The sequence below is a fragment of the Corynebacterium tuingiense genome, from assembly GCF_046718165.1.
Taxonomy (GTDB): domain Bacteria; phylum Actinomycetota; class Actinomycetes; order Mycobacteriales; family Mycobacteriaceae; genus Corynebacterium.
The window spans coordinates 226,747-685,067 of the sequence record NZ_CP177101.1; the positions used below are offsets into that span (position 1 = coordinate 226,747).

417 protein-coding genes, 5 tRNA genes, 13 pseudogenes and 1 riboswitch (2 of these 436 only partly in view) are annotated in these 458,321 nt (G+C 59.0%); of the genes and pseudogenes, 262 read left to right on the plus strand and 173 right to left on the minus strand.

The genetic code is table 11. The features are described 5' to 3' along the window. Both ACLI1T_RS01145 and ACLI1T_RS01150 read right to left on the minus strand, forming a co-directional pair. Positions 1-1,289, minus strand: partial view of a M1 family metallopeptidase gene (locus ACLI1T_RS01145; protein ID WP_411702822.1) — the 5' portion only. The gene continues 37 nt to the left of window position 1, outside the view; only the first 1,289 of its 1,326 coding nucleotides appear in the window; its start codon is at positions 1,287-1,289; its stop codon lies off the left edge, out of view. A gap of 39 nt (positions 1,290-1,328) precedes the next feature. Next, positions 1,329-2,408: an alpha/beta hydrolase gene (locus ACLI1T_RS01150; protein ID WP_023025062.1), complete on the minus strand. Its 1,080-nt coding sequence runs from the start codon at positions 2,406-2,408 to the stop codon at positions 1,329-1,331. A 660-nt stretch (positions 2,409-3,068) separates the two neighbouring features. On the opposite strand from ACLI1T_RS01150, the gene lpdA reads away from it, so the two are divergent. Continuing rightward, positions 3,069-4,481, plus strand: coding sequence for a dihydrolipoyl dehydrogenase (gene lpdA, locus ACLI1T_RS01155; protein WP_005276561.1), 1,413 nt, complete (start codon positions 3,069-3,071; stop codon positions 4,479-4,481). A gap of 92 nt (positions 4,482-4,573) precedes the next feature. Here lpdA and ramB read toward each other — a convergent pair whose 3' ends face one another. Next, a complete protein-coding gene (gene ramB, locus ACLI1T_RS01160) occupies positions 4,574-5,983 on the minus strand; it encodes an acetate metabolism transcriptional regulator RamB (protein ID WP_005276562.1) in 1,410 nt (469 codons plus the stop codon). Between the two features lie 372 nt (positions 5,984-6,355). On the opposite strand from ramB, the gene ACLI1T_RS01165 reads away from it, so the two are divergent. From ACLI1T_RS01165 to ACLI1T_RS01180, 4 genes are read left to right on the plus strand one after another with little or no spacing between them, the layout of a single operon-like run. Continuing rightward, positions 6,356-7,111: a succinate dehydrogenase cytochrome b subunit gene (locus ACLI1T_RS01165; RefSeq protein ID WP_023030021.1), complete on the plus strand. Its 756-nt coding sequence runs from the start codon at positions 6,356-6,358 to the stop codon at positions 7,109-7,111. Positions 7,112-7,126: 15 nt separating this feature from the next. After that, positions 7,127-9,142 carry a fumarate reductase/succinate dehydrogenase flavoprotein subunit gene (locus ACLI1T_RS01170; protein WP_411702823.1) on the plus strand — a complete coding sequence of 672 codons (2,016 nt, stop codon included), beginning with the start codon at positions 7,127-7,129 and terminating at the stop codon, positions 9,140-9,142. Then, positions 9,142-9,891: a succinate dehydrogenase/fumarate reductase iron-sulfur subunit gene (locus tag ACLI1T_RS01175; RefSeq protein ID WP_284628488.1), complete on the plus strand. Its 750-nt coding sequence runs from the start codon at positions 9,142-9,144 to the stop codon at positions 9,889-9,891. The genes ACLI1T_RS01170 and ACLI1T_RS01175 overlap by 1 nt, the downstream gene beginning before the upstream one ends. A 56-nt stretch (positions 9,892-9,947) precedes the next feature. Next, a complete protein-coding gene (locus ACLI1T_RS01180) occupies positions 9,948-10,322 on the plus strand; it encodes a hypothetical protein (protein WP_411702824.1) in 375 nt (124 codons plus the stop codon). Positions 10,323-10,524: 202 nt separating this feature from the next. Here ACLI1T_RS01180 and ACLI1T_RS01185 read toward each other — a convergent pair whose 3' ends face one another. The 5 genes and pseudogenes from ACLI1T_RS01185 to ACLI1T_RS01205 form a co-directional block, all read right to left on the minus strand. Then, positions 10,525-11,007: a type IIL restriction-modification enzyme MmeI gene (locus tag ACLI1T_RS01185; RefSeq protein WP_411703275.1), complete on the minus strand. Its 483-nt coding sequence runs from the start codon at positions 11,005-11,007 to the stop codon at positions 10,525-10,527. Between the two features lie 437 nt (positions 11,008-11,444). Beyond that, positions 11,445-12,118, minus strand: a pseudogene (locus ACLI1T_RS01190) (DNA methyltransferase). A gap of 342 nt (positions 12,119-12,460) precedes the next feature. After that, on the minus strand, positions 12,461-13,810 hold the full coding sequence (locus tag ACLI1T_RS01195) for an IS256 family transposase (RefSeq protein ID WP_411702825.1): 1,350 nt from the start codon (positions 13,808-13,810) through the stop codon (positions 12,461-12,463). A gap of 210 nt (positions 13,811-14,020) precedes the next feature. Further along, positions 14,021-15,244, minus strand: a complete 1,224-nt coding sequence (locus ACLI1T_RS01200; protein WP_411703276.1) for a restriction endonuclease subunit S — start codon at positions 15,242-15,244, stop codon at positions 14,021-14,023. Positions 15,245-15,249: 5 nt separating this feature from the next. Next, positions 15,250-15,990 (minus strand): class I SAM-dependent DNA methyltransferase, encoded by a 741-nt coding sequence (locus ACLI1T_RS01205; RefSeq protein ID WP_411702826.1) that lies wholly within the window; start codon positions 15,988-15,990, stop codon positions 15,250-15,252. A 66-nt stretch (positions 15,991-16,056) separates the two neighbouring features. Between ACLI1T_RS01205 and ACLI1T_RS01210 the strand changes: the two genes are divergently transcribed. Beyond that, a protein-coding gene (locus tag ACLI1T_RS01210) for an IS3 family transposase (protein ID WP_411702629.1) occupies positions 16,057-17,273 on the plus strand; the annotation gives its coding sequence in 2 pieces (ribosomal slippage) (positions 16,057-16,318 and positions 16,318-17,273; 1,218 coding nt in all). On the opposite strand, the gene ACLI1T_RS01215 is transcribed toward ACLI1T_RS01210, so the two are convergent. From ACLI1T_RS01215 to ACLI1T_RS01235, 5 genes are all read right to left on the minus strand, one after another. Further along, positions 17,270-17,989, minus strand: coding sequence for an N-6 DNA methylase (locus ACLI1T_RS01215; RefSeq protein WP_411702827.1), 720 nt, complete (start codon positions 17,987-17,989; stop codon positions 17,270-17,272). The two genes, ACLI1T_RS01210 and ACLI1T_RS01215, sit on opposite strands and share 4 nt — an antisense overlap. After that, positions 17,986-21,261, minus strand: coding sequence for a type I restriction-modification system endonuclease (gene hsdR / locus ACLI1T_RS01220; RefSeq protein WP_411702828.1), 3,276 nt, complete (start codon positions 21,259-21,261; stop codon positions 17,986-17,988). Before hsdR ends, ACLI1T_RS01215 begins: the two co-directional genes overlap by 4 nt. Beyond that, positions 21,254-21,484: a helix-turn-helix domain-containing protein gene (locus tag ACLI1T_RS01225; protein ID WP_411702829.1), complete on the minus strand. Its 231-nt coding sequence runs from the start codon at positions 21,482-21,484 to the stop codon at positions 21,254-21,256. Before ACLI1T_RS01225 ends, hsdR begins: the two co-directional genes overlap by 8 nt. Before the next feature lie 324 nt (positions 21,485-21,808). Further along, positions 21,809-23,152, minus strand: a complete 1,344-nt coding sequence (locus ACLI1T_RS01230; RefSeq protein WP_411702830.1) for an IS256 family transposase — start codon at positions 23,150-23,152, stop codon at positions 21,809-21,811. Between the two features lie 46 nt (positions 23,153-23,198). Beyond that, positions 23,199-24,391, minus strand: a protein-coding gene (locus ACLI1T_RS01235) for an IS3 family transposase (RefSeq protein ID WP_411702831.1) whose coding sequence is annotated in 2 segments (ribosomal slippage) — positions 23,199-24,112 and positions 24,112-24,391 — 1,194 coding nt in all. Because the reading frame shifts where the segments join, the coding sequence is not laid out codon by codon here. A 516-nt stretch (positions 24,392-24,907) separates the two neighbouring features. Between ACLI1T_RS01235 and ACLI1T_RS01240 the strand changes: the two genes are divergently transcribed. Genes ACLI1T_RS01240 through ACLI1T_RS01255 form a run of 4 tightly spaced genes read left to right on the plus strand, consistent with a single transcriptional unit; the run spans position 24,908 to position 27,473 of the window. Further along, on the plus strand, positions 24,908-26,266 hold the full coding sequence (locus tag ACLI1T_RS01240; protein ID WP_411702832.1) for a DUF445 domain-containing protein: 1,359 nt from the start codon (positions 24,908-24,910) through the stop codon (positions 26,264-26,266). A gap of 33 nt (positions 26,267-26,299) precedes the next feature. Beyond that, complete coding sequence (locus ACLI1T_RS01245; RefSeq protein WP_411702833.1) at positions 26,300-26,731, plus strand: CGLAU_01105 family protein; 432 nt, start codon at positions 26,300-26,302, stop codon at positions 26,729-26,731. 5 nt (positions 26,732-26,736) lie between these two features. Then, positions 26,737-27,027, plus strand: coding sequence for a DUF2516 family protein (locus tag ACLI1T_RS01250; RefSeq protein WP_411702834.1), 291 nt, complete (start codon positions 26,737-26,739; stop codon positions 27,025-27,027). 2 nt (positions 27,028-27,029) lie between these two features. Next, complete coding sequence (locus ACLI1T_RS01255) at positions 27,030-27,473, plus strand: deoxyribose-phosphate aldolase (RefSeq protein WP_411702835.1); 444 nt, start codon at positions 27,030-27,032, stop codon at positions 27,471-27,473. 22 nt (positions 27,474-27,495) lie between these two features. Here the strand turns inward: ACLI1T_RS01255 and ACLI1T_RS01260 are convergent, their stop codons facing one another. From ACLI1T_RS01260 to ACLI1T_RS01270, 3 genes are read right to left on the minus strand one after another with little or no spacing between them, the layout of a single operon-like run. Beyond that, positions 27,496-28,299, minus strand: a complete 804-nt coding sequence (locus ACLI1T_RS01260; RefSeq protein ID WP_411702836.1) for a DUF2993 domain-containing protein — start codon at positions 28,297-28,299, stop codon at positions 27,496-27,498. Positions 28,300-28,348: 49 nt separating this feature from the next. After that, positions 28,349-29,158 carry a class I SAM-dependent methyltransferase gene (locus tag ACLI1T_RS01265; RefSeq protein ID WP_411702837.1) on the minus strand — a complete coding sequence of 270 codons (810 nt, stop codon included), beginning with the start codon at positions 29,156-29,158 and terminating at the stop codon, positions 28,349-28,351. A gap of 31 nt (positions 29,159-29,189) precedes the next feature. Next, positions 29,190-29,681: a DUF2505 domain-containing protein gene (locus tag ACLI1T_RS01270; protein ID WP_411702838.1), complete on the minus strand. Its 492-nt coding sequence runs from the start codon at positions 29,679-29,681 to the stop codon at positions 29,190-29,192. Positions 29,682-29,705: 24 nt separating this feature from the next. Here ACLI1T_RS01270 and ACLI1T_RS01275 point away from each other — a divergent pair, with 24 nt between their 5' ends. After that, positions 29,706-30,833: a UDP-N-acetylmuramate dehydrogenase gene (locus ACLI1T_RS01275; protein ID WP_411702839.1), complete on the plus strand. Its 1,128-nt coding sequence runs from the start codon at positions 29,706-29,708 to the stop codon at positions 30,831-30,833. A gap of 160 nt (positions 30,834-30,993) precedes the next feature. Here the strand turns inward: ACLI1T_RS01275 and ACLI1T_RS01280 are convergent, their stop codons facing one another. Beyond that, positions 30,994-31,470 (minus strand): S-ribosylhomocysteine lyase, encoded by a 477-nt coding sequence (locus ACLI1T_RS01280; RefSeq protein ID WP_023025084.1) that lies wholly within the window; start codon positions 31,468-31,470, stop codon positions 30,994-30,996. Between the two features lie 70 nt (positions 31,471-31,540). Here ACLI1T_RS01280 and ACLI1T_RS01285 point away from each other — a divergent pair, with 70 nt between their 5' ends. Beyond that, a complete protein-coding gene (locus ACLI1T_RS01285) occupies positions 31,541-32,746 on the plus strand; it encodes a YihY/virulence factor BrkB family protein (protein WP_411702840.1) in 1,206 nt (401 codons plus the stop codon). A gap of 16 nt (positions 32,747-32,762) precedes the next feature. Here ACLI1T_RS01285 and ACLI1T_RS01290 read toward each other — a convergent pair. From ACLI1T_RS01290 to ACLI1T_RS01305, 4 genes and pseudogenes are all read right to left on the minus strand, one after another. Beyond that, a pseudogene (locus tag ACLI1T_RS01290) lies at positions 32,763-34,315 on the minus strand (AMP-binding protein). 11 nt (positions 34,316-34,326) lie between these two features. Then, complete coding sequence (locus ACLI1T_RS01295; RefSeq protein ID WP_411702841.1) at positions 34,327-36,036, minus strand: long-chain-fatty-acid--CoA ligase; 1,710 nt, start codon at positions 36,034-36,036, stop codon at positions 34,327-34,329. Between the two features lie 70 nt (positions 36,037-36,106). Continuing rightward, on the minus strand, positions 36,107-36,634 hold the full coding sequence (locus tag ACLI1T_RS01300) for a methylated-DNA--[protein]-cysteine S-methyltransferase (protein ID WP_411702842.1): 528 nt from the start codon (positions 36,632-36,634) through the stop codon (positions 36,107-36,109). 22 nt (positions 36,635-36,656) lie between these two features. After that, positions 36,657-38,375 carry a long-chain-fatty-acid--CoA ligase gene (locus ACLI1T_RS01305; RefSeq protein ID WP_411702843.1) on the minus strand — a complete coding sequence of 573 codons (1,719 nt, stop codon included), beginning with the start codon at positions 38,373-38,375 and terminating at the stop codon, positions 36,657-36,659. Between the two features lie 66 nt (positions 38,376-38,441). On the opposite strand from ACLI1T_RS01305, the gene mshA reads away from it, so the two are divergent. From mshA to ACLI1T_RS01325, 4 genes are all read left to right on the plus strand, one after another. Further along, positions 38,442-39,707, plus strand: coding sequence for a D-inositol-3-phosphate glycosyltransferase (mshA, locus tag ACLI1T_RS01310; RefSeq protein ID WP_349853384.1), 1,266 nt, complete (start codon positions 38,442-38,444; stop codon positions 39,705-39,707). Between the two features lie 41 nt (positions 39,708-39,748). After that, on the plus strand, positions 39,749-40,495 hold the full coding sequence (locus tag ACLI1T_RS01315) for a phosphoglyceromutase (protein ID WP_349853382.1): 747 nt from the start codon (positions 39,749-39,751) through the stop codon (positions 40,493-40,495). A gap of 68 nt (positions 40,496-40,563) precedes the next feature. Then, a complete protein-coding gene (locus ACLI1T_RS01320; RefSeq protein ID WP_411702844.1) occupies positions 40,564-41,826 on the plus strand; it encodes a sensor histidine kinase in 1,263 nt (420 codons plus the stop codon). Continuing rightward, entirely contained in the window at positions 41,823-42,533 is a 711-nt protein-coding gene (locus ACLI1T_RS01325; RefSeq protein WP_349853379.1) for a response regulator transcription factor, read from the plus strand. The genes ACLI1T_RS01320 and ACLI1T_RS01325 overlap by 4 nt, the downstream gene beginning before the upstream one ends. Here ACLI1T_RS01325 and ACLI1T_RS01330 read toward each other — a convergent pair. Next, a complete protein-coding gene (locus ACLI1T_RS01330; protein ID WP_349853378.1) occupies positions 42,530-43,429 on the minus strand; it encodes a hypothetical protein in 900 nt (299 codons plus the stop codon). The two genes, ACLI1T_RS01325 and ACLI1T_RS01330, sit on opposite strands and share 4 nt — an antisense overlap. 33 nt (positions 43,430-43,462) lie before the next feature. On the opposite strand from ACLI1T_RS01330, the gene ACLI1T_RS01335 reads away from it, so the two are divergent. The 5 genes from ACLI1T_RS01335 to ACLI1T_RS01355 all read left to right on the plus strand — a co-directional run bounded on the left by ACLI1T_RS01335 (position 43,463) and on the right by ACLI1T_RS01355 (position 47,430). Continuing rightward, positions 43,463-44,392 carry a Ppx/GppA phosphatase family protein gene (locus tag ACLI1T_RS01335; RefSeq protein ID WP_349853376.1) on the plus strand — a complete coding sequence of 310 codons (930 nt, stop codon included), beginning with the start codon at positions 43,463-43,465 and terminating at the stop codon, positions 44,390-44,392. A gap of 9 nt (positions 44,393-44,401) precedes the next feature. Beyond that, complete coding sequence (locus tag ACLI1T_RS01340) at positions 44,402-45,739, plus strand: tripartite tricarboxylate transporter TctB family protein (RefSeq protein ID WP_411702845.1); 1,338 nt, start codon at positions 44,402-44,404, stop codon at positions 45,737-45,739. 81 nt (positions 45,740-45,820) lie between these two features. Further along, positions 45,821-46,612, plus strand: a complete 792-nt coding sequence (gene proC / locus ACLI1T_RS01345; RefSeq protein ID WP_411702846.1) for a pyrroline-5-carboxylate reductase — start codon at positions 45,821-45,823, stop codon at positions 46,610-46,612. Positions 46,613-46,863: 251 nt separating this feature from the next. Beyond that, positions 46,864-47,052, plus strand: a complete 189-nt coding sequence (locus ACLI1T_RS01350) for a helix-turn-helix domain-containing protein (RefSeq protein WP_005276651.1) — start codon at positions 46,864-46,866, stop codon at positions 47,050-47,052. Positions 47,053-47,328: 276 nt separating this feature from the next. After that, positions 47,329-47,430, plus strand: a complete 102-nt coding sequence (locus tag ACLI1T_RS01355; RefSeq protein ID WP_003855542.1) for a 30S ribosomal protein bS22 — start codon at positions 47,329-47,331, stop codon at positions 47,428-47,430. Positions 47,431-47,540: 110 nt separating this feature from the next. Here ACLI1T_RS01355 and ACLI1T_RS01360 read toward each other — a convergent pair whose 3' ends face one another. Next, on the minus strand, positions 47,541-48,578 hold the full coding sequence (locus ACLI1T_RS01360) for an HAD family hydrolase (RefSeq protein WP_023025098.1): 1,038 nt from the start codon (positions 48,576-48,578) through the stop codon (positions 47,541-47,543). A gap of 98 nt (positions 48,579-48,676) precedes the next feature. On the opposite strand from ACLI1T_RS01360, the gene ACLI1T_RS01365 reads away from it, so the two are divergent. From ACLI1T_RS01365 to ACLI1T_RS01405, 9 genes are all read left to right on the plus strand, one after another. Continuing rightward, positions 48,677-48,916 carry a glutaredoxin family protein gene (locus ACLI1T_RS01365; RefSeq protein WP_023025099.1) on the plus strand — a complete coding sequence of 80 codons (240 nt, stop codon included), beginning with the start codon at positions 48,677-48,679 and terminating at the stop codon, positions 48,914-48,916. Positions 48,917-48,992: 76 nt separating this feature from the next. Further along, positions 48,993-50,327, plus strand: a complete 1,335-nt coding sequence (locus ACLI1T_RS01370; RefSeq protein WP_023025100.1) for a glutamyl-tRNA reductase — start codon at positions 48,993-48,995, stop codon at positions 50,325-50,327. Beyond that, entirely contained in the window at positions 50,328-51,224 is an 897-nt protein-coding gene (gene hemC / locus ACLI1T_RS01375) for a hydroxymethylbilane synthase (protein WP_411702847.1), read from the plus strand. A 209-nt stretch (positions 51,225-51,433) separates the two neighbouring features. Continuing rightward, entirely contained in the window at positions 51,434-53,110 is a 1,677-nt protein-coding gene (locus ACLI1T_RS01380; protein ID WP_239268834.1) for a uroporphyrinogen-III synthase, read from the plus strand. 29 nt (positions 53,111-53,139) lie between these two features. After that, positions 53,140-54,123 (plus strand): porphobilinogen synthase, encoded by a 984-nt coding sequence (hemB, locus tag ACLI1T_RS01385; protein ID WP_411702848.1) that lies wholly within the window; start codon positions 53,140-53,142, stop codon positions 54,121-54,123. Positions 54,124-54,132: 9 nt separating this feature from the next. Then, the gene (locus ACLI1T_RS01390; RefSeq protein ID WP_349853367.1) at positions 54,133-55,032 is read left to right on the plus strand and encodes a hypothetical protein; all 900 of its coding nucleotides are present in this window, start codon (positions 54,133-54,135) and stop codon (positions 55,030-55,032) included. Further along, positions 55,029-55,583: a tellurium resistance protein TerC gene (locus tag ACLI1T_RS01395; RefSeq protein WP_349853365.1), complete on the plus strand. Its 555-nt coding sequence runs from the start codon at positions 55,029-55,031 to the stop codon at positions 55,581-55,583. The genes ACLI1T_RS01390 and ACLI1T_RS01395 overlap by 4 nt, the downstream gene beginning before the upstream one ends. A gap of 85 nt (positions 55,584-55,668) precedes the next feature. Then, on the plus strand, positions 55,669-56,703 hold the full coding sequence (hemE, locus tag ACLI1T_RS01400) for a uroporphyrinogen decarboxylase (RefSeq protein WP_349853363.1): 1,035 nt from the start codon (positions 55,669-55,671) through the stop codon (positions 56,701-56,703). After that, a complete protein-coding gene (locus ACLI1T_RS01405; protein ID WP_349853361.1) occupies positions 56,704-58,086 on the plus strand; it encodes a protoporphyrinogen oxidase in 1,383 nt (460 codons plus the stop codon). Positions 58,087-58,518: 432 nt separating this feature from the next. On the opposite strand, the gene ACLI1T_RS01410 is transcribed toward ACLI1T_RS01405, so the two are convergent. Further along, positions 58,519-59,559: an HNH endonuclease signature motif containing protein gene (locus ACLI1T_RS01410; RefSeq protein WP_411702849.1), complete on the minus strand. Its 1,041-nt coding sequence runs from the start codon at positions 59,557-59,559 to the stop codon at positions 58,519-58,521. Between the two features lie 115 nt (positions 59,560-59,674). Beyond that, positions 59,675-60,514 carry an NAD(P)-dependent oxidoreductase gene (locus ACLI1T_RS01415; protein ID WP_349853359.1) on the minus strand — a complete coding sequence of 280 codons (840 nt, stop codon included), beginning with the start codon at positions 60,512-60,514 and terminating at the stop codon, positions 59,675-59,677. A 135-nt stretch (positions 60,515-60,649) separates the two neighbouring features. Here ACLI1T_RS01415 and hemL point away from each other — a divergent pair, with 135 nt between their 5' ends. The 7 genes from hemL to ACLI1T_RS01450 all read left to right on the plus strand — a co-directional run bounded on the left by hemL (position 60,650) and on the right by ACLI1T_RS01450 (position 67,128). Then, positions 60,650-61,960 (plus strand): glutamate-1-semialdehyde 2,1-aminomutase, encoded by a 1,311-nt coding sequence (hemL, locus tag ACLI1T_RS01420; RefSeq protein ID WP_411702850.1) that lies wholly within the window; start codon positions 60,650-60,652, stop codon positions 61,958-61,960. A 64-nt stretch (positions 61,961-62,024) separates the two neighbouring features. Beyond that, the gene (locus ACLI1T_RS01425) at positions 62,025-62,633 is read left to right on the plus strand and encodes a histidine phosphatase family protein (RefSeq protein WP_349853355.1); all 609 of its coding nucleotides are present in this window, start codon (positions 62,025-62,027) and stop codon (positions 62,631-62,633) included. Then, positions 62,633-63,250 (plus strand): TlpA disulfide reductase family protein, encoded by a 618-nt coding sequence (locus tag ACLI1T_RS01430; protein ID WP_411702851.1) that lies wholly within the window; start codon positions 62,633-62,635, stop codon positions 63,248-63,250. Before ACLI1T_RS01425 ends, ACLI1T_RS01430 begins: the two co-directional genes overlap by 1 nt. After that, complete coding sequence (locus ACLI1T_RS01435; protein ID WP_411702852.1) at positions 63,251-64,054, plus strand: cytochrome c biogenesis CcdA family protein; 804 nt, start codon at positions 63,251-63,253, stop codon at positions 64,052-64,054. A 7-nt stretch (positions 64,055-64,061) separates the two neighbouring features. Continuing rightward, on the plus strand, positions 64,062-65,693 hold the full coding sequence (locus ACLI1T_RS01440; protein ID WP_349853352.1) for a cytochrome c biogenesis protein ResB: 1,632 nt from the start codon (positions 64,062-64,064) through the stop codon (positions 65,691-65,693). 82 nt (positions 65,694-65,775) lie between these two features. Beyond that, positions 65,776-66,870, plus strand: coding sequence for a c-type cytochrome biogenesis protein CcsB (gene ccsB / locus ACLI1T_RS01445; protein ID WP_411702853.1), 1,095 nt, complete (start codon positions 65,776-65,778; stop codon positions 66,868-66,870). Further along, complete coding sequence (locus ACLI1T_RS01450; protein ID WP_239268805.1) at positions 66,871-67,128, plus strand: helix-turn-helix domain-containing protein; 258 nt, start codon at positions 66,871-66,873, stop codon at positions 67,126-67,128. Here ACLI1T_RS01450 and ACLI1T_RS01455 read toward each other — a convergent pair. After that, the gene (locus ACLI1T_RS01455; RefSeq protein WP_411702854.1) at positions 67,073-67,399 is read right to left on the minus strand and encodes a hypothetical protein; all 327 of its coding nucleotides are present in this window, start codon (positions 67,397-67,399) and stop codon (positions 67,073-67,075) included. The genes ACLI1T_RS01450 and ACLI1T_RS01455 overlap by 56 nt on opposite strands. A 38-nt stretch (positions 67,400-67,437) precedes the next feature. Between ACLI1T_RS01455 and ACLI1T_RS01460 the strand changes: the two genes are divergently transcribed. Continuing rightward, positions 67,438-67,761: a DUF4229 domain-containing protein gene (locus ACLI1T_RS01460; protein WP_411702855.1), complete on the plus strand. Its 324-nt coding sequence runs from the start codon at positions 67,438-67,440 to the stop codon at positions 67,759-67,761. Positions 67,762-67,782: 21 nt separating this feature from the next. Here ACLI1T_RS01460 and ACLI1T_RS01465 read toward each other — a convergent pair whose 3' ends face one another. From ACLI1T_RS01465 to ACLI1T_RS01485, 5 genes are all read right to left on the minus strand, one after another. Then, positions 67,783-68,688 (minus strand): 1,4-dihydroxy-2-naphthoate polyprenyltransferase, encoded by a 906-nt coding sequence (locus ACLI1T_RS01465; protein ID WP_411702856.1) that lies wholly within the window; start codon positions 68,686-68,688, stop codon positions 67,783-67,785. Positions 68,689-68,768: 80 nt separating this feature from the next. Further along, positions 68,769-69,905, minus strand: a complete 1,137-nt coding sequence (gene menE, locus ACLI1T_RS01470; RefSeq protein ID WP_239268798.1) for an o-succinylbenzoate--CoA ligase — start codon at positions 69,903-69,905, stop codon at positions 68,769-68,771. A 66-nt stretch (positions 69,906-69,971) separates the two neighbouring features. Beyond that, a complete protein-coding gene (locus tag ACLI1T_RS01475) occupies positions 69,972-70,112 on the minus strand; it encodes a hypothetical protein (RefSeq protein ID WP_411702857.1) in 141 nt (46 codons plus the stop codon). A gap of 15 nt (positions 70,113-70,127) precedes the next feature. Then, complete coding sequence (locus tag ACLI1T_RS01480) at positions 70,128-71,096, minus strand: 1,4-dihydroxy-2-naphthoyl-CoA synthase (RefSeq protein WP_239268796.1); 969 nt, start codon at positions 71,094-71,096, stop codon at positions 70,128-70,130. Positions 71,097-71,397: 301 nt separating this feature from the next. Beyond that, complete coding sequence (locus tag ACLI1T_RS01485) at positions 71,398-71,859, minus strand: DIP1984 family protein (protein WP_126318209.1); 462 nt, start codon at positions 71,857-71,859, stop codon at positions 71,398-71,400. 104 nt (positions 71,860-71,963) lie between these two features. On the opposite strand from ACLI1T_RS01485, the gene ACLI1T_RS01490 reads away from it, so the two are divergent. Continuing rightward, complete coding sequence (locus ACLI1T_RS01490) at positions 71,964-72,974, plus strand: o-succinylbenzoate synthase (RefSeq protein WP_411702858.1); 1,011 nt, start codon at positions 71,964-71,966, stop codon at positions 72,972-72,974. 61 nt (positions 72,975-73,035) lie between these two features. Here the strand turns inward: ACLI1T_RS01490 and ACLI1T_RS01495 are convergent, their stop codons facing one another. Continuing rightward, complete coding sequence (locus ACLI1T_RS01495) at positions 73,036-73,581, minus strand: OsmC family protein (RefSeq protein ID WP_239268790.1); 546 nt, start codon at positions 73,579-73,581, stop codon at positions 73,036-73,038. A gap of 227 nt (positions 73,582-73,808) precedes the next feature. Between ACLI1T_RS01495 and ACLI1T_RS01500 the strand changes: the two genes are divergently transcribed. From ACLI1T_RS01500 to ACLI1T_RS01510, 3 genes are read left to right on the plus strand one after another with little or no spacing between them, the layout of a single operon-like run. Beyond that, entirely contained in the window at positions 73,809-74,978 is a 1,170-nt protein-coding gene (locus ACLI1T_RS01500; protein ID WP_411702859.1) for an ABC transporter substrate-binding protein, read from the plus strand. Positions 74,979-74,992: 14 nt separating this feature from the next. Beyond that, a complete protein-coding gene (locus tag ACLI1T_RS01505; protein ID WP_411702860.1) occupies positions 74,993-75,871 on the plus strand; it encodes an ABC transporter permease in 879 nt (292 codons plus the stop codon). After that, the gene (locus ACLI1T_RS01510; RefSeq protein WP_411702861.1) at positions 75,864-76,628 is read left to right on the plus strand and encodes an ABC transporter ATP-binding protein; all 765 of its coding nucleotides are present in this window, start codon (positions 75,864-75,866) and stop codon (positions 76,626-76,628) included. The genes ACLI1T_RS01505 and ACLI1T_RS01510 overlap by 8 nt, the downstream gene beginning before the upstream one ends. Positions 76,629-76,705: 77 nt before the next feature. Here the strand turns inward: ACLI1T_RS01510 and ACLI1T_RS01515 are convergent, their stop codons facing one another. Then, positions 76,706-78,700, minus strand: coding sequence for an FAD/NAD(P)-binding protein (locus ACLI1T_RS01515; RefSeq protein WP_411702862.1), 1,995 nt, complete (start codon positions 78,698-78,700; stop codon positions 76,706-76,708). A 275-nt stretch (positions 78,701-78,975) separates the two neighbouring features. On the opposite strand from ACLI1T_RS01515, the gene ACLI1T_RS01520 reads away from it, so the two are divergent. From ACLI1T_RS01520 to ACLI1T_RS01545, 6 genes are all read left to right on the plus strand, one after another. Further along, positions 78,976-81,390, plus strand: coding sequence for an excinuclease ABC subunit A (locus ACLI1T_RS01520; RefSeq protein WP_411702863.1), 2,415 nt, complete (start codon positions 78,976-78,978; stop codon positions 81,388-81,390). A gap of 76 nt (positions 81,391-81,466) precedes the next feature. Continuing rightward, positions 81,467-82,216 carry a hypothetical protein gene (locus ACLI1T_RS01525; RefSeq protein WP_349853336.1) on the plus strand — a complete coding sequence of 250 codons (750 nt, stop codon included), beginning with the start codon at positions 81,467-81,469 and terminating at the stop codon, positions 82,214-82,216. A gap of 109 nt (positions 82,217-82,325) precedes the next feature. Continuing rightward, positions 82,326-83,948 (plus strand): 2-succinyl-5-enolpyruvyl-6-hydroxy-3-cyclohexene-1-carboxylic-acid synthase, encoded by a 1,623-nt coding sequence (gene menD / locus ACLI1T_RS01530; protein WP_411702864.1) that lies wholly within the window; start codon positions 82,326-82,328, stop codon positions 83,946-83,948. Beyond that, positions 83,949-84,398 (plus strand): DUF3592 domain-containing protein, encoded by a 450-nt coding sequence (locus tag ACLI1T_RS01535; RefSeq protein WP_349853334.1) that lies wholly within the window; start codon positions 83,949-83,951, stop codon positions 84,396-84,398. A 60-nt stretch (positions 84,399-84,458) separates the two neighbouring features. Beyond that, the gene (locus tag ACLI1T_RS01540) at positions 84,459-85,658 is read left to right on the plus strand and encodes a glycosyltransferase family 1 protein (protein WP_349853332.1); all 1,200 of its coding nucleotides are present in this window, start codon (positions 84,459-84,461) and stop codon (positions 85,656-85,658) included. Positions 85,659-85,669: 11 nt separating this feature from the next. Next, the gene (locus ACLI1T_RS01545; RefSeq protein WP_349853331.1) at positions 85,670-86,374 is read left to right on the plus strand and encodes a demethylmenaquinone methyltransferase; all 705 of its coding nucleotides are present in this window, start codon (positions 85,670-85,672) and stop codon (positions 86,372-86,374) included. A gap of 18 nt (positions 86,375-86,392) precedes the next feature. On the opposite strand, the gene ACLI1T_RS01550 is transcribed toward ACLI1T_RS01545, so the two are convergent. Then, a complete protein-coding gene (locus ACLI1T_RS01550; protein WP_411702865.1) occupies positions 86,393-87,661 on the minus strand; it encodes a geranylgeranyl reductase family protein in 1,269 nt (422 codons plus the stop codon). A 98-nt stretch (positions 87,662-87,759) separates the two neighbouring features. Here ACLI1T_RS01550 and ACLI1T_RS01555 point away from each other — a divergent pair, with 98 nt between their 5' ends. The 3 genes from ACLI1T_RS01555 to ACLI1T_RS01565 all read left to right on the plus strand — a co-directional run bounded on the left by ACLI1T_RS01555 (position 87,760) and on the right by ACLI1T_RS01565 (position 90,867). Then, complete coding sequence (locus ACLI1T_RS01555; protein ID WP_005281118.1) at positions 87,760-88,764, plus strand: polyprenyl synthetase family protein; 1,005 nt, start codon at positions 87,760-87,762, stop codon at positions 88,762-88,764. A gap of 109 nt (positions 88,765-88,873) precedes the next feature. Continuing rightward, positions 88,874-88,955: transfer RNA gene (locus tag ACLI1T_RS01560), tRNA-Tyr, on the plus strand. 271 nt (positions 88,956-89,226) lie between these two features. After that, the gene (locus ACLI1T_RS01565) at positions 89,227-90,867 is read left to right on the plus strand and encodes a hypothetical protein (protein ID WP_349853329.1); all 1,641 of its coding nucleotides are present in this window, start codon (positions 89,227-89,229) and stop codon (positions 90,865-90,867) included. Between the two features lie 87 nt (positions 90,868-90,954). Here the strand turns inward: ACLI1T_RS01565 and ACLI1T_RS01570 are convergent, their stop codons facing one another. From ACLI1T_RS01570 to ACLI1T_RS01590, 5 genes are all read right to left on the minus strand, one after another. Continuing rightward, the gene (locus ACLI1T_RS01570; RefSeq protein ID WP_411702866.1) at positions 90,955-92,532 is read right to left on the minus strand and encodes a phospho-sugar mutase; all 1,578 of its coding nucleotides are present in this window, start codon (positions 92,530-92,532) and stop codon (positions 90,955-90,957) included. A gap of 3 nt (positions 92,533-92,535) precedes the next feature. After that, positions 92,536-93,195 (minus strand): deoxyribose-phosphate aldolase, encoded by a 660-nt coding sequence (gene deoC / locus ACLI1T_RS01575; RefSeq protein ID WP_349853326.1) that lies wholly within the window; start codon positions 93,193-93,195, stop codon positions 92,536-92,538. Positions 93,196-93,206: 11 nt separating this feature from the next. After that, on the minus strand, positions 93,207-94,562 hold the full coding sequence (locus ACLI1T_RS01580; RefSeq protein WP_411702867.1) for an MFS transporter: 1,356 nt from the start codon (positions 94,560-94,562) through the stop codon (positions 93,207-93,209). 28 nt (positions 94,563-94,590) lie between these two features. Beyond that, positions 94,591-95,316 (minus strand): purine-nucleoside phosphorylase, encoded by a 726-nt coding sequence (gene deoD / locus ACLI1T_RS01585; RefSeq protein WP_023025153.1) that lies wholly within the window; start codon positions 95,314-95,316, stop codon positions 94,591-94,593. Between the two features lie 92 nt (positions 95,317-95,408). Then, entirely contained in the window at positions 95,409-96,365 is a 957-nt protein-coding gene (locus tag ACLI1T_RS01590) for a sugar-binding transcriptional regulator (protein ID WP_349853322.1), read from the minus strand. Between the two features lie 175 nt (positions 96,366-96,540). On the opposite strand from ACLI1T_RS01590, the gene ACLI1T_RS01595 reads away from it, so the two are divergent. The 7 genes from ACLI1T_RS01595 to rplA all read left to right on the plus strand — a co-directional run bounded on the left by ACLI1T_RS01595 (position 96,541) and on the right by rplA (position 99,888). Beyond that, a tRNA-Thr gene (locus ACLI1T_RS01595) sits at positions 96,541-96,616 on the plus strand. Positions 96,617-96,664: 48 nt separating this feature from the next. Next, a tRNA-Met gene (locus tag ACLI1T_RS01600) sits at positions 96,665-96,736 on the plus strand. 137 nt (positions 96,737-96,873) lie between these two features. Beyond that, positions 96,874-96,946, plus strand: a tRNA-Trp gene (locus tag ACLI1T_RS01605). Positions 96,947-97,118: 172 nt separating this feature from the next. Further along, positions 97,119-97,451 carry a preprotein translocase subunit SecE gene (gene secE, locus ACLI1T_RS01610; protein WP_284869936.1) on the plus strand — a complete coding sequence of 111 codons (333 nt, stop codon included), beginning with the start codon at positions 97,119-97,121 and terminating at the stop codon, positions 97,449-97,451. Positions 97,452-97,580: 129 nt separating this feature from the next. After that, positions 97,581-98,501 carry a transcription termination/antitermination protein NusG gene (gene nusG, locus ACLI1T_RS01615; protein WP_023025156.1) on the plus strand — a complete coding sequence of 307 codons (921 nt, stop codon included), beginning with the start codon at positions 97,581-97,583 and terminating at the stop codon, positions 98,499-98,501. A gap of 170 nt (positions 98,502-98,671) precedes the next feature. After that, positions 98,672-99,115 carry a 50S ribosomal protein L11 gene (gene rplK, locus ACLI1T_RS01620; protein ID WP_023016714.1) on the plus strand — a complete coding sequence of 148 codons (444 nt, stop codon included), beginning with the start codon at positions 98,672-98,674 and terminating at the stop codon, positions 99,113-99,115. Between the two features lie 68 nt (positions 99,116-99,183). Continuing rightward, entirely contained in the window at positions 99,184-99,888 is a 705-nt protein-coding gene (rplA, locus tag ACLI1T_RS01625; RefSeq protein WP_023025157.1) for a 50S ribosomal protein L1, read from the plus strand. 110 nt (positions 99,889-99,998) lie between these two features. On the opposite strand, the gene ACLI1T_RS01630 is transcribed toward rplA, so the two are convergent. Next, positions 99,999-101,339, minus strand: a complete 1,341-nt coding sequence (locus ACLI1T_RS01630) for a cryptochrome/photolyase family protein (protein WP_411702868.1) — start codon at positions 101,337-101,339, stop codon at positions 99,999-100,001. 286 nt (positions 101,340-101,625) lie between these two features. Between ACLI1T_RS01630 and rplJ the strand changes: the two genes are divergently transcribed. The 14 genes from rplJ to tuf all read left to right on the plus strand — a co-directional run bounded on the left by rplJ (position 101,626) and on the right by tuf (position 121,086). Further along, the gene (rplJ, locus tag ACLI1T_RS01635; protein ID WP_023025159.1) at positions 101,626-102,147 is read left to right on the plus strand and encodes a 50S ribosomal protein L10; all 522 of its coding nucleotides are present in this window, start codon (positions 101,626-101,628) and stop codon (positions 102,145-102,147) included. An 88-nt stretch (positions 102,148-102,235) separates the two neighbouring features. Further along, on the plus strand, positions 102,236-102,625 hold the full coding sequence (rplL, locus tag ACLI1T_RS01640; protein WP_023025160.1) for a 50S ribosomal protein L7/L12: 390 nt from the start codon (positions 102,236-102,238) through the stop codon (positions 102,623-102,625). 126 nt (positions 102,626-102,751) lie between these two features. After that, positions 102,752-103,102 carry a HigA family addiction module antitoxin gene (locus ACLI1T_RS01645; RefSeq protein WP_349853316.1) on the plus strand — a complete coding sequence of 117 codons (351 nt, stop codon included), beginning with the start codon at positions 102,752-102,754 and terminating at the stop codon, positions 103,100-103,102. A 76-nt stretch (positions 103,103-103,178) separates the two neighbouring features. Then, on the plus strand, positions 103,179-104,192 hold the full coding sequence (locus ACLI1T_RS01650; RefSeq protein ID WP_349853315.1) for a DUF3068 domain-containing protein: 1,014 nt from the start codon (positions 103,179-103,181) through the stop codon (positions 104,190-104,192). A 375-nt stretch (positions 104,193-104,567) separates the two neighbouring features. Then, a complete protein-coding gene (locus ACLI1T_RS01655) occupies positions 104,568-108,062 on the plus strand; it encodes a DNA-directed RNA polymerase subunit beta (protein WP_005276870.1) in 3,495 nt (1,164 codons plus the stop codon). Between the two features lie 132 nt (positions 108,063-108,194). Continuing rightward, the gene (locus ACLI1T_RS01660; protein ID WP_349853313.1) at positions 108,195-112,190 is read left to right on the plus strand and encodes a DNA-directed RNA polymerase subunit beta'; all 3,996 of its coding nucleotides are present in this window, start codon (positions 108,195-108,197) and stop codon (positions 112,188-112,190) included. A 216-nt stretch (positions 112,191-112,406) separates the two neighbouring features. Continuing rightward, a riboswitch (TPP riboswitch) is annotated at positions 112,407-112,562 on the plus strand. Further along, entirely contained in the window at positions 112,553-113,167 is a 615-nt protein-coding gene (locus tag ACLI1T_RS01665; protein ID WP_023025165.1) for an ECF transporter S component, read from the plus strand. (Overlaps the previous riboswitch by 10 nt.) Positions 113,168-113,180: 13 nt before the next feature. Continuing rightward, on the plus strand, positions 113,181-114,608 hold the full coding sequence (locus ACLI1T_RS01670) for an ABC transporter ATP-binding protein (protein ID WP_023025166.1): 1,428 nt from the start codon (positions 113,181-113,183) through the stop codon (positions 114,606-114,608). After that, entirely contained in the window at positions 114,601-115,371 is a 771-nt protein-coding gene (locus tag ACLI1T_RS01675) for an energy-coupling factor transporter transmembrane component T (RefSeq protein ID WP_349853309.1), read from the plus strand. Before ACLI1T_RS01670 ends, ACLI1T_RS01675 begins: the two co-directional genes overlap by 8 nt. A gap of 26 nt (positions 115,372-115,397) precedes the next feature. After that, positions 115,398-115,949 (plus strand): hypothetical protein, encoded by a 552-nt coding sequence (locus tag ACLI1T_RS01680; RefSeq protein ID WP_349853307.1) that lies wholly within the window; start codon positions 115,398-115,400, stop codon positions 115,947-115,949. Between the two features lie 263 nt (positions 115,950-116,212). Beyond that, positions 116,213-116,584 carry a 30S ribosomal protein S12 gene (rpsL, locus tag ACLI1T_RS01685; protein ID WP_005276879.1) on the plus strand — a complete coding sequence of 124 codons (372 nt, stop codon included), beginning with the start codon at positions 116,213-116,215 and terminating at the stop codon, positions 116,582-116,584. Between the two features lie 6 nt (positions 116,585-116,590). Further along, positions 116,591-117,058 carry a 30S ribosomal protein S7 gene (gene rpsG, locus ACLI1T_RS01690; protein WP_023025169.1) on the plus strand — a complete coding sequence of 156 codons (468 nt, stop codon included), beginning with the start codon at positions 116,591-116,593 and terminating at the stop codon, positions 117,056-117,058. A 319-nt stretch (positions 117,059-117,377) separates the two neighbouring features. Beyond that, positions 117,378-119,507 carry an elongation factor G gene (gene fusA / locus ACLI1T_RS01695; RefSeq protein WP_023016729.1) on the plus strand — a complete coding sequence of 710 codons (2,130 nt, stop codon included), beginning with the start codon at positions 117,378-117,380 and terminating at the stop codon, positions 119,505-119,507. 388 nt (positions 119,508-119,895) lie between these two features. Continuing rightward, complete coding sequence (gene tuf, locus ACLI1T_RS01700) at positions 119,896-121,086, plus strand: elongation factor Tu (RefSeq protein WP_023025170.1); 1,191 nt, start codon at positions 119,896-119,898, stop codon at positions 121,084-121,086. A 361-nt stretch (positions 121,087-121,447) separates the two neighbouring features. Here tuf and ACLI1T_RS01705 read toward each other — a convergent pair whose 3' ends face one another. The 4 genes from ACLI1T_RS01705 to ACLI1T_RS01720 form a co-directional block, all read right to left on the minus strand. Continuing rightward, a complete protein-coding gene (locus ACLI1T_RS01705) occupies positions 121,448-123,148 on the minus strand; it encodes an ABC transporter family substrate-binding protein (protein WP_411702869.1) in 1,701 nt (566 codons plus the stop codon). A 147-nt stretch (positions 123,149-123,295) separates the two neighbouring features. Continuing rightward, complete coding sequence (locus ACLI1T_RS01710; RefSeq protein WP_411702870.1) at positions 123,296-125,179, minus strand: ABC transporter ATP-binding protein; 1,884 nt, start codon at positions 125,177-125,179, stop codon at positions 123,296-123,298. Then, positions 125,176-126,168: an ABC transporter permease gene (locus tag ACLI1T_RS01715; RefSeq protein ID WP_411702871.1), complete on the minus strand. Its 993-nt coding sequence runs from the start codon at positions 126,166-126,168 to the stop codon at positions 125,176-125,178. Before ACLI1T_RS01715 ends, ACLI1T_RS01710 begins: the two co-directional genes overlap by 4 nt. After that, on the minus strand, positions 126,169-127,152 hold the full coding sequence (locus ACLI1T_RS01720) for an ABC transporter permease (protein ID WP_005276890.1): 984 nt from the start codon (positions 127,150-127,152) through the stop codon (positions 126,169-126,171). A gap of 346 nt (positions 127,153-127,498) precedes the next feature. On the opposite strand from ACLI1T_RS01720, the gene ACLI1T_RS01725 reads away from it, so the two are divergent. Further along, on the plus strand, positions 127,499-128,197 hold the full coding sequence (locus ACLI1T_RS01725; RefSeq protein WP_349853301.1) for a hypothetical protein: 699 nt from the start codon (positions 127,499-127,501) through the stop codon (positions 128,195-128,197). Here ACLI1T_RS01725 and amaP read toward each other — a convergent pair. Genes amaP through ACLI1T_RS01755 form a run of 6 tightly spaced genes read right to left on the minus strand, consistent with a single transcriptional unit; the run spans position 128,186 to position 131,472 of the window. After that, on the minus strand, positions 128,186-128,761 hold the full coding sequence (amaP, locus tag ACLI1T_RS01730; protein ID WP_023025173.1) for an alkaline shock response membrane anchor protein AmaP: 576 nt from the start codon (positions 128,759-128,761) through the stop codon (positions 128,186-128,188). The two genes, ACLI1T_RS01725 and amaP, sit on opposite strands and share 12 nt — an antisense overlap. Then, positions 128,754-129,320: a DUF6286 domain-containing protein gene (locus ACLI1T_RS01735; protein WP_023025174.1), complete on the minus strand. Its 567-nt coding sequence runs from the start codon at positions 129,318-129,320 to the stop codon at positions 128,754-128,756. Before ACLI1T_RS01735 ends, amaP begins: the two co-directional genes overlap by 8 nt. Beyond that, complete coding sequence (locus ACLI1T_RS01740) at positions 129,313-130,443, minus strand: Asp23/Gls24 family envelope stress response protein (protein ID WP_411702872.1); 1,131 nt, start codon at positions 130,441-130,443, stop codon at positions 129,313-129,315. The genes ACLI1T_RS01735 and ACLI1T_RS01740 overlap by 8 nt, the downstream gene beginning before the upstream one ends. Continuing rightward, complete coding sequence (locus ACLI1T_RS01745) at positions 130,443-130,637, minus strand: hypothetical protein (RefSeq protein WP_023025176.1); 195 nt, start codon at positions 130,635-130,637, stop codon at positions 130,443-130,445. The genes ACLI1T_RS01740 and ACLI1T_RS01745 overlap by 1 nt, the downstream gene beginning before the upstream one ends. Positions 130,638-130,639: 2 nt before the next feature. Further along, positions 130,640-130,987 (minus strand): hypothetical protein, encoded by a 348-nt coding sequence (locus tag ACLI1T_RS01750; RefSeq protein WP_023025177.1) that lies wholly within the window; start codon positions 130,985-130,987, stop codon positions 130,640-130,642. 5 nt (positions 130,988-130,992) lie between these two features. Beyond that, the gene (locus ACLI1T_RS01755) at positions 130,993-131,472 is read right to left on the minus strand and encodes an Asp23/Gls24 family envelope stress response protein (RefSeq protein ID WP_005276899.1); all 480 of its coding nucleotides are present in this window, start codon (positions 131,470-131,472) and stop codon (positions 130,993-130,995) included. Between the two features lie 711 nt (positions 131,473-132,183). Between ACLI1T_RS01755 and rpsJ the strand changes: the two genes are divergently transcribed. Genes rpsJ through rpsQ form a run of 11 tightly spaced genes read left to right on the plus strand, consistent with a single transcriptional unit; the run spans position 132,184 to position 137,358 of the window. Beyond that, a complete protein-coding gene (gene rpsJ / locus ACLI1T_RS01760; protein ID WP_003848085.1) occupies positions 132,184-132,489 on the plus strand; it encodes a 30S ribosomal protein S10 in 306 nt (101 codons plus the stop codon). A gap of 23 nt (positions 132,490-132,512) precedes the next feature. After that, positions 132,513-133,169, plus strand: a complete 657-nt coding sequence (gene rplC, locus ACLI1T_RS01765) for a 50S ribosomal protein L3 (protein WP_349853299.1) — start codon at positions 132,513-132,515, stop codon at positions 133,167-133,169. Beyond that, positions 133,166-133,819 carry a 50S ribosomal protein L4 gene (gene rplD / locus ACLI1T_RS01770; RefSeq protein WP_005281229.1) on the plus strand — a complete coding sequence of 218 codons (654 nt, stop codon included), beginning with the start codon at positions 133,166-133,168 and terminating at the stop codon, positions 133,817-133,819. Before rplC ends, rplD begins: the two co-directional genes overlap by 4 nt. After that, a complete protein-coding gene (rplW, locus tag ACLI1T_RS01775) occupies positions 133,819-134,121 on the plus strand; it encodes a 50S ribosomal protein L23 (RefSeq protein ID WP_005276934.1) in 303 nt (100 codons plus the stop codon). Before rplD ends, rplW begins: the two co-directional genes overlap by 1 nt. 35 nt (positions 134,122-134,156) lie before the next feature. After that, entirely contained in the window at positions 134,157-134,993 is an 837-nt protein-coding gene (gene rplB, locus ACLI1T_RS01780; RefSeq protein ID WP_349862043.1) for a 50S ribosomal protein L2, read from the plus strand. A gap of 13 nt (positions 134,994-135,006) precedes the next feature. After that, positions 135,007-135,285: a 30S ribosomal protein S19 gene (rpsS, locus tag ACLI1T_RS01785; protein ID WP_005276936.1), complete on the plus strand. Its 279-nt coding sequence runs from the start codon at positions 135,007-135,009 to the stop codon at positions 135,283-135,285. 3 nt (positions 135,286-135,288) lie between these two features. Then, positions 135,289-135,651 (plus strand): 50S ribosomal protein L22, encoded by a 363-nt coding sequence (gene rplV, locus ACLI1T_RS01790; RefSeq protein ID WP_005276938.1) that lies wholly within the window; start codon positions 135,289-135,291, stop codon positions 135,649-135,651. Further along, on the plus strand, positions 135,651-136,397 hold the full coding sequence (gene rpsC, locus ACLI1T_RS01795; RefSeq protein WP_005276941.1) for a 30S ribosomal protein S3: 747 nt from the start codon (positions 135,651-135,653) through the stop codon (positions 136,395-136,397). The genes rplV and rpsC overlap by 1 nt, the downstream gene beginning before the upstream one ends. Before the next feature lie 3 nt (positions 136,398-136,400). Beyond that, complete coding sequence (gene rplP, locus ACLI1T_RS01800) at positions 136,401-136,817, plus strand: 50S ribosomal protein L16 (RefSeq protein ID WP_005276943.1); 417 nt, start codon at positions 136,401-136,403, stop codon at positions 136,815-136,817. After that, a complete protein-coding gene (rpmC, locus tag ACLI1T_RS01805) occupies positions 136,817-137,047 on the plus strand; it encodes a 50S ribosomal protein L29 (RefSeq protein WP_237791507.1) in 231 nt (76 codons plus the stop codon). The genes rplP and rpmC overlap by 1 nt, the downstream gene beginning before the upstream one ends. Before the next feature lie 2 nt (positions 137,048-137,049). After that, a complete protein-coding gene (gene rpsQ, locus ACLI1T_RS01810; protein WP_005276946.1) occupies positions 137,050-137,358 on the plus strand; it encodes a 30S ribosomal protein S17 in 309 nt (102 codons plus the stop codon). Between the two features lie 71 nt (positions 137,359-137,429). Here the strand turns inward: rpsQ and ACLI1T_RS01815 are convergent, their stop codons facing one another. Then, on the minus strand, positions 137,430-138,224 hold the full coding sequence (locus ACLI1T_RS01815; protein WP_411702873.1) for a siderophore-interacting protein: 795 nt from the start codon (positions 138,222-138,224) through the stop codon (positions 137,430-137,432). 127 nt (positions 138,225-138,351) lie between these two features. Here ACLI1T_RS01815 and ACLI1T_RS01820 point away from each other — a divergent pair, with 127 nt between their 5' ends. The 4 genes from ACLI1T_RS01820 (at position 138,352) to ACLI1T_RS01835 (ending at position 142,322) form a co-directional block, all read left to right on the plus strand. Next, positions 138,352-139,299, plus strand: a complete 948-nt coding sequence (locus ACLI1T_RS01820; protein ID WP_411702874.1) for an ABC transporter substrate-binding protein — start codon at positions 138,352-138,354, stop codon at positions 139,297-139,299. Next, positions 139,300-140,379, plus strand: coding sequence for an iron ABC transporter permease (locus ACLI1T_RS01825; RefSeq protein WP_349852315.1), 1,080 nt, complete (start codon positions 139,300-139,302; stop codon positions 140,377-140,379). After that, positions 140,376-141,410, plus strand: coding sequence for a FecCD family ABC transporter permease (locus tag ACLI1T_RS01830; protein WP_411702875.1), 1,035 nt, complete (start codon positions 140,376-140,378; stop codon positions 141,408-141,410). Before ACLI1T_RS01825 ends, ACLI1T_RS01830 begins: the two co-directional genes overlap by 4 nt. A gap of 84 nt (positions 141,411-141,494) precedes the next feature. Beyond that, entirely contained in the window at positions 141,495-142,322 is an 828-nt protein-coding gene (locus ACLI1T_RS01835) for an ABC transporter ATP-binding protein (RefSeq protein ID WP_411703277.1), read from the plus strand. Positions 142,323-142,364: 42 nt separating this feature from the next. Here the strand turns inward: ACLI1T_RS01835 and ACLI1T_RS01840 are convergent, their stop codons facing one another. Both ACLI1T_RS01840 and ACLI1T_RS01845 read right to left on the minus strand, forming a co-directional pair. Next, positions 142,365-142,760: a multidrug transporter gene (locus ACLI1T_RS01840; protein WP_126318278.1), complete on the minus strand. Its 396-nt coding sequence runs from the start codon at positions 142,758-142,760 to the stop codon at positions 142,365-142,367. Then, positions 142,757-143,641: a carbohydrate kinase family protein gene (locus ACLI1T_RS01845; protein ID WP_411702876.1), complete on the minus strand. Its 885-nt coding sequence runs from the start codon at positions 143,639-143,641 to the stop codon at positions 142,757-142,759. Before ACLI1T_RS01845 ends, ACLI1T_RS01840 begins: the two co-directional genes overlap by 4 nt. Positions 143,642-143,661: 20 nt before the next feature. Here ACLI1T_RS01845 and ACLI1T_RS01850 point away from each other — a divergent pair, with 20 nt between their 5' ends. Both ACLI1T_RS01850 and ACLI1T_RS01855 read left to right on the plus strand, forming a co-directional pair. Next, positions 143,662-144,870, plus strand: coding sequence for a glycoside hydrolase family 32 protein (locus ACLI1T_RS01850; protein WP_411702877.1), 1,209 nt, complete (start codon positions 143,662-143,664; stop codon positions 144,868-144,870). A 124-nt stretch (positions 144,871-144,994) separates the two neighbouring features. Next, positions 144,995-147,022 carry a sucrose-specific PTS transporter subunit IIBC gene (locus ACLI1T_RS01855; RefSeq protein ID WP_411702878.1) on the plus strand — a complete coding sequence of 676 codons (2,028 nt, stop codon included), beginning with the start codon at positions 144,995-144,997 and terminating at the stop codon, positions 147,020-147,022. Between the two features lie 292 nt (positions 147,023-147,314). Here the strand turns inward: ACLI1T_RS01855 and ACLI1T_RS01860 are convergent, their stop codons facing one another. Further along, positions 147,315-147,806 (minus strand): hypothetical protein, encoded by a 492-nt coding sequence (locus ACLI1T_RS01860; protein ID WP_411702879.1) that lies wholly within the window; start codon positions 147,804-147,806, stop codon positions 147,315-147,317. A gap of 388 nt (positions 147,807-148,194) precedes the next feature. On the opposite strand from ACLI1T_RS01860, the gene rplN reads away from it, so the two are divergent. The 4 genes from rplN (at position 148,195) to ACLI1T_RS01880 (ending at position 150,878) form a co-directional block, all read left to right on the plus strand. Next, the gene (gene rplN, locus ACLI1T_RS01865) at positions 148,195-148,563 is read left to right on the plus strand and encodes a 50S ribosomal protein L14 (protein ID WP_023025193.1); all 369 of its coding nucleotides are present in this window, start codon (positions 148,195-148,197) and stop codon (positions 148,561-148,563) included. Between the two features lie 4 nt (positions 148,564-148,567). Then, positions 148,568-148,882, plus strand: a complete 315-nt coding sequence (gene rplX / locus ACLI1T_RS01870) for a 50S ribosomal protein L24 (protein ID WP_005276967.1) — start codon at positions 148,568-148,570, stop codon at positions 148,880-148,882. Between the two features lie 2 nt (positions 148,883-148,884). Further along, complete coding sequence (gene rplE / locus ACLI1T_RS01875) at positions 148,885-149,436, plus strand: 50S ribosomal protein L5 (RefSeq protein WP_023025194.1); 552 nt, start codon at positions 148,885-148,887, stop codon at positions 149,434-149,436. 251 nt (positions 149,437-149,687) lie between these two features. After that, positions 149,688-150,878, plus strand: coding sequence for an IS1249 family transposase (locus ACLI1T_RS01880; protein ID WP_411702880.1), 1,191 nt, complete (start codon positions 149,688-149,690; stop codon positions 150,876-150,878). Positions 150,879-152,051: 1,173 nt separating this feature from the next. Here ACLI1T_RS01880 and ACLI1T_RS01885 read toward each other — a convergent pair. Together ACLI1T_RS01885 and ACLI1T_RS01890 are read right to left on the minus strand one after the other, a co-directional pair. Beyond that, on the minus strand, positions 152,052-155,468 hold the full coding sequence (locus tag ACLI1T_RS01885; RefSeq protein WP_411702881.1) for a choice-of-anchor M domain-containing protein: 3,417 nt from the start codon (positions 155,466-155,468) through the stop codon (positions 152,052-152,054). A gap of 233 nt (positions 155,469-155,701) precedes the next feature. After that, entirely contained in the window at positions 155,702-156,199 is a 498-nt protein-coding gene (locus tag ACLI1T_RS01890) for a sortase (protein WP_411702882.1), read from the minus strand. A 641-nt stretch (positions 156,200-156,840) separates the two neighbouring features. Here ACLI1T_RS01890 and ACLI1T_RS01895 point away from each other — a divergent pair. After that, positions 156,841-157,626, plus strand: a complete 786-nt coding sequence (locus ACLI1T_RS01895; protein WP_411702883.1) for a formate/nitrite transporter family protein — start codon at positions 156,841-156,843, stop codon at positions 157,624-157,626. On the opposite strand, the gene fdhD is transcribed toward ACLI1T_RS01895, so the two are convergent. Further along, positions 157,623-158,441: a formate dehydrogenase accessory sulfurtransferase FdhD gene (gene fdhD / locus ACLI1T_RS01900; protein WP_411702884.1), complete on the minus strand. Its 819-nt coding sequence runs from the start codon at positions 158,439-158,441 to the stop codon at positions 157,623-157,625. The genes ACLI1T_RS01895 and fdhD overlap by 4 nt on opposite strands. Beyond that, positions 158,441-158,689, minus strand: coding sequence for a DUF6457 domain-containing protein (locus tag ACLI1T_RS01905; protein ID WP_005276987.1), 249 nt, complete (start codon positions 158,687-158,689; stop codon positions 158,441-158,443). The genes fdhD and ACLI1T_RS01905 overlap by 1 nt, the downstream gene beginning before the upstream one ends. Positions 158,690-159,042: 353 nt before the next feature. Here ACLI1T_RS01905 and rpsH point away from each other — a divergent pair, with 353 nt between their 5' ends. The 6 genes from rpsH to rplO are packed head-to-tail and all read left to right on the plus strand — an operon-like array spanning position 159,043 to position 161,686. Beyond that, the gene (gene rpsH, locus ACLI1T_RS01910) at positions 159,043-159,426 is read left to right on the plus strand and encodes a 30S ribosomal protein S8 (protein ID WP_005276990.1); all 384 of its coding nucleotides are present in this window, start codon (positions 159,043-159,045) and stop codon (positions 159,424-159,426) included. A gap of 15 nt (positions 159,427-159,441) precedes the next feature. Next, the gene (gene rplF, locus ACLI1T_RS01915; RefSeq protein WP_005276991.1) at positions 159,442-159,978 is read left to right on the plus strand and encodes a 50S ribosomal protein L6; all 537 of its coding nucleotides are present in this window, start codon (positions 159,442-159,444) and stop codon (positions 159,976-159,978) included. A gap of 3 nt (positions 159,979-159,981) precedes the next feature. Next, positions 159,982-160,383 (plus strand): 50S ribosomal protein L18, encoded by a 402-nt coding sequence (gene rplR, locus ACLI1T_RS01920; protein WP_023016753.1) that lies wholly within the window; start codon positions 159,982-159,984, stop codon positions 160,381-160,383. Between the two features lie 40 nt (positions 160,384-160,423). Beyond that, positions 160,424-161,047: a 30S ribosomal protein S5 gene (gene rpsE / locus ACLI1T_RS01925; RefSeq protein ID WP_005276995.1), complete on the plus strand. Its 624-nt coding sequence runs from the start codon at positions 160,424-160,426 to the stop codon at positions 161,045-161,047. Positions 161,048-161,050: 3 nt separating this feature from the next. After that, positions 161,051-161,236, plus strand: coding sequence for a 50S ribosomal protein L30 (gene rpmD, locus ACLI1T_RS01930; protein ID WP_005276997.1), 186 nt, complete (start codon positions 161,051-161,053; stop codon positions 161,234-161,236). Between the two features lie 3 nt (positions 161,237-161,239). Beyond that, positions 161,240-161,686, plus strand: coding sequence for a 50S ribosomal protein L15 (gene rplO, locus ACLI1T_RS01935; RefSeq protein ID WP_411702885.1), 447 nt, complete (start codon positions 161,240-161,242; stop codon positions 161,684-161,686). 254 nt (positions 161,687-161,940) lie between these two features. Here the strand turns inward: rplO and ACLI1T_RS01940 are convergent, their stop codons facing one another. After that, positions 161,941-163,443: an FAD-binding oxidoreductase gene (locus ACLI1T_RS01940; RefSeq protein WP_411702886.1), complete on the minus strand. Its 1,503-nt coding sequence runs from the start codon at positions 163,441-163,443 to the stop codon at positions 161,941-161,943. Positions 163,444-163,455: 12 nt separating this feature from the next. Then, a complete protein-coding gene (locus tag ACLI1T_RS01945; protein WP_023025207.1) occupies positions 163,456-164,763 on the minus strand; it encodes a class I SAM-dependent methyltransferase in 1,308 nt (435 codons plus the stop codon). A 384-nt stretch (positions 164,764-165,147) separates the two neighbouring features. Here ACLI1T_RS01945 and secY point away from each other — a divergent pair, with 384 nt between their 5' ends. The 12 genes from secY to eccB all read left to right on the plus strand — a co-directional run bounded on the left by secY (position 165,148) and on the right by eccB (position 175,073). Further along, positions 165,148-166,473 carry a preprotein translocase subunit SecY gene (secY, locus tag ACLI1T_RS01950; RefSeq protein ID WP_349862026.1) on the plus strand — a complete coding sequence of 442 codons (1,326 nt, stop codon included), beginning with the start codon at positions 165,148-165,150 and terminating at the stop codon, positions 166,471-166,473. Next, positions 166,473-167,018, plus strand: coding sequence for an adenylate kinase (locus tag ACLI1T_RS01955; RefSeq protein ID WP_349852287.1), 546 nt, complete (start codon positions 166,473-166,475; stop codon positions 167,016-167,018). The genes secY and ACLI1T_RS01955 overlap by 1 nt, the downstream gene beginning before the upstream one ends. Beyond that, entirely contained in the window at positions 167,018-167,812 is a 795-nt protein-coding gene (gene map, locus ACLI1T_RS01960) for a type I methionyl aminopeptidase (protein ID WP_411702887.1), read from the plus strand. Before ACLI1T_RS01955 ends, map begins: the two co-directional genes overlap by 1 nt. 66 nt (positions 167,813-167,878) lie before the next feature. Continuing rightward, complete coding sequence (locus ACLI1T_RS01965) at positions 167,879-168,670, plus strand: L,D-transpeptidase (protein ID WP_349862024.1); 792 nt, start codon at positions 167,879-167,881, stop codon at positions 168,668-168,670. A 259-nt stretch (positions 168,671-168,929) separates the two neighbouring features. Next, positions 168,930-169,148 carry a translation initiation factor IF-1 gene (infA, locus tag ACLI1T_RS01970; RefSeq protein WP_003854422.1) on the plus strand — a complete coding sequence of 73 codons (219 nt, stop codon included), beginning with the start codon at positions 168,930-168,932 and terminating at the stop codon, positions 169,146-169,148. A gap of 182 nt (positions 169,149-169,330) precedes the next feature. Further along, positions 169,331-169,699, plus strand: a complete 369-nt coding sequence (rpsM, locus tag ACLI1T_RS01975; protein WP_005281309.1) for a 30S ribosomal protein S13 — start codon at positions 169,331-169,333, stop codon at positions 169,697-169,699. A gap of 3 nt (positions 169,700-169,702) precedes the next feature. Beyond that, on the plus strand, positions 169,703-170,107 hold the full coding sequence (rpsK, locus tag ACLI1T_RS01980; RefSeq protein WP_005277076.1) for a 30S ribosomal protein S11: 405 nt from the start codon (positions 169,703-169,705) through the stop codon (positions 170,105-170,107). 21 nt (positions 170,108-170,128) lie between these two features. After that, the gene (rpsD, locus tag ACLI1T_RS01985; protein ID WP_023016758.1) at positions 170,129-170,734 is read left to right on the plus strand and encodes a 30S ribosomal protein S4; all 606 of its coding nucleotides are present in this window, start codon (positions 170,129-170,131) and stop codon (positions 170,732-170,734) included. A 114-nt stretch (positions 170,735-170,848) separates the two neighbouring features. Next, positions 170,849-171,859 (plus strand): DNA-directed RNA polymerase subunit alpha, encoded by a 1,011-nt coding sequence (locus tag ACLI1T_RS01990; protein ID WP_005277080.1) that lies wholly within the window; start codon positions 170,849-170,851, stop codon positions 171,857-171,859. Positions 171,860-171,926: 67 nt separating this feature from the next. Continuing rightward, positions 171,927-172,424 carry a 50S ribosomal protein L17 gene (rplQ, locus tag ACLI1T_RS01995; protein ID WP_023025214.1) on the plus strand — a complete coding sequence of 166 codons (498 nt, stop codon included), beginning with the start codon at positions 171,927-171,929 and terminating at the stop codon, positions 172,422-172,424. 391 nt (positions 172,425-172,815) lie between these two features. Next, positions 172,816-173,697, plus strand: coding sequence for a tRNA pseudouridine(38-40) synthase TruA (gene truA, locus ACLI1T_RS02000; protein WP_411702888.1), 882 nt, complete (start codon positions 172,816-172,818; stop codon positions 173,695-173,697). Between the two features lie 92 nt (positions 173,698-173,789). Further along, complete coding sequence (gene eccB / locus ACLI1T_RS02005) at positions 173,790-175,073, plus strand: type VII secretion protein EccB (protein WP_411702889.1); 1,284 nt, start codon at positions 173,790-173,792, stop codon at positions 175,071-175,073. On the opposite strand, the gene ACLI1T_RS02010 is transcribed toward eccB, so the two are convergent. Beyond that, complete coding sequence (locus ACLI1T_RS02010; RefSeq protein WP_411702890.1) at positions 175,070-176,320, minus strand: S8 family serine peptidase; 1,251 nt, start codon at positions 176,318-176,320, stop codon at positions 175,070-175,072. The two genes, eccB and ACLI1T_RS02010, sit on opposite strands and share 4 nt — an antisense overlap. Beyond that, complete coding sequence (locus tag ACLI1T_RS02015) at positions 176,320-177,768, minus strand: type VII secretion integral membrane protein EccD (RefSeq protein WP_411702891.1); 1,449 nt, start codon at positions 177,766-177,768, stop codon at positions 176,320-176,322. Before ACLI1T_RS02015 ends, ACLI1T_RS02010 begins: the two co-directional genes overlap by 1 nt. A gap of 152 nt (positions 177,769-177,920) precedes the next feature. On the opposite strand from ACLI1T_RS02015, the gene eccCa reads away from it, so the two are divergent. From eccCa to rpsI, 6 genes are all read left to right on the plus strand, one after another. Continuing rightward, a complete protein-coding gene (gene eccCa / locus ACLI1T_RS02020; RefSeq protein WP_411702892.1) occupies positions 177,921-181,610 on the plus strand; it encodes a type VII secretion protein EccCa in 3,690 nt (1,229 codons plus the stop codon). Beyond that, positions 181,611-182,777 (plus strand): type VII secretion-associated protein, encoded by a 1,167-nt coding sequence (locus ACLI1T_RS02025; protein ID WP_411702893.1) that lies wholly within the window; start codon positions 181,611-181,613, stop codon positions 182,775-182,777. It abuts the gene before it with no gap. A gap of 133 nt (positions 182,778-182,910) precedes the next feature. Beyond that, complete coding sequence (locus ACLI1T_RS02030; RefSeq protein WP_005277114.1) at positions 182,911-183,225, plus strand: WXG100 family type VII secretion target; 315 nt, start codon at positions 182,911-182,913, stop codon at positions 183,223-183,225. A gap of 44 nt (positions 183,226-183,269) precedes the next feature. Further along, positions 183,270-183,557 carry a WXG100 family type VII secretion target gene (locus ACLI1T_RS02035; protein ID WP_005277116.1) on the plus strand — a complete coding sequence of 96 codons (288 nt, stop codon included), beginning with the start codon at positions 183,270-183,272 and terminating at the stop codon, positions 183,555-183,557. Positions 183,558-183,928: 371 nt separating this feature from the next. Continuing rightward, positions 183,929-184,372, plus strand: a complete 444-nt coding sequence (gene rplM, locus ACLI1T_RS02040; protein WP_411702894.1) for a 50S ribosomal protein L13 — start codon at positions 183,929-183,931, stop codon at positions 184,370-184,372. After that, positions 184,372-184,914 (plus strand): 30S ribosomal protein S9, encoded by a 543-nt coding sequence (rpsI, locus tag ACLI1T_RS02045; RefSeq protein ID WP_411702895.1) that lies wholly within the window; start codon positions 184,372-184,374, stop codon positions 184,912-184,914. The genes rplM and rpsI overlap by 1 nt, the downstream gene beginning before the upstream one ends. Positions 184,915-185,142: 228 nt before the next feature. Here the strand turns inward: rpsI and ACLI1T_RS02050 are convergent, their stop codons facing one another. From ACLI1T_RS02050 to ACLI1T_RS02060, 3 genes and pseudogenes are all read right to left on the minus strand, one after another. Beyond that, positions 185,143-185,586 (minus strand): hypothetical protein, encoded by a 444-nt coding sequence (locus ACLI1T_RS02050; protein WP_411702896.1) that lies wholly within the window; start codon positions 185,584-185,586, stop codon positions 185,143-185,145. A 330-nt stretch (positions 185,587-185,916) separates the two neighbouring features. Beyond that, positions 185,917-187,154 (minus strand): IS3 family transposase gene (locus tag ACLI1T_RS02055; RefSeq protein ID WP_284853453.1). Its coding sequence is split into 2 segments (ribosomal slippage): positions 185,917-186,827 and positions 186,827-187,154, totalling 1,239 coding nucleotides; the frame shifts between segments, so codons are not numbered across the junction. 81 nt (positions 187,155-187,235) lie between these two features. Then, positions 187,236-187,892, minus strand: a pseudogene (locus ACLI1T_RS02060) (BCCT family transporter); the annotation flags it as partial. A 194-nt stretch (positions 187,893-188,086) separates the two neighbouring features. Between ACLI1T_RS02060 and glmM the strand changes: the two are divergent. The 4 genes from glmM (at position 188,087) to ACLI1T_RS02080 (ending at position 191,901) form a co-directional block, all read left to right on the plus strand. Next, the gene (glmM, locus tag ACLI1T_RS02065) at positions 188,087-189,430 is read left to right on the plus strand and encodes a phosphoglucosamine mutase (protein WP_411702897.1); all 1,344 of its coding nucleotides are present in this window, start codon (positions 188,087-188,089) and stop codon (positions 189,428-189,430) included. 97 nt (positions 189,431-189,527) lie between these two features. Continuing rightward, a complete protein-coding gene (locus tag ACLI1T_RS02070; RefSeq protein ID WP_411702898.1) occupies positions 189,528-189,842 on the plus strand; it encodes a hypothetical protein in 315 nt (104 codons plus the stop codon). Beyond that, positions 189,842-191,605 (plus strand): hypothetical protein, encoded by a 1,764-nt coding sequence (locus ACLI1T_RS02075; protein ID WP_411702899.1) that lies wholly within the window; start codon positions 189,842-189,844, stop codon positions 191,603-191,605. The genes ACLI1T_RS02070 and ACLI1T_RS02075 overlap by 1 nt, the downstream gene beginning before the upstream one ends. After that, on the plus strand, positions 191,605-191,901 hold the full coding sequence (locus ACLI1T_RS02080; RefSeq protein WP_411702900.1) for a hypothetical protein: 297 nt from the start codon (positions 191,605-191,607) through the stop codon (positions 191,899-191,901). Before ACLI1T_RS02075 ends, ACLI1T_RS02080 begins: the two co-directional genes overlap by 1 nt. A gap of 22 nt (positions 191,902-191,923) precedes the next feature. Here the strand turns inward: ACLI1T_RS02080 and ACLI1T_RS02085 are convergent, their stop codons facing one another. Next, entirely contained in the window at positions 191,924-192,757 is an 834-nt protein-coding gene (locus ACLI1T_RS02085) for a dienelactone hydrolase family protein (RefSeq protein WP_411702901.1), read from the minus strand. A gap of 202 nt (positions 192,758-192,959) precedes the next feature. Between ACLI1T_RS02085 and ACLI1T_RS02090 the strand changes: the two genes are divergently transcribed. The 12 genes from ACLI1T_RS02090 (at position 192,960) to ACLI1T_RS02145 (ending at position 207,950) form a co-directional block, all read left to right on the plus strand. After that, on the plus strand, positions 192,960-195,764 hold the full coding sequence (locus ACLI1T_RS02090) for an FAD-binding and (Fe-S)-binding domain-containing protein (RefSeq protein ID WP_411702902.1): 2,805 nt from the start codon (positions 192,960-192,962) through the stop codon (positions 195,762-195,764). A gap of 306 nt (positions 195,765-196,070) precedes the next feature. Next, positions 196,071-198,056: a PTS mannitol transporter subunit IICBA gene (locus ACLI1T_RS02095; RefSeq protein ID WP_411702903.1), complete on the plus strand. Its 1,986-nt coding sequence runs from the start codon at positions 196,071-196,073 to the stop codon at positions 198,054-198,056. Continuing rightward, positions 198,056-199,222, plus strand: coding sequence for a mannitol-1-phosphate 5-dehydrogenase (locus ACLI1T_RS02100; RefSeq protein WP_411702904.1), 1,167 nt, complete (start codon positions 198,056-198,058; stop codon positions 199,220-199,222). Before ACLI1T_RS02095 ends, ACLI1T_RS02100 begins: the two co-directional genes overlap by 1 nt. A 23-nt stretch (positions 199,223-199,245) precedes the next feature. Then, positions 199,246-201,117: a glutamine--fructose-6-phosphate transaminase (isomerizing) gene (gene glmS, locus ACLI1T_RS02105; protein ID WP_284631326.1), complete on the plus strand. Its 1,872-nt coding sequence runs from the start codon at positions 199,246-199,248 to the stop codon at positions 201,115-201,117. 112 nt (positions 201,118-201,229) lie between these two features. Further along, positions 201,230-202,327 (plus strand): alanine racemase, encoded by a 1,098-nt coding sequence (gene alr / locus ACLI1T_RS02110; protein WP_411702905.1) that lies wholly within the window; start codon positions 201,230-201,232, stop codon positions 202,325-202,327. Then, positions 202,317-202,817, plus strand: coding sequence for a tRNA (adenosine(37)-N6)-threonylcarbamoyltransferase complex ATPase subunit type 1 TsaE (tsaE, locus tag ACLI1T_RS02115; protein ID WP_411702906.1), 501 nt, complete (start codon positions 202,317-202,319; stop codon positions 202,815-202,817). The genes alr and tsaE overlap by 11 nt, the downstream gene beginning before the upstream one ends. A gap of 88 nt (positions 202,818-202,905) precedes the next feature. Next, positions 202,906-204,495, plus strand: a complete 1,590-nt coding sequence (locus ACLI1T_RS02120; RefSeq protein ID WP_411702907.1) for an aspartate:alanine exchanger family transporter — start codon at positions 202,906-202,908, stop codon at positions 204,493-204,495. Positions 204,496-204,669: 174 nt separating this feature from the next. Beyond that, complete coding sequence (locus tag ACLI1T_RS02125) at positions 204,670-205,179, plus strand: hypothetical protein (protein ID WP_023025258.1); 510 nt, start codon at positions 204,670-204,672, stop codon at positions 205,177-205,179. Then, positions 205,179-205,871 (plus strand): tRNA (adenosine(37)-N6)-threonylcarbamoyltransferase complex dimerization subunit type 1 TsaB, encoded by a 693-nt coding sequence (gene tsaB / locus ACLI1T_RS02130; RefSeq protein WP_411702908.1) that lies wholly within the window; start codon positions 205,179-205,181, stop codon positions 205,869-205,871. Before ACLI1T_RS02125 ends, tsaB begins: the two co-directional genes overlap by 1 nt. Beyond that, on the plus strand, positions 205,868-206,389 hold the full coding sequence (gene rimI / locus ACLI1T_RS02135; protein ID WP_349852243.1) for a ribosomal protein S18-alanine N-acetyltransferase: 522 nt from the start codon (positions 205,868-205,870) through the stop codon (positions 206,387-206,389). Before tsaB ends, rimI begins: the two co-directional genes overlap by 4 nt. Next, on the plus strand, positions 206,389-207,432 hold the full coding sequence (tsaD, locus tag ACLI1T_RS02140) for a tRNA (adenosine(37)-N6)-threonylcarbamoyltransferase complex transferase subunit TsaD (protein ID WP_411702909.1): 1,044 nt from the start codon (positions 206,389-206,391) through the stop codon (positions 207,430-207,432). The genes rimI and tsaD overlap by 1 nt, the downstream gene beginning before the upstream one ends. An 89-nt stretch (positions 207,433-207,521) precedes the next feature. Then, positions 207,522-207,950, plus strand: a complete 429-nt coding sequence (locus ACLI1T_RS02145; protein ID WP_349887548.1) for a hypothetical protein — start codon at positions 207,522-207,524, stop codon at positions 207,948-207,950. A gap of 11 nt (positions 207,951-207,961) precedes the next feature. Here the strand turns inward: ACLI1T_RS02145 and ACLI1T_RS02150 are convergent, their stop codons facing one another. Next, positions 207,962-208,597: a response regulator gene (locus ACLI1T_RS02150; RefSeq protein ID WP_284852068.1), complete on the minus strand. Its 636-nt coding sequence runs from the start codon at positions 208,595-208,597 to the stop codon at positions 207,962-207,964. After that, positions 208,594-209,790 (minus strand): sensor histidine kinase, encoded by a 1,197-nt coding sequence (locus ACLI1T_RS02155; protein WP_349852238.1) that lies wholly within the window; start codon positions 209,788-209,790, stop codon positions 208,594-208,596. Before ACLI1T_RS02155 ends, ACLI1T_RS02150 begins: the two co-directional genes overlap by 4 nt. 112 nt (positions 209,791-209,902) lie before the next feature. Here ACLI1T_RS02155 and ACLI1T_RS02160 point away from each other — a divergent pair, with 112 nt between their 5' ends. From ACLI1T_RS02160 to ACLI1T_RS02185, 6 genes and pseudogenes are all read left to right on the plus strand, one after another. Next, complete coding sequence (locus ACLI1T_RS02160; protein ID WP_411702910.1) at positions 209,903-210,508, plus strand: ABC transporter ATP-binding protein; 606 nt, start codon at positions 209,903-209,905, stop codon at positions 210,506-210,508. Continuing rightward, positions 210,492-211,754 carry an FtsX-like permease family protein gene (locus ACLI1T_RS02165; RefSeq protein WP_411702911.1) on the plus strand — a complete coding sequence of 421 codons (1,263 nt, stop codon included), beginning with the start codon at positions 210,492-210,494 and terminating at the stop codon, positions 211,752-211,754. Before ACLI1T_RS02160 ends, ACLI1T_RS02165 begins: the two co-directional genes overlap by 17 nt. Positions 211,755-211,860: 106 nt before the next feature. After that, complete coding sequence (locus ACLI1T_RS02170) at positions 211,861-213,102, plus strand: ATP-binding protein (protein ID WP_411702912.1); 1,242 nt, start codon at positions 211,861-211,863, stop codon at positions 213,100-213,102. Between the two features lie 176 nt (positions 213,103-213,278). Continuing rightward, positions 213,279-213,572, plus strand: a complete 294-nt coding sequence (groES, locus tag ACLI1T_RS02175) for a co-chaperone GroES (RefSeq protein ID WP_023028321.1) — start codon at positions 213,279-213,281, stop codon at positions 213,570-213,572. 9 nt (positions 213,573-213,581) lie between these two features. After that, a complete protein-coding gene (groL, locus tag ACLI1T_RS02180; RefSeq protein WP_411702913.1) occupies positions 213,582-215,210 on the plus strand; it encodes a chaperonin GroEL in 1,629 nt (542 codons plus the stop codon). An 82-nt stretch (positions 215,211-215,292) separates the two neighbouring features. Continuing rightward, positions 215,293-217,632: pseudogene (locus tag ACLI1T_RS02185) on the plus strand (AAA family ATPase). 79 nt (positions 217,633-217,711) lie between these two features. On the opposite strand, the gene ACLI1T_RS02190 reads toward ACLI1T_RS02185, so the two are convergent. Further along, on the minus strand, positions 217,712-218,008 hold the full coding sequence (locus ACLI1T_RS02190; protein ID WP_023016784.1) for a WhiB family transcriptional regulator: 297 nt from the start codon (positions 218,006-218,008) through the stop codon (positions 217,712-217,714). A 434-nt stretch (positions 218,009-218,442) separates the two neighbouring features. Between ACLI1T_RS02190 and ACLI1T_RS02195 the strand changes: the two genes are divergently transcribed. After that, the gene (locus ACLI1T_RS02195) at positions 218,443-219,015 is read left to right on the plus strand and encodes a sigma-70 family RNA polymerase sigma factor (RefSeq protein ID WP_023025282.1); all 573 of its coding nucleotides are present in this window, start codon (positions 218,443-218,445) and stop codon (positions 219,013-219,015) included. Between the two features lie 65 nt (positions 219,016-219,080). Then, positions 219,081-219,839, plus strand: coding sequence for a hypothetical protein (locus ACLI1T_RS02200; RefSeq protein WP_411702914.1), 759 nt, complete (start codon positions 219,081-219,083; stop codon positions 219,837-219,839). Positions 219,840-219,864: 25 nt separating this feature from the next. Here ACLI1T_RS02200 and ACLI1T_RS02205 read toward each other — a convergent pair whose 3' ends face one another. Further along, positions 219,865-220,236 carry a DUF5319 domain-containing protein gene (locus tag ACLI1T_RS02205; RefSeq protein WP_349836557.1) on the minus strand — a complete coding sequence of 124 codons (372 nt, stop codon included), beginning with the start codon at positions 220,234-220,236 and terminating at the stop codon, positions 219,865-219,867. A gap of 120 nt (positions 220,237-220,356) precedes the next feature. Here ACLI1T_RS02205 and guaB point away from each other — a divergent pair, with 120 nt between their 5' ends. The 3 genes from guaB to guaA all read left to right on the plus strand — a co-directional run bounded on the left by guaB (position 220,357) and on the right by guaA (position 224,754). Continuing rightward, positions 220,357-221,877 carry an IMP dehydrogenase gene (guaB, locus tag ACLI1T_RS02210; protein WP_411702915.1) on the plus strand — a complete coding sequence of 507 codons (1,521 nt, stop codon included), beginning with the start codon at positions 220,357-220,359 and terminating at the stop codon, positions 221,875-221,877. Between the two features lie 7 nt (positions 221,878-221,884). Continuing rightward, the gene (locus ACLI1T_RS02215; RefSeq protein WP_411702916.1) at positions 221,885-223,036 is read left to right on the plus strand and encodes a GuaB3 family IMP dehydrogenase-related protein; all 1,152 of its coding nucleotides are present in this window, start codon (positions 221,885-221,887) and stop codon (positions 223,034-223,036) included. A 143-nt stretch (positions 223,037-223,179) separates the two neighbouring features. After that, a complete protein-coding gene (gene guaA / locus ACLI1T_RS02220) occupies positions 223,180-224,754 on the plus strand; it encodes a glutamine-hydrolyzing GMP synthase (protein ID WP_411702917.1) in 1,575 nt (524 codons plus the stop codon). Between the two features lie 63 nt (positions 224,755-224,817). Here guaA and ACLI1T_RS02225 read toward each other — a convergent pair whose 3' ends face one another. Both ACLI1T_RS02225 and ACLI1T_RS02230 read right to left on the minus strand, forming a co-directional pair. Continuing rightward, on the minus strand, positions 224,818-225,912 hold the full coding sequence (locus tag ACLI1T_RS02225) for an HNH endonuclease signature motif containing protein (RefSeq protein WP_411702918.1): 1,095 nt from the start codon (positions 225,910-225,912) through the stop codon (positions 224,818-224,820). 137 nt (positions 225,913-226,049) lie between these two features. Further along, positions 226,050-226,469: a hypothetical protein gene (locus tag ACLI1T_RS02230; protein WP_349862387.1), complete on the minus strand. Its 420-nt coding sequence runs from the start codon at positions 226,467-226,469 to the stop codon at positions 226,050-226,052. 58 nt (positions 226,470-226,527) lie between these two features. Here ACLI1T_RS02230 and ACLI1T_RS02235 point away from each other — a divergent pair, with 58 nt between their 5' ends. Continuing rightward, positions 226,528-227,196, plus strand: a complete 669-nt coding sequence (locus ACLI1T_RS02235) for a hypothetical protein (RefSeq protein ID WP_411702919.1) — start codon at positions 226,528-226,530, stop codon at positions 227,194-227,196. After that, positions 227,193-228,725, plus strand: a complete 1,533-nt coding sequence (locus ACLI1T_RS02240; RefSeq protein ID WP_411702920.1) for a DNA polymerase Y family protein — start codon at positions 227,193-227,195, stop codon at positions 228,723-228,725. Before ACLI1T_RS02235 ends, ACLI1T_RS02240 begins: the two co-directional genes overlap by 4 nt. Here ACLI1T_RS02240 and ACLI1T_RS02245 read toward each other — a convergent pair. Continuing rightward, positions 228,722-229,279 (minus strand): hypothetical protein, encoded by a 558-nt coding sequence (locus ACLI1T_RS02245; protein ID WP_411702921.1) that lies wholly within the window; start codon positions 229,277-229,279, stop codon positions 228,722-228,724. The genes ACLI1T_RS02240 and ACLI1T_RS02245 overlap by 4 nt on opposite strands. Positions 229,280-229,389: 110 nt before the next feature. On the opposite strand from ACLI1T_RS02245, the gene ACLI1T_RS02250 reads away from it, so the two are divergent. Further along, a complete protein-coding gene (locus ACLI1T_RS02250) occupies positions 229,390-230,262 on the plus strand; it encodes a sucrase ferredoxin (RefSeq protein ID WP_411702922.1) in 873 nt (290 codons plus the stop codon). Here ACLI1T_RS02250 and ACLI1T_RS02255 read toward each other — a convergent pair. The 3 genes from ACLI1T_RS02255 to ACLI1T_RS02265 all read right to left on the minus strand — a co-directional run bounded on the left by ACLI1T_RS02255 (position 230,249) and on the right by ACLI1T_RS02265 (position 232,899). After that, positions 230,249-230,929, minus strand: coding sequence for a methionine ABC transporter permease (locus ACLI1T_RS02255; protein WP_411702923.1), 681 nt, complete (start codon positions 230,927-230,929; stop codon positions 230,249-230,251). The genes ACLI1T_RS02250 and ACLI1T_RS02255 overlap by 14 nt on opposite strands. Continuing rightward, positions 230,926-231,963 (minus strand): methionine ABC transporter ATP-binding protein, encoded by a 1,038-nt coding sequence (locus ACLI1T_RS02260; protein ID WP_411702924.1) that lies wholly within the window; start codon positions 231,961-231,963, stop codon positions 230,926-230,928. Before ACLI1T_RS02260 ends, ACLI1T_RS02255 begins: the two co-directional genes overlap by 4 nt. A gap of 72 nt (positions 231,964-232,035) precedes the next feature. Then, complete coding sequence (locus ACLI1T_RS02265) at positions 232,036-232,899, minus strand: MetQ/NlpA family ABC transporter substrate-binding protein (RefSeq protein WP_349887796.1); 864 nt, start codon at positions 232,897-232,899, stop codon at positions 232,036-232,038. 136 nt (positions 232,900-233,035) lie between these two features. On the opposite strand from ACLI1T_RS02265, the gene ACLI1T_RS02270 reads away from it, so the two are divergent. Next, on the plus strand, positions 233,036-236,155 hold the full coding sequence (locus ACLI1T_RS02270; RefSeq protein ID WP_411702925.1) for an error-prone DNA polymerase: 3,120 nt from the start codon (positions 233,036-233,038) through the stop codon (positions 236,153-236,155). Between the two features lie 163 nt (positions 236,156-236,318). Here ACLI1T_RS02270 and ACLI1T_RS02275 read toward each other — a convergent pair whose 3' ends face one another. Together ACLI1T_RS02275 and ACLI1T_RS02280 are read right to left on the minus strand one after the other, a co-directional pair. Next, the gene (locus ACLI1T_RS02275; protein WP_411702926.1) at positions 236,319-236,537 is read right to left on the minus strand and encodes a helix-turn-helix domain-containing protein; all 219 of its coding nucleotides are present in this window, start codon (positions 236,535-236,537) and stop codon (positions 236,319-236,321) included. Then, positions 236,530-237,078, minus strand: a complete 549-nt coding sequence (locus tag ACLI1T_RS02280; RefSeq protein WP_411702927.1) for a hypothetical protein — start codon at positions 237,076-237,078, stop codon at positions 236,530-236,532. Before ACLI1T_RS02280 ends, ACLI1T_RS02275 begins: the two co-directional genes overlap by 8 nt. A 112-nt stretch (positions 237,079-237,190) precedes the next feature. On the opposite strand from ACLI1T_RS02280, the gene ACLI1T_RS02285 reads away from it, so the two are divergent. After that, the gene (locus ACLI1T_RS02285) at positions 237,191-237,652 is read left to right on the plus strand and encodes a PH domain-containing protein (protein ID WP_411702928.1); all 462 of its coding nucleotides are present in this window, start codon (positions 237,191-237,193) and stop codon (positions 237,650-237,652) included. Beyond that, on the plus strand, positions 237,649-238,983 hold the full coding sequence (locus ACLI1T_RS02290) for a PH domain-containing protein (RefSeq protein ID WP_411702929.1): 1,335 nt from the start codon (positions 237,649-237,651) through the stop codon (positions 238,981-238,983). The genes ACLI1T_RS02285 and ACLI1T_RS02290 overlap by 4 nt, the downstream gene beginning before the upstream one ends. Here the strand turns inward: ACLI1T_RS02290 and ACLI1T_RS02295 are convergent. Next, a complete protein-coding gene (locus ACLI1T_RS02295; RefSeq protein WP_349887790.1) occupies positions 238,967-239,437 on the minus strand; it encodes a tRNA (cytidine(34)-2'-O)-methyltransferase in 471 nt (156 codons plus the stop codon). The genes ACLI1T_RS02290 and ACLI1T_RS02295 overlap by 17 nt on opposite strands. A gap of 23 nt (positions 239,438-239,460) precedes the next feature. Here ACLI1T_RS02295 and ACLI1T_RS02300 point away from each other — a divergent pair, with 23 nt between their 5' ends. From ACLI1T_RS02300 to ACLI1T_RS02310, 3 genes are all read left to right on the plus strand, one after another. Beyond that, positions 239,461-240,309 carry a bifunctional methylenetetrahydrofolate dehydrogenase/methenyltetrahydrofolate cyclohydrolase gene (locus ACLI1T_RS02300; protein ID WP_023025319.1) on the plus strand — a complete coding sequence of 283 codons (849 nt, stop codon included), beginning with the start codon at positions 239,461-239,463 and terminating at the stop codon, positions 240,307-240,309. Continuing rightward, positions 240,306-240,620 (plus strand): DUF3017 domain-containing protein, encoded by a 315-nt coding sequence (locus ACLI1T_RS02305; RefSeq protein WP_023025321.1) that lies wholly within the window; start codon positions 240,306-240,308, stop codon positions 240,618-240,620. Before ACLI1T_RS02300 ends, ACLI1T_RS02305 begins: the two co-directional genes overlap by 4 nt. 116 nt (positions 240,621-240,736) lie before the next feature. Continuing rightward, positions 240,737-241,705: an HNH endonuclease signature motif containing protein gene (locus ACLI1T_RS02310; RefSeq protein WP_411702930.1), complete on the plus strand. Its 969-nt coding sequence runs from the start codon at positions 240,737-240,739 to the stop codon at positions 241,703-241,705. A gap of 381 nt (positions 241,706-242,086) precedes the next feature. Here ACLI1T_RS02310 and metX read toward each other — a convergent pair whose 3' ends face one another. The 4 genes from metX to ACLI1T_RS02330 all read right to left on the minus strand — a co-directional run bounded on the left by metX (position 242,087) and on the right by ACLI1T_RS02330 (position 245,397). Continuing rightward, on the minus strand, positions 242,087-243,193 hold the full coding sequence (gene metX, locus ACLI1T_RS02315) for a homoserine O-acetyltransferase MetX (RefSeq protein ID WP_411702931.1): 1,107 nt from the start codon (positions 243,191-243,193) through the stop codon (positions 242,087-242,089). After that, a complete protein-coding gene (locus ACLI1T_RS02320; protein ID WP_411702932.1) occupies positions 243,190-244,506 on the minus strand; it encodes an O-acetylhomoserine/O-acetylserine sulfhydrylase in 1,317 nt (438 codons plus the stop codon). Before ACLI1T_RS02320 ends, metX begins: the two co-directional genes overlap by 4 nt. A gap of 82 nt (positions 244,507-244,588) precedes the next feature. Then, complete coding sequence (locus ACLI1T_RS02325; RefSeq protein ID WP_023025330.1) at positions 244,589-245,170, minus strand: MBL fold metallo-hydrolase; 582 nt, start codon at positions 245,168-245,170, stop codon at positions 244,589-244,591. A gap of 14 nt (positions 245,171-245,184) precedes the next feature. Further along, complete coding sequence (locus ACLI1T_RS02330; RefSeq protein ID WP_023025332.1) at positions 245,185-245,397, minus strand: hypothetical protein; 213 nt, start codon at positions 245,395-245,397, stop codon at positions 245,185-245,187. A gap of 221 nt (positions 245,398-245,618) precedes the next feature. On the opposite strand from ACLI1T_RS02330, the gene ACLI1T_RS02335 reads away from it, so the two are divergent. Genes ACLI1T_RS02335 through ACLI1T_RS02345 form a run of 3 tightly spaced genes read left to right on the plus strand, consistent with a single transcriptional unit; the run spans position 245,619 to position 249,664 of the window. Then, positions 245,619-248,183 carry a nitric-oxide reductase large subunit gene (locus ACLI1T_RS02335; protein WP_411702933.1) on the plus strand — a complete coding sequence of 855 codons (2,565 nt, stop codon included), beginning with the start codon at positions 245,619-245,621 and terminating at the stop codon, positions 248,181-248,183. Further along, positions 248,183-248,827 carry a hypothetical protein gene (locus ACLI1T_RS02340; RefSeq protein ID WP_237791446.1) on the plus strand — a complete coding sequence of 215 codons (645 nt, stop codon included), beginning with the start codon at positions 248,183-248,185 and terminating at the stop codon, positions 248,825-248,827. Before ACLI1T_RS02335 ends, ACLI1T_RS02340 begins: the two co-directional genes overlap by 1 nt. Continuing rightward, positions 248,828-249,664, plus strand: a complete 837-nt coding sequence (locus ACLI1T_RS02345; protein ID WP_023025338.1) for an SPFH domain-containing protein — start codon at positions 248,828-248,830, stop codon at positions 249,662-249,664. 239 nt (positions 249,665-249,903) lie between these two features. Here ACLI1T_RS02345 and ACLI1T_RS02350 read toward each other — a convergent pair whose 3' ends face one another. Then, on the minus strand, positions 249,904-251,220 hold the full coding sequence (locus tag ACLI1T_RS02350; RefSeq protein WP_411702934.1) for a PLP-dependent aminotransferase family protein: 1,317 nt from the start codon (positions 251,218-251,220) through the stop codon (positions 249,904-249,906). A gap of 81 nt (positions 251,221-251,301) precedes the next feature. Between ACLI1T_RS02350 and pdxS the strand changes: the two genes are divergently transcribed. Together pdxS and pdxT are read left to right on the plus strand one after the other, a co-directional pair. After that, positions 251,302-252,189: a pyridoxal 5'-phosphate synthase lyase subunit PdxS gene (gene pdxS, locus ACLI1T_RS02355; RefSeq protein ID WP_023025344.1), complete on the plus strand. Its 888-nt coding sequence runs from the start codon at positions 251,302-251,304 to the stop codon at positions 252,187-252,189. A 10-nt stretch (positions 252,190-252,199) separates the two neighbouring features. Beyond that, positions 252,200-252,808: a pyridoxal 5'-phosphate synthase glutaminase subunit PdxT gene (gene pdxT / locus ACLI1T_RS02360; RefSeq protein WP_411702935.1), complete on the plus strand. Its 609-nt coding sequence runs from the start codon at positions 252,200-252,202 to the stop codon at positions 252,806-252,808. Here the strand turns inward: pdxT and ACLI1T_RS02365 are convergent. The 3 genes from ACLI1T_RS02365 to ACLI1T_RS02375 all read right to left on the minus strand — a co-directional run bounded on the left by ACLI1T_RS02365 (position 252,805) and on the right by ACLI1T_RS02375 (position 258,738). Beyond that, complete coding sequence (locus tag ACLI1T_RS02365; RefSeq protein ID WP_411702936.1) at positions 252,805-254,838, minus strand: M3 family metallopeptidase; 2,034 nt, start codon at positions 254,836-254,838, stop codon at positions 252,805-252,807. The two genes, pdxT and ACLI1T_RS02365, sit on opposite strands and share 4 nt — an antisense overlap. Positions 254,839-254,893: 55 nt before the next feature. Continuing rightward, positions 254,894-256,324 (minus strand): PepSY-associated TM helix domain-containing protein, encoded by a 1,431-nt coding sequence (locus ACLI1T_RS02370; RefSeq protein WP_411702937.1) that lies wholly within the window; start codon positions 256,322-256,324, stop codon positions 254,894-254,896. A gap of 200 nt (positions 256,325-256,524) precedes the next feature. Further along, positions 256,525-258,738 (minus strand): NADP-dependent isocitrate dehydrogenase, encoded by a 2,214-nt coding sequence (locus ACLI1T_RS02375; RefSeq protein ID WP_284629006.1) that lies wholly within the window; start codon positions 258,736-258,738, stop codon positions 256,525-256,527. Between the two features lie 191 nt (positions 258,739-258,929). Between ACLI1T_RS02375 and ACLI1T_RS02380 the strand changes: the two genes are divergently transcribed. The 11 genes from ACLI1T_RS02380 to ACLI1T_RS02430 all read left to right on the plus strand — a co-directional run bounded on the left by ACLI1T_RS02380 (position 258,930) and on the right by ACLI1T_RS02430 (position 268,636). After that, positions 258,930-260,183, plus strand: coding sequence for an MFS transporter (locus tag ACLI1T_RS02380; protein ID WP_349852169.1), 1,254 nt, complete (start codon positions 258,930-258,932; stop codon positions 260,181-260,183). A gap of 35 nt (positions 260,184-260,218) precedes the next feature. After that, a complete protein-coding gene (locus ACLI1T_RS02385; RefSeq protein ID WP_349852167.1) occupies positions 260,219-261,112 on the plus strand; it encodes an exodeoxyribonuclease III in 894 nt (297 codons plus the stop codon). Beyond that, positions 261,112-262,059, plus strand: a complete 948-nt coding sequence (locus tag ACLI1T_RS02390) for a trimeric intracellular cation channel family protein (RefSeq protein WP_005277314.1) — start codon at positions 261,112-261,114, stop codon at positions 262,057-262,059. The genes ACLI1T_RS02385 and ACLI1T_RS02390 overlap by 1 nt, the downstream gene beginning before the upstream one ends. Before the next feature lie 50 nt (positions 262,060-262,109). Next, positions 262,110-262,301 (plus strand): hypothetical protein, encoded by a 192-nt coding sequence (locus ACLI1T_RS02395; protein WP_023030177.1) that lies wholly within the window; start codon positions 262,110-262,112, stop codon positions 262,299-262,301. 15 nt (positions 262,302-262,316) lie between these two features. Next, complete coding sequence (locus tag ACLI1T_RS02400) at positions 262,317-262,796, plus strand: DinB family protein (RefSeq protein ID WP_411702938.1); 480 nt, start codon at positions 262,317-262,319, stop codon at positions 262,794-262,796. Between the two features lie 11 nt (positions 262,797-262,807). Continuing rightward, entirely contained in the window at positions 262,808-263,839 is a 1,032-nt protein-coding gene (gene trpS / locus ACLI1T_RS02405; protein WP_278722781.1) for a tryptophan--tRNA ligase, read from the plus strand. A 94-nt stretch (positions 263,840-263,933) separates the two neighbouring features. Next, on the plus strand, positions 263,934-265,013 hold the full coding sequence (locus tag ACLI1T_RS02410; protein WP_411702939.1) for a YhjD/YihY/BrkB family envelope integrity protein: 1,080 nt from the start codon (positions 263,934-263,936) through the stop codon (positions 265,011-265,013). Positions 265,014-265,068: 55 nt separating this feature from the next. After that, on the plus strand, positions 265,069-265,965 hold the full coding sequence (locus ACLI1T_RS02415) for an RDD family protein (protein WP_411702940.1): 897 nt from the start codon (positions 265,069-265,071) through the stop codon (positions 265,963-265,965). A 46-nt stretch (positions 265,966-266,011) separates the two neighbouring features. Continuing rightward, positions 266,012-266,923 (plus strand): adenosine deaminase, encoded by a 912-nt coding sequence (locus ACLI1T_RS02420; RefSeq protein ID WP_411702941.1) that lies wholly within the window; start codon positions 266,012-266,014, stop codon positions 266,921-266,923. A 31-nt stretch (positions 266,924-266,954) separates the two neighbouring features. Next, positions 266,955-267,632, plus strand: coding sequence for a type 1 glutamine amidotransferase domain-containing protein (locus ACLI1T_RS02425; protein WP_023025374.1), 678 nt, complete (start codon positions 266,955-266,957; stop codon positions 267,630-267,632). Continuing rightward, on the plus strand, positions 267,632-268,636 hold the full coding sequence (locus ACLI1T_RS02430) for an alpha/beta hydrolase fold domain-containing protein (protein ID WP_034659618.1): 1,005 nt from the start codon (positions 267,632-267,634) through the stop codon (positions 268,634-268,636). Before ACLI1T_RS02425 ends, ACLI1T_RS02430 begins: the two co-directional genes overlap by 1 nt. A 159-nt stretch (positions 268,637-268,795) precedes the next feature. Here the strand turns inward: ACLI1T_RS02430 and ACLI1T_RS02435 are convergent, their stop codons facing one another. From ACLI1T_RS02435 to ACLI1T_RS02445, 3 genes are read right to left on the minus strand one after another with little or no spacing between them, the layout of a single operon-like run. After that, on the minus strand, positions 268,796-270,034 hold the full coding sequence (locus ACLI1T_RS02435; RefSeq protein WP_411702942.1) for a hypothetical protein: 1,239 nt from the start codon (positions 270,032-270,034) through the stop codon (positions 268,796-268,798). Positions 270,035-270,088: 54 nt separating this feature from the next. After that, positions 270,089-270,997 carry a C40 family peptidase gene (locus ACLI1T_RS02440; protein WP_411702943.1) on the minus strand — a complete coding sequence of 303 codons (909 nt, stop codon included), beginning with the start codon at positions 270,995-270,997 and terminating at the stop codon, positions 270,089-270,091. Beyond that, positions 270,998-271,276 carry a chemotaxis protein gene (locus tag ACLI1T_RS02445; RefSeq protein ID WP_411702944.1) on the minus strand — a complete coding sequence of 93 codons (279 nt, stop codon included), beginning with the start codon at positions 271,274-271,276 and terminating at the stop codon, positions 270,998-271,000. It lies immediately after the preceding gene. Between the two features lie 57 nt (positions 271,277-271,333). On the opposite strand from ACLI1T_RS02445, the gene upp reads away from it, so the two are divergent. The 4 genes from upp (at position 271,334) to ACLI1T_RS02465 (ending at position 275,153) form a co-directional block, all read left to right on the plus strand. Then, entirely contained in the window at positions 271,334-271,969 is a 636-nt protein-coding gene (gene upp / locus ACLI1T_RS02450) for a uracil phosphoribosyltransferase (RefSeq protein ID WP_411702945.1), read from the plus strand. A gap of 54 nt (positions 271,970-272,023) precedes the next feature. Continuing rightward, entirely contained in the window at positions 272,024-272,386 is a 363-nt protein-coding gene (locus ACLI1T_RS02455; protein ID WP_005281543.1) for a helix-turn-helix domain-containing protein, read from the plus strand. 78 nt (positions 272,387-272,464) lie between these two features. Next, positions 272,465-273,655: a M20 family metallopeptidase gene (locus ACLI1T_RS02460; protein WP_349852338.1), complete on the plus strand. Its 1,191-nt coding sequence runs from the start codon at positions 272,465-272,467 to the stop codon at positions 273,653-273,655. A gap of 70 nt (positions 273,656-273,725) precedes the next feature. Beyond that, positions 273,726-275,153: an NAD(P)H-quinone dehydrogenase gene (locus ACLI1T_RS02465; protein WP_349852148.1), complete on the plus strand. Its 1,428-nt coding sequence runs from the start codon at positions 273,726-273,728 to the stop codon at positions 275,151-275,153. Positions 275,154-275,162: 9 nt separating this feature from the next. Here the strand turns inward: ACLI1T_RS02465 and ACLI1T_RS02470 are convergent, their stop codons facing one another. Beyond that, the gene (locus ACLI1T_RS02470) at positions 275,163-276,476 is read right to left on the minus strand and encodes a short-chain fatty acyl-CoA regulator family protein (protein ID WP_023025387.1); all 1,314 of its coding nucleotides are present in this window, start codon (positions 276,474-276,476) and stop codon (positions 275,163-275,165) included. 165 nt (positions 276,477-276,641) lie between these two features. Between ACLI1T_RS02470 and prpD the strand changes: the two genes are divergently transcribed. From prpD to ACLI1T_RS02490, 4 genes are all read left to right on the plus strand, one after another. Continuing rightward, the gene (prpD, locus tag ACLI1T_RS02475; protein WP_349852146.1) at positions 276,642-278,153 is read left to right on the plus strand and encodes a 2-methylcitrate dehydratase PrpD; all 1,512 of its coding nucleotides are present in this window, start codon (positions 276,642-276,644) and stop codon (positions 278,151-278,153) included. Next, positions 278,153-279,085: a methylisocitrate lyase gene (gene prpB / locus ACLI1T_RS02480; RefSeq protein WP_411702946.1), complete on the plus strand. Its 933-nt coding sequence runs from the start codon at positions 278,153-278,155 to the stop codon at positions 279,083-279,085. The genes prpD and prpB overlap by 1 nt, the downstream gene beginning before the upstream one ends. A 13-nt stretch (positions 279,086-279,098) precedes the next feature. After that, positions 279,099-280,259, plus strand: coding sequence for a bifunctional 2-methylcitrate synthase/citrate synthase (locus ACLI1T_RS02485; protein ID WP_349852143.1), 1,161 nt, complete (start codon positions 279,099-279,101; stop codon positions 280,257-280,259). Between the two features lie 483 nt (positions 280,260-280,742). Continuing rightward, positions 280,743-284,174 (plus strand): pyruvate carboxylase, encoded by a 3,432-nt coding sequence (locus ACLI1T_RS02490; protein ID WP_349852141.1) that lies wholly within the window; start codon positions 280,743-280,745, stop codon positions 284,172-284,174. 94 nt (positions 284,175-284,268) lie between these two features. Here the strand turns inward: ACLI1T_RS02490 and ACLI1T_RS02495 are convergent, their stop codons facing one another. Together ACLI1T_RS02495 and ACLI1T_RS02500 are read right to left on the minus strand one after the other, a co-directional pair. Beyond that, entirely contained in the window at positions 284,269-285,489 is a 1,221-nt protein-coding gene (locus ACLI1T_RS02495; RefSeq protein WP_411702947.1) for a NupC/NupG family nucleoside CNT transporter, read from the minus strand. Positions 285,490-285,522: 33 nt separating this feature from the next. Next, the gene (locus tag ACLI1T_RS02500) at positions 285,523-285,963 is read right to left on the minus strand and encodes a cytidine deaminase (protein WP_411702948.1); all 441 of its coding nucleotides are present in this window, start codon (positions 285,961-285,963) and stop codon (positions 285,523-285,525) included. A 202-nt stretch (positions 285,964-286,165) separates the two neighbouring features. On the opposite strand from ACLI1T_RS02500, the pseudogene ACLI1T_RS02505 reads away from it, so the two are divergent. Continuing rightward, positions 286,166-286,306, plus strand: a pseudogene (locus ACLI1T_RS02505) (thymidine phosphorylase); the annotation flags it as partial. Positions 286,307-286,345: 39 nt separating this feature from the next. On the opposite strand, the gene ACLI1T_RS02510 reads toward ACLI1T_RS02505, so the two are convergent. Further along, positions 286,346-287,538, minus strand: a protein-coding gene (locus ACLI1T_RS02510) for an IS3 family transposase (RefSeq protein ID WP_411702949.1) whose coding sequence is annotated in 2 segments (ribosomal slippage) — positions 286,346-287,259 and positions 287,259-287,538 — 1,194 coding nt in all. Because the reading frame shifts where the segments join, the coding sequence is not laid out codon by codon here. Here ACLI1T_RS02510 and ACLI1T_RS02515 point away from each other — a divergent pair. After that, a complete protein-coding gene (locus tag ACLI1T_RS02515) occupies positions 287,518-288,759 on the plus strand; it encodes a thymidine phosphorylase (protein WP_411703278.1) in 1,242 nt (413 codons plus the stop codon). The genes ACLI1T_RS02510 and ACLI1T_RS02515 overlap by 21 nt on opposite strands. On the opposite strand, the gene ACLI1T_RS02520 is transcribed toward ACLI1T_RS02515, so the two are convergent. The 7 genes from ACLI1T_RS02520 to ACLI1T_RS02550 all read right to left on the minus strand — a co-directional run bounded on the left by ACLI1T_RS02520 (position 288,756) and on the right by ACLI1T_RS02550 (position 295,255). Beyond that, positions 288,756-289,880 carry a DUF1648 domain-containing protein gene (locus tag ACLI1T_RS02520; RefSeq protein WP_349852133.1) on the minus strand — a complete coding sequence of 375 codons (1,125 nt, stop codon included), beginning with the start codon at positions 289,878-289,880 and terminating at the stop codon, positions 288,756-288,758. The genes ACLI1T_RS02515 and ACLI1T_RS02520 overlap by 4 nt on opposite strands. Before the next feature lie 10 nt (positions 289,881-289,890). Continuing rightward, positions 289,891-290,244 carry a GntR family transcriptional regulator gene (locus ACLI1T_RS02525; RefSeq protein ID WP_411702950.1) on the minus strand — a complete coding sequence of 118 codons (354 nt, stop codon included), beginning with the start codon at positions 290,242-290,244 and terminating at the stop codon, positions 289,891-289,893. 85 nt (positions 290,245-290,329) lie between these two features. Next, on the minus strand, positions 290,330-291,205 hold the full coding sequence (locus ACLI1T_RS02530; protein ID WP_411702951.1) for an ATP-binding cassette domain-containing protein: 876 nt from the start codon (positions 291,203-291,205) through the stop codon (positions 290,330-290,332). A gap of 47 nt (positions 291,206-291,252) precedes the next feature. Beyond that, positions 291,253-291,738 (minus strand): ATP-binding cassette domain-containing protein, encoded by a 486-nt coding sequence (locus tag ACLI1T_RS02535; RefSeq protein ID WP_349852127.1) that lies wholly within the window; start codon positions 291,736-291,738, stop codon positions 291,253-291,255. A gap of 252 nt (positions 291,739-291,990) precedes the next feature. After that, positions 291,991-292,458 (minus strand): hypothetical protein, encoded by a 468-nt coding sequence (locus tag ACLI1T_RS02540; RefSeq protein WP_023025418.1) that lies wholly within the window; start codon positions 292,456-292,458, stop codon positions 291,991-291,993. A gap of 22 nt (positions 292,459-292,480) precedes the next feature. Continuing rightward, a complete protein-coding gene (locus ACLI1T_RS02545) occupies positions 292,481-294,241 on the minus strand; it encodes an acetyl/propionyl/methylcrotonyl-CoA carboxylase subunit alpha (protein WP_349852124.1) in 1,761 nt (586 codons plus the stop codon). Between the two features lie 150 nt (positions 294,242-294,391). Next, complete coding sequence (locus ACLI1T_RS02550) at positions 294,392-295,255, minus strand: sulfurtransferase (RefSeq protein WP_349852122.1); 864 nt, start codon at positions 295,253-295,255, stop codon at positions 294,392-294,394. Positions 295,256-295,530: 275 nt separating this feature from the next. Between ACLI1T_RS02550 and ACLI1T_RS02555 the strand changes: the two genes are divergently transcribed. Next, a complete protein-coding gene (locus tag ACLI1T_RS02555) occupies positions 295,531-296,442 on the plus strand; it encodes a DUF4282 domain-containing protein (protein ID WP_349852120.1) in 912 nt (303 codons plus the stop codon). Positions 296,443-296,563: 121 nt separating this feature from the next. Here the strand turns inward: ACLI1T_RS02555 and ACLI1T_RS02560 are convergent, their stop codons facing one another. The 9 genes from ACLI1T_RS02560 to ACLI1T_RS02600 form a co-directional block, all read right to left on the minus strand. Further along, the gene (locus ACLI1T_RS02560) at positions 296,564-297,292 is read right to left on the minus strand and encodes an LppP/LprE family lipoprotein (protein WP_349852118.1); all 729 of its coding nucleotides are present in this window, start codon (positions 297,290-297,292) and stop codon (positions 296,564-296,566) included. Between the two features lie 2 nt (positions 297,293-297,294). Then, entirely contained in the window at positions 297,295-297,711 is a 417-nt protein-coding gene (locus ACLI1T_RS02565; protein ID WP_349852116.1) for a DUF3151 domain-containing protein, read from the minus strand. Between the two features lie 30 nt (positions 297,712-297,741). After that, positions 297,742-298,329: a nucleoside triphosphate pyrophosphatase gene (locus tag ACLI1T_RS02570; RefSeq protein ID WP_349852114.1), complete on the minus strand. Its 588-nt coding sequence runs from the start codon at positions 298,327-298,329 to the stop codon at positions 297,742-297,744. Beyond that, entirely contained in the window at positions 298,329-298,538 is a 210-nt protein-coding gene (locus ACLI1T_RS02575) for an acyl-CoA carboxylase subunit epsilon (protein WP_284628984.1), read from the minus strand. The genes ACLI1T_RS02570 and ACLI1T_RS02575 overlap by 1 nt, the downstream gene beginning before the upstream one ends. A 6-nt stretch (positions 298,539-298,544) precedes the next feature. Continuing rightward, positions 298,545-300,005 carry an acyl-CoA carboxylase subunit beta gene (locus tag ACLI1T_RS02580; protein WP_411702952.1) on the minus strand — a complete coding sequence of 487 codons (1,461 nt, stop codon included), beginning with the start codon at positions 300,003-300,005 and terminating at the stop codon, positions 298,545-298,547. 279 nt (positions 300,006-300,284) lie between these two features. Next, positions 300,285-301,118: a PRD domain-containing protein gene (locus tag ACLI1T_RS02585; RefSeq protein WP_411702953.1), complete on the minus strand. Its 834-nt coding sequence runs from the start codon at positions 301,116-301,118 to the stop codon at positions 300,285-300,287. Positions 301,119-301,170: 52 nt separating this feature from the next. After that, positions 301,171-302,610, minus strand: a complete 1,440-nt coding sequence (locus ACLI1T_RS02590) for a 6-phospho-beta-glucosidase (RefSeq protein WP_411702954.1) — start codon at positions 302,608-302,610, stop codon at positions 301,171-301,173. 1 nt (position 302,611) lies between these two features. After that, complete coding sequence (locus ACLI1T_RS02595; RefSeq protein WP_411702955.1) at positions 302,612-304,564, minus strand: beta-glucoside-specific PTS transporter subunit IIABC; 1,953 nt, start codon at positions 304,562-304,564, stop codon at positions 302,612-302,614. A 292-nt stretch (positions 304,565-304,856) separates the two neighbouring features. Beyond that, positions 304,857-305,231 carry a DUF3459 domain-containing protein gene (locus ACLI1T_RS02600; RefSeq protein ID WP_411702956.1) on the minus strand — a complete coding sequence of 125 codons (375 nt, stop codon included), beginning with the start codon at positions 305,229-305,231 and terminating at the stop codon, positions 304,857-304,859. A 338-nt stretch (positions 305,232-305,569) separates the two neighbouring features. Between ACLI1T_RS02600 and ACLI1T_RS02605 the strand changes: the two genes are divergently transcribed. Genes ACLI1T_RS02605 through ACLI1T_RS02615 form a run of 3 tightly spaced genes read left to right on the plus strand, consistent with a single transcriptional unit; the run spans position 305,570 to position 308,015 of the window. Beyond that, entirely contained in the window at positions 305,570-306,838 is a 1,269-nt protein-coding gene (locus ACLI1T_RS02605; protein WP_349852108.1) for a hypothetical protein, read from the plus strand. 22 nt (positions 306,839-306,860) lie between these two features. Continuing rightward, complete coding sequence (locus tag ACLI1T_RS02610; RefSeq protein WP_023025440.1) at positions 306,861-307,433, plus strand: hypothetical protein; 573 nt, start codon at positions 306,861-306,863, stop codon at positions 307,431-307,433. Positions 307,434-307,436: 3 nt separating this feature from the next. Continuing rightward, positions 307,437-308,015, plus strand: a complete 579-nt coding sequence (locus tag ACLI1T_RS02615; RefSeq protein ID WP_349852104.1) for a hypothetical protein — start codon at positions 307,437-307,439, stop codon at positions 308,013-308,015. Between the two features lie 268 nt (positions 308,016-308,283). On the opposite strand, the gene ACLI1T_RS02620 is transcribed toward ACLI1T_RS02615, so the two are convergent. The 6 genes from ACLI1T_RS02620 to ACLI1T_RS02645 all read right to left on the minus strand — a co-directional run bounded on the left by ACLI1T_RS02620 (position 308,284) and on the right by ACLI1T_RS02645 (position 314,351). Next, positions 308,284-309,789, minus strand: a complete 1,506-nt coding sequence (locus ACLI1T_RS02620) for an alpha-amylase family protein (protein ID WP_296090023.1) — start codon at positions 309,787-309,789, stop codon at positions 308,284-308,286. Next, on the minus strand, positions 309,786-309,971 hold the full coding sequence (locus ACLI1T_RS02625; protein WP_411702957.1) for a hypothetical protein: 186 nt from the start codon (positions 309,969-309,971) through the stop codon (positions 309,786-309,788). The genes ACLI1T_RS02620 and ACLI1T_RS02625 overlap by 4 nt, the downstream gene beginning before the upstream one ends. After that, positions 309,971-310,792 carry a carbohydrate ABC transporter permease gene (locus tag ACLI1T_RS02630; RefSeq protein WP_023016855.1) on the minus strand — a complete coding sequence of 274 codons (822 nt, stop codon included), beginning with the start codon at positions 310,790-310,792 and terminating at the stop codon, positions 309,971-309,973. The genes ACLI1T_RS02625 and ACLI1T_RS02630 overlap by 1 nt, the downstream gene beginning before the upstream one ends. Further along, positions 310,792-311,799, minus strand: coding sequence for a carbohydrate ABC transporter permease (locus ACLI1T_RS02635; RefSeq protein ID WP_411702958.1), 1,008 nt, complete (start codon positions 311,797-311,799; stop codon positions 310,792-310,794). The genes ACLI1T_RS02630 and ACLI1T_RS02635 overlap by 1 nt, the downstream gene beginning before the upstream one ends. Before the next feature lie 195 nt (positions 311,800-311,994). Next, positions 311,995-313,257, minus strand: coding sequence for an ABC transporter substrate-binding protein (locus tag ACLI1T_RS02640; protein ID WP_411702959.1), 1,263 nt, complete (start codon positions 313,255-313,257; stop codon positions 311,995-311,997). Positions 313,258-313,358: 101 nt separating this feature from the next. Beyond that, positions 313,359-314,351 (minus strand): ABC transporter ATP-binding protein, encoded by a 993-nt coding sequence (locus tag ACLI1T_RS02645; RefSeq protein ID WP_411702960.1) that lies wholly within the window; start codon positions 314,349-314,351, stop codon positions 313,359-313,361. A 43-nt stretch (positions 314,352-314,394) separates the two neighbouring features. Between ACLI1T_RS02645 and ACLI1T_RS02650 the strand changes: the two genes are divergently transcribed. Further along, positions 314,395-315,264, plus strand: a complete 870-nt coding sequence (locus ACLI1T_RS02650) for a biotin--[acetyl-CoA-carboxylase] ligase (protein WP_411702961.1) — start codon at positions 314,395-314,397, stop codon at positions 315,262-315,264. Positions 315,265-315,407: 143 nt separating this feature from the next. Beyond that, positions 315,408-315,848, plus strand: coding sequence for a hypothetical protein (locus ACLI1T_RS02655; protein ID WP_284770074.1), 441 nt, complete (start codon positions 315,408-315,410; stop codon positions 315,846-315,848). Here the strand turns inward: ACLI1T_RS02655 and budA are convergent. Beyond that, positions 315,826-316,557, minus strand: coding sequence for an acetolactate decarboxylase (gene budA, locus ACLI1T_RS02660; RefSeq protein WP_284770073.1), 732 nt, complete (start codon positions 316,555-316,557; stop codon positions 315,826-315,828). The genes ACLI1T_RS02655 and budA overlap by 23 nt on opposite strands. Here budA and ACLI1T_RS02665 point away from each other — a divergent pair. Further along, positions 316,543-317,751, plus strand: a complete 1,209-nt coding sequence (locus tag ACLI1T_RS02665) for a 5-(carboxyamino)imidazole ribonucleotide synthase (RefSeq protein ID WP_411702962.1) — start codon at positions 316,543-316,545, stop codon at positions 317,749-317,751. The genes budA and ACLI1T_RS02665 overlap by 15 nt on opposite strands. Before the next feature lie 24 nt (positions 317,752-317,775). Next, the gene (purE, locus tag ACLI1T_RS02670) at positions 317,776-318,276 is read left to right on the plus strand and encodes a 5-(carboxyamino)imidazole ribonucleotide mutase (RefSeq protein WP_411702963.1); all 501 of its coding nucleotides are present in this window, start codon (positions 317,776-317,778) and stop codon (positions 318,274-318,276) included. Positions 318,277-318,327: 51 nt separating this feature from the next. Here the strand turns inward: purE and ACLI1T_RS02675 are convergent, their stop codons facing one another. The 3 genes from ACLI1T_RS02675 to ACLI1T_RS02685 are packed head-to-tail and all read right to left on the minus strand — an operon-like array spanning position 318,328 to position 320,567. Continuing rightward, entirely contained in the window at positions 318,328-318,612 is a 285-nt protein-coding gene (locus ACLI1T_RS02675; RefSeq protein ID WP_411702964.1) for a hypothetical protein, read from the minus strand. Positions 318,613-318,660: 48 nt separating this feature from the next. Continuing rightward, the gene (locus ACLI1T_RS02680) at positions 318,661-319,569 is read right to left on the minus strand and encodes a ribokinase (RefSeq protein ID WP_284631457.1); all 909 of its coding nucleotides are present in this window, start codon (positions 319,567-319,569) and stop codon (positions 318,661-318,663) included. 11 nt (positions 319,570-319,580) lie between these two features. Next, complete coding sequence (locus ACLI1T_RS02685; protein ID WP_411702965.1) at positions 319,581-320,567, minus strand: LacI family DNA-binding transcriptional regulator; 987 nt, start codon at positions 320,565-320,567, stop codon at positions 319,581-319,583. Between the two features lie 120 nt (positions 320,568-320,687). Here ACLI1T_RS02685 and ACLI1T_RS02690 point away from each other — a divergent pair, with 120 nt between their 5' ends. Continuing rightward, positions 320,688-321,143, plus strand: a complete 456-nt coding sequence (locus ACLI1T_RS02690; RefSeq protein ID WP_411702966.1) for a YdcF family protein — start codon at positions 320,688-320,690, stop codon at positions 321,141-321,143. Positions 321,144-321,149: 6 nt separating this feature from the next. Here ACLI1T_RS02690 and ACLI1T_RS02695 read toward each other — a convergent pair whose 3' ends face one another. Beyond that, the gene (locus ACLI1T_RS02695) at positions 321,150-322,193 is read right to left on the minus strand and encodes a ribonuclease HI (protein ID WP_411702967.1); all 1,044 of its coding nucleotides are present in this window, start codon (positions 322,191-322,193) and stop codon (positions 321,150-321,152) included. Positions 322,194-322,689: 496 nt separating this feature from the next. On the opposite strand from ACLI1T_RS02695, the gene ACLI1T_RS02700 reads away from it, so the two are divergent. The 3 genes from ACLI1T_RS02700 to ACLI1T_RS02710 all read left to right on the plus strand — a co-directional run bounded on the left by ACLI1T_RS02700 (position 322,690) and on the right by ACLI1T_RS02710 (position 325,770). Further along, on the plus strand, positions 322,690-323,640 hold the full coding sequence (locus ACLI1T_RS02700; RefSeq protein WP_411702968.1) for a DUF559 domain-containing protein: 951 nt from the start codon (positions 322,690-322,692) through the stop codon (positions 323,638-323,640). Positions 323,641-323,836: 196 nt separating this feature from the next. Continuing rightward, positions 323,837-325,000, plus strand: coding sequence for an NRAMP family divalent metal transporter (locus ACLI1T_RS02705; protein WP_349852334.1), 1,164 nt, complete (start codon positions 323,837-323,839; stop codon positions 324,998-325,000). Continuing rightward, positions 324,991-325,770, plus strand: coding sequence for a putative hydro-lyase (locus ACLI1T_RS02710; protein ID WP_349852060.1), 780 nt, complete (start codon positions 324,991-324,993; stop codon positions 325,768-325,770). Before ACLI1T_RS02705 ends, ACLI1T_RS02710 begins: the two co-directional genes overlap by 10 nt. A gap of 20 nt (positions 325,771-325,790) precedes the next feature. Here ACLI1T_RS02710 and ACLI1T_RS02715 read toward each other — a convergent pair whose 3' ends face one another. Then, positions 325,791-326,408, minus strand: coding sequence for a GntR family transcriptional regulator (locus ACLI1T_RS02715; RefSeq protein WP_023025481.1), 618 nt, complete (start codon positions 326,406-326,408; stop codon positions 325,791-325,793). Between the two features lie 144 nt (positions 326,409-326,552). Between ACLI1T_RS02715 and ACLI1T_RS02720 the strand changes: the two genes are divergently transcribed. Further along, positions 326,553-327,686 carry an ATP-binding protein gene (locus ACLI1T_RS02720; protein WP_411702969.1) on the plus strand — a complete coding sequence of 378 codons (1,134 nt, stop codon included), beginning with the start codon at positions 326,553-326,555 and terminating at the stop codon, positions 327,684-327,686. 30 nt (positions 327,687-327,716) lie between these two features. On the opposite strand, the gene ACLI1T_RS02725 is transcribed toward ACLI1T_RS02720, so the two are convergent. From ACLI1T_RS02725 to ACLI1T_RS02740, 4 genes are all read right to left on the minus strand, one after another. Continuing rightward, positions 327,717-329,504 carry an acetyl/propionyl/methylcrotonyl-CoA carboxylase subunit alpha gene (locus tag ACLI1T_RS02725; RefSeq protein ID WP_411702970.1) on the minus strand — a complete coding sequence of 596 codons (1,788 nt, stop codon included), beginning with the start codon at positions 329,502-329,504 and terminating at the stop codon, positions 327,717-327,719. Beyond that, positions 329,494-331,083: a 5-oxoprolinase/urea amidolyase family protein gene (locus ACLI1T_RS02730; protein ID WP_411702971.1), complete on the minus strand. Its 1,590-nt coding sequence runs from the start codon at positions 331,081-331,083 to the stop codon at positions 329,494-329,496. Before ACLI1T_RS02730 ends, ACLI1T_RS02725 begins: the two co-directional genes overlap by 11 nt. Further along, positions 331,083-331,844, minus strand: coding sequence for a LamB/YcsF family protein (locus ACLI1T_RS02735; RefSeq protein ID WP_411702972.1), 762 nt, complete (start codon positions 331,842-331,844; stop codon positions 331,083-331,085). The genes ACLI1T_RS02730 and ACLI1T_RS02735 overlap by 1 nt, the downstream gene beginning before the upstream one ends. A gap of 145 nt (positions 331,845-331,989) precedes the next feature. Beyond that, complete coding sequence (locus ACLI1T_RS02740) at positions 331,990-333,936, minus strand: fructose-specific PTS transporter subunit EIIC (protein WP_411702973.1); 1,947 nt, start codon at positions 333,934-333,936, stop codon at positions 331,990-331,992. Between the two features lie 324 nt (positions 333,937-334,260). On the opposite strand from ACLI1T_RS02740, the gene ACLI1T_RS02745 reads away from it, so the two are divergent. Then, positions 334,261-334,770, plus strand: a complete 510-nt coding sequence (locus ACLI1T_RS02745; protein ID WP_411702974.1) for a 2'-5' RNA ligase family protein — start codon at positions 334,261-334,263, stop codon at positions 334,768-334,770. Positions 334,771-334,798: 28 nt separating this feature from the next. Here ACLI1T_RS02745 and ACLI1T_RS02750 read toward each other — a convergent pair whose 3' ends face one another. Then, entirely contained in the window at positions 334,799-335,215 is a 417-nt protein-coding gene (locus ACLI1T_RS02750; protein WP_023025495.1) for a hypothetical protein, read from the minus strand. A 45-nt stretch (positions 335,216-335,260) separates the two neighbouring features. Then, entirely contained in the window at positions 335,261-336,463 is a 1,203-nt protein-coding gene (locus ACLI1T_RS02755) for an amidase (RefSeq protein WP_411702975.1), read from the minus strand. A gap of 149 nt (positions 336,464-336,612) precedes the next feature. Here ACLI1T_RS02755 and ACLI1T_RS02760 point away from each other — a divergent pair, with 149 nt between their 5' ends. Next, positions 336,613-337,554, plus strand: coding sequence for a nucleoside hydrolase (locus ACLI1T_RS02760; RefSeq protein ID WP_411702976.1), 942 nt, complete (start codon positions 336,613-336,615; stop codon positions 337,552-337,554). Positions 337,555-337,647: 93 nt separating this feature from the next. Here ACLI1T_RS02760 and ACLI1T_RS02765 read toward each other — a convergent pair whose 3' ends face one another. Continuing rightward, positions 337,648-340,077, minus strand: a complete 2,430-nt coding sequence (locus ACLI1T_RS02765; protein ID WP_023025501.1) for a DUF262 domain-containing protein — start codon at positions 340,075-340,077, stop codon at positions 337,648-337,650. 690 nt (positions 340,078-340,767) lie between these two features. On the opposite strand from ACLI1T_RS02765, the pseudogene ACLI1T_RS02770 reads away from it, so the two are divergent. From ACLI1T_RS02770 to ACLI1T_RS02815, 10 genes and pseudogenes are all read left to right on the plus strand, one after another. Continuing rightward, positions 340,768-340,905, plus strand: a pseudogene (locus tag ACLI1T_RS02770) (IS256 family transposase); the annotation flags it as partial. A 25-nt stretch (positions 340,906-340,930) separates the two neighbouring features. Continuing rightward, positions 340,931-341,267: pseudogene (locus tag ACLI1T_RS02775) on the plus strand (transposase). A gap of 3 nt (positions 341,268-341,270) precedes the next feature. Next, positions 341,271-342,191 (plus strand): IS3 family transposase, encoded by a 921-nt coding sequence (locus ACLI1T_RS02780; RefSeq protein WP_411702645.1) that lies wholly within the window; start codon positions 341,271-341,273, stop codon positions 342,189-342,191. A gap of 22 nt (positions 342,192-342,213) precedes the next feature. Beyond that, positions 342,214-342,616, plus strand: a pseudogene (locus ACLI1T_RS02785) (transposase); the annotation flags it as partial. Positions 342,617-342,688: 72 nt separating this feature from the next. After that, positions 342,689-343,881, plus strand: a protein-coding gene (locus ACLI1T_RS02790; RefSeq protein WP_411702277.1) for an IS3 family transposase whose coding sequence is annotated in 2 segments (ribosomal slippage) — positions 342,689-342,968 and positions 342,968-343,881 — 1,194 coding nt in all. Because the reading frame shifts where the segments join, the coding sequence is not laid out codon by codon here. A gap of 41 nt (positions 343,882-343,922) precedes the next feature. Then, positions 343,923-344,729, plus strand: a pseudogene (locus tag ACLI1T_RS02795) (IS256 family transposase); the annotation flags it as partial. A 380-nt stretch (positions 344,730-345,109) separates the two neighbouring features. Continuing rightward, complete coding sequence (locus ACLI1T_RS02800) at positions 345,110-347,278, plus strand: hypothetical protein (protein WP_411702977.1); 2,169 nt, start codon at positions 345,110-345,112, stop codon at positions 347,276-347,278. 126 nt (positions 347,279-347,404) lie between these two features. After that, positions 347,405-347,977, plus strand: a complete 573-nt coding sequence (gene orn, locus ACLI1T_RS02805; RefSeq protein ID WP_349868537.1) for an oligoribonuclease — start codon at positions 347,405-347,407, stop codon at positions 347,975-347,977. A 229-nt stretch (positions 347,978-348,206) separates the two neighbouring features. Then, positions 348,207-349,421: pseudogene (locus ACLI1T_RS02810) on the plus strand (IS3 family transposase). 271 nt (positions 349,422-349,692) lie between these two features. After that, positions 349,693-350,202 carry a gluconokinase gene (locus ACLI1T_RS02815; protein WP_411702978.1) on the plus strand — a complete coding sequence of 170 codons (510 nt, stop codon included), beginning with the start codon at positions 349,693-349,695 and terminating at the stop codon, positions 350,200-350,202. Here ACLI1T_RS02815 and ACLI1T_RS02820 read toward each other — a convergent pair. The 6 genes from ACLI1T_RS02820 to ACLI1T_RS02845 all read right to left on the minus strand — a co-directional run bounded on the left by ACLI1T_RS02820 (position 350,199) and on the right by ACLI1T_RS02845 (position 356,928). Next, the gene (locus ACLI1T_RS02820; protein ID WP_023025548.1) at positions 350,199-351,593 is read right to left on the minus strand and encodes a GntP family permease; all 1,395 of its coding nucleotides are present in this window, start codon (positions 351,591-351,593) and stop codon (positions 350,199-350,201) included. The genes ACLI1T_RS02815 and ACLI1T_RS02820 overlap by 4 nt on opposite strands. A gap of 168 nt (positions 351,594-351,761) precedes the next feature. Further along, a complete protein-coding gene (locus tag ACLI1T_RS02825) occupies positions 351,762-352,379 on the minus strand; it encodes a hypothetical protein (RefSeq protein ID WP_411702979.1) in 618 nt (205 codons plus the stop codon). A 170-nt stretch (positions 352,380-352,549) separates the two neighbouring features. Next, positions 352,550-353,644: an ABC transporter ATP-binding protein gene (locus ACLI1T_RS02830; RefSeq protein ID WP_023025553.1), complete on the minus strand. Its 1,095-nt coding sequence runs from the start codon at positions 353,642-353,644 to the stop codon at positions 352,550-352,552. A gap of 37 nt (positions 353,645-353,681) precedes the next feature. Further along, a complete protein-coding gene (locus ACLI1T_RS02835) occupies positions 353,682-355,004 on the minus strand; it encodes an ABC transporter substrate-binding protein (RefSeq protein ID WP_023025555.1) in 1,323 nt (440 codons plus the stop codon). 75 nt (positions 355,005-355,079) lie between these two features. Beyond that, positions 355,080-355,946, minus strand: coding sequence for a carbohydrate ABC transporter permease (locus ACLI1T_RS02840; protein WP_411702980.1), 867 nt, complete (start codon positions 355,944-355,946; stop codon positions 355,080-355,082). Positions 355,947-355,953: 7 nt separating this feature from the next. Continuing rightward, the gene (locus ACLI1T_RS02845; RefSeq protein WP_034659666.1) at positions 355,954-356,928 is read right to left on the minus strand and encodes a carbohydrate ABC transporter permease; all 975 of its coding nucleotides are present in this window, start codon (positions 356,926-356,928) and stop codon (positions 355,954-355,956) included. Between the two features lie 446 nt (positions 356,929-357,374). On the opposite strand from ACLI1T_RS02845, the gene ACLI1T_RS02850 reads away from it, so the two are divergent. Next, entirely contained in the window at positions 357,375-358,646 is a 1,272-nt protein-coding gene (locus ACLI1T_RS02850) for a threonine/serine exporter ThrE family protein (RefSeq protein ID WP_198010522.1), read from the plus strand. A 478-nt stretch (positions 358,647-359,124) separates the two neighbouring features. Further along, positions 359,125-360,447 (plus strand): MFS transporter, encoded by a 1,323-nt coding sequence (locus tag ACLI1T_RS02855; RefSeq protein WP_411702981.1) that lies wholly within the window; start codon positions 359,125-359,127, stop codon positions 360,445-360,447. 285 nt (positions 360,448-360,732) lie between these two features. Here ACLI1T_RS02855 and ACLI1T_RS02860 read toward each other — a convergent pair whose 3' ends face one another. The 7 genes from ACLI1T_RS02860 to ACLI1T_RS02890 form a co-directional block, all read right to left on the minus strand. Next, entirely contained in the window at positions 360,733-361,689 is a 957-nt protein-coding gene (locus ACLI1T_RS02860; protein ID WP_411702982.1) for a glycine betaine ABC transporter substrate-binding protein, read from the minus strand. After that, entirely contained in the window at positions 361,686-362,438 is a 753-nt protein-coding gene (locus ACLI1T_RS02865; protein WP_284849885.1) for an ABC transporter permease, read from the minus strand. Before ACLI1T_RS02865 ends, ACLI1T_RS02860 begins: the two co-directional genes overlap by 4 nt. Next, a complete protein-coding gene (locus tag ACLI1T_RS02870; RefSeq protein ID WP_411702983.1) occupies positions 362,425-363,639 on the minus strand; it encodes an ABC transporter ATP-binding protein in 1,215 nt (404 codons plus the stop codon). Before ACLI1T_RS02870 ends, ACLI1T_RS02865 begins: the two co-directional genes overlap by 14 nt. A gap of 2 nt (positions 363,640-363,641) precedes the next feature. Then, positions 363,642-364,277: an ABC transporter permease gene (locus tag ACLI1T_RS02875; RefSeq protein ID WP_023025569.1), complete on the minus strand. Its 636-nt coding sequence runs from the start codon at positions 364,275-364,277 to the stop codon at positions 363,642-363,644. Between the two features lie 190 nt (positions 364,278-364,467). Beyond that, positions 364,468-365,205 (minus strand): sulfite exporter TauE/SafE family protein, encoded by a 738-nt coding sequence (locus ACLI1T_RS02880; protein ID WP_023025571.1) that lies wholly within the window; start codon positions 365,203-365,205, stop codon positions 364,468-364,470. A gap of 28 nt (positions 365,206-365,233) precedes the next feature. Further along, positions 365,234-365,896: a TIGR03089 family protein gene (locus tag ACLI1T_RS02885; protein WP_411702984.1), complete on the minus strand. Its 663-nt coding sequence runs from the start codon at positions 365,894-365,896 to the stop codon at positions 365,234-365,236. Between the two features lie 25 nt (positions 365,897-365,921). Next, positions 365,922-367,553, minus strand: coding sequence for an LCP family protein (locus ACLI1T_RS02890; RefSeq protein ID WP_023025576.1), 1,632 nt, complete (start codon positions 367,551-367,553; stop codon positions 365,922-365,924). A gap of 134 nt (positions 367,554-367,687) precedes the next feature. Here ACLI1T_RS02890 and ACLI1T_RS02895 point away from each other — a divergent pair, with 134 nt between their 5' ends. From ACLI1T_RS02895 to ACLI1T_RS02905, 3 genes are all read left to right on the plus strand, one after another. After that, on the plus strand, positions 367,688-368,596 hold the full coding sequence (locus tag ACLI1T_RS02895; protein ID WP_034659656.1) for a glycosyltransferase family 2 protein: 909 nt from the start codon (positions 367,688-367,690) through the stop codon (positions 368,594-368,596). Positions 368,597-368,689: 93 nt separating this feature from the next. Then, a complete protein-coding gene (locus tag ACLI1T_RS02900) occupies positions 368,690-369,784 on the plus strand; it encodes a sugar phosphate nucleotidyltransferase (RefSeq protein WP_023025580.1) in 1,095 nt (364 codons plus the stop codon). Positions 369,785-370,222: 438 nt separating this feature from the next. After that, positions 370,223-370,516: a WhiB family transcriptional regulator gene (locus ACLI1T_RS02905; protein WP_005277485.1), complete on the plus strand. Its 294-nt coding sequence runs from the start codon at positions 370,223-370,225 to the stop codon at positions 370,514-370,516. An 84-nt stretch (positions 370,517-370,600) separates the two neighbouring features. On the opposite strand, the gene ACLI1T_RS02910 is transcribed toward ACLI1T_RS02905, so the two are convergent. Beyond that, entirely contained in the window at positions 370,601-371,077 is a 477-nt protein-coding gene (locus ACLI1T_RS02910; RefSeq protein WP_411702985.1) for a metallopeptidase family protein, read from the minus strand. 88 nt (positions 371,078-371,165) lie between these two features. Between ACLI1T_RS02910 and ACLI1T_RS02915 the strand changes: the two genes are divergently transcribed. Beyond that, on the plus strand, positions 371,166-371,663 hold the full coding sequence (locus tag ACLI1T_RS02915) for a DUF3499 domain-containing protein (RefSeq protein ID WP_084529704.1): 498 nt from the start codon (positions 371,166-371,168) through the stop codon (positions 371,661-371,663). A gap of 107 nt (positions 371,664-371,770) precedes the next feature. Continuing rightward, positions 371,771-373,138, plus strand: coding sequence for a phosphomannomutase/phosphoglucomutase (locus tag ACLI1T_RS02920; RefSeq protein ID WP_411702986.1), 1,368 nt, complete (start codon positions 371,771-371,773; stop codon positions 373,136-373,138). A 17-nt stretch (positions 373,139-373,155) separates the two neighbouring features. Here ACLI1T_RS02920 and ACLI1T_RS02925 read toward each other — a convergent pair whose 3' ends face one another. After that, a complete protein-coding gene (locus ACLI1T_RS02925) occupies positions 373,156-374,508 on the minus strand; it encodes an FAD-dependent oxidoreductase (protein WP_411702987.1) in 1,353 nt (450 codons plus the stop codon). A 307-nt stretch (positions 374,509-374,815) separates the two neighbouring features. Here ACLI1T_RS02925 and ACLI1T_RS02930 point away from each other — a divergent pair, with 307 nt between their 5' ends. From ACLI1T_RS02930 to ACLI1T_RS02945, 4 genes are read left to right on the plus strand one after another with little or no spacing between them, the layout of a single operon-like run. Then, positions 374,816-376,492, plus strand: coding sequence for a nitrite/sulfite reductase (locus ACLI1T_RS02930; protein WP_411702988.1), 1,677 nt, complete (start codon positions 374,816-374,818; stop codon positions 376,490-376,492). After that, positions 376,489-376,740, plus strand: coding sequence for a hypothetical protein (locus tag ACLI1T_RS02935; protein WP_005277497.1), 252 nt, complete (start codon positions 376,489-376,491; stop codon positions 376,738-376,740). The genes ACLI1T_RS02930 and ACLI1T_RS02935 overlap by 4 nt, the downstream gene beginning before the upstream one ends. Before the next feature lie 9 nt (positions 376,741-376,749). Continuing rightward, entirely contained in the window at positions 376,750-377,499 is a 750-nt protein-coding gene (locus ACLI1T_RS02940; RefSeq protein ID WP_411702989.1) for a sirohydrochlorin chelatase, read from the plus strand. After that, positions 377,493-378,512 (plus strand): sulfite exporter TauE/SafE family protein, encoded by a 1,020-nt coding sequence (locus ACLI1T_RS02945; RefSeq protein WP_349887177.1) that lies wholly within the window; start codon positions 377,493-377,495, stop codon positions 378,510-378,512. Before ACLI1T_RS02940 ends, ACLI1T_RS02945 begins: the two co-directional genes overlap by 7 nt. Here the strand turns inward: ACLI1T_RS02945 and cobA are convergent. Then, positions 378,509-379,261 carry a uroporphyrinogen-III C-methyltransferase gene (gene cobA / locus ACLI1T_RS02950; protein ID WP_349887176.1) on the minus strand — a complete coding sequence of 251 codons (753 nt, stop codon included), beginning with the start codon at positions 379,259-379,261 and terminating at the stop codon, positions 378,509-378,511. The two genes, ACLI1T_RS02945 and cobA, sit on opposite strands and share 4 nt — an antisense overlap. A gap of 41 nt (positions 379,262-379,302) precedes the next feature. On the opposite strand from cobA, the gene ACLI1T_RS02955 reads away from it, so the two are divergent. After that, entirely contained in the window at positions 379,303-380,352 is a 1,050-nt protein-coding gene (locus ACLI1T_RS02955; RefSeq protein ID WP_411702990.1) for an exopolyphosphatase, read from the plus strand. A gap of 6 nt (positions 380,353-380,358) precedes the next feature. Further along, positions 380,359-381,612: a mannose-6-phosphate isomerase, class I gene (gene manA, locus ACLI1T_RS02960; protein ID WP_411702991.1), complete on the plus strand. Its 1,254-nt coding sequence runs from the start codon at positions 380,359-380,361 to the stop codon at positions 381,610-381,612. A gap of 120 nt (positions 381,613-381,732) precedes the next feature. On the opposite strand, the gene ACLI1T_RS02965 is transcribed toward manA, so the two are convergent. After that, positions 381,733-382,599: a hypothetical protein gene (locus ACLI1T_RS02965; RefSeq protein WP_349851994.1), complete on the minus strand. Its 867-nt coding sequence runs from the start codon at positions 382,597-382,599 to the stop codon at positions 381,733-381,735. Positions 382,600-382,812: 213 nt separating this feature from the next. On the opposite strand from ACLI1T_RS02965, the gene ACLI1T_RS02970 reads away from it, so the two are divergent. From ACLI1T_RS02970 to secA, 8 genes are all read left to right on the plus strand, one after another. Then, on the plus strand, positions 382,813-383,166 hold the full coding sequence (locus ACLI1T_RS02970; protein WP_411702992.1) for a DUF4259 domain-containing protein: 354 nt from the start codon (positions 382,813-382,815) through the stop codon (positions 383,164-383,166). Positions 383,167-383,229: 63 nt separating this feature from the next. Then, positions 383,230-383,844: a dTMP kinase gene (locus ACLI1T_RS02975; protein ID WP_023025614.1), complete on the plus strand. Its 615-nt coding sequence runs from the start codon at positions 383,230-383,232 to the stop codon at positions 383,842-383,844. Positions 383,845-383,847: 3 nt separating this feature from the next. After that, positions 383,848-384,540: an MtrAB system response regulator MtrA gene (gene mtrA / locus ACLI1T_RS02980; protein ID WP_349887171.1), complete on the plus strand. Its 693-nt coding sequence runs from the start codon at positions 383,848-383,850 to the stop codon at positions 384,538-384,540. Positions 384,541-384,609: 69 nt separating this feature from the next. After that, positions 384,610-386,469: an MtrAB system histidine kinase MtrB gene (gene mtrB / locus ACLI1T_RS02985; protein ID WP_349887186.1), complete on the plus strand. Its 1,860-nt coding sequence runs from the start codon at positions 384,610-384,612 to the stop codon at positions 386,467-386,469. Beyond that, positions 386,469-388,214, plus strand: a complete 1,746-nt coding sequence (gene lpqB, locus ACLI1T_RS02990; RefSeq protein WP_023025620.1) for an MtrAB system accessory lipoprotein LpqB — start codon at positions 386,469-386,471, stop codon at positions 388,212-388,214. The genes mtrB and lpqB overlap by 1 nt, the downstream gene beginning before the upstream one ends. A 59-nt stretch (positions 388,215-388,273) precedes the next feature. Beyond that, on the plus strand, positions 388,274-388,903 hold the full coding sequence (locus tag ACLI1T_RS02995; RefSeq protein WP_411702993.1) for a ComF family protein: 630 nt from the start codon (positions 388,274-388,276) through the stop codon (positions 388,901-388,903). A 136-nt stretch (positions 388,904-389,039) separates the two neighbouring features. Continuing rightward, positions 389,040-389,684, plus strand: a complete 645-nt coding sequence (hpf, locus tag ACLI1T_RS03000; protein ID WP_349863706.1) for a ribosome hibernation-promoting factor, HPF/YfiA family — start codon at positions 389,040-389,042, stop codon at positions 389,682-389,684. 237 nt (positions 389,685-389,921) lie between these two features. Beyond that, positions 389,922-392,507: a preprotein translocase subunit SecA gene (secA, locus tag ACLI1T_RS03005; RefSeq protein ID WP_349863708.1), complete on the plus strand. Its 2,586-nt coding sequence runs from the start codon at positions 389,922-389,924 to the stop codon at positions 392,505-392,507. 82 nt (positions 392,508-392,589) lie between these two features. Here the strand turns inward: secA and ACLI1T_RS03010 are convergent, their stop codons facing one another. Next, on the minus strand, positions 392,590-392,973 hold the full coding sequence (locus ACLI1T_RS03010) for a hypothetical protein (protein ID WP_411702994.1): 384 nt from the start codon (positions 392,971-392,973) through the stop codon (positions 392,590-392,592). 176 nt (positions 392,974-393,149) lie between these two features. On the opposite strand from ACLI1T_RS03010, the gene ACLI1T_RS03015 reads away from it, so the two are divergent. Continuing rightward, entirely contained in the window at positions 393,150-393,560 is a 411-nt protein-coding gene (locus tag ACLI1T_RS03015) for an HAD-IA family hydrolase (RefSeq protein WP_349863711.1), read from the plus strand. Continuing rightward, a complete protein-coding gene (locus ACLI1T_RS03020) occupies positions 393,560-394,075 on the plus strand; it encodes a DUF6912 family protein (protein WP_411702995.1) in 516 nt (171 codons plus the stop codon). Before ACLI1T_RS03015 ends, ACLI1T_RS03020 begins: the two co-directional genes overlap by 1 nt. Before the next feature lie 6 nt (positions 394,076-394,081). On the opposite strand, the gene rsgA is transcribed toward ACLI1T_RS03020, so the two are convergent. Further along, positions 394,082-395,116 carry a ribosome small subunit-dependent GTPase A gene (gene rsgA, locus ACLI1T_RS03025; RefSeq protein ID WP_411702996.1) on the minus strand — a complete coding sequence of 345 codons (1,035 nt, stop codon included), beginning with the start codon at positions 395,114-395,116 and terminating at the stop codon, positions 394,082-394,084. Beyond that, entirely contained in the window at positions 395,109-396,410 is a 1,302-nt protein-coding gene (aroA, locus tag ACLI1T_RS03030; protein WP_411702997.1) for a 3-phosphoshikimate 1-carboxyvinyltransferase, read from the minus strand. The genes rsgA and aroA overlap by 8 nt, the downstream gene beginning before the upstream one ends. Between aroA and ACLI1T_RS03035 the strand changes: the two genes are divergently transcribed. Continuing rightward, on the plus strand, positions 396,409-397,056 hold the full coding sequence (locus ACLI1T_RS03035; protein WP_411702998.1) for an SOS response-associated peptidase: 648 nt from the start codon (positions 396,409-396,411) through the stop codon (positions 397,054-397,056). The two genes, aroA and ACLI1T_RS03035, sit on opposite strands and share 2 nt — an antisense overlap. On the opposite strand, the gene ybaK is transcribed toward ACLI1T_RS03035, so the two are convergent. Then, entirely contained in the window at positions 397,042-397,545 is a 504-nt protein-coding gene (gene ybaK / locus ACLI1T_RS03040; protein WP_411702999.1) for a Cys-tRNA(Pro) deacylase, read from the minus strand. The genes ACLI1T_RS03035 and ybaK overlap by 15 nt on opposite strands. A gap of 36 nt (positions 397,546-397,581) precedes the next feature. On the opposite strand from ybaK, the gene ACLI1T_RS03045 reads away from it, so the two are divergent. Both ACLI1T_RS03045 and ACLI1T_RS03050 read left to right on the plus strand, forming a co-directional pair. Continuing rightward, on the plus strand, positions 397,582-398,184 hold the full coding sequence (locus tag ACLI1T_RS03045; RefSeq protein WP_005277540.1) for a sigma-70 family RNA polymerase sigma factor: 603 nt from the start codon (positions 397,582-397,584) through the stop codon (positions 398,182-398,184). Then, positions 398,184-398,456 (plus strand): anti-sigma factor, encoded by a 273-nt coding sequence (locus ACLI1T_RS03050; RefSeq protein WP_349887162.1) that lies wholly within the window; start codon positions 398,184-398,186, stop codon positions 398,454-398,456. Before ACLI1T_RS03045 ends, ACLI1T_RS03050 begins: the two co-directional genes overlap by 1 nt. A gap of 356 nt (positions 398,457-398,812) precedes the next feature. Here the strand turns inward: ACLI1T_RS03050 and ACLI1T_RS03055 are convergent, their stop codons facing one another. The 3 genes from ACLI1T_RS03055 to ACLI1T_RS03065 form a co-directional block, all read right to left on the minus strand. After that, complete coding sequence (locus ACLI1T_RS03055; RefSeq protein ID WP_411703000.1) at positions 398,813-399,262, minus strand: hypothetical protein; 450 nt, start codon at positions 399,260-399,262, stop codon at positions 398,813-398,815. Between the two features lie 730 nt (positions 399,263-399,992). After that, a complete protein-coding gene (locus ACLI1T_RS03060) occupies positions 399,993-400,067 on the minus strand; it encodes a 50S ribosomal protein bL37 (RefSeq protein ID WP_369707509.1) in 75 nt (24 codons plus the stop codon). A gap of 104 nt (positions 400,068-400,171) precedes the next feature. Continuing rightward, positions 400,172-400,432, minus strand: coding sequence for a WhiB family transcriptional regulator (locus tag ACLI1T_RS03065; RefSeq protein ID WP_005277545.1), 261 nt, complete (start codon positions 400,430-400,432; stop codon positions 400,172-400,174). Positions 400,433-400,949: 517 nt separating this feature from the next. On the opposite strand from ACLI1T_RS03065, the gene ACLI1T_RS03070 reads away from it, so the two are divergent. Continuing rightward, on the plus strand, positions 400,950-401,429 hold the full coding sequence (locus tag ACLI1T_RS03070) for a hypothetical protein (protein ID WP_034659662.1): 480 nt from the start codon (positions 400,950-400,952) through the stop codon (positions 401,427-401,429). A 36-nt stretch (positions 401,430-401,465) separates the two neighbouring features. Here ACLI1T_RS03070 and ACLI1T_RS03075 read toward each other — a convergent pair whose 3' ends face one another. Both ACLI1T_RS03075 and ACLI1T_RS03080 read right to left on the minus strand, forming a co-directional pair. After that, a complete protein-coding gene (locus tag ACLI1T_RS03075) occupies positions 401,466-402,704 on the minus strand; it encodes a hypothetical protein (protein WP_411703001.1) in 1,239 nt (412 codons plus the stop codon). Further along, the gene (locus ACLI1T_RS03080) at positions 402,701-404,047 is read right to left on the minus strand and encodes a DEAD/DEAH box helicase (protein ID WP_023025665.1); all 1,347 of its coding nucleotides are present in this window, start codon (positions 404,045-404,047) and stop codon (positions 402,701-402,703) included. The genes ACLI1T_RS03075 and ACLI1T_RS03080 overlap by 4 nt, the downstream gene beginning before the upstream one ends. 73 nt (positions 404,048-404,120) lie before the next feature. Between ACLI1T_RS03080 and ACLI1T_RS03085 the strand changes: the two genes are divergently transcribed. The 8 genes from ACLI1T_RS03085 (at position 404,121) to ACLI1T_RS03120 (ending at position 416,470) form a co-directional block, all read left to right on the plus strand. Then, on the plus strand, positions 404,121-404,345 hold the full coding sequence (locus ACLI1T_RS03085) for a DUF3107 domain-containing protein (protein WP_023025669.1): 225 nt from the start codon (positions 404,121-404,123) through the stop codon (positions 404,343-404,345). A gap of 66 nt (positions 404,346-404,411) precedes the next feature. After that, positions 404,412-405,362: a DUF3152 domain-containing protein gene (locus tag ACLI1T_RS03090; RefSeq protein ID WP_051138424.1), complete on the plus strand. Its 951-nt coding sequence runs from the start codon at positions 404,412-404,414 to the stop codon at positions 405,360-405,362. A gap of 10 nt (positions 405,363-405,372) precedes the next feature. Then, positions 405,373-406,161: a hypothetical protein gene (locus tag ACLI1T_RS03095; protein WP_023025673.1), complete on the plus strand. Its 789-nt coding sequence runs from the start codon at positions 405,373-405,375 to the stop codon at positions 406,159-406,161. A gap of 32 nt (positions 406,162-406,193) precedes the next feature. Beyond that, positions 406,194-409,301: an ATP-dependent helicase gene (locus tag ACLI1T_RS03100; protein ID WP_198010524.1), complete on the plus strand. Its 3,108-nt coding sequence runs from the start codon at positions 406,194-406,196 to the stop codon at positions 409,299-409,301. Next, a complete protein-coding gene (locus ACLI1T_RS03105; RefSeq protein ID WP_023025677.1) occupies positions 409,294-412,473 on the plus strand; it encodes an ATP-dependent helicase in 3,180 nt (1,059 codons plus the stop codon). Before ACLI1T_RS03100 ends, ACLI1T_RS03105 begins: the two co-directional genes overlap by 8 nt. A 99-nt stretch (positions 412,474-412,572) precedes the next feature. Then, complete coding sequence (locus ACLI1T_RS03110) at positions 412,573-413,691, plus strand: potassium channel family protein (protein WP_023025680.1); 1,119 nt, start codon at positions 412,573-412,575, stop codon at positions 413,689-413,691. Beyond that, complete coding sequence (locus ACLI1T_RS03115) at positions 413,692-414,423, plus strand: NAD(+) diphosphatase (RefSeq protein ID WP_349851975.1); 732 nt, start codon at positions 413,692-413,694, stop codon at positions 414,421-414,423. Then, complete coding sequence (locus ACLI1T_RS03120; protein ID WP_023025684.1) at positions 414,416-416,470, plus strand: ATP-dependent DNA helicase UvrD2; 2,055 nt, start codon at positions 414,416-414,418, stop codon at positions 416,468-416,470. The genes ACLI1T_RS03115 and ACLI1T_RS03120 overlap by 8 nt, the downstream gene beginning before the upstream one ends. Here the strand turns inward: ACLI1T_RS03120 and ACLI1T_RS03125 are convergent. Further along, positions 416,448-417,344: a hypothetical protein gene (locus ACLI1T_RS03125; RefSeq protein ID WP_411703002.1), complete on the minus strand. Its 897-nt coding sequence runs from the start codon at positions 417,342-417,344 to the stop codon at positions 416,448-416,450. The genes ACLI1T_RS03120 and ACLI1T_RS03125 overlap by 23 nt on opposite strands. A gap of 91 nt (positions 417,345-417,435) precedes the next feature. Here ACLI1T_RS03125 and ACLI1T_RS03130 point away from each other — a divergent pair, with 91 nt between their 5' ends. After that, the gene (locus tag ACLI1T_RS03130) at positions 417,436-417,957 is read left to right on the plus strand and encodes a M48 family metallopeptidase (RefSeq protein WP_023025688.1); all 522 of its coding nucleotides are present in this window, start codon (positions 417,436-417,438) and stop codon (positions 417,955-417,957) included. A gap of 6 nt (positions 417,958-417,963) precedes the next feature. On the opposite strand, the gene ACLI1T_RS03135 is transcribed toward ACLI1T_RS03130, so the two are convergent. Beyond that, positions 417,964-419,409, minus strand: coding sequence for a zinc-dependent metalloprotease (locus ACLI1T_RS03135; protein ID WP_023025690.1), 1,446 nt, complete (start codon positions 419,407-419,409; stop codon positions 417,964-417,966). Between the two features lie 93 nt (positions 419,410-419,502). Between ACLI1T_RS03135 and ACLI1T_RS03140 the strand changes: the two genes are divergently transcribed. Then, positions 419,503-420,567, plus strand: a complete 1,065-nt coding sequence (locus ACLI1T_RS03140) for a PDZ domain-containing protein (protein ID WP_034659654.1) — start codon at positions 419,503-419,505, stop codon at positions 420,565-420,567. 22 nt (positions 420,568-420,589) lie between these two features. Here ACLI1T_RS03140 and ACLI1T_RS03145 read toward each other — a convergent pair whose 3' ends face one another. Continuing rightward, entirely contained in the window at positions 420,590-421,243 is a 654-nt protein-coding gene (locus tag ACLI1T_RS03145) for a beta-N-acetylglucosaminidase (RefSeq protein WP_349851969.1), read from the minus strand. Positions 421,244-421,279: 36 nt separating this feature from the next. Further along, complete coding sequence (locus ACLI1T_RS03150; protein ID WP_005281826.1) at positions 421,280-421,816, minus strand: PPA1309 family protein; 537 nt, start codon at positions 421,814-421,816, stop codon at positions 421,280-421,282. Between the two features lie 123 nt (positions 421,817-421,939). Here ACLI1T_RS03150 and ACLI1T_RS03155 point away from each other — a divergent pair, with 123 nt between their 5' ends. The 3 genes from ACLI1T_RS03155 to ACLI1T_RS03165 all read left to right on the plus strand — a co-directional run bounded on the left by ACLI1T_RS03155 (position 421,940) and on the right by ACLI1T_RS03165 (position 425,934). Continuing rightward, positions 421,940-424,909: a UPF0182 family protein gene (locus tag ACLI1T_RS03155; RefSeq protein WP_411703279.1), complete on the plus strand. Its 2,970-nt coding sequence runs from the start codon at positions 421,940-421,942 to the stop codon at positions 424,907-424,909. 162 nt (positions 424,910-425,071) lie between these two features. Continuing rightward, positions 425,072-425,148, plus strand: a tRNA-Met gene (locus ACLI1T_RS03160). A gap of 168 nt (positions 425,149-425,316) precedes the next feature. Then, positions 425,317-425,934 carry a hypothetical protein gene (locus ACLI1T_RS03165; RefSeq protein WP_156904658.1) on the plus strand — a complete coding sequence of 206 codons (618 nt, stop codon included), beginning with the start codon at positions 425,317-425,319 and terminating at the stop codon, positions 425,932-425,934. Between the two features lie 609 nt (positions 425,935-426,543). Here the strand turns inward: ACLI1T_RS03165 and ACLI1T_RS03170 are convergent. From ACLI1T_RS03170 to ACLI1T_RS03190, 5 genes and pseudogenes are all read right to left on the minus strand, one after another. After that, positions 426,544-427,253, minus strand: a pseudogene (locus ACLI1T_RS03170) (IS6 family transposase). 137 nt (positions 427,254-427,390) lie between these two features. Further along, on the minus strand, positions 427,391-428,788 hold the full coding sequence (locus ACLI1T_RS03175; protein ID WP_411703003.1) for an FAD/NAD(P)-binding protein: 1,398 nt from the start codon (positions 428,786-428,788) through the stop codon (positions 427,391-427,393). Further along, the gene (locus ACLI1T_RS03180) at positions 428,703-430,019 is read right to left on the minus strand and encodes an ATP-grasp domain-containing protein (RefSeq protein WP_411703004.1); all 1,317 of its coding nucleotides are present in this window, start codon (positions 430,017-430,019) and stop codon (positions 428,703-428,705) included. Before ACLI1T_RS03180 ends, ACLI1T_RS03175 begins: the two co-directional genes overlap by 86 nt. After that, positions 430,000-430,911, minus strand: coding sequence for a hypothetical protein (locus tag ACLI1T_RS03185; RefSeq protein WP_297455193.1), 912 nt, complete (start codon positions 430,909-430,911; stop codon positions 430,000-430,002). The genes ACLI1T_RS03180 and ACLI1T_RS03185 overlap by 20 nt, the downstream gene beginning before the upstream one ends. 262 nt (positions 430,912-431,173) lie before the next feature. Then, a complete protein-coding gene (locus tag ACLI1T_RS03190) occupies positions 431,174-431,314 on the minus strand; it encodes a hypothetical protein (RefSeq protein WP_023025712.1) in 141 nt (46 codons plus the stop codon). 262 nt (positions 431,315-431,576) lie between these two features. Here ACLI1T_RS03190 and ACLI1T_RS03195 point away from each other — a divergent pair, with 262 nt between their 5' ends. The 7 genes from ACLI1T_RS03195 (at position 431,577) to ACLI1T_RS03225 (ending at position 438,398) form a co-directional block, all read left to right on the plus strand. Further along, positions 431,577-431,876: a type II toxin-antitoxin system RelE/ParE family toxin gene (locus tag ACLI1T_RS03195; RefSeq protein ID WP_023025236.1), complete on the plus strand. Its 300-nt coding sequence runs from the start codon at positions 431,577-431,579 to the stop codon at positions 431,874-431,876. Positions 431,877-431,890: 14 nt separating this feature from the next. Next, positions 431,891-432,985, plus strand: coding sequence for a HigA family addiction module antitoxin (locus ACLI1T_RS03200; RefSeq protein ID WP_023025715.1), 1,095 nt, complete (start codon positions 431,891-431,893; stop codon positions 432,983-432,985). A gap of 83 nt (positions 432,986-433,068) precedes the next feature. Continuing rightward, positions 433,069-433,362 carry a type II toxin-antitoxin system death-on-curing family toxin gene (locus ACLI1T_RS03205; RefSeq protein ID WP_255342562.1) on the plus strand — a complete coding sequence of 98 codons (294 nt, stop codon included), beginning with the start codon at positions 433,069-433,071 and terminating at the stop codon, positions 433,360-433,362. A gap of 630 nt (positions 433,363-433,992) precedes the next feature. Next, positions 433,993-436,482, plus strand: a complete 2,490-nt coding sequence (locus ACLI1T_RS03210) for a nitronate monooxygenase (protein ID WP_411703005.1) — start codon at positions 433,993-433,995, stop codon at positions 436,480-436,482. Continuing rightward, the gene (locus ACLI1T_RS03215; protein ID WP_411703006.1) at positions 436,436-436,897 is read left to right on the plus strand and encodes a hypothetical protein; all 462 of its coding nucleotides are present in this window, start codon (positions 436,436-436,438) and stop codon (positions 436,895-436,897) included. The genes ACLI1T_RS03210 and ACLI1T_RS03215 overlap by 47 nt, the downstream gene beginning before the upstream one ends. Beyond that, the gene (locus ACLI1T_RS03220) at positions 436,878-437,258 is read left to right on the plus strand and encodes a carboxymuconolactone decarboxylase family protein (RefSeq protein ID WP_023025722.1); all 381 of its coding nucleotides are present in this window, start codon (positions 436,878-436,880) and stop codon (positions 437,256-437,258) included. The genes ACLI1T_RS03215 and ACLI1T_RS03220 overlap by 20 nt, the downstream gene beginning before the upstream one ends. A gap of 69 nt (positions 437,259-437,327) precedes the next feature. Next, positions 437,328-438,398: a YbfB/YjiJ family MFS transporter gene (locus tag ACLI1T_RS03225; protein WP_411703280.1), complete on the plus strand. Its 1,071-nt coding sequence runs from the start codon at positions 437,328-437,330 to the stop codon at positions 438,396-438,398. An 876-nt stretch (positions 438,399-439,274) separates the two neighbouring features. On the opposite strand, the pseudogene ACLI1T_RS03230 reads toward ACLI1T_RS03225, so the two are convergent. Next, positions 439,275-439,668, minus strand: a pseudogene (locus ACLI1T_RS03230) (IS6 family transposase); the annotation flags it as partial. A gap of 93 nt (positions 439,669-439,761) precedes the next feature. After that, positions 439,762-440,571: an ArsR/SmtB family transcription factor gene (locus ACLI1T_RS03235; protein WP_023025734.1), complete on the minus strand. Its 810-nt coding sequence runs from the start codon at positions 440,569-440,571 to the stop codon at positions 439,762-439,764. 29 nt (positions 440,572-440,600) lie between these two features. On the opposite strand from ACLI1T_RS03235, the gene ACLI1T_RS03240 reads away from it, so the two are divergent. The 5 genes and pseudogenes from ACLI1T_RS03240 (at position 440,601) to ACLI1T_RS03260 (ending at position 445,875) form a co-directional block, all read left to right on the plus strand. Next, positions 440,601-441,110, plus strand: coding sequence for a ThiF family adenylyltransferase (locus tag ACLI1T_RS03240; protein ID WP_023025736.1), 510 nt, complete (start codon positions 440,601-440,603; stop codon positions 441,108-441,110). Then, positions 441,107-442,471 (plus strand): MFS transporter, encoded by a 1,365-nt coding sequence (locus tag ACLI1T_RS03245; protein WP_023027935.1) that lies wholly within the window; start codon positions 441,107-441,109, stop codon positions 442,469-442,471. The genes ACLI1T_RS03240 and ACLI1T_RS03245 overlap by 4 nt, the downstream gene beginning before the upstream one ends. Before the next feature lie 74 nt (positions 442,472-442,545). Continuing rightward, a pseudogene (locus tag ACLI1T_RS03250) lies at positions 442,546-443,739 on the plus strand (IS3 family transposase). Between the two features lie 1,297 nt (positions 443,740-445,036). After that, positions 445,037-445,486, plus strand: a complete 450-nt coding sequence (locus ACLI1T_RS03255; protein ID WP_411703007.1) for a hypothetical protein — start codon at positions 445,037-445,039, stop codon at positions 445,484-445,486. Continuing rightward, positions 445,483-445,875: a GDSL-type esterase/lipase family protein gene (locus tag ACLI1T_RS03260; RefSeq protein WP_411703008.1), complete on the plus strand. Its 393-nt coding sequence runs from the start codon at positions 445,483-445,485 to the stop codon at positions 445,873-445,875. Before ACLI1T_RS03255 ends, ACLI1T_RS03260 begins: the two co-directional genes overlap by 4 nt. A gap of 157 nt (positions 445,876-446,032) precedes the next feature. On the opposite strand, the gene ACLI1T_RS03265 is transcribed toward ACLI1T_RS03260, so the two are convergent. The 4 genes from ACLI1T_RS03265 to ACLI1T_RS03280 all read right to left on the minus strand — a co-directional run bounded on the left by ACLI1T_RS03265 (position 446,033) and on the right by ACLI1T_RS03280 (position 450,912). Beyond that, positions 446,033-446,845 (minus strand): ABC transporter ATP-binding protein, encoded by an 813-nt coding sequence (locus ACLI1T_RS03265; RefSeq protein ID WP_023025750.1) that lies wholly within the window; start codon positions 446,843-446,845, stop codon positions 446,033-446,035. After that, complete coding sequence (locus ACLI1T_RS03270) at positions 446,845-447,936, minus strand: FecCD family ABC transporter permease (RefSeq protein ID WP_023025753.1); 1,092 nt, start codon at positions 447,934-447,936, stop codon at positions 446,845-446,847. The genes ACLI1T_RS03265 and ACLI1T_RS03270 overlap by 1 nt, the downstream gene beginning before the upstream one ends. Next, positions 447,933-449,000 carry a FecCD family ABC transporter permease gene (locus tag ACLI1T_RS03275; RefSeq protein WP_023025755.1) on the minus strand — a complete coding sequence of 356 codons (1,068 nt, stop codon included), beginning with the start codon at positions 448,998-449,000 and terminating at the stop codon, positions 447,933-447,935. Before ACLI1T_RS03275 ends, ACLI1T_RS03270 begins: the two co-directional genes overlap by 4 nt. A 674-nt stretch (positions 449,001-449,674) precedes the next feature. Continuing rightward, positions 449,675-450,912 (minus strand): IS3 family transposase gene (locus ACLI1T_RS03280; RefSeq protein WP_284853453.1). Its coding sequence is split into 2 segments (ribosomal slippage): positions 449,675-450,585 and positions 450,585-450,912, totalling 1,239 coding nucleotides; the frame shifts between segments, so codons are not numbered across the junction. 126 nt (positions 450,913-451,038) lie between these two features. On the opposite strand from ACLI1T_RS03280, the gene ACLI1T_RS03285 reads away from it, so the two are divergent. After that, positions 451,039-451,896 (plus strand): ABC transporter substrate-binding protein, encoded by an 858-nt coding sequence (locus ACLI1T_RS03285; protein WP_411703009.1) that lies wholly within the window; start codon positions 451,039-451,041, stop codon positions 451,894-451,896. 401 nt (positions 451,897-452,297) lie between these two features. After that, positions 452,298-454,094 carry a siderophore-interacting protein gene (locus ACLI1T_RS03290; protein ID WP_284869923.1) on the plus strand — a complete coding sequence of 599 codons (1,797 nt, stop codon included), beginning with the start codon at positions 452,298-452,300 and terminating at the stop codon, positions 454,092-454,094. Positions 454,095-454,134: 40 nt separating this feature from the next. Here ACLI1T_RS03290 and ACLI1T_RS03295 read toward each other — a convergent pair whose 3' ends face one another. Beyond that, entirely contained in the window at positions 454,135-455,496 is a 1,362-nt protein-coding gene (locus ACLI1T_RS03295; protein ID WP_411703010.1) for a DHA2 family efflux MFS transporter permease subunit, read from the minus strand. An 80-nt stretch (positions 455,497-455,576) separates the two neighbouring features. After that, positions 455,577-456,020, minus strand: coding sequence for a MarR family winged helix-turn-helix transcriptional regulator (locus ACLI1T_RS03300; RefSeq protein ID WP_284869921.1), 444 nt, complete (start codon positions 456,018-456,020; stop codon positions 455,577-455,579). Positions 456,021-456,339: 319 nt separating this feature from the next. On the opposite strand from ACLI1T_RS03300, the gene ACLI1T_RS03305 reads away from it, so the two are divergent. Beyond that, complete coding sequence (locus ACLI1T_RS03305) at positions 456,340-456,954, plus strand: kinesin (protein WP_284869920.1); 615 nt, start codon at positions 456,340-456,342, stop codon at positions 456,952-456,954. A 63-nt stretch (positions 456,955-457,017) separates the two neighbouring features. Here the strand turns inward: ACLI1T_RS03305 and ACLI1T_RS03310 are convergent, their stop codons facing one another. Then, on the minus strand, positions 457,018-457,458 hold the full coding sequence (locus ACLI1T_RS03310; protein WP_411703011.1) for a DUF1990 family protein: 441 nt from the start codon (positions 457,456-457,458) through the stop codon (positions 457,018-457,020). Between the two features lie 210 nt (positions 457,459-457,668). On the opposite strand from ACLI1T_RS03310, the gene ACLI1T_RS03315 reads away from it, so the two are divergent. Then, positions 457,669-458,321, plus strand: the 5' portion of a protein-coding gene (locus ACLI1T_RS03315; protein WP_411703012.1) for a S1 family peptidase. It continues 439 nt past the right edge of the window; only the first 653 of its 1,092 coding nucleotides appear in the window; its start codon is at positions 457,669-457,671; the stop codon falls past the right edge of the window.

Genomic DNA, 458,321 nt, shown 5'->3' on the forward strand with positions numbered 1-458,321 from the left:
CATGTGGCAACGGTGGCATCGAAAAGAGCGGCGTCCGGCGCAGCCTCCCGGAAGGCGGAGAGGAGATCGGAGGGCTCGACCACGGAGTGCTGATGTTGGGTGAGATAGGAGGAAAGGGTGGGGAAGAAGGCATCGGCAAGCAGCCGGTGAATGGCGTGCACCGCGAGGGCGCCGCGCTTATACACGCGGTCATCGAACATATCGCGCGCGCCTGGATCAGAAACCTTGATGTCTTGGCGCTTGCGGGCCAGGACCTGATAATGCGAGCGCGCCGCCTCGCGCGCGGACGCGCCTCCCTTGTGCTCACCCCATAACCACTCGCTGTAGCAGGCAAAACCCTCATTGAGCCAAATATCCTTCCACTCAGAAAGGCCAACGGAATTGCCAAACCATTGGTGGGACAGCTCGTGTGCGATGAGCCGCTCGAAGGCGTGATCACCCTTCACATGGTTGGAACCAAAGATGGACAGGCCTTGGGCCTCGAGGGGAATCTCCAGCTCATCCTCGGTAATGACGACCTGATAGGTGGGGAAGGGATAAGGCCCGTAAATAGAGGAGAAGAAATCCACCATCTCCTGCTGCCGGGAAAACTCTTCGCGTACGCGCTCGCGCAAGAACGCCGGCGCCCACGCCTGGGTATCAGCCCCCAGCGAATAAGAAGAGAACTCGCCTACCTGTACCGTTGCCAGGTATGTGGCCATGGGGTGGCGAGTGCGGTAGTGCCACCGGGTGGTGGAACCGCCGGCCTTGCGGGAGACCAACTCGCCATTGGAAATGACGGTAAAGGGGCTATCGGCGGTGATGATGATGTCATACGGTGCCTTTTCTGAAGGCGTGTCATCGCATGGGAACCAGCTGGGTGCGCCATTAGGCTGGCTGGCCACCAACGAGCCGGATTCGGTTTCCTCCCAGCCAATTTCGCCCCATGTGGTACGGATGGGGCGCGGGCTGCCGCCGTAGCGAATGTGCAGCTCAAACTCGGTACCGGCGGGAATTTCGGACGCAAAACGCAGGCGCAGCTTCCCGGAAGATTGGCGGAATTTAGCCACCCGCGGGGCGTGCTTGGCGGTCACGCGCCGCGCCACCATCGCCCCGCCGAGGTCCAAAGTGAAGGAGGTCAGCTCTTCCACCGCGCGCACGTTTAAAATGGCCTCACCCTGCAGCAGGTTAGGCTCCACGCGGTAGTTCAAGTCCAGCGTGTAGTGGGTGACTTCAAAACCAAGGTTGAAGTCCACGCCGGTATAAGGATCAGTATGCGCACGCGAAAAGGCGGTAGGAAGCAATGTCATAATATTGCGATCCTACCGCCCGTCACGCGCAGCCGAAATTTAGCTATTGAATGCCCGCTCGAAAACTGGCCAAGAATCCTTCAGATCCTCTTTCCAGTGCGGCCACGAGTGGGTTCCGGTATTGCGGAAGTTGTAGGTGGCTGGCACTCCGGCCTGGTCAAGCTTGGCCTTGAAGTTGTGGGTGCAGTAGTTCACTCCAGCTTCGATGCCGCCGCCCTCAACCTGCAGGGTGGAGGATCCGCGTACTGCTTCCTCTTGGTTCAGACCCATAGAGCGCAGGTAGCTATAAGTGTCCTCTTCGCTTGCCAAGCCGGAACCGGAAGAAATGTAGAGCTCGGTACCGTGCAGCTTATCGGCGTTCATCATGGCGTCGTTATAACGGTTGGTCTCGGAGCCATATGGGCCCCACATCTGGTCCACGCTGCCGCCGCCACGGTTGACGGTCAGCTCTACGGCCTGGCGCTCCAGCGGGTAAGCGGTAGCGGCACAACCTGCGTATGAGCCCACTGCATCGTAGAAACCTTGGTTGTGCTGTGCCAGCAGCAGGGAAGAGGTAGCGGACATGGACATGCCTGCAATGGCGCGGTGGTTATCCGCGTTGATGTGCTTTTCAATGGCACCCGGCAGTTCCTTGGTCAGGAAGGTTTCCCACTTTTGTGGTCCCTGCAGGAATTCTGAATTCGGCTCAGAGATCCAGTCGGTGTAGTAGGAGAATGCACCGGCCTGCGGGACTACGACGTTGACGTCCTTTTCGTGGTAGAAATCAACGGCATCAGAAAGCTTCAGCCAATCCATGTCTTGTTCTGCTCCGCCTGCGCCATTGAGCAGGTAAATGGTTGGGCGGTTTTCGCTCTTGGCGCGGATGACGGCCAGCGGAATCTTCCGGTCATTCATTGCCGGCGAGGTTGCCTCGAGCTTTTCAACGCGTGCGTCGTCCTTGTACTTCTTGTACCAGGACTTACCCTCGATCTCCGGGGTAGGTTCCAGCGGGGAAATCGTGGACTGTGCGGTATCGCCCGCCACTTGCTGCGGGGTGAGCTCGGCTGCGCCCGCCACGGGAGCATAAGCTAAGCCCGTGCAAACCGCAGCTGCCGCGAGGATAGAATTAAGACGCTTCATGGTGCTTCTTTCCAGTGGGGAGTGGACTCGATAACTATACTTCGGCCGCGAAAAATCGGCATGTTGAGGGAAGTATATTTAGTATTCCTACATGTAGACCTAACCATTAATAGTGCCCAATAAATGCCTGCCGGTAAAGACTTTCACTGATGTGGGGGAGTAGCGGGGGTAGGCATACCTTCATTGCCTTTTTCGCTATCAACGATAAGTAATGCTGGGACAACTGAGGTTTCTATGTCATAATTTCCCAATGAAGCACGGCGTGACGCGGTTGGCACCTGTAGTAACACACCTGTAATAACATCAGTAACGGCTGCGTTAGTGCTTTTAGTGTGAAAAGCTAAGCAGCGAGTTTGTGTACTCGCGCCCCATCAAGAGAAAGAACTTCAATGAACCTTTTTGATTCCGCCCTCGTGTCCTTCAATGAATTCATTGGGCCATTCATCCACTCTGCAATGGATGCATATTCCAAGCTGCTAGCATCCTTGGGCGTGATTTAAGGCCACGGTTGCTTAAGGGCCCTGCGGGGTGCATCTGCTGCTTGCCGATGCCCCCCCCTTGCAGGGCCCTTTCCCTATCCTCACCGCGGCTTGGGGTGGGGTGCCCCCAAGTGTGACCAATTACGCGACATTGAGGACAAAGTTACGTATCCTGTAGGGCGTGACTAACGAACATTATGACGTAGTAGTACTCGGTGCGGGCCCTGGCGGCTACGTTGCCGCCATCCGCGCAGCTCAGCTTGGAAAGAAAGTCGCTGTTATTGAAAAGCAGTACTGGGGCGGAGTCTGCCTCAACGTAGGCTGTATTCCCTCCAAGTCGCTGCTGAAGAATGCAGAGGTTGCCCACACCTTCAACCACGAGGCGAAGGCTTTTGGCATCTCCGGCGATGTTTCCTTTGATTTCGGTGTAGCTCACAAGCGCTCCCGCAAGGTTTCTTCGGGCATCGTCAAGGGCGTTCACTACCTGATGAAGAAGAACAAGATCACCGAGATCAACGGTCTGGGTTCCTTCAAGGACGATAAGACCATTGAGATTACTGAGGGCGATGACGAAGGTAAGACCGTTACCTTCGATGACTGCATCATCGCCACCGGCTCCGTGGTCAAGTCCCTGCCTGGCGTTGAACTGGGCGGCAATATCGTTTCCTATGAAGAGCAGATCCTGAACGAGGAAGCACCAAAGTCCATGGTCATCGTGGGTGCCGGCGCCATCGGCATGGAATTTGCTTACGTGCTGGCCAACTACGGTGTGGACGTCACCATCGTGGAGTTCATGGACCGCGTCCTGCCGAACGAGGACAAGGACGTATCCAAGGAGATTGCTAAGCAGTACAAGAAGCTTGGCGTTAAGCTCCTGACCGGTTACAAGACCACCTCTGTGAAGGACAACGGCGACGATGTCACCGTTGAGGTGGAATCCAAGGACGGTTCCAAGCAGGACACCTTGACCGTGGATCGCGCCATGATTTCCATCGGCTTCGCCCCGCGTGTTGAGGGCTTTGGCCTTGAGAACACCGGCGTTGAGCTTACTGAGCGCGGTGCCATCGACATCGATGACCGTATGCGCACCAACGTTGACCACATTTACGCTATCGGTGACGTCACCGCGAAGCTGCAGCTGGCACACGTGGCGGAGGCTCAAGGCGTTGTAGCGGCAGAAACCATTGCTGATGCAGAAACCCAGCTCTTGGGTGACTACAACAACATGCCGCGCGCTACCTTCTGCAACCCGCAGGTCGCATCCTTTGGCTACACCGAAGAGGCAGCCAAGGAGAAGTTCCCGGATAAGGACATCAAGGTTGCTACCTTCCCGTTCTCCGCAAACGGTAAGGCAGCCGGCCTGAATGAGACCGCCGGCTTTGTCAAGCTTATTGCTGATGGCGAGTTTGGCGAGCTCATCGGTGGACACATGGTGGGTTCCAACGTGTCGGAGCTCTTGCCAGAGTTGACCTTGGCTCAGCGTTTCGACCTGACCACTGAGGAAATCGGCCGCAACGTACACACTCACCCGACCTTGTCTGAGGCCATGAAGGAAGCCGCTGAGGGTATCAGCGGCCACATGATCAACCTCTAAACAAGCGTTCCCTATACCGCATAACGGCACCGCAGAGTTCTCCAGAAAGGAGGACCGCGGTGCCGTTTCTCTGTGCGCGGCTACGACCCCAGCTAGTAAGGCGCGACTGCTGATCGGTGGATATCGATATCGATCGCTTCGTTGATGGGAGGGAAGGCGCGCTGCGAACAGTTTTCCCGGGCGCAGGTCCGGCACCCTGGACCGATGGGGGTGGCGGCGTGGAGATTGGTGAGGTCGAGGCCCTCCGCATAGACCGTGCGATCGGCGTGGCGGGCCTCGCAGCCCAGGCCAATGGCGAAGAGCTTATTGGTATCGCCGTAGCGCCCTTGGTGGTGCTGCACGGCGCGGGAAATCCACAGGTAGTTGCGCCCATCAGGCATCTGCGCCAGCTGACGCGAGATGACCCCCGGGCGGGTGAAGGTCTCATAGACATTCCAGAGCGGGCAGGTGCCGCCATTATTGGAAAAGTGCACGCCGGTGGCGGATTGCCGCTTGGACATATTGCCGGCGCGATCCACGCGCACGAAGGTAAACGGAACGCCGCGCAAGTTATCGCGCTGCAGGGTGGAAAGCCGGGAGGCGACCGTCTCGTATCCCACGCCGAAGACCTGGCACAGATACTCCACATCGTAGCCGGCGCGCTCGGCCTCGCTGTGCATCATGGCATAGGGCATGAGCGTGGCGGCTGCAAAGTAGCTGGCCAAGCCGCGTTGCGCCAGGCTGCGGGAGGAATCAGAGGTAAAGGGTTCATCGGCCACGAGCGCGGAGATTTGCTCCTGGGCCTCGAGCAGGCCGAGCTCGGCGGCCATGCGGAAGGCGCGTTGGCCCTCGCTCAAGCGCGAGGCAAGCGTGAACTGCCCGCTCTCGCGGTCAAAGCGGTGCAGCGTGCCATCCATCTGCGCCGTGAGCTCGATTTCTACGCCGTGCTTCTCGCGCAGCCGGTTCGCCAGCGCCTGTTCGGTATTGCGAATGCCGAATCCGGAAACGCCGAGGTCACCGGCAAGCTCCTCCGCGTGATGGTCCAGCCCGTCCAGATAATTCTGCCGGGCATAAAAGAAGTCGCGCACCTCATCGTGCGGCATGGATAAGGCGGCTGCGCTTTCCGATGTCCGCCTCGTATCCGTAGCCAGCGATAGCTTATCGCGCACATTGCGGTAGCGACGGTGTACATCGACAAGCGTGCGGGCAACGGTGGGGTGGTTATACACCAGCTCCGATAGCTCCTGCAGTTCCACTGGGGAGGGGCATAGCTCCTTGTCTTGGATGACGTCCTGGATCTCTGCGAGGAGGCGGGAATCATCATCGCGGGAGAAAAACGTGGCGTCGACGCCAAAGACCTCGGTAATGCGCAGCAGCACCGGCACCGTCAGCGGGCGGACGTCGTGTTCAATCTGGTTGACGTAACTAGCGGAAAGGCCGAGGGTGCCAGCTAGGGAGGCTTGGCTGAGATCGCGTTCGCGGCGAAGCTGGCGAAGGCGAGATCCCACATACGTCTTACTCATGCGCCAAAGGTTACTAGTAGCGAGCGCGGCTGTGCATCTTTATGGCGAAAATTTTGTGAAGACTCTTCGCTACCTGGACACGCTGTTTGTGGGGTTTCATGCGAAAGTTTGACACATAAAGGGGTGGGTTAATCACTTGCGCAACATGGAGTGGCGAAGCTCACAATTTGGGCTACAAATATGAAACATCTGCATTGCGGAAATGAAGGTACCCAAGGTAACAGCGTTTTCGCATTCTTGTTCTCAGGATACCCTTACCTAAAAGATCTCACCGCCTAGTCGCGCTTGCGAACCAGGAGCAATTGGCCGCTCGAAAATAACTAGTAACCAGCGGTTAAGCCCAGTTAAGGTAAGTACGACTATGGAGGTGTCATGACTTTAAGAAATCCGGACCGTGAGGCAATCGCTCACGGCCACATCACTAATGAACCAATTCGTCAGCAGCCCGGAACGCCATCGTGGGTACTGAAGCTCATCATGGCCGTTACCGGTTTGCTCTTTGCGCTTTTCGTCGTCGGCCACATGGCCGGCAACCTGAAGCTGTACATGCCGGCACACAACGGTGAGCCCGCCCTGGATGAGTACGGCGAGTTCCTGCGCTCTATGGGTGAACCGCTGCTGCCGCACGGCTCTGCCCTGTGGATCATCCGCATCGTGCTGATCGTGGCAATTCTGGCCCACATCTACGGTGCCTTTACCTTGGCTTCCCGCTCCAAGGCATCCCGCGGCAAGTTCAAGCGCACCAACCTGATGGGTGGCCTGGATTCCTTCGCCACCAAGTCCATGCTGGTAACTGGTGTCGTGCTGCTGCTCTTCATCATCTTCCACCTGCTGGACCTCACCTTGGGTGTACAGCCGATGGCCCCAGAGGGCTTCGTTGAAGGCTCCGTCAAGGCCAATATGATCGAAACCTTTAGCCGTTGGCCGGTCACCATCTTCTACGTGCTGGCAATGTGCTGCCTCTTCCTGCACCTGACCCACGGCATTCGCCTCGCCGCATCTGACCTGGGTATTACCGGTGCAAAATGGCGTCAGACCTTCTTGGTCTTGGCCTACATCATCCCGGCCGTTGTATGCATCGGCAACATCGTTATGCCTTTGTCCGTTGCCCTGGGCTTGGTCAGCTAAAGGAGATAGGAACCCATGACTACTACTGAACTCAAGCGTGAACACCCCAACTTCTCGCACCCAAAGTCCATCGTTGAGGGCGTCTCCGCTGGTAATATCCTGGAATCCCAGGAACCGCACGGCGTGCCGATGAAGGATATGTGGGCTCACCACGTTGACCACATGAACCTGGTCTCCCCACTGAACCGCCGCAAGTTCGAGGTCCTCGTCGTAGGTACCGGCTTGTCCGCGGGTGCTGCTGCGGCAGCTCTCGGTGAATTAGGCTACGGCGTCAAGGTCTTTACCTACCACGACTCCCCGCGCCGCGCGCACTCCATTGCTGCGCAGGGTGGTGTCAACGCCTCCCGCGCCAAGAAGGTGGATAACGACTCCGCGTACCGCCACACCAAGGACACCGTAAAGGGCGGCGACTACCGCTGCCGCGAGTCTGACTGCTGGCGCCTGGCTAACGAGTCCGTTCGTGTTATCGACCACATGAACGCCATCGGCGCGCCGTTTGCCCGTGAATACGGCGGCACCTTGGCCACCCGTTCCTTCGGTGGTGTGCAGGTCTCCCGTACCTACTACACCCGTGGTCAAACAGGTCAGCAGCTGCAGCTGTCCACGACCTCTGCACTGTACCGTCAGATCGGCCTGGGCAATGTGGAGCTTTTTGCCCACAACGATATGCAGGACATCATCACCTATGAGGACAACGGCAAGAAGCGCGCGGGCGGCATTGTCACCCGCAACCTGATTACCGGTGAGCTCAAGGCCTTCACCGGCCACGCCGTCATCCTGGGTACCGGTGGTTACGGCAACGTTTACCACATGTCCACCCTGGCGAAGAACTCCAACGCCAGCGCCATGATGCGCGCTTATGACAAGGGCGCTTATCTGGCTTCCCCGGCGTTCGTGCAGTTCCACCCGACGGGCCTGCCGGTCAACTCCGATTGGCAGTCCAAGACCATTTTGATGTCGGAGTCCCTGCGTAACGATGGCCGCATCTGGTCGCCCAAGGAAGAGGGCGATGACCGCGACCCGAACACCATTCCGGAGGAAGAGCGCGACTACTTCTTGGAGCGCCGCTACCCGGCCTTCGGTAACTTGGTTCCCCGTGACGTTGCTTCCCGTGCAATTTCCCAGCAGATCAACAAGGGTCTGGGCGTTGGACCGCTGAAGAACTCGGTCTACCTTGACTTCCGTGACGCTATCGAGCGTCTGGGCAAGGATAAGATCCGCGAGCGTTACTCCAACCTCATTCAGATGTATGAAGAGGCCATTGGTGAGTCCGCGTATGAGACCCCAATGCGCATCGCTCCTACCTGCCACTTCACCATGGGCGGCCTGTGGACCGACTTCAACGAGATGACCTCTATTGACGGCCTCTTCGCCGCCGGTGAGTGCTCCTGGACCTACCACGGTGCTAACCGCCTGGGCGCTAATTCCCTGCTTTCGGCTTCCGTCGACGGCTGGTTCACCCTGCCGTTTACCATCCCGAACTACTTGGCTGACCACCTCAACGAGGACAAGCTGGCCGAGGATTCCGCTGAGGCACAGGAAGCCGTGCAGAAGTCCCAGGAGCGCATCGATAAGCTGATGCAGGTCCACGGCGATGACCCGCACGGTCCGTCCCACTACCACCGCCAGCTGGGTGACCTGCTGTACTTCGGCTGCGGTGTGTCCCGTAACGTCGAAGACCTGAAGGACACCATCGAGAAGATCCGCGCGTTGCGCGATGACTTCTGGAAGAACGTCCGCATCCCTGGTGAGGCGAATGACATGAACCAAGTCCTGGAATACGGCCTGCGCGTTGCCGATTACTTGGACTTGGGTGAGCTCATGTGCATCGATGCCCTTGACCGCGATGAGTCTTGCGGCGCTCACTTCCGCGAAGATCACCTTTCTGAAGAAGGCGAAGCCGAGCGTGACGATGAGAACTGGTGCTTCGTTTCCGCCTGGGAGCCGGGCGAGAACAAGAACGAGTTCATCCGCCACGCAGAACCCCTGTACTTTGACTCGATCCCGCTGATGACAAGGAACTACAAGTAATGAAATTGACACTTGAGATCTGGCGTCAAGCCGGACCCACCCAGGAAGGTAAATTCGAAACCGTCCGGGTGGATGATGCCTCCGAGCAGATGTCCATTCTGGAGCTATTGGACCACGTCAACGAAGGCTACATTGAGCGCGGTGAAGAGCCGTTCGCTTTCGCCTCTGACTGCCGTGAGGGCATCTGCGGTACCTGTGGTTTGACCGTCAACGGTCGCCCACACGGCCCTGGTCAGAACACCCCTGCCTGCCAGCAGCGCCTGTTCAACTTCAACGATGGCGACACCATTCAGCTGGAGCCCTTCCGCTCCGCTGCGTACCCCGTCATCAAGGACATGGTGGTTGACCGCTCCGCACTGGACCACGTGATGGAACAGGGCGGTTACGTATCCATGGATGCCGGCACCGCACCGGATGCCGATACCATGCACATCAACCACGAGACCGCCGAGTACTCGCTGGACCACGCAGCCTGCATTGGTTGCGGTGCCTGCGTTGCTGCCTGCCCGAACGGTGCGGCACACCTGTTCACCGGTGCCAAGCTGGTTCACCTGTCCATGATGCCGCTGGGTAAGGAAGAGCGCGGCAGCCGTGCCCGCAACATGGTTGCTGACTTGGAATCCAACTTCGGCCACTGCTCCCTCTACGGTGAGTGCGCCGATGTCTGCCCGGCTGGCGTCCCACTGACCGCAGTATCTGCCGTTACCCGCGAACGTGCACGTGCTGCTTTCCGTGGCAAGGACGACTAAGCTAAGGTTATTCCGTAGGAATACTAGGAACGAGAGAAAGACAGAAAGACTCCGCCATGAGCGATAACACCCACGCAGTCGCTGACTACGCCAGCGAGACCTACCCAGAGTTCTCCGGCAAGATTCAGGACACCTATATTGAGGGCTACGATCCAGTGTCCTTTGGTGCTCCTCACTCTTCCCTCCTGCGCACCTCCACCTGGGTGGGCATGGGTCTGATCCTGTCTTGCCTCCCGGCTGCCGGCATCATCATTTGGGGCCTTGGCGTGTGGGATACCCCGCTGGGCACCGCCGGCGAGGGTGACTACACCCTGACCACCATCATCGGCATCATCGCCCTAGTCATTGTGGCCATCGCCGCAGTAGGCACTGTCCACTACGGCCGCCGCTACTACCGCAAGTACCGCAAGGAAACTGGCCGGGCCAACTAAATCGTTTCTTTAGCGCGCAACCCCCGCTTCCACCAGCACGTATGACATGCAGGGAGGCGGGGGTTGGTGCATGCTTGGGTGACTAACGCCGGCCAAACAGCGCTGCTTCAAGCGCTGCTTGCCGACGCCTCCTTCACCTCTTCCTGCACCCGGGCTCCGGAGAAGCCGCTTAATCAAAGACTGCAGCTCTAGCGGGAAGTTTCTATTCAGCGTTTACTTTCTGGCTATATAGCTCGAAGAGAAATGAAACGATGAAAGTTTCCTTCGCGTCCCAGGTAAAGCCATCGAGTTCCCACCCATAGGCTCGTTCCACAGCTTTATTCAAAGCTTGGTGCGCCGCGGTTAGCTCTGAGTATTTGTCTTCGTTATCTGGGTCGTAGAGATCCGCCAGGGAAGCATCTGGGTAAGTCTTACGAGCATCCAACACTCGCTGAGCTGCGTCTTCAATGCTCTTGTGGCCTAGATCAGTGGTATCCGTGAACACAAAGTTGTTATAGACGATGGTATTAGCGTAGCTGTATCTTAGCTCGAGTCTTCCAGCTACGGCGCGCATCCACGCATTGTGGGTTTGGGACATCAGAATGCCAAAAGGTGTTAAAGAATCGGATTGAATAAAATAAAGTTTGTCTCCTGGGATCATTCCATTTTCAACAAAACCAAGGGGGACTGTTTCCGTCGTTCGGATGTCACTTTGGGGATCGCGATATAGGTTCCTTCGCCGTTATACCTTATTTCGTCGAACCTCCAAGGGATCGAGACTTTTTCTTTGTAGCCTGCTTAGTGGATGACGCTCTTGCATCGGTAATTTGGGTCAACCTTTTGTTTACAGATGGGTTATTTTTCAAACTTTCAGGGACCCTTCTGGCATCCAGAAGCAGTATCGATCAGTGCCTTTAATGAATTTCTCCCACAACTAATAAGGGTGGAATATCACAGTGAGAGTCGAGCGCTGTTCAATCATGGCTCTCAGTTCTTGTGCACAGAATGAAAGGGGTTTCCCGGTTGGTTGCCCCGTTTAATCGGGGGGGGGGGGAACGGGAGAAAGGGGTTTGCGCCTTTGGGAGATGAAAACCGCTGGGGCGTCTGCTAGATAACCGTTTAACGAAGTTGGTTGACTCTCTACTACATTTTGACCGACATAGTCCCAAGCGTGTTTCGTCTCCCTTTGATGCTGTGAGAAAGCAGTGATAATGCGATAGACATTGGGAGGTGCTCAGATTCGGTATTCCAAGCAAAGGAACGGTGGGCGAAGTTAATGTGGTAGCCCCTTTTGAAGATAGATTTCCAAAGTGGACTGACCTGTTGGCCTTGGCGTATGTATTTAGTGGAAACGAAAGCAATGTTTCCAACGTGCCCATCGAGAAACTCCGCGGCAGTACGATGCCAACAAGCCACAAAATTGAGTTGACCGCCCTTTTTCCGAATACGCTCTCTCTATTTTTCTTCTGCTTTTTGTCTAACCGAGAAGAGCCAACGAAAGGTGGGTTGCCGAAGACATAATTGCAGTCCTCTGGGCTTATCACATCAGCCCAGGCAGTCCGTAAGGCGTTGGCACTTACGATCCGTGGAGTTTCCTCGATGGGGAGCCTGACTACCGGCTGTCCGAAAGCTTGGTTACAGAGATGATCAACCAAGAGCATTGCTGTTGAGGCAATTTTAGCCGGCCATTCGTTAATCTCGATGCCGTGGAATTGGCGCATACTCATCTTCGATTTGCGGAAAGCATCTTCGGCGAATTTGCATGGAATTTCGGGCCCCGATTTCTTGGAGGCGTTTCCACATAGCGCGTACTCCATTGACCTTTTCACCTTGTGTGTGCCGGTCAAGCGCCGCGTTAATTTCAGCTAGTTCTATCTCCTCCGCGCGAGTGATAATTTCAAATTCAAGGCCGTGAAGGTGTTTTAGCCTGGATTAGAAAGTTGCCGCATCTGCAGGCCGGATCGCACAACGTGTCAAGTTGGATACAAGGACTTGTGGTAGGTAGGGTGAACTCCTTGGGTAGAAAGATTCAATCACCAGGGGTTTCGGAGGTAAACGCAACCAAATTACACAAGTGGGCATAAGGATACTAACTTCCTTAGCGACCTAAGTTGGAACCCATAGGAGAGTGTCCGTTTCTTTGTGTGCGGGGGCTTGGTTTACAAGTAATCCGCGAATCGGTTGGGGTAAGCCACGGCTAGTTGGTTGATGGCTTGTTTCCACCCAGTTGCTTTCGCTCCTTCAATATAGCCGTTGCATTCAATATCGCGTTTTGCTTTCCTCGCTCGCTGGGCAGCGCGCTTGTCTTCGATGTTGCAGATCATCAGCCACAGTGTCTTTAGTGCGGCAGTATCGTTTGGGAATTGACCCCGGTTACGGGTAGCTTTACGCAGTTCGGCGTTGAGCGATTCGATGGAGTTGGTGGTGTAGAGCACTCGCCTGGCCGTTGGCGGGAACTGCAGAAACGGCACGAACCGCTCCCATGCATCACGCCAGACTTTGACCGACTGGGGATATTTCCGGCCAAGTTCACTGGCCTCGAAAGCATCCAGGCTGGCACGCGCGGTGTCCTCGTTAGCGGCTGTGTAGACCTCACGCAGTGCGCGGTAGACTGCTTTACGGTCCTGGTAGGACACCCACCGGTTCGCAGCCCGAATCAGGTGCACAATACAGGTCTGCACCATAGAATTCGGCCAGGTTGTCTCCACAGCCTCCGGCAGGCCTTTGAGCCCGTCGCAGCACACGATGAACACGTCTTGGACACCGCGGTTGGCCAGATCCGCACACACCGATGCCCAGAATGCGGCTCCTTCACTGTCCGCGATCCACAATCCCAGGATGTGCTTGATGCCGTCCATGTCGACACCAACCGCCATGTAGCAAGCCTTGTTGACCACGCGGTGGCCGTCACGGATCTTGACGCGTAGCGCGTCGAGGAAGAACACCGGGTAAAAATCGTCGAGCTGGCGGTTTTGCCAGATCATGACCTCGTCCAAGACCGCATCGGTAATGGTGCTGATCGTATCCGGGCTCATATCCACACCAAGAGTGGTTGCGAGATGGTGCTGAATATCGCGCACGGTCATCCCACCGGCGTACAGCGAGATAATCATGTCGTCGAGCTCTGTGAGCCGACGTGCACCCTTGGGCACCATCCGAGGAGTAAACGTGCCGGCACGATCCCTGGGCACAGTCACTTCAACCGCGCCGTAGCCAGAATTGACGGTCTTGGTGTAGGACCCGTTACGGTGATTGCTGTTCTGTGCGGTATCCACCTGCGCTTTGGCCTTGCGGTCGCAATGGCTATAGCCCAAATGCGCATCCATCTCCGCTTTAAGACCAGCGTTGATCGATGCCTGCAGCAGGCCTTTGACCAGCTCGCTTGCATCATCAGCAGAAGTCGACAGCTCGCTGATCAAGCTGGCGATTTCAGGATTTTCCATCAGCTTCTCGCTGATCTCGTTGACCCTCGCCGGGTCATGGTTTTTCTTCGGTGACACCGTAGTCATTATCGGTGAAACTCCTTCTAGATCAGAGCCTCACACACAAACTTCCTGACACCCTCACCCATAGTGTTGGTGAACCACCCAAGATTTCGCGCGCAACAATTTGTTTTCGAAGAATCGATTATTGGTGCTGAGAAAAATATTCGCTCCAGGTAGTTGTTTACGAATTCCACGCAAAGTAATCATGAATTCACAAGCGCCTACATTCACGATCTATTGCACTTTCCCCATAAAGACATGATGAATTAACTGTTTCCGGAGCTGCACCAGAATCTGCTTGGATCCTTCTACCAAGTGTTGAATTTTATCAAGCTTTTCCAAGGAATTTTCAATGCCCTCTGCAATCACCTTCTGAGAATCTAACGCAGGGATTCTGACGAGGATGTCATATATTTTCTTGCCGGAAATTAGTGGCTGCGCACTGGAACTCGTATTTTTTCGCAGATTGGTGTGTAGCAAAAGAAAGTAGAGAAACTTCTTGTCTATCTCGTTTTCATTGAAGCGCACGACCAGAGCGTTATCAGTTACCCAGCATTCTTCGTTCGTCATGTGGACAGAACCGCAATAAAATCCGACTCTACCGATTGTGATTGTTTCAGCTGGGTAACAGGACTGGTCATGGTATCCGGTAACGCCGTTGCCACCATAAACAGGAACGGTACCACCAGGGGCCATCTCTTTTGCCGTTAAGCCTTTTCCAGATGAGACCCTTATAATCTCGCCCAAGGGCTTAGTCTCCCAAACAGTGTCATGTACATTACCTTCATTTGAAACTCCGTGCCCCGCAAGCAATGTTCGGGCAATGCCAACCTTTCTATCTGAAAGATTGTCTAGAAAACTATCGAGTCGTTGTATGGCGTCGTCGATTTTGGCGTTAGTTTTCTCGATAAAATCAACGATACGTGCTTGCTCACCTAACGGGGGCAGACTAATCGGGAGCTGTAAAAAATCGGTCGCCTTAATCGATGGTGAATTGTCTCCTTTCATCTTTGCCGTCGCCATCGAAATGAACGTTGGGCTACAAAGGAAATGAAAAAGGTAGCGCGAATCAACTACTGGGGCAGGTGTGCAAACATAAAAACCAGTGCTCGCGATTGCTTCTGAGAATTCTGACCCTACACGCGCTATGTTCATGAGGTAGGGACGAACGAGAGAGAATAGGGTATCTCCGTCGTGCACCGCTCGAGATGCCCTGCTTGGCGCTTTGGACGCTGCAACGATTTTTGGGTTTGCTACTTTTTGGCACTTATTATTGACTGCATCGATATCGATGTAAGTAAAGGAGCCTCCCCTAGGTTTGCGTGTCTCCATGGGAAGTAATACCGTACCCAACCGCACCCACCGCCAGTCTCCAGGAACGGCGTATGGTTGTTCGGCCTCTGGAACGATGGCTTCGTTAGGAATCCCTTTGAAGTCTGTGATGAGCGGGAGTTTCATTGCCACTAATCTTCACCTTCTCCGAGGCTGAGATCGCTTGCTAGAGTGCGCAGGAGGTCAGCTGCTTCGTCAAGAAGGGTTGCGGCTTCGAGCGCGGATGCTGCTGGGGCAAAGTTTTCCGCGTCGAAAGTTTCTACTTCAACACGCATGAGGCCCAGATCTAGAGAGTCCTCTTTAGCGTTAATCTCGCTGCGCTTGAAGTAGGTTAGCCGCTCGTCTGCCAGCTGAGTTCGATCTTCAGCCAAATACGCTTTCTCAAAGTCAGCGAAGTGTTCAACGGTAAGTGGCGTACGCTTGCCGAACGAAGGCATCTGAGAACGAAGGTCGTAGAACCAAACTCCGCTGGTATTTCCTTTGTCGGTGAGTCCACGTTCGAAGAAGAGTACGTTGGTCTTGACGCCTGGGGCGTAAAAGATACCGGTTGGAAGCCTGAGGATAGTGTGTAGGTTGCATTTGTCCATCAGGTCTTCTCGGATGCGGCGGCCATCACCGTCAGCGAAAAGAACATTGTCTGGTAGTACAACCGCAGCGCGTCCACCTGGCTTAAGGCTTCGATAAATATGCTGCAGGAAGTTCAGCTGCTTATTTGATGTCGGGAAGGTTAGATCATCACGAGTTGCACGTTCCCCTCCCTTTTTCGTTCCAAATGGCGGGTTAGTCAGAACAACATCAAACCCAATAAAGCGCTTGCCGTCAGGCGAAAGCGTATCTCCTAAATGGATAGGGGATTCGATGCCATGAAGCATAGCATTTGAGGTTACCCTCGTTTGGTGGACACCCGATTAGTGCGGATTTTGTGTCCGTAGGAGAGGATGTTCATTGTGAGTCAACAACGCCAGAAATACACGCCGGAGTACCGGCGTGAAGCCGCGAACCTGGTAATCGAGTCAGAACGCCCGATTGCTCATGTAGCGAAAGAAATTGGTGTCGCACCTGGCCTTTTAGGCCGGTGGGTGAAAAATGAGCGTCAACGCCGAGGATCCTCTGATGGGCTAAGCGAGGCGGATCTTCGTGCTGAGAACGCTCGTCTGCGTCGTGAGCTGGCAGAAGCCAAGATGGATAACGAGTTTTTGTCAAAAGCGACAGCCTTCTTCGCCGCAAAGCAACGCGATCAGAAAAGTTCGAGTTAATGCAGCAGGAGAAGGCGAATTTCAGTATCAAGCGCATGGCGCGCTTGTTGAAGGTATCTCGGTCTGGATACTACAAATGGGCCCATATGCAGCAGCAACGCTTATCCGGTAATGATGATCGGACATCTTTTTACGATGATGTTGATCGTAAGATTCATCAGATTTGGAAAGACTCCGATGAGGTCTATGGTGCTCCGCGGATTACCGCAGAACTCGCCGATCGCTACCAGATCAGTGTGAATCGTAAGACTGTGGCTAAGCGGATGCGCCTGATGGGAATTGAAGGGATTTCACCGCGTGCTTTTGTGCCCGTGACAACGATTCAATCTAAACGTAAGTCGAGTCTTCCTGACCTGGTAAAGCGCATGTTTGATACCGGCGAGCTCAACCGGGTATGGATGTCGGACATTACCTACCTGCGCACCGGCGAGGGTTGGTTGTACTTATGCGCAGTTCGCGATGGTCATTCCCGCAGGGTACTGGGCTGGGCTATGGATAGTGTGCAAGATACAAGTTTGGTCGAACGAGCACTGCGGATGGCGCATACGCTGCGCGGTGATGTTCCTGACGGGCTGGTGTTTCACGCTGACCGGGGGACGCAATATACCAGTGAGAAGCTCTGGGAGGTGTGCCGCAACCTAGGTGTTGTTCAGTCTGTGGGGCGTACCGGGGTGTGCTTCGATAACGCGATGGCCGAGTCGTTCTGGTCGACGCTGAAAACCGAGTTCTACGACCGGAAGCGCTGGCCAACCCGCGATGCTGCCCGCAAGGCCGTTGCCTACTGGATTGAAGTGGTCTACAACCGTCGCCGCCGGCACTCCGCCCTCGGGATGGTCAGCCCCGTCGATTTCGAAAACCACACCACCCAAACCAGAAACGAAGAAGAAATAGCTGCCTAACCACTAGGTAGCTTGACTAGGTGTCCACGATTTGCGGGCAACCCCACATTCATCAACGCAAGTCGATGAGTGTCATGGACAAGCTCCACACCGGTAAATGCCTTCTTTACTTGGAAGTCGGCTTGATCTTCGTCCAGATCGAACAGGTCGTCTGTGTTGGCGCATACGTGCTCACTCGCAGCAATCATGAAGCCAAAAGTTCCACATGCGGGGTCGTTGCAGAGCTCACCAGGCTGTGGGTCAATAAGCCGCACCATAACGTCAATAAGGACACGCGGGGTGAAGTACTGACCGGCACCAGACTTTTTCTCGTCAGCGTTTTTCTCAAGCAGCCCTTCGTAGAGGTTACCGAGCCCCTCCTCACGAGCGGAATACCAATCCAGAGCATCAATTGACTTGATAATCTTCTCAAGGTTTTTCGGCTCATCAATATTTGTAGATGACGCAGCATAGATTTCATGGACTCGACCAGTTGCTTCTTCGCCGAGGTGTTGGAGCAGGTCACGGTAGAACCGCTTGAGTTCGATGCCGGACTTCGTGCGCAGTTCATTCCATCGGTATTGTTCGGGAATCCCGTCTTCTGCACCGGTTTCCTTGGCCATTTTCAAGAATAGGATGTAAGTCAGCTCGGTGACGTACTGATGGAAGGTGATTCCATCATCGCGTAGGACGTTGGACAGGTTCCAGAGCTTCGCAACGATCTCTTGATTGTTCATGCGGTTAGGTCCTCATACATATAGTCCTTAAGTTCAGAGACTATTTTGGCGAATTCGCCATCAAATGCAGCCTGCACTCGATTCAGTCCTCCCTGTTGTCTAAAGCGAGAGTCTGTATCGAAGGTGTCTGTTGAGATGAGTAACTCGTTTTCGAGGTACGCCTCAACGCGAGATATCCAGCCCTGCTGAACTCTAGTAAAGTCATGTTCTCTTTTCAGTTTGTCGATAGCAAGTTTCACCCGTTCCTTGTGGGTAAGGAGCGGAGATCCGAGTGCAAAACGGCGAATGAGTGAGATGATGTCTGCAGTAATCTCTTTGTTAGACACTTGCGACAAGGCTGAAGAGAGTTTTTGCTCGGTATAGCCTTTGCGGTCGAGCATGAGCCTTAGTGATTTCAGTTCCGCTCGGGTGAGTTCAGAAGGGCGAGTACACACTATTTGTAAGGCTGCAATCTCATCACTGTTTTGCTCCAGGAAGGATTTGAACTCTTCTAGATAGTCCTCAGGCTTTTGGGCGTTTCCAAAGTCCCTGGTGTGTGAGATGAGTTCATCTTCAGCCTCTGAAATCACTAGTTTTCGTGGGTCGCCAAAGGTCGAGTTGTCGAGGAAATCGAAGAACTGCGCGTGTTCTTGAATCCATGCGGCTGCATCTGCTGGTGAGGCTTCACGAAGTTCTTCAATCACTTCGGAGATCGTGTTTCCACCGCCAAGGTCTTTAAGGTGTTCAGCTGTAGTTTCGGCAATCTTGCGTCGTCTACGTTGGAGCTTAGCCACTACCTGTTCGATTGCTCGAGTAAGTTTGTCAGCATTAGTACCGGCGCGATCAATGTCCTCCATGAGATCTTTGAAGCTGGTATTGGGGTTCGCAACCAGTGGTTTCATGGTAGAAACCTTTTCAAGGGCTTCGTACACTCCTACCGGATCGTAGATTTCGAAGCGGTCTTTTGAGATTTCTGGGCATAGTCGCGTGGCTCGACCGAGCATTTGCTCGAAGAGGATACGCGACTTAACTCGCCTCATGAAAACCAATGACGTGATTGCTGGTACGTCAATACCGGTGGTGAGCAGGTCAACGGTGACAACTATTGATGGAAAACGCTCGTTCTTGAAGCGCTTAATTGTTTGCTCGATCTTCTTCTTGTTGCCGCCTGCGACTGAGCCGGTGATCTTCATAATCGCTTTTGGCTCAACCCCCTGGTCGGCATAGATGTCTTTAAGGAGATCGACGATGAGGTCAGCATGAGCGTCATCAACGGCATAAATGAGGGTTTTGCCGAATAATTCAGGCATGCTCGGATCAAGATCCCGAGCGATTTCTTTTAGAACCGTCCGGTTGAAGTTTTCGGTAATTACTGACCGGTTGAAGTCTTCCACTTCAAAAGTAACCTCGTCAGCCAATTCAGCGCTGTTGGCGATTTCTCCAGTAGCAGTGTCGTAGATCGGAAGAGTGTCGCCCTCGGAATATCGAATACCTTCAGTTGCAAGCTTTGTTGTGAGGCGATGTGGTGCGTCGTGGTCAACGAGATAGCCATCCATGACTGCTTCACGATAGGTGTAGGTGTAAACCGGTTGACCGAAAATCTCAGTTGTGTGTAACGCAGGTGTTGCAGTGAGCGCGATTTTCGTTGCATCGAAATAGTCAATTACGGACCGGTAGGCGGATTGGTAGTCAGATTGGTCCCGGTAGAGAGCTTCATCTTCGGTCATTTCTTTATCAAGCAAATAACCTCGGTGAGCTTCGTCAACAATGATCAAGTCGTAGTCAGTAACGGATGGTTTGCGTGCCTGAGTATCTTCAGTAGAAGGTTCTGGGTAGAACAGGCGCTTCACCATTCCTTGGACCGTTGAGACATGCACACGTGTTTCAGAGTCAACGTCGGAATCCTCTAAACCATTAATTGAATAGAGTTCATCCAGCGTCAGCAATTCCTCTAATCGGACATCCTTAAAGGTATCCAAAGCCTGAGTGCCTAGTGACGTACGGTCAACCAAGAACAAGATTCTGCGGAACCGATTAGTCTTCAAGAATCGATAGATCATCCCAAGCACTGTTCGGGTTTTGCCAGTGCCGGTGGCCATGGCAAGTAGCGCGTGGTGGTTTCCTTCGCTGATCGCGTTCTCAGCAGCGTGGATTGCATCGACCTGATATTTACGCAGATTTAAGCCAGTACTAGATGTGAGCAGATCATCGTTCAGGTTGTCGAGTGCCTCCTGCGCAGCTTGTTGATCAGCATCAAGCATTTCGAGAAGACCCTGTGGACTTGGCCATCCAACTAATGCGCGTGGAGAATTTAGTGGGTTACGCACATCCTGAAACCAGACGCCAGATTGAGTCTTGTATTGCTCTATATATGGGCGACCATTCGTTGCAAAGAGGAATGGTACCTTGAAGGCACCCCACTGACCCATCGTAAACTCTACGTGCTCATCTTTAATAAGCCGCCCGTAATCGGCAGCCTGAAAATCCAAAACTGATGGGATTGCAGAGTGCTCTGCCTTTGCTTCAATCACACCAACGAAATTCAAACCTACGAACAAGGCATAGTCAGCTCGGCCTTGCCGCCCTACCGTGGAATCAGTAGGCCACTCAGCAATAGCCTGATTTAGTCCCTCAACAGGGCGTGCGCCCTTGCTGTACCTTAGGTTTTCAGTATCAGCATCCCAACCCACTTGACGAAGCTGCTCATCAATGAGGAGCCTCGTTTCAGCTTCTGTTTTTGGACGCTGATTCATCGCAGCAGTAGAACGCTGGGAACGTTTCGCTTTTGACACCGCTGGTGCCTGTTTAGCCTTTGTGCCATCGTCCTTTGCAAGTGCGGCAGTCTCTTGCTCCAGCCAATCGGTAGCCTGATCAGTTAGGGATTTTTCAACTGGGAGTACATATTTTGATGCCTCCACATTTGGGTCACCATATGTAGCTTCAAACCACCAAGCAAGGGAATGAACCATTGGCAAAAAGCGCTTTGCATCTTCTGTTGTTCCCCAGTCCTTATGTGCCGCCTTGTTTCGGGCTTTGCGAACCAGATTCAAAATATCGACAACTTCGCGAGGCAGCAGGCCTTCACGAGAGAGCATGTCAATCCGCTTGAAAGCTGTGCTTTTATTTGGAGGAGTCAAACGATCGAACTGGAATATCAGCTCTACAATGCTTTCGCATAGAATGCCGAGCTTCATCACAGAGGTACTCGGGTCGGTATAAAGGTATGATTCAGCTAAAGTTCCCAGGTTTTCCAATGAAGGGAAACTATTTTTTAGAAATTCGAAGTTAGTCACTTCCAACCTCCTGGCTATTTCCGATTGTGCAGATATCTGAAATATCGCATTCGAGTGCTTCGAATATTCTTGCGAGTGCTTGTGTTGACACTGTCTCATCCCATCCCATCTTGGTGATAGTGGCGCTTGAGAGGCCGGTTGCTTTACGTAGGTCTTGTTTTGTCATGTCTTTGTCAGTGAGAGTCTTCCAGAGAGGTTTGTAACTGACCACTGGTGTCGTCATTCGAAATCTTCCTCTTCTGCAACGTCTATGACGCCTTTCAGGTAGCCGTAACGGCCGTTTTCGGTGTCTTTGGTAAAATCAATGATATTCCCCATAATGGTGCGGTCAACCCCGGGAACTTCGTCGGTGTTCTCCAGGATGATGATTTGCTGGGTGTATTGCCTCTTGCGTCAGATAGGTGGAGAGTCCCTCACGCATGGATCCTGCTGCTTCTGCACGACCTTGGTCGAAACCTTTAAGTGCAGAGTCGATGACCAGGACTCCTGGGTAGTGCGGTGAGCTCCGTTCCCGAGCGTGTCAAGTTGTTTGTGTGTGGAGCTGGGTTTATAGGTATTTGTCGAAGCGGTCGGGGTAGGCCACGGCCATTTGGTTGATGGCTTGTTTCCAGCCGGAAACTCGGGCTCCTTCCATGAGTCTGCCGGCTGTTCTTGAGACTCGTTTGCCCTGCTTTGCTCTCTTGGCGGCTCGCTTATCTTCAATATTGCAGATCATCAACCACAGTGTTTTAAGCGCTGATTCATCGTTGGTGAACTGCACCCTGTTGCGAGTAGCTTTACGCAGCTCATTGTTAAAAGATTCAATGGAATTCGTCGTATAGATGACCTTCCTGGCTGCTGGTGGGAACTGCAGAAACGGAACAAACCGCTCCCACGCGTCCTGCCAGACCTTGACTGAGCGGGGATACTTCTCACCCAGCTCGGAAGCCTCGAATTCCTCTAAGGCAGCACGTGCCGTCGGCTCGTCCGCAGCAGTATAAATCTTTTTCAACGCGGCTGAAACAGCCCGGCGATCCCCGTAGGCCACCCAACGGTTCGCGGCACGTATCAGGTGCACGATACAGGTTTGTACCATAGAGTTCGGCCAGGCTGCCTCTACTGCCTCGGGTAGGCCTTTCAGCCCGTCACAGCAAACAATAAAAACGTCTTTGACCCCACGGTTGGAAAGTTTGGCGCATACCTGCGCCCAAAAGGAAGCGCCTTCTTCTTTGGCAATCCACAATCCCAAAATGTGCTTAATTCCGTCGAGGTCCACCCCGATTGCCATGTACGCGGACTTGTTGACTACTCGGCCAACATCGCGGACTTTAATACGTAGTGCATCCAGGAAAATGACCGGGTAGAACTCATCTAGCTGGCGGTTTTGCAGGACCATGACTTCATCCAAGACGGTGTCAGTAACCGCAGAAATCGTCTCATGGGAAATATCTACCCGCATCGCAGTTGCCATGTGGTGCTGGATATCCCTTATTGTCATTCCACCGGCGTACAAGTTGACGATCATGTCATCAACGTCAGTCAAGCGTCTCGATCCTTTAGGAACCATGGTCGGCAAGAATGTTCCGGCCCGATCGCGTGGGACATCAACAGTTACCAGACCGTAGTTAGAATCCACGGTTTTCGAGTAGGTGCCGTTACGGTAATTGTCTGTCCCAGCTGCAGCTTTGCCACTCCTATCACCAGACTCGTAGCCAAGGTGGGCATCCATTTCAGCATTCAAACCTCTGGCGATTGAGGCTTGCAGCATGTCCCGAACCAGGTCATTGGCATCCGTTGTGGACGTGCCTAGGTCATCAATTAGTTTCGCGATTTCAGGGTTAGCAAGCAGCTTCTTTTCAATCGCATCAATCTTGGTTTTATCGGCCGGATCTCGTCTTGTCACAGTAGTCATTCTGGTCCGGGCCTGACCCCCGGAAAGTGGACACGTCGGGGGTTAGCTATGCTGCTTTGGTCAGTGTAACTGAAGCCTTGGCTTCAAAGACATCAGGAGCTACGAGATTGCACCAGGAGTGTCGTCTGCGGGTGTTGTAGCGCATGCACCACCGGAAGACTTCCTGACGACAGCTGATTGGATTGTCAAAGACTTTCCGATCACGCAGCACTTCTCGCTTTAAAGTAGCGTTAAACGATTCTGCTAGGGCGGTATCAGCACTCGTTCCTACCGCTCCCATGGACTGGCGTACACCCAGCGACGAGCAGTAATTTCTGAACGCCTGTGAGGTATATACACTGCCATGATCAGAATGGAAAACAGCCTCATCAAGACTGCCACGCACACCGTGTGCGTGGGCTAGAGCATCGATGACCAGTGAGACACGCATGTGGTCTGCGAGTGCATAACCTGCAAGTTTCCGTGAATAGGTGTCAATGACTGTGGCCAAATACATGTTTTTGCCGCCCTTACACGGCAGGTAGGTAATGTCGCCGACATACACACGGTTCGGCTCGTCAGCTGTGAATGTACGGCCTACTAGATCTGGCATGACACGGTGACCAGGCTTGCGCCTAGTGGTGATGCATGGACGCCGTTTGCTAAAACCTTTTAGCCCCATGGATTTCATGATGCGTGCAACCTTCTTATGATTGGTCGGGGTATACGCCGGGTCTTCCTTCAGGCTTGCGGCGATACGTTTAGCACCATAAAGCCCGTGCTCATCATCGAAGATGGTTGCAATTCTTGCACCAATAAGGGCATCGGAACACATCTTTAACCTGCGTTCTTGACGGGTGTGGACCCATTTATAGAACGAGGAACGATTCAGCTTTAAAACGTAGCACATCCGCTTAACCGAGTATTCAGTTCGGTGGTCATAGACAAACTGGAAGCGGATCACCAGCGTGTCTCTTCGGCAAAATATTTCGCGGCCTTGCGCAGGATGTCACGTTCTTCGCGCAACTTTGCGTTTTCTTTTTCCAGCTGGCGGATTCGCTCAAAATCAGTCGTCGCCTGGGCTTGATCGTGCACGGCTTTTATGCGGGTACGTTTGCCGGTGCCGTACTTTTTGATCCAAGAATGCGGCGAGGCTCGATTGATACCGAGCTCTGCTGACGCTGAGTTCAGCGAGAGGTCCTCATTGTTTTCATAGAGGGCCACGGCATCGCGTTTGAACTGTTCGGAGTACCTGGACATGGTGGTAGATTACCTTTCTTCCCAGCTCGACTGGGCTGGATATCAGGTGTCCACCAAATGGGGGGTCAGGCCCTCCATCTTCTTATGCGGGTTAGGTACCTACACACACAAACCATCAGACACTCTCGATTGGCCCATCAACATCCCCTGTTTCAAAGCTCTCACGTACTAAAGGGTCAATCGAAGACCAGCCGCGAAGGCTAAAATATCCCGTTGCAATATCAATTCGGTGATATGACGGAAAACTTTCGAAGACCGAAGCTAAGTTTTGTTTCAGGGGTTTGATTGTCATAGATAGAAGGCGCGGAACCAGTTTACGTATAGGTATCCATGTGCAAAGGCTATTCACCGGAAAGCGCTGGAAATGGAACGTGACCTTCGAATAAAGATCAGGATCCGTAGGGGCATAGGTCTAACCCCTAACTGAATTGGTCGCGTGGTTTAGCGAGTGTTTTAGGACGCACTAGTGTTAGAGAATGAAGCTCGAAAGCACCTTCCCAATCCCAAGGAGACCACATGAACCACCGCGCGGACGAAGGCCTCGAATCGGCAACCGCTTCGGCACCGGAGCCGGAAACTGCAACGGCGCCGTCGGGCGCTGCTCCCGTTCCGCAGGCCGGTAACCAGGAGGCGCGCCGGGCGGACCTGCGGCGGTGGAAGGTGATTGCGCTGTCGCTGCTTTTGCTTGCGGCGGTGATCTTTTTGGGGTGCTCGTGGTGGCAGGCATCGGAAAGCGGGGCGCCGGTGTGGGTCGGCTACGTGCGTGCGGCGGCGGAGGCTGGCATGGTCGGTGGCCTGGCGGACTGGTTTGCGGTGACGGCACTGTTCCGCCGGCCGATGGGCCTGCCCATCCCACACACGGCGCTGATTCCGAATAATAAGGACCGCGTGGGCGATGCCTTGAGTGACTTTGTGGAGGAGAATTTCCTGACCGCGGATGCGCTGAGCGCCAAGGTGCGAGATGCCGAGCTGCCGCTGTGGCTGGCGCGCCAGGGGGCTGAACCCGGCAAGGCGGAGGAGGTCTCCGAATGGATTGGTGAGCGCGCCGCCAGCGTGGTGCAGGACCTCGACCCGGCTGAGGCGGAGCAGTTCATCCGCACCCAGGTCATGGACCGTCTGGCGGAGCCGGAGTGGGGGCCGCCGTTAGGCCGGTTGCTGGAGGGGTACATCGCGGACGGCAAGGCGCGCCCGCTGGAGGATGACCTCATTGACTGGGCGCACAAGAAAATTCTTGGCATGGAGTCAATGGTGGTCACGGCCATCGATGAGCGCATGCCCGGGTGGGCGCCGCGCTTTGCCCGCGAGATGGTGGGGGACAAGGTCTATAGCGAGCTCGTTAATTTCGCCGAAGAGGTCCGCCGCGATGGCAACCACGAGGCCCGCCTGGCCATTCGCCGCAACCTATCCAAGCTGGCTGCGGACCTGCAATGGGATGCGGATATGCGCGAGCGCATCGAGGGCATCAAACAGGAGATGCTCGCCTCTGACCAGGTGCAGCAGGCGCCGGCGGCGATGTGGCGCACGATTTCCACCACGCTGATTGATCAGTGCAATGACCCGGAGTCCTTCCTGCGGCAGAAGATGACGGCCAAGGTGAAGGAATTGGCGCACCGGTTGCTTGAGGATTCCGAGTTCTTGGCCCAGGCCAATGATTTTGTGGACAAGGCCGCGCGCTACGCGGTGGAGAAATTCGCCCCGGAGATCATCGCGATCATCCCGGAGACCATCAAGCGCTGGGATGCGCAGGAAGCCTCCCAGAATATCGAGCTGATGGTGGGCAAGGATCTGCAATTTATTCGCCTTAACGGCACGATCGTCGGTTCCCTGGCAGGATTGGCCATATATGCTGTTAATCATCTCATTTTCGGCGCTTAATGCACCGGACCAAACCAAAACACGGAGGATTTCATGACTGAGAAGAAGAAGCTTTTTGATTCCCTGAAGGAAGCCGGCGCGTCTGCGCTGAATACCGCCAAGGATTTCGGCGGCCGCCTGCAGGAAGAGCGCGAGAACCAGGGCGTGCGGGGCGCAGGTGCACAGGGCCCACTGGGTGAGAAGGACGGCATGCTGGATAAGGCCACCAACACCGCCAAGCAGTGGGGTGCGTCCATCAAGAAGGCCGCGGAGGAAACCCGCGACTCGGAGGCTTTCTCTGCGGCGAAGGACAAGTTCGCGGATGCGTACCAGGAAACCCGCGAGGGCGTGAAGGACGCGTATGGCTATGCCCAGGAGCGCGTGAACGAGAAGAACGCGCCCAAGAACGGTAATTCCGCTGCTGCGGACAAGGACGATAATATTATCGATGGCGAAGTTATCGATACCGACGAACCCACGAATTAATTTGCATGTACGTTTTAATTGATATTGCCAATAAGTTTCCCATCTACTTTTTCCAGGCCCTGACCATTGCTGCCATCATCGGGGCTGTCCTCGCGGCATCTACGCGCGAGGACGCGTTTCGGGCCGGCGACCGCAAGGGTAAATGGGTATGGGTAGGCCTGCTTGCGGGATCGGCGGTTGCGATGGCTACCGGCCTGCAATTCTTGGCATGGATTGGCACGGTCATCACCGGCATCTATTGGTTTGATGTGCGCCCGCAGCTCAAGGCCATCATCAACGGCGACTACAGCTACTAAGCATGAAAAATCTCCTGCACGCTTCCGCCGCTGAGGTCAGGGAGCAGGCCACGGGGCAGCATGTTTTGGTCTCGCCGCACCACGTGACGGTGGCGGCTGCAGCAGAGCCGGCGGGCATTACCGCCGTGGCGGGCTATCCCACCGGCCGGCATCACACACTCATCAAGGCCTCTGAGGCCCGCCTGGCCATCCAGTCCGGCGCGGACGAGGTGTGGGTCAGCGTGGACGCCACGCTTGCCGATGCCACCCCAATCCTCGCCGAGCTCGTCGCCATCCGCGAGGCCTGCCCAGACCCGGCCCGCGTGGGCCTCATCCTGCCGGAGGCGGAACCAGCGCGGTCCCTCGCGGAAACCGCCGCCACCCAGTCCGGTTTTCATAAACTCGTCATAGAAAAAGGCAGCGAGCTGGAAAGCTCGCTGCCCGTCGTAGAATTTCCCACCGCCTAAGTCGCTACCTAGGCCGACGCTTTTAGGCGGCCTTCTTCTGTTCGCCGCTTTCGTCTGAGAAGTGTTCCAAATCCTTCAATGGGACATCGGTGCCCGTAAACGTGAGTGTGACCTTGCCGTCGCCCACATCCACGGATTCGACCTGCAAGTCCTTGGCGATGAGCTCATCGGACATGCCTTCCTGCAGCGCCTCTGAAATGGAACTGGTTGCTTGCTCAGGCAGCGAGAGGCCAAAGATAGCGGCCTCGGTGGCATTGATCTCCAGCTTGCCGTCGCGGGCGGTGGGCTTGAGCGAAAGGCTGGCCAAACCGCCGCCGAATTTCACTTCCAGCTCGTCGCTCTGGTCATTCGCGGTAATTTCAGTGACCACCATATTCCCAACGGTGTCGCTGCCGGATTGGTCTGAGATTCCTTTTTGGAAGCTAGCCAGCAGATAGTCATCTGGGACGGTGGTGGTGGCGCGGAGGGAACCGGCCACTGGGTTATCCGCATCCGTGGACATATCTTCCACGTGGATTTCAGAGGCGGGTTGCCCCTTGATCTGCGAGCCTTCGATCTGCAGGGTCGACGGCGTGGTCATGTCCATCTGGGAAATCGAGCCGCGCATAAGCCCAAAGAGGAGGGGGCTGCCGCCAAAGCTTACCGAGGGATCTTCTGTGACCTCGATGCCTTCTTCTTTGGCGCTATTTTTGAACTCCTCGGTCATCTGGTTACCAATGAACCAGCGCAGGCCAAACTCGGCGATGAGGATGATAATAAGCAGCGCTACGAGGACGCCTACGACAATTTTCCAAGCGAGCGATCCGCCCGATTTCTTTGCAGCCATGACTACCAGTGTGGCGCATGAGGCGGCCGGTGGCAATGTGTGCTGGATATTAGCGGGGCGCGATGCTCTCCCAGCTTACAGTGAGCGTATTATCGCGCAGCCGGCGGCGGGGAGGCTGGAGGTTGAAGGGGGCATCGGCAAGCAGGGCTTGTGCCATGCGCCATCGCACCCGCGGGCCGTGCGGGGCCCACCCGGCGGCGCGATCCCAGGCCCTATCGGCGGCCTGCAGGAGCTCGTGGATGGGCTCGCCGGGCACGTTGCGGTGGATGAGCACCTTGGGCAGGCGCTCGGCCACATCGGAGGGGCGGGCCACGTCGAAGGGATCCCACGCGAGCGTCAGCGTCTTCGGCCCATGCTGATCGAGCAGGACCCACGCCGCGCGCCGGCCCAGCTCATCGCAGGTGCCCTCCACAAAGAACCCGCCAGGTGCCAAGCGCGAGCACACCGTCTGCCAGGCCTCCGCAACCTGGTCCACGTCGTATTGGCGCAGGACATTAAAGGCGCGCACCACCTGCGGCCGGTAGCCCGCGAGCTCAAATCCGCCCAGCTCAAAGCGCACGCCATCGCGCGGCGGCAGCACCCTGTCCGGGTGGATTTCTAGCCCGCGCACATCCACGCGGGGATTGATGCGGCGCAGCCACCGCGCCCACTCCACGGTGGTGGTATGGGAGGCGCCATAGCCCACGTCGAGCGCGAGCGGGGTGCGCACGTGGCGCAGCAGCGCCGAAATCTCCGGGTGGGCCACCATCCACCTATCGCAGCGCCTGAGCCTGTTGTAGTTGGTGGTGCCGCGGGTAATAACGCCAAAAGGCCGACCCGCTGCTGCGCTGGCGCGCAGGTTATGAGCGTGGTCGGCCATGGGAATCGGTGGATGCTAAGTCTGGGATGCCTTAGAGGTTTTCAGAAATCCACTGTTCGGTCAGCTTGCCCTCGTTATCAAAGAGCTCTGCGAGGGATTCGCCCACCTTCGGCTCGATGGCTGCGCCCATCATCGGGATCTTGACGGAGATCTCGTTGGTGTAGGTCAGCTTGGTCATCTCGCCCTCGCCGGCCAGGGAAATCTCGCCCTTGAAGTCCACCGGGGTGCCCTTGACATCGGCGGTGTAATTGACGTCAGCGGCCTGGCCGTTGAGCTCGCCCACGGTGACCACGCGCTTGACCTTGAGGTCCTGCGAGACCATGGCGCGCACAGCCTCTGGCAAGAGGGTGGTCGGCAGGACCTCGTAGAGCGTTGCTACGTTATCGGAGAAATCGTGAACCTGGCCTGCCTCCGGGGAAAGGTTTTCCACGATGTACTCCCAGTATCCCTGGGTAAGCAGCGCCTTGTGAACCATGTCGATAGGCTGATTGATGGTTACGGTGTTTTCACTACGAGTTGACATGCTTAACAGACTACCTTGGTATACGTGCTTGATAAATTTTTGACGCAACAACTCACAGCAATCGACGGCGTAGACGTGGATCCCACGGCGAGCTTTGCCGATCTCACCACCTTGCGCGTGGGGGGAAAGCCGCGGGTCACGTTGCGTTGTTCGCGGCCTGAAGCAGCGGTTGCGGCACTGCGGTACCTCGAGAAAGAAAAAATCCCTTTCATCGTGGTCGGCGGCGGTTCCAACCTGCTGGTTTCTGATGGCGAGGTAGACGTGGTCGCCGTTGTCCTCGACTTTGCCGCGGTGGACATGGATACCGAGACCGGCCTCGTGCGAGCCCAATCCGGTGCGGTATGGGACGAGGTCGTGGCGGAATCCGTGGCACAGTCCCTGGGGGGCATCGAGTGCCTTTCCGGCATTCCCGGCACGGTGGGCGCGGTGCCCGTACAAAACGTGGGCGCCTATGGTGCCGAGATTTCTGAGGTCTTGACCCGCGTGCGCCTGTATAACCTGCGCACCGATGCCGATGAGTGGGTTCCCGTCTCCGACCTTGATTTGGCCTACCGCTATTCCAACCTGAAATTCACCGGCCGCGCGGTGGTGCTCGAGGTCGAATTGCAATTGACCACGGACGGTCTGTCGCGCCCCCTGCGCTTTGGCCAGCTTACCGATAACCCCGGTGAGCGCCGCCCCGTTGCCCAGGTCCGCGAGGAGGTCCTCGCCCTGCGCCGCGGCAAGGGCATGGTGCTCGATGCCGCCGACCACGACACTTGGTCCGCCGGCTCCTTCTTCACCAACCCCGTGGTCGAATCCAGCGTCGCCGACGCCATCCAGGACAAGGTGCGGGCCACGCTTGGCGATGCCCCCGCCGACCGCATGCCCCGCCATCCCGCCACCGCTTCAGCACAGGGCGAACCGTCCCCGCACGAAAAGCTTTCGGCAGCCTGGCTTATCGATAACGCAGGATTCACAAAGGGCTACCCCGGCTCAGGACCGGCAACGCTATCCACCAAGCACACCCTGGCGCTGACTAACCGCGGCACCGCGACCGCCGCCGATATCGTCGCGCTGGCTCGCACTATTCGCGATGGCGTCTGCGAAGCCTTCGGCGTCGAGCTCGTGCCCGAGCCCGTGTGGCTGGGCCTATCCATGGACGAGGACTAGGCCGCGCCTCTCGGCGCGACGGGGCCGCAGACACTAGGTTCGCGCGGGTTTTAGGCCTGCGCTCACATAAAAACGTCCAAAACAACCGCGTTCTTCTAAAATTCGCCCTCATTTGTGGCGAAACGCGGTTGTTTTGGACGGAAGTGTTGCTTGCGGGCTCCTAGGCAGCCATGACCTCGAGCCACTCCGGCTTGGCATCCAAGAACTTGCGGGCTGCATCCTGTGCGCCCTTCAAGCTGTGGTGCGCGCCCCAACCGCACTGCTCTTCGTTGGCGGCGGGAACCTCGGTGGCGGTGAGGATATCGTTGAGCGCACCCTCAACGGCGCGCAGCAATTCATCCTGCTCCATGCCGTTGGTAATGGCGTAGAAGCCGGTGCGGCAGCCCATAGGAGCGAAACCGATGAGCTTATCGGTGTAGTTGCGCATAAAGTTGGCCATCATGTGCTCCACGGAGTGCAGCGCCTCCGTGTCCAAGTGCTCCTTATTAGGCTGGCAGAAGCGCAGGTCATACTTGATAATTTCCACGCCGCCGCCCAAATCGGTGCGGTCAGCCACGCGGATATAAGGCGCGCTGACGAGGCGGTGGTCGAGCTCGAAGGACTTGACGTTAATCTTCTCTTGGTTCTGTTCAGTCATAGTCCCCAGCCTAATCGTTGCGAGTGTCACTTCCCAGAATAGATTCTTAAGCCGCATACGCTGCGTAACTATGAGTGCCTTGGACGATGCCCCCGCAACCGGCAGCAAGCCAGCCCGGAAGCAGGCTGCCCAACAGCAAAAGATCGCGCCAAGCACCGTTACCACCTTGGTCACCGTGGAAAGCCCCGCCGCCGATGTCGATCCTTGGGCGCGCGGCAACCGCCTGCGCAAGGACAGCTGGGGCTTGGTCATGCGGCGCGTGTGGGCCGATTTTTTCCACGATGCCTTAATGGACCGCGCCGCCGCGATGACCTACTTCACCCTCATGGCATTCGCGCCCACCGTCCTGGCGGCCTATTCCATTGCCACGCTGATCTTTTCTTCGCGCCGGGGAGAGGTGGAGGCGCTGACCGCGCAATTCATCGATACCTACGTGCCACGCTCCATGGCGGAGGAGGCCGGCAACATTGTCAGCTCCATTATCGGTTCCACGAGGCAGGGCACGTTTGCGTTGGTGGTCTCTGTAGTGATTTCGCTCTTTGCCGCCTCGGCGTATGTGCGGGCCTTCTCGCGTACCGCCAATACGGTCTACGGCCGGGTGGAAGGACGCGGAACCATTCGCACATGGGCATTGATGTGGGCCATTACCGTGGTCCTAGTCATCGGCGCGGTGGTGGTGCTGTGTGCCAATTTATTGCGCGATACCGTCGTGGACAGCGTCATCGAGCCCGTGGCGCTCCGGCTGGGGCTGCACGGCACCGTGGACTTTATCGGCAGCATTTTTATGCCCGTGTGGAATTGGTTGCGCTTCCCTATAACGGTCGTGGTGGCGCTGGCACTCATTGCCGTGTGGTACCACTTTGCACCCAACGTTCGACCTAGCCGCTTCCGCTGGATCACCTTGGGCTCGGTGGTAGCGCTGCTGACGAACCTGGTGGTGTGGGGCGCATTTTCCCTCTACATCAAGTACCTGGCAGGGGTGAGCATTTACGGGGCATTCGGTACGGTCATGGCGGTATTTATGACCGTCTGGCTGTCCAATACGATGCTGATTTTGGGCATCAAGATCGATGCGGAGGTCCTGCGGGCCAAGGAGCTGCAGCTGGGGCTGCATGCCGAGCGCTATATTCAGGCCCCGCCGCGCTCCGAATTCGCGGCACAACAGCAGGTGCGCGCGAAGCAGAAGCTAGAGGAGCGCTCGGGGCGCATCTTTGCTGGTGCCGCCCGCAGCGCACACCGCACCCGCAGCGAGCACCGCACCCGCGCCGGGAAGTAGTTTCTCCCGCCGCGAGTTAGCGGGAAGCAACCTCTGCCACCAAGATTTCCTGTACCTGGCGGCGGCGCAGCTTGCCTAGCTGATCGGTGGGCAATTCTTCTTGCACCACGAAATGGCGCGGGACCTTATAGCGCGCCAAGAGGCCGCGGCAGTGCTCGCGCAGCGCTTCCGCGTCGAAGGTGGCGCCGGGGCGGAGCACCAGGCAGGCGGCGACATCCTCGGAACCATCGGCGCGCGGGACGCCGGCCACCGCGGCTTGGCTTATCGCGGGGTGGCTCAACAATGCATGTTCCACCTCGCTGGGAAAGACGTTAAAGCCACCGGTGATGATGACCTCTTTAATCCGGCCCACCAGCCGGAAATGGCCATCGGCCTCGCGCACCCCCATATCGCCGGTGCGCAGCCAATCGCCGTGGAATGCCTCCTGCGTGGCGGCGGGATTATTGAGGTAGCCTCCAAAACCTGGGGCCCGCGGGCAAGAATCTCACCGGGGGTTCCATCGGGTTGGCTGCGGTCAAGGTCAGCGGGATCCCCGATGCGCAGGTCGGTATCGGCAAGTGGCTTGCCGATGGTCCCCACGCGCCGACCCTCACCAAGCGGGTTAATGGTCAGCACGGGGGAGGCCTCGGTGAGCCCGTAGCCCTCGACGAGCATGCCGCCGGTGCGGTCCTGCCAGGGCTCGATGATGCGCGCGGGCAGCGATGCCGCCCCGGAAATGGCGTAGCGCACCCCGCCCAGGTCTGCAGCCTGCTCGGCGGCCTGCTCAGCGGCCACCCCGGAGGCAGATTCTGCCGCCAGCTCGCCCATGGCGCGCTCATAAATGGTGGGCACACCCGGCATCCACGTCGGGCGGCGCTGTGCCAAGGCGCTGACCACGGCCGCTGGGCGCGGGGCGGGCAGCAGGATGATCTCGGCGGCGCAGCGCACCGCGAGCAAGACGCTCATGGTCAGCCCATAGGAATGGAACATCGGCAACGTGGCGAGGAAACGCTCGTGGCCGGGGCGCAGATCGGCCTGGGCCTCTAATTGGATGCAGTTAGCTGCGAGGTTGCCGTGCGTGAGCAGCACGCCCTTGGGCTGGCCGGTGGTGCCGGAGGTGTAGAGGATAAGGGCGGCATCGGCAAGCGCGGCCTCGCGGTGGGGCACTGGGGCTCCGGACAGGGGAAGCGGCGCCTCCAAGGACACGGGGATCACCGTGCTGGCCATGCCGTCGACCACGGCGGCGACCTTATCCCAGACCAGGGCGATGCGGGCGCCGTGGTGGGCAAAGAGTGGGGCCAGCTCGTGGGCGGTGTACTGAGGGTTATGTTCGACCACGACCGCGCCTAGGCGCAGCACCGCGAAAAAGGCAATGAGGTGCTGCGGGGAGTTGGGCAAGACCAGCGCTACTCGGTCACCGGGGCGGATTCCCATCTCCCGCAGGGCGCCGGCGGCAGCGGCGATGCGGGTATCCAGCTCCGCGTAGCTTAAGGTCTCGCCGCCGAAATAGGTGGCGGGACGGTGGGGGAAGTTGGCTACGGCGGTGGCGAGGAAATCCGTCAGCGTGGCGTCGTACTCGAGGTCTGACATGGTGGTTAATACTAAGCCTTCTGCTTGAGGAGATCGAGGAGATCCTGCTGTACCATGCGGCGGCGGACCTTGCCCAGCTGGTCCGAAGCCAGCTCCTCAAAGTGGTAGAAGGTGCGCGGAACCTTGTAGCGGGTCAGGCGTTCGCGGCAGTACTCCTTGAGGCCTTCTGGGTCCAGGACGGCGCCATCGCGCAGGATGACGCAGGCGACGACGTCCTCGGAGCCATCCTTGCGCGGGCGTCCCACCACGGCGACCTCCTTGACGTCTGGGTGCTTGCGCACCACTTCTTCGACCTCGGCCGGGTAGACATTAAAACCGCCGGTGATGATGATTTCCTTGATGCGGCTGACCAGCTTGACCCAGCCGTCCTCATCCATGGTGGCCATATCGCCGGTGCGGAACCAACCGTTGTGGAAGGACTCCTCGGTGGCCTTTTCGTTATTGAAATAGCCCTGGAAGATCTGCGGCCCGCGAGCCAGCATCTCTCCCGGCTCGCCATCCGGCTGGGTTTCATCGAGATTATCCGGATTGCCAATGCGCACCTCGGTATCGGGGAAGGGCAGGCCCACATAGCCCGGGCGACGGTTGCCGTTCATGGGGTTGCCAATGAGAACGGGTGAGGTCTCGGTCATGCCGAAGCCCTCCACGAGGCGGCCGCCGGTCATGGATTCCCAGCGCTCCATCACGTCAACCGGCAGGGTAGCGGCGCCGGAGAAGGCGTTGCTGATGCCGGTAAGATCCACGCCTTTTTCCTCGGCGGCGTCCATGATCTTCTCGTATAACGTGGGCACGCCCGGTAGCCAGGTGGGGGTGTGCTTCTTAACGATGTCCATGATGAGCGGCATCTGCGGGGATGGAACCAAGATGAGCTCGGCGCCGAAGTAGATGCTGAGTACGCACAGCGTGGTCATGCCGTAGGCGTGGAAGAGCGGCAAGGCAGCGAGGAAGCGCTGCTCGGTGGCGTCCATATTCGTCAGCCAGGCCTCGCCCTGCACGCAGTTGGAGATGAGGTTGCCGTGCGAAAGCAGCGCGCCCTTGGGCTTGCCTGTGGTGCCGGAGGTGTAGAGGATAAGCGCGATATCGTCCTGCGTGACCTTGGCAATCTCGAGGTCCTTGCCGTCGCCGCCGATGGCAGAACCGATAAGCGTGGACCAGGCCACGGTATTCGGGGCCGCGCCGGTTAGCTGCTCGCGCTTGGCGGCCAGCGGCGGCAGGGGAATCCGGAGCGCGAGGCGCTTGAGCGGTGGCATCGCGTCGATCATGTTGACGGACACGATGGTCTCTAGCGGGGTAGTGGCGCGAAGCTTTTCCAAGGTGGCAGCGGTTTTATCCCAGGCGATGGCCACGCGCGCGCCATGGTCCTGGAAAAGTCCCTCGAGTTCGTGGGCGGTGTAGAGGGGATTGTGCTCCACCGCGGTGGCCCCCAGCAGCTGGATGGCATAAAACGCCACCACGTGTTGGGGGCAGTTGGGCAAGACGATGGCGACCCTATCGCCAGGCCGGATGCCAAAGGCCTTAAGGCCCGCGGCGGCGGCGCGCACCTGGGCGTCTAGCTCCGCGTAGTTCTGCGTATTGCCGAAGAAGTAGGTCGCGGACTTATTCGCATTGATGCGCAGGTTATTGACGTAGTAGTCAACGATGGTTTTATCGCCGTAATCAAGCGTGGCGGGGGTCCAGTCGCTGTAGTGCTTAATCCAGGCCCGGGATTCGTATGCGGACACGCGCTGCCCTTTCGTTTGCTAAAGAAAAATATTACAAAGGGCGAGTATACCCAGAACGTGAGGAAATCCTCTAGTTTTCTTCGAGTGTCAGCAAAAAACGCTTGATATCCAGGCCACCGGCATAGCCGCCGAGCGTTCCATCGCTGCGCAGCACGCGGTGGCAGGGCCGAATAATTGGCAGGGGATTGGCACCGCAGGCGGTGCCGACCGCCCGGGTAGCAGCGGGGCGCCCCACGGCGGCGGCGAGCTCGCCATAGCTTGAGACCTCGCCGTAGCCAATGGAGTCGAGTTGCGCGTGAATTTGCGCGCGGAATTCGGTCGTCGGCACCGGGTTGAGCGGCAGGTCAAACTCACGGCGGCGCCCAGCGAAATACTCCGCGAGCTGCTCTTGCGCCGCATCTAGGATGTCTGCACCGCGCTTGTCGATGCCCCCGTGTACTCCGCCGCTTACCTCGCCGCGAACCTTAATGGTTTCGCGGCGACCCTTGCTTTCCTCGTCGCGACCCGACTGGATCGCGACGAAGTCGACACGGGACAGCCCGTCTGCATCTGCGGTCAGCAGTAGCGGGCCGATGGGGGTATCAATGGTGCGCAGCATGGTGGTGGGAACTCTAGGTGTTTTAGGAGTTCTTCTCTGCTTCGAGGCGGTTGATGAGGTCTTCTTGGACCTCACGGCGGCGGATCTTGCCCATCTGGTCCTTGGCCAGTTCCTCGAAGTGGTAGAAGGTGCGCGGGACCTTGTAGCGGGTCAAGCGCTCACGGCAGTACTCCTTGAGGCCTTCGGGGTCGAGCGCGGCGCCATCGGCAAGATCGAGACAGGCTACGACGTCTTCGGAGCCATCGTCGCGCGGGCGGCCCACCACGGCGGCGTCGTCGACGCTGGGGTGCTCGCGCAGGATTTCTTCGACCTCACCCGGGTAGACGTTGAAACCACCGGTGATGATGATTTCCTTGATGCGGCTGACCAGGCGAATGAAGCCGTCTTCTTCCATGATGCCCATGTCACCGGTGCGGAACCAGTCGCCGTGGAAGGCGGCATCGGTGGCTTCCTGGTTATTGAGGTAGCCCTTGAAAATCTGCGGGCCGCGGGCCAGTACCTCGCCCTCAACGCCGTCCGGCTGGGTCTCGTCCAGGTTATCGGGGTTGGCGATGCGCACCTCGGTATCCGGGAAGGGAATGCCCACGTAGCCGGGGCGGCGGTCGGTGCTCATGGGGTTGCCCACGATGATCGGCGAGCACTCGGTAAGGCCATAGCCCTCCACGAGCAGGCCGCCGGTGGCGTTTTCCCACTTATTGACGGTCTCAGAAGGCAGGGTGGATGCGCCGGAGAAGGCTGCCCGCACGCCCTTGATGGGAACTTCTTGATCCTCGGCGGCCTTGACGATGCGCTCGTACAAGGTAGGAACGCCCGGGACCCAGGTTGGGGTGTGCTTCTTCATCAGCTGCATGATGAGCGGGATCTGCGGCACGGGCAGGATGACCAATTCTCCGCCGATGAGCTGGGCCAAGGTGACGTTCATGGTCAGGCCGTAGGCGTGGAAGAAGGGCAGGGCGGCGAGCATGCGCTCTGGCTTATCGCCTAAGCCTGGCACCCAAGCCTTGCCCTGGAGCAGGTTGGATACGAGGTTGCCGTGCGAGAGCATCGCGCCCTTGGGTGCGCCGGTCGTACCGGAGGTGTACATCACCAGCGCGATGGTGTCCTTATCAATGTCCTCCGGCGTCTTAATATCGCTGCCGTTGCCACCGATGGCATCACCAATCAGCGCCTCCCACGGCACGGTATTTGGTGCCGGGGCAGAAAGCTGCTCGCGCTTGGCCTTGAGCGGGGGAAGCGGCAGGCGCAGCGCGGCGCGCTGCAGGGTGGGCATGGCGTTGATCATGTTGATGGACACGACCGTTTCCAGGTTGGTGGTAGCCCGCAGCTTCTCCAGGGTGGGGGCGGCCTTGTCCCAGGCGATGGCGATGCGCGCGCCGTGGTCTTGGAACAGGCCTTCCAACTCGTGGGCGGTATAAAGCGGGTTGTGTAGCACTACCTGGGCGCCGAGTTTCAAAATGGCGTAAAAGGCCGCGATGTACTGCGGGCTATTGGGGGCGACGATGGCTACGCGGTCACCGGGGCGCACGCCGAAGGCCTTAAGTCCCGCAGCGGCGGCGCGCACTTGGCGGTCCAGCTCGGAATAGTTTTGGGTACGCCCAAAGAAATACGTGGCTGACTTATCGCCATTGACCTCGAGGTTATTGTCATACAGGTCTAACAGGGTGGTGTTGCCGTATTCGAGGCTGTGCGGCGTCCACTCCGGGTAATACTGGAGCCATGCCTTTGATTCATAAGCGGACAATGCGTGACCTTTCGGTAGCGTAGGTTGTTGGCAGGGGCCAGTATAGCGCCGCTAAAATGGGACAACATGCGCATCGCCATGATTTCTATGCATACCTCCCCCATTGAGCAGCCTGGCTCCGGGGATGCCGGCGGAATGAACGTCTACGTTTTAAATATTGCCTGCCAATTAGCCCAGCTTGGCGTCGAGGTGGATGTCTATACCCGCGCTACCCGCCCCAGCCACAAAGAAATCGTGGACGTGGCCCCCAACTTGCGGGTGATTAACATCGTGGCAGGCCCCTTTGAGGGACTAGAAAAGGAAGATCTGCCCACCCAGCTCGCGGCCTTTTCCGGCGGAGTGATGCAATTCGCTAAATGGCAGGGCAAAAAATATGATCTCATTCATTCCCACTACTGGCTTTCCGGCCAGGTGGGGTGGCTGCTGCGCGATCTATGGGGCATCCCCCTTGTTCATACCGCCCACACCTTGGCCGCGGTGAAAAACGCCTACCGCACCGCCGAGGACACCGTGGAATCAGAGGCGCGGCGCATCTGCGAACAGCAACTGGTAGATAATGCCGATCTCCTCGTGGTCAATACCGATCAGGAAGCCCGTGACCTGGCCGAGCACTACGATGCCGAGCGCGACATTATCCGCGTGGTTTCACCAGGCGCGGACGTGGGGCTTTTTACCCCCGGCACCGACCGCAATACGGAGCGTTCCCGCCGTGAGCTGGGTATCCCGTTGCACACTAAGGTCGTGGCCTTTGTGGGGCGCCTGCAGAAATTCAAGGGGCCGGAGGTGCTCATCCGCACCGCCGCGGAGCTCTGCCGCCGTGAGCCCACCCGCGATTTTCGGGTGCTCATCTGCGGTGGACCATCTGGAGCCAATGCCTCACCGGAGGCGTATAGGGAACTGGCGCGGGAGTTGGGCGTCGAAAAGCGCGTGCGCTTTTTAGGCCCCCGCCCGCCCGAAGAGCTGGTGGGCGTGTACCGCGCCGCCGATATTGTGGCGGTGCCCAGCTACAACGAGTCCTTTGGCCTGGTGGCGCTCGAGGCCCAGGCTTCTGGCACGCCGGTCGTCGCTGCGGCCGTGGGTGGGTTGCCCATCGCCGTCGTCGATGGTGAGACCGGCCTGCTGGTACCGTCCCACGACCCGCAGGAGTGGGCGGATTCCTTGAGCCAGCTGCTTGATGATGACGCCCGGCGCATCGCCATGGGCGAGGCCGCCGTCGCGCATGCCGCGCGCTTTAGCTGGACCAACACGGCCCGAGAGTTGACGGAGATTTATGCCGAAGCCCAGCAGATTCCCGTGCCTGACTGCCACCAACGCCGGGCGATGGGAGATTAGCTTCACTGACGCGCCGGGCGGTTTCGTGGCATGCTGGAGGCATGACTAACGGAAAACTGATTCTTCTTCGTCACGGCCAATCCACCTGGAATGAATCCAACCAATTTACCGGTTGGGTCGATGTTGATCTGACAGAAAAGGGCGAGGCAGAGGCCAAGCGCGGCGGCGAGCTGCTCGCGCAAGAAGGCATCCTGCCCAACGTGCTGTACACCTCGTTGCTGCGCCGCGCCATCCGCACCGCCAATATCGCGCTGGACGCGGCCGACCGCCACTGGATCCCGGTCATCCGCAACTGGCGCCTCAATGAGCGCCACTACGGTGCGCTGCAGGGCCTGAACAAGGCTGAGACCAAGGAAGAATATGGCGAGGACCAGTTCATGGCATGGCGCCGTTCCTATGACACGCGCCCGCCCGAGCTTGCCGATGACGCCGAGTACTCCCAGGCCAACGACCCCCGCTACGCGGACTTGGACAAGGTCCCACAGACGGAGTGCCTGAAGGACGTCGTCGAGCGCTTCGTGCCCTACTTCGAGGAAGAGATCCTGCCGCGGGCTAAGAAGGGCGAGTCCGTCATGATCGCAGCGCACGGCAACTCCCTGCGCGCGTTGGTCAAGCACCTCGATGGCATTTCCGATGATGACATCGCCGGGCTGAATATTCCGACCGGTATCCCGCTGGTCTACGAGATTGCGGAGGATGGCTCCGTGGTCAACTCCGGCGGCACCTACCTGGACCCAGAGGCCGCCGAGGCCGGGGCCGCTGCCGTCGCCGCGCAGGGTGGCAAGTAACCTACCGCTGCATATAAGTCCCTGGGGAGGTGCTCCCTGGGGACTTTCTAATGGTTAGGCTTAAAGACGTGGAATTAATTTTTGTCTTTCTCGCGGGGGTGCTCGCCTGCGCGGTGGCGCTGCCATTAATTTCCCGGGTGCGCGAGCGCATGGCACGCCGCCATCGCGCCAGCGATGCCCAGGCAAACCAGGTCACTACCGTGAGCCAAGGCCTGCATCTTGCGGTTCAAGGCTCTCCCACGGCGCTGACGGTGCTCGATAGAAATCAGGAAATCATCCTGTCCAATCCCGCGGCGCACGAGATGTCCGTGGTCCACGATCGCGCCGTTAATCCGGAGATTTGGAAGACCGCGGAGCAGGTCTTTGAGGATAAGGAAACCCGCACCGTGGACCTGGCCATCCCTAAGCGCCGCACCGGGCACCGCGTCACGCAGATCAAGGCCGTTATCAAGCCGCTGACGCTAAACGATGGCCGCTTTATCATCATCTACGGCACCGATGAGAGCGAAAACGTGCGCATGGAATCCGCGCGCCGCGATTTCGTGGCCAACGTCTCCCACGAGCTGAAAACCCCGGTCGGTGGCATCGCGCTGCTGGCAGAGGCCCTGCTCCAGGACCCCGAGGATCCGGAGCACGTGAAGTACTTCGGTACAAAAGTGCAAAAAGAGGCCAACCGCATGGCGGATATGGTCAGCGAGCTCATTTCGCTGTCCAAGTTGCAAGGTGCCGAAGCGCTGCCGGAGATGGAACCGCTCTACGTGGACGATCTCATTGACGAGGCGATCTCGCGCAATCAGCTTGCTGCGGATGCGCGCTCTATAAGGTTGACTCGAGGAGCCTCAGAAGGCGTGCAGGTCAAGGGCGACCACTCCCTCTTGGTAACGGCGCTATCCAACCTGATTTCTAACGCGATTAATTATTCGCCAGAGGAACTGCCGGTCTCCGTCTCGCAGAAAGTGGTGGGAGATGACGTCGTGCTCATCCGCGTCACGGACCGTGGCATCGGCATCCCGCCGGAGCATCAAAAGCGCGTCTTCGAGCGCTTTTTCCGCGTAGACCAAGCCCGGTCGCGGCAGACGGGAGGCACTGGCCTAGGATTGGCAATTGTCAAACACGTGGTGGCCAACCACGGGGGCAATATCAAGCTGTGGTCGCGCCCGGGCACGGGCTCTACTTTTACCATCGAGTTGCCCATATATAAGGAAGAAAAGCCAGCGCACGAGGCTGACTTGCAGGATAATGAAGACAAGGAATCCGTCGATGCGGCGGCTCCTGGGCTCCAGCGTGCGGTAGCACGCGTTGCAGCACGTCGAAAGGATAAAGCACAATGACCACCATTCTCATCGTGGAAGATGAAGAGTCGCTGGCTGATCCGCTGGCATTTTTACTCCGCAAGGAAGGCTTCGAGCCGATTATCGCCCTCGATGGCCCGTCCGCGCTAGAGAAATTCGCCGATAATGACATCGATATCGTGCTGCTTGACCTCATGCTGCCCGGCATGTCTGGCACCGACGTGTGCAAGCAGCTGCGCGCCACCTCCTCTGTGCCGGTCATTATGGTGACCGCGCGCGATGCGGAAATCGATAAGGTCGTGGGCCTAGAGCTGGGTGCGGATGATTACGTCACCAAGCCGTATTCCTCCCGCGAGCTCATCGCCCGCATCCGCGCCGTGCTGCGCCGCGGCAACGATCACTCCTCTCACGCGGACGCTGCGGAGGGTGCCGAGGCAGAAGACGAGCAGATCCTCTCCGGCGGCCGCGTGAAGATGGATGTGGAGCGCCACATCGTCACCGTGGCAGACGAGCCGGTGGCCATGCCGCTCAAGGAGTTTGACCTGCTGGAATACCTCCTGCGCAATGCCGGGCGCGTGCTGACCCGCGGCCAGCTCATCGATCGCATTTGGGGTGCGGATTACGTGGGCGATACCAAGACGCTAGACGTGCACATCAAGCGCCTGCGCACCAAGATTGAAGAGCACCCTTCGCGCCCGAAGCACCTGGTAACGGTGCGCGGGTTGGGCTATAAATTCGAGCTCTAATACCAGCCGGCCTTGATGCTGGCTGGGTGCTGGGTAAGCTGCACGCCGTGCTCGGCGGCCTCCGCGCGGGCCCGGCACTGTGCGGCCAAGATATCGTAGCTTTCGCGCCCCATGAGCGCGACGAGCTCGTCCTCGTGCGATTGCCACATCGGCAGCGGGTTGGCGTGGCAGGCGCCATCGGTAGAGCAGTACCAATCAAAGTCTTCGCCGCCATTGCCCCAACCGCGGCGGTCATATTCGCCGATGGTGGTGCGCAAAATCTCTTGCCCATCGGGGCGTTCTTCATAATCCTCGTAGCGCCGCAGCGGCAGCTGCCAGCACACCTCCGGCTTGACCACGGTCAGCTCCTCGCCGCTATCGACGGCCCATTGGTGCAGCGCGCAGCCGGTCCCGGTTTCCCAACCAGTGCGGTTGGCAAAGATGCAGGCACCATCCACAATGGGCGTTTTTAGCGCCGGTTCCGGTTCGCCGTCCTCGCCATCGAGCTCGTCCCATTCCAGCCAGGGCTCTAACTCATCGGTATTTTCTTGCGCCAGGAACTCATCTACCCCCGCTGGTCGCAGCTGCCAGTAGCGCGCGGGCATGCGGGAGACGGCATCGTAAAGCTGGTCCCGGTCTTGTTCATCGGCCATATATGCACCGTGCACGCAGCAGCCCACATCGGGCTGGCTCTTGTCGATGCCCCGGCACGCCGACGTACCAAATTGGCAGCTGTAGTGCGATTCCACCCACGTCAGATCGATGGAAAAGACGTGGTAAGGGTCATTTGGGTTGGTAAATTCGAACCACTCCCGCGGAAAATCTGGGGCCTCTTCGCGCCCGGCTTTAATCGATGCCGCCGCTGGCGAGCTCGCGGGAAAACCTAGGTAAACGGTGTCAGATTTTGGGCGATTCACACCTAACCACGGTAGACCTACTACGCTATGGGTGTGCGATTAGGTGTATTAGACGTCGGAAGTAATACCGTCCACCTCGTTGCGGTCGATGCCGCAATGGGGGGACGGCCTACGCCGATGAGCGATTGGAAGACCCCACTCCGGCTGGTAGAACAGCTGGATAAGAAGGGAAACATCCACGAAAAGGGCTTGAAAAAGCTCGTTTCCGCCGTGGGTGAGGCAAGCGAGCTGGGTGACAAACTCGGGTGCTCCGAATTTATTGCCTTCGCGACCTCTGCGGTCCGCTCTGCCCCTAACTCTGAAGCGGTACTCGATGAGGTGGAAAAGCAGACCGGCGTGCGCCTGCAGATCCTCTCAGGCGTGGAGGAAGCGCAGCTCACCTTCCTCGCTGCTCGCCGCTGGTACGGCTGGTCCGCAGGACGCATCACCAACCTGGATATCGGCGGCGGCTCCCTAGAGCTATCCACCGGTACCGATGAACACCCTGACTTGGCTTTCTCGCTTGATCTGGGCGCAGGGCGGCTTACCCACAACTGGTTCGATACCGATCCGCCGGAGAAAAAGAAGGTCAGTGCGCTGCGCGATTTCATCGATGCGGAGCTAGAGGATGCCGTCACCCAGATGAAGGCGATGGGGCCTGCCGGCCTAGCCGTGGGAACCTCGAAAACCTTCCGCACGCTGTCGCGGCTTACCGGCGCGGCGCCCTCGTCTGCAGGGCCATATGTCAAGCGCACATTGACCGCACCGGGCCTGCGCCAATTGATTTCATTCATCACGCGCATGACTGCAGCAGACAGAGCGGACCTCGAGGGTGTAAGTTCGAACCGATCGCACCAAATCGTCGCCGGCGCTTTGGTTGCCGAGGCAAGCATGCGAGCTCTGGGAATTGAGAAGTTAGAAATCTGCCCGTGGGCGCTGCGCGAAGGTGTTATTTTGCGCCGGACCGACAAGGGATTGGAATAGGAAGAGATCATGGCTGACGAAAAACAGTTGACCGTGGCCGAGCTGCTGGCACGCAATAAGAAGGACCGCACGGATAAGGACGAGCAGACCTCTCGCCGCCGTCGGCGGAGCCTCGATGAGGGCGGCGTCTCCGTTGCCGAGCTCACCGGCAGCCTGAAGAAGGTAAAGTCCACCCCGCCTGAGGCGAAGCACACCAACGTATCCATCGATGATGACGCCCCTGTCATCCGCGCGCCGAAGTCCAAGGACGAACAGTCTGCGGAGAACAAGGCCGCGGGGAATAAATCCGCTGAGAATAAGGCTGCCGAGAAAAAGACCACGGCGAAGCCGGCCGGCGCCACGCCAGCCGGCACCAAGCCAGCTGGTTCCAAGCCTGCCGGGGCTAAGCCTACTGACACCAAGTCCACTGCGGGCAAGACCGCCGCAGGCAAGCCGGCCGCGGGCAAGCCAGGTGCGGGACAGGCGGGCATCGGCAAGCCTGCGCAAAAGCCATCCCAGCCTAAATCCACTTCCCCTAAGCCGGCCGCCGAGAAGCCTTCCGCTGGTACCCCCACCGCGTCGCCTGCGCCGAAGAAGAACGGGAAGCCGAGTGAGCCGACCGCTTCTCCCAAGCCAGCGGCGGGGTCTGCCTCGCGGCCGACGGCCAAGCCTGCCCCAGGACAGAAGGCAAACGCGCAGGCGGCAAAGAAGCCTGCGCAGTCGGAGCCAGAGGACAAGGCGAGCGCTAAGGACGCTGAGAAGAAGTCTCATCAGCCGTCCGCGGATGACACTGCGGTGATGCAGCGCATCGATAAGTCGCAGTCCTCGCAGGACAAGCGCAAGGACGCTGCTGACGCCGCTGAATCCAGCGCCAAGGACAAGGCGGGCGCAGCTGGCGCTGCCGGGGCAGGTGCTGCTGCAGCGAGCGCAGCGGGAGCGAAGGCCGACGCGAAGAACTCAGCAGGCGCCAAGGATGCTAAGGACACCAAGGACGCTGGAACCAAGGGCAAGTCTGCCGCGCCAACGCAGAAGCCTGCGGCGACCGCGAAGAAATCCGACGATACCGGCGAGCTGTCCCAGGTGCGGGACGAGGAAGTCACCGAAGAGCACGAGAAGCTCAACCCCATGTCCATCGTCATCATGGTGGTTGTGGGGATCGTCTTGGCGGTCGTCATCTTCAAGGGCTTTGAAGTGCTTTGGGATAACTTCCCGCGCGTCGTCGTGGCCATCTTGGCGCTCTGCGTGACCGCAATTATGGCCGGCGTTACGCATGCGCTGCGCACCGCCCGAGATGGCTTCTCCATGTCCCTTGCAGGCATTACCGGCCTCATATTGACCTTTGGACCACTGCTTTTGGTCATGCTCTAATCTAGCGAATTGCTGAGAACCACCCGGCTGCTTCCTTCGTGGAGGTAGCCGGGTGACGTTATTTTTGGCATGGTGGAGGCTATGACAAAGATTGCAATTTTAGGTGGAGGACAAATCGGCGAGGCTTTGACCGCGGGTCTTGTGGAATCGGGCTTTAATGCCTCCGATATCACGGTGACCAACCGCACCGCCTCCCGCGGTGAAGAGCTCAAGAGCAACTATGGCGTTAACGTCACGACGGATAACGCCGAGGCGGTTGACGGTGCGGATTATATCTTCGCCTCCGTCAAGCCTTACGCCATCCTGGACCTGCTGGGCGAGATTAACCCGGCAAAGGACGCCGTGGTGGTCTCTATGGCTGCTGGGCTGACGCTGGAGGCCCTGCAGGCCGCTGCGGGCGAGGGAGTGCCGGTTGTGCGCGTTATGCCCAATACGCCGATGCTGGTGCGCCGCGGTATGTGCACCTGCGCTGCCGGCGAACACGTCACTGAGGCCCAGATGCAGGGCGTCACGGAGCTGCTTGAGGCCGTTGGTGAGGTCGCGGTCATCCCGGAGAAAAACATCGACGCCGCAACAGCCCTGGCTGGTTCCTCGCCGGCGTACTTCTTCCTCGTGGCAGAGGCGCTTGTCGATGCCGGCGTGCAGCTCGGCCTTCCCCGCGATATCGCCGAAAAGCTCGCCGCCCAGGCGGCTGCCGGCTCCGGTGATATGTTGGCCAATTCCGGTCGCTCGGCAACGCAACTGCGCGCCGGAGTGACCTCGCCAGGTGGTACCACCGCCGCGGCCGTGCGCGAGCTGGAAGAGTCCGGCCTGCGCGGCGCTTTCTACCGCGCCGCCGAGGCATGCTCCGATAAGGCTAAGGAATTGGGCTAGGAGCCAGCCTAATGCGGCTCGTTCCCCGTGGTGGGGGTGTAGTTACCTCGCACCACTTGGGGGCCGTGCGGGAGCCATGGGGCGGTTGTTACGCAGCGCTTATGACGGTGAACTGAACAACTGCTGTGAAAAAATTTGGCACTTGGGTCGCATTAGTCACATGTTTCACGATAGGCTGGGACGAGCACGTGCGTGAAGTCCTGTGGGAGGGGAAGCCTACAGCGCGTAACGAGCTGAAGGGTTAGATAATTATGGCAAATGAAGAAAAAGGAACCTTTCTGACGATCGCGGAGGTCGCCGAAATCATGCGCGTCTCTAAGATGACTGTCTACCGTTTGGTTCACGCAGGCGAAATGCCGGCTGTGCGCGTCGGACGCTCTTTCCGCGTTCACGAGTCCGCCGTCAACGAGTACCTCGAAGCCTCCGTTTACGGAGCTTAGGTTCTCGCGCCTTTAAGGCAGCGCCCACTTCTGTTGGCCACTCTTGGTCAGCGGTGGTGGGCGCTGTCGCGTTTTCCCGCGCGCTCCCTTTTGCCGGCGTCGCCATCGGGGTCACTTTTGGAGACGCGCTGGGGACTAGGTAAGATAGACCGCATTCGTGTCGGCTCGCCGTGATGGCCCGCATATGTGCGGCCAAGGTGGCAAAGAGTGCACCTTTGTCGTTTCAGGCGCCGGCAGGTTCACAGTACGTACTAAAAGAAAGTGAGGACGCCTGTTATGGGTTCTGTCATCAAGAAGCGCCGCAAGCGCATGTCCAAGAAGAAGCACCGCAAGATGCTGCGCCGCACCCGCGTGCAGCGTCGTAAGTTGGGTAAGTAAACCCAACAGCCTAGGGATCCTCCGCACCGTGCCTTAGCGCGGCGGCGGAGGCTTTCTGGTTTTAGGACCGGAGCTGCGTCTACGCTGAGAGCACTCCGCCCCGGAAGCCGTTACTTCCGGAAATAGCGCCAGCCGCCATAGGAAAAGGCGGCCGTGACAAGCGCTGGGAGGCCAAAGGCGCGGATGGCGCGGCGGATGGAGCGGTAGTCGCGGACGATCCAGCCGCGCTCCTCTGCGATGCGGCGCAGCTTGCGGTCCGGGTTGATGGCCACGGGGGTGCCCACCATGGTGAGCATGGGTATGTCATTGGCGGAGTCGGAGTAGGCGGTACACCGATCCAAATCGAGGCCCTCGATGGTAGCGAGGGCGGCCACGGCGTGCTTCTTGCCCGGGCCGTGGAGGATATCGCCCACCAAGCGGCCGGTGAATTTGCCGTCTTCTACCTCCGCGACGGTACCGAGGGCGCCGGTAAAACCGAAGCGACGCGCCAAGACCTGCGCGAGCTGGACTGGGGTAGCGGTAACCAGCCACACCTGTTGGCCGGCGGCCAGGTGCATCTCAGCGAGCTGCGTGGTGCCGGGGTACGCGCGGCGGGCGAGCGAGGCTTCGACGATTTCCTCGCAGAGATTGATGAGCTCGTCCACGCTGCGGCCTTTGACAAACTCCAACGCCTGCGCGCGGCCATCGGCAACGTCTTTTGCATTCTCCGCGCCAGAGAGGCGGAATTTTAGTTGTTTCCAGGCCACTGGGAGTATCTCAGAGATGCGGATATAGCGCCGACGGGCGAGCCCAAAGCCGAATTCCACCAAGGAGGAACCCTGAACGAGGGTATTGTCTACGTCGAAAAAGGCGGCGGCGCCGACATCGACGGGGACGTCCGGATCCTGGTCCGTAATGCGCTGGGAACCTGCGGCGTCATAAGAACCGGAGACGGAGGCGATGCCGGAGGCGAAGTCCTCGAGCTCGAGCCCAAACTCCTCCAAAGCTGCGGCAGCGGCCGCTTCACCTGCGGCGCGCTGTTCTTCCTCGCCCAAGGGGGCCAGCGCCTGATTTTCTAAGAAGTTGCGCAGATTACCGCGCGAGGCCGTCCAATTGGCCAAAAAGTCGCGGGGAGATTCGGGGAATCCGGGGGGAGGTATAGCGGACACGAGTGGGATAAACAGCTTTCGCAAACGCGGGGGTGGACTAACATGTCCATAGTAAACGTTTCCCCTGTCTGCGTCCTTATGAGGAGAATCCCGCCCCTATGTCCCAGCATGTAGTCGAGCTCATGGTGCGCCCCACCTGCGGTTCCTGTAAACGGGTAAAAGAGCAGATTACCCCCGTTATCCAGGCGGCCGGTGCCCAGCTTGAAGTGCGCAACGTGGAAGATAGCCGCGAGCTCGAGATGGAATTCGGTGACCGCGTTCCCGTTGTAGTGATAGACGGAGAAGAATTCGCCTGCTGGGAAGTTGATAACGAAGAGTTGGCCGCGGAGCTGCGCTGACGATTCGGGTTCCGCGCCCATGCGGGGTAGTCTTTGGAACCATTGCGGTCAATCAAAAGGTTGAGGAGTGTGGAGCATGAGCGTGCTTGTAGTGGGAATGTCCCACCAATCGGCACCCGTGGCGTTGCTGGAAAAATTGAGCATGGACGATGTGGTGCAGCATTCCGCCTGCGGGCAGTTGGTTGACGCCGAGTCCCTTACTGAGGCGATGATCATTTCCACGTGCAACCGCCTTGAGGTCTATACGGTGACCAATTCCTTCCACACCGGAGTGCAGGACGTCATCCGGGTGCTCAAGGATGTCTCCCACGTCGATGAGGAAGAGCTGCGCAATTACCTCTACGTGCGCTATGCCGATGCCGCCGCAGAGCATCTCATGTCCGTTACCTCCGGCCTGGATTCGATGGTGGTGGGCGAGCAGCAGATCATCGGCCAGGTGCGTTCCGCCTACCAGTCCGCCTCCGAGCAGGGCACGGTCGGCCCACGCATCCACGCTTTGGCGCAGTCCGCGCTGCGTGCCGGCAAGCGCGTGCACTCGGAAACGGAAATCGACAAGGCCGGCGTCTCGATGGTGACTTTCGCCTTTGACCAGGCGCTGCAGCGCCTTAATACGGAGGACCTGCAGGGCAAGTCCGCGCTCGTGCTGGGCGCCGGGGCGATGGCCTCGCTCGCGGCCACCCACGCAGGCCGGCTGGGCATCGGCGAGCTGGTGATTGCCAACCGCACCCGCGAGCGCGCCGAGCGCCTTGCCGGCCACGCTGAGGAGGCCGGGGTCCACACCCGCGTGGTGGATTTTGAGGATCGCGCCGCCGCGCTTGCCGATGTCGACCTCGCCATCTCCGCCACCGGCGCCGAGGGCTTTACCATCACCGCGTCCGACATTCCGCCCGCGCACCCGTTGATGCTCATTGATCTTTCCCTCCCACGCGATATCGATGACGCAGCAACGAAAATCGATGACGTGGACCTGGTGAATATCGAGCGCCTCAGCAAGTCCCTGTCTGCGGCAGCCACCGATGTCGCGGCCGGCACGGACCCGCACGAGCAGGCTCGCACCATTGTGGACGAGGAGCTTGCCGCCTATACCTCCGCCCAGCGCGTGCGCGATGTGGCACCGGCTGTTAGCGCCCTGCACCGCCGCGCGGCGGACCTCGTGGAGTGTGAGGCGGCCCGCCTGCAGCAAAAGCACCCGGAGCTAGAGGGCAAGCAGCTTGCCGATGTCCAAGGTGCCCTCAAGCGCGTCGCCGACAAGCTGCTGCATGAACCGACGGTGCGGGCGAAGAAGCTGGCGGCATCGGATAGCAGCTTTAGCAGCGAAAATGCCCTGCAGGAACTCTTTGGCCTGCAGCTGGAAGGCTCCGGCGTTGCCGTGGCCGTCAATGAATTGCCCACGCTGAACAAGGAGGCGTAAATGTTCCAGATTGGTACCCGAGGCTCCAAGCTCGCCACCACCCAGGCAGGACACGTCCGCGACTGGCTTATCGATGCCGGATTCGATTCCGAGCTCCACATCGTCACCACCGCGGGCGATACCAATATGGCCCCGGTCGAGCGCATCGGCGTGGGCGTATTCACCCAGGCGCTGCGTGAGGCGCTGTACCGCGGCGAATGCGATATCGCCGTGCACTCTTTCAAGGACCTTCCCACGGCCGAGGATGACCGCTTCCGCTTGGTCATTCCGCAGCGCCAGGACAGCCGCGAGGTGCTGGTCGCCCGTGACGGGATGACCTTGATGCAGCTGCCGGAAGGCGCGCGGGTGGGAACCTCGGCGCCGCGCCGCGTCTCCCAGCTGGCCGCCCTGCGCCCGGACCTGGAGATCCGCCCGCTGCGCGGCAATATCGATACCCGCATGTCCAAGGTGACCGACGGCGAGCTTGATGCCGTGGTGCTGGCCTATGCCGGCCTGCTGCGCGGCGGCTACGAGGATCGGGCGAGCGATATCTTCGATCCAGAATTATTCATGCCCGCCCCAGCCCAGGGTGCACTGGCCATCGAGGCCGCCGCCGGCACCGAGGCGGCCGCGGCACTGGACGCCATTGTTGATGATCAAGCCACCTCCGCTTCCCTTGCCGAGCGCGCCGTTCTCGCCCGGCTCGAGGCCGGCTGCACCGCGCCCGTGGCCGCTACGTCCCGCTGGAACGGCGATCAACTCACGGTGCGCGGCGGCGTCTTTGCGCTGGATGGTTCCCGCCAATTGACCGCCACCGCCTCCGGCGCTGCGACGGACGCAGCGGAAGCGGCGGAGTTGGGCACGCGGGTCTCTGATGAGCTTTTCGCCCAAGGCGCGGCCGAACTGCTAGGTCAGTAATTTCTACTTTAAGCGCTAATAATTTAAGGTGTAGATACCATAGATCATTTTTTGCAATGATACCCGGCCCCCTTTAAGGGCATCCCAGGACGTCGCGCCTGGGATTTTGGCCGTTATGACCTTGATACCCACCGACGGCGCGGGGAGAAACACTGCAGGCGATCATGTCCGTGTGCGGTGCCGCGGGCCCAGATCTAGAAAAGAACTTTATGAGCAATGCTGTGTCAGACACCCAGTTGGGCAAGATCGTCTTCGTGGGCGCTGGTCCGGGAAACCCAGACCTGCTGACCGTCCGCGCCCGCGAAGTTCTGGCCAATAACGCTATCGCCGTGGCCGATCCGCAGGTCATGCAGGGCGTGCGCGATGCCGTCGCCACCGCGCTGCCCGTCCCGCAAGAGCTGCTGGACGCCGCGGAAGAGGAATACGCGCAGATGTGCGCAGATGCCAAGGCCAAGGGCGCGCGCCGCAAGCCGCCCCGCCCGCCGGCACCGACCGCCGCGGTGCTCTATACACCGGGCGAGGACATCGTAAGCCAGCTGCGCGAGTGCCTTGCGGAGGCCGATGGCGAGGACGTCATCCGCCTCGTGACCGGCAACCCGCTCAACCGCGAATCCATCAAGACCGAGATCAACGCCGTGGCCTCCGCCGGCCTGGAATTCCAGGTCGTGCCGGGCATGTCCCTGCCCTCAACTGTGCCGTCCTTTGCCGGGCTGGCGCTCGGATCGACGTACACCGAAGCCGATGTCACCGATGGCGCCGACTGGGACGCGCTCGCCAATGCCACCCAGCCCATCGTCTTGCAGGCCACCAAGGAAGATTTGGCGGAGATTTCCACCGAGCTGCAGCAGCGCGGCATGCCGGCAGAAACCGAGGCTTTCGTGACCGTCCACGGCACCACGCGCCTGCAGCGCACGTACGAGACGACGCTGGGGACCATCGCCAAGCTGGACGCGGATTTGTCCGGCCCGTTGGTGGTCACGCTCGGCCGCAGCATCGATGACCGCACCAAGTACTCGTGGTGGGAAAACCGCCCGCTCTACGGCTGGCGCGTGCTGGTGCCGCGCACCAAGGAACAGGCCGGGCCCATGTCCGCGCGCCTGGCCGGCTACGGCGCCATCCCGCAGAACGTGCCGACGATTTCCATCGAGCCGCCGCGCAACCCGGCGCAGATGGACCGCGCCATCAAGGGCATCGTCGAGGGCCGCTACAAGTGGATCGTCTTTACCTCCGTCAACGCCGTGACCGCCGTGTGGGATAAGATTTCCCAGCTCGGCCTGGACGCGCGCGATTTTGCCGGCGTGCATCTTGCCGCCGTGGGCACCAAGACCGCCGATGCCATCCGCGCCAAGGGCATGGTGCCGGAGCTTTTGCCGCACAAGAAGAAGCAAAACGCCGAGGGGCTGCTCGATGTCTTTCCCAATTACGTCGAGGACATCGACGCCGTGAGCCGCGTGCTCCTACCGCGCACCGATATCGCCGCCGATACGCTTGTCGATGGCCTCCAAGCCCTCCAGTGGGACGTCGACGACGTCGTGGCCTACCGCACCGTGCGCGCCGCCCCGCCCTCGGCAGAAATCCGCGACATGATCAAGACTGGTGGCTTCGACGCCGTGGCCTTTACATCCGGTTCCACCGTGCGCAACCTGGTGGGCATCGCCGGCAAGCCGCACCAGCGGACGATCATCGCGTGCATCGGGCCATCGGCAAGCGCAGCAGCAGAAGAGCTGGGCCTGCGCGTCGATGTCGTGCCAGATGTTGCGGACGTGCCCGCGCTTGTCGATGCCCTCGCCAGCCACGTCGCCGCCCTCCGCGCCGCCGGTAACCTGCCCGCGCCCCGCAAGAAGCGTCGCGCGCGCAAGAAGACTACTAAGGTCGAGAAGGCGTAAGTTTTTAGTCTCGCTCTAAGGAGTACCCAATGAGCTCATTTCCTGCCCGCCGCCCCCGCCGCCTGCGCTCCACGCCGCAGATGCGCAACCTCGTCGCCGAAACCACGCTGCGCCCATCGGACTTAATTCTGCCGATGTTCATCGCAGACGGCCTCGATGAGCCGAACGAGATTTCTTCCATGCCCGGCGTGTACCAGCACACCTTTGACTCGCTGCGCCGCGCGACCGAGGAGGCCCTCGAGGCCGGTGTTACCTGCGTGGATCTCTTCGGCGTTCCGCTGGACAAGGACAAGGACGCCACCGGTTCCGTGGCCTGGAATCCCGAGGGCATTTTGAACCGCGGCATTTCCGCCCTGCGCGAGGAATTTGGCGATGACCTCATCATCATGGCCGATACCTGCCTCGACGAGTTCACCTCGCACGGGCACTGCGGTGTCCTCGATGACCAGGGCCGCGTGCTTAACGATGAATCCGTCCAGCTCTACCAAAAAATGGCCCGCTCCCAGGCCGAAGCCGGCGCGCAGATCATTTCGCCGTCTGGCATGATGGACGGCCAGGTTGCCGCCATCCGCGCCGATCTTGATGAAGCCGGGCGCGATGACGTGTCCATCATGGCATACTCCGCGAAGTACGCCTCCGCCTTCTTCGGGCCCTTCCGTGAGGCCGTCGGTTCTTCCCTGGAGGGCGACCGCCGCACCTACCAGCAAGACCCGCGCAACTTCCGCGAATCCCTGCTGGAGGCCGAGCTCGATATCGAAGAAGGCGCGGACTTCGTCATGGTCAAGCCGGGCTTGCCGTATTTGGATGTCTTGTCCGCAGTCGCGGAGACCTCCCCGGTGCCCGTTGCCGTCTACCAAGTCTCTGGCGAGTACGCGATGATCAAGGCCGGTGCCGCCAACGGCTGGGTCGATGGCGAGGCCATCATGCTCGAGTCGCTCACCGCCTTCAAGCGCGCCGGTGCCGACCAGATCCTGACGTACTTCGCCACCGAAGCCGCACGCCTGCTCAAGTAAAGGATTTTTGTGACACAGCCTTCTTCTCGTCCGTCGCCGCAGCCCGCTTCGCCGGAGCCGGGCGATCCGGGGCCGCAGCCTGGGTCGCCGCAGGCAGGGTCGCCTCAGGCCGGGTCGCCGCAGGCCGGCCGCCCGGGGCCACAGCGCGATAAGCAGCGAGAGCCTCAACGAGAATCGCGGCCTAAGCTGCAGCCTGGGCCGCCGCAGCCCGGTGACCCGCGTGACCAGCGCGGCAAGGGCTCGCAGGGCGGCGCCAAGCGCCCCGAGACTGTGGTCTACATGCTGTGGCTCTGGTTGGGCGTCGTCGCCGGCGAGACCGTCCACCAGATCCTCAACGTGGTGCTGACCCTGCTCAACCACGATGTGCTCATGGCGCAGGCCAAGCAGATGGTCGAAAGCACCTCGGGTGGCGAAGACGGCGAGGAAGTATCGGATTCCTTTATCGAAATGGCCGCCTATGGATCGGTGGCTCTGTCGGCCGCCATTGCCGTCGGCGTGTTGGTGCTGCTGCTCTTTTTGCTGAAGTCGCTGGCGGGGCCATCAAAACGCGCGGGCACCTCGCGCCGCATCTGGTTTGCCTTTTCCATTTACTTCGGTTTCCGCATCCTGCTGACCTTCATGGTCACGCCCGCGGGCGCTGACGTCCCCGACTGGCTCTTTGCCGCCGACGGCATGGTGCAAATCTTGGTCGGCGTCGCCGCCGTACTGGGGCTCATATTCTCCGTTAAGCCCGACACCCTCGACTACACCGGCGAGCTGGAGCAGATGCGCGAGCTGGAGAAGGAACTCGAGCAGGCGCGACGGGATAAGGAGCGCGAGAAACGCGAAAAGCAGGAGGCCAAGGAGAAGGGCGGCAGGGACAAGTCCTCCCAGCAATCGCTTGGCGATGACCACAAGGACAACCGATGACCAGCATGTTCCCCGGTCACGGCCGGCGCGATGATGACCAGAACGGCGGTTCTGCGGACAAGAATCATCGCCCAGGGCCTCGCGATTATAACCGCCCCGTGCAGAACACCACCCAGAATCAAGACCTGTCCGTGTGGCCGCGCCCGCTCCAGTGGGCGTACTGGGTACTCGTTGTTGCCGCCGTCATCATGCTGGTCAGCGGCATGGTCGGCATCTTCGGCGGAAGCGGCGAGCAGATGGAGCCTTCGGATTCGCGCATCGCCGAGTATGTGCAGTCGAACCGCCTTTTCGTCTCGGTATTTAATATCATCGGCGCGATCATTCTGGCGCTCTTTTCTGCCCAACTCGCCAACGGATCGAAGTGGGCGCGCCGCATTATCTCCCTCGTCATCGCGATTGCCCTTTTCTTCAACATCGCAGCCTTGGCGCTTGGTATCGGCGGGCTCGGCCTGCTGCTTATCGCCGTGACGCTGCTTATCGCGGTGGTTCTGCTCTTCCGACCCCAGTCCAACCGGTTCATTGCCCACCGCAGCCTCCACGGGCGGGGCTGACGGGCGCTGATCGTACGGTTGACGCGCGAGGGCAAAGGCGCGGCAAATTAGCCCCTGCTCCAACTTTTGATTCATAATGAGGAGTATGTCTCGACTTAACCGCGCCCCCATTATTGATGCCGCGCTCGGCCGCACCCCCTCCCGTCCGCCAGTGTGGTTGATGCGTCAAGCTGGTCGCTCCCTGCCGGAGTACCGCGCCGCCCGCGAGGGCATCAGCATGCTGGATTCTTGCTTCATGCCGGAACTCCTGGCAGAAATCACCCTGCAGCCGGTGCGCCGCCACGACGTGGACGCTGCCATTCTCTTTTCCGATATCGTGGTCCCGCTCAAGGCCGCCGGCGTCAACGTTGACATCGTGCCTGGGCGCGGGCCGGTGATGGAGAAGGCGGTGAGGGAGAAGGGGGACATCGGCAAGCTGCCTATTCTGGAAGCTGACGTGCCCGAAGTTGCCAAAGGCATTGCGGGCATCCTCGGCGAGCTGACCGAAACCCAAGCGCTCATCGGCTTCGTCGGCGCGCCATTTACCCTGGCCAGCTACCTTATCGAGGGCGGGCCATCCAAGAACCACGAGCGCACCAAGGCGCTCATGCACGCCGAGCCCGAGACGTGGCACATGCTCATGCGCCGGCTCGTGCCCACCATTATTAATTTCCTGCGGGTGCAGGTCGATGCCGGCATCGATGCCATGCAGCTTTTCGATTCCTGGGCCGGCTACCTCAACGAGCGCGACTACCGCGAGTTCGTGCTGCCGTATTCGCAGGAAATCCTGGCCAGCGTCGATATTCCGCGTATTCACTTCGGCGTGGGCACCGGCGAGCTGCTACAGGCGATGTCCGAAGCCGGCTCCGAGGTCATGGGCGTGGACTACCGCGTGGCCATGGACGACGCCGCCCAGCGCGTGAACTCGCGAGTGCTGCAGGGCAACCTCGACCCGGCGCTGCTTTTTGCCGGCGACGATGCCGTGCGCCAGGCCGTGCGCACCATCCGCGGCGAGGTCGAGCGCGCCCAGCAGCGCGGAGATATCGACACCCATATCTGGAACCTTGGGCACGGGGTGCTGCCCACCACCGACGCGGAGGCCATTACCCGCGCCGTATCCATCATTCACGAGGAGGGCTAAATGCGTATTGCCATCATCGGTGCCGGTCTCGCCGGCCTTACCGCCGCCTACGAACTGCGCGATCACGACGTCGAGGTTTTCGAGGCCGCCGGGCGCATCGGCGGCAAGCTGTATTCCGTGCCGTTTAATGACGGCCCCACCGACATGGGCGCCGAGGCCTTCCTCGCTCGGCGGCGCGATGCCGTGGAGTTCTTCCACTCCCTCGGCCTTGCCGGGAGTTTAGTTGACCCGTCAGGTTTGCGCTCGTTGGTCTACAGCGGGGAGCTCAAGGCCCTGCCGCAGGGCGGGGTGATGGGCATTCCGTCGCATTCCGCGCCGGTCGCGCACCTGGTTTCGGAGGAGACGGCGCGGCGCATCGATAACGAGCAGCCCTTCGAGTGGACCGTGGGCGGCGACGTTTCGGTCGGTGAGTTGGTGCGTCAACAATACGGCGGCGACCTAGTGGACCGCGTGGTTTCCGCGCTGCTGGGCGGAGTGTACTCATGCACCGCCGATGACCTGGGACTGCGCGCCACCATCCCCACGCTTGCCGATGCCCTCGATACCCTCGCCACCTCCGGTCCCGTCACCCTCTCTGCGGCCGTGCGCTCCCTCGAGGAAGCCCGTGCAGAGAACCCCAGCGCCGGCGGGCCCGTTTTCCAAACCTTCCGCGGCGGCTACGCCGAGGTTTACGAGACCCTGGCGGAAAAATCCGATGCGAAGATTTTCGTTGACACGTTCATTTCTGGCATCACGCGCGATGGCGATAAGTTCCGCCTGACCGGCGCGCCGGGCGATACCGAGCCCTTCGACCGCGTGCTGGTAGCTACCCCGGCACCGACTGCCGCGCGGCTGCTGCCCAAGGTGGCTCCGGACGCGGCGACGCGGTTGAAGGGGGTGAAGCTGGCGGCATCGGCAGTCGTGGGCCTCAAATTTGACTCCGACACCGATCCCTCCGGCACCGCGCTGCCGCAGAACTCCGGCATCCTCGTCGCCACCGACCAGGATGACGTGCATGCAAAGGCGTTTACGTTGTCATCGCGCAAGTGGCCCCACCTGGCAGAGCGCGGCGGGGCGCTGGTGCGTGCCTCGTTCGGCCGGTTCGGCGATGACGCCATCGTCCGCGCCGAGGAAGACGACCTCGTGGACTACGCCCTCGATGACCTGCAACACCTGACTGGCTTTGACGGCCGCGCGGCTGGCGTTGCCGAAATCTTCACCCAGCGCTGGTTCGGCGGCCTGCCGCGCTTTGATGCCACCCACCTCGACACCGTGGCAGCCGTGCGCGATGCCTTGTCCCAGTCCCCAGGTGTCGACGTCACGGGGGCTTGGGCCGGCGGCGTGGGCGTTCCTGCGGTCATCGCGGATGCGCGCGCTGCTGCCGCCCGCATCGCTGGCAGCTAGCTCGCGTGGTTGGCACCCGCATTTAGCATCAGAACCTGGTCTCGGCTGCAACTAGCGCCGGCTGCAACTGGCGTCGGTTGTAGCTAACGCAGTCGGTGGCTGGCGCTACCGGTGATTAAGAATCCCCGGCGGTCCCGTACTTGAACCGTGTCGCGGTCCGGAGCTGGAGCGCGACGGTTTTGGGCATGCCTAAACAGGCAGCAGGGTTACTGCTGCCTGAACAGGCGTTTGCGGCCGATTCCGCGCGTGCGGAAACCTGACATGCGCGCAGATAATTGGCATGTGTGAGGGCCTGTCCCTCGGCCGGGAATGGTGGCGGGACCTGGGCGCGAGGTTCCAGTGCTGGGAACCGGTGCTAAGAACCGGTGCTAGAAACCAGCGCTATGGGGCAGTGCCGGAAGTCCGTGCTGGGGCCTATGCTAGGTGCGAGCACTAGGTTTCGGCGCTCGGGTCGGGCACGGCTTCGGGCACGGTGTCGGCCCAGGGTGGTTGCCACACCACCCGCCCGCGCCTGCGGGCGAGGCGACCGCGGCGCGGCGGTGCATTCGGGTCGTCGTCGTTGACGCCGTTGTGGTACGGGCAGCAGGCTGCAAGGTTGGCCATATTGGTATCGCCGCCGCGCTGCCAGGCTTCCAGGTGGTGGATTTGGCACTTATCCGCGGGATAGTTGCACCGCGGCCACGGGCAGACGGGATTTTCGGCGGCGGCCATGAGCCGCTGTTTCTCGTTGGCCATACGCTCGGTGCGGTAGAGGTTTACCGCGCCCTCGAAGGGATGCACGAGGGTGATAAGGCCGCGCTCGGAAAGGGTGCGCGCGACCAATTCGGCGCCGGTGAGCCGCGCGCCGTTGGTGAGTTGGATGGTGATTTCTTCGCCGTCGCCATCGATGATGCGGTCGAGCTCGTCGAGCGTGATGACCGCATTGGTCGTCACCGTGGGGTGCGGGGCGGCGGAGCCGGAGAAAAGCCCCGCGACGGAGTCTAAGGGTGCATTTTCGTCCAAGTTGGACTCCAAGTCAGCGATGAGGGCGGAGGGCCCGGTAATCGCGAGCGTCCACGGCGCATCCTTGCGGCGGCGAATGCGCACGCCGGGGCGCGGCGGGGTGGGCGGATTAATCTCGCGCAGCTTCTTGCGCGCGAGCTTTTCCATCTCATCGGTATCCGCGGCGGTGCGGCAGAGCTCCACCCGCAGCTGCCATGCCTGGCGCTTGGTCTTGGCGCGAGTGGCGTAGCGCTCGATGACCTCGAGCGTTGGCAGCGCGTGGGCGCGTTCGCGAGCGGCGGCCACGGCGCGGCGTTGTTGCCGGGAAAAGGAGGTGGGGGAGAAGAAGGCATCGGCAAGCGTGAGCAGCGTGCGCGCCGTACGATTCGGCGCACCGGCCGCGCGCAGCTCGCGGGCGGACATGCCTGTGCACCCGGCGACGATGTCGATGCCGGGCGCCAGGGCCGCGAGGTATGCCTGAAGTGCTGTCATGCCCCGCAGCTTAAGGTGATAGCGCAACTAAAGCGCGGCGCGCGAGCGCAGCCTGTGGATAACTCGCCCGAAAAGCGCTAAAAGGCCGCGGTTCGTTGACGCGACATGTGAATAACTAGCCCTTATTGCGGAAAACGAAGATGGACGAGAAGTCCTGATTCCCGTGGCCCATGTCCTGCATCTCGGCGAAGCGCTCGATGGCAGCGGATACGGCGGGCAGGGGCTTATCGGAGGTCTTCTCCATGAGCTTGGCGTCCTTGGCCAGGGCGTCGACGGTGAAATCGCCGGGGTCGGTATTGCGTTCGCCGGTGATGAAGGGGCCTTTCATATTCGACATGAACGACAGGCCGGTGATGTCGAGCATCTGCAGGATGACCTCGGAATCGAGCCCCTCGGATTCGCCGAGCTGCAGGGCCTCGAGCAGGCCTTCGGCGGTCACGGCCAAGGCAAGGTTGGCCAGCAGCTTGCCGATGGCCGCCGTTGCCGCCGTTTCCACCCCAATCAGCTTCTCTTCGCCAGCCCAGGCCTCGGCAAGGCCGAGGGCGACCTCGCGGCGGTCATCGTCGGGCGTGCCGACATAAACGCCCAGGTTGCCCTCGCGCGCCGGGCCCAGCGAGCCCACGACGGGGGAGTGGACGTAGGAGTTGACGGCGGCGGCGAACTCGCGGGCATCGTCAGGCGAGACGGTGGTGGTGTCGATCCAGGTAATGCCCTCGGGGATAAGCTGCGGCTCGATGATCACCTCGCGGATCTGGTCGGGGCCGAAGAGGGAGGTGATGATGACCTCGGCGCCCTCGATGGCCGCGGCAGGGGTATCGGCGCGCGCCGCGCCCTCGTCCACGAGCGGTTGCGCGCGCTCAGCGGTGCGGTTCCACACCGTCAGCTCGTGCTCAGATAGTAGGTGGCGGGCAAGCTCGGTGCCCATGCGTCCGGTTCCTAAAAATGCGATCTTCATACCTCCCCAGTGTGCCATCTCAGCGGGAACGCCGTTTCTATGACGTATCACGGAAACGCGGGAAAGCTTAGTGGGTTGCTGTGAATTCCACCGACATGCACAGTCAAACTTTTGTATGGCGCGCGAGTCGCTAGAATGACAGACATGCCTAATACTTCCCAGTCGCAACAGTGGTTCGAGCGTTCCTCCAAAGTGATCCCGGGTGGGGTGAACTCGCCGGTGCGCGCTTTCGGCTCCGTGGGCGGCCAGGCCCGCGTGATTGAGCGGGGCGAGGGATCGCGCCTGTGGGATGTCGACGGCAATGAGTACGTCGACCTCGTAAGCTCCTACGGCCCGATGATCCACGGCAACGCGCACCCGGAAATCGTCGAGGCCGTGCAGCGGGCTGCCACCGGCGGGCTGAGTTTTGGCACGCCGACAGAGGGTGAGGCGCTGCTGGCGGAGGAAATCGTAAAGCGCACCGCGGCTGATAAGGTGCGCATGGTTAACTCCGGTACGGAGGCGACCATGTCGGCGGTGCGTTTGGCCCGAGGTTACACCGGCCGCGCAAAGGTGCTGAAGTTTGAGGGTTGCTACCACGGGCACGTGGATGCGTTGTTGGCATCGGCGGGCTCGGGCGTGGCGACGTTCGGCCTGCCGGATTCGCCGGGCGTTACGGGTGCGACGGCGAAGGACACCATCGTCGTTCCTTATAACGATCTGGATGCGGTGCGCGAGGCCTTCGCAGAGAACGAGGGCCAGATTGCCTGCATCATTGCGGAGGCCTCTGCCGGCAATATGGGCACCGTGGCCCCGAATGAGGGCTTCAACGCGGCGCTGAAGGAAATCGCGCATGCCGATGGCGCCCTGCTCATCCTCGACGAGGTCATGACCGGCTTCCGCACCTCGTATAAGGGCTGGTACGGCGTCGAGGGCGTGGCGGCGGACCTGGTGACCTTTGGCAAGGTGGTTTCCGGTGGCTTGCCGGCTGCGGCCTTTGGCGGTCGCGCCGAGGTCATGGACTACCTGGCGCCGGATGGTCCGGTCTACCAGGCTGGCACCTTGTCCGGTAATCCGGTGGCGATGGCCTCGGGCCTGAAGTCGCTGCAGCTTGCCGATGAATCCCTCTACCCCCGCCTGCAAGAAAAGGCCGACCAGCTCGGCGCGATGATTTCTTCCGCGCTGGAGGCCGAGGGCGTGGCGCACCACATTCAGCGCGCGGCATCCATGTTCTCCATTCGCTTTGCAGAGGGCGAGGGCCGCAACTTCGCGGACATGCAGGCCGCGGAGAACTTCCGCTTTGCCCCGTTCTTCCACGCGTTGCTTGAAAACGGCATCTACGCGGCACCGAGCGCGTTCGAGACTTGGTTCGTCTCTGATGCTCTTGGCGATGCCGACTTCGAGCGCATCGACGCCGCCCTCAAGCCCGCCGCGAAGGCCGCGGCCGCAGCGCGTCCCGCACAATAAGATCTGCGCAACAAGGTCTGCGCAACTAGGTCTGCACAATTAGGCCTGCTCAACAAGGAGAGACATGACACGCACCATCGTTCACCTCGTGCGCCATGGCGAGGTACACAACCCGGGCAAGATTCTGTACGGGCGCATCCCGGGCTACCACCTATCCTCGCGCGGGCATTCCATGGCCGCGCGGACGGCGGAAAGCTTCCGCGATCATGATGTGACCTATTTGGCGGCCTCGCCGCTGCAGCGCGCGCAGGAAACGGCGCGGCCGATTGCGCAGTTGACGGGGCTAAATGTGGACGTCGATAAGACGCTCATCGAGTCCGGTAACCAATTCGAGGGCCTGCGCACCAAGGGTTTGCGCTCGGCGCTGTGGAACCCGCGGCACTGGCCGAAGATGGTCAACCCGCTGGAGCCGTCGTGGGGTGAGGCGTATGAGGGCATCGCCGAGCGCATGCTCGGTGCGGTCGACCGCGCGCATACCGCGGCAGAAGGCCACGAGGCCGTGCTGGTGAGCCACCAGCTGCCCATCGTGATGGTGCAGCGCACGGTGCTGGGCCAGCGCCTGCCGCATGCGCCGTGGAACCGCGAGTGCGCGTTGGCCTCGGTAACCTCGCTGCTTTTTGAGGATAACCAGGTCACCGATATCTTCTATTCCTCGCCGGCGCAGGAGATTTAATGGCACGCACACGCACCCATGCGGCAACGCGCGTTGTGGCAGCCGCGCTTTCTATAACCGCCCTGACCTTGACCGCCTGTACGCAGGACGCCGACAATGCACAAAACGCGGTGGCTACCGGCGGCGAGTTTGAATTCATCTCCCCGGGTGGGGAGCGGGAAATCCACTACGAGGAAGCCGATAGGAAACCGCTGCGCAGCTTCAGCGGCGCCGATGTCCGCGATACGGATAAGACCATTTCTTTGGACGATTACGAGGGCCAAGTCGTGGTCTTGAATTCTTGGGGCCAGTGGTGCGCGCCGTGCCGCGCTGAGGCCGATGACCTGCAGGCGGTGCACGCAGAGCTGCAAAAACGCGACCTGGGTACGGTCTTAGGCATCAACGTGCGCGACTATAACCCGCAGGTATCCAATGACTTCTTGGACGATAACGGCCTGGAGTACCCCTCCATCTATGACCCGCCGTTTAAGACGGCCGCGGCGCTCGGCGGCGTGCCTACGTCCGTGGTGCCGACCACGATCGTCTTGGATAAGCAACACCGTCCGGCTACCGTTTTCTTGCGGTCCATCACTACCGATGACGTGATGGATGTTGTGGATAAGTTAGAAAAGGAATAAATGGATTACGCAGCAAATATCGGCGGTTCGTTTGCCGAGGCTGCCACCTCCGGCCCGTTGATCCTCGGCATTCTCGCCGCGGCTCTGGCGGGTCTTGTCAGCTTTGCCAGCCCCTGCGTCATCCCGTTGGTGCCCGGCTATATCTCTTACCTCGCCAGCGTGGTTGGCGGTGAGGTGAGCTATGACGAGAGGCTGGGGGTGGGCGTCGGCAAGCGCAGGCAATGGGCCGTCGTACTGGCGGCAGCGCTATTCATCTTGGGCTTTACCGTGGTCTTTGTGCTGGCGACGGTCTCGGTCTTTGGCGCGATTTCCGCGCTCACGCTCAACGCCGATACGCTGATGCGCGTGGGCGGCGGCATCACCATCTTGATGGGCGTGGTCTTCTTGGGCGCGATTCCGGCGCTGCAGAAAGATACCCGCCTGGCGCCAAAGCGCTGGACCACGTGGCTGGGCGCGCCGCTTTTGGGCGGAGTCTTCGCGCTTGGCTGGACGCCGTGCCTGGGACCCACGCTGGCGGCGATTGTGTCCATTTCCGCCGGCACCGAAGGCATGACCGCCGCCCGCGGCGCCTTGCTCATCGTGGGCTATTGCCTGGGCCTTGGCCTACCGTTCCTGCTGGTGGCGCTGGGGTCCGCGCGGGCGATGCGCACCATCTCGTGGGCCCGCAAGCACTCGCGCACCATTCAGATTATCGGCGGCGTGGCGATGATCCTCGTAGGCCTTGCCCTGATTACCGGCCTGTGGGGCGAGTTTATTTCCTATATCCAGAAATGGACCGTGGACTACGGCGCAACCCTCATTTAGGAGAAACGTGAAATATATCCGCAAAGCCTGGCGCTGGCTTACCAGCATGCGCACCGCGCTGGCCCTGCTTTTCCTGCTGGCGCTCGCCGCCATCCCCGGCTCCCTCTTGCCGCAGCGCGATCTGAACGAGCAGAACGTGCAGGAGTTCATCGAATCCAATGGCACCGTGGCGGAAATCTACGATAAGCTGCAGCTTTTTGATGTCTTTTCCTCCATCTGGTTCCAAGCCATCTTTCTGCTGTTGACGGTCTCGCTCATTGGCTGCATCATTCCGCGCTCCATCGATCACTACAAGGCGTGGCGCACGCAGCCCACGCGCGCGCCGAAGTACCTGCACCGCCTACCGCTCAGCGCCGAGGGGCATTCGGGAAAGAGCGAGGAAGAACTCAGCGCGGAGATCCACAAGCGCCTGAAAAAGTGGCGCGTGGCCGAATACACCCCGGATGAGGACCGCGCCGGGGTGCACGCCTTTTCCGCCGAGCGCGGCTACGGCCGCGAGCTGGCCAACCTCATTTTCCACGTCGCGTTGGTGGCGATCCTGGTCACCGTGGCCGCCGGCCGCCTGGTCAACTACGAGGGCCAGGTCATCGTGGTTACAGAGTCCGGTTCGCAGGGCGGCAATACTTCGCTGGAGCAGTCCACGGAGTTTTGTAATACTTCCACCTCGAACTTTGACTCCTTCCGGGCAGGACCGCTTTTCGATGGCACCGGGCTCCACCCCTTCTGCATGACCGCGCACGACTTTACCGCGAAGTACCTGCCCAATGGCCAGGCGGAGATGTTTACCTCCAACGTTTCTTACGCGGAGGGCGACGATATTTATAAGGATTCTTCCGAATGGAAGGACTATGAGCTCAAGGTCAACCACCCGCTGCGGCTGGCGCAAAACCGCGTCTACCTGCAGGGGCATGGCTATGCGCCGACGGTGACGGTGGAGTGGCCGGATGGTGAAAAGCGCACGCAGACCATCCAATTCCAGCCCACTGACACGACCTTCTTCCTGTCTTCGGGCGTGCTGCGCTTTGACCCGCCGGCGGGCATGTACCCGGATCTTTTCGAGCGCCGCCAAAACCAGCTGGCCATCCAAGGCCTCTTCGCCCCGACGGCCGAGTGGAGCGGTGAAAACGGCAAGCTTTTGCAGTCCTCCCACCCGGGCCTGAATGATCCGGCGCTGGCGGTCGATATTTACCGCGGCGATGCCGGCCTCGATACAGGTACCCCGCAGTCGCTCTTTTCGCTGGATTCAAGCCTCGTGCACTCCGGGCAGCTGCAGAAGATCGACCGCGTGAACCTGAGCCAGGGCGATGACGTCACGCTTGATGACGGCACCAAGATCACCTTTAACGGTGCCAATGAGTTTGCCAATTATCAGGTCTCCTATGACCCATTCCAGAAGTGGGTGCTGGTGTCAGCACTTGTCATGCTGGTATCCCTCGTGGCCTCGTTGATGATTAAGCGCCGCCGCGTCTATATTCGCCTGCGGCCGGATTCCGCTGGCGGTACCGCCATCGAGATGGGTGGTCTCGCCCGCACCGACCGCGCCGGCTGGTCCGAGGAATTCCACGAGCTGCACCGCGCGCTCTTGGAGCTTCCGGATCCAGATGAGGTGGAAGAAGACAAACTCTATACTGATGATTGATCCAACTATAGTTGGATCCCGCTGTTTGCATGAGTAAGGTAATCAGCATCATCCCGCACGTGTGAAGGCTAGGTGGACTCCCTTGCAGATCGATCAGCATCTGTCGAACTTCTCGGATCTCGCGGTGCAGACCGCATTCGTGGTGTACTGCGTCGCGCTTCTTATGTCGCTGTTGTACTACGGCCGCATACGTAGCCTCATCGAGGCGCGTCGCGTCAACCGCTCGGAGGCGTCCAAGGTATTGGTCGGCGCCGGGGCCGAGGCTGCCGCGGCTGCTCCCGCCGCCGGGGCTGGCGGCGGCGATACCGGTGCTGACGCTGCAACCGGCACGGGCGCAACGGATGTAGGCACCGACTACGAGGCTGAGGCGGCGTCTGCGGCCGCAACCTTGAGCGAGGAAGAAGTCGCGGAGAAGGAACGCAAGCTGGATAAGCTCGGCGGCATGACCAGCTCACTGATGTGGGTTGGCATTGCCCTGCACGCCGCGGCCATCGTGCTGCGCGGGCTGGCCACGGGCCGTTTCCCGTTTGGCAACCTTTACGAGTACGTGTTGATGGTGTCCTTCGGCGTGCTCTTGGTGGGCAATATCGCCATGCAGCGCAAGGAATGGCGCACGGTCTGGCCGTGGATCCTTACCCCTGTGCTGGCGCTGATGTTTTACGGCTCCACCAAGCTATATGCGGAGTCCGCACCTGTGGTGCCGGCCCTGCAATCGCACTGGCTGCCCATTCACGTCACGGTGGTGTCCTTGGGCGCGTCCATCGGCATCATTTCCGGCATCATCTCGCTATTGACCCTGTTGCGCCAATGGCAGCCAAAAAACGCGGAGCGTGGCATCTTTGGTGCTCTGGCTTATCCGCTGCCATCCGCGGCCAAGATTGACCGCTTGGCGTACCGCTTGGCCGTTATCACCCTGCCCACCTTGGGCCTGGGCATCATCTTGGGCGCCATCTGGGCCGAATCCGCGTGGGGTCGCTTTTGGGGCTGGGATCCGAAGGAAACCATGTCCTTTGCCACCTGGATTCTCTATGCGGCCTACCTGCACGCGCGGGCGACCCCGGCCTTCCGCAAGGCGGCGCCGTGGATCAACGTTTTGGCCATGGCGGCGATGGTATTCAACCTCTTCTTCATCAATATGGTGGTCTCCGGCCTGCACTCCTATGCGGGGCTGAACTAAATGGCCACGAACCATAGCCCGCGCAATAAGCAGGGTAAGCCCGCCGGCGATAACGAGCTCATCCTGGGCTTGGGCGCGCAGATTGCGCAGCGGCGGCGTGAGTTGGGCATCGTCCAGCAGCAGCTTGCCGATGCCGCCCACATCTCCCGCTCCACCCTCCACACCATCGAACACGGTGGGGCAGGCGTGCGGTGGGAAAAGGTTACCGCCGTGGCAGAAGCGCTGGGACTTGAGATGCGTTTCGTGCCAAAGGATTAATCCTGGTTGTCGTTCGGGCCCTTTGAACCATTGTTGCCGTCGGCGTCGCGAGTGCGGCGCTGGCGGCGTTTTCTTCCTCGGCCTCCTGCCTGCGGCGCTGCTTGAAGCGCTCCTTTTCCAGGTTCCACAGGAATTCCTCGTCATCATCGGGGCCCTTGATGGAACGCGGTTGTTCTTCAACCTGGCGGGACTTCCAGGATGATGGCCCAAAGGCCTTCCACACCAGGTAGGCGGCGAGGACAAAAAGCAGTAGGAGGATTAGTCGACCCATGCGGATTATTCTACCTGTACGGCGTACAATCGACCCCCATGACGCACAACCCTGAGCCACCTAAACCAGACCCCGAACTGCGCCGTCGTTCGCGCAAGGCGCTTTGGAAATACGGGCTCGCGCGCGTGGTGCTTTTTATCGCGCTCACCGCGGTCATTGAGCTGCTGGCGGTAGCGATTGGTTTCCCCATCCCCGTCCTCATGGCAGCGCTCCTGGCGCTCTTTGTCGCCCTGCCGCTATCGATGCTGATCTTTAAAAACTGGCGCATCGAGGCCACGCAGACGCTGGCGGAATACTCCGCGCAGCGCAAGGCGCATAAGCAGTGGGTGCAGGCCGAATTGGAAGGCCGCACAGAGGCCTAGGCGCGCAAGCCTAAGCACGGACTAGACCAGGGCGACGGCGATGGCCTCGATCACTGCCCAGATGAGCATGGCGCGCCCGGTCAGCCCCAGCACGGGGATGAGCTCGGCCCCGGTGGCACCGCGATTGACGGTGCGCACAGCGCGGAGTGCAAATGGGAAGTAGACAAGGCCGACGAGCGCGAGCCAGCTGCCGAAGGCAACCGCGATGGTGAGCACGAAGGGCAAGAGCAGCAGGCCGGTAAAAAGCAGGCGGGCGTTCTTATTGCCCAGCCGCACCGCGAGGGTGATCTTGCCGGCCTCGGCATCGGAGGGAATATCGCGGATATTATTGACCAGGTTCACCCCGGAGCTCATGGCGCCGATGCCGATGGCCAGGGCCAGGCCCGTCCAGGAAATGCGGCCGGCTTGGGTAAATTCGGTGCCGAGCACGGCGACGAGGCCGAAGAATATAAAGACGGCGACCTCGCCCAGGCCGCGGTAGCCGTAGGGGTTCTTGCCGCCGGTATAAAACCACGCGCCGGCGATGCACAGCGCACCGATGAGGATGAGCCACCAGGCACCAGCGGCCAGCGACAGGAAGATTCCGGCCAGACCGGCGACGGCAAAGCAGCCAAAGGCGGCGTATTTCACGTGGCGCGGCTGCGCAAGCCCGCTGCCGGTCAGGCGCTGCGGGCCGGTGCGGTCATCATCGGTACCGCGGATACCATCGGAATGGTCATTGGCAAAGTTCACGCCGATGATAAGCGCCCACGCCACGATGAGCGCGAGCACCGCGCGGCCGATATGCCCGCTATTAATGCCGAAGGCCGCGCCCGTACCGGCGATAACGGGTGCGAAGGCATTAGCCCACGTATGCGGGCGGGCGCCATTGATCCAATCCTGTGCGGTAGCGGAATAATTACCGGCTGATGAAGTCATAGCCACCATTGTGCCACTGGGCTGGCAGCGTTTAGCAATCAGGAAGCCGGGGCCGAGGCCGGAGTCGAGGCCGGGGCCCGCGGTGGAGGTTAGGCGCTAAAGAGGGCGGCAACGGCCTGGCGGTCGATCTTGCCGGGGCCGGTGGTGGGAAAGTCCGCGAGGCGCTTTAAGTCCTTAGGCAGCTGCCAGCGGGGAAGTTCGGCGTCTTCGAGGGCTTCGAAGATATCGCCAAGCTCGGCATTACCGGTATAGGCGGCCACGATGGCCTGGCCCAGCCGCGGGTGCGGGATACCGACGACACACGCCTCCTCAACACCCGGCACGCGGAGGATCTCGCGTTCCAAGACCTCTGGGTGCAGCTTGAGCCCACCGGAGTCGATGACATTATCGAGGCGTCCGGTTACGGTGAGGATGCCATCTTCGATGACGCCGGCATCGGAAGTGGCAAACCACCCGTTTCCGGGAAACGCCTCGTGGCTTGGGGCGTTGCGGTAGCCCTGCGCGATGGTGGGCCCGCCGAGTAGGATGCGGCCGTCTTGGACGCGGGCGGTCGTCCCGGGCAGGGGGCGGCCATCGTAGACGCAGCCGCCGGCGGTTTCGGAGGAACCGTAGGTGGTGGTGATAGTGATGCCCCGCTCCGTGGCCGCGGCGTGCAGGCGCGGGTGGATGGCGGCCCCGCCCACCAAGATGGCATCGAAACTCTGGAGCGCGTCGATACCTTCCGGTGTATCCATGGCCTTGGCCAGTTGCAGCGGGGTCAGCGCGGTGTAGGTGCGATCACCGGTGCGGGAGAGCTCCGCGGCGGCGCGGGCGAAGGCGGAGATATTAAAGCCTGCGCTGAGATCGAGGCAGAGCGGATCCACCCCGGCCACCAGGGAACGGACGAGGACTTGGATGCCGGCGATGTGGTGGGCGGGCATCGCCAAGAGCCATTGCCCAGGGCCACCGAGGACCTGGTGGGTGGCATCGGCGCTGGCGACCAGGTTGGCCGGCGTTAGTTGAGCGCCCTTTGGGGTGCCGGTGGACCCTGAGGTGGAGACCACGAGCGCGATGTCCGCGGCGATGGGCTCGCCGGCGCGTTGGGAATTGCGCAGGAGGGTGGCGCGGGTGGCATCGGCAAGCGGCAGCGGCAAAAAGCAGGACCTACCGGCAATGGCTGATTCGAGGTCCGGCAGGATGGCCGCGGGGTCATGCGGATCAACGGGCAAGGGGGCGAGGATAGTCACGGCAGTAGATCTTAAGGCTACGGCGGGACAAAGCCCGGTTGCGGCCGGGGTGAGTCGATGCGGGAATCAGCGGTACGTGTCCTCTTGATCAAAGGGCCGCTCGTTATTGGCCTCGGCTTCTTTAATGCGGCGCAGCATCCACACGCGCGAGCCGAGAACGCCCCCGACGGCGAGGAGCGCAAGCAGGATACAAAATGCGATGAGCACGGTGCGGGGCACTCCTTAGTAGTAATAGGGGAATTCGTCCCAGTTAGGCTCGCGCTTGTCCAGGAAGGACTGCTTGCCCTCGACGGCCTCATCGGTCATATAAGCCAGGCGGGTGGCCTCGCCGGCGAAGACCTGCTGGCCCATCAGGCCATCATCGGTAAGGTTGAATGCGAATTTCAGCATGCGCTGGGCGGTGGGGGATTTCATATTGATTTCCTGGCCCATGCGGATGGCGGTGTCCTCGAGCTCGCCGTGGTCTGCGACCTCATTGACCGCGCCCATCTCATACATGCGCTGGGCATCGTAGGTGCGGCCCAAAAAGAAGATCTCGCGGGCGAATTTCTGGCCCACCATCTTGGCCAGGTAGGCCGAGCCATAGCCCGCATCGAAGGATCCGACGTCCGCATCCGTCTGCTTAAAGCGCGCCTCCTGGCGGGAGGCCACGGTCATATCGCAGACCACGTGCAGCGAGTGCCCGCCGCCGGCGGCCCACCCATTGACCACGGCGATAACCACCTTGGGCATGGTGCGGATAAGCCGCTGGACCTCCAGGATGTGCAGGCGGCCGCCTTCGACCTTGGCGCGGGCCTCGTCGACGCTGGATTCATCCGCCGTCGCATCATCGTGGGCGTGCTCGGTGGCGTAGCGATACCCCGACCGGCCGCGAATGCGCTGGTCACCGCCGGAACAAAACGCCCAGCCGCCATCCTTCTGCGAGGGCCCATTGCCGGTAAGCAGGATCGTGCCCACATCCGGGGTGCGGCGGGCGTGATCCAAGGTGCGATACAGCTCATCCACGGTGTGCGGCCGGAAGGCATTGCGCACCTCCGGCCTGTCGATGGCGATGCGCACGATGCCATTCTTCCGGCCGTCCGCCGCCAGCCGGTGGTAGGTGACGTCCGTGAGATCCCCAAAGCCCTCAACCGGGCGCCACAATTCCTCGCGGAACGGATTTTCGGTGCTGTATTTCTTCTGCTCGCTCATAGCGCCCAGCATAGTGGGCGCGAAAAGTTTAGTCCCCATTCCCAACCCTCACCTCTACGCACTGCCCAGCATGCTGGTAATAATCGATACTCAATAACTGCGAGGGGTTATCCCGCAATGTACCCGTGTACCCTATGCTGGCGCGGTCATCAATACTGTGGGAAGACTCGAACTTCCCCAACCCTTTAACGCCAAAGGGTGCCTAGATGTCCTCGAATTTCCCCTCGAAGGCGGGGGCATACTCGCTGCAAGTGCGTAAAGGCTACCGCCACGCGCGCGGCGTGGCATGACTAAAGCTTCGCTATGGAGTTATCAGTTCCGTATTCCAGTTCAACTGCTGGATCCGGGTATCAAGCTCCCGGTACTGCTTGGACAGGTCATCGACCCGCTTGCGCAGCTCTGCTACCGGCAGCGTTGCCACAAACTTAATCTCCGCACGGGAATAGCGGTCCTGGCGCGCGCCCGCGGCCTGGGCGAGGTCGTGGTAGATGCGGCGGGTGCGCACGAGGCCATCGCGAAGCGCAAGGGCCTGCATCAGGTTCTTCTCGCCATCAAAATCCGTGGCCACGTTCGTGGCATTGATGGCCTGCACGAGCTTGTCGATGCGCCCGGTAATGCCCTCCAACTCGCGCAAAAGCTCGGCCGGATCCTCGTCCGGGGTATCGCCCTCCTGCACGCGTACGACGGAGAGCAGGCGCTCGCGCAGCTCATTGAGCCGGTCCTGCGCCTGGGCGCGCTCTGCTAATGCCTCTGCCAGTAACATGGTTCCTCCTTCAGGGTAGGTAGGAACCAACGTAGCCGGGGTGGGGGCTGGGGTCAATGGGTTGTGGTCCGCAGCGCGAGCGGCGTGCCAGCTACCATGAGCCTATGAACATCGATGACGTTCTCGACCGCGCCCACGTAGTCTCCCTCCCGCTGGCCGTGAAGTTTCGCGGCATCACCACGCGGGAGGCGTTGCTCATTGATGGGCCTGCCGGTTGGGGTGAATTTGCGCCGTTCCTGGAATACGGGCCCGCGGAATCGGCCGCGTGGCTGCGCGCCGGGTTGGAGGCCGCTTACGAGGGTTTTCCAAAGCCCGTCCGCGAGTGGGTAGAGGTCAACGCCACCATTCCCGCCGTTCCCGCCAGCGAGGTACCCGCGATTGTGGATCGCTACCCCGGCTGCCGGACGTTCAAGATCAAGGTGGCGGAGAAGGGGCAGACGCTTGCCGATGACATCGCGCGCGTCCACGCCGTCCGCGAACACGTGAGTGCCCGGGGCGTTATCCCGGTGCTGCGCGTGGATGCCAATGGCGGCTGGAGCGTAGCCGAGGCGGTAGAGGCCGCCCAGGCACTCATGCCGCTGGACTACATGGAACAACCTTGCGCGAGTGCGGAGGAACTGGTGGAGGTGCGCAGACAGCTCATGCGCAACGGGCTTTTTGTGCGCGTGGCCGCGGATGAATCCATTCGCAAGGTGGAGGATCCGTACCGCGTGGCGGATCTGCAGGCGGCCGATGTAGCAGTGGTTAAACCTGCACCGCTGGGCGGGGTGCGCCGCGTCCTCGAGGTGGCACAGCACCTGCGCGAACGGCACATGGATATTACGGTGGCCTCGGCGCTGGATACCTCCATTGGTATCAATATGGGCTTGGCAGCGGTGGCGGCGTTGCCGCAAATCTATGATGACGAGGACATCGACGTCACCCCGGCTGCGGCGGGCCTGGCCACGGGAAGCCTTTTCGAGGAAGACGTCACCGCGCCGCGTCAGCTACACGACGGGCACCTGCGCGCCGAGATCCTCGCCCCTGAACCGGACCGCCTGTCCGCCTTGGCCGCCCCGGCCAACCGCCGCGACTGGTGGTTCGAGCGCCTGCGGGAATCGTGGCAATTCCTGTAGTTACTCCTAAAGCATAAGAAAAGCGCCTGGCACTTGCCAGGCGCTGTTATCTATCTAAACCTTAGACCAACTCGTGGGTGAGGTTGGCCGGGCGGGTGTAGGTATTAACAACCGGGGACCACTTGATGGCGTCGTCCACGATCTTCTGTAGGGTCTCCTTGTCGGCGTCGCCGTCGATGTTGACCTTAACGTTGACGTCGGAAACGCCCGGGCGCTTGTCCTCGCCCAAGTCACCAACGCCCCAGGTTGGGGAGAGGTCGATGTCGCCAACGATGTCGAGCTCCAGCTTGGTCAGGGTAACGCCGCGGTGCTGGGCGATGGCCTGGATACCAACGTTAATGCAGGCGCCAAGACCAGCCTGGGCGACCTCGGTGGGGTTGGGTGCGGAGTCATCGCCAAGCAGCGGCAAAGGCTCGCCCACCTTGATGGTGTGGTCGCGCACGGTGGTGTTATTGCGGAAGAAACCGTCAGCCTCGGTGTGGGTGCGGACGTGCTTCTTAGCGCCCTCAGGGTTGTCGATGTTCTTCTGTGCTAGGTCGTTGAGCTTCTCGCCGTCAATGGGCTCGAGAGCGTCGCCTTCGTTGTGATTCGGGGTGAGATCAGACATTAAATTGCTCCTTGTATCAGATGTTTATTAACTGATGGCGCCATCGTAACGCGAAGGCACATATAAATCTAGAACGAGAGGTCTATTTTGTGGAGAAAGGCAGGTCTAGAGTGAATATAAATGTGTGCACCGCATTTGCTGACCTGTGAATTTAGAAATTGACACCTTGGTACACCTAGCCTAGGTTCATTCTGAACAAACCACTTGGTCTAGTTAAGAAAGAACGTATGGTGCATAACCGGAACCTGTCGCGCCGGCAGATACTGCGCAGCGCGATGGCAATGGGCGGGGTAGCACTCGGCTCGCAGGTGCTATCTGCATGCTCCTCGGCGCGACAGGAGGACAACGCTCAGTCCGGGAAATCCGGGCAGGGCGGGGAATCCCTCACCATCGGATTCGTGCCCATCGCATGCGCGTCACCATTGGTCGCGGCCGATGGCTTGGGCGCCTTTGCAAAGCAGGGCCTCAACGTTGAGCTGCGCAAATTCGCGGGATGGGCGGATCTCTGGACCGCCTATGCCACCGGCGCCTTAGACGTAGCGCACATGCTCTCGCCTATGCCGTTGGCCATCGATGCCGGTGCCACCAATGCCTCCCGGCCTACCGAGTTGGCTTTTACGCAAAACACCAACGGGCAGGCACTGACCTTGTCCACTTCCCACCTGGATACCGTGTCGCGGCCCGCGGATCTCAAGGGCATGGTGCTGGGCATACCCTTTGAATACTCGGTGCATGCCCTCTTGCTGCGCGATTACCTCGTGGCCGGCGGCGTCGATCCGGTTTCCGATGTGGAGCTGCGCCTGTTGCGCCCAGCCGATATGGTGGCGCAACTTTCAGTCGGTACCATCGACGGTTTCATTGGCCCAGAGCCCTTCAACCAGCGCGCCCTGACTACCGGCTCGGGCCGGGCCTTTGTGCCTACCCGCCAGATGTGGGATAACCATCCGTGCTGCTCGGTGGCCGTGGCGAAGGAAGTGGACCGGGGCGTGCGCGACCGCGTGGTTGCGGCGTTGCACGAAGGCGCCCAGTACGTCGATAGCCCGCACCACGTCCACGAATCGGCCTCCATGCTGGCCAAGGAGAAGTACCTGAACCAGAAGGAAGAGCTGATTTCGCGCGCCTTGGCCGGAAACTACACCACCTGGGGCGGCAAGGACATGGTGGATCCACAGATGATCAAGTTCGGCGGCAGCACCTCCGCCACCGCAATTACGTGGATGGCCGCCCAAATGGCCCGCTGGGATCTGGGCGGAAAGGCAATGCCGATGGATGATCAAGCGCTCATAGACGTCACAAAATCCGTTTTGCCGCGCGAGGCCGATCTCACTACGGACCCAGTGGAAATCAACGGCCATACCTTCGATCCCCTGCACCCCACTGCCGGATACCAGCGTTAAGGATTCCCACGCTTATGACCACACTGAAAAATCAGAGCGCTAGCACCAGCACAGCGCACTCCACTGGCACCCACACCGCAGCGCCCCACCGAGGCCGAACCGCCGGCCGGAAGAAACGGCGGGAGAGCCCGTGGAAGGCAATGGGCCTGGGTATTGCGCTTTTTATTGCCTTCATCGCCATATGGCAGGCGGTCGCGGCTGCGGGCTGGCTTTCCGATATCGCCCCCACCCCCGCGCGCACCTGGGATAGGGCCGTAGAGATTCTTTCGGATCCCTTCTACCGGGATGGGCCGGCCTCTGTGGGCATTTTTTGGCATATGGTCGCCTCCCTGCGCCGCGTGCTCATCGGCTTTGCCATCGCCATGGTGATAGCCATTCCGCTGGGCTTTTGGCTGGGGTCTTCTGCTACTTTCCGGCGCGCGACGGATCCCTTTGTCCAGATCCTGCGCCCCGTCTCCCCGCTGGCATGGCTGCCACTAGGATTGGCGCTGCTTCGCGATGCCGAGAATACCGCCGTCTTCGTCATCATCCTCTCCGCTTTATGGCCGACGCTGCTCAATACCATCGAGGCCGTCCGCGGGATTCACCCCACGTATAAGAACCTGGCGGCCACGCTCGGCACGAGCCGGATGCAACAGCTCCTCTATATCGTCGGCCCAGCCGCGCTGCCGGGGATTATCACCGGCATGCGGGAATCGCTATCGACCGCTTGGTTGGTCATCGTGGCCGCGGAAATGCTCGTCGGCGGGCAAGGTGTCGGCTTCTTTGTGTGGAATATGTGGAACCGCCTCGATATTGACGCCATCGTCGTGGTCATCGTGCTGATCGGTGTCATCGGATTGGCCTTGGATTACCTCGTTGCCTCCCTGCAGAAAGTGGTGCGCTATGACTAATGCCCATATCGAATTTGCTGGTATTACCAAAAGCTACGGCCCAACGAAGATCATTGGGGATACCTCAGTATCCATTGGAGAGGGCGAGTTCGTGTCCCTGCTGGGGCCATCGGGCTCCGGCAAATCCACCATGCTGAATATGATCGCGGGCCTGGCATGTCCCTCTACCGGCGAGGTGCGCGCGCGAGGCGAGGCCGTGACCGGCTCAGGCCCAGACCGCGGCGTGGTATTTCAAAACCACGCGCTCCTGCCGTGGATGACGGCGCGCGGGAATATCGAGTTCGGGCTGCGTTCGGCCCGCCCGGAGCTATCCAAGGCTGAGCGAACCCAGATTGCGCAGGACTTCCTTGACGAGGTTAGCCTGGGCCATGCTGCAGATAGGCGCCCGTCGCGGCTATCCGGTGGCATGCAGCAGCGCGTCGGGTTGGCGCGCGCCTTTGCCATCGGCTCGGATATTTTATTGCTCGATGAGCCCTTCGGCGCACTGGATGCGCTCACCCGCCGTCAGCTGCAGTCGCTATTGCTAAGCGTGTGGGAAGAAAACCGCCGCACGGTGGTCATGGTCACCCACGACGTGGATGAGGCGGTATTGCTCTCGGACCGCATCTTGGTGATGTCGCCAGGGCCAGAAGCCACCATCATCGAGGACATCGAGGTGGGGTTGCCGCGCCCGCGCAGCGGCAGCGATGACTCCGCTGTGGTGGAGCGGAAGAATGAGCTGCGCGAGAGGTTACTCGGGCTGCTAGAAAACGGCTAAAGCGGGCAGGCGGTTGCCTACCCGCTTCTTCGCTTTGGACATACGGGCTGCGACCCCCGCCTAGGCCGGGGTTAACCTTACTGCTCGGGCTGCTGGTTCGACAGCCCGAGCGCTACCTGGGCCGCGTGCACGGCGGCCTTATCGGCTTCCTGGATAAACCACGAATCGGTGCCGGGAATCGGCGGGGCCAGGGTGGTATCCGGGTACTCGGCGTGGGCGGGGATTCCCACGAGGTGCAGGCGCTCATCCACGGTGCCGTCGGCGTTGTGGACCTGGCGGGTATCGGGGTCCTCGGCGGGCGAGCCGGTGGGTACCTCGATGCCATCGCTGGCGGTTTCCGTAAAGGCGCGCACGCGCCCGGATTCCACGAGGGAGTGCATGAAGGAATCGTGCGGGGTGCGGCGGATATCGGGCTTGTGCACCCAGGCATCGAGAAGCGTCGTGCCCGGGATGCGCTTGCCGCCGGATGCGCTGGAGCTGATGGTCCATTCGCCGGCTTCGGCATTCGTGCCCAAGACGGGGTTGCCGCCGACGAAGCTGACAATGCCGGCATCGACAAGCGCCAGCAATTGTTGCGTGCGGAAGGGCGGCGGGCCGGAGCACGTGGTCTGGCCTAAGGAAATGGCCTTATCGAACATGTGGTGGCGCGATTCCAGGGTATAGCGGCCCTCGGCGCCCAGAACCTGGGTGGGTTTGCGGGAGAAACCGACCGACCACAAAGCGGCGCGCACCGGGCTATCCGGGCCCTTTTGGGCCTCTGCCAGGTCCTCGCACAGGCTCTGCACTATGTGCTCGGTGAGCTCTTGTTGGCTGGAAAAATCCTCCGTGAGCAGGTGCATCCAGCGCAGCAGGCTGAAATCCTTGGTGGTATAGCGTCGGATGACCTCATCGAGCTGGGCCAGGCCGCTATAGGCCACGCCTGCATCCACCGGGGTGGCATCGAGGGCGGCGATGATCTCCTCGCGGGAGGCGCGCAGGCTCTCCGGCTCGACGCGGGCGAGGGTATCGATATAGGCCTGGTAGGCATCGCGGGCGACCGCAGGCCATACCTCGGTGTCATAGTTGATGGAGCGCGCGCCCGTGCGGTGGGATAGCTCGGCGACGACCTTCTTTAACCGCGGGATCTCCGCGGCCGGTGGGAGGGCGCCTTCATTGGATTGCGGCAGGAAGGGATAGCCGCGCCGGGATGCGGCTGCAAAGGTGGGCTCGGTGCCGGTGGCCTCATAGCGCATGCCCCAAGGCTTGGAGGAATCCTCGACGAACTTGCCTCCGCGGCCCACGGTGGAGAGGATGAGGATATCGAAAAAGCCCATGCCAAGCCCGCGCACGAGGACCTTCTCATTGTCCTTGATGGAGTCAACACCCTGGTCAATGGGGTTATCGGCGCGAATCCAGCGCAGGCTGGGGTTTTCTTCTAAGGTCTTTAAGATCCACCGCTCGTTTTCGGTATAGCCCTGGTTTTGCCAGCCGGTGACCGCCAAGGTGGAGCCGGCCGCAACGGTGGTGTCGTTATTAAGGTGCAAAATATCTGCACCCTCGCGGGATTCAATATCCACCACGCGGGCGTGGTGTTGCTTGACCTCAACCCACTCCGGCACATCCTGCAAGACGGAGCGGAAGACCCACAGGATGTAGTGGCCGTACAGCGCGCGCGGCAAATAGGATTCGGGGCTCAATTTTTCCAGTTCTGCGCGGCCAAATTCCTCAACCACTTGCGGATCGAGTGGGTGGGCGGCGACGTAATCGCGGGCGCCGGGGGACACGTGGGCATCGCCAAGCGTCAGGCGGATCCACTCGTAGATGGTGGGGCCTTCAACCACTGGGGCCTCCACGGTGGAGCCGGGTTCAGAAAACAGCGTCATGCCGTGCGCGAAGGTATTCATGCACAGGTACTTGGGCTGGTTGACATCCCAAATCTTGCCGCCGCCGTGCTGGGCGTCATCGATAAGGTGCAGCGTTAGCTTCTCTGGCGGGTGAGACACGGTATTGAGTTGTGCCACGAGGCGCTCGAGGACGGAAATGCCGCGGGGGCCAAGTCCTATCAGCGCGATGGATGAAGTGTTAGCGGTCAACGCGGAGCCCTACCTTCTAGCTTATAGACCAAGCGGAATCGTCATAATAGACAATGAAGTCTAGCAATAAGCGTGGTGGGAAAATATTCACTGGCAGTGGCTTGGCGCTGGCAGGGCGCGCTCGCCAGCCGGAACGCCCCGAGCAGGTGTGAAATTAATTCTTGGCTAGGCAGATTGGTAGACAGATCGGTAGGCGAAGTGGCGTGTGGAGGGGTGCGGGGGTGTCGGGCTGAGGCGTTGCCTTAGGAAGCTGGTGCGCGGGTAAGATCGCGGACATGACAATCAAGGTTCGCGATGCCCACTTATACAACCTGCGCAATGTCGATGTGGATATGCCGCGCGGCCAACTCGTCGCGGTGACGGGAGTCTCCGGTTCCGGAAAGTCCTCCCTGGCCTTTGGCACCATCCACGGGGAAGGGCAGCGCCGCTACCTGGAATCGGTGGCGCCGTTTGCGCGCCGGCTCATTAGCTCCGCGGTGGACCCGCAGGTAAGCCAGGTGGAGGGGCTGCCGCCCACGGTGGCGCTGCAGCAATCCACCTCTGGTGGCGGGGCGCGCTCCACGGTGGGCACGGTCTCCGCGCTATCTAATAGCGTGCGCCTGTTGTACTCGCGCGCCGGGGATAATCCTGAGGGCCTCTACTCGGATGCCTTTTCCCCAAATACCCCAGAGGGCATGTGCCCGCAGTGCCAGGGCGCGGGCGTGGTGCACGAGCCCACCGAGCAATCGATGGTGCCCGATCCCACCTTGTCCATTGAGGAAGGCGCCATTAAGGCCTGGCCCGGTGCGTGGGCCGGGAAGAATTTCCACGATATCCTCATGAACTTAGGCTATGACCTGGATTCGCCCTGGCAAGACCTGCCGCAGGAAGATCGCGACTGGATCCTATTTACCGAAGAACGCCCCGTGGTCACCGTAAAACCGCTGCGTGGTGCGGACCAGATCCAGCGCAATTATGAGGGCACGTGGCGCTCGGTGGCCAGCTACCTCACCAAGACGCTGCAGGAGACCCAATCGGAATCGCTGCGCAAGCGCACGTTGTCCTTCATGGAATCCCGCGAGTGCGATACCTGCCACGGCCGACGGTTGAACCCGCGGGCGCTCAAGGTGACGTATGCGGGAATGAGCATCGACAAGCTGGGTGCCCTGCCACTGGACCGGGTCTATGAGGTACTCAGCGCGCAGGAACCGGAGGAAAACTCCGCTGAGGATCTGCTGCTCAAGCAGGTGCTGCCGGCGCTGACCTCCGCCCTGGAGCTGGGGCTGGCGCACCTGAGCCTAGACCGGCCCACCCAGAGCCTCTCGGCGGGTGAATTGCAGCGCATCCGGCTCGCCGCCCAACTGCGTTCCGGCCTCTTTGGCGTGGCCTATGTGCTCGATGAGCCGTCCGCCGGCCTGCATCCCGATGAGCGCGGGGCGGTGCTGGAGATGTGCCGCCGGTTTATTGACGCAGGCAATTCGGTGCTGCTGGTAGAACACGATATGGATCTGGTGGCCCAGGCGGATTGGCTCGTGGACGTTGGCCCCTACGCCGGTGAGGGCGGCGGCAAGGTGGTTTATTCCGGGCCGGTCGAGGACTACGACGCCGATACCCCCACCGCCCGCGCCTTGGCGCAGCGTGAGCTCGCGCTTGCCGATGCCCCCCGTACCCCCTCCGACCACCTCCGCCTCCGCGGCATTTCCGCGCGCAGTATAGACGGGCTCGATGTGGACTTTGGCTTGGGGCAATTTACCGCTGTGGCCGGGGTTTCGGGCTCCGGTAAGTCGACGCTGGTAAGCACCGTGCTGGCAGAAACCCTCAAGGAATCTGCCACCGCCGTGGCCGATGAGGATAAAGACGATGCGGACGAGGGCGGCCACGAGTTCTCGCTTGCCGGGGTAGAGGGCCTGGATAAGGTCTCCCGTCTGGTGCAGATTTCCCAAAAGCCCATTGGCCGCACCCCGCGTTCCACGCTGGCCACCTATACCGGTCTTTTCGATAACGTACGCAAGCTCTTTGCCTCCACCCCGGAGGCCAAGGAGCGCAAGTGGACGGTCTCGCGCTTTTCTTACAACGTGAAGCAGGGCCAGTGCCCCACCTGTGGTGGCGCCGGAAAAATCGAGGTAGAGCTGGTCTTTTTGCCGGGTTCCTATACCACCTGCCCGCAATGCGGCGGTGCCCGATTCAACGATGAGACCCTCGAGGTGACCTGGCATGGGCGCAGCATCGCAGAGGTGCTGGAGCTTACCGTGGATGAGGCCGCCGAATTCTTTGCCGAGGAACTAAAGATCCACCGCGCCATCGCCACGCTGCAGGCCGTGGGCCTGGGCTACCTCCGCTTGGGACAAGGCGCGCCGGAGCTTTCCGGCGGTGAGGCGCAGCGCATCAAGCTCGCCACGGAGCTGCAACGCTCCCGCAACTCGCGGCGCGGGCACACGGTCTACATGCTGGATGAGCCCACCACCGGCCTGCACCCGGCCGATGTTGCCTTGCTCAATGCGGAGCTGCACAAGCTTGTCAATTCCGGGCATACCGTGATCGTCATCGAACACGATCTCAACGTTCTGGCGAGCGCGGACCGCATCATTGAGATGGGCCCTGGCGCCGGTGCGGACGGCGGGCAGATCATCGCCGATGCCACCCCAAGCCAGCTGGCCGTAGAAGATACCGCGACCGGTCGGGCGCTGCGGGCGCGGCAGCTGCAGGGCTAGCATTCCCCTCGGTTCAACGCTGGCGTCTGGGAGATTCCCTGGGAACTCACAGGAAAATGATGTACAGCTGGTAGGCATGACAAATAATGGCTTTGGTGAAAACGGTTCCAATGGCCGAAAAGGCTCTCATGATGATGGGCGCGGCACTGACGAGACCCGCCAGTGGTCTGGCCCGGCCGAGGATGCCACGCGCCAGATAGGCCGCGTCCCAGATAACGCGGCCGGTAATGCCCGCAGCCAGCACCCACAGCAGTATTTCCCGGGTGCGCAGCAGCCGCAGAATGAGACGCGGCAATTCGACGCGAACGCCGATTACCAGCAGAATTACCAACAAAACTACCAGCAGCCCGGTGGGCAGTATGGCCAGCAGTACGGTCAACAACAGTATGGCCAGCAACAATACGCCCAGCAGCAGTATGAGCCGGTGCCGTCGGACTATGACCCGGACCAGCGTGGCAGGGGAAAGAAAAACGGCGGGATGGCCGGGGTCTTTGCCGCCATCGCCGTGGTTGCCATCCTGGCGGCGGGCGCCCTGTTCTTCTTGTGGCGCAATGCCGCGAGCGATGCCGATAAGCCCGCGCCAGAACCGGTGACGGAAACCACGACCACGCAGGTGCCCACCACGGTGACCGAAACCGAGGATGCGGGCCCAGACATTTCTGAGCGCCTGCGCAATCTGCCGAACCTGCAAGACGATCTCCCCGAAGATATTCCTACCGAGCTGCCACCGGAAATCCAGGACCGCCTGGAAGAAGGCGATGACCTCGACGTGGAGCGCCTCTTGCGGGATCTCTTTGGCAATAGCGGCGACCAGCAGCAGGGCTAACCAGCGGTACCGGATATAGGCAGGGCGGCGGCGCGGCACGGCAAGGCGCGGCGGGATTGCCATTTGCCGATTGCCGGCCGCTGCGGCGCAGTAGGTAAAATCTGGCAGCATGAATGAATCGATGCAGCTGGCTGAACAGGTGGCCGCCCAATTGGCGCGCCACCTTACCGATGTGGTGCTGTGCCCGGGTTCCCGCAACGCACCGCTGTCGCTCGCGCTCCTCGCGCGCGAGGATATCCGGGTGCATACGCGCATTGATGAGCGCGGCGCTGCGTTTACCGCCTTGGGCATGGCGCGCGTGCAGCACCGCCACGTCGGGGTGGTGATGACCTCCGGCACGGCCGTGGCCAATACGCTGCCCGCGGTGGTTGAGGCGCACTATTCGCATACCCCGCTCGCCATAATCAGCGCGGACCGCCCGGAGCGGTTGATCGGCACCGGCGCTTCCCAAACCATCGTGCAAGATGGCATCTTCGGCGTCTATGCGGATACCACCCAGGTCAATGCGGCAGAGGATATCGCCGCTCTTGCGGAGCGGTTTGAGCGCGATCTCCAGGTGCATATCAATATTGCCTTTGACGCGCCGCTAGTAGGAGATAGCTTGCCGGAACGGGTAGGTGGCGACGGTACCCGCGCGGCCACCCCGCGGTTTTATGACCACGGCGAGGTCGCGGTGGACTTGAGCAAAAATACCCTCGTCATCGCCGGCGATGAGGCCTGGGAGGTTGAGGGCTTAGAAGACGTGCCGACCATCGCGGAGCCCTCCGCGCCGGGGCCGTTCCAACCCGTGCACCCGGCTGCGGCGCATATTTTCCGCAAGGCGCAGGTCTCCGCGAATGACTACGTGGTCAATACCAAGGTCGAGCAGGTCATCGTGGTGGGTCATCCCACGCTGCATCGCGGCGTGCTCGCGCTGATGAATGACCCGGATATCGAGCTGGTGGTGCTCTCGCGCACGGCGGATTTTACCAACCAGCGCGGGGATAACGCGCGCCTTGGCACCACCGTTAAGACCACCGGGGAGCCAAGCCGCGAGTGGCTCAAGATTTGCCAGGGCGCGACCGACATGGCCGGCGAAGCCGTGCGCACAACCCTGGAGGATGAAGAACTCGGGTTCACCGGCCTGCACGTAGCGGCGGCGGTAGGCGATACGCTCGCGGTCAATGACACGGTGATACTCGGCGCCTCGAATCCGGTGCGCGATGCCTCCCTCATCGGTATGCCCTTCGATGGCGTGGATACCTACGCCCCGCGCGGGGTGGCCGGCATCGATGGCACCGTCTCCCAAGCCATCGGCGTCGCCCTGGCCACGCAATCGCTGGATCCCACCAATTGGCGCGCCCCACGCGTGATGGCCCTGGTAGGGGATGTGACCTTTTTGCACGATGCCAATGGGCTGCTGATCCCGGAGGACCAGCCGCGGCCAGAGAACCTCACCATCGTGGTGGCCAATGACAATGGCGGCGGCATCTTCGAGACCCTGGAGCAAGGCGCGCCCGCGCTTCGCGATGCCTTCGAGCCGGCCTTTGGCACGCCGCATGGGGTGGGCATCGGCAAGCTGGCTGAGGCGTATGGCGCCGACTACCGCTTGGTGACCACCCCGCAGGAGCTGCTGGATACCCTGGCAGAGCTCAAGGAATACTCCACGGGCATCACCATCGTGGAGGCGCAGACCACCCGTGCCACGCGCCGGGCGCTGCAGGATAAGCTCACGCAGAAGGTGGGCCAGTAAGTGGCCCCGCGCTATAGGCCCGCGGTTTTTCGGCGCCGGCTGCACCAGCTTGTGCTGGCCATCTATGTGGCGCTGATCGTGGGGTCGGTGGGCCTGGTGGTAGGGCCCTTCCTCAATGATCGCGCCATTTCCGCGCAGCCTAGCCGGGCCTTGGCAACGGTCAAAGACGTTGGCGTGCTGCGCACCACCGTGGATTTTCAAGATAGCGACGGGATCTATCATTCCCCACGGCAAGGATTGCTCTACCCCACGGATCTGGGCGAGGGCCAGCAGGTATGGGTGCAGTATGCTGAAGATAACCCGGACCTGGTAAAGGTAGAAGGCCGCGAGTGGACCTTGGCGGTCATACCGGCGCTATCCGTGGCGGTTGTGTCTACGCTTGCCGCCGTGGGTTTGTGGCGGCTTATTACTGTGACCACCCGCCGGGCTGAAAGTCGCGCTGAAAAATAATTTACCTAGATTTTTCATTGGATTCACCAAAGGCCAAGAAAAATAGGCCATTATGGTGGCATGCGAGTTGCAATCGTGGCCGAATCGTTCCTCCCCAATGTCAATGGCGTGACAAACTCGGTGCTGCGCGTTTTGGAGCACCTGCACGAAACCGGACACGATGCGATTGTCATCGCCCCCGGTGCCCGCGAGGGCCAAGAAGAAATCCCCGATTACTTGGGCTTTCCCATCTACCGCGTGCCCACCGTGCGCGTGCCGCTGGTGGATTCGTTGCCGGTGGGCGTGCCGACCACGGCCGTGGATGATGCGCTGCGGAAGTTTAAGCCTGATATTATCCACCTAGCTAGCCCGTTTGTGCTGGGTGCGGCGGGCGCATTTTCGGCCCGCCAACAGCGCATTCCGGCAGTGGCGCTCTACCAAACCGATGTCGCAGGCTTCGCCACCAAGTACCACGCCTCCGCCTTGGCTTACGCCGTGTGGGAGTGGCTGCGCACGATCCACAACTCCTGCCAGATGACCTTGGCGCCATCCTCGCTGACCATCCGGGATTTGGAAAAACACCACATCAAGCACGTGCGCCACTGGGGCCGCGGCGTCAATGCCGAGCTATTCCATCCCGAAAAACGCTCTGCTGTGCTGCGCCGCAGCTGGGATCGGAGCGGAAAGAAAAACATCGTCGGCTTCGTCGGCCGCTTGGCCGCGGAAAAGGGCGTGCACCGCCTGTCCGCCCTCAATGGTCGCGAGGATATTCAGCTGGTCATCGTCGGTGACGGTCCAGAGCGCCCTCTGCTGGAGGCGCAGCTTCCCAGCGCCGTGTTCACCGGCGCGCTCAGCGGTGAGGAACTGGCCCAGGCCTATGCCTCGCTCGATGTATTTGTGCACGCCGGCGAATTTGAAACCTTCTGCCAGTCCATCCAGGAGGCCCAAGCCTCTGGCGTGCCCACCATCGGCCCGCGGGCAGGCGGGCCCGTGGACCTTATCCAGGAAGGCTATAACGGCCTGCTCTTAGACGTGGATAGCTTTGTCGAGGATCTGCCCAATGCCGTCGATGCGCTTTTAAACCCAGAGATCCATGCGGAGTTGCGGGATAATGCCCGCGCCTCCATTTCTTCTAAGACGTGGACCGCGCTGTGCGAGCAGCTGGTGGGCTACTACGAAGAGGTGTTAGAAGATACCCGCCGGGTGCCGCTGACCATTTTGGGGCAGCGCCCGGAGCTACCGCGGTGGGCGGCTCGTGCCCTCGGCGCACGCGTAGCCTAGACTAGGCATTTGTGTCTAAGGCAGATCTGGATAAAAAGCCCTTCGACGTCGCGCGCATGTTTGACGCCGTCGGCGAAAAATACGACCTCACCAATACCATCCTGTCCTTTGGGCAGGACAAGCGCTGGCGCAAGCGCACCCGCGAGCGCCTTAACCTGCAGCCGGGGGAAAAGGTTCTTGACCTCGCGGCCGGAACCGCGGTGTCTACAGAAGAGCTGTCCAAATCCGGCGCGTGGTGCGTAGCCTGCGATTTTTCGCGCGGCATGCTTGCCGCCGGAAGCGAGCGCGACGTGCCCAAGGTGGCCGGCGATGGCATGAAATTGCCCTTTGCGGATAATACGTTTGACGCCGTCACCATCTCCTATGGCCTGCGCAATATCCACGATTACGAGCTGGGGCTGCGGGAAATGGCGCGCGTGACCAAGCCGGGCGGGCGCCTGGCGGTGGCGGAATTTTCCACGCCCATCGTCCCGGTATTCGGCACCGTGTACAAGGAATACCTCATGCGCCTGCTGCCCCCGGTAGCGCGCGTGGTCTCCTCCAACCCGGATGCCTATATTTACCTCGCGGAATCCATCCGCGCTTGGCCTGGACAAGAGGAGTTGGCGGCGGCCATCAACCGCAACGGCTGGACCGACGCGGGCTGGCAAAACCTCACCTTGGGCATCGTTGCCTTGCACTCGGCAACGAAGCCGCTTGCGGATGCCCCGAAGTAAACCCCTCCTGCAGCCCTCCTAGACCGCCGCGGTGGAGGCCCACAGGGGCGTATCGCGCCGGATGGCGCCTACGCTGCGGCCGGCCGTGCGCCACAGGCGGGCGATAAGGTCGCGGTCCTCCTCCGTGATGAGGTTGCCCATGAGGCGGGCTGCGGCGGGCATCAGCAAGCGGCCCACCGGCCCGCGCAGTGCTAATGGGCCCGCCACGGGCAGGAATTGCGGGTAGGTCAACAGGCGGGCGGCGGTGCGCGCAAGCAGGAAGGATTCGCCGTAGTGCTCGCGCAGGGTAGCTGGCCACGCGAGGGTGAAATCCTTCGGCCCGAGCATGCCCACCGCGAGCGCTGCGGTCTCGAGGCCGTAGTCGATGCCCTCGCCGTTTAAAGGATTCACGCAAGCGGCGGCATCGCCAATGAGCATCCAGTTGGCCCCCGCTACATTAGAGACCGCCCCGCCCATGGGCAGCAGGGCAGAGGTGACGTGTTCGATGTCCCCAAGGCCCCACTCCGCGCGCTGCTGGGCGGCGTAGAACTCCAGCAACTTTTTGGTATTAATCTTGGCCGGCCGCTGCGCGGTCGACAGCGCGCCGACGCCGATATTGACCTGCCCAAGCTCTGCACCCAACGGGAAAATCCACCCGTAGCCGGGCTGGACTGCATCATCTTCATCTTTTAATTCCACGTGCGAGTGCATCCATGGCTCGGTTGCTTGAGGGGAGGCGGCATAGGAGCGCGCGGCGATGCCATAGACCTCATCCCGGTGCCAGGTGCGGCCCAGTTGCTTGCCAAAGGTAGAACGCACGCCATCGGCCACGATGAGCCATTTCGGCTGAATAATCAGCTCGCCAATGCGAAACGAGGTCACCCGGTTGCCCTCCATGACTGGGGCGCTCGCGGGGGTACCAGAGATAAGCGTCGCGCCTGCGGCAGTGGCGGCCTCTGCCAACTGGGCATCGAGCCTAAAGCGCGGCAGGGCAGTGCCCACCTGGGAAGGATAGGTCTGCGGCCACGGGGCGGTAACGTTCCCGCCGTAGCCGTGCAGTTTAAGCCCTCGGGTGCGGTAGAAGGCGTTAACGGTGATGCCGAGCTTGTCTAGCTGGTGCATTGCCCGTGGGGTGAGCCCATCGCCGCAGGTTTTATCGCGGGGGAAGGTGGCTGAATCAATGAGGACAGTCTCATAACCAGCGCGGGCGGCGTGGATGGCCGCGGCACTTCCTGCGGGTCCTGCACCGATAATGGCGACTTCGACAGGGCGGGGGGAATCGATCTGTTCCGACATAGGGACTATCATTGCACTAGTTCAACCCCTCAAGTGTGTTAAGGGGGCTGGTTTGGACTACGGTAGATAAACGATTATCTCTGGCTTTTAATTGCAAGGAACGCTATTTAATGACTCACGGCCACTCGCATGCCACTCACGTGGATCTTGGTGATCCACAGCTTAATGAACGCATTGGCGCGGGCATGGAAGCAGTAGAAGAAAAGCTGCGCAGTGAAACTGACCGCGGCCAGGACTTCTTGAAGGACAAGGTAAGCCATCTGTCCAAGGCAGGCGGCAAGCGCTTCCGCCCGATGATGGCACTGCTTGCCTCTGAGTACGGCGCCAAACCGGGCTGTGAAGAGGTTATTAAGTCTGCCACCGTTGTGGAGATGGTGCACGTTGCCACCCTGTACCACGATGATGTGATGGATGAGGCGGACCGCCGCCGCGGCGTGGAATCCGCCAACTCTCGGTGGAATAACTCCGTAGCCATCCTTGCCGGCGATGCCCTCCTCGCGCACGCCTCTCGTCTGATGAGCCAACTAGATACCCATACCGTGGGCCACTTCGCGGATACCTTTGAAGAGCTGGTGACCGGCCAGATGCGCGAGACCATCGGTGCCGGTGAAGCCAACCCCGTGGACCACTACATGGCCGTTATTCAGGAAAAGACCGCGGTGCTTATCGCCTCGGCCGGCTACCTTGGCGCTTACCACTCCGGCGCTTCGGCCGATCACGCTGCGGCCCTGTACCGCATTGGCGGTGCCATCGGCATGATCTTCCAGATCGTGGACGATGTCATCGATATCTTCTCCGATCCGAAGGACTCCGGAAAGACCCCGGGCACGGACCTGCGCGAGGGCGTGTTTACCCTCCCGGTCCTCTACGCCTTGGAAGAGGACGGGGAAGTGGGCGACCAGCTGCGTGAGCTGCTGACAGGCCCCCTAGAAACCGATGCTGAGGTCGAGCGTGCCATCGAGCTCCTGCGCCAGTCTGGCGGCCGTCAGAGGGCGCTAGAGGACATCAACGCCTACCTACGCACTGTAGAAGAACAGCTTTCCGTACTGCCGGAAAATTCCGCTAGCCAAGCGCTGCGCCAGCTCGCGGACTACACCGTTCGCCGCGTGGGCTAGCTGCTTGCCTGCACCCCTCCTACACACCCCATTTCTCCCCGCTGCGCTGGCGATTTGGAGGTAGGTGGGTGCTTCATAGTAAAGTACATACACGCACCACAGAGTGCATGCCAGGTTGCCCGAGCGGCCAAAGGGAGCGGACTGTAAATCCGCCGGCATTGCCTTCAGAAGTTCGAATCTTCTACCTGGCACAACACAGAGCCCCACAAGCACAAGCTTGTGGGGCTTCTTCGCGGTTAGTGCGATGGAGTGCCTCAGCCTTGGCTTAAACGACAAAATGTGTGTTTAGGCCGCGGTTTAAGCCATCCGGGGCAGGTGCACATAAAAAGAGGCGCTCAACCCATAAGAAGGGGAGCGCCTCTGAAGCTAGAATGGGAGTACAGGCAAAAGAATGTCAATGTACAAAGGTAATGACATATCTTTTACGTGATTCCCATTTGCAACTTTTAGGTTAGCACACCGATGATCATCATCAAACCAGAAAAGCTAGAAGGCATAGTGCCTCGTATGCTTGAATTGACCTCCCGCACCACCCCTTGGCACCGGAGGGATTGGCGCGCTGGCACTCTCGAGTTGGTCGATGAGGCCTTAAACGAATCGAGGATCCCTGGGACCAGCTCAGCAGCATTAAAGGAGCTGCGTGGGCATATGCGTAAGGCTCTTGGAAATGATTTGGGAGTATCCTCTATCCAAAAGAACCTTAATAGCATTGTGGATAATATCGGTTCCGCTAGCAATGCGAATAGTCACGATGTCCAGCTAGCTGAGAAGCACGCACAAGATTTGAAGCAGACCTATCTACAAAATTGGGCAGATGTATTCGAGTCTCCAAGTAAAGCTGGAAATCTAGATGTAGAGGGAACTGCGAAGCGTATCGTGTCGCACTTGCTTTACTGTGGCGTGCCTGCACCAAGCATCTATAGCGTTATACATGACTACAAAACTGCGGATGACCACTGCGAATTCTCCACCCTCCTGCGTGAATTAGACAAGAGGATAAAATATAAGGCTAAGAACTTTAGCTTTGCAGTTCCTGTCGACCGCGCTCCTGACTTTCTTCATTCATCTACGCCACCCTCTGAGTGGCTTAGTGCAAAACAACTGAAGCAGTGGAAACACAAGCACGCTCCTCAGGCAAAGACCGAGCGTCATCATGGCGGTTTCATACTTAATGTGCAAGCACGTGACGTAAACGAAGCTGCCAGTCAAGCACAACAATTACTGTCGCAGCTATCTTTTAAGTTTGAATCTGGATCCGAAAACCGGTTCTCCATTCTTCCTGTCATGTGGTCTAAAGAAAAAGGGAACTCCTTTCCCACTCGGCGGGGAATCCAACCTTTGAAACTCCGTGCATTCCAGAGGGCGGACACTCTCCACCATTTGGAAATCGGAAATAAACCCAGAAATATTCTGGCTATTATAGAACCTCTTCAGACGAACAATCCCCACGTGGCTCTTGTCAATGGATGGGTTGCCATCGAATCCCTTTTAGTGGATTCGGGCGAGGATGATCGAATTGGTGCCGAAAGAATGGCGCGCGTAGTCGCGGCGAGTTATTTTCGTACCGAAATGACGTGGTTAGCTAAGAATTATGCAGATCGTTACAAAGGCGAGTGCTCGGTAGCAGCGCAGATCAAAAATGCGGAAGCTAGCATAGAGAGAGCAAAGCTAATGGAGAGTGTAATCCTAGAGCGGAATGATTTTTATCTTCTCGATCCCGTCGATCAACTAGCTATCGGCAAGATGCAAGAAGCTTTTAATAATCCAAGCGAAATCTTCGAACGCACTTCCGGTATTCTGCAAAGGGAATTTCAGCGTCTATACCGGAAGCGAAATTTGATCGTCCACAGCGGACGGGTTGTAGGTAACGGGATCGAATCCGTCGCGGATAAAGTTATCCCACTTTTAGTAAATGGGATCGATCAATTGCTTATCGCGAGCATCCAACATGACCTGGATCCCAAGAATTTAGCAGCGTCAGTTGCCTTTAAATCTCTTCATCTTGGCCAGGCTGGGAACTCGAGAAACTATTCCATACTGGATTTGTTGGAGGTTGACGAGATCATAGGGCCCAACCTGCATAAGCCAGTGCAGCTGCAATGAAAGTCTGCTTTACAGGCTCGCTGCTGTCCAAGTAGTGGAAACAGCGGGCCTCAATAGGTGCACAGGGCATAACCCGGCTTTGAGGGCTTAGAGCCCGAAGTAATCGCGCAGATCGGCCGCGATGGCATCGAGGCGACCGGCGTCGGGGGACTCCAGGTAGCACTTGAGCTTGGGCTCGGTGCCGGAGGGGCGAACGATAACGCGGTCATCGTTATCGGTGAAGAACTTCGAGCCTTGGGCAAACTTTTCCCCCTTGGACACCGGGGAGCCGGCGAGCTCGGTCGGTGGGGTGGTAGAAACTTTTTCCATTGCTTGGGTAATCAGGCTCAGGTCCTCGACGCGGAAGGTCAGCGGCTGCGTGTGCAGGGCGCCGACCGTGGCGTAGATGTCGTCCAAGCGGCCTAGGAGGCTGCTTCCGGCTGCCTTGCATTCGGCGGCGAGGCTGGCGAGCACCACGGAGGTGGAGATGCCGTCCTTGTCGCGCACTGCGTTGGGATCGGGGCAGAAACCAATGGCTTCTTCATAGCCGAAGGCGAGCTCCGGGGTGCGGGCGATCCACTTGAAACCGGTCAGGGTTTCCTCGTGGCCGAGGCCGTAGTGCGCGGCGATGCGCCCGAGCAGGCGGGACGATACGAGGGAGTTGGCGAAGTTGCCGGTAGCGCCGCGGCGGGCGAGATAATCGCCAAGCAAGGCGCCGGTCTCATCGCCACTGAGCTGGCGCCAGGTGCCATCGGTAGGCACGACGGCGGCGCAGCGATCGGCGTCAGGGTCATAAGCGATAAGGATATCGGCGCCGATTTTCTCGGCATGCTGAATGCCAAGATCCAGCGCGCCGGGCTCCTCCGGGTTGGGGAAGGAGACCGTAGGGAAATCTGGGTCAGGAGCGGCCTGCTCTGACACCAGCGAGACGCTAAAGCCGCAGCGAGACAGCAGTTCCTTGCCCAGTTCGGCACCTACGCCGTGCATGGCGGTCAGCGCGATGGTGATATCGGTATTTTCACCGACCAACGCGGCGGCGCGCTCGAGGTACTCCGCACGGGTATCGACGTCCTCGATGTGATCGGAGGTGAGCGGGATCTCGTCGGCATAGGGGGCTTCAGCAATGGCGGCGGCGATCTCCTTATCGGCTGGGGAGATAAGCTGCACGCCCTCGCCCGGGCCGGTGGCAACGCGGCCGCCCAGGTAGACCTTGTAGCCATTATCGGCAGGCGGGTTGTGGGAGGCGGTGACCATAATGCCGGCATCCGCGCCCAGGGAACGGACCGTGAAAGCGGTCAGTGGGGTAGGGTTCTGCGCGGGCAGGACCAGGGCCTTGCCACCTGCGGCGGAGATGACCTGCGCGGCATCGCGCTGGAATTGCGCGGAGCCGTGACGGGCATCGCAGCCAATGACCACGACTGGGGTATCCACCTGCTGCTTGAGCCAGGTGATAAGCCCGTAGGTGGTGCGAATAACCACCGCGCGGTTCATGCGGGATTCGCCCGCGCCCACGGCAGCGCGCAGGCCTGCGGTACCAAAGTTCAGGGGGCCAGCGAAGGCGGCGGCGAGTTCTTCGGAATTATCTTCCTCGATCCACGTCAGCACCTGGCGGGCGGTGTCCGCATCCGGATCGTGTTCGGCCCAGGTGCGGGCGTAGTCGAAATCGAAGCTCGTATCCACAGACATGGCTTAAAGCTCCTCGAGGATCTTGGCGGAGGAGGACAGCCCCAGGCGGCTGGCGCCGGCCTCGATCATGGCGAGGGCATCCTTGGCGGTGCGGATGCCGCCGGAGGCCTTCACACCCAGCTTGTCGCCTACGGTCTCGCGCATGAGCTTTACCGCGTGGGTGGAGGCGCCGCCGGCGGGGTGGAAGCCGGTGGAGGTCTTGACAAAGTCCGCCTGGGCGGCAGCGGAGGCCTGGCAGGCGAGGACGATGGCGGCATCGGAAAGCGCGGCAGACTCGATGATGACCTTGAGCACCTTGCCTGGGATGGCATCGCGCACGGCCTGGATTTCTGCCTGCAGCTCCTCGGCGCGGCCCTCGATGGCCAGCGGGATGTTGATGACCATGTCTACTTCCTCGGCGCCATCGGCAACCGCGCGGGCGGCCTCAGCGGCCTTGATTTCCGGCTTGACGGCGCCGGAGGGAAAGCCCACGACCGTGGCAACGTGGAGGGACTCCGGGGTCTCGAGCGGCAGGGCGGAAGGGGAGACGCACACGGCGTAGGTACCAAGCTTGGTGGCCTCTTCTACCAGGGCGCGGAATTGCTCCGGGGTGGCCTCCGGCTTGAGCAGGGTGTGATCGATATAGGAAGCAACGTCTGAGCGGGTGAGATTCTGGGAAGTCATGATTTTCTCCTTTAGGAAACTGCGGCGGGTTCGTTTTTAGCCATCTTCAGATCCGAAATGATGTACAGCGCGGAACCGAAGAGGGCGATGACGGTGAGAATGAACAGGGTGGTGGTGTAGCTGGTGGACTCCATCAGCTTGGCGGTGTACGCAATGCCCAGTGGGATGGCGATATTGATGGTGAGGTTATAAAAGCCGATGGCGATACCGGACTTGGCCGCGGTGATATTGCGCAGCGCAGTATTGACCAGTGGTGCGTACATCAGGGAAAAGCCGCTGGCAAAGGCAATGATGGTGATAACAAGCACGGCCACGTGAACCTGTGCAAAGAGCGCGGCAATGAATAAGGAACCTGCAACCAAAGCAAAAGCGGTATAGATGGTGGATCGAGACGAGAGCACCGTGCCGATCTTGCCGGACAAAATACCGACGAGCACGGCGCAGGCATAGCCCGGAATGAGCAACAATGAAGCGCGGTCGAGGCTCATGCCATGCATGTCCTGGGCTGCATAGGGAAGCAAGAAGATAAAGCCCAGCTGAGTGGAATAGACAAAGAGCACCATGACGATGGTCCACACGTAGCGTCCGTTGGTGAAGAATTCCGGGGTGACCACGGGGTTCTTTGCGTTCTTGATGTGCACGATGAAAAGGACCAGGCCAATGGCCGCCAAGACGAGCCAGTACCAGACGTAGTCCTGCATAAACAGGATGAGGGCGCTGGCGAAGATGGCGACAAAGAACAAGCCTATTGCGTCCAGGTGGCCCTCCACAGCCTCATCTTCCGGCACATTTTTAATGATGGTCGGAATGGTGAGCAGGAGGATAAGTGGGATGAGAAACATCGCCGTCCAGGACACGTAGGTGGAGATGAACCCGGAGGTCAGCGCACCAATGAGCAGGCCGGCCTGGAAGGCGGCGGTGGAAAAACCGAGGTAGGTCTTTTGATCATCCTCGCTCAAGTGCTTGGTCACGTAGATGACATAAAGCGTCTCAGCGGCGGCCAAACCGGTGGTTTGAATCAAACGCCCGGTCAGCACCATGGCCCATGAACCGGAGAAGATGAAGGCCAGGATGGAACCCACGGCCACAAACCCGATACCGGTAAGCATGAGCTTCCGAATAGAGATGGAGTCCGCCAAGGCGGCGTAGACGACGGCACCGATACCAATAATGACGCCGGCCAGCGAGGCCTGCAGCGAAGCGGTCTTATCGGAGATCTCCAGCGCTTGCGCGATCGGCATGGTCATCGTCTTGAATCCATTGTCAATGATGAGAGAGAAGACGAAGACGAAAAGAAGGATAGGGACGGCCGCCTTGGGGTTAACCTGGGTGCGATCCTCCGGCATGGCCTTAACTTTTTTCAGCATGGAAGTAGTCCTTTGTGGCAGGAGGAGCTTAGTCGACTGCGTTAAGCGGCAAGGCGAGTTTCATCATGGTGTGGAATGCGCTCTGGCGGTCCTCGGCAGAAAGCTGGGTGCCGTTGACCACATTGTCTGAGACGGTGAATAGACCCAAGGCGTCGACGCCGGCCTCGGCGGCGGTGGCATAGAGCGCGGCGGATTCCATCTCCACGCCAAGCACGCCCATGTGTGCCCAGCGGCCGTTGACGGTCTGGTCCATGTGGTAGAACGTGTCGGTGCTTAGGATATTGCCCACGTGAATCGGGGTCTCCTGGCGCTCGGCCTCATCTACCAGCGCCTTGAGCAGCTTCCAGGATGCGGTGGGGGCGTAGGTACCAGGCAGGTCATACTGTGACAGGAAGTTGGAATCGGTAGAAGCAGAAGCTGCCACGATGACGTCGTGCAATTCGATGTCTTCCTGCATAGCACCGATGGAGCCGACGCGGATGAGCTTCTTCGCACCGAACTTATGGATCAATTCCCAGGAGTAGATACCGATAGAGGGAATTCCCATACCCGTGCCCATAACGGAGATGGGCTTGCCGTTGTAGGTGCCGGTAAAGCCCAGCATGTTGCGGATTTCATTGAATTGGACGACATCTTCCAGGAAGGTATCCGCGATGAATTTGGCGCGGAGGGGATCGCCGGGCAGCAAAACGGTCTCTGCGATGGGGGCGCCATGCGGATTGATGTGCGGGGTGGAAATCTCGGTCTGAGACATGGAGTACTCCTCAACGTTGACTGGTGGACTGTGTCACCAGTCAGTTTAGCCCCCGTGGCACCAATGTCAATGAAATAATTAACAAATGTGCATTAATGGTGAGGAAGGCGCCTCTCTGTAGAGTTCACCAGTTTGTGTGCCGTAGTTCGATCCGTGACTAGGTGGGTGGCAAGGCCCATATCCAAAGCGACCTGTAGTGCCTCGGCCTTATGGGCACCGCCGGCTACTAAGACGCGGGTGGGGCGTGTTGTTAAATCGCTCAGGCTAATGCCAACGGTGCGCTCATCCACCGCCTGACTGGCAACATCGCCTTGGGCGGTGAAAAAGCGCGAGCATACATCTCCCACCGCATTGGTGAGCAATTCTTCCTCTTCGCTTTCGGTGAGATATCCCAAGTTAAGCGCGAGCGATTCTTTTTCCATGGCGCCGACGGTAAATACTGCCACGCTTACTGATGCCCCCATCTGCAAAATCTTGGCAATATGCCTATCGCGGGAGACCCATTCCTTGGCTTCAACGGAATCGAAGATGACCGGGAGGGGAAGCAGGTGTGCCTCGGCATTAAAGGCTTGGGTAAACGCCTGCATAGTCTGCAGATCCTTAGTGGAGCGATCCGAGTGGGAATGCCCGCCCTTGAGCTGGATGATGTCCACGCCATCCAGTGGCCGCTTGCGCAAATGGGAGGCCACCGCGGACATGGTTTCGCCCCAGGAAAGGCCCACCGAGGTGTGATCGGTAATGAGTTCTTCCAGTAGGGCGGCGCCGGCGCTGCCTAGATCTGCAAGCAGGGATCCGCCGGGAGGGGTGGCGGTGACGCGGGCATCGGCAAGCGAAAAGCGCTCGCAGAGTGCAGAAACCAGCTCATCGGACTGCTCGCGGGGATCGGTAATACTCATGGTGACAAAGCCGCGCTCGGCGGCATGGGTGAGCAATTTGGAGACCGTCGGCCGGGAAATCCCCAGGTGTGCCGCCACCTCCGCCTGCGAAAACCCGGAGTTGTAGTAGAGCTTCGCGGCGTCGATAGAAAGACAGTCTTTATGATCCAGCATGCCTTTCATTCAAGCACACCGGGCGGGGAGGGCCAGCATCGAATAAGCCCCAGAAATTTCCTCGCTTATGGGGCGCTGACGTGGCGATTTGTGCAAAGTGGAGGTGCCAGGTTACATTATTGAAGTCCGCAACGGAGAGCACAACGAAATATAGATGTGCTTGATGCTGGGATGTGCCCCCTTAGCTCAGTCGGCAGAGCGTTTCCATGGTAAGGAAAAGGTCGACAGTTCGATTCTGTCAGGGGGCTCCATTCATGTCTGGAGGAAATGTCTTCCTGCAGGATGAAGGTGTTCACCATGGCGGTGTAGCTCAGTGGTAGAGCAAGCGACTCATAATCGCTGTGTCGCGAGTTCAATTCTCGCCATCGCTACCGGGAAAGAAAAGCGCCATTGCGGCGCTTTTTTACTACCGTGCCTATGGCCTTAGCGGCGTACTGGTTTCCGTGCGGAATTAGGGATCTGGTAAGGTCATCGGCGCGTGGCGCTCAAGCGTCACGGATAACAAAATAGGGGCGTGGCGCAATTGGTAGCGCAACGGTCTCCAAAACCGTAGGTTGCAGGTTCGAGTCCTGTCGCCCCTGCAAGGATCCCCGTCATCTGCTTTCCAGATGGCGGGGATATTTTTGTCACAGCGGCGCGCATCCGCCCCGGCGTGCTTTCCTGCCCGTGCACCTTTTGCTAGGGTTGACAAAGTTATGTCTGGGCGGAATATCGCGCTCGGAAAAAGAATTCATTTCCCAAGGAGGGTTAGCTGTGAGCGATGAGCAGCAGCCGAAGGACTCGGCGGCCCCGCGTCCCACCGGTAAGCGCCAGCTTTCTGGTGCGGCTTCCACGACCTCCACGGACTCGGCGAACAAGAACGTCGTCCGCGTTGAGGATAAAAACCGCACCGACAGCCCGGGTGGCGGCGTCGCCGCATTCCCTGGCGAGGTTGTTTCTGAAATGAAGAAGGTGGTGTGGCCCACCCGTGGAGAGATGCTGCAGTACACCCTCATCACGTTCGCCTTCTTGATCGTCATCACCGCCTTGGTCTGGGGCGTTGACACCCTGGCTGGCCTCGGAGTTGAGAAGATTCTGACCAATTAGTTAGAATAACTCCATAAACTTTTATCCCGCTGTTTCCGCACTCCGGAACGGCGGGATACTTTTTGCCCACGCGCGCCGCGGGTAGGCTGGTTCTACAACACGCGCCGATGACATTTTGGAGTACCACTCATGAGCGACGAGAATAACGTCGAAAACCCAGGAACCTCCCTAGAGGAGGCCATGCAGTCCAACGTGCAAGAGCAGGCGGCAGAGCACGCCAGCGCAGTCGAGGACGCCCAAGAGGAGGCCGCAGCGCCTGCTGAGGCTGGCGCAGGTGACGCAGAAGACGCTGCGCTTGCCGATGCCCCCGCAGCAGAGTCCGAGCCCTCGGCAGAGGCCGAGCCCGCCGCAGAAGAGGACGCTGCAGGGGCTTCCGCCGAAACCGAGGAAGAGGCCGAGGACGCCGCTTACCGCAAGCGCTTGCGTGAATTCACCCGCGAGCTGAAGAAGCAGCCAGGCCAGTGGTACATCATCCAGTGCTACTCCGGTTACGAGAACAAGGTGCGCACCAACCTCGACATGCGTGCGCAGACCCTTGAGGTGGAAGATTCCATCTTCGAGGTCGTCGTCCCCATCGAGCAGATCATGGAAAACAAGGACGGCAAGAAAAAGATTGTCAAGCGCAAGCTGCTGCCGGGCTACGTCCTAGTGCGCGCTGAGCTTAACGATGCCGCCTGGTCGGTCATCCGCGAAACCCCAGGCGTTACCTCCTTCGTGGGCAATGAGGGCAACGCGACGCCGGTGAAGACCCGCGACGTGGCCAAGTTCCTCATGCCGAATGAAGCGCCCGCCACCAAGGGCGAGGCCGCTCCAAACGAGCAAGAGGGCGAGCAGGTCGTTGACTTGCCGGAGAAGGAGGTGGCCAAGAAGTACGCCCACGACTTCGAGGTGGGCGAGGCCGTCACTATCCTGTCCGGCCCGTTGGCTGCCGTGTCCGCCACCATTTCTGAAATCGACCCGGAGACAGGCAAGATGCAGGGCTTGGTCTCCATCTTTGGCCGCGAAACCCCAGTGGAATTGTCGCCGACGGAAATCGAGCGCATTTCTTAAAAATGATTTTGTGCAGGGCGCACGGTGTTCTAGACTGGAACGCCGTGCGCCTTTTCTGTGCGCACGCGTAAATCGTTTCATCCTCCGGTGGCCCACTGAGGTGAGCATCCGGACGGGCCGCGTTATTCATCGTGACGCAGGTCCCGGTACCACAGGAAAGAGGTAATTCGATGGCTCCAAAGAAGAAGGTTTCCGGCTTCATCAAGCTGCAGATCGAGGCTGGCGCCGCTAACCCGGCACCGCCAGTTGGCCCGGCACTGGGTGCCCACGGCGTCAACATCATGGAATTCTGCAAGGCTTATAACGCCGCTACCGAAAACCAGCGTGGCAACGTGGTCCCTGTTGAGATCACCGTCTACGAAGACCGCTCCTTCGACTTCAAGCTGAAGACCCCGCCGGCAGCCAAGCTGCTGCTGAAGGCCGCAGGCGTCCAGAAGGGCTCCGGTGTCCCGCACACCGATAAGGTCGGCACTGTCACCTGGGATCAGTGCAAGGAAATTGCACAGACCAAGTTCGAGGACCTCAACGCCCGCGACATCGAGGCCGGCGCACACATCATCGCTGGTACCGCCCGCTCCATGGGCCTTAACATTGATGGCGCACCGGAGAAGTAAAAACTTTATGTGGTAGGGCCAGCTTCGGCCCGCCAAATACCACGCCAATCCAGAAAAGGAATTGTTAAATGAGCACCAAGTCTAAGGCTTATAAGGCCGCTGCGGAACTGGTAGATAAGTCCCGCCTGTACCGTCCGATCGAGGCTGCAAAGCTGGCCAAGGAGACCTCCTCCAAGAACTTTGACGCCACCGTTGATGTCGTCTTCCGCTTGGGCGTTGACCCACGCAAGGCTGATCAGCTGGTGCGCGGCACCGTGTCCCTGCCTAACGGCACCGGTAAGGACGTTCGCGTCGCCGTCTTCGCTGAGGGCGAGAAGGCAACCGCAGCCCAGGAAGCTGGCGCTGACATCGTCGGTACTTCCGAGCTGATCGAGCAGATCAACGAGGGCAACCTGGACTTCGACGTTGCCATCGCTACCCCGGACCAAATGGCCAAGGTTGGCCGCGTCGCCCGCGTCTTGGGCCCACGTGGTCTGATGCCTAACCCGAAGACCGGTACCGTGACCAATGACGTTGCTAAGGCAATTAGCGAGGTTAAGGGCGGTAAGATCTCCTTCCGCGTGGACAAGGCTGCAAACCTGCACGCCATCCTTGGTAAGGCTTCCTTCGATGCTGAGAAGCTCGCTGAGAACTACGGCGCCCTCATGGATGAGATCCAGCGCCTGAAGCCTGCTTCCGCTAAGGGCATCTACATCAAGCGCGCCACCATCTCCACCACCTCCGGCCCAGGCATTCCTGTGGACGGCTCCGTACAGAAGGGCTACACCGACTAAGACGGTGATAGCGCATAGCGCGTGAATGAAGACCCCGAGGATTTTCCTTGGGGTCTTTTGCATCGTTCAACAGGCCTTGCGGTGTGAACGAAAAGTCTAGGTATTGAGCGTTAGTCTGCGCCTTTGACCTCGGCGTAGGCATCTAGGGCCGCCTGGCGCGACTGCCTGAGATCCACGATGGGTGGGGCGGATAGCGTGGGAGCCCAGCGGCGGATATAGGCGCCTTCGGGGTCGAAGCGCTGTGCCTGGGTTTCAGGGTTGAAGATGCGGAAGAAGGGCGCGGCATCATCGCCGCAGCCGGCTACCCATTGCCAGTTAAATGGGTTGGACGCGGCATCGGCATCCACCAGGGTGTCCCAAAACCATTCCTCGCCTAGGCGCCAATGGATTCCCAGGTTCTTGGTGAGAAACGATCCCACCACCATGCGCACGCGATTGTGCATGTATCCGGTTTTCCAGAGTTCGCGCATACCGGCATCGACAAGCGGTATACCCGTCGTCCCGTCCTGCCAATCCCTCAGCCGCGGGTCATCCCAGGACCAGTCGAAGCGGTCGAACTGTTGCCGCACGTTGCGGGTGGCCAGATCGGGCAGGTGGTAGAGCCGGTGCCAGGCAAAGTCGCGCCACAGCAACTCGGAGTGGAACTTCTCCGCGTCGGGTTCCTCGGCGGCGGCCAGCCAAACTTCGCGTGGGGATACCTCGCCAAAGCGCAGGTGCGGCGATAGCAGAGAGGTGGCGTTGTGCGCGGGTATATCGCGTTCTCTGGCATAGTGAGTTAAGTCGAGCTGGGCTAGGCGTTCGCGCGCACCGGCCTCTCCGGGAGTCCAATACTGGGCGAGCGACGCAGCCCACTGCGGTTCATCGGCGCTGGGATCGGGCCAGCTGCTGCTTGCCGATGCCCCCATCTCCCGCCGCGACAGCAATTCCGGCACGGGCAGCGGTTCGTCATCAGCGAGTTGGGACCGCGCGGCGGCCCCAAAGGGAGTAAAGACCTTATAAGGCTTGCCCTGGCCATTAGTGATCTCCCATGGCTCCACGAGGGTGAAACCGGGGTAGGAGGTGGCGTTAATTCCGGAATCTGCGAGCGCTGCTTTTACTGTGGCGTCGACTTCGCGCAGCGGGCCGTGGTAGCGGCGGGTCCAGGTGACGGTATCGGCGCCAATCTCCCGGGCGGTGCGGGGAATGACGGCGCGGGCATCCCCGGTAGCGCGGAGGAGCTTCACCCCGCAGGTTGCGAGGTCCTGCGCAAGGGCATAAAGCGAGCGCTCCCGCCACCAATTGCTGGCACCACCGAGTGGTCGGGTCCCGGGGTAGGCGGGCTCATCGAGAACTATGGCCACTAACTCTGGCTTTGAACCGTCTTTATCATCGGTGGCGGCTTGCGCTGCGCGGGTGAGAGCCTGGTTATCGGATAAGCGCAGGTCATCGCGAAACCACATGAGGGAAGTCATAGTAGATAGCCTACGCGGCTGGGCAATTTGGGAATACGAGGAAAGTACGGTAGTATCGCTTGTGAAGTTTGAACGGCCTTGTGGCCGAGTCAAAGTTCACCGAAGACCGTTGGTCATCCAATAAGGATTGAAAGTTCTCCACCATGGAGGCGGCCCACGCAGGAGACACTTTGCGCATTCCGTGGCATTTCTCATGTCGCACGCCCTGTGCTCTTGCACGGGGCTTTTCTTTTTGGAAGGCCCCGGCGGAAAATAAAAGAGATGTTTTGGAAGGAGGCGAGAGACAATGGCAAACCCAAAGAACACTGCAGACTTGGCAGAGCTGAAGGAGAAGCTGGCCGATTCTAGCTCCGTCGTTTTGACTGAGTACCGCGGCCTGACCGTATCCCAGCTGCAGGAGCTGCGTAACAACCTGGGCTTTGACGTTGACTACTCCGTCGCCAAGAACACCCTCTTCAAGATCGCTGCCAACGAAGCTGGCATCGAAGGTCTTGATGATTTGCTGACTGGCCCGACCGCAATTGCGTTCATCAAGGGCGAGGCAGTAGATGCTGCGAAGGTCATCACCAAGTTTGCTGATGACAACAAGGCACTCGTCATCAAGGGTGGCTACATGGACGGCGACGCATTGTCTGCGGAGCAGGTTCAGGCCATCGCCAAGCTGGACAACCGCGAGACCACCCTCGCAAAGCTGGCTGGCGCTATGAAGGGTTCTATGGCGAAGGCAGCCGCTGTCTTCAACGCTCCTGCAACCAAGGCGGTTCGCACCGTTGTTGCTCTGCAGGACAAGAAGGAAGCAGAAGCTTAAGTCGTCACAACAGACGCACACATAAAACACCGTGCTTGCTACCTCATCACCGGGGAACAAGCACACAACACAGAAAGGACTTGCCATCATGGCTAAGCTCACCAAGGACGAGCTCATTGAAGCTTTCAAGGAAATGACCCTCATCGAACTGTCTGAGTTCGTTAAGGAATTCGAGGACGTCTTCGACGTTGAGGCTGCTGCACCGGTTGCTGCTGCTGCACCGGGCGCTCCGGCTGAGGGCGGCGCTGCCGCTGCTGAGGAGCAGACCGAGTTCGACGTCGTTCTGACCGACGCTGGCGCTAAGAAGATTGGCGTTATTAAGGCTGTCCGCGAGCTCGTCTCCGGCCTGGGCCTGAAGGAAGCTAAGGAAATGGTTGAGGGTGCACCTAAGGCCATCATCGAAGGCGCTTCCAAGGACGACGCTGAGGCGGCTAAGACCAAGCTGGAAGAGGCTGGCGCTTCCGTCGAGCTCAAGTAATTTTACTGAGCTTCACGCTTTCGAAGCCCCCACTCTTACCGCGCTATACGCGGTGGGAGATGGGGGTTTCTCCCGTTTTAGCGGTCGCCGCGATAGACTGTGGTTTCACTATATGAAACTATCGGCTTGAAAATTGAGGAGGGTGAAGCGTTGATGGGTTCCTCTCAGGACTTAGTGGCTTCTTCGGGCAATGTGCCCGTGCCGCACCCAGGTGAGGTATTAAGCGAAGAGTTCTTGGCGCCTTTAGGCATTACTCAATATCGCTTGGCGCAGGACGTTTTTAGTAGCAAGTCCCAGATTTCGAAGCTTGTCCGAGGGCGAATTGGATTGAGCGCGGATATGGCTTTGCGTCTTTCGGCGTATTTTGGCAATTCCGGCGAATTCTGGTTGGGATTGCAAGAAGAATATGACCTTTGGTGTGCTCGGCGCACGACGGATACGAGCGGTATTATCCCGTGGAATAAGCACACGGCGTAGGAATCTTTGGCTTAGTCCGCTCGAGCCCGCCTGTAGAAACTAGGATCTGGGAGTTAGCGCTGTAGAATTAGCCCCCATGCTGCCCAAGTCCCGCATCTTTTCCGTCCTTTTACTAGGTCTCGGCGTAGCGCTGGTGGCCGCCGGAATAGCGGCGCCGGCGTTTTTGGATTTCTCACCGCGGTTGCCGTTGGAACTCAAGAAAACCACGTGGACACTCAAGGATGACTCCGCGGATTCCCAGCTTGTGAACAAGGATGGAACGTCGCCCTATTCTGGGCCGATGACCTATCAGATTAACGCGGGCATCCAAGAGCCTTCGGATGAAGATACCGCGACGCTGCGCATAGGGGAGACGCGCCTGCGCGGCGATGGCCAAGGACTCGATGATTTAAGCCAGGCACAGGTCTGGACCTATCCCATTGACCGCCTGAGCGGTGAGGCAGAGGCAGAGGCCAGCCTGAGCCACACGTTGGCCAGCCCCGAAGATCAGGTGGCCATCGATGGCTACTGGCTGAAATTCCCGGCGGATGCGGAGAAAACGAATTACCCGGTCTTTGACCCCACCCTGCGCAAGGCGGTGGACGCGGTCTTTGAAGAAGAGACTGAAATAGATGGCCGCACGGTGTATCGCTATCACCAGGAAATCGAGCCAACGAACGTAGCGCAACTTTATGCCGCCGATGGCAATACCACCTCTTTTCCCAAGGAAGATGGGGGCCAGGAACCTGGTTATTTGATGCACTCGGGCAGTCGAGACTTCTACGTCGACCAAGCCACGGGCCTAGTGGTGGGCATGGATATGGATATCGATGACTACTACGCGGACCGCGAGGGGGTAGGGCGCGAGCGAGCCTTTGTCTTTAATGGTGCTACCTCAGAGGAGAGCCGTGCGGCACTCATCGCGGAAGCGAAATCGTTCCCACGCAACCACGTGGCGGAGCTTGCGCGCTGGGCCGCCCTAGGCATCGGCATCGTACTTACCTTTATTGGGGTAATTGGGGCGCTTGGAATATGGGACCGTAAAAACAAGCATGTTCGCCGGCGGGGCAAGAAGAACAAAGCCAAAGTTAATAGCGAAAATGCCAGCTAAAGGCCTTAAGCGCGGTTCGGGTTGCGGTGGAATGACTTTTTAGTGGTACGGTGCTTGTGGTTGCCCCGATAGATACGGCGCAACATTTCCGCCGCGTTGGCGCAGCGGCGAGCGAGAGCTTGCCCCCTAGCGCGGAAAGAAAAAGCCTTAAGAGTGGTGTGTCTTTACATACCTGAGTTTTTCCTATACACTAATTCGTTGCGCTGGAATCTGGATCTTCGGTGCACATTTAGCCTTTCGGGTTGGTGATGGCAAAACCGACTTGACAAGGTGATTTTGTGCATTCTGAACCCAGACACTCCACAGCAGACCGAATGCTAAAATTACCAGCGGTTTTGCTGCTCGTCGGCCAGGGCGAGTAGCAATCCGCGTGAGGTGCTGGAAGGACCCATCTTGGCAGTCTCCCGCCAGACCAAGTCAGTGGCCAATATCCCCGGAGCCCCGAAGCGATACTCGTTTGCAAAGATTAGCGAGCCTATCGCCCTGCCGGGCCTCCTTGACGTACAACTCGATTCCTTTGCTTGGCTCGTCGGCTCGCCGGAATGGCGCGAGCGTGAGCAGGCTGAGCGCGGCGATAACGCACGCGTGACGAGTGGCCTTGAGGATATCCTCGAAGAGCTCTCGCCGATTCAGGACTACTCGGGCAATATGTCCCTGTCCTTGTCGGAGCCTCGCTTTGAGCCGGTGAAAAACACCGTCGACGAGTGTAAAGAAAAGGACATCAACTACTCCGCGCCGCTGTACGTGACCGCAGAGTTCATTAATAACGACACCCAAGAGATTAAGTCGCAGACCGTCTTCATCGGTGACTTCCCGATCATGACGGATATGGGTACCTTCATCGTGAACGGTACCGAGCGCGTCATCGTCTCCCAGCTGGTGCGTTCCCCGGGCGTGTACTTCGATCGTTCCATCGATAAGTCCACCGAACGCCCGCTGCACTCCGTGAAGATTATTCCTTCCCGCGGTGCTTGGCTGGAGTTCGACGTGGACAAGCGCGACACCGTCGGCGTGCGCATTGACCGCAAGCGCCGCCAGCCGGTGACCGTCCTGTTGAAGGCCCTGGGCTGGACCGAGGAGCAGATCAGGGAGCGCTTCAGCTTCTCTGAGCTCATGATGTCCACCCTGGAATCTGACGGTGTTTCCAATACCGATGAAGCGCTGCTGGAGATCTACCGCAAGCAGCGCCCGGGCGAGCAGCCTACCCGTGAGCTGGCGCAGTCCCTGTTGGATAATTCCTTCTTCCGCGCTAAGCGCTATGACCTTGCCAAGGTCGGCCGCTACAAGGCCAACCGCAAGCTGGGCCTTGGCGGCGACCACGACGGTCTGATGACCCTGACTGAAGAAGACATCGCCGTCACCCTGGAGTACCTGGTACGCCTGCACGTTGGCGAGCGTGAGATGAAGGCACCAAACGGTGAGATGATCTCGCTGAACACCGACGACATCGACCACTTTGGTAACCGTCGTCTGCGCACCGTGGGTGAGCTCATCCAGAACCAGGTCCGCGTGGGCCTGTCCCGCATGGAGCGCGTCGTGCGCGAGCGCATGACCACCCAGGACGCAGAGTCCATCACTCCGACGTCCCTGATTAACGTGCGTCCGGTTTCCGCTGCTATCCGCGAGTTCTTTGGTACCTCGCAGCTCTCGCAGTTCATGGACCACAACAACTCCCTGTCCGGACTGACCCACAAGCGCCGCCTGTCCGCGCTGGGCCCAGGCGGTTTGTCCCGTGAGCGCGCTGGCATTGAGGTGCGAGACGTGCACGCTTCGCACTACGGCCGCATGTGCCCGATTGAGACCCCTGAGGGTCCGAACATTGGCCTGATTGGTGCGCTGGCGTCCTACGCCCGCGTGAACCCCTTCGGTTTCATCGAGACCCCGTACCGCAAGGTCGTTGACGGCAAGGTTACGGATCAGGTTGAGTACCTCACCGCTGATGAGGAGGACCGCTTCGCCATTGCTCAGGCTGAGGTCGAGCAGGACGAGGAAGGCCGTCTGATCGGTGAGCGCATCGAGGTCCGCCTGAAGGAGGGCGACATCGGAGTGACCGATGCCTCCGGTGTGGACTACGTTGACGTTTCCCCACGCCAGATGGTCTCCGTTGGTACCGCGATGATTCCGTTCTTGGAGCACGACGATGCTAACCGTGCCTTGATGGGTGCGAACATGCAGAAGCAGGCCGTCCCGCTGGTTCGTTCTGAGGCCCCACTGGTGGGTACCGGTATGGAGCAGCGCGCCGCATATGACGCTGGCGACGTGGTCATCACGCCAAAGGCCGGTGTGGTGGAAAACGTCACCGCTGACGTCATCACCATCATGGACGATGAGGGCCAGCGCGATACCTACATCCTGCGCAAGTTCGAGCGCACCAACCAGGGCACCAACTACAACCAGACCCCGCTGGTGTCCATGGGTCAGCGCGTAGAGGCCGGCCAGGTTTTGGCCGATGGCCCAGGTACCCACAACGGTGAGATGTCGCTTGGCCGTAACCTGCTGGTTGCGTTTATGCCGTGGGAAGGCCACAACTACGAGGACGCCATCATCCTCAACCAGCGCATCGTGGAAGAGGACATCCTGACCTCCGTCCACATCGAGGAGCACGAGATCGATGCTCGTGACACCAAGCTGGGCGCCGAGGAAATCACCCGCGAGATTCCAAACGTCTCCGAGGACGTCTTGAGCGACCTCGATGAGCGCGGCATCATCCGCATCGGTGCTGACGTTCGCGCCGGCGATATCCTGGTGGGTAAGGTCACCCCGAAGGGTGAGACCGAGCTGACTCCGGAAGAGCGCCTGCTGCGCGCCATCTTCGGTGAGAAGGCCCGCGAGGTGCGCGATACCTCGATGAAGGTTCCGCACGGTGAGGTGGGCAAGGTCATTGGCGTTGCTCGCTTCTCCCGCGATGATGATGACGACCTGGCACCTGGCGTCAACGAGATGATCCGCGTCTACGTTGCGCAAAAGCGCAAGATCCAGGACGGCGATAAGATGGCCGGCCGCCACGGCAACAAGGGTGTTGTGGGCAAGATTCTGCCGCCAGAGGATATGCCGTTCATGGAGGACGGTACCCCGGTGGACATCCTGCTGAACACCCACGGTGTGCCGCGTCGTATGAACATCGGTCAGGTGCTTGAGCTGCACTTGGGTTGGTTGGCTCACGCTGGTTGGAAGGTCGACACTGAGGATCCGGCTAACGCCGAGCTGCTCAAGACCTTGCCGGAAGAGCTTTACGATGTCCCAGCGGACTCCCTGACCGCCACCCCGGTCTTCGATGGTGCTACCAACCACGAGATCGAGCGCCTGTTGGCATCGTCCCGCCCGAACCGCGACGGCGACGTCTTGGTCAACGAGCACGGCAAGGCCACGCTTTTCGATGGCCGCTCGGGCGAGCCGTACAAGTACCCCATCTCCGTGGGCTACATGTACATGCTCAAGCTGCACCACTTGGTTGATGAGAAGATTCACGCTCGTTCCACTGGTCCTTACTCCATGATTACCCAGCAGCCATTGGGTGGTAAGGCTCAATTCGGTGGCCAGCGCTTCGGCGAGATGGAGGTGTGGGCAATGCAGGCCTATGGTGCTGCCTACACCCTGCAGGAACTGCTCACCATCAAGTCCGATGACGTGGTAGGCCGTGTGAAGGTCTACGAGGCCATCGTGAAGGGCGACAACATTCCAGATCCGGGCATCCCTGAGTCCTTCAAGGTGTTGCTCAAGGAGCTGCAGTCCCTGTGCCTGAACGTGGAGGTTCTTTCTACCGACGGCACCCCGATGGAGCTGTCTGGCTCTGATGACGATGACATGGATAGCCCATCGCTTGGCATTAATTTGTCCCGCGATGAAGGTTCTTCCGCTGACATCGCCTAAATAGATTTTCGGTCCACTGCGGCATGCACGGTTCCGGTGTTTATCACCGGGGCTGCCGCGGGCGGGCAATAAAGATTAATTCATTAAAAGCCATCAATTCCTCAGATTACGAGGATGAAAGGGAGACATTACGTGTTTGACGTAAATCTCTTCGACGAGCTCCGCATCGGTCTTGCCACTGCTGACGATATCCGTCGCTGGTCTAAAGGCGAGGTTAAAAAGCCCGAGACCATTAACTACCGCACGCTGAAGCCGGAAAAGGACGGCCTGTTCTGCGAGCGCATTTTCGGACCTACCCGTGACTGGGAGTGTGCTTGTGGTAAGTACAAGCGCGTCCGTTACAAGGGCATTATCTGTGAGCGCTGCGGCGTTGAGGTCACCAAGTCCAAGGTGCGCCGTGAGCGCATGGGCCACATTGAGCTGGCCGCTCCGGTAACCCACATCTGGTACTTCAAGGGTGTTCCTTCCCGCTTGGGCTACCTGCTGGACTTGGCTCCGAAGGATCTTGAGCGCATCATCTACTTCGCAGCCAACATCATCACCTCCGTTGATGAAGAGGCTCGCCACAACGACCAGTCCACTCTGGAAGCAGAAATGCTGCTGGAAAAGAAGGACGTTGAGGACGATACCGAGTCCGAGATCGCAGAGCGCGCTTCCAAGCTCGAGTCCGACTTGGCGGAGCTGGAGGCAGCCGGTGCGCGTGCCGATGCCCGCAAGAAGGTACAAAACGCTGCCGATAAGGAAATGCAGCACATCCGCGAGCGCGGCGAGCGCGAAGTCGCACGCCTGGATGAAATCTGGAACACCTTCCTGAAGCTTGCTCCGAAGCAGATGGTCATCGATGAGACCATCTACGAAGAGCTGGTTGACCGCTACGAGGATTACTTCACCGGTGGCATGGGTGCAGAAGCCATCCAGACCTTGGTACGCAACTTCGACCTCGAGGCAGAGGCCGAGGAGCTGCGTGAGATCATCAACAATGGCAAGGGCCAGAAGAAGATGCGCGCGCTTAAGCGCCTCAAGGTTGTTGCCGCATTCCTGAACTCCGGCAATGACCCGGCAGGCATGGTGCTGGACGCTATTCCGGTTATCCCGCCTGAGCTGCGCCCGATGGTGCAGCTGGACGGTGGCCGTTTCGCCACCTCGGACCTGAATGATCTGTACCGCCGTGTTATCAACCGCAATAACCGCCTTAAGCGCATGATCGACCTGGGCGCTCCAGAGATCATCGTGAATAACGAGAAGCGCATGCTGCAGGAGTCTGTGGACGCGCTCTTCGATAACGGCCGCCGTGGCCGTCCGGTTACCGGCCCGGGCAACCGCCCGTTGAAGTCCCTGTCTGACTTGCTCAAGGGCAAGCAGGGACGTTTCCGCCAGAACCTGCTGGGTAAGCGCGTTGACTACTCCGGTCGTTCCGTTATTATCGTCGGCCCGCAGCTGAAGCTGCACGAGTGTGGTTTGCCGAAGCTGATGGCGCTGGAGCTGTTCAAGCCTTTCGTTATGAAGCGATTGGTCGAAAACGACTACGCCCAGAACATCAAGTCCGCGAAGCGCATGGTGGAGCGCCAGCGCCCAGAGGTGTGGGACGTGCTGGAGCAGGCCATTTCTGAGCATCCAGTGATGCTCAACCGTGCGCCTACGCTGCACCGCCTGGGTATCCAGGCCTTCGAGCCGAAGTTGGTTGAGGGTAAGGCTATTCAGTTGCACCCGCTGGCCTGTGAGGCCTTCAACGCCGACTTCGACGGTGACCAGATGGCAGTTCACCTGCCACTGTCCGCAGAGGCTCAGGCAGAGGCTCGTGTGCTGATGCTGGCTTCCAATAACATTCTGTCCCCGGCATCCGGTAAGCCACTGGCTATGCCGCGCCTGGATATGGTGACCGGCCTGTACTACCTCACCATGGACAAGGCAGAGGACGAGATTGGTGGCAATGGCCGCTACCGCGAGGCTGGCGAGGAGTACCCGGCAACTGGCGTGTACTCCTCCTACGCCGAGGCCCTCATGGCCTACGACCGCGGCACGGTTGGCCTGCAGGCACCGATCAAGGTCCGCATCGATCACCTGCGCCCACCAGAGGACATCGAGGCAGAGCTCTTCCCCGATGGCTGGTCCAAGGGCCAGGCATGGTTGGGCTACACCACCATCGGCCGCATCATGTTCAACGAGCTGTTGCCGTGGAACTACCCGTACCTTGAGGGCATCATGGTCCGCAAAGGCGGCGGCACGGACGGCAAGGTGCTCATTGGTGACGTGGTCAACGACTTGGCCACCAAGTACCCAATGATCACCGTGGCCCAGGTTCTGGACAACATGAAGGACGCTGGCTTCTACTGGGCAACCCGTTCCGGTGTGACCATTACGATGTCTGACGTGCTGGTGCTGCCGAATAAGACCGAGATCCTTGAGTCTTATGAGAAGGAAGCAGAGCGCATCGAGCGTAAGTACTGGGAGCAGGGTGCTCTGACGGAGCGCGAGCGTTATGACCGCCTGGTTGAGCTGTGGAAGGACGCGACCGACACCGTTGGTGAGGCCGTCGAGAACATCTACCCGGATTACAACCCGATTCCAATGATTGTGAAGTCGGGTGCTGCCGGTAACATGCGTCAGATCTGGACGCTGGCCGGTATGAAGGGCATGGTTGTGAACTCGCACGGTGATTACATCACCCGCCCGATTAAGACCTCCTTCCGCGAAGGCCTGTCCGTGCTGGAGTACTTCAACAACTCCCACGGTTCCCGTAAGGGTCTGGCCGATACCGCGCTGCGTACCGCTGACTCCGGCTACCTGACCCGTCGTCTGGTGGACGTCGCTCAGGATGTCATCGTCCGTGAAGAGGACTGTGGCACCCGCCAGGGCGTGCGCGTTCCTATCGGCGAGGTCTCCGGCGACAAGGTCGTCCTCTCCGAGCTGTGGGAGACCTCCGCTTCCGGTCGCGTGCTTGCCACCGACGTCAAGGACGAGAACGGCGAGGTCGTCGCAGAGGCTGGTGCAGACTTGACCGAGGAGCTCACGCAGAAGCTTCTCGATGCCAAGGTCACCGACGTCAAGGTCCGCTCCGTGCTGACCTGCCAGACCCCGGCTGGTGTCTGTGCGAAGTGCTACGGCAAGTCCATGGCATCCGGCCAGTTGGTCGACATCGGCGAGGCCGTCGGCATCGTGGCTGCACAGTCCATTGGTGAGCCTGGTACCCAGCTGACCATGCGTACCTTCCACCAGGGTGGTGTCGGTGGCGACATTACCGGTGGTCTGCCGCGTGTTCAGGAGCTCTTCGAGGCCCGTAACCCGAAGAACCGCGCACCGATTGCCTCCGTGGACGGCACCGTGTCCCTGTCCGATGAGGGCAACTTCTGGACCATGACCATCACCCCGGATGACGGTTCCGATGACGTGGTTTACGAGAAGCTGTCCAAGCGCCAGGGCCTGGCCCAGGTGCGTCGTCCGATGGAGTCCAACCCGGATGCGATGATCGAGCGTTCCTTGAAGGACGGCGACCACGTTGAGACCGGTGACCGCTTGATGCGTGGTGCGGCTGACCCGCACGACGTGCTCGAGGTCCTGGGTCGTCGCGGCGTGGAGCAGCACCTCATCAACGAGGTGCAGGCCGTGTACCGCACCCAGGGTGTGGCCATCCACGACAAGCACATTGAGATCATCATCCGCCAGATGCTGCGCCGCGGTACCGTCATCGACGCCGGTACCACGGAGCTGCTGCCGGGTAACCTGATCGACCTTTCTGAGGCCAAGCAGATGAACGCTGCTCAGGTCGCAGAAGGCGGCGAGCCGGCTCAGCTGCGCTCGGAGATCATGGGTATTACCAAGGCGTCCTTGGCTACCGAGTCCTGGCTATCCGCCGCTTCGTTCCAGGAGACCACGCGTGTGCTTACCGATGCCGCTATTAACAAGCGCTCCGATAAGCTCATCGGCCTCAAGGAGAACGTCATCATCGGTAAGCTGATCCCGGCCGGTACCGGTATCTCCCGTTACCGCAATATCTCCGTCAAGCCGACCGAGGCTGCGCGCAACGCCGCATACTCGATTCCGACTTACGGCGATTCCATCTACGGTGACGATGGCTTCGGTGAATTCACCGGCGCCTCCGTCCCGCTGGATGAGGACTTCACCTTCTAAGTCCTAGGCGCTCGTGCCCCTCGGCACCGCGTCCAGTCAGAGCCCCCGCTTCCGTGTTAAACGGTAACGGGGGCTCTTGCCGTTGGAGTCTGTTGGCGCGGTTGAGCACGCCAATTCGGCCGCCGAATTGGTTGTGGGGACCCGTATGCGTGCCTGCTAGTATGAGTAAAGCCTGTGCCCAGATAAGTAAAATGTGGGCCTTGGGCTATTTGATTTAAACCATTACACGGGAGCTTTCAGAATCTGTGGGCCCGTGGGGCGCACAGGCCGCACCGGCACAGAAATGAAGGCTGAGATACTGCGATATGACGCGGTGAACCGTTGAACCTGATCCGGGTAATTCCGGCGAGAGGGAGAAAATAATGACTGCTAATACTACTGGGGCCGCAGCACCAAAGCGCAGCTTGGACTGGCGCGTGGTGGACATCGTGGTGGCATCAGTCTTGGGTGTTGCCTGTGGTTTCGTGTTCTTGGGCTGGAATGCCGTGGGCTATGCCTGGTACGAGGCCATGGATGCTCTTACGCCGGGTCTTGGTGGCTTGGCCACCGGCATCTGGCTGCTGGGCGGCATCCTGGGTGGCTTGGTTATCCGTAAGCCGGGTGCGGCGGTGTACGTGGAGGTCCTTGCCGCGACGGTATCGGCCGTCTTGGGTTCACAGTGGGGCATTAGCACCCTGTACTCGGGCCTGGCGCAGGGTATTGGTGTGGAGATCATTCTCGCCATCTTCATGTACCGCCAGTTCAACCTTGGGGTGACCATCCTGGCCGGTATGGCAGCAGGCTGGGGCGCCTTTGTCCTAGAGCTGTTTACCTCCGGTAACCTCGCGAAGTCCTTCGAGTTCAATATGATCTACTTGGTCACGTTGACCATTTCCGGTGCTATCTTGGCCGGAGCCCTGGGCTTTTATGTGGTGAAGGCATTGGCAAAGACCGGTGCCCTTGACCGCTTTGCAGTAGGCCGCGAACAGCGCGCTTAGGGCTTAGACCGCTGTGACTGATTTTTCACGCTTAGCAGGAAACGCCACAAAAATTGCGGCCCGCGGCTACGGCTGGACCCACGCTGGGCGCTCCCAACCGGCGCTGCAGGACATAGATCTGGTCATCGAACCCGGTGAGAAAGTCTTGCTGTGCGGGGATTCCGGTTCCGGAAAGTCGACGCTATTGGCGGCGATGGCAGGTGTCTTGGGTTCCGATGAGGAAGGCACGCGCACCGGCGAGATTACCTTGGAGGATTCTGCGGGCACGGTCGAAGAGCCGGGTCGGACCATTCCGGTGGGGTTGGTTCTGCAGGATCCGGATTCGCAGGTCATCTCCGCGCGCGTGGGCGACGATATCGCCTTTGGCTGCGAGAACCTGGCATATCCGCGCGAGGAGATCTGGCGCAGGGTGCAACAGGCTCAGGAGCTGGTTGGCCCCTACGTGGACCTGGATTTTCCTACCGAGCACCTCTCCGGCGGGCAGAAGCAACGCCTGGCGCTTGCCGGGGTCATCGCCATGGGCGCGGGCGTGGTCCTATTGGACGAGCCCACCGCCAACCTGGATCCGGAAGGGGCGCAGGACGTGGTGCGGGCCGTCGGCAAGCTGGTGAAGCACACGGGTGCCACTTTGGTGGTGGTCGAGCATCAGCATGCGGCGTGGGAAAGCGTGCTGGACCGCGCAGTAGAGCTGAAGGATGGGCGCATTATCTCTGATGCCCCCTTTGCTGACGTCGCCCGCAAGCGCCAGGTCACCGGTCTCCCGCAGGCGCGGTCACGGGCAAGCGATGCCCTCGATGAGTCCAACGCGGCGCTGTGGAGCAAGGATTTGGTAACCCGCTATGGGCCGCCGCGATCCATCTCCCTGCCGGCGGGGGCCTCGACCGTCATTACCGGGCGCAATGGCGTGGGAAAATCCACGTGGCTGATGACGATGGCGGGGCTACTTCCGGCCGAGTCCGGGGAAATCGGGGTCGCTGACTTCATCCGCCGCGGTGTGAAGGGCCCTCCTTCCCGGTGGAAATCCCGCGAATTGGCGGACCGCATTGGCTTCGTCTTCCAAAATCCCGAACACCAATTTGTCTCCCGCAGCGTGGAAGAGGAATTGCGGGTCGCGCCCAAGGTCATGCGCGTCGATCCCCCAGAGAAACGCATCGCCCAGTTGGTGGAATCGCTGCGCTTGGGGCACTTGCTCAAGGCCAATCCGTTTACGCTATCCGGCGGCGAAAAGCGCCGGCTTTCGGTAGCAACGGCTCTGGTGACCGCGCCGGAGGTGCTGCTATTGGACGAGCCGACCTTTGGCCAGGATCCCGGCACCTTCGTGGAATTGGTGGGCTTGTTGCGCCAATTGGCCGATGAAGGCACGACGATTGCGTCCATTACCCATGACCCGCTGTTCATGGCGTCCTTGGGCGATTACCAGGTGGAGGTGCGCGGTGCCTAATCTCTTGCGCAACGTCAACCCGCTAACCCGTATCTTCTTGATGTTCGTCTGGGTTACGCCGCTGCTTGCCTCCATCGACTGGGTTTCGGCGGCGATATCGCTAAGCCTGACACTCATCTTGGCGCCGTTATGTGGCGTCTCCTGGGTGCGCTTGTGGAAGGCCGGTTGGTTCTTATTCCTTATCGCCCCGCTATCGGGGATTTCCATGCTGCTCTATGGCGCGCCCGGGGGAGAGGAGTACTTCAGCTGGTGGCTGATTACGGTGACGGAAAATTCGCTCACCTTGGCCATTGCGATCACGCTGCGTGTGCTTGCGGTCGCACTACCAACGGTGGTGCTCGCACGCGATATCGATCCCACCGAGCTTGGCGATGCCCTCTCGCAGATCCTCCGCCTTCCCTCCCGCTTCGTTATCGGCGCCGTGGCCGGCGTGCGGATGATGACGCTCCTGAAATCCGATTGGCAATCGCTCGGCATGGCGCGCAGGGCCCGCGGGCTCACGGATGAAGGGCGCTTCAAGCACTTGCTTACGATGTCCTTTGGTCTGTTGGTCATTGCCCTGCGCCGCGGCGGCAAGCTTGCGACCGCGATGGAAGCACGCGGTTTCGGGCGCACCCCACCCGGAGGAGGGGAGCGGACCTGGGCCCGAGAATCCAGGCTGCACGCCCACGATGGGTGGGTGATGGTCTGCGGCCTCGCCCTTGCTTGTGTACCGGTGGTAACTTCGGTACTTACTGGGGCCTGGAGATTCTTTGGCCTTTAATCCGCGAAAGCAGTGATTCAAGCACTATGGACATTGATGCCGAACAAGAGCGCCTCTTGGAGGACATCGTTAAGCTAGCAGCCTCGCGAAAGCGTGCGTTTAAACCCGTCACGGTGCTTATCGATGGTCCCTCGGGCTCCGGCAAAACCTGGACCTCCGCCGCCTTGGCAGATCGTACCAATTGGCGGGTGGTTCACCTTGATGAATTCTATCCCGGCTGGCATGGCCTGGAAAAGGGCTCCGAGATGGTGGGCGAACAGGTCTTGCGCACCATGAATCCCGGCTATTGGCGCTGGGATTGGGAAGCCAACTGCCCCGGTGACTGGGCCAGCCTCGATGTGCGCGATGATCTCATCGTCGAGGGCGTTGGCTCCGTCACCGCTGACAACATTGCGGCCGCGAAAAAGCGCGGCGCGGTGGTGACCGTGTGCATCGATGGCCCCCGCGAGCAGCGCTATGAGCGCGCGATTGCGCGCGAGCCGGCCTATGAGAAGTGGTTTACCACCTGGGAAGAGCAGGAGAAATCCTACTTTTCCGACAAGGCTGCAGAGCCAGACCTGACGTGGGAGTGGGAGTAACCCTTCCGCGCAGCCGGCAGGATGGCCTAGCTGTTTTGTGTTCGTAGCGCTGGCTTTGCTAGTCTTATCTCTAGTTCACTATGTACCGCGCACCCTGTGTGAATATGGCGCGCAAAGAACATGGTGAAAAGTCTGATCCTTAACAAGGCACCCGCCTTGGGAAGAGTTCTGGACATGCGGCAGCGCCCCGGGAAAGAGCGCCTATTTTTGCATGTTTGGTTCCCTTCTTAAGAAGTGGTGCAATTCGACAGAAAGACTGTTTAATGCCAACTATTCAACAGCTGGTCCGCAAGGGCCGCCAGACCAAGCGCAAAGAGGTCTCTACCGCTGCGCTGAAGGGTTCCCCGCAGCGTCGTGGCGTGTGCACCCGCGTGTACACCACCACCCCGAAGAAGCCGAACTCCGCTCTTCGTAAGGTTGCCCGTGTGCGCCTTACCAGCGGTATCGAGGTTTCGGCCTACATCCCAGGTGAGGGCCACAACCTGCAGGAGCACTCCATGGTCCTCGTTCGCGGCGGCCGTGTGAAGGACCTTCCAGGTGTTCGTTACAAGATCATCCGCGGCTCCCTGGATGCCCAGGGCGTCAAGGACCGTAAGCAGGCTCGTTCCCGTTACGGCGCAAAGAAGGGACAGTAATAAACAATGCGTAAGAATGCTGCTCCGAAGCGTCCTGTAGTAAAGGACCCGGTATACAACTCCGAGCAGGTAACCATGCTCGTCAACAAGATTCTCCAGGATGGCAAGAAGTCCACCGCAGAGCGCATCGTCTACGGCGCGCTTGAGGCTTGCCGTGAGAAGACCGGCACCGACCCGGTTGGCACCCTGGAAAAGGCCCTGGGCAACATCCGCCCGGACCTCGAGGTTCGCTCCCGCCGTGTGGGTGGCGCTACCTACCAGGTGCCGGTTGAGGTCCGCCCAGACCGTGCCAACACCCTGGCACTGCGCTGGATGGTGACCTTCACCCGCCAGCGTCGCGAGAACTCCATGATCGAGCGTCTCTCCAACGAGATCCTGGATGCCTCCAACGGCCTCGGTGCTTCCGTGAAGCGCCGTGAGGATACCCACAAGATGGCTGAGGCTAACCGCGCCTTCGCTCACTACCGCTGGTAATTTTTAAGCACCTTCATCAATGGCCTAAGCAACGAGAAACGAGTTTCGCGCTGATTTCCGGGTTTCCCGGCGGCGAATTAAAACTTCATATCTCTTGCTTAGGCCATTTTGGTGGCGCGTGGTGTGATTTAGTCCAGCACAGCTGGCCCAGTCCAGCGCATTCGCTTTGTGTCCAGTACACTGAAGCGATGGAAGTCTAGGAGCCGCTGGGCACCTAGCACGGCCACACAATGGCAAACTTTTCAAGAACTTATCCATGCAGGCGTCTTAGCCAGGTTTCTGGTCACGGCGTCGACGACTATTAAGTTGGGGTATAAACGTGGCACAAGAAGTGCTCAAGGATCTGAACAAGGTCCGCAACATTGGCATCATGGCCCACATCGATGCTGGTAAGACGACCACCACCGAGCGTATTCTCTTCTACACCGGTATCAACCGTAAGGTGGGCGAGACGCACGACGGTGCATCCACCACTGACTGGATGGCACAGGAAAAGGAACGCGGCATCACCATTACCTCGGCTGCCGTGACCTGTTTCTGGAACAACAACCAGATCAACATCATTGACACCCCGGGTCACGTTGACTTCACCGTTGAGGTTGAGCGCTCCCTGCGCGTCCTCGATGGCGCCGTCGCCGTCTTCGACGGTAAGGAAGGTGTGGAGCCGCAGTCCGAGCAGGTGTGGCGCCAGGCTGCCAAGTATGACGTTCCGCGCATTTGCTTCGTCAACAAGATGGACAAGCTGGGCGCAGACTTCTACTACACCGTTGACACCATCGTTGAGCGCTTGGGTGCTAAGCCGCTCGTTATGCAGCTGCCTATCGGCGCTGAGGATGACTTCGACGGCGTTGTTGACCTGCTGAACATGCAGGCCATCACCTGGCGCGGCAAGGTCGAGACCGGTGCTGAGCCAACCTACGAGGAGATCCCTGAGGACCTCAAGGAAAAGGCTGAGCAGTACCGCGAGCAGCTGGTTGAGGCCGTTGCAGAGTCTGACGAAGAACTCATGGAGAAGTACTTCGGCGGCGAAGAGCTCTCCATTGACGAGCTGAAGGCCGGTATCCGCAAGCTGACCATCAACTCTGAGATTTACCCGGTCTACTGTGGTACCGCTTACCGCAACAAGGGTGTCCAGCCGCTGCTGGATGCTGTTGTGGACTTCCTGCCTAACCCGCTCGACGTGGGCGAGGTTATCGGCCACGCTGTGGGCGATGAGGACCAGCAGCTTACCCGTAAGCCTTCCGTTGAGTCTTCCTTCTCCGCACTGTCCTTCAAGATTGCGGCTCACCCATTCTTCGGTCAGCTCAACTTCGTGCGCGTTTACTCCGGCCAGGTCACCCCTGGTACCGAGGTCATGAACTCCACCAAGGGCAAGAAGGAGCGCATCGGTAAGCTCTTCCAGATGCACGCCAACAAGGAGAATCCGGTGGAGCAGGCTGACGCCGGCAACATCTACGCCGTTGTTGGTCTGAAGGAAACCACCACCGGTGACACCCTGTGTGACAAGAATGACCAGATCATTCTTGAGTCCATGGACTTCCCGGACCCGGTTATCAAGGTCTCCATCGAGCCGAAGACCAAGGCCGACCAGGAGAAGCTGGGTAACGCCATCCAGAAGCTCGCTGCCGAGGACCCAACCTTCACCGTTGAGTTGGACGATGAGACCGGCCAAACCGTTATCGGCGGTATGGGCGAGCTCCACCTCGACGTTCTTGTTGACCGCATGAAGCGCGAGTTCAAGGTCGAGGCGAACATCGGTAACCCACAGGTTGCTTACCGCGAGACCATTCGCCGCAAGGTGGAGTCCATCGACTACACCCACAAGAAGCAGACCGGTGGTTCCGGCCAGTTCGCAAAGGTTATCTGCACCATCGAGCCGTACAACCCGGACCCAGAGACCTTGGAAGAGGGCGAGTCTGCAACCTACGCCTTCGAGAACGCCGTGACCGGTGGCCGCGTGCCGAAGGAATACATCCCTTCCGTCGACGCTGGTATCCAGGACGCCATGCAGTACGGCTACCTGGCAGGCTTCCCGATGGTCAACATCAAGGCAACGCTGGAAGACGGCGCTTACCATGACGTTGACTCCTCTGAGATGGCCTTCAAGCTGGCCGGCTCCCAGGTATTCAAGGAAGCTATGGCCAAGGCAAAGCCGGTTCTGCTGGAGCCAATGATGGCCGTTGAGGTTGTTACCCCTGAGGAGTACATGGGCACCGTTAACGGTGATATCTCCTCCCGTCGTGGCCAGGTCTTCGCCATGGAAGACCGTTCCGGCGCCAAGGTTGTCAAGGCTAAGGTTCCGCTGTCTGAAATGTTCGGCTACATCGGTGACCTGCGTTCTTCCACCGCAGGCCGCGCTAACTTCACCATGGTCTTCGACTCCTACGCTGAGGTTCCTTCCTCCGTGGCACAGGAGATCATCGAAGAGCGCACCGGCGGCGCTAACTAATAACGAGGCCCCCCCATTAAGCGGAGGCTAAGGGCTGGTAGTCTCTGCCAGTAGATGCCAGCCTCACCGCTAAATGCGGCAACTGGGCCGGGTAGCGGCGGGCTGAGTTTGCAGCTAAAACCATTGGTTGTGAATTGAGCCGGCCGTTACCCTCCCAGGATCCTTTATTTGAGACTCTTGTTGAGGGAAATGGCCGCGAAAATACGCGGGGTTACCTCCTATAATGGCGGTTTGAAAAAACCGCGGGATAAATCTAGGATCGTGTAACTGGCACGTAAAGAAAGCGTCATTAGCGCTTTGTCCCAGACAATGGGTCAGGTGCCAATGACAACTGTCAACCACGTGGCTGCGAAGGTCGTAGCCACCATATAGTCCAGGAGGACATACAGTGGCAAAGGAGAAGTTCGAGCGTACGAAGCCGCATGTGAACATCGGCACCATCGGACACGTCGACCACGGCAAGACCACCACCACCGCAGCGATCACCAAGGTTCTGGCTGACCAGTACCCTGAGGAGAACCAGGCATTCGCGTTCGACATGATCGACAAGGCTCCTGAGGAGAAGGAGCGCGGTATTACCATTAACATCTCCCACGTGGAGTACTCCACCCCGAAGCGTCACTACGCACACGTTGACGCCCCGGGCCACGCCGACTACATCAAGAACATGATTACCGGCGCAGCTCAGATGGACGGCGCTATCTTGGTTGTTGCTGCAACCGATGGCCCGATGCCGCAGACCCGCGAGCACGTTCTGCTTGCTCGCCAGGTTGGCGTTCCTTACATCCTCGTTGCACTGAACAAGTGCGACATGGTTGACGATGAGGAAATCATCGAGCTCGTGGAGATGGAAATCTCCGAGCTGCTCGCAGAGCAGGACTACGATGAGGAAGCTCCTATCGTTCACATCTCCGCTCTGAAGGCACTCGAGGGTGACGAGAAGTGGGTGCAGTCCATCGTTGACCTGATGGAGGCCTGCGATAACTCCATCCCAGACCCGGAACGCGCTACCGACCAGCCGTTCCTGATGCCTATCGAGGACATCTTCACCATTACCGGCCGCGGCACCGTTGTTACCGGCCGTGTTGAGCGCGGTCGTCTGAACGTCAACGAGGACGTTGAGATCATCGGTATCCAGGAGAAGTCCCAGAACACCACCGTTACCGGTATCGAGATGTTCCGCAAGATGATGGACTACACCGAGGCTGGCGACAACTGTGGTCTGCTTTTGCGTGGTACCAAGCGTGAGGACGTTGAGCGTGGCCAGGTTGTTATCAAGCCTGGCGCTTACACTCCTCACACCAAGTTCGAGGGTTCCGTCTACGTCCTGAAGAAGGACGAGGGCGGCCGCCACACCCCGTTCATGAACAACTACCGTCCTCAGTTCTACTTCCGCACCACCGACGTTACCGGTGTTGTGAACCTGCCTGAGGGCACCGAGATGGTTATGCCTGGCGACAACGTTGAGATGTCCGTTGAGCTCATCCAGCCTGTTGCTATGGACGAGGGCCTGCGCTTCGCTATCCGCGAGGGTTCCCGCACCGTCGGCGCTGGCCGCGTTACCAAGGTTCTCGACTAATCGAGGCTTCGTAACCGCTCAGTAGAGCTTTAAGAGTCCGCTGCACCGCATGTCGGTGTGGCGGACTTTTTTGATCCCTAGACGCGTTCCCCGCGCGGTGTCAGCCGGCACTCGAGCGGGTGGGTGCTGTAGCTCGAAGCTGGTTGGACCATTTACAACTTGCATTATGCCTTTAAGCCTTCGTCGGTGGCGAGAATGCTGTGCAGGAGACGAGCGAGGTGATAGTTCCAGATCCGGCTCGGTCTGGGCGGTATCTTATGTCGCTTGGCTAACTGGCTTAGTCGGAGGCGAGCCCCAAAACGGAAAAAGCCTTCCGTGCCTGCGGGCAGGGAAGGCCTTTATCTAGTGAGGGAAGTAGTTATTATTTCTCCCAGCCGATGTTTTCCTTAGGAACGACGGCGAATCCGGGGGCGCCCATGTTGGCGATGCCCTTCTTCAGACCGACCATCTGTGGGCCGTTGGCGTACGGAAGCATGCCATACTCTGAGAAAGCCTCGGATTCGAGCTCATTGATGCGCTTGATCTGCTCATCGCGGGTCGGCAGCTTCTGCATCTTTTCGATCTTCTTGTCGAATTCCTCGGTACCAGTGCCGGACTTGTTAAGAGTGGAGTCGCTGGCATAGGTCTGGCCGAAGAATGCCGGGCCGAATGGGTCACTTGCAGCGAAGCCGGAGAGCAAGAGGTCAAAGTCGCGCTCGCTGGCGATCTTGGAGAAGTCAGAGCTTGGGCGCTCCTCAATCTTCAGCTCGATGCCTGCGTCCTTCAGCATCTTCTGGACAGCAGCAGCGGTGGACTTGTCGACCTCGTCATCGCCGATAAGCACGTAGCGAAGCGAAAGCTTCTCGCCGTCCTTGGCGTAGTAACCGTCATCGCCTTGAGAGTAGCCGGCGTCCTCCAGCAGGCTCTTGGCTTCTTCAACGTCGTACTCGAGTACCTCAGAAAGGTTGTCCTTGTAATCTTCCTGGGTTGGGTAAAGCGTCAGGGAGCCAGGCATTTCCTCTTCATAGCCAAGGCCGTTATAACGGATTTCTGCGAGCTGGTCGCGGTCGATGGCTGCAAATACTGCGTGGCGAACATCCTTATCAGCCAACTGTGGGGCCTTGGAGTTCAAAGTGAACAGGATGCTAGCCGGGCGGGTGGCTGCGCGGACGTCGATGGAATCGCCCATGTCTGCGGCGATGGTGAGGTTATTCTTGGTACCCACGCCGGCGGCGTCGATTTCGCCAGCCTGGAAAGCGTTGATGGTTGCCTGGTCCTCCATCACGCGGTAGCTGACCTTGTCCAGCTTCGGCTCATCGCCCCACCACTTCTCGTTAGGAACGAAGGACACGGTGCCGCCGCGGAAATCGGAGTTTTCGACCTTGAATGGGCCCGCACCGTACTGCGGGTTGAGCTTGCCCAGGTACTCCTTGTCAAACTTCTCGGCGGTATCAATCGCGGGGTGCAGGATGTCGTTAAACAGTCCCTGCCACCATGGATATGGACCCTCGAAGGTGACCACGGCTTCCTTATCGTTCTCACCCTTCTCCACGGATTCGATCAGCTCGTAACCGTCGGTGGAGTTGACCTGGACGTCCATGTCCTTGCCATTGTTGAAGCGCCAGGTGTTCTCGAAAGCGGTCCAGTCAATGGGGGTGCCATCGTTGAAGGTGGCGTCATCGTTGATGTCGTAGGTCACGACGGTCTTGTCGCCTTCGGTAGATTCGTCTACCGAATCCAGGTAGGCAGGGTTTGGGGTGTAGTGACCCTCGCCGTCATAGAGCGCCATTTGCGGGTTATACCAGCTCCATACGGTGCTGGTATCCGTGGTCATGTTGGCGTGGAACTGGTTCTGCTGCTCAGTTAGCTCGGAAAGGGAGAGGGTGAGCTCACCGCCGTCCTTAATCTCATCGCGTTCTTTCTCGTTGTAGTCACCGGTGGGCTTGACGTCGATCTCGAGACCGCCGACAGCCTTGTTGGAGGAGTCGCCACCGTCACCAGAACCCGAGCATGCGGTGAGGGCGAGTGCGGTGGCGGAGAGAGTGGCAACCGTTGCTATGCGGAAGCGACCGAACTTTTTCATGGGGATTACTCCTTGCGTGAGGTGAAGACGAAGTTGGCATAGACGGTCGATTTGGTAACCGCCCACTGCAACTATGTGGCGTACTTTACAATATTTATATTTGTGTCCGCAATCACTTTCTGGAAAGGGTGCGGGGCTATGGGAGGGCTATGCTCGGGACTTTTCCCTGCGTGCGCGGGCAACCTTGGGATCCGGATTCGGGATGGCATCCAGAAGCTTCTTGGTGTAGTCATCCTGCGGGTTATCGAAAATCTCATCCGTCGAGCCGGACTCGACGAACTGGCCCTTGTACATCACCGCAACGCGGTCCGAAAGGTGGCGCACGACGGAAAGATCGTGGGCGACGAAGAGATAGGACAGGCCCAGCTTTCGCTTGAGGTCCTCGAGGAGGTTAATGACACCCGCTTGGATGGACACGTCCAAGGCGGAGACTGGCTCATCCAGCACGAGGACCGAAGGGCGCGTGGCTAGGGCGCGTGCCAAGCCGATGCGCTGGCGCTGGCCGCCGGAGAAGTGGCTAGGGAAGCGGTCCAACTGCGAGGAGTCGAGGCCGACTAGGCCCATGAGCTCATTCACGCGGGCATCAACATCGCCATCAAAGCCCAGCGAGTTGAGCGGTTCCGCAATGACCTCGCGCACGGTCAGGCGTGGGTTGAGCGAGCTCATCGGATCCTGGAAGACGATCTGGATGTCTTTGCGGGCCTCGCGGCGCTCGGAGCCGCTCATGCCATTGGCGTCCTTGCCGTTGAGCACAACGGCCCCGTTTTCTGGGTCCAGATCCATGATCTCCAGCAACGTGGTGGTCTTACCACAGCCAGACTCGCCAACGATGGCCATGCACTCGCCCTCCCGGATATCGAAGGTGAGGCCGTCTACGGCCTTCACGGTCCCCACCTTGCGCTTAATTAGAGCGCCCTTGGTTAGCGGGAACTGCTTGCGCAGATCGTTCACGGCGAGGGTGGTCTTGCGATCCTCGCGGGGAACGTCGGCCAAGACGTCATCGGCAAGCTGCGGCGGCTTGAACATCAGCTCACCGTCGATCTTGCGGTTGTGAATTTCCGGCGCACGCAGGCAGGCGCTGCGGTGGGATACGGATTCGTCCTTGAGTGGAAGCAGCTCCGGCTCGCCGGTCAGGCAAGCCTCCTGCGCTACGGGGCAGCGCGGAGCGAATTGGCAGCGATCCTTCAAGTTCACCAAGACCGGAGGGGTGCCCTCGATGGGGGTCAGGGGCTCCGAGGCCGAGGAATCAGGGCGCGGCGTGGAACCGAGCAGGCCTACGGTATAGGGCATGCGGGGGTTAGAAAAAATGGTGTCGACGTCGCCGTGTTCTACCGGTTGGCCGGCGTACATGACCATGACATCATCGGCGGTTTCTGCCACCACGCCCATATCGTGGGTAATCATGATGGTGGCGGCGCCGGTTTCGCGCTGCGCCACCCGGATGACGTCCAGGATTTGGGCCTGGATGGTGACGTCGAGGGCCGTCGTCGGCTCATCGGCGATGAGCACGCGCGGGTTATTTGCAATAGCAATCGCGATGACCACGCGCTGGCGCATACCGCCGGAAAATTCGTGCGGGAAGGACTTTAGGCGCAGGTGCGGCTCGGGGATGCCCACCAGATCTAGTAGCTCGGTGGCTTGCTTCAGGGCCTTTTTCTTGCCGATGTCCTGGTGGGCCTGGATAGCCTCTACCAGCTGGGACCCAATATCGAAGACTGGAGTCAGCGCGGAGAGCGGATCCTGGAAGATCATGCCGATGCCATTGCCGCGGATGCGGGACATTTCCTTATCAGAAAGCCCGAGGAGCTCGCGGCCATCGAATTTCACGGAGCCTTCAACCTTGGCGTATTCCGGCAGCAGACCCATGATGGACATGGAAGTCACGGACTTACCGGAGCCGGATTCGCCGACGATGCCCAGGGTGCGGCCGGGGTGCAGGTCAAAGCTGACACCACGCACCGCAGAGACGGTACCCGCTTCAGAGGGGAAGCTGACGCGTAAGTCATTGACGGACAAGATAGGCGAAGTCATAGTTTACCTCCGGAATTGGAGTTGGGGTCGAGTGCGTCGCGCAGGCCATCGCCAATAAATGCCATGGAGACGGTCAGCAGCGTCAAGGTAGCGGCGGGGAAGTAGAACTGCCACGGGGCCGATTGCAAGGAGGCGGTGCCGCCCTGCAGCAAGGTACCGAGGGAGACATCGGGAAGCTTTACGCCCAAGCCCAGGAAGGACAGTGCGGTCTCAGAGCCCACGGTACCCACCACGCCGAAGACGAACTGGATGATAAGCAGCGAACCAATATTAGGAATGACGTGGCGGACGATGGTACGCATCTTGGATACGCCCATGTAGCTTGCGGCGCGGACATAATCCTGCTCGCGAACGGTAAGAGCCAGGGACCAAATCACGCGGGCCTGGTACATCCAGCCGAAGGCGATAAGGACGATCATCAAAAGCTTCCAGTCACCGCCGGAGTCTGCCACCACAAGGGCGATGAGCAGGAAGGTCGGGATGGAAAGTAGGAAGTGAATAACGGCGAGAACGGCCTTTTCTGCAAAACCGCCCCACAGTGCCGCGCCACAGCCGATGAATGCCGAAATGACCAACGTGGCAAAGGACACCACGATGGCGATAGTCAGGGACCTGCCAAGACCGTGGATGGTTTGGGCATAGAGGTCATTGCCGGAATCGTTGGTACCGAACCAGTGCTCGGAGCTCGGTGGCTCAGACAGGGCGAGGAAGTCCGGTTCCGTGTAGTCCCACTGGGCAAAGAAATTGCCAAAAAGGGCGGCGAAGATGAGAAAGCCCAGGATGAAAACACCGACGGTGGCTAGCTTGTTGCGGAAGAAGCGGCGGACGTACAGCTTGTACCGGGAAGTACCGCGGGGAACCTCCGGCAGCGTGGCCATGCGCTCGGCTTCCTCATTGCTTAAAGGATCCTCGGAGACGACCTCGGTGCGCGTAGAAACCTCGCCACGGGGCTGTTTCTTGGACATCTTTGGTTCTTTGGGATTTGTCATTTAGCTCACCCTTACTCGTGGATCCAAGGCGACAACAACGAGGTCTGCCAAGACGGCGGACACGGCCGTCATTGCGGCACCGAATGCCGCCACGGCTACCGCGCCATTGATGTCGTTCTTACTGATGGTCTGGATGAAGTACTGGCCCATACCGTTCCAGCCGAAGATGCGCTCCGTCATCACGGCACCGGTGAAGATGCCGGGCACAGAGAAGGCGACGGACGTTGCCACCGGAATGATGGAGGTGCGCAGCGCGTGCTTGCGGATGGCCTGCTGGCGGGTAAGTCCCTTTGCACGTGCGGTGCGGACATAATCCGCATCGAGGTTATCGAGCAGCAGCGTGCGCTGAGTCATGTGGTAGCTGGCGTAGCTGATGATCACCAGGGAAATCGTGGGCAAGACGAGGTGCTGCGCGGAGTCCAGGAGCTTGGGGAAGAATCCCTCGACCCCCAAGGACTTAGAGCCGACGACGTAGAAAATCTTCTTGCCGGTCAAATCGTTGATCTCCAGGGCGGCCCAGACGACGGCGATGGAGGCAACAACCACGTGGGTATTCATTGCAATGATGGAAATTCCCTGCCACACGCGGTCACCGGTCTTGTACTGGCGGGAGGCGGTGTATACACCAACGGCCACACCGATGACGATGGACAGGATGGTGGCCAGCAAGAGCAGCTGTGCGGATACCCAGATGCGGTAGCTGATCTCTTCGTTAACCATCTCACCGACCGGAGATTGTCCCCAGTCCCACTTCGTGAGGATATTGGTCAGCCAAGTCCACCAGCGCTCCAGGAGCGGGGTTTCTGGGCTGAGGTTATAGGGCTCGAGGAGGTTATTGATTTCCTCATCTGAAAGTGGTGGACGGCGCTCGGTGTAGTTCGAACGCGGGTCCAAAAACGAGGCCGCCAAGAAATAAGCCAAGTTAGTGGCTAAAAAGATCATGAGTAACCAGCCCAAGATCTTTTTGATCAAATACTTTGTCATGGGGAAATTCTCCGTGCGCGGTTAAGCAGGAAACAGTGCGAATAAATATGAAGCCAACGATGGAGTCGTTGTATGTGACCAATCTAATAAGATATAAGCGAGCGCACAATTCACGTAACCCCGTGATGTACATCGCCAATCAAACGACAGGTATTTTTACAGTGTAGTTGTTTAGGGTCCTAAAAAGAAAAATGGGATTCAGCTGCAAGTTTAAAAACCTGAATTGTTCAAAAGCTATAAGAATTGCTTACCTGAAAATAAGTGACAACGGGGGTAACCAATCAACCAATGCGGGGTGTTCCCCGTGGCTGTATTAGGGCAGAAGGGCTCGGTAGGCTAGTCACTTATGGAAGATCCCACTCGCATTGACCCGACCTTGGCAGCGCTGCGCAAGGCGTGGGAGGGGCAGCCTGATCTGAGCCTGCCTACGCTTTTTGCCTTATTAGCCAACCGGGGCATCGGCTGGGGCGTGAGCGACGCGGAGTTGGTCGCGGAACTTGAGAGGCAGGCCGAAGTTCACCCGCCGTTATTGCCCCTCGAGGAAGGTCGCGTGGGCACAGGTGAGTGGCTCGTGCTTAGCGATGCCCCCATCTGCCGCATCACCGCCGATGCTTCCCGTATCATTGTTCGCCGCGCTAATACGCAGCCGGTGGTGTGGTCATATAGTGCGATTCGGCCAACGGGGCCCGGCCGGCCCTTCGTGGTTACGGACGCTGAAGGCTTTGAACACCGCCTTGGGATCGTCTCCAGCATCATGCGGCTGTCTGAACAGCTACCAGAACTCAGCGGGCTTAAGCGCTACGAGTTGGGAGACTTTGTTTATATCCTCCGTTTCGAGAGTGCGATTGCAGTTCTAGACCACGGACTGCATCTCTTTCAGAAGGAGAATCGGCGGGTGGTTGCCCGCGATTATGCGTGGAAAAGGATAGAAAAATGCCGCCCCGGCGAGGAGCTGGAAGTACTCCTCGAGGGCGGCGATTATGCGCGATTGGGCAAGGTGGTTGAGGTCCTTGTTGCTGAGACCCCAAACCCCTTATTCAGCTAAATCCTTCATCGGCTTAACCTTGGTGAAGTGCAGCTTATAGCTGGTATCCAAGTCAGCGTTTGGGAAAGCCTCCCGGAAGTCGCGTTCATTGGTCTCCACAGCATCAGTCAGTCTCTCCAGCGGGGTATCTGGGTTAGCAACCACCGTGTACTGCAGCGTTGGGCGGGCGCGGTCGTATGCAACCAAGCGGTCTACGCGTTCCACTCCATCGAGCGAGTCCAGATCCTTGGCCACCGCGGTGGCGATGGCGTTCATGGATGCAGAGATTGCTCCTTGTTCATTGGAGGCTGCGGATTCCACATTATTAAAGCGGCGGTGACGAAGGTTCACGACGATGAGCCACAAGCCAATGATGAGCAGCAGGGCAGAGGCGCCAGCCAAGACCCAGACCCACCAATTATTATCGCCCAAAGTGCGCCACGTATCGTGGTCTACCCACTCGGCCAAGTACTCAGCAAATTCCACATTGAAGTTAATGAGGATCGGCCATACACCTAGCGCGATGAGGATAATTCCAAGCAAGCCCAGGAGGATTCGGTCAAAGGTAGCAAGCTTTTTAGACATGATTATCCATCTCCGGAATCTTCTCTACGGCTACGGTGACCTTGGGTGGGTCTGCAAGGACCTCTAAAGCGCGGGTGACAGCCTTTTCCACGCGCCCAGGCAAATCGGCGTCTTGCTCATCGCCATTAACGGTGACCTTCGCGCTCTTGGTATCCGCCGAAGTCTGCGCGGAAGCAACTCCCGGAACACGGCGTGCTGCAGCAGAGCTCAATCGCGCGACATCGACTGGCCGCATCCACATGGAAGCGGACTCGGAAGCGACCTGGGTGTGGGTATTGCGACGGGTCTTTACCGCAGCGAATACAAAGATGAGACCAACCACGATGGAAGCCACGCCAGCCCAGATCATCCACGTCTCTAATTGCTCGGTGGCAATAAGATCAAGGACCGGCTGAACCCACGATTGGGCATTGGCATCTGCTCCGACAAGCCAGGTTTCGCGGACACCCACAATGCCAATGGCAAGCAGAACGAAACCCAGAATTACGGTCCACGTGCGCACTGCAGGAGACGCCTTGGGCCGCTGCCCGAAATGCTCAGGCAAATTCATTTCAGCCATTATTGCCTCCTTGCTCGTGGTACGGGGTAATGGAAATGGCACGCAGCGGCTCAGGCCGTGGCGCATAGACGTGCAACGGGCGCTGGCTAGCTGGCGATACCTCAATGCGCTTTAGCGGTTCCTGACGCGGGGTCTGAACCTTGCGCAGGGACGCGGGCCTAACGGTCCGCACGCGTTGCTCGCTTCGGGAATTGTCGATCTCGATCTTGCGCAGCGGCTGCGGGCGCGGTGGCTGCACCTTGCGCAGGGGAGCCGGGCGGGCAATGCGAACGCGCTTTTTCTGTTCTGAATTGTCGATCTCGATTTTGCGCAAAGGCTGCGGACGGGGAACAGAGACCTTTGCCTTTTTGACAAAGGGGCGTACCTGTCCGCTCGGAAGCAACCTGCCAGGGCGCGGAGCGCGAACGCTGCGTACCTGCTCTGGGCGTGGTTCGACGATGCGACGCGGTTCGTGATCTTCTGGAGCGCTAATTTCTAGCAGCTGGTGGTCTGGAAGAGCAGCGGAAATGCTGCGCACCGATGCTTCTCGCGGCGTATCGACGGAGCGCACTGGCGTGTCACCAGAGGGTGTCGATACTCCGCGAACAGCAACTTCCTTTCCAGAAGAAATTTCGCGGATTTCCGCCTCTTGCGGGGTGTCGACGTTGCGAACCGGGGCTTCTTCCGGAGTCTCGATGCTTCGCACTTCGACCGAGTCCTGAGTAACGGGTTGGGTCACGGTAGAAGGACTGACCTCCGGGGTAAAAGCTGAAGCGGCAGGACGCTGCGCAAGCTGTTCTGCGGTAACCCGGGTATCCGGAACCGACTCACCGACGGTGACATTAACGCGGGTGGTGGAATAGCCGGTATGGGCAGCAATAGCCTCTGAAATGGCGGCACGCGTACTTTCCGCGACTGCGGTAACCGGAGACGGCCACACCACAGCGATGGTCGCGCTCACGGCAGCGACTTCACGCTCTGGATCCATCTGTACCGAAACCCGTGGATAACCGCGTCCGCCAATGCCAGCAAGCTTGGCATCTAAATCTTTTGTGCCAGGCACGCTAGCAATTGCGGCGGTCACGATTCGTTCCATGGTCCGCAGCGAGAAACGCGTGTGGCCCTTAGTGGAACCTTCTGACATTAGCCTTGGCCTTTCTCCTTGCCAATGAGGCCATTCCACACAGCGCTGAGGTCGATGCGGCCATCAAAGTGGGAGCCCAAGAGGCCACCGACGGCAGCAAGCAGCACGGCGAGCAGCGTCCAACCCCAACCTAAGTACAAAAAGAAGGCAAGTAGTAGGCCGATAACAATGCCCAATGTGGTGTAATTCTTCATATCTAATCCTTCGAGGGAGCAGCGGATAAGCCATCTACGGCGTCAGAAAACTCAACGTCGACGCGTTCCAGCTCCGTACATGCCTTGCGGGCGGCCGAGCGGATTTCTTCCGCTAGGCGGTACAGATCAGGCTGCGCACTGATATCAACACGGACGTTGATTTGCAGGTGGCGATCGTCGCGGGGATCGGGCCGGCGCATGCCGGTAACCCTTTCGCCCGGGAAGAGTAGGCTCACCGAGCCGTAGGGTCCGCCGTCAAGGCCCGCGACACCGTTGAGCTTTTGCACCGCTTCCGCAATTGCGTGAGCGTGGCTTACCTCGAGCTCAAATTGTGCTCGGGGTTCAGGCATTGTTCTTATGCCTGGCCCTGGTTCAGTGCAGCCTGCTCTTCAGACTCGGAGTCTTCCTTCGGCAGCTTGACGTTGTGAACAACAACATCAACGCGTTCTACGGTCAGGCCGGTCATGCGCTCGACAGCGTTCATGATGTTGCGGCGGATTGCCTCAGCCAGCTCGTGGATAGCAACACCGTACTCAGCGGTGATGGCGATCTCGATCTTTGCGGAGCCGTTTTCTACCTCTACGTCAACACCCTGGCGTACGTCCTCGGATGCACCGAAGGACTCGCGGATGGTGCCCATCATGCGAGCGCCGCCGCCACCGAGGGAGTCAACCCCGGAAACTTCGCGGGCTGCAATGCCAGCGATCTTGGAAACAACGACGTCATCAATGGTGGTGGTGCCGTACTGAGTCTCCAGGTTGTTGTTTACCTCGCGCTCTTCAGAAGCGGCAACGTTGTTCTCAGAGTGCTTTGCAGGAGTGTTGTTCTCAGACATGGTCTTTAAGGCCTTTCCTTAAATATTGACTTGCATGGTCGCAATATGAAATTGAAGGACCAAGAACCAGCGGTTCAAAATCCTTCCTTGAGCGTACCTACCGCTTAACCACACGTGGGGTCTGGGACAACAATATTTACCAAAACGTGATTATTGGCACTATTGCTGGGATGGTTTGAAAAACACCAGCCCATCGTGCTTAAATACATAGGTTGCTTTAACAGGGCAGCGCGAACCGGTAACGCACCGTCTTAGACACGGTGCATATCGGCGAGACGCTGAGCTGGTAAAGCGAACATGACACCTTCGTTGTCACCGTGGATCAGGATTTTCCTGAAACACAGACTGGAAGGTCATCCGATCGGGCTAGGTCCGCGCTAGAGCAGAGACACCCCGAGACGATGGACCGGAGAAGGGGCATGGCAAATAAACAGCGGCAGTTAGCGAATAGGACACTCTCCACGTGTAATGCGTGAAAACCGTCCTCTTCACAATACTTTGACTACGGGTCTTGTGCCCCGTCAGGAGCACTGCAGACTGGCATTTGCCATGTGCTGTATCTCTTGGTTGTCATGACAGTCAGACCACTGGCGTTGTGTCAGGCCCCAAGCCCGGACAACGTTATAGAGAAATCGAGAAGCAATTTCCCACCGCTTCACGCCCCGGAAACGCCGGGAATGTGAAAGTGGGGAAGCGAGGAAGAGGATAAGCGTGGCGGGACAAAAGATCCGCATTCGGCTGAAGGCCTATGACCACGAGGCAATCGACGCTTCTGCAAAGAAGATCGTCGAGACCGTTACCCGTACGGGTGCTCGTGTAGTTGGCCCAGTGCCGCTCCCAACCGAGAAGAACGTGTACGCAGTTATTCGTTCTCCGCACAAGTACAAGGACTCTCGCGAGCACTTCGAGATGCGCACGCACAAGCGCCTGATCGATATTCTCGACCCGACCCCGAAGACCGTTGATGCTTTGATGCGCATCGATCTTCCGGCAAGCGTCGACGTGAACATCCAGTAAGCGACTTTGGTGGAGAACTAATAATGAGTGAAAACGAGATCAAGGGCATTCTGGGCAAGAAGCTCGGCATGACCCAGGTCTTCGACGACGAAAACCGCGTTGTTCCGGTTACCGTCGTTGAAGCAGGGCCATGCGTTGTCACCCAGATTCGCACCCCCGAAATCGATGGCTACAGCGCCATCCAAATCGCCTTTGGCGAGATTGACCCACGCAAGGCAAACAAGCCTGAGTCTGGTCACTTCAAAAAGGCTGGCGTAACCCCGCGTCGTCACGTTGCGGAAATCCGCATGGACGACACCTCCGCATACGAGGTTGGCCAAGAGGTCAAGGTAGACATCTTCGAAGACATCACTTTCGTTGACGTCACCGGCCAGACTAAGGGCCACGGCTACGCTGGTGCTATGAAGCGCCACGGCTTCCAGGGTCAGGGCGCAGCTCACGGTAACCAGGCCGCTCACCGCCGCGTTGGTGGTATCGGTGGCGCTGCTACCCCGGGCCGCGTCTTCAAGGGCAAGCGCATGGCTGGCCGCATGGGCCACGACCGCGTGACGACCCAAAACCTGAAGATTCAGAAAGTCGATGTCGAGTCCAACCTGCTGCTCATCAAGGGTGCTATCCCTGGTGCGCGCGGTGGCCTCGTCACCGTTAAGACCGCAGTGAAGGGCGGTGCACACGCATGAGCAACCTCAAGCTAGACGTCCACACCTCCGAAGGTAAGACCAATGGCTCCGTGGACCTGCCGGCTGAAATCTTTGACACCGAGGCATCCGTTGCTCTGATGCACCAGGTAGTCAACGCACAGCTTGCTGCTGCTCGTCAGGGCACCCACGCCACCAAGACCCGCGGCGACGTCCGCGGTGGTGGTCGCAAGCCTTTCCGCCAGAAGGGCACCGGTCGTGCGCGCCAGGGTTCCATCCGTGCGCCGCACTACACCGGCGGTGGCACCGTCCACGGCCCGCAGCCACGTAGCTACGCACAGCGCACCCCTAAGAAGATGATCAAGGCTGCTCTCTTCGGTGCGTTGTCTGACCGTGCTCGCAACGAGCGCATCCATGTCATCGAAGAGTTGGTTCCTGGCCAGAAGCCGTCCACCAAGGCGGCCAAGGCTTTCCTCGAGTCCCTGACCGAGCGCGACAACGTGCTGCTGGTTATCGGCCGCGAGGACATCAACGCCCGTCGTAGCGCTAATAACCTGCCGAACGTTCAGATCTTGGACGCCGGTCAGCTCAACACCTACGACGTTCTCTACTCCGATGACGTTGTGTTCTCCGTTGAGGCGCTACACACCTTCATCACTCGCGCTACCGGCGCGGATAAGGAGGAGAACTAATGGCTAAGATTTCTAACCCGCGCGATGTCATCATCGCCCCGGTTGTATCTGAGAAGTCCTACGGTCTGATGGAGCAGAACGTCTACACGTTCTTCGTCTCCCCAGACTCCAACAAGTCCCAGATTAAAGATGCCGTCGAGCAGATCTTTGACGTGAAGGTCGACTCCGTGAATACCGTAAACCGTGCAGGTAAGCGCAAGCGCACCCGCACCGGCTTCGGTCAGCGTAAGTCCACCAAGCGTGCATACGTGACGCTCCGTGAAGGCAGCGACTCCATCGACGTCTTCGGCGCAGGCGCTTAAGCGCCACCGGAGAGCCGAAAGGAAAAGGAAGAATTATGGCTATTCGTAAGTACAAGCCGACAACTCCGGGTCGCCGCGCATCCTCCGTATCTGAGTTCGACGAGATCACTCGCTCGACTCCGGAGAAGTCCCTGCTGCGCCCGCTGAGCAAAACCGGTGGTCGTAATAACTACGGCCGCATCACCACCCGCCACATCGGCGGTGGACACAAGCGCCGTTACCGTCTGATCGACTTCCGTCGTAACGACAAGGACGGCATTCCGGCAAAGGTCGCTCACATCGAGTACGACCCGAACCGCACCGCAAACATTGCATTGCTGCACTACGTAGATGGCGAGAAGCGCTACATCATCGCGCCGAAGGGCCTGAAGCAGGGTGCTGTTGTCGAGTCCGGCGCGAACGCAGATATCAAGGTGGGCAACAACCTGCCGCTGCGCAACATCCCGACCGGTTCGATCATCCACGCCGTTGAGCTCAAGCCGGGCGCTGGCGCTAAGCTGGCTCGTTCTGCTGGTGCTTCCATCCAGCTGCTGGGTAAGGAAGGCAAGTACGCCGTTCTGCGTATGCCGTCTTCTGAAATCCGCCGCGTGGACATCCGTTGCCGCGCAACGGTTGGTGAAGTTGGCAACGCCGAGCAGATGAACATCCGCTGGGGCAAGGCCGGCCGCATGCGTTGGAAGGGCGTTCGCCCGACCGTCCGTGGTGTCGTTATGAACCCGGTTGACCACCCACACGGTGGTGGTGAGGGAAAGACCTCCGGTGGTCGCCACCCAGTGTCCCCATGGGGTCACAAGGAGGGTCGCACCCGCAACCCGAACCGTTACTCCAACAACATGATCGTGCGCCGTCGTCGCCCGAACAAGAAGCGCTAAGAGGAGGTAAACAATGCCACGCAGCCTTAAGAAAGGCCCGTTCGTCGATGAGCACCTCCTCAACAAGGTGGATGCTCAAAACGATGCAGGCACCAAGCAGGTCATCAAGACCTGGTCTCGCCGCTCGACCATTCTCCCCGATTTCATCGGACACACCTTCGCCGTCCACGACGGCCGCAAGCATGTGCCGGTCTTTATCGAGGACTCCATGGTCGGCCACAAGTTGGGCGAGTTTGCACCAACCAAGACCTTTAAGGGTCACGTCAAGGATGACAAGAAGGGACGTCGATAAGCGATGAGTGAGACCATCACCTCCGCATCCGCCACGGCCCGCTACGTCCGCGTTACCCCGATGAAGGCACGTCGTGTGCTCGATCTGGTCCGCGGCAAGTCCGTAAGCGAAGCTTTGGCAATCCTGAAGTACGCACCACAGGGTGCATCCAAGCCAGTTGCAAAGGTCGTTGCTTCCGCAGCCGCTAACGCTGAGAACAACTTCGGCCTCGACCCACGCACCTTGGTCATCTCCGAGGCATACGCCAACGAGGGACCGACCATGCGTCGTTTCCAGCCGCGTGCACAGGGTCGTGCATTCATGATTCGTAAGCGCACCAGCCACATCACCGTGGTTGTCGAAAGCCAGCAGGAAGGGGCCAAGTAATGGGCCAGAAGATCCATCCTCACGGCCTACGTTTGGGCATCACTTCCGACTGGAAGACCCACTGGTTCGCGGATAAGGACTACGCGAACTACGTAGCCGAAGACATCAAGATTCGTAACTACCTCAACAAGGGCCTCGAGCGTGCCGGCATCGCCGACATCGTCATCGAGCGCACCCGTGACCGCGTCCGCGTGGACATTCACACCGCTCGTCCGGGCATCGTGATCGGCCGCCGCGGTGCTGAGGCTGACCGCATCCGCCGCGAGTTGGAAAAGCTCACCGGCAAGATGGTTGCCCTCAACATCCTCGAGGTCAAGCAGGTAGATGCAAACGCAACCCTCGTTGCTCACTCCATCGCGGAGCAGCTGGTTAACCGCGTCGCATTCCGTCGTGCAATGCGCAAGGCTATCCAGTCCGCTATGCGCCAGCCACAGGTTAAGGGCATCAAGATCCTGCTGTCCGGCCGCCTGGGCGGTGCAGAAATGTCCCGCGTTGAGCGCTACCATGAGGGCCGCGTTCCGCTGCACACTCTTCGCGCCGAGATCGACTACGGCACCGCAGAGGCCCACACCACCTTCGGCCGCATCGGCATCAAGGTGTGGATCTACAAGGGTGACGTCGTCGGTGGCGTACGCGAGTCCGAACTGAACGCTCCGGCACAGGGCCGTGGCCGCGGTGACCGCAATGGTCGCTCCCGCCGCGGTGGCCAGCGCCGCCAGCGTGCACAGCAGAAGCAGGAGGGCTAATCCATGCTGATTCCTAAGCGTGTTAAGTACCGCCGTCAGCACCGCCCGAGCCGTCGTGGCGTGTCCAAGGGCGGAAACCGCATTAACTTCGGCGATTACGCAATCCAGGCACTGGAGCCTGCGTACATCACCAACCGTCAGATTGAGGCCGCACGTATTGCCATCAACCGCCACGTTAAGCGCGGTGGCAAGGTGTGGATCAACATCTTCCCGGACCGTCCGTTGACCCAGAAGCCGCTCGGTGTTCGTATGGGTTCCGGTAAGGGTCCGGTTGAGAAGTGGGTGGCTAACGTGAAGCCTGGCCGCGTACTTTTCGAGATGAGCTACCCAACTGAGGCTGTTGCAATCGAGGCTCTGCGCCGCGCTGGCCAGAAGCTTCCTTGCAAGGTCCGCATCATCAAGAAGGAGGACCAGTTCTAATGGCAACCGGTACCCCCGCCCACGAGTTCCGTGAGCTCGACAACGCAGAGCTGGAATCCCGTCTGAAGGATGCGAAGGAAGAACTGTTCAACCTTCGTTTCCAGAAGGCCACCGGCCAGCTGACCAACAACCGCCGCATCGGCACGGTTAAGCGCGACATTGCCCGCATCTACACCGTTCTGCGCGAGCGCGAGCTGGGCCTGTCTGTCGCTCCGGGAGCTGAGGCTTAATCATGAGTGAGGCTAACGTGACTGAATCCAAGAAGGGACCAACTCCGAAGAAGGAGAAGGTCAAGGGTGCTCCTAAGGTCCGCACCGGCTACGTCGTCTCGGACAAGATGTCCAAGACCATCGTCGTCGAGATCGAAGACCGCAAGCAGCACGCTCTGTACGGCAAGATCATGCGCTCTAACAAGAAGGTTAAGGCGCACGATGAGGAAGAAATCGCAGGCGTAGGCGATCTCGTACGTATCGCTGAGACCCGCCCGCTGTCTAAGGACAAGCACTTCCGTCTCGTAAAGATCATCGAGAAGGCTAAGTAAACCCTAGCCAGCGCAGCCCCTGTACCGGACCACATTGTTCGGCGCAGGGGCCTCTCGCTGTTTTAGGGCTCTTAAGGACGGGCCCTTCCATAAAACCAATAGGGCACCCAGGTGACGTCGTCGGTGGGCAAGCCCCAGCCTTTCACCGCGAGGCCGCGGACCTTCTTTGCCAAATCTCCCTCGCCGGAGACCCACACGTACCCTGGCACCGAGTCACCGGCAAAATCTGCTTCCAGCGCGGCAACGACGGAATCCGCCTCCTGGTGCGGCTTGGTGCGAAGGACACGCAGGCTGCGCACGCTGGGCTCCCACCTAGCCGCGAGCCCGGGTTCTACTTCGTCATCGCTGGTCACTACGGTCATAACGTCGGTGCGGCTGAGCATCGCCGGGTTATGGTCCTCTTGGTAGGCCAGGATATGCCACAGGGCCGGCAGGGCGGAGGCATCGGCGACCAATAGTTGTGCTGCTTCGGTTGGCCGCCACAGCTCGTTGCAGGTAAAGAACCCCGCTGTATCGCCGGGTTGCGCGCGCAGAATCCATCGCGAGCCGGGCCCGGAATCGCCGTGGGTGACCACGTCGACGTCGATAGTGGCCTCCTCGGGGTGGAGCGCGCGGATGGTGTACCAGCGCAGGTCCGGCCGCGTCTCCTCGTCTATAGCGGCGACGGCGGCTCGGAGGTTAACGCCGTCGACGGGGAAGGGCGTAAATTCCTGCCCGGTTTGGGGCATGACAAGGCCAAAGAATTCATCGGGGCCGGCAAGGTCATACGTCCGGAACGCCTCGGCATGAAACGTCAGGCGGTGCAGGCGCGGCCGGATCAGTTCATTCGCGGTCAGGGTAACGGGAATCAGTTGGTGTTCAGGCATCGGGGACGATTGTAGGGAACAGCTCATGTATCCAACATACTCGTTCGAAGCTAATCCTTGCCTAATCCTTTGATTGGGGGCTAGGATCGGCAACGTCAATTTCTTCCTTTTTGAAAGGGCCAGCTTCATGAAGATTTTCGGACGCCGCACCATGGGCGTTGTGGCACTGCTGTCAGCCGGAGCCGTCGCATTAGCCGGTTGCTCGCGTGGTGAGGGCGATGAAAGCACGCAGTCCACCGACGCCGCCAGCGAAGAGCGCGTGGCTAGCCTGGGCCTGGGGGATGCCGATACGCTGCTCGCCCTAGGCATTACTCCCGTGACGGTGGCGCCGTGGGGCGCTGAGGGCGATGGCGATCCTTCCGGCGTCGGCCCGTGGTCAAAGAAGCTGCTTGGCGATGCCAAGCCTGAGGTCATCTACAACACCGCGACCGGATTTACCGCAGAGACATTCGAGCAGATCACCGCTGCCGATCCCACCAAGATCATTGCTGTGAACCAGGCGGTGGATGCGCGCACGAAGGAATCCCTGGAGGATATCGCGCCGACCACCGTTAAGCCGGATGATTATGAAGACTGGCAGGTTCCCTGGGAGGACCAGGTTGAGGCCATCGCGGATGCCGTGGATAAGGAAGACGAAGGCGATAAGCTTATCGCTGATACCGAGAAGGCCTTCGAGGAATTCCGCCGCGAGCACACCGAATTGCAGGGCAAGTCCGCAGCCATCGTCATGCCTTATGACGGCAAGATTGGCCTGTACACCGATGAGGATGGGCGCGGCCAGTTCATCGAGGATCTTGGCATGGAAATCCCTGATGAGTTGAAGGGCGATGGCAGCAGCTTCTTCGTTGACATTGCCCCGGAAAACTACGCAAAGCTCAACCAGGTTGATCACCTCTTTGTCCTGGATTACAACGGCTCTGCCGATGTCTTGAAGAAGGATAAGACCTTCCAGGGCCTCGATGTAGTCAAGGATAAGCGCGTGCGCTACCTAGACACGGATACCGGCAACGCCATGAGCATGCCGAACCCGGTGACCATCCCCTGGGCAATAGATAAGTTTGAAGAGAAGCTGTAATTGTCAGCAACCACGAAGGGCGGCCAGAATATTCAGACGGGTTCCGCGGCGGAAAGCCGCACAGCCACACCAGTGATGGCGCGGGGAAAGGGTCGCAAGACGTTCCTTGTTGCCCTCATCCTCGCCAGCCTGGTTCTGGCGGTGGCGTCCTTGGCGCTAGGCTCCCGCTCGATTCCGCCCGATGAGGTCATCGCCGCGCTGCGCGGGGCGGGGGAGCAGGATATCCGCGATATCGTGTGGAACCTGCGCATGCCGCGCACCTTCTTGGCCTATTTCGCCGGCGCGGCTCTTGCCGTCGCCGGTGCCCTGGCGCAATCGTGGACTAGGAACCCGCTGGCGGACCCGGGATTTATTGGCATTACCGCAGGCGCCTCGTTCTTCGTTGCCCTAGGCACGGCCATCGGCATTGCTACCTCCACCGGCATGCGCACCACCCTCGCGCTTGCGGGGGCGGGCATTACCACGCTGCTGGTTTTGGCCGTCTCCCGGCGGTTTCAGGATCCGCTAACGCTCATTTTGGTCGGTGCCGGCGTCTCCGCAGCCTTGGGATCGGGCGCGGTGATAATCGGCCTGTATTCCACGGATGTGCTCGATAGCATGCGGCGGTGGACCATCGGCTCGACCTTTGGGCGCGGCCCAGAAGACGTCGCCATCGCGGGCATTGGCCTGCTCATCGGCCTAGCGTGCGCGGCAATGGCGGCCAGGCCGCTTGATCTTTTGGCGATGGGGGAGGAGTCCTCGCTCGCCTTGGGCGGATCCCCCACTACTGCGCGCGTCGGCGCGGCGCTGAGCGTCGTGGTGCTGGCCGGCAGTGCAACGGCGGCGACGGGGCCCATTGCCTTCGTTGGTTTCGCCATTCCCCACATCGTGCGGCGGGTGGTCGGCCCCAGCGTTGCCACGATGATCCTGCCCTCCGCGCTCTTGGGAGGTTGTGCCGTGCTTGCCGCCGACATCATCGGCCGCCTCATCGTGGGGAACTCGGAGCTGGAGATGTCTATCGTGCTTGCCATAGTGGGCGCGCCCTTCCTCATTTGGGGCGCTCACCGCGGCGTGGGCAGAGCGTGGGGTGATAACGCATGACAACAATAAGCAGTACCCTGCAAGCGCAGCAGCGTCGCAGGTATGTCCGCGTGCTCACCACCACGCTGGTATTTGGCCTTATCGCCCTTGCCGCTTACCTGGTGTTGCTGGGGCAAGGGCCTTTGGAACTGAGCCCGCGGCAGGTCATCGATGTGCTTACCGGCGGCGGCAGCGAGAGCCACATCAGGGTGGTGTGGGACTTGCGTCTGCCGGTCGCCATCGCCACCGTCATCGTGGGCGCCGCCCTCGGCGTGGCCGGCTCATGGACGCAGACCATGGCCCGCAACCCGCTGGCATCGCCAGATATCCTGGGCGTGACCGGCGGCGCATCGGTGCTGGTGGTGCTGGGCACCGTGCATTCGCGCCCCGGTTTCGCGGACGGCATCCCGGACTTTTGGTGGCGGGCATGCTTGGCGATGATCGGCGCCTTCCTCGTCGTCATCCTCCTCGCCGTCCTGGGCGGCATCGGCACGAGCAACCGCATCGTCATCGTCGGCATTGCCTTATCGCTGATGTTTCAGGCCGTCGTGGCGTATTTGATGCGCAGCGCGCAGATCCAGCGCGCGGCCGAGGCGCAAACGTGGCTGGCGGGCTCGACCGGGTTCGTGCGCATGGAGGTCATTGTGCCTCTACTCGTGGCATTAGCGCCGTTTCTTGCCATAGGCATCTGGTGCGCGCGGGAGCTGCCGCTGCTTGCCCACGATGATTCGTCTGCCATCACCCTGGGCGTAAATATCTCCCGCCAGCGCGCCTTGCTGCTCATCGCGGCAACCGGGATCTGCGCCGTGGTGGTTTCGGTGGTGGGGCCCATTGGGTTTATCGCCCTGCTGGCCCCGCACCTGGCGCGGATGGCGGCGCGCACGCCCACGCCATCGCCGGTGGCATCGGCAGCCGCAGGTGCGGCGCTGTTGACCGTGTGCGCCGTTATCGCCGGCGCGATTCCGGTCAACGCCCCGGTGGGCGCGGTCTCCTCGGTCATCGGCGGCTGCGCTCTGGTGGTCTTGGTGTGGAATGCGGCCCGGCGCAGCTAATCGCTGTGGCGCGCCACAGCGAGGATTGGGCAAACGAGCCACCCAAAAAGTGCTACACACTCGTACGTGGATGAAGGAAAAGATATGACGGATAATCAGCCCACGCGCTCGAAGCGCCGGTGCAGCCTCCAAGCCACCGGCATTCATGCGGGATATAAGGACGGCGAGGATATCCTCGCCGGCGTCGATCTGCATGCACGCGCCGGTGAGGTCACCACGCTCATCGGGCCCAATGGCTGCGGCAAGTCCACGCTGCTCAAGACGCTGTCTAAAATCCTGGCCCCGCGGCAGGGCAGCGTCATGGTCGGGGACGCTGACCTGCATGCGATGAACGCGAAGGAAGCCGCGCAGCAGGTGGCGCTGCTGCCGCAGCACCCCGTGGCCCCTGATGGATTGCGGGTAGGCGAGTTGGTTGTGCGTGGGCGCCACCCCTATCAGGGCAGGATGCGCGGCCTTTCCGCCACGGACCGAGAGATCATCGCCCAGGCCTGCGAGGCCACGGAGATTGTGGACTTCCTCGATCGCGATATCGCTTCCCTATCGGGCGGGCAGCGCCAGCGCGTCTGGCTAGCGCTAGCGTTGGCGCAAGATACGCCGGTGCTGCTTCTCGATGAACCCACGACCTTCCTCGACCCCGCACACGCCATGAGCATGTTGGAGCTGGCTCGCGCACAGGCGCGCGCTGGCAAAACGGTGGTAGTGGTCCTGCACGATCTCATGCTGGCGGGCCACTACTCCGATTCCATGGTGGTGATGAAGGCCGGCGAAATCATTGCTCGCGGGGCCCCGAACCAGGCGCTGGCCCCCAAGGTACTGGCGCAGGCCTATGGCATCGAGGCGGAAGCATGGGACGACCCGCTTGGCGATGCCCCCATTATCGTCCCCCGCCGCGTCCTCCCCAGCGACAGCTAAGCGCTCCCCCGCTAAGCGCGGGGAACGTGTTGCTCAGATCGGTTACTGCCGCGCCAACCGGCGGATATCCAAAACCGAAATAGCGATGATAAAGAGGTTGAGCACGCAGCCCACGCTGAGTAGGAAATTGCCGATGCGGTAGGTTCCTGTGCCGACTGCTGCCATATTGCCGTAGATGTAGATCCAAATTCCCCAGCCCACCAGGAGCACGATGCCGGCGATTCCGGAGAGCAGCTTGAGGCTGCGTGGGGAGGCGGGGGCGAAGAACTTAAAGGCGGCATCGATAAGCGCGCCCGCTGCAAGGACGATGCTTAATCCACCCGAGAGCCACAGTGGGAGCAGGGCTGCGGTGCCAACGACGACGGGGAGGATGAAGGCGAGGAAGGCTAAGAGGAATAACCCCAGGTGTATCCACAGCGTGCGTTTGGTGTAGCTCATAGGGCTGACTCTACTTCCTTGCGCAGTGGGGGATTTGCGCCGGTGCGGGAGACGGTGATGCCGGCCGCAGTAGCGGCAAAGTGGAGGATATCGCGCCACTCTTCGGCGCCAAGTGCTGCGGCCTTGTCCGCATCGAGGCCGCGTTCACCCAGTTGCGTCAAAAGGGCGGCCATGATGGTGTCGCCGGCGCCGATGGTATCGGTGACCTTGACCGCGGCTGCGGGAACATTGAGGGAAGTATCCCCGGCCCTGACGCTAATTCCATCGGCGCCGCGGGTAGTGACCACGATGGGTACCTGGTCGGTGAACTCTTCGCCTAAAAATTCCACCTCTTCATCCGATAGTTTCAGCACAGAGACGTATGGCAGCAAATCCGCCAAGAATTTCTTATGCGCGTCGGTGGCATAAAAGGGCCGGATATTGGGGTCTAAGGCCACGAGTGTTCCCTGCGCGGCGAAGTCCTTGAGCAGCAGCGCGTAGCGGGAAGCGCCCGGTTCCAAGGCCAAGGAAACGGTGCCGAAGCAGGCGATATCTGCCGGAACTAGTGTGGGTTCAACGAAGCGATCCGCAGTGCCTTCCACATAAAAGTTATAGGAGGCCGTGCCATTATCCGCGATGGTGGTCACCGCCAGGGTGGTCGGTTCCTCGCCGCGCTGCACGTGGGCGGTTACCACGCCTTCTTCCTCAAGGCGCCGGAATAATTCCTGGCCAAACCCATCGGTAGAAATCCGCGATTGGAACTCCACGTCCGCGCCCAAGCGTGCCGCGGCGATGGCCACGTTGAAGGGGCCGCCGCCCAACGCCGGGGTGAGGTCATTCAAGCGGCCGGGGGATACCGGAACCAAGTCCACGAGGCCTTCGCCGCACACATGAATAGTCATAGTTCCATAGTATCGGGGACATGAACCACCGACCGAACTTTCACCTCGCCCCACCACTTGGACGCCTCAATGACCCCAATGGCCTTTTTGTGGATGGCGATATTCTGCACGCCTATTACCAGCATGACCCTGCCTTTCCGCACAAGCCCAAGCGGACTGGCTGGGGTCACGCCACCACCACGGTGTCCGCGCCCAATCCGTGGCGGCATTACCCCGATGCGCTCTATCCTGACCTGCCCTATGACAAGGATGGGTGCTACTCCGGCGGGGCCGTGGTTGACGGCACTGACGTGTGGCTTTTTTATACCGGAAACCTGAAAGAAGCCGGGCGCCGCATCCCCTCACAGAATCGCGTGCGGGTCATGGATCCCTCCGGGCCGGAAGGCGGGATTTATGTCCGCGATGCCGCTAACCCGCTTATTGCTGATTCCCCGGAGGGATATACCGGCCACTTCCGCGATCCCCATATTTCCCGCGCTGGGGAGGGATGGCGCATGGTCATTGGTGCGCAAACGGAAGACGAACGCGGAACCATCGTGCTGTATTACTCGCAGGATTTAAAGCAGTGGGATTTACAGGGAGAGCTTGTTTTTGATGATCCCGCGCAGCTTCCCGGTGGCTATATGTGGGAGTGTCCCAACCTGCTGACCTTTGGGGATAAGCACGTGCTCATTTTCTGCCCACAGGATGAAACGGACCGTTGCGGCTACGTCGTCGGGACCTTGGATGGGCTAAATTTTCATGTTGAGCGCGGCTTTACCCTGCTGGATCACGGCACGCAGTTCTATGCGCCGCAGGCGACCGAGGAAAATATCCTGCTGGGCTGGATGGGCATGCCCGCTCATGATGAAACTCCAACGCAGGGGTGGGTGCATACCTTGACTATTCCGCGGCGGCTGTGGCTGGAGGATAACTACCTGCGCCAAGAACCGCTGTGGTCTGCACTGCCGGAAACCGGCGGCAGGGAGGGCTTTGGCTCGACCATTGATGTAACAGGGGAGGGGGCTTATGCGCTTGTCGATGCCACCGGCAAGGAAGCATTCCGCGTGGTGCAAGGCGGTGGCAGCATCTCTTTCAACGGCGGCGAGCCGATCGCGTGCCCCGATGGAGAAATGCGGTTGATTGCTGATGGCTGCGTCGTAGAAGTCTTTGCCGGCGGCGGTCGCATCGCCGCGGCTTTCGCGGTCTTTGGCGATGCTCCCTGGCAGGCATGGGAGCCGCTGGACTAAAACCCTGCGGAACTAGGACCGACAATTTTTTGCTTTGTGGACATTTGGACTTAAACAGACTTAAATTGGAAGGAGGCAATCACATTCGGTCATTTGATGTGACCTAAATTACAAAGGTTGGTCCATGGAGCATAAAGAGGTCGCCGCCCGTACCCTCAAGGCATTAGGCGGCGAAGATAATATTATTGCCCTTGCCCACTGCGCCACGCGCTTGCGCATGGTGTTGGATGATTCGGACAAGGTAGACACCGCAGCGCTAGACAACGATCCAGATCTGAAGGGCACCTTTGAAGCCGGTGGCATGTTCCAGGTCATCGTGGGCCCAGGCGATGTCAATATCGTCTTTCAGGAAATGACCAAGTCCATTTCCAAGGACGTTGCCGTATCCACCGACCGCCTAAAGGATATTGCCGCGGAATCCGGGAACTGGTTCTCCCGTGCGGTCAAGGTCTTGGCGGATATTTTTGTTCCGCTAATCCCAATCCTGCTCGGCGGCGGTCTATTGATGGCATTAAATAATGTGCTGACCGCGCCGGGGCTTTTTGGGGATCAATCCGTCATCGAAATGTATCCCTCGTGGGAAGGGTTTGCCGGACTGGTCAACCTCCTGGCATCTGCGCCCTTTGCCTTCTTACCTATCCTCGTGGGCTTTACTGCTACTAAGCGCTTTGGTGGCAATGAATTCTTGGGCGCGGGCATGGCCATGGCCATGGTCATGCCAGATTTGGTTAGCGGCTATAACGTTGCCGAGGCCATTGACAAAGGCGAGATGCCCTACTGGGATATCTTTGGCTTAGACGTTGCCCAAGCCGGCTACCAGGGCTCTATCTTGCCCATTCTGGTCATCGCCTGGATTTTGGCGACGATTGAAAAGTTCCTACACAAGCACCTCAAGGGCACCGTGGACTTCATGCTCACGCCCCTGCTTACCCTGCTGGTGACCGGCTTTATTACCTTTATGGGGCTGGGTCCAATCTTGCGTACCGCCGGTGAATGGTTGGGCATGGGGCTGGCCAACCTGTATGACTTTGCAGGTCCTGTGGCCGGCTTCCTTTTCGGTCTGGTTTATTCACCGATCGTCATTACCGGCCTCCACCAATCCTTCCCACCCATTGAGACAATGTTGTGGAATGAGGGCGGTTCCTTCATTTTCCCCATTGCCTCGATGGCCAATATTGCCCAGGGTGGCGTGGCCTTGGCCGTGTACTTCCTGGCGCGTTCCGAAAAGCTCAAGGGCTTGGCCGGTGCCTCCGGTATCTCGGCGCTGTTTGGTATTACTGAGCCCGCGATCTTCGGCGTTAACCTGCGCCTGCGTTGGCCGTTTTATATCGGTATGGCGGCATCGGCCATCGCCTCTACGTTCATCGCAATTTTTGGCGTGCTTGCGGATGCCCTCGGTGCCGCCGGCTTCATTGGCTTCGTCTCCGTTCCCCGCTTTGTCCCAACCTTCTTGCTGTCTGGTGTCATCTCCTTCGCCGTAGCCTTCATCGGGGCCTACCTGTACGGGCGCGTGCTCATTCATCGCAATGGCACTATTGATCCGGATGAGGTTAATCCTCCCGCCGCGCAAGCTTTGGCCGCCGAGGCCGCTGAAGAGTCTGCTGACAGCGCTTCCGCCGCCGCAGATGCCGCGACGATCTTTTCCCCGCTAGAGGGAAATGCCGTGCCCCTTTCCAAAGTTGAGGATCCCATGTTTGCCGGGGGCAAGCTGGGTACAGGCGTTGCTATCGAACCGACCGTCGGCAAGCTCGTCGCGCCTGCCGATGGCACCATCACCGTGACCTTCCCTTCCCACCACGCTTACGCCCTGCGCGTCGAAGACCCAGCGGTGGGGCCGATTGACATCCTTATGCACATTGGCTTCGATACGGTAAACCTCAAGGGCGAACACTTCACCTCGCACGTCAATAAGGGCGATACCGTAAGGCAAGGCGAGGTCCTGGCTGAATTCGATATCGAGGCCATCAAGGAAGCGGGCCTGCCGGTAACGACGCCAGTGGTTGTGTCCAATGCTAAGAAGACTGGCCCCGTTATTCCCACCGCGGCTTTCCGCGAGGGCGAGCTCATCGGTTCTGGGACGGACCTATTTACCGTTGATCCAAAGGCTAGGCAGGAGACTGCGGAGACTTCTACGAAGGAAGCTACGTCTTAAGGGCTGGGGTTTCTGATACAAGAAAGGCTGGGGATAAACCCAGCCTTTTACTTGTTGGTGTTCATTAGGCGCCGTTGCGCCGTTGCCCAGGCTTTGGGCGGCTGGTGTCACCACGGTGACAATGGCTACGGTATCGATCCCCTAGAAAACCATAAGAGACCGCCAAGTCGGTCGCTACCAACACCGGCACGGCTAAGTTTTGCTGTGGGCCAATCGCGTGGGAAATTGCCTTAGGGCTACTCAGGAATACGAGTGCTAACGCACACCTACCGTTTAGTGCAAGAGAATTGAACTATGCGAAGAATCTCCGGCGGGCGGTGAACACGCCGCCAAGCATCATTGCTGCAATGCTGAGGGCTGCTAGGAGCCGAGCGACAGTGTTCGAGCCGGTTTCTGCCGCCATGCCACGCGGAGCCTCAACAGCTGCAGGTGCTTCGGCTTCCACCGGTGTTTCGACGGGGGCCTGCTCAGGAGCCGTTTCCTCGATTGCGCCACTTTGAGCGATTACTTCTTCTTTGTCGTTTTTGATCATTTCTTGGGAGGCGGCTTTCTCTTCTGGAGTAGGCTCCAAGTGAGTCCGAGATTGATCTCTGATGTAGGTAATGCCGTTCTTGGCGAGGTACCACGTCACGCCACCGATTACGAGAACTGCTGCTAAGGCAGCAATTCCAATTCCACTTTGCGCCTGAGCGTTTGCTTCCGGCGTAGGGGCGGTGGGTGTGACGCCGAAGGTGAGGGCGCCAGCTAACGCAGTGGCGGTCAGAACTTTAGGTATGCGATTCATTTTTGTCCTTAGGGGGCAGTGGAATAGGGAAGAGCCCGTCTGAGAGATAAACGGATCTAAAGATTAACAGGATTCTTTGTGCTGCATTACCGCTGCGCAAAGAAAAATCGTCCGATTATTAAAACCAGGCACAGCTGTCCTAAATAGGGGGTGCTAGGGCGAAAAGTTGCTTCGCATTCGAAGTTTGGAAAGCGCCACCCCCATATGGTTGAATGTATAGGTTGCGAGAGCTGGTCGGTCCGTAGCGGTGCGTTTCCGAATCGCCGGTCCGAGACCCATCGACGCTTTACGGTGTTCGTTGTAAAGGCTCGAGCACAGCAAGTTTGTAGACCGCGTGTGGCAAGGACGGAAATCTTGTCGCACATCAATCCAGGTCAGGAGACCCATAGTGATTCAGCAAGAATCGCGTCTGCGCGTCGCCGACAACTCTGGTGCACGTGAAATTTTGTGCATCCGCGTTCTCGGTGGCTCTGTCCGACGCTCCGCTGGCATCGGCGACGTAATTGTCGCGACCGTCAAGGACGCTGTTCCAGGCGGCAGCGTAAAAGAAGGCGATGTAATTAAGGCAGTTATCGTCCGTGCGAAGAAGGAGACCCGTCGTCCAGACGGTTCCTACATCCGCTTTGACGAGAATGCTGCAGTTATTCTGAAGGGCGATAGCGAACCTCGCGGTACCCGTATCTTCGGCCCGGTTGCTCGTGAACTTCGTGACAAGCGTTTCATGAAGATCGTTTCTCTAGCACCGGAGGTGATCTAATCTTATGAAGATCCATAAGGGAGATATGGTGATTGTCATTTCGGGCCCAGATAAGGGTGCGAAGGGCAAGGTCATCGAGGCATACCCGAAGCGCGAAAAGGTCCTCGTTGAGGGCGTTAACCGCATCAAGAAGCACGTCGCAAACTCCGCTACCGAGCGTGGCGCCGAGTCCGGCGGAATCGTTACCCAAGAAGCCCCGATCCACGTGTCCAACGTTGCGATCGTTGACTCCGAGGGCAACCCGACCCGCGTGGGCTACCGTTTCGACGAGAACGGCAAAAAGGTCCGTATCGCGCGTAGCAACGGGAAGGACATCTAAAAATGAGCGAGAACTACACCCCGCGTCTGAAGACTCGCTACCGCGAGGAAATCCGCAAGAACCTGAACGAAGAGTTCAAGTACGACAACGTCATGCAGATCCCTGGCGTCACCAAGGTCGTCGTCAACATGGGTGTTGGCGAAGCTGCCCGTGACTCTAAGGTCATCAATGGCGCTCTCGAGGACCTGACCGCTATCACCGGTCAGAAGCCACAGCTGCGTCGCGCAAAGAAGTCCATCGCAAACTTCAAGCTGCGCGAAGGCATGCCTATCGGCGCACGCGTTACCCTGCGCGGCGACCGCATGTGGGAGTTCCTGGACCGTCTGCTGACCATCGCGTTGCCACGTATTCGTGACTTCCGCGGTCTGTCTGACCAGCAGTTCGACGGCCACGGTAACTACACCTTCGGTCTGTCTGAGCAGTCCATGTTCTACGAAATCGACATCGACAAGATCGATCGTCCCCGTGGTATGGACATCACCGTCGTTACCAGCGCTACCAACGACGAAGAAGGCCGTAAGCTCCTGCGCGAGCTCGGCTTCCCGTTCAAGTAAATAGAGCGCTAAAAAATCCCAACTCCATGCAAGGAGTTGGGATTTTTTAGTTTTATTGTCATCCTTGGATTCTAGTGGTCGTTTCAACGGGTTAAGTAGCAGGAAGTGTGTCTCGGTTTCAGCGTAAGCGCTGGTTAGCTTGTTTAAATAGGAGCTGAATAAGCTTCTGGGGCTTATTCGGCCCTGCTTTTTGTTCAATCCACCGGAATGGCACCTGCATGTGGTATGTGGTGAGCTGGTTGAATTTTCCGGTGACTACTAACCGACCACGATGCCCTATTTGTGCAGGGCAGATGAAGAAAAATGGCACAACATCCAAAGGGAAAACCAGATGGCGATGCAAAGACCCCAACTGCGGAAGCTCCCTAACGCGCCAACGAACTGACCATACCCAGTCCCGGGACTTCCGCGCCTTCTACCGCTACGCGGTATCTACAACGTCATTGCCCCAGCTTGCCCAGCAACAAGGAATAAGCCGGTGGACTCTCAACCGCCGGTTTGAACCCTTTTGGCTTATCGATATCCCTAATACCCCGGACCCTCACCGAATCTACGACCAAATCTTCATCGACGGCACCTACACCGCGGCAGGCTGCCTGCTTGTCGCAGCAAGCCATGACCACGTCATTGCCTGGCACTGGGCTAAAAAGGAATCCACCGACGCCTATATTCAATTACTTAAAAACATAGCGCCACCGTTATGCGTCGTACTTGATGGCGGACTCGGCGCCCAATCAGCCATCGCAACATGCTGGCCACACACACCAATCCAGCGCTGCCTAGTCCATGCCCAACGCGTAATCCGCCGATACACCACCAGCCGCCCACGCACCGATGCCGGCAAAGCCATCTATGGCCTAGCACTGCAATTAACCAAAATCAGCACCCTAGACCAAGCACGGGAATGGACGAAGAACCTGCATGACTTCGGCCAGGTCTATAAACACTTCCTTTCCGAGAAAACCCTGACCCCTACACACCGCCGCAGGTCCAACCGCACGTGGGAATGGACCCATTTACGCGTTCGCCAAGCCTATAAATCACTGCGAAACCTTTCGCAGAAACAACATCTATTTACCTACCTCCAGCCACCACCACATGCTCTTATGCCACAGCGTTGGGTAGCAACGACAAACAGCCTCGAAGGCGGAGTTAACGCCCCGCTCAAACGCATCGCTGATGCTCACCGTGGAAGAACAGGAGAACGACAACGCAAAATGCTGGAATGGTACCTGTATTCACAAACACAACTGCCTGACGACCCATTAGAGATCGCCAGGAAGTGCAATTTCGGGCAAGACCAACTCGCCAAAGTCCAAGGCCTTACCCCAGAAGACCACAACACAGCCGACCCGGAAACAGGCCGACCAGCCTTCTACGACAACGCTATCCCAACCGAATACTCACACTCCATAGGAATCAGAAAAGGACCCATGAAATGACAAAAGGCGCCCAGCCGACGACACGCCCACCAGACACACATTTTGCTACTTAACCCGTTTCAACGATGATGGCTGCTTTGGTGTGATACTACCGGTTTGTGTCAGGGATGACTTTGGCTGGGGTGCGCCAGTTGTGTGCTTTGCGTGGCTTGTGGTTGTGAATGTTGGCGATCATCTCTAGGGCCTCGGTGCTGTAGATGGACAGGTCGCTGTTTTGGGAAGGTTTCTCTTGAGACTGCTGTTGGTGTTTTCGTTGCTGCCTCGTTCCCACGGCGATCCTGGATGGCAGAAGCTGGGAATACTAGTGGCCATGGTAAAGGCTTAATGGCCAGCCATTTCACTTCCTTGGTCGGGTTGGTCACGCCTTATTAAGTTTTAAATACATAAGGAATGTCGAAGCTATCATAAGCCCAAGAGCGAATGCATAGTTTGAACCATTCATTAATCCACCAAAAATGGATAGTGCAAACCCGACGATAAATACCCCAGATTCCGATCTTGGGCAAAAATCTCTACGTATAGAGGCGTTGTACAGGGTCATGTATATTACCGCCATAGCAAGAGGAAAAGCCCTTAATTCTCCCCAGAAAAATCCCGCTAGAGAAGTGGATACAAGAATGATTAAAGGAAGTAAAACAGATTTCGATATACGACTAAACAAAGCTAATCACATTTCTCACGGGGGAGCCTTCGTCCATCCATTGGTTATAAATAGCTCAGGTCATCACGTGATCGGCATAGACACAATTTCTCTTAGTGGTCAGTCTATTCTATCACTTATTTGGGTCATCACTGCATACGGGCTCAATTTCCACTGACTTTCCCAAGAACCCGTAAACAGTTAGCTAAATTTATTATGCATAGTTTTTCTTTGTTAAAAGGAATGAATCAGGAAGGTAGGTAGATACCCGGCATATTCCATTGAACTATGTTTAACATGCTGAATGCAGCAGTCCAGGTTAGCTTCCAACCTATTCGGGCAGAGATTAAAGGCTTGGTGCGTAAAAACCACTTTAAAACGCAAAATGAGCCCGGCCCGAGCTAGTAATCGACCATGCTCGGGGCTGAGCTCTGCGTTAGGGGTTGATGCTTCTTGGGTTCTAAGGTCGTGGAGCAGTTCCTCGGTGAGAGTTCGTTGCGGTTGGGCGGTCAACGAACCCCGGAGCTTAAGGGCTACTGACTGCCTTTAGACCGCTTTTTCACCAGTACTATGCCGCCGACAATAAAGAGTGCGGCGAGCACGAGAACCCAACCGATATTGGCACCCGTAGAGGCTAGTGCGCCGTTGTGGGAGCTGGAAGAGCCTCCGCCGGATCTGGAGCTTGGACCAGAGCCACTGCCTGCGCCCTTAGCAGTAGTGGACTTGGTGGAGCCGTCCGACTTCCCAGCGCCATTTCCCATGGATGCCTTAGCGCCCGCATTCGATCCAGATGAGTTAGTTGCCTTGGACTTATCGGACCCCGGCTTATTAGTGCCGGTGCTATTCGAGCCGTTATCTGGCTTGGTAGCGCCTGGCTGCTTAACCTTCGAGGAGTCTGCGGGCTTGTTGTTTTCCTTATCTCTTTCTTTGTCGGTGTCCTTTCCACCGGGCTGGGTGGTTGAATCGCCCACGAGGAAGGTCACGGTGTGCCAGTCGGTGAGTTTGTCGCCGTCGTTGTTGACGGTGCGCATGTCCATTTCGTAGCGGCCTGGTTCGGTAAAAATCCAGTGCGCGTGGACATGGAAAGGACCATCCTCAACGCCTTTGATCGTATGGGTGCCGTTGCTATCGGCTAAGGTGCGTGCCGGCGTGTTTAGGGAGGCAGTGTGGCCGGCCCACCATTTTCCGTCCGTAGGCGCCGACTTAGGGCGAACTTCGATCGCGGCGTCACGGTAGTCTTGCCCCACCTTGATCGTGTCCCACCCCGGCCACACAGCGTCGTGGTCCTGTTGCAATGGTAGGTGGTAGATCGTTGAGCCAGTCTTTACCATTCCGGTAAAAGACAGCGTCTTAGCCAGGGAGTCAGCGACCGTCACGCGGCGGGCATCGTGAATGCGCAGCGCTACGTCTTCAGGCACGTTGTGTTGGTCGTCTTCGTTGACATAGAAGCCGAGCTTGTTGTCCACAACCTTTGGCCCGAAGTCGATGTGGCCCTTGGTAATCTCGCGCTTCTTAGACGGTTCTGCGCTGGGAGCAGGTTCCGTTGTCTCTGGGCTTGGTTCCTTCGACGGTGTGGTGCTTTCCGTGCCGTTGGAGTCGCCTTCAGTGGCACTGTCGTTCCCAGTAGTGGGTGGGGCAGCAGATGATGAATCCTCGGTAGCTACCTTGAAGCGCAGAACAGCCTTTTTCGCAGGCTTACCGTCTTTTTCTGCGACCGTGACACCAACTTCATACGTACCGGGTTTGTTGAATGCCCAGTTGAGGTGCATGTGTTCTGCGGTTTCGGTGGTGTAGGAATGCGTGCCATCGCTGCCGGCAAAGCGCTGGTCCAGCCCGGTCTGATCAGCCTGGTATGCCAACCATTCGCCGTCCTTCGGGGCGCTGACGGGGGTGAAGGTAAAGGTGTAATTCTTCTTGGTGTCCTTGTAAGCATCCTCAGTGCTGAGCCCAGGCCACACTACACCGGTGCGCTGTGTCTCTGGCAGGACGTAGGCAGCGCTGCCTTTCTTTCCAAAGTGCGGAATGTCTTTGTTCAAAGTGGACTTGACCTGCTTTGGAACGGTGAAAAAGACATCGGAAGGCTTACGCCAGATTGCACCAATGTGGTACAGGTTCGTCTCGTCCTTGATGCCTAGGTGCAGTTCACCATCTTCGTGGATCGGGGCGATATCTACGTGACCCCGGTGCAGATTGAGCTCCTTGTGCGGGGTGTCTTTATCCTTCGGGTTCTGCGGCTTGGGTGAGGGGATCTTGGGAACAGAAGGCTTCGAGGTCGTGGAAGGCGAGGGATTCTTGGATGGGGCAGAGCCTTCTGATTCTTCCGAATCCTGCGGCTTCTCTGGGGCGTCGGAGTCTTCTGGCTTCTCCGATCCTTCTGGGTCCTGTGAATCCGTGGAGTCAGAAGCCTCAGCGAACGAGACGGTGGTCTCAGCGATCGGCTCATAAGCATCCTTGTGAGTATGGCTAAATAGCGAGGCGCCGGCGGCATCGGAGCGGGAGTCAGGAACGATGCGCAGCATGAGTTGGTATCCGGGTTGCTTACAACTGTCGATGAGTTGCCTGCTCGTTCTTTGCCCCGGCCCGGAAGTAAAGCCGATTTCGCAATCTGCAATAGCGTTCTGCGGCAGGCTGGTCATCGGTTCGCCATCTACTTTGTAGAAGCCGCCGGTAACGCGCACCGTGGTGCGGTCATCCTCGGGAGCTACGGTGATGTCGATATTACGGTCGCCCTCGCCGTACACTTTACTGGTGGAAACGGTGACATCAGAGCTCGTGATCTCAAGGGGATCGGTCTCAAACGGCTCTATCTCTTCCATCTCTGGGGTAGGAAGCTCGCCGCTTTTCGTTGTATAAGCTTCGGCATCTTCATCGTCCTTTTCCCCATCGGTGCTGGTCCAGAACTTTACGGGTTCGGATACCCAGCGAGGGCTTGGGGAATCATTGTCGGGAATAAAGATGGCTTGGAAGTTGGATTCTTCATCACCAATCATTTCATCCCACGAAGCCTTACCGCCTTCTACCTTGCGCTCGGCAAGGTAGTGGCCGTTGATGGTGAATACGGCGCGGCCGGAGTCTTTGGCATTGCCGGTATCGAGGGAGAGCGTGGTGAGGATGCCTTGCTTCGCGCCCTTTGTATCGGCCTTGGAGGGAGCCATCTTAAATATAGGAGCGTTGGACTCGGCCCCTTCGGAGCCTGAGTATTCAGACTTGGCGTCATTAAAGGCGGTATCAAGGTCGGTGATCGTGCGCTCGGCGGGGTTGGTTCCGCCTACCTGCCAGACCAAGGTTTGTGGCTCGGAGTGGATGAAAGTGCCATCCTTCTTTCGAGCCGAAGCGCGGTAGGTTACTTCGTAGTGGCCAGGACGGGTAAACGTCGTGGCGTTATGCGTGTGCGTGCCTGCATTGACCCAGGTGGTACGGAATCCCGGGTCGTGGGAGGACCAGAGGCGGTTCAGAGGATAGTTCTCGTCGCTGTAGGTAAACAGCTCCATGCGGCCGGGGCCCTTAAAATCAACGATTTCCATGTTGAAGGATTTATCGCGGAATTGATCGGTGGGAAGATCCGCGGCGGCACCGAACCCAGCCCAGATGGGCATGGTGTTTTTCGGGAAGCCTACTGCGGGGCCGCCGTAGTACATGAGCTGGTTTTTCTCGGCATTGAGAAACTCGAAGCGCGGGTCATCGGGAACGCGCCAGGCATAGGCTCCTAGGCCGCCATCGACGCGGCCGTGGCTGACCCAGTTGATCGTGTCCTCGATGGGGACTAGGCCCGCACTATTGGACATGAGTTTGAAGTTTCCGTCCTTCCACACCGCGTGCGGGGAATCTACGTGCGTTTGGGTGCGGACAAGTGGGGCGTCCTCAGCGAGGGCGAAGGGAGCGTGGAATAACGCGAGCGCCAAGGCCACGACTATGGTGGCAAGGCGCGGTAGTGAGGTGCGCAACGGCATAAGGTTCTCCCAAGGTTAGGTGCAGTGAACTTTTATATAGGTTGCGACGAATACTACACTATTGCAAACCGTTATCGTTAGCGTTGTTGAAAATAGTGAACCTTTGCCCGCGAGCTGGGAAAGAAGATATAGAAAGTCCCCACCTCCGGTTGCGGAAGCGGGGACTGTGTAAAGCTGAGGTAAAGGAGCGGATAAGCGGAAGGCGGGCGAGTGACCGCAGTGCTGCTGAGCGGTTAAGATTTGTTGTCTGCGGTGTGGGTGGTGCCCTCGAATTGCCATCCCACGACGGCATTGCGAACGGCTGCCTTGAGGGGGTTAGCGGGTTGAATGCAGCTAATGGTCAGCAGCCTGCCTGGCATCGCCTCGTCTCCCCATACGCTTGAGTCCCCGGCTAGGCCTTGTTTATCGGGGTCGTGGAGATCGGTTGCGGTGTAGGTGAGCCAGTTCTGATCGGAATTCTTGGTCCGTACGTACAGCTTGTCCCCGATGCTTACCTTGTGCTCGTTGGCAGCGCCATCGTAAAGCTTATTAAATACGGCAGGCACGCCGGCGCCTGTGTGGCCGGCGATGACGACGATATCGTCGGCATTTGTTCCAGGCAGGGAGTAGGGGCGGTCATCGGCAGTATAAGTGCAAGCCTTATCCATGGTGTCAGGGTTTATGGCGCCATCGACTACGCGGCACGCGCCATCCTCAAATTGCGCATGGACGTCGATGGAAGGGATATACATTTCTAGTGCCGCCGACGGTTCGATTACGGGAGATGTTTCTCCAGGGACCTCGTTGGTTTCTAGCTCTTTGGGTGGGCTTATGCTTTGCTCAGGCGTATTGCTGCTGTGATCAACCGTGTTGATGACGAGGATCGTTGCAATGATGCCAGCTGAGGCTAGAAGAACTCCGGAAGACGTCCACGCACCTTTAATGCGCTCCCAAGGTGAGGAAGGGCTTTTTCGGTGCCGTGGAAGTGAGCTCTTTTCTACCTTGCGGTTCGGGAAACGGCTTTGGATATGACGCGCGTGATGCTCTGCTTTCCGCCAATCGCGGTCTCTGGAATGGTGCCGGCCAGGGTTCCGCTTGGGCCGGGCATTTTTATCAGCATCGCGTGAAGCATGGGCTCGAGTGCCGTGATTTAAGGATGCAGTGTCGCGTGAGTGGGCTGCGGATGGATGGGTTCCCCTCCTCCGTGGGCGGTCTTGGTGTGCCACTGAGACCTCCGAGGAAAATAGGGACAATAGGGGGGCGGGCATGAACCAAGTCTATAGCAGCAAAATCCGGTACCTGCTTATTGAGGCAGCGGATGCATAACACGCTACGATAATTCGTGGTTCTCTTGTCCGTTTAACCACAGCTAAATAAGGAATATAAGAAAACGGTGTCTCTCAACGAAGCTGCCAAGGTCGCATCCCTGAAAAAGGCTGCCCTGCTCGATAAATCATTTGCACGATTTTCTGTCCGCGCCATCCTCGCCGGTGTGTACTTGTGCATCGGTACCGTCTTTGCCGGCGTCGTAGGCCAAGCGGTAGAGGGCGTTGCCCCGGGCCTTGGGTCCGTGACGTTTGCCCTGTTCTTCGGCTTGGGCCTATTTGCCATCGTTATCCTCGGTGCGGAGCTGGCCACGGGCAATATGATGTACATGGTCTACGGGGCTATGCAGAAGCACCTTTCCTGGGGCAAGGCCTTCTACGTACTGCTTATTACCACGATCTTTAACCTCGTCGGCGCCATCATCTTTGCCGCCGTCATGGGGATGTCCGCCAAGCTCGCGAATATGGATCCCTCGCACCTGTTGGTCACCATCTCTGAAGGCAAGCTGACCAAATCTCCGCAGGGAATGCTCGTAGAGGGTATGGCCGCAAACTTCGTGGTCAATATGGGCATCGTTGGCGCGGTCTTTGCCAAGGAAATCGTGTCGAAGTTCATCGTCATCGTCCCCATCATCGGCATCTTCGTGGGCCTGGGCCTGGAGCACGTGATTGCCAATTTCTGCCTCTTTGCGCTTACCTTCTTCGGCAGCGATCCGCTGCCGGCTGCGCTGACGGTTGGCAATGTTGCTCTTAACTGGGCGCTGGTGTGGATTGGCAATTTCATCGGCGGCGGCCTGCTCATCGGCGGGGTGTACGCCTGGCTCAATAATGGGCCGGAAGACTACCGCGACTAAGCCAGCGTGCCCGAATAAAGGTTAAAGCGATCGGCGCGGGCAAAGCCCACCAGCGCCATTCCGGTCTCGCGCGCGGTCTCTACGGCCAGGGAGGAAGCGGCGCTCACGGTAACGAGCATGCCAAAACCTGCCATGGCAGCTTTTTGCACCAGCTCGAAACTGGCGCGCGAGCTCATGACCAAAATGAGGTCATCGGCGGGCAGGCGCTCTTCCATGAGCAGGTGCCCAATGACCTTATCGGCGGCGTTGTGCCTGCCGATGTCCTCCCGGATGACCACCGGCTCGCCCTCGAGGGTAAAAGCGCCGGCGGCGTGGATTCCGCCGGTCTTGCGGAATTCCTTTTGGGCGGCGCGTAGCTTCTCCGGCAGCTGGACCACCAGCTGTGGGTCCACGGGAATCTGAGGGATAGGGTAGCGCGACTTCTTCGTCAGCGCCTCGATAGACGAGGTGCCACACACGCCGCACGCGGACGTCGTCGTGGTCAGGCGAAGATCGCTCAAGTCCAGTGGCGTGGCCTTCACCAGGTCTAGGTCCAGCAGGTTATAGGTATTCATGCCTTCGACGGTGGCACCGGCGCAGTAGCGGGCAGTGGTGACATCGGAAAGCGCGGCGATATGCCCCTCGGAGTGGAGGAAACCGTGCGCCAGCTCAATATCGTGGCCCGGGGTGCGCATGGTGGTGGTGATGGTCTGCCCACCCACGCGAATCTCAAGCGGCTCCTCGCCGGCGACGGTGTCGGCGCGGGTATCAACCTGCGCGTGCTCGCCCAGGCGGACCTTCGTGACGGCAAAGGTGGCATTCTTGCGTCCAGCCATTACTTCAGCGCCTCCTTGAGGGTTTCGATATTTACCTTGGCTTCTGCCGTGCTTGCCGATGCCAACCCCACCACGAACGCCGTCAACGGTGCTGCCGGCCGCGACTGGGTATGGGCCACGTCCTTGGTTAAATCCAGCAGTTCCCGGGTTAGCGCCGTGGCCTCATGGGGCTCGAGGTTTAATAGCCGTGCGGCTTCTTCAAGCCATTGGTGGGCGGTGCGGATCGGATCTTCGTTCTCGGTACTCATCTCACTACTCCTCATTCATGTGGCGCTGTATCCGACTGTAATGAATGCAGGGGATTTATTTGGAAAACCGCAGGATATGGCGTAAAGTGTTCCGGCGTGCCTGCGCTGCAGCCGGTGCACGCGCAAAGCCTTGCGGGTTTGGCGTGTTGAACTGGCAAAACGCAGAGCCGAAAAAGAATTGAACATCAACTTTGTTGTAGGCCCCTCGCCGTTTATAGCGGACCGTTGTCTGAATCAAAGGGTGGCGAGCGCCTTGCGGTATTGACCGTGAGGAGCGTGAGTAGCCCGAAATCACACGGAAAACGCTTTGGTGAGCACGGGAACCGCAACGAGAAAGGTACACGGTCACTCATATGACTATGACTGATCCTATTGCCGACATGCTGTCGCGTGTGCGTAACGCAAGTAACGCACACCACGACGTCGTGTCGATGCCTACCTCCAAGTTGAAGGCAAATATTGCTGACATCTTGAAGCAGGAAGGCTACATCGCTGACTACACCGTTGAGGGCCACACCCTGTCCCTCGAGCTGAAGTACAACAACCGCGAGCGTTCCCTGTCTGGTTTGCGTCGCGTGTCTAAGCCGGGTCTGCGTGTGTATGCAAAGTCCACCGAACTGCCACAGGTCTTGGGCGGCCTGGGCGTGGCTATCATTTCCACGTCCCACGGTGTGCTGACTGACCGTCAGGCTGAGGAGAAGGGCGTAGGCGGAGAAGTTCTCGCCTACGTCTGGTAAAGGGAGGTTTGACACATGTCTCGAGTCGGTCTAGCACCGATCGCCGTACCAAACGGCGTCGAAATCAACATCAACGGCCAAGACGTTGAGGTCAAGGGCCCTAAGGGTACCCAGAGCGTAAACGTTCCGGATCCGATCACCATCAATGTGGAAGACGGCATCTTGACCGTTTCCCGCCCTGATGATCACCGCAAGCACCGTGCGCTGCACGGCCTGTCCCGCTCGCTGCTTAACAGCGCCGTCATCGGCGTGACCGAGGGCTTCACCATCAAGATGGAAATCTTTGGTGTCGGCTACCGTGTGCAGCAAAAGGGCCAGGACCTGGAATTCAGCCTGGGTTATTCCCACCCGATCCTCATCAAGGCTCCGGAGGGAATCACCTTCGCAGTGGACGGCAACACCAAGCTGTCCATTACCGGTATTGACAAGCAACTAGTCGGACAGATCGCCGCTAATATCCGTCGCCTGCGTAAGGACGATCCTTATAAGGGCAAGGGTATTCGCTACGAAGGCGAGCAGATCCGTCGCAAGGTCGGAAAGACGGGTAAGTAAGCAATGGCAAACACTGAAAACACGAAGCGCACTCCAGTCGGCAAGGACATTTCTTCTCGTCGTCGCGAAGCACGCGCACGCCGCCACTTCCGTATCCGTAAGACCCTGCGTGGCACCCCTGAGTCCCCGCGCTTGGTCCTTCACCGCTCTTCGCGCCACATGCACGTCCAGGTCATCGATGACCTGGCAGGCCACACCCTGGCTTCCGCATCCTCCATGGAAGCGGACATTCGTGCACTCGAGGGCGATAAGAAGGCTAAGGCTGCCAAGGTGGGCGAACTGATTGCTGAGCGCGCCAAGGCCGCTGGCATTGAGCAGGTCGTCTTTGACCGCGCAGGCTACAAGTACCACGGCCGCGTCGCTGCGCTGGCAGACGCCGCACGTGAAGGTGGTCTGAAGTTCTAATGATCATCGTCAACGGAAACATCAACGGAAGGATCGCGTAATGTCGGACCGTGAACAGCGTGACGGCGGACGCTCCGCCGAGAACAACAAGAACAACCGCGGCGGCAACGGCCGTCGCAACGATCGTCGTAACCAGCAGGACAACGAGCGCGATAAGTACATCGAGCGCGTTGTGACCATTAACCGCGTCTCCAAGACCGTTAAGGGTGGCCGCAACATGTCCTTCACCGCTCTCGTCGTCGTTGGTGACGGTCAGGGCCAGGTAGGCGTTGGCTACGGCAAGGCTAAGGAAGTTCCGGCTGCAATCCAGAAGGGTGCAGAAGAGGCTCGCAAGAACTTCTTCCGCGTACCTATGGTTGCCGGCACCATCACCCACCCGGTAGAGGGTCGCGACGCAGCGGGCATCGTCATGATGAAGCCCGCCGCTCCTGGTACTGGTGTCATCGCCGGCGGTGCTGCTCGTCCAGTGCTTGAATGCGCTGGCGTGCAGGACATTCTGTCGAAGTCCCTGGGCTCCGACAATGCACTCAACGTCGTCCGCGCTACCGTGGACGGCCTCAAGCAGCTGGTCCGCCCCGAAGAGGTTGCCGCACGCCGTGGCAAGTCCATCGAAGAGGTCACCCCGGCCCGTATGCTGCGCAAGCGCGCAGGTCAGGAGGCATAAACAATGGCTCTGAAGATTACACAGGTAAAGGGCCTGGTGGGCACCAAGCCGAACCACCGCAAGAACATTGAGGCCTTGGGCCTCAAGCGCATCGGTCAGTCCGTTGTTAAGCAGGACACCCCGATCATCCGCGGTATGGTTCACAAGGTTCGCCACTTGGTCACCGTCGAAGAAGTGGCAGGGGAGTAAACCATGGCTGATATCATCAAGCTGCACGACCTGCGCCCAACCGCAGGAGCAAATAAGCCCAAGACCCGCGTTGGCCGCGGTGAGGCATCCAAAGGTAAGACCGCTGGTCGCGGTACCAAGGGTACCGGCGCTCGTAAGCAGGTTCCCGCTGCTTTCGAGGGTGGACAGATGCCCATCCACATGCGTCTGCCTAAGCTCAAGGGATTCAAGAACCCGAACCACGTTGAGTACCAGGTTGTTAACGTGGCTGACTTGGCTGAGAAGTTTGCCGATGGCGGCGACATCACCGTCGCTGACATCGCAGCTGCTGGCCTCGTCCGCGCTAACCAGCCGGTCAAGGTTCTGGGCAGCGGCGACATCAACGTTAAGTTGAACGTCATCGCAGACAAGTTCTCCAAGTCCGCTGTAGAAAAGATTGAGGCTGCTGGCGGTTCCGCCAACACCAAGTAATCTGGACTAGAGAATAGCCACACCCCCTTTCCTCGCACCTAGCGTGCGGGGCGAGGGGGTGTAGTCGATCTGTCGCAGCTATCCCAGCCGGATAACTCGGAGACCGCGCAGGTGGCCCAGGCGCAGTAATTGCCTGCGCGCGCGGCAGTCACCTGCGCGCGCCGCTGAACCGGCCCGGGAGCTGGGTTAAGCGACAAAAAGGGGTGGAACGCTCGTGAAAGCGTTCCACCCTTCAGTGATTGTGGGAGGCCGTCTTAAGCCTCGTCCACGGTCTTTTCAAAGAGGCCGGGGAAGCGGTCGTCCGGGTCCGTTACCGCTTTGATCGCATCCGGGAGCTTTCCGCCATAGAGGTCCTCGAACCTCTCGCGGGAGTAGAAGGCCTCGGAATACAGCGACTTGTGGCCGCCCAAGTCATTGACCTTTTCTTCAATAACGCGGTTGAAGGCGCCATTGCCGGGGGCGCTGGGATCGACGTGATCGCCATCCACGCCGGACCAAAAACCGACGTTGACCCACGTCTTGCCGGGGCGCAGCGGGTAGAGCGGCCAGGGATCTTGGGACTCGGCGGCAATATCACCGGTGCCTACGAGCTCGCCCACGCCATCGCGCAGGCGGATGGGGCACAGCCACACAGGCTGGATATCGGAGGCCTGGAAGAACCAGTGGAGGAACTCCGGGAGGTTTTCCGGGGTGACCTCGATATCTTGGACAACACGCTCGGCGCGCGGCTTGCCGTGCGGCTTTTTGATGAAGTTGTACTCCAGCTCGTACTTGCGGTCCAAGCGCACCAGCTTCCAGTAGAAGGAGCTGCGGCGCAGCTCGCGCGGCCACACCTTGCGGACCTTGGGGTTCTGGGCGCCAAACGCGCGCGAGCACCAGAACCAGTCAGTATCCCAGCGCCAGATATAGTCGCGGATGGTGAGCCGGTCGCGCCGCATGCCTTGGGCGTGCTGCAGGCTGCGGTAGTAGATCTTATCCCGCGTGTAATCGGAGGTAGGCCCCTCCTCATCGGTAAAGCGGGCGAAGACGAGGTAGGCCTCGTCCTCAGAAAAGACCACGCCGTCCAGCCCATCGACGGTCTCACCTTCGTGGTTGTGGTGAACGGAGACATCGGCAAGCACGCGGCTCGCCTCTTCTACCGAGTGGAAGCGCTGCTCTCGCAGCTCCACGTAGGGACGCACGGGCTCGAGCTCAATCTTGAGGCGTACCGCGTAGCCCAAAGAACCATAGGAATTGGGAAAGAGGCGGAATAGATCGACATTCTGCTCGCGCGAGCAGGTAAGGATCTCGCCGGTGCCGGTCAGGATGTCCATCTCGATAACGGACTCGTGCGGCAGGCCGTTGCGGAAACTGGTGGACTCCACGCCCATACCAGTCACCGCGCCACCTAGGGTGATGGTCTTCAGCTGCGGCACTACAAACGGCATGAGGCCGTGCGCCAGGGTGGCATCGACCAAATCCTCGTAGGTGCACATACCCTGCACATCGGCGGTGCGGGCGAGGGGATCGACCTCGATGACCCCGCCCAATCCGGAGACATCGAGGCCTACCTGATTCTCGCTGCGGCCGCGGAAGAGGTTAGAAGTTTTCTTGGCCAAGCGCACGCGCTTGCCGGCGGGAACCTCGCGGAAGCTGCGCAACAAGGTGTCTACGCTTGCGCGGTGGGCCTGCCAGCCCACGGGCTCGATGCGCACGGCGTCGACTGGGCGCGGCTGCAAAGCAGAAACGCGCTCGCGCAATTGATCCAAAAGGGTCATAGTGGGCTCCTCTTAAAAGCGGCTGTCTTCCCACCACCGGCGCTCAGGCACGCCGGCGCGGGAGCCGGCTTCACCAAGCTTGATGCCCAAGAAGTGGTAGAGGTTAATGATATTGCGCTCGAAGCCCCACTCCGAGCCGGCCATGTAGATGCCGTAGAGGCGGGCGGTGGGTAGGCCGACCAGATCGCAGGCCTCTTCCCAGTTTTCCTTCAAGTTCTCGCACCATTCGTGCAGGGTGCGCATGTAATCAAAGCGCAGGGACTCGGTGTGGAAGACCTCGAAGCCATTATCCTGCATGGCCTTGGTGACGTTGCCTGAGCCGGTGAGCTCGCCATCGGGGAAGATGTAGCGGTCAATGAACCCGCCCTTGGGCGTCTTGTGGTTATCCGGGTAGGTGATGTTGTGGTTCAACATCAACCCGCCGACCTTGAGCTTGCTGTACATGAATTTGAAGAAGTCATCGTAGTTCTGCACACCGATGTGCTCGATGATGCCGATGGCGGAGATGGCATCGAAGCCTTCTTCTGTGACATCGCGGTAGTCCATGAAGCGGACCTCAGCCAGATCTTGTAGGCCTTCTTCCTCGATCTTCTTTTGACCCCACTCGGCCTGCTCTTGCGACAAGGTCACGCCGATGGATTTCACGCCGCGGCGTGCGGCGTAGCGCACCATGCCGCCCCAGCCACAGCCCACATCAAGGTGGGTGTCGCCTTCCTTGAGGCGCAGCTTGTCAAAGATGAGGCGGTACTTGTTTTCCTGCGCTTCCTCCAAGGTGGCATCCGGGGTGGGGAAGTAGGCGCAGGTATAGGTCATGGAATCGCCCAAGAAGAGCTCGTAGAAGTCATTGCCCACGTCGTAGTGGTCCGAAATGACGTCGGCATCGCGCTCCTTGGAGTGCTTGGACAGGCCGTCGTGCAGCTTGCGGCGCAGCCAAGAGGCGCGCTCTACCTCAGGCACCGGCTGGATGTGGAAGGCGCCCATGGAAGCAAGCGAACGAATCACGCGTGCCATATCTTTAGCGCTGGGCTTTTCGAACTTGTCATACATGGCGTGCAGGGCGTTGAAGATGCCGTACGGGTGCGCAGGGTGCTCACCTTCTACAGAGATGCCATCGGTGACATAAGCGCGGGCGAATCCGACGTCGCCTGGGTGGGTGGCGATATAAGCAAGTCCGCCAAGGCTATTGATGGTGACCTTGAATTCGGCATCGGCAGGGCCGGTGGCCGATCCATCAAAGGCCTCCCAGCGGAAGGGATTGGGACTAGGGATGAAGACGTCGATGATCTCAGCAACGGTCATCGGCGTGAATTTTTTGCTCATTCAGACTTCTTTCGCAATGTTGGGTTCACACCAATAACGACCTTGGTGTTTAGGGATCGCAAGGCCGAAATGTTACGGATAGAAAATTGCGCGGGGCAATAATTAACATGGTAAACCCCTAGTGGAATAAGCGCGAAAGAAAAGGCAATCATTGTCACATAATGCGGGTTAGATGTGGCGCGTAGATATTTGGCTGGTAGGGTTATGGGGTCAAAAGTGTTCCACCGTTCCTTTGGGACTCCTAGTCTTTACTTCATAACGCCGTGTGAGAAAGATGTGGAGCCCTGAGGGGGCCAACGAGTGTCCACCTCCGTGTGTTGCTGCAATAAGAATCCTTAAGATTCGCGTGTGGCAGTGACAGCGGTAGGCCAGGAGGATTTTGTAGTGTCCGCCATTTTGCAGGCTTTTAAGGATGCCGACCTACGCAAGAAGATCGTCTTCACCGTCGTGATGATCATTGCGTACCGCATCGGTGCACAGATCCCGTCGCCGGGTGTAGATTACGCGTCAATTGCAGGACGCTTGCGTCAACTGACAGAGGAATCAGGAGACCTGTACTCCGTGATTAACCTGTTTTCTGGTGGCGCCCTATTGCAGCTGTCGATCTTCGCCATCGGCATCATGCCCTACATTACGGCTTCCATCATTGTGCAGTTGCTGACCGTGGTTATCCCGCGCTTTGAGCAGCTGAAGAAGGAAGGTCAATCTGGGCAGGCGAAAATGACCCAGTACACCCGCTACCTCACGCTCGCCTTGGCGCTGCTGCAATCCTCCGGCATCGTCGCGCTGGCGGACCGCGAGCAGCTGCTGGGCCAGGGCGTGCCGGTCTTAGCAGAAGACCGCAACTTCTTCACCCTCATCCTGCTGGTGGTGACGATGACCTCCGGCGCCGTCCTCGTGATGTGGATGGGCGAGCTGATTACGGAAAAGGGCATTGGTAACGGCATGTCCCTGCTCATTTTCGCTGGTATTGCTACGCGCCTGCCTACCGATGGCATGAATATCCTGCAAAACAACGGCGGCATGGTCTTTGCCATGGTGCTGGCCGGCCTTATTGTCTTGGTCGTCGGCATTACCTTCATCGAGCAGGGCCAGCGCCGCATTCCGGTGCAGTACGCCAAGCGCATGGTGGGCCGTCGCCAGTACGGTGGCTCTTCCACCTACTTGCCGCTCAAGGTCAACCAGGCCGGCGTTATCCCAGTCATCTTCGCCTCCTCGCTTATCTATATGCCGGTGCTGATCACGCAGATCGTCAACTCCAGCTCCGTGAACACCCCGGATAACTGGTGGCAGCGCAATGTCATTGCGCACCTGCAGGCGCCGTCGTCCTGGCAGTACATCGTCTTGTACTTCCTGCTGACCATTTTCTTCGCATACTTCTACGTTTCGGTGCAGTACGACCCCGCCGAGCAAGCGGATAACATGAAGAAGTACGGTGGCTTCATCCCAGGCATCCGCCCGGGCCGCCCTACGGCGGAGTACCTCGGCTTTGTTATGAACCGCCTGCTCAGCGTCGGTGCCCTGTACTTGGCGTTGATTGCCATTTTGCCGAATATCCTCCTGGACCTCGGTGTCGGCCACTCTTCTGCTAACGGCACCTCCGCCTTTGGTGGTACGGCCATCTTGATTATGGTCTCCGTTGCGTTGACCACGGTCAAGCAGATTGAATCCCAACTTCTCCAATCCAACTACGAAGGACTATTGAAATAATGCGTCTTGTACTTCTCGGCCCTCCCGGTGCTGGCAAAGGCACCCAGGCAGCAATCCTGAGCGAAAAGCTTGGTGTCCCGCACATCTCCACCGGCGATCTCTTCCGCGCCAATATTGGCGAGGGCACCCCGCTCGGGATTGAGGCGAAATCCTATATTGACGCCGGCAAGCTCGTGCCTACCGATGTCACCGCGCGCATGGTAGAAGAGCGCCTCGGCCAAGACGACGCCAAAAACGGCTTCCTCTTGGACGGTTTCCCGCGCACCACCGAACAGGCAGACATCTTGGAAGAGCTATTGTCCAAGAAGGGCGAAAAGCTCGACGGCGTATTGAACTTCGAGGTGTCTGAAGACGTTGTTGTTGAGCGCATGATGGCCCGTGGCCGCGCCGACGATAATGAAGAAACCATCCGCACCCGCCTCGGCGTTTACCGCGAAGAGACCTTCCCGCTCATCGAGCACTACGGCGATGCCATCATCCCCATTAAGGCAGAAGGCTCCGTCGAAGAGATCAACGCCCGCGCCATGGAAGCACTGGGCAAGTAATGGCTTTTCGGCGCCGCACCAAGCGCATCCCCGCCCGTACCGCAGGCGAGCTGGATGCTATGCAGGCGGCTGGCGAGATCGTCGGCAAGGCGCTGCAAGCAGTCCGCGCTGCGGCGGCGCCGGGGGTGAGCACTCTCGAGCTCGATGCGGTGGCGGAACAGACCATCCGCGATGCCGGTGCCACCCCTACCTTCAAGGGCTACGAGGGCTTTCCGGGCTCCGTTTGTTCCTCCGTCAACGATGTCATCGTGCACGGCATCCCGGATGCTAAGACGGTGCTTGCCGATGCCGACCTCGTCTCCATCGACTGCGGCGCCACCCTCGATGGGTGGGTAGGAGACAGCGCGTGGTCCTTTCCCATCGGCGAACCCGATCCGGACGTTGCGGCATTGAACGCGGCGACCGAATGGGTGCTGATGGAAGGCCTGCAGGCGATGGTCCCGGGCAACCGCCTGACGGATGTCTCCCACGCCCTGGAGCAGGCGACTTACCGCGCCGAAGAAAAGTTCGGCGTATCCCTCTATATCGTGGACGGTTATGGTGGTCATGGAATTGGCCGGACCATGCACGAAGAACCCTACTTGGAAAATGAGGGAAAGCCTGGCCGCGGTCCCCTCATTCAAGAGGGCTCTGTGCTAGCAATCGAGCCGATGCTCACTTTGGGCACCGTCGCTAGTGCGGTGCTGGAAGATGATTGGACGGTGGTCACGCTCGATGGCTCCACTGCCGCCCACTGGGAGCATACGGTAGCCGCGACGGCGGACGGCCCACGCATTCTCACTAGGCGCTCTTGATATACATTCCTAAAAATCGCCTCTTAAACTAGGCGATAATCCCCTGAAAGGTTTATACTCACCACTATGTCTAAATTCAGCCTCCGCAAGTTAAGTGCCACCGTTGCTGCACCAGCAGTGGCTGGTGTCATGGCATTGAGCACCATTGCCGGTGCCCCGGCAGCTTCTGCTCAGCAACTTCCTAATCTTGATCAGCTCACCGCGCAGGCCCAGCAGCAAGTTGATAACTTCCAGGGCCAGACCCGTGACCAGGCATGGCAGACCCGCACTGACATCCTGGATCAGGCTGAGAAGTACGCCCCAGAACTGGCGCCGAATGTACAGTCCGCAGTGGACAGCGCACTGGAATTCCTTTTCCCGGGCCTAGTAGCGCAGAAGAACGAGGAAGCACGCCAGGCTCGCGAGGATGCTGAGCGCGCACACGCACAGCAGGTTGCGGAAGAAAAGGCGAAGGCTGAAGAAGCGGCGCGCCGTGCGGAGGAGCAGCGCCGCGCTAACGAATTCGACCGTGGCTCCTGCCCAGCAGACGCCAAGATTTGCGTCGACCTTGATGGCCGCCGCACCTGGTTGCAGGAAGGCGGCGAGGTTTCCTACATTTCCCCGTCCATGTCCGCTGGCATGGTGGGTGAGGAAACCCCGCGCGGCACCTTCCACGTTAATCGCAAGGTGAAGGACGAGATCTCCCGCGAGTTCAACAACGCGCCGATGCCGTACTCCATCTACTTCACCAACAACGGCCACGCTTTCCACTTGGACAACACAAACGTTGACTCCAACGGTTGCGTCCATCTGCCGTACGATGCAGCAGTTCGCTACTGGAACGATGTCCAGATTGGTGACAAGGTTTACATCTACTAATTCGGTGTAGCTCACCGCGTTAACGCGCCTCGCCCTCGCGCTTGGTTCTGGAATCTGGAACTGAGCGCGAGGGTATCTTTAGTTTTCCTCCGCCGGTTAAGGATTTATAAAAGTGCGTACGGTTTGGAAATCGTGTCGCTGCAGCGTATGCTGGTTTGACGGTGTATAGCGCCAGTAGGTCTGGTTGGCTTGCACCACCGCAGTAGACAACAAACATGCAGGTGACAGGTACTTGTCTGTCGCCAGAAAAGTAGAGGTTATGGCTAAGGAAGGCGCAATTGAGGTAGAGGGTCGCATCGTCGAGCCTCTGCCAAACGCAATGTTCCGTGTCGAGCTCGACAATGGGCACAAGGTTCTTGCACACATTTCCGGTAAGATGCGTCAGCACTACATCCGCATCCTCCCGGAGGATCGCGTCGTCGTAGAGCTGTCTCCTTATGACCTGACCCGCGGACGCATCGTCTACCGCTACAAGTAAACACAGTCAGCCTCCTCACCCAAGGGCGAAGCATGGCTTTGTCCTGTACACCTCAGGCTACGGTGGCCTGAGCCCGCACTGGTAAGCAACCCAAGGATTCCCGGCACGGTCCGGGCGAAGCGTTGCGTGGAGCGGGACGGATGGGGAGAAAACCGCCGTAACAACCCGAAAGGACACGCCTTATGGCACGTCTAGCTGGTGTTGACCTCCCACGCAATAAGCGTATGGAGGTCGCTCTCACCTACATCTACGGCATCGGTCCAACCCGTGCCAAGGAATTGCTAGAAAAGACTGGCATTTCTCCTGACCTGCGCACCGACAACCTGGAAGATGAACAGGTTTCGGCACTGCGTGACGCAATTGAAGGCTCCTGGAAGGTAGAGGGTGACCTCCGCCGCCAGGTTCAGGCTGATATTCGTCGCAAGATTGAAATCGGAAGCTACAAGGGTCTGCGCCACCGTCGCGGTCTGCCGGTACGCGGTCAGCGTACGAAGACCAACGCGCGTACTCGTAAGGGCCCGAAGAAGACGATCGCAGGAAAGAAGAAGTAGTTCATGCCTCCAAAGACTCGTTCCGGCGCACGCCGTTCCGGCCGTCGCGTCGTCAAGAAGAATGTGGCTCTGGGCCACGCATACATCAAGTCCACCTTCAACAACACCATCGTCTCGATCACCGATCAGACCGGTGCTGTTATCTCCTGGGCATCCTCTGGCCACGTTGGCTTCAAGGGTTCCCGTAAGTCCACTCCGTTCGCTGCGCAGATGGCCGCTGAAAGCGCCGCACGCAAGGCAATGGACCACGGCATGAAGAAGGTTGACGTATTCGTTAAGGGTCCGGGCTCCGGCCGCGAGACCGCCATCCGTTCCCTGCAGGCTGCAGGCCTCGAGGTTTCCTCGATCACGGATGCAACTCCACAGCCACACAACGGCTGCCGTCCGACCAAGCGTCGCAAGGTTTAAGGGAAGGAAAGAGGTAAGAAAATGGCTCGTTACACTGGCCCCGCTACCCGCGTATCCCGCCGTCTTCGCGTCGACTTGGTCGGCGGAGACATGGCATTCGAGCGCCGCCCGTACCCTCCGGGACAGGCTGGCCGCAACCGCATCAAGGAATCTGAGTACCTGCTGCAGCTCCAGGAGAAGCAGAAGGCAAAGTACACCTACGGTGTGCTGGAGCGTCAGTTCCGCCGCTACTACACCGAGGCTAACCGCCTCCCAGGCAAGACTGGTGACAACCTAGTCATCCTTCTGGAAACCCGCCTGGACAACGTAGTTTACCGCGCAGGTCTGGCACGCACCCGCCGCCAGGCTCGCCAGCTCGTTTCCCACGGTCACTTCACCGTGAACGGCAAGAACATCAACATCCCGTCCTACCGGGTTACGCAGTACGACATCATCGATGTCCGCCCGCGTTCCCAGAAGATGGAATGGTTCGAAGACGCTCAGGACGCTCTTATCGATGCCAACGTACCGGCATGGTTGCAGGTCGTTCCTGATACGCTGCGCATCCTCGTGCACCAGTTGCCCGAGCGCGCTCAGATCGACATTCCGCTGCAAGAGCAGCTCATCGTCGAGCTTTACTCGAAGTAAACTGTTATACCGCACGGCCCTTCAAGGCCACGCGGTCCATCAGGAATCTTCAACCTCAAGATTTTTACCCCCTCTACCGGCGTCAAATAGCGGTCGCCGAAAAGGAGAATTGCAATGCTCATTTCCCAGCGTCCTCAGCTCACCGAGGAATTCATCGACTCGTCTCGTTCCAAGTTCGTCATCGAACCGCTCGAGCCGGGCTTTGGCTATACCCTCGGTAACTCGCTGCGTCGCACCCTGCTGTCGTCCATCCCAGGCGCAGCGGTAACCTCCATCAAGATTGATGGTGTGCTCCACGAGTTCACCACCATCAACGGTGTGAAGGAAGACGTTTCCGAGATCATCTTGAACATCAAGAGCATGGTCCTGTCCTCCGACTCCGATGAGCCGGTGGTTATGTACCTGAGCAAGGAAGGCCCTGGTGATGTCACCGCGGGCGATATCCAGCCGCCGGCTGGCGTGGAGATCCACAACCCGGATCTGCACATCGCTTCGCTGAATGACACCGCTAAGCTGGACATTGAGCTCGTCGTCGAGCGCGGCCGTGGCTACGTCCCGGCTGCCGCAACCTCTGGGGAAATTGGCCGTATTCCAATCGACCAGATTTACTCCCCAGTGCTGAAGGTCTCCTACAAGGTCGAAGCTACTCGTGTTGAGCAGCGCACCGACTTTGACAAGCTGACCATCGACGTCGAAACCAAGAACTCGATTTCCGCCCGCGACGCCCTGGCTTCCGCCGGCGGCACCTTGGTCGAACTCTTCGGCCTGGCACGCGAGCTGAACAACGCAGCCGAAGGCATCGAGATTGGTCCCTCCCCGCAGGAGACCGAGTACATCGCCGCCTACGGCATGCCTATCGAGGACTTGAACTTCTCCGTTCGCTCCTACAACTGCCTGAAGCGTCAGGAAATCCACACCGTCGGCGAGCTTGCAGAATGCACCGAGTCCGACCTGCTGGATATCCGCAACTTCGGTCAGAAGTCGATTAATGAGGTTAAGATCAAGCTGGCTAACTTGGGCCTTGCTCTGAAGGACACCCCTGAGGACTTCGACCCCACCCAGCTCGAGGGCTACGACGCAGAAACCGGTGACTTCAAGGATCCGGCTGCGGACGATTCCGAGTAAAGAATCACCCTGAACTGCGGCACTCGTTGCCGCGCGCTCAACTTTTACCGCACACGAGGAGTAAACAATGCCTACCCCGAAGAAGGGTGCCCGTCTCGGTGGCTCCGCCAAGCAGCAAGCTCATATGCTGAGCAACTTGGCAGCTAGCCTGATCGAGCACGGCGCCATCAAGACCACCGATGCCAAGGCGAAGGTTCTTCGCCCGTACGTCGAAAAGATCATCACCAAGGCTAAGTCCGGCACAATCGCTGACCGCCGCGCAGTGCTGAAGCTCATCCCGCGTAAGGATGTTGTTTCCCACCTGTTCGACGAGGTTGCACCGAATTTTGAGAACCGTGAGGGTGGCTACACCCGCACCATCAAGCTGGACAACCGCACCGGTGACAACGCCCCGATGTCCCAGATCTCCCTCGTTCTTGAGGAGACCGTGACCTCCGAGGCTAACCGCGCTACCCGCGCTGCCGCTTCCAAGGCCGCTGAGGCTGAAGAGGCTCAGGCAGACGAGGCTGCAGAGACCGAGGCTCCGGCCGAGGACACCGCTGCTGAGGAGTCCGAGGAGAAGTAATTTCTCCTGGCTGCTGAATTCACTCCGGCCCTAACGCCGCGCGTGGATTGCACCGCCTACTCGCAGCAGTAGCGCCCAATCGCCGCCTTCCCATTCTCTTTACGAAGAGACACGGGAAGGCGGCTTTTGTCGTTTTGAACTTGCAACCTCATATACCCGGTCCCGCTCCGTCGTGCGGCTCCATCGCCCGACTCCATCGCGCGGCTTCGCCATGCAGCAGGCCACCCAACGTCCAACGCTCAACCTCCCATGCGCATCCTCCACTGCGATAACTGAGCAAATACGGCCCTCAGATATTGCATTTTCTGCTCAAAACGAACAGGGGAGGTGTAGCAGGAGAGGTTGCACATTTCGGGAACCCGCCGCCGCCTCCGGTAGCATAAGGGCCACCATGACTGAAGCAGCACCGATCGCAGATGAGGGGCCGGCGGAAGGATTCGTTCGGCTCCGGTTAGACCTGGCCTATGACGGCACGGATTTTCACGGGTGGGCCAAGCAAAAGGGCGGACTGCGCACCGTCCAAGGTGTGCTCGAGGAGCAGCTGGCCATGATCGCTCGCACGGAGGTTCCGCTGACGGTGGCTGGCCGTACGGACGCGGGTGTCCATGCCCGCGGGCAGGTGGCGCACGTGGACGTACCGCAGGAGATGCTGGAGCAACGGTCGGTGGCAGGCGATCCGGGCACGTTAGTGCGCAGGCTTGCCAAGCTGTTGCCGGAAGACGTCCGGGTGCACGGCTGCGATTTCGCGCCAGAAGGTTTTGATGCCCGATTTTCCGCGCTGCGCAGGCATTATGTGTACCGGATAACCAATTGCCCTCGGGGCGCGCTGCCGACGCGGGCGCGCGATACGGCCGAATGGTTCAAACCGGTAGATATCGATGCCATGCAGGATGCGGCGACTGCGCTGGTGGGCCTGCACGATTTTGCGGCCTTTTGTAAGGCCAAGCCGAATGCCACCACCATTCGCGAATTACAGGAATTTAGCTGGCAGGATGTCTCGACGCCGGAGGAACCGCAGCTCTTTGAGGCCCGAGTGACCGCGGACGCCTTCTGCTGGTCGATGGTGCGCTCATTGGTTGGTTGTTGCTTAAGTGTTGGGGAAGGCCGCAGGGACGTCGACTTTGTCGCGGCATTGCTGCAGGAAACCAAGCGCTCTTCCCGCATTCCCGTGGCGCCGGCGAAGGGCTTGTCCTTAGTGCAGGTGGATTACCCGGAGCCGGGCGACATGTCCGCGCGGGCTGATGTGACGCGGGAAAAGCGCACGACCTTGTGAATACACGCTACCAAGTGGCAGGGGTGTGGCACCTGCGCTAGCCTGAGGTCTGGGTTTATTTAGACTTTCGGGGAATTTTCGGGGGGAAATTCATGGCACGTCCATTGCCAACGACCAAGGCCCAAGTCTCGGGCCATAAATTTTTACGCCGCCGCGTGGAACACGGGCTCGTGTTGGGGGATACCCGCATGATCCACGATCCGCTGGCCCGCCGCCGCAAGGCGATGATGTTCGGCGGAGTAGGCGTGGCCTTTTTGGCGGTCGGTTCTGGCCTTTTGGCCTGGTTGCAGCCGAGCCCGCAACCAGGGGATGCGCCCATCGTCCGCTCGGAACAGGGGCAGCTTTTCGTGGACGTCAACGATAAGTACCACCCCGTTTACAACCTCTCTTCCGCGCGGATCATCGCCGGCGAGGCGGCCGAGGCGCAGACCATTGGGGACGAGCATTTGCGCGAGGCCTCGTTGGGCACGCCCGTGGGGATTTCGGATGCGCCCGGCTATTTGGCCGCACCGGGCGAGACACCGCAGCGCTCGTGGGCGGCGTGCCTTGCCGGCCACGATGAGCAGCCCGCGGATAATCCCACCAGCATCGATGGCCAACAGGTGGCCCAAGAAGAGGTCATCGTGGTGGCGGATCCGCCGCAGGAGGGCTTTGGGGAGGAGCGCGCCGCGCTCGCAGAAACGGATGGCACGCAGTGGCTGCTCACCGCGGACGGGCGCGTGCGCTTGCCCGATGCGCAGAGCACGGAGGGCCGGGTCATCCGCCGCGGGATTGGCATCGACGGGAGCACCCATGCCTGGCCCGTTCCCGCGGAGTTGCTCAATGCCTTTGCGGAGCAGCCGCCGTTGACGTTTCCCGATCCGCTGCCGGACATCATGGACACCGGGCAGGGCCAGTGGGCCCAAACGGACGACGGCGTCGCCGAGCTTTCCGCCACCCAGGCAGACATGTTGGTTAGCTACGGTGCGACGCGCAAAGAAGCCTCACCGCAAGAGGTAGGCGCGCTTGCCGATGCCCCCTTAAACTTCCGCCTGCCCGCCACCACCTTCGACTTCGTTGGCCCAGATGAGGGCTGGATGTGCGCTGATAGCGATGGTGGGGCAGCGCTGGTGACTGAGAACCCCGGGACGGTAGCGCTCGCCGGAGAGGGTATAGCGGATCGTTTTGGCGGGCTATCGGCAGGAGGAGTTGGTGTGGATACCGGGCATGGCTACCACGTTGTCTCGCCTACGGGGCAGCGCCATGCGGTGGACAATAAGGAACTCTTAGAGGCCCTCGGCACCGGTATTGGGGCGGAGGTTCCGTGGGAAATCATCCGGCTTTTGCCAGAGGCCTCGCGCTTGGACCGGGACGAAGCCCTGCAGGTCAGCCCCTAGGCCGACTTGGCTCGGCGTAGCCCGCGAGCAATCGCCAGGCCGGTTAGCAGCAGGACTAACCCGCCGAGCACCCAGCCGGTTCGGCTCGCAGCCGGGGAGCGTTCGTCTTTGGCGGGCTGGATGGTCAGATCGCGCGCGGGTGCGGCGTACTCGCCATCGATATGCGTCAGGGCGGCGAGCGGATCGATGAAACCGTTGCCGGGCTCGCCGGCGGAAAGCAGCCGTTGACGTATATCGGCGGCGCTGGCGTCTGGGTAGCGCTCGGCTAATAGGGCGGCGGTGCCGCTGACTACCGGTGCCGCGAACGAGGTGCCATGGAACTGTGCCAGGGAATCCTGTTGGTTCTTCCCGTCCGCCCAGCCACCGGCGGGATTAAGCGCTAAAGGGACGAAGCCGTGGGCGGATAATTGTGGGCCATCGGCAGGCGTGAGGGAGTACTCGGCGAGTGCGTGGGCATCCTCTTGGGCGCTAACGGATAAAACGGTTGGTGAATCAGCGGGAAAGACGTGATCGCCTTCTTCACAGGTGCCGGAGGAAATATTGCCGGAGGCTGCGATGACTACCGCGCCGGCATCTTCTGCGTGGCCGAGCGCCTCATCCAAGCGGGAGCTATCGATGCGCTGCGCAGTCTTTTCTGGAACGCAGGACACGACGGAAATATTGATCACCCGGGCGTTGTCCTCCACGGCATGATCGATGGCGCGGGCCAATGTGTCGAGCGAGCCGGTGGTGCTGTCCTCGTCGGACTCACCGGCCGTGCCATCGTAGTGGCGATAATGCGCGCTGGTTTGGCGGATGGCGCGGATCTCAGCGCGCGGGGCGATGCCAATATCGTGCCCAGCAATGATGCCGGCTACAACGGTGCCGTGCAGGTCGCAATCCCGGTGCGGATCCGGTTCTTCCGGAGTGACCAGGTCCGCGCCTGCGGTGAGATTTGGCAACTGATCGTGGTGGGCAACGCCGGTATCGATGACGGCTACCTTTATGCCCTCGCCAGTGGCAAAGGAATGCAGCTGGGAGCGGTAGGCGCGCTGGTCTGCGGAAGGTTCTGGCGCTAGGGGAGAAGGATGCGCGGTGGCGCATTCCCGGTCCGGTTCCCGCGCGCTCGCGATGGGAGCGGTGGGAGCTGCTGTGATGAAGCCGCCGGTACCGGCGAGGACACACGCGGTGAGGACACAAGCAGCAAGCCTTGAACTGCCGTTGAAACCAGGCTGTGCGGAAGAATAACGCGAGCGGGTGTGGTGCATTATCCCAGCCCCCGAATGAGCTCGAAGATCCCGGCGAGGTGCGCGGCAAGCGGCAGGCAGGCGGCGATGGTGAGGGACTCGAGGCGTTCAAACCAGGCGATGGTCGTTGGCTCCACCTCGCTCATTTTGGCCGTCCACAGTGGGGCGCTTAGCATCGCGGCAAGCAGGAGAGCGGCGACCACCGTCGGCGCCCAAGCGCCGGCAAGCCCGTCCGCGGCAATCGCATGCACGGCGCACAGGCAGGCGGTGAGGCAGGCAACCATGGCGACGAGCATGAGCGCCCAGCTGGCAAGCACGCGCCCGTGACGCGCGGCGTGCATGACCACCGTTCCGGCAACAGAGACGCAGAGTGCTTGGACGAAGCCGAGCCCGGTTAAACCGGTTCCGAAAAGCACGGCGATGCGAGAACCGATGGTAGCGGCGGATCCCGCCTCGCCCACGGTCCCGTCCGTGGCCACGAGGGTGCCGGTGCCGGTGAAACTAAGCGCGATGAGGGCCGGTATGAGGCAAAGCGCGATTCCGCAGCAGATGCCCTCGTAGGCATACCCGGCGCGGATGGCGCGATCGTCCACATCGGGCTGGCGCTCATCCGAGACGGCGAGGTCTTGGCCCGCAGTGGGCAATTGCGGCACCTTGAGCCCCGCGGTGGCGATGGTCAGCGCGGGAGCGGTGGCAAGCAAAATGACTCCCGCGATAATGATGCCCGCGGCCGCGGCGGTGCCGTGGCTCGTGCCGATGCCCGAATTGCCACTCAGTCCAGGAAGCAGGTAGCTCACGGACGCAATGAGCACTAGCCCGGCGATGGTGAGCGCGCCGGAGGTCATGCGTACCGTGCTTAACCGGGTGAGGTGGCAGGCTAATAACGCCGCGAGCAGGGTGGCGCTGGTGGTGAGGGCGGCATAGGGGGCATCGGCAAGCGCGGGCGAAATAAGCGCCCAACCGCTCGCCGCCCCTGCCGCTAGGGTGAGCATGACAAGCGATAGCGCCCGCGTCCACAGGGCGAGCACGAAGGCCGCGATGGCGAGCCCGGCGCAGGCCACCGCCGGAAGTGAGAGTACCCACGCGACGGCGAAGGCCGCGGCAAGCCCAGCCCACGCCCAGACGATGGGAATGGCGGAGGTGGTGTCGTCGTGGCTCTGGGCGGCGAGGGATTCGGCGGCGTCGCGGATTACGGGCGCGGGGCGCTCCTCGCGCGGGGCGAGCACCAGGATGGAGCCCTCCGCAAGCGGCGTGGCGGCAAGCGGTGCGGTGAGGTCGATGGTGCGCCCAGAGGCCGTACTGGCGCGCCAGGGTGAGTCGATCGCGGGTGCATCGACAAGGTCAGTAAGTTCTGCCATGAGCTCGCCGAGGCTGGAGCTTAACGGCAATGCCACGTCTGCTTCCTTGTGGAAGGAATCTGCGTGGATGCGGATGGTAAGGCGCAGGTGATGCGCCGTTGGAGCGGTCATAATTCCCCCGAATTGTCTCTTGATTATGGGCGTCCCCCTTGCCCAATGCCACATATTGTGGCTTACTGGTGGCGTCGTGTCCACCGCAGCGCGGGGAATCTTGGCAGGGGGCCAAGAGCGCTAAGCGCGTGGATCGGGGGAGGATTTTACCCATGCTTAGGATCGGGGAAACCCACATCGTGGAACCATTGACCGTGCCGCTCAGGGACGCACCACCGCCGCTTCCCACCGGCACCATCGAGGCAGAGGAAGTGCCGGAAGCGGTGCGCCCACAGCCGGTGCCCTTGGTACGCTTGCTGCTGCCCATCGTGATGATCGCCGCCATGCTGGGCATGGTGGTGCTGATGGTGCTGGGCGCGGGCGACTCGCGGCATATCAGCCCGGTATCCCTGATGTTTCCACTCATGATGCTGGCCAGCATGGCCATGATGTTTGGGCCACAAAATAGCGGGCAGGACCCGGATGAAACCCGGCGGACTTACTTGCGCCACATTAAGGCGCTGCGGGAAAAGGCCCTGGATAATGCCAGTGCGCAGCGTGTGCACGAGTTGTATCGACACCCGGATCCGGCGGGACTGGAACCGCTGGTGGGATCGCGGCGCATGTGGGAGCGCGGGCCTGATGATCCGGATGCCTTGGAGGTGCGCGTGGGCACTGGGCCCACCACGTTGTGCACGCCCATCAACGTGCCTGATTCTGGTGCGACCGAGGACCTGGACCCGGTCTGTGCGGTGAGCATGCGCCAGGCCATCAAGGCGGTGGGCACCGTTCCGGATCTCCCGGTGGTCATCCAATTGCAGGCCTTTAGGTTTTTATCCTTTACCGGCGATAATGCCCGCGATACGGTGCGCGCCCTCGTCATGCAGTTAGCCCTAGCACACGGTCCCGAAACCATCGGTATCGAGGCCATCGGCGGCGAGTGGGAGTGGTTAAAATGGCTGCCGCACACCCGGGAGCCGGACAAGGCGCGGTTTCGCATTGTGCTTGTCGATGCCCTCCTGACCACCGGCACCGAAGACTTCTTCCACGGCGATTCTTATACCACCGTCATTGAGCTAGGTGGTGCGCCGTCGTCTGCGTTGAGCCTGCGCGCGGAACAAGAAGGCCTGTGCCTCGTCGCGGCGGATACCCTGCAGGCGGTCACGGCCGCGGGCGTGGAAGAACTGGGCACACCCGATAGTTTGGGCACTGCCGCGGCCACGATTATGGCCCGCCGAATGGCGGTCTTTCGCCGCCCCGATAGCACCTCTGGGCGCCGGGGCAATGATTTGCTGGGGCTGCTCGGTTACAGTGGCGTGGACGAATTGGTCGCCAGCGGCATGTGGCACGGGCGCGATGGTGCCTCGCGGCTCATGGTGCCCATCGGCATCGATTCCATCGGACAGCCGGTGACCGTGGATCTCAAAGAATCCGCGCACGGCGGAATGGGGCCGCACGGCCTATGCATCGGGGCAACGGGCAGCGGTAAATCTGAGCTCCTGCGCACCTTGGTCACCGCGCTTGCCGCCACGCATAGCCCGGATGAACTCAACCTGGTGTTGGTGGACTTCAAGGGTGGTGCAACGTTTTTAGGCTGTGATCGCCTGCCGCATACCTCCGCGGTCATTACCAACCTTGAAGAGGAATCCACCCTGGTAGAGCGCATGTATGACGCCATTTCCGGGGAGATGAACCGCCGCCAAGAACTCCTGCGCACCGCGGGAAACTTTGCCAATGTAGGCGAGTACAACGCCTCTGCGGATGCCGTGCGGGACTACGGACCCTTGCCGGCGCTGATCATCGTCGTGGACGAATTTTCCGAGCTCTTGGGCCAGCACCCGGACTTCGCCGAGCTCTTCGTTGCCGTGGGGCGCTTGGGGCGCAGCCTCCACGTGCACCTGCTTTTGGCCTCCCAAAGGCTGGAGGAAGGGCGCTTGCGGGGACTGGACTCCCACTTGTCCTACAGAATCGGTCTTAAAACCTTTTCCTCTGCCGAATCCCGCCAGGTCCTTGGCGTGACCGATGCCTACCACCTTCCCGGCCAACCCGGCGCCGGCTACCTGAAATCCGATGCCGAGGATCTCACCCGGTTTCAGGCCTCCTACGTATCAGGGCCGCTCGCGCGCCGGGCTGCGACTAGCACGGGGATGCCCGCGGCCACGGGCCAGGACGGCAACCCCGCGGGCCCGCCGCGCCGGGTGGAGCTTTTTACAGGCTGGGCGCAGGACGATGCCGCTGCACAGAATTCGCCCACGGTGGTGATGGACGAATCTACATCGATGCTTACCGAGTTGGTTCGCGCCGCCGGCGAGGAAGCCGCCGCGCGTGGCCAGGAGGCCCACCGCATTTGGTTGCCACCGCTGCCACCGGTCATCGAGCTTTCGTCCCTCGATAGGGAGGGCGCGGAGTCCACCGCAGCGGAACTGTCCGCGCCGATTGGGATTATCGATAGGCCTTACTACCAGCGCCAAGACCAATTAGTCATCGACTTTCACCAACACGGCGGCCACCTTGCACTGTGCGGGGGACCGCAATCCGGCAAGTCGGGCGCGCTGCGCACGATAGTCTCGTCCCTGGCGCTCAACCGGCGGCCGGAAGATATTCGCTTTTATGTCATCGACTTGGGCGGTGGGCAGCTAGCCGCCCTGGACCGGCTACCGCACGTTGCCGGGGTAGCCGGGCGCGAAGAAGGCGAAAAGATCCGCCGCATCGTCGATGAGGTTGCCGGGTTTATCCGCCGGCCGGAATCGCGCGAGACCTTCTTGATTATCGACGGCTGGCACCACATTGGACCGTCCAATGCGGAGTTTGAGGATTTAGCTGAATCCATTACGGATATCGTTGCAGACGGTGCCTCCGCCAATGTTCACGTCGTTATTGCGACCTCTCGCTGGACCACGATGCGCCCGGCAATTAGGGATCTCATCGCCCACCGCCTCGAGCTGCGCTTGGGTGAGGCGCTCGATTCCCTCATTGACCGCAAGCTGCAACAAAAACTGCCCAGCGCCCCAGGCATGGGGCTGACACAGGCAGGCGAAAATATGTTGCTCGCGCATACGTCGAATCAAGATATTGCCCATATCTGCCGCGTGCATGCTAATGCCGTTCCCGCCCCGCGGCTGAAGATGTTGCCTGCGGTATTGACCCCAGACGCGCTCGCCGTCCAAGGTGAAGCACCCACTGGTGGCATCCCGTGGGGAATTGGCGGGCGCGACCTTTCCACCTTGGCGTGGAACCCGGAGCGCGAACCACACTTGGTAGCCATCGGCGCCCAAGGCTGCGGCAAGTCCAACTTCTTGGCACAGATAATGCGTGGGATTAGCGGCCTGTCGCGCGAGGCGGCGCGTATGGTGGTCATCGATCAGCGCCGCGCTCACCTGGGCACATTGGAACAGGACATGGTGGCGGAGTATGCCGCGACGCAATCCAGTGCCCAAGAGGCAATAGTTAATACCGTGCGCACGCTGGAACAACGCCTGCCGGGGCCGGATATCACCCCAGAGCAACTTGCCGCCCGCGATTGGTGGGACGGGCCAGATATTTACGTGGTGATTGATGATGCAGATTTGGTCAGCGATATCGCCCTTGCACCCTTAATCGATCTCCTGCCGCACGCGCGGGACATCGGTTTGCACATGGTCATCGCCCGAAAATCCGGCGGTATCGGCCGAGCGCTCTTTGGCCAATTCTTTTCCGCGGTACGCGATCTGCAGCCAGCATTTCTGCTTTTCGATGCCGACCGCGACGAAGGCACCATCTTCGGCCTCAAGCCCAGCCACCAGCCGCCCGGGCGCGGGCAGTGGAGCATTCGTGGCGAAAACCTGGGAATTGCCCAGGTGGTCTATGGGGGAGGGGAAGAATAAATGTCTACAGAAACGCCTATCTCCGCGCTGCCGGCAATGATTACGGTGACCGTTATGGATGCGGCCACCATCTTTGAAGGCCCAGAAACCGTGTACCGCTACGATCTAGCCGGAACCGGCATCGTAGAAGGCAAAGCCTTAGGCCACGTCATGGACCAGATCGCGAAGATCGCTGGATCCGCCTGGCCGGACGTGGACGTATCCGTCATCGCGGATCCCTCCGGCACCGCCATCTCTCACGAGGCCGTTACCATTGTGCAGCGCCAGCTCGATATAGCCGGTGCTCGCGTGCGGCAACAGGAACAAGCGCCCGCACCGGAACCGATTCTGGAACGGGACACTGACTCGCTTGCGGGCGAGGCAAAGGAGCGGGAAACAGCGCTGGCATCGGCATCGACACTGCCTGCAAACGTCCCAGAATCCACACCGACCGTGCAGATGGATGAGCCCATGGAACCCGCAGAAGCGGGGTTGGAAGCAGGAACTGGAATTGGCGCGCGAGCGGACGAGGGGAAGCGGACTGGCACGCGGTGGGCCGATAGGCTTCGCGGGTGGATTGGGGCCATCGATATGTTCCACGTTGCCATCGTCGTGGTGATCCTCGCCGTCGTCGGTGCCTCGTGGTGGGCCATGGGCGCGAATGCGTCCAATGACCAGGATAACGAGGCGGCCGGCACCACCGCTGCAAGCGCCACCGATGCCGTGCCGACGGAAGATTCCGGTGGCGGTAGCAGCGATGGCGACGACGGTACGAATAGCGATGACGCGCTCAACCCAGGCGAAAAACGCCTGGATATTGAAGGGCTCTCCGTCGTCCTTCCCACCGGATTTCAGGCCACTGTGGAGGAAGGACTGGTTACCGCCACAGGAGAAGACCCTGATTTAAGGATTCTCCTAGCGGCGGATTCACTCTTTAATGTGCCGGCCAGGGCTCTCTTTGAGGAAATCAAAGCGCAGGTGGATAAGGATCCGGAACTGCGTGATGTATCTGAAGATGCAGGGCGTTTGCACTATATAGAAGACCCCGGCGATGGCTCAGTGGTGGAATGGACCGTGTGGGAAGATACCGGGCACCACATGTCAGTGGGATGCCATACCCGGCATGGTGCCAATGCCGTGCAAAAAGCCGCCTGCCGGATGGCCACCGAATCCCTGAGCAAGAAATAAGCAGAAAAGTTTTTAGCTTCCCGGGAACCATATGGGTCCTAGTTCAGTCCAATAACGGTGAGAAAGCGCAGAAGCTTTTTCGGGGGAAAACACACTCAACATCTCTTCCCGCCCTAAGGAGGGGCGCACTGTTATGTCTCAGACTTTTAAGACACAAGCCGATGTCATGGTCTCCACTGCCGGCCGCGTCGATAACACCAATGACGAAGTCCAAGGCGAGCTCACCCGCCTACAGGGAGTAGTGGATTCTGTCCGCGGCAGCTGGGCCGGCCAGGCGCAGGTTTCATTCGATAATTTGATGCAGCGCTACAACACCTCCGCGCAGCAACTGCGCGAGGCATTGACGTCAATTTCTGAAAACATCCGCAGCAATGCTCACAACTTTGACAACGTCGAAGCCGAAAACACCCAGGCCTTCTCCAACGTTGGCGGCGGCCTCGCCCTGTAACCCAGCCATTTCCACCAGCAACTTCGAAAGGAAGTATTTTCCACATGTCCGAAATCAAGTACCAATTCGGCGCTATCTCTTCTGCCGCAGCTGATATCAACGCCACTTCCGGCCGTATCAACAGCACCTTGGCCGACCTCAAATCCCGTCTCCAACCCATGGTGAGCACGTGGGAAGGAGAATCCGCAGTGGCTTATAATCAGGCGCAGGCCAAGTGGGATAAGGCAGCACAAGAACTCAATACCGTGCTGGCAACCATCTCCAAGACTGTGTCTCAGGGCAATGATGCCATGAGCGATGTCAACCGTCGCGCCGCCGCTAGCTGGGGCTAAAGCACTGTTGGCAGTATCTATTTAGCGTGCTTCCTCAGGCGAAGTAGGAAGGGGACGGGCGGTGCCTGTGCCAGTATCCATACGGCAGGAGGCGAACGCAGCCGTCGTCCCTTAGCGCTAATGACAGACGCTAACCGCAAAAACTGCCACATAGAACCGCTTTTACCGGTGCCTTTTCTTCCTGAGAAGGTGCCGGTTTCGGCGTTTTGGTCTTTTCTGCCGGTAGCAGCTAAAATCGTAGCCCTATGTGTTCGCTCGCCGGCAAGCAGCTGGCGAAGCGCTTCCCGCAGGTCTCCACCGGCCGCTGTTGGGAAGCGAATGGATGCTTAGCGCTGGCCGGCAGTTCCGAGACAGACTTTCAAGGAGTCATTTTGTCTACTTTCCACCCAAAGAGCGGTGACATCACCCGCAAGTGGTACGTCATCGATGCTACTGATGTGGTGCTGGGCAAGCTTGCTTCCACCGTGGCAGACCTGCTGCGCGGCAAGCACAAGCCACAGTTCGCACCCAACGTTGACACCGGTGACCACGTCATCATCATCAACGCTGATAAGATTCACGTTTCTTCCAACAAGCGCGACCGCGAATTGCGCTACCGCCACTCCGGTTACCCGGGCGGCCTGAAGTCCATGACCCTGGGTCAGTCTTTGGACGCCAACCCGGTCCGCGTTATCGAAGAATCTGTTGCCGGCATGATGCCGCACAACAAGCTCTCCCGCGCTTCCATCAAGAAGCTGCACGTCTTCGTAGACGATGAGCACCCGTACGCCGGTCAGAAGCCGGAAACCTTCGAGTTTAAGCAGGTGGCACAGTAATGGCTGAGCAGAACATCGACAACAATGTAGCCGAGGCTGCTGACATCGCTGCAGCAAGCGCCGCTACCGAAGAGTTCACCAACACCATCGGTGATTCGTTGGCTAGCGCCAACGCTGAGACCGAGGCAGAGGTTGAGACCGCCGCTCCGGTCCACGAGGGCCCAATTCAGACCGTCGGTCGCCGTAAGCGCGCCGTCGCTCGCGTTCGCCTCGTTGCTGGCTCCGGTCAGATCGTGGTTAACGGCCGCGAGTTCGGTGAGTACTTCCCGAACAAGCTGCACCAGCAGGACATCCTCACCCCGCTGACCCTGCTGGACCGCGAGAACCAGTTTGACCTGAAGGTCACCGTTAACGGCGGTGGCCCGACCGGTCAGTCCGGCGCCCTGCGCCTGGCTATCGCTCGTGCACTCAACATCTACAACCCGGCTGATCGCTCCACCTTGAAGAAGGCTGGTTTGCTCACCCGTGACGCTCGTGCAGTTGAGCGTAAGAAGGCTGGTCTGCACAAGGCACGTCGCGCACCGCAGTACTCCAAGCGTTAATCTCGCTTCTACTGCGCGCGCAAGCGCCATACACTGCCGCTGCTTCCCATTCTGGGAGGCGGCGGCTTTGTCGTTTTAGGGTTAAGTAGGGGTTAAGTAGCAAAAGGGGATGCGGACATTTTTAGGAATTTCAGAGTAGCTAGCTGGGTAACTAGCTACTCGGAATGGACCACCGCCCCGGCACTCTAGGTGTGAGTGCCGGGGCGGTGGTTTTGTCTTACTATTCGGCTAACCAAAAGCCGCTAAGTCTTTCAATTCTTGCTGCTGCCGGGAGTCAAGTTCTTCAACTTCCCATTTCTTGGTAGCATCCAGCGCCTCAACAACTTGTGCCATTTCAACACTGTCATGAAGTTCATTCATATCTAGTTGCCAGAACGTCTTGGAATCATGCGTTGAGACAATTAGCACACAAAGCTTAATGCCATCAGGGTCACGAACTGGCAAACAAACCGGAACAACTACGTGTTCGGCACCCGCTTTAAAGTGACGGCTAGCCGTTTCTCGAATATTGGACGCTAAGGTATCGCCTAATGCGGGAACAATAACCGGCATGGTCTCAACACCGAGACGTTCCATTAGGCGGGCACGCTCACCATCCTCATTTAGGAAAGAACGGAATGTTTGTGCAACCGCCATACGCGCACGATAGTGTCGCTTCTGCTGCTCGTTCATGGTTTACCTGCCTCCCAACGGTCTAGGTAGTCAAACGGGTCGTACACCAATTGAGCGTAGTGCGTTTTAAACATTCCGGTAACGACATGGCGCGATTTTTCTTCCTGACTACCCCCGGCAAGCTTCTCATGAACTTGTAGTTCGTAGTCATTACAGTCGATAAAATATTGGTGGCTGTGAACAGTGCTGTGCCATGTGTCGGCACGCCTCACCTGCGCAAAGTTAGCTTGATCCCCCTTGAGTTGCTTACATCGTTCATATGCGGCGTGCGCGGAGAGTGTCTGATGGTTTGTGGGGCCCGAACCCCGGAAAGTGGACACGGGGATTTAATCAAGATGCGATAGTAAGTGTAGCTGATCCGGCGGCTTCGAAGGCGTTCGGCGAGCGATAGCCGCACCACGAGTGCAAGCGCTTGGTGTTGTAGTGCGTGCACCACCGGAACACGTCCCGACGACATACGAGCTGGCTTGGGAAAACGGACTCGTCCTGGAGGACTTCCCGTTTCAGCGTGGCGTTGAACGACTCCGCCAACGAGTTGTCCGCGCTCGTCCCGATTGCTCCCATCGACTGGGTGACACCGAATCGTTCACACAGCTTCCGGTATTGCCCAGAGGTATAGACGCTGCCATGGTCGGAGTGGAAAATCGCCCCGTCAAGGTTGCCTCGGACCCCGTGGGCCATTGTGAGAGCTTCTTCGACCAACTCCGTGCGCATGTGGTCGGCGATCGCGAAACCGGTCAACTGCCGCGAATAGCAGTCGATGACGGTGGCCAGGTACATATTCGACCCGTCCGCGATCGGCAGGTACGTGATATCGCCGACGTAGATGGTGTTCGGTTTCTCCGCGGTGAACCGGCGTTTCAGCAGGTCGGGCAACTTCGGAGCCCGTTTCGCAGACACGGTGGTCTTCACCCGGCGTTTTTTGGTGTAGCCGAACAGGCCCATCTGGCGCATCAACCTGGCGGTGCGCTTGTGATTGAAAAGGTCGTCGTTGGCTGGATCGGAATTGATGGCCGCCGTCACGCGTTTCGCCCCGTAACAACCGTTCTCGGCCGTGAACACGGCCTTGATCCTCGCTCCCAGCACCGCGTCGTCAAGGACGCGTCGCCGGCGGGCAGGAGCAGCTGATTTCCATTTGTAATACGAGGACCGGTTGATCTTCAAAACCTCACATAACCGCTTGACCTCGTAGAGGCCTCGGTTGTCATCAACGAACCGGAAGCGGTTCACCAGTTCGTCTCTTCCGCGAAATATTTGGCCGCCTTGCGGAGGATCTCTCGTTCCTCCCGGAGCTTGGCGTTTTCGCGTTCCAGCACGCGGATGCGTTCGGCGTCGGAGAGTCCTTCAGCAGGCGTGCGTGCGCTGTTGGCTGCGGCAATGGGGCTGGCGACTTTTTCACCGTTGGCGTTGGTTTTGGTGCCGGTGCCGAAGGCGTCGAGCCAGGTGCGCAGGGAGTTGCGGTTGACCCCGAGATCGGAGGCGATCGCGTTGAGCGTTGCTCCGGGGGTCGACTCGTACAACGAGACTGCGTCGCGCTTGAACTGCTCGGTGTAGGTCTTGCGTGGCATGGTGGAAAGGTACCTCACTTCCCAGCGAGATGCTGGTTTCAAGGTGTCCACCATCTGGGGGTCAGGTCCGGGCTCAAATAGCGAGGAAATAAGCGGGATACGGCCGCGGCGGTAAGCGGCATAGGCAAGCGCACCGCCAACCAGCGCAAAGATCATCCACGGCAACGTAGCATGGTGAAGAACCGCCTGGGCAAAGGCCGGAAGGATGGCCTCTTGGCTGCCGGATTCGACGTTGGAGAGATACGGCGGGGGAGTCAAGAATAGCGCAAGCGGCTCCATTGGGCCGTAAAAGATCAAGCCGATTCCCATACCGGCGGCAAAGAGCATGGCGATCCACGCGTTCCGGGAGAAATCGGGTTTGGAATCATCGGCACCGAGCTTAATTTTTCCAGTCGGGGCGATTGCGATTGTTAGCAGGAATGCTGTGGTGGCAATCATGATGATCGTGAATAGCCAGCCAAAGTTTTGGACGACCCACGCCCGCATGGTGCTTCCGGTGTTGGCCAGATTATCTGGGGCGATGATGGCCCACAGAATAATGCCAACTGTTGATGCCAAGGCCACCGCAAAGACGGTTTTATTGGTCTTAAAATTTGCGCGGGTATTTTCAACACTTACTCCGGGAATGAGGGCTGGATGAATAGCGCGTTCCCCAGAAGCGGCTTTCGCAATGGCTGACCGTGCCTTCTGCGAGGTAGTTTCAGGTGACTTGTCACCTGAAGATCTAGGTTCGTTCATCGTTGATCCTCTCTAAGGCAAAAGAGTGAAGTATAACCTAGTTAATAATTTCATATGAATGCCGAAAAGTACGACTTAAAGTAAATTTTGTTTCTCATTGCAAGGACATTTTTCGTGATGTTGGTTACCCAACTGGCCTGCTTTCCGATGCCCAAGTATGCAACGGTTGGGACCTACAGGGCATAATTGTGTGCATGACTCGACTATTTGGAACCGATGGAGTCCGCGGCCTCGCGAATAAAAAGCTGACTCCCATTTTGGCGTTGACGCTGGGACAAGCCGCTGCAGAGGTCTTTACTGCGCAGCGCGAATCTTATGAGCGCCGCCCATTGGCAATCATCGGCCGTGACCCCCGTGTATCCGGAGAAATGCTCGATGCCGCTATCGCCGCCGGCTTGGCGTCCCGCGGCGTGGACGTTGTGCGCGTGGGGGTGCTTCCTACCCCGGCTATCGCCTTTTTGACCGATGATTATGGTGCAGATCTCGGCGTGATGATCTCTGCCTCCCATAACCCGATGCCAGATAATGGCATTAAATTCTTCTCCGCCGGCGGCAAGAAATTGCCAGATAGCGTAGAAGATGAGATTCAGGCCGCGATGGATAACCTCGTAGAACAAGGCCCAACGGGCACCAAGCTCGGCCGCATTATCTCGGAGGCGCCCGATGCGCGTGAGCGCTATCTAGAACACCTGAAGGATGTCGTAACCGCAGATTTAAGCGGCATAAAGGTGGTCGTGGATACGGCTAATGGTGCAGCATCGAAAGTCGCTCCGAGCGCCTATGAAGCAGCAGGCGCTGAAGTTATCCCGATCTACCACCGCCCCAATGCCTTTAATATCAATGAAAACTGTGGTTCTACCCATATTGAAAAAGCCCAGGCAGCGGTGCTCGAGCACGGCGCCGATTTGGGTCTTGCCCACGATGGCGACGCGGACCGCTGCCTCGCCGTGGATGCTGAAGGCAATGTGGTCGATGGCGATCAGATCATGGCGCTGCTCGCGGTAGGGATGAAGGAGGATAATGACCTGCGTTTTAATACGCTCGTAGCCACGGTCATGTCCAACCTGGGCCTGACGCTCGCCATGGAAGAACAAGGCATTGAGGTCCGCCATGCGGCGGTGGGTGATCGCTATGTGCTCGAAGAACTCCATCGCGGCGATTTCTCCCTAGGCGGCGAGCAATCTGGGCACGTAGTGCTTCCGGATGACTCCACTACCGGTGATGGCACCCTCACTGGCCTTTCCATCATGGCGCGCATGGCTAAATCCGGGAAAAGCCTGAAGGAATTGGCGTCCGTGATGACCGTATTGCCGCAGGTGCTCATCAACGTTCCGGTATCCAATAAGGCCGCGATCATGGATTCTACCGAGGTCAAGCAAGCCATTGTGGAGGCGGAAGAAGAGCTCGGGGAAACCGGCCGCGTCCTACTGCGCCCCTCGGGCACCGAAGAGCTTTTCCGCGTCATGGTGGAAGCGGCCGAAGAGGAACACGCCCGCAAGGTGGCAGGCAGGCTTTCTGCCGTCGTCGCCTCGGTATAGGCAGGAAAAATAAGAAGTACTGGGAACCATTTGGTATAAACCCCAGTCCAATGAAGGTGAGCACACTTACCGCATATGGATTTGGGGATTTATACCGATGTCTGAGGTTTTTCTTCGCCCCGCAGAGGCGATGTCAGCACTACAACAAGCTATAAGCGCCAACGATGAACAACGCCAAGCCCACCGGGCCGACGTTCCAGACTTTCCTATCGCTGCGGCTGGGCGAAATTTCTCCGGGCACGGGGAACGCATACGCAGCATCCTCGCGCGCATCCATGACAATGGAACGTGGCGCTTAGACAATATCTCTGCCACAGGCCAGGCTGCGCACGATCAGATGCGCGCATTCGCCGCGTACGATGCCGACTTTAGCCGCTCCTTTGCAGGAGAAAGCGGAAAGGCCGTGAACTAGTGAGTACGCTGACTAAATCGCTTTTAGGGGATTATTCCGCCGCCATTTCGCAGTTTCAATTGGCCTGCCTGGGAAGTTACTCTGGCCCCAGCATGCCATTGGGGCTTCTGGGCGAGCTCATCAGTGCAGTAGATGGAATCGCCCCACAAAACATACTGCGCCATACCATCTCCGCGGTGGGAGGAAATCTCCCGCACGGTGGTGGGCAGGGACTTGCGGATTTTTTGCGCACGGATGACTCCAATGTTGCCAACGGCACCTTGCGTGAGCACCTGACGGGCATTCAAAAAGATTTTGATATCCACCGCGATGAAGGCAAGCAGCTTACTGATTCTGCCAAGCAATGCTCGGGCGCTATTTCCGATGTCGTCGATACCTCCGATACCGCACTAACCGAGCTGATTTCTGCGGTAATCCCCCTGCTCAATATCTTGTCCATGGTGGCTACCAGGCACCCGCTGGCCAAGTTCATTATTCCCATCGTCTCCAGCATCGGGGCGAAGATCATCGATGACACCAATGACTCCATCGCTAGCACGTGCCGGGATCGCGATGATGCCATTGAATCCTGTTACGACGAGTTTGAATCCCGCTGCGAATGCGTCTGCGAGCGCCCTTTGCCGGAGGAATGCCCCGAGCCGGCAGAAGCCGAGGAGGATTCCTGCCCACCACCGGTGAAGAAGTGTCCAGATACTCCAGCGCCCACTTCTCCTATGCCCGATGGCGCGGGCGATACCGCCCCCAATCCGCCACAGCCAGCGCAGCCGACGCAACCCGCATCAACCGCTGAGTGCCCACCCAAGCCGGAACCGATGCCAGATCCGAAACCGGAGTCAACGCCAGATCCGAAACCGGCACCGCAGCCACAGCCGCAGCCACAACCGGAATCAAAGCCAGGCCCGGCGCCAAAGCCAGTGCCTGAACCCACACCTGAGCAGCACCCTTCCGGGTGCCAGTGCCAACAGTGCCGCGGTTCCACAAACGTGGAGCCTCAGCACAATGAGTCCACTACCACCCCGGCGCACGCGGATCCGGACCCGGATCCTGAGCCGGAACCCAAACCACAAGACTGCCCACCGGAACAGCAACAACCCGCACCGCAGTCTGAACAGGACCCAGTACCTGAGCCTGTACCGGAAGATTCTGAGTGCGAAGAGGAACCAACAACACCGGCTGGTGTAGAAGAAGATGCGGCCTGTGACATCGAGTCCTCCTGCAGCGGCAGCTTGGGAATCGTCGGTGCAGGAATCGCTTTGGTAGGTGTAGGCCTCATCATTGAAGGCGCTGCGGAGTGCCTGGAAAATATCGCCGATGCAGATTGCCCAGAGCCTGAACCGGAACCTGCGCCTGAGCCGGAACCCGAGCCCGCACCGGAGCCTGAACCAGAACCTTGCCCTGAACCAGAACCAGAACCAGAACCGGAACCGGAGCCGGAGCCGTGCCCAGAACCTGAGCCGCAGCCCGAGCCCGCGCCTGAACCCTGCCCGGAAGACGGAACAATTGAGCCACCTCCGGAGCTTTCTCAGGTGGAAGAGCCGGCCCCGCCTCCAGAAAAGGTGCAGCACCTGCAGGCAGCGGAAGCCGCTGGAGCTGGAGCACCTTCGCCAGAGCCGCAACCTCAACCTGAGCCTGCACCAGCGCCTGCACCGGAACCTGCACAGCCACAGGCCCCAGCCCCGGCACCTGCTCCGGCCCCTGAGCCTGCACCAGAGCCAAGCTCAGATGAACCATCCGTGACTGCACGAAAGGCAGGGCAGTGGTAATGAATAACGATTTTGCAGAATTCGCGCAGGGGTTTCGCGAGCGCACCGCGCGACGCATGTTGGAGTTTGAAAAAAGCCTGGCGAAGGCCCAAGACGAGCTAGAAAAGTCCACGGCCAAGGCCGTCCAACAGGCCAAAAATGAGCAGCATGGGGGAAGGGACGGCGATGCGGTGGGGCATCGGCAAGCAGCTGCTGGAACGTGGCGCCGTGGTGGCAGAAGCGGCCAAAATGGTGCTGCCCCAACGCGTGTCAATGACGCATCGGGGCAGGTGAAATCTGTGCTGCGACGTGGATAGGCCTAGTTCAGCGGGTTAGCTTTTAGTCATCGCGGGCAACGCCGGCGCGCTCGGCCAGGTCATCGCCGGTCAAGCTTTCTACCTTCTTCGCGCTCGCCTCAGGATCCGCAAAGCCGTCATAGGCGGACTCGCCGGCAAGGGTAGAGAGCAAGAAACCGGTGACGAGACCGCGGGCGATTTCGGTGGGGCCGGATTGGAAGGCGCCGGAGCCGATGGCCAATTTGCGGAAGCGATCTTCGCTAAAGCCGGCCTGCGTGCCCTTGTCGATGGCCCGGTACGCTACCTGGCCACGCCAGTTATAGGCCAGCTTGGCGGGATTCCCGGCATTGAAGATGTCATCGCGACCAGAGCCAATGACTAGACCCGGCGTATCGAGGCTGCGGGCAGCCTCAACGGCGGAAGGGGCGGTCACGGCAGGATAAATAGCCGCGACGGCCTTCACCTTCGGGTTATCAACCGCGCTCAAAACCGCAGTGCCGCCGCCCATGCCGTGGCCTACCATGCCGAGCTTGCCCGGCGATACGGTGATATTTCCGGTTCCAAGTTTTACCCCAGCGGCGATCTGCAACGCGGATTCCATGTCTGCAGACAAGTTGCGGTGATCGGGGAACATGCCGGTCTCAGAATTGGGGGCGACCACGACGATGCCCCAGCTGGCCAGGTGGCGCAGCGTGGCGTGGTAATCCTTGATTTTGTGCATCCAATCGTGGCCAATGGCGACGGCGGGCAGGCCTTGGCCTTCCGCAGGGGTATAAACCTTGCCGGTAATACCCGCATAATCGAGGTCGCCAACCAGCACGCGGTTGCGGCCACGCTTCGATAACGTTCCTAAGTGTTTATTCAAATTCGCAGACACGCATTCTAGGATAGATGAAGATCACCCCGTGCTGGTGGCAAGGGGTGGCGAGTGGCACATGCGGGGGATTCGCAGAGGCCAAAAGGGGTACGCGGTGCCGAAGTTATATGGGTTGCCTTACTTGCGTGGCGGCGAGAAATCAGACGAAAATGTGCACTAGGTAACATTCTCTATGCTTCTCTGGGAAGGCAGGCCGCCGCATATGACTACCGGCACCCCTAAGATCGACCAATTATTTCCGCAGGATGGGACGGAGGTAAAGACCGGCATCATCGACAGGTTGGCCTATGCCTCCGATGCCTCGCACTACCTCTACACCCCGAAGGCCGTTATTGAAGCGCGCTCGGCAGAACACGTGGCCGCCATATTCAAAGCGGGGCGGCAGCAGGGCATCCCGGTGACCTTGCGCTCGGGCGGTACCTCCTTGGCCGGCCAGGCCTCCGGCGAGGGCTACCTGGTGGATGTGCGCAAGCATTTCCGGGGCATAGAAGTCCTCGATGACGGCAAGCGGGTGCGCGTGCAGCCAGGGGCGACCGTGCGCCAGGTCAATGCGCGTTTGGGGCTGCGCAACCGCAAGCTCGGCCCGGACCCGGCCAGCGAAGCGGCCTGCACCATCGGCGGCGTGGTGGCGAATAATTCCTCCGGAATGGCCTGCGGCACCGAGTTCAATACCTATAACACCTTGGAATCGCTGACCTTTGTCTTGCCTTCTGGCACGGTGATCAATACTGCGGACGCGGATGCGGACCGGCAATTCCAGGCGCAGGAACCCGAGCTGGTGGATACGCTGATCCGCCTGCAGCGCCGCGTGCGCGATAACCAGGAATCAGTAGATATCATCCGCCGCCACTTCCAGCTGAAAAATACGATGGGCTACGGGCTTAATTCCTTCCTGGATTTTGATAGCCCAGTCAAGCTTTTTGAGCACCTCTTGGTTGGCTCCGAAGGAACACTCGCATTTATCGCGGAAGCGGTCTTTCGCACCGTGTCCATCTCTGCGCTCACGACGACCACCGTGGCGGTCTTTAATAATCTTTTCGCCGCTACGAAGGCGCTGCCTGCGCTCGTGGAGACCGGTGCCGCCACCCTGGAGCTGATGGATTCTGCCTCCATTCGCGTGGGCCAAGGCTTTGATAAGGTCCCGCAGGCCATTACCGGCTTCGATGTGGATTCACAGGCCGCGCTGCTCATTGAGTACCAATCCGATGACAAGGAAGAGCTGCGGGAAAAAGAGAACAAGGGCTCGTCCCTTTTGCGCGAATTGGACCTGCAATCACCGGCGGAGTTTTCTGCCGACATCCCCACCCGCACCGCCGCGTGGAACTTCCGCAAGGGCCTTTATGCCCAGGTGGCAGAGGCTAGGCCCTCAGGAACCACGGCGCTCTTGGAAGACGTTGTGGTGCCAGTGGGGGATTTGGCCGATACCTGTTCCTCCTTGCAGGAGCTTTTTACCCGCTATTCTTACGATGATGCGGTCATTTTTGGCCATGCGAAAGACGGCAATATCCACTTCTTGTTAACGGACCGCTTCGAAGGCGATAGCGCCATTGGCCGCTATAACAACTTCAATGAGGAAATGGTGGACTTGGTGCTTTCGGCGGAGGGAAACCTCAAGGCCGAGCACGGCACCGGACGCGCCATGGCTCCGTATGTCCGCCGCCAGTACGGCGATGAGCTCTACGAGGTCATGCAGCAGCTCAAGCGCGCTTGCGATCCCGCCGGCACGATGAACCCGGGTGTCATCCTGGATGATGACCCAGATGCGCACATTACAAATATCAAGCTCAATCCCACGGTAGAAGAGGAAATAGACCCGTGCGTTGAGTGCGGCTATTGCGAGCCGGTCTGCCCGTCGAGGGATCTCACCTTGACCCCACGCCAGCGCATCGTGGTGCGCCGTGCCCGCCAGCGGGCGCAAGAAAGTGGCGATACACACTTGGTTGCAGAACTCGATGAGGCCTATGAGTACATGGGCATCGATACGTGCGCCGTGGATTCTATGTGTCTAACCGCCTGCCCAGTGGGCATTGATACCGGTAAATTCATCAAGAAGCTGCGCCACGAGAATGCTGGGGCCGCAGAAGAAAAGGTTTGGTCTACCGCCGCCAAGAATTGGCAGGTCACCAGCCGCGGTGCAGCAACGGCGCTAACCGGCGCGCATATGCTGCCGGCGCAGCTGGTCACGAAAGTCACCGACGTGGCCCGCTCGCTCATCGGCCCCGATACCGTGCCGGGATACCAGCCGGAGCTCGGCAAGGGCGGCAAGTCCCGCGAGCGCCTGGCCGGGCGCGTGGGAGATCGCTACGCTGAGACCTCGGGAATCTACCTTCCAGCCTGCGTAAACTCCATGTTCGCCCCGCAAGGCGAGGGCATGGGCGCAACGGTAGCCTTCATCACCGTCTTGGAGCGAGCGGGGATCGCGCTGGAGATGCCTAAGGGCATCGAGAAGCTCTGCTGCGGAACGCCATGGTCCTCAAAGGGCATGCGCAAGGGCCACGACAGTATGGAGCAGCGCGTGCGCGAGAGCATCATGGAGGCCACCGATAACGCCCGCCTGCCCGTGATCGTGGATGCGTCCAGCTGTACCGCGGGCTTTCAGGAGATGCTGGAATCCATTGGCATTACCGTCATCGATGCGCTGAGCTTTACTGCCGATACGCTGCTGCCGCGCCTCGAGACCACCCAGCCGGTGGATTCTATGACGATTCACCCGACCTGTTCGGCGTTCCAGCTCGGCATGATGGGCGATGTTGAAAAGGTCGCCCGGGCCGCAGCTACGGAGGTGCATATCCCCACCGCCTGGAATTGCTGTGGTTATGCCGGCGACCGCGGCATGCTCCACCCAGAGCTCACGGAGTCCGCCACCCGCGCCGAGGCCACCCAGGTCACGGAGCTGGGCGCGCAGTATCACGCTTCGACCAACCGCACGTGTGAGCTGGGCATGTCCCGCGCCACCGGCGAGGATTACCACCACGTCCTGGAGATGCTGGAGCGCGCCACCCGCTAGCGGTCCGGTAGGGAAGGGGCGCGGCTGCTTGCAGATGCCCCTCTTCTCCCACAACCCGGTCAGCTGCAGCCAAGGAGCTTCGTGACCAGCGTGTTCCTGCTGATTTAGCTAAAAGAATTACCTCGACTGAACCCGATTCCCTCATCAAAGTGGGCCGAAGGAAATTATTATGCATTCAAAATTAAAGTTCCGCTTGCAAAGGGGCTAAAATGACGAGGTAATTGATGAAATCAATAATTTAAAAACGTTCCCACTGTGCGTGTGCTTAGTTCGCACGCACTCAGCTGCTAGTGAAGGATTGTGCGCATGGCTGAGACGAAACAACAAAAGGGCGGGGCTCGCGTCGCCGTTCAAAAGTTCGGAACATTCTTATCCTCGATGATTATGCCGAATATCGGCGCTTTCATCGCTTGGGGTATTCTCACCGCTCTATTTATCCCAGACGGGTTCTTCCCGAACGAAAAGATAAATACGATGGTCGGCCCCATGGTGACGTACCTGCTGCCGATTCTTATTGCATTTACCGGCGGTAAATTGGTGCATGAGGTCCGCGGTGGTGTGGTAGGTGCCATCGTTACGATGGGTGTCATCATGGGTACCTCCGCGCCAGAGTGGATTGGCGAAGACGGTCACTCGTCGCCCATGTTCCTAGGCGCCATGATTTGTGGCCCTCTGGCTGCCTGGCTATTCAAGAAGCTTGAGTCCTTGTGGGCTGGAAAAGTTCGCCCTGGATTCGAAATGCTGGTGGACAACTTCTCACTGGGTATTTTCGGTTTCGCTGGTGCTATCGCATCGATGTACCTACTGACTCCAGTGATGAACTTCATCATGGACATTGCTGGGCGGGCAGTGGAGTTCCTAATCTCCAACAACCTCTTGTGGCTGACCTCCGCTCTGATCGAACCTGCGAAGGTATTCTTCCTTAACAACGCCATTAATCACGGTGTTCTTACTCCGTTGGCGACTGACCAATCAGCAGAGACTGGTAAGTCGGTCCTCTACCTCTTGGAAGCTAACCCAGGACCTGGTTTGGGAATCCTGCTTGCCTTCATGGTCTTTGGCGCGGGGTCGGCGCGAGCAACGGCTCCTGGAGCCGCTTTGATCCACTTCTTCGGTGGTATCCATGAGATTTATTTCCCTTACGTACTGATGCGTCCGCAGCTTCTGCTTGCCGCAATTGGTGGCGGAATGGCCGGTGTTGCCATCAACACGATTATGGACGTTGGACTTCGCTCGCCTGCAGCCCCTGGCTCCATCATCGCGATTTACGGAACCGTCGCGTCCGATTCTTATCTCGGGGTAACTATTGCAGTTCTCGCGTCCACTGCAGTGTCCTTTGCTATCGCTGCGTCGATTCTTAAATTCACGAAGGGCACAGACGACTTGGATAAGGCCACCGCAGATATGGAGGCTATGAAGGGGAAGAAATCCTCTGTAGCAGGGGCACTTTCTTCTCAATCTGCAGAAGAGTCCCCTGAGATTCGCAATGTTGTCTTTGCCTGCGATGCCGGAATGGGCTCTTCCGCGATGGGCGCTTCCGTGCTCCGGAATAAAATTAAGGAAGCAGGATTCGGAGACGTAGTCACCGTCACCAATTCGGCAGTCAATAATCTAAAAGATAATTACGAGCTCGTCGTCGTTCACGAGGACTTGGCAGAACGTGCAAAACCAGCAACGCCGTCTGCTATTCACGTAACAGTAGATAACTTCATGGCCTCGCCGCGTTATGACGAAGTGGTAGAGCTAATTCGCGAGCAGCAATCTGGTGAATCTTCCACCACAGCTCCAATTGCAGACGAACAAAATGCTGCAGAAGACCCCGCAGCTTCGGATGCTGTGTCCGAGAATGACTCTGCCGGTACTGACGTACTTCGTCCGGAAACGATTGTCCTCGATGGGCATGCAACTTCCCGTGAAGAAGCAATTGACCAAGCAGGAGCATTGCTAGTGTCTGCAGGGGCGGTTGAGCAAGCTTACGTAGATTCAATGCATGAACGCGAAAAGTCCGTATCCACCTTTATGGGCAATGGTCTGGCAATCCCGCACGGAACAAATGAGGCAAAGGAATCTATCAAAGGATCTGCCATCTCCTTTATCCGTCTGGATGAACCCGTAGACTGGGGCGGCAAGCCCGCCACGTTCATTGTCGGTATCGCTGGTGCAGATGGCTCTCACCTCAAGACATTGTCGAAAATTGCCAAAATCTTTGGCAAAGCAGACACCGTGGAGCAGCTTGAACAGGCCAAAACGAAGGACGAGATTCTCGAAATTTTCGAAAAGGTGAATAAGTAATGGCTACTAAGAAGGCATTGCATTTCGGTGCGGGAAATATTGGTCGTGGATTTGTGGGAGCAATCCTGCATGAAGCCGGCTACGAGCTAAAGTTCGCGGACGTTGCTGAACCATTGATCAACTTATTGAACGATCTTGATTCTTATACCGTGCACGAAGTGGGCGCTGACGCTCGGGACGTAACGGTGACCGGTTTTTCCGGTGTGAACTCCGCAGAAGACGAGGAAGGTCTGTATGCGGAGATAGTTGATGCGGACATGATTACTACTGCAGTAGGTCCCACTGTGCTGGGACTTATCGCGCCTTCAATTGCAGAGGGGTTAAGGCGTCGTGCAGCGGCTGGTAGCGCAAGGGTGCCTGTGATGGCATGCGAAAATGCGATCAACGCCACTGATGGGCTGGTTGATGCCATCCGCAAGGTCTATCCAGAGGTTGATGAGGTGGCATTTTTCCCTAATACTGCTGTCGATCGCATCGTTCCGAACCAAGAGCGTCGGACAGGCGCTGAAGCGCTGGATGTAACTGTTGAGACCTACCATGAATGGGCCGTGGAAGTTGAGCCGTTTGCACAGGCTGGCGTTGACGTTCCCGATATCTCTGGAATTACTTGGGTAGATAACCTCGCGCCGTATATCACCAGGAAGCTCTTTACTGTAAATACGGGCCACGCAGCGACTGCGTACTTTGGAAAGCAGCAAGGAATCTCCGCTATCTCCGATGCTTTGTCGCGCGAGGAAATCCGTGGAAAAGTGGCCGCTGTTTTGGCAGAAACGAAGCAGCTCATTATCGAGAAATTCGACTTCGATCCTGAGGTCCAGCAGGCGTACGTTGATAAGATTCTAAAGCGATTCCAAAATCCAGAGCTTCCCGACACTACCGACCGAGTAGGTCGTGCGCCATTGCGGAAGATTTCTCGTAACGAACGGTTCATCGGACCCGCTGCCGAATTGGCAGAACGAGGGTTTGAAGCTACTTCTTTGGTCGAAGCTGTGAGAGCTGCCTTGGACTTTGATGTTCCTGAGGATGCGGAGTCAGTCGAGCTTCAAAAACGTTTGCAAGACGCTGCGGGCGACCGCGCGGCGACGGATTCCCTGGCAACTGAGCTGACCGGAATAGCTCCGGAACACCCACTATTCCCCGAGCTATCTGAAGCATTTGCCCGTTAATTAATGATGTAGGATCACTTCTTATGTGTGGAATTGTTGGATATATAGGTCTAGCTAACGGTGACCGCGACTACTTCGCTCTGGATGTAGTTCTGGAAGGTCTACGTCGATTGGAATACCGCGGCTATGACTCCGCTGGTGTGGCGATGTACGCCGATGGGGAGATTAGCTGGCGGAAGAAGGCGGGTAAGGTTGCTGCCTTGGACGAGGAGATTGCAGCGCGTCCGCTGAAGGATTCCGTTTTGGGAATCGGGCACACCCGTTGGGCCACCCACGGTGGTCCGACCGATCTCAATGCACACCCGCACGTCGTTGACGGTGGCAAGCTGGCCGTGGTGCACAACGGCATCATCGAAAACTTCGCGGAGCTGCGGACTGAGCTCTTGAACAAGGGCTACAACTTCGTTTCTGAAACCGATACTGAAGTTGCCGCGGCCTTGCTTGGCGATGTTTTTCACAACGACGCCGCCGGTGACCTCACCAAGGCAATGCAGCTGACCGCTAAGCGCCTCGACGGTGCGTTTACCCTGCTGGCCATTCACGCTGACCAGCCGGATCGCATCGTTGCCGCCCGCCGCGATTCGCCCCTGGTCATCGGCTTGGGCGAAGGCGAGAACTTCTTGGGCTCTGACGTCTCGGGCTTTATTGACTACACCAAGTCCGCAGTGGAAATGGACAATGACCAGGTTGTCACCATTACCGCAGACGATGTTGTCATTACTGACTATGACGGTAAGCCCACCGAAGGTAAGGCCTTTGAGATCAAGTGGGACGCGGCCGCTGCTGAAAAGGGCGGCTTTGATTCCTTCATGGAAAAGGAAATACACGATCAGCCCGCCGCTGTGCGCGATACCTTGCTGGGCCGCTTTGATGAGCAGGGCCAGCTGACCTTGGATGATTTGCGCATCGATGAGTCGGTCTTGAAGTCTATCGATAAGATCATCGTGATTGCCTGCGGCACTGCGGCATATGCCGGTCACGTGGCGCGGTATGCCATTGAGCACTGGTGCCGCATTCCTACCGAGGTTGAGCTCGCCCACGAGTTCCGCTACCGCGATCCTATTGTCAACGAGAAGACCTTGGTCGTAGCGTTGTCCCAGTCCGGCGAGACCATGGATACCCTGATGGCCGTGCGCCACGCCCGCCAGCAGGGCGCGAAGGTCATCGCTATTTGCAATACGCAGGGCTCATCCATTCCGCGCGAATCCGATGCGGCGCTCTACACCCACGCGGGGCCCGAAATCGCGGTGGCCTCTACCAAGGCCTTCCTGGCGCAGATTACCGCGACTTATCTGCTGGGCCTGTATCTGGCACAGCTGCGCGGCAATATGTTCTCTGATGAAATTCAGGGAGTTCTTGCTGAGCTGCGCAATATGCCGGACAAGGTGCAAAGCGTCATCGATGAAGAACAGCAGGTAGCCGGCCTGGCCAACTCCATGAAGGATGCAGAATCCGTGCTCTTCTTGGGCCGCCACGTGGGCTTCCCAGTTGCCCTTGAAGGCGCGCTGAAGCTCAAGGAGATCGCCTACCTGCACGCGGAGGGCTTTGCCGCAGGCGAGCTCAAGCACGGCCCGATCGCGCTGATTGAGGAGGGGCAGCCGGTCTTCGTTATCGTGCCGTCCCCGCGCGGGCGCGATTCGCTGCACTCCAAGGTGGTATCCAATATCCAGGAAATCCGCGCCCGCGGTGCCATTACCATCGTGATCGCAGAAGAAGGCGATACCGCGGTAGAGGATTACGCTAACCACGTCATCCGCGTGCCAAAGGCGCCGACGTTGATGCAGCCGCTGCTTGCTACGGTGCCCCTGCAGATCTTTGCCGCACACGTGGCAAAGTCCAAGGGCTATGACGTTGACCAGCCGCGCAACCTGGCCAAGTCCGTGACCGTGGAATAACCTTTCCGGCGCCTCAAGCCCCTTTCTCACCCTTGCTTGCACGGGCGGGGGAGGGGTTTATGCGTATCTGCAGTAAATTCAGCGCGCGGGTGGAAAGTGGCACAATAGTGGCATGCTGAAAACCACAATTGACCTTGCTGCCATCGCGCATAATGTGCGGCTGATTAAGGAGAAGATCGGCCCAGACGTCAAGCTGATGTGCGTGGTGAAGGCGGATGCTTACGGGCACGGCGTAGAAAAGGTCGTGCCCGTGATGCTGGAAGCGGGGGCGGATTCCATTGGCGTCGCCACGCTGACAGAAGCCGTGCAGCTGCGGCGTATCGGAGTGGACTCACCCATCGCGGCATGGATTTGGCAGACGGATCAGGTGCTAGAAGAGGCCCTGGCATGTGGCATCCAGATTGCGGTCAATTCCCCGGCGCAGGCGCACAAGCTGGTAGAAGCGGAAATCCCCGCCGAGGTATACATCAAGGTAGAAACCGGGATGCACCGCTCTGGGGTGGATAAAGCGGAGTGGGATGAGGTCTTTGTGCTACTTCGGGATGCCGCGCATATTAGCGTCCTGGGGCTGATGTCCCATTTTGCCTGCGCGGACGATCCAGACAACGCGCATAATGACGCCCAGGAAGAAGAGTTTCGGCGCGCCCTGGATGTGGCGCGTGCGGCCGGGCTGGAGTGCCCGGTTAATCATTTGGCCAATTCGCCGGCCACGCTCTCGCGCCCATCGGCGCACTTTGAGCAGGTGCGGGTCGGTGTCGCGTGCTACGGGCTGGAGCCTATTACGGGTCGGGATCATGGTCTGCGGCCGGCAATGACCTGGTCTGGAAATGTCTTTGGGCTCAAGCCGATCGATAAGGGTGAAGCCACCAGCTACGGGCGTACTTGGAGCGCGGATAAGCCAGGTTTCCTGGCCACGGTGGATTGTGGCTATGCCGATGGCCTCCCGCGCGCGTACCAGGGCCACCTTCAGGTGGGCATCGGCGGGCGGCTGTATCCCCAGGTAGGCCGGGTGTGCATGGACCAAATAGTGGTGGATCTAGGAGATAACCCGCACGGTATTGCCCCCGGTGATGAGGTGACCATCTTTGGACAGGGTGGCATGTCTGCCACTGAGCTTGCTGATGCCGTGGGCACCATCAACTATGAAGTGGTGTGCCGGCCCACCGGCCGCACCGAACGCGAATATATAGGAGGGGCCGATGCGCAGTAATTTTCCGGAGTCTGGAACCCGCGATCTGGCAACGGTGGAACAGACCCACGCGTGCGGCAAGGAACTGGGCGCCGCGCTGGAAGCCGGCGATGTCGTCATCTTGGATGGCCCATTGGGTGCGGGCAAGACCACCTTCACCCAGGGAATTGCGCAGGGCATGCAGGTCAAGGGGCGGATTACCTCGCCCACGTTCGTCATCGCCCGCGTGCATCGCTCACGGGTTGGGGGGCCGGACCTGGTGCACGTGGACGCGTATCGCCTCTTGGATGAGGGCGGGGCCAATTCCGGCGATCCCTTGGGGGAGCTGGATGCCTTGGATTTGGATACCGAGCTTGCCGATGCCGTCGTTGTCGCCGAATGGGGCGGCGGCCTTATCGAGCAGATTGCAGATAGATACCTCTTTATCAGCATCGACCGCGAACCGGCGGAGTTTGCCGGTGCCGATGAGGACGTGCGCCGCGTTAGCTGGTCGTGGCGCCACAATGATTAGGTAGGTCTCATTAATTTGAAGGTATAAGTGATGGATATCTTAGGACGTCAAGTTGCTTTAGGTATTTAAGGTGCGGGATCCTTAAAGGGTGTTAGATCTCCTAGCCTCTAGTCCTCTGCTCGCCCTTTTTGCCATCATGGCCATTGGTTTGGCCATCGGCAAAATCAAATTCTTTGGCATCTCTCTTGGCGCCGCGGCAGCAATGTTCGTGGCGCTCGGGCTTTCTACCGCCAATCCGGATATCCAGATTCCACCGCTGGTATACCAATTCGGCTTGGCCATCTTTGTCTATGCCATTGGCCTGAACTTCGGGCCGTCGTTCGTCCGCGAATTTGCTACCCGTGGCTGGAAGCTGACCGTCTTTATGATCGGCATGTTGGTCCTGCTCGTGGGCGTAGGTTTTGGGCTCATTCGCGTATTCGGCCTAGAAACCGATGTGGCCGCCGGTATGTTTGCCGGTTCGCTTTCGTCCACCCCAGGTATGGCGGCGGTGGTGGATATGCTGGGCAACTCCACCCCGGTCGTCGGCTATTCGCTGGCTTACCCGGGCGCGGTCATCGGTGCGATCCTAGTCGCCGCCATCGGCGCGAAGATCCTGAAGGTAGACCACGAGGCGGATGCCAAAGAAGAGGGGATGATTCCCGCCCCGCTGGTGGCCAAAGGCGTGCGGCTGACCAAAGACTTCCCGGATACGGCCGGACACCTTTATCAAGTAACCGGACACAGCGTAGTGGCCACCCGCGAGATCTCCGATATGGAGCACCACCGCCTGGCGCACCCGGATATGCCCTTGCGCAAGGGCGAAGCATTCCTTATTAATGGCTCCGAGAAGGACGTCGCCGGTGCTATTGAGGTGCTCGGTGAGGAATATCCCGTCGAGCTCACCCCCGAGGCTGGCTTGCAGTATAAGCGCGTGACCGTGTCCAACCCCAAGGTTGCTGGCAAGCGCATCCGCGATATCGATGCGCTCGAGCACGGTTTTATCATCGCGCGTGTGCGCAAGGGCGATAGCGATGCGGTCCCGCACCCGGATATGGTGTTGAATTACTCCGACCGCGTGCGCGTGGTCTGTAGCTCGCACCACGTGCGCGAAGTGCGCAAGTACTTGGGCGATTCCGAATCGGCGCTTGGCAACGCTGACCTCTTATCCATGTCCATCGGTTTGACCTTGGGTATGTTGCTGGGCCTTATCCCCATCCCCATGCCGGGAGGATCGACCCTGCAGCTGGGCTTTGGCGGCGGCCCCGTCGTGGTCGGCCTATTCCTCGGCTACCTGAACCGCACCGGCCCCATCAATTGGCAGATGCCCTTCCATACCAGGGAAACACTTTCGAACCTGGGGCTGACGCTCTTCCTGGCGGGCGTGGGGACATCGGCAGGCGCATCGTTCCGCGATGCCCTGACGGATCCGTCCTCGCTGACCATCATCGGCGTTGGCTTTATCATTACCTTGGTATCGGCCATCCTCATCGGCGTCATCGGCATGCTGGTGCTGTGCTTGAAGTGGGACGAGGCCATGGGTTGTGCAGCCGGCATGACCACGAACCCAGCAGTATTTGCCTATATCCGGGGCCAAACCGGCACGGAGCTTGCCGGGCGCGGCTGGGCAACGGTGTATCCAACCACCATCATTGGCAAGATTATCGCCGCTCAGGTGCTGCTATTGTTATTGCTTTAGCCCCATATGTCCCGCGCTAATTATTCACCCACTGGGTAAGCCGCCTACACTGGCAGGCACTACCCAGTGGGTGAGTGCTTGTTGGCCGCCGAGTAGCCTCGGAAATAGAACTGACAATCACTTCACCATATGTACATATAGGACCCCCTTGACCCGAGGAGCGTTACTCACCCCATGACTAAATTTGCACGCAACCTGACCACGACCATTATCGCGCTATTTATCATTGTGATGATGGTGCTCGTTGCCGGGGCTACCCTGCGTGATGAGGATTCCCTGGAGGGCAACCTCACCAATACCTTGCAGCATGCCCCGCGGAACCTCGAGGTAATGTCGCTCATCCCGTCTGATGTCTACGGCGCCGACTACAGCGCCATCGGCTTCATCTGCCCAGGCATGGCGGAAGATAAAGTTAAGGAAGCAGCCCCCAACCCCGATGACATCACTTTTGAGGACGGTGTCGTTCCTGAGGGCAAGAGCTACGTCATGGCGCTGGGCCACAACGTTGACCCCTATGTAGAGGAATTGGATTCCTCCGAGGTTGAGGTCTGCGAGATGATCAACACCCAGGTTAAGGCCATGGAGCAGCAGGGCCACGGCCTCGACGGCGGAGTTCCACTGGTTCAGGGCTCCCAGCCGCTGGCCTTCCAGAGTGAAGACGGCGTGTGGAAGCTGGTCGGCTAATGCGCGTCCTGGCCATTGATACGGCGACGACCGCCCTGGTTACCGGGGTAGTCGACACCGAGTCTGGGCAGATAACACAGCGCGTGCTGGCCGATACGCGCGCGCACAATGAACGGCTCATGCCCACCATCCTCGAAGTGATGAGCGAGGCCGGGGTGGAGCTCGGCGCCCTCGACGCCATCGTTGCGGGCATGGGCCCTGGCCCCTTTACCGGCTTGCGCGTTGGTATGGCTACGGCGCAGGCGCTTGCCGATGCCCTCTCCATCCCCCTCCACGGCGTCTGCACCCACGATGCCATCGCGCACGCCGCGCTAGCGGGGGCCGATGCAGCCGATGAAAGGGACGCGGCGGACGCAGCGCTGGTTGCTACCGATGCCCGCCGAAAGGAAATTTATTGGGCTACCTACCGCGCGGGACAACGCGTTGCGGGCCCGGACGTTTCGAAGCCGGGGGAGCTTGACGTGCGAGACGTCGCGCAGGTGGTCATCCCGGAAAAGCTGGCTGAGCAGTTGCCAGAGGAACTTGCTGCGCTGCCACGTAGCGAAGCCGCACTCACCGCAGAGGGCCTGGTGGCCGTCGCGCAGCTCGACGCGGAGCCGGAGCCATTCGTGCCGCTGTACCTGCGCCGTCCCGATGCGGTTCCGCCCAAAAAGCAGCAGCTTTCCGCGGCCATTCCAGAGGTGCGCCTGTGAACCTGCGCGAGCTCACCCCCGCCGATGCCCCGCGCTGCGCTGAGCTGGAAAAGGTGCTTTTTCCTGGTGAAACCCCGTGGACAGAAGCGGTATTTGAGCAAGAAATGGCCCAGCCGTTCAACTTCTACCTCGGGGTGGAAGGCGCCCTAGATCCCGCATCGCCGGAGGACGGCGAGGAGCCGGTCTTATTGGGCTATGCCGGCATCGGCATGATGGGCCCAGCCGCGGACCCCGAGTTTGAAATCCACACCATTGGCGTTGATCCTAAGGCCCAGCGCCGCGGCATCGCGCGCATGATGATGGACAATATTTGCTACATCGCGGACTTAAAAAGCGCGCCCATCTTCTTAGAAGTGCGCGTGGGAAACGATCCCGCCATCGAGCTATACCGGCGCTATGGCTTTAGCATCGAGGGGATTCGCCGCAATTATTATCAGCCCTCCGGCGCGGATGCGCACGTCATGGTGCGCCCCAGCCAGTCGCCACAAACAAGCCAGCGCGAAGCAAAGGAGCAGTAATGAAGGTCATGGGCATCGAGTCCTCCTGCGATGAGACCGGGGTGGGCATTGTCGAGCTGGACCAAGACGGCCACATGGAGATCATCGCCAATGCCGTTGCTTCGTCAATGCAGCAGCACGCGCGCTTTGGCGGCGTCGTGCCCGAAATCGCCTCCCGCGCGCACCTAGAGGCCATGCCGCAGGTGATGCGGGCGGCGCTGGAGGAGGCGGGCATCGATAAGCCCGATGCCATTGCCGCCACCGTGGGCCCGGGCCTGGCCGGAGCCCTGCTCGTGGGTGCTTCCGCAGCCAAGGCTTATGCCGCCGCGTGGGGCGTGCCTTTTTATGGCGTCAACCACCTCGGCGGCCATGTGGCGGTGGCCAACCTTGAGGGCGAGAGCCTGCCGCACTCGGTCGCGCTGCTGGTTTCCGGCGGGCACACGCAGTTGCTCGAAGTCGAGGCCGTGGGAAAGCCCATGCGCGAGTTGGGCTCCACGCTTGACGATGCCGCCGGTGAGGCCTACGACAAACTCTCCCGCCTCCTAGGGCTGGGGTACCCGGGCGGGCCGGTCATTGATAAGCTGGCTGCCCGCGGAAAACCCACCATCGACTTCCCCCGTGGCATGTCGCGCGCCGAAGACCTGCGCGGCGAGCACCGGCATGATTTCTCTTTCTCGGGGCTCAAGACCTCCGTTGCACGCTATGTGGAGCGCGCCGAAAAGGCCGGCGAGACCATCTCCGTGGAGGATGTATGCGCCTCGTTCCAAGAAGCTGTGGCCGATGTGCTCACCGCCAAGGCCATTCGCGCCTGCGAGGATACCGGGGCGAAGGTGCTCCTGCTCGGTGGCGGCGTCGTGGCCAATTCCCGGCTGCGGGAGCTGGCCGCCGAGCGCTGCAACGCCGCGGGTGTCGAGCTGTGCGTGCCGCGGTTTAACCTGTGCACCGATAACGGCGTGATGATTGCTGCACTTGGCGCCCAGCTCATTCATGAGGGGGCTGCGCCGTCGAACCTGGGTATCGGTACCGATACGCAATTGGATGTGGAAGAGCCACAGTTAACCTAAAGTTCTTCTTCCTCGCACTGCAGGGTGGGGGAGTCGGCGGTAACCTTTAACGCGTTCATGCCCTCTCGGCTTTAAAGGAGCTTTCTCTCATGACCGTTGGTTTCCTCGTCAACCCCGATCTCACTCGCCGAAAAATCGAGTTCGAATTAGAACACGCCAACCAGTTTTTGGGCGGCACCACCGAGGGGCGCGTCTCCGTCGTCTTTCAAGATGACGGGACGACCTACGCCGCGCTGTATAACCCAGAAGCTAAGCAGGAAGGCGCCGAGCCCAACCCGGTTGCTTCCCTGGCGCGCAATGCCGCCGACACGGGAAACTCCGCCTTTTTACAAGATCCCATCCGCGCTATCAGCGGCCCAGTTATCTTCGTGGATGCAGAGGGCGAAGAGGACACCATCGATGAGGTCATCGCTTCCGTCGAGCACGGCATCCGTGCGGTGAAAAACTACCGCGAGGATTTCCCGGACGAGTACACGCTCTGGCGCGCTGCGGTCATCAACTCCACGAAGAGCGCGTAAGCACCCATCCTTTAGCGTTCGGTGTGGCGCAGCCACATCAGCACGGCCTTGACCCGGCGATTGGCGTCTTCGGGACGAAACCCGAGTTTTAGAAAAACATTGGACACGTGCTTGCTTACCGCCCCTGCGGTTAATACCAGCGCGTCTTCAATTTCTTGATTGCTCAAGCCTTGTGCCATGAGCCCCAAAACCTCGCGTTCGCGGGCGGTTAATTGGCTCAGCCCCGTGCGCCGCGCGGATAGCAAGGCGGTGACCACTTCTGGGTCGACGACGGTGCCACCACCCGCCACTTCCTCAAGGGTGTGCACGAATTCGTCCACATCGGATACGCGCTCCTTGAGCAGGTAGCCGAATCCGCCGTGCTCTAAGAGCCGGTCCAAGTAGCTCGCCGCCACGTATTGGCTGAGCACCACCACCGGTTGCGACGGGTCCGCCGCACGCACATCGTGCACGGCACGCAAGCCATCATCGCTCATGGTAGGCGGCATGCGAACATCGCTAATGATCAGATCGAAGTCATCGCTGCCCGCGCAGGCGCGCAATTCCTCGGCATCGTTGACAGCGGTCACGCTATGGCCCAGTGCCGTCAAAAGCTGTTCTAGCCCGGCGCGCAAGAGGGCAGAATCCTCTGCCAATAAGAGTTTCATCGGGCCTCCTTTAGCGGTAGTGACATGGTGAAGGTTGCTCCTTGTCCCTTTGTACGGGCAGGGGAGAAGTCGACGGTGCCGCCAAGTGCCGCGGCCCGCTCGCGCAGCCCGGCCAGCCCTGTGCCCGCGGTTGCCCCGGTGGTCTTTGCGCTAGTCGCTTTGCCACCTGTGTCGGCGCTGGTACCAACGCCGGCACGGGAATGCGCGGGGCCGGACGCGCTAGGGCCTCCTCCTGCGGAGAGGCCGCCGACGCCATTATCGCGGACGCTCACGCGGAGATCGTCGCCAAAAGATATGGACACGGTGGCGGCGGTGGCCGCGCCGTGGGTGGACGCGTTGGTTAGTGCTTCTGCTACCGCGTGGTAGGCCAGTAGCGCCGTCGTTTCCCCAATGGAGCGTTCTGCGCCTTCAACGTGCAATTCCGCGTCGAGCCCGCTGTGGGCCAAGAGTTCATCGAGGGCGGGGATGAGGCCGTCATCGAAAAGCACCTGTGGTGCAATGCCGCGCACGGTAGCGCGCAGGGCGGATAGGGCATGGGTGGCGTTATGTTCGGCATCGGCAAGCGCCTGCTGAGCCTCGGGCGGAGACTGGAGTTTGGCCGCTGCCAGGTTGAGCTTGAGCGCGGTCAGGTACTGCTGCGGACCATCGTGGAGCTCGCGCTCGATGCGGCGGCGCTCGCCCGAAAAGGCATCAATAAGCGTGGCGCGCGAGGCCGCCAACTCCTGGGCAGAGGGGCTCAGCGCGAGCCGGGTTAAAGAAATAGAGGCCTTGACCAGCAGGCGGTTGAGCACCACCAGCAAAGCGAGGAGCACTGCGGCCGCGAGCCAGCACACGACAAAAATCAATGGGCGATTATCGGTGGTCCACTCGCCGACGTTGAACTCGGCCTGCGGAATAAACGGTGCGATAACTAATACGCCCGCGACAAAACCGACAAAGACCCAGTTGGTAAAGCAGGCCACGCAAATAAGAAGCTGCAGTAAAAGGTGATAAAACTGCTGCCAATCAAACCAACGATTGGCCCGCCGCGCGGGAATATCAACGCCCATCCACCTCGCACCAAAGCGGCCGATAAACTCCGCGGCGCGGGCTACCAGCGGAATCCACGGCAGCATGAGTACGGAGACCACCAGTCCCGGAAGCGCGAGCACTCCGAGGGCGAGGCTCCACCCATTGGCCTTGACAGTTCGCATATCCGTTCAGCCTAGCCCCCGCGCCGGGGTGGTGGCAGTAGAGCTAGCCCCACCATTTTTCGGGCAGCCTTCCCCATCGCGCGTGCGGGGCACGGCCGGTGGAATGGAGGGCATGTTGAAAGCACAGAATCTGAGCAAGCGCTACGGCAGCCATACCGCACTCGCCGAGGTGGACCTAAGCATCGAGCCGGGGGAATTTGTCGCGATTATGGGGCCATCCGGCAGCGGCAAGACAACGCTGTTGAACCTGCTATCCGGGCTGGATAAGCCCAGCTCCGGTACGGTCAACGCTCCGGGGCGCAAGGAGCGCGCCTTCGTCTTCCAGGACTATAATCTGCTGGAATCGCTGAATGCGCAGCGCAATGCCACGTTGACCGCGCACTTTTCTGGTCGGCGTTGCAGCCGCGACGAGGTGCAGAAAACCTTCGCGTCTTTGGGGCTTGACGGGCTGGAGCGCCGCCTGCCCGGGCAGCTTTCCGGCGGTCAGCAGCAGCGCGTCGCGGTAGCGCGCGCCGTGCTGTCCGGTGCGCCGTATATCTTTGCCGATGAGCCCACGGGCGCGCTTGATGATGCCACTGCCGAACTCGTCCTCACCCATCTGCGTACCGCCGCACGGGGCGGGGCCGCGGTGGTCATGGTGACCCACTCGCACCTCGCCGCGGAAAGCGCCGATCGCATCATTGAGCTCCAGGAGGCCAATCATGCTGGTGTGGCTTAAGGATTTACAAAGCAATTGGCTTTCGTGGCTTGCCGTTGCTTTGACCATGGTGATCTCATCGGCTTCTTGCGCGCTGGCGGTGTCCATGTTGGTGGCCACCTCGGACGCGGACGATGATCCCACGGGGCCTCTCGGCGGCACCGTGCTGGGCATGGCGGTCTGCACCGTTGTGTTGATCACGCTGTCGCAGATGCGGCTGATTATTGAAGAACGCGAACCCGTGTACCGCTCGTGGCGCATGATTGGTATGCCTGGGTGGATGATCAATAGCTTCATCGTGGGGCAGGTGATTGCCGTGAGCGCTATCGCTGCGCTGATAGGGACCTTCGCGGCACCCCTGTTTGTTGACCCCATGGCCGCGGCCTTTCGCAGTGACGGGATCCCCATGCCGGAGTTGGCCATAACCCCGCTAGTCATCCGCATCGCTGTATCCATTTGCGTGGCATCGGCGGTCTGCGGTGCCCTAGTACCACTGCGCCGGGTCTTTCGCCCGCGGGTGGAACCGCGCCGCGTGTGGGTGATGCTGCGCTGCCTTGTGGCTGCCGGTTTGGTGGGCGGTGCCGTGTACGGCTGCCTGCAGATAGAGGAGCCGGCCGATAGCATCGCCGCTTCCATGGGGATGGTCATCCTGGTGGCATTCATGACGCCATGGCTCATGCCCGCCGTGGACCAATGGACGCGACTATGCGGCATCGCCGGGGCCAATGTGCGGGTGCGCCGCCGCTTTTCCGTGCCCCATATCGTCCCGTGGGTGCTGTTTGGTGGCTTGATTGTCGCGGTCGGCTCGGGGATAAGGATGTTCAAAAGTAGTATGGGCGACTTAGACACCTTGTCGTCGGGGCAGGTCTTCGCGGCGTTTCTCGGCCCAGTCGTGGCCCCAAGCATCGTTGGTGCGGTGTTGACTTCACTCATTATGCGCTCGCGCATCGCCAGCGATGTTCGCGGCCTGCGGTTGGCCGGTGCCTCGCCAGCAGCGTGGGTGCGGGTGCAGGTGGGCGAGGCATTTTGCCTGACTGTTACTGCTGCGGCCCTAGTCATCGCCTTGAGCGTGGCGGTGGTCGCGGTGCTCAACGAGCTGTTGTATCCCGATTCTTATTCTGGGATGAGCGCGCTGCGGGAGAGCCTTGCCGGAGTGTGGTGGGAGCCGTTTGGCGCGATTTTTGGTGCAATGTTCCTAGCGCTGTGTGCGGTCAAGCTCATTCTCGCGGGATTCCTGCGCTCAACCGCCCAGATCCGCATAAACTGATGGATGAATCGCCGATATTCTGATGGGTAGAACGCGCTCAAACTGATGGGTGAAACTCTGATATTCTGATGGGTGAAACGCACTCAAACTGATGGATGGGTTTAAAATGACTGGTCAAGAAGGCTATGTTTATCTTTCGCGAGTAGAGGATTCGCGGCTTCATGGAGCCCTGCAGCGATCCGGTGGAGTGTTGATAGAAGGCCCAAAGGGCTGTGGGAAATCCGCGACCGCTCGGCAAATTGCGGGCAGTCTTGTCCAGGTGGATACGGATTTAAACCTCGACATGCAGCTCAGCACCGTCCCGGATTTGGCGTTGGAGGGGGATACGCCGCGAGTTTTTGATGAGTGGCAAGAAAAACCGCAGTTGTGGAACTTGGTGCGGCATGAAATTGACCGCCGGCAAGCGCCTGGGCAGTTCATTCTTACTGGTTCGACTGCGCCAATGGAGGAACAATCCAGGCACTCGGGTGCGGGGCGTATCGCCAGGCTGCGGATGAAGACCTTCAGTTTTTATGAGTCGGGGCATTCTAATGGCGCAGTATCATTAGCCGAATTGGTAGCTCAGGAACCCCCGCAGTCGAATGGGGAAACGGTCGTGAATGTTGCAGGGATTATCGAGCGCATGGCGCACGGAGGCTGGCCCGCAAACCGGAATTATTCCGTTGAGGCGGCGCAGGAGAATCTGCGCAGTTATATCGATACTGTGGCCCACGTGGATATTAAAGCCGCCGATGGTGTGCGAAGGGACCCGGTAAAAGTAACGACACTTATTCGTTCGCTTGCCCGTGGGGTAGCCACAGAACAGCCCATTTCTTCTATTGCTACCGATATTGGTGCGCAAAGGGCTACGGTCAGCGAGTACCTTGCTGCGTTGCAGCGCATCTTCATCGTGGAAGAACAATTGGCATGGTCCTCCCATCTTCGCTCGCGGGCTAGCCTGCGAACGGCACCGAAGAGGCATCTGGCGGATCCGGCGTTGGCGGCTGCTGCCGTGGACGCGTCCCCGGATAAATTACTGCGCAACCTTGCCTTTGCCGGGCAGCTTTTTGAATCCCAAGTAGTCCATGATTTAGCGGTGTTAAGTGGAAAGCGTATTTTTCATGCCCGTGACGCATCTGGGCTGGAAGTAGATGCGGTATTTGAGCTGGCGGGCAGGACCGTTTTCGTAGAAATTAAATTGGGGCAAAGCCAAGAGATCATTGAGAAGGCGGCAAGCAATTTGCAGGCCTTTGCAGAACGCTTCGAATGGGAGGCTCCGCCCGTCTTGATGATCGTGACGGGAGGAAACCTGAGCTTTCGGCATCCGAGCGGAGTACACGTGGTGTCCCTGACGCACTTGGCGCCGTAGCGCGGCCCGGCTGCGGGGGTCGCGTCGTTGTTGAGGGTTAGCAGTCACGAGGGTAGAGTGCTAATCAGGTTGTTTGACCCACAGTTGTTCACCCACGACGACGGCTGTGCTGGACATCCACAACCGGCACGCGCGCGCCATTAAGGTGCGCAAACGAACAATACGGAGGAAACATCATGGCAACTATTAAGCCGCTTGAGGACCGCGTCCTCGTACAGATCGTAGAAGCAGAATCCACCACCGCATCTGGCCTGGTTATCCCGGATTCGGCAAAGGAAAAGCCGCAGGAAGCTACCGTTATTGCCGTCGGCCCGGGCCGTTGGGAAGACGAAGATGACCGCATCCCAATGGATGTTAAGGAAGGCGACACCGTTGTCTTCTCCCGCTACGGCGGCACCGAGCTGAAGTACGACGGTGAAGAGTACTTGCTGCTGAGCCAGCGCGACATCCTCGCCATCATCGAGAAGTAGGAAATACTTATGGCAAAGCTTATTGCATTCGACCAAGAAGCCCGCGAGGGAATTCAGCGCGGCGTCGATACGCTGGCTGATGCCGTCAAGGTCACCCTGGGCCCCCGCGGCCGCAACGTCGTCTTGTCCAAGGCCTTTGGTGGCCCGACCGTCACCAATGACGGCGTGACCATCGCCCGCGATATCGACGTCGAGGAGCCCTTCGAAAACCTCGGCGCGCAGCTGGTGAAGTCCGTTGCGGTCAAGACCAACGACATCGCCGGCGACGGCACCACCACCGCGACTTTGCTGGCCCAGGCGCTCATCTTTGAGGGCCTGCGCAACGTTGCAGCCGGCGCTAACCCGATTGAGCTCAACCGCGGCATCTCCGCGGCGGCGGAAAAGGCCGTCGAGGAGCTCAAGGCACGCGCCACCCCGGTCAACTCCGCTTCTGAAATCGCGCAGGTAGCTACGGTGTCCTCCCGCGATCCGGAGGTCGGCGAGATGGTTGCCGGCGCCATGGAAAAGGTGGGCAAGGACGGCGTCGTCACCGTCGAGGAGTCCCAGACCATGGACTCCACCGTGGATGTCACCGAAGGTATTTCCTTTGACAAGGGCTACCTTTCCCCGTACTTCGCTACGGAGGAAGAGACCAACCACGCCGTGCTTGACGATGCTGCCATTTTGCTCGTCCGCAACAAGATTTCTTCCCTGCCGGATTTCTTGCCGCTGCTGGAAAAGATCGCGGAGACCAACCGCCCGACCCTCATCATCGCGGAAGACGTTGAGGGTGAGCCGCTGCAGGCGCTCGTGGTCAACTCCATCCGCAAGGTCCTGAAGGTCGCCGCCGTAAAGGCACCGTACTTTGGCGAGCGCCGTAAGGGCTTCATGGATGACCTGGCCGTGGTTACCGGCGCCACCGTGGTGGACCCTGAGGTGGGCGTCAACTTGAACGAGGTCGGCCTCGAGGTGCTGGGTTCCGCACGCCGCGTGACCATCACCAAGGAAGACACCGTGCTTGTCGATGGCGGAGGCAGCGCCGCGGCCCTCGATGATCGCCGTGAACAGATCCGCGGCGAAATCGCCCGCACCGATTCCACCTGGGATAAGGAAAAGCTCGAGGAGCGCTTGGCCAAGCTCTCCGGCGGCGTCGCCGTTATCCGCGTCGGTGCCGCAACCGAGACCGAGGTCAACGAGCGCAAGCTGCGCGTCGAGGACGCCATCAACGCCGCCCGCGCGGCCGTAGAAGAAGGCGTCATCGCCGGCGGCGGTTCCGTGTTGGTGCAGATCTCCAAGGAACTCGAGTCCTTCGCCCAGGACTTTGAGGGCGAGGCTAAGGTCGGCGTTCTCGCCGTCGCCCGAGCCCTGACCCGCCCGGCATTCTGGATCGCGGAAAACGCAGGCCTCGATGGCTCCGTCATCGTCTCCCGCGTATCTGAGATGGCCAACGGTGAAGGCTTTAACGCCAACTCCCTGGAGTACGGCAACCTCATCGACAACGGCATCATCGATCCCGTGAAGGTCACCCACTCCGCAGTGGTCAATGCCACCTCCGTTGCCCGCATGGTTCTTACCACCGAGGCATCCGTCGTGGAAAAGCCGCAGGAAGAAGACAACGCTGAGGCCGGTCACGGCCATCATCATCACCACCACCACTAATTCCTGCGCTGCATATAGCCCAGAGCCCGCCGCACCTTCCCCGCCTAGCCAGGGGAGGGCGCGGCGGGCTTTTGGTTTAGACTTGAAGCTCGTGGAGAGCATTATTATTACCGGCGCGCGGGAAAATAACCTGCGCGATGTTTCGGTGGAGATTCCCAAGCGCAAGCTAACCATTTTTACCGGCGTGTCCGGCTCTGGTAAGTCTTCGCTCGTCTTTGATACCGTCGCCGCGGAATCGCAGCGCTTGGTCAATGAGACTTATCCCGGCTTTGTCCAAGGCTTCATGCCCTCGCTGGCCCGCCCGGACGTGGATAGCTTGGCGCACCTTACCGCGGCCATAGTGGTGGGGCAGGAGCCCATGGCGGCATCGTCGCGTTCTACCTTTGGTACCGCCACCGATATCACCGGCCTTCTGCGCGTGCTGTTCGCGCGCGCCGCCTCACCGCGCGCCGGCGGCCCCGCGGCCTATTCTTTCAACGTTCCCTCCGCTTCTGGACAGGGCGCCATCGAGGTCAACGGCACCAAGGAGGTTCGCCGCTTTGAGCGCACCGGCGGCATGTGCCCGAAGTGCGAGGGCACGGGGTAGGTATCCGATATCGATTTATCGTGCTTGGTGGATGAGGAGCTTTCGCTTGCCGATGGCGCCATTATCTACCCCGGCATGAAGCCCGGCTCCTGGATGTGGCGCGGCTATGCCGAATCTGGCTTGTATCCCGATGATATTCCGGTGCGCGAGTTCAGTAAAGAGCAAAAACACAACCTGTATTTCGCCGAGACCAAGACCAAGGTCGGCGGCGTCAACATGAGCTATATGGGCCTTGCCACGCGCTTGCGCACCAACGTATTGAGCAAGCCGGTCGAAAGCCTGCAAAAGCACATGCGCGCCTTCGTCGAGCAGGCCGTAGTCTTCGTTGATTGCCCTGAGTGCGCCGGCACGCGGCTGGCGCGCCATGCCCGCGAGTCCTATATCGCCGGCGCGTCCATCGCGGATGTCTGTGAGATGGAGCTTACGGATCTGCACGGCTGGCTCACCCAGCTCGATCTGCCCGGTGCGCAGCCGCTGGTAGATGCCATTTCTGCCGCCGTTGATACCGCCATCGAGCTGGGCCTTGGCTATCTCACCTTATCGCGCGCCACCGGGACGCTGTCCGGAGGTGAATCCCAACGCACCCGCATGGTGCGCCACATGGGCTCGCCGCTTAGCGATGTCACCTATGTCTTCGACGAGCCCACCGCCGGCCTGCACCCGCACGATTGCGAGCGCATCAATAACCTGCTGCTTCGCCTGCGCGATAAAGGAAATACCATCCTGGTAGTCGAGCACAACCCGTCCACCGTTGCCATCGCGGATCGCGTCGTGGATCTCGGGCCCGGCGCCGGCGCCGAAGGCGGCACCATCGTCTTCGAAGGAACTCCTGCGCAGCTGCGGCAAAGCGGCACCGTAACCGCGCAGTACCTTGCCGATCCCGCCACGCTGAAAGAATCGGTGCGCGAATCCACCAAGGCCCTTTCCATTCGCGGCGCGCAGCGCAATAGTCTCCAGGGAGTCGATGTCGATATTCCGGAGGGAGTACTCACGGCCATCGCCGGGGTGGCCGGTTCCGGCAAGTCTTCGCTGGCCGCGTGCCTGCCAGAGGTAGCAGGAGACAGGCTCCTGCACATCGGGCAAAGTGTCATTAAAGGATCGCGCCGGTCCAATGCCGCAACTTATACCGGCGCCCTCGACCCCATCCGCAAGGCCTTTGCCAAGGCCAATTGCGTAAAACCCGGCCTCTTCTCCGCTAATTCCGAGGGCGCGTGCCCAAAATGCAATGGCGCCGGCGTGGTGTACGTGGAACTCGGGGTCATGGACGGCGTGGACGTTCCCTGCGAAATCTGCCAGGGCCGGCGCTTTTCCGCCGACGTGCTGGAGTACCGCCTGGGCGAGCTCAATATCGCCGATGTCCTCGAGCTTTCCGCCTCCCGCGCCGCCGACTATTTGCGCAGCGTCAAGGTGCCCGCCGCCGCCAAGATTTGTGACACGCTCGTTTCTGCCGGCGTGGGTTATTTAAGCCTTGGCCAGCCACTATCAACGCTGTCTGGTGGCGAGCGCCAGCGCCTTAAATTGGCCGCGCACCTTGCCGATAAAAAGTCGACCGCAGACGTCATCGTGCTAGATGAGCCAACCACGGGCCTGCACCCCGCCGATACCGAACGCACGCTGCAGTTGCTGGATCAGCTTGCCGATGCCGGCAATACCGTCATCTGCATCGACCACAACCTCGCCGTGCTCGCGCACGCCGATCAGGTCATCGAGCTCGGCCCTGGTGCCGGCTCTGCCGGCGGGCACCTCGTCTTTAGCGGCACGCCCCAAGAACTGGCGGGCTTGACGGAGTCCCTCACGGGGCGCTATTTGCAGGAAGCGCTAGACGCGGAAGGCTAACTCGAAACGCCGTACTTCCGCGTGTGCTCCCACTCGCACGCGCCTGCTGCGAAAGCGGTGTGAGGGCTTTGCGCCTGGATTAAGCGTTGACCGTCGCGCGACGGCGCTTGCGCAGCGCCACGACGCGCTCGGACTCGCTCATGCCGCCCCATACGCCATACGGTTCTGCCGAACGCAGGGCGTGCTCGCGGCAGAGCTCAATAACTGGGCAGGAATTGCAAATGGCCTTGGCGCGATTTTCGCGCTGGGCGCGGGCGCGGCCACGCTCTCCGTCTGGATGGTAAAACACGTCCGAGTTTTCACCGCGGCACGCACCTTGCAACTGCCAATCCCATACATCTGCAGTAGGTCCGAGAAGAGACTTGGACTGAGACACGTTACTTACGCTCCTTTAACAGGACGAGAATTCTTGCTCTGGCGGCTGGTGGAGAGTCATCCGCGAACCGCAACGATTCGTAGTGTGTCGCGTCTTGGTAAACAAAGGGTTACTAGTGTTTTACTTCCAGGTATTGCTTCCATTTATGTGACTCGTTAACACCCTTTTACCTGCAATAATGGCTAAGGTTAACGAATCATGAATTTTCCTCTTCCTGTGGTGCAAGTGGCATAAACCCTGTTGGAGAGCCACAACACCCGCCGACACAGGCTTCAGTGCGGGGCTTTTCCTAATGGGGCATCGCCAAGCAAGAGCGTTGCTGTGGTTGTCGGGTCGCAGGTTTGCTGGTGTGTACCGTAGTTGTCCCTTTGCGCTCAATACCCCGGAGGAAATATGGTTGAATATCGATTTAAAAGTCTGCAGAGGGTGCACTCGTGAGCGATAAGGATAAAGAGCTAGCGGATCTCGTTCCGCTGGCCGCTGGTGGAAGCCGCCGCGCACTGCAATCTATCCTGCAAATTATTCATCCGCAGGTGCTGCGCTATTGTCGTGCGCGCATCGGTGGCGGGCGCCAGCCCACCGCGGAGGATGTGACCCAAGAAATCTGCCTCGCCGTCGCCACATCTATCGAATCCTATGAAGATAAGGGCCGGCCCTTCATGGCCTATGTCTACGGCATCGCATTTAATAAGGTTACCGATGCCCACCGCGCCATGGGCCGCGATCGCTCCACGCCCGCCGAGGAACTTCCAGAAAACACTGCAAACGAGGCGACTCCCGAGGAATGGGCGCTAGAAAATGATGGTAGTAACAGAATGCGCGCCTTGCTCGATACCCTAAGTGACAAGGCAAAAAACATCGTTATTTTGCGCGTGTTCGTTGGTCTTTCGGCAGAAGAAACCGCCGATATCGTGGGTTCTACCCCGGGGGCGGTTCGCGTCGCACAACACCGAGCTCTCGCACAATTGCGAAAGGCCCTTGGGCAACAACTAGCCACTGAGGGCTAAAGCCACAACCCCCGCTCTAGAGACACGCGTACACCTTAAGAAAGGAAGGAGGGACAGAAACCATCATGGCCTCCAAACACTCCAAAAAGAATAACGATGACCTGACGGAGCAGCTCCAGCCCTTGGTAGATGATGATGCATTCCTCACCGAGCTGTCGCAGGGTAAAGACCCCTCCAACGGCAACGATGAGCTCGCTGGGTTGCTGCTAGGGCTGAAGGGGGACATCGATAAGCAGATGCCGCCAGCCCCGCGCGTGGACGGGGCAGAGGAAGAACCGGAAGTCATCAGCCTCGATAAGGCGCGGTCTCGCCGTCGCAATCGCCCCGTGATGCACGGACTTATCGGCGCGGCCGCCGCCACCGTAATCCTTGCCGGTGCCGGCGGGGTCATGGTTAATTCTGGCATGTTTGATAGGCCGGATGAGACCCGCAACGTGGAGCTGGCCGGCACCTTAGATGAGATGGAATCCCGCGCGGCAGAGGGAGATTTCGATGGCGCGCGCGAGCTTATGAAGGAAGCCCGCTCCAAGCTCGAAGAGGCTGAAGGCAAGGAAGAAAATGCCATCGCCGCCAAGGAGGAAGCCGAAAAGAAGCGCCCTGCCCGCCCGAAGACGAAAACCGTGACAGAAACTGCCACCGAAACCGCGCCGGGCCAAAAGCCACAGGATAACCCCGAGCCAGCGCCAAAAACCGTAACGGAAACGCAGTATGAGACCTCAACCGTGGTGGTAACGGAGCAGGCGCCGGCGAATCCGCAGCCGGAGACGCGCGAGCCCGAAGAAGCACCCACCACAACCATTCAGTTGGGGGCGGGAGCCGAGTAATAACGAGGGCGGTGACTTACACGCCCTAGCGGTTTTCTAGGCCGTCGACGTAGCCCAACGCGTAGTCCCACGGCACGTAGCGGCGCGGGTCGGGCTCCGCCCCCGGCTCGTGCACTGGGGCGAGCTCGCCCGCCAGCGTGGCGCGCATATTGGCGGCCATAATATCCCACTCGTAGAAGTGGTTTTCCTGGCAGTCTTCACACAAGAAGAAGATGCCATCGATCCCGCGCGGGCCGAGCACAGTTGCGAATTTCTCTACCAAGGCGAGATCGTGGATGAGGGCGACGCGGTCTTCATCGGAAAGCGGCATGACCTGCTCGTCCTCCTCCAGGAAGGACGCAGGGTCGTTCGGATCGTCTGCAAAAGGATCGCGGGGCATATTGGCGAAGAAGTTCACGCCTGCGAGCCTATTGAACTTGCCCGCTTAAGGCAATTAACCCCTAGCCTGAATGGTGTCATTGGCCGGGCACGCACTACAGTTGAGGTAGCCGCTGAACCTGTTTAAGGAGATACCTCGATGAGCGATTACCATATTCACACTGGTGGAGATGACCCGAACAAGGTAGCCCTGCGCGGCTTGACCTTCGATGACGTGCTTCTTTTGCCCGCCGAGTCTAATATCGTGCCCTCCGAGGTCGATACCGGCGCGCAATTTACCCGCAACATTCGCCTGGGCGTGCCGCTGGCATCCGCAGCGATGGATACCGTGACCGAGGCCCGCATGGCCATCGCCATGGCGCGCCAGGGCGGCATCGGTGTGCTGCACCGCAACCTTTCTGCGGAGGCGCAGGCCGAGCAGGTAGAAATCGTCAAACGCTCCGAGTCCGGCATGGTCACGGACCCGGTCACCGCCCGCCCCGAGATGACCATTGGTGAGGTCGACGCCCTGTGTGCCCGCTTCCGCATTTCCGGCCTGCCGGTCGTGGATGAGGACGGCACCTTGCTGGGCATTTGCACCAACCGCGATATGCGTTTTGAGCTGGACTTTGACCGCAAAGTCAGCGATGTCATGACCGCGATGCCGCTCGTCGTCGCGAGCGAGGGCGTATCCAAGGACGAGGCCCTGGAGCTTTTGTCGGCCAATAAGGTAGAAAAGCTGCCGATTGTTGATGCCGATAACAAGCTCATTGGCCTTATCACCGTCAAGGACTTCGTAAAATCCGAGCAGTACCCCAACGCCTCCAAGGATGCTTCCGGCCGCCTGTTGGTTGCCGCGGGCATTGGTACCGGCGAGGAGTCCTATCAGCGCGCCGCCGCGCTTGTCGATGCCGGCGTTGACGCCCTCGTCGTCGACTCCGCCCACGCCCACAACAACCGCGTGCTCGAGATGGTCTCCCGCGTGAAGAAGGACTTTGGCGACAAGGTCGATGTCATTGGCGGCAACCTCGCCACCCGCGAGGCCGCCCAGGCGATGATCGACGCCGGCGCAGATGCCATCAAGGTTGGCATCGGCCCGGGCTCCATCTGCACCACCCGCGTCGTCGCTGGCGTCGGTGCGCCGCAGATCACCGCGCTGATGGAAGCCGCAGCCGTCGCTGCCCCCGCGGGCGTGCCGGTCATCGGCGATGGCGGTATGCAGTACTCCGGGGACATCGCCAAGGCGCTGGCCGCCGGTGCCGATACCGTCATGCTGGGCTCCATGTTCGCCGGCACCACCGAAGCGCCTGGCGATATCGTGGTCTACCAGGGCAAGCAGTACAAGCGCTACCGCGGCATGGGGTCCATGGGAGCCATGCAGGGCCGCGGGCTCTCCGGCGAGAAGCGCTCCTACTCCAAGGACCGCTACTTCCAGGCCGACGTGCGCAGCGAAGACAAGCTGGTGCCAGAAGGCGTGGAGGGCCGCGTGCCCTTCCGCGGTGAGATTGATGCCATCGTGCACCAAATCATCGGCGGCCTGCGCGCGGCGATGGGTTATACCGGTTCGGCCACCCTCGATGAGCTCAAAACCAAGCGATTCGTTCAGATCACCGCCGCGGGTCTGAAGGAATCCCACCCGCACCACCTGCAGCAAATCGCCGAAGCCCCGAACTACCGCTAGGACAACCATGCGTGAATACGCCGAAATCGGCATCGGCCGCGAGGCCCGCCGCACCTTTGATCTAGACCAAGTCTCCATCGTTCCCCAGCGCCGCACGCGCTCGTCCAAGGACGTGGATACTACGTGGAATATCGATGCCTATACTTTCGATACTCCCTTCGTATCGCATCCCACCGATGCGCTCGCCACGCCCGAGTTCATCATCGAGATGGGCAAGCAGGGCGGCCTCGGCGTCATCAACGCCGAAGGTCTGTGGGGCCGCCACGAGGACCTCGAAGGTGCGTTGGCGCGCATCTATTCCCAGCCGGGCGATAACTCCACCATTCAGGAGTTGCACGCCGCCCCGCTAGACGATGCCCTCCTCGCCTCCCGCATTGCCCAAGTGCGCGAATCCGGTGTGACCGTCGCTGTGCGCGTCTCGCCCCAAAACGCCCGCGAGATGGCGCCGAAGGCCATCGCCGCCGGGGCCGAGCTGCTGTTCATTCAGGGCACGCTGGTGTCTGCGGAGCACGTCGCCACCGGCGGCGAGCCGCTGAACCTAAAGGAATTTATCGGCTCGCTCGAAGTACCCGTCATCGCCGGTGGCGTGGCCGACTACACCACGGCGCTGCACCTGATGCGCACCGGGGCGGCCGGCGTCATCGTGGGCGCGGGCGTGACGACCAACGCGGAAACCGTCGGCATCGATACCGCCATGGCCACCGCTATTGCTGATGCCGCCGCCGCCCGCCGCGACTACCTCGACGAGACCGAGGGCCGCTACGTGCACATCATTGCGGATGCGGAATTCGATAACTCCGGGACCATCGCCAAGGCTTTTGCCTGCGGCGCCGATAGCGTCGCGCTCGGCCCCCTTCTTGCCCAGGCCCGTGAGGCAGGCGGTAGGGGATGGTACTGGCCGGCTACCGCAGGCCACCCGCGGTTCCCGCGCGGATACGCGCAGTTCGCCGGCGTCGATACCGACCTTGATGTGGATTTCCTCACCGCAGGTAATGCCGCGCTCGTGGCTGCGCCGAGCCTGGAAACCGTGCTGCACGGCCCATCTAGCGAACCATTCGGCCGCACCAACCTTGTGGGTGCGCTGCGGCGTGCCCTCGCAAAGTGTGGCTACACCGACCTGAAGTCCTTCCAGAAGGTCGAGCTCGCGGTTCGCTACTAAGTAGCGCGCGGCGCGCCTCGCACCGTGCGGGCCCGCGCCGCCGCGCCCCGAATCGCTGCGCCCCACGGTCTGAAAGTCACCGCGGTGCCCTGCATGGGCAAGCGCTTCCTAGGCCGCGGGGCCTATGGGTTAGACTATGGGGCGTGACTAAGCCAAATACTACCCCGCGCCCAGTCCTCGTCGTGGACTTTGGCGCTCAGTACGCGCAGCTCATTGCCCGCCGCGTGCGCGAGGCCAAAATCTACTCCGAGGTTGTTTCCAACTCCGCCTCTATCGAGGAAATCAAAGCTAAAGACCCCGCCGCGCTTATTTTGTCCGGCGGCCCGTCGTCCGTCTATGCCGATGGCGCCCCAGCGCTCAAGCCTGAGCTGCTGGAGCTTGGCGTCCCGGTCTTCGGCATTTGCTATGGCTTCCAGGCCATGAACCACATCCTCGGCGGTACCGTATCGTCTACCGGTGAGCGTGAATACGGCCGCACCGATATCGACGTCAAGGGCGGCATCCTGCACAAGGGCCTCGAGCCCACGCACAAGGTATGGATGTCCCACGGCGACGCCGTCTCCGCCGCCCCCGAGGGCTTCGACGTAACCGCAACCTCCGCCGGCGCCCCAGTCGCCGCGATGGAGTGCCCGGCCAAGCAGATGGCCGGCGTGCAGTACCACCCAGAGGTGCTGCACTCGCCCCACGGCCAAGAAGTGCTCACCCGCTTCCTCACGGAGATCGCCGGTCTGGAGCAGAACTGGACCGCCGATAATATCGCCGAGCAGCTCATCGCGGATATCCGCGCTCAAGTAGGCGAGGAGGGCCGCGCTATTTGCGCCCTGTCCGGCGGCGTGGACTCTGCGGTCGCTGCGGCCTTGGTGCAGCGCGCCATTGGCGATCGCCTGACCTGTGTGTTCGTCGATCACGGCCTGCTGCGCGCGGGCGAGCGCGAGCAGGTTGAAACGGATTTCGTGGCCTCGACCGGCGCCAAGCTGGTCACCGCCGACGAGCGTTCGGCCTTCCTCAAAAAGCTGGCGGGTGTTAGCGACCCCGAGGAAAAGCGCAAGGCCATCGGTGCGGAGTTCATCCGCTCCTTCGAGCGCGCCGTGGCCGGCGTGCTTGACGATGCCCCCGCCGGCTCCACCGTCGACTACCTCGTCCAAGGCACCTTGTACCCGGACGTCGTTGAATCCGGCGGCGGCGACGGTACCGCCAATATTAAGTCGCACCATAACGTCGGCGGCCTCCCAGATGACGTCGAGTTCGAGCTCGTCGAGCCGCTGCGTCTACTCTTTAAGGACGAGGTGCGCGCGGTGGGCCGCGAGTTGGGCCTGCCGGAAGAGATCGTCGGCCGCCAGCCCTTCCCAGGCCCCGGCCTGGGCATCCGCATCATTGGTGAGGTTACCGAGGATCGCCTCGAGACCTTGCGCCAGGCGGATCTGATTGCTCGCACCGAGCTGACCAACGCCGGCTTGGACGAGGAGATTTGGCAGTGCCCGGTCGTGCTGCTTGCCGATGTCCGCTCCGTCGGCGTCCAAGGCGATGGCCGCACCTACGGCCACCCCATCGTGCTGCGCCCGGTATCTTCCGAGGATGCCATGACCGCGGACTGGACCCGCTTGCCGTATGACGTGCTAGAGAAGATCTCCACCCGCATCACCAACGAGGTTAAGGACGTCAACCGCGTGGTCTTGGATTGCACCTCCAAGCCACCGGGAACCATCGAGTGGGAGTAAAAACCACAAAACGGCATGCGTAGAAGGCGCTCAGTGCTTGAGCGCCTTTTCGCATACCTGCGGCTAGTTGCGGGGTGTTACAGGTGGCCGCCAGACGATGCGACCGCCCACCCTTTCTAGCCGCCCGCGCCGGGGCGGGGCATTGGGATCGTCGTCGTTGATGCCGTTGTGGTAAGCACAGCACACGACGAGGTTGTTCATATTGGTCTCCCCGCCGCGACTCCAGGCGGTGAGGTGGTGGACCTGGGATAGATCTGCCGGTTGGTTGCACCCGGGCCAGGCGCAGCGTGGATTTTCCGCGGCCGCCATCATTCTTTGTTTATCGGTGGCCACGCGCGCCGTGCGGTAGAGGTTGACCGGCCCTTCTACCGGATGCACGAGGGTGACATAACCCGTTTCGCCGTCACCATTGCCGCTACCGCTGGCGTCGCCGTCGCCGTTGCCGTTGGGGCTGGGGCCGGGGGCAGAATAGCCGGCATCGTTAAGCACGCGGCGCAAGTACTCGGTACCGGACATGGTCGCACCATTGGTGAGATCGAGCTGCACGTCATCGCCGTGGCCATCGCGGATGCGGATGAATTTCTCCAGCGGCACGACGGCGTTGGTAACCACTGTGGAGCGCGCGGCGCTGCCGGCACCGAAGAAGATATCTTCCACCGCCTGCAGCGGCTTTTTATCGGTGGCAGTAATCGCGCCCTGCAGATCCGCGATGAAGCGAGAAGTGCCCGTAATAGCGAGCGTCCAGTAGTCATTGGGCCGCCGGTACGTGCGCACGCCGGGGCTGACCGTGGACTTTTTCATCTCGCGCACCCGGCGCCGGGCGTGTTTGATGATAACGCTCATCTCCGCAGACATCGCACAGCATTCCGCGCGCAGCTCCCACGCCTGTTTCTTGCTGGGCGCGCGGTTAACTACGCGCTCGATGCCGGCGAGGAGGGCAATGGGGTGGGCGTTGGTGCGGGCATCGGCAATGGCGCGGCGTTGCATCCGGCTAAAGGCGGTGCGGCCGTAGTAGCTTTCGCACAAAAGGAGCAGGTCGGCGGCGATGGCATCGGGCGCGCCGCGCTCCATGAGCTCAGACCCAGATAGCCCGCGGCACGCGGCGATGATATCCATGCCGGGCGCGAGGGCGGTGAGGTAGGTCTCGAGTGCGTTCATGCCGCCTACGCTAGGGCGGTGTTAGCCCGCGCTCAATCGCTAGGGCAACCGCAAGTGCGCAATCTGTGGATAACCCGGATCCGCAGCGCGAAAACCAGGGGAAATCCTGTGGATAAGTCCCCGCAGTGTCGCATAGGTTAGACAAAGGCCAGCCGGCGCGTGCCATCCACGTGGGGGAAGGCAATAAAACTGACACAGGAGACCGCAACCCACACCAGCGCCGAGCCCCACGCGGGCAGGCCGAGGATGGGCGCGAGCATGATGAGGAGCCATAGAATCATCAGCGGTACTAGCTGCGCGATGGTGGGGATGAGATCGGCATCGTGCCGGTCGGCGTAGGAGCGCATCTCGCGGCGGTAGGGGTGGGCAAAGACCAAGACGAATGCCGCCACGAGGCAGACCGCGGCCCCAGATAGGGTGGCGAAGAAATGGGTGCGGGTGGTCAGCAGCGCGACGGTGGCACCGAGCAGGATGGAGGATCCGAGGCGCACCCACGGCGGGGTGGGGATGGGGGTTGGATTCTCGCGCATAGCACCGTAGGCCTCGTTCAGGTTCATGCGCTTAAGACTACCATTCGAACATACAGTTGCATGTGTCCGGTTGAGGGTTCATACTGTGTGGGTGAGTCAAACGAACGTTCGCCTAGAAAAAGCGGTGGCAGGGCTGGATAGGTCCGACCGCGTTGCGGTGCTGCGCGCCCGCATGCAGGCGATGGAGCAGGAGGATGAAGACGAGCTGGTAGATACCCTTCCCCAGCTGGCGCGGCTACTTCCCGCAGGTGGGCTCGCCCGGCGGAAGGTGGTCTCGTGTGCGGAGTGTCCCGCGCTCGTGGTGGAGCTCATCTGCCATCTTACGGCCCACGGGGGTCATGTGGGGATAGTGGGGTGGCCGGATCTTTCTCTCGCACAAGTTGCCGAAATGGGGAGGCTCAACAACGTGGTCACCGTCCCCGATCCGGGCCTGGAGGCATGGGCGGTAACTAGCGTACTGGCAGAGGGCATGGACCTTATCATCCACCATGGCCCGCCCGGCGAGCTGAGCCCGGCCAAGGCGCGGCCGGTGTGGGCGAAGATCCGCGGCGGGCAGGCCGCGGTGCTGACCGTGGGCGCGCGGCTGCCGGGCACCGCGGTGCGCATTGGGGCGGAGGTGAGTACGTATCGGGGCATCGGCAAGGGCAGCGGGCGCATCTGCGGCGTGGATATTGATCTTGCGGTGGACTCGAAAAAGGGCACCGCGCGCGGGAGCCTCACCATGGGCGAGCCCCGCAGGTTGGAGGCCGTATGAGGGCGGCCGCGGTGTGGTTTCCGGATTGGCCCATCCAGGCGGTTGGACAGGCGGGGCCGGTGCTGATTGCGCGCAATCATGCGGTGCTGGTCTGCGATAGCGCGGCGCGCCGGGCGGGTATTCGGCGCGGGATGCGCCTGCGCCAGGCCCAGGCGATTTGCCCTGAGGTAAAGGTGGTAGAGGCGAACCCGGATAGGGATGGCGCGGCCTTCGCGGAGATTGCGGCGGGCTTGGACGCCGTGGCCTCGTCCGTGGAGGTGCTGCGGCCTGGCCTGGCCATCGTGGATGCGGGCGCGGCGCTGCGCTATCACGGGCCGGAAGCACTGGAGATGCTTGCCGATGCCATCGCGCACGCCGGTTTTGATTCCACCCTCGGCGTGGCAGACGAGATCGCCACGGCCATCATCGCGGCCCGGCATCGCGGGGTAGGCGCGGTGGTACCGGAGGGCGAGTCGCGGGATTTCTTGGCCACCCAACCCGTGGGCGTTTTAGCCGCGGAGGCCGCGCTGGGGTTTTCTACGGAGTTTGTAGCGCAGCTGCAGAAATTGGGCGTGCGCCGGCTAGGCGATGTGGCGGCGCTGCCATTTAAACAGGTAGTTACCCGGTTTGGGCAGCAGGGCAAACGCGCGCATGAGGTAGCACACGCGCGGGCGGACCGGCGCGTATCCCCGGAAATGGCGCGGCCTGACCTGTCCGTTAGCAGCGAGCAATCCATCGAACGTGTGGATGCGGCGGCGTTCGTGGCCCGGCAATTGGCCGCGCAGCTGCACGTGCGGTTGGCCGAGGCGGAAGTGGTGTGCGTGCGCCTGCGCGTGGTGGCGGAGTTGGCCACTGGCGAAACTGTTGCCCGGGTATGGCGCACGCACGAGGCGCTGACGGAGCAGGCGACCGCGGACCGGGTGCGCTGGCAGCTGGATGGTTGGCTTACGGCGGCGCGGTCGAGTGGCAAGGACGGCGCCGCGATCGTGCGGTTGGTGCTCGAGCCGGTGGAGGTAGCCGCCCCGCAGGCCGATGGCCTCTGGGGCGGGGATACCTCGCAGGAACAGGTCAAGCGGGTGATTTCGCGCGTGCAATCGCAGTTGGGCATAGATCGCGTCTTGCAGCCGCGGGCCGCCGGTGGCCGTGGGGTGGCCGAGCGTATCGAATACGTGCCCTATGGGGAAAAGCGCGATGCCAAACCGCAAGGCAGTTGGCCAGGCAGGATCCCCGCGCCGCTTCCCGCACGCCTAGGCGGTGGGCCGAACCACCCGGCCGCGCGCATTCGGCTTATCGATGCCGCCGCGCGGGACGTCATCGTCACAGCCGAGGCCCTCCTATCGTCTGTGCCCGTGGCGCTCGGGTGGGGCGCGCACCGCTACCGCGTTATCGGCTGGGCTGGGCCGTGGCCGGTGGATACGCAGTGGTGGACCGAACAGCCGCAGCACGCGGCGCGGTTACAAATTGTGGGCCAGGCCGAACGGGAACAACGCCAGCGCGCCTGGCTCTTGGTGTGGTCAGAGGGGCGCTGGCGCGTGGAGGCGACGTATTAGGAGCGAATATCTACCACGAGGCGCGTGGGATTTTCTAACACCTGCACGGAATAAGGCTTGCGCTGGTTCATGCCGATGACAAACTGGCTGCGGCCCTCATAGGTGCGGCCGTTGACCACTTGGGTAATAACGCCACCGGCGGGGGCGTCGACGATGCCGATGCGCGGCTCGTCGATGCCGGCCTCAAAGGGATAGACCACGCCATCGATATTGACATTGAGCGCGGTATCGCCGGCATAGCTAATGGGCTGGCCGGAGCCTTGTTGCTTGGGATTATCGGCGTAATCCACGAACCAGCCTGGGGAGCCCTCACCCTCGAGCTCGAAGACGGCGCGCTCGAAACCATCGTGCTGGCCCACACGTACCTTGGTCACCACGAGCTCCGAAGGGGCTTCAGGGCGCAGCGTTTTCATATTCATATCCGCCTCACCCAGCGGGTTGACGTGCGAGTTTCCCACAGAGGCCGCCATGGTGGTGTCATCCGCTGATTCAGTGCTGCAGCCGGTGAGGAAGGCTGCGGCGGCAAGCAGGAGTGAGAGGCGGGCTTTATACATGACCACTAGAGTATAATTTCCATTAATTACTGCCTAGCGTTGGGGGCAGATCTTGACCGAATTGTTGCCAAATATGTGAGCTGAGTTGCAGACGGGTTAGGCTAGGGTACATGACCGATTTCTGTTCAGATTACCAGGTGGAACCGCTGCCCGGCACGGCGAAAAAAGAGTCCGTGTTTGTCCTCTTTGAGTGGCCCGGTGGCTGGTCGCGCGACGTGCTCGATGGCGATACTTTTGGTCCAGAGCTCACGGCCCAGCTGAAGAAAAAACTCAAGGGCCAGGCCGGGCTGCAATTGATTCGCCGCCCCGGACGCGATGGCCGCCAAATCGGCACCATGCACCGGTGCTACCTGGTGTGGGCTGAGCAGGGCGTGATGGAGTTGGTCCTTTTGACCGGTCCGGAAAAGATTCTGGACCTGGATCTCACCGCGCCGGGCCGCAATGGGGGAGGATCCCTCGATACGCCGTTGGTATTGGTGTGCACCCATGCTAAGCGCGATAAGTGCTGCGCCGTGAAGGGGCGCCCGCTCGCTGCGGAGCTGGTGGAGGAGTACCCGGATATGGTGTGGGAGACCTCGCACACGAAGGGGCACCGCTTCGCGCCCTCGGTCATGCTTATGCCGTGGGGGTATTCCTTTGGCCGGATGAATAAGGAAGCCGCCGCGCAGATGATTGCGGCGGCGGCGGAAGGGAAATATTTCTACCCGGTCAATCGCGGGCGCGGCATTTTCGGCCCGCGCGGCCAGGTGGCGGAGTTGGCGGTAGCGCGCGAGCTTATCGATGCCTCCGAGGACCTCTACTACGGCCAGCTCTACGCAGAAGACGCACAACAGGGCACCGTGGTCACGCATGCCGATGGCCGCCGGTGGAGCGTGGCGCTCGAGCAGCGCGCCGTGGAAGGAGTGGTTTCTTCCTGCGGCGACGCACCCAAGACCGGCAAGGCGCTTGTGGCCACGGATGTGGAGCTTATTAGCGGCGCATAACCTTGGAGGATAGCCAGTTGCCAAAGAACTGCGCGGCCTGCACCAGCACGATGATGATAAGCGTGGCCACGACGGTGACTTCCCACTCGAAGGCGCGGTAGCCGTAGACGATGGCGAAGTCACCCAGTCCGCCGCCGCCGACGTAGCCGGCCATGGCGGACATATCCACGATAGCGATAAACAGGAAGGTATAGCCCAGAATCAGCGGGCCGAGGGCCTCCGGGATGATCACGGAGGTAATAATCTTCCACGGTGAAGCGCCCATAGCGCGGGCGGCCTCGATAACGCCTGGGTCGATGGCCACGAGGTTTTGTTCCACCACGCGCGCTACGGAGAACGTGGCGGCGATGACCATCACGAAGGTGGCCGGTTCGCGGCCGATGGATCCGCCCATCACGGCGACGGTGAGCGGCTGCGCAAACGCCAGCAAAATAATAAACGGGATGGGGCGAATGAAGTTCACCAGCAGGTTGACCACTAGGTAGACGGCCTTATTTTGCAGGATGCCGCCCGGGCGGGCGGTGTAGAGCAAGATGCCGAGCCCCAGGCCCAAAATGCCGGCCACGACGAGGGTGGTCGAGACCATAATGAGGGTGTCGACGATGGCATCGACAAGCGATCCGCCCAAGCGGTCCCAGTCGGCGGCGGCGAGATAGTTGACGTTCATCGTTCAATCTCCTCAATTTGAGTGGTGGCAGATAGGGCGCGGTAGAACTCTTCGATGGCGGCATCGTTACCGCTTAGGCGCACGGTGAGTTTGCCAAAGGAGTGCTGCTGCAAGGTGGTAATACCGCCGTGGACGACGGCGATGGAAACACCCGCATCCTTCAGCTTGGCGGCGGCACCGAAGAAGCCGGATTCCTCGGTCAGGTTGATGGTAAATAGGCGGCCTTCGTGGGCGAGCAGGTCATCGGTTTCCACCACGTCGGGCTCATTGCGCAGCGAGGTGGCGACGAACTTGGCGGCCACGGCGGTCTGGGGATTGGAAAAGACCTGGTAGACGCTGCCTTGTTCGACGACGTGGCCATTTTCCATCACCGCAACCTTATCCGCGATGGAGCGTACGACCTCCATTTCGTGGGTGATGACCACGATGGTAATTCCGAGCTCCTTATTCACCCGGCGCAGCAGGTCGAGGACTTCCTGCGTGGTGGTGGGGTCGAGGGCGGAGGTGGCTTCATCGGCAAGCAGCAGCGAAGGATTCGTGGCCAGGGCGCGCGCGATGCCCACGCGCTGCTTCTGGCCACCGGAAAGCTGCTCAGGGTAGCTTTTTCCCTTATCTCCCAGGCCAACGAAATCCAGCAGCTCCTGCACGCGCTGTTGGCGCTCGCGCTTGCCGATGCCCTGCAGCTGCAGCGGGTATTCAATATTGCCCGCCGCAGTGCGGGAGTTCATGAGGTTAAACTGCTGGAAGATCATGCCGATATTGCGGCGGATGCCGCGCAGCTTCTTTTCGGGCATGCCGACGATATTCTGGCCATCGAGCAGCAGCTCGCCGGAGGTGGGCGTATCCAAACCGTTGATCATGCGGACCAGGGTGGATTTGCCGGCGCCGGAGTAGCCAATGATGCCGATGATCTCGCCGGAATCGACGGTCAAGGAGACATCGTCAAGAGCTTTGACCTCGGCCTTTTTCTGCTGGAAAACCTTGGTGATATTGCGGAACTCAATGCGAGTGCCGCTCTGGGTGGAATCTGCCACGGGTTGCGTCCTTAGCGGGGAAGTGCCAAACCCCGCCGGCGTGAAAACCGGCGGGGTAGAAGGCAAGGGTGATTAGTCCAAATCTGCTTCGAGCTTGTCCAGGATTTCCTGGAGTTCTTCTGGGGTGCGCTCAACCTCGACGGAGGTACCTGCGGAGTCCTCGTCGACGCCCTTTTGTACCGCATCGGAGTGCCACAGCTCGGCGAGCTTCTTGATGTCCTCGTTATCGGCGTCTTCCTCGCGAACGGCGAAGACGTTGATATAAGGCTCAGCCTCTTCGGAGTTCGGGTCATCCTGGAATACGGCGGTGGCCGGGTCGATACCGGCGCGCTCCAGGAAGGAGTTATTGATAATCGCCGGGGTGCCCTCGCCGTGCGCGGATGGGGTCTGGGCTGCATCGACCGGCACGACCTTGACCTTGGACTTCTTCTCATCGATGTCCAGTGGCGTCGGGGTGATAAGCCCGTCCTTCTTCAGGGTGACAAGGCCAGCCTGGACCAGCACGTTGATGGCGCGGCCCTGGTTGGTGGAGTCATTCGGGATGGCAACTTCTTCGCCCTCAATGCCATCGAGGGAGTCGTGGCCCTTCCAGAACAGCGCTAGCGGCACGATTTCGGTGGCGACGATGGGGACCAGGTTGGTGCCGTTGCCGTGGTTGTACTCGGCCAAGAACTTCAGGTGCTGGAAGTTATTGGTATCCAGCTCGCCCTGGTTCAGGGCCTGGTTCGGGGTGTTGTAATCCGAGAAAGACTTGATGTCGATGTCGTAGCCGGCGTCCTTGGCTTCTTGCTCAAAGGCAACCCAGGCCTGCTTTGCATCATCGGTGGTGCCAACAGCGATGGTCTTGTCATCATCTGCGTCGGAGGAGCAGGCCACGAGGCTGGTGGCGGCGACGGTAACGGCGGCGGTAGCGGCCGCTGCGCGACGAATCTGCATGAGGTCCCCTTACATGTAGGAGTTTAAATAAATTGACCGTTTAGCAATCTAGCAATAAGCGAACCGCTTTGTCTATTGAACGCGTCTCATTGCGCCGGGTTGTATAGAACACTAATTCGACATTACCCTGTAAAGGGTGAAATTTAATGGTGGAAAGGCGCTGCCGTGGTCGCGTTTAGAAAGGATACTATCCGGCAAGGACACCGCCGCGCCCGTCGCCGTGCATCACCTCGGCGGCGGCGATGACCCTATCCAGCGCGGGCGCTCCGCCGTGCCCTTTGCGGAGCTGCACGCGGTAAGCTCCTATAGCTTTCTCGACGGCGCCGCCGAGCCGGAAGAGCTGGTCGCCCGCGCCCTAGAGCTTGGACTCGAAGGGTTGGCCGTTGTGGATCGGGATGGCTTCTATGGACTGATGAAATTCGCGGAAGCCGCAGCTAAGGTCGGACTTCCGGCCATGTATGGCGCGGAGCTTTCCCTCGCGGAGGCCCCAGTGACCGTGTTGGCGCGCACCCCGGAAGGTTATCGCCGCCTCTCGCGCCTTATCGCCCGCGCGCGGATGGAAGCCGGTGAGAAGGGAGGCGTTGCATACCCGCCCCTAGACGCCGTGGCGCGCGAGCTAGAAGGGGAGTGCTTTTTCCTGCTGGGGTGGGAGGCCATACAAAAAATCGATCACGTTCTCGAAAGAATAAAAATAGACAGCATAGTTCTCGAATATGCGTGCACAATGTCTCCCGAAGATGCGGATCACCACAGTTTCCTGGACAAGTACAATAATCTCCGCGCCATCGCAACCGCTCGACCTGCGGCAGCAACGCGCGACCAGGTACGGCTCGCCGCCGCCAAACGCGCCTTAGCGCACCGCCAATCCTTAGAGGAAGCCGCACCGGATGCCCACCCGATGGGCGCAGGCTGGATGCGTTCCGGCGAGCAGATGGCCCAGTTGCTTCCAGGCCGGCCCGAGCTTATCGCCGAAACCGTCCGCCTTGCCCGCGAATGCTCCTTTACCTGGGGTGCCCTCGCGCCCAACCTGCCGGACTTTGTCGTGCCAGAGGGGCATACCGAGATGAGCTGGCTTGAGCACGAGGTCTGGCGGCGCGGGAAAAAGCGCTACGCCTCGCGCCCGCCCGAAATACAGGCCAAGGCGAAAAACCAGATGCGGCACGAGCTGGGCATCATCAAGCAGCTGGGCTTTCCGGGCTACTTCCTCATCGTCTGCGACCTGGTGGATTTTTGCCGCCAAGAAAATATCCTGTGCCAGGGGCGCGGGTCCGCGGCCAATTCCGCAGTCTGCTTCGCGCTGGGCATTACCAACGCCGAGCCCATTTCCGCGCAGCTGCTCTTTGAGCGCTTTCTGTCACCGGAACGCGATGGCCCGCCGGATATCGACATCGACATCGAATCCGGCCGGCGCGAGGAGGTCATCCAATACGTCTATCGCACCCACGGCCGCGACCGCGCCGCACAGGTGGCCAACGTCATTACCTACCGCCGCAAGGGTGCTACCCGCGACGCCGCCCGCGCGCTGGGCTACCCGCAGGGCTCTGCCGATGCGTGGTCGAAGGGTATAGCCGAGCCGCCTGCCGATGTCTCCTTGCTCGCCGAGCAATTCCTCGACCAGCCGCGCCACCTCGGCATCCACTCCGGCGGCATGGTCTTATGTGACCGGCCGATTGCGGACGTGGTGCCGATGGAAGGGGCCCGCATGGAAGGCCGCTCCGTGCTGCAGTGGGATAAGGACGATTGCGCCGCCGCTGGGCTGGTGAAATTCGACCTGCTTGGCCTCGGCATGCTGGAGGCGCTGCACCACATGATCGATGCCGTGCGCGCCACCACCGGCCGCGAGGTGCGCCTGTGGGAGCTCGACCTAGCCGAGCCCGCGGTCTATGACATGCTCTGCCGCGCCGATGCCGTCGGCGTCTTCCAGGTGGAATCCCGCGCGCAGCTGGCCACGCTGCCGCGGCTAAAACCGCGCCGCTTCTTCGACCTCGTGGTGGAGGTCGCTCTCATCCGCCCCGGCCCCATCCAGGGCGGCTCCGTGCACCCCTACCTGCGCCGGCGCGATGGCCTCGAGCCCGTGACCTATGACCACCCGGTGCTGGAGAAATCGCTGGGTAAAACCCTGGGCATCCCGCTTTTTCAAGAGCAATTGATGCAGATTGCGGTGGATGCCGCCGGTTTTTCCGGCGCCGAGGCCGATGACCTGCGCCGCGCCATGGGCTCGAAGCGCTCGCCGGCCAAGATGGCCGCGCTGCGCAGCCGCTTTTTCGAGGGCCTGCGCGCCACCAACGGCATCGAGGGTGAGGTCGCGGAGAAGCTCTGGGCCAAGATCACCGCCTTTGCCGCCTACGGTTTCCCGGAATCGCACTCGCAGTCCTTCGCCTCGCTGGTGTATTTCTCCGCGTGGTTCAAACATCACTACCCGGCGGAGTTCTGCGTGGGCTTGCTGCGCGCGCAGCCCATGGGCTTTTATTCGCCGCAGTCGCTCATTCAGGACGCCCGGCGCCACGGCGTGCGCGTGCTGCCAGTGAGCATCAACGACTCCGGCGCGCAGGCCAGGGCGCTGCCCACCGGCGAGATCCGGTTGGGCCTCAACCTCATCAAGGGTCTGGGGGATAAGGCCGCCGAGCGCGTGGAGGCCGCCGCGCCCTTTAGCAGCGTCTCCGACCTGTCGCGCCGGGCGGATCTCAGCGTGGAGCAGGTGGAGGCGCTGGCCACGGCGGGGGCGCTGGAGTGCTTGGGGTTGGAGCGTCGCCAAGCGCTTTGGCAGGCTGGCGTCGCCGCCACCGAGCGCGAGGGCATGTTGCCTGGTACCTCCGCGCTCGCTTCGCCGCACCTGCCCGGCATGTCGGCCTTCGAGCTAATGGCTACCGATGTCGCCGCCACCGGCGTCACCCACGATAAGCAGCCTATGGAATTAGTCAGGGCCGCGCTTGGCGATGTCCTGCCTTCCTCCCACCTTCCCCACGTCCCCGATGGCACCCGCGTGCGCATCGCCGGCATCATTACGCACCGCCAGCGCCCGCGCACCGCCTCCGGCCTGACCTTTTTGGGCGTGGAGGACGAAACCGGCCTGATGAATGTGATGGTCTCGCCCGGGCTGTGGTCCCGGCAGAAGGTGCTCGCCCGCACCGCCCGCGCCCTTATCATCCGCGGCATCGTGCAAAATGCCACCGGTGCGGTAAGCGTGGTCGCGGATAAGCTCGAGCCGCTGGACTTTGGTGATTTCCTCTCGCGCGGCTCCCGGGATTTCCGCTAGTTTTCTCCGCATCGAAGCACAAATGCGGTGGCCAGGACGAAAAACATCGCCGGCCAGTACTAAGCACCTGCGGCGAGTTAGTTAGCCATTAGGAATTCTTCCTATAGATTTCCGTGGACATAGGTCAAAGTGCTGCATAAACCCAACACTCTGACAAGGTTTTCTATTCTACTTCGAAGATATCGCCCGGCTGGCAGTCCAACACCGTACACAGTGTCGCGAGGGTGCTAAAGCGCACGGCCTTGGCGCGATTATTCTTCAGGACAGACAGGTTAACTGGGGTGATACCTACCTCTTTGGCGAGCGCCGCTCCGGTAATACCGCGCTCCTCCATTATTCGGTCGAGGTGGCAGATCACCTGGGGTTCTTGCTCCTTAGACAAGGCCTTCGACCTCCTCTTCGAGCTTGCAGCCGCGCTTGATGGCAGCTGAGAAGAGCTGGAGGGTGCAGACAAAAAGGTAGGGCAGCGCAAGCTCGCCTAGTGAGGATCCGCTCTGGTTGGCCCACCAGTCAATTTCGAGCTGCGAGGAAGCCCAGTTATTGCCCATACCTTCGAGTGGGAAGCGTCCGATAAACCAGATAAGGATTCCGATGGTCATTCCGTTAAGGAAGCGGATGTTTTTCGTGTTGAAAACCTGCCCACGAAGCATCGGTTTGACCAAACGGTAGGCAAAGAACGCGATAATCAAGATTCCTGCAATCTTGACGACGAGCCCCGCAGTGAGCATCCAGAATGGCCCGCCGTCGAGGTTGTGCTTGCTTAGGCCTTCCGGGATGGCCGCACTCAGTGCGGTGGAAAAGCGTCCGGTGACAAGGTCGCGCAGGTAGGTGGGGCCGAGGATGACTATGGTGAACAGGCAGAGGGCGGCCGCCGCAGTAATTTCGCGGCGCTCAGCTTGAGAGGTGGGCTGTGGGGTGGTCATGACAATCCTTTCCGTCGATTCCTTATCGACTTTCGATGTTATCGTTATTCGATAATATCGAATAACGATAAGTTGTACAAGGGCGCGAGTCCGATTGCTACTGTCAGTAGCTATGAGCGAAGAAATGAACCCCGTCTCGCCGCGTTTGGTTAAGGTGCGCTACATCCGCTACCTGAGCTGGACGGTTATTTCTGCCGCGGCGGCCGCAGCGGCAGGGTACTGGTGGACCCCGTGGTTCTACTGGGCGGCGGGACTCTTCGCCGTCCTCTTTTTCTGGCTGCTCTGGCTCATCCCGGCCCAGGTGCGCCGCATGGGCTGGTGCGAAACAGACGATGAGCTGCTCATTACGCGCGGTAAGCTGTGGCATTCTTTCACCGTTGTGCCCTACGGCCGCATCCAGTTCGTGGACGTGACCGCCGGCCCCCTCGAGCGCGCCTTCGGGCTCAAGGAACTGCAGCTGCACACCGCCTCCGCAACCACGGACGCCACGGTGAAGGGTTTGGACGCCCCGCTTGCCGATGCCCTCCGCACCCGCCTCACCCACCACGCCCGCGAACGGATGAGCGGGCTATGAGGTACCACCGCGTCCACCGCTTGACCCCGCTACTGCGGCTGTGGTCGGTCATCCTGGCCGTCATCGCGGCTTTTGCCTTAAACGTCAATATGGAGGCGCTGCGCGGACTTTTTGCCTTCGTTACCGGCGAACACAGCGCCGCGGACCTGCGCGATATTGGCCTCGCGCTGGCCGGGTTTATCGTAGTGTGCGCGGTGGTCTGGCTCGTGTCCGGCGTGTGGTGGCGCCAGATGGGCTACCGGCTGGGCGAGGAAGAACTCACCTTGCGCCGCGGGGTTATTTCGAAGCAGCAGCGCACCGCGCGCTATGACCGCACGCAGGCGGTCGATGTCGTCGAGCCCGTTATCGCCCGCCTTTTCCGGCTCGCGGCCGTGCGCGTGGAAACGGCCGGCGGGCAGTCGTCCGCCATCGAAATCGCCTATCTGAAAAAGCGCGATGCCGAGGCCCTGCGCGCCGAAATCCTCTCCCGCGTCCACGGCGAGCCACGGGCCGAGGGGCCGGCAGAAGAGCGGCCGGCTGAAGAACGGCCGGCTGAAAAACAGTCGGCCGAGGAAGAGGACAATATCCTCATCCCCGAAATCCCCATCGCACGTTCCCTGGTCGCGGCCGCTTTGCACGTGTCCACGATCGTTCTTATTGCAGCCCTCGTATTCCTCGTGGTCACTCCGATGTCCCTGACCATCACGCTGCCCATCCTTTTGGCCACCGTCCCGCGCGCCTGGAACGTGATTGACTCCTCGTGGCGCTATACCGCCAGCCTTGAGGATGGCGTGCTCAATATCACTTACGGCCTTGCCGATCGCCGCCGCCAAAACATCCGCCTCGAGCGCATCCACGCCGTCCAGGTCACCCAGCCCTTCCTGTGGCGGCCCTTCGACTGGTACGAAACGCGCGTGTCGGTCGCCGGTTACGGCGGCATGGCCAGCGGCGAGGGATCGGGATCGACGCGCATCGTGCCCGTCGGCAAGCGCGTCCAGGCCCGGCAATTCCTGCCCGCCGATGCCGCCCCGACCTACGCCTCGCCCGCGCGCGCCAAATGGGTCTCGCCCATCGATTACCGGCAGCAAACCGTCGCGCTGACCGGCGACTATGTCATCGTGCGCGCCGGCCGCTTCAACCGCCGCGTCCAAGCCATCGAGCTGCGCCACATCCAGGAACTCACCCTGCGCCGCGGCCCGATATCCCAGCTGCTCGGCCTAGCCACGGTGGAGCTTGACCTCGTGCAGGGGCCCGTGTCCATGGCGGCGCGCAACCTCGCGCTTGCCGATGCCCACGCGCTGCTCAACCGCCTGCGCTCCCGCGACCTGCCAGAACTTACACCGCTCCCTTAAATCCAAGCTGGCGCCAGGCCTCAAAGACCGCGGTCGATGCGGAGTTGGAGAGGTTCATCGAGCGCCTGGCCGGGACCATCGGAATGCGCACCTGATCGGTGATGCGCGGATGGTTGACGTGTTCATCTGGCAGGCCGGTTGGCTCCGTGCCAAAGAGCAAAACGTCGCCGTCTTGGTACTCCACGTCTGTAAACCACTTATCCGTATGCGTGGTGAATGCGAAAACGCGCGCGCCGGGCAGCGCCTCCATGCACACGTCGAAGTCCTTGTGGATCTGCACATCTGCCAAGTCGTGATAGTCCAGACCGGCGCGCTTTAAGTGCTTATCGTCAAAGTTAAACCCCAGCGGCTCAATCAGGTGCAGGCTCGCGCCCGTCACCGCCGCGGTGCGAATGGCATTGCCGGTATTGGTCGGAATGACGGGATTATCAAAGACGATGTGCAGCTGGCTCATGCCTTCAGTCTAGGATGGGGGCTATGAGCGCTACCAAACTAGATGGCACCTTGTACCGTGACGAGATTTTTGCGGACCTCGCCGAGCGCGTGGCCGCCCTGAAAGACAAGGGGATAACCCCTGGCCTGGCCACCGTTCTGGTGGGTGAGGATCCAGGCTCCCAGTCCTATGTAAAGATGAAGCACCGCGATTGCGAAAAGTTGGGTATTAATTCCATTCGCAAGGACCTGCCGGCGGATATTTCGCAGGAGGAGCTCGAGGCGGTCATCGATGAGCTCAATGCCGATGACGCCTGCACCGGCTACATCGTCCAGCTCCCGCTGCCCAAGCACCTGGATGAGAACGCCATCCTCGAGCGCATCGATCCTGAAAAGGACGCCGATGGCCTCCACCCGGTCAACCTGGGCAAGCTCGTGCTCAACGAGGAAGCCCCGCTGCCGTGCACCCCGAATGGCTGCCTGCACCTGCTGCGCCGCTTTGGCGTGGAGCTGGACGGCGCCAAGACCGTCGTCATCGGCCGCGGCGTGACCGTCGGCCGCCCCATTGGCCTGATGCTGACCCGCCGCAGCGAGAACTCCACCGTTACCCTGTGCCACACCGGTACAAAGGACCTCGCCGCCGAAACCCGCAATGCCGATATCGTCATCGCCGCCGCCGGCCAACCGCACATGCTCACAGCGGACATGATTAAGGAAGGCGCCGCGCTTCTCGATGTCGGCGTGTCCCGCGTCGACGGCAAGCTCACCGGCGATATCGCCCCCGATTGCTGGGATAAGGCTGGGTACGTCTCGCCGAACCCAGGCGGCGTCGGACCGCTCACGCGTGCCTTTTTGGTACGCAACATCGTTGAGCGCGCGGAAAAGCTGGCGTGAATTTAGACAATCCCCACGACGCGCACCTGAAACCGTCCCCGCTGCCTGCCTCCGTGCAGTGGGTGGCCATCGGGCTCTTCATCGCCGGGGTGGCTTTGTCCGGCGGCTACGCCATTTTCGAGTATTGGCGCAGGGCCACCTTCTTGCTCGGGATCGCGCTGCTGTGGCTGACGGTGGTGCGCCTGACGTGCGATTCGCGCCGCGTCGGCGTGCTGGCGGTGCGCTCACGCCGCTTCGATGCCACGTTTACCGGGGTCATCGGTGCGCTGATGGCCTTTCTTGCCTACTCCGTGGACGCGCTGGGCAGCTAGTTATCCACAGGTGATTGTTTCAGTATCACCAATTTGCGGCGTGTCGCTGTGGCTATCCACAGCCGCGGCGCTCTTGGCCTCGCGCCCACCGCTACCCGCGGTTTAGGCTCGGGGTCATGATTTCGGATTACCTCGCAGCGATTAACTCCCCGATGGCGCTCATCGGGGAGTGCGCTGGGCTATCCGAAGCCGAATTGGTAGCCCGCGGCTTTAGCGATAAAGAGGCCGCGGAATTCGCGCGCTTGGCGGATACGTATTTTGGCAAGACATCGTTTAGCGCCAAGCAGCGCGCCGCCCGCACGACCGCGCTCCCGCTCGATGCGCTGAAAATCATTGAGGTGCACGCGCAGAAGCTAAAGACCCAGCGCGCGGCGTGGGCCCTGCGCGAGGAGCTGTGCCGGCTCAACGTTTCTACCAGCGAGATAGAAAAGCGCGCCCGCCGCCGCGTCAAGGAGGAGCGCACCCAGAAGCGCGCGGAGGGCGTGCGGCTTACCCGCCGCACCGATGACCTGTGGACGCTGACCATCACCGCGGAATCGGACCTGGTGGCTGAGATTAATAATCACGTCTCCACCGTGGACGATGCGCGCCGGGTATTTGCAGAGGGCGCTGCCGCCTCCACCATCACTACCAACGTGGTCCTCACGCTGGATGACATGGTGAAGGTGACCCACGGCGACAATGACGTCACCCTGCAGCTGACTAATGGTGCCACCATCACCGGTGCGCAGCTAGCGGAGCGCGCGCTTGCCGATGCCGGCCTCATCACCCTCATCCACCCCGTCACCGGCCCCGTGAACCTGTACCACACGCGCCGGCTGGCCACCTGGAAGCAGCGGCAGATGGCGATGGCCGAAAACCCGGTGTGCCCGTGGCCCGATTGCCATATCCCGGCCGATGAATGCCAGGTTCACCACCTACAACCGTGGCTGCTCGGCGGCGAGACCAACTCCGAGAACCTGACCATCGCCTGCAAGTACCACAACTCCGTGAACGACGATGACCCGAATGCCCCGCCTCGTCGCGGGCGCCTAGAGCGCCGCCCGCATGAAGGCATCGTGTGGCGCCCGCCCTGGGCCCGATAAAAAACATCGCCGAAGCTAGCGCAGTTAAACCTGCGCCGTTTCGGCGATCCTTCTGTATGCCTTCTGTAAGTAGCCCCGGCTAGCCACTCACCGCGCCCCTGCCCATGCACCGGAGCAGAAAACCGCGCGGTATTGCTCACCGCGCCGGCCCTTTCCCTGTTTGCCTCGCGCCGCGTTTCCCGTTCGTGCGCCGGAGCAACCGCGACCGTGTAAGCCACGCGGTATTACGCGCCAGCTCAACGGTCACTTGCACGCCAAATGACGGGAAGCCCGCCAGCCGCACTGGTGCGCCGGGGTCGTGCGTCGAGTCACTAGCGACTGTAAACCGCTGGCGTAGGCGGTGCGGTATTGTGCCCCGCGTTGGCGTGCAGGCTGGGCTGGCTAGATGGCGTAGTCGATTGTGCTGTCCGCGTCCAGCGGGTGCGGTTGGGACAGGGTGAGGAAGTTGCGCAGGATGCGGTCCATCTGGCGCGATTCCGTGAGGAACGCATCGTGGCCGACGGGCGAGACCACCTTCGCCATGGCCAGCAGGTTGCCCAGGTTGCGCGAGAGGTGTTCCTGCTGGTGATAGGGATAAAGGATGTCGGTGTCGACGCCCACGACCATGGTCGGTACCTGCGAAGAACCCAGCGCGCGGTTCAGGCCGCCGCGGCCGCGGCCAATGTCGTGGCGGTTGAGGGCCTCGGTAAGCGTGACATAGGAACCAGCATCAAAATGATCCGCCAGCTTCGAGCCCTGATAATCCAGGTAGGAGTTCACGGCGAAGCGCTGGTCGTGCCGGCGATAGGGCCCGAGGGGTTCTTCGTCGGTTTGGGCCTGAACACCAAAGCGTTCATCGATTTCCTGCTCGCCGCGATACGTCAGGTGCGCGATGCGCCGCGCCGCCGCGAGTCCTTCGCGAGGGCGCTGGGAGGAGGAATAATAGTCGCCGCCGTGCCAGAAGGGATCGCGCTCAATCGCGGAAATCTGCGCCGACTGGATACCAATCTGCCACGCGGAGGCGCGCGCGGAGACGGCGATAACGCACGCAGCGTCGACGGCATCGGGATACATCAGCGTCCATTCCAAGGTGCGCGCACCTCCCATGGAACCGCCGATAATCGCATGCACGCGCGTTATCCCGAGCTCTTCCAGCGCCTTTTTCTCCGCAGCCACCAAATCGCGAATGGATAGCGCCGGAAAACGCGATCCCCAACTGCGGCCATCCGCATGTGGGGAGGAGGGGCCGGTGGAGCCATTGCAGCCACCGAGTGCGTTCATGGCAATAACGCACCACTTCGTCGTATCCAGCGCCTTGCCTGGGCCAATGAGATCGCACCACCACTCGGCTACATCGGCGTTGCCGGTCAGCGCGTGTTCCACCAGGATGACGTTATTTCCGCCATGCGGATCGCCGAGGAAATGGCCGAAGCGGTGGTAGGCGATGTGGGCATCGGAAAGCGTGGCGCCTGCTTCGGTGCGAAAATCGCCGATACTTATACAGCTCATGCCAGTGCGTTAAATCCCAATTCGAGGTCAGCAATGATGTCGTCGATATCTTCAATGCCCACGGACAAACGAATGGTGGACTGGGCGATGCCCGCTGCGGCTAGGGCGGCATCATCGGACTGCGAGTGCGTGGTGGTTGCCGGGTGAACGGCGAGCGAGCGGGTATCGCCGATATTGGCGAGGTTGGAGTGGAGTTTTAGGGCATCGATAAACGCCCATGCTTCCTCGCGCCCGCCCTCAATATCGAAGGACAGCACGGAGCCGGTATAGGAGTAGCCCAGCTTCTCCTTGATCTTCTTATACGGTGAGGAGTCCAGGCCGGCGTAGTTGACCTTCGTCACCTTGGCGTGGCCTTCCAGGTACTCGGCCACGGCTTGGGCGTTGGCATTGTGCTTGTCGATGCGCAGCCCTACCGTCTCAATGCCATTAAGCGTCAGCCATGCATTGAACGGAGAAATGGCGGCGCCGGTATCGCGCAGCAGGCCGGCGCGGGCCTTGAGCGCGAAGGCGGGGGCGCCGAGGTCGGCGTACTTCAGGCCGTGATAAGCCTCGTCTGGGGTAACGAAGTAGGGGAATACTGGCTTGCCGTCGCGCTCGACGGTCCAGTCGAAGGAGCCACCGTCAATAATCGCGCCGCCTACCGCAGAACCATTGCCGGTGTAGAACTTCGTGGTCGAAACCACGACGATGTCCGCGCCTAGGTCGAGCGGGCGGGCCAGCGCCGCGGTGGCGATGGTGTTATCCACGATGAGCGGGACCTGGTTATTGTGCGCGACCTCGGCGATGGCCGGGATATCGAGGACATCGGCTACCGGGTTGCCAAAGGTCTCGCCGTAAAACGCCTTGGTATTAGGTTGCACGGCGTCCTGCCAGGACTGGGGATCGTCCGGGTTTTCCACGAGGGTGACGTCGATGCCGAGGCGCTTGAGCGTGACGGTAAAGAGGGTGGAGGTGCCGCCGTAGAGGCGCGGGGAGGTAACGATGTGATCGCCTGCCGAGGCGAGGTTGAAAATGGCCGCGGTCTCTGCCGCCTGGCCGGAGGCAAAGGCCACGGCGGCCACGCCGCCTTCAAGGGAGGCGAGGCGCTCTTCTAGCGCATCCTGCGTTGGGTTGGTCAGGCGGGTGTAGATGGGGCCTGCATCGGAGAGGTTAAAGCGGTTGGCTGCGTGCTCGGCGTCATTAAAGACATACGAGGTGGTTTGGTAAATCGGCACGTTGCGGGAGTTGTGCGCGCCGTCGAGGTTTTGGCCTGCATGGACGGAGCGGGTTGCGAAGGACCAGTTTGCGTTGGAGTTATCGTATTTCGTCGTCATGCCACGCAAGACTAGACTAAGCGGTATGTAACGTACAGCACCCCGCCGCGAAACCGCAGGGTAGTCAGAGAATAAAAATAGACTAAGCGGTAAATTTCTCGCCCGGGTTTAGCCGCCTATAGCCCTGTACGCCGGCCTTGGTGAGCATGGTGTCGAAGGCGGTGCGGCCGGCATCGGAAAGCACGGCGTCATGGATGGGGACCGTGACCGCGGCGCCGACGCGCTGGGCGTAATCGGCGGCCTCAGCGGCCTTTACCCACGGCCCGGCGATGGGCAGGAGCAGCACGTTTGCCGGGTGTTCGATGTACTGATCGCCCGGGTGGAGTAGGCCGCCCAAGTAGTAGCCCACATTGACTGGGCGCGGAATATTTGGGTGAATCGGCGCGTGCTGGCCGCCGAGTACCTCGATGTCGAGGCCGACGACGGTGATGGTCTCGCCCGGTGAGACCGCGGTACCGCGCCCTAGTTGTTCGCAGGCTTCGGCAGGTGCCCAGAGTGGGGCATCGGGAAGCCGGTCCGGGTCTAGGTGATCCGCATGCGCGTGTGTAATGAGCACCGCATCGGCGTCGGGAATGGTGGGCGTCATGGTGCCGGGATCGATGAGGATACGCCCGCCCGGCGCCGCAACGGCGACGCAGGCGTGGCCAAGCAAGCTAAATTCCATGTTCCCCAGCCTATCTATTGCGGGTCTTTTGTGTCCTTGCGGCGAAATAGGTACCAGATTCCGAGGATCGCGCCGAAGAGCAGGATTGCCGAGGCGATAAAGACCATGGCGACCACCATCGTGCGGTGCGGATCGTTTAAGAAAATCATGCAGACGATGGCGGCGAGGAAAATCGCGGCGAATAACGTGATGAGCCAATTGCGCTTGGTGTGCTCTGCGAATGTCATGCATTAATTGTTACGGAAAAACCGGGGGTAAACAAGCCAGGTGGGGATTTTGGGGGCGGAACCCGGCTATATGGTGCGCCGACTTTCCCAATATTGCCCGTGTGCGGGCTGGCCGATGCGGGCGAATGGGGGTAAGGGCGTTTCGTTCGACTCTTTAACACCGCTTTATCCGTTCATAATGATGTATGTCGAACTCTCTACAACTGTGAAAAGGACACTTTATGGCCACCACCACGACTGGGGTTGAGGACCGGAAGAAACCGGTCCTCAAGGTGAGCAACGTGTGGGTGCAGGGCATCGCCCTCGTCATGATCTTTGGCTTTTTGGTCATGGGATTTTTGGCGTACCGCACCTATGACGCATCCATGCCGTTGCCGGAAAAGATTGTCTCCGAATCCACGGGCGAAACGGTCTTAACCAAGGAAGAGATCACTAACGGCCAGGCGTTGTACCAGGCCCGCGGCCTGCAGCAATACGGCTCCGTGCTGGGCCACGGCGCCTACCTAGGACCGGACTATACGGCGGAGTACCTGCGCCACGCCCTCGATCATGCCCGCGAGGAAAACGACGCGAACGGTATGCCCGATTTCGTTGATTCTTCCGCCACTCCCGAAGAGGCCGTGGTAGAAGAATTCCGCACCAACCGCTATGACGAAGAAACGGGCGTGCTGGAGTGGACCGATAACCAGATTTCGGCATTCGAGGCCAATAAGGACTACTACGCCCAGTACTTTGGCCCCGATTCCCACAACAGTGGCTTGCCGTCGGACTTTATTACCGATGAACAAGACATCAATAACCTCGTAGGTTTCTTCGGCTGGACCGCGTGGGCTTCGGCTGCAGAGCGTCCGGGCCACGACTATTCCTATACCAATAACTGGCCAGCGGAATCGCGCGTGGACAACGGTCCGACCGCGGACCTTGTGGTGTGGTCGGTGCTCTCGCTTATCGCGCTCATCGGCGGTACCGGCCTGATCTTTGCGATTTACGGCCGGTGGTCCAAGTCCATTGGTTGGCATTCGGAAGAAGCGCCGAACCTGGACTTTAAGCAGCCGGGCGAGGTTGGGCTGACCAAGTCGCAGAAGGTAGTGGCCTGGTTCGTCCTGGTCATTGCGCTGCTGTTCTTAATCCAGGCGCTGCTGGGCGCGGCCAGCCAGCACTACCGCACGGAGCTGACCGGATTCTTTGGCATCCCGCTGCAAGAAATCCTGCCCTATAACGTCTCGCGCACCTGGCACGTGCAGCTCTCCCTCCTGTGGACCGCCGGTGGGCTCTTGGCGGCCGGCATCTTCCTGGCCTCGTTCGTGGGCAAGAAGGAACCGAAGAAGCAGGATTGGCTCGTATGGTTCCTGCTCGGCGCCATCGCGGTCGTGGTCTTTGGCTCCATGGCCTTTGAATGGCTTTCCACCATGGGCTACATCGAAGAGGGCACGCTCTTTTCCCAGCAATGGGAATATCTGGACCTACCGCGCTTCTTCCAGGTGCTGCTGACCATCGGCATGTTCGTGTGGATTGGCATCATCTACCGCCAGCTGCGCGGCCGCCTGAAAAACGAGCATAAGTCCAATATGCCGTGGCTCTTCTTCTACGCCGGCCTGGCCATCCCAGCGTTCTACGCAGTGGGCAACCTGGCGGGATCGGAAACCCACATCTCCGTCGCAGAGTTCTGGCGCTTCTGGGTGGTCCACCTGTGGGTAGAGGACTTCCTCGAGCTTTTTACCACCGTGATGGTGGCCTACGTCTTCGTCCTGCTCGGCGTGGTCCGCGAAAAGATCGCCCTGGGCATCATCTTCTTGGACGTCATCCTCTATTCCACCGGTGGCGTGCTGGGCACGATGCACCACCTGTACTTCTCGGGCACCCCGGTCGAGCACATGGCCCTGGGCGCATTCTTCTCGGCCGCAGAGGTCGTGCCGCTGACCCTGTTGACCGTTGAGGCATGGACCTTCATGCAGCTGGGTTCCCGCCAGCGCGCTTCTGGGGAGCGACCCTTCCCGCACCGCTGGGCAGTCATGTTCCTGGTCTCCGTCGGTTTCTGGAACTTCTTGGGCGCAGGTATCTTCGGCTTCCTCGTCAACCTGCCTATCGTCTCCTACTACGAAATCGGCACGGCGCTTACCGCAAACCACGCCCACGGCGCGATGATGGGCGTCTACGGCTTCCTGGCCGTGGGCCTGTCGGTCTTTGCGCTGCGCTACCTCATCCCCAAGGATAAGTGGTCCGATAAGGCCATGGGCTGGGCCTTCTGGCTGCAAAACCTGGGCCTGCTGTGGATGGTGGTCATTTCGCTCCTGCCGCTGGGCATCATGCAGCTCTACGAATCCGTCGGATCGGGCTACGTGGAAGCGCGGTCGCTGGGCTATATTACCCAGCCCGGCAACTTCATCATGGAATGGCTGCGCCTGCCTGGCGATGTCATGTTCCTCCTCGGCGTCCTGCCCTTCCTCTGGATGGCGCTGCGCGGCGTGCTCTACAAGAAGGAGATCCCAACGGTGGAGGAGCACCCAACCAACCCGCTGTTTAGCATCATCACCCCGGACGAGGACGACCACGCGGGCGAGGTTCCCGTGGGTTCCTCGGTGGGGCTGGTTTCGGGTGGCAAGGGGCGCGTCGACAAGCGCAGCTCCACGGGCCGGCGCTACGGGTACATCGATGAGCGCGGTGCCTTCGTTGAGGAGGAAGATCCCGATGCCGAGCGCGGCGATTCCGCCACCGCGCCGCGCCAGGAATTTGAATCGCGCACCAAGTGGGGCGGTACCTACCGCTCGGATAAGAAGGACGACTAATGCCGGGTGCATTTACCGTATTATCCGCGTGCTACGGGCTCTTCTTGCTCGCAGTGGCCTGGGTATTCGACCTGCTCGCGCAGCAAACCGCCAACCGCACCATGTCCAACCAATCCGGCACGTTCCGGTACATGGAAGACCACGATGCTTGGCGATGCCCCGAAGATCACTGGCTCTGGCCCTCCAGCTTCGACCCGGAAAACCGCGTCATGCGCTACCGCGCGAACCCGACCGTGTGCAATACCTGCCCAGTCAAGCAGCAGTGCACGGTCTCGCACCACGGCCGGGAGGTCACACGCCAATTGGACCCGTGGCCGCACTCGGATTCGGGGCGCTTCCACCGTGGCATCGCGCTGGCGGTGGCGGCGATGGGCTACCTGCTGCCTCTGGCCTCGCTGATTAGCTACCATTCGCCCTCTGAAGTGGCGTTGACCCTGGCTACGGTGCTCATCATCACCGGTTTCGGCGTGTACCCGCTGGCCCGCCACCTGTGGAATACTCCCTCGAACGCGCCGCAGCTGGTGGTGCCGGAGATGGATAACCGCGAGGCGGAATTGGCCGCACAGGTCGATCGCTATGGTTCGAAGTACGGAAAATCCACGCGCTACCGCTCGGTGCGTCAAGAACTGGAAGGGGAAATCTAAGTGTCCGCTCCCGTATTCTGGCCGATCGTCATCGGCATCATCCTCGCTCTCATCGGAGTGTTTTTGTCCTACTCGCTCAAGGTGATTAAGCAGTATGAGCGGGGCGTGACCTTCCGCTTTGGCCACCTGCGGCCGATGCTGGAGCCGGGGCTGCATTTCTTGCTGCCGGGCATCGATAAGCTGGAGCGCGTGGATTTGCGCGTGGTGACGCTGACGATTCCGCCGCAGGAAATCATCACTAAGGACAATGTGTCCGTGCGCGTGAATGCGGTGGTCATGTTCGAGGTCACCGATTCGAGCAAGGCGGTCCTCGAGGTGGAAAATTACGCCGTGGCCACCTCGCAGATTGCGCAGACCACCCTGCGTTCGCTCTTGGGGCGGGCGAGCCTCGATGATTTGCTGGCCCACCGCGAGGAGCTCAACGAGGATCTGGCGGCGATCATCAACGGCCAAACCGAACGGTGGGGAGTGCTCACCCGCATCGTGGAAATCAAGGACGTGGAAATCCCAGAGATGATGCAGCGCGCCCTAGCGCGCGAGGCGGAGGCGGAGCGCGAGCGCCGCGCCAAGGTCATTTCGGCCCACGGTGAGCTGCAGTCCTCCCGCGAGCTGCGCGAGGCGGCAGAGGAGCTGGGCAAAGCCCCGGCGGCGCTGCAGCTGCGCTACCTACAAACGGTGCTGGAACTCGGCGCGGACCAAAACTCCACCATCGTCTTCCCGCTGCCCATAGACATCATGGGCGGGTTTATGGAAAACCTGGGCACCTTTAATAAGGGTTTCAAGGAGTTCAGCGAGAACTTTTCGCACGCGGTGAATACGGAAAAGCCTGCGGACTAGGCATTTAAGAATGCGGCCCCTGCCCAGCGGAGGGGCCGTTTTTCTGTGCCTCCAGAAGGTACGCGATGTCCTGCGAATTTTGCTTAATATCGTTGGAATTGCGCGCAACCTGCACGATTAAATAAATGACACCGGCTATAAGTCCGATGTAGATAGCTAGCGGGATGAGTATGAGCAGAAGTTCGAGCGGGCCAAGCGCCATTCCTACGTCTTTCTGTGCGAGGGTATTTAAATTCAGGCTAACATTCGCGCTGGGCGGCGGCGACTGCGCTTAGGCTGCGGCGAAGGTCGTCATCGCTTAAGTGGCCAAAACCTAAAACCACGCCGTCTTCAGCGTCCACGCCGCCCCAGTATTCGCGCAGCGGGGTCAGCTTGATGCCACGGGCGGCGGCGCGCGGGACGATGGCCGGATCGCACAGTAAAACCGCATGTAGACCGCCATTGATGGGTAGCAGGCGCGCGCCGGGGAGAGCGCCCAGGGCATCGGCCACGAGGTCGCGGCGGCGCTTATAGGTCCGGCGCATGCGGCCGGTGTGGCGCCGCAGCGCCCCGCTGGCCAGGTAATGGGCGAGCGCGGCCTGCGGGATGGTGCCAACCGGCTGACCAAAGATTTCGCGCTGCTTGTCGATGCCCCCGCGCAGCCCATCCGGGACCACCACATAGCCACAGGCGATGGACGGCGAAATCACGGTGGAAAAGGTACCGAGCAACACGGTGCGCTCTGGGGCGAGCGCGGCGAGCGCGGGCAGTGGCTGGCCTACGTAGCGCAGCTCGGAATCGAAATCATCCTCGATGAGTAAAGCGCCGTGCTGGCGGGCCCAGGCCACGAGTTCGGCGCGGCGTTCGGCCGGCAGCGACGCGCCATACGGGTACTGGTGGCTTGGGGTGACAATCAGCGCGTCGAGATCGGTGTCGGGAACGGTAACGCCATCGGCATCGGTGGGCACGTTCACCAACTCATGACCGAGTGCCTGCGGGATGCGCCGCAGGCTGGGGTAACCGGGCGATTCGACGCCGACGCGCAGCGCCGTACCGAGCGTGCGCAGCACTAAAGCCAGGCCATCGCGGGCACCGGCGGTAACGACGATGCGGCGCGGATCCACCCGCAGCCCGCGCATGTAGCGCAGGTGGTTGGCGATGTGGTGGGGGAGCGGGGTGGCATCGGAAAGCGGCTGGGCGGCGGCATCGCGCCAGGCTGCGCGCCATTCGGGGGTGATGATGCCGGCGGTATCGGGCAGACCGGGCGTCAGTTCCAGCAGGTTGGGCGCGGGAGCGGACTGCGGTGCGGGCTCGGGGCGCGGCGGCGGGCTGTGGGGCAGGCGGGGATTGATGACGGTGCCTGAACCAACCTCCGCGCTGAGGTAGCCCTCGGCGGTAAGCTGCTCATATGCGGTGACCACGCTGCCGCGGGAGACGCCGAGCTGGGTGGCCAGCGCGCGGGTGGAGGGGACGGGTTCGCCGGGCAGCAGGGCGCCGGAGGTGACATCGGCGCGCACGGCGGCGGCAATTTGCACAGGCAGGGCGCGCGTATCGGCGGGGTCGAGGCGCAGGGGCATAAACACAGTATAAGTGGTACAACCCAACACGCAGGAAATGGTTCTTTACTTGTACCACTTGGGCAGGGCAGTATAGAGCGCATGACCGAAAACATTGCGACCACGCGCGTAAAACGTGGACTAGCTGACATGCTCAAGGGCGGCGTCATCATGGACGTCGTGACCCCAGAACAGGCGCGCATCGCCGAGGATGCGGGCGCCAGCGCCGTCATGGCCCTCGAGCGCGTGCCTGCCGATATCCGCGCCCAGGGCGGCGTGGCCCGCATGTCCGATCCGGAGCTTATCGAGGGCATCGTCGACGCCGTATCCATCCCCGTGATGGCGAAGGCGCGCATCGGCCACTTCGTCGAGGCGCAGATTCTGGGCGAGCTCGGCGTGGACTTCATCGATGAGTCCGAGGTGCTCAGCCCCGCCGATTACGTCAACCACATCAATAAGTGGGACTTCGACGTGCCATTCGTGTGCGGCGCCACCAACCTGGGCGAGGCCCTGCGCCGTATTACCGAGGGTGCGGCCATGATTCGATCCAAGGGCGAGGCCGGCACCGGCGATGTCTCCGAGGCCGTCAAGCACCTGCGCACCATTCGCGCGGAAATCGCCCGCCTGCAGCACCTCGACCGCGACGAGCTGTACGTTGCCGCCAAGGAACTCCAGGCACCGTACGACCTGGTAGCGGAGGTTGCGGAGACCGGCAAGCTGCCGGTCGTCCTCTTCGTTGCCGGCGGCGTGGCCACGCCTGCCGATGCCGCCCTCGTCCGCCAGATGGGTGCCGAAGGCGTCTTCGTGGGCTCCGGCATCTTCAAATCCGGTAACCCGGCGGCGCGCGCGGAGGCCATCGTGAAGGCCGCCACGCTTTACGATGACCCCGCCGAGCTCGCCAAGCTCTCCCGCGGCCTGGGCGAGGCCATGGTCGGCATCAATGTCGGCGATGTGCCTGCACCGCACCGCCTGGCCGAGCGCGGCTGGTAATCGCGTGGTGATGCCACAAGAAGCTAGCGCCACGATCGGGGTGCTCGCGCTGCAAGGCGGCGTGGAAGAGCACCTGCGCATCCTCGAAGGCTTGGGGGCGGACACGCGCCGAGTGCGCGTGCCGCGCGACCTTGAGAGCCTGGATGGGCTGGTGATTCCGGGCGGGGAGTCGAGTGTCATCGACAAGCTCGCCCGCACCTTCGGCGTGGCAGGTCCGCTGCGCGCGGCCGTGGACCACGGCCTTCCCGTGCTCGCCACCTGCGCCGGGCTGATTTATTGCGCCCGCGAGCTGGATAACCCCTCGCCGGGCCAACAGACCCTGGGGCTGCTCGATATCACCGTGCGGCGCAATGCCTTTGGCAACCAGCGCTTTTCCGCCGAGCGCACCGTGCCGGTCGTGGTCGGGGAAGAAACGCTGCCCATCGAGGCGAGCTTCATCCGCGCCCCGCTGGTCACCCGCGTGGGCGAGGGCGTGGAGGTCATCGCGACCGTGCCGCACGACGGCGCGGAGGAGGCGGTCGTGGGCGTGCGCCACGGCGCCGTCACCGCTTTGAGCTTTCACCCGGAAGAAAATGATGAGGCGCGCGTGCACGCCGCCTGGCTGGACAGTATCCGCTAGGCGCCGGATAGGCCGCGGCGCTTGAGCAGGGGCGCGACGTCCTTTTCGCGGCCGCGGAAGTCGCGGTAGGCCGCGCCGAAATCGCGGGAGGCGCCGCGGGAGAGGATGAGGTCCCGGAACTTTTGTCCTGCGGCGCGCAGATCGCTTTGTTCCTTGAACCACTCAAAGCCATCGGCATCGAGCGCCTCCGCCCACAGGTAGGAGTAGTAGCCCGCAGAGTAGCCACCGGCGAAGATGTGGTTGAAGTACGTCGAGCGGTACCGCGGGGCGATGTGCGGGTTATCCAGACCCACCGCGCGCAGGGCCTCCTCCTCGAATGCGTCCACGGCCTCCGGGGTAGCCTCCAGCGCTGCGGCATCCTTGGCGCTGAGCGAATGCCACGCCAAATCGATAATGGAAGCCGCCAAGTACTCCGAGGTGGCAAAGCCCTGGCCAAATTCGGAGGCAGCGGTCACGGCATCGAGCAGCTCATCGGGAATCGGCTCGCCGGTGTCGACGTGGCGCGCATACTGCTTGACCAGCGTCTTATCCAGCGCCCAGTTCTCATTGATCTGCGAGGGGAATTCCACCCAGTCGCGCGGGACGTTGGTGCCGGCGAAGGTGGGATAGTGGACATCGGAAAGCAGCCCGTGCAAGGCGTGGCCGAATTCGTGGAAGAGGGTGTGTACCTCGTCCAAGCTCAGCAGGGGCTGGGAACCATCGGCGGGCTTGGTAATGCCCAGCACGTTGACGATGACCGGCTTGCGCTCCAGCAGGCCCGATTGGCCCACGAACTGGCTCATCCACGCGCCACCGCGCTTGGTGGGGCGGCCGAAGTAATCCGTGAGCAGCAGGCCGATTCCCTTATCTCCGTGCTCGACACCCTTGTCGAGCACCTCCCACACGCGCACACCCTCGGCATAGCCCTCCAGGTCCTCGCGCGGGATAACGGTAATGCCGTACAGGCGCTCGGCGGCGGCGAATACGCCCTGGGTAAGGACCTTGTCCAGGGGGAAGTACTGGCGCAGCTCTTCCTCGTCGAGCGAGAAATCGCGGGCGCGGACCTTGGATTCCCAATAGGGCCAGTCGGCGGCGTGGAAGTTTTGCTCGTTGAGCGTGGCTTCCTCGGCTAGCAGCTTGTGTTCGCCGGCGGCATTGGCCGCGGTGGCGGGGGCGAGGTCTGCGAGCATGTCGCGCGCGGCATCGGCGCTGCCAGCGGTTTCTTCCGCGATGACGTAATCGGCGTGGGAAGCATACCCCAGCAGCTCGGCGCGTTCGGCGCGCAGCTGGACGGCCTCGATAAGCCCTGGAATGTTGTTTTCGGAGCCTCTGCTTGCCGATGCCGCATAGAGCTTCTTCCGCGCCCCCTCCTGAGCCAAGCGGGACTGCTCCGATTGCACGGTGGGCAGCTCGAGCGGGATGACGTAGCCTTCGCGGCCTAGGGCCTTGGCATCCGCCTTGGCCGAGGCGATGCGCTCTGGCGGCAGGCCTTCGAGCTCTTCTTCCGTGAACTCGACGGCGCGCTCGCGCGTGGAGGCCATGAGATTGCGGCCGAATTCCTCCGATAGGGCGGAGAGGCGCTGGTTGATATCGGATAGGCGGGCCTTGCCGGCGGCATCGAGATCCGCTCCTTGGCGTGCGAACGTGCGCAGCAGGTGTTCGTGCAGGCGAGTACCCTCCTCATCGCCGGCGGGTGGGGTGGCGTCCTTGATGCGCTGGTAGAGCTTTTCGTCCTGGTACATCGCGTCGTAGTGGGCGGACAGGCGCGGATAGATATCGGCGGCGATCTCTTCCATCTCATCGGTGACGTCCGTGCCAGACAGGTTGCCAAAGACCGACATCACGCGGTCGAGGTCCTGGCCGGATCGCTCGAGGGCTTCCACGGTGTTTTCCCACGTGGGGGCGGCGGTGTTTTCGGTAATAGTGGCGAGCTCGGCGTCGTGGCGTGCGAGCGCTTCGTCGAAAGCAGGGCGGTAGTGCTCGACCTTAATCTCCGCAAACGGCGGGAGTTGGTAGGGCAACGATGAAGGGTGGAGTAATGGGTTAGTCATAAGCGACCAATGTACCCATTAACTCCACCCTGTGTGATGGTATTCACTAAGATTGCTAGCCCACGGGAACGAGCTCCGCGTCTTCATCCTTTTTCTTTGGCGCGGTGACCTTGCACTTTCCGGCGTTCATCAAGATGATGTCTAGTACGAGGAATGCGGCAAGGGTAATACCCAAAAGCGGCATAAATACACCGACGGTGGCGGTAAAGAGAGCGCCTAGGACGGTGGTAGCCCAGGAGAAGTGCCGCTTGGAGCCAGGGGCGAATTGCGGCCGGCGCTTCCACCACATGTAGTAGCCCAGTACCACCATGGCGGCGATGGCGAGGCCGAGCGCGAACAGGGCAATCTGCAGCGGCAGGCCAAACATGATGCCCATGTGCAGGTAGATGCCCCAGCTGCTGAGCTTGCTAAACAGTGGCAGCTCAGAGAATGGAAGGCGGTCGATGACCTCGCCGGTGGAACCGTTGACAGAGACTTCATCGGAGGTATAGCGCCACTCGACCCAGCGCTCGCTGACCTTCCACCCCGAGTCGGTGTCTGCCGGCGCGTACAGGCGCAGCGGGCCCGTCAGGCCTTCCGCGCGGCCGGCGGCATAGACGCGCTCGGCCTGCTCGGCGATGACCTCCGGCTCCGGCGCTTCGCCCGCAGCTTCCGCATCCCCGCCGTGAGCGCCGTGGGCGCCGTGAGCGCCGTGGCCTTCGTGCCCGGCGTGGGTATCGTGTCCGCCATCGGCGGAGGAATCGGTGGCGAGCGCGGTTTCAACCGGCGTGGCCTTCCAGTTCATCTTTTCCACCACGGAATTGACGTTCTCGCCGGCCAGCTGGGACCAAGTAATGCCGGTGGCGGACAGGCCAATGAGCCCGATGAAAATCCAAGCGCCCATCGTGGAGTGCAGGCGGGTGGCCTTCCAGCGCTTGGAGCGCTGTGGCTGCTTCTTTAGCGGTGCGGCAGCCTTCTTGGGCCGGCGGCGAATCCACCACATGTAAAGGCCGCCGCAGGCTAAGACCCACAGCCAGGAGGCGGCTAGCTCGGAATAGAGCTCGCCCGGCTGGCCTAGGTGGAAGCTTTCATGCAGCGAGGAGATCCAGCGGCGCAGCGGCATTTCGCCCAGGCCGGAATAAGTGGGGTAGTCACCGATGACCTCGCCATCGGCCGGGTTTATAAAGACGGTGCGCTGCAGGCGCTCGTCGATGCCCGGATCCGCCACCAGCACGCGCGTGGAGTCCGTCGCCGATTCTGCCGGCCACACCTGGGAGACCGGCATATCCGGGTGCTCCTTCTGGGCAGCGCTGATTTGGTCCTCCAGGCTTACCGGGTTATTTACTTCCTCGACGGTCATGACGTCGTGGTAAGCAAACTTTTCCAGGGTGGGCGCCAGTGCATAGAGGCAGCCGGTCAATGCCGCGATCAGGATGAAGGGGCCGACGAACATGCCGCCGTAAAAGTGTATGCGTTGGATGAAGGAACGCAGAGTCGTCCGACTCATAAAATAGTTCTCTTTCGTGCTTAGTGGTCAGTTGCATGGGTGCTGATATCAACTGCACTAATAGTCGGAACTTAGGCAACCCTGGTTCCCGGAAGGTGAAAAATTTTTTCAGTTGTGTGAAAACGAGGGGGGCGAAAACGACGACACCGCGCGCCCTGCAAAGGGAACGCGCGGTGAAATCTAGCTGGTGAAGAAAGCTCTTACTTCTTCAGGCCATCGATGATCTCGTTGAACTGTGCGACGGGGCGCATGACAGCGGAGGTCTTCTCGTCGTTGGGCCAGTAGTAGCCGCCGAGGTCGGCGGGCTCACCCTGGGCATCGATAAGAGCCTGGGAGATTTCATCGGCCTTGCCGGAAAGCTCGGAGGCAACGTCCTTGAAGGCGGCCGCGAGATCGGCATCCTCGGTCTGGTTAGCCAGCTCCTCGGCCCAGAAGGTAGCCAGGAAGAAGTGGGAACCGCGGTTGTCGTTCTCGCCCACCTTGCGGGATGGGGACTTGCCCTCATTGAGCAGGCGCTCGGTGGCCTTGTCCAAGGTGGTGGCCAGCACGCCGGCCTTCTCGTTGCCGTTGGTCTGGTTCTCGTGGCGGAAGGACTCGGCCAGCGCCAGGAACTCACCGAGGGAGTCCCAGCGCAGGTGGTTTTCTTCCTGCACCTGCTGGACGTGCTTCGGGGCGGAGCCGCCGGCACCGGTCTCGAAGAGGCCGCCGCCTGCCATCAGCGGAACCACGGACAGCATCTTTGCGGAGGTGCCCAGCTCGAGGATGGGGAAGAGGTCCGTGTTGTAGTCACGCAGCACGTTACCGGTCACGGAGATGGTGTCCTCGCCGCGGCGGATGCGCTCGATGGAGGTCTTGGTAGCGGTGACCGGATCCTGGATCTCAATGTCCAAGCCCTCGGTGTCGTGGTCCTTCAGGTACTTTTCCACCAGGGACTGGATATTGCGGTCGTGGCCGCGCTCTGGGTCGAGCCAGAAGATGGTCTTCATGCCGGACAGGCGGGCGCGGTTGACGGCGAGCTTGACCCAGTCCTGGATCGGCTCGTCCTTGGTCTGGCAGGCGCGCCAGATATCGCCGGCCTCGACGTCGTGCTCGATGAGCACCTCGCCCTTGGAGTTGCGGACCTCAACGGTGCCGGCTGCCGGTACCTTGAAGGTCTTGTTGTGGGAGCCGTACTCCTCGGCCTTCTTGGCCATCAGGCCGACGTTCGGCACGGTACCCATGGTGGTGGGATCAAAGGCGCCGTTTTCCTTGCAGTCCTCGATGACGGCCTGGTACACGCCGGCGTAGGAGGAGTCCGGGATGACGGCGAGGGTGTCCTGCTCCTCGTCGTTCTTATTCCACATGTGGCCGGAGGTGCGGATCATTGCCGGCATGGAGGCGTCAATGATGACATCGGAAGGCACGTGCAGGTTAGTGATGCCCTTGTGGGAGTTGACCATGGCGAGATCGGGGCCATCGGCAAGCGCGGATTCGAAGGCAGCCTTGATCTCCTCGCCATTGTCGAGCTTGTCCAAGCCCTCCAGGATGGAGCCCAAGCCGTTCTCGCCGTTCAGGCCGGCGGAGATGAGCTCGTCGCCGTACTTATCAAAGACATCGGCGAAGTAGGTGCGCACGACGTGGCCGAAGAGGATGGGGTCAGAGACCTTCATCATGGTGGCCTTCAGGTGAGTGGAAAAGAGCACGCCCTCTTCCTTGGCGCGCTTGACCTGCTGGAGCAGGAACTCATCGAGGGCCTTGGCGGACATGAAGGTGCCGTCGATGACCTCGTCCTTAAGTACCGGCAGCTCCGGCAGCAGGGTCTGCTCGCCGTCGGCGGTCTTCAGCACGATGGACAGGGTATCTTCCTCAGGGATGATGACGGACTTCTCGTTGTGGCGGAAGTCGTTATCGTCCATGGTGGCAACGTTGGTCTTGGAATCCTTGGACCATTCACCCATGCGGTGCGGGTGCTTCTTAACAAAGTTCTTTACGGCCTCCGGCGCGCGGCGGTCGGAGTTGCCCTCACGCAGGACGGGGTTAACGGCGGAGCCCTTGACGGAATCGTAGCGGGCCGCGATGTCCTTTTCCTCGTCGGTGGAGGGATTATCCGGGTAATCAGGCAGGTCGTAGCCGGCGGCCTGCAGCTCGGCGATGGCCTTCTTCAGCTGCACCAGGGAAGCCGAGATATTCGGCAGCTTGATGATATTAGCCTCTGGGGTCTTGGCCATCTTGCCCAGCTCAGCCAGGGCGTCTTCCACCTTCTGGTCTTCGGTGAGGCGCTCCGGGAACTGCGCGGCGATGCGGGCAGCCAGGGAAATATCGCGGGTTTCTACGTCAATGCCCGCGGTGGAAGCGAAGGCCTCCACGATGGGCTTGAGGGAATAGGTCGCCAGAAGCGGCGCCTCATCGGTACGGGTCCATGTAATCTTAGCCATGATTCTCCTATTAAATGTGGGAAAATTTCTTCAGATGACCAGATTACCGATTTTGTCCGCTCCATGTGGAGCGCTCGGTACATTCTGGGGCTGGGTGGCATCGGTCACGGGGCCATGCGCTGGGTAAACCTCTTCACCTGTCCACGCCCTGAACATGCTTTATGCCCAGGTGGGGTGTATCGTCGCCCCTCGTGAAAATTATCGATCAGTTGAGCCCGCGCAGCGCCCATGAACATCGCATTCACCGTCGGCCTTTGCCCCGCCAGACGGAGATTTCTACCGCGCGCCGCACCATCGTCATGGTGGCGATGGCCCTTGGCGCGTTTGCTATCGGTACCACCGAGTTCGTCTCGATGGGCCTGCTGCCGCTGATCGCGGAGGACTTCGGGGTTTCTGAAGATACCGCCTCCACGCTGATTACTACCTACGCACTCGGCGTGGTGGTCGGCGCGCCGCTGATTGCGGCGTTTACCGGCAAGCTCCCGCGCCGCCGCCTCATCCTCTTGCTCATCGGCTTTTTGGTGGTGGGCAACCTGCTCTCGGTCCTCGCACCGAATTACTGGGTGCTCATGGTGGCCCGCTTCATCGCCGGCATGCCCCACGGCGCGTATTTCTCCGTGGCTAACCTGTCCGCGGCATCGATGGCCCCTCCCGGCGGGCGGGGCAAGGCCATGGCGTTTGTGGGCATGGGCCTTGCCATCGCCACGGTCATCGGTGTGCCCGCGGCACAGGCCTTAGGCTCCGCGCTGGGCTGGCACGCGGCCTACCTGGTGGTCGTGGTCATTGGCCTTATTACCGCCGTGGCCCTGTTCTTCCTCATGCCGCACATGACGGAGATGAAACAGACCGATATCCGCACCGAGTTCGGCGCCTTTAAAAACAGCCAGGTGTGGCTCACCGTCATCATGGGCGTGGTGGGTTTCGGCGGTATGTTCTCCGTCTACACGTATATTTCCTGGACCATGACCGAGGTCGCTGGCCTGAGCGATAGCCTGATTTGGGTCGTGCTCATGGCCTACGGCATTGGCATGACGATTGGCAATGCCTTTGGTGGCTGGTTGGCAGACCGCAACCTCGAATTTGGCATCATTTTCGCCTTAGCCAGCCTGATCATCATTCTTACGGCCTTCTATTTTCTCTCCAGCCACGCCATCGCCGCCACCATTTGCTTTGGCATGGTGGCATTTATGGGTTCCACGTTGGTGCCGTCGCTGCAGTTGCGCTTGGTCCACGTGGCGGGCGATGCTCAGACCTTATCCGCAGCGCTCAACCAATCCGCGCTCAATATCGCGAACGCGGCCGGTGCGACCATCGGCGGCATCGTCGTCGGTGCGGGCCTAGGCTATTCCGCCCCGGCGCTGGCGGGCGCCGGCTTGGCGGCCGCGGGTTGCGTTGTGTGGGCGATAACAATGTGGGATAAAAAACGCCTTGCAGGCCGCAGCTAGAAGTACCACCGCACACGCCTATATTCTGGAGCACCATGAGCCTTACCATCGCTAGCGTCAACGTCAATGGAATCCGCGCCGCGTGCAAGCAGCGCAACGAAAACAACCCCGGCATGAACGCTTGGCTGGAACAGACTCCGGCCGATATCGTGCTGATGCAAGAGGTCCGCGCCACCCCGGACCAAGCCAGAAAGGCCCTGGCACCTGCCCTGGAGGCCGGCTGGCACTTGGAGCTTGCCGATGCCGCCGCCAAGGGCCGCGCCGGAGTCGGCATCCTCTCGCGCACGCCGCTTGCCGATGTCGAAATCGGTTTCGGCTCCTTCACCGATGCCGGCCGCTGGATTGCCGCGACCACCCGCGATATCCGCGTGGCCTCGCTGTACCTGCCTTCCGGCGATACCGATTCGCCGAAGCTGGATGAAAAGTACCGCTTCCTGGATGAATTCGATGCCGTGCTGGCAGAAAACGCCGATAAGGACATGGTCATCGGCGGCGACTGGAATATCTGCCACCGCGCCCAGGATTTGAAGAATAATAAGGCCAACGAGAAGAAGGCCGGCCACCTGCCGGAAGAGCGCGCCTTTATGGACCATGTCTTTGGCAGCTTCCCGGATGAGGCGCCGCAGGAGAAAAAGAACCTGGGCGAGTGGCTCGGCGTCGTAGACTACGCGGGCACCACGCCGTGGGAGCCGGCCACCGCGCCGCAGTGGTTCGACGTGGCGCGCCGCCTCCACCCAGAGGCCGACGGTCCCTATACCTGGTGGACCTACCGCGGCCAGGCCTTCAATAACGATGCGGGCTGGCGCATTGACTACCAGGCCGCTACCCAGCCGTTGCTCGATCGCGCGCAGCGCACCTGGGTGGATAAGGCCCCGACCGTGGAGCAGCGTTGGTCCGATCACTCGCCGCTGCTGGTGGAATACGCCTGATGTCGCCGCTTTTTAGCGTCCTGTACGTCATCGGCATTACCGCCGAGTCCATGACCGCTGCGCTATCGGCCGGCCGGCAAAAACTCGACCTGTTCGGTGTGACGATGATCGCCTCCATCACGGCACTAGGCGGCGGCACCGTCCGCGATATCGTGCTTGCGGATCCACCGCTGACCTGGGTGGAACACCCCATCTATCTGGTCATCGTCATCGCCGCTGCCATCGTCACGGTGGGCATGTCCTTCCTCATGCACTATTTCCGCCACCTCTTCCTCATCCTCGATGCCTTGGGGCTGGCGGTCTTTTCCGTGCTGGGCACCCAGATTGCCGCCCACTTGGGCTACGGCTTCATCATCGCCTCGGTATCCGCGGTTATCTCCGGCGTTTTCGGCGGCGTGCTGCGCGATCTGCTCTCAGACCGCATTCCGCTGGTATTTTCCGGCGAGTTTTATGCGGCCATCTCGATCCTCGCGGCCGGGCTGTACATGATCCTCTTGCGCGCCGGGCTATCGGAGGAACCCACAGCGATCATCACCGCCCTAGTCTGCTTTAGCGCGCGCCTTGCGGCTATCTACTTTAAGAAGGGCCTGCCCGTCTTCGAGTACCGCGACGGCGAGCAACAGATGGATCCGCGCCTGCGGCTATCGGCGCGCATCGTGCGCGATGGTGCCCGCCGGGCCAAGCGGAAGGCGGGCGCGGCCACCCGCTACGCCAGCCCGATTACCCGGCCGCTGATTCGTAACAAGCGCACCGCAAGCGATTTTTCCTCCCCGCTCAGCCTCGAGGAGCTAAATAGCAACCGGATCGCGCGGCCGACCGCTCACGCATCGATTACCCGCCCCAGTGGGAAGCACTCGCCTGGGGCGAGGGGAGTGGATGTGCAGCAGCAATGGACCTTCAACAAGGAGGATGTGGGCAGGCAAAGGACCCCCAAGCACAAGCAGTAGTGCTAGTATAAACACGTTAAAAATTTCGAAATCTGCAACGGAGAAAGTTCATGGCTCGCGCAATTATTCCTTTTGTCCTTGGCGCCGTAATCCTCGCCCTGAGCATCTGGTGGTGGACCGCTGTCGGACCGTCCTTCGCCTTCCTTGGCCCCATCGTCCTCATGGGCGTCGGCGGTGCCTTCATGGTGTCCGGTTTCGCCGTCTTCATGGACATCGTCAGCCCCACCTCCCGCAAGGTCTAAGGGCGCGGTCTGGCGATGAAAGCTATCGATCTACTCACAGATATGGCGCAGCGCCCGCTCGATGCGCTCGCCGCATTGCCGGATCTGACTAACGAGACCGCCAATGCGCACTTTGGTGATCATCCGAATTCGATCACGTGGCTGCTGTGGCACACCGGCCGCATGGCTGACCTGCAGCTAGCGCAACTGACTGGGGAAGAAGAGCTGTGGCAGCGCTACGACCTCGACCTGCCGGATGCCATGGGCTATGGCCAATCGGCGGAGGAAGCGCGTGCGGTGACCACGCAGGACATCGGCAAGCTCCGCAGCTATACCCAGGAAGCATTGGAGCAGGTCAAGGCGTATGTGACCTCGCTGGAGGATGACAACCTCGATGACGTGATCGATACCTCGTGGACGCCGCACGTTACCCGCGGTGTCCGGCTGGTCTCGATTTTTGATGACGCCGCGCAACATCTTGGGGCGGCCAATCAACAAGCAAAAATGACGGAGTAACATTACCTGACATGACTGATTCCACTGCATCTAATTCTGCGTCCCGCGTACTTTCCGGCATTCAGCCCACCGCTGATTCCTATCACTTGGGAAATTACTTGGGAGCGCTGAAGCAGTGGATCGACCTGCAGGAAGGCTACGATGCCTTTTACTTCATCCCGGATCTGCACGCGATTACCGTGGAGCAGAATTCGGAGGAGCTGCGCAACCGCACCATGGCGGGTGCTGCACAGCTCATCGCGCTGGGCATCGACCCGGAAAAATCCACCCTCTTCGTCCAGTCCCACGTGCCCGCCCATGCGGAGCTGACCTGGGTATTCCAGTGCCTGACCGGCTTCGGCGAGGCCTCCCGCATGACGCAGTTCAAGGATAAATCCGCCAAGCGCGGCGCCGATCGCACCTCGGTGGGTCTTTTTACCTACCCCATCCTGATGGCGGCCGATATCCTGCTGTACTCGCCGGATTACGTGCCGGTGGGCGAGGACCAGCGCCAGCACCTGGAGCTCACCCGCAATCTGGCCGAGCGCTTCAACAATAAGTACGGCGAGACCTTCCACGTGCCGGAGCCGTTCATTCCAGAGGGCGCGGCAAAGATCTATGACCTGCAGGATCCGACGTCCAAGATGTCTAAGTCCGGCCCCAACCCCAAGGGCCTGGTCAACCTGCTTGATGCCCCGAAGACCTCTGCCAAGCGCATCAAATCCGCCGTGACCGATGACCTGGGTACCGTCGCCTTTGACCGGGAAAACCAGCCGGGCGTATCGAACCTGCTGGTCATCCAATCCGCGCTGACTGGCGAGTCCATCGACTCCTTGGTGGAGAAGTACGCCGGCCAGGGCTACGGGCACCTGAAGGTGGATACAGCGGAGGCGCTCGAGGCCTTTACCACCCCGCTCAAGCAGCGCTATGACGAGCTCATGGCGGATCGTGGCGAGCTGGAGCGCATCCTGGAGCGCGGCGCCCAGACCGCACAGGAAGTAGCGCAGCCGCTTGTCGATGCCGTCTATGAAAAAGTCGGCTTCCTTCCTCGCCCGCGCAGGTAGTAGGTACCCCTTAACCTACCCCACCGAGGGACAAGTGGGTGTTTGCCAGCTACGCTATACGGGATAAGCGCTGTGCGAACAAGAAGGGAAGCACGTGTCCACCACCACGCAATCCTCCTCTAAGAAGACGGACCACTACGGCATCGAGCGCGCGAACGCCGATGACCCGGGAGCGATAGATAAGGTACGGCGCAAGTCGCCAATTGTTGACCACCTCATGCGTATGCAGGAGCGCTATGCCGCAGAGGGGGGCAACCAGTTCTCCGCTGGCATTACCTATTACTCGGTTCTGTCTATCTTCCCGTTGGCGATGCTGCTGGTGGCCACCATCGCCGCTGTCCTTGCTAACCGCGAGGACCTGCTCAATGATCTCCAGTCCTATATCACGGACTCCATTGACGGGAAGCTCAGCGAATCGGTCAATGAGATCTTGGATACGGCCATCGACCAGCGCGGTGCCATGTTCGGTATTGGTGGTTTGACCACCCTGTGGTCCGGACTGGGATGGATGAATCACCTGCGCATCGGCATTTCTGCCATGTGGGGCATCGATGCCAATGACGGCGGCTCCTTCCTGAAAAAGAAGTTCTCGGACCTTCTGGGGCTTATCGGCCTGATCATCGCCTTTGTCGTCGCCTTCGGTGTGACCGCTGCTGGTTCCTCCGGCCTTACACAGAAGATCTTTGACCTCTTAGGCATCGATTCCTTCCCGGGCATGGGCTATGTCTTCTTCTTCAGTGGCTTGTTGCTGGGCCTTATCGCCAATTTCATCGTCATGTGGTGGCTGATTATGATCCTGCCACGCACGAAGGTGCCTAAGAAGTCCGGCTTTACCGGCGCCGCCATCGGTGCGGTGGCGTTCGAGGCTATCAAGCAGCTGTCCACAGTGATCATGTCCTCTGCCACCGGCAGTCCGGCCGGCGCGGTCTTTGGTCCGGTCATCGTTTTGATGATTGTCATGTACTTGGTGTGGCGCGTGGTGCTTTATATTTCCGCATGGACTGCGACGACCGCAGAATCCCTGAAGTACGCGCACCCGCCGGTTCCAGAACCTGCCGTTATTCGCGTGCGCAACGAGGTACGTGAGGGCGCACCAGCAGGTGCGGTCTTCGGCGTGGGCGCGGCGCTGGGCGCTGCGGCCGTGGGTGTGGCGAAGCTTTTCCGACGGAAATAAAAATCCTCCCTACGGGTGAGGATCGCTGCGCTCTTTACCTTTAAGATAGGACACTATGAACGCCGATGATATTGCCCCAGACTTCTACGACAAGTGGGACCTCGACCGCAGTGGTGGCGAGGATGAGCTTTCCGTTTTATTGGAAGCAAAAGATATCAAGCTCGGGCAGCAAGGATATAACCCCGATGAGCCGCGGCGTGTACAGCTGCGCATAGCGGCCAGCATCCTGGGTTCGGCGAAAAAGAGGGCCGAATACGATGAAGCATTGCGCACCGGCCTTCGCCCGACGTGGGGCGAGCTCGGCACGCTGAGTTCGGTGGGGCAGTGGTCTCCAGCACCGCGCACGCAGTCAAACTTCCACGATCAATCGCAGGGTGGTCCGAAGCGGGCGCCGGATTTTGCCCAGCCCAGCCCGTATAGTTCCCCGTACGCGCAAGACCCATTCGCTCGGCACGCATCACCGCAGCAACAGGTGTCGCCGTCGTTCGCTGCCCCGCCGGTGCCGTTCCAGCACCAGGCACAGGAACGGCCATCGCAAAGCACGCGCATTGGCATGGGCATCTTGGACTTCTTCTTGGCTGGTGGCATCAGCAGTGCGTTTGGCGCGGTCGTCGACGAGCTCGCGGATGTAGAAGCCCTGTCCTTTGTCGTTTTCTGCATCGTCATGGTGGTCTACGTTCTGGGCAGCGAAGTGTGGTTGGGCGCTAGCCCGGCAAAGATTCTTGCCGGCTATACCGTGCGGGATGTCGATACGAAGGAAAAGCTCAGCCTCAGCCAGTCCGCAAAGCGCCAGTGGTGGCGCCTTATCAACGTGGTCCCGGGAATTGGGCAATTGGTGGGCCTGATGGGCGCGGTGGTGCACACAGTCACCATTAATGAGGAAAATAACCGGCGCGGTTCCCACGACGAGTTCGCAAACGCAGAAGTGGTCAAGAGGAAGCCGCGCAAGTAGAACGCTGGCATGGCGCATCTTGGGGCGGATGCCTACGATGGTGCGCATGCACGATGCACCATTAATTAGCCCAGAAAATAAGGATTCTGCCGAGAGCGTGGTGGAACAACTTCCTAAGGTATCCCTTTGGGAGCCGGTTCGCTCGCAGGCAAGCACCGCGGAGGAATTGAACGCGGATATTCGCGAGCAGTGTGCCCAGCTTGCCGATGACCACGTGGTCTACGCCGAGCTGCAGCTCAACCCCGCGGCTTATTCTTTCGATACGTCCGCAGTCGTGCGCGAGGTGGCCGCGGAACGCTTCGGCGATCTCGAGGTACGTTTTGTCCTCGAGGCGGCAGAGCCGGCGGCTAACGCTTTGGACTCTGCAGGCATTGCTGGCTACACCCTGCCGGAGGGGAGTGCTGCCGCCGCGGCGGAGTTCCGTACGAAGTACCTGCCTACCCAGATCGCGGTGGGCGAGGAATTCTCCGCCACCGAAAGCGCCGCGCAGGCCGGCGTCAACCGCTTGCTGCGACCAGTGAATATGATTGATGATTTCACCGCTGATGTCGATGGAATCCGCCCGGGCAAGGCTTCCGGATGGATCCGCGACCGACACATTCCATTGGTATTCTCGCCCTTGGATGACGTTGAGGAGCTGACGGATCATCCGCTGCCCCTGTTGCAGCAGCTCGGCTTTACCTGTTCTGTCTCTTCCGGAGATTCCACGCTGAGCAGGCAGTTTCTCGCCTTGAGTGAGACCTTTGGGTACGGCTTGGAGGAGTTTTTCGATCTCACCGTGAAGGCGATTGAAAATATTTTCGGCACCGAAGAGACAAGGCAGCGTATCCTTGAGACCGTTGTCCTTCCGGCCTACGAGGACCTCTCCGATCCGGAACTTGCCGGCCCCGATACTGAGGAGTCGCTCCAAGATTCTGGGTTCTCAATGAACCTGAATGACAACGCTTCCGAAGAGTAATAAAGAGTTAATCTACATAAAGGAGGAAGACATGCCTTCCGCACTATTCGTTGTTACCGCCGCAGATAAGTGGACGCTGGCTGATGGCAGCGCCCGCCCTACCGGTTACTGGGCCGAAGAGCTCATCGCTCCGCACCGCGTTTTTAAGAACGCTGGTTGGGATATCGACTTTGCTACGCCGAACGCAAAGGCCCCAGTAGTAGACGAGTACAGCCTCGAGGTATTGTCTGAAGGCGACCGCGCCGAGCAGGAGAACTACCTCGCAGAAATCGGCCCGGACCTAGAAGACCCACTGAACCTGGCCGATGTTAAGGAAGCCGACTACGACCTCGTCTTTTACCCCGGCGGCCACGGCCCGATGGAGGACTTGGCTTATGACCAAGACTCCGCCAAGCTGCTGCAAGAGCGCATCGAGTCCGGTCGCGCCCTGTCCCTGGTTTGCCACGCACCGGCCGCTTTGCTCGCGCTGGACAATGACAACTGGCCACTCAAGGGCTACACCATGACTGGTTTTACCAACGCCGAAGAAGGCGAGGAGACCATCGCCGCTGCCAAGTGGGTTGTTGAGACCCGCCTGCGCGAGCTCGGCGCTGACTTCAAGCAGACCGATCCGATGCAGCCTTATGTTGAGGTTGACCGCAACCTGTACACCGGTCAGAACCCGGCATCGTCTGAGCCTTTGGCACAGCGCATCCTGCGCGACTTTTAATGCGGGCGCTGAAGGCTCTCGCTGCAGGCAGCGCGGTAGTAGGGGCGGCGGCATATATAAAGAGCCGTCGTCCTTATCTGCGCAGCGTTGCACCTGAGCTTCGCAGCCCATTACTGTACCTGCCGCTGCACCTGCTCTCGGGCGATCGATTCGCTCGAACGAGCAGGCTATTTGCCAATATGGACGTGGCCCGTCCGAAGTGGCGTCCGGTGGACATCGAAGAGCTATCTTGTTCTTTTGAAGACCAAGCATTCCGTGCCCGCGTTATTACTCCACGCGGAGATGGAGCGCCGGCCGAGCCACGTCCCGTGGTGATGTGGATTCACGGTGGAGGACACCTGCTCGGTGGTCCGGCGATGCATGATCCCCAAACTTCGCTCATCGCATCGGAGCTGGGGGCCATTGTCATCGCACCGCGCTATCACAAATCCACGCAGAAACCTTTTCCTGCGGATTTAGAAGAGTGTTATGCCGCATTGCGCTGGATGCAGGAAAACGGTGAGCTGCTAGGCGCGGATACTTCGCGCATTGCGGTCGCTGGCGATAGCGCCGGTGGCGGCTTGGCCGCAGGCCTTGCCCAGCGCACGGTGGATGAAGATCATCCCATTCGAGCGCTTGGATTGGTCTATCCAATGCTTGATCACCGCACCATTGTTAAAGAGGGTGCGGTGGGGCAGTTTATTTGTCCGCCGAACTTAAATCGCGGTGCCTGGGATATGTACTTAGGAAAGGACCATTTAGGAACCCCGTTGCCGCCGTATGCATCGCCGGCGACGCGTTCGGATCACTCGGGGATGCCGCCCACGTGGATCGGCGTGGGAGACATCGACCTTTTTCATGATGAATCTGTGGCCTTTGCTACCGCACTGCAGGATGCCGGAGTCGAGACCACACTTGATGTATATGCAGGTGCCTATCACGGCTTCGATCAGGTACGCCCGCGCGCGCCCCAATCGCGCAGAATGCTGGGAGATCTTATCGAGCACCTCGGCTCCCACCTCTAGCCGCACTTGATGCGGAATGAGGTGTAGGTGAAAATGCAGCAACCGCCCCAGTCCACGCTCCACTGTGAGGAGTGGTTGGACTGGGGCGGTCTTCTGTTAGTAACGGCTCCCGGCAGCTGAGGTAGCTAGAGCCGGTAGTCCGCAGGGCAGAGTAAAAACTTAAAAGCGGGAAAAACGCTTAATTAGCATGTTCTCAAGACCCTTCCAGGACTCCGCATGCTCGTTATACGGCTTCGACGGCACGTAGCCTGCGTGCTCGGTGGAACCGAGCATGTAGCCGAGGTAGTCCTGCAAGCGTGGGTTCGCCAGCATATAGGAGTTAATGGAATCGTCCCCGGCCCAGTCCGCGGCATCGGCGCAGACCTCGTAGCAGCGGGCTAGTTGGTCGGAGTCGACCGCTTCCGGTCCCTTTTCAATATCGCGCACGATGCCATTAAAGGAGTACTGGTTATCCGGGTGGACCTGGACCTCGAGTTCACCGGCATTGGCGGCGGTGACAACGTCCTCCCAGGTGGACACGCGCGCCAAGTCGTGGTCATCATTATCGATGAGCCACCGCACCAGCGTCTTGGAGGAATCGAAGGTAAAGATTTCGCCCCACTTGCCTAAGAAGATGGGATTGCCGTCCAAGTAGGTGCGCAGCGTGTAGACGGACTTGGACTGCGCGGTGATTTTAATCGGGTCGATTCCGGCGGCGGCCCAGGGGGACTCGTCATAGGGGTCGGCGGCATCTGCTGCGGCCTTGCGCTTTTCTTCGGCTTCCTTGGCGGCAGCGTCGGCGGCACTCGCTGCCTCGGAGATGCGGGTTTCGGCATCGGAGATAGCGGCGGCGTCGAATTCATCGCTCGGAACCACGCGGACGTGCTTATCCAAATCCGCGATGACTTTTTTCCAGTTGGTCAAGATGACCCGTCCGACGCCGGTCCACTCATTCAGACCCTGCTCGCCGGAATAGTGATCGGCGCCGCGGGAGACGTTGCGCAGGATGGAGTGGGTGGCGAAGAAGATGGTGGTTTGTTCGGCAGCGGCGACATCGGCAAGCGCAGATGCCACTTCGAGGTCGCGCGCCACGGTTGCGACATTGGCGTGGCTGGGGCGGCCGGCGAGGGCTTCTGGCATGCCAATGAGATCGTATTCATCGCGCTTGGCCGGGGTAACGCGGTGCGCTGGGCGGGCGGCAAATTGTTCCCACTGCGGGTGATCTAGCAGGTCATGCTTGGCATCGGACTCCAGGTAGCACAGCAGCTCAGCGGGGGAGTCAAAGACCAAGACGGAGTCATCGTCGCCCAAAAAGGCTTGCCAGTCGGAGCCGCTTTCGCGCCACTTGGGCGCCCAGAGGGTATAAAAATCGCCCTCAGTCAGGGAGAGCTTAATAGGCACAATCGCACGGTTACTCATGGCCTTTTAGTCTACCCAACGCCCCAGCTGCCGCGCGGAATTGCCGGGGCCTTGTCAGGCAGTCGGCCGCCAAAAGCCCTTAAATTGCATGCCCATATTATTCGTGCGCAGCGGGTTGGTCTGCACGGGGTCGCCGGCCTCCACGATCTCGCCATTGCCGGAATACATTGCCACATGGCCATCCCAGACCACCAGATCGCCGGGCTGGAGCTGATCGGCGCTGACCTGCTTGCCGATGGCCTGCTGGTCCGCCGTGCGCGGTATATCCACCCCCGCCTGGGAATAGGCCCATTGGGTAAGCCCCGAGCAGTCAAAGCCACCATTGCCGGTTCCGCCCCAAGTATAAGGTTGGCCCAATTGGCTTTTGGCCGCGGCCACGGCCGCTCGGCCCGCATCCGAGCCGGCTTCGGTACCCGCCGGCGGGTTCGGTGTGGGAGCAGGGTCCAGTTCTGATGGAGGGGCCACGGCCGTGTGCGTCGCCGCGGCAGCTGTTAGCTGCTGGGGCTGGCCCACGGCGGATTCCACCGGGCGCTGGGAGATGGGCAACAGGGCCGAGGCGGCATTGGTGAGCTCGTCTTTCAGGCGGTTGACCCGGGCCATCGCCAAGCCAATATGCTCGTCTATCACGGTGCGAAGAGAAGCAAGTGCTGCGGCGCGAGAGGCGGGATCGAGGGAGATTAATCCCATCGCGGCTGGCGTAGCGGCCTGGATGAGTCGCGTTCCGATGCCGAAGATATCGCCGGCGGCAGCCGCGATAAGGCTGCGCGCTTGGCCAAGTACGGCGGAGACGGTCTCGTTATCGCCGGTGAGGAGGTCCGCGGCGGCGATAAGCTGCGAGGCATCGCCGTGCGCGATATCCGCCAGTGGCTGGGCGGCGGAGAGATCTGGGACGCGGGGAAGTTGGACATCGGGAAGCGGCGAAGGTTGCAGCGCGGCGATATTTTTAATGGCGGTAGCAAGCACTTAGATCGCCGCCCCGAGGGAGTCGCGTAACGCTGCATCGGAGTCTTCCGCCTCGCGCGACATCTGGAAGGAAGACTGCGCGATGTGGTCCATATCGCGGCGCAGCATGGTCATCCGCGCCCCAATATTGTCTAAAGCGGCATGGACCTCCTCATTGAACCCAGTAAAGGCCGAATCTTCGGGTAATGCCGGGTGGGGTGGATTGTCTCCCTGCGCGTTCGCGTGCAGGTCACGGGCTAAATGGCGGGCGTGGGCGGTATCTATCTGAAAAGGTCTCATGCCCTATTGGACTGGCCAATGGCCCAAGTGGTTCCCAAAAAATTTAAAGTAGTGGACATGGATATCCACGTCGTAGACCACCCGCTTGCCGCTTCCCGCCTGACCCTGATGCGCGATGCGCGCAGCGATAACTCCGCTTTTCGCGCCGCGCTCAATGACCTGGGAACCATGCTCGTATATGAAGCCTCCCGCGATTTGGCGGTAGAAAACTTCGCTTGCGAAACCCCGGTTGCCACAGCACAAGGCACCCGCCTGCAGGATCCGCCCATCATCGTGCCCATCATTCGCGCCGGGCTCGGCATGGTGGATCCTGCCCTGTCGATGATTCCGGATGCCCAGGTCGGATTCATCGGCATGGCGCGCGATGAAGAAACCCACGAGCCCGTGCCGTACTTGGAGGCCCTGCCGCAAGACCTGACCGGGCGCACCGTCTTCGTCGTTGACCCCATGCTGGCCACCGGCGGATCCCTGCTGCACGCCCTGCGCCTCTTAGCCGCCCGCGGCGCTACCGATATCACCGCCATCTGCATGGTCTCGGCCCAAAATGGCGTGGATGCGCTGGAGAAATCGGGCCTTCCTGTCCGCCTCGTCACCGCCGCAATTGACCCCGAACTTAATGCGGATGCCTATATCGTGCCGGGGCTTGGCGATGCCGGCGATCGCCTCTACGGCCCGCGCAATATCGATCTTTAAGCTAGTATTTCTCCCTGAAAGCCCGAAGGTGGCTTTCAAAAGGGGGAAAAGATCGTGAGTTTTATTCAACTAATGTGGTCGAGCTACGGCTACGGATTTTCGCAACAACTGCGCCGCGTGCGCGAGCGGCGCGGGGTATCCCAGCAAGTGCTTGCGGATATTTCGGGGGTATCGCGCAGCCAGATTTCCAATCTGGAACGCAACGAAAATGGCCTACATACCATGGCGGACCCGCAATTGTCCACGGTGTACAAGCTGGCGCTGGCTTTAGAGATCCCGCCGGCGGTCCTCTTGCCGGCCGGTGGGGACGTGGTGGAGGGCCACTTGGCGGATTCCGCCGTGCTCGGGGTAGAAGATGTGGCGCCCTTTCCGCAGGACTACATCAACCAGCGGCGCTTTAGTAATGCGCGGGGCTAACCACCCTGACTTACTGAACCGCATGGTCTAGTTGTAGACTGCCTCCAAGAGATAGTCCAGCAACAGGGAGGCGTGCGCGTGATCTCGGAGTTTATTAGCGAGTGGTTCGATGCTCACCGTGCGGAGGTCATCGCGTGGCGGCGCCATATCCACCGCAATCCGGAAACGGCGAACCAAGAGGTGGAAACCACCAATTACATCGCGAATATCCTTGCGGATTACGGGCTTGAGCCGCAGCGCTTCCCGCACACCGGCCTGATGGTGGACATCGGCCCAAACACGGAGCTTGGCCGCTTGGCCTTCCGCGCCGATATCGATGCGCTGCCCATCACGGAGGTAACAGGGCTGGAGTTTACCTCCGAGAAGCCCGGTACCATGCACGCGTGCGGCCACGACGTGCACACCACCGTGGCGCTCGGCTTGGCGTGCGCGCTGGCGGATTTTCAGCGGGTTAATCAGCTGCAGCTGGGTATTCGCGTCATCTTCCAGCCGGCGGAGGAAGTATGGGTCGGCGGAGCCACCGACGTTATTTCTTGGGGCGCGTTAGAAGGCGTGCATTCCATCTTCGCCATCCACGCCGAGCCGAAGTTGCGCGTGGGGCGCATCGGAATCCGCGCTGGGGCCATTACCTCGGCAACCGACGTAGTGGAACTCAAGATTAAGGGGCCGGGCGGGCATACCTCGCGCCCACACCTATCCGCGGACGTGGTCTATGCGCTGGGCAAGGTTATTACTGAGCTGCCGGCGCTGCTGTCGCGCCGCGTCGACCCGCGCACCGGCACGGTTTTGGTCTTTGGCCAGGTCAATTCCGGCTACGCCCCTAACGCAATCCCGGAAACCGGCATGCTGACCGGCACGATGCGCACCGCGGATATCACCATCTGGCGCCAGATGCAGGAACTCTTCGCGGAGTTAGTGGATCAGATCCTTGCGCCGGTGGGGGTAGAGTACGAATTGTCCTATAACCGCGGCGTGCCGCCGGTGCTTAACGATGACGTCGCAACCGCCATGCTCGCTTCTGCCGCACAGTCCATCGACCCGCAAGCCGTGGTCCAGGCCCCGCAGTCTTCCGGCGGCGAGGACTTTTCCTGGTATTTGGAAAAGGTGCCCGGTTCCATGGCGCGCCTTGGTTGCTGGTCCGGGGAGGGGGAACAGCACGATCTGCACATGGGCGACCTCATCGTGGATGAGCGGGCAATTGGTGTGGGCATTAAGCTTTTCGGTGCCGTTGTCGAGCAATTTATGGGGGAGAATGCGCAGGCGGACTAACGCGCTGGGGTTACCTACGGGTTAGACTCGTAGGCGACTTTAAAAGTGGAGCCTATAAAGGAGCAATTGCGTGTTGAACCAGACCAAGCGAATTGTCATCATCGGCGGTGGCCCGGCGGGCTACGAGGCAGCGCTGGCTGGCGCCAAGTACGGCGCGGAAATCACCATCATCGAAGACCAAGGCATGGGCGGCAATAGCGTGGTCCTGGACTGTGTTCCCTCCAAGTCCTTCATCGCCGGCGCCAATATTAAAACGGACTTGCGCCGCGCGGATGACATGGAGCTGAACGAGGGCATCGGCAAGGCGCAGCTTTCCATCAGCGCGCTGAACCAGCGCGTGCAGGACTTGGCGGCTAAGCAATCCGGTGATATCCGCAATACCATGGATTCCTTGGGTGCCCGCGTTATCGATGGCCGTGCGCACTTCCCGGAGGATCAGCAGGCCGATGCGTTTGGTGGGCACAAGGTCACCGCGGTCTTCAACGAGGATGGCCACGAGGAGACGCTGGATGCGGACCTCGTCTTGGTGGCTACCGGTGCCACCCCACGCATTTTGCCCGGCGCCCAGCCGGATGGCGAGCGCATCCTGACCTGGCAGCAGGTATATAACCTCACCGAGCTGCCGGAGCACCTCATTGTGGTTGGCTCCGGTGTCACCGGTGCCGAGTTTGTATCCGCCTTTGCCGAGCTGGGCGTCAAGGTCACGATGGTGGCTTCGCGCGATCGCATCTTGCCGCATGATGATGCCGATGCCGCCGACGTCCTCGAAACCGTGCTGAGCGAGCGCGGCGTGGAGCTGGAAAAGAACTGCCGCGTGGAAACCGTTAACCGCACCGAGGACGGCAACGTGGTGGTGACCACGCAGGACGGGCGCGAGATTCACGGTTCGCACGTCATCATGTCCATTGGTTCCGTCCCGAATACCAAGGATCTGAAGCTGGAAAACGTGGGCGTGGAAACCGCGAAGTCTGGGCACATCCAGGTGGATCGCGTCTCGCGCACGAATATCGCCGGCATCTACGCCGCCGGTGACTGCTCCGATCTCTTCCCGCTTGCCTCCGTGGCCGCAATGCAGGGCCGCGTGGCGATGTACCACGCGCTTGGTGAAGGCGTCTCGCCGCTGCGCCTGAAGACCGTGGCTAACGCGGTCTTTACCCGCCCGGAGATCGCCGCGGTCGGCTTTACCCAGGCCGAAATCGAGGCCGGTGAGGTCGCCGCCCGCGCCATTACCATGCCGCTGAATACCAACCCGCGTGCAAAGATGCGCTCGCTGCAGCACGGTTTTGTCAAGCTATTCTGCCGTGCTACCTCTGGCCGCGTGATTGGTGGCGTCATCGTCGCACCGACTGCCTCCGAGCTCATCCTGCCGATTGCGATGGCGGTGACCAACCAGCTCACGGTGAACCAGCTGGCCGATTCTTTCGCGGTCTACCCATCGCTTTCCGGCACCATTACCGAGGCCGCCCGCCGCTTGGTGGCCCACGATGACCTGGAGTAAACCTCGTTCCTAGAACGTGGAGTAGGCCTGCTCTGCAGTGCGGTTGAGCTCGATTTTGATCGGCCTATCTGCCTCCGGCAGGGCGCGCTGTGGACAGAATTCGCGGGGGCAGGCGGTACAGCCTGGGCCAATCGGGGTGGCGGCGGAAATGTCCAGGTTCAGGGCATCGGCATAGACGATGCGATCCGCCTGGGCGATATCGCAGCCTAGGCCTACCGCGAATTCCTTGCGCGGGGTACCCCACGACTTGGCCGTTCCCTGCACGAAACGCCCGATCCACAGGTAAGCATGGCCGTCTGGCATGGCGGCTACCTGGCGGGTAATGCGGTTCGGGGTTTCAAAGGCGCGGTGGACCACCCACAGGGGGCAGGAACCACCAGAGCGCGCGAAGTGAAAGGCGGTAGAGGACTGCCGCTTAGAAATATTGCCCGCACGGTCGGTGCGGATGAAGGAAAACGGCACGCCCTTAAGCCCTGGGCGCTGGAGCGTGGCGAGGCGCTGCGCCGTTGTTTCAAACCCGGTTCCAAAGTAGTTACACAGCAGGTCGATATCGTACCGGGTATCCTCTGCCATGGTGAGAAAGCGCTGGTAGGGCATGGTCACAGCCGCCGCGAAATACTGCGCAAGGCCCAAGGTAGCCAGATCCTGGGATTCGCCTTCGGGCAGTTCAGACACGAGGTTGTCACAGATATCGCCGTAGGCCAGCAGGCAGTATTGCAGGGCCATTTCAAAGACCAATTGTGCCTCAGATAATCCATCGCGCAGCGAAAGCTCGCGCGTGTCTGGATCGAAGCTGCGCCGAGGGCCGGGGCGGGAAAAGCGCACCGTAACCCCCAGATCCTCATGCATGCGGGAGGCGAGCCGGCCCCGGCGCAGGACGCGATCGCCCAACTGGCCGGCGAGTTCTTCTGCGAGCACATCGAGCTCGTGGATGTAGTTATGCGCGTCATAAAAGAAGTCCCGCACCACTTCAAAGGGGGAGGGGTCCGCAGCGGGCGCGCGGGAAGCAACATCAACAAACCGCGGCATCAACTCGGGAAAGCGGGAGGCGAGATCCGAAAGCGTTTCTTCAGAGGCATCAGGGAAGATATGGCGGAGCTCGGTAATCGTATGGATATCGCGGTCTTCGGCGAAGTAGCTGGGATCCACGGTAAAGCGCTGGGCTAGCTGCATTAACACGGTCACGGTAAGCGGGCGCTGGTCGTTTTCCAACTGGTTGAGGTAGCTCGTGGATAACCCGAGTTTCTTAGCCATCGCCACCTGAGTGAGTCCGCGCTGCTTGCGCAAAGCGTGAATCCGTGCCCCCGCGTAGTGCTTGGTCATGCGTCCCCGTCCTTTCTTTAAGGCCCATGCGCTGTGAAAATCACAAGTTTTGCAGATTTCACAAAAGAAGTCCGCTAATTTCCACAAACATTACCTATAGCGTGCACCACATGCAAGCATTTACTGTGATGTGCAACGCATTCTTGATAAAGGAGGACGCAACCAGTGAAAAACCATGAGGTACGCACTCATAAATCCGCCGAGGACTTCCCCTACGAGGAGCACTTGGCGTACAAGGTGGCCGAGGTGGCCGCGGACCCCATAGAGGTTCCGGAAGAAACCACCGAGATGATCATCAACCGCATCATCGACAACGCCGCCGTAGCTATGGCCTCCGTTGCCCGTGGCCCCGTCACATCCGCGCGGGTGATGGCAGAAGCCCACCCCGTGGACAAGGGCGGATCCACCATCTTCGGCATCGATGGCACGTATTCCGCGGAGTGGGCAGCACTGGCCAATGGCACTGCGGTCCGCGAGTTGGACTACCACGACACCTTCCTCGCCGCCGAGTATTCCCACCCCGGCGACAATATTCCACCGCTTCTTGCCGCTGCACAGCACAAGGGCCTGAGCGGCCGCGACCTTATCCGCGGCATCGCGACCGGCTATGAAATCCAGGTTAACCTGGTCAAAGGCATGTGCCTACACGAGCACAAGATCGACCACGTGGCGCACTTGGGGCCATCGGTAGCCGCAGGGCTTGGCACCATGTTGGGCCTGGATAGGGACACGATTTACCAGGCCGTCGGCCAGGCGCTGCACACCACCACGGCAACCCGCCAGTCCCGCAAGGGCCTGATTTCTTCGTGGAAGGCCTACGCGCCAGCCTTCGCCGGCAAGATGGCCATCGAGGCCGTCGACCGCACCATGCGCGGCGAGGGCGCCCCGGCGCCGATCTGGGAGGGTGAGGACGGGTTCATCGCCTGGATGCTGCATTCACCAGAGCGCACCTACACCGTGCCCCTGCCAGAAAACGGTGAGGCCAAGACCGCCATCCTGGATACCTACACCAAGGAACACTCCGCGGAATACCAGGCGCAGGCTCCCATCGATATGGCCTTTGCGCTGAAAAAGACGCTGGAGGACAAGGGCCTGAAGACGGCGGATATCGAGTCCATCGTGCTGCACACCTCCCACCACACCCACTACGTCATCGGTACCGGAGCGAACGATCCGCAAAAGATGGATCCATCCGCCTCCCGCGAAACGCTGGACCACTCTGTGATGTACATCTTCGCGGTCGCGCTAGAGGATGGCGTTTGGGACCACGAAACCTCCTATTCCCCTGAGCGCTCCAACCGCCCGGAGACCATCGAGCTCTGGCAGAAGATCTCCACCGTCGAGGATCCCGAGTGGACGCGCCGCTATCACTCCAACGACCTTGAGGAAAAAGCCTTCGGCGGCAAGGCCGTCATCACCTTCAAGGACGGCACCGTCATCGAGGATGAGCGCGCCGTAGCTGACGCCCACCCGCTGGGCGCCCGCCCCTTCGCCCGCGAGCAGTACATTGCCAAGTTCAAAAAGCTTGCCGATGGCGTCGTCGACGAGGCCGAGCAAGAGCGCTTCCTCACCGCCGTGCAAGACCTAGAAAACCTCACCGATTTAACCGAACTCAACGTGCGGGTCAGCGATGAGCACCTCGCCACCGCGCCCGAGAAACCGGAGGGAATCTTCTAATGGCTGGACTATTTGGTTCTACAATCACCAACGCAGAAAAGCGCGCGAATTTCCGCAAATCCATCGAATCCGGATCGATTACTACCCTGCCGGGCGCGTTTAATCCGCTTACCGCCCGCCTTATCCAGGACATCGGCGGCTTCGATGGCGTCTACGTATCCGGCGCGGTGCTGGCTAACGATTTGGGCCTACCCGATATTGGACTTACCACCTTGAAGGAGGTGGCCCAGCGCGCCGGGCAGATTGCGCGCGCTACGGACTTGCCCGTGCTTGTCGATGCCGATACCGGCTTCGGCGAACCCATGTCCGCCGCCCGCACCGTCGCCGCCCTCGAGGATGCCGGGCTGGCCGGCTGCCACCTGGAAGACCAGGTCAACCCGAAGCGCTGCGGGCACCTCGACGGCAAGGAGGTGGTGGACAAGGAGGTCATGGTCCGCCGCATCAGCGCGGCCGTCAACGAGCGCCGCGATCCTAATTTCATCATCTGCGCGCGTACCGATGCCGCCGGTGTCAATGGCATCGATGACGCCATCGACCGCGCTAAGGCCTATGCCGAAGCCGGTGCGGATCTGATTTTCACCGAGGCGCTGTATTCCCCTGCGGACTTTGAAAAGTTCCGCGCCGCCGTGGATACGCCGCTGTTGGCGAATATGACGGAGTTTGGCAAAACCGAGCTGCAATCAGCAAAGACCCTCGACGGGTTGGGATACAACGCTGTGATCTGGCCGGTCTCCAGCTTCCGCGTGGCCATGGGAGCTACCGAAGAATTCCTGCGCGACTTGCAGGAAACCGGTATCCAGACCGAATGGTTAGAGCGCATGCAGCACCGCTCCCGCCTGTACGAGCTGGTCCGCTACCAAGAATACAACGAGTTCGACCAGTCCGTATTCACCTATTCCAAAGACAATTATCAACCCACTTTTGAAAGCTAAGGAGCCAGTGACCATGTCCGATAAGAAAAACGAAACCCCAGAAATCCGCAAGGGCCTTTACGGCGTCGTCGTTGATGAAACTGCCGTTTCCAAGGTTGTTCCTGAGACCAACTCCTTGACCTACCGCGGCTACCCGGTGCAAGAACTCGCCCGCTACTGTTCCTTCGAAGAGGTTGCGTACCTCTTGTGGAATGGCAAGCTGCCGGGCCAAGAATCCCTCATCCGTTTCTCCGCGCGTGAAAAGGCATTGCGTCACCTGGACCGCCATCTCATTGACCTCATCATGTCCATGCCGCAAAGCTGCCACCCCATGGACGTGCTGCGCACGGCGATTTCCTTCATTGGCGCTCAGGATGCGGAGGAATACACCAGGGACTCCGAGCACGTCCGCCGTACCGCGCTCGAACTCATGGCGAAGATCCCCACCATCATCGCGCTCGACATCCGTCGCCGCCGCGGTGAAGGCTACATTGAGCCTTCCCGCAAGAAGGGCTTTGCTGAAAACTTCCTGTGGATGGTCTTCGGCGACGAAGAAGGCTCCCCTGCGCTAAACCGCGCCGATATCGAGGCCTTTGATAAGTCCCTCATCCTTTACGCCGAGCACTCCTTCAATGCCTCCACCTTCTCGGCACGCGTGGTTACCTCTACGATGTCTGATACCTACTCCGCCATCGTCGCCGCCATTGGTGCGCTCAAGGGACCACTGCACGGTGGTGCTAACGAAGCAGTCATGAAGAACTTCCTCGAGGTAGACGATCCTGCCAAGGCAGAGGAGTGGACCAAGAACAAGCTGGCCAATAAGGACCTGGTCATGGGCTTTGGTCACCGCGTGTACAAGAACGGTGACTCCCGCGTTCCCACTATGGAGGCCGCCTTCAAGGAGCTGGCCGAGCAGCACGACCAGACCAAGTGGATCGAGATGTACGACATCATGGCCAAGACCATGGAGGAAAACACCTCGATCAAGATCAAGCCGAACCTAGACTTCCCGGCCGGCCCTGCCTACCACATCCTCGGGTTCGATATTCAGTTCTTCACCCCGATCTTCGTCATGGCCCGCATCACCGGCTGGACCGCGCACATCGTGGAACAAAACGAAAACAACTCGCTGATTCGCCCGCTGTCCGCCTACGTCGGCGAAGACCAGCGCTCCGTTCCACCGAAGTCCTTCTAAACACTCGGCTTCCCGCGCGGTTCGGGCGGTCCGTGTAACCGGGTAGTGAGCCGTCCATGCTCCCCATGCCTGCGTGGGGAGCATTTGCGCATCCTCCTACGCTATATGTGCATCCTTCTACGGTATAACTGAGCGACCCGCGCCCTCAGATGTTGCATTTTCGCCTCAGGTATTGCATAGGAGGATGCGCATGTAGCGGCTGCAGCTCCGGCCCCGACTGCGGCTGCGGATCCAGCTGCGGCTGCGGTACCGGCTGCGAAAAATTTGCCAGATGAAATTTGCAGACTTTGCAAAATTGTTAGGCCTGTTATTACTGGTTGACTGGCAGAAATTGCTTTCGCGGGGTTTAAGTTGCAGGTGAGTGTAGAAAATTCCGTTCAAAAAAGGGATGATAAAAACTATTTTTATCTCTAAACTGAGAGACGGATCACCCCAGTGGGGACATTGCAACGCAGTGTCTTCCAAGTTGAAAGGAACACCCAAGTGGCCAATTCCGCCCTTCCATCGTTCGACAAGATTTTGGTAGCCAACCGCGGTGAAATCGCCGTGCGTGCCTTCCGCGCTGCCTTTGAAACGGGGGCGAAGACCGTCGCCGTCTATCCTCGTGAAGATCGCAACTCTTTCCACCGCGCCTTTGCGGATGAAGCAGTGCGCATTGGTGACGAGGGACAGCCCGTCAAGGCGTACCTCGATATCGAGGAAATCATCCGCGCTGCCAAGAAGTCTGAAGCGGATGCGATCTATCCGGGCTACGGCTTCTTGTCCGAGCGCGCCGATTTGGCCCGTGCTTGCGAGGACAATGGCATTAAGTTCATTGGCCCCACCCCGAGCACGCTAGATCTCACCGGTGATAAATCCGCAGCCGTCAATGCCGCGAAGGAAGCGGGGTTGCCGACGCTGCAGGACTCGAAGCCGACTACGGACATCGATAAGCTGGTAGCAGACGCCGGTGACTTCAGCTTCCCGGTCTTTGTCAAGGCCGTTTCCGGTGGTGGCGGGCGCGGTATGCGCTACGTGGAATCAGAATCTGAGCTGCGCGAACGGGCGGCAGAAGCCTCGCGCGAGGCCGAGGCGGCCTTTGGTGATGGCAGCGTGTACCTCGAGACCGCGGTGATTAATCCGCAACACATTGAGGTGCAGGTGCTCGCGGATGCCCAGGGCAATGTCATTCACCTCTTTGAACGCGATTGCTCCGTGCAGCGCCGCCACCAGAAGGTCGTAGAGATCGCTCCCGCGCCGTCGCTGGATCCGGAGCTGCGCGATCGCATCTGCCAGGATGCCGTGAACTTCTGCGAGCACATTAACTATGAGGGCGCCGGCACGGTGGAATTCCTCGTGGACGAGCGCGGCAACCACGTCTTTATTGAGATGAACCCACGCGTGCAGGTGGAGCACACCGTGACCGAGGAGGTTACCGGTGTGGACATCGTCAAGGCGCAGATGAATATCGCCGCAGGTGCGTCCTTGGAAGACATCAACCTGTCGCAGGAAAATATCACCATTACCGGCTCCGCCCTGCAGTGCCGCATTACTACCGAAGACCCAAATAACGGCTTCCGCCCGGATACGGGTACGTTGACCGCGTACCGCTCGCCGGGCGGCGCTGGTGTGCGCCTGGACGGTGCGACCTCCGTGGGTGCTGAAGTATCGCCCAACTTCGACTCCCTGTTGGTGAAGATGACCTGCCGCGGCACCACTTTCGAGCAGGCCGTCCACCGTGCCCGCCGCGCGCTGAATGAGTTCCATGTGTCCGGAGTGGCGACCAATATCGGCTTCCTGCGCGCGTTGCTCAATGAGTCCGACTTCGTCAATACCCGCGTCGATACCGGATTCATTACCGAGCACCCAGATCTGCTCAAGGCCCCACCAGCTATAGATGAGTCCGGCCGTATCTTGGAGTACATCGCGGATGTCACTGTGAATAAGCCCAATGGCGATAGGCCGACCGCGCTGCGCCCCTTTGATAAGCTGCCGAAGTTTAATGCGGAAGAACCGCTCCCGCGCGGTTCCCGCGATGACCTCTTGGAGCTGGGGCCACAGAAGTACGCGGAAAAGATTCGCGCTCAAGAGCCTTTGATGGTCACGGATACGACGTTCCGCGATGCCCACCAGTCCCTGCTTGCCACCCGCGTGCGCAGCACCGCCTTGGTGTCCGCGGCGGAGGCCGTGGCGCGCCTGACCCCAGACCTCTTCTCCGTGGAGGCGTGGGGCGGTGCTACCTATGACGTGGCCATGCGCTTCCTCCACGAGGATCCTTGGGTGCGCCTGGATCTGCTGCGCGAGGCCATGCCGAATCAGAACATCCAGATGCTCCTGCGCGGGCGCAATACCGTGGGTTATACCCCGTACCCGGATTCGGTCTGCCGCGCCTTCGTGCAGGAAGCGGCCAAGTCCGGTGTGGATGTCTTCCGCATTTTCGATGCGCTTAACGATGTCTCCCAGATGCGCCCGGCCATCGATGCCGTGCTCGAGACGAATACCACCGTGGCCGAGGTGGCCATGGCGTATTCCGGTGACCTTTCTTCGCCGAAGGAAGACCTCTACACCTTGGATTACTACTTGAAGCTCGCCGAGCAGATCGTAGAATCCGGCGCGCACATCTTGGCCGTTAAGGACATGGCGGGCCTATTGCGTCCAGAGGCCGCGCACACCCTGGTGACCGCGCTGCGCAAGGAATTCGACCTGCCGGTCCACGTCCACACGCACGATACCGCCGGTGGCCAGATCGCTACCTACTTCGCGGCGGCGCGCGCCGGCGCCGATATCGTCGATGGCGCCTCGGCGCCGCTGGCCGGCACCACGTCGCAGCCTTCGCTTTCCGCGCTCATCGCTGCATTCTCCAACTCCAAGCGCGATACCGGAATTGACCTGCAAGCAGTCTCGGACTTGGAGCCGTACTGGGAGGCCGTGCGCCAGCTATACGCTCCGTTTGAAAACGGCATCCCTGGCCCGACCGGCCGCGTGTACAAGCACGAGATTCCGGGTGGTCAGCTGTCGAACCTGCGCGCGCAGGCCGTCGCATTGGGCTTGGCGGATCGCTTCGAGGTCATCGAGGATAACTACGCTGCCGTCAACGAGATGCTGGGTCGCCCCACAAAGGTCACCCCGTCCTCCAAGGTGGTGGGTGACTTGGCGCTCCACCTCGTGGGCACCGGCGTTGCTCCGGAAGACTTCGCGGCCAACCCGACGAAGTACGATATCCCGGATTCCGTGGAGCAATTCCTGCGCGGTCAGCTGGGCACCCCTCCGGGTGGCTGGCCGGAGCTGCGCGATAAGGTCCTCGATGGTCGCGCCGAAACCGGTGCGCAGATTAACGATGTCCCGGCAGAGGAGCAGCCGCACCTGGAATCGGATAACTCGGATGAGCGCCGCGCCAGCCTGAACCGCCTGCTTTTCCCCAAGCAGTTCGAGGAATTCAACGAGTTCCGCCGCAAGTATGGCAATACCGAGGCGCTGACGGATACGACCTTCTTCTACGGCCTGACCGAAGGTGAAGAGAAGGTGGTGCACTTCTTCCCAGAAGATTCCACCGATCGCTCCAACCTTAAGCAGATCGTGGTGCGCCTCGACGCCGTGGGCGAGCCGGATGAGAAGGGCATGCGCAATGTCGTGCTCAACGTCAACGGCCAAATCCGTCCGATGAAGGTGCGCGATGAAAACGCCGAGTCCACCGTGGCCACGGTGGAGAAGGCGGATCCGTCCAACGACGGTCACGTGGCGGCCCCGTTCGCCGGTGTGGTCAACCCCACGGCAGAGCCAGGCGACGAGGTCAAGGCCGGCGACCAAGTTGCGGTCATCGAGGCCATGAAGATGGAAGCCTCCATTTCCGCCACCAAGGATGGCGTGGTGGACCGCGTGGCCATTGGCCAGGCCACCAAGGTAGAAGGTGGGGATCTCATCGCTGTGATCAAATAGCGGCGCCATCTAGCGCGGACGCGTAAATCCCCTCCCGGCTTGGATGAATATCCAGCTGGGAGGGGATTTCTATGCTTTAAGTACGGCGCGCTGGTTAGAGAACCATGGGTGCAACGATGACGCCGACGATGGCGGCATTGAGCATATTGGTCAGGAAGCCACCGAAGAGTGCGCGCGGGCCAAGCTTGGCCACCTCACCGCGGCGCTCAGGGACGAGGCCGCCGATGGAACCAATCTGAATACCGATGGAGGACAGGTTGGCAAAACCGGCGAGGGCGAAGGAAGAGATCAAGATGGCCTTATCGCTGAGCTCATCGACGCTTTCACCAAAAGCGGTGTAGCCAACGAACTCGTTGAGGATGGTCTTTTGGCCGATGAAGTTACCCACCTCGAGGGCCTCGTTCCACGGCGTACCGATAAGCCAGGCCACGGGGGCGAAAATGATGCCGAAGAGGCCTTCGAGCGACCAGTTATCCTGGCCGAAGAGGGAGCCGATGCCGCCGAGGATGGAAGAGAGCATCACGATCGAGGCGATGAAGGCGATGAGCAGGCAGGCAACCGAGATGGCGATCTTACCGCCGGCCATGGCGCCGCTACTGATGGCATCGATGATGTTTTTCGATTCGGTATCGCGGACGTCTTTAACGGTGGCGTCGAGATTCGTCTCTTCGGTCTCTGGCATGAGGCCCTTGGCGACGAGCAGGGAACCCGGCGCATTCATGAGCGATGCGGCGAGCAAGTACTCCAGGGGTGCACCCAAGAGCGAATAGCCGATCAACGTGGATCCGGCCACGGAGGCAAAGCCGCCGACCATGCAGGTATAAAGCTCGGATCGGGTGAGCTTGGGCAGGTAGGGCTTAATGACCAGCGGTGCCTCGGATTGCCCGAGGAAGATCACGGTGGTGGCCCAGACCGATTCCACTTTGGAGGTACCCATGAGCCACTTGATGGCGGATCCGACGTATTCTACGAAGTACTGGATAACCCGGAGGTAGTACAGGGCAGCGATGATGGCGCCCAAGAAGATGATGACGGGCAGCACGTTGAGGGCGAAGACGAAGTCATCACCGAAGAGGCCACCGAAGACGAATTGGGTGCCCTCGTTGGTAAATTCCGTGAGCTTAGTCAGCCCATTGGCGACGCCCTTGAGGGCTTTGAATCCAGGATCCCACGCGAGGACCAAGAAACAGAAGACCACCTGTAGGACAAGGCCCACACCAATGGTGCGCCACTTGATATTTTTACGCGAGCTCGACAGGACGTAGATCACTGCAAGAATGGCAATGATGCCGAGCAATCCTTGTAAGCGTTCCATATTTTCTGACCGTTCTTTAAAGGGGCTTTTTAATTAGAGTGACTCTGGGCCAAAGGAATGGGGGAGGATCTCGGCAAAGTCATGGCTACGGGGCTTTCCATCGACGGAAACGATGACGCGCTCGCAGTTAAACTCCCGCAAGACCTGGCGGCAGGCACCGCAAGGGTAGCAAGGTGCAGACTTTAAGCCGATAATAGCGACCGCTTTAATCTGCGGAATGCTGGGCAAGTGGCCATCGGTAGCCGTCACGTCGGCGGTGGTGACCATGTGGGCGGCGGCATTGCGCTCGGCGCAAATGCCTAGTGGGGTGGAGGCGTTTTCGACATTGGAGCCGGTGACAATGCGGCCATCGGCAAGCAGCAAAGCCGCACCGACTGGGAAAGAGGAATAAGGCGCCCAGGCGTGGTGGGCTGCTTCTTCTGCGAGGCTGAGCAATTCGGCATCGGTGGGAGGCGAATCCGGGGTGGCGTTCATTGCGGTATGGACTTTCTTTCTACGGGTGAAGAGAGATTGCGTTAATTCTCTATTAGAACAAAAAGAAAAATACTTATTGACATCTGTTCTATAGGGAATAATAATTGGGCGTGGTGGAGTGTACAACCACTAAATATAGTGTGGTGAATCACATTATGTGCTTGTATGTTTCGGTCTTCAAATCATTACAGGAGGAGTCGTCATGGCAGAGAAATTCGATGCGGTAGATGTTATTCGTACCAAGCGCGACAAGGGGGTGTTTAGCCCGGAGGAAATCGACTGGGTTATCGATGCCTATACGCGTGGGGTCGTGGGCGATGAGCAGATGGCCGCACTCAACATGGGGGCCCGACCCCCGAAAAGTGGACACGTCGGGGGTTAACTATGCTGCTTTGGTCAGTATAGCCGAAGTCTCGGTTTCAAAGACATCAGGAGCTACGAGATTGCACCAGGAGTGGCGCCTGCGGGTGTTGTAGCGCATGCACCACCGGAAGACTTCCTGACGGCAGCTAATTGGGTTGTCAAAGACTTTCCGATTTCGCATCACTTCCCGCTTTAAAGTAGCGTTAAACGATTCTGCCAGGGCGTTATCAGCACTCGTACCTACCGCTCCCATGGACTGGCGTACACCTAACGACGAGCAGTAGTTTCTGAACGCTTGTGAGGTATATACACTGCCGTGATCGGAATGGAAAACAGCCCCGTCAAGACTGCCGCGCACACCGTGTGCGTGGGCTAGGGCATCGATGACCAACGAGACACGCATGTGGTCTGCGAGTGCATAACCTGCAAGTTTCCGTGAATAGGTATCAATGACTGTGGCAAGGTACATGTTTTTGCCTCCCTTACAGGGCAGGTAGGTAATGTCGCCGACATACACACGGTTCGGCTCGTCAGCTGTGAATGTACGGCCTAGTAAATCCGGCATGACGCGGTGACCAGGCTTGCGCCTAGTGGTGGTACATCGACGGCGTTTAGTAAAGCCTTTAAGTCCCATGGCTTTCATGATTCGTGCAACTTTCTTGTGATTGACCGGGGTATACGCCGGGTCTTCCTTGAGGCTTGCAGCGATGCGTTTAGCCCCGTAAAGACCATGCTCATCATCAAAGATGGTTGTGATCCTTGCACCAATAACGGCATCAGAATACATCTTTAACCTGCGTTTTTCGCGGGTTTTGACCCATTTGTAAAACGAGGAGCGATTGAGCTTTAACACGTGGCACATCCGCTTGACCGAGTATTCGGTTCGGTGGTCATAGACAAACTGGAAGCGGATCACCAGTGAGTCTCTTCGGCAAAATATTTCGCAGCCTTACGCAGAATATCGCGTTCTTCGCGCAGCTTAGAAACTTCTTTTTCCAACTGGCGGATTCGCTCAGAATCATTCGTCGCCTGGGCTTTATCATGCACGGCTTTTATGCGGGCACGTTTGCCGGTGCCGTACTTTTTGACCCAAGAATGCAGCGAGGCTCGGTTGATGCCGAGCTCGGCTGATGCTGAGTTCAGCGAGAGGTCCTCATTGTTTTCATAGAGGGCCACGGCATCGCGTTTGAACTGTTCGGAGTACCTGGACATGGTGGTAGATTACCTTTCTTCCCAGCTCGACTGGGCTGGATATCAGGTGTCCACCAACTAGGGGTCAGGTCCATGGCGATCTTCCTCAACGGCATGAACCGCGAGGAAATCTCGCAGTGGACCAAGGCGATGATTGCCTCCGGTGAGACGATGAGCTTTGATTCCCTGTCCAAGAAGACTGCGGACAAGCACTCCACCGGTGGCGTTGGCGATAAGATTACGCTGCCGCTCGCGCCCCTCGTTGCCGCCTTTGGCGTCGCGGTCCCGCAGCTTTCTGGTCGCGGTTTGGGCCACACAGGTGGCACCCTGGACAAGCTGGAAGCCATCCCGGGCTGGCAGGCGGATATTTCCAATGAACGATTGATGGAAATCCTGGAGGATCCCGGTTGCATAATCTGCGCGGCAGGCTCTGGCCTCGCGCCCGCGGATAAGAAGATCTATGCCCTGCGCGATATCACCTCCACCGTTGAGGCTATTCCGCTTATCGCTTCGTCCATCATGTCGAAGAAGATTGCTGAAGGTACCTCGTCGTTGGTCCTCGACGTCAAGGTGGGCTCTGGCGCCTTTATGAAGGACGAGACCTTGGCCCGCGAGCTGGCGCAGACCATGGTGGACTTGGGCAATGACGCCGGCACGGACACCACTGCACTGCTCACGGATATGTCCACCCCATTGGGCCGAAAGGTGGGCAATGCGCTCGAGGTTGAGGAATCCGTCGAGGTTCTGGCCGGCGGCGGGCCAAGCGATGTCGTCGAGCTGACCCTAGCCCTTGCGCGCGAGATGCTGGAAGCGGCCGGCGTGCACAATGCCGACGTGGAAAAGGCGCTCAAGGATGGCCGCGCCATGGATAAGTGGAAGCAAATGATTAAGGCGCAGGGAGGGGACCCAGACGCCAAGCTTCCCGTGGCTACGCATACCCACGATGTCATCGCTGAATCCGATGGCTACCTCACCGAGCTTGATGCCCTGTCCGTCGGCGTGAGCTCCTGGCGCCTAGGCGCGGGCCGCGCGCGGAAGGAAGACCCGGTACAGGCGACCGCGGGCATCGAATTGCACGCGGTCAAGGGTGAGAAGGTAACCAAGGGGCAGAAGCTTTTCACCCTGCACACGGAGACCCCAGAGCGCTTCGAGCGCTCCCTCGAGACTTTGCAGCAGGGCTTTAAGATTACGGATGCCCCGCTGGATAAGGAGCGCCAGATCATCCTGGACCGCATTAGCTAAATCAGGATGAAGGGAAGCGCAATCGACCCGATGATGATGAGCGCCATGACGGCGAGGAAGACCTTCGCCTGCCACGTGGCGTAGTTGAAGGACACTCCGACGCCTAGGCGCTTGTCCACCAGGACCGCTGGGTCATCGGGGTTGTAATACAGGATCCCCCACTTATAATGCTCATCATTATTGGGGGATTCTTTGTCTCCATTCGGAAGTTTCACCCCGCGCAGCTGATCCTCGAGCTGCGATTGGGCGCGCAGTATCATTGCCACGATGGCTATGGTGCCGCTAATGGTCATCACCACCATGGTGATAAAGGAAAAGCCAGCCAGGTCCTGATAGCTCGGTACCGGGCCGGTGACCTGTATAAACGATAGCCCGAGGGGCATGAGAAGCAGCAGGATGCCCATCGCTTCGTTGGAGGCTGCAAGGTTTGCTTGGTTCCGGAGCCGCGCCTTGATGGAGCGCTCCGAGCGTGGACGAACCGCGGTGCGTTGGATAAGCCAGCAGATGCCGGCGAAAAGCAACCACATTCCCAGCGCGATAAACGTGACGAAAAAGACGCTGCCGATGGACTTGTCGCTCCAGCTATCCGGCTCCAAAGATCCATCCCAGTGCACTGGCACGGGATCGGGGATATCGGACCAATGGGCGGCGACGATGAGTGCACCGGCGATGATGACCAGCAAGGAACCCAACATGGTCAGCCAGGGGAAAGACGGCGCCGGCACATCAATATCCTGTATGGCGTCGGCTTCTCGCCTCGCTACCTGGGCGCTGACCGCGGTTTCTACCCCGTCGAACCAGCCGCCGTCCTTCTTGGCCGCGATGATATAGCGGCGCTGGGAGAGGTAAGCCCACGTACTGCCGATAATGACCAGCAGGGAAGACAGGGCCGCCACCCACGAGTGGTTGACGTAGAACAGTGATATAACCGTCGCTGCGATGCCCACAAACCACGTCCGAGTCTTAAATCCAGAAATAGCACCGACCACAACGGGATCAGAAAGGTGGCTTTGGGGAACGCGAACGCCGAGCGGGGCGCCTGGCGCCGCAAGCGCCGGGATTGTGGTCATTATCCACGTTATGACCAGTGTGGTCGCGGCCATCAGGACGGTAAGAATCATGCGAGCTCCTTCAGCGTGGAATCGAGATAGCTGTGGAGCTCCTCGGGGAAAACCCCTGGGCGCGGGCGAGGGTTGCCACGCGGCGCAGGTGTTGCCGAACCTGCTGTTCTTGCGCCGCGGTGTGCGCGCCGGGCCGGACGATCGATCCGGAGCGACCCGCGGTTTCGACGAGGCCATCAGCAACGAGCAAGTCATAGGCGTGCTTTACGGTGGCCGGGTTGATGCCAATATCCGCGGCGACCTGGCGCACGGGATCGAGCTTGTCGCCGTCGAAAAGCTGCCCGCGGGCGATGGCCAGCACGATTTCATCGTGAATCTGCTGGAAGACCGGCGCATCCGCGTCAGGGTTGAGCGTGATGAGCATGAGCTACCTCCTTCCAATAAGTTTTGTGTAACTAATAGTAGCACAGTCTGTATTAGTAGAGGTAATACAAAGCGGAGACTGGGGCCTAGATATGCACCTGCGAAGTGAGGCTGAGCTCTTTGCAGAAACCGTCATCGTGGCTGACCAGCAAGTATGCCCCCTCGTAGGACTCGAGGATCTGCACGAGCCACTTTATGGTGGTGATGTCCAAATTATTGGTGGGCTCATCAAGCAAGAGGAATTGAGGGCTGGGCTCGGCCAAAAGCACTCGGGCAAATTCCGCGCGGAAGCGTTCGCCGCCGGATAGCTGGCCGGTGCGGCGGTGCACCTGGTCATCGCGAAATAACAGCTGCGCCAATTGGTCGCGGATGAGTTGTGGGGGAGCAGTGGGGTTGGCCTCTGTGACCATCTCTAAGATTGTGCGATCTTCCGATAAGGTGATTTTCTGCCGCAAATATCCGCACTCCACGCTGTACTCAACGGCGCCCCGCGCAACGTCATTAAGGAACGTGGTTTTCCCGCTGCCATTAGGTCCCGTAAGGCGTACATGCTCAGGGCCGGTTATATCCACGATGCTGCTGGTGAGCACCCGGGTGCCATTGGGTAGCTGCGTTTCTGGAAGGTCGGGGTGGACGTGTTCGTCCGGGCGGATCTTGTTTTGCGCAGCTTGATAGGCAGCAAATGCTTCCCTCACCGAACCCGATGCCTGAGCCGACCGCTTAGCTGCGGTATTTTGGGCGCGGTTCTTGTCATTTCCCATCGCCATTCCAGGCTTTCGGTGGTTGTGCGAGAAGGATTTGGCGCGGCGATTGTCCCTGGATATGCGCATCTGCATCGCCTCGCGCTCGCGCACTTGCTTGCGGTGTTCGGCCTTAGCCTCGCGCGTTTCTGCTTCGGCAGCGCGCTGTTCGGTTTCTATGGACTCCCGGTAGGCGTGATAATTTCCGGAAAATAACCGCAAACTTCCCGCGTAGAGTTCTGCGATGTGCTCGACATGGGAGAACAGGTCTAGGTCATGGGAGATGACAAGAATGGGCGTAGAAGAGCTGGAAATAAGCTCGGTGACCTTGGATTTTCCTGCTGCGTCCAGGTTATTGGTCGGCTCATCGAGGATGACAAAGTCTGGGTGATCAAAAACGCGGCGTTTAATGCGATGGTGACCGCTTCGCCTCCAGACAGCGTACCGATGGTGCGATCTAGCGGGTAGGGAACGCCTGCGTTATGAAGGCAGGCGTGAATCCTGTCTTCGATATCCCAGTCGTTGCCAATGGTTTTCAGCAGTTCCTCGGAGTAGTTTCCCGCTTCTAGTGCGTGGAGCGCGGCAATCTTTTCCGCCGCGCCGAATACTTCGGCGATGGTTAAGGAATCACGCAAGCCAAGATCTTGGTCCACGTAGGTGACCTCTGGCGCCGTGAATGTGCCCGAGGACGGTGCGATTTGGTGGGAAAGGACCTTAGCAAGGGTCGATTTTCCGGAGCCATTATCGCCGATCATCCCAGTAGCCGAGTCAGGGATCGTTCCGGAAAGCTGGGAAAAGCAGGGTGTGCCGTCTGGCCACGACAGGCTGAGTTGGGAAAAGAAATCGGCATGAAGAGTCCACCTTTAAAGAACGAGTGTGCAAGGGACGTCGTACTAGGCGGAAATCTTCATAGCCCTCAACAGTAGCAACTGTGGTGCAGAACACAAGACCTTCGTCGAAATCTATCTCCTGCAGGTTTTGGACGCCTGCAGGAGATAGGTGCCAGATTAGAAGCGGCGGAAGAATTTACCCTGGGTGAGCTCCTCGAAGCCCGGTAGTGGCGTGGCGGACGCGATGCCGGGGGCGGTTTGCTCGGCCGCAAGGTCTGTAGCGTTGGCAACCAGCAGGTCGTGGGCGCGGGAAGCCTCGTCGCTGGTGGCGTCGGTGCCGTTCGTGGCGACGATGAGTTCTGGGATGTCCTCGGGATCGAAGGGGGTGAGCCAGGTGGCATCGTCAAGCGGGTCAGCGCCTGGATCCCCAAGGAAGGCTGGGCCCTTGGTGGCGGCGGGGTAGTAGCGCAGGAGCGCGGCCCCCACGGGCTCTATGGTTGGGTTCTCGTTGGCGGCAAGGGGCAAGGCGATGACGCCGCCATCGACGATGGGGGACCAGTCCGCGATATGGGAGGGGAAGAGGCCCGCAAGGTAGTCGCGGTCCTCTTCCTTGGCCAAGCGAACACCAAGAGAAGAATCAGTCATTCTTCCAGGTTAGCTGGCACGGTTACTTAATTTCCAGCAGCTGCGCGCCCTTGGTGGTGGACGTGCCAGCCTCGACCGCCAGGCCGGTCACGGTGCCGGATTTGTGGGCCTTGACCGGATTTTCCATCTTCATGGCCTCAAGGACCATGACGATATCGCCTTCTTCTACCTCTTGGCCCTCTTCCACATTGACCTTGATGACCGTGCCCTGCATCGGTGCGGTGACGGCATCGCCGGACACCGCGGCCTTGGAGCCTGCACCCTTGCGCTTTTTCCGCTTGCGCGCGCCGGTAATGCCAAAGGTGGCGGGCAATGCCACCTCGATGCGGCGGCCGTCGATTTCCACGGTGTGGACCTGGGAGGCCTCCGGCGAGCCGGCTTCCGCATCGGTGGAATCTTCATGCGGCGGCAGCTGGTTATCCCAGGCCTCCTCGATCCACTTGGTGTAGACATCGAAGGAACCGTTTTCCGCGGTAAAGGCGGGATCGGCAACGATGGCCCTGTCAAAGGGCAGCACGGTGGGCAGGCCTTCGACCTGGTATTCAGCCAGGGCTCGGGCGGAGCGACGCAGGGCGGTTTCGCGGTCCGGGCCCCAGACAATGAGCTTGGCCAGCATGGAGTCGAATTGCCCGCCGATGACGGAGCCCTCGACGACGCCCGAGTCCACGCGCACGCCCGGCCCAGCGGGCTCGGAGTACTTGACGATGGTCCCCGGGGCGGGCATGAAGCCGGCCGCAGCATCTTCGCCGTTGATGCGGAACTCAAAGGCATGCCCGCGCGGTGCCGGGTCCTCGCCGAGCGAAAGCTTTTCGCCCTGGGCAATCCGGAACTGCTCGCGCACGAGGTCCAGCCCGGTGGTTTCCTCCGAAACGGGGTGCTCCACCTGCAGGCGGGTATTGACCTCGAGGAAGGAAATCAGGCCATCGGCGCCGACCAAATACTCGACGGTGCCGGCACCGCAGTAGTCAGCTTCGCGGCAAATGCGTTTGGCGGACTCGTGGATGGAGGTGCGCTGTTCGTCGCTCAGGAAAGGCGCCGGAGCTTCCTCTACGAGCTTTTGGAAGCGGCGCTGCAGGGAGCAATCGCGCGTGCCGACGACCACCACATTGCCGTGCTTATCCGCCAAGACCTGGGCCTCAACGTGGCGGGCCTTATCGAGGTAGCGCTCGACAAAGCATTCGCCGCGGCCAAAGGCGGTGGTGGCCTCGCGGGTCGCGGATTCAAAAAGCTCCGGAATCTCTTCGGCGGTGTGCGCCACCTTCATGCCGCGGCCGCCGCCACCAAACGCCGCCTTGATGGCCACAGGCAAGCCGTGCTCATCCGCGAAGGCCTTGACCTCATCCGCGTTGGCCACCGGATCCTTGGTACCAGGGGCCATGGGGGCTTCGGCACGCTCGGCGATGTGGCGGGCGGTGACCTTATCGCCCAAAGCGCGGATGGATTGGGGAGGCGGGCCAATCCAGGTCAGGCCGGCATCGATAACGGCCTGAGCAAAATCTGCATTTTCGGACAAGAAACCGTAGCCGGGGTGGATGGCATCCGCGCCGGACTTTGCGGCAGCGTCCAGAATCTTGTCAAAGACAAGATAAGAATCAGCAGAGGTAGAACCACCAAGGGCAAAAGCTTCATCGGCCAGCGTGACGAAGGGTGCCTGCGCGTCCGGCTCGGCATAAACGGCGACGGAGGAGATCCCGGCATCGCGAGCAGCACGAATAACGCGTACGGCGATCTCACCTCGGTTCGCTACGAGAACCTTGGAGATCTTCTTGGTTTCTACTGCCACGGCAGTAACCTCCTGAATACACTTCGTTTACTACGGGATCTATTGTTGCACACCAAAGTATAAAGTCGTCCGTTTGGCAATGATTGTTACGTTTAAACAAAAATAAACCCACATCGCTGCGATGTGGGTAATTATTGGCCGAACGAAAATCTACTTTTCAATCGGCATATTGACCATGTTGCCCCACTCAGACCATGACCCATCGTAGACCTGTGCCTTTTTAAAGCCCAAAAGGTAAGTGAGCACGAACCAAGTGAACGCGGCCTGCGCTCCTAGGTGGGAATACAAAATGGTGTGGGTATCAGGCTCCAGCATGCCGTAGTTGACCTTCAGGTCATCAACGTTGCGGAAACAGGAGTTGGGGTAGGTTGCGCGATCCCATTCCAAGTTGATCGCACCCGGAATGTGCCCGTGGCACATGGTGGTGCCATAAGGCGAGTTTCCATTCGGGTCGAACTCCGTCGCTTCACCTGCGAATTCTTCCGGCGGGCGGGTATCAACTAGGGAACCGGTTGCCTCGCGTACGTCTGCGACAAAGGCACGCAGGAGGGAGTCGTCCCGGGTTACCTCTGGATAGTTGGATTCGAGGAATTCTGGGACCATGAAGGAGGTATCGCGCTCTTCTGACATCCACGCATCGCGTCCGCCATCGAGGAGGCGGACGTCTTTGTGGCCAAAGAGGGTAAATACCCATAGTGCGTAGGCCGCCCACCAATTGGACTTATCGCCGTACAGGACAACGGTATCGTCTTCGTGGATGCCCTTTTCCCGCATCAAGCGGGTAAATTCCTCACCGTTGATAAAGTCGCGCGTGAGCGAGCTTATTAGCTCGGTGCGGAAATTGATCCGCGTCGCCGTGGGAATGTGCCCGATATCGTACAAAAGAGAGTCTTCATCGACCTCGATAACGCGTAACCCTTTAATGCCTAGGCGCGCGGACAGCCACGGAGCGGAAACAAGCCGCTCTGGGTGCGCATATTGCTGGAATGGGGGATAGGGGTCTACGTCTGCCACTGCCCGCCTACCTTTCTAATAAACCTATTTTTTCGCTCCCACTACTTTAACTCGAATTTTCTCGATTTATCACATTGGAATAGTGAAAGTGGTTTTCCATACATAACGTGCGTGGAATGAATTGACTCGGTAGGGGCCGCGACGTTGCGAAGGGGTGAGCCGCGTCAGAGATGGATAAATTTTGGGTTGACGCTGTAACCTGCTTAGTGGCCCCGCGAATTAGTGTCGTGGGACACTTTCCTACCTACCCTGACTACAACTAAAAGGACCAGATAATGGCTGAAAACGACCGCAACTCTGACGCCCCTCAAAGCTTTACACCCCGTGATTTTTCGGAACAACCCCGTCAGAACACTGAAACTCCTGAGTCCGCCGTTCCTAAACCACAGAACGATCAGGCGCAGAAAAATGGTGGACAGGAGCCTCGTGCGCAGGAGGCCAAAGAACCTAGTACGTCTGCTGAGAATGCAGCTTCAACTCCAGGCGGCGATCAGCCTGTAGATGCTGGTTCGGATAAGTCCAGCCCCCAGGCTTCCCAATCGTCCGCAGCAGATGCAGAATCCGCATCGCAGGACCATAAATCTGCTACTGATTCGGAGCCCTCGTCCGCAAACTCGGCAGAAAACAACCGCCGGCCTGCTAATGATGCTGGGCCAGACGCCGGGTGGGGCACGGGACAACAATCACAGGAGGCATCGGCTGCAGGCGGGTACAACCCGGAGGCAGGTTCTCACCCAAATTTTGGTCAACCCCCTCAGGGCACTGAGGCCCCTCAAAGCTATGGGCGAGCAGCTGGACAGAACAAGCGTGGATTCGGTGCAGCTATGAAGGGCCTGGGGAATAAAAAAGGCCTCTTAGGTGGGCTTTGGGAATTTGAATTTAAAGATTTCATGACTCTGACCCATGTGAAGGCGATCTATGTCGACGCTATGGTGCTGGGCGGAGTTTGGTGGGCTCTCCACGTTCTAGTGGCATTTATTCTAGGGACCATCGTCGGTATAGATGGAATTTCGGAGGGCGAGTTTGGATACGTTCTCCTCAGCTTTATCGGATTCATCGTCCTCGTCCTGCTAGCTACTGTGGTTTTTTATGCTGGGATGGTGATCACAAGGCTCGCCTTGGAAGCGTTAGTGGCAAACGTGCGCACAGCGCAAAACACCGGAGACCTATTGGACAAGGAGTCTTAGGATAAAGACTGGGCACTATGAATTGTGCCTGAAACTCCTATAGATAATGACCCCGCGGCAATCCGCGGGGTCATTTTTATGTGGTGTGCGAAGACGAATGGAAGACGGCAACTCCTATGGCCTAGCCATAAGAACCGAGCATGAACGTCATGTGCTCATTCAAAGCCTTATTGAAAAGGTCAATATCGCCAGAGACTGGTTCCACCGAGTCACCATCAACCTGGAGGCGCACTGTGTGATGCGCGGTGATCCCCGCGGACGTAGTAATTGAGCGCTCTCCCCACGTGAAGTCGACTGCATCGTCTGAGACGCGGCTGACCTTATCAACCGAGTCAAACATGGTGACTTCATTCACGGGCTCTCCATGGACGTATAGGGCCAGTGCATGGCCGACCGATGCTGCGTTATTGTTGGGGCCATTTTTGTCCCCCACCTCACCGTTGAAAGTAATCCAACTGATGGGCGCACAGGGATCGTAGGAGTTGTCGATATCCGCGATCCAAAAGTTGAAGTCATCACCTCTATCAGAGGGCATGCGCCCGGGCGCGGTGCCAGATGCATAAGCGTCGCGCGGATCGTTTGGTAGATCCGCGCATTCGGAATCGGTGGAAGAATCCTTGCCCTTATTATCGTTGGGTTGTTCCGGGGCTTCTTTAGTGGGCGTTTCGGTTACCGTGTGGGTCTGCCCCGAGGCTTCTGGGCTGTGGGTAGAAAATTCGGATTGGGACGAAGCTGAATTAGATTCCTGGTCATCCGAGCCGCACGCCGCCAAGCTAAGCGGCAGCGCCGCAGCGAGGAGCGTTATTGCGGCCTTGGAACTTAAGCAGCGGGATATATTTCTAGCAAACATACTTAATCGAGCAGCTGAGAGACGCTATCGGGGTCGGCATCGGAAAGCATCTGGCGAATGCGGTCGTATTCATCGTCCTCGCCGATGGCCTTGGCAGCACGTCCAAGGGCTGCAATGGCGCGCAGGACACCCTGGTTGGGCTCGTGGGAGAAGGGGACCGGGCCCCATCCCTTCCAGCCATTGCCGCGCAGGCGGTCTAAGCTGCGGTGGTAGCCGGTGCGGGCGTAGGCATAAGCGGTGATGTATTCGTTGGGATCCGCGCCCTCTAGCTTGTCGAGCTCCTGCTCCGCGAGCATGGCCCACAGCAACGGGGAATCCGGGTGGTCTACGATGCCGGCCGCAGGTGCGGCCGCGTCCTTGGTGCCGGGATCGGCGGGTAACTTAATAGGTTCTGGAGCAAGCATGTCTTTCATTTCCATAAGACACACTCTAGCGATGCTCGTGCGGGCCTACCAGAAATCAGAAACGTTAAGCCCAAAAGAGTAAAGCGCGCGGCGCACCACCGGCAGGGACAGCCCGATAACAGAAGAGGGATCGCCGTCGATGCTATCGATAAACCAGCCGCCCATGGCCTCCAAGGTAAACGCGCCCGCGCACTCCAAGGGCTCGCCGCTGCGAGCGTAGGCCTCGATATCGGTGGCAGAAGCCTCTGCGAACCGGATGGTCGTGGTAGAGGTTTCCACGTGGCGTTGCGTGCCAAAAATCAGGCAATGGCCGGTAAGCAGCTGCGCGGTGCGCCCAGCCTGTTGGTGCCAACGCCCGATGGTGGCTTCGACAGTGTGCGGCTTGCCCTGCAGTTGGCCATCCAATAGCAGCATGGAATCGCCGCCAATAACCGGCTCGTCGGGGTACTGGGAGGCGACCTTTTCGGCCTTGGCGGTGGCAAGCTTTGCCACGGTATCGGCAGGCGAGTGCCCTGCCAACTGGGCTTCTAGGGAGCGCTCGTCAATATCGGCGGGCTCGAGCACCGGTTCCACCCCGGCCGCGCGCAGGATGGCGGCGCGCGAGGGGGACTGCGAGGCCAAAATGAGGCGCATTAGTAATACCGCACGGTGTGGAAGGCAGAGGGATTAAAGACGCGCTGCGCGCCGTAGTGGTCGAAGCGCTCGCCGGGCCTGCCCCAGTGGTTGCGATCCCCAAAGGCACCGGAGTGGTCCTTTTGCATCTGCTTGAGCACCGTCGAGAGCGCGGCGCGCTCTTCTTCGGTGGGGTTTCCCTTCAGGACTTTGATTTCGGGTTCAGACATCTTTTCCTAAACAGTTCCGTGCTTCTTGGGTACCTGGGCCACAACCTTGCGCTCTAGCAGGCGCAGGCCTTCAACCAGGTAGTGGCGGGTAGCGGAAGGCTCGATGACATTATCGGCCAGGCCGCGCTCAGCGGCGGCGTAGGGGTGCAAGAAAAGCTCGTCCATTTCTTCCTGCTTATCCTCATCGCCGTAGATGGCCAGCGCGGTCTGGGCCGCTTCGGCGACGGCGATTTCCGCGGTCGGCCAGGCATAGACCAAATCCGCGCCCAGGTCCTTGGACCCCATAAACGCGTAGGCCGGGCCAATGGCCTTGCGGGTGACCACCGTAAGCTTGCCGACGCTCGCCTCCGCCTGCGCATACGCAAACCCCGCCGCCCGGCGCAGGAGACCGGCCTTTTCTTCCGCCGGGGTGGCAACGAAACCAGGCGAGTCCACGAACTCAATGATTGGGGTATTAAAGGCATCGCACAGACGCACAAAGCGTGCCGCCTTTTCCGCCGCGGCCGAATCCAGCGCGCCGTCCAGCGCTAGCGGCTGGTTGGCGACGATACCCACGGCGCGGCCATCTACGAAGGCAAAGCCCGTGATGATATTGGGCGCGGCCTCGGCCGAAAGCTCTAAGAAGGAGCCCTTATCGACGACCGCGTTGACCACCTCACGCATGTCATAGGCATCCGCTGCCGAATCCGGGATGACGGAATCCAGATCAAACTCGGCGACCTCGCGCGTATCGATGCGCGTTGCCTCGGCGCGGTTATTGGCCGGCAGGTAAGCCAGTACGTCGCGGACCAAGTCGAGGGCTGCTTGCTCGCTCGGGGCGCTGAGCTGCGCGGTGCCCGACTTCGCGTGGACTGCGGCACCACCAAAGGTTTCCGGTTCCGCTTCGGCGACATCGCTGCCTGCTTGGTGCAGGCTGGTGCCGTGGGTGACAATGAGGACATCGGCAAGCGTGGGCGCAAATGCCGCAATGCCGCTGGTATCCCCGGCCACCACGGAGATCTGCGGGATAAGACCGGAGGCCTCCGTCGCGCGGGCGAGGATGCGGGCGTAGCCAGCAAGCGTGACGACGCCCTCTTGCGCGCGCGGGCCGGTGGAATCATAGATGCCGACGATGGGCACGCCGGTTTTCAGCGCAAGGTCATAGACCTTGGTGAGCTTTTCCGCATAAACCTCACCCATCGTGCCGTCAAAGACGGTGGCATCCTGGCTGAAAATGCACACGCGGCGCCCGTCGATGGTGCCGTAACCGGTCACGATGCCATCGGTGTACGGGCGATCGTGCTCGCGGCCAAAGTCGGTGGAGCGGTGGCGGGCTAGTGCATCGGTTTCTACAAAGGAACCCTCATCGAGCAGCTGATTCACGCGAGTGCGGGCGGCTGGCTCGCCTTCCCCCAACGGCGCGCGGGACTCGGCGAGTTTATTGTCCAGGTCCTCAATCTTGCCAGCGGTGGTCTTCAGGTCAGTCATAGGCGCTGAGTTTACTAGTGGAAGGCCAAAGATGCGGAAATTGTGCGGTTTCGCGCAGGTCGGTTAGTGTTGATATCACTATCGTTGGACAGAATATTTTCCGTGGACAGGGCAAATTACGTAGCAAGGGTTCGAGTGCAGCGAAATACCTTCTTCGTAATTCTGCTCAGGGATTGTAATCTAAAGGCTGGGCTTAGGCGTGCGACTTGATTAGAGACTGGAAATAGGAAGCTCTAGGATTCCTTGGGTATCTTCTTTCCCTTCACAGGGGAATTAGCTTTATGGGGTCAGTGTCGCGCGTAGACGTGCAACGTGTAGGGCAATATATGACAGCTCATTTTGGCTAATTCTGTGGCCAGTTTTCTCGAGATGTTCACTAACTTTGCGAGCTACTTTGACTGCTTCAGGATCATCAGACTCTAGCGCAGAGAGTATCGAGTGAAGGGGTGCTTCTACGGAAGAACTGGGCGAGTAAAGGCGAACGAAAAGATAGCGCAAATGAGTTATGAAGCGTGCAACAGTTGCTTCACCAGGGTTTAATTCGTGCCCTAGCTCGTGGGAAACCAATAATACGACGTTTGAAATTTCTTTCGTGGCGAATTCTGTCCTACCGATTTTTCCGTTCACAAACTGTGCATTGATGAAATGCATTGCTATTGCAGCGGCCTCGTCGCGAGCTAATCGCACACCAGTCATCTTTTCGATGCTATCTAAAGCACGCAGTCCTAGTGAAAACTCCTCAGGATAGAGAGTTGAGACCTCCCATACGAGTGGATATTCAATGCTAATGTCAGAACGTGTTCGTTCTACGGCGAAGCTGATATGGTCGGCTAAACCCAAGATCAGCAACTGAGGTTCTTCTAAAGTTTCACAGCGTGAAGCGAGAGCAGATGCAAGGGATACGCATTCTAGGGGAACTTCTGACAATAGCGCAGTTAAATTACCAATTGGGTGAATGGTACTTGGGCGAAAGAATTGTTCTACTCTGTCCTCATCGATGGAATCTCCGAGCCTTTTACCAAAGCCAATTCCTTTCCCCATGCAAATGGCCTGACCATGGGTGTTTTCAGTGCATAACACTGCGTTATTGTTTAAGACGCGTAAAATTTCCATAATAGTTAAGCTACCGCGTCATCGATCTACGCGGCAGCTCAGTAAGAGAGTGCTAGATTTCCGATCCGTTGCTTTCAATGACTCGCTGATACCAATGGTAAGAGTCCTTTGTGGATCTGTTCATGGTTCCATTTCCCTCATTATCTCGGTCGACGTAGATCATGCCATAGCGTTTTTTCATTTCACCGGTGGTGAAAGAAACTAGATCGATAATCCCCCAGGGGGTGTATCCCATAAGAGCGACGCCGTCCTCGAGCACGGCCTCTTTCATAGCTGCAATATGTTGCCGCAGATACTCAATTCTTCCTGCATCATGAATTTCACCGTCTGTCTCCACGCTATCTACAGCTCCGAATCCATTTTCTACGATAAATAATGGGATTCGGTAACGGTTGTACAAAGTATTAAGGGAATAGCGAAGGCCTTGTGGGTCGATTGCCCAACCCCAGTCGGATACATCGAGGTACGGATTTTCTACCGAGTTTGATAGACCACCGTTCACATTGTTTCCCTGGTCTGTCACAGCATCATGTTTGACCGTATTCGACATGTAATAAGAGATTCCGAGGTAATCTACGGTTCCACTGCGAAGAACCTCTTCGTCACCTTCTTGGACCTTGGGATCAATTCCTTCTCTTTCAAACTGTTTTAGTGCGTATGAGGGGTAGTACCCGTTAATTTGCACATCGGGGAAGAAAAATCTATCTCGATTAGCCACTTCTGCAGCCATGATGTCTGAAGGATTGCAGCTGTAGGGATACACCGGAACCATGGCGATCATGGCGCCGATTTGAAAATCCTTATTAATCTCATGTCCAATCGTGACGGCACGAGCAGAGGCGACTAGGCAGTTATGCGCCGTCTGGTATAAAACCTGCTTGGGGTTTTCACCCTCTTTCACTGTTACTCCCGAATTGGTCCAAAGGAACAAAGGATTTTCCGCGTTCATTTGGTTATTGATTTCGTTAAAGGTCATCCAGTACTTGACTTTATGCTGGTAGCGTTCAAAACAGACGCGTGCAAATTTTTCGAAAAAATCAACGAGCTTGCGGTTCCTGAATCCGCCGTATTCTCGCGCCAGGTGAAGAGGCATTTCGAAGTGGCTTAGTGTGATGACGGGTTCGATTCCGTACTGTAGAAGTTCATCAAAAACTTCGTCGTAGAACTTCAAGCCCTCCTCATTAGGCTCCTCTTCGTCGCCTTGTGGGAAAATTCGTGACCAAGCTATTGAGGTGCGAAAACATTTCAGTCCTAGATCGGCGAATAGTTTAATGTCTTCACGAAAATGTCCGTAGAAGTCGATGGCTTCGTGGTTTGGGTAAAATTCAGTCGGCTCGATACTCTCCGTGATTCGCCGCGCCTTGCCATGCTCGCCTGCTGTGAGAACGTCTACTACCGACGGTCCTTTTCCTCCTTGGTTCCAACCGCCTTCAAATTGGTGAGCAGCAACTGCTCCGCCCCACAAAAAGTCTGGGTTTAGTTGTGGCTTCATATTATTTTTCTCCTTTACTCTCGCGGTTTCCTTGTTCGGTAACGGCTGACATCAGTTCATTACCATGAGTAGTTCTAGTAGATGGGTGAACTACAACTCCGTCGTAGCTCTTAGTGTTGGTGACAATTATGGGTGTAGTTAGGGAGTATCCCGATTCGGTTATGGCTTCAGCATCAAATTCGACGAGTAAATCACCTTCCTCTACAGTTTGGCCTTTCTGAACATGGCTGGTAAACGGCTTTCCCTTTAGGGCTACCGTGTCGAGTCCAATATGGATTAGAACTTCGACACCATCATTAGAAATGATTCCTATTGCGTGTTTAGACGGGAGGACAGTAGCAATTTTTCCGTCGAAAGGAGCGTAGATTTTATTGTCAGTCGGCTCAACAGCTACTCCCTCTCCCATTGTTCCTCGCGAAAATACTGGATCGTCAACCTCGCTCAACTTAAGCACGGTTCCTGTGACCGGGCTGGAAATATGGATGGCAGTCTTTCCATTTAGAGCTTCGTGGTACTCAGCTGCAGCGGCATCTGAGTCTGGATTCTCTTCTGCGAGTGTTGCCTCCGGAACTTCCTTTAGTACGTCATTGAATCCAAGAGTGTAAACACCAACTGCCGCACCGATGAAAGCGATTGAGCAACCAATAATTTCTCCCAAAAGGGAGTTAGTCCCTGGTTCGTAGGCATTGAGAATTGTCAATGGTCCAGGCAGGCCTGCATAAACATATTGTTGAGAATCGAACAGGGAGACTACGATGGCACCTGCAGCGCCAGCGATACAACCTACGATGAATGGTTTCTTGAGTCGAAGAGTTACGCCATAAATTGCAGGTTCAGTAATACCGAATACACCAGTCAATGAAGCAGAACCGGCCACCTTCTTCATTTCAGCACTTTTTGTCTTGAGGAATACGCCGAAAGCGGCGCCAACTTGTGCGATTACTGCTGCGGTTTGGAAGGCCTGGAAAGGGTCGGAACCGTACTGATCAAAGTTTGCCAGAACCATCGGCGTAACTCCCCAGTGGACTCCGAAGATGACGAAGACTTGCCAGAATCCACCTACGATTGCAGCCGCTACAGGTGGTGCAATGTCTACTAACCAATTGAAACCATCCGCGATAAGTATTGCTCCTTGGTTAGACAAAGGGCCGATTATCAGGATGGTGAGTGGAACTGCGATGATGAGGCAAAGAAGCGGGGTAAATAATTGAGTTACAACTTCTGGAAGACGCTCTCGGAAAAATCGCTCTAGATAGGACAAACCCCAGACAATAAATAGCGGCGGAAGCACAGTTGAGGTGTAAGTGGTCTCACTTAACCCAAGACCAAATAGGGTTAGGTGCTCACCTTCGGCTACTCGAGTTGCGATGTCGGTCATCGAAGGAGAAACCAGCGCACCGACAGCTGCCACCGAAATAAAGGTATTAGTTTTGAAAAATTGGGATGCAGTGATCGCAATCAAGATTGGCAGGAACGTGAAGGGAGCCCAAGACAGTAGCGAGAAAACTTCAAAAGTGCCAGACTGCTCAAATGAAGGTGCAAATGCCTTGATAATTATGAGCGCGCCTTGAACCAATCCGGCTGCAGCAAGTACGTAAATGAAAGGCGCAAAAACCGCAGACATCATTGCGATGATGCGGTTTAAGAGGGTTGGTTTATTTGAGTCTTCTTCATCGCCCTGAGCATTTGGATCGATTCCAAGTTCGTCTACGAGAGCCTCGTAGACTTCTCCCACGCGGTTACCGATCACTACTTGGAATTGGCCGCCCTTCTCTACGGTAGTGATAACCCCAGGGAATTCTTGGATGTCAGTATGTGCATTCTCGGGGGTTTGTTTAAGGACAAGGCGGAGACGCGTGGCACATCGAGTTGCGGTAGAAATATTTGATGGTCCCCCGACTACCTCGATAATGTCTCGCGCAAGTTTAGGATAATCACGGATCTGCGTAGCCATGATGCCCTCACTTTCGTTTTAGGTTGGTGGTTATCCCAAGACGAAAGAAACCCGAAAGAGTGAACAAGCCGAGTCCCTAACTAGATGAGTATCCAATCTTGGGATTCCGCTTCAGGTTCTTGCCTCTTTCGAGTTACAGGCCTGATAGCCGATAAAGTAACTATATCACTATAGGCGTGAACCACAAACCGGTAGAGTTGTGAAGCGTGTCACTTCGCTATCTTTAATGTCAACCAGCAGATCGTCACCTACTTAAAGAGGACGGTGCACTAAAAATCCTTGAACCCACAGGCTAAGCCGGTAACCACGCGTATCCGTAAGGTCCGAGCTCGACGGGGCCTAGGTCAACGGAGCGGTCGCTGAAATTGTGCAGGCACAACAGGTCGCCGCGCTGGTAACCCAGCACGTTTTCCTTACCGGTTTCCACTGGCTCGCAGGGTGCCGTTCCCAGGTCGGGGTGCGCGTGGCGCTCTGCAATCATGGTGCGCACGCTGTGCAGTAGGGAAGTGGCATCGTTGAGCTGGGATTCCACGGAGGTACCGCCGACGATGGGCAGCCGCGCCGGGGTGCGGGCGGCTGGCTCGCCTTCCCCCAACGGCACGCGGGACTCGGCGAGCTTGTTGTCCAGGTCCTCAATCTTGCCAGCGGTGGTCTTCAGGTCAGTCATAGGCGCTGAGTTTACTAGTGGAAGGCCAAAGATGCGGAAATTGCTCACTTTGGGCATCGTCATAGAGTCGGTGGCGGCGCGCTATCGGTGAGGCATTAGCGCAACCGGAGTATCTGCCAGGTATTAGGAAATATTAGCTCCCCTTTATAGGGGTGAGGGTGAAATGTGATGTGCGGCTTTCTTTACCGGTAAGGGACGTTTTCCCACCGTATCGACGATAAATGTCAAAAGGAAAGATAGCCGTAACTGTTGAGGAGCTATAACGAAGAACTTAATATCAGCTGTGTCTTCATGAATTTTTTCTCGTATCCTTAAACAACCACAAGGACGGTCTTCTGGTGATTTCAAAGGGACTGCGACTTGTCGCGCCGCTTGCCATCGCGACACTTCTCGCGCCCGCGGCACATGCGCGCGATATTCCCCCGATGCCACAGGCATATCCCATTACCAACCTCTATAAAAGCTGCAGCGCCGCCGGAGATAACACCGAACGCGAATGGCGGTTTGCTGAAACAGGCCGTCGCTACATGAGCGACGGAACCTTGCAATTCAAAAACACCACCGACCAAGAAGTGCCGTACACCGCCGAGGTAGAAACCGGCACCAACCACGAAATTGATGCCAACTCCAAGGCCAAATTGCCCTCTGGTTGGGACACCACCGCCAAATCCGATATTGGCCTAAAAATGGCCAATGGCTGGCGAGACAAAGAAACCTTCGGGCCCGTTAAACTGAAGCCGGGTGAATCCTTCCGCGTGGAATACGGCGTGGTGGAAAAGGACTTTATTTCCATGTTCGTCGGCTGCAATGATGACCGCCTCGAAAACATTCCCGGCGCCAACGTCATCCGCGGTAAAGCCCCAGCAGAGCGCTATGCTTTTGCCTACATCATCAAGGCCGATGGATCCGTATCGGACTTGGCAATGGAAATTCCGTCTCGTTCCGGCAGCACTAACTCTAAGCCCATCGAAGGTAACTACACCGCGGTTTCCGGCCCCAGCTTGGAAAAGATTGCTGATCCTGACAAAGACGAGATCATGCAACCAGCCGCCGAACCCCAACGCGACCCTGCGTGGCCCAAGGAAGACGAAAAGTGCGAGGCCAACGATAACTCTTGGTACCCGCTGGATATCACCGCGGTGAAGCCAACCTTCCGCAAGCCCGGTTATTCCACCGACTTCCTCAATTGGTCTCAGGGCGACTATGAATTCGCACCAGTAACGGACTTCGTAGTTGGCGCCCAGCACGATCCATATACCAATTGGCGAGGCAATAGGGGCGATATTCCGCAGGGCTGGCTCGAGTCCGTCGGCGCCATCAAGCGTGCCTACATGCCAGTCGGTACTGAACTCAAACACGTCAACCTTGCACCCGGAGAGCGCGTTCGCGTGGAGTACGGCACCACCATGACCCGTATCAACTATCGCGAGGTGCACTGCGGAAAATCCGGCAAGTACGACCTCACCTCGGACTATAAACAGACCACCGCCCCGAGCGGTTTCTGGGCCGAAGCCAAAATCACTTCCAAAGACGGCAGTACCCGCACCGTAGACGTCACCCCTGACGAATACCGCGATCTGCCCGTACCCACCCAAACCATCTACTAACTACCTGCTAGGAGTACATCTCATGCGCATTTCCAAGATTGCGTCCACCACCGCGGCTTTGGCCGTTGCCACCGGCGTATTCGCTGCCCCAGCCGCCAACGCATTGCCGCAGCGCGACCTGGGTCCTGCAAACCCCACCACGATTGGTGAGCGCTGCGCCAATCCTGGCGATACCGGCCAGACCGTTGATATTAAGCGCACCTATTTCGACGGTTCCGCCGGCACCTGGACCGTTTCCAACTACAACGATGAGCCGCTTCCAGTGACCCGTTCCATCAAGGAAACCAAGACCAAGTCTTGGGACGTTTCTGCTGGTGTGGACTTCAAGCTGTTGGATCTGATTCACTTCACCTTCTCCTCCAGCTACACCTCCAGCCAGACCTACGAGGTAGGCGAGCAGGTCGGCCCATACGATATCGCTCCGGGTAAGACTGCCGTGCTGAAGGCTGGCTGGGTTGTCTCTGACTTCGAAGGACAAAAGACCGTGTGCGGTTCCGACCACACCTGGCAGGCCAATGGCGGTAAATTTACCGCAACTCTGCCCAAGGAACGCCACGTCGCGGTCTCCACCCGCGATAACAACGATTGGGGTTAAACCTTGAAGGTGAAGTCCATCGCTAGTGCGATCGCAGCGCTGAGCTTGGTGGCCGTTCCAGTGGCCCATGCCTCTGACTTCGGCGGAGACTTTGAACTGCCCCAGCGCTGGAACGATGACTATAAGCCCGGCACGCATTGCGCAACGCCGGGGGAGAATTCCACCTACGTCACCGCGAAGCGCCGCTGGTTCAAGCAAACCGATGCCGCCAGCGTGGCAAACCACAATGCTGAGCCGGTGCCGGTCAAACACACCGTATCCAAAGCGCGGACGGAAACCGTTGAGGTTTCCGGCTCCGTGCAAGGAGAGGGAGATTTGGCCAAGATCCTGACTAAGACCTACGGATTCAACTATGTAAGCGAACAACACTGGAAGATTAACCAGGTAGTTGGGCCATACACCTTGCCTGCAAATTCCCAAGGCAAGTTGGTGTGGGGCTTTACCATGCTGGATACCGATGGCCAGGATGTGCACTGTAACCGAGATCAAGTATGGGAAACGGTAGGAAAACCATATTCTGCCACTGTCCCTGAGGCTCGCTATTCCGAGCTGCGCCTAGAAGACGCTCCGGACTGGAGCTAATTCATTAGAAAATGAGCCCAGCCGCGCCCTGTGAATGGGGTGTGGAGCTGGGCTCTTTTTGGCAGCTACGGTGCCTTATTAGAAGTGCATCCTCTGAAGTGCATCCTCCAAAGTGCAGGGTCCTCTGCAACATTTGAGGAAGATTTGCGATATCTGAGGGCCGGGTTTGCTCAGTTATCGCAGTGGAGGATGCACAAATGGCAAAGCCGGGCCCATCCACCGGCATGGCTGGCTGTGCAGTGGCTATGCAGGGCCGAAGGCGGCCGCTTTAAGCCGGCAACCACGCATACCCGTAAGGCCCGAGCTCGACCGGGCCTAGGTCAACGGAGCGGTCGCTGAAATTGTGCAGGCACAACAGGTCGCCGCGCTGGTAACCCAGTACGCTTTCCTTACCGGTTTCCACTGGCTCGCAGGGTGCCGTTCCCAGGTCGGGGTGCGCGTGGCGCTCTGCAATCATGGTGCGCACGCTGTGCAGCAGGGAAGTGGCATCGTTGAGCTGGGATTCAACGGACGTGCCGCCGACGATGGGCAGCCGCGCTGGGGTGCGGGCGCTAAAGCCCGCGGTCTCGCTATCGTCCCACTGCATAGGGGTGCGAACGGCATAGCGATCCGGCAAAGAGGTGTCATCGAGCATGCCGATTTCATCGCCATAATAAATAAATGGCGCACCCGGCAGGGTCATGAGCAGCGAAAACATCAGCTCCACCTTCCGGCGGTCCCCACCCATTAGCGGCATGAGCCGCCTGGCGATGCCCACATGTGCCCGCATGCCTTCCTCTGGCAGGTAGGTCTGATACATCAGCTCGCGGACGTCATCGTCGACCATTTCCAAGGTCAACTCGTCGTGGTTGCGCAGGAAGGTACCCCACTGGCAGCCCTCGGGCAGTGGCGGTAGCTGGTCGAGGATGTCGTAGACGGGGGTGGCATCGCCAAGCGCGAGCGCTTGGTAGAGCCGCGGCATAACCGGGAAGTTGAAAACCATGTGGAAGCGGTTGCCGGAGCCGTAGAACTCCATGGTCTCCTTGGGCGGCTGGTTGGCCTCCGCAATGAGAACGGCCTCGGGATAGTGGGTATCCATAAAGGAGCGAATCTTTTCCACGAATTCCACTGTCTCTGGCAGGGATTCGCCGCCGAGCTCATCACGTTCGAAGAGGTACGCGATGGCATCGAGGCGCAGGCCATCGAGGCCCTTGTCCATCCAGAAGGACAAAATATTAAAGACCTCGTCCTGCACGTCCGGGTTATCGTAATTGAGATCCGGCTGGTGGGAGTAGAAGCGGTGGAAATAATACTGCTGGCGCTCCTCGTCCCAGGTCCAGTTGGAGGTCTCAACGTCAGTGAAGATGACGCGAATTTCGGGGTAGCGCTCGGGATCATCGCCCCAGACGTAGAAATCCCCGAACGGGCCATCCGGATCGGAGCGCGAAGCCTGGAACCACGGGTGATCAGAGCTGGTGTGGTTGAGCGCTAGGTCCGTCATGATGCGCATATCGCGGCGGTGCAATTCCTCAACCAATTCCTCGAAGTCCGCCATCGTGCCGTAATCGGGGTGGATGGAATAATAATCGGCGATATCGTAGCCGTCATCGCGCAGCGGCGAGGCATAAAACGGCGAGAGCCAGAGGCAGTCCACACCCAGCCACTGGAGGTAATCCAGCTTGTCGATGACCCCGCGCAGCGTACCGATGCCCTTATTCTCGGCCTCGTTATTGCCAGAGTCCTTAAACGAGCCCACCAGGGCTTGATAAAAGACGGCGTTGTGGTACCAGCTCATTGCAGATCCTTTCTTTTTACCCGCCACGCAAGGTACGTCAGTGCGCACAGCACACCGGCTACTAGGCCGGGCCATACGGCGGGGGAGTCTTCAAATAAGTTCACTACGGCTTGGATGACCGCAAGGCACGCGAAGAAGCCGAGGAATCCGAGAAGCGAATCCCACAGCAGGGACCGGCGCATTAGGCCTTTACACCTCCTGCGGTAAGCCCGGCGACGATGCGGTGCTGGAAAATGAGCACCATGATGATAAGCGGAATGGTCACCAATGCACCAGCCGCCATGGTTGCGGCATAAGGGTACTCGAAGGCCGAGGGACCAGAGAAACGGGCGATGGCCACTGTGACCGGCTCGGTCCCCGTCGTGGACAGCTGCTTGGCCAACATGAATTCATTCCACGTGGTGATAAACGCGATGATCGCGGTGGTAAAGAGTGCCGGCGCGGCCAGCGGCAGGAGGATGAGGCGGAAGGCCTGGGCACGTGAAGCGCCATCCACGCGGGCGGCCTCCTCAAGCTCCCACGGCAGCTGCCGGAAGAAGCTGAGCAGGGTATAGACCGTCAGTGGCAGGGCGAAAGAGATATTCGGGATGATCATCGCGCGGTAGGTGCCGATCCATTCCAAGCGGCCAAAGAGTTGGAAGAGCGGGGTAACTAGCGCGATAGCGGGGAACATGGAGGCCGCCAAGATGATGCCGGTGACGATGCCCTTGCCGGGAAAGTCATAGCGGGAGAGCGCATAGGCGGTAAATACGCCGACTAAGACGGCTACCGCGGTGGTCGCGAGCGAGATGAACAGCGAATTGCCCAACGCGCCGAGGAAGTCATTGCCCTTATCCGTCGCGAGGGCATCGCGGAAATTATCGAGCGTGATATGCGTGGGCCAAGGCGTGGTATCAAAGGTGAATTCCTGGCTGCGCAGGGCGGTGACCACCATCCAATAAAAGGGGGCAAGGCCCCAGAACATGATGAAGATAATGCCCGCGTAGTGTCCGAATTTACGCATTATTTTGCACCCTTTCTGCCGGAGACATCCGCGCCGAGGAAGCGGATAAGGATGAAGGCAACGAAGAAGATGAGCAAGAAGATCAGGGTGGATAGCGCCGAGGCGGAATTGAAGTTACCTTGGCGCATATCTTCCACCACCAGCTGGGAAATGGTGGCGGTAGGGGAGTTAGAGGAGCTCGAAATCATGATGACGGGAAGGTCATACATGCGCAGCGCATCCAGGGTGCGGAAGAGCACGGCCACCATCAGGGCTGGGCGCACTAGCGGCAGGGTGATGCGGAAAAAGGTTTGGATGCGGTTAGCGCCATCGACGCGGGCGGCATCGTAGACATCCTTGGGGATCATCTGCAGGCCAGCCAGGATGAGAAGCGCCATAAACGGCGCGGTCTTCCACACGTCTGCGATGATGACGGCAAAGCGCGCATAAAACGGGTCCGTGGTCCAGGCGATATTCGCGCCCAGCAAGGAATTGACTATGCCGTCTGGGGCGAACATGAACTGCCACAACTTGGCCGTCACGGCGGTAGGAATGGCCCAGGGGATAAGTACGGCGGCGCGCACTAAGCCGCGACCGCGGTACTCACCGTTCATGATGATGGCCATGAACATGCCGAGAATGGTCTCCAGGGCGACCGTGACCACGGTGAAAAACAGCGTGATTTTTACGGCAGGCCAAAAGTCGGTGGCAATAACTCCGGGCGGGCACGTCGTGATTTCACCCGCACCGGAAACACAGCGGTTATTGATCCAGTACAGGTAGTTGTCTAAGCCGGCGAAACCGCCTTCTTCAAAGAGACCCGTTTTGGGGTTGAGCTGCCGGTTTCCTTGGAAAGACAGGATGACGGCGCGCACGATGGGATAGCCGATGATAATGCCCAGTACGATGAGCGCCGGGGCGATCAGCGCGGCCGGCCGCCCGAAATTGGCAAACCTGCCGGGACTAGAGGCGCGCTTGGGCTTTTTCGATTGTGGGTGCGTCTGTTGCGTCGGCGAAGTGGTGACCACGGTAACTCGCCTTTCTGATTCAAATGATTTCTAGTGCGCTAGATTCTATCCCCAACTAGGGTGGGAAAACCACAAAGGGTGAGGCAGTGGCATATGCGCCTTCCTCACCCATTTGTGTACTAGCGGTTCGCTATATATTTCTCAGTTTTCAGCATGCTCCCTGCTCTCGGGATACGAGGGGTAGGAAGCGCATCTTTAGCCCTGCGAAGCAGAGTCGATGGCCGCCTTCATATCGGAAGTGGCATCCTCGACGGACTTGCCATCAGTAAGCGCGGCGTAAGCATTGTCCTGAATGGCCTTAGAGATGGCGGAATAGAACGGCGATACCGGACGCGGTGCGGCGTTTTCCAGGGATTCCTTCAGCGCTGGCAAGTAGGGGAATTCCTCCTGCAGCTGCGGGTCATCGTAGATGGAGGAAAGAACCGGCGGGAAGGACTGCTCTGCCAAGGACTTCTGGTTTTCTTCATTAATGATGAAGTTCATGAAGTCTAAGGCGGTGCCCTTGTTCTTGGAATTGATGTTGATGCCGTTATTGTAGCCGCCCAAGGTGGACACGCCAACGCCGTCCTTGCCCAGCGGTGCCTGGACCTCGACATCGATGCCGGCATCTACGGCGTTGGTGTACATGTAGGGCCAGTTCACTGCGAAGGCGGTCTTGCCTTCGGTAAAGGCCATGTTTGTCTCTTCTTCGGTGGCGGCGGTGGAGTCCTTGGAGATGATTTCGTCTTCATACGCATCCACCATGGCCTGCAGGCCTGCCTGGGCTTCCTTGGAGTCGACGGTGGCATTGCCGGCATCGTCAAGCACCGAGCCGCCCCAGCCTTCCATGAAGCCGGCGGTATTCAGAGCCAAGCCCTCGTACTGTTTGAGCTGCGTGGTCAGGCACTTCTTGCCGTCTTCCAATGCCTTGCAGGCGGATTCGAGGTCGGCGAATTTCTCTGGGGTAGCGTCCGCGAGCTCGGTATTGCGGAAGAGGAGCTGGCCATTGGTGTTTTGCGGCAACGCATACAGCACGTCGTTGTAGGTGGCCGATTCCACGGTGGCCGGCAAGAGCTCCGAGGTATCGGTCTCGAAGTCTCCGTCGAGCGGCTGGAGCCACTGGTTGGCGGCGAATTCCGCAGTCCAGACCACGTCGAGGGCCATGACATCGTAGTCATCATTGCCGGCCTGGAGGGATTGCACCAGGGTTTCGCGCTGGGCATCGGCCTCGCCCGCGAGCTCCTTGAGCGTGACCTTTTCATCCGGATTTTCTTCATTCCATTTATCGATGATGGGAGTGATCTTATCCGTGTCGTTCTTGCCCATGGCAAAGGTGATGGGGCCGTGTGAGTCAGCGCCGGAACCGGAACCGGATGCGGAGCCATCCGCGTTATCTGCACCATCGTCAGACGTGGAGCAGCCGGCCAACGCCAGTACTGCCGTGGTGGCGACTGTGGTGCGAATGAAGTACTTCTTCATAGGAATTCACCTTTCAGAAAGCTTGGGTGTACCTTAAAAATAATTTACAAACACCGCGCGCAGAATAGATTTTGATTATTCACCTCTAAATGGGGGGTAATTTAGGAAGTGGAGATGCGTTGCCCAGTTTCTGGATCGAAGCGGTGTGCAGCGCTTTCATCAAAGGTCAATATAACCTCGTCACCGCGCTGCGGCGGGGTGCCTTCACAGCGGGCCACGAACCGTGCGCTACCCACCGTGGCGTAGACAAAGGATTCGGAACCCAATTCTTCAACTAGGTCTACCGTGCCGCGCAGGCCCTCTGCGCCCTCATTGAGGTGCATGTTTTCGGGCCGAACGCCCAGGCGCTCGCCGTTGTGGTCAAAGATATTCATCGCAGGCGAACCAATAAAACCGGCGACGAATTCGTTTGCTGGCTCCGCATAAAGCTCGCGCGGTGGGGCAACCTGCTGCAATTCGCCATCTTTCAGCACCGCTACCCGGTGCCCCAGCGTCATGGCCTCTACCTGATCGTGGGTGACGTAGACCGTGGTGGTCCCAAGCCGCTGTTGCAGGCCCGCGAGTTCCGTACGGGTTTGCACGCGCAGCTTCGCATCCAGGTTAGAGAGCGGCTCATCCATGAGGAAGGCCTTAGGATTGCGCACAATGGCACGGCCCATGGCAACGCGCTGGCGCTGACCGCCCGATAGGTCCTTGGGCTTGCGCTTTAAAAATTCGGCCAAGCCCAGCATCTCTGCTGCATCCTGGACCTTTTGCTTGATTTCAGCCTTGGGGAGCTTGGCCAGCTTGAGCGAAAAGCCCATGTTTTCTTCCACAGAAAGGTGTGGGTAGAGCGCATAATTTTGAAAAACCATCGCAATATCGCGATCACCCGGTTCAAGGCCCGTGACGTCTGCATCATCGATTAAAATCCGGCCACTAGACGTTGGTTCAAGGCCGGCCAACGCGCGCAGCGTCGTGGACTTGCCGCAGCCAGAAGGACCCACCAAAACGAGGAACTCACCGTCAGCGATTTCTAGGTCCAATTCCTTCACGGTGGGCGCCGCCGCGCCGGGGTAAGTGATATTTACCTTTTCAAAAGTGACCTTTGCCATGCGCAACACACTAGCACCACCGGCGGACGGTATCTTGGAATCTATGACTGCACTTGATAAGCACCGCATCCGCACTGCCCTGGCAGAGGATTTCACTACTATCGATTTTGTGGATCAGACCGGTTCCACCAATACCGATCTGATGCAGGCCACCAATGTCACCGATGGCACCGTGCTGCTTGCCGATGAGCAGTTGTCCGGCAAAGGCCGCCTCGGCCGGGCGTGGACGGCGCCGGCCGGATCCCAGGTGATCTTTTCCGTGCTGCTTTTGCCCGATTCCCTCGACTACTTGGGCACGCTTCCGCTGGCTGCGGGCCTGGCCGTGACCGATTCCATCGAGGGCTCCGTGCTGAAGTGGCCGAATGATGTGCATATCGATGGCAATAAGCTGTGCGGCATCCTTGCGGAAGCCGGTCCCGTGGGCCAAGCCTTCAAGTCCGCGCCGAAGACCGAGCTTAACAAAGCAGAACTGAATAAGACTGAGCTGAACAAGGCTGAGGTCAACAAAGCAGAAGTCAATAAAGCCGAGGTAAATAAGGCCGTCGGCGGGCAGGCGCCCTCCGCGCGCGTGGTCGTAGGCATGGGCATTAATGTCACGCTCACCCGCGAGGAATTGCCCATTGAAAAGGCCACCTCGTTGGCTCTGGAAGGCCGCGATACCGACCGCACCGAGCTGGCCATTACCGTGCTGAAAAACCTGCGCCGCCGTATTACGCAGTGGGAGAACCAGGATTCGCAGCTTATGCGGGATTACCGCGCGGTGTGCTCATCCATTGACCAGGAGGTGCGGCTGGAGACCCCGACTGGCGATGTCATCGGCCGCGTCGAGGGCATTGGCGAGGACGGCCGCATTAACGTCGCGGGCGAGTACTACTCCGCCGGTGACGTGACGCATCTGCGCCCGGCACGATAAGCGCGGCGCGATAGGCGCCGCTCGACAGGCATCGCGCGGCGGGCGACGCGCAGCAGGCGCCACGCGATAGGTATCGCGCGGCAGGTGCTGCGGAATCCGCGCAGTCCGAGAAGCACGGCCTCGCACTGGTACTATCCATGGCTATGGGATTGATGAAGATGGGCCAGGGCGAGGTCAAGCGCGCGGACGTATCCGCGCCATTTCGCGCGCTCGTTTTCCCATTTCTGGAGCTCATCCTCATTACTGGCGTGCTGTGGATTGCCATCGGCTGGTGCGATGCCCAGGGAGTAGAACCGATGTTGCGCAATGGCCTCGTAGTCTTGTGGGCCGGGCTGAGCACGTGGCGCTTTCTCATTCCGTTTTATAAGGCTCGCCGCAAGCGGTTCATCGTGACCAATCGCCGCGTCATCGTGCGGGAAGGCCGCCACATCGATTCAATTCCGCTGGAAGATATTCGCGGCGCCCGCAAGCGCCGCGGCGGTATCTCCATTGCGCTCAATGGCTGGGACAGGGCCATGTATTTTCCCACCGTAGCCAAGTCAAAGCAGGTGGCAGAGATTATTAATGATCGCCCTTGGTTTTAACCTCGGTGGAGTGCAATTGCTTATCAAGATCCTCCGGTGCGAGATTAGCGCTGCTGAATTCTTGGGTCAGCGGCAGGCGCAGTTCTAGATCGGAACCGGGGCAGAGCTCGATTTTCGCCTCATCCACGGTGTAATCCAGCACATGTCCGCCGGACTTACGCGCGGCGTCGATAAAGTGCACGTGGCAGCCAGGCACCGAAATCCCGCGCTCGTACACGGGAGTGCGGAAGCCGCCGATGACGCCCTCGACATCGCTAAAGTGCAGCTCTTTATCGCCGCCGACCGCCTTCGTCATTGGGGGATAGGGTTTGGTTTGTTTGACCACGGTGCGCGTAGTGACCTCAGAAAACCTGCCCGTGATGCGGACGGCGTACATGTAGTTCGCGGAAGGTTCCACCTCATCGATGAAGGCGGAAAGTTCGTCGCGGCGCAGGCCCCGTGGGGCATCGACAAGAATGCGCGGCACAAAGTTGGTGGCCACGGCATAAGGGGTTTGCTGGTCCAGGTCCGCAACCCGCGCGGAGCCATCGCCGCGCAGCTGGTAGCAGGTCCCGTCCAAGATGATCATTTCACCATCGAGGCCGTTAAAAGTCCCGATGCCAAAATTGCCCTTTCCTAGCAGCTCAGAGATGGTCATCTCGCCGTCATAAATGCCATCAAGGAGGGCGCTCATGAGGGAGTTCTGGAAGATCGAATGACGGGTAAACATGGTATCCAAGCTAGTATTGTGGGCGTGAGTGTCTCAAAACCTATTGTAACTGTCTGTGGCGATGGTCAGCTGGCGCGCATGATGCAACCTGCCGCCGCGGAACTCGATATTCATCTGCGGATTCTTGCTGGTAGTCCGGATTCTTCTACCGCGCAGGTCACCCCGGACATCGTGGTGGGCGATTACCACAAGTACGAGGACCTGCTCGCGGCGGCCCGCGGCGCGGATGCGGTTACTTTCGAGCATGAGCATGTGCCCAATGAGCATTCCGCTGCGCTTATCGATGCCTCCTTTAACGTCCAGCCCCAGCCCAGCGCCCTGCGCTATGCCCAGGACAAGCTGGACATGCGCGAAAAACTCTCCGCTCTGGGGGCGCCCGTCCCGCGGTTTAGTGCCATCGGATCAGTCGCCGATGCCCGCGCTTTTTTCGATGCCGTAGACGGGCGCGTTTGCCTCAAGGCCCGCCGCGGTGGCTATGACGGCAAGGGCGTGTGGTTTCCTTCGGATGCCGATCTTGATGAGCTCGTCGCCGAGCTTTTAGAGGCCGGCACGCCGCTCGTGGCCGAAGAGAAGGTGGATCTGACCCGCGAGCTATCCATCTTGGTAGCGCGCCGCCCATCCGGTGAAGCCAAGGTCTGGCCCATTACCCAGTCCCGCCAGGCCAACGGCATCTGTGCCGAGGCCATCGCGCCCGCGCCCGATCTCTCGCCCGAGCTGGCCGAACGCGCCTCTGCGCTGGGGCTTGGCATTGCCGAATCCCTCGGCGTGACCGGCGTGCTGGCCGTGGAGCTTTTCGCCTTCAACGGTGAGGGTGGCGAGGACATCTCTGTCAATGAATTGGCCATGCGCCCGCACAATACCGGCCACTGGACCCAGGATGGCTGCGTGACCTCACAGTTCGAACAGCACCTGCGCGCCGTACTGGACCTGCCCTTGGGCGCGGTGGACGCCCTCGCCCCGGTGACCGTTATGGCCAATGTGCTCGGCGCGGATGAAGACCCCAAGATGCCTATGCCGCAGCGCGTGCGCGAGGTTATGGAACGCTTCCCACACGCCAAGATTCACCTGTACGGCAAGGATCACCGCGCTGGCCGCAAGATCGGCCACGTCAATGTCGCTGGTACATCGCTCGATGAGACCCGCGATGCCGCCCGCCAGGCCGCGCACTTTTTGATGCACGCAACGTGGGCATAACTCTTAAAACCTAGAAAGGACATTATGGAACCGCAGGTAGGAATCATCATGGGCTCGGATTCGGATTGGCCCACCGTCGAACCCGCAGCGGAAGTCCTCGCGGACTTCGGCATTCCCTTTGAGGTTGGCGTGGTCAGCGCCCACCGCACCCCGGAAAAGATGTTGGCCTACGCCAAGGGCGCACACTCCCGCGGCCTTAAAGCCATCATCGCCTGTGCCGGTGGCGCCGCCCACCTGCCAGGCATGGTTGCTGCGGCCACGCCGCTGCCCGTTATCGGCATCCCGCGCGCACTCAAGGACCTCGATGGCCTAGACTCCCTGCTTTCTATCGTGCAGATGCCTAGCGGCGTTCCCGTGGCCACCGTCTCCATCGGCGGCGCAAAGAACGCCGGCCTGCTGGCCGCCCGCATCCTGGGCACCGGAGACCCCGCGCTGCAAGACAAGATGGTTGCCTACCAAGAAAAGATGGCAGAGGAAGTCGAGCAGAAGGATAAGAACCTCCGCTCGAAGCTGCTAGGGGAGTAGGGAGGAGCTTCCCTTTCTTTATCGGCTAAAAGAGAGGGAGACTCCAGCCAGCTACCGTTTAGAATTCTTGGAGTCGTCGTGGAACCACTCTTTGATCTGCATCCAGAGCAATCCACCAATAAAAACGACGAAACCTAGTACATAAGAAACCCAGAATTCTTTCGGCACCGAATCCTTGTCATTGAATAGCCATTCAGTGCCGCCAAGGTAAAGAGCAAAAGGTAAGGGGACAAGCAGAAATATCAATAGCGAGATTAAAAAGGCTTTCCATTTTTTAGGCTCGTTCTTGCTGCTCTTTCTCCCATTCTTACTATCTTTTCCAAAGCTCTTATGCATGATGGCTGATGCGACTTTCCATTGGTGTGATTTTAAAGCTGTGCGCTCCTATTTCTGTGTGACCTCTGGCAACCTCGAAGAGGTCGTGGGATAGGATGGCTGGGCGCCGGCGCTGGTGGCGGCGAAGGCACCGACGCGGGCGGCGAAGGTGGCGGCATCGACGAGCGTGGCGCCTTCAAGGAGCTTGGTGCAAAATGCTCCGGCAAAGGCATCGCCGGCGCCGGTGGTATCGACCGCGGTGATCTGTGGGGTGGGGATATCCGTGTTGGATTCGGGCGTTGCCACGTAGGCGCCTTCGGCCCCGAGGGTCAGCACCACCGATTTAAAGCCGGCGGAAACCAGGCGGTGGGCGAGCTCGCGCGGGGTGCCGGTGGAAGAAAGGCCCAGTTGCTCAAGGATGAGGCCAGCCTCGTGCTCGTTGGCCATGAGGGGATCGGCCTGCAGGAGGGCGTCGCGATCCACCTCGATGACAGGGGCGAGGTTGACGACTACGCGTCCTTGGGCGGCATCGACGGCGGCTTTGAAACCGGAGGCGGGGATTTCGCCCTGGAGCAGGACCACGTCCGCATCGGCGATGGTGGATTGGCGGGCGGTGACGAAGGGGGCATCGACAAGAGCGTTCGCTCCGGGGGAGATGACGATGGTGTTTTCGCCATCGGCGGAGACCGTGATGACCGCCAAGCCGGTAGTGGTATCGGACTGTTCCACCGCGCTGAGGTCGATGCCGGAGCTGTGCATGTAGTGCATGGCGGGCTCGGCGTAGGGATCGGAGCCGACCGCGCCGACGAAAGCTACATTGGCGCCCAATTGCGCGGCGGCTACCGCTTGGTTCGCGCCCTTGCCGCCAGCGAGGATCTCGCCGCCGGAGCCCAGCAGGGTTTCGCCGGGGTGCGGGTGGCGTTCGGCGTGGACAATAAGGTCAGCATTAATCGATCCGACGACGGTGAGCTTGCTCATTGGAAATCCTCCTATGAATCGGATTCTACGGTGAATGCGGTGGACATGCGGGGGATATATCGCGTATCGATTATCGATCCTTGAGGCGGGCGCTTATTTTTGATGGCCGCGATGAGTTCTGCGGTGGCTATCTTGCCCATGTGATCGACGTTTTGGTCCACTACGGATATGGGTGCCGGTTGGAAGCGCAGATAAATGAAGTCATCGAAACCGACGAGTGCGACTTCCTCTCCAATGGCCTTGCCGGAATTATGACAGGCTTCTAATGCGCCCGCAGTCATCATCGAGTCAGCGGCGACGATGGCCGTAACCCCTGCATTTAGTAGCTCTATCGCCCCTTTATATCCCTCTCGGTGCCGGAAGCTGCCGTGGTGAATGTGGATATTAAGGTCGCGAGCTGCTTCCTTGAATACAGCGAGGCGCTGCCTGCCAGTAGAGGTTTCTTGGGGGCCGGAAAGGCAGCCAATCGAGGTATGGCCTTTGTCCTTTAGCTGCGCAATTGCCCTGTGCATTCCCGGACTGGGATCAGAGAACACAGCAGGGAAGCCCCCAAGTGTTCGGTCAATCAATAGCAACGGCCGATAAGAGTGGGCCTGGCCAATCGCCTCTTCTGCGCCATCGAGGGGAACGGTAATTATTCCATCGACCTGCCGCTGCGTGAGGGCATCGAGGGCGCGTTTCAAACGCGCAGGATCCTCGCCGCAACTGGTAATCATGGTGGCGAAACCGTGTGCATTAGCCTCTTGCTCAATTGCGGCGGCCATGGCGGCGAAATACGAGTTATCCAGGCTTGGTATGACGAGGCCGATGGCATTGGACCGTGCGTTGCGCAGCGCGCGTGCCTGGGCATTTGGGCGGTAATTGAGCTGTTCAGCTGCCTGTTTTACGCGCGTGCGGGTGGCTGCGGAAATAGCTGGGTTTTCTGCAAGTGCGCGCGAGGCGGTGGAAATGGACACTCCAGCAGCAGCGGCTACGTGCTTGAGGGTGGTTGCGGCCATTTCGGCTCCTAGGGGTAGAGCAGCTTCGACGGGTCGTGCAATCGATTGCATGTTTGTGTGTCAATTTACGGTTCAGTACCTGTGCCTGTCAAGGCTTCGCACCGGTCTAAGCTAATGAGCATGGAAAATTCCCCACGCGATCCGCTCCTTGTTTTGGGCTCCCGTGTTGCCCACGGTCATCCGGGCGCCATGCTGCGGTCGCGTTTGGATAAGACGCTCGAACTCTATTCTGGGCAGACGGTCATCGTCTCTGGCCGCGGGGAAGCGGGCGCGATGGCCGAATACCTAATCCAGCGGGGTGTTGATCCTCGGGATGTGCTCGTGGAACCGGCTGCTACCAGTACAAATGAGAACCTAGAAAACGCGCACAGCCTCGCACCAGATGCCGTATTGCAGGTGGTCACCAACGATTTCCATGCCCTGCGCACCACATTGTGGGCTTGGCATTTGGGCATTGCAATAACCGTTCACTCCGCGCGCACGCCGTGGCTGTCGATGCCGCGCAATTACCTGCGCGAGCTTGCGGCGACCCCGCATTCCGCGGCGCGAATCCTGTGGCGGCGACTGCGGAGGTAACCGAGGCTATACCACTTTGAGTGCCTTACTGATCCCGCTTTGCAGGGTAGGCCGAGATTGCTTCATGGGGTGGGCAATGGCGCGCAGACCCATATACGCAATCTGATCGGCGGCGCGATTGAGCGGATCCCCGGCATGCCCGAGTACCCTGCGGATGTCCACCTCGCAGGTGCCTTCAAGGTCGCCCCAAGCCTGCTGGAATCGGGAGCGCGCACCAGACGATACCCCGCGCCACCTGCGTCCCGGACGCGCCGCCTTGGAGCCCTTCTTGTGCAGGATATGGTTGACCGCGTCCAGTGCCGCGACGGAATCGGATTCGATCACGGCCTTCGTTGCACCTACCTTGAGCAGGTACTTTAACGCGAGCGTGAGCGCTTCAAGCTCCAGTTCGTCCGTGCTAGCTTTCGTCTCGCGGGTGCGCAGGTGGTAGTCACCGTTTCCCGCCACGAAACACATTGAGCCCTTGAACACTGTATCGGAGGAAGCATCGGTGGCAATGCGTACCACCGCGCCCGCCGGCCACGACGTCGTGTGCGAGAAGTTGGGCCACCATTTCGCCTCTGGTGTTTCGACCTGGTTGGTTTCCTTCTTCTTCGGGGCCTCGCCCAGCTTGCGGGCCTTCCGCGCGGTCAGGCCAGCTTGTTTGCGGCGTGCGGAGCTCGCGCTTGCCGATGCCCGATTCTCCCCCGCAAAGCTCCCCGTCACCGTATAGCCGCGCTTCTCGAGCGCCGCTCGCAGCGCATTTTGCCTACGCCCGGTGACAATCCAGGTGCGTCCATCTATTCCGTGCAAGGCCCGCTGTAGCTCGTTTACTGCAACTTTGACGATATCGCCTTTTTTGATCTGGCCTTTGCGTACGAAGCGTGCCTGCGGGGTGTTGACCGCGATGACCCACCCCTCGATGGTTCCATCCTCCGCTGAATCCCAGCGTTCATCCCACAACGCGATCGCCACATGGACCGGCGCAGACATCATGTCCTTGGTGATTTTGCGGGTGCCATAGGTGCGCGATTGCGTGCCGGTGAGTGCTGAGAGCTCGAGGGGTTCCATTGGTACTAGTAAATCACGCCCCATTCCAGCTGTGAGCTGCACGCGCCTGATGTGGGCTCGATTCGTGAAGGTTCGCGATAGTTCTAGTACTCGTTGCGGTCCGGACCGCAACAGTGCCGCAAAGGGCTGTACGGTGGGCTGTTCAAAGGGTCCCTCAGAAGCTCCGCCAAAAGCTGCGCAAAGGCCTCCTCAGGAAGCTTCGCAACCGGATGCCCAAGGGGCTCTCAGGGAGCTTCGCAACCGGCTGCTCAAAGGCTTCCTCAGGAAGCTTCGCAAAATGTGCAGGGTCCTATGCAATATTTGAAGAAGATTTGCGATATTTGAGGCGCCAGTTTGCTCAGTTATTGCAGTGGAGGTTGACCATAGGAGGCTGACCTTCGAACTCTGACCAAAGCGACCGACTTCCGGGCCTTCGCAAAAGGTGCTAGTCGCCCGCCTTGTGGGATTGGCACCCTTTCGGTGCAGGTGTCCAGCAAGGAGCTCAGAATGTGACCATTTGGAGCATCACGCTCAGCAGTTTCTCCAAGAAGCGGCGAAGATAAAGAGCATGTTAAATCATGAGTTAATTAATCTTCGTTATGCAGGTTCAACAAGTCCTTACTATCCAGCGCTTTACTCAGGAGAACTAAAGCGAGTTGCTCCCTGGATTGCAGTGAAAACAATGACCTGGGAAAGCTGGCCATGGCATAAGCAACAGTTGGCCCTGACTTTAGGGGCCGGCCTAAGTGCACACAGGGCATCGTTGGTGGCTAAGTCAGCTGCGCGTATTTGGGGAATTTGGGTGATTCCCCGGAGAAATGAGCTCGTTGAGCTCGCTTCACCGTCAGGAAGTATTCCACCGCACACGCAGTGGCCGCGAAAGTATTACCGCATGGCACGGATAGAGGAAACAACGGTGGAAAGGTCTGGAGTCCGCGTGACGAATCCGGCGCGGACATGCTTGGATATCGCCAGGCTACATGGGTTTGCGGAGGGGCTTGTTGCGGTCGATTCCGCGTTACGTGCGGGCCTGGTTTCGGTAGAAGATCTGAAGGAAACACGGGCAGCAATGGCTCGGATGAAGGGGCCTATCCCCATGAAAATGGTAGTTAAGCATGCGTATGCCGGTTCCGAATCACCGTACGAGTCGCTGTTGCGGGCGTTAATTATTGAAAGGATTCCCGCTGCCACTGTGTACCCTCAATTTCGCGTATTGGGAAAGTACCGGGCTGACTTATGTATCGATGGGTGGCTCATTATCGAGGTCGACGGGGACACTAAGTACGACGGTACTTATGGGAAAGCGCCGGAAACAGTGGTCAAGGAACAGATGCGCAGGCAACGAGAGATTGAAAATCAGCAATTTACGGTATTGAGATTCGGGCCAAAAGAGCTGGTCAATGACCCGAATAGGGTAGTGGAGACAATAGTTGAATACCTGGAGCGAAAGGCGGGAAAAGTAGCGTAGATCACCCCCGCAGCACCCCTTGCCATAAATGTTGTTGAACAACCTCCGGGGTAGCAATTATGATGATGCGAATCACATTTAAGAGAGACCGGCGTCACGAAAGGTGAAACTAGTGAGTGCTGAAAAACAAGCTTCTGCCTCGGCACAGGCGGGGGTGCAGGCGGAAGCGAAGACCCCGCCCAAGGGCATTGGCGCCATGGCGGGCGCCATGTTCCTCATGGCTACCTCGGCTATCGGCCCGGGCTTTTTGACCCAGACTTCGGTCTTTACCGTCCAGATGGGCGCTTCTTTTGCCTTCGCTATTGCGTTGTCCATCTTGGTGGACATTGCCATCCAGCTCAATGTGTGGCGCGTGCTGTGCGTGACGGGAATGCGCGCAAACACCCTGGGCAATACCGTCCTTCCCGGCTTGGGTTGGGTGCTCGCCGGCTTCGTCTTTTTTGGCGGGGCGATTTTTAATATCGGCAATATCGCCGGCGCAGGCTTGGGCCTGAACGCGATGCTCGGCATCGATGCGCGCATCGGTGGCGTCATTGCGGCGGCGATTGCGGTGTTCATCTTCCTCTCCCGCCGCGCCGGAATGGCGCTGGACCGCCTCGTGGCCGCCCTGGGTGCGGTGATGATCCTGCTTATGTTGTACGTGGCCATCGTCAGCCAGCCGCCGGTAGGGGAGGCGCTAAAGAATACCGTCGCGCCGGGTGAAATCGATTTCTTCGTCATCACCACCATCATCGGCGGCACCGTCGGCGGCTATATTACTTTCGCCGGCGCGCACCGACTGATCGATGCGGGCTTATCTGGCGTTGAAAACGTCAAGAACATTACGCGGACCTCCGTTAGCGGCATCATCGTCACCGGTATTATGCGCATGCTGCTCTTCTTGGCGGTATTGGGCGTGGTGGCTACCGGCGTCACGCTAAAAGAAAATAATACTGCCGCCGATGCCTTCTACCACGCGGCCGGTGAATTCGGCCTCCGCGCATTCGGCATGGTGCTCTTTGCTGCGGGCCTATCTTCCGTCATCGGTGCCGCTTATACCTCGGTATCCTTCGTGACCACCCAGAAAACCCCGGCCCGGACCCGCAATATCTTCACCGTCATCTTCATTACGGTCTGTACGGTCATTTTTGTAATAATCAACTCCGCGCCACAAAAGCTCTTGATCTTCGCCGGTGCGATTAACGGGCTCATCCTTCCCATCGGCTTCGCCCTGGTGATGTGGGTGGCTTGGCGCCGCAAGGATCTGCTGCAGGGCTATAAGTACCCAAAGTGGCTGCTTATCCTTGGCGGCCTGGCCTGGCTGCTTACCATTTTCATCGGCCTTCGCGCAGTCTCAGGAATCACAGCGATATGGGCATAATGCACACGCCAGAAGAGGTGCGCGAGTTCGCGCGCACCCACGAGATGACCACCACCGCCGGGCATGCGCGGGGTTACATGCAGGCCAACCTGCTCTCGCTGCCCAGCGCATACGCCTTCGACTTCCTGCTTTTTGCTCAGCGCAACCCCAAGCCGTGCCCCATCGTCGGTGTTCTGGAGGCGGGACAGTACACCTCTGATCTCCTGCCTGGCGGCGATATCCGCACCGATATCCCGGCCTATCGCATCTTTGAGTATGGTGAGCACACGGCCACGCTTGCTGATGCCACCTCCCATTACACCCCCGACATGGTCAGCTTCCTTATCGGATGTTCGTTTACCTTTGAAACGGCGTTGGTGGATGCGGGCATCGAGATCGCGCATATTAAACAGCAACGCAATGTGCCGATGTACCGGACGAATATTCCTACTACTCCTGCGGGCGTATTTTCCGGACCGATGGTGGTATCGATGCGCCCGATTCCGGCATCGCAGGTCTCCGATGCGGTGCGCATTACCTCCCGCTATCCGTCCGTGCATGGTGCGCCGGTGCACGTGGGGGATCCGGCGGCCATCGGTATCGCGGATTTAGCTCATCCAGACTTTGGTGATGCGGTGGATATTCCAGAAGGTTGCCTGCCCGTCTTTTGGGCGTGTGGGGTTACTCCGCAGGCCATCGTGATGGAATCAAAGCCAGAGCTGGCCATTTCCCATGCGCCGGGCAAGATGCTGGTGACCAATGCCCGCGATGCGGAGTACCTCATCCCATAGGCATATACCCCGCCGCTTAATTAGTCCGTGAAGGACAAGATGGTATCGCAAGTTTCTAAGAGGCTATCGCGCAAGTGCGTGGTGGCCTCTTCCCGTTTTCCATCCGCGATGAGCGTGGCCACATCAACGTTGCCTTGAATGTGCTCGGCGTGCAGCTGCGGGTAGCGCGGGATGACCAATAAAAAGGTAAGCCGCATGCGCGCGAGCAGGTTGCTCATCTGCTCATCCAAGGTAGCGGAACCTAGCCCTGCTACCAGTGCTTGGTGGAAGCGCTGGTTGATGGAGGAGACTTCCTGAGGCTTATTGCGCTTCGCGCACTCGAAGGCGGAGGAGGCGAGGGAGATGAGCGAGGGGGCATCGGCAAACGCGCCCCACCGCGCGGCGGACGGCTCGATGGCGGCGCGGGCGGCGAATAAATCGCGGATATAGGCGGAATCTGGGGTGGCGATGAAGACGCCGCGGTGAGGGATGCGCTCGACCAGGCGCTCGGCGGCGAGCGTGGTAAACGCCTCGCGGAGGGTATTGCGGGAGCAACCGAATTGCTCAGCCACCTTTACCTCACTGAGTTGCTCGCCGGGCTGAAAATTGCCGGCCGACATCTCTTGGCGCAAAGCGGTGGCGACGGACTGGGAAAGCATGTCCCTCACCTTACTGAATGGGTGAGGCGTCAACGGCCATTCCGTATGACTTAAAGATCTAAAAGTTCTAAAGAGGCGGCGAAGTTCTAAAGGATCTAAACTAAAGTCATAGTTCTAAAGGATCTAAATGGAAGGTCTGTCAGAGTGATTCCGGATAAGAATCCTTTTCGCCCCAGTTTCGGCGCGTCGCCGGTGCAGTTGGCCGGGCGCGAATTTGAAATCAGCTCGTTTAACTATGGGCTGGTGGGCGGTGTGGGCAGCATGCAGCGCGCCTTGCTAGTCAGCGGTACGCGCGGGGTGGGAAAAACGGTACTTCTCAATGAGTTTGAAGAATCCGCGCGCCGCCTTGGGTGGGTAGTTATCCGCGCCTATGCGGATGCCCAGATGGTGACGCAGTTGCGCGATTCCACGATTCCGGAAGCCATCGAGGAGCTGGACTATACGGAGACTCCTGGCCGCAAGATCACGGGATTCTCGGTGGCGGGCGTGGGATCTGTGACGACGCAATTGCCCCACAACCAGGCCCAGCCCAGCCTGGTCTCGCGGCTGCGCAGCCTCCTGAAGTCCGCGCGTGCCCATGATGCGGGCGTCTTGTTGACGGTTGATGAGGTGCAAGCGGCCAGCGTGGATGAGCTTGCACAGCTCGCAACCGCCATCCAGGATCTCATTCGCGACGAATACGATATCGCCTTCGCCGCCGCGGGATTGACGTTTGGGGTAGAAGAGCTATTGGAGCATGAGGGCACCACCTTTTTGCGTCGCGCTCAAAGGCTGGATTTGGGGCTGCTTGATGATGCCACCGTGGCCGAATCTCTGCAGAGCACCGCTACCGCGGCTGGTCGCGGTTTTAGTGAGCGCGCTTTAAAAGACGCGACCGCATTGGTGCAGGGGTATCCGTACTTATTGCAGCTGGTCGGCGCTTTGGCGTGGACCCGTGCGGTACTCGATGGGGCGGATGCCATCGAGGAGCGTCACGTGTCTTCCATTGCGCGCGAGATTCCAGCGCATATGGGCAACCAGGTGCACAGGATTGCGTTGAAGAATGTTCCTGACGCCCAGCGCGCTTTTCTCAACGCCATGGCGGAGCTGGAAACCGAACACGGGGCTGATATTCCCACCGGTGCCATCGCGGCGCACCTGGGCAAGACTCCCAATGCCATTTCCATGGCCCGCAAGCTGCTATTAGAGCGCGATCTCATCGCTAGCCGCCGCTATGGAACCGTGCGTTTCCTCTTGCCCTACCTTGGCGAGTATTTGCGCGGCCAGGCGCCCAGGTAGGTGCGCGGGCCAACCGGCAGGCAGCACGCGCTAGTCGATGGTCGCAATCACCGTCGCGGAATCCAGGCGGTCGCCCTCTTCAGCAAGGATCTTGATGGTGCCGCCGCGCGGGGCCTTGATGGCAGATTCCATCTTCATGGCCTCGACCGTGGCGATGGAATCTCCTTCGGAGACGCTATCGCCATCGGATACATTCCAGGTCACGAGGTTGGCCTCGAAGGGGGAGGTGACCGCGTTATCGTCGCTGGACTGCGCTCCGGCCGTCGAGGGAGCGGAGGCACCAGAACCATCCGCGCTGCCCGCACCAGCGCCGGCACCGGCGCCTGCGAGGAAGTCCATGGGCACGCCGATATTGACGAGCTTGCCATCGATTTCTACCGCGACCGTCCGGCGCTTGGTATAGATGGCCTCGACCTTGTCTACCTGGTTGGCAGCAGAGGGCCGGTAGTTGTGATCAAGCCAGTCAGTAAAGACTCCGATTTCGCTGGCACCGGCATCGGCCTCAGCGGAAGACGCGGTGCCAATAAGCGCGGGCTCGTCCATCATGTCGCGGTGGAAGGGCAGCACGGTGCGCACGCCGGAGACGTCGAATTCGCGCAGCGCCTGGCGCGAACGGGCGAGGGCTACCTCGCGCGTGGGGCCCCACACGATGAGCTTGGCAATGAGCGAGTCGTAGTACGGCGGGATGATGGAACCCGAGCGGACAGCCGAATCGACGCGGATGCCGGGGCCGGTGGGCGGCTCGAAGGAGACGATGGTGCCGGGGCAGGGGGCAAAGCCGTTGAGGATGTCCTCGGCATTGATGCGGAACTCGAAGGCGTGGCCGGTGGAATCCGGATCCTCAGAGATGGACAGGGGCTCGCCTGCGGCGATGCGGAATTGCTCGGCGATGATATCTGTGCCGGTCACCACCTCGGTTACGGGGTGCTCGACCTGGACGCGGGTATTGACCTCCAAGAAGGAGATGGTGCCGTCCTCGGAAACGATGTATTCCACGGTGCCTGCGCCGGTATAGCCCACGTGGGAACAGATGGAGCGGGCGCCTTCGATGATGCCGTTGCGCTGGGCATCGGAAAGCGCGGGCGCAGGGGCCTCCTCGATGAGCTTTTGGAAGCGGCGCTGGGTGGAGCAATCGCGGGTGCCCAGCACGCGGACGTTGCCGTGGGTATCCGCCAGGACCTGCGCCTCCACGTGGCGCGGGTGCGTCAGGAACTTCTCCACGTAGCACTCGGCGCGGCCGAAGGCCTCCATGGCCTCGCGCCCGGCGGAGTTGAACGCGTCTTCGATCTCATCCATGGAGTCCACGACTTTAAGGCCGCGCCCGCCGCCGCCATAAGCGGCCTTGATGGCAATGGGTAGGCCATGTTCCTCAGCGAAGGCGCGGGCCTCCTGCCAATCATCAATGGGATCGGAGGTGCCCGGAGCCAGGGGCGCGCCGACCTCTTCGGCCACGCGGCGCGCGGCAATCTTATCGCCCAACAGCTCGATGGACTCCGGGGATGGGCCGATCCACACCATGCCGGCATCGGTGACGGTGCGGGCGAAGTCGGCGTTTTCGGAGAGGAAACCGTAGCCCGGGTGGATGGCATCGGCGCCAGCGCGCACGGCGATATCCAGCAGCGCCGGGATATTCATGTAAGTATCGGCGGCGGTATTGCCGGGCAGCGCATAGGCTTCATCGGCAACCTGGGTGTGCAGGGCACCGGCATCGGCCTCGGAATAAATGGCGACGGACTTAATACCCAAGTCGCGGGCTACGCGGGCGATGCGCACGGCGATTTCGCCGCGGTTAGCAATGAGGACGGTTTTAATCTGCATTTTCTTCTCCAGTATTCAAAGTTTGAGGTGTCACGAGGCGAAAGGTCACGCGCGCGCCGGGCGGGAGCTGCGCGGCGATGTCGATATCTTCTTCCAGCACGGTGGCGATGACGGGATAGCCGCCGGTGACGGCGTGGTCGCGCAGGAAGACCACCGGCTTGCCATTCGGCGGGATCTGGATGGAACCGGCCACCATTCCCTCGGAGGGCAGCTCGCCATCCTTGACGCGCTGCACGGTGACATCCCCGTCTTTCGTCCCCAAAAGCCTGAGGCCAACGCGGTTGGAATCAGAGGAGACGACCCATTCGGTATCCAGGAAGGTAGAGATATTATCGCCAAACCAGTCATCGCGCGGGCCCAGCACGCAGCGCAGCGTCGCGCGCGTTTTGCCAGCGGAATCAGCGGATACGCGCAGGGGGTTGACCAATTGCGCATCCGTCATGCCGGTCGAGCGCGGCAGCACACCGATGACATCGCCGGTGGTGACGGGATCGGGGCCGAGGCCAGAAAGGACATCGGTGGCAGAGGACCCGAGCTCGGATTCGGCGATGATGCCGCCGCGAATGGCCACGTAGTTGCGCATACCCACCGTTGCGGCACCGACCGTCACTGTCTGGCCGGCGGTAACGAGCACCGGGCGGGCGAGGTGCACGGGCATCTCACCCAGGCGGACGCGGGCGGTGGCGCCGGTAACGCAGATGACGGTATCGGTCAGCGCGCGCAGCTTAATGCCGCCGATATTTTCTAGCACCGTCGCACCCCGCGGATTGCCCACGGCGACATTCGCGGTTGCCGCGGCGGCGTGGTCGGCGGCACCGGAGGGCGTTACGCCAAGGTCGCCTACGCCGGGGCGGCCAAGGTCTTGAAAAAGCGTGAGCAGGCCGGCATCGAGGACCTCCATGCGGGGCAGGCGGGCCGGCGAGCGCTTGGATTCCGCGCTGCGATCCACCAAGTCCGGCAGCTCGTCCACGGCGCGGTAGCGCACCCGGTCACCGGGCTGCACCAGCGCGGGTGGGTTCGCGTGCGAATCCCACATCGGGGTATTGGTGGTGCCGAGCAGCTGCCATCCACCTGGCGAAACGCGCGGGTAGACCGCGGAGAACTCGCCCGCGATGCCTACGGCGCCAGCCGGAACGGCGGTGCGCGGATCGGAGCGGCGGGGAACGGCCTTGGCCTGGGCAGGATCGGAGGGCGCGCAGTAGGTAAAGCCGGGGGCAAAGCCGCCAAAGGCGGCGGTCCACTCGGTAGAGGTATGCCAGTCAATCAAGGCCTCGCGCGACATGCCGAGGAGATCGGCGGCGGCGTCGACATCCTCGCCATCGTAAAGCACGTCGATGTCTACCGTGCGCGCCTCTTTGGCGGTAGCAGCGGCAGGGGAGAAGCCCGTCAGGAACTCTGCGGCCGCGCGGGCGGAATTCGGCGCCTCAAAGGTAATGAGCAATGTGGTGGCGGCGGCAATGCAATCCACTTGGTTCTTGAGCGGTTTAGCGGACAGCGCCGCATGCCACGCCATGACCTGCTCGAGCCCGTCTAAAGCAATGAGCAGGGCGCGGGTGCCAACGAAGTGAATATGCGGCATTAGATAAAGCTCCGAATGTCGATTCCTTCCGCGCTGAGGCAATCGACCACACCGCGCAGCAATTTCACGGAGCCCGGTGAATCACCGTGGGTGCACACGGATTGGGCATCGACATCGAGCGTGGTGCCGTCGATGGCGGTAATGGATCCGGTTTGGGCGACTTCTAGCACGCGCTTGACGACATCCCCTTCATCCCCCAATACCGCATTGTCCTGCTTGCGTGAGACCAGCGTGCCATCGGGGTTGTAGTTGCGATCCGCGAAGGCCTCGCGGATGACGGTGAGGCCTTGCGATTCTGCAATATCGACTGCGCGGCCGCCCGGCAGCAGCATTACGGGTAGGTCACCGAAGGCCTTAATGCCCGCGATGACACCCTTGGCCTGTGCCTCGTCCTTGACGATGGTGTTGTACATCGCGCCGTGCGGCTTCACATAAGACACCCGCGTGCCATTGGCGCGCGCCAGCGCATCGAGCGCACCGATTTGGTAGGTGACCTCGTCCGCGAGCTCCGCTGCGTTGTAGTCGATGAAGCGGCGGCCAAAACCGGCCGGATCGTTATAACCCACGTGTGCTCCGACCGTTACTCCCGCACACGCCGCGGATTTAAGGGTCTGCGCAATGGAGTGCGGATCACCGGCGTGGAAGCCGGTGGCGACATTGGCGGAGGAGACCATCTCCAGCATCGCGGCATCATCGGCTACCGGGTTGCCGGCGGTGGTTTCACCCAAGTCCGCGTTGAGATCAATGTGGAGCGAAGCCATTCAACACCATCCTTAATTGTTGAACAATGAGTGTGGTTCCAAGTGTAACCCGTGCCACTGCCATTTGTGAAGGCGGTTACTTTTTGGGCGGAGTGGTGTCGGTGGAACAGCTCCTCTCAGGGGCGGCCGAGGGCAGGGCAGAGGACTAAGACTCCACGGCGGCTTGCGGTTCGACCTGGAGGACAGAGGAGATGATCCCTTTTGCCTCTTCGCGGGAGCTGGCCGCGTGCAGCTGGGTGCGAAAATCTTCCCTCATGATGGCGCGGGCGAGGGTGGACAGTAGCTTTAAGTGCTGCTTTCCGGCGTCATCGGGAACGGCGATGAGAAACGCTAAGGTCGTGGGCTCTTCGCGGCTTCCCCAGGTGACACCGCCCTCGGGAAGCCGGGCGAAGGCCAGAGTTGGTGCGGAAACGCCAGCGGAGCGAGCGTGCGGGATGGCCACGCCGTGGCCCACGCCGGTGGAGTGTTGGGCCTCGCGGGCAAGGGCGGCATCGGCAACCGCGGCGGCGTCGTTAATGCGGCCATCGGCGGCGGCGAGGGAAATGAGCGACTTGATGACGTCCTTTGGATCGGAACCGAGCGGTTTATCGAGGCTGATGGTGGAGGCATCGAGAAGCGGGAGCGCGGTGGACTCCGCCGTGGCCTCGTCCGATTCCGGGGAGCGTTGCGTCAGGCGAATGAGCAGGAGCATGAGCGCGGCACACACGGCAACGCCGCAGAGCATAGACAGGAAGAACCACGCCACCTGATCCACCGCGCCGAGGATGGCGACGATGGGGCCGCCGTGCATGACATGGTCTTGGACGCCAAACGCGCCCGCCATGGCACCGGCGACGGCGCCGCCCACCACGTTGGCCGGGATGACCTGCAGGGGGCGCGCCGCGGCTAGGGGAATGGCGCCTTCGGTGATGCCGAAAAATCCCATAAATAGTGCGGCGATACCGGAGTCCTTTTCCGCCTTATTGAACCAACCCCGGCGCAGGAGGGTAACCACGCCCACGGCGAGCGGCGGGACCGCAATCGCGGCGGCGGCCATACCCATCGGAGCAGCATTTCCCGCCGCGATCATGCCGCCGCCAAACAGGAAGGCAGTCTTATTGAACGGCCCGCCCATATCGAAAGCGATCATCGCGCCGATGATTAGACCCAGCACAATCGCGGACGAGCCCTGTAGCCCGCCGAGGTATTCGGTCATGGCCTCGAAAGCGCTGGCAATCGGGGCGCCGATGAAATAGATGAAGGCCAAGCCCACTATCAGCGTGGTGAAAATCGGGATGACGATAATCGGCCAAATCGGCGCGACGAATTTGTGCACCGGAATCTTCTTGATCGCAAGTGCCACGTAGCCGGAGAGAATACCGGTGACGATACCGCCCAAGAATCCGGCTCCGGCCTCGGACCCATACAGCGAGCCGGTTGTGGCGATGAGCCCGGTGATAAGGCCCGGTGCCAACCCTGGCCTATCCGCGATGCCAACGGCAATGTAGCCAGACAAGACCGGCACCATCAGCGAAAATGCCAGGCCGCCGAGCTCATTGAGCGTATTCCAGAAGCTATCTTCAGGAATCGACAGCCCCTCCGGCGTGGGCGTGCCACCCAAGGACAGCGCCACGGCGATGAGCAATCCGCCGGTAACCACGAAGGGAATCATGTGGGAAACACCATTCATGAGCGCCTTGTACATGGTTTGCCCAATACCGCGCAGCCCCGCATCCTCCGCGGCGTCCTCCGCCTCGCTTTCCGATGCCCCCTTATCCTCACCCTTCCACGCTGTCGCCTCCAAGGACTTGGTCAACAGCTGCTCGGGGTGTTTGATGGCCTCGTCCACGCCGGTGGCCACCAAGCGCTTGCCGTGGAATCGGTCCTTTGTGATGACGGTATCGGCACCGATGACAACGGCATCGGCTTCCTCGATGTCTTGTGTACTGAAGCTGCCTTCCACACCGATGGAACCGTGCGTTTCAATCTTGATGCGGTAGCCCAGCTTTTTGGCGGCGGCCTCTAAGTTCTCGGCGGCCATATAAGTATGGGCGATACCCGTTGGGCACGCCGTGATGGCGAGAATGAAAGGCGAAGAATCTGATGTGCTCATACTCTAATTAAAGGCACCCGGTTAAACGAGCACAAGAGAATTGGAAGGTTCTTTGCGCAGGGTCCGTTGTAAGGCTCCTATGCACAACCTCCTCTGTTCAGCGTCCGATGTGCAACGTCCTCTGCGTCAATTGAAGGGGCGATGCGATTTTTGAAGGGCGAGTTTGCTCAAACTGTGCATAGGACCTATAGCATCGCGGAGATCGCACAAGCGTTGACCGGCGGTACCCTAGAACCAGAGCTAGAAGTAGAAACAGAACCGAAACCGCCCGCACTTGGGGAGCACGAATGAATCGTGCCCACTTGAAACGAAGAAAGCCGCATCGTGAGTACAGCATCGCCGGATAATATCCTGCTCTACCTGCCGGAAAAGCAGGAAGAGCAGATTCGGGAGATCTTTGCCGGCCTGGCCGAGCGCGGATTCCCCGTGCAAAAACAGCGCCCGCATATTACGGTGACCTTCGCACCGGAGATGGAACCCCACGTGGTCGAGCTTGCCGCGGAGCTTTTACCACCGGTTATTCCGGCGACGTTTCGGCGCGTGGGAAACGTCATCTTCGGAACGAAGCGGAAACGAACCGTGGCTTGGTTATTAGAGACCAGCGATGAACTCGAAATAGCAGCGCGGAAGATTAGCGCCGCCAATCCCGAGGGCCGCGGACCGCGCTGGACGCCGCATCTGACGATGGGTCTGCGCTTACCGCGCGAGGACGTGGGCGACTATTTAACCGCGATGGATGAGCTGACGTCCTCGCACTTTAAGGAACTTAACGCAGTAGAAGCTGCGTATTGGCGCCCGCGCACGCAAGAAAAGACGGTGCTAGCGGGAGGCTAGCCAACGCGAAATAAAGTTTGCAAGACCGTCACATTAAGCTCCTGAGTTCGAACTCGCGGCGGTACGCCGTATTGATGTATTCCCGTGCCGCCATCAGTTGCAGCGTTCCATACTTGGAATTGGACGGATCTACCAAGAGCTCGCACTTTTGCAGAGCTTCATGCTGCGCCACCGTGTCCGCCGTATCCAGGCACATGAGATCAATGCCGTCACCATAGCGGGCGTAAAACGCCGTGGCAACGTCGAACACGTTGGGACGCTCAGCTTTCGCGCGCGAGAAATCGACCGAATAGGCAAGGTCAACATCATTCGCATTGGCGGCATCTACGTGCGCGCTGCCAAAAAGAACCAGCAGGTCAATGCCGGTATCCAAGCAGAATGACTCCAAGGAGCCGTCATCGGCCTCAGCGCGTAACCGCGCGACAAGCTGTGCTGGAGTACTCATAACCAACGCCGTCAGCAGGCAGAGACGCGCAGAATTGCGGTGTGCTTAAAGCAGTGCCTGAATTTCGCGAGCGACGCGCAAGACGGTGAGATCCTGGCCCGGCTTGCCGATGACCTGCACCGCATCACCCACTCCCGTGGTGTCCCTCGTTCGCAGTGGGATAGTGATCGCCGGCCAACCCAATACATTGAAAGGCTCGGTCCAGCGGCGCAGGCTGGCAGCGGAATCCGCAGTTTTCTCTGCAGTGATGTCGTCCCATTTGATGGGGCCGGCGTCGAGGGTGGGGGTGAGGATGATGGGGGAGGCATCGAAAAGCGTGAGTGCTTTCGTGCGCAGTTCCTCTACCCGCTGCGCTGCAGCATCGTAGTTTGCCTGAGAAATATCCTGCCCACCGAGGACGCGCTCCAAGATGACATCCTGGTACTTTTCCCGCTGGTCAAGGTAGGGCTGGTGGACGTCATAAGCCTCCCTGAGGCGCATCAGCGCGTAGAGCTTCGCAGTGGTAGCGATGGTGGATTCGAGCTGGGCGTAATCGAGGTCCTCCACGGCTGCGAAGGTGGAATCCTGCAGCGCAGACAGCAGACCAGCAAAGCGCTCACCTTTGGTCTTCACTGCAGAGACATCGATGGTGGCCACGTTCTTGGCCGGAGCCGGTGCCTTATCCACCGTGGCTAGCAGAGCCTGTTCTATGAGCTCGATGGAGCTGGCGAAGAATCCGATGCAATCGAAGCTCGGCGCGAAGGGGAAGACGCCATCGAGCGGGATCGCGCCGGTGGTGGGCTTGAATCCAAGAACACCCTGGCTGGCGGCCGGGACCCGTACGGAACCGGCGCTATCAGAACCCACCGTGAGATCGAGTGCTCCGCACGCAACCAGGGCCGCCGACCCAGAACTAGAACCACCGCCGCAGACCTGCGGATCGCGCGGATTGATCACGCGCCCATACGCGGAGGCATCGCCCAAGATGCCATAGGAAAACTCCTGGAGATTGGCCTTGGCAACGGGAATCGCGCCAGCATCTATTAGCCGCTGTGCCACCGTGGCATTCTGCGTCGGGACCGGCCCCATATCGACGTTGGTGCCACAGGTCGTAGGCACCCCGGCGATATCCACGATGTCTTTAAAGGCAATGGGTAATCCGCGCAGCGAAGGCGCGGGATCCACGGCGTCTTCATCAAAAGGAATGGTGGAAATCACCGCGTTAAATTCTTGCTGTGCCTGGGTCAGGCGGTCCGAAATTGAAGGCATGGCGGGGCGAATTCCTTTCCATGGCGTTTATACGGTTTACGGGTGTGTTGCTGCTTTCCAAGGGTACAGCTGGTGAGCTCGGAGGAATTGAAGTTGTGCCACACGATGAAACCGTGGCAGCCTGCCGTGACCAAAAGTAGGCTCGAGACATGACGCGAAAAATTATTCTGGATTGCGATCCCGGCCACGATGACGCGGTGGCTTTGCTCCTGGCCATGGGCAACCCCAACATCGATCTGCTGGGCATTACCACCGTCGGCGGCAACCAGACCTTGGACAAGGTCGCCCGCAATGCCCTGGTGGTCAAGGAGATCGCCGGACACCCAGAGATTCCGGTCTACGCCGGCTGCGATCGCCCGCTCGTGCGTCCCGTCGAAGTTGCCGAGGCGATCCACGGTTCCACCGGCATGGATGTTAGAGGCGTCGAGCTTCCGGAGCCTAGCACCGCGCTTGCCGATGCCCACGCCATCGACTTCATCATCGACACCATCATGGCCCACGAACCCGGCACCATTACCTTGGTCCCAACGGGTCCGTTGACCAATATCGCTATGGCCGCGCGCAAAGAACCACGCATCGTAGAGCGCGTCAAAGAGGTAGTGCTTATGGGCGGTGGCTATCACGAAGGCAATTGGTCCCCAGTCGCCGAATTCAATATCAAGATCGATCCTGAGGCAGCGCATATCGTCTTCGAAGAGCCGTGGCCAGTCACGATGGTGGGATTAGATCTGACCCATCAGGCATTGGCCACCGCCGAGGTCGAAGCCGAAATTAAGGCCTTGAATACACCCGTCTCGGACTTTGTTGTCGGCCTCTTCGGTTTCTTCCGTGAGGCGTATCAGCAAAACCAAGGCTTTACGGATCCTCCGGTTCACGATCCGTGCACGGTGGCTTACCTTATCGATCCGAGCGTCGTGCAAACCCGCAAGGCACCCGTCCACGTCGAGCTCGCCGGCGCACTTACCACCGGCATGACCGTGACTGACCTGCGTGAACCCACCGATGACACCTGCCATACCCAGGTCGCTACCAAGCTGGACCATGCGGGATTCTGGCGGTTGGTTACTGACGCGTTGAAGAACTTAGCTTAAAAGTGAGCCACTTAGCCGCGTTATATCCCTTGTATTGCTAATTTCAGGGCATAAGGCGGCTGTATGGTGCTCTGTAAAAATCCTCGTGCGGCTCTATGAAAGCTCACTCAACCGGTGAACGAGTTTTGCGATTGAGCCGTTAATTATTTCCTGGTGGAGATAACTTCCACCAAGCATTTGAGACACTTTGATGTGCTGAGTGAGTACAGCTAGGACTTGGTCGTCGCTCATCTCAGAGATCGCGGTGGACGAAATGAATTCCGTGAGCTCTTTACCGCCAAATAATGCTTGGGGGTCCGTGACACTAAAGTATTCAAAGTCCTTAACGAACTCACTGCGAAGCGACTCGGTATTCTGGGGCGTACCCTTTAGCTCTTGTGCTTCAACCAGTTGATCATAGAACTTAGTGAGCTCTGCATATTTGCCTGAAGTGTCGCTGCTATCTTGGTCACCTGCCTCGTCTGTCCGATCTGTTTTAGATACAGGGAAGGTGAATACAAGATCTTCAGGATCTAAGTCGAGATATTCGAAAAGACTGCGAAGGAACCAGATTTTGGCAGAAGTGTTGTTTCCAACCTGAACATAGAGGCCTTCATCAATCTTCCGAAAGGACCGAGCTTGTTCGGCCGCAGGCTTTTCAGAGCGAAGGAATTTTGAAGTTTCTGCGAAAGAAAGAATTTCGGTCCGGTGTTCGTGAAGTAAATACTTCAAAACCGCCTCGACCATGTCAGCCCATGACTTAGTGGTCTTTCTAAAGTCGCCGAATTCAAACCCGCTAATTTTTCGTCTACTGAATTCTTCGCTTTCACCCATCGGTTCCTTTGGGAGCACTGCTTCTGGTGGGACGAAGCTGGTTGGCTTAGCTTTCCAGAAGGCTAATGCTTTATCGGTAAGGTCCTCGGTTCTCTTTTCAATCTGAGGTAAGGACCAGCGATCGGATTCCCGTAGGAGCTCATTGAGGCGATACGGCGAGCTGTCGAAACCGTTTTCCATGGTTTTCTTGGCCGTAAACGGAGAGTTTGAGTAGGAAGAGTTGTAGCCGGTGACCGTGAGATTGCCAATTCGGTTTAACCATGACTCGTGGATTTCTTCGGCCCTGTCACCGAGCTCCTGGTGCCAAGCATCCGTAAGGGTCTGGGGCATGATGTGCTCGATAGAAATCCTATTTTCAGCCAGTGCAGTGGAGACGTCACGAATATCATTTGAATCACCATTTTCGAGGCAATCGAAAAGGTACTGCCGCCAGTATGCCCGAATATTGTAGAAGTCCTTGGTGGCAAAGGCTTCCTTGAACTCAGCATCGGTGGGGAAACGACCGCTGCCTGAACGCCTATTGAGTTGGTAGATGACGATTGGTGCAAATGCGGTGCCATCAGAGTGAAGCTTGCTGACCTCCGCATACATAGTCGCGAAGATTTTATTGAGTGAGTTGGTGGGAATGCCTGCAACAAACCGGCGGACGATATATGACTCGATGGTGACCAATACTTCGAGGAAGTCATCAGGCGTCGTCTTGGATTCATGGACGTCGCGAAGAAGCGGCATGAGAAACGGTAGAACCACAGCGCCCATAAATTCATTCATGCGCTTAAGCTGCGTGTCCACTTCAGGGTAACCGGTATCGGATTCGCGTATTTCGCGGAAATACGTGGAATAGGCGTATAAATCATCCAAGAGTTCTGACATGTTTGTCTTGCGCTTGGAAGCGAAAGATTTGAATGCCTCATAAACGTCCTGTTCGCGTGGGGTCTTGGTGGTGTAAGTAGTGAGATACCAGCGAATGAAGGAGTCGGTCTGAAAACTGCAGTTTTCTTCAATCGGATTCCAGCGTTCGTTATACAATCTTTCCTGTTGCGTAGAGTCCAAGCCCATGAGGACATAGTTGCGGACTTTGTCAGCTTCTTTAAGTTCCAAACCGGTGGAGTTTAAGCTTTCGAAGATTCGCTGGGGCTCGTCGTATTCCTCCAAGTCCAAGTGCATCACCTCGAGGCGGCAGATCGCTTCCCAAACCTGGTCGGCGTCCAAAGAGGTAGAGCGTAGCTTTTCGCGGAAGAAGCGGTAGTTAGACGTTACATTCGATGAGTTGATGAACTCATTTTCAGGGCCAAATAATTTCTGATAGGCCTTATCGTCGTCTTTTACAGGCTTAAGTTTGAAACGCGGGTTTTCCTTGTTATGGCCGATTCGCAGGTAATCAGAGATAATTTTCTCGGCAAGCGAAGGATCTTCACTCTGGATTTCGTCATCTCGGAGGGCATGAGCGAAAGCCAGCATGAGGATGCTGACGGTGGTAAGCCTCTGTTGGCCATCGATGACAATCCAATTCCAGGAATCTTGGTTCTTCCCGACTACTGCGCCAAAGAAGTGTTTCTTTCGGTCGCTGAGGATTATTTCCTCGAGATCGTCAAAAAGCCGGGCACATTGCTTGTGCTGCCAGTCGTAATTGCGCTGGTATACGGGGATGAGGAGACGGCGATTATTACCATCATAAAGCGTATAGATTTCACGGATGCTGCCGCGCATGGGAGACCTTTCGCGAGAAGGAAATTAGGAGGACAAGGCTATATTAAATGACACCAATAGCGGCCGAAAGTGCCCGGGGAGAGACGAAAGTTGCTAGGGCTACGCATAAAATCAAAAGGGAAGTACCCCAATCCAACGCCTTGGGACCGTAAGTGTGGCGTAGCTATAGCCCGCAGCAGGGGCTATATCGGTTTGTATGAATACAACTTTCGAGGGTGTTTTTTCGAATCAACTCTTGCCCTTCCCCTGTAAGGAAGTACCTCGCAAAGGCCGCCGATTCTAATCGCATTGAGCCGACGGCCTATCTTGAAAAGCCCTCGCCTGATTTGATGCGGCAGATGTTAAAAGATTTCGTTGACCAAATTTTTCCAACCAAGCAAATGCAATCTGCTGCGCGGACTCTGTCACCGTGTCATCCCAGCACACTAATAAGCGCAACGGCTATCGTTACTATCCGGGACATGGCGTCGATACTGTTGTCCCTAAGTTGAGTAGTGGCCCATTCTTTCCTGGGTGGTTTTAGGGCCACACAGTAGAACCTTGTGAGCCCGTTACTACGACAATTGAAACGTGCTACCTCAAAAGCTTTTCTGCTAGGAGCAGGAAAAATCCCGTTGCTACCTTGGGCATCAAGAGAGTGTCTAATGGTTTGTGTGTGGGAACCTAACCCGCATAAGGAGATGAACCAGAATGACTACTATGGCGAGACGAGATCCGGCTGATAAGGCCAAGATTGATGCGATTGAAAAGAAGCTGCTTGCTAACCCAGAAATCGCGAAACTGATTGATGAGCTAGGCACGTCCACCACGGATGCCAACGACCTAGTTTGAAGCGTCCCAGGTTTTGTTCCGTTTGAGTAGATGGGAAAATCTGGAACATGCCAAGAAAATTTGACCAGGATGCAAAGGACCGTGTGGTCCGTCTCGTGGAAGATCGCATCTTGGCGGAAAATATGTCGATGCAAGCTGCGTGCCAGGCAGTAGCTCCAAAGCTGGGGGTTTCATGGCACACGGCTCGTCAATGGACTCAACAGGCCCGCCGTGCAGGAAACACCCCAGAACCTGTACCTGAAGATTTGGCCGCCGAAAACGCGAGGCTACGCCGTGAAAATCAAGAGCTACGCGACACTAATGAGCTGCTGAAGGCCACGTCAGCTTTTTTCGCGTCGGAACTCGACCCAAAACGTTAAGAAATGATCCGGTTCATCGATAAATACCGGAATTATTTCTCTGTCGAGTTCATCTGTAAGACGTTGAAAAATAACCGGGCTGGTGGGTTTATCACCTCGCGTGGTTATCGCCAGTCCAAAGCCCGTGGGTTAAGTGCTCGTCGACTTCGTGACGGCGTGCTGGTTGAACGCATTAGTGCTGTTCATAGAGATAATTATGGTGTCTACGGTGTGCGGAAAATGTGGCATGCGCTTCGCCGTGAAGGAATCGATATCGGGCGTGAACAAACCGCCCGACTGATGCGCCTGGCTGGCGTTTCTGGCAAAGGCAAAGGCGGATCACCGATTACAACCCGAAAAGCTAACGTGCCTGATTTGCGCCCGGACTTGGTCGAGCGTGAATTCAAAGCCCGGGGCCCGAACAAGCTGTGGGTGGCCGACATTACCTATGTACGGACACGAAAAGGATTCGTCTACACCGCGTTTGTCACCGACGTCTACTCCCGGCGGATCGTCGGATGGGCGCTGTCAGATTCGATGCGGACCGAAGCTTTGCCGCTGCAAGCTCTCAACCAAGCGATTGTGAGCGCGAGGGAAACAACAGGTCTCATTCATCATTCGGATCACGGATCGCAGTACGTCAGCGTTGTCTACAACGAGCGACTTACCCAGCACGGCATTACAGCTTCCACCGGCACTGTTGGTGACTCCTATGATAATGCTCTGGCTGAAAATGTTAACGGCTCCTACAAGAACGAGCTAGTCCATACCCGCAGGTGGGATGACGTTGTAGAGGTAGAAATCGCGACGTTCGAGTGGGTGTCATGGTGGAACGAGGTAAGGCTCCACCAAAGCCTGGGATACCGAACCCCAGCCGAGGTGGAATCCGAATTTTGGAAGAAGACCCCGCAACAGGCAATAATGGAAAACAAGGCAAATGCCTAGGAACAAAACCCGGGGCACTTCAGTTCGGGGCATGTTGCAAGCCTCAATTACCCGGGGTTTGAATGCTGAAATGGATGCCCACCTAGGCTATGAGCCCGGCGATAGAGCAGCTAAAGCTACTGCTGAAACAGACAATCACCGCAACGGCACCTACCCGAAAACCGTGGATTCTAACTACGGGCCAGTAAACATTGATGTTCCACGAGACCGGGCCGGGACGTTTATCCCAACCATGGCCCCTCAAAGGCTCTAGGCGGCTAACAGATGTTGACGATATGATTGTCAGCTTATATGCCGGCGGAATGACCATCCGGGATATCCAGCACCATATGGCAACTGCGATGCGGGTTGATATCTCCCATGAGACGATTTCGGCGGTTACAGACGCAGTCTTGGATGAGGTCATGATCTGGCAAAACCGCCAGGGACCTGACCCCCATTCGGTGGACACCTGATATCCAGCCCAGTCGAGCTGGGAAGAAAGGTAATCTACCACCATGTCCAGGTACTCCGAACAGTTCAAACGCGATGCCGTAGCCCTCTATGAGAACAACGAGGATCTCTCGCTGAACTCAGCATCAGCTGAGCTCGGTATCAACCGTGCCTCGCTACATTCTTGGGTCAAAAAGTACGGCACTGGCAAACGTGCCCGCACGAAGGCCGTGCACGATCAAGCCCAAGCGGCGAATGATTCTGCGCGAATCCGTCAGCTGGAAAAAGAAGTCTCTAAGCTGCGCGAAGAACGCGATATTCTGCGTAAGGCCGCGAAATATTTTGCCGAAGAGACTCACTGGTGATCCGCTTCCAGTTTGTCGATGACCACCGAACCGAGTACTCGGTCAAGCGGATGTGCCACGTGTTAAAGCTCAATCGCTCCTCGTTCTACAAATGGGTCAAAACCCGCGAAAAACGCAGGTTAAAGATGTATTCTGATGCCGTTATTGGTGCAAGGATCACAGCCATCTTTGATGATGAGCATGGTCTTTATGGGGCTAAACGCATCGCTGCAAGCCTTAAGGAGGACACGACGTATACCCCGATCAATCACAAGAAAGTTGCACGCATCATGAAATCCATGGGGCTAAAAGGCTTTACTAAACGGCGTCGATGCATTACTACCAGGCGTAAGCCTGGTCACCGTGTCATGCCAGATCTAGTAGGCCGCAAGTTCACAGCTGACGAGCCAAATCGTGTGTATGTCGGTGACATTACTTACCTGCCGTGTAGGGGAGGCAAAAACATGTACCTTGCCACAGTCATTGACACGTATTCACGCAAACTTGCAGGTTATGCACTCGCAGACCACATGCGGGTCTCACTAGTTATCGATGCTCTAGCCCACGCACATGGTGTGCGTGGCAGTCTTGACGGGACTATTTTCCATTCCGATCACGGCAGCGTGTACACCTCACAAGCCTTTAGGAACTACTGCTCGTCGTTAGGTGTGCGCCAGTCCATGGGCGCGGTTGGAACGAGTGCCGATAATGCCCTGGCAGAATCCTTTAACGCCACCTTAAAGCGGGAAGTGCTGCGTGATAGGAAACTCTTTGAAAGTCCAATCAGCTGCCGCCAGGAAGTCTTCCGGTGGTGCATGCGCTATAACACGCGCCGGCGGCACTCCTGGTGCAATCTCGTAGCTCCTGATGTCTTTGAAGCCGAGACTTCGGCTATACTGACCAAAGCAGCATAGCTAGCCCTCGATGTGTCCACTTTCCGGGGGTCGGGCCCCAGTTAGACGAGTTCTACCCCGTGATATTCCTGGATGCGTTGCGCATTAAAGTCCGCGACGGCGGCCGGGTAGTTAACAAGTCTGCGTACATGGCAATCGGGGTGGACCTCGACGGGATCAAGCATATTTTGGGATTGTGGATTGCCAAAGAAGAAGGTGCTTCCTTTTGGGCACACGTGTGCGCCAACTTATCTAACCGCGGGGTCAAAGACGTCTTTATCGTCTGCTGTGACGGGCTGAAAGGCCTACCAGAGGCAGTGGAGGCAACCTGGCCGAATTCCATGGTACAAACCTGCATCGTGCACCTGATTCGCGCCGCGAATCGGTGGGTGGCCTACGGGGATCGCCGGGCTGTATCAGCCGCGTTGAAGAAGGTTTATACGGCTACTGATGAATCCACGGTAGAAGCAGCGTTGAAGGAATTTTCCGAGTCTGAACTGGGTGTGAAGTATCCTCAGTCGGTCAAGGTCTGGCAGGATGCATGGGATAGATTCGTGCCATTTTTGCAGTTCCCACCAGCAGCAAGGAAGGTCATCTATACAACGAATTCCATTGAATCGTTTAACAACCAGCTGCGTAAAGCCACCCGCAACAGGGTGCAGTTCACTAACGATGAATCCGCGCTCAAGACGCTGTGGTTGATGATCTGCAACATTGAAGACAAACGAGCCGCAAAGAGAGCGAAACAAGGCAAACGAGCCTCGGCTACCGCCAGCAGGCTCGTGGAAGGAGCCCGAGTTTCCGGCTGGAAACAAGCCATCAACCAAATGGCCGTGGCCTTTCCCGCCCGCTTCGACAAATACCTATAAACCTAGCCCCACACACAAACAACTTGACACGCTCGGCATCAACAATCTGTCAAAGTCAAAAGTATCTGGCAAGGCCAAGTAACTCGGCACCATGGTAGAGGATCTCGCACCATCCTCCTAGACCAATACTCGTATTCTGGTTGAGGTTTCTGACACTGTTTACTCACAATGGACATCCTCACCTACCAACAAAAGTTTCGTGAAAATTGGGTGTCCACTAAACGAGGTAATCGCAGCGTGTGGTGATAGTAGTGGCATCCAGCCTGTGGACACTTTTGGTGGCATAAGTCACTCAATTCAGTGCTATAGTAAGAGCGCTATCCAAAAATACGCAATTTTCCGGACGCTTTCAGGATCTGGTTTTCTGTGAGGAGTAGGGGATGTCCCAGCCGTTGAGAAAGAAACAAACTGAAGCTGGTATCAGGGTAAGAGACTATGAAAAATATGGAGAAGTCTTTTATCTTCCGGATAATTTTGAGGTCGAACAGCTTCCTGATTGGCGCATAGCTGTATTTAGTGTGACATTCCCACTGCATGAAGGAATATTTGCAGACTATGAAAACGAATTTTTTGATCCGACTGCAGAATTGAGACGCAGACAAAGCAATGATGGAGCTTTCGGCGACGATCAGCTAACCAAAATCGAGAGGTTAGACGGGGCTTCTTGGAAGCAATTTCGAACTAAGGGGATCCGGCAATTTGTTATGCCTACGCAGGATCCGAAAAAGAAACGTCATGACCTCGCTGATGAACGTTCCAAAGCTTGGTCTGTGCCACAGGTTCAAGAGGACCTGAGAGCCCCAAAAGACGACCTCAACAACGAGGGACAGGAATACCGGCATTATCTAGCATTCGAGCACGGTGACGAAGCGCCAAAGGTATTCTATGAAAGCGCGTCTAGGCGGTATACGGATGTCGTAGGCGGCTCTGTCGGGGCAGAGTGGGCGGACCAAAGTGACCGCAATAAGCAGTCTTCAGAATTCGAAGAAAAACAACGTGCCGCTTTTTACTCGATAGATTTCACGAAAGCGCCCACATTTCGAGGTCAGGCCACTAAGTGGCGGACCTTCGGCTACCAAACAAGTCCGCGGGATAATGACAATCATGAGTGCACGCTGAATTCCGAAGAACTTAAAGAGGAGTTCGGGTCTGTGATGCTGAAGTCACTGGACTTTTCGCAATTTGAAGACCCAGCCCCAATGGATTTTGGAGCCACCGATGAGGACAAAAGCGGGTCTCTAAATAGTTGCAAAAACCAAACGATGATTAATCGTTTCCTTACATTAACGGTAGTAGCGGAAAATGTTGACTCCGATTCATTGAACGCAATTTCTCGTGCGCTTAATAGGCCGCGAAATACCGTATGGCTTGGAAAATCCGATTTTGAAGCTACATCACTCACGATTAATGATAGTGAGTTGCTTCAAGCGTGTATGGAAGTTGTTTATGAAGCTTTTGTGCAAGCCGGGTTAATTACGCCATCTAAAGACAAGAAAAAGAAGCTGATTACCAGGTCCTCAGTAATCGAACTAGGGATTCCACGAACCGGTAGCGCGGCTAATGCACATATTCCTCAAATGCAGCCAATACGTTCTGTGGTTGCCTTGCCTTATATCGATGAACCGCGACTTCCAGACGTGTATAGAAAAATATTTGAGGTAAAAGGTGAGCAGCTTGACTCGCCTTCTAACTCTGATCAGCGCCAACCATCACAAGGGTGGTCTGCTAGGCATATTTGGTCATGGATACTTGCAACTGGCACAGACAACTTTGTCGATGGTGTTCCAGATTTTTATGCCGAGCCACCGGAAGATAAGGTGGGGCACTTTTTATTCTGGGATACTATCTCTGAAGAGACCGGCGTCGCCTTTGTTAGAAAGGTAGCTCAAACGCGCGACGATTTGAAATATTTCGGTTTGGCACATACCCGCTATGTGGATTTGATCATGCTGGTGATGCGGGCACATGTGAGTTTAGCTAAGCTCTCGGGCGCCCTACGAGAAATTGAATTTACTGACGTTATCAATGTTGGTGAGCGTTCAGAGAAAAAATATATGGAAAAACTGAATCTTCAGGTGAAGAAGTTTCAGAGCATTCAAGCACATTTTGTCCGCATAAGAGATCGCCTTTGGGTAGATGCGGTGCCAAAGTACCATACGGATACCCGCGTGATGCGATCGATTAGGAAAGCGACCGATCTCGATATTATTTATCGGGATATTGAAAATGAAATCACGTTAAGGCAAGACATTTATTCCAACATATATGAAGCACGAAGAAATGAGCATCAAGAAAAGGAACATGAGCGTTTTAATTTTTGGACTATTATTTTAGCGTTTCTGGCCGCAGTTTTAGCCGTGCCAGGTTTCTTGGACATTTCTTCAGAAGAGCCCACTTCTCCATGGGGTGCGTTTATATTTTCCCTTACGTTGGGTGTCGCATTAATGGTATTCATGTTCGCCTTGCAATGGTTTTTGCAAAAGCGCTGGCCCAGTTTAAGGAATAAATGGGGAAAGTCTCCCGAGGGCTTTGGTTCGAAACGAGACTAATTTGAGCTGGCATCTCGGCTGGCTCAGCAATCCTTCTCTCGTGTCCAACCGCTTTGCTACGCTTTCGAAGACCACCCGAGAGTGGGGTGGAAGAAGCTAAATTCTGTATCAAAGTTAGGTATTTTCATGTGTGCCAATGTATCGCCAGATGGGATCGATCGATTCCTGTGGATCGACGTAGAAACCACGGGACTAGATGAACTCCGGTGTGAGCTACTTGAAGTCGCTGCGCTAGTTACCGATAGTCAGTTAAGGGAGCTCGACGAAGGAGTAGATATTGTTATCCATCCTCCTCAAAGTTCCTTAGAACAGATGCCTAGGGTTGTGAAAGATATGCATACCACCTCTGGGCTCATCGAAGAAGTTCAGCAGAGCTCAGTATCACTGCGAGAAGCAGAACGAGCAGTGTTGGGTTATATGGATAGGCATTTTGGCTCTGAAGAAAAAGTAATCATGGCCGGTAATTCCATTACCTTAGATAGGAACTTTCTGCGCCGCTTTATGCCGCAAGTAGATGAGCATCTCCATTATCGAATGATTGATGTTTCTACCCTTAAAGAACTAATGCGATTATGGTCTCCAGGAGGCTTCGCCAATGTTCCCCAAAAAGTATTCGCGCACCGTGCGCTAGGAGATATTCGCGAGTCTATTGATGAGCTGCGCTTTTATAGGAAACATTTCCTTACAGTGGAGAGCTGATACAGCAATGGGGTTGCCCGCAAATCGTGGACACGTAGTAGAGCTACCTAGTGATTAGGTAGCGATTTTTCTTCGTTTTTGGTTTGGGTGATGTGGTTCTCGAAGTCGACGCGGCTGACCATCCTGGGTGCTTCAGTGCAGGCGCCGGCGGTTGTAGACCACTTCAATCTGAAGTTACCCTCGTTTAGTGGACACCCGATTAGTGTGGATCTTGTGTCCGTAGGAGAGGATGTTCATTGTGAGTTCGTCAAGGAAGAAGTACACCCCGGAGTACCGGCAGGAGGCCGCCAGACTGGTCATTGAGTCTGGGCGCCCAATCGCTCATGTGGCTAAGGAAATTAGCGTATCAGCCACAATTTTAGGCAGGTGGGTCAAACTTGAGCGGGAACGCCAAGGCTCGGTAGATGGCCGCAGTGATGCCGATATACGAGCCGAAAACGCTCGCCTGCGTCGTGAGTTAGCTGAGGCCAAGATGGATAATGAGTTCTTGTCAAAAGCCACCGCCTTCTTCGCTGCGAAGCAACGCGATCGGAAAAATTTGAGCTAATGCAGCCAGAGCAAGGCGAACTACAGCATAAAAAGAATGAGCAGGTTATTAGAGGTTTCTCGTTCTGGCTACTATAAATGGCAAAAGGCTCAAGCAGTACGGCTTCGTGGTGAAAATCAGCGTCAGAGATTCCTCGACCAGTTAGACAGGAAAATTCATGACATCTGGGAAGATTCTGACGAAGTCTACGGTGCCCCACGGATTACTGCAGAACTCGCCGAGGGTGGGGTCTATGTGAATCGCAAAACCGTGGCCAAACGCATGCGGATGATGGGGATTGAAGGCATCTCACCCAGGGCGTTTGTTCCCGTAACGACGATTCAATCCAAGCGGAAGTCCACGCTTGAAGACCTGGTGAAACGCCTATTTGATCAAGGGCAGCTTAATCGAGTGTGGATGTCGGATATTACCTATCTACGCACGAATGAGGGCTGGCTGTACCTATGCGTTATCCGCGATGGACACTCCCGCCGAGTCCTAGGCTGGTCCATGGATAGTGTGCAGGATTCTTACCTGGTTGAACGTGCACTGCGCATGGCTTACACCCTGCGTGGTGAAGTACCCGACGGCGTGGTCTTCCATGCCGATCGTGGTACCCAGTTCACCAGCGAACAGCTGTGGCAGGTCTGTCAAGAACTAGGGATTGCACAATCGGTCGGCCGTACTGGTGTCTGCTTTGACAATGCGATGGCCGAGTCGTTCTGGTCGACATTGAAGACCGAATTTTACGATCGGAAGGAATGGCGAACCCGCAACGAAGCCCGGAAGGCGGTGGCTCGCTGGATTGAGATTGTCTACAACCGGCGCCGTCGCCACTCGTCCATCGGGATGGTAAGCCCCGTCGATTTCGAAGCCCAGCTCGCTGATCAAAATGGTAATAAGAAGGCCGCTGCTTAACCCCTAAGCAGCTTAACTACGTGTCCACGATTTGCGGGCAACCCCAAATCCAGTACGCCACGGCCAAGTCCGGTGGAGTGGTGTATCTGTCCTTTTTGAATCTGTGAATCGGGGGACAGTGTCAGGGGCGGTGTTGGGGTCCGGCTCGGGGTTGATGTTGGTTCATTAGGAGGCTGCTCCTCGTCGAGGTCTGCATCCGTAAAATCAAAGTTCGGGTCTTGCAACTTGAAGCGGATACACTGAAAAGGAAAAGCCAACTCAAGGAGCCACCATGAACCAGAACAAATTCCGTCATGTCGTCGTCATGGGAGTCTCTGGCTCGGGCAAGACAACGGTGGGGGAAGCCTTGTCACCGCTGGTGGGGCTAGAGTACCGCGACGGCGATGATATGCACCCGCAGTCGAATATTGACAAGATGGCCGCGGGAACGCCGCTGAATGATGAGGACCGGGAGCCGTGGCTAAAACAGATCGGTCAGTGGCTGGCGGATAGGCCAGAAGGCGCGATGGTGGGGTGCAGCGCGCTGAAGCGAAAGTACCGGGATCTGATTAGAAAGTACTGCCCAAGCGTGGCGTTTGTGCACGTACACGGTGACTTTGATGTGTTGTATGAGCGGATGCAACACCGTCCGGGACATTTCATGCCGGCGTCGTTGTTGCAATCGCAATTCGATACCTTGGAGCCCTTGGAAGAAGATGAAACTGGCCGCGTCTTCGATGTGACGCGGCCAGCGGAAGAGATTGCAGAAGACGCTGCGGCTTGGATTAAAACCGGCGCCTAAAAGACTGCGGCCACGCCGTAGAGGACTAGGACGAGTGTGAAACCGATGATGGAGATGAGCATCTGGTTGACGGTCCAAGTCTTCAGAGTTGTCATGGTATCCATACCCATCAGGCGGCCGACGAGCCAGAATCCGGAATCGTTGACGTGAGAGCCAAAGACCGAACCGGCGGCGGTGGCCACGACGATGAGTGCGAGTTGGAGTTCGTTGAACCCGCCAGCCTCCACGGCGGGGACCATGAGGGCAGCAGCAGTGGTGAGTGCGACGGTGGCCGAACCTTGTGCCAAGCGGAGGGCTACGGCGATGAGATAGCAGGCCAGGATGACGGGGATACCGAGACCGGAGAGGGAATCGGCAAGCGCATCGCCAATGCCGGAGGTGCGAAGCACTCCACCGAACATGCCGCCCGCACCGGTAATAAGTACGACGGAACAGATAGGGCCAAGCGAGGAGTCAACGAGTTTTTCCAACGCCGACTTTTCCACGCTGCGGCGCAGGCCCAGAACTACCAATGCGATAAGCACCGTAATCAGCAGTGCGATTGGGGTTTGGCCGAGCATGACGAAGAACCTGACCCACGTGGCATCGGCATCAATGGTGCCGTAGGAAGCTAGAGCGTTGAGCCCAGTATTGAAGAAGATAAGCACCATCGGGATGAGCAGGATGGAAATCACTGTGGTGGCGGACGCAGGTTTTAAGGGTTGTTCTTCCTCATCAAGGACGGGCCCGGCGATGGCGTCAGTGACCTTGAACGGGAATTTCTTTCCGGCCACTAGTCCAAAGCGGTAGCCAGAGATATACCAGGTAGGCAGAGCCAGCAGTAGGCCGACGAGCAGCACCAAGCCAAGATCGGCGCCGTAGAATTCGCTTGCGGCGACAGGACCGGGGTGCGGTGGCAGGTAGACATGCATGACAGAAAATGCGCCAGCGGCCGGCAAGCCAAAGGCAAGGACTGGGCCATTCAAGCGGCGGGCAACAGCAAAGATAACCGGCAGCATCACGATAAGCCCAGCATCAAAGAAGATAGGGAAGCCCATAATCAGCGAGGCGACGCCGAGTGCAAGAGGCGCTTTATTTTCGCCGAAGCGGCGAACCATGGCATCGGCAAGCGATTTCGCACCGCCGGAAGATTCCACGAGCCGGCCGATCATGGCGCCGAGCCCCACCAGTAGCGCAACCGAGCCAAGGGTGGAGCTGAAACTTTCCGTCATCGTAGGGACAATGCCTTCGAGTGGTATGCCTGCCGCGAGTGCCGTCAGAGCGGACACCACCAGCAGCGTGAGAAAAGCATGGAGCTTGAAATATATGACCAGTACCAAAATTACAGCGACCGCAGCAACTGCAATCCCTAGCAACGTACCAGTGGACAATGTGGGCTCCCACGTCTCCATAGGGCAGGCTCCTTTACTTGTGCAAACCTTTGAATATGGGCAACGTTAGCAGCAGCGCTGCTAGCCGATGCCCATATTCGCCCAACGCGGCTTATCCAACACCCCGAAACTGGGCATATAAAAATCCCCTGGCTCCCGTTCAGGACCAGGGGAGAAGCCGAGGCAAGCTTAGTCGAACTGACCTTGGATGATGGCCGCTGCATCAAGCGGGGTTACGTGATAAGAGATTGGATTTTGATTGGAACCTGCCATAAGTGCGCCGGCACAGGAATGCCCCGCGCCCATCATGTGGCCTAGCTCGTGAGCAATGGTGCCTTGGAGCGCCTCAGGGTAGGTGGCGTTGGGCATCTTGATGGAGACCAACTTGTGATCTGGGTAAGCCGACCCCTGGACGTAGCCGCGAGGATCCGGATTGTAGATGATGGAAATGGTGTCATCATCAGCTTCGGAAGGCTTTACTTCCTGAAGGGAAGCCTTCCCCCCGAGAGCCTCATTCCACTCGGCAACGGCGGCGTCCAGCTGCTTGCGGTATGGGAAGTTATCCGCCACTTTGTACTTCAGTACGCCATCGCTGAAATAAGGTTTTACAGAGTCCTCATCGTGGAGGATGGAAGGATCTGGAACCGGCTTGCCCTCGTTAGCTAGCTTGGTGATGGTCTTGCAGGTTCCAGGATCGATGATGGAACGTACTGGGTCGCTCGTTGCGTTCGCTGCCGGCGCGGCGATAGTACCGAGAATGGCGGTGGTGGCAAGGGCAGTGACAGATAGCTTCTTTAGAGAGCGCATCGGCAGTTAGTGACCTTTCGATTGGCTTTATCGTTCGTGGAATGCAGTTGGCCTTAGCAATATCCGCGGGAAACAGAATTGCGTGGATGCCTCAGGCAATCGAGTAACAATGAATTTTTGCTACACCGGGCAAAGTAGAAATTTACATTGTTAACTTCGCTTTGTCGACTTTAGTTTAGACGCTCACCAGTAGAAGAACTAAATAGGTGGATGCGGTCAGGATCTGGGGAAACGCGGAAAGTGTCACCCACCGTGTAATCACGGCGAGCGCTTACTAACATGCCAGTTTGTCCGCCCATTCGGGTCGTCGACTGTAGATTCTCCCCGGATTCTGCCAAGTCGCCATAGAGGTAGGTTTGATTGCCGAGCTCTTCAACGTGCTTAACGGTGAATTCCGCACCTTCCTCTGTGTGCACCCAATCTTCAGGGCGAACGCCAACGGTAATGGATTGCGCACCATCGAAGTCGTAATTGGCCAAGTTGATGCGAGTAGACCCCAGTGAAAGCTGGCTAGAGGTGAGTGCGAGGTTGTAGATATTCATCGCAGGGGAGCCGATAAAGCCGGCAACGAAGACGTTTTGGGGGCGATCGTAGATTTCACGAGTGGTATCTACTTGTTGTAGGACACCGGCGTTAAGAACTGCGACGCGGTCACCCATGGTCATTGCTTCGGTCTGGTCGTGGGTCACGTACACCGTCGTGGTGCCTAGGCGGCGTTGCAAATTTGAAATCTGCGCGCGGGTAGAGACGCGTAGTTTTGCATCCAGGTTGGATAGTGGCTCGTCCATGCAGAATACAGCAGGTTCGCGCACGATGGCGCGGCCCATCGCTACACGCTGACGCTGGCCGCCTGAAAGATTCGCGGGTTTTCGGTCAAGTAAATCCTCCATCTGCAAAATTTTCGCGGCTTCTTGCACACGCGTCTTAATCTGGTCCTTGGGAACTTTCCGGTTCTCCAAGGCAAAGGACATATTCTGCGCGACCGACATATTCGGGTACAGGGCGTAGTTCTGAAAGACCATGGCTACGTCTCGATCTGATGGGCTGACTCCAGTGACGTCTTTTCCGCCGATCCGAATGGAACCTCGGTCCGTTGGCTCAAGGCCAGCGAGCATTCGAAGGCTGGTGGATTTTCCGCAGCCAGAAGGCCCGACGAGGACCAAAAATTCGCCATCGGCAATATCTAGATTGAGTTGGTCAACTGCGGGACGCTCCGCGTCTTTGGAGTAGATGCGGCTTGCTCCATCAAATGTGACAGTAGCCATGGTGTTACCTTTCAGATGTTAAGGAGAATTGGCACGGTTAGCCGTTAATGACGGGCTTTACCTGGTTGTCATAAATGGACTGCAGAGTCTTTTCCAGATCCGTGAGCACCTTGGTGACATCGTCGCGGTTGGTGACGATCTTCTCGAAGGCTCCACCAATCTCCTGATCTGCACCAGGGAGGAATACACGGGCGTTGTCCTGTGGGCGAGTTTCTGGAAGCTGCTTGATAGCAGTCTCGAAATTCGGGTTCTCTTCCATGAATTTCTTTTGTTCCTCGTTGTCGGCAGCAGAAGAGCGGACCGGCATGTAACCCACATTTTGGGACCAGTACGAGGTGTTTTCGTCGTTCGTGATGAAATCAATCAGCTTAATGGCTGCCAACTGGCGGTCCTTGCTAATACCGGAAGGAATGGCAAGACCGGCACCTCCGGTGGGGCAAGCGCCGTCTCCCTTTGGATTGGGAAGGAATGCGGTTCCTAATTCGAAGTCAGCGGTATCAGAGATACCTGCAAGGTCGCCTGTGGATAGGACAGTGGCTGCAGCCCGTCCGGTACCGAATTCCATAGCCATGTCATTGCCCATGTAGGAATAGCCATTCTTGCTATCGGTAACATCCTTGAGCCATTCCACAGCCTCGATGGTTTTGCCATCAGTGAACTTCAAATCCCACTCATCGGAGTAGGCGCCGCCCTTAGACCACAAGGGGCCTTGGAAAATCCATCCCAGGTAGCCAACGGCGTCGCCCCAGCCAAATGGCTTCATTTTGGAATCCGCGCTCGCGAGCTTTTTAGACCACTCATCCATTTCGTCCCAAGACTCCGGTCCGCGGTCCGGCAGGCCAGCCTTCTTCCAAGCGTCCTTGTTATAGAAGAACAGGGGAGTCGACCGAGCAAAGGGAAGCGCGAAGTGGCCGCCGTCGTAGTTGTAGTCCTCATAGAGTGGCTGGACATAGCTTGAAAGGTCAATATCGGCTTCTTTGGCTAGATCATCAACATTGGCAATCTGCCCGTTGATAGCGAAGTTGTACCACCACACATCGGAGAGAACCACGATGTCTGGAAGATCAGAGCCGGTGAGTGCAGCATTAAACTTTTGTGCTGCCTCCTCGTAGTTCTTTCCAGCGTCAACAAGGTTGACCTTAATATCAGGGTTTTCCTTCTCGAAGCGAGAGATGATTTCCTTTTCGATGTCCTTTGAAGAAGCTGGGTGGTTGGACCACCACGTCAATTCCGTGACCTCGCCACCATTGCCACCGTCGCTACTGCCCTGGGAACTCGTAGATGAGGTGCCAGCACAAGCGGCAAGAAATGAAGCGGTAGAAGCAGTGGAAGCTAGTGCGAGAAACTTACGGCGAAGCATGGGTATCTCCTTATATTTAAGTCAAATTGCGAAGAAGTGGGTGAAAACGGCGAGCGCGATGGGGATAGAAACCTTCTAACCTTTTACGGCGCCAGTGGTGAGACCTTGAATCATGTATTTCTGCAGGCCAAGGAAGATGACGACCATCGGAAGAATGGTTAGAACGGTAGCGGCCATTACTGGGCCCCAGTTAGTAACGCCATCATTGTTTTGCAACATGGTCAGGCCCACCTGCAAGGGAGCGACACGTTCCGTATCTGCCATCAGGAAAGGCCACAAGTAGGTATTCCACTCGTTTACTAGTGTGATCACGGAAAACGCTGTCAGCGTTGGCCAAGAAACGGGAAGAAGCACCTTGGTGAGTAAGCGAATGGGGCCGGCACCGTCCATGCGAGCAGCTTCCACAAGTTCATACGGCAAGGAAAGAAAGTGATTACGCATGAGGAAAGTGCCGAAGGCAACACCAGCCAGCGGAACGATGATACCAACAAAGGTATTGCGCCAGCCCAAGGAATTGACCAAGGCATAGTTGGAAATCACCGTGATTTCTGCAGGAACCATCAGGGAAGAAATCACTACGATGAAGACTAGATTGCGTCCTGGGAAGCGAAGGATAGATAAGGCGTAGGCGGAGACGACACCAAGCACAATTTTTATAGCGGATAGTACCGCGGTAATGAAGACCGAGTTGCGCAGGTAGGTCCAGAAGGGAACGCGCGTGGTGGCATCTGCGTAATTTTTCGTTTCCCACGTCGGCGGTAGCCAGTTAACTGGGTCGGTGTAAATGTCACCTCTGGCCTTGAATGAGGTCATCAAAATCCAGAACAACGGCAGTCCCACGAGCAGGAGGACGAGGATAATTCCCACGTAGCCGCCGATGAGCTTGGCGCGCCTAGCTACAGGGGAAGAGTCTGTGACCATGTGAAGATTTGAATCAGCCATTGGGTGGTTAACCTCGCTTATCCATGATGCGGACCTGAATCAGCGTAACGACGAGCAGGATGAGGAATAGGATTGTCGCAGCAGTGGCGCCGTAACCAGCGCGGAAATTGACAAAGGTTTCGTTATAAATCTGAAAAACCAGCGTCTGGGTGCCGTTGCCTTGTGGGCCGCCTCGGGTCATGACGTTGATGATGTCAAAGACCTGCACAGAGTTGAGCAGTACCGTAATGGAAAGGAAGAAGGTGGTATTGCGCAGTTGCGGCATCGTCACGCGCCAGAATTTGCGCCAACGGCCTGTTCCATCAATGGCAGCAGCTTCGTCTAATTCCTTATCTAGGCCCTGTAGGGCAGCCAAGTAGATTACAAACGTATAGCCCAAGTTTTTCCACACGAACGTGAATGTCACCATGAACAACGCCCAGCCAGGCACGGCATAAAAGTTTGGAGAACTTATGCCAAACCACCCAAGGATTTCTTGAATCAATCCGAAGTTGGGGTCGAATACGAATTGGAAGGCGATACCAATCGCGGCACCGGAGATCGCATAAGGCGCGAAGACCACCGAGCGTGCAAAGTTGCGACCCCTGATTTTTTGATTGAGAAGAAGTGCAAGCGCGAGCCCAATCACCATGGAGCCGATGACCGCGAAAAAGGTGAAAATGACGGTATTTAAGACAATCGTCTTTGTGTCATCGCGCGTGAACCACTCCACGTAATTATCAAAGCCAACAAAAGTGGAGCTTGAACTGGAAATATTCCAATTAAAAAAGGAAAGCCGAATATTATCCAGCAGCGGCCGGTAGGTAAAGATAGCCAGCAAGATGAGGTTGGGCGCCAAAAGTACGGCAGCCAGCAACCATTCCTTATGTCGGCTCTTTGTAGCCTTTCGTACGAGCTCCGATGAATTATCGTTGCTCGGGCCAGTGGCCGTGGCAGTCGCGATGCCGTTCTTAGCGTCGGCGTGGTCATCCCTGAGAGTCACCCAGCCAACGTAAACCGCGTAGATTACGGGGTGTTTCACATAATGGAAACTTTTGATGAATTGTAATCGTCGAGTCCGTAAAGGCTAGGGGACTATTGCGAACTCGATGAAAACAACTCCAGCGCCCGGGCCTCAGTAAAGGGCCGCAGGGCGCTGGAGCTGGTTCTCTCTATCTCTCTTGCGTTCTCTCAAACGCTAAGGAAAGTATGGCGCTAGACCCTGTTATAGGCATTGAAAAAAGCTGGAATTTTCCTGAAAGTTAGTGGAGGCTAAGAGGGGACACGGGGTAGGCAGGCGGTGCGCTAGTCTGGAAGGTAGAAGAAACAGCCAAAATGTGGGTGGAAGCTGGGGCAATGGCCGGCGAAAGGCGGCCTGGCCCGCAGCTTTCCCGCGAGGTAGAGGTGAAAGATTTGTCGTCGCAGTATGATCCGAATTTTCACCGGCAGATGGGCGTGGAAGCTGACGTCGTGTTGCGTGTCGGGATGATGCTGATGGGCGCTGGCACATCGGGATATCGCGTGCTGCGCGGTATGAAGCGCAGCGCCCGGGCGCTAGGGTTTGACTACTTGGATGCCAACGTGGGGCTAACGCAGATTACCTGTACCTTTCACCGGGGTGACTCCTTTCGCACCGTGATTGCGCGCACGCATTCGCCGGCCGTTGATGCCTCCCGCATTGAGGCATTGGAGGACCTCACCCATAACCGCCTGTACTCCGGAATTACTGCAGAAGAGCTTTCGGGAATGCTCGATTCCATTGAAAGTGACGTAAAAAAGCGTTGGAATGTGTGGGTTCTATCCACCGCAGCCGCGGTCGCGTGCGCGGCGTTTGCATTCCTGAACTTCTTTCCGGTGCAGGCGGTAGGGCTCGTCGCGCTGGCGGCGTTCGTGGGGCAGTTCGTGCGCTATGAGGTGCTCCACCAGCACGTGCACCAAATTGGCGGGATCATCGCCGGTGGCGCGGCAGCCAGCATCACGTTCTTTATTCTTATCGAGATCCTAGGATTTGCCGGGGTGGTAGAGCCGAGCTCGCTGTCCTCGGGCTATGTCGCGACGGTGCTCTTTTTGATTCCGGGGTTCCCGCTGTTTTCGGCCCTGATCGATATTGCGCGCTTTGACTTTGACGCGGGCATCGCCAGGCTGGGGTATGCGTTTACGGTCATCTTTACCGCTACGTTTACAGTCTCCATGGTCAGTTGGTTGACGGATCTTAGCCCGGATCCGCCGGTCCCCGCGCCGGATACGCGGTGGTACCTGCTGGCTTTTGTCGCCAGCTTCTTCGGCATCGCGGGCTTTGCCTTCCTCTTTAATTCCTCGCGCCGCATGGTCCTAGTTGCCGCAAGCGTGGGAACCGTGGCCAATGCGGTGCGCCTGGGACTCCTTGAACTGGGCACGACCATCTACTTTGCGGCTTTTATTGGCGGGCTGATTATCGGACTCTTGGGAGCGGTGGCCTCGCAAAAGGCGCGGTTGCCGCGCATTACCACGACCGTGCCTGCCGCCGTCATTATGATTCCTGGGGTGACGATGTTCCGCGCGGTTTATTACCTCAACGATGGACAGATGGATCAGGCTGTGGCGAATGTGGCCACCGGTTTGATGGTAGTAGGCGCTATCGGCGCGGGGATGGTATTTGCCCGGCTGCTTACGGACCGCGATTGGGCATTGGGACGGCTCATTGACTTCGATAAGGAAATCCCACGGAAGAAGCCCGCCTAGCGCGGGTGGTTCGGCCTTGCAGCGGGGCCGAGGCGATAGCCAGCGGCGGCAGGCAGAGGCAGCGGGCAAAACGGCGGCGAATAATGTGACTAGTAAAACGCCAGCGGCACCCGGTTCCTGTCGGTTCCGAGTGCCGCTGACGTCTCTCTCTACAAGGTGTTTCCACGTATCGGTTTTCACCGCCCTCTGGAAACTGAGGGGTTCTCTCTATCTCTCTCGTATGCGCTCTCTCAAACGCATGATTTAAGTATGGGGCATGCGGCTGGGCTCGCCATTGAATCTGCCTGAAAGGTTGCTGCTAAGTGCTGTGAGTTGGGTGGGGAAGGGGAGGCATCGGCAAGCAAAGCCTGTAGTAGAGGCAATAAAGGCGTACGAAAGTGATCTAAACCATAGTAAGTTCTGTAGGCTCGTCGCTATGGGCGCAGACTATGCTGCGCCATTTTTGCGAATGAAGCTCAACAGAAACGAGGTGAGGAGCATGGCTCCTCTGATAGCCCCACCGCCAGCGAGCGATGAATCTGCCCCAACGGGTGTGGACGTTCCTGGCACTTCACACGAACAGCGCGTTTCCGCCATCAAGGCCGCTTTCATCGGCACGTTCATTGAGTGGTTCGATTATGCGGCCTATATCTATATGTCCGCGATTATCTCGCGCGTCTTCTTCCCGGAAATGGAAGGCCGCCGCGCGCTAATTTTGACCTTCGCGCTCTTCGCACTGTCATTCCTGGTGCGCCCCATCGGCGGAATAGTCTGGGGCCATATTGGTGATAAGCACGGCCGCATCCACACGCTGACCTATTCCATCGTATTGATGTCGATGGCAACCGCCTGCATCGGCCTATTGCCTGGGTATGCGACCATCGGCTTTGCGGCCACACTCTTGCTCCTGCTGTGCCGCATGGTGCAAGGCTTTTCCGCAGCCGGTGAATACGCCGGCGCCGCCACGCACCTGGCTGAGATTGCCCCACCTGGAAAACGCGGGATTTATGCCGCGGTGGTGCCATCGGCAACCGCATCAGGGTTGCTCTTGGGCTCGCTCATCGCGGCATTTCTTACCGGTGTGCTTGAAGATGATGCCCTGCATTCCTGGGGCTGGCGCGTTCCCTTCCTGGTGGCGCTGCCGCTGGGCTTGTACGGCCTATGGATCCGCCGCCACACGGAGGAATCCTCCCGCTTTGAAAAGCACGCGGACACTGAGCTTTCGCCGCTGCGCCAAGTGCTGAAGTACCCCAAGGCCCTGGCCATTGCTTTTGCCGGCGCGGTGCTCAACGCGATTGGCTTCTACGTCATCTTGACCTACCTGCCCACCTATCTTTCGGAGGAGCTGGGCATGGCAGAAACCCCGGCGTTTGTCGCCTCCTCGGTGGCTTCCGCGTTCTACGTGTGCTTTGCGCTATTGACCGGCCTGCTGTCCGATCGCCTAGGCTGGCGCACCACCATGCTGTGCGCCGCGCTCTTTATGGGCCTTGCCATTATTCCGGCATTCATGCTTCTCGATGGCGCAGGCATTCTGCTCGTCATCATCATCCAGGTGTGCCTGGGTGGGGTGCTGGCGCTTAACGATGGCGTCTTGCCCTCCTTCCTTTCCGAGCAGTTCCCCACGCACGTGCGCCTGTCTGGTTTCGCGCTGACGTTTAATACGGCCAATGCCATCTTCGGTGGTACAGCCCCGATGATCGCGACGTGGCTGATTGATACCACCGGAAATAAACTCGCCCCAGCGTTTTACTTGGTGGCTGCGGCGATCGTGACGGGTACCGCCGTGCTCTTCGCGCCGCGCAAGAACGACCTGGTGGCATAGCCCTTAACCCAGCAAGTAGAACTAGAAAACGCCAGCGGCACCCGGTTCCTTTCGGTTCCGAGTGCCGCTGACGTCTCTCTCTACAAGGGTGTTTCCATGTATCGGTTTTCACCGCCCTCTGGAAACTGAGGGGTTCTCTCTATCTCTCTCGTATGCGCTCTCTCAAACGCATGATTTAAGTATGGGGCATGTGGCTGGAACAGCAATGGAATCTATCTGATAGGTCGCTGAAAATTACTGAAAGTTTCCTGTAAATCCATTTGCGCTGGTAGAGCGGCCAGATGATTAAGCTTCTAGCAGCCCTTCATCGATAAGGAAATCCCGGGCCACGGCGGTGTAGTCCTCACCGTCGACGTCCACGCGGGCATTGAGCTCCTGCATCTTCTCATCCGTCAGGAGCTCCGCTAAGGGAGCGAAGAGATCCTTGATCTCTGGGTGTTCCTCCAGGACCTCCGTGCGCACAACTGGGGCGAGGTTGTATTTGGGGAAGAAGAGCTCAGGATCCTCAAGTACGGTGAGGTTCAGGGATTTAATGCGTCCATCAGTGGCGAAGATTGAACCAAAGGTGCACTCGCCCTTATTCAAGGCGGCATAGACGGCGCCGGAATCCATGATCCGGATGCGGTCGCGCGGTGGTTTTTCAACGCCATAGCTATCCAGCATGGTAAGCAGGCCGTCATTGCGGGCCAAGAACTCGCTATCGGTGCAAAAGGTCTGTTCGTTGGCGGGAACTCCCTTGATATCTGCCAGCGACTCAAGGCCGTACTTTGCGTGGGACTGCTCGCTAATGGCTAGCGCGTACGTATTATTCATTGGCGCTGGGGGCAGCCAGGTAAGCCCGTGGTCCTTGTCGGCTTCCTTCACTGCCTCGTATTGCTCCTGCGAGCCGGGGACAGGGTCGGCATTGCCCAGGTAGGTAATCCAGGCGGTGCCGGTGTATTCAAACATGGAGTCCATATCGCCGACTTCCAGCGCTTGGCGCGCCGAGGTGGAGCCGGGGATATTGGTCAAGTCCTTTACGTTGGCACCGGCGGATTCCAAGAGGATGGCACCAATCTTGCCCAGGATGACCTGCTCGGTGAAGTTCTTGGAACCGATGGAAATATTGGCGCCGTCGAGGTCGATATCGGCAAGGTCGCCCTTTAACTCCCCACTCGGGATGAGGCCACCGGCAGTGCCGAGGCCGCACCCGGTGAGGAAGAACGTGCTTGCGGCGGCAAGCGTTGCGAGGAGGCGTTTCATTTGATCATTCCCTTCGGGGCGAAGACAACCTCAAGAACGCGGCCCACCCATTCGACCGCTAAGGCTAAGGACGCGATGAGGACCGCGCCGGAGATGAGAATAGGGTTGCGGTAGAGGGTGATTCCGGTGGTAATCAGCCCGCCGAGGCCGCCGGCATCAATAAAGGTGGCAAACGCACCAGCACCGACCAAAAGCACCAAGGAGGTGCGGATACCGGTCATGATAACGGGCAGGGCCATGGGCAGCTCGACCTTGGTGAGAACCTGGAAGGGTGACATGCTGAGGCCGTAGGCGGCCTCGACAAGCTGCTTATCCACACCCCGCAATCCCGCAATCACATTGGCGAGCACCGGCAAGAAGGCATAGAACCAGAGGCCGAGGATGGCCACCGGTTCGCCAAAGCCCAACCAGATGGCCAATAAGACGATGACACCGACGACGGGCGCGGCTTGGCCGATATTCGCGATGCTGGTGATGATCGGCGCCATGAACTTGGTGGACTTGCGCGTTAGCACGATGCCCAGTGGCACGGCCGTGGCGATGACCAGCAACGCGGAGATGACCACGAGGACCAAGTGCTCGCGGGTCATGGTGAGTACGGAGCTAATCTGCAGGGTGCGCTCTTCAATATCATCCAGCTCGGCGGTGGCGTGCCAGATGAGCCAACCGCCCACCGTGAGCACCACCAGGATGGGGATGCCGATGATAAGGAGGCGGTCTTCACCGGTGAGGCGCTTAAATTTCTCCACCGGAATCCACCTCCTTTTCATCTAAAGCCTCTTGAGCCGCGGCGTTCATCTGCTGGATATAATCCGTGACCGTTTCGTAGTACAAAACGCCCACGAATTCGCCGCGGCGGGTAACAAGCGCGCCGCTGTGGGAGGAAGCAAGCATGGCAGACATGGCATCGCTTAGCGTAGAGCGCGCATCCACAACGGAGTTGAGCTCGAACTGCGGCTCCGGGATGGTCTCGTAGCGCTCGAGCTGGCGGGCGAAGATCCAGTCGCGGGGATGGCCCTTGTCATCGATGATGACCACCATTTCTTCGCCGGCCTCGCGCAGGCGCGCTAGCGCCTTATCAGTGGATTCACCGATGCGCGCGGTCGCCTGATCCGCAAGCTCCAGCTCGTCCGCGCGGCGCAGGTTGAGCTGCTTTAAGGCAGAGCCGGAACCAATGAAGTCAGCCACGAAGTCATTGGCGGGCGCGGCGAGGATATTGTCGGGCGTATCGTACTGGCTGATCTTTCCGCCTGGCTCAAAGATGAGGATGCGGTGGCCCAGCTTGATGGCCTCATCGATATCGTGCGTGACGCAGATGATGGTCTTTTTCAGCTCGGATTGGATATTGACCAATTCATCCTGCAGACGGGTGCGAGTGATGGGGTCTACTGCGCCGAAGGGCTCGTCCATCAAGACCACCGGCGGATCCGCCGCCAGGCCACGGGCGACGCCGACGCGCTGTTGCTGGCCACCGGATAGCTCGCTGGGGAAGCGATCGCGGTAGGTAGCAGGATCGAGCCCGACCATATCCAAAAGCTCATCGGTACGCTGAGAAATCTTATCGGCCTTCCACTTCTTCAGCTTGGGCACCAGGGCGATATTATCCGCGACGGACATGTGCGGGATGAGCCCGCCGCCTTGGATAACATAGCCAATATCGCGGCGCAGCTGCGTGGGGTTTTTCTTGGTGGCGTCCTCGCCATCGATATAAATGGTGCCGCTGGTCGGCTCCACCAAGCGGTTAATCATCTTCAGCGAGGTGGTTTTGCCGCAACCGGAGGGGCCGACGAATGCGACCAGCTCGCCCGCCGGAATCTCGAAGGAGAGATCCTCGACGGCGGGGGAGTCTTGTCCCGAATAGGCCTTGGTGACGTGATCAAATACGATGCTGGCACCGCTATTGCTTGCGTCCGCAGAGTGTGTGGATGAAGCGTGCGTTGAATCGGACATTCTTAAATACCTTTCGGGGTGGTCAATTTTTGGATTCCTGCGAGAATCGCATCCACAATGAGCGCAATGATGACGACGCCGATGGTGCCCACCAGCGTGAAATTAAGTGCGTTGGTACCGCCGATTTGGCTTAGCCCTGAGTAGATATATCCACCCAGTCCTGGGCCGAGCGCGTAGGCGGCGATGGCGGCAACACCCATAGACATCTGAGTGGAGACGCGGATGCCGGTCATAATCACCGGCCAGGCCAGCGGCAGCCGGATGCGGAAGAGGATGGCCGTCGAGCTCATGCCCTGCCCACGGGCGGATTCGATGACATCGTCGCTGACATTGTGCAAACCGACGATGGCATTGCGCAGGATGGGAAGGACGGCATAAAAGACCACGAGGACAACGGAAGGTATGGTGCCGATGCCAAAGAGCGGGATGGCAAGGCCAAGTAGTGCCAGCGAAGGCAAGGTCAGGCCGATGGAGGTTAAGGCATTAGCGATAGCCGCACCGCGCGGGCGTTGGGCTACAAAAATGGCAATAATCAACGCGATGACTAGGGCCACGGCGACCGATTGGATGACAAGGCTTGCGTGCTGGTAACTGCGGAAAAGGATGTCCTGCCAGCGCGCAGCGATAAATTCGTTCATTTCATCACCTAAAAGAAAGAGAATAGGGCGCAGGGAAAATTAATGGAGGGTACAGACTCTCTGGTCCTTCCTCTGCGCTGATGATGCACTTCTAGCGTACAACCTTTTTTCAGCGCGAAACAATAGCTGGACAGGCTAGAGACAAAACCGGGGGCAGTGATCACAACGCAATACCGGTCTTATAGCCGGCTTAGAAAAACACCACTTGGCCGATAAGGGCAAGGGCGGCGGTAATAGCTACCACCGTGACAATGCGGTTAAGGCGCTTGGTATCGATGAAGTGGTTGAGGTAATTGGCAATGAATAGGCCGATGACCACCAACGGGCTATAGGCCGCGGCGGCATAGACCTGCGGCTGGGTGACCTGGCCGTTAAAGCCCAGGATGATGAGCGACATAACGGTACCGATCACAAAGGTTCCGGCGAGGCTGCCGCGGGTGCGCTGCGGGTCGAAGCGCTTCATGATCAGCGCCATCGGCGGGCCACCGATGGAGGTGGAGGTGCCCAGGAAGCCGGAGGTAAGCCCGGCCAGGACGGTATTGCGCCTGGTAGGCTCGGGGCTCCAGCCGAGGCTGGAGAGGGACATCGCCAAGAGCACGGCGCAGCCGATGAAGATGGAAAGACCGTCGTGCGAGAGAGAAGCGATCGCCCACGCGCCGGCAAACGAGCCCGGAATGCGGGCGATGACGGATATGCCGACCAAGCGCCATGAGGTTTCGCGGTACGTCCGCGCCAGAGTATAGATGGAAATGCACAGCGCAAGGAGCAAGATGAGCGTGGGGACTAAATCCGGGCGCAAGAGCGCGACAATGGGGGTGGCGATGGTGCCGAGCCCAAAGCCGATCGAGCCCTGAGTGATAGTGCCGACCAAAATGAGCACACCAATAAAGATGTAGACCCACGCGTCTGAAGAGATTCCCAAGAACATGATGGAAGGCAAGTATAGGCCACTTGGCCTACAGCCGGGCAGTTACTTTCTCATTCGCTGCAATTTCATCCAGGCGGGACGCGGGGCAGAGTCCAGCGACGATGACGGCAGAGCCACCGGCGGCTAAGGGCTCGAGGACGGCGCGAGTGAAGGAAGCTTTGTCGCTCCACCCAGTAGACAGCAACCGCTCGGCACTCGCGGGCGGGGTCACCAACTCTGGCAGGGGTTGGGTTTCACCGAAGTATTGGTCGCCATAAAAACGGACGGTGGGGCCGAAGTCAATGGCACCGGTGGGCAGATCCCCGCCGGATTCGACGATGCCACGGCCAAAGGGATCATCGCTGATGAGCACGATATCGGCCTGCAGCTGCCGCTCTTGGGCTGAAAGGTAGCGGGAGGGGGAGGTAAAGACGACGTCGGCAAGCGCGGCCGACTCACCGAAATCAAAGGTGGGCCCGGCGGCGAGGGCGCCTAAGGCAATGACGGCGGCCTGCCACGAGGTGGGCACATCGATGGCGATGGTGGAATCCGGCTCCAAGTCGAGCTCTTCTTCCAACATATTGGCGATCTTGGCCACCCAGTTATCTAGGGTCTGCGCGGAAAAATCCATGCGTGCGCCGGTGGATTCGTTATAAACAGTCAGCCGCGGGGTGGCGGCATCGGCGTTTAAAAGATGGGCGAGTAGTTCCATACCCGCCCATCGTAGGCCAGCCTGCTTAGTTCACGCAGCGCGGTCCGTCGCCGCCGGCGTCGATTTCAGGGGAAACCTTGTTGGCGCCGAAGTCATTGCCCGGGGTGCCTACCAGGTCGGTATCTTCCTCGGCCGCGGATTCCTCGGCGCTTGCTTCCTCATCGGAGGGGCCCTGGTAATCATCGGTGGCCACGACGAGCAAGGTATTGTCATCGAGCTGCGGGTTTTCTACCACCGGCAGGCCACCGAGCTTTTCCGCCAGCTTCTTGGCATCTTCGCTATCGGGGTCCGCGGCCACGACCTGGGACTCGGAGTAGATGCCGGGCTGGGCGTTGGCGGAGCGCTCGACGGTATAGCCGGTGTTTTCCAGCCAGGTGCCGATGCCGGCGGCCAAGCCATCGATATTGCCGGCATTGAGGACGTGGACCTCGTTATCGGAGTTGATATCAGCATCATGCTCCGGCGCGTCTTCTGTCTTCTCGTCCTTCTCGGCCGCCTCTTCTTCGGCTTCCTCGTGCGACTTGGCCAGATCCTCCATAAAGCGGTGAACCTCATTGGTATCGATGGTGACGATGGATTCGCCGTAATCGCCGCGGCCATCGATGGAGGTGACCGGGATGGTGGTGAAGGTGACATTGCCGCCGGCCAGGCCGGCCAGCTGGGTGACGAAGCCCATGATGTCCCAGCCATCATCGATGACCACGGAGCGCTCCACGGCCTTAGCAATCTTGGAGAGCTTAGACGGGCTGGTCAGCGTGTCATTATCGAGTACCTTCTTAACCAGCGAGGCCATATACGCCTGCTGGCGCACGATGCGGTCGAGGTCACCGCGCGGCAGGTTATAGCGCTGGCGCACGAAGGTCAGCGCCTTCGCGCCATCGAGGGTCTGGGTCCCCTTGTGGAATTTGGCGCCGGACATCTCGTCCTCAACATCTTCGTTGAGGCACACGTCGACGCCACCGACGGCATCAGTAAGCAGCGTAAAGCCCAGCAAGCCCACCTCGGCGTAGTGGTCAATGGATACGCCGGTCAGGGAGTGCACCATCTTGAGCAGGCCTTCGCGGCCTGCTTCCACGCCGTGCTTTTCGATGTCCTTATCCGAATACGGTTTCTTCTCACCCTGCGCCTCCGCCTCGGCGTTTTCCTGCTGGAGCTCCTGGACTTTGTCGTTTTTGTGCGAGGCGTAGACGGCATTGATCTTCATATTGCCGTAGTCCGGGTCGTTGACATAGGTATCGCGCGGAATGGAGACAGCCGTAGCACGCGAGCCGTCTTCCGGAATGCGCACGAGCATGATGGTGTCGGTATTTTCCTCGCCCTCGGCAACGCCGGCGTGGAGATCCGCCAACTCCTTTTCGGAGAGCGGGTTGCCCTGGGCATCGGTACGCGAGTCCTTGCCCACGAGCAAGATATCGGCGGCGCCGTCCAAGGAAGGATCGGATAAACCATCCTCGCCCAAGGATAGGTCCGAGGCGGAGGACATGCCCGTATCCAAGCGTCCCACCGTGGCATAGCCCACGCCGGAGACAGCTAGGATGAGGGCAGAAATGACGGCCACGATGGTTTTGGTGGCCGTGGAACCCTTTTGCTTAACCGCGCTAGCGGCAGAGGGCGCGGGTTGGATATTGCGCGCCCGGCGAGTGTTCTCAGAAGTCACAAGTGAAGGCTTTCTACTTTCCGGGGATCTGGAGATAGTTTAGGGGAGATCTCGCCAAAATTAAGGATCCGTGACCAGTTTCGCGTGTTTGAAACAGTGTCTGTCTCCTGACGCGGCCTCTGGCATGACTAAGCTTGGGGCCCATTGTGACTACTGAAACTACAGCTCCGCTCGCCGTTATCACTGTGACTTATAATCCCGGTGAGTACTTGGCGCGCTTTATAAGCTCCCTGCCGGACGCCTGCGTTAACGGCACCGAGGTGATACTGGCGGATAATGGTTCGACCGATGGCGTCCCCGAAGCCGCCGCTGCAGAAAAAGAAGACGTACACTTCCTCGATACCGGCGGCAATATTGGTTACGGCGCCGGCATGAATGCCGGCGCGCGGTGGGTGCGCGAGAACCGACGCGTAGATGATGAGTTCTTCCTTATCTCTAACCCGGATGTCACCTTTAGTAAAGGCGCAATTGACCAGATGATTGCGTGCGCGCGCCGCTGGCCGGACGCCGCCGCGGTGGGCCCGCGCATCGTGGAACCGGACGGCAGCAACTATCCGTCCGCTCGGTCGGTGCCGAATATATCCACGGGCATCGGGCACGCGCTGTTTTCCAACCTATGGCCGTCTAATCCATGGACGCGCACGTACCGTAACGATGCCGATATGTCCGTCCAACGCCCCGCCGGGTGGTTATCCGGATCCTGCCTCTTGGTGCGCTGGGATGCCTTCGATGCCATTGGCGGCTTTGATGAGCGTTACTTCATGTACTTGGAGGATGTGGACTTAGGTGATCGCTTCGCCCGCGCCGGGTACCAAAACATTTTCTGCCCAGAAGCCGTCATCAGCCACGCCAAGGGACATTCCACCCAGGCGCACGCCGGGGCGATGCTGCGCGCGCACCACAGTTCCGCGTACCGCTTCCAGGCGGACCGTCACCCGGCGTGGTGGCAGGCCCCGCTGCGCGCCGCGCTGTGGCTGGGATTGCAGGCGCGGGGAGCGGTGACGGCCGCTCGCGCCAGTACGGCCAAAGATTCGGAGGCCTGAAGCGCGTGCCGTTGACCTGGTTTCTGGCCGCGGCCGCATACACTGACCCTCGAAAAACCTCAGAATAAGATTGTCTGCATACAAAGGATGACTATGACTGAAGCAGCCACCACTCACGGTGCCACCACCGATGCGGTGATTTTGGTGGGCGGGCGCGGTACCCGCCTGCGCCCACTGACCATTGGTACGCCCAAGCCCATGCTGCCGACGGCAAACTACCCGTTCCTGCAGCACCTGCTCGCCCGCATCAAGGCCGCGGGCATTGAGCACGTGGTGATGTCCACCTCGTACAAGGCAGAGGTTTTTGAGGAATACTTTGGCGATGGCTCCGAGCTTGGCCTGGACATTGAATACGTGGTGGAAGAAACCGCGCTGGGCACCGGCGGCGGTATTCGCAACGTCTATGACAAGTTGCGCAATGACACCGTCATGGTTTTCAACGGCGATGTTCTTTCCGGCATGGATCTAGAGGGCATCTTGACCACGCACCACAACAAGGGTGCCGATGTCACCATGCACCTGCTCAACGTGGCGGATCCGCGCGCCTTTGGCTGCGTGCCCACGGATTCTGAGGGCCGGGTCACGGCCTTTTTGGAAAAGACCGAGGATCCACCAACCAACCAGATCAACGCCGGTTGCTACGTCTTTGACCGCTCCGTCATCGAGTCCATCCCGGCAGGCCGCGTAGTTTCGGTCGAGCGCGAGACCTTCCCGGGCTTGCTTGCCGATGCCCGCCTGGTCGTCGGCCACGTCGATAACTCCTACTGGCGCGATATGGGCCGCCCCGATGACTTCACCCGCGGCTCCTCCGATCTGGTGCGCGGCATCGCGCCATCGCCGCTGTTGGAAGGCCGCACCGGTGAATCCCTTGTGGAATCCTCTGCGGGCATTGCCGGCGGCGTGCTGCTGCTATCTGGCACCGCGGTGGGCCGCGGATCCGAGGTGGGAGCCGGCTCCCGCCTCGAGGGAACGGTGGTCTTTGATGGCGTGCGCATCGAACCGGGTGCAATCATCCACAACTCCATCATTGCCTCGGGCGCACACATCGGTGCCAATGCGGTCATCGAAAACTGCGTCATCGGCGAAGGCGCCCACGTTGGTGCCCGCTGTGAGCTTGTGGACGGCATGCGGGTCTTTCCCGGTGTGACCATCCCCGATGCCGGCATTCGCTTTAGCTCCGACGCCTAAAGCGCTCGGCTCCTTCCCTCCGCACCGCCTGCTGCTTGGAAACGCGCGCGGTGCGGAGGGCTTTGTGATCCCTGCCCGGCCGAGGTTTTGGGAGACACGCCGAAAGTTCCTGAAAATTGTTGACAGAAAAACCGGACACCACTATATCTAGTACCCCCTACCTACACCCCCGGATGACACCGGGTGTTACTAATGTGACGGATGGGGATCGTGTGCAGCGTTTTTGCGATAAAGCGCGAGAAAGGCACTAATTCAGGTTGACGATATTTAGTGATCCGGTGTGAAATTACATCAGTGCAAGAAACGGCGACCGACGCACTTGTTTTCACGGATTGGCTCGCGGGTTGACCGCGATTCAGCCGCACTTCAGCCTCGTGTACAGTCGGTTGCACTGATTAGGATTACCCAACCTCGGAGAAAGGAAAAGGCGTGGACAAAATGGCTAATAACAACGCCATTCTCCGTGGCGGTGCTGCTGCAGAGGTATCGCTCGATGAACTCTTCGGTGCCGTCGAGCAGGAGTGGCAGGATCAAGCGTTGTGCGCGCAGACGGATCCAGAGGCATTCTTCCCTGAAAAGGGAGGTTCCACCCGTGAGGCAAAGCGTATCTGCCAAGCCTGCGCGGTGCGCGATGAGTGCCTGGAATACGCGCTGGAGCACGATGAACGCTTCGGAATTTGGGGCGGGCTTTCGGACCGCGAACGCCGCCGCCTCAAACGCGAGATTGGTTAACTAAGTTGTGTGCTCTAGCCCTTGGCTGCGCCCCCTGAGCGGTGCGGTCAAGGGCTAGAGTTTTCTTTGTGGTGAGAAACCTCCCTACCAGCCATAGCGCGGGTCTACCTCCTCTGGAGCGAGGTTTAAGTAATTGGCCACCAGGGCGGTAATGACCGTGCCGAGGAGCTCCGCGCGCTCGGCGGAGGTGACAGCACGCTGCTCAATGGGCATGCGGAAGATAACGAGCCGGGCGCGGGTAGGGGTGCCAGAAGAATCGACACCGGCGGGCACGATGCGACCGAGCGGCACTGGCCCATCGGCAATGATTTCATCCGGCAGCACCGTCATATCGGCAGAAAGGCGCATGCGCGGGATGGTATCTACCGCAAGATCGAGCCCGCGCAATTGCGGGGCGAAGGCGTGTTGAATGGGTGCGTAGGCCTCGAGGACGGCGGCATCGAAAAGCTCGCGGGCGCTGCGGTAGCGCGGGGTTTGCTGCGGTAGCAAGGGCCCGTGCAGCCCGCGCCCGTGGCGGTCGCGGGCGGGGCGAATATGTGGGCGGGGGCGAGCGGCGGTCATGGCGTTGATTCTAAAGCTCTATGGCTGCGCAATAAGTGCAGCCACGCCGGGGAAGTACTATCTAAATCTCAACCAAGGGTTTAGACTATTGCCCGTGACTGAATCTCGCCATTGCTCCCGCCCAGGCTGCGGCCGACCCGCCGTGGCGACGTTGACCTATGCATATGCGGATCAAACCGCAGTGGTTGGACCGCTGGCAGAAGAGGATAACCCGCATAGCTGGGATCTGTGCAGCACCCACCGCGACCGCATCTCTGCGCCGGTGGGGTGGGAGTTGGTGCGCGTAGACCGCATCGAGCTAGATGAGGACGATGACCTTATGGCCCTGGCCCAGGCGGTCAAGGAAGACGGCAGGGTGACCACGGGGCTTGTCGATGACCGCAGTGCCGGCTCCGGGGCAGACCCCATCGATTACGCCGCCACCTTCGATGGTGCTGACCCCGCCAATTCCAATCACCCGGTATTTCGCACTCGTCGCGTGGCCTATGCCAAAAAGGCCCGCCGCGCTCACCTGTCCGTCGTTCCCGATGCGCACAGCGAAGATGATCCTGCCGAGAAGCAGGACACGGACACCGAGTCCGACTAAACCACGGGCGCTGGGCACAGCGCCCGTGAAAGTTTGCGCTAGCTAGCTGCAGACACGGACGGAACACTGCGCTAGTTGCCCGCAGGCGGGGAGTATTATTGCGAGGTATGCGAACTCGTGAGCATCTTGATGCAGTGATTAAGGCCTATGACGTCCGTGGCGTGGTGGGCGAAGATATCGATGAAGACTTCGTGCGCGATACCGGCGCCGCCTTCGCCGCAATCCTGCGCGAAGAAGGCGAAAACACCGTGGCTGTAGGTCACGATATGCGCCCGTCTTCACCCGCACTGGCGCAAGCCTTTGCTGAAGGCGTGGTGAGCCAAGGCCTCCACGTGACGCTTTTGGGGCTTACCTCCACCGATGAGCTCTACTATGCCGCGGGTTCTATGGAGTGCGCGGGTGCTATGTTTACCGCCTCCCACAACCCGGCGAAGTATAACGGCATCAAGCTCTGCCGCGCCGGAGCCGTCCCCGTGGGGCAACAAACTGGGTTAGAAGAGATTAAGCAGATGCTTATCGATGGCACCCCAAACTACGACGGCCCCAATGGTGCCATCGCCGAGCAGGAAATCCTGACCGGCTACGCGGATTTCCTGCGTCACCTCGTGCCGCTGGAAGAATCCAAGCCGCTGGTCGTCGCCGTCGATGCCGCCAATGGCATGGGCGGGCACACGGTCCCGGCCGTTTTCGATGGCCTGCCCTTCGATGTCCGCGATCTTTACTTCGAGCTCGACGGTACCTTCCCCAACCACGAGGCGAACCCGCTGGATCCCAAGAACCTAGAGGATCTGCAGAAATTCACCGTAGAGCAAAAGGCCGATATCGGCCTTGCCTTTGATGGGGACGCGGATCGTTGCTTCGTGGTGGATGAGAAGGGCCAGCCGGTATCGCCGTCTGCCATCTGCGCGCTGGTGGCAAGCCGCTACTTGGATAAATTCCCAGGCGCGACCATCATCCACAACCTAATTACCTCCAAGACGGTGCCGGAGCTCATCGCGGAAAAGGGCGGTACCGCCGTGCGCACGCGCGTGGGCCACTCCTTCATTAAGGCTCAAATGGCCGAGCACAAGGCGGCCTTTGGCGGTGAGCACTCCGCGCACTACTACTTCCAGGAATTCTGGAATGCCGATTCCGGCATGCTGGCCGCCATGCACGTGCTGGCCGCGCTGGGGCAGACGGATAAGCCGCTCAGCGAGCTCATGGCGGAGTACTCCCGCTACGAGGCTTCCGGCGAGATCAACTCCACCGTGGCGGACCAAAAGGCCGCCACCCAGGCCGTACTCGATGAGCTGGCGGATAAGATCGAATCCGTCGATGAGCTCGACGGTGTCACGGTCGAGCTCAAGGGCACGGACGCGTGGTTTAATGTGCGCGCTTCCAATACCGAGCCGCTGCTACGGCTCAACGTTGAGGCGAAGACCTCCGAGGAGGTCCAGCAGATTGTGGACGAGGTCCTCGCCATCATCAGGCGCTAATTACTGGAGTTACTGAATTACTGCGCGCGGGAGTGGGCGACCATGTCTTCCCACTCCACGTACTTCTTTCGCTCGCGGCCTTCGCGCTCGCCCAAAGCGCGCTCAGCGGCATCGAGGCGCTGCCAATCCTGCCAGGTGAGGTAGTCGATGCCCTTATCTGCGAAGGCCTCGGTGATATCGCCGGCGGTGGGGGACGGTAGGGTGCCCGCGGCGGCATCATCAAGCAGCATGCCAATGGTTTCACTGGCATCGGACTTGGTATTGCCAATCAGGCCCACGGGCCCGCGTTTTACCCAGCCGGTGGTGTAGAGGCCAGGCACGATGGCGCCCTCTTCGTCGATGACGTGGCCGCCGTCATTGTTGATGACGTTTTTCTCGCTATTAAATGGCACGCCATCCACTGCGTCCGAACGGTAGCCCGTGGCAAAGTAGACCGCTTGCACCGGCCACGTGGTGAATTTACCCGTCCCACGCACGCTGCCATCGCCGGTCAGCTCTGTGCGCTCCGTTTTAATCCCGCTGACTCGGCCGTTCTCACCGAGGATTTCCACAGGCTGCTCGAAGAGGTGGATCTGCAGCGTATGCGGGGCCTTTTTAGGATCGCGAATGGCATATTGCTCAAGAACCTGGCACACCAAATCCGTGGACTTGCTGGAAGCGCGCGCCTCCAGCGAGGCCTCATCGTAATCAATATCTTCGGGGGAGACGACCACATTGATATTCTCCGAGTGGTCGAGCTCTTTGAGCTCCTGCGGGGTGAACTTGGCTTGGGCGGGCCCGCGACGGCCGAAGACGCGCACGGTCTCTGCTTTATTTTGTGCCAGTGAATCGTAGACATTATCGGCGATTTCGGTCACCTTAAGCTCATCGCCCGTCTTAGCCAAGATGCGCGAGACGTCCAGGCCCACATTGCCTACGCCGATGACGGCGACCTCGCTGGCGGAGAGATCCCACTCGCGCTCAAAGCGTGGATTGCCATCATAGAAGCCCACGAACTCACCGGCGCCGTGCACTCCCTGTAGCTGCGCGCCGGGGATTTCGCGGTGGCGATCGCCTACTGCTCCGGTGGCGAAGATGACGGCATCGTAGTGCTGCTGCAGCTCGTCCACGGTGATATCGCGGCCGATGTGAACGTTGGTAAGCAGGCGAATCTGCTCAGTATCTAAGACGCGGTGCAGGGATTTAATGATTCCTTTAATGCGTGGATGGTCGGGGGCCACGCCGTAGCGGATGAGGCCGAAGGGGGCGGGCATCTGTTCAATGAGATCGATGCGCACGTTTCCGCCGGTCTTTTTTACCAGGATGTCGGAGGCATAAATGCCGGCGGGACCGGCACCGATGACTGCTACGTTTAAGGGTTTATCTGACACGGTAATTCTGCCTTTCTTGTATGCGTATTCTCCCGCGGCAATGTGAAGGGAAACGGGGTTCCTTAACGGATATACACTAATAGACCGATAGGTCTATTAGTGGCGGTTGAGTGCGGGATTTCTCTTAAGAGAGTGAACCGTATGGTCTGTTTGTGCACAAGTGGGATATTTAGATTCTTTATTAGATCTCTTTAAGGTGCTGGTCACGGAATTAATGAAAGTGAAAATAAAACAGACCGCTTTGTCTGTACTCTATAGACGGGTAGGTTTTCCTTCAACGCTTTGAAAGGGAGGTCTACACCACATTATGGCTACCGCAACGACGACCAAACGCAAGCCACGCGCCAATAAGCCCGAAGGCCAGTGGAAAATTGACGGTAAGGAACCGTTGAATAACGATGAGGCCATCAAGCAGGACGATGGTGGCCTTTCTGCCAAGCAGCGCGTGATAGACATCTACTCCAAGCAGGGATTTTCCTCCATCCCGCCGGAGGATTTAGCGCCGCGTTTTAAGTGGTTAGGGCTGTATACGCAGCGCAACCAGAACCTGGGCGGGGAGATGACCGCCAAGTTATCTAACGCGGAATTGCAAGATGAATACTTCATGATGCGCGTGCGCTTCGATGGCGGCCGCGCTGATCCAGCAAAGCTGCGCGCGGTGGGAGAAATCTCGCGCGATTATGCCCGCTCCACCGCGGACTTTACGGACCGCCAGAATATTCAGCTGCACTGGATCCAGATCGAAGACGTGCCCACCATCTGGGACAAACTCGAATCTGTGGGCCTAGGCACCTTGATGGGATGCGGCGATGTGCCGCGCGTTATCTTGGGCTCGCCGGTCGCGGGAGTTGCCGAGGATGAAATCATCGATGCCACCCCAGCCATCGAGGAGATTAAGAATAATTACTTACCGCGCGAGGAGTTCCATAACCTTCCCCGCAAGTTCAAAACCGCTATTTCCGGCAATGCGCGCCAGGACGTTACGCACGAAATTCAAGACGTCGCCTTCGTGGGCGTCAACCACCCGGAATATGGGCCCGGCTTTGACTGCTTCGTGGGCGGGGGACTGTCCACTAACCCGATGCTCTCGCAATCCCTAGGCGCGTGGGTGCCACTCGAGCGCGTGCCGGAGGTGTGGGCCGGAGTAGTCAGCATCTTCCGCGACTACGGCTTCCGCCGCAACCGCAACCGCGCGCGCCTGAAGTTCTTGGTGGCTAAATGGGGCATCGAAAAGTTCCGTCAGGTACTCGAGGAGGAATACCTGGAGAAGCCGCTGGCCGATGGCATCCCGCTCGAGGTCAATCCCGGCAGCCGTGATCACCTGGGCGTGCACAAGCAAAAGGACGGCAAGTTCTACGTCGGCGTGAAACCCACCGTGGGCCACGCGACGGGCGAACAGCTCATCGCCATTGCCGATGTAGCAGAAAAGTTCGGCATTTCGCGCATCCGTACCACCCCGATGAAGGAATTGCTCTTCCTCGATGTGGAGGAAGACGATATTCCGGCGCTCTCGCGCGCGCTAGATGAAACAGGGCTGTATTCCCAGCCCACAGAGTTCCGCCGCGGCGTCATTTCCTGCACCGGGCTGGAATTTTGCAAGTTGGCGCACGTGACCACGAAGGCCCGCGCCATCGAATTGGTAGACATCCTCGAAGACACCCTAGGGGATTTGGATGTGCCCATTTCCATCGCACTCAACGGCTGCCCCAATGCGTGCGCGCGCTCCCAGGTATCCGATATCGGGCTCAAGGGCCAGATCGTCATCGATGCCGATGGCAACCGCGTCGAGGGTTTCCAAGTCCACTTGGGCGGTGCCCTAGGCCTTTCCCCCGACTGGGGCCGCAAGCTCCGCGGGCACAAGGTTGTTGCCGATGAGGTACCGGAATACGTCATTCGGCTGGTCAATAAATATAAGGAACAACGCGAAGAAGGTGAGCAGTTCCGCCACTGGGTACTGCGCGCCGAGGAGGAAGATTTGCAGTGAATTTCCGCCGTAAGCCTAATCCCAATCGCAATCACCCCACCTTTTGCCCCTACTGCGCCGGCACCGATCTCTTCCCGGATGAAGAAGACGATTTTGCCTGGAACTGCCAGGAATGCCTGCGCGTATTTTCGGTCCGCTTCCACGGACAAGACGATGCCCCCGTAGCACCGGCCCCGGCTGTTTCCTCCACCGAAGCCCTGCAGCGCTCCCTAGCCCGCCGCGGACACTCCACGGCTCCAGTGGATTAAGGATGGACCATGACCGCACTCATTACCTTGTCCCACGGCTCGCGCCATCCAGGCGCCGCCGCCGGCATTGAACGGCTCACCCAGGCCGCTGCCGCCGCGATACCAGGCCGACCTGCTTATCGTGCGGCGCACCTGGAGTTCAATACTCCCGATCTCACCGGAGCTACAGTCGATCTCGCTCGTTGCGGGGAGGATACGGCCGTAGTTATTCCATTGCTCTTTACGCAGGGTTACCACCAGCGCGTTGACGTTCCCCGCGTTATTGCGGCGGCCGAACAGGCTTCAGGCCTGCGCTTGGTGCAAGGCGAGTGCTTGGGCGGAGGGCACGGTGAAGGGTACGGCGGAAAAGGCGCCGTACGAGAAGTGGGCAGGCGGGAAGCCGCAGAAGCGGAATTGGCGGCGGTGCTCGCAGCACGCGCCAAGCCCGGAGATACCCACCACGTCATCTACTCCGTTGGTTCCTCTGATGCTGCGGCCAATGACTCCGTCCGCCGGCTTGCCACTCGGGTATCCCGAATCACTGGCGTTCCCGCCACGGCCGCCTTCGCCACTCGCGGTGGCAGCAATGACATCCATGCACTGGCAAGGAGTACTGCGCGAATGCGGGTTATCCCGCTGTTTGTCACCGCAGGATTGCTCCTTAAACCACTGTCATCTACTCCCAGCAATGTCACCGTCGATCCCGTTCTGGGTACCGACCTAGCTGGCATCGTTGCTGCTCACTATCACATCGCCCAGGAGGTCGGTGTCCCATGTTAACCCTTATTTTAATCGCAGTGGCCGGCGCGGCCGCCCAGCTTGTCGATGGCGGCATCGGCATGGGCTTCGGCGTCACCTCAACCACCATCCTTCTCCTCGCGGGCCTTGGACCCGCCCAAGCCTCTGCCGTAGTCCACACCGCCGAGCTGGGAACCACCGCCATGTCTGGCCTCAGCCACGCCCGCTTTGGCAATGTGGACTGGAAAACCGTCTTCCGGCTGGGCGTGCCGGGGGCCATCGCGGCGTTTATCGGCGCCACGGTTCTCTCCAATATCTCCACCGATGCGGCCGCTCCCATTACCGCGCTCATCTTGGTGGCCATCGGCAGCAACCTCATCTGGCGCTTTTCCCGCCCGCGCCGGGCGAAGTTCGTGCAAAAGCGCAGCCACTCCACCCCGTTCTTGATTGGTCTCGGCTCCGTCGGCGGCTTCGTTGACTCCACCGGTGGTGGCGGCTGGGGCCCGGTGTCTACCTCGACGCTTATGGCCATTGGTCGCGAGCAGCCCCGCCGCATCGTCGGCACGGTAAATACCGCCGAATTCCTAGTCACACTGGGTGCTACCCTCGGCTTCGTCGTTGGATTGTGGCAGGATATCGTCGCCAACCTCTCCGCCGTGTTGGCCCTGCTCATCGGTGGTTCCATTGCCGCGCCGATTGCGGCATGGGTAATTTCCCGGATTGAGCCGGTCGTCCTCGGTGGCCTCGTGGGTACGGCCATCGTGGCGCTGAATATCGGCAAGGTCTTAGGCGGGCTAGAAACCTACTTCGGGCTGACGGTGCCGGGCTTCGTCTCCCCGCTACTCATGGTCTTGATCCTCGTTGTGGGTATTTCCGCCACCATCCACGGCGCGCGGGCGACCCGCGCGGCCCGTGCGAGGGAGCTGGAAGCCGAAAACGCCGAGACCAAGGCACACGCGGAATTTCATGCTGCAGGCTTTGCGCACAACGCGGCCGGTGCCTCCAAGGATGTGAACATCGTGGAGGACTCCGCACCGCAGGCGGATAAGGCCTAATCCGCGGCTGGGTCGAGGCCGGCAACCTCGCCAATGACATAAACGGCGGGGGAGGAGACATTGTTATCCTCCATCGTCTGCGCAAGGCGCGCTAACTCACAGCGAAATTCCCGCTGCGTGTCCAAGGTGCCCTCCTGGATAATCGCGCACGGTGTCGAGCCAGCGAGCCCACCGTCTTGCAATGCCCTGGCAATCGCCGGGGCATTTTTCACGCCCATGATGATGGATAAGGTCGCGCCGGACTGGGCCAGGGCATGCCAATCCACCAAGGACTTCTCGTGCCCGGGAGGCAGGTGGCCCGACACAACGGTAAAGCCGTGGACCATTCCTCGCTGGGTGACGGGGATGCCGATGCCCTCGGGCACGGAAATGGCGGAGGTCACCCCCGGGATGACGGTGATGGGGATAGATGCCTGGGTTAGGGCCTGTACCTCTTCAAAGCCGCGGCCGAACACGAAAGGATCGCCGCCTTTAAGTCGCGCTACCTTCCGCCCGGCTTGGGCGTGCTCGATAAGCAGCTCGTTGATCTTGTCCTGGGTGATCGACTTCTTGTAGGGCAGCTTGGAGACATCGATAAGCTCCTTGGCGGAAATATCGCAGAGCTTATCCAATTGTGGGGCCGGGCCCAGGTGATCGGTCAAGATGACCTCGGCTTCCTGTAAGGCGCGCATACCGCGAACCGTAATCAGGTCCCACGCGCCGGGGCCGCCACCTATAAGGGATACGGGATGAATCTGTGCTGACGTCATGCCGCACCATCTTAGTGGGAGCCAGACTATGCTAGAGCGATATGGATAACGGTTTCACTGATGGTTCCGCCTATGACACCGAAACGGTGCGATTTTTTGATGTTGCCCACGAAGGTGCGCAGATTCGTCTGCTCGCCGGGCAAATGGAGCGCTGGGGTGAAATCCTCAACGGGCTCAACCCGCGCTCCCTGGTCATCTTGCCCACCGATGGCATCGCCCGTGAGGCAGCGCACCTCGGCGTCGGCTTAGCCGAGCCGTTGCGCATTCCACTGGTAGTAACGGAATCGCTGCCGCAATACGTGGGTGCGCTCGATATCGTCGTGGCGGTGGGCGAGCCCGCAGAATGCGATTGGTCCTCCCGCGCGCTCATCGCGGCGAGCCAGCGCGGTGCCACCACCATCCTGGTGGGCCCGACAAGCGGCCCCTTGGTAGAGGATTGCCCGGAAGACACCTTGATTGCCCCGTCGCTTCCCACCGCGGAAGGCTGTTCGCCGGCGCGGTTTATCACGGCCCTGTACGCGTTGTGCAGCATCGTGCATACCTCCCCGCATGCGGTGCGCGAGGAATTAGAGGAGATTGCCGCGGCCGTGGACCGCGAGATCGAACAGCTTTCTCCAGAGCGCGATGATGCCATCAATCCGGGCCGGCAGCTGCGCGAATACGCTGAGTGCGCGCGGATTATCCACTCTTGTGTCAACGATCCCTATGCGTATGCTGAGCGCCGTGAGCGCGTGCACATCGATACCCTGGTCGCCCGGATGGCCGCGACCATCTGGGCCGTGCACGGGCTGCCCGGCACCTTTGTCGAGCCCGCTGACCTGCGCGGCGCGCTCGACCGGGATGCCGAATCCAGCACGGCGTCCACGCCTGCCGATGACCTTTTCTACGATCCCTTCATCGACGGTGCTGGCGCGGATGCACCTTTGATACCCTTGAAGGTGATTTTCTGGGGGCAGGAAGAGGCGAACCTGCCCAACTCGCTTGCAGTCCGCAGCATCGACCCGGAACCGGGCCTTGGGCATCTTGCCCGCTCACTGCAGCTTATTACGCGGAGTTTTGCCGCGACCGCCTACGAGATTTCTAAAGGATAGAAATAAATGCAATTACTGGAAGGCGCTACCCGCAACTATTCGTGGGGTTCGCGCACCCTCATCCCTGAGCTGCGGGGCGAAGAAGCCGCAGAAAAGCCGGTGGCTGAACTCTGGTTTGGCTCCCACCCAGGCGATCCCTCCACAGTGGGTGGTCAGTTGCTCAACGAGGTTATTGCGGCGGATCCAGAAGGCCAGTTGGGTACGCGAGTCTACAAAGAATACGGCGATAACCTGCCATTTCTGTTGAAGATCCTCGCCGCCGAAGACCCGCTATCCTTGCAGGCCCACCCGTCCAAGGAGCAGGCCGAAGAGGGTTTCGCCCGCGAAAACGAGGCGGGCATTGCCTTACAGGCCGCAAACCGCAATTACAAGGACGATAACCACAAGCCGGAACTCATCGTGGCGCTGTCGGATTTCTACGCCATGGCGGGTTTCCGTCCCCTGGTACAAACCCGCGAGCTCTTTGCCGCTCTAGAGTGCCCAGAGCTTGAGCGCTACTTGGCCATGCTTGACGATGACCCCGCGGAATCCTCCGAATCCGCCAACCTTCGGGTGCTTTTCACCACGTGGATTACCATCCCTTCGGCCAAGCGCAAGGAGCTCATTAAGGCCATCGTTGCCGCCGGCGAGCGCCTGATTGCTGCCGATCCGACGGATTGGAAGGCGCGGGTCATGGCTACGGTGGTGGACCTTAATGACCGTTATCCTGGCGATATTGGCGTGCTTGGTGCGCTCTTGCTTAACCACATCGAGCTTGCCCCGGGCGAGGCCGTCTACCTCGACGCCGGACAACTCCACGCGTATGTCTCCGGTCTTGGCGTAGAAATCATGGCCAATTCCGATAATGTCTTGCGCGGCGGATTGACCCCGAAATTCGTGGATGTGCCGGAGTTGGTGAAGGTCTTGACCTATGCGGCCGCCAATGAGCCGCGGGTGCAGCAAAAAGATAAGCGGAACCAAGACAACGTCCACGGCGCCGAGGCTTGGTCCTATCCGGTGCCCATCGATGAGTTCTTGCTCGACCGCGCCGAGCTCGGGCCGGATTCTTCCGTCGACCTCGATTATGACGGCCCCACCATCGCCTTGTGCACCGCGGGTTCCCTCAGCCTGCGCAATGCCGCAGGCGAGGAATTGATCCTTGCCCCGGGCCAGGCCGCATGGCTGCCAGCCTCCGATGGAATGGTTACCGCCCAAGCTCACGCTGTAAATGGGGAAAATCCTGAGGGCCGCACGGCGCAACTATTCGTCGCCCGAGTCTAAAGGACCTTATAACTGTGCCCCCCTTGCTGGAAAATCCCAGCAAGGGGGGCCTTTTAGGTCTTGGCCGCGTTTGGCTGAGGCTAACTCCCTGATACCAGTTGTGCTAGCCGCGTAGAGGACTTAACGCGCGGCGGAAGATCCTGCGGCAGAGCTTCCCGTTGCCGGGAGATCCGTGGGCTCCTGGTTGCCGGACTGTTGCGTAGGGGCAGGCTTCCCGGTTGCTGCCGGCTCGGCGTGTGATTTGTTTTTCGCCTGCGGTGCGCTAGAAGGCGCTCCCGCTCCGGCACCGTGCCCCTCTGTGGTGGCGTCAGGAGCCGCTGGGGTGCGCTGCGCGCTCCCCTTTGTATATGACTTTTGTGGAGTCTGCGTCGATGGCGGCTCCGGGGTTTCTGATCCGGCGGGTTCTACCGGTTTTCCGGACTCTCCACCCTGATCGCCTTGACCTGGCTTTTCTTCGCCTGGGGCAGGGGAGGGAGCAGATGAGCTTGGTGCTGGGGAGGACGGCGCTTGGTTATCCGGCTTGCTGGGGGTATCTGGGACTGCCTGCCTAGTGCCGGCGCCGTTACCACTCTGCGGAGCCTGGCCGCCCTGTGTGGACGGGGCGTTATTAGCGGAAGCGTCTGGAGAGTACACATTTCCGGGGCGGTACACCTTGGTAGGGCGGGTGGCCGCGTGGGGATGCGTGACGGCATTGGGCGCCAAGTATGGGTCCGTCGTTTTCGGGTGCTGATGGTCTGATTCATCAGCGCCAGAATTGGACTTTGCTGGGGCGGAGTTTTCCGTCGAAGGCTTTTTATGTGTCGACGATGTCGTCGATTCTTCAGCGGAGGTATTTTTTGGTGCCACAGTAGAGGTCGGGGACTCATTCGCGGCATTGGAGTAATGGGCGCTCGGAGTGCTCATGCGCCACACGCCCACTCCCACGACGACGGCGGCGATAAGGCCGAGCACGATGAATACGTACACGCGGCGTGAATCTGGTTTCATCGTGCCCTCCTTTCTTGGGTGTATAGGGTGGGTAACAAGTTGATAACGAGAGTATCATGCATTGGAATTCCCGCGACAGCCTGCAGATTCTGTGATATGTAAACAACACAGAGATAAGAAATCATATTCCTTATGCAATCCTTTTCATGCCCGATTTTTCTGCGCCGGAAAAGCGTGTATAAATGGCGCTAAACCCCGTCGAAGGAGTGAGAGATGAGCAGCTGGGACGAAGAGATTTTTAGCACCGATCTCAACGTGGATTTTCTAGATGAATTGGCAAACCTCGATGAAGAAGGGGTAATCCGCGCGGTACAAGATGCCTGCGAGGTAGCCCGCAGCAAGAACGATTTAACCGAAGAAGAACAACTCAACGCCCATGCTGCGGCCACGATCGCCGCCATTTGGGCGGGTGCGCCGTTCAGCGCCAGCGAAACCGTCGAGGACTACCCTTATATTAGGGACTTGGTGGGAACCGTTGACGATGCCTTGACCGAAAACGCCCTTGAGATCTTGGACACCGTCGAAGAAGACTACGACGTGGAACCGTTTATCGAGGCACTTTCTTAAAACCCACCTCCCTCGGTGCCGCAGGCGCCGCCTAGGAGCAGAAAGGATTCTGCATATCTCACCATGCTCATAAGCATTGAAGGCATTGACGGCGCCGGAAAAAATACGCTTGCAAACGCCGTGCGGGACGTCCTCCACGTCCCAGTAAAAACCGTTTCCTTTCCGCGCTATGAGACCTCCATCCACGCGCAGCTTGCGCGCGAGGCGCTCTACGGGAACATGGGCGATCTAACGGATTCGGCCTATGCCATGGCCACGCTCTTCGCCCTCGACCGCTTTGGGGTGAAAGAGGAATTGCTGGCGGCCAAGGAAACGCGCGAAGTAGTGATCTTGGACCGCTATGTGGCCTCCAACGCTGCCTATTCCGCGGCTCGGTTGAGCGACGATAGCCTCTTCCAGTGGGTCTATGACCTAGAATTTGGCACCTTGGGCCTGCCGCAAGCAGACCTGCAGGTGTATGTGGATACGGCGGTGGAGGTGGCATCGGCAAGAGCACAATCCCGGGCCGCCAGCGATTCCACCCGCGAGCGCGACCACTATGAACGCGACGGGGGATTGCAGGAGCGCACCGCCGCCGCTTATCGGCGCTTAGTCGAATCTGGGTGGGGCGGGCGCTGGATCGCCACCGCCGATGCGGATACTATTACGGCAGCGATAAATGACCTTGTAGGAGATTAAAACGTGGCGCCAACGATTTTGGTTGTGGATGATGATCCAGCGATCTCGGAAATGCTGACCATTGTCCTTGAATCTGAGGGACTCAATCCGGTCCCCGTCATGGATGGCAACGAGGCCGTTCCTGCCTTCCGCGAGCACGAACCGGATCTCATCCTTTTGGACCTCATGCTGCCGGGCATGAATGGTGTGGATATCTGCCGCACCATCCGGCGCGAATCCGCGGTGCCCATTGTCATGCTCACCGCCAAGACCGATACCGTGGATGTGGTCTTAGGCCTTGAATCTGGCGCGGATGACTACATCACCAAGCCTTTTAAGCCGAAGGAGCTCATCGCCCGCATTCGGGCGCGCCTGCGCCGTACCGATTCCGCGGAGCCAGAAACCCTGGAGGTTGCCGATCTGGTCATCGACGTGCCGGAACACACGGTGCGCCGTACCGATGGCACCGAATTAAACCTGACCCCGCTGGAGTTCGATCTCCTGCTGGAAATGGCGCGCCACCCAGGGCAGGTGCACACCCGCGAATCGCTGCTGGAATCCGTCTGGGGCTACCGCAATGCCTCCGATACTCGTTTGGTCAACGTGCACGTGCAGCGCCTGCGCGCCAAGATCGAACACGATCCGGAAGATCCGCAGATCGTGCTGACCGTGCGTGGCGTGGGGTATAAGACCGGCAAGGCCGGTGCCGGGGAGTAAGGAATCATCAGAATTCTGGACCGCGTGCGGCGCATTCGTGACGCCATAGTAGATACGCTGCGCACCTCATTGCAGGCGCGCGTTATCGGCATGATTGTGGTCGCCTCCTCAGTGGTCATGATCATCTTGGCCTACGCCTTAGTCTCCGTGCTGACCCAGCGGTTGGTATCCCAAAAAGAAGACGTGGCGCTGCAGGAACTCGAGCGCGCCCGCACGGCGGTGGAACAGCAAATCGATGCCACCAGCTCGGCCAATTCGGTGCAGGTGCGCATCAATTCCGCGCGCGCTTCTTTGGATCAGCTCTCTGCGCAACAAGGCGATGCGCAGGCCGTGTATGAACCCGTCATCGTGGTGGAAAACCAGGATGGATCCATCACCACCTCGCCGGAGGATTTCCCGGTACCGGAACAAATGCGAGAGATGGTGGGCCAGGACCAGATTGCGCAGCAGTATTATCCGGTCCCGCGCGGAAATGGCGATTACTATAACGCGCTCATGGTGGGCACGCCCACCGATGCAGAGATTCCGAATTTGCAGGTCTACCTGGCTCTTTCCATGGAATCGGAAGAATCCACGATGGCGCTGATGCGCGGCTTGCTCTCTGCCGCCGGCGTGGTGGTCGTGGTCTTGCTGGTGGGCATTGCCTGGTTGGCTACCCAGCAGGTCATTACCCCGATTAAGTCCGCGTCCCGCATTGCCCAGCGCCTAGCCGCCGGCCATCTTAAGGAGCGCATGGCCGTGGACCGGGACGATGAGATGGGCCGGCTTGCCGCCTCCTTTAATAATATGGCGGATAAATTGTCCTCCCAGATTGCGCAGCTGGAGGAATACGGCGATTTGCAGCGGCAATTTACTTCCGATGTCTCGCACGAGCTGCGCACACCCATTACCACCGTGCGCATGGCTGCAGACCTCATCGAATCCGAGGCTGATAGCCTGCCCGCGGGCGCGCAGCGCGCCTCCAAGCTCATGTCCAGGGAACTAGATCGCTTCGAGGAGCTGCTCGCGGATCTGCTAGAGATTTCCCGCCACGATGCCGGCGTGGCGGACCTATCTACCACGGCCATTGACCTGCGATCCTGCGTGGATGCTGCGTACCGCCAGGTTGAGCACCTGGCACAGAAGCTCGACGTAGAAGTGGTTCGCAATATGCCGGACGAGCGAATTACCATCCAAGCCGATTCGCGCCGCATCGAGCGCATCCTGCGCAACCTCTTGGCCAATGCCATCGATCACTCCGAGGGCAAACCCGTGGTGATCGATATCGCCACCACGGACAAGGCTGTGGGCGTGGCTGTCACGGATCACGGTGTGGGCCTCAAACCCGGGCAAGAAGAGCTAGTATTCAACCGTTTCTGGCGCGCGGATTCTTCCCGCAAGCGCCACTCCGGCGGCACCGGGCTAGGCCTTGCCATTGCCCGCGAGGATGCGGCCCTGCACGGCGGTACGCTCGACGCCTTTGGCGTGTTCGGCTTCGGTTCCCGCTTCCGCCTCATCATCCCGCGCGAGCCGAATGCCGAGATTGGTGAAGAGCCCATCTCCCGCGAGATTCCAGGCGCTCCAGGAACGGGTTCTGACTCTGCGCACGCTGCGCTTGCCGATGCCCCTGCTTCCTCCGACTCCAGCGGCGCAGCTGGCGCCGCGAATGCTGGCACTGCGGATACTAGTACCGAGGATGCTGAGGAAGCGGAAGCTGATGCAGCGGAGGATGGTGCAGCAGAAGATAGGGGCGAGGCGTCCGCCGGTGGGACATCGCCAAGCAATAGCTCAGTGGTAGGCCGCGGAATTGGTATCGACGATGACTCCGCCGACGCAGCCGAGGCCGATGGCGATGGCATCCTGTGGCCCTCCGAACGCGAGCGCAACCGAGGGGCCGCGTCGCCAGAGAGGCGCTCCTATAAGGCGCCGGATTTTAAGGGGGATAAATAATGAATTCGGTCGTACCTAACGGATTGTGGCGGCGGAGCACCGCAGTGGGCGCGGTGGCGGCGCTGTGCTTTGTCACAGCCTGTTCAACCTTGCCGCACGATACGAGCCCCCAAGTCGTAGGCACTTACCACAAACAGGCCGATGGCCCGGAAGAGGTTATTACCCCAGAGGTGGGGGCGGACCCGGACCTTACCCTGCGCGATTTTTACCGCGCTGCGGCCGTTCCAACCAATGATCACGATGCAGCCCGTGGATTCCTCACGGATTCCGCCCGCGGGGCCTGGGATTCCTCGGGTGATGTCATGGTGGTCGATAGCCTGGATATCGTGACCGCGCCCGATAAGAAACAAGATCCAGCGGAGGACGTGCGCTCATTTAATGTGCGGGGCACCATCATCGGACGGCTCAAATCCGGTGGGGCTTATGTACCGGAAAATGAAGGCTACGAAGCTACCATCGATATGAAAATGGTGGATGACCAGTGGCTTATTGATGGGTTGCCGGCCGGATTGGTGATTGAGCGCAATGAGCTGCGCAATCATTACACCCCGCAGTCGCTCTATTTTTATAAACAAACCGATGATGTCCTCGTCCCGGATCGCCGGTGGCTCTATAAAGGCAGCGAAGAATCCGAATCCACGCTGATTACCCTTTTGATGGAAGGCCCATCCAGTAGCATCGCCCCGGCTACCCGCCGAGCAGCGGATGAACAGGTCACCTTTGCTGGCTACGACACTGAAAACGGATACCAGTTCGAGGGTCTGTCAGATTTGGATGAAAATGACCGCACCCGCTTTGCCGCGCAATTGGTCTGGACGCTTTCCGATGCCGGGCATATTGGCCCCTTCAAGGTCAAGGCCGATGGCAGCAATCTGGTAGAAGGCATGGATACCGTCAGCGTGGATGATTTTGCTGACTATAACCCCAAGGTCAATAGTAATTCCCTGTCCACGCTGTACGCCTTGAACGAGGGCAACGTGCTGGAAGTCGATAGTGGGGTAGCCGAGCCTATCAAGGGGGCCTTGGGCTCGAGCGGCAATGTGCAGTCAGTCGATGTCACCGAATCCGGCATGATTGCAGCGGTCAGCCGGAAGCCTAGTGGCGATTTTAAGCTGCAGATGGGCGAAATCGGATCCGCCATGCAGGACTCGGTCGACGGCAAGACGCTGGCGCGGCCCACCTTTGAATTTAATGGGCAAGCCGCCTGGACGGTGGTAGATGGTGACCGCATCGTACGCGTCGTGCGTTCCAAGACCACCGGGCGGATTTCAGAATCCGAGGTCGATGCGCGCAGCATCGACGAGATTGAGGGTGAGATCTCCGTTATCCGCCTCTCCCATAGCGGCGCACGCGCGGCGATGATCATTGATGGCCACGTTTACATCGCCGCGGTGGCCCAATCCAGCAGCGGCGAGAAGCGCATCGTCAATGCCCGCGAGGTGGGCCCAGAGGTTTCCGGATCGGCATTATCGCTGGATTGGAATAACGATGGCTCGCTCATCGTCGGTACGTCGTCTGGGCAGTCGCCGGTATGGCGCATCGAGCAGGATGGCTCTTCGGCCTCTACTATGCCGACGGGTAATATCACCGCCCCGGTAGTCGCGGTGGCGACCTCGCCATCGAAGCTATATATAACGGATTCCCATGCCATGTTGGAGCTTCCCGCCACGGTGGTAGATGAGGTGAACTGGCGCGAGGTGCCTGGCCTGCAGGGTCGGCGTTCTTCGCCTATCGTGTCCGATTAGAAGGCGGTCGCGCTCTAGGCACCGCCGCAAAGGCCTTTCGGGGGAAGGGGTGGCGCTCAGTGAGCGTGCGAGAACTGATATTTCCGCGTGCGTGTGCGGGGTGCCGCGCGCCCGGACATGTCTTGTGTGCGCAGTGCCGGGAGCACCTGCGCCAGGCTCCTTACCTGGTAAGCCGCCCGCGGCTTTTGGGAGCACCGGTATTTGCCTTAGGGCCCTATTCCGATATTCGCCGCAATATCATCATCAGCATGAAAGAACAGGGCAATAGGGAGGTGCGCGATCATATCGGTGCGGTGGTGGCCGCAGGCGTGGCGCACTTGGCTGCCCGCGGCGAGATTCCCCGCGAGCTGTGCCTAGTGCCGGCACCTACTCGTCGCCGCTCAGCGCGCATGCGCGGCGGCGATCCCGTGACGGCCATGTGCCAGGGTGCGGCGCGCCGGCAACGGTCCCTGCAGGTGAGCGAGGCGCTTACCATGGGTGCGGATACGGCGGACCAATCCGAGCTCAATGCGCAGGATAGGTGGGCGAACCTACAGGGGCGAGTGGGGGTTTGTGTCCCGGTGAGCGGTAAGCCGGCGCTGCTTGTCGATGACGTTATAACCACCGGCGCCACCCTCGCGGCCAGTATGGCGGCCCTACGCGCGGCTGGCGCCACGGTCTATGGGGCATTGGCCTTCGCAGATGCTTAAGGTACATCACAGAGTGGGGTGCATGGTGTTACCCCCTAATACCATCAGGTCATAACCACTGGTATTATTAAAGGTGTCACAGAGGAACAGTTACTGTGATTGTTTCTAGTCCCCACTACCAAAGGGAGGCATCTCAATGTCCCAGCCAAATAATGCTCAGGTAACGATTACGGGCCGTAACGTTGAAGTACCGGAACACTTCCAAGAGCGCGTCAATGAAAAGCTGGCCAAGATTGAACGCCTTGATCCCACATTGACCTTCTTCCACGTGGAGTTGCAGCACGAGCCAAACCCACGCCGTGAAGCAGAGTCCGACCGCATCCAGATCACTGCGACCGGCAAGGGCCACATCGCCCGCGCAGAGGCTAAGGAAGACTCTTTCTACGCAGCGCTGGAAACCGCGATGGGGAAGATGGAACGCTCCCTGCGCAAGGTGAAGGTTCGCCGTGAATTCGTCAAGGGCGGCCACCGCGCACAGAAGGGCACCGGCGAAATCGCCGCCGAGATGGTTGCGGAGGCAGAAGCACAACGCGCCAAGGAAGAGCGCCTGGTCGATCCTTATGCCGAGACCGTCGAGGATGTTCGCCCCGGCCAGATCGTGCGCACCAAGGAGCACCCGGCCACCCCGATGAGCGTGGATGATGCCCTGAGCGAAATGGAGCTGGTTGGCCACGATTTCTTCCTCTTTGTTAATGAGGAAAACAATAAGCCATCTGTGGTTTACCGCCGCCACGCTTTCGACTACGGCATCATCTCCTTGTCTGAGGATGCAGAGGGCTAGAACCTCCAGCGCCCGCCTAGAGCGCTAAACCACTTCTCCCTCCTTCCTGCCTATCGGGCTATTGCTCGATGAGGTGGGGAAGGGGGGATTTGTCATGCTGTGAGCTATCCGTTTTCTTAGTGTCCTTAGTGTGAAATCACTATCGTTTAAGGGCGGGTAGAACGCGACAAGGGCAGTGGCGTGAGTACAATTGCGGGAAGTTAACGAATGTGTCGCGATAAGAAGGACTAACGAATAGTGTTTGGACTTTCCAAGCTGCTGCGCGCGGGCGAGGGCCGTACGGTCAAGCGCCTGGGCAAAATTGCAGACGATGTAATTGCACTCGAGGATCAGTACGCGGAGCTTTCGGACGATGAGCTAAAGGCCAAGACTGACGAGTTCAAGACTCGCCTGAAAGATGGCGAAGAAAAGAACGACATCTTGCTCGATGCTTTTGCTACCGTCCGCGAAGCCGCTTGGCGCGTCCTGGGACAAAAGCACTACCCCGTGCAGATCATGGGCGGCGCCGCCCTGCACTTTGGCAATGTGGCTGAGATGCGCACCGGTGAGGGTAAGACCCTGACCTCCCTGTTGCCCGCTTACCTCAACGCTTTGGAGGGCGAGGGCGTTCACATCGTCACGGTCAATGACTACTTGGCCAAGCGTGACGCCGAGATGATGGGTCGTGTTCACCGCTGGTTGGGCCTGTCCGTAGGGGTTATCTTGGCAGAAATGCGCCCGCAAGAGCGCAAGGAAGCCTACGACTGCGACATCACCTACGGCACCAATAATGAGCTGGGCTTTGATTACCTGCGCGATAACATGGTACGTACCCTCAATGATGTAGTTCAGCGCGGCCACAATTTCTGCATCGTGGATGAGGTGGACTCGATTCTTATCGATGAAGCCCGTACCCCACTCATCATTTCCGGCCCGGTTGATGGTTCCTCCCAGTTCTACGGCGTCTTTGCGCAGCTGGCGCCGCGCATGCGCGAGGGAATCCACTACGAAGTGGACCACAAAAAGCGCACCATTGGTGTCTTGGAAGAGGGCGTGGAGTACGTCGAAGATCAGCTCGGCATTGAAAACCTCTACGCGCCGGAGCACTCCCAGTTGGTTTCCTACCTCAATAACGCGTTGAAGGCCAAGGAGCTATTTACCCGCGATAAGGACTACATCGTTCGCAACGGCGAAGTCATGATCGTGGATGGCTTTACCGGCCGCGTTTTGGCGGGACGCCGCTACAACGAAGGCATGCACCAGGCCATTGAGGCCAAGGAGCAGGTGGAGATCAAAAACGAGAACCAGACGCTGGCGACGGTTACCCTGCAGAACTTCTTCCGCCTTTATGAAAAGATTTCCGGCATGACCGGTACCGCGGAAACGGAAGCCGCGGAGCTGCATTCCATCTATGGGCTGGATGTGGTTCCTATTCCTACCAATAAGCCGAATCAGCGCACCGACCACTCGGACCGCATTTACAAGACGCAAGAGGCAAAATTCGCCGCAGTGGTTGATGATATTGCAGAACACGTCGAAAACGGCCAACCGGTGCTAGTTGGTACCACCTCTGTGGAGCGCTCCGAATACCTGTCGCAGTTGCTTTCCAAGCGCGGCGTGCAGCACAACGTGCTCAACGCCAAGCACCACGAAGAAGAGGGCCAGATCATTGCCCGTGCGGGCCGCCCCGGCACCGTGACCGTGGCTACCAACATGGCGGGTCGTGGTACCGATATCGTGCTCGGTGGTAACCCGGAAGTCATCCTCGATGAAAAGCTGCGCGAACGCGGCCTCGACCCCTTCGAGGATGAGGAAAAGTACCAGGAAGCCTGGGAAGCCGAGATCGACGGGGAGAAAGAGCGCTCGAAGCGCTTGGGCGACGAGGTGCGCGAATCGGGCGGACTCTATGTTTTGGGTACCGAGCGCCACGAGTCCCGCCGCATTGATAACCAGCTGCGCGGTCGTACCGGCCGTCAGGGCGACCCAGGCGAGACCCGCTTCTACCTGTCCATGCGCGATGAATTGATGGTGCGCTTTGTGGGCCAGTCCATGGAGCACATGATGAACCGCCTCAACGTGCCCGATGATGTCCCCATCGAGGCCAAGATGGTCTCGAACTCCATTAAGGGCGCCCAGGCGCAGGTGGAGAACCAAAACTTCGAGATGCGCAAGAACGTGCTGAAGTACGATGAGGTGCTCAATGAGCAGCGCAAGGTGGTCTACTCCACGCGCTATTCCATCCTCGATGCTGATGACATCAAGGACGATATCCGCACCATGATCGATGACACAGTCTCTGCCTACGTCGCGGGTGCTACGGCTACCGGTTATGTCGAAGACTGGAACCTCGAGGAACTCTGGAACGCCCTTGAGGCGCTCTACGGCCCCACGATGTCCCCGGAGGAACTCGTAGAAGGCTCCGAGTATGGCTCCCCAGGCGAGCTCACCGCGGAGCAGCTGCGCGATGCCCTCGTCACCGACGCGAACCGGGAGTACGACAAGCTGGAGGAAGCCGTTTCTGCCATCGGCGGCGACAAGCAGATGCGCAATACCGAGCGCATGGTCATCCTGCCGATTATTGACCAGAAATGGCGCGAGCACCTCTATGAGATGGACTACCTCAAGGAGGGCATCGGCCTGCGTGCGATGGCGCAGCGCGACCCGCTGGTGGAATACCAGAAGGAGGGCGGCGATATGTTCAATGCCATGAATGAAGGCGTGAAGGAAGAAACCGTGCGCCAGTTGTTCATGCTGCGCAAGCAGTTCAAGCAGCAGGAAGAAAACCAAGAATCCGGCGGTGACTCGGGCTCTGGCCCTGCAGGCCAAGAAACCGTAGAGGCATAACGCTGCAGCGTCCTTTCGCACCCCCTTCCTCTGCCTCCCCGCCTTCGCGCGGTAAGGAGAGCGGGAGGGGGCGCTGTCAGTTTTAGAGCAGCCGAAACGAGCGCAGCCCCTGGTCCGTGGCGGAGCCGGTAAAAGCGTGGCGGTGGGTGCCGATGACCGCGGAACCGAAGTATTCGCCATTAGGCCGCGCGTGCAGGCTGGTAAGGCGCAGGCTATCGGTGTCATAGGGGCTTTTTCGCCGGTGCACCCAGGAGCCAATATGAAGGCGGATGGAATCCGAAAAGCGCGGGGAATTAAGGTGGGCCAGCGGGCGGTAGCCGGCGGCGACCTCAAGGATAAAGACGACCCAGGCTTGGATATGGTGCTGGGCGGCAACCTCTGCCGTAGTGGGTAGGCGGCCGTAGTGGATGCGGTGCGGGGCGATATATAGCTTGAGATGAGAGTAGCCGGGAATGGGCTCATACATGGTGAAATGAGTGCTCCTGCAAGGAAGGCAGGGAGGCGAACGCGTGATAATTATCTCATGGGGGCGCTGCGCGCGCTATTTCTGGCAGTTTCCTGTATGAGGCGGGCGAGAATATAAGCGCAGTTCGCTATACTTTCGGGAGTTACAAAGAATTCGTGTACTGAAGGATTAAAAATATGCGTGGTCTCATCGTTGACTATGTCGGCGTCCTCGATGGCGCTGAAGAGGACAATCGCCGCTGGAAGGCTCTGCTATCTGCGGCGAAGGCAAATGGCGCCGCAACCGCGATCTTGTCTAATGACCCGGGCGGTTCCGGCGCTGAGCACATTCGCGAGTGGGAATACCGCGGCAACGTCGATGCCGTGGTGTTGTCTGGAGAAATCGGGGCGGAAAAGCCGGAGGCTGCGGCCTTCCAAGCGGCTGCCGATGCCCTCGAGCTGCCCTTGAGCGATTGCGTGATGGTCGATGATTCGATCCTTAATGTGCGCGCCGCCGTCGATGCCGGGATGATCGGTTTCTTGTACACCAGCTTCGACCGCGTGTCCGTAGAAATTCAAGCCGTATTCGATATTGAAGGGGAATTTTAGTGGCTGAAGCCCGCGTCTATATTCCGGCGACCTATGTCATGTTGGCGGAGCTCGCAGAAACTGGTACGCTCGCGGCGCGTTCCGGTTGGGGTTTCATGGTTACCCCGGCCCTGCGAGATTTTTATACCGCAGGAGATGAAGAAGAGATAGCCTACTCCGCCTTCCTTGAGGCCTCTATGGCCTCGCTGCGCCTGTTGACCATTGGGGACGAGGAGAAGTTCCCACACCGGCGCGTGGTTATTTCCATTGACGTTGATGACACTGCAGTTACCCCGCGCCCAGATATGGGCGAGCCGGTGGTAGAGCTCCAACCGGCGCAATTTGGCACCGATAACCTCGCCGCCATTCACGTCGATATTGAAGAATCCGAAGAGGCAACCGCCAAGGCCATTGAGGCCATCGATTCCGCAGACCTGGGAGATGAGGATGCGGAGCTCGCGGTGGGCGATGCCCTGGATAACTTCATGGCCTTCTACCACCCCACGGAGCTGCCCTTCCTCGTGGAATTGCTTTAAGCCGCGCTAGTTTTCCCACTCCACGTTGGAGCGCAGGGCTTGCAGCAGCCCGCGTACCGCATCGCGACGGCGGGCGGTAGCGGTGCCCTCGGGAATGATTTCTGGATCATCGAGCCCGCATTCCGGATCCGCCGGCGGCCCCGCGTGCGTACAGCCACGCGGACACTCCTCAATAGCCGCGGCGAGGTCCTCGAAGACTCCAAGGACGTTATCCGCGTCCACGTGCGCCAGCCCAAAGGAACGAATGCCCGGGGTATCGATGATCCAGCCGCCCTGAGATTCGGTTCCTGTAGCGTCGGTGGGCAAGGGGAGGGCCACCGATTGCGTCGAGGTATGCCGGCCCTTGCCGATACCCGATACTTCCCCCGTTTCCCTTTCCGCTTCTGGAACCAGCCGGTTGACCAGCGTGGACTTGCCCACCCCGGAATGCCCGATGAGCGCGGTAATGTGGCCATCCACCTGCGCGCGCACGGCATCTAGGCCATCCTCGACTCCGGCTTCGACCACCGTGACGTCTAGGTCGGCGAATTCTTCTGCAAACGGCGTCGGGTCCGCGAGATCCGTCTTGGTCAGGCACAGGATGGGGTGCAGGTTGCCCACGAATGCGGCAATCAAGGCACGCTCGACAAAGCCGGAACGCGGGGGAGGGTCTGCCACGGCAGAAACGATCAGCAATTGATCGGCATTGGCCACGACAATGCGCTCATACGGATCCGTGTCATCGGCGGTGCGACGCAGCACGGAGGTGCGATCCGCGAGCTTGACGATGCGCGCCAGCGTGTCCTTGGCACCAGAGGTATCACCAACCACGCCGACGCGGTCACCGACCTCGATGGCGGTGCGGCCCAGCTCGCGGGCGCGCATGGCGGTGACTTGGGGGCCATCGTCAAGCGCAACGCCCCACCGCCCGCGGTCCTTGGTGATTACCATGCCGTATTTGGCATTTTTGTGCTTGGGCCGATCCTTGGTGCGCGGGCGCGAGCCCTTGCCGGGGCGCACGCGCACATCAGATTCATCAAAGGAACCGAAACGTCTAGCCATGTAAATCCTGTTGGTCGGGGTGCAGCATCGTCTCCCACATGCGGGCGAAACCGGGCAGTGTCTTGGAGGTAGTGGAAATATCCTCAATCTGGATATCAGGGACTTTCAAACCCAGAATGGCGCCGGCGGTGGCCATGCGGTGATCGGCATAGCACGGCCAATCGCCGCCGTGGAGTTCGGCGGGTTCGATCACTAGGCCATCGTCAAGCTCGGTGACCCTGCCGCCCAGCGCATTGATATTCGCTGTGAGCGCCTGCAAGCGGTCGGTCTCGTGGCCGTGCAGGTGGGCAATGCCCGTAAGCCGCGACGGCGTTTCCGCAAGCGCGCACAGGGCCGCAACGGTGGGGGTGAGCTCCCCGATATCGCCCATGTTGCGCTCGATGCCCTGCAGCTTTCCCGCCGGGTTGCCCGCTGCGGTCACGCTATTGTGCTCTTGGGTTACCATCACGCCCATATCCAGCAGGATCTGGCGGATGGCATCGCCTGGCTGGGTGGTATTTGCCGGCCAGTTCTTGATGGTCAAGCGCCCGCCGGTTACCGCCGCGGCGGCGAGGAATGGCGTGGCATTGGAGAGATCCGGCTCAATGAACCATTCGCGACCGGCGATGGGGCCGGGGTGCACCGTCCACGTAGTGCCATCCGAATCCACGCGCACGCCCGCCTGGCGCAGCATGCCCACCGTCATTTCCACGTGCGGCATGGATGGCAGCTGGCCGCCCTCGTGGGTGAGTTGGATGCCCTGGGAAAAGCGCGCCCCGCTGAGCAGCAGGCCGGAGACGAATTGGGAAGAACCAGAAGCATCGATGGTAACTTTCCCGCCTTCTGGCACGCCTGTGGAAGATACCGTAAAGGGCAGGCTATCGCCTTCCACCTTAACGCCAAGGCTGCGCAGCGCATCCAGCGTGGTGGACATGGGGCGGTTATAAGCCTGCTTATCGCCATCGACGTGTACGGGGCCATCCGCCAGCGCCGCGACCGGTGGCACAAAGCGCATCACCGTGCCGGCAAGCCCGCAATCCACCGTGGCACCGTGCAGCTTTCCCGGCTGGACGTGGATATCGGCCCCCTCATGGGTGAAGCGAACCCCCATGGCGCTTAGCGTATCCTCCATCAGCTGCGTATCGCGCGAGACCAGCGGGGCGTGCAGGATAGACGGAGAATTAGCCAACGCGGCCAAGATGAAGGCGCGATTGGTAATCGATTTCGATCCAGGCACCTGGTGTTCCCCCGTAACGGGGCTGGTAGCCAGCGGGGCGGTCCAAGGTTGAGACATAGTGTCCATAATAGAGGCCATGTGCGGAAGATTCGTTCTTTTTACCGAGTCCCTCCTCGATGAGGTGGGAAACCTCCCGGGTGTCCGGGAAGTCCACGCCCCACAAGGCACGCCAGGGCCGCGATATAATATTGCCCCCACCCAGCCCATTCCCATCGTGCGCGTGCGCGACGAGCTAGCGGAAGTCGATCCCGCGCGGTGGGCGCTTTTGCCGCAGTGGAAAAAAGACCTAGATGGACCGCCGCTTTTTAATGCCCGGGCGGAAACGGTGGCGAGCAAGCCATCTTTTCGCACCGCATTTAAATCCCAGCGCTGCCTTATCCCCATGAACGGCTATTACGAGTGGCACAAGGATGGCTCCACCAAGACGCCGTATTACGTCCATCCAGATCAGGGCCTGCTGTGGGCCGCGGGGCTTTGGGATACCGGGTTGGACCGACTCTCTGCCACCATCGTGACTACTGCGGCTACCGAAGAGATGGAGTGGCTGCACCACCGGTTGCCGCGATTTTTGGCACCGGAAGAGATGCGCACCTGGCTCGATGGCAGCGCCGACGAAGCCACGGAGCTGCTAGCCCCCACGGGCCTGCGGGGATTTGAGTACCGCGCAGTTGATAAGGCCGTGGGGAGTGTTTCCAATGACTACCCGGAGCTACTCAGCCAGTAGATCAGCAAAGCCGGCCCCACACAGTTGCGCGAGGTCTTCTGCATTGAGCTCGATATCTAAGCCGCGGCGGCCGCCGGAGATAAAGACAGTATCGAAAAGCACTGCAGACTCCTCGATCGCGGTGGGGAGCGCATTCTTTTGGCCGAGCGGAGAAATGCCGCCATGTACATACCCGGAGGATTTCTCGGCATCGTGAACCTGCGCCATGGTGGCCTTAGGCACCCCTAGGGCAGCGGCCGCCTTCTTGAGGCTTAAATGGTGCGTGGTAGGAATCACGCATACCGCCAGCTCGCGGCGAGGGCCCTTGCCCGCGGTGAGATCAATAATGAGCGTTTTTAGTACGCGCTCCGGTTCTACGTCTAAAGCCGCCGCGGCGTGGTCACCAAAGTGATCCTTGCCCGCCTCAAAAGTGGAAACGGAGTGCTTGACTTCGGCATCCTCGATGACTCTCAGGGCTGGGGTAGCGGCATGCGGGGACTTTTTCGGCATATAGGAATTTTAGCGTGAGACGTTAGGATAGATTGTGTGGTTAAAGAAACAGTGAGCGAAAAGGAGCTGCAGCGCCGCTTCGAAAAGGAAGCGCTCCCGCTGCTCGATCAGCTCTATGGCGGCGCGCTGCGCATGACGCGAAACCCGCAAGACGCGGAAGACTTGGTGCAAGAGACCTATCTGAAGGCCTATAAGTCCTTCCATTCCTTTAAGCAGGGAACGAACCTGAAGGCATGGCTTTATCGCATCATGACCAATAACTACATCAACTCTTATCGCAAGGCGAAGCGGCGCCCTACCGAGTCTTCTGCCGATGATCTGAGTGATTTTCAGCTCTATACCACCGCAGGCCACGATTCCACCGGGTTGGAATCCGCCGAGGTGGCAGCGCTTAAAGAGATGCCAGATAGGTCCATCTCGCAGGCCATTAATGACCTGCCGGAGGACTACCGGATGGTGGTCTACTACTCCGATGTGGAGGGCTTAGCGTACAAGGAAATCGCCGAAATCATGGATACTCCATTGGGAACGGTGATGTCCCGCCTACACCGTGGAAGAAAAATGCTCCGGAAGGCGTTGAAGGACGTAGCACGTGAACAAGGAATTGGATTAGAACACCCGGACATGGAGGACAAGTAATGGAAGGCGCAACCGGAAAGAACTGTGGTGCGTGCAGCTCCACTGAGGTACACAACCTATTTTGCGAGCTTCTCGATGAATCCACGACCTACGCACGCGCTTTAGCCATCCGCGAGCACATTGCCCAGTGTGATTATTGCCAGCAACGCCTAGAGCGCGAAGAGCTCGTCCGCTCTCTCGTGCGCAATTGCTGTGCCGGCCAAGCTAAGGCACCGCAATCGTTGCGCCGCCGCATTTCGGTAGAAATTACGGAGATCGAATCCCGCGGGTAAGAAGCGCCCTTCAGAGCTGCGAACGTCTCGCAACAAAAGTCGGGACAGTTCGTACTGCCGTGTTTTCTCATCCAGTTCAGAAGCATACGTACAAACCGTCAGGCGCCCTCTGCCGAAGCGGTGCTGTAGAAAAAATTTTTCCATAGGATCGCACTCGCAGCGGTTAACCCGAGAGTCAAACCCTCCCCACACGCCCTGGGGCGTAATGCGAGTGGATAGGCAAATAGTAGGGGCCTAACCCTGACGTGCATACTTTCTGGGGTCGTGTCCGGCCCCGACTGGTAAATACGCATCCTGCGAATAGTTGAAGAACGGGTTCTATTGTTTGGGCTGGTACCTATCTGGTGGTAGCAGTGCTAGTTTTTCTGAACTCGCTGGCGGTAGTAATCACGATTGTCTTCTTGCATGTGAGCAAATTCCATAAGCACTCCCGGCCAGATGGGATACGTATCGATAAGGTTCTCTGCGATGTTTAGCAACGGTGAAAATGCGATCTCGCCCCATCTGATGCCTATACCTACTCTTTCGGAGTAGGCCGTGCTACTTAAGGGGCCAAGTGCCCACTGACTCCCTGACATCGCATTCATCCATGTGCCGTTGATGGCGAGGATGCGGGATACTTTCTCTTCATAGCTGTGTTTAGAGTTTAAGATTTCGAGTACGATCTCGAAGGGAAACTCTTTTGTGCCATCGGTGACCTGCTTGCGCTGAAGAGGCGTCAACTCTGCAAGTGTCGTGGGGACTGTTGTTGAAAGGAAGTCTTCCAGCCTATTTCCGAATTGTTGATGATATCCGTCAAACCACATTAGGTTCCTTTCGGGTTATGCAGGGCGTATAATCCAAGCCCCTGATCCTTTATTTAAAGTTCTGTCGAAAAGCAGGTTGCGGATCTAGCCCAGTACCCAGTTTTGCTGTCTTCTTAGACGATCGAGTCTATTCCAGCATTCACTTTTCTCCCAGGAAGATTTCGTTGTTGTGTTCTGAGGATTCAAGATTCGGCTCTGTGGAGTGGATCAGAGACGTTGTCGAAGTGAAGAAGGCGAGAATCGCTGCCCCGAGGATAATTATGCGCCTAGATCGGTGTCTGGTGTCAGCAAGATTTAGCATGTCTCTACTCCATCAATTTTGGCGTAGTGAGGGCGATGTTTGTGCGGGTTCCGGCTGCTACCAGTTTGCACGGTGAGTTTCGGGCAAGTCCTGCATACTCGTCGTCCAGTGTCATTCGCTTTGAGGGGGTAGTTGAGGCGAACAGTTTACGGACGATGGGCACCCATATGTAACAAGGGCCATCATCGCCGATCGCTATACCTGCTTAGGGAAGCCGGCAAAAGGAAACCACGAAATGAGTTCAATTAGTGCACTTCGGGGGAAGTTGTGACCGATGCCCCCGATACGGACCAGTAGTACCAAACCAAAATAAGCGCCCTGGTCGCTATTACTCCGAGAGTCGGATTTCTAATAGAAAGATTAAAAACCCGGCCATACGAGTTCTTAAGGTGAACTGGTACGAACCGGGCTTTTAATATGTGCTGTACGTTATGCGCCAGGACGCTTGCCGTGATTAGCGGCCTTCTTGCGGCGATCCTTGCGCTTGCGACCACGCTTGCTCATTGCGCACTCCTTCGTTGAGGGTTTCTGAACTTTATTCAACTGTAGCGGCTAAGGGCGCCGAAACGAAAATTGGGGTGAGTGTTAGGTTCCCCGGGTCCGCGCTATTAGGCGGACACGCGGGAGCGGCCGCGGCCGCGATTGCGGCGACGCTTGAGGGCGCGGCGCTCCTCTTCAGACAGGCCGCCCCAGACGCCGGCGTCGAGGCCGGACTCGAGTGCCCAGTTGAGGCAGGAAGAAGCAACGGGGCAGCGGTTGCAGACCAGCTTGGCCTTAGCGATCTGGGTAAGGGCAGGACCGGAGTTACCTACTGGGAAGAACAGCTCTGGGTCTTCGTCGCGGCAAACGGCTTCGTGGCGCCAATCCATGATTGATATCTCCTAACAAATTTTTGACAGCAGTAAATACGAGCGCAATCCGTGCGAGGCAGGAAAGCACCTTGATTTTTAGGTGGTGTGTGAACTGGTCTGCTAGCAGTGGGGCCCGGTCTCGAGGTCGGGCCAGCGTCGCCGCCGCCTATGGTTCACGGTGTTGTTACCTGAAGTTTCCTCCAGGTTAAGAAGAGGTTTACGCCCTCTTTCTTTTTGCTACTAGAGAATCATGACATGTTTACCCGATCGCCGCTAGGGGTACGGGCTAAATTGTGGTTAACATCACGTAAATAGGCGCGGTGTGGGGGCCATAAATGCCAAAATCAAATTTTAAAGAATCCTGTGAGAATCGCTGTGAGCTGCAGCTATAGGTGCTATGCGGTGAGTGTGGTGAGGAAGAGACCGTCAAATCTCCCAGTTCATCCCCCTGCCCCCGCGCTACTGCAGGCAACATCGAGGCCCCGCCGTGGGTGGCACAGAAAAAATCCGCGCCGCATTAGTAGACTGGGGATTTGTGTCTAAGCAGAACAAACGCCAGGTAAATAAGCAGCAGCGAGATAAGTCGGCAGCGCCAGCGGCAGCACCGGATAGTGCCCCGCAGTCGGTGCTTATAGGCGCAGGCATTGCCACGGTGCAATCCATCGCGGTTATTTGTTTTGGTATTTTCCTCATCGTGCGCGAAGCGGTGGGCGCGGAAAATGACTCGATGGTTTCTGATTCCGGATCGGGAAGCTTTGTGGGGCTTGGCACCGCCATCTTTATCTTCATCGTCTTTGGCTTCGTCATCGCAGGCGCCTGGGCCATGGTGAAAGGAAAGCGATGGGGAAGAGGCGCCGTGGTCCTCGTAGAGCTCATCCTAGGCGCGAGCGCGTTTCAAATGTATAGCGGTGGATCCCCGGTGCTGGGAACTATCACCCTGTTAAGCGCGGTCGCGGTGCTTTATCTCTTGATGTTTAGGCGCGAGTCCTCGGAGTGGGCCGCCTCGAATTTCTAAGGGACCATTCGCGCGGGAGGCGCGAGTGGCACTCGCTTAGTCGCTGCTGAGGCCAACCACGGTATCGCCCCGGGTTTCTACAATGGTCTCGCCCGCCAACGTGAGGTGGACAGGACCACGGTAGCCGCCGCGGTCGACGGCAATTTCGCGCAGTACCTTCCCGGTAGACCAGTCCACCACAGCTATGCCCTTTTCGGTGGGCATCAGCATGCGCCCAGCCACTGAGATTGGGGTGCCGATGGCGCCGTCAATGACGTGATCGACCCGCAAATCACTGGGGGTTAAAAGGTAGAGGCGTTTCCCGTCAAACCACGTCATGTGGTGCGGGAGATCCGCTATGGCTGGGGCGAAAGGGCTTGTACCGGATTCGATGGCGGCGGAAGGCTTTACGGGAGTAGAAGAAAGCTTTTCGCCCTGGTTGTTATAAGACTCGATGTGGGGTTCTGGGCCGGGGATATAGACTGCGGCGGCGTCCTGGCCCACCGCGATAAGCCGCGCCCCATCGCGGGACAAGGAGACATCGGCGTCCATTTCCGGTTCCCGGGAATCCTCCGGGGTGGTGGCTTGAAACCTTAACCAGGTGGTATGTGGGTCCTCCGGGCACGATTCCGTCAGCGCCAGGTTCTCAGTACGCGTCAGCGCCGAAGAAATGGTGCAATCCTCGTGCGGTTGTTTCTGCGATTCTTGCTTGGCTTCCACTTCGCCGTATTCCACGGTGCGCACGAGATCGGAGCGCCACAGATCGATTCGCCCGGCAGAAACGGTACCTACCCGGTCATTGGATTGCACGGGTACAACTTCCGGGGAATTGATAGCGCTGCGGGTGGAGGCATATTCACCCGTCGCTGCTTCAATGGCAACGGTATCCCCGCAGCCCACGCCCGTGCGATAGGTAGCAACCACCTTGCCCCACGCAGTCGATAGCGAGCAAAGCTCAGCATCGCTGCGGGTGTAGGTCCAGGCTGTGGAGCCATCGGCATTAGTGGCGGTAAGCACATCGCCATCATGGCTAATGCTCAAGCCGTGGGCGGAAATGGCGCGGTATTGGCCGGGCACGGCTTGGTTGGGCAGGCTATAGGCGGGGGTGAGCGAGGAGGGGACATCGGCAAGCACGGCCGCATCGCCTTTCCCAGGAACCGCCTCTTGGTGCAGGTCCGCTTGGTGGATATTGGCGGTGGCGACTGCGCCGCCCACCGCAATGGCGCAGACAGCGCCGATGATGCCGGTAGCCTTCCAATCCGCTGCGGTAGCCCGCAAGATGGGGGCCTTAGTCATCGGCGCCCTCCTCGAGGCTTGCCATTACCGCGCCGAGACCGGGACCGAGACTGGGAACGTGGCTTGGGCTGTGCCGCGGACCGTTTACGCGCCGGAAGCTGGCCAATCACGCTGGTGGTCGGCCCCACCTTTTCCTGCACGCCTGCGGGGATGGAAAGCGCCTGGGCAAGCTCCGGGGAGGTGGAAAACCACTGCGGCGGCTCGGGGGTATCAAGCCCTAGTTCATCGTTGATGACCTGCCATTTTTCTAGCTCATCGTAGCCCACCAGGGTGACGGCGGTGCCGGTGTGCCCAGCGCGGCCGGTGCGCCCGATGCGGTGGATAAACGTCATGGGATCATCGGGAACCTGGTAGTTGATGACATGGGTGACATCATCGACATCGATGCCGCGGGCGGCGATATCGGTGGCGACGAGAATATCTACCTCGCCCGAGCGGAAGGCCTGCAGGGACGCCTCCCGGGACTTTTGGCCCAAGTCACCGTGCACGGCGCCGACGTGGAAACCGCGCGCAGCAAGGTCATCGGCCAATTGCGCGGCGGAGCGCTTGGTGCGGGTAAAGATGATGCTGCGACCCCGGCCTTGGGCCTGTAGGATATGCGCGATGACCGGCACCTTATCCATGCGGTGGGCCTGGAAGGTGACCTTGCGGGTGGTTTCGTGCGTGACCTCATCCGCCTCCGATTCGGCCCGGATGTGTACGGGCTTATTCATGAACTGCCGCGATAAGTTCAAAATGGCGCCTGGCATGGTGGCAGAAAACAGCATTGTCTGGTGCGCGTTGCCATCGAGCGCTTCCAAAATGGCCTCTATGGAGGGCAAAAAGCCTAGGTCCAGCATCTCATCGGCCTCATCGAGTACCACGATGGCAACTTGGCGCAGAACCAGATCGCCGCGCTCGTGCAGGTCGAGCAGGCGGCCTGGCGTTCCGATGACCACATCAACGCCGCGCTGGAGGAGCTTAATCTGCTCCTCGTAGGGGCGCCCGCCGTAGATAGAGGCGAGGCGGACCGGCAGGTGCGCGGCCGCGTCCTGCAAATCCGCGGTGACCTGTTGGGCAAGCTCGCGGGTGGGAACGACGATGAGCGCCCGCGGCGTCCCATCCAGTGGGGCAATATCCGCGTCATCAAAAACGCGATCGAGCAGCGGCACGCCAAAGCCAAAGGTCTTGCCCATGCCGGTGCGCGCCTGGCCAATGAGGTCTTGGCCATTGAGCGCAATGGGCAGGGTTAATTCCTGGATTGCAAAGGTTCGCGCGATGCCACGGTCAGCGAGCCCATCGCAGATTTCGGCGGCCACGCCGAGTTCCGCGAAGGTCGGTGGCTGGGGTTTTATGACAGACACACCTTGATAGTAGCCGGGATGGTTATAGTGGGGCCATTGGCATGTAAAACTCTAGTTAGAGGAGGATAATTTTATGGATATCAAGTTTGGTTTTGCAGATACCCCGCGCGAGCTGATCATTAGCACCAGTGGTGAGCAGGCGGAGCTAACGCAAAAGATTAATAGCGCCCTGGCAGAAAACTCCACGTTGGAGCTAGAAGATGACAAGGGCCGCAAGTACCTCGTGCGCACTGAGCGTGTGGTGTACGTCGAGGTTGGTGCCGCTAAGAAGCAGTCCGTCGGATTCGCCGGCGCCTAAGCTTGGGGCGTTCTAAAGGTTTGCTAATTCAGTTTTTGAATAGACAACCGGGTACCCTCAATGCCTATGGAAAGTAGGCAGAATCGCAAGGCTCAGCAGAGCCATGGGCGAATTCCGGATCACCCGAACCCGGTGGTCCGGTTCGCCCGCCGGTACGGCTGGTGGCGTGTGGTGGCTATCCCCGTGATGGTGCTGCTTACCGTCTGGGTGATTGTGGATATCGCGTCTGGCTCTTCGGCCGATGACAACGGCGATGCATCCAGCGCGGAAACCACCGCAGCCACTCCTACCCACGAGGATCTCACGGGCCCCGACCCCGCGAATGCGGAGGCGGTAGAGCGCGAGATCAGTGAGATGCCCCCTGGAAGTGACTTCACCAAAAAGGGCAAGGGCACTTTCCACGGAATCGGCCGCCCCGGCGCTGTAGCCGGCGAGGGTGGCGAGAAAAAGGTGCGCTATTCCATCGAGGTGGAAGATGGGCTCAATACCGCTCCCTATGGCGGAGATGATGCCTTTGCCGCAATGGTGGAGGCAACCCTTGCGGATCCACGCGGGTGGACCGCCCAAGGCGACTTCGAATTCGAGCACGTCGCCTCCGCAGACGATCCCGATACCCGCATCCAGCTGACCTCTCTGACCACGGCCGCTGAGCGTTGTGGCGAGAAGATCGAGACGGAAACCTCCTGCCACACCAAGTTTACCGGCGAATCCACCACCATCATTAATGAAGCGCGGTGGGTGCGCGGGGCCACGCCCTTTGAGGGCGATTTGGGCAATTACCGCCAGTACGTCATCAACCACGAATTGGGCCATGCCATTGGCTATGCCTCCCACCAGCAGTGCGGCGGCGAGGGCAAATTGGCCCCAGTGATGATGCAGCAGACGCTGAGTTTGAACAATAAGCAATTGCATGACCGCAATCCCAAGGAGGTCTATCCTGATGAGGATGTGACCTGCGAGCCTAACCCGTGGCCATATCCCAATCCGGAGCAAAGGGATCCCCACCAACCCCAATAAGGAGTACTGGATGCCGCTTCCCCCAGAGCATGTTTTAAGCGCCTTCCACGCAGAAACCGGTGCGACTGGGTCGCGCCGGGCCCAAGGCGATCAGCTGGGCCCAGTATGGGATAACGGCATCAAGGTGGGCGACGTGGTTTACTCCCAGGCCGGCCCCTTCGCGGCATGGTCTGCCAAGGTGCGCGAAAAACTAAGCGTGCCGGGCGCGCGGGTATCGCGGCCGGTTCTCGCGAGCGACGGCCGCCACACCGCCGCCGGATGGAAGGCGACGCAGTTCCTTCCCGGCGAGGTCGCCGGGCGCATCGATGAAGCAGCGCAGACGGCCTTGCGCTTGGACGATGCCATGGCCAATGCGCCTGCGCCGCCGAGCACGCACCGCGATGATGCCTTCGCCCGCGCGGAGCGCACCGCCTGGGCGGAGACGGGGGAGGCCTACGATAAGGCCGCGCTTGCTGATGTCCCCTTGGTCACCGCCCATACCGCCCTGCTGACCACCACGGTCTTTTATGGGGCGCACCCACCAGGGATTGTGGATATCGTGCCAAGCCAATCCGCGCGCCCGGCCGGGTGGAGCGCCGCGCTCGTGATCGTGGATGGTTTGATCGCGCAAGTGGTAGATGATGATATCTGCCAGCGGTTTGGCCACGTGCCGGGCATGCAAGAGCTTTTGCTGCGGGCGGTGTCTTACCGCCGTCATATCAATGATCTTAATCCACGGTCGCGCTCGAATGTGCGTTCTAATATTGAGAGGGTGGAACAGTTTCTTGTGTCTAGGGGATCTGCGATACTGGGGCGGTGAGTTACAATCCCCATTCCACCGCCCGCGCGGGAGTGGTCTTACCGCCGTCGCCACAGGTACGACTCATCGCCCGCACCCCGTCCGCACATGCCCGTTCCTGGCCCGTTGAACTGCCGGAGACCGGTACCTGGAAGGTAACCGGCACCGCCGGAACCGGCGTATCCAGTTTTCTTATCGATACTGTCATTCATGCCCTCGACCGCGCTCAGGTCACGGGGGCAGATCCCTCTGGCATCCTCGTTGTCGCTGCCTCCAAGGAATCCGGCGCTCGCCTGCGCCGCGAGCTTTCGGAGCGCCTCGAAGATTATGCGGCGCAATCTTCCATGGTCCGCTCCATCCACTCCTTGGCCTTCGCCCTCTTGCGCAGCGCCAGCGACGAGGAATTGCGCCTTATCACCGGCGCGGAACAAGACGCCGTTATCCGGGAATTGCTAGAAGGCCACGCTGAATCCGGCCACGGCGAATGGCCGGAGGAAGTTCGCCCCGCCTTAGAGTATGTAGGTTTTGCCCGCCAATTGCGCGATTTTCTTTTGCGCTCCATCGAACGCGGCCTCAGCCCCGCGGATCTGGAAAACCTTGGCGCCAAGTACGGCCGTGGAATGTGGAGCGCGGCCGGTACATTCCTGCGCGAATACGAACGCGTCCAAGCCCTGTCCGGGGCGCATTCTTATTCCGCGGCAGAGCTAGTCAACCAAGTCTTGCTGCGCCCAGAACTTACGAATTCGCACCCGTGGCACACCATCGTGGTCGATGATGCCCAGCTATTGGATCCCACCGCAGGCAAGCTCATATCCCGCTTGGCCCCGGATGCACAATTGCTGGTCATAGGCGGCGATGCAGATCAATCCGTCTTTGCCTTCCGCGGTGCCAACTCGCAGTTCCTTGAGGAATTTCCCGTGGAACACTCCGTCGAGCTTTCACATCCGCACCGCAGCGGCTCCCCGGCCTGCATTTCCATCGTGGATTCTGAGGGCCGCCTGCGCGATGTGGTGGCCGATACCGTGCGTCGCCGGCATTTGGACGATGGCGTGCAGTGGCGCGATATCGCCGTCATCGTGCGCTCGACGGCGGATATTGGCCAGATGCGCCGCACCTTGCTGGCCGCCGGGGTACCCGTGCATATCAGCCCGACCGATGTCATTTTGGCAGAACAGCGCCTAGTATCTGCCATGCTCCTTGCCCTGCGCGCCTTGGAAGAAGACCTCAGCAATGCGGAACTCGAGGAGTTGCTTACCGGGCCGGTGGGAGGGGCGGATCCCGTCACCTTGCGTCGCCTGATTCGTGGCCTGCGCCGGTGGGCGCCCGATACACGCGGAATGGATAGCCTGCGCGAGCTCTTGCAGGGCGAGCTGCCGGACTTCAACGGGCAACTGACAGAACGCGAATTTTCCATCTTGGAGCGTGTGCGCGCGGTACTTGCCGCGGGCCGGCAGGCTGTACAAGCCCAAGCTTCCGTGGAAGAGGTCTTGTGGGAAGTATGGAGCGCCACCGAGCTGGACATGCGCCTGCAGGCATCAGCTTTGCGCGGCGGAGCCACCGGCTCACAGGCGGACCGTGACCTCGATGCCATGATGGCACTGTTTGATGCCGCCGGTGATTACTCTGAGCGCCGCCCCGGTTCCTCGCTGCAGTCCTTTTTAACCCACATCACCGAACAAGAACTCCCCACCGGCGTGCGTGACCGCCGCACCGCCACCCCGCAGGCCGTGGAGATCATCACCGCCCACGGTGCCGTCGGCCGCGAATGGGACACCGTCATCGTCGCCGGAGCCCAAGAAGGCGCGTGGCCCTCGCTGGGGGAGACCGGATCCATTTTTGGCCAAGAAGATCTCATCGATCTCCTAGACCGCGATATTGACCCCGATACCCCCGTCAGTCACATTGCCTCCCGTCTGGCAGAAGAGCGCCGACTCTTCCACGTTGCCACCACGCGCCACCGAAACCGGTTGCTGATCGCCGCGGTGGAAAACCCCAATGAGGACGCCTTTGCAGAGCCCTCCCGCTTCATCTCGGAATTTGCGGGGCGCGGAGTTGATGTGCCGGGGACGAAGGCGCGCCGGGAAGCCAGCCGCGCCTTGCGCGCCGCCCAATTTCCCCGCGAGCTGGGTTTGGACGTTCCCGAGCCAGCACCCGTGTCCCTGCGCGATGGGCTCGAGGTCGATCCCCTCGACGTGGCGGTGCTTTCTGTGCCCTCCTTTGTGGCGCAATTGCGCCGCGTGGTCACGAACCCAGATGCCGGCGAAGTGGAGCGGCGTCAGGCAGCCCGGCAGCTGGCGCGTTTAGCACAGGCGGGAATCCCAGGCGCCCATCCAGATCAATGGTTCTCCGCACGCTCTGTGGCATCGCATACGCCGCTGCGCGGCAGCAAGAGCCTTTCGCCGTCCCGGGTCGAAGCCCTGCTTAACTGCCCGCTCAAGGCGATTGTGGGAAACCTCGCTGAAGATCCCAGCGGTGCCGAGCACCTCCTGCGCGGCACCATGGCCCACTCCTTCTTGGAGGCCATCGGCCGCGGCATGGATGCGGAAAAGGCCCGCCTGCTCGTCATGGAGGCCTATGAGCTCATCCTGGACGTTCCGCAGTGGCAACTACAGAGCAAGTTGGAAGAATTCTCCCGCCTGTTAGAGCGCACGCAGCAATGGGCACAGCAGTCCGAGGTTAAAAATGAACTCGCCGGGGTGGAAGTACCCGTCTACGTCGAGGTCGCCCCGGATATTCGGGTAGGTGGATTCATGGACCGCTTGATGCAGGATGGAGACGGAAATTACCTGGTCGTGGACCTCAAGACCGGCAAATCTGCAGCGACGCAGGCAGAGGCAGAAGAAAACCGTCAGCTAATGACCTACCAATTGGCCTTGTCCCGGGGCAGCTTCGACGGGCAACGCGTGCGCGATGGCGAAGGTATGCCGCGCGCGGGCGGGGTGCTTGTTTATCCCGGAAAAGATTCCAGCAAAATTACCACCCGCACTCAGAGTCAGCTCACCGCGGAGGCGCTGGAAGAGTTTTCCACATTACTGCCACCCCTGGCAGCGGAACTGCGCGGTCCGCAACTGACCGCGCGCACCAATAAGGATTGCGATAAGTGCCCCATTCGTACCATCTGCCCAGTGCAGGAGGAAGGAAAGATGACCATCCATGCCTAAGCAGGATTTTTTCCCGGAACAAATAGCGAAAGCACTGGGCAAGGACTACCCACCCACTGAGGAACAAGCCCACGTCATCGAGGGTCCTTTTGGCCCCAAGCTTGTGGTGGCCGGCGCGGGTGCCGGTAAGACGGAAACCATGGCCTCCCGCGTGGTCTATTTGGTAGCCAATGGCTACGTGCGCCCAGAGGAAGTGCTGGGGCTGACCTTTACGCGCAAGGCGGCGCAGCAGCTAGAACAGCGCATTCGCCGCCAGCTCATTCAGCTGCGCGATTCCGGCCTCATCGTTCCCGGCAGCCCCGCAGCGGAGGCACTTAACAATATCGCGCCCACCGTGGCCACCTATGACTCTTATGCCGGCGAGCTCGTGCGTGAATACGGCCTTTTGGTCCCAGTAGAGCCCTCAGCGCGAATCATCACGGAGGCAGAGCGCTTCGCTATTGCCTACGACGTGGTGAAAAACTACGGCGGCAAATTATCGGATGAAAAGACCTTGGGTTCCATTACGGAAGTCCTGCTCAAGATCACCTCCGATATGGACAATTCCTTGAAGGATCCGGATGATATCGCCGAATTCGCACGGGATTTCCGCGCCGATATAGACAACCTGGAAAAGGCCCCGAGGACGAAGGGCGAGTATTCCAAGGACCTGCAGAAGTACATCAATGTCCAGGATCTACGCGTGCAGTACGTGCCTTTGATCGAGGAACTCAAGCGCACGCAGGCAGAGCAGCAGGTCATCACTTTTGGCGAGCAGATGTCTGTGGCAGCGCGCCTTGCGCAAGAGCACCCGGCGGTGGGCAAGCAACAGGCGCAGCGCTACCGCGTGGTCATGCTGGATGAATATCAAGATACGTCTTATGCCCAGCGCGTACTCCTGCGCAGCCTCTTTGGTGGGGAACACAAGGACATTTCCGTGACCGCGGTGGGCGATCCCATGCAGGCCATTTATGGCTGGCGCGGGGCTACCTCAGAAAACCTCACCGCGTTTGTGGAGGATTTCCCGCAAGCCGATGGCACGCCTGCTCCCAAGGATCAGCTCACTACCTCGTGGCGCAACCCGTCGGGTGCCTTGGAGCTGGCCAACTCGGTGGCGGCCGGGGTCTTTGGGGGCGGCCCGCGGCCCGTCGATGAGCTGCACGCGGCCCCGCACAAGGGCGAAGGCGAGATTGAGCTGGCCTATTTCGCCAGCGAAGACGAGGAACACGAGTTTATTGCACAGAAATTAAGGCAGCAGTGGGATGCGCGCGAGGGCGAAGGCTTTTGCGCAGCGGTGCTGGTGCGTACCAACCGGCAAACCGCGGCCATTGCAGCAGCCTTGGATGCCGTCGATGTCCCCAATGAAATCAATGGCCTGGGGGGACTGCTGTGGCAACCGGAAATCCAGGACCTCGTAGCGCTGGCGACCATGCTGGTGCGGCCGGAAGACGCGCAAGCGGCCCTCCGCATTTTCGCCGGGCCCATTTGCGGGCTGGGAATGGGCGATATTCAAGCCCTTGCCGCGCGCCAAAAGAACCTGGCGGGGGCAAAACAAGAGCGCCTGCAGTGGGAAGAGGGCATGGATCCAGAGGAATACCTGCGCGCCCAATTAGAGCAACTTACGGCCGAAGGCCCAGACCAGACGGTGGGGCTTGCCGATGCCCTGGCAGATCTCGGCGAGCGCGATCGCTATACCCCGCAGGGCTTGGCGCGTATGGAAGAGGTATCTGCCAAGCTGCGCTACCTGCGCACCTACTGCCTGTCTAAGCCTTTAAGCGATCTCTTCGCAGACATTGAGGCCATCTTCAATATCCGTACCGAGGTTCTTGCCCGCGGCAGCGCTGGCGGAGCCACACACCTAGATAAATTCGCTGATATCGTCGCGGGCTTCCACGGAGACTCCTTGTATGCGCTCCTAGATTATTTGGAGCTAGCCCGCGAGCATGAAGATGGCCTTGGGCTTGGGGAGGTTCCAGCTTCCACGGATCGCGTACAAATCATGACCGCGCATAAGGCCAAAGGCTTGGAGTGGGAGCATGTCTATGTGGTGCACGCGGATTCTTCGAGTTATAAGGCCCAAGCAGAGACCTTTTTGACCAAGATCGAAAAGGTGCCCGGTGAAGATGACTACATTGAAGTTTCGCCAGATGCGGTCAATCGCTCCGAATTCGAAAAGGCCTGCAAGGCATTCCTGGATGATGACCGCGCGCATAACGCGGAGGAGGCAGCCCGCCTCTTTTATGTGGCCTTGACCAGAACCGAGTCCACGCTGACCGTTACCGGCTCCGGCACGAATAACCGGACGGGCAAGGCTAAGAAGGGCCCGTACGAGTACCTCGAAAGGCTAAAAGAAACCTTCCCCCAGTACGTAGGGGAGTGGACGGTGCCCGAAGAGCCGGTGGACACCTCGGCACATGCGGCAGAAAGCGGGCTCTTCCCAGCCCTTGAAGCCGATCCGGATTCCCTAGCCGGCGCGGATGCGGTGCTAGCCGCCATGGAGGACCTTCCTGAGTTAAGCCACGGCGAGACCTTCGAGCTGTGGGAACAGGATGCGGGCGCGCTCATTGAGGAATACAAGTCCCTGCAGCAACCGGTTGTGGATGTGGAACTTCCCAGTGAACTTACCGCTTCTGACATGGTGGCCTTGGGCAGCGATCCGCTACAGTTTGCGCGCCGGCAACGCCGCCCGGTGCCGTTTAAGCCCAATTCCTATGCCAAGCGAGGCACCGCCTTCCACGCGTGGTTGGAAGAGCGCTTTGGCAGCCCCGCGCTGCTAGGGGAAGAGGAATTGCCGGGCATCGATGAGCCGGAGGACTTCGACCTAGAAGAGCTCAAGGAATCCTTCTTGAACTCCGAGTGGGCGCAGCGCCAGCCGGACTTTGTGGAGGCGCCGTTTGAAATCACCATCGGCAGCGCGGTGGTGCGCGGGCGAATGGATGCCGTCTTCCGCTTGGCAGATGGTACCTGGATGGTGGTGGATTGGAAGACTGGTCGGCCGCCGAAGGGTGCGGCCATGGACGCGGCGAAGATTCAGTTGGCGGTCTATGCCGAAGCCTGGCGGCGCATCCACGGTGGCGATAAAATCCGCGCGGCTTTCCATTACGTTCACGATGGTTATACTTTTGAGCCAGATACTTTAGCCCAAGGCGAGGAGCTACGTAGCCTGCTTGAATCGTCAGTAGCAGGCCATTAAGGCTAAGGTATGGGGACGGAACGCGGACGGTGAATGGATAGTTGCGTCCCCGTATAACCGGCGAAATGAAAATTCGATCCAGAAAAGAAGGCTGGGCCAGTGGCCAAAAAACGTGCGAAGGCATTCAAAGGGCGTATTAAACAGCGCTTTTTGCCGCAAGTCGAGTTGTCCTCGCAACCTGATCACGCGCTCCTTGATGTCATCACTGTGCCCAAGGATCACAATGCCAGCCCGTGGCGGCAGTTGGCCAAACGCGCGCTCTGGGCATTTGGCATCCTCATCTTCGTCACCATCGTGGTGTACTTAGACGGCGATGGCTATAGCGAGGACATGTCGCTTTTGGATTCCTCCTACTATGCCGCCGTCACGCTGACCACCGTGGGGTATGGCGATATCGTTCCGGTCACGGAGCAATCGCGGTTTATCAACCTTGTACTTATCACCCCAGCCCGCCTCGTCTTCCTTGTGTTGTTGGTCGGTGCGACGCTATCCGTGCTCACGGATAAGGCCCGCCGCACCTTTGAAATCCAGAACTGGAGAAAGCAATTGCGTAACCACACCGTCGTTATTGGCTATGGAACGAAGGGTGCTGGGGCAGTCGCCGCGCTCTTGGCAGACGACGTACCCACCTCTCAGATCGTGGTCATCGATAACAACCGCGCCTCGCTGGCGCATGCGGAACACCACGGGCTGGTCACCATCTTTGGTTCGGGCACCAAACAGGACGTGCTCAAGGTCGCCGGGGTGGAGCACGCAGACTCCGTGGTGGTCACCCCATCCTCGGACGATACCGCGGTGCTGTGCTGCCTATCCGTGCGCGAGCTTGCCCCGAAGGCCAAGATTGTGGCCTCGGTGCGCGAGTCTGAAAACCGTCACCTCTTGCGCCAATCTGGTGCCGATTCCGTGGTTACCTCTGCAGAGACCGCCGGCCGCCTCCTGGGGCTTGCTACCGTGACCCCCACCGTGGTGGAAATGATGGAGGATCTGCTTTCTCCCAACGAGGGATTTTCGGTATCTGAGCGCGCCGTACGCGAGTTTGAAGTCGGTTCTAACCCGCGCCACTTGGCGGATATCGTGCTCGCGGTGCTGCGCAATAACGAACTCCACCGCGTGGATACGGCCGATGCCTCCGCACTGAAACCGGGCGATCGCCTGCTGTATATCAAGCACGATCTGGAACAACCCGTGGAAGTGCAAGATGAAGACGAGGAGGATTAATTGTATTTGCCCGTAACGGAGACGGGACTAGTGCCTGCTACCGCGAGTGGGGACGCCGCGGTGGTGGAGGAATTGCCGGAAGGCGTGGGAGAACCAGAGATGGTGGACATCGGCGCGCTACACGTTTTTGCCTGCCCGGAAGGTATTGCGCGGCGGATGGGGCAATTGCAACCCGCAACTTTTTTCGCCTCTAATTCCCTGGTTATGCAGGCCATTGCCCTGATCCGCAACCGGTTGGAGCAGCGCTTCGATCCGCGCACGGGCCACCCGTTGGACTACCCAACGCCGGGTATCGTTGGCCGCGATTCGCAGGATTCGCGCCGCTTGGTATTCCCGCGCCTGGACCCAGCCGTCATTGGGCTCATTGAGCTAAAGGGTGAGGAGAAGATTTTGTTGGCCCGCAATCGCAGGCGCAATGGCTTCTTCTCCTTGATCGCTGGTTACGTGGAACCAGGCGAGACCATTGAGGCCGCCTTTGCCCGCGAAACCATGGAGGAAACTGGGCGGCGCATTGAGAATCTTCGTTACTGGGGATCCCAGCCGTGGCCGCCGAGTGGCTCGCTTATGCTGGGCTTTCACGCAGAGACATCGGATGTCCAGGCCACCTGCCATACTGATGGGGAACTGGAAGAAATTCGTTGGGTGACCCGCGCCGAGCTGCCTAAGCTTCCGCTGGCCACCGCGGGTTCTATCGCACACACGATGATTATGGAGTGGTATCACGGTGAATAAGCCGGATTTGTCCTTGCTGGATGAAGATCAACGCCGCGCGGCTACGGCCCCGCGCGGACCGGTGTGCATTTTGGCGGGCGCGGGCACTGGTAAGACCCGCACCATTACCTATCGCATCGCCAACATGGTGGATCAAGGGTTCGTAAACCCACAGCGCGTTTTGGCCGTGACCTTCACCGCGCGTGCGGCAGGAGAGATGCGGGATCGCCTGCGCATGATGGGCGTGGCTGGCGTGCAGGCCCAAACCTTTCACGCAGCCGCGCGGCGCCAGTTGAAGTATTTCTGGCCGCAGGTTGCAGGCGATCTGCCGTGGACGCTATTGGACAATAAATTCCCGCTGGTAGCCCGCGCGGTGCGCTCGGTTGGGCTGGATAATTCCAAAGACATGATCCGGGACGTGCTGGCGGAAATCGAATGGGCGAAATCCGCGCTGGTAAGCGCCGAGGATTATGAGAGCGTGATCGTGGAAACGGATCGCAGTGCCCCGGCAGATGCAGCCAAGGTGGCAGAAGCCTTCCGTCGCTACGAGAAGGCCAAAGCTACCCCGGATATGATGCACTTGGACTTCGATGACCTGCTCATGCACATCGCCGGCGCCATCGAGAACGTCCCTGCCATTGCGGAGACCTTCCGCGAGCAGTACCGCACCTTCGTCGTTGACGAGTACCAGGACGTCACGCCCCTGCAGCAGCGCGTGCTGAATGCTTGGCTGGGTGATCGCGATGATCTCACCGTGGTGGGCGATGCCAACCAGACCATCTATTCCTTCAATGGCGCATCACCGGAGTACCTGCTGAATTTTTCGCGCAGCTATCCGGATGGGACCATCGTCAAGCTGCAGCGCGACTATCGTTCCACGCCGCAGGTAACGGATTTGGCTAACCGGGTCATCGGCAAGGCTACGGGGCGCGCGGCGGGTACTCGCCTGGAGCTGCAGGGCATGCGCGAGCCTGGGCCGGAGCCGACGTTTAAGGCCTACGAGTCTGAGGAAAATGAGGCGCAGGAGGTGGCTGGGCAGGTGCTCACCCTGCTCAACCAGGGCGTGCCGGCCTCAGAGATTGCCATCTTGTACCGCATTAACGCCCAGTCGGAGCAGTTTGAGCAGGCGCTTGCCGATGCCGGAGTGGTCTACCAAGTCCGCGGCGGTGAAGGTTTCTTCCGCCGCCCGGAGATTCTGGAGGCCATTCGCGTGCTCATTGCCGCTACACGCCGCGATGATTTGCCGGAAGACCCGGTGGCGATTGCGCGTGCTGCCTTCGTTGAGCTTGGGCTCAGCGCCACCGAACCGCAGGGCGCGCAGGCCCGCGAGCGCTGGCAATCGCTGAACGCGCTGGTGGGATTGATTGAGAAGATCGTGGAATCCACCCCGGGTATCGATCTCAACGGGGTGCTGGGCGAGCTGCGCCGCCGCTCCACCGATAAGCAAGCCCCCGCTATGGAGGGCGTTACCCTTGCTACGGTGCACGCGGCAAAGGGCTTGGAGTGGGACGCTGTCTTCCTCGTCGGGCTGAGCGAAAAGCTCATGCCCATCAACCACGCCATTAAGGCGGGTAACGAGCAGATCGAGGAAGAACGCCGCCTGTTTTATGTAGGCATTACCCGCGCCCGTGAACACCTAGCCCTGTCGTGGGCATTGGCGAAGACCGCCGGTTCCAGGGCCTCCCGGGAGCGCACCCGCTTCCTCGACGGCATCGCGCCAGGCGTGGAATCGGCTGCGGGAAGTGGCCGCTCCCGTCGCCCGAAACGCTGCCGCGTGTGCAGCGGGGTACTAGAGACCCCGGCGGAAAAGGTCATTGGCCGGCACGAAGACTGCGAGGGCAATGGCGATGACGAGGTCTTTTCCGCCCTGCGTTCGTGGCGCGCGCAGGTTGCCCGGGAAGAAAAGGTTCCGGCCTATGTCATCTTTACGGATTCCACTCTGCAGGCCATCTCGGAAGAGCTGCCGGTAGATGAGGCGGAGCTGCTGTCCATATCTGGAATTGGGCCCAATAAGTTGGAGCGCTACGGCGAGCAAATCCTGGAGGTCATTCGCTCGGTGCGGATGTAGCCAGATTGACCTTGCCGCCGTAACACACCGGGCAGCGCGGATGGGCGATGGCCGTGCGCTGCTGGTGGCGGCCGTAGACGTCTACCTCCCATTGTTGGCCCGGGCGCGGAAATGAGGTTGGCGCGCCTGGCGGGAGGGGGCGCTTGCTTAAGCGGCGGACCACCACCTGTGCTTGGGCCGCTACCGCATCGATGACCAGCTTTTCTGGTTGCCTGCGCACGCTGGTGAGCTGGGAAGCAATGGTGGTCCACTGCGGATCCGCATCCACGCGGTATAAGTGAATGCACAGCGGGCAGGGGCCTTGCCCCTCCACGCGCAGGGGCCCGATGATGCCGCGGTTATCTAGGAGGGAGATGGGGAGCCACGTCGTCGGGGTTCCGGCAAGCGCATTGGCGCAATCGATGGGGCAGTGGAGCTGGTCTATGCCAAGTACTGTAAAAAGCCCATCGAGGTCGTGGATATAGGAAAAGATATTATCCTCATCAAGGGGGATGCGCACCGTATATCCATCTGCTGCCAAGCGGGCGCGCAACTCCAGAGCAAGCGGGGATTCGCCTAGCATGATGATGGTTTCACGCTGCTCGGGATGTGGCGGCTGAGGCCAGAGGATGCCATAGTCCAAGGCATCATCGATGAGGCTGCTGGCGGCGGCGCTATCCAAGCCGGCCGCTTCCAACCGCGCCGCCAATTCCCCGGAATCGACGGGCTGATGGGCCGTGGCAAAGGCGCGAGCCACGCCTTGCGCATTGCCCGTATCCGCCACCGCCACCCGGGTGGCGTCCATCCCAAATTGCACCACGGAATCCTCGCGGCAAAATACGCCACACCCTGGCGCCAATGTCACACGTTGAGCCGTGCCTTGTGAGCCAGTCACTGGTTCTCCCCCTCGAATCCCCTTTTATCACCCCGAATACGGCACATGTGCCGCATGTGCGTCCATTGCACCACAGGTACAATGGCCTGTCATGTCGAGCACGCAACCACCAGGACGTACCCACCCTGAGGTCAAGGTTATCCGCTCTGCGCGGCGGCGAAAGTCGGTGCAGGCGCGCATGGTGGCCGGGGTATTGGAAGTGCGCATTCCGGCCTGGATGTCCGCCCGCGAGGAAAACGAGGCGGTACAGGATATGCTCGCGCGCTTGGAGAAGAAAACCGGTGGTGCGGCGAAGACCGATGCGGCGCTTCTTCAGCGCGCCAAACAGCTCAACGCGCAGTACCTGGAAGGCCGCGCGTGGATTGGGTCCATCCGGTGGGTGAGTAATCAAAATACGCGGTGGGGTAGTTGTACTACCTCCACCGCGGATATCCGGCTGAGCAACCGCCTACAGCAGGTGCCGGATTATGTATTGGATTCGGTCATCATCCATGAGCTCACCCATACCTTCATCCCGCGCCATGGGCGCGAATTCTGGCAGTGGGCCGATAGGGCGCCCCACGCCGAGCGGGCCAAGGGCTACCTTGAGGCCTACCAGCGCTGGGGCGGTTAGAGCGAGCTATTTATCCTCGCCGCCGTTGTCCTTATCGGTGCTCTCGTCGCTGTCGTCACCGTCGTCGCTGCCCTTGGAATCCTGGTCCTCTGCAGAATCTTTGTGCTCTTCGGAATTCTTTTCGGAGTCCTCGCCGTTTTTGAGCATCTCCTCGAGCTTTGCAAATTCTTCCTCGAAGCCCTCATCCGGCTCGTCATCCAAGAGGGAATCGATGAAGGCGGCCGGGTTATCGAGGTGCTCTGCGGTGGGCAGGAAGTCTGGGTGGTCCCAAGCCTTATCGCGCTTCTCTACACCCACGGCTACGGTGGCGCGGCGCCATAGCTCGGCGGCCTCGGTCACCTTGGGGGCGTTGAGCTCGATGCCGACGACCTTGCTGAAGGCCTGCTCGGCAGATCCACCGGTGCTGCGGCGGTGCGCCCAGGCCTCAGTGAGCTTGGAGGTAGAGGGGATGCGCTCGCCCAAGGCCTCGCTTACGACGTGCTCGGCCCAGCCCTCAACCAAGGCCAGCAGGGTTTCCAGCCTGGAGGCGGCGGCGGTGTTCTTGGAGGTAATGCGCGGGGAGAGATCCATTCCCTGCAACTTGCTCATGGCTTCCTGGATGGCCTGCGGGTCGCCGGATTCCAGGTTCAGCTCGCGGGCGAGCTCTTCAATGTGGGAGGTATCAATGACCAAGCCGATGGCGTATTCCTCCACGGAGGAGACGATGCGCTCTACCAGCCACGGCACGTGCTTAAACAGGCGCTGGCGGGCGGCCTCGCGCGCGGCGATGTAGACCAAAACCTCCTGGCCAGGAACGTTGAGCTCGCGCGCGACCTTCTGAATGGTATGCGGCAAAAGCGCCACCGTATTGGCCGGGGCGATGGGCAGGCCAAAGTCGGAGCCGGTTAGTGCCTGGCTGGCCAGATCGCCCAAGGCGTGGCCTAGCTGCATGCCGAAATTCATGCTGGACATTTGGCCCATCATCTTGGTCATTGGACCCATCATTTCACGGGCCTCTTCCGGCATGGACTCCAGCTGGGCATCGTTCATGTGCTGGGCTACCGGGGTGACCATGCGCTTCCAGGCGGGCATGGTTTCTTCCAGCCACTGCTTGGAATTCCACGCCTGCGTGGCGCCGGAAGCGGTGGGGAGAATGGAGGCATCGTCAAGCCACAGCTCCGCTAGGCGCACCGATTCCTCTACTGCCTTGGAATCTTCTGCGCTGATATTTTTTGACTTGGGGATCTGCTGCAGGGCGATGCGCTTGGCCATGTCGTAATTGACCGGCCCGGAGTTCTGGGGCGAGTTCATGGACGAACCCATGCCGGAGAGCATCTGACCGAACTGGTTCAGCATGTCTCCGAGGCCGCCACCATTACCGCCGCCGAATGCGCCGAACGGGTTCTGGTCACGACGGCCGTCATTATCGTCGTCATCGTTATTTGGGAAAGAAAAACCGAATCCGTTGCTCATGTGCTCCAATCTACCGGCACCGTGCGGAAAGTTTCCATGATCACAGCAACGCTGACAGCGAACAGTACGCCAAAGGTTGTAGGCTATTGCTTCGTGAATTCTCCTGCTAGCCGTCGCGTCCGCACCATCGCCTGGGGGGCTATCCCCGTTGTGCTTACCGGTGCGTTGGTATCGCTTGACCATATCCCGGGCACCGATGTCTCGCTGACCGTTCCCTATGCCGCCGAAGGCCCTGGCCCCACCGTGGATACGCTGGGCGAGGTTGATGGCACCCAAGTCGTTGATGTGCAGGCGCCGAAGACCTATGAGCCCAGTGGGCACCTCAATATGACCACCGTGTCCGTGCGCACCAATATGACCTTGGCTCAGGCACTGGGGCGCTGGGCGCTTACCGATGACACCCTGGTGCCCATCGATACCGTCATTCCGCAAAACATGACCGATGAAGAGGTCCAAGAATCCAATAAGCAGGCCTTTACCCAATCGGAGTCTGCGGCCACCATCGCGGCGATGGACTATTTGCAGCTGCCGGTCAAAATCACCGTGGCGGAGGTCATCGAGGACGGCGCCGCTTCGGAGCACCTTAAAAAAGACGATGTCATCACCGCCGTCGATGGCACCGAAGTCACCGAGCCGAGCGAGGTTCAAGACATCATCAAGGACAAAAGCCCCGGCGATAAGGTGAAAGTCAGCGTCACGCGCGGGGATAAAGAGCTCAGCGAAGAAATTGAATTGGGCGAAAACCCGCACGATAAGGGCAAGGCGTTGCTGGGAATCGCCATGCTATCTCAGCCCAAGGACGATATTTCGGTGAACTACAACCTGCAGGATATCGGCGGGCCGTCAGCGGGAATGATGTTTACCCTGGCGGTCATCGACAAGCTCAGCGATGAAGACCTAACCGGTGGCACCTTTGTGGCCGGCACCGGCACCATTCAGGCCGATAGCGAGGTCGGGCCAATTGGTGGCATCGAGCATAAAATCGCCGCTGCGCACGAGGCAGGCGCCGAGCTTTTCTTGGCACCCAAGGACAACTGCGCGGCCGCGGCCGGCAGCGACCACGGTGATATGACCATTGCGCAGGTAGAAGACCTCGACGATGCCGTGGCGGCTATGAAAGACTTTGCGGCGGGCAAAGACGTAAAAGAATGCAGCTAATAAACGCTCATGAGGCCGCGGCCTAGTCCTGGACTAAGCCCAATTCCTTAATCTTTTCTTCCGGATCTACCTGGTCAGAAGAGATCATCTGCTGCATGACCAAGCCTTGCTTATTATCTACCACGGTGATAACCGCAGTGGTGCCCAACGTGGACCAGCCGACGACGCGATCGCCATCATCCTCGATGGCATGGGAGCTGCGCAGCTCCGTAAGGACTTGGGTGGTTTGGGAGGCCTTGGAGTGGGACTTGAAGAATTGGAACTGCCCCACCTTAGGGCCGGAGCAATTGTAGGAAGAATCCCCGCCGGTGGAATCGCAACGCTCAAACTGGGCAAATAGGTCCTTGGGCGCGAGCGACTTATACACGTCATAGACTTTGGCCACTGACTTATCCAACTCGCCGCTAGTACTCGGCTCGCTGGTGGTGTTTTCTTCGGAAGCCTCGTCCGCATCCTTATCTGCCGATTCTGATTCCGTGGAGGACTCGGTGTTAGATGCTGTGGACTCCTCATCGTTTTCAGAGGTTGTGGCGGACGCAGAGGTGGTCTCCACGGGGGCATCGTCAGGCGCATCAGCATCGGAGGAACAACTTGCCGCAGTCACGCTCAGGCCCAGCAGCACCGCCGCGGTAGCGGTACGGGCAGACGATCGGCGGGAAGAAGGAAGGCGTCGCACTGTATAGAACTCCTTGGTTGCGGGCTTAATTGCTACCTAGTCTAGTTCATCCGGGTCCTGGTTAAGGCCATAGCGCAGCGCGGCGATAACACCAGGGGCCACCTGCGGGCCGCCGCGGAGCTGAATATCGTCCTCAGCAAAGGGACCCGCTGCCTCAAGCTCTTCTTCAGTGGGCCGCAGCTGCAGCAAGGTAGTTTCAATTCCTTCCTCGCGCAGGGCACCCGAATACAGGCGCGCCGGGCGAGGGGAGGGGTCCTCGCTAGAAGTATCCCGGAACTTGATCTCCTGGGCCAAGATGGCGCCCGCGACCTCGCGCGGCCAGGCCAAGCGGGAGACGTAATCAGCCAATTCTTCGGACCCCGGCTCGATGTTTTCGGGGACATTGTCTTGGACGATAAGAGTTAGCGGGGACGCGGTGTCCTCATCCATCGCCGCTAGCTGATCCGCCACCAGGTGGGTGGGAACCAGGGCAAAGATGGTGGGGCGGGCGTCCCAACCTTCAGCATGGACGAAATCCACGGCCTCCGTCATAGCGCGGTTTAATGCTGGCTGTGATAATTCGGGGGAACTCATAGGCATCCTTATTCGTTATCTGTGTATTGATTCCTTAAACTGGGAAAAGTCTACATGTTTAATATTCGCACTATTTGATTGGAGCTGGCGTTGTCCCTAGGGTCATCCACACCAGCCGCCCCATTGAAGCGGCCTCCCAAGGTCGCGGCAATTATTGCGGCCATCATTGCCGTCCTCTTGTTCTTCGGCCCCATGCTCGTGGGCATGTACACGGATTGGAGGTGGTTTGGCTCCATTGATTACCGCAGCGTTTTCACTACCGCAATTATTGCGCGCATAGTCCTCTTTATCATCTTCGGGCTCGTCGCTGCCGCGGTAGTGTGGGCAGCCGGGTTCTTTGCTTGGCGCGGCCGCCCCGACTCCCTGGATATGGGGGATTTGAATTCGCCGGTCTATCAGTACCGCCAGTCCATTGAGAAGTCCATGGGTGTGCTGTTCAAGGTCATCCCGGCCATCGTGGGTATCATCGCCGGATTCATCGGCCAGTCCCACTGGCGCGATGTGATGCTATTCCTCAACGGCCAGGACTTTGGCGTGCAGGACCCCCAATTCCACCACGACTTGGGCTTTTATGCCTTTAGCCTGCCCGTATTGCAGATGGTGGTCAGCACCCTGTCCATCCTGCTCGTGCTCGCTTTCCTCATTGCCCTGTTCGGCCACTACATCTTGGGAGGAATCCGCATTGGCAATAAAGCCGCTGGGGTGCGCGGCTCCATCTCTCGCGCGGCACGCCTGCAGCTAGCCATTACGGCTGGTCTGTGGATGGTGGCCCAAGTCGCCGGCTACTGGCTGGAGCGCTACGGGCTGCTGTATTCCGAGCACGACCTATTTACCGGTGGTTCCTACACGGATATCCACGCCTACCTGCCTGCCAAGATCATTTTGATGATCATCGGCGTTTTCGTCGCCATTGCGTTGTTTATGGCCATCGTCATTAAAGACCTGCGCATCCCTGGCCTCGCCGTTGTGTTGATGCTCGCGTCCTCCCTGATTATCGGCCAGGCATGGCCGCTGCTGATGGAGCGCTTCTCGGTACAGCCAAACCGCCAGGCCAAGGAAAACGAGTCCATTGCCCGCAATATTGAGTCCACGCGATTTGCCTATGGGCTTACCGATGACCACGTGACCTACAAGGAAAACTGGGGCGGCGATGACGTATCGGATGACAAGGTTGCCTCCGATAACGCCACCATCAATAACCTGCGCCTGCTGGATCCAGAGATTCTGTCACCGACGTTCACCCAGATGCAGCAGCTGAAGAACTTCTACGGTTTCCCAGAAACGCTGTCCATGGACCGCTACGAAATCGATGGCAAGTTGCGCGACTTTGTCGTTGCGGCCCGCGAGCTGGATCCGAACGAGCTGCGCGAAAACCAGTCCGACTGGATTAACCGCCACACCGTTTATACTCACGGCAATGGCTTCGTAGCTGCGCAGGCCAATACCGTGGATGAGGTCGCCCGCGATGCTGGTTCCGCCCGCGGTGGTTACCCCATCTTCACCGTTTCTGACCTGCAGACCCAAGCCGGCGAGTCCGAGGGTGAGGGCGAGACTCAAGACGCAGAGAAGTCCTTGGGCATTAAGGTAGACCAGCCCCGTATTTACTACGGCCCGGTCATCGCAAGCGCCGCCGATAACCTGGACTACGCCATTACCGGTACCACTGGTGAGAATCCGGTGGAATACGACACCGATAGCACCAACTACACCTATGACGGTGACGGTGGCGTTGAGATTGGCAATATCTTTGACCGCACCATGTACGCCGCCAAGTACCGCGAGCTGAACTTCCTGCTTTCGGATCGCGTGGGCAGCGAATCCAAGCTGCTCTATGACCGCGATCCTCGCGAGCGTGTGGAAAAGGTTGCCCCATGGTTGACCACTGATTCCGCTACCTACCCGGCCGTTATTGATGGCCACCTGAAGTGGATCGTTGATGGCTACACCACCCTGGACTCCCTGCCGTATTCGCAGCGTGCTTCGCTTTCCGATGCCACCCAGGACGCCCTCAACCCCGATGGCACCACCCAGCGCTTGGTCAATGACCAGGTGGGCTATATCCGCAACTCCGTGAAGGCGACCGTGGATGCCTATGACGGCAGCGTGGATCTTTACGAGTTCGATCAGGAAGACCCCGTGCTCAAGGCATGGGAAGGCGTCTTCCCGGATGTGGTCAAGTCGGAATCTGAAATCTCCGATGAGCTACGCGATCACTTCCGTTACCCAGAGGACATGTTCAAGGTGCAGCGCGACCTGCTAGCGCGCTACCACGTCGATGACCCGAACGTCTTCTTCAATAACGACGCCTTCTGGTCCGTGCCGAACGACCCGACCGCGGAGGAATCCCGTGATCTGAACCAGCCGCCGTACTACGTGATGGCTGCTGATCCGGAAACCGGCGATCCGAGCTTCCAGCTGACCACCTCGTACCGTGGTTTGAACCGTGAGTTCCTGTCCGCGCACATGGCGGTATCTTCCGATCCGGATACCTACGGCGATATCACCGTTCGCGTGCTGCCAACCAATACGCAGACCCAGGGTCCGAAGCAGGCGCAGGACGCCATGATGTCTTCTGACCAGGTTGCCCGAGACCGCACCCTGTGGGAGGGCACCAACGACCTGCACAACGGTAACTTGCTTGCCTTGCCGGTCGGTGGCGGCGAGATCCTCTACCTCGAGCCGATTTATTCGCAGCGCAAGGATCAGGCCTCCGCCTTCCCGAAGCTCCTGCGCGTGCTCGTGTCCTACAAGGGCCGCGTGGGGTATGCACCGACTATCGGTGATGCCCTTGAGCAGGTGGGAATCGACGCAAAGTCCGCGCAAGACATCGAAGAGATTGAGGGCGATTCCGGCGACGATGATGCCGATAAATCCGAAGCCTCTACCGATAAGAAGGACGAGAAGAAGGAGTCTTCTGAGGAATCCACTCCGGCTTCGGCCCCTCGTTCCTCCGATGAAGCAGGCGCTATCGATGACATCAACAAGGCCCTGAAGGGCCTGGAAGATGCCCGCGACGGTTCCTTCGAAGAGTACGGCCGCGCCCTAGATGAGTTGGACAAGGCAGTTGAGTCCTACCAGAAGTCCGAGGGCTAAAACCTCCAACTTCTCGCACTCGAAACTCAGGAAATAAGGCACCTACCCAGGGGATTTGGGTAGGTGCCTTCCTGTCTGTATAGTTACAGAAGTCGCCGGGACAGAGCGAATACATTAAGTATTAACGCACTGTTCAAGCGCAGATGATGGAAGTCATCTCGACGCGGGGTGGAGCAGCTCGGTAGCTCGCTGGGCTCATAACCCAGAGGTCGTAGGTTCGAATCCTGCCCCCGCTACCAACTTCCAAGCCCCTACCAGTAGAAACGCTGGTAGGGGCTTTAGTTATTTCTCTTAAGGAGCACGTCCTGGGACTCAAATCGGGACTTTAGCGATGGCATTTTGTCACTTAAGCCGGTTTGGAAGTGATGCTGCCCTGCTGTGGAAGCTTAAAAATAAACGAAGGATCCTTGCTTCCACAGCAGGACAGCATAACCACTCCGGCGCCATCGAAGAACGCAGGAACAAAGACAAAGTTAATAGAGCGCGAAGATGGCAACCAGCTAGTTAGCACTAGTGATGGAGACGCCCCTTTGGAACTTTCTTTTGAGTTCTCAGATTCCTTTCTTGAAAAGCTTCCAAGCGGACACATTCTAGTACGTCCAGCAGAAGGTGAGGAACCTAGCGCATACATTGAACCTGCCTGGGCCAAAGACGTAGATGGAAACCAGGTAAATACTCATTTTTCAGTTGATGGAGATAAGATAATCCAGCACATCTCGTCGAGCCCTGCCGGCAAGCCGGTTATTTCAGATCCCTATATCCGAGACGTTCATGGCTGGGGAAAGAAAATCGGACAAGAGCTAGTCTTTTCCAAGGACGAGACGAGCGGGATCGTCATAGGAACTGCTTACTGCGCCGGTAAATTAGCAGGAGTTGGCCTAGGCTCTTGGCTAGCCAAAGGTGCGTGCGCAGGCGTTTCCGCAGTAGCAGGTCACGCCACTAATACAGGTCGATGCCTTACCATCCGAGCCCTCGGAGGAAAGTACTCCCCAAACATCGTATTCCCGTATGCAACTCGATGCTAGAATCTAGAATCAAGAAATACAGTTGCGCATTTCACCGTAAGTAGACATGGAAAATAGCCGAGTTCTAGTTTTAATTGGAATCACCCTAATTATTTGGTGCGCGCTATACAGGTACAGAAAAACTACCGCTAAATGGGTTTTATTGCAGCCTCTTTAAATACCTGTCTAGCGTTTGTCCTAGGCCTATCAGGATTTTTAGGTCTAGGACATGATTCCATCGATTTGTTGTCTCTAGTAAACGTATTTTTAAACACGTTTATATTGTTGGCCATAGGCCAGTCCCGCAATCGAAGTAAATCGACCCGCATTAAGGATGTATAAATCGATGTCCCCCGATCGCGACATTAACCCGCGCCAATTTTACTAACACACACCTAGCACCTGTTGCCGCCAAGCCAAGGAGATTCTCTGAAAGTATAGGCTTGGATGCAAGTAATATGATCTTTTATAGTTCCTGATTGTGCCCACATAGATTCCGTCCCAAACCTACCGTGTATCGGGCATTGAAGGTGCTATAGGTATACAAATCGTCGTACTGGTGTAAAGTTGGGTGGAGAGCAGTGAAGACTCAGTTTCTCATTCCCTGATGGCCGCTGCGTGTGGGCGTTGTTAGGCCGTCTCGAAGACCTGGTTGACGATCACCGCGTCCGGGTTCGGTTGCCTGTTGGCAAACATCGCGCCTTGCCCTTTCCGCAATGAGTGCATCGCCTCCATCCCTTTCAACGTCCGATATGCAGATGTCCGGTTCTTAAACGCGCCTTTCGGCCCGAGGATCCGCTTCAGCCGACCATGGTCGCCTTCCAGGATGTTGTTGAGGTATTTCACCTACCGGTGTTCCACTGTTGGCGGGCAGATTCCCTCTGACTTCAACTCGGCGATTGCCCTGGCAAGGGAGGGTGCTTTATCGGCGTTGATCACTCTGAGATACCCGGCTGATGCATTGGATCTGACGGCCTTGGCCAGGAAACACTTCGCTGCAGCCACGTTCTGCTTCGAAGAGAGGTAAAACTCCAAGGTCTGGCCACCGGCGGTGATCGCCCGATAGAGGCAGCACCACCTGCCGCCGATCCGGATATAGGTCCCATCCGCCCGCCAGGAACTGGCCTGCCAGTCAGGTACCTGCCGGTACCACCGTGTTTGCTGGTCCAGCTCAGGCGCGCATTTCTGGACCCAGCGGTAGATCCTGGTGTGATCGACCGGCACGCCCCGCTCGGTCCTCATTTCCTCCAGATCGCGGTAGCTCACCCCGTAGCGGCAGTACCACCCACTGCCCACAGAATGATGCCACGGGAAAAATGACAACCGGAGAAGATACCCATGGCTGTGACTATTTCACGTCGCCCTTCCTACTGCCCCAACTTTGCAACAGCACCTTTGTCTTTCGGGGAAAGGCACGGAGCCTGCTAATAGGCAGTTTTCACCCCGAGGATGTGACCGATCTCCCCGGGGCATCAACCTATGCGTGGGAGTTAATCCAATCAAGGGCAAAATTGGCTTGCATGATTGAAGTGCGGGCGTAGCTTGGAATGGCGGTGGTCGGTGCTGCTGCTTCCCCCGCAAATAGAACTCTGTTACCGGCCTGCGCAGTGCCCCAACCATTATTTAAAGGGGCACCGACCCAGCGAGAAGCGTTTGGCTTTATTTGACCAGGGAAAATTCCTTTGTTGTGTTTGATCCATCCGGGGTCCTCATAGCCACAGGCGCAAACTACCGCTTCGACTCGGTGAGAATTACCCGAAGCATCTTTTAGGTCCACAGCGTTTCGAGCTTGTTCCCCTGATCCCTGGCCGCGAGCTAGGACAAGGCTCCCTGCTTGAAAACCTTCTCGTAGGTTTTTCGCGCCTTGCACAGGCATGGCGGTCACGTAACGATGTATCCAATCTGATATCCCATTGAGGAGAGTCTGCCTTAGGGAGACTTTTAGAGGTGACCAGGTCTGATTGGCTAGGTCCACCATGCGACCGATCATTTTTTCCCATACAGAATAACCATTTTCAGCTAATTCATAGTCCAGCAGAAAACGATCAGTGCCATTCCTGGGGAGGGGCTCCCTAAGACGTCCCGGATACCAGCCGAGGGAGGTGGCGTGCTGAATGGCGTATTGTCTAAAATCCTCTACGCTGCGGGAGTGTGCACGGAACTCCTCTGCTGGTATTTCCTTTGGGGCGCTTAACTGAAGCGAAGTACGTACCCCGGGAAGCTGGCCGCTGGGGCTAAGCATAACTGCCTCCACCCCCTCAAATAACGCTAATCGTGCAGCGTCCACGGCAGAGAGGCCAGTCCCTAAAATACCGATGCGGGAAGTGGGATGGTTTTCTAGCCAGTGTGAAAAACTGGGGTCATAGGGGCTGGGGAAAACTGGGACCGTATCACGGTATGACTGGCAAGATGAAGGGACCCGTGCTGTTTTTCGGCCACCTGTGATGATGACGAAATCGGCTTTAAAGAGCCCGTGACGCGCAGTATGAATGAGGACAGGGGGTGCAGAATCTTCTACACAAATGACCGAATCGAGTACGTACTGAAGACGGTCATCGCAGCTGCCGCTCTCAGAGGGTAGAGCCTGTTGCAGGTAAGATCCGTACTTTTTTCTTGAATAGAATACAGAACTGGACTCTCGCCTATTGTATCCCAGGAACTCCGCAAAATCATGTGGTTCCTCGACATCCAGCGACATTACTGAAGTACTTGTGTTACATAGCAAGCGTTTATCAACATGGCCAAAAGCAAGGTGCTTCTGAGGAGGTGTCGCGTCAAAAATAGTGAGTTCAATATGCGGGAAAGTAGAAGATACCCGTCGTGCGACCGCTGCAGCAGCGACCCCTGCGCCGATAACAGCAATTCGGGTCGTCATCACGCATCCTTTCCGGGGACAACAGTAAACAGATCACCATGGGCGTCGAAAGACTCAAGAGATTGAAGATCGGTCTCAACAGCAGCACGGTCAGAAGAGCCAAGAAAACCATGCCAAACGCACCAGTTGTTACCCGATTCGAGTTATCGATATAAGTGCCGATCTTTGGTCGCCGCGAGATTCTCTGAACGGTCGGGCGAGTTTGGACAAGATCCCAGTGGTACTGTTGAAGCACACCGTTTGACTGCGGGGTAGGCATGAGCCAGGCGACACACCCGTCAAGATTTCCGGCGAGTACTTCCTGTTCGGCAGCTTGTAAACCATCCACTAGCATCGTGGCGAGAACGCTGATCTGGCTGAAACCGCGAGTCGGGAAATAGACCTCGTCGGGTACTTCGGGGCCCATACAGCGACCGTTGTATTCAATAAGTACCCACTGCCCCTTAGACCACCTCAGTTCCACGTGGGAGGCTCCGAAGTTTACTTCCAGAGCGTCAAGGAGCGATAAGGCATATTCCACGGCACCGGAATAGTGGTTGTCCTCCGGTCCTACTGTGATAGCTGAATATATGTGGGGAGCTCCAGATTCCTCCGTAAGTCCGTATCGGAAAACTTCGGTCACAACATGACGCCCTTCGGCTGTCACCGTGTTCACAAAATATTGAGGTCCGTCTACGTACTCCTGAAGAACCACGGAGGGTGATTTTTCTCCTAGCAAAGTCGTAGAATTTTGAATGGTAGTAATCGCTTGAAGAGTCTCGGGCTCTGTTTTGCAGAAATAGACATGGTCACTGCCCCCGCTTCCCACAGGCTTGACAACACAATCCTTGACCAGGGACGGGTCTAGATAAAGGCTGTCTTGTGCAGAAGCGGGGGATAGGGTAACAGACCTTGGGGCACGCAGTCCATATTGGTGAGCAACTTCAATCATTCCTTGCTTATGGCGACGGTGCCAGATCTTCTCTCTACCGTTATGCGGTAGTCCTAACTCAGCTGAAACCCACTCAGCTATGGATACTCCTGATTCGCTTCCCGGCACAACAAGGTCAAATTTTTCTTGGCTACATTCCCGGAGTAGGGCCAGGGCCCATGGATCGGAAATGCTCCCGTCTTCGTTAGCTGAGATGGCATACGGCGGGTTAGCAGTAGCAACCTCTACGTCCCTTTTTTGGCGCAGGGTTGCCACCAGATCGGCGCCACTTGAAGAATCATCAACTACTAATATTTTCATTTTTCCGTGTTCCCCACATTGCTTGGCTTATGGTTATTGCCACAATGAGCATCAACAAAGTTAACTGAATTGGTTCAACTTGAGAGCCCAATGCTACCTCGGTAGCCATCACCACGGCCGGAAGGGCCGCGATGATCAGTGCCGAGATCAAAGGCGGCGCTAAGGTAATTCCCCACTGCAAGAGCAGGATAGGAAAAGTAATGCACATCACCGATAGCAGGACGATTGACAGAGTAGAGCCTCGAAGCATCTCCGCTTCCACGGAAAAGAAAGCCACGAGACCGCTAATAATCCAAGCTAAGTGAAACCTCACTGCTGCAATCGTGAGAACGCTGTTCCCTTGTTCAGTGGCCCAGCGCGAGGAGTAAAGCACTCCTACCGCAGAAATTCCTGCGCCTACAGCTAGAGCGAAACCCAGATAAGACTGGGGTGAACTGCTTCCCGTTCCTAGGAAGAAAAAACATAGAGCCAGAACCACTACTGCAGTTGCTGACACCAATGAACTGCTGAGCCTTCTGGCCGACCAAGTCATTATTACTGCGACAATAAAAGGGCCGACTCCTGTTTCGATGACACTTGCTGCAGTGGGCTGCATCAAAGTAGTGGACACATAGAATAAGCAGAAAGCGCCCGCAGTAAACAGATTGAGGCTTGCTGCAGTTGTCATTTTCATGGGGGGATGCGGTGTTTCCGTAGCTCGGTATTTTCTACGATAAAACGCTAAATAGACCACTGTGGAGATAATCGCCGCGATAAGAAACGCTGAAAACGTAGTAAAAGTAGATAGCTCTGGGTCTACTTGGGCTCCGACTATCGCAGTGCCGATTCCTTGCCATAGGACAGCTAGGGCTACGATAACCGCCCCTACACCTGCTTTATTGGACTGGATCATAAAACCTTACCCTCAAAATCCGTAAAGTTAACTTAATAGGTACTGTTGCAAAGTTGGGCGGAGAGCAGCGAAGACTCAGTTTCTCATTCCCTGACGGCCGCTGCGTGTGGGCGTTGTTAGGCCGTCTCGAAGACCCGGTTGACGATCACCGCGTCCGGGTTCGGTTGCCCGTACCCTATATTCACAAGTATAGACACGCTTCTAGTGAATGGCAGAGTGTTGCGCCTCGGAGTATCTCTCTCGAGACACAACACTGGTGCAGCTACTTTTCGCGACGCTTCGGCGCTTGAGACAGTGTGCTGCCGGCGGCCTTCTTCGCAGCGGCACTATAGTTTTTGCTGCGCAGTACCTTACTGGCTGCCTTCGCCGCAGACCTGCTGGTCTGCTTGGAGTTACGAGCCATTTTCTCCTCTCGAGTCAATCAGTCCGAGGGGGAAATACTCCGCTACTACCAGAAGGTGCATGGGTTCTGACAGCTCTCAGGACTTGCCGGTGGGGTACCTCGTTGCAGCGAGGCGCCCCTCTTTATACCTGGTTCCACCTTGCGGAACCGGCACATTTAAGATAGCGTACTTCACGCGAAGGGTGATGAGCCTTAGATAAGTAGAGAAGAAAGGGTCACGTCATTTGGGCGCGGCACTAGTGAACTGGACGAGGTGGACTTGGTGCGCATCCTCTTCGAGGACGACGAACTTCAACGAGTGGCCGAGGATGCCTCCTACATCCCCAAACGATGGGGTTCGGACATCATCAAGGCGTATCGCAAGAAGATCCAGATCCTGAAGGGAGCCGTGGATGAACGCGACCTGCGGGCCATGCGGTCGTTACATCTGGAACAACTGAAAGGTGACCGAGCCGGGACCTCTTCGATCCGCCTGAACAAGCAGTTTCGGCTCATCCTCAAATTCGCAACCAACAGCGACGGCCGCGTGGTCATCGTTATTGAAATGGTGGATTACCACTGAGAGAAGGTGAACTCATGAATACTCCAATTGCGGCGGAGCTATTCCCGGCCGGAGAGATCCTCGCTGACGAGCTAGACACACGCGGATGGACCCAGGCCGACTTTGCCGAGGTGCTCGGACGTCCGGCACAGTTTGTCTCGGAGATTATTTCCGGAAAAAAGGAGATCACGCGCGAATCCGCAGCCCAGATCGGTGCCGCCCTGGGCACCTCCGCGGAATTCTGGCTTAACCTCCAGGACTCCTACCTGCTATGGAAGCAGTCCCAGGACGACCAGACACAGAACAACCTCAACATCGTGAAGACCCGCGCACAGTTACGAGAGTTAGCCCCCGTCCCTCTGCTCGTCAAGCGGGGATACATCACCGCCACCGACGTACAAAGTCAGGCATGCGAGGTGCTGAACTTATTTGGCAAGAAATCCTTTGAAGATCCCTTGGGAATAAGCTTCGCCGCCCGCCGTAGTAACTGCGAGGAAAATGTCACCGTCCTGCAGGAAGCGTGGGCAGCTTGCGTTAGAGCAACTGCCAGAGTTCTCGAGACTGCCCCCTACTCCCGGAAGGCACTAGAAGACCTCGCCCGGACGCTGTCGAGTAGAGCATGTGACCCGCAGGCGTTTGCTGAGTTCCAGACTCTGTTCGCCGAGGTAGGGGTGAAACTTGTTTATGTGGAGGCTTTTCCGGGAGGAAAACTCGACGGCTGCGCCATGATGGTCGACGGGCACCCCGTAATTGGCATATCGGGACGAGGGAAACGGCTCGATAAGATACTATTTACCATCCTGCATGAGACAGCCCATATATTATTGGGTCACCTTGTCGACAATGGCGAGGTCATCCTAGATGACCTATCAGATGACAGTGCCAATAATGAAGCCCAGGCAGACCAGCTGGCCAGCGAACTCGTGATCTCTAGCCCTTTACCGGCGGTTCCTGATCGTGTGCACTCATCCTGGATTAAAGAACAAGCCGACCACCTAGGGGTTCATCCCATCACCCTGATTGGAAGGCTTCAAAAAGAGGGTAACCTGTCGTGGAAAACCACTCTCGTGCGCAACGCTCCCACCGTCATCGCTCAGCTTGAAAGCTGGAAATCACCCCTCCCAGCCTGACTGAGATTGGTAGCTTCGTTCATCATCAGCAAGACGTTTGCCTATCGGACACTGAAAGTAACGGAAGCGATGCACTTATTGGGATAAGGCCGCACCCGACCGCTTGGGATAAGGCCGCAGCATTACTGCATTCCTTCTATACTACCCAAAGTCTCCTTGACGGCAATAAGCGGACCGGCTGGGCTGCTTGCTGGTTATTCCTCAGACTGAACTTGGCAGTAGGCCCCTTGCTTGGAGAAGTTGATGCAGACGCCGCTGAACGCCTCGTTTTAAAGATAGCCAACAAAAAGATAGAGATATCAGAAATCGCGGGTACTCTGCGTTCCCTAGTTACTCCCCTCCTGGGTAACGTCGACCATTTACCCCCCAGGATTTGAAGTAACAAATGTCCTAGAAGACTTAGAAGGTGTACTCACGGGAATTGGGGAGCTTCCCGACGGAACACGTCTTGTCTACATGTATTTCACTTCGGATGAAGGCACCCCTGTCGAAACGGTACTTACCCCCCAGCCAAGCACGCGGATTCGCTGAAGAACTACTTCTTTTAGCTGATAATCCTCTCGAACAAAGGAAGCAACTCAAAATTCAAGTACAAGCAATTCAAGCCCACTTAGACCTACATAACCGACCCGACGAGCTATAGCTAACTTAAAACTCATAGCAGTACATGAGGGCCAATGAGGCAATATACATTGCCTAAAGCATCTGCCGCCTAAACGTGCACCAGGCCCAAACGAGACACAGCAGAGAGCCCATTTCTCTCACTCTCTGCTAAGAACATGGATCTATGGTAAAGATAGTAACAGCGCCTTGATTACAGCGGATGTCGAAACCCTCTCACAGGGAACTAACACCATTCCGCCGTCAGGCCAACGTGAAAACTTTACATCCAAAAGCCAACCCCCTATCCAAGCAAGATAGCAAACCGCTAGAAGCGCTCAAAGCACCACCACTGCTCGCTTTTATCCCATGCACATCACACCACATTCACTTGGAAAGGATCTCCAGTGACTCTGTTCGAAAAACCTATCGTTCTTGCGCCTATGGCAGGAGGGCCGTCAACTCCTGAGCTATGCGCAGCAGTAACCAATGCGGGCGGGTTAGGCTTTCTCGCCGGCGGTTACCTCACTCCAGAAAAGCTTGAAGAACAAGTAAGCACTGTTGAGTCTTTAACCACTCAGCCGTTCGGGATCAATCTATTTTACCCTTCCCATCCCAATTCTGACCAGCACGCCGAATACTCTAAGTATCATCAGGCACTGACTAAAAAGTGCGTAAGCTACTCCGATTTTCCTTCACGCCCTAAGTGGTCAGATGATCATTACGATCGAAAGCTCGATATTGCGCTGAAGTCCAACGCTAAGTTCATTTCCTTAACTTTCGGATACCCTGACGCAAATACGCTAAAAACGATTCGTCGAGCAGGCAAGAAAGTAGTTCTCAATGCCACAACTCCACGAGAAATCGATCACATCATCCAGCTCGACTGCGATATTCTGTCTCTTCAAGGAAAGGCTGCTGGCGGTCACCGGGCAACAGTCCTAGACAATAACATAGAGGGATCTTCCTACGATGCAAAAACTCTCCTGCACCATGCAGTAGCGAAGACAGAAAAACCTGTATTTGCCGGCGGGGGCGTAGGTACAGCAGAAGATACACTAGACCTACTCAGATCCGGCGCAACCGCAGTAATCGTAGGGACTCGTTTTCTCACTGCACAGGAAGCAGGCACAAAAGACACACACCGGCATGCACTTCTGGAGCTAACTAACCGAAACACTGTTATTACCCATGCCTTCTCCGGGAAACCGGCTCGAGCAATTTCCAATACATTCACCAAAACATTCACACCACAGGCGCCCTATATCTACCCCGAAATCCACTACTTAACTGCGGGAATGAGAGCTGAGGCCAATAACGCAAAGGATCCCGAATATCTTAACCTTTGGGCAGGCGAAGGATTCGCTAATTGCCGAGAAGCAACCGCCAAACAAATCATTGACGAACTCTTACCATACTCACAAGCGCAAGAATCGTCCAAAGTAAGTTTTTCACATACAGACGTAGCTGTAATCGGTGGTGGACCACGAGGAATGGCCGTCATTGAAAGACTCAGTTCACGCATCAAGGACAAAAACTTAAACAAGCCAATCCATATTGTCTGGTATGACGATAACGGCTTTGGATCGGGTAAAGTTTGGAGCCCCTACCAGTGTCAATTGCTGCTCATGAATACTGTTGCAGCACAATTGTCAGCTTTTCCCGACGAATCTGCGGGACTTTCCGGCCAACATGCCACTGGACCAACATTTTATGACTGGCTTAAATCAAACGATGCTCGAGAATTCTTATCTTCCGACCCCGTACTGCTAGCAGAAGCAAGCTCCGCCACCGAGGATACTTATAGTTCTCGCGCTCTCTATGGTGCTTATCTTCAATGGTCAGTGAATCAACTACTTAAGGACTCAAGGGAATATTCCCCAATCGAACTGGTCGCTAGGCGAGCAGTATCCTTTGAAAAGAGGGAGGATTCACTTCTCATACACGACAGTCTCGGAGGGTGTGTAGAAGCTAAATCTGTAGTGCTGTCTCTAGGCCACACTTCGCAGAATCTCTCCGGAAAGGAAGAGAGCCTTTCTAAAAAAGCTAAGGAATCGACAGTAACTTATCTTCCCAGTGGGGACGCATCTATCCAAAAAGCTGCAAAGCTCCCCACAAGAGAATCAATCATCCTCCGAGGCATGGGCCTCACCTTCTTCGACTATATGATCCTCCTAACGGAAGGAAGAGGTGGGCAATTTAGAGAAAATGCACACGGAAAGCACTACATACCTTCCGGGAAAGAACCACATATCATCGCATGTTCTCGAAAGGGAGCACCCCACCATGCCCGTGGAAAAAACCAAAAACGTCCTGACGAACGATGGGTTCCACGAATCCTAACCGAAGATTACGCTGCTACTCTTTCGAACGCTACATTCTCTGTAGACGTCTGGCCCCGAATCGCTCAGGAAGTTGAACTAGCTTTCACAATTTCGCTCCTCGAAGCAAACAACGCCGATTACGATGAAGAATCTCTTGTTAGCCTTGCAAAGCAAGGAGGCCACAGTCTAGTTGAATGGCGACACAACCAAGGATATACAGAGACCTTGGATTGGGGTGAGCTTTTTCAGGCAAAATGGACCAACTCCCCTGGAGAGAAGCTCCGCGACTACCAGGACACGGTCGCTTCGAAGATTGAAAATGACATCGCCGAGGCAGAAAAGGGAAATAAATCCGGGCCACTCAAAGCTGCACTAGACGTACTTAGAGACATTAGAAACGAGGTTCGCGAATGCGTTCAATACGGGCGTATAACGGGAGAGTCCTTCAAGGAAGAACTCCTAGCTAGGTATAGCCCTACTAACGCTTTCCTTTCTATCGGCCCCCCCGATCCAAAGACTGGAACAAATGCAAGCTCTAATCAAAGCGGGTATCTTAACTGTGCTCCCTGCTGATCCAATCATCTCCCTAGATGAGTCAAACGGAAAAGTTGACTATTTCAATCCATCGATGCCGCAAGAGAAAGGAGAAGCAACGGCTCTAGTGGAAGCAAGATTACCAACATCATCTATTCAAAATACAGCAGATCCGCTCATCGTTTCAGCTGCATCACTTGGCCTTATCAGGCCGCACTATTTTAAAAATACCCCCTGTGTATCCGGGGCAATTGATGTGGATCCACACAGTTTCAGGGTGCAGTCTGATAGCGAACAAAGCGTTTCTCTCTATGCATACGGGACTCCCCTCGAGGGCCTACAGTGGGGAACCGCTGCCACTATACGTCCGTTTGTAAACTCTGTAATTATTCACGATGCAGACGCAATCGCTTCAAGCATTCAGGAGGACCTTCATGAGCGAAAGAAACAATAACGCCGATCAAATCCGTCGACAGGTTCTAGGCGACAACTACGTCAACAATACGCTCAACGGTTGGGAACCCGCACGGCCCGTTCTGGAACTTTTGGAAAATACTCCCTGGGGTTTTCTTTGGCCGCGCGAACAATTGTCTTTGCAATCTCGCAGTCTAATCACAGTAGCTATTCTGGCAGCCCTTGACCGGCATCAAGAGCTAGAAACGCATATTCGCGGAGCTAGAAGAAATGGGTGTAGCTTCGAAGAGATTATCGAAGCGATCCTTCATTCTGGTGTTTATTCAGGAATGCCTACAGCAGTGGAGGGAGCTAAAATTGCCCAACGCATCGCTACGGAAGAGCAACAAGTAACTTCATAAGTAACCGGATTCAGATAGATGAGAGCAACGTCTTCAAGCATTCAAGGCACACTTGGACTTGCAGTGGCAATGGGGATCGGCAGGTTCTTCTATACGCCACTGCTTCCCCTCATGATGGCAGCTTTAAACTGGTCAAGTTCCATCTCGTCCTGGATTGCAGTATCAAATTATCTCGGCTATCTGCTCGGGTCTTTGACCCTTTCTAAAAACTGGCTATCTAAAACGAGAACCCTTTATCGCAGTTCCTTAATATTTTCAACTCTACTGCTTGCTGCAATGGCGTTGACAGATAGTCCAGGAATGCATGTTTTACTACGGTTCTTAGCCGGCATAGCGTCTGCATTCATTTTTGTATGCATCACCCAGTTTGTTACCCAGAATGTACAGTCCTCCTCTCTAGTTGGCTTTGTTTATGGTGGTGTTGGCTTAGGCATTACCGTTTCTGGACTAACGGTGTGGTCACTAGGTCAAACCTTGGCATGGACACACTTGTGGGGTATCGCTACCCTAATCAGTGCGTTATTTAGCATCATCGCCTGGACTTGGCCCATTGGCTCTGAAGAGAAGACTAAGGATCGCAAGGTACTGGCCAGTTCTACGGAACGATCCACCCCAGAACTTCATCAAGCTTTTCGATTACTGAATGCGGGATACTTTTTTCAAGGTTTCGGATACATTATTATTGGCACATATCTCGTTGTGCTGGCCGACCCTGTTTTCGGCTCATCAGCAGCTGCCATCACATGGGCCGTAGCTGGCGTCGCAGCAATCCCCTCTCCCTATTTCTGGTCAGCACTTGCAGAGCGTTTTGGCCGACGTCGTGCATTACTTGGCTGCTATACACTCCAAGTAGCTGGAGCAATTGCCGCCACTTTTGGCAATTCGACTGTTTTACTGATGGTTGCTGCCATTCTTTTTGGTGCTACTTTCATGGGAATTACGATGCTTACTATTTCAACGGGAGTCGCTTATAGAATAAACGGAGGAGCTGCACGTCTAACGACTTGGTATAGCCTAGGACAAGTCGTCGGCCCGGCGGCCATTGGAGTACTGTTATCAAACTCAATCCGCATATCATTTATCATTGCAACCATTGCTATCATCATCGGTATGGCAACAATTAAGGTTTCAAGGTTATAATTCATAGTCAACCTCCCAGGCGCAGCGCAGATATCATCACGCCTTCCAAGGACCAAAAGATATACGAAACCTTCTATTCACTATAGAAGACACATATCACATCCCGAATGAAGTCACAAACAAAGCTAATACTAACTCGACTAATCTACCTTTTTCTTTAGAAGACTATTTTCCTCTTTTAGTTCAGAAAATTCGTTACGTAGCTCAGCTATGTCGTCCCAGTATATTTCAATCTACTCATCGACCTGCTCTTTGTTCCATGAAACTAGGTGCACCAGCGACTATAGGTCATGGTCAGAGGGTGTGAACACTGGTGCCCAGATAGCAGGTCGCTTGCGTCAGGCAATGCGCCGGCGCATTGCCTTATCAGTTTCTCTAATTGAGATAGGAGGACGAGCAGCTAAGGCTGCAGTATCAGGGCAAGGCTTGAAAATTGGTGTACATGCGGATTATCCGCCAGTATACGCAGACTACTGTTAACAAAAGAGGGAATCTTGACAAGACAGAACATTACTTGGCCCAGTATCCTTTCGCTTGCGCTAATCTTAAGCGGATCCGTCCTGTTGTCGAAGTTTCATGAAGAGAGTTCGGCTCTTTCTCCAGAGAACTTCGTTATATGGGCGGCACCTTCCGTCCTTGGGGGATTAGGGCTGATATATTGCACCGTAAAACACGAGGTCGTAACTTCCTACGCCTACGGGATTCTGCTTAGCCTCCTCTCCTTTGGCGCAGCAGTTTGGCATCCAAGTACCTTTACTCGCTGTGTTACAGCAGTTATTTTTTTGATAGTGGCTATAACCGTCGTTCTAAAGCGCCAAAAAATTAATACTCCTAAAAACGCTCACGGCTAGCCGCAGGTGATACAAGTAAGGTGTACCCGGCTGACGCATTGGATTTGAAGGCCTTGGCCAGGAAACGCTTCGCTGCAGCCACGTTCTGCTTCGAAGAGAGGTAAAACTCCAGGGTCTGGCCACCGGCGGTGATCGCCCGATAGAGGTAGCATCATCTGCCGCCGACGCGGATATAGGTCTCATCCACCCGCCAGGAACTGGCCTGCCAGTCAGGTACCTGCCGGTACCACCGTGTTTGCTTGTCCAGCTCAGGCGCGTATTTCTGGACCCAGCGGTAGATCGTGGTGTGATCGACCGGCACGCCCCGCTGAAGTCATCATTTCCTCCACAGCGCGGTAGCTCACCCCGTAGCGGCAGTACCACCGCACTGCCCACAGAATGATGTCACGGGGGAAATGACGACCGGAGAAGATACTCATGGCTGTGATTATTTCACGTCGCTCTTCTTACTGCCCCAACTTTGCAACAGCACCTCTCATCCTGTTCCGACCGGCTTTCGATCGTCCGAAAGGTCACGTCGGTGCCGAAGAACGACTGAAGCCCTCAGGGACGGCTGTCGGGCAATTGAGGGAGATCCCCGCGTCGTTGAGCGCTGCCCGCCCGGCGGGAGTGAGACGCACGGCCCGGGTACGACCCCTGCGGGAAAGCCATTCCTTATCCAGCAGAGTCTTGCAGATTCCCGTGCCGAGAGGGCCGGCGAGGTGGAAGCGGCGTTCGGTGGAGTCCATGCACGACCTGCCCGTGTCGAGCATCTTCAGGGGCACACCCCACTGTATGAATAAGCGATGACCTTGATTAGTGACCTGACAGTGCGAGTCGATGAACTCGTGCTCTTCTAGTTGTTCAGCCAGGCGCACCCCGAGCTTACCGGCGAGGTGCTGATAACAGGTGCGGCCTTCACGTAGGTTCGCATTCGCCCGTGACGCGCTGAGGCTGTGAGGAGTGGGCAGGGGCGAGCGGGCGACCACGCCAAGGCTCTCGACCACTCGTGCGATGTCTTCCCCGGCCAGGCGAATGTAGCGGTGCCGGCCCTGCCGAATGTCGTGGACGAGACCGTGGGTGACGAGCACGTCAACATGCTCGCTCGCCGTCGACCGGGCCAGGCCCGCGTACCTGCCCAGTTCACCAACCGTCCAGGCCCGCCCGTCCATGAGCGCAGCACACATGGCCGCCCGCGACGAGTCAGCCAGAGCCGACGCGACTGTCGAGATATCCGGGACCGCTTCAGGAAACACGCGCGCAACCATGCCTCCAGTATGCACCCGGAACTGTTCGGTGACGACCGAACAATCGCAGGCGTAGTCTGAACTCACCAGATTCATTGCATCAGGAGACGAAGGGAGCGATCGCGATGAACGGGGACCGCCAACGGCTACGCGAGCACTACGATGAGGACTTCTACTGGGAACGCGTTGACCGCAACCTGGGTTGGCTCGGCGACACCACCGAGGAACAGCGTGAACGCCAAGCACGGTTGCGCGATGCCGTGATCGGCATCGTCGGCACCGGGGGCATCGGCGGTGCCGCAGCCGCCCGCCTGGTGCGCATGGGCGCACTCAACCTGAAACTGGCCGATCCCGACCACTTCGACCTGACTAACGTGCAACGCCAGTACGGCGCCGGGCGAGACACGATCGGCCGCAACAAGGCCGAAGTCGTCGCCCAGCAACTCCTCGCGCTCACCGGGGGAGAGACGGCCAGGGAGATCCGGGACATGCACTTCGCCGCGTCCTGGCGCCTGTTCGATCTGGTGCTGCCGACACTGCTGGACCGGTCCTACCGGACCTGGGATCAAGACCTGAGCAAGCGCACCTACTTCGGCCACCCGCCCGCCGAGGCTTCGCTGGAGTCTCGCGTATGACCGCGCATCGGCGCACGGCACTGGTCGCGACCCTCCTCGGTTTCTTCATCGTCATGCTCGATACGACCATCGTCAATGTCGCCCTCGCCGAGATCGGCACTGACCTCGACACGACGGTGAGCTCACTGCAGTGGGTCGTCGACGCTTACACCCTCGTGTTCGCCGCGCTCCTTCTCACAGCTGGGGCCGCATGCGACCGTCTCGGGGCTCGCAGGGTCTACCTCGCTGGCCTGGTGGTCTTTGCTGTGCTCTCGGCCGTGTGCGCCCTCGCTCCCACAGGCGGGTTCCTCGTCGCTGGTCGCGCCGTCCAGGGCGTGGGCGCGGCAGCGATCGTGCCGGGCTCTCTGGCATTGCTGTCGGCTGTGTACGACGATCCGAAGGAACGAGCACGCGCCATCGGGCTGTGGGGCGGCGCAGGAGGTGTTGCCGCCGCGATCGGACCGGTCCTGGGCGGAGCGCTGGTGTCGACGATCGGGTGGCGGGCGGTGTTCTGGGTCAACCTCCCCATCGTCGCTATCGGCTGTCTGCTCACCTTGTGGGCAATTCCCGCGCTCACGGGCAGTCGCGCGAGACGGGTGGACCTACCCGGACAGGTGCTCTCCGTGCTCACGCTGGTGGCAGTAACCTATGCAGTCATCACCGCAGGCGAACACGGATGGTCACCCTGGCAGGTAGCCGTGCTGATCGCCGGGGGCGTCTTCCTCGCCCTGTTCATCATCGCAGAGCGACGACACCCGGACCCGATGCTGCCGATGGCCTTGTTCACTCGTGCCCGGTTCTCCGTGGCCGCAATGGTAGGGCTCGCGCTCAACATCAGCTTCTTCGGACAACTCTTCGTGCTCTCCCTCTTCTTCCAGCAGTACCTGGGATACGAGCCGTGGCTGGCAGGCCTCGCGCTGGCACCACAGGCGTGCAGCGCCGTGGTCGCGTCACCGCTGGGCGGCCGTGCCGTCGCCCGGTGGGGCGCGTTCCCCACCATGCTCACCGGCCTGGTAGTCGGCACGATCGGCTTCAGCAGCCTCGTGCTGCTCACCGCAGAAACTCCTTACGTGGTGGTCGCGGTGTTGACCTTCACGGCTGGATTCGGGATGGCCTTCGCGATGCCGGCCGCGACCTCGGCCGCAGTGGCCTCGGCCCCGCCGGAACATGTCGGCATCGCAGGAGGAGTCATCAATGCCGCCCGCCAGACCGGCAGCGTCGTCGGCGTCGCAGTCCTCGGCGGAATGGTCGCCAGTGGAGCGTTCCTCACAGGCTTCCACACAGCCGTCGCGGTCGCCGGTGGAGTCTTCGGTGCCGCAGCGCTCGTAGTTGCTGCCACCATCATCAGTCACCTACAGGAGCCAGTTACACCTGAAGTTTAGAAGGACCTGACCCCTGTTTGGTAGACACCTGATATCCAGCCCGGTTGGGTTGGGAAGAAAGGTAATCTACCATCATGCCTAGGTACTCCGAACAGTTCAAACGTGATGCTGTGGCCCTCTACGAAAACAATGAGGACCTTTCACTTCACGCGGCTTCAGCAGAGCTTGGAGTCAATCGTTCCTCACTTTATTCCTGGATCAAGCAGTACGGCACCGGCAAACGCGCCCGCACGAAGACCCTGCGTGACAAGGCCCAGGCGACGACTGATTCCGAACGGATCCGCCAGCTAGAAAAAGAAGTCTCTAAGCTGCGCGAAGAACGCGATATCCTGCGCAAGGCCGCGAAATATTTTGCCGAAGAGACACGCTGGTAATCCGCTTCCAGTTTGTCTATGACCACCGAACCGAGTACTCGGCTCACACGGATGTGCCACGTGTTAAAGCTCAATCGATCCTCATTCTACAAATGGCTCAACACCCGCGAAAATCGCAGGTTAAAGACGTGTTCCGATGCTCTTATTGGTGCAAGAATTAAGACCATTTTTGATGATGAGCACGGGCTTTATGGTGCTAAACGCATCGCTGCAAGCCTCAACGACGATACGGGCTTTCCTCCGATCAATCACAAGAAGGTCGCACGCATCATGAAATCCATGGGGCTGAAAGGCTTTACTAAGCGGCGTCGGTGTATCACCACCAGGCGCAAGCCTGGCCACCGCGTCATGCCAGATTTAGTAGGCCGTAAATTCAGCGCTGACAGGCCGAACCACGTGTACGTAGGCGACATTACGTACCTGCCGTGTAAGGGCGGCAAGAATATGTACCTAGCTACGGTCATCGACGTCTACTCGCGCAGACTCGTTGGCCATGCTCTGGCCGATCACATGCGGGTATCGCTGGTTATCGAAGCTTTGTCCCATGCCAGGAAAGTCCGCGGAAGCCTTACAGGGGCAATTTTCCATTCTGATCACGGCAGTGTGTACACCTCACAGGCATTTAGGGACCACTGTGCCCATCTTGGTGTGCGCCAGTCCATGGGAGCAGTGGGTACAAGTGCCGATAATGCCCTGGCAGAATCCTTTAATGCCGCCTTAAAGCGTGAAGTTTTGCGTGATCGGAAAGTCTTTGACAATCCCATTGTCTGCCGCCAAGAAGTCTTCCGGTGGTGTATGCGCTACAACACGCGCAGACGGCACTCCTGGTGCAACCTTCTAGCCCCCGACGACTTCGAAGCACTCACATCGGCTACACTGACCCAAGCAGCATAGCTAACCCCCGACGTGTCTACTTTCCGGGGGTCAGGCCCTGAGCAGGCTAGAAACGGTGGTCTGATCAAAATAAACTGATTGGTAAGGAATTTGTTGTGAAGGAAGGGACGATCATTCCGGGAATACTTTTTGGAATAGTCTTGGGCGTCGCAACTCTTTATGGCGGAGTGCTACTGTCCACATGGCTTCCAATACCCTTCGTTTTCTATGGGCTACCTTTACCTTCATTGGTGGTTTTGGGTGTATTAGCCATGTCTGTCTACATGTTGAAAAAGGATCGGCTTAGCGACCGATCATGGCGTGGTTTTGCCTTCACATTCGCCACGGTTTTTGTCGTATCAGCGTTCTTATGGGTGAGTACCATTTCTGGCTATGGAAACTTCGCATAGCCTAGAGATATAGAACCGTTGTAAGGCCAATTATGGGTAGCCGTCTAGATTGAGGGTTAAGTAGTAAAATGTGTGTCTGGTTGGCGTGTCGTCGGCTGGGCACTTTTTGTCATTTCATGGGTCCTTTTCTGATTCCTATGGAGTGTGAGTATGCGGTTGGGATAGCGTTGTTGTAGAAGGCTGGTCTACTTCCATATTGATGTAAGAAATGCACGTGGAGGCGGCAATATCGAGACGCGTACGAAGTGGCTCAATAGTCGCTTCAGTTATAAAAGCCACATCAAGGCTGACGTCACCCTGCCTTACGCTCTTTTGCCAGGCGAAATTGGAAATGATGAGTTCTAGCAACGCTTGGCGCCCTGAGAACTTGCTGTCATTCGTGCCGATCTTATTGAACCCCTAGAGTGATATCTGGGGCTCATGTTCTTCGGTGAGCGCATCCTTGAGAGGGTCGAGGACGGGTCTGCGGATTCCTTGGAAGCCACCGTATACTGCATCAGCCTTTTCGGCGGGATATAGGTGTATGTGGGACCGATGCGTAAGATTTGTATCCCCCGGCTGGATTTGGGAATCAAAATGAGAATCAAAGTGGGGTACCTTCCCCACCGGAAACTTCCGAGTTTGATACCGCAAGACCCAGAAGTAATAGATTGCGCTTATATTGAAAATAAAATACTCATTCTGGGGTTACGTAAGAAATGTGAGTGAAAATACTAGGGCTTTGAGATAAAAGTAAAAATCCCTGCACCCACTGGGAGAGTTCGCTATAGTGATAGCGGTAATCATAGCCACCGATGGATACCATCTATAAATTGTTTATATCGATGCTGATGACACTTTCAATGTGAGTAGTCATCTATCGGAAGGCTAGAAAAGCAACTCAATATTGATTGAAAGGAAACGCAAATATGCGCCTTGTGAGCAAATACATTGCTGCAGCTTGCGGAGCAGTCATGCTCGCTACTGGTCTTTCCGGTGTCGCGTCAGCCGCACCGACCGGTAATCTCGTCACGCTCGGTGACTCCTACTCCGCCAACCCTGACCAAGTCCGAAATACCTTCCGTGGGGTTCCTGGCGCAACCGATAACTATCCCCAGCGCGAGGGGTGTCTTCAGGCGCCTAATAACTGGCCGCGGAAGCTTGCCGCAAAGACGAATCGACCACTGGCCGATTGGTCCTGCACCGCTCAGACTTCCAACACCATGAATCAACGCTTGGACCGGGCTATTGCCAATGGTGACGTCCGCAATGACTCCACCGTCGTCATCGCTGTAGGAATGAATGACTACGGTCCATTTAACTTCGATGTGTTGAAGAGTTCTCCGGATGTCCCGAAAACGTCCACGACAACTATGTGAACCGTTTGCGGGAAGCTGGCGACAAGATTCACCGCGCAGCACCGGGAGCAAAGATCGTTGTATCGGGCGCGCTGCCCACGGTGGAGCGTGAACACGCAACGTTCTGTGCAGTCAATGTGATTCCGAACCACCCGGGCGGTATTTATGTCCCAATCGTGCGGGATGTCGAAAATTGGAACCGCGCTAACCAAATCGAGGCCGCTAATTCAATTGGGGCAACCTACGTTGACATGATTGATGGCGCTCGCGGCCATGATACGTGTGCTCCAGATGCCCAGCGCTGGGTTGCTGGCTTGATTGATACCACGACGCCGAACTACAACATGAACTTTCATCCGTCGGACGCAGGCTCCGAGTACATGGCCAACACTCTTTTGGCTCACGTATAAGTATTCGAAGCTCCTTTAATTGGGGGTAGTGGTTTACAATTCTGCTCTTGCCGCCAATTTTTAGACCTTCACCCGTGCTTTCCACTGGTGAAGGTCATTTTTTATTCTCACCCTTAACCCACTGGGGGTCTCGGACATGCAAAGAGCGGTGCCGTCACTATGTATTGGCGCCGGAGGGGACAACGAGCGGGCCTCCTGTAACTGGATCTTCAATAACCAAGGCTTTTAAGTTGAATGCGGTGAGAAGTAATTGAGGGGAAATAATCTCCTTGGGAGCCCCAGTTGCAAGAATTCTTCCTTGATTCATTGCAATCAAATGGTCGCTATATCTAATAGCTAAGTTGAGGTCATGTAGAACCATAACGATGGTGCGCCCCAGTCTTGTTCGTAGCGAATGAATGAGCTCGAGAATTTCGATGGACGTCGCCAAATCTAAGTATGTTGTGGGTTCGTCAAGGAACATAACCCCTGTGTCTTGAGCTAGAACCATGGAAATCCACACTCGTTGGCGTTGGCCACCGGAAAGTTCATTAATGAAGCGTTCGGCAAATTGCAGCGAGCCGGTTTGTGCGAGCGCGGAATAAACCTCCTGCTCATCGGATGCTGACCATTGGCGCAGCCACGATTGATGTGGATGGCGCCCGCGAGCGACAAGATCGGATACAAGTAAACCCTCTGGCGCAATAGGGGCCTGCGGCAGCACACTAACTTTTGTGGCCACATCCTTTCGGCGAAGCTCGGTGATATCGCGCTCACCTAACATTACGGTGCCACTTTCTATGGGTAACAGCTTCGCGAGGCTGCGTAAGAGTGTCGATTTTCCGCATCCGTTGGGGCCAACAATCGTAGTGACTTTGCCTTTCGGGAGCTCTACATCAATATTTTCAAGGATCGGAGTATTGCGCGCGTATCCTACAGTGAGGTTTGATGCCGTAATTGCTGTGCGCGAAGTGATTAATGGGTCAGACATTAAGCTGATTGGACCTTCCGATTTTGCTGAACGAGTAAATAGAGTAAAAACAGGCCCCCAATTATCGAAGTAACGATTCCAACAGGAAGCTCGATTCCCAGCAGAACATGTATGATGACGTCTGCACCGAGTAAGAGAATCGCTCCAGTGAAGGTAGAGGCTAGCAGCGGAGGTGTTGAGGTTCGACAAATACGAAGTGCTAATTGAGGAGCAACAAAGGCTACAAAACCAATGGGGCCTGCTGCGGAGACCGCAACGGCAGTTAATGCTACGGCGAGTATGAGTACAGAGAATTGCACCGCATTGAAACGAGAACCGAGTGCTCGTGCCATGTCTGGGCCAAGCGCCGTGGGAAGTAATTGGTAACTAACCCATCCGAGCAATGGTGCAGACATTATTATTGTGATAGCTACTGGGAAAGTAGTAGTCCAATTAGCTCGATCTAGTGAGCCGGTCAGCCAAAATTGGGCGACGGAGGCATCGTGCAATTGCGCACGAATCATAGCGAAGCTGATGTAGCCAGACAACAGCGACGTCAAGACTATGCCCGAAAGCAAGAGCCTGAATGGGTTTGCGCCTCCTTTCCAGGAAAGAACCCACACGACGACGCTTGTACTGACAGCTCCGATAAAAGCGGCTAGTGGGACGCCGATGCCGGCTAACCAACCTATGAAGCCGCTACCCGAGCCGAAGACGATAACCGTAACCGCCATTGCTGAGGCGCCAGCGGTCATGCCTAAAATGTCAGGACTGGCGAGCGGGTTTCTGGTTATCGATTGTGTTAGAGCCCCAGCGAGACCAAGTGCACATCCTACTGTAAACGCAGTGAGAGCACGGGGCATTCGCCATTCGAAGACGACTAGTTTCTCCAGTCGAGTGCCTTGGCCGCTTACAATAACTTCCAGTATTCGACCGAAAGAGATTGGATAATCTCCCAGCATGATAGAAAAAGGCACAAGAAGTAGGGCCAATATAGCGAGGATGAAAGTTGTAGATAGCTGCCACGGGCGCCAAACAGTTGAGAGCTCTAATAGTTTTGTACCAATGCGGAAGGCGGGGCGACCGGGGACAGAATTGCGGTGACTATTCATAGCGCTACTCCCTTCCGCTGGAAGACGAGCATGAAGAATAATGGGGCGCCAATAAAAGCGACGACAATTCCTACTGGTAATTCGCCAGGGCGTGCGATGATCCGGCCAATGACATCAGCTAGCACCAGTAGCGTGGCGCCCAATAGGGCGGAATACGGCAAAATCCACCGATAGTCAGGACCCGTGATGGCACGCACCAAGTGCGGCACTATCAGGCCGATGAACCCTATGGGCCCTGCCATGGCCGTCGCAGCCCCCGCAAGCAGAGCGATCAGGACCATGCCAAAGAGACGAGCCCGATCGGTTTGAGCACCGAGACTTTGAGCCACATCGTCTCCGAGGCTAAGCAAGTTTAACGATGGGGCTGAAGCGAAGGCTAAGACGATGCCCAAGACTAGAAATGGTAGTACTCCCCAAAAGACGTCTAGACCTCGACCCGCTACCGAACCTACTGTCCAAAAACGCATACGGTCCAGATTGGCTTCTTCTGCAAGAATGAGGCCTGTAGTGATTGAATTCAACACAGCGGATAAGGCTGCGCCACTCAGCGTAAGAGTAAGCGGACTAGCATTACCTCCATTGATGCGTCCCATACCGAAGACAATGATGGTTGCACTTATCGCGCCCAAGAAAGCAGCCACAGTGGTGGCAAACATACTGATTGAGCCAAAGAGCGCGAAGCTGGAAACTACGGCTAAGGCGGCGCCAGCATTGACTCCAAGAATGCCTGGATCTGCGAGCGGGTTTCGTGTGTGGCCTTGAATTAAAGCGCCAGCTACTCCGAGAGAAGCACCCACTACGATTGCGATCAACGTCCTCGGCACACGGAGCTCGAAGAGTACTTGCTGTTCAAAGTTTAGAGCAGTTTCACGGTGCGATGGAACTTCTCTGAGGGCAGATATGACGTCGGTCAGTGGAATACTTCTAGCTCCGACAGCGATGCTCAAGAAAATTCCGAGGACGAGCAGTGCCAGACATAGTATGAGTCCAGCAACGCGTCGCGAATAGGTGCGGCTTCGAGGCACTTGGGTGCCGTTAGTGCTGAAACTGGAATGAGTACTCATGGCGGTCAGTCGAGAAGTTCCTGTTCTGTGCGGTAAGACCTGTGTTCTTTAGGGCTGGATAGGCTCAACCAAGAGTCAGGCCCATAAGAATGAGAAATCAGTCGTTTGAGGTGTTTGGCTTGCGGTTGAAGTCTTTCCATCTCCTCAAAGAAAACTCCTGTTCCCACTTGTGGCTTACGCTGAGCTAGCGACTGAATTTGCGCGGTTCAGCGTCATCGACAATCTACGAAGTGTTAGGTGTGGCACAAATATATGCTTTTCAGATTAGGTTAGTCAACCCTAATCCAGGTGGGTAAATTTGATACTAACTTGTCCTGGGGTGGGGAGGGGGGGTAGATGGAGGCTTTCGCCTCTCGATTGCAATCGAGGGAGGGGTGTAATCCTCTCGGGGCGATTTTCGGTCCAGGTGGGGCCAGTTAATGGCATATTCCACAAATATGTATCGGCACACTATTGCAATGTGGTAAAGGTAAAGCTAACCTAACCTAAAAGTTGCTTGCGGGTCTGTGGGAAATCCAATGGAAGGCGTTGAAAAGGCAACTTCAGGAAATCGACTTTAAGGAATAGGGATGTCATTAAAAAGGGGAGCACGGTCATTTATCGCGGCCACTATCTGTGCCGGATTGGTTCTGTCAGGAGGGCCCGAACCCCGGAAAGTGGACACGGGGATTTAATCAAGATGCGATAGTAAGTGTAGCTGATCCGGCGGCTTCGAAGGCGTTCGGCGAGCGATAGCCGCACCACGAGTGCAAGCGCTTGGTGTTGTAGTGCGTGCACCACCGGAACACGTCCCGACGACATACGAGCTGGCTTGGGAAAACGGACTCGTCCTGGAGGACTTCCCGTTTCAGCGTGGCGTTGAACGACTCCGCCAACGAGTTGTCCGCGCTCGTCCCGATTGCTCCCATCGACTGGGTGACACCGAATCGTTCACACAGCTTCCGGTATTGCCCAGAGGTATAGACGCTGCCATGGTCGGAGTGGAAAATCGCCCCGTCAAGGTTGCCTCGGACCCCGTGGGCCATTGTGAGAGCTTCTTCGACCAACTCCGTGCGCATGTGGTCGGCGATCGCGAAACCGGTCAACTGCCGCGAATAGCAGTCGATGACGGTGGCCAGGTACATATTCGACCCGTCCGCGATCGGCAGGTACGTGATATCGCCGACGTAGATGGTGTTCGGTTTCTCCGCGGTGAACCGGCGTTTCAGCAGGTCGGGCAACTTCGGAGCCCGTTTCGCAGACACGGTGGTCTTCACCCGGCGTTTTTTGGTGTAGCCGAACAGGCCCATCTGGCGCATCAACCTGGCGGTGCGCTTGTGATTGAAAAGGTCGTCGTTGGCTGGATCGGAATTGATGGCCGCCGTCACGCGTTTCGCCCCGTAACAACCGTTCTCGGCCGTGAACACGGCCTTGATCCTCGCTCCCAGCACCGCGTCGTCAAGGACGCGTCGCCGGCGGGCAGGAGCAGCTGATTTCCATTTGTAATACGAGGACCGGTTGATCTTCAAAACCTCACATAACCGCTTGACCTCGTAGAGGCCTCGGTTGTCATCAACGAACCGGAAGCGGTTCACCAGTTCGTCTCTTCCGCGAAATATTTGGCCGCCTTGCGGAGGATCTCTCGTTCCTCCCGGAGCTTGGCGTTTTCGCGTTCCAGCACGCGGATGCGTTCGGCGTCGGAGAGTCCTTCAGCAGGCGTGCGTGCGCTGTTGGCTGCGGCAATGGGGCTGGCGACTTTTTCACCGTTGGCGTTGGTTTTGGTGCCGGTGCCGAAGGCGTCGAGCCAGGTGCGCAGGGAGTTGCGGTTGACCCCGAGATCGGAGGCGATCGCGTTGAGCGTTGCTCCGGGGGTCGACTCGTACAACGAGACTGCGTCGCGCTTGAACTGCTCGGTGTAGGTCTTGCGTGGCATGGTGGAAAGGTACCTCACTTCCCAGCGAGATGCTGGTTTCAAGGTGTCCACCATCTGGGGGTCAGGTCCGGATGCTCGTCGAACGATTCAACCGATGAAGCGGCAACTTCCGAAGTTGCAGAAGACGTGACCATTGAGCATGCACGGGGTACAGATACGTATCCGGTCAATCCACAAAACGTGGTTGCCGTGGGGCCTGCAGTTGATAACCTGCTGGAACTTGGAATTAAACCAGCAGCCGTCGTGCAGAATGCAAAGGATAAGAACTCGCCTTGGCGCGAGGGGAAGCTCGATGGTGTCAAGGTGATCGATCAGGCAGATTTCAAAACTCTGCCACAAGAACAAATCGCGGCAATCGAACCCGACTTCATCGTTGGTGACTATTGGACAATATCTGAGGATAATTACAAAGAATTGTCAGCCATCGCACCGACTCTCGGCGGAATCTCCGATACCGGGGAGGGCATTGGCTGGGAAGCACAACTAGAAGCTTTGGGCAAGATATTCAATAAGGAGTCCGAAGCTAAGAAAGCCATTGAAGAGGATCAGAAGCGTTTCGCTGATGTGAAGGAAAAATTGCCAAACCTCTCTGGTAAAACCGGCATTGTTTCCCAATTCGCCCAGGGATCCTTTGGCGCCGTTGCTGACCCTGAGGATCCGGGTGCATCCTTCATCTACGATCTAGGTATGAAGTTCCCGGAGAAACTGACTGACGGTACGGTTCCAGTTGATAAGGGCCGAGTCACGCTTTCTCCGGAAAACGTGTCCTACCTAGCCGCTGATTTTATGGTCATCTATAACCGCACCGGCTCAATCGAAGAAGTTGAAAATACTCCGGGATACAAAGATTTGCCGCAGGTGAAATCCGGTGCGACTCTCGCTGGTGACGAAGCGGTCGTCGCTGGACTCAACAACCCAACGAGCCTGAGCCGAGCTTGGGTGCTGGACAAGACGATGCCGACGCTGGAAAAGGTTGGAAAGTAGTTAAGGTCTGCACAACTCCGACGCCTGCTAGATGGGGCTCACCCCGCTGTTGCAGGTAGTCGCCAACGCCTTCCGATTTATCGGAAGGCGTTGTCTTAAATGGACTGTATCCAATGCAGTGGTGCGTCCATTCCTGCCTTTCCAGCCACGAAAGCTTGGCCCCAAGCTTTCCGCATAGTCACCCATCGGCGCAGAAAGATGACTGCATTAAAGGTATGTAGGTGAGCTGGACAATGCTTGGCGCTGGGAGAGGCGTGCAAAGCGTCAGCAAAACTAAATAAAAATTAGGCCATCGAACAAAGTGAAATAAAAGCCATCAAGACCGAGAGGGGAATGGTCTCAAAATGCCAAGGAACAGCCGGAGCAGGGAAATTTATCCAATTTCCTACCGGGAATTATACGTGGAAAATATCGAAGATATATCGCCATCCATGCGGCGAATTACGTTCAGCGGGGAGCAGCTCCAGGAGCACGAACGCGATGGTATTTCCGTTCCTTCATTATTAAGCCATGGTTTTGATGACGACGTTCGACTCATCTTCCCGGATCCGGAGACTGGAGAGCGACCGCACCCAATCGCCCAAAACGATGGCAACCTCCTGTGGCCAGAAGCCGTTAAGAACTTATTCCGCACATACACGGTTCGCTACTTTGACGCTGTTAATGGGCTATTAGCAATTGATTTCGCGCGCCATGGTGAGGGCTTGGCCGAAAACTGGTCACAGAGTGCTCGCATTGGTGACCCCATTTTTGTGGCAGGCCCGAAGTCGTGTGCACAGTTGCCCACGCATACCGATTGGCTTTTCTTGGCAGGAGACGAGACTGCGCTCCCAGCCATCGGCCGCTGCCTGGAATCGCTCCCATCTGGGCATGATGCGATTGCGGTGGTGGAGGTTCCGACGAACGCTGATATTCAAAAATTAGACATTCCGGATTCAGTACAGATCCACTGGGCGATACGTGACCAGGGCGAGGGCTTCGTTGAAAAGGCTAGTGCGCTCTTTGAAGAGACCGCTGACTCACAATTGCCTAGGGGCGAAGCATATGTATGGGCGGCGGGGGAGGCCTCCCGGCTGAAAACACTGCGGCGTTTGTTTAAGGCTTCCGGAATCGCCCCTGAGCATCAGGAAATTACAGGTTACTGGCGGCGAACTAGCCGGAAAGATGGCAAAGAAAGCGCATCGAGCAGCAATAGTGTTTTGCACAATATTCATGATTTGACTGAGTTGAATTCAGCCTTTGCGCTCCGCACTGCAGTACGTTTAGGGCTATTCCAAGAGATCGACGCGGGTGCCAATACTTTTCCTGCCCTTGCTGCTGCGGCAGACCTTCACGAGGAGGCGTTACGGAGGTTTATCCGTTACCTAGCTGCTCTTGAACTCGTCGAAGTCAGCGAAACCACCCTCACCTTGACTGCAATGGGAATGGAGTTAGCGGACCCAGATTCCAATGTGGTGCGTTGGCTCAGCGGGCCGGCGCATCTTGAGGCGATGGCGCTGATGCGCCTTGAGCATAGCCTTCGTACCGGTGAGGCGGCACCGCAAGGCGAACAGGGATTGCCGTGGTCAGAATATGTGAGCCGTGACCCACAACTCGCGGCCGAGCGCATTGAGCAAAAGAATATGAGCGCTGGCTGGACTGCTCCGTCCGCAGCACAGGCGATGCAGCACTATCTGAATGATACCGCTCGCGTTCTGATCATTGGCCAGGGAGGTGCAGTATATGCAGATGAAATTCTCCGGCGATGTGAGCATGCCCAGAGCAGGGTGATCGCCGATGCTTCCTCGGAAGCAGTGCTACGGGAAATCGCAGGAGCTTCTCGTGAACGGTGCGAAAAGAGTGGCGATGGAACTGGCTTTAATCCCACTGAGGCGGATTATGCGTGGGCAACTGATGTAGTCTTCATTGATCCCTGGAGTGTCTTTGGCAACGCAGAGGTGACTGCCCAATTAGACCGCGCCACTCACGGTGATGCGTTCCATCGGGCTTATATCCTTTCCGAGGTTCTGGAGGAAACCGGCGGCGATGAGCATTCCTATGAAGAGGACTTGGTGAGGCTTTCCATGTTCGGCACCAAGGTGCCGACTCAGGACGATGTCAGCGCTGTTGTTGCTGATAGCCGCGCTCTTATTTCTTCTGCCACGGCTGTTGGCTGGGGCAAACACCTCTTCGTCCTGGAGGCAGAAGCGAATTCCTAAAGAGGAGTCTCGGTGGGCCAAACGCCTCGAGCTTCACCTTTTATTTCCGAACCACGGTCCCGCGCGGGAGCCGGGTGGCCGTGGCTGCCATAAGCGTGGTGAACACGGTGAAGTAGGCTAAGGTTGTCCAGCAGACTCCGTGGGTGAGAGTCATCAGCACCGTGCAGACTGATACGCCTAGTGCGCTGCCGAGTTGGGTCGCTATGCGGCCCGCAGCGCTGGCATGGACGACTTCATCTTTTGCTAAGCCGTGGTAGGTCGCGGACATCGTGAGCACCGTGAGCGCTCCGATGCCGCCGCCGCGCACGAATAGCCCGCAGCCTTGAAGGATGAGCCAGCCTGTCGCCTGGCCGGTGGGAAAGGCGAAAGGTAGCGTTCCGATAATAGTGGCGGCAATGCACATGTAGACAGTCTTACGCGTACCCCATCGGGCGATGAATTTTTTCGATGCCGAGCGGCTGAAATAGGCGCCCACGCTTTGTAGGGCCAGCAGCAGTCCCGCATGCAGTGCGGTGTAGGCATGGTTGCTCTGATAGTGCAGCGGAATGAGGAAGAGCCCGCCATAAAATACGGTGCTTGCAATGGCCAGTGTTGCCCACGCTGAGGAAAAGGAGGCGTGGGTGAATAGGCGGACATCGATAAGCGGCGATGACGCCCGGAGCGCATGCAGCACAAAGTATCCAATCAGCCCCGCGCCGGCGACGAGGAGAATTACGCTTGCCCAAGAACTCATGTGCCCGATGGTGGTAAAGCCATAGACTGCCGCGAGCAAACCTGGGGCGAGCAAGAAGTATCCCGTGCGGTCTAGCTGGGCTGCAGGGTCTGCTGGGGTCCGTTCTAGATAGTGCACGGCAAGGGCAATCGCGGCGATGCCGATGGGGACGTTGATGAGGAAGATGGCGCGCCAGCCGATGGCATCGACAAGCAGCCCGCCCAGTAGTGGGGCAATCGCGGGTGCGATGACCGCCGGTAGCCCGATTGCGGTGATGGCGCGTGTGGCCTGGTCCTTTCCGGCATTGGTGACGATGAGGGTCTGCATCACCGCCACCGAGAAACCCGCCGCGAATCCCTGCAGGATGCGGAAGGCGATGAGCAAGTCGATATGCGTAGACATCGCGCACAGGATTGAAGCGACGGTAAAGACTGCCAGGGCGGTAATCCAGAGATTTTTGGCGCCGAAGCGGCGCGTTGCCCAGCCGCTGAGCGGAATGGCCATGGTGGAGGCCAACCCGTAGCTCGTGATGACCCATTGGGCGAGAACTATCGGTGCGTTGAACGCCTCGCTGATGGAATGAATGGCGACGTTAACGATGCCGATATCTAGCAGCGGCAAAATTGAGCCGAAGACTAGGGCGATGACGATCCGCCTAGTCTGGGGGTCGAGTTTTTCTTTTTCCTGCATGAGGGGCTCCCTTCGGAGTGTGTGCGCAGATGGCGTGGTGAGGTGTGGTCATGATGGAGATAGTGATGGAGGTGTGTGAGTTAGTGGGCGAATGGTCCGTCGTGGGTGAGGGCGGTGAGCATTTCCGCGAATTGTTGTTGCGCGGGCTCCGGCCAGCGGGCGAGGAATTCTTCTAATTGTTGGGCCAGACGTGAGCGCATCACGGCGACGTTGTCTTGGCCCAGTGAGGTTAGCGACAGTTGTATCCACCGCGTGTCGCGGGGATCGGTAGCGCGCGCGATGAGTCCGGCCTTTTCTAGGGCCGAGGCGTGACGGGATACCACTGAGCGGTCCAGGCCGATGACTGTGGCGAGCTCTTTCGGGGTGGAGGGACCACAGCGGTCTAGGCCGCTGAGCACCAAATATGTGGATTCGTTGATTTCTTCACCGAGCCCCTCGGTGAGATGGGCGTACATGCGTCGACGGAGGCTGCGCTGGGAAAGTAGACCCAGTGCGTCGGCGACTTGTTTGCTTGGAGTGTCCATGCCAGCAGAATACATGCATAGTGCACGCATGTCTAGTGCACGAGTGTTTACTGCACGCTAATTTTTGCGGGATGAGCGCGGTGAAGGGGTAGAAAGCGTCCATAGCAACCGCGTTTGTCCATTTTTCGGTCCGATTTTTGGCGAAATGCGGTTGTTTTGGGCAGCCTGACGCTCATCCGTACCTCTATCTGCCGGGGTAGCACCCGAAGAGCACAAAAGAGCCTTCCGGTTTCTCCCAATGCCGGTTCCCGTGCACGCACCTTAACTTTCTGGAACGCTAGGATGGGAAAGAATAGATCTAGTTAAGGAGTACAAAGCAATGGCTAAAGAAACTGCACGCGCCCTAGGTCACGAAGTAGACGTGGACCGCGAGAAATTTACCTACTTGGCATCTACTGATGCCGAGGGCAACAAGATTGAATCCGGCAAGGCTGCGGCAGCGGGAGCCGGCGCAGCGGGAGCTGGTGCCGCAGCTGCCGGTGCCGCTGCAACGGCGAACGCAGACGAGCAGGACGACTCCGCGACCCAGAGCGATTACGAGCCGAAGAACCACGTCGTTACTGGTGCTGAGGAAGAACACGTCGCCGCCGCGTCCGAGCAGCCGGACCTGCAGGAAAAGCTGGATGAGGACAACGCGGACTATGAGCCCTCAGAGCACGTTGTGGGCGAGGCCGAAGAAGAGCACATCGGCACCGCGCCGGAGCAACCGGAAGAGGACGCTGCAGATGATGAACGCGATGACTTCGATGACCTGAAGGACAAGGTCACCGAGGCTGGCAATGTCGTTGAAGAGGCCATCAACCGCGCTAAGGACTTCGTGGAAGACAAGGCGCAGGAATACCAGGAAGAATCCGGTAAGAAGGGCGGTTTCTTTGACCGCGTGAAAGACGTTGTGCGCGAGGCTCGCGATAACCTCGATGAAAAGCGCAAGTAGTTAACTGCGCCTAGGCCGCTGCTTTTCCTAGAGAGGAGGGGCAGCGGCCTTTGTGCTGCCACGCTAGTCCAGCGCGTGCAGGTAGAACCAGCGGATGAGGAGGCGACGGGGGATATCGATAAGCGGGCGCAAGGCGGGAAGGAAGGGCTCGGAGGCGGCATCGATAAGCAGCAGCGTCCGGCCATCGCGCAGGCGCTCCAGGGTGAAGCTTTCCTCGCCGCGCTCGAGGTGGCCGGGCAAGGTGCCGTAGGTAAAGCCGCAGCGGCCATCGTCGGCGAAGGTCTCGACCACGCGGCAGCGGAAATCAAACGGGCCAAGGCCTAAGGTGACCTCGGCGTCTTCTTGTACAACCGGGTGGGTGGGGTGAACGCGGAAAAGGCCGCTGCGCTGGATGCCCCAACGAAAGAGCCGGTGGGCTGCGGTATCGAAATCGGCGTCGATGACCCTGCTCATGTGCAGTTGCGGGAATCCGGCGGTATCGGAATAAGAAAGCGGCTCTGGCATCTTAAGTCTCAGCGCTTATCTGTGGGGACCTCATGGGGTGAAGAATAGGGCATCGAAAAGTTTTTGGGTACGGATTAATAGTGTGATCACCCCCGAAACCTGAAAGAACGGTAACGGCTTGGAAACAGTCACAGGACTTAGCTGCTTTCACACGTCATCCATGTCAGGATTTAGCTAGCACGATTCTGACAACTGAAAGAAGGTACTTTGATGCTTCGCATTCCGCACCTAAAGAAAGTCCTGGTGGGCTCGGCTTTCGCTGGTGCGTTTTTCTTGGGTTCCCCGGCAGCAGGCGCCCAAGAACTGCCCCAACCGGATATTGACTCGGCAGGGTTAATCAACCAAGTGCGCGATGGCCTCGCGGACTTTGGGATTGAGACCCCAGAGGTGGATAAGCAGGTCACCGATACCGTGGATTCCGCGGTGCAGAACGCGCGCGATACGGTGGCGAATAACGTCCAGCAGGGGGCCCAGTACGCGGAGCCGGCCACCAACCCGAATCCCTTCGGGCTGCTGGAGCAAGCCACCCAGGTAGAGCAAAAGCCGCTGGGTAATAATCCCAACTACCAGTGGAAAAATGATGGGTTTTCCAAGGTAGCTGCGGGCAAGCCCGATTCGGACTTTGTTCTGCACCGCGTGCCGGGTTCCTTGTTCGATGCCCCGCGCATTCCTGAAGAATCCGATGTTGCCATGAACCAGGGCAAGTCCCTCTATGGCCCTGGAACTCCCATCTATATCAATGGTGACACCATGTGCACCTTGAGCGTTGCCGGCAATGACGATGCCGGTCGCAAGGTGGGGCTGACCGCGGGGCACTGCGGCAATGAGGGTGATGCCATTACCTCGGCCGATTCCGATCACAT

What these genes read in the sequence shown, in the direction of transcription:
- ACLI1T_RS02330 (WP_023025332.1), bottom strand. Translation starts at nt 245,397, where the DNA reads ATGACATTCGCAGAGCACACCAAGCGCAATTGGCTCATCACGTTATTC.
- ACLI1T_RS01565 (WP_349853329.1), top strand. Translation starts at nt 89,227, where the DNA reads ATGATCATCATCAAACCAGAAAAGCTAGAAGGCATAGTGCCTCGTATG.
- ACLI1T_RS02230 (WP_349862387.1), bottom strand. Translation starts at nt 226,469, where the DNA reads ATGAACCTGAACGAGGCCTACGGTGCTATGCGCGAGAATCCAACCCCC.
- ACLI1T_RS02010 (WP_411702890.1), bottom strand. Translation starts at nt 176,320, where the DNA reads ATGCACCACACCCGCTCGCGTTATTCTTCCGCACAGCCTGGTTTCAAC.
- ACLI1T_RS01990 (WP_005277080.1), top strand. Translation starts at nt 170,849, where the DNA reads ATGCTCATTTCCCAGCGTCCTCAGCTCACCGAGGAATTCATCGACTCG.
- ACLI1T_RS02970 (WP_411702992.1), top strand. Translation starts at nt 382,813, where the DNA reads ATGAGCAGCTGGGACGAAGAGATTTTTAGCACCGATCTCAACGTGGAT.
- ACLI1T_RS02280 (WP_411702927.1), bottom strand. Translation starts at nt 237,078, where the DNA reads ATGACCACCCCACAGCCCACCTCTCAAGCTGAGCGCCGCGAAATTACT.
- ACLI1T_RS01940 (WP_411702886.1), bottom strand. Translation starts at nt 163,443, where the DNA reads ATGACCCTTTTGGATCAATTGCGCGAGCGCGTTTCTGCTTTGCAGCCG.
- ACLI1T_RS02620 (WP_296090023.1), bottom strand. Translation starts at nt 309,789, where the DNA reads ATGAGCTGGTACCACAACGCCGTCTTTTATCAAGCCCTGGTGGGCTCG.
- ACLI1T_RS01380 (WP_239268834.1), top strand. Translation starts at nt 51,434, where the DNA reads ATGAGCAATGCTGTGTCAGACACCCAGTTGGGCAAGATCGTCTTCGTG.
- ACLI1T_RS01225 (WP_411702829.1), bottom strand. Translation starts at nt 21,484, where the DNA reads ATGACGACACCAGTGGTCAGTTACAAACCTCTCTGGAAGACTCTCACT.
- ACLI1T_RS02855 (WP_411702981.1), top strand. Translation starts at nt 359,125, where the DNA reads ATGGCTCCTCTGATAGCCCCACCGCCAGCGAGCGATGAATCTGCCCCA.
- ACLI1T_RS03035 (WP_411702998.1), top strand. Translation starts at nt 396,409, where the DNA reads ATGTGCGGAAGATTCGTTCTTTTTACCGAGTCCCTCCTCGATGAGGTG.
- ACLI1T_RS02860 (WP_411702982.1), bottom strand. Translation starts at nt 361,689, where the DNA reads ATGAAACGCCTCCTCGCAACGCTTGCCGCCGCAAGCACGTTCTTCCTC.
- ACLI1T_RS01230 (WP_411702830.1), bottom strand. Translation starts at nt 23,152, where the DNA reads ATGACTACTGTGACAAGACGAGATCCGGCCGATAAAACCAAGATTGAT.
- ACLI1T_RS03305 (WP_284869920.1), top strand. Translation starts at nt 456,340, where the DNA reads ATGGCTAAAGAAACTGCACGCGCCCTAGGTCACGAAGTAGACGTGGAC.
- ACLI1T_RS01665 (WP_023025165.1), top strand. Translation starts at nt 112,553, where the DNA reads ATGACTGCTAATACTACTGGGGCCGCAGCACCAAAGCGCAGCTTGGAC.
- hemB (WP_411702848.1), top strand. Translation starts at nt 53,140, where the DNA reads ATGAGCTCATTTCCTGCCCGCCGCCCCCGCCGCCTGCGCTCCACGCCG.
- ACLI1T_RS01410 (WP_411702849.1), bottom strand. Translation starts at nt 59,559, where the DNA reads ATGACAGCACTTCAGGCATACCTCGCGGCCCTGGCGCCCGGCATCGAC.
- ACLI1T_RS02240 (WP_411702920.1), top strand. Translation starts at nt 227,193, where the DNA reads ATGAGGGCGGCCGCGGTGTGGTTTCCGGATTGGCCCATCCAGGCGGTT.
- ACLI1T_RS03175 (WP_411703003.1), bottom strand. Translation starts at nt 428,788, where the DNA reads ATGACGACCCGAATTGCTGTTATCGGCGCAGGGGTCGCTGCTGCAGCG.
- ACLI1T_RS02080 (WP_411702900.1), top strand. Translation starts at nt 191,605, where the DNA reads ATGAATAACGATTTTGCAGAATTCGCGCAGGGGTTTCGCGAGCGCACC.
- ACLI1T_RS01520 (WP_411702863.1), top strand. Translation starts at nt 78,976, where the DNA reads ATGACAATCAAGGTTCGCGATGCCCACTTATACAACCTGCGCAATGTC.
- metX (WP_411702931.1), bottom strand. Translation starts at nt 243,193, where the DNA reads ATGAGCTGTATAAGTATCGGCGATTTTCGCACCGAAGCAGGCGCCACG.
- ACLI1T_RS02690 (WP_411702966.1), top strand. Translation starts at nt 320,688, where the DNA reads ATGGAAAATTCCCCACGCGATCCGCTCCTTGTTTTGGGCTCCCGTGTT.
- ACLI1T_RS01245 (WP_411702833.1), top strand. Translation starts at nt 26,300, where the DNA reads ATGACTGAGAAGAAGAAGCTTTTTGATTCCCTGAAGGAAGCCGGCGCG.
- ACLI1T_RS03185 (WP_297455193.1), bottom strand. Translation starts at nt 430,911, where the DNA reads ATGATCCAGTCCAATAAAGCAGGTGTAGGGGCGGTTATCGTAGCCCTA.
- ACLI1T_RS02835 (WP_023025555.1), bottom strand. Translation starts at nt 355,004, where the DNA reads ATGCTTCGCCGTAAGTTTCTCGCACTAGCTTCCACTGCTTCTACCGCT.
- aroA (WP_411702997.1), bottom strand. Translation starts at nt 396,410, where the DNA reads ATGGCCTCTATTATGGACACTATGTCTCAACCTTGGACCGCCCCGCTG.
- ramB (WP_005276562.1), bottom strand. Translation starts at nt 5,983, where the DNA reads ATGAGTAAGACGTATGTGGGATCTCGCCTTCGCCAGCTTCGCCGCGAA.
- ACLI1T_RS03255 (WP_411703007.1), top strand. Translation starts at nt 445,037, where the DNA reads ATGCGCCTTGTGAGCAAATACATTGCTGCAGCTTGCGGAGCAGTCATG.
- ACLI1T_RS03200 (WP_023025715.1), top strand. Translation starts at nt 431,891, where the DNA reads ATGAATACTCCAATTGCGGCGGAGCTATTCCCGGCCGGAGAGATCCTC.
- ACLI1T_RS01425 (WP_349853355.1), top strand. Translation starts at nt 62,025, where the DNA reads ATGACACGCACCATCGTTCACCTCGTGCGCCATGGCGAGGTACACAAC.
- ACLI1T_RS01590 (WP_349853322.1), bottom strand. Translation starts at nt 96,365, where the DNA reads ATGCTGGATCATAAAGACTGTCTTTCTATCGACGCCGCGAAGCTCTAC.
- ACLI1T_RS02295 (WP_349887790.1), bottom strand. Translation starts at nt 239,437, where the DNA reads ATGAGCCAGCTGCACATCGTCTTTGATAATCCCGTCATTCCGACCAAT.
- ACLI1T_RS01840 (WP_126318278.1), bottom strand. Translation starts at nt 142,760, where the DNA reads ATGAGCTACACCAAACGCACGCTGTGGATACACCTGGGGTTATTCCTC.
- ACLI1T_RS02395 (WP_023030177.1), top strand. Translation starts at nt 262,110, where the DNA reads ATGGCTCGCGCAATTATTCCTTTTGTCCTTGGCGCCGTAATCCTCGCC.
- ACLI1T_RS03310 (WP_411703011.1), bottom strand. Translation starts at nt 457,458, where the DNA reads ATGCCAGAGCCGCTTTCTTATTCCGATACCGCCGGATTCCCGCAACTG.
- ACLI1T_RS02830 (WP_023025553.1), bottom strand. Translation starts at nt 353,644, where the DNA reads ATGGCTACTGTCACATTTGATGGAGCAAGCCGCATCTACTCCAAAGAC.
- ACLI1T_RS01250 (WP_411702834.1), top strand. Translation starts at nt 26,737, where the DNA reads ATGTACGTTTTAATTGATATTGCCAATAAGTTTCCCATCTACTTTTTC.
- ACLI1T_RS01175 (WP_284628488.1), top strand. Translation starts at nt 9,142, where the DNA reads ATGAAATTGACACTTGAGATCTGGCGTCAAGCCGGACCCACCCAGGAA.
- ACLI1T_RS01850 (WP_411702877.1), top strand. Translation starts at nt 143,662, where the DNA reads ATGAACCACCGACCGAACTTTCACCTCGCCCCACCACTTGGACGCCTC.
- ACLI1T_RS02930 (WP_411702988.1), top strand. Translation starts at nt 374,816, where the DNA reads ATGGCTACCGCAACGACGACCAAACGCAAGCCACGCGCCAATAAGCCC.
- ACLI1T_RS01705 (WP_411702869.1), bottom strand. Translation starts at nt 123,148, where the DNA reads ATGAAAAAGTTCGGTCGCTTCCGCATAGCAACGGTTGCCACTCTCTCC.
- rpsL (WP_005276879.1), top strand. Translation starts at nt 116,213, where the DNA reads ATGCCAACTATTCAACAGCTGGTCCGCAAGGGCCGCCAGACCAAGCGC.
- rpsQ (WP_005276946.1), top strand. Translation starts at nt 137,050, where the DNA reads ATGAGTGAGGCTAACGTGACTGAATCCAAGAAGGGACCAACTCCGAAG.
- fdhD (WP_411702884.1), bottom strand. Translation starts at nt 158,441, where the DNA reads ATGGCTGGACGCAAGAATGCCACCTTTGCCGTCACGAAGGTCCGCCTG.
- ACLI1T_RS03010 (WP_411702994.1), bottom strand. Translation starts at nt 392,973, where the DNA reads ATGTATGAGCCCATTCCCGGCTACTCTCATCTCAAGCTATATATCGCC.
- ACLI1T_RS03235 (WP_023025734.1), bottom strand. Translation starts at nt 440,571, where the DNA reads ATGAATCTGGTGAGTTCAGACTACGCCTGCGATTGTTCGGTCGTCACC.
- ACLI1T_RS02920 (WP_411702986.1), top strand. Translation starts at nt 371,771, where the DNA reads ATGCGAACTCGTGAGCATCTTGATGCAGTGATTAAGGCCTATGACGTC.
- ACLI1T_RS02555 (WP_349852120.1), top strand. Translation starts at nt 295,531, where the DNA reads ATGGCTGAAAACGACCGCAACTCTGACGCCCCTCAAAGCTTTACACCC.
- ACLI1T_RS02940 (WP_411702989.1), top strand. Translation starts at nt 376,750, where the DNA reads ATGACCGCACTCATTACCTTGTCCCACGGCTCGCGCCATCCAGGCGCC.
- ACLI1T_RS02325 (WP_023025330.1), bottom strand. Translation starts at nt 245,170, where the DNA reads ATGGAATTTAGCTTGCTTGGCCACGCCTGCGTCGCCGTTGCGGCGCCG.
- ACLI1T_RS01480 (WP_239268796.1), bottom strand. Translation starts at nt 71,096, where the DNA reads ATGAGCGAGCAGAAGAAATACAGCACCGAAAATCCGTTCCGCGAGGAA.
- ACLI1T_RS02015 (WP_411702891.1), bottom strand. Translation starts at nt 177,768, where the DNA reads ATGACCGCTCCAACGGCGCATCACCTGCGCCTTACCATCCGCATCCAC.
- ACLI1T_RS02370 (WP_411702937.1), bottom strand. Translation starts at nt 256,324, where the DNA reads ATGAGTCGGACGACTCTGCGTTCCTTCATCCAACGCATACACTTTTAC.
- ACLI1T_RS01955 (WP_349852287.1), top strand. Translation starts at nt 166,473, where the DNA reads ATGCGTCTTGTACTTCTCGGCCCTCCCGGTGCTGGCAAAGGCACCCAG.
- ACLI1T_RS03085 (WP_023025669.1), top strand. Translation starts at nt 404,121, where the DNA reads ATGGATATCAAGTTTGGTTTTGCAGATACCCCGCGCGAGCTGATCATT.
- ACLI1T_RS02225 (WP_411702918.1), bottom strand. Translation starts at nt 225,912, where the DNA reads ATGAACGCACTCGAGACCTACCTCACCGCCCTCGCGCCCGGCATGGAT.
- ACLI1T_RS02750 (WP_023025495.1), bottom strand. Translation starts at nt 335,215, where the DNA reads ATGAGTACTCCAGCACAGCTTGTCGCGCGGTTACGCGCTGAGGCCGAT.
- ACLI1T_RS03105 (WP_023025677.1), top strand. Translation starts at nt 409,294, where the DNA reads ATGCCTAAGCAGGATTTTTTCCCGGAACAAATAGCGAAAGCACTGGGC.
- ACLI1T_RS02125 (WP_023025258.1), top strand. Translation starts at nt 204,670, where the DNA reads ATGACTAAATTTGCACGCAACCTGACCACGACCATTATCGCGCTATTT.
- ACLI1T_RS01715 (WP_411702871.1), bottom strand. Translation starts at nt 126,168, where the DNA reads ATGACAAATCCCAAAGAACCAAAGATGTCCAAGAAACAGCCCCGTGGC.
- glmS (WP_284631326.1), top strand. Translation starts at nt 199,246, where the DNA reads ATGTGTGGAATTGTTGGATATATAGGTCTAGCTAACGGTGACCGCGAC.
- tsaB (WP_411702908.1), top strand. Translation starts at nt 205,179, where the DNA reads ATGCGCGTCCTGGCCATTGATACGGCGACGACCGCCCTGGTTACCGGG.
- ACLI1T_RS02560 (WP_349852118.1), bottom strand. Translation starts at nt 297,292, where the DNA reads ATGTTTGCTAGAAATATATCCCGCTGCTTAAGTTCCAAGGCCGCAATA.
- ACLI1T_RS01510 (WP_411702861.1), top strand. Translation starts at nt 75,864, where the DNA reads ATGACTAATGCCCATATCGAATTTGCTGGTATTACCAAAAGCTACGGC.
- ACLI1T_RS02885 (WP_411702984.1), bottom strand. Translation starts at nt 365,896, where the DNA reads ATGGAACTACTCGCCCATCTTTTAAACGCCGATGCCGCCACCCCGCGG.
- amaP (WP_023025173.1), bottom strand. Translation starts at nt 128,761, where the DNA reads ATGTCTAAAAAGCTTGCTACCTTTGACCGAATCCTCCTGGGCTTGCTT.
- ACLI1T_RS02420 (WP_411702941.1), top strand. Translation starts at nt 266,012, where the DNA reads ATGCACGATGCACCATTAATTAGCCCAGAAAATAAGGATTCTGCCGAG.
- ACLI1T_RS02290 (WP_411702929.1), top strand. Translation starts at nt 237,649, where the DNA reads ATGAGGTACCACCGCGTCCACCGCTTGACCCCGCTACTGCGGCTGTGG.
- ACLI1T_RS01745 (WP_023025176.1), bottom strand. Translation starts at nt 130,637, where the DNA reads ATGAAGAATTACACCACATTGGGCATTGTTATCGGCCTACTACTTGCC.
- ACLI1T_RS01415 (WP_349853359.1), bottom strand. Translation starts at nt 60,514, where the DNA reads ATGAAGATCGCATTTTTAGGAACCGGACGCATGGGCACCGAGCTTGCC.
- ACLI1T_RS02945 (WP_349887177.1), top strand. Translation starts at nt 377,493, where the DNA reads ATGTTAACCCTTATTTTAATCGCAGTGGCCGGCGCGGCCGCCCAGCTT.
- ACLI1T_RS02740 (WP_411702973.1), bottom strand. Translation starts at nt 333,936, where the DNA reads ATGAGCACATCAGATTCTTCGCCTTTCATTCTCGCCATCACGGCGTGC.
- rplQ (WP_023025214.1), top strand. Translation starts at nt 171,927, where the DNA reads ATGCCTACCCCGAAGAAGGGTGCCCGTCTCGGTGGCTCCGCCAAGCAG.
- ACLI1T_RS01405 (WP_349853361.1), top strand. Translation starts at nt 56,704, where the DNA reads ATGCGTATTGCCATCATCGGTGCCGGTCTCGCCGGCCTTACCGCCGCC.
- pdxS (WP_023025344.1), top strand. Translation starts at nt 251,302, where the DNA reads ATGACCGAAAACATTGCGACCACGCGCGTAAAACGTGGACTAGCTGAC.
- ACLI1T_RS01340 (WP_411702845.1), top strand. Translation starts at nt 44,402, where the DNA reads ATGGCTGACGAAAAACAGTTGACCGTGGCCGAGCTGCTGGCACGCAAT.
- ACLI1T_RS03215 (WP_411703006.1), top strand. Translation starts at nt 436,436, where the DNA reads ATGCAAGCTCTAATCAAAGCGGGTATCTTAACTGTGCTCCCTGCTGAT.
- ACLI1T_RS03265 (WP_023025750.1), bottom strand. Translation starts at nt 446,845, where the DNA reads ATGTCTGACCCATTAATCACTTCGCGCACAGCAATTACGGCATCAAAC.
- ACLI1T_RS03240 (WP_023025736.1), top strand. Translation starts at nt 440,601, where the DNA reads ATGAACGGGGACCGCCAACGGCTACGCGAGCACTACGATGAGGACTTC.
- rplE (WP_023025194.1), top strand. Translation starts at nt 148,885, where the DNA reads ATGAGCGAGAACTACACCCCGCGTCTGAAGACTCGCTACCGCGAGGAA.
- ACLI1T_RS01180 (WP_411702824.1), top strand. Translation starts at nt 9,948, where the DNA reads ATGAGCGATAACACCCACGCAGTCGCTGACTACGCCAGCGAGACCTAC.
- rpsE (WP_005276995.1), top strand. Translation starts at nt 160,424, where the DNA reads ATGTCGGACCGTGAACAGCGTGACGGCGGACGCTCCGCCGAGAACAAC.
- ACLI1T_RS02435 (WP_411702942.1), bottom strand. Translation starts at nt 270,034, where the DNA reads ATGAGTAACCGTGCGATTGTGCCTATTAAGCTCTCCCTGACTGAGGGC.
- ACLI1T_RS02500 (WP_411702948.1), bottom strand. Translation starts at nt 285,963, where the DNA reads ATGAACGCCACCCCGGATTCGCCTCCCACCGATGCCGAATTGCTCAGC.
- menD (WP_411702864.1), top strand. Translation starts at nt 82,326, where the DNA reads ATGAATGAATCGATGCAGCTGGCTGAACAGGTGGCCGCCCAATTGGCG.
- rplX (WP_005276967.1), top strand. Translation starts at nt 148,568, where the DNA reads ATGAAGATCCATAAGGGAGATATGGTGATTGTCATTTCGGGCCCAGAT.
- ACLI1T_RS01885 (WP_411702881.1), bottom strand. Translation starts at nt 155,468, where the DNA reads ATGCCGTTGCGCACCTCACTACCGCGCCTTGCCACCATAGTCGTGGCC.
- ACLI1T_RS03075 (WP_411703001.1), bottom strand. Translation starts at nt 402,704, where the DNA reads ATGACTAAGGCCCCCATCTTGCGGGCTACCGCAGCGGATTGGAAGGCT.
- ACLI1T_RS02675 (WP_411702964.1), bottom strand. Translation starts at nt 318,612, where the DNA reads ATGCATAAGAGCTTTGGAAAAGATAGTAAGAATGGGAGAAAGAGCAGC.
- ACLI1T_RS02495 (WP_411702947.1), bottom strand. Translation starts at nt 285,489, where the DNA reads ATGGAACGCTTACAAGGATTGCTCGGCATCATTGCCATTCTTGCAGTG.
- ACLI1T_RS02385 (WP_349852167.1), top strand. Translation starts at nt 260,219, where the DNA reads ATGAGCCTTACCATCGCTAGCGTCAACGTCAATGGAATCCGCGCCGCG.
- ACLI1T_RS02095 (WP_411702903.1), top strand. Translation starts at nt 196,071, where the DNA reads ATGGCTGAGACGAAACAACAAAAGGGCGGGGCTCGCGTCGCCGTTCAA.
- ACLI1T_RS02905 (WP_005277485.1), top strand. Translation starts at nt 370,223, where the DNA reads ATGGCTAATAACAACGCCATTCTCCGTGGCGGTGCTGCTGCAGAGGTA.
- tsaD (WP_411702909.1), top strand. Translation starts at nt 206,389, where the DNA reads ATGAAGGTCATGGGCATCGAGTCCTCCTGCGATGAGACCGGGGTGGGC.
- ACLI1T_RS01835 (WP_411703277.1), top strand. Translation starts at nt 141,495, where the DNA reads ATGACGGATAATCAGCCCACGCGCTCGAAGCGCCGGTGCAGCCTCCAA.
- ACLI1T_RS02590 (WP_411702954.1), bottom strand. Translation starts at nt 302,610, where the DNA reads ATGAAGCCACAACTAAACCCAGACTTTTTGTGGGGCGGAGCAGTTGCT.
- ACLI1T_RS02335 (WP_411702933.1), top strand. Translation starts at nt 245,619, where the DNA reads ATGGCCACCACCACGACTGGGGTTGAGGACCGGAAGAAACCGGTCCTC.
- ACLI1T_RS01350 (WP_005276651.1), top strand. Translation starts at nt 46,864, where the DNA reads ATGGCAAATGAAGAAAAAGGAACCTTTCTGACGATCGCGGAGGTCGCC.
- ACLI1T_RS02575 (WP_284628984.1), bottom strand. Translation starts at nt 298,538, where the DNA reads ATGTCTGAACCCGAAATCAAAGTCCTGAAGGGAAACCCCACCGAAGAA.
- eccB (WP_411702889.1), top strand. Translation starts at nt 173,790, where the DNA reads ATGGCACGTCCATTGCCAACGACCAAGGCCCAAGTCTCGGGCCATAAA.
- deoC (WP_349853326.1), bottom strand. Translation starts at nt 93,195, where the DNA reads ATGACTTCCCAGAATCTCACCCGCTCAGACGTTGCTTCCTATATCGAT.
- ACLI1T_RS02145 (WP_349887548.1), top strand. Translation starts at nt 207,522, where the DNA reads ATGACCGTTGGTTTCCTCGTCAACCCCGATCTCACTCGCCGAAAAATC.
- ACLI1T_RS01650 (WP_349853315.1), top strand. Translation starts at nt 103,179, where the DNA reads ATGCTGCCCAAGTCCCGCATCTTTTCCGTCCTTTTACTAGGTCTCGGC.
- ACLI1T_RS02375 (WP_284629006.1), bottom strand. Translation starts at nt 258,738, where the DNA reads ATGGCTAAGATTACATGGACCCGTACCGATGAGGCGCCGCTTCTGGCG.
- tsaE (WP_411702906.1), top strand. Translation starts at nt 202,317, where the DNA reads ATGCGCAGTAATTTTCCGGAGTCTGGAACCCGCGATCTGGCAACGGTG.
- ACLI1T_RS02705 (WP_349852334.1), top strand. Translation starts at nt 323,837, where the DNA reads ATGGCGGGCGCCATGTTCCTCATGGCTACCTCGGCTATCGGCCCGGGC.
- rpsK (WP_005277076.1), top strand. Translation starts at nt 169,703, where the DNA reads ATGCCTCCAAAGACTCGTTCCGGCGCACGCCGTTCCGGCCGTCGCGTC.
- ACLI1T_RS02585 (WP_411702953.1), bottom strand. Translation starts at nt 301,118, where the DNA reads ATGGAAATTTTACGCGTCTTAAACAATAACGCAGTGTTATGCACTGAA.
- rpmD (WP_005276997.1), top strand. Translation starts at nt 161,051, where the DNA reads ATGGCTCTGAAGATTACACAGGTAAAGGGCCTGGTGGGCACCAAGCCG.
- ACLI1T_RS01280 (WP_023025084.1), bottom strand. Translation starts at nt 31,470, where the DNA reads ATGACTGAACAGAACCAAGAGAAGATTAACGTCAAGTCCTTCGAGCTC.
- ACLI1T_RS01200 (WP_411703276.1), bottom strand. Translation starts at nt 15,244, where the DNA reads ATGAAACTCCCGCTCATCACAGACTTCAAAGGGATTCCTAACGAAGCC.
- ACLI1T_RS02965 (WP_349851994.1), bottom strand. Translation starts at nt 382,599, where the DNA reads ATGAAACCAGATTCACGCCGCGTGTACGTATTCATCGTGCTCGGCCTT.
- ACLI1T_RS02445 (WP_411702944.1), bottom strand. Translation starts at nt 271,276, where the DNA reads ATGAGACCTTTTCAGATAGATACCGCCCACGCCCGCCATTTAGCCCGT.
- ACLI1T_RS02425 (WP_023025374.1), top strand. Translation starts at nt 266,955, where the DNA reads ATGCCTTCCGCACTATTCGTTGTTACCGCCGCAGATAAGTGGACGCTG.
- ACLI1T_RS02655 (WP_284770074.1), top strand. Translation starts at nt 315,408, where the DNA reads ATGGGATTGATGAAGATGGGCCAGGGCGAGGTCAAGCGCGCGGACGTA.
- ACLI1T_RS02900 (WP_023025580.1), top strand. Translation starts at nt 368,690, where the DNA reads ATGACTGAAGCAGCCACCACTCACGGTGCCACCACCGATGCGGTGATT.
- ACLI1T_RS01395 (WP_349853365.1), top strand. Translation starts at nt 55,029, where the DNA reads ATGACCAGCATGTTCCCCGGTCACGGCCGGCGCGATGATGACCAGAAC.
- ACLI1T_RS02570 (WP_349852114.1), bottom strand. Translation starts at nt 298,329, where the DNA reads ATGCGCCTCATTTTGGCCTCGCAGTCCCCCTCGCGCGCCGCCATCCTG.
- hemC (WP_411702847.1), top strand. Translation starts at nt 50,328, where the DNA reads ATGTTCCAGATTGGTACCCGAGGCTCCAAGCTCGCCACCACCCAGGCA.
- ACLI1T_RS03275 (WP_023025755.1), bottom strand. Translation starts at nt 449,000, where the DNA reads ATGAGTACTCATTCCAGTTTCAGCACTAACGGCACCCAAGTGCCTCGA.
- rplF (WP_005276991.1), top strand. Translation starts at nt 159,442, where the DNA reads ATGTCTCGAGTCGGTCTAGCACCGATCGCCGTACCAAACGGCGTCGAA.
- rplW (WP_005276934.1), top strand. Translation starts at nt 133,819, where the DNA reads ATGGCTAAGATTTCTAACCCGCGCGATGTCATCATCGCCCCGGTTGTA.
- rpsC (WP_005276941.1), top strand. Translation starts at nt 135,651, where the DNA reads ATGGGCCAGAAGATCCATCCTCACGGCCTACGTTTGGGCATCACTTCC.
- manA (WP_411702991.1), top strand. Translation starts at nt 380,359, where the DNA reads ATGCAATTACTGGAAGGCGCTACCCGCAACTATTCGTGGGGTTCGCGC.
- pdxT (WP_411702935.1), top strand. Translation starts at nt 252,200, where the DNA reads ATGCCACAAGAAGCTAGCGCCACGATCGGGGTGCTCGCGCTGCAAGGC.
- ACLI1T_RS01630 (WP_411702868.1), bottom strand. Translation starts at nt 101,339, where the DNA reads ATGACTTCCCTCATGTGGTTTCGCGATGACCTGCGCTTATCCGATAAC.
- rplC (WP_349853299.1), top strand. Translation starts at nt 132,513, where the DNA reads ATGAGTGAAAACGAGATCAAGGGCATTCTGGGCAAGAAGCTCGGCATG.
- nusG (WP_023025156.1), top strand. Translation starts at nt 97,581, where the DNA reads ATGAGCGACGAGAATAACGTCGAAAACCCAGGAACCTCCCTAGAGGAG.
- ACLI1T_RS01435 (WP_411702852.1), top strand. Translation starts at nt 63,251, where the DNA reads ATGGATTACGCAGCAAATATCGGCGGTTCGTTTGCCGAGGCTGCCACC.
- ACLI1T_RS01860 (WP_411702879.1), bottom strand. Translation starts at nt 147,806, where the DNA reads ATGAATCGCATACCTAAAGTTCTGACCGCCACTGCGTTAGCTGGCGCC.
- ACLI1T_RS02050 (WP_411702896.1), bottom strand. Translation starts at nt 185,586, where the DNA reads ATGAACGAGCAGCAGAAGCGACACTATCGTGCGCGTATGGCGGTTGCA.
- ACLI1T_RS01755 (WP_005276899.1), bottom strand. Translation starts at nt 131,472, where the DNA reads ATGTCTGAGAACAACACTCCTGCAAAGCACTCTGAGAACAACGTTGCC.
- budA (WP_284770073.1), bottom strand. Translation starts at nt 316,557, where the DNA reads ATGTTTACCCGTCATTCGATCTTCCAGAACTCCCTCATGAGCGCCCTC.
- rplD (WP_005281229.1), top strand. Translation starts at nt 133,166, where the DNA reads ATGAGCAACCTCAAGCTAGACGTCCACACCTCCGAAGGTAAGACCAAT.
- rplL (WP_023025160.1), top strand. Translation starts at nt 102,236, where the DNA reads ATGGCTAAGCTCACCAAGGACGAGCTCATTGAAGCTTTCAAGGAAATG.
- deoD (WP_023025153.1), bottom strand. Translation starts at nt 95,316, where the DNA reads ATGTCTCAGACCGAGATTTCCACCCCGCACATCAATCCGCATGGCGCC.
- ACLI1T_RS01430 (WP_411702851.1), top strand. Translation starts at nt 62,633, where the DNA reads ATGGCACGCACACGCACCCATGCGGCAACGCGCGTTGTGGCAGCCGCG.
- rpsD (WP_023016758.1), top strand. Translation starts at nt 170,129, where the DNA reads ATGGCTCGTTACACTGGCCCCGCTACCCGCGTATCCCGCCGTCTTCGC.
- ACLI1T_RS02365 (WP_411702936.1), bottom strand. Translation starts at nt 254,838, where the DNA reads ATGACTAACCCATTACTCCACCCTTCATCGTTGCCCTACCAACTCCCG.
- ACLI1T_RS02215 (WP_411702916.1), top strand. Translation starts at nt 221,885, where the DNA reads ATGCGTGAATACGCCGAAATCGGCATCGGCCGCGAGGCCCGCCGCACC.
- eccCa (WP_411702892.1), top strand. Translation starts at nt 177,921, where the DNA reads ATGCTTAGGATCGGGGAAACCCACATCGTGGAACCATTGACCGTGCCG.
- ACLI1T_RS01165 (WP_023030021.1), top strand. Translation starts at nt 6,356, where the DNA reads ATGACTTTAAGAAATCCGGACCGTGAGGCAATCGCTCACGGCCACATC.
- mshA (WP_349853384.1), top strand. Translation starts at nt 38,442, where the DNA reads ATGCGCATCGCCATGATTTCTATGCATACCTCCCCCATTGAGCAGCCT.
- ACLI1T_RS02340 (WP_237791446.1), top strand. Translation starts at nt 248,183, where the DNA reads ATGCCGGGTGCATTTACCGTATTATCCGCGTGCTACGGGCTCTTCTTG.
- ACLI1T_RS02645 (WP_411702960.1), bottom strand. Translation starts at nt 314,351, where the DNA reads ATGGCAAAGGTCACTTTTGAAAAGGTAAATATCACTTACCCCGGCGCG.
- ACLI1T_RS01465 (WP_411702856.1), bottom strand. Translation starts at nt 68,688, where the DNA reads ATGGTGGCTATGACTTCATCAGCCGGTAATTATTCCGCTACCGCACAG.
- ACLI1T_RS02300 (WP_023025319.1), top strand. Translation starts at nt 239,461, where the DNA reads ATGAGCGCTACCAAACTAGATGGCACCTTGTACCGTGACGAGATTTTT.
- rplA (WP_023025157.1), top strand. Translation starts at nt 99,184, where the DNA reads ATGAGCACCAAGTCTAAGGCTTATAAGGCCGCTGCGGAACTGGTAGAT.
- ACLI1T_RS02695 (WP_411702967.1), bottom strand. Translation starts at nt 322,193, where the DNA reads ATGGAACCCCTCGAGCTCTCAGCACTCACCGGCACGCAATCGCGCACC.
- ACLI1T_RS01150 (WP_023025062.1), bottom strand. Translation starts at nt 2,408, where the DNA reads ATGAAGCGTCTTAATTCTATCCTCGCGGCAGCTGCGGTTTGCACGGGC.
- ACLI1T_RS02825 (WP_411702979.1), bottom strand. Translation starts at nt 352,379, where the DNA reads ATGCGCTCTCTAAAGAAGCTATCTGTCACTGCCCTTGCCACCACCGCC.
- map (WP_411702887.1), top strand. Translation starts at nt 167,018, where the DNA reads ATGGCTTTTCGGCGCCGCACCAAGCGCATCCCCGCCCGTACCGCAGGC.
- rpsI (WP_411702895.1), top strand. Translation starts at nt 184,372, where the DNA reads ATGGCTGAGCAGAACATCGACAACAATGTAGCCGAGGCTGCTGACATC.
- hemL (WP_411702850.1), top strand. Translation starts at nt 60,650, where the DNA reads ATGACAGACATGCCTAATACTTCCCAGTCGCAACAGTGGTTCGAGCGT.
- ACLI1T_RS01260 (WP_411702836.1), bottom strand. Translation starts at nt 28,299, where the DNA reads ATGGCTGCAAAGAAATCGGGCGGATCGCTCGCTTGGAAAATTGTCGTA.
- ACLI1T_RS02580 (WP_411702952.1), bottom strand. Translation starts at nt 300,005, where the DNA reads ATGACTGACCTGAAGACCACCGCTGGCAAGATTGAGGACCTGGACAAT.
- ACLI1T_RS01750 (WP_023025177.1), bottom strand. Translation starts at nt 130,987, where the DNA reads ATGCCTGAACCCCGAGCACAATTTGAGCTCGAGGTAAGCCACGCTCAC.
- rplP (WP_005276943.1), top strand. Translation starts at nt 136,401, where the DNA reads ATGCTGATTCCTAAGCGTGTTAAGTACCGCCGTCAGCACCGCCCGAGC.
- ACLI1T_RS01740 (WP_411702872.1), bottom strand. Translation starts at nt 130,443, where the DNA reads ATGTCAGAAGGTTCCACTAAGGGCCACACGCGTTTCTCGCTGCGGACC.
- lpqB (WP_023025620.1), top strand. Translation starts at nt 386,469, where the DNA reads ATGAATTCGGTCGTACCTAACGGATTGTGGCGGCGGAGCACCGCAGTG.
- ACLI1T_RS02820 (WP_023025548.1), bottom strand. Translation starts at nt 351,593, where the DNA reads ATGGAGACGTGGGAGCCCACATTGTCCACTGGTACGTTGCTAGGGATT.
- ACLI1T_RS02100 (WP_411702904.1), top strand. Translation starts at nt 198,056, where the DNA reads ATGGCTACTAAGAAGGCATTGCATTTCGGTGCGGGAAATATTGGTCGT.
- ACLI1T_RS02595 (WP_411702955.1), bottom strand. Translation starts at nt 304,564, where the DNA reads ATGGCTACGCAGATCCGTGATTATCCTAAACTTGCGCGAGACATTATC.
- ACLI1T_RS03150 (WP_005281826.1), bottom strand. Translation starts at nt 421,816, where the DNA reads ATGAGTTCCCCCGAATTATCACAGCCAGCATTAAACCGCGCTATGACG.
- ACLI1T_RS01490 (WP_411702858.1), top strand. Translation starts at nt 71,964, where the DNA reads ATGAACATCGATGACGTTCTCGACCGCGCCCACGTAGTCTCCCTCCCG.
- ACLI1T_RS01495 (WP_239268790.1), bottom strand. Translation starts at nt 73,581, where the DNA reads ATGTCTGATCTCACCCCGAATCACAACGAAGGCGACGCTCTCGAGCCC.
- purE (WP_411702963.1), top strand. Translation starts at nt 317,776, where the DNA reads ATGGAACCGCAGGTAGGAATCATCATGGGCTCGGATTCGGATTGGCCC.
- ACLI1T_RS01215 (WP_411702827.1), bottom strand. Translation starts at nt 17,989, where the DNA reads ATGAACAATCAAGAGATCGTTGCGAAGCTCTGGAACCTGTCCAACGTC.
- ACLI1T_RS01890 (WP_411702882.1), bottom strand. Translation starts at nt 156,199, where the DNA reads ATGTATATCCCTTCCATCGACGTCCATGCGCAATTTGAGGATGGCGCG.
- trpS (WP_278722781.1), top strand. Translation starts at nt 262,808, where the DNA reads ATGACTGATTCCACTGCATCTAATTCTGCGTCCCGCGTACTTTCCGGC.
- ACLI1T_RS02955 (WP_411702990.1), top strand. Translation starts at nt 379,303, where the DNA reads ATGGATAACGGTTTCACTGATGGTTCCGCCTATGACACCGAAACGGTG.
- ACLI1T_RS03015 (WP_349863711.1), top strand. Translation starts at nt 393,150, where the DNA reads ATGCGTGGTCTCATCGTTGACTATGTCGGCGTCCTCGATGGCGCTGAA.
- cobA (WP_349887176.1), bottom strand. Translation starts at nt 379,261, where the DNA reads ATGACGTCAGCACAGATTCATCCCGTATCCCTTATAGGTGGCGGCCCC.
- ACLI1T_RS02625 (WP_411702957.1), bottom strand. Translation starts at nt 309,971, where the DNA reads ATGCGCCGGTCCCTGCTGTGGGATTCGCTTCTCGGATTCCTCGGCTTC.
- ACLI1T_RS01725 (WP_349853301.1), top strand. Translation starts at nt 127,499, where the DNA reads ATGGAAGATCCCACTCGCATTGACCCGACCTTGGCAGCGCTGCGCAAG.
- ACLI1T_RS03050 (WP_349887162.1), top strand. Translation starts at nt 398,184, where the DNA reads ATGGAAGGCGCAACCGGAAAGAACTGTGGTGCGTGCAGCTCCACTGAG.
- ACLI1T_RS03270 (WP_023025753.1), bottom strand. Translation starts at nt 447,936, where the DNA reads ATGAATAGTCACCGCAATTCTGTCCCCGGTCGCCCCGCCTTCCGCATT.
- ACLI1T_RS03135 (WP_023025690.1), bottom strand. Translation starts at nt 419,409, where the DNA reads ATGAGCAACGGATTCGGTTTTTCTTTCCCAAATAACGATGACGACGAT.
- ACLI1T_RS02520 (WP_349852133.1), bottom strand. Translation starts at nt 289,880, where the DNA reads ATGATTCTTACCGTCCTGATGGCCGCGACCACACTGGTCATAACGTGG.
- ACLI1T_RS03225 (WP_411703280.1), top strand. Translation starts at nt 437,328, where the DNA reads ATGGGGATCGGCAGGTTCTTCTATACGCCACTGCTTCCCCTCATGATG.
- ACLI1T_RS01830 (WP_411702875.1), top strand. Translation starts at nt 140,376, where the DNA reads ATGACAACAATAAGCAGTACCCTGCAAGCGCAGCAGCGTCGCAGGTAT.
- ACLI1T_RS02975 (WP_023025614.1), top strand. Translation starts at nt 383,230, where the DNA reads ATGCTCATAAGCATTGAAGGCATTGACGGCGCCGGAAAAAATACGCTT.
- ACLI1T_RS03190 (WP_023025712.1), bottom strand. Translation starts at nt 431,314, where the DNA reads ATGGCTCGTAACTCCAAGCAGACCAGCAGGTCTGCGGCGAAGGCAGCC.
- rplO (WP_411702885.1), top strand. Translation starts at nt 161,240, where the DNA reads ATGGCTGATATCATCAAGCTGCACGACCTGCGCCCAACCGCAGGAGCA.
- ACLI1T_RS02765 (WP_023025501.1), bottom strand. Translation starts at nt 340,077, where the DNA reads ATGCGCGGCAGCATCCGTGAAATCTATACGCTTTATGATGGTAATAAT.
- ACLI1T_RS03130 (WP_023025688.1), top strand. Translation starts at nt 417,436, where the DNA reads ATGTCGAGCACGCAACCACCAGGACGTACCCACCCTGAGGTCAAGGTT.
- ACLI1T_RS02415 (WP_411702940.1), top strand. Translation starts at nt 265,069, where the DNA reads ATGAACGCCGATGATATTGCCCCAGACTTCTACGACAAGTGGGACCTC.
- ACLI1T_RS02320 (WP_411702932.1), bottom strand. Translation starts at nt 244,506, where the DNA reads ATGACGACGAAATACGATAACTCCAACGCAAACTGGTCCTTCGCAACC.
- ACLI1T_RS02710 (WP_349852060.1), top strand. Translation starts at nt 324,991, where the DNA reads ATGGGCATAATGCACACGCCAGAAGAGGTGCGCGAGTTCGCGCGCACC.
- ACLI1T_RS03295 (WP_411703010.1), bottom strand. Translation starts at nt 455,496, where the DNA reads ATGCAGGAAAAAGAAAAACTCGACCCCCAGACTAGGCGGATCGTCATC.
- prpB (WP_411702946.1), top strand. Translation starts at nt 278,153, where the DNA reads ATGGCTGGACTATTTGGTTCTACAATCACCAACGCAGAAAAGCGCGCG.
- proC (WP_411702846.1), top strand. Translation starts at nt 45,821, where the DNA reads ATGACAAAGATTGCAATTTTAGGTGGAGGACAAATCGGCGAGGCTTTG.
- ACLI1T_RS02430 (WP_034659618.1), top strand. Translation starts at nt 267,632, where the DNA reads ATGCGGGCGCTGAAGGCTCTCGCTGCAGGCAGCGCGGTAGTAGGGGCG.
- ACLI1T_RS02090 (WP_411702902.1), top strand. Translation starts at nt 192,960, where the DNA reads ATGACTACCGGCACCCCTAAGATCGACCAATTATTTCCGCAGGATGGG.
- ACLI1T_RS02390 (WP_005277314.1), top strand. Translation starts at nt 261,112, where the DNA reads ATGTCGCCGCTTTTTAGCGTCCTGTACGTCATCGGCATTACCGCCGAG.
- ACLI1T_RS01355 (WP_003855542.1), top strand. Translation starts at nt 47,329, where the DNA reads ATGGGTTCTGTCATCAAGAAGCGCCGCAAGCGCATGTCCAAGAAGAAG.
- ACLI1T_RS01265 (WP_411702837.1), bottom strand. Translation starts at nt 29,158, where the DNA reads ATGGCCGACCACGCTCATAACCTGCGCGCCAGCGCAGCAGCGGGTCGG.
- ACLI1T_RS02870 (WP_411702983.1), bottom strand. Translation starts at nt 363,639, where the DNA reads ATGTCCGATTCAACGCACGCTTCATCCACACACTCTGCGGACGCAAGC.
- ACLI1T_RS01485 (WP_126318209.1), bottom strand. Translation starts at nt 71,859, where the DNA reads ATGTTACTGGCAGAGGCATTAGCAGAGCGCGCCCAGGCGCAGGACCGG.
- ACLI1T_RS01855 (WP_411702878.1), top strand. Translation starts at nt 144,995, where the DNA reads ATGGAGCATAAAGAGGTCGCCGCCCGTACCCTCAAGGCATTAGGCGGC.
- ACLI1T_RS02265 (WP_349887796.1), bottom strand. Translation starts at nt 232,899, where the DNA reads ATGCAGATTCGTCGCGCAGCGGCCGCTACCGCCGCCGTTACCGTCGCC.
- ACLI1T_RS03090 (WP_051138424.1), top strand. Translation starts at nt 404,412, where the DNA reads ATGGAAAGTAGGCAGAATCGCAAGGCTCAGCAGAGCCATGGGCGAATT.
- ACLI1T_RS02780 (WP_411702645.1), top strand. Translation starts at nt 341,271, where the DNA reads ATGATCCGGTTCATCGATAAATACCGGAATTATTTCTCTGTCGAGTTC.
- ACLI1T_RS02565 (WP_349852116.1), bottom strand. Translation starts at nt 297,711, where the DNA reads ATGGAAATGAAAGACATGCTTGCTCCAGAACCTATTAAGTTACCCGCC.
- ACLI1T_RS01710 (WP_411702870.1), bottom strand. Translation starts at nt 125,179, where the DNA reads ATGACTTCGCCTATCTTGTCCGTCAATGACTTACGCGTCAGCTTCCCC.
- ACLI1T_RS03095 (WP_023025673.1), top strand. Translation starts at nt 405,373, where the DNA reads ATGCCGCTTCCCCCAGAGCATGTTTTAAGCGCCTTCCACGCAGAAACC.
- ACLI1T_RS01300 (WP_411702842.1), bottom strand. Translation starts at nt 36,634, where the DNA reads ATGCTGCGCACCATTGATACCCCCATCGGCCCGCTACTGCTGACCGCA.
- rplB (WP_349862043.1), top strand. Translation starts at nt 134,157, where the DNA reads ATGGCTATTCGTAAGTACAAGCCGACAACTCCGGGTCGCCGCGCATCC.
- rplR (WP_023016753.1), top strand. Translation starts at nt 159,982, where the DNA reads ATGGCAAACACTGAAAACACGAAGCGCACTCCAGTCGGCAAGGACATT.
- ACLI1T_RS01505 (WP_411702860.1), top strand. Translation starts at nt 74,993, where the DNA reads ATGACCACACTGAAAAATCAGAGCGCTAGCACCAGCACAGCGCACTCC.
- ACLI1T_RS02525 (WP_411702950.1), bottom strand. Translation starts at nt 290,244, where the DNA reads ATGCTCATCACGCTCAACCCTGACGCGGATGCGCCGGTCTTCCAGCAG.
- ACLI1T_RS02255 (WP_411702923.1), bottom strand. Translation starts at nt 230,929, where the DNA reads ATGAACGTCAACTATCTCGCCGCCGCCGACTGGGACCGCTTGGGCGGA.
- ACLI1T_RS02880 (WP_023025571.1), bottom strand. Translation starts at nt 365,205, where the DNA reads ATGTTCTTGGGAATCTCTTCAGACGCGTGGGTCTACATCTTTATTGGT.
- truA (WP_411702888.1), top strand. Translation starts at nt 172,816, where the DNA reads ATGACTGAAGCAGCACCGATCGCAGATGAGGGGCCGGCGGAAGGATTC.
- infA (WP_003854422.1), top strand. Translation starts at nt 168,930, where the DNA reads ATGGCTAAGGAAGGCGCAATTGAGGTAGAGGGTCGCATCGTCGAGCCT.
- ACLI1T_RS01580 (WP_411702867.1), bottom strand. Translation starts at nt 94,562, where the DNA reads ATGCTGAAAAAAGTTAAGGCCATGCCGGAGGATCGCACCCAGGTTAAC.
- ACLI1T_RS01455 (WP_411702854.1), bottom strand. Translation starts at nt 67,399, where the DNA reads ATGGGTCGACTAATCCTCCTACTGCTTTTTGTCCTCGCCGCCTACCTG.
- ACLI1T_RS02725 (WP_411702970.1), bottom strand. Translation starts at nt 329,504, where the DNA reads ATGCAGATTAAAACCGTCCTCATTGCTAACCGCGGCGAAATCGCCGTG.
- rpsG (WP_023025169.1), top strand. Translation starts at nt 116,591, where the DNA reads ATGCGTAAGAATGCTGCTCCGAAGCGTCCTGTAGTAAAGGACCCGGTA.
- ACLI1T_RS02640 (WP_411702959.1), bottom strand. Translation starts at nt 313,257, where the DNA reads ATGAAGAAGTACTTCATTCGCACCACAGTCGCCACCACGGCAGTACTG.
- ACLI1T_RS03065 (WP_005277545.1), bottom strand. Translation starts at nt 400,432, where the DNA reads ATGGATTGGCGCCACGAAGCCGTTTGCCGCGACGAAGACCCAGAGCTG.
- ACLI1T_RS01315 (WP_349853382.1), top strand. Translation starts at nt 39,749, where the DNA reads ATGACTAACGGAAAACTGATTCTTCTTCGTCACGGCCAATCCACCTGG.
- ACLI1T_RS01845 (WP_411702876.1), bottom strand. Translation starts at nt 143,641, where the DNA reads ATGACTATTCATGTGTGCGGCGAAGGCCTCGTGGACTTGGTTCCGGTA.
- ACLI1T_RS01255 (WP_411702835.1), top strand. Translation starts at nt 27,030, where the DNA reads ATGAAAAATCTCCTGCACGCTTCCGCCGCTGAGGTCAGGGAGCAGGCC.
- ACLI1T_RS01735 (WP_023025174.1), bottom strand. Translation starts at nt 129,320, where the DNA reads ATGGCTGAAATGAATTTGCCTGAGCATTTCGGGCAGCGGCCCAAGGCG.
- ACLI1T_RS01965 (WP_349862024.1), top strand. Translation starts at nt 167,879, where the DNA reads ATGTCTAAATTCAGCCTCCGCAAGTTAAGTGCCACCGTTGCTGCACCA.
- ACLI1T_RS01460 (WP_411702855.1), top strand. Translation starts at nt 67,438, where the DNA reads ATGACGCACAACCCTGAGCCACCTAAACCAGACCCCGAACTGCGCCGT.
- ACLI1T_RS01195 (WP_411702825.1), bottom strand. Translation starts at nt 13,810, where the DNA reads ATGACTACGGTGTCACCGAAGAAAAACCATGACCCGGCGAGGGTCAAC.
- rpsM (WP_005281309.1), top strand. Translation starts at nt 169,331, where the DNA reads ATGGCACGTCTAGCTGGTGTTGACCTCCCACGCAATAAGCGTATGGAG.
- ACLI1T_RS02350 (WP_411702934.1), bottom strand. Translation starts at nt 251,220, where the DNA reads ATGCCCCTGCGCCTCGACCCCGCCGATACGCGCGCCCTGCCTGTGCAA.
- hemE (WP_349853363.1), top strand. Translation starts at nt 55,669, where the DNA reads ATGTCTCGACTTAACCGCGCCCCCATTATTGATGCCGCGCTCGGCCGC.
- ACLI1T_RS01820 (WP_411702874.1), top strand. Translation starts at nt 138,352, where the DNA reads ATGAAGATTTTCGGACGCCGCACCATGGGCGTTGTGGCACTGCTGTCA.
- ACLI1T_RS02470 (WP_023025387.1), bottom strand. Translation starts at nt 276,476, where the DNA reads ATGACCAAGCACTACGCGGGGGCACGGATTCACGCTTTGCGCAAGCAG.
- ACLI1T_RS02150 (WP_284852068.1), bottom strand. Translation starts at nt 208,597, where the DNA reads ATGAAACTCTTATTGGCAGAGGATTCTGCCCTCTTGCGCGCCGGGCTA.
- ACLI1T_RS02715 (WP_023025481.1), bottom strand. Translation starts at nt 326,408, where the DNA reads ATGCTTTCCCAGTCCGTCGCCACCGCTTTGCGCCAAGAGATGTCGGCC.
- ACLI1T_RS03300 (WP_284869921.1), bottom strand. Translation starts at nt 456,020, where the DNA reads ATGGACACTCCAAGCAAACAAGTCGCCGACGCACTGGGTCTACTTTCC.
- ACLI1T_RS02600 (WP_411702956.1), bottom strand. Translation starts at nt 305,231, where the DNA reads ATGACTGACCTGAAGACCACCGCTGGCAAGATTGAGGACCTGGACAAC.
- ACLI1T_RS02245 (WP_411702921.1), bottom strand. Translation starts at nt 229,279, where the DNA reads ATGTATAAAGCCCGCCTCTCACTCCTGCTTGCCGCCGCAGCCTTCCTC.
- ACLI1T_RS02910 (WP_411702985.1), bottom strand. Translation starts at nt 371,077, where the DNA reads ATGACCGCCGCTCGCCCCCGCCCACATATTCGCCCCGCCCGCGACCGC.
- ACLI1T_RS01285 (WP_411702840.1), top strand. Translation starts at nt 31,541, where the DNA reads ATGAGTGCCTTGGACGATGCCCCCGCAACCGGCAGCAAGCCAGCCCGG.
- rsgA (WP_411702996.1), bottom strand. Translation starts at nt 395,116, where the DNA reads ATGGCTAGACGTTTCGGTTCCTTTGATGAATCTGATGTGCGCGTGCGC.
- ACLI1T_RS01450 (WP_239268805.1), top strand. Translation starts at nt 66,871, where the DNA reads ATGGCCACGAACCATAGCCCGCGCAATAAGCAGGGTAAGCCCGCCGGC.
- hpf (WP_349863706.1), top strand. Translation starts at nt 389,040, where the DNA reads ATGTCCCAGCCAAATAATGCTCAGGTAACGATTACGGGCCGTAACGTT.
- upp (WP_411702945.1), top strand. Translation starts at nt 271,334, where the DNA reads ATGGATATCCACGTCGTAGACCACCCGCTTGCCGCTTCCCGCCTGACC.
- ACLI1T_RS02685 (WP_411702965.1), bottom strand. Translation starts at nt 320,567, where the DNA reads ATGGCCGCAACCACCCTCAAGCACGTAGCCGCTGCTGCTGGAGTGTCC.
- ACLI1T_RS01270 (WP_411702838.1), bottom strand. Translation starts at nt 29,681, where the DNA reads ATGTCAACTCGTAGTGAAAACACCGTAACCATCAATCAGCCTATCGAC.
- ACLI1T_RS02285 (WP_411702928.1), top strand. Translation starts at nt 237,191, where the DNA reads ATGAGCGAAGAAATGAACCCCGTCTCGCCGCGTTTGGTTAAGGTGCGC.
- guaB (WP_411702915.1), top strand. Translation starts at nt 220,357, where the DNA reads ATGAGCGATTACCATATTCACACTGGTGGAGATGACCCGAACAAGGTA.
- rplV (WP_005276938.1), top strand. Translation starts at nt 135,289, where the DNA reads ATGAGTGAGACCATCACCTCCGCATCCGCCACGGCCCGCTACGTCCGC.
- ACLI1T_RS03245 (WP_023027935.1), top strand. Translation starts at nt 441,107, where the DNA reads ATGACCGCGCATCGGCGCACGGCACTGGTCGCGACCCTCCTCGGTTTC.
- ACLI1T_RS03220 (WP_023025722.1), top strand. Translation starts at nt 436,878, where the DNA reads ATGAGCGAAAGAAACAATAACGCCGATCAAATCCGTCGACAGGTTCTA.
- ACLI1T_RS02165 (WP_411702911.1), top strand. Translation starts at nt 210,492, where the DNA reads ATGCTGGTGTGGCTTAAGGATTTACAAAGCAATTGGCTTTCGTGGCTT.
- rpsS (WP_005276936.1), top strand. Translation starts at nt 135,007, where the DNA reads ATGCCACGCAGCCTTAAGAAAGGCCCGTTCGTCGATGAGCACCTCCTC.
- ACLI1T_RS01570 (WP_411702866.1), bottom strand. Translation starts at nt 92,532, where the DNA reads ATGTCTGTGGATACGAGCTTCGATTTCGACTACGCCCGCACCTGGGCC.
- ACLI1T_RS02485 (WP_349852143.1), top strand. Translation starts at nt 279,099, where the DNA reads ATGTCCGATAAGAAAAACGAAACCCCAGAAATCCGCAAGGGCCTTTAC.
- ACLI1T_RS02170 (WP_411702912.1), top strand. Translation starts at nt 211,861, where the DNA reads ATGACTGGTCAAGAAGGCTATGTTTATCTTTCGCGAGTAGAGGATTCG.
- ACLI1T_RS02840 (WP_411702980.1), bottom strand. Translation starts at nt 355,946, where the DNA reads ATGGCTGATTCAAATCTTCACATGGTCACAGACTCTTCCCCTGTAGCT.
- ACLI1T_RS01815 (WP_411702873.1), bottom strand. Translation starts at nt 138,224, where the DNA reads ATGCCTGAACACCAACTGATTCCCGTTACCCTGACCGCGAATGAACTG.
- ACLI1T_RS01365 (WP_023025099.1), top strand. Translation starts at nt 48,677, where the DNA reads ATGTCCCAGCATGTAGTCGAGCTCATGGTGCGCCCCACCTGCGGTTCC.
- ACLI1T_RS03055 (WP_411703000.1), bottom strand. Translation starts at nt 399,262, where the DNA reads ATGTGGTTTGACGGATATCATCAACAATTCGGAAATAGGCTGGAAGAC.
- ACLI1T_RS01540 (WP_349853332.1), top strand. Translation starts at nt 84,459, where the DNA reads ATGCGAGTTGCAATCGTGGCCGAATCGTTCCTCCCCAATGTCAATGGC.
- ACLI1T_RS02875 (WP_023025569.1), bottom strand. Translation starts at nt 364,277, where the DNA reads ATGAACGAATTTATCGCTGCGCGCTGGCAGGACATCCTTTTCCGCAGT.
- ACLI1T_RS02800 (WP_411702977.1), top strand. Translation starts at nt 345,110, where the DNA reads ATGTCCCAGCCGTTGAGAAAGAAACAAACTGAAGCTGGTATCAGGGTA.
- groL (WP_411702913.1), top strand. Translation starts at nt 213,582, where the DNA reads ATGGCAAAGCTTATTGCATTCGACCAAGAAGCCCGCGAGGGAATTCAG.
- ACLI1T_RS01205 (WP_411702826.1), bottom strand. Translation starts at nt 15,990, where the DNA reads ATGCTTCATGGCATCGAATCCCCTATCCATTTAGGAGATACGCTTTCG.
- ACLI1T_RS02535 (WP_349852127.1), bottom strand. Translation starts at nt 291,738, where the DNA reads ATGATCGGCGATAATGGCTCCGGAAAATCGACCCTTGCTAAGGTCCTT.
- ACLI1T_RS01720 (WP_005276890.1), bottom strand. Translation starts at nt 127,152, where the DNA reads ATGACAAAGTATTTGATCAAAAAGATCTTGGGCTGGTTACTCATGATC.
- ACLI1T_RS02035 (WP_005277116.1), top strand. Translation starts at nt 183,270, where the DNA reads ATGTCCGAAATCAAGTACCAATTCGGCGCTATCTCTTCTGCCGCAGCT.
- ACLI1T_RS02610 (WP_023025440.1), top strand. Translation starts at nt 306,861, where the DNA reads ATGCGCATTTCCAAGATTGCGTCCACCACCGCGGCTTTGGCCGTTGCC.
- ACLI1T_RS02730 (WP_411702971.1), bottom strand. Translation starts at nt 331,083, where the DNA reads ATGCCGCATATTCACTTCGTTGGCACCCGCGCCCTGCTCATTGCTTTA.
- ACLI1T_RS01905 (WP_005276987.1), bottom strand. Translation starts at nt 158,689, where the DNA reads ATGAGTACCGAGAACGAAGATCCGATCCGCACCGCCCACCAATGGCTT.
- rpmC (WP_237791507.1), top strand. Translation starts at nt 136,817, where the DNA reads ATGGCAACCGGTACCCCCGCCCACGAGTTCCGTGAGCTCGACAACGCA.
- ACLI1T_RS02030 (WP_005277114.1), top strand. Translation starts at nt 182,911, where the DNA reads ATGTCTCAGACTTTTAAGACACAAGCCGATGTCATGGTCTCCACTGCC.
- ACLI1T_RS02815 (WP_411702978.1), top strand. Translation starts at nt 349,693, where the DNA reads ATGAACCAGAACAAATTCCGTCATGTCGTCGTCATGGGAGTCTCTGGC.
- ybaK (WP_411702999.1), bottom strand. Translation starts at nt 397,545, where the DNA reads ATGCCGAAAAAGTCCCCGCATGCCGCTACCCCAGCCCTGAGAGTCATC.
- ACLI1T_RS02200 (WP_411702914.1), top strand. Translation starts at nt 219,081, where the DNA reads ATGGCCTCCAAACACTCCAAAAAGAATAACGATGACCTGACGGAGCAG.
- ACLI1T_RS02540 (WP_023025418.1), bottom strand. Translation starts at nt 292,458, where the DNA reads ATGACTGATTCTTCTCTTGGTGTTCGCTTGGCCAAGGAAGAGGACCGC.
- ACLI1T_RS02160 (WP_411702910.1), top strand. Translation starts at nt 209,903, where the DNA reads ATGTTGAAAGCACAGAATCTGAGCAAGCGCTACGGCAGCCATACCGCA.
- rplK (WP_023016714.1), top strand. Translation starts at nt 98,672, where the DNA reads ATGGCTCCAAAGAAGAAGGTTTCCGGCTTCATCAAGCTGCAGATCGAG.
- ACLI1T_RS02250 (WP_411702922.1), top strand. Translation starts at nt 229,390, where the DNA reads ATGACCGATTTCTGTTCAGATTACCAGGTGGAACCGCTGCCCGGCACG.
- ACLI1T_RS01525 (WP_349853336.1), top strand. Translation starts at nt 81,467, where the DNA reads ATGACAAATAATGGCTTTGGTGAAAACGGTTCCAATGGCCGAAAAGGC.
- ACLI1T_RS02630 (WP_023016855.1), bottom strand. Translation starts at nt 310,792, where the DNA reads ATGCGTAAATTCGGACACTACGCGGGCATTATCTTCATCATGTTCTGG.
- ACLI1T_RS02070 (WP_411702898.1), top strand. Translation starts at nt 189,528, where the DNA reads ATGTCTGAGGTTTTTCTTCGCCCCGCAGAGGCGATGTCAGCACTACAA.
- ACLI1T_RS01550 (WP_411702865.1), bottom strand. Translation starts at nt 87,661, where the DNA reads ATGATAGTCCCTATGTCGGAACAGATCGATTCCCCCCGCCCTGTCGAA.
- ACLI1T_RS01555 (WP_005281118.1), top strand. Translation starts at nt 87,760, where the DNA reads ATGACTCACGGCCACTCGCATGCCACTCACGTGGATCTTGGTGATCCA.
- ACLI1T_RS02680 (WP_284631457.1), bottom strand. Translation starts at nt 319,569, where the DNA reads ATGAGCAAGCTCACCGTCGTCGGATCGATTAATGCTGACCTTATTGTC.
- ACLI1T_RS01170 (WP_411702823.1), top strand. Translation starts at nt 7,127, where the DNA reads ATGACTACTACTGAACTCAAGCGTGAACACCCCAACTTCTCGCACCCA.
- orn (WP_349868537.1), top strand. Translation starts at nt 347,405, where the DNA reads ATGTGTGCCAATGTATCGCCAGATGGGATCGATCGATTCCTGTGGATC.
- ACLI1T_RS02400 (WP_411702938.1), top strand. Translation starts at nt 262,317, where the DNA reads ATGAAAGCTATCGATCTACTCACAGATATGGCGCAGCGCCCGCTCGAT.
- ACLI1T_RS01325 (WP_349853379.1), top strand. Translation starts at nt 41,823, where the DNA reads ATGACCACCATTCTCATCGTGGAAGATGAAGAGTCGCTGGCTGATCCG.
- ACLI1T_RS02735 (WP_411702972.1), bottom strand. Translation starts at nt 331,844, where the DNA reads ATGGCTTCGCTCCACATTGATCTCAACGCGGACTTGGGTGAAACCACC.
- ACLI1T_RS01370 (WP_023025100.1), top strand. Translation starts at nt 48,993, where the DNA reads ATGAGCGTGCTTGTAGTGGGAATGTCCCACCAATCGGCACCCGTGGCG.
- ACLI1T_RS02025 (WP_411702893.1), top strand. Translation starts at nt 181,611, where the DNA reads ATGTCTACAGAAACGCCTATCTCCGCGCTGCCGGCAATGATTACGGTG.
- ACLI1T_RS01240 (WP_411702832.1), top strand. Translation starts at nt 24,908, where the DNA reads ATGAACCACCGCGCGGACGAAGGCCTCGAATCGGCAACCGCTTCGGCA.
- ACLI1T_RS02650 (WP_411702961.1), top strand. Translation starts at nt 314,395, where the DNA reads ATGACTGCACTTGATAAGCACCGCATCCGCACTGCCCTGGCAGAGGAT.
- ACLI1T_RS01945 (WP_023025207.1), bottom strand. Translation starts at nt 164,763, where the DNA reads ATGAGCAAAAAATTCACGCCGATGACCGTTGCTGAGATCATCGACGTC.
- ACLI1T_RS02665 (WP_411702962.1), top strand. Translation starts at nt 316,543, where the DNA reads ATGACGGGTAAACATGGTATCCAAGCTAGTATTGTGGGCGTGAGTGTC.
- ACLI1T_RS01680 (WP_349853307.1), top strand. Translation starts at nt 115,398, where the DNA reads ATGGACATTGATGCCGAACAAGAGCGCCTCTTGGAGGACATCGTTAAG.
- groES (WP_023028321.1), top strand. Translation starts at nt 213,279, where the DNA reads ATGGCAACTATTAAGCCGCTTGAGGACCGCGTCCTCGTACAGATCGTA.
- rpsH (WP_005276990.1), top strand. Translation starts at nt 159,043, where the DNA reads ATGACTATGACTGATCCTATTGCCGACATGCTGTCGCGTGTGCGTAAC.
- ACLI1T_RS02310 (WP_411702930.1), top strand. Translation starts at nt 240,737, where the DNA reads ATGATTTCGGATTACCTCGCAGCGATTAACTCCCCGATGGCGCTCATC.
- ACLI1T_RS03180 (WP_411703004.1), bottom strand. Translation starts at nt 430,019, where the DNA reads ATGAAAATATTAGTAGTTGATGATTCTTCAAGTGGCGCCGATCTGGTG.
- ACLI1T_RS01500 (WP_411702859.1), top strand. Translation starts at nt 73,809, where the DNA reads ATGGTGCATAACCGGAACCTGTCGCGCCGGCAGATACTGCGCAGCGCG.
- ACLI1T_RS02155 (WP_349852238.1), bottom strand. Translation starts at nt 209,790, where the DNA reads ATGCGAACTGTCAAGGCCAATGGGTGGAGCCTCGCCCTCGGAGTGCTC.
- ACLI1T_RS02760 (WP_411702976.1), top strand. Translation starts at nt 336,613, where the DNA reads ATGACGCGAAAAATTATTCTGGATTGCGATCCCGGCCACGATGACGCG.
- alr (WP_411702905.1), top strand. Translation starts at nt 201,230, where the DNA reads ATGCTGAAAACCACAATTGACCTTGCTGCCATCGCGCATAATGTGCGG.
- ACLI1T_RS02755 (WP_411702975.1), bottom strand. Translation starts at nt 336,463, where the DNA reads ATGCCTTCAATTTCGGACCGCCTGACCCAGGCACAGCAAGAATTTAAC.
- rplJ (WP_023025159.1), top strand. Translation starts at nt 101,626, where the DNA reads ATGGCAAACCCAAAGAACACTGCAGACTTGGCAGAGCTGAAGGAGAAG.
- glmM (WP_411702897.1), top strand. Translation starts at nt 188,087, where the DNA reads ATGACTCGACTATTTGGAACCGATGGAGTCCGCGGCCTCGCGAATAAA.
- ACLI1T_RS02850 (WP_198010522.1), top strand. Translation starts at nt 357,375, where the DNA reads ATGGGCGTGGAAGCTGACGTCGTGTTGCGTGTCGGGATGATGCTGATG.